Below are 461,373 nucleotides of genomic sequence, written 5' to 3' on the forward strand. Positions count from 1 at the left end.
CCTTGACGTTGACCTCGGTGACCGTGCCGCTGGTGCCGAACGACGCGGTGGCGCTGAACGAGCTCTGCACCGTGCCCGCCGCCGTGACCACCTCGCTGACGTCGCGGTTGGCGGCCGTGGCGGTGCGTGCGGTGGGCTGAGCGTTGCCGGAGGAGCCGAAGAACACCAGGTAGCCGGCCACACCGGCACCGAGGAGCACCACCACCAGCAGTCCGTTGATCAACAAGGATCTGCGACGTCGAGTCATGGGCTGGGATGGTCGTCCGCCAAGCTGTAGACAGGCTGCGAGATTCCTGGCAGTTTCCTGATGATCGGGCATTCCGTTTTCACCCGAATGAGCAGATTCGTGCTCGAAGAGCAAGCTCTAGCGTCGAGGTCATGGCCACGACCACTCCATCCACCGCATACAGCAGGGATTTGGGCGACGAGCTGCGCCGGTTGCGCGAGACTTGTACCGGTTTGACCGGTGCCGCGCTGGCTGTCCGGCTCGGCTGGGATCCGAGCAAGGTGTCGACCGTCGAACGCGGCAAGTTCCGTCCCAGTGAGATCGACCTCGTGCAGTACTTGTCCATGTGCGGCAAGGACATCGACTTCTTCGAGGACTTCAGGCGGCGTTACCGCAACGCCTTCGAGGAATACATCGTCCAGGTGCCGGACAACCTGCGCACGATGGCGATGGCCGAGTCCACTGCAAAGAAGATCGTGGCCTACGACGCGCAGACAGTCCCGGGGCTCCTGCAGACGCCTGAGTATGCCGATGGTGTCTACCGGGTCGCTGGTCTGGTGACCGAAGAGCGAATCCCTGCACTCGTGCAGTTCCGGACGGATCGTCAGGCGATCCTGCGTCGACACAATCGGCCGACTTGCTTGTTCTACGTCCATGAGCATGCGTTGCAGACGCGAGTCGGCGACGACCGGGTCATGGAAGATCAGTACGCCCGGTTGCTCTTCAACGTGCACCTTGTTCGGATCATCCCCGCCGACACGGCTGTGATCGCATCCAGCTGCACGTTGTGGGAGTACGAGAAGGCCATGTCGATAGCGTTCGTCGAGACCGATCTTGCCAACGTGTTCGTGCAAGATCCAGGCGCGATCGTGCGGACGCGGCTGCTGTTCGACCGCTTGGCCGCAGTCGCCTTGGATGAGGAACAATCGCGGAGGATGCTGGCGGAGTACGTCGGCCGACCGCGAGAGGACCTCGATGACGCAGGAACGCGCATGGCGTAAGAGCAGTTACAGCGGCGGTGCGGAGGACGGGAACTGCGTCGAGGTGTCGCTCGCCCACGACGCGCTCGTCCGCGACTCGAAGAACCCGTCCGGAGGCGTTCTGACCTTTGGTTTTGGTGCCTGGAAAATCTTCATCGAAAATCGTTGAACCGTCTCCCGTCTCACCACGTGTTCCCGCCGTCGAACGGGATCGAGGGGACGGGTCATGGACGAGAAGACGGTGCTGCTGGGCAAGGTCGGCCCAACGGTGATCCTGCCGCGCCAGGGCGGTCAGGTGGTGCCGTTGCGCCAGACCGCCCCGCTGCGGGTGGACGTCGCGGGCGGCGGTCCGGTGGGCCTGGCGTTCGCCTGAACCCTGAAGTCGCTGCTGGGTGACCAGGTCTCGGTGCGCGTCCACGACCGCCGCTGGATGCGCCGCGGCAACCGCGTCGTGTGGCGCGGCACCGCCGAGGGCAACAACCGCCGCGAGCAGGTGGTGACGTTGCAGAGCAACGTCTGGGCCGCCCTGCCTTCCGCCGTCCAGCAACGCCTCTTCGTGCCCGGCAAGTTCTCCGAGATGTGGCCGCTGGGCCCCGATTCCCCGGAGTCGAAGGGCCGCCCGCGCAACATCAAGATCCGCTGGATCGAGGATGCCCTGCTCGACATGGCCCAGGACACCTACGGCATCGAGGTGATCCCTGAGGCCTACGTCCGCCCCGACCGCTGGGACGGCCTGCACGTCCTCGCCATCGCCGACGGCGCCCGCTCCGCCACCCGCGACTCGCTGTCGGCCCACTTCGGCACGCCGAGCCGCGAACTGTTCTCAGTGGACGGTTCCCCGCTGGACGAGCGCGTCCTGGGCATCCGAGTGACGGCGAAGGTCCCCGACGAGCACACCGTGCCGCTGACCGTGGCGCAGAACCGTTTCCTCTTCAACTCGCTCGGCGGCGGCTTCATCAACATGCGCCTGACCGCCGAGGAAGCCTCCGAGATCGTGGCCCTGGGCGAGAACGGCCCGGTGTCGTGCATCGGCAACACCGGCTGCACGATGCGTCCCTCCGGCGGACGTTTCGTGTGCGACCGCCACCGCGCCGTCTTCAAGCCGTCCGTGGACAAGCTTTCCTACCTGTGGCCACGAATTCTGGACGGCCTGCGCTTCTTCGGCGTGGGCGCCGCCGACGTCGTCGGCATCACGTCGTTCACGCTCGGCATGACCCAGATGTCGAAGTTCACCGCCCAGCTCGCCCCGTCGACCTTCGGCTTCCTGCTCGGCGACGCCGCCAACTCCCTGCACTTCTGGCCGGGCCGAGGCCTGAACACCGGCCTGAAGAGCGCGCTGTCCCTCGCCGTGAACCTGCAGAAGCGCTGGCGCGGCAAGGCTTTCCGCGCCGCCGACTTCGCTGCGCACGAAGGCATCATGCAGCAGCTGCAGTACCGCGAGAAGTCCCGCGCCTGGACCACGATGCTCATGCCCGACTCCGAGGGCGTGCCGCGCGGCATCGAGGACCGCATCCGCGAGGGCCTGCAGGGCCCGTTCGACCGCGCGACTCTGGTCTCGACGCTGTTCGAGCGCGTTCTCGACATCAAGAAGCGCCTCGGTGGCCGCATGGGGACTTTGGCGACCGACGAGTGGTACTACGGCCGCATCAACGCCATGGACGTCCGCACGCTGAAGGTCATGGTGGAGTCCGGCCCGTGGATCACCCGTGAGATCGGCGGCGAAGAGGTCGTCGTCCCCGCCGCCAAGGCTTCCTCACCAGAGCCGATCCGGCGGGGGCTGTCGCTGGTCAGTTAGCCAGGTACACCCAGGCGTCCGCGCCCGAACCGAGCCGCACCAGGGCTCGCCGGTAGTCGTCGACCTCGTAGATGTCGGCCGCGGCGAGCTCCGCGGCCGTCACCTCCAGCATCGTGCCGGAGGTCGCGTCCGCGGGGTCGCCGGTGTGCCGGACTATCGGATGCCGGTCCGTACCGCTGACCTCGACCACGGCCGGATCGGTGATCGTCACCCAGTCCTGCCGATAGCCGGGCAGCACGTCCACCTTGCCGACCAGCGTCCGCCCGAAGTGCTCGATCTGCACCGACGGCGTCTGCAACGTCCCGTACGAGAAGAGGTTCACCACCGCATCAGCCGGCCCGCCGATCCGCCGCAACACGGGGTTCGCGACGTCCTCGTTGCCGAGCACCACCGTCGCGCTTTCCGCCGGCCCGACCTCGTCGAGGTACCGGCGGCTGGCCGCGTGATACCGCTGCTCGAAGGCGCGACGAGCCTGGTCGAGGCCGCCGAGCAGTTCCGTGTCCCGGCGCGTGCCGCGTTCGTGCGCGACCTCGAACGGCGTGTCGACGAAGACCACCTCGTCCCACACCAGCTCCCGCTGCAGAAAGCTGCCGTCGACCACCAGCACGAGGTCTTCCGGCGCCTCGACCGGCGGCTCGTCGATCGGCGTGTCCGAGTGCAGGTCGATGATCCGCTCCCGGTACTTGCGATCTCCACCGGGCCCGAGCGGGTCGAGGACCAGACGCTGGAACGACGCGAAGTCGTAGGCGTCGGCGTAGTAGCCGTCCGCCGAGTCCCGCCCTTGCCGATGCCTCACAGCCCGCGGGTTGTGGAACCCGTCCATCGACAGGTGCGCCGCGGCCCGCCCACGTGCGGCGACTGCAGCGGTCAGCTCACGGGCGAGCGTGGTCTTGCCTGCCGCGGTGATCCCGTCCACGGCCACCCGCAGCGGACGTCCGGGAAGCTGAGCAGTGAGGTGGTCGGCGATCCTGCCCAGTACGCGGGCCCGTGGTGTGATCATGAGTCCGAGCCTATGTCAGTCCTCGGCAGCGATGACGTCGGAAAGGCTCACGGCGGGACGGCCGAGCATCGCCGTCAGCACGCTGCGTTGGCGCCCGGTCAACGAGGCCACGAAGATCACGGCGCCGGCGTCGGCCTGCTCGCACACGGCAGCCACCTCGCGAACCTTCCCGTAGCTCAGCAAGGTCCGCGAGGAAAAGGGTAGGCTCATCTTCTTGACGCCGCCGTGCGACACACCACGTCTCTGCACGATCTGCGAGACGACTCGTGCGCCGCGTGCGGCCAGTGCATCGGCTGCCGAGGCCATGAGCGCCGCGAAGTCCTTCTGTTTGGCGGAGAAGTAGCCCACGAGCACCACGTCGGTCCCCGCGACGTCGAGCTGCGGAGCCTCGCGTGGACGCTGCGCAGGACGCCGAGCCGAGCGCCGGTCGCGTCTGCGGGACTGATGCATGCACCACAGGCTAGGTCGCCGGTGCGCCAGGGCGACACGGGTTTTGCGGTGCGGCTAGTCCTCCTCGACCTCGCGCCGGGACAACCGCACCTCCTCGACGTCGAGCTTGCGCTGCACCGCCCGCAGCACGATGTCGTCGATCGCCCGTTCGTCGCGCAACCGCACCACTGTCGCCCGCTTGTGCGCGATCAGCTCAAGCCTCAACGCCGTGTACTCGAGCTCGGACTGCGCCACCTCCTCGTCGCCGGCCTCCTTGGCCCGCCTGACTTCCAGGTGGTGTTCGTACTCGGCGAGTGCCCGTTTGTAGACGACGTCGCTCACGCCCAGCCTGTCGGCGATACGCGGCAGGGCCTCGTAGGCCTCTTCGGACGCCGTCGACTGGGCCAGCCGCAGCTCCTCGTCCAGCGCCGTGTCCTCAGGCAGCTGAGAGAAGCGGATGATCGAAGGCAGCAGCACGGCCTGCACGATCAACGTCAGCACGACCACGCCCGACGTGATGAGGATGATCTCCTCGCGGAACGGGAAAGGCGCGCCACCGACCACCGTCTCGGGCACGGCCAGCGCGGCCGCCAGCGACACCGCTCCGCGGAAGCCGGCGGCGGACGAGACGAGGCGTTGGCGTGCGCCCACGCGGCGAAGGCGTTGCTGGGGGCGGCGGTCGATCGCGCGGATGACGTACGGAGTCGTGTAGCTCCACAAAAGGCGCGTGCCTGCCACGGTCAGCGCCACCAGGCCGATCGCGCCGAACGCTGTGAGGATCTCGGAGCCGTCCAGCGTGCGGATTGCGCCGTTTGCCTGGAGTCCGATCAGGACGAACAGGGCGCCGTTGAGCAGGAACGTGGCGATGCTCCAGAAAGCGGTGCTCTGCTGGCGGGTGTCGGCCGGCACGATGCGCGGACCGACCTGCGACAGCGTCAAACCGCACACGACGACCGCGATCACGCCCGAACCGTGCGCCACTTCGGCCAGCAGGAAGGCGGTGAACGGCGTCAGGATGCTCACCACGCTCTCGTGCAACGGGCTGTCGAGCCGCTTGCGCACCTGGACGGCCAGCCAGGCGATCGCCAGACCCGCGAGCGCGCCGCCCGCGTAGGAGAGCAGCAGCCGCAACCCGACCACGCCGGTGCTGAACTCCTGCTCACCGGTGGTGACGGCGACCGCGATCGCGTAGATCACGAGCGCGGTGCCGTCGTTGATCAGGGACTCGGCGCGCAGGATGGTCGTGGTGCGGCGCGGCATGCCCCGTGCGATGGCCGCCACGGCGGTCGCGTCGGTCGGGGCCAGTGCCGCGCCGAGCACCCACGCCGGGCCCCAGTCGAGGCCCAGCGCGTGGGCCACCGAGGCGACCGCGGCCGCCGTCGCGAGCACCAGAAGCGTGCTGAGCAGCACGATCGGGCGCAGGTTGCTGCGGATCTCCCGCAGCGAGGTGTTGAGGCTCTCCCAGTAGAGCAGGGCCGGGAGGAAGATCAGCAGCATCGCCTCCGGCGGCAGGCTGACCGACTCCAGGGCGGGAACGAAGCCGAGCACCGCGCCGCAGACGACGAGCAGCACCGGTGCGGCGAGGCGCAACCGTCCTGACACGACACTGCTCGCCAGGATGCAGACGCCCAGCACCACCACGAGTTCGAGACCGAGCATGGCCTCAAGATAGGCGGATCACGCGCTCAGCGCGGCATCCAGTTCGGCCAGCAGCCGTGACTTGGGTCGCGCTCCCACGATCTGGTGGATCGGCGCGCCGTCGCGGAACAACAGCATCGTGGGCAGCGACATGACCTGGTAGTCGCGTGCGGTGGCGGTGTTCTCGTCCGCGTTGATCTTCAGAACGGTCAGGTCGTCGCGTTCGCGGTCGATCTCGTCGAGCACCGGCGAGAGCATGTGGCACGGCCCGCACCACTGCGCCCAGAACTCGACGAGAACGGTGCCGGTGCTCACCTGCGAGGCGAACGTGGCGTCGGTCAGCTGCACTGGAACTCCTTGGGTTCGGCCACGAGGCACGGGTCTTGGAAGGCGAGTCTGGCCAGCAGGAACTCCCGCACCGCCTGGAGCCGCTCCAGGCACGCGTCCACCTCGGCGAGCTTGCGCCGGTAGACGTCCCGCGAGTCGGGACACGAGTCGCCGGACTCGTGCCCGGCGCGCAGGCACGCCACGAACGGCCTGGTGTCTTCGAGGGACATCCCGACCGCCTGCAGCGACTGGATCTCCCGCACCAGCCGCAGATCGTGCTCGTCGTACTCGCGGTAGCCGTTCGACGTGCGCTGAGCCTCCAGCAGGCCCTGGGACTCGTAGAAACGCAGCGCACGGGTGGTGGTGCCGGCTCGCTTGGCCAGTTCGCCGATCCTCATGCACCGAACGCTAAACCTTGACGCGCACGTCAAGGCAACCTTTTCGGTCAGCGGCAGGGACGGGTGACCGGTGCCTGGTGGTCCGCATGGCCGCCGCGGACAGCAGCCCGAGCAACAACACGCCGATCGGCAGCAAGAACGAGATCTTGACCGCGTCCGTCAGCCCGTTCTGCAGGACGTGGTTGGCGAGCTGTCGTGCCTGGTCGGCGACCGCCGGTGGCAGGTCCGGCGGGAGCGGGGGAGCGTCGTCCCCGAACCGGCCGATGCCGCCTCCCGCGTCGGCGAAGCAGCTGACGAAGGGTTGCCGGAACTCGGCGGGCAACGCGAGCGCGGCCTCGTCCGCCCTCCTGGCCGTGGACGCGGTGATCTGCGCCTGCAGCAGCACACCGACCGCCGCGCTGCCGAGCACCCCCGCCGGTCTGACGGGCGGTGTTGAAGATGCGCGACGCGCTGCCGACGAGTTCGCGGTCGACCGAGCCGATGGTCACGTTGCTCATCGGGGAGAAGATGAACCCGACACCGAGACCGCACAGCAACAGCCCGGGAAGCACGGTCGACGGCGAGCTCACCGGGGTGATCAACAGTGCGATGACGCCGAGGCCCGTGGACAGCGTGAGCAAGCCGAACATCAACAGGTACTTGGGGTTCATCCGGTCCGACAGCCGGCCGACGAACGGTGCGGCGCTGCCGGACAGCACGGCCATCGGCGCGATCAGCAGTCCTGTGTCGGCCGGGGACAGTCCGAGCACCGACTGGGCGTAGATGACCAGCAGAAGCGGCATGCTCGTCATGACGAACCCGACGGCCACCGCGGACAGGCTGCCGCGGAGAAGTCGCGGTTGTCGAAGACCTGCAACGGGAGCAGTGGCGCGCGGCGATTCATTCGTTGCCACAGAACGAAACCGACCAGCAGCACACCCGTCCCGATGATGTCGAAGACACACCGATACCCGCACCGACCGTGCTCCACTCGTACCTCCGTCCATTTTGGAGGCCGAAGACGACGCAGAACATGCCGGCGCCGCAGAGCAGGATTCCCAGCAGGTCGAACCGGTGCGCGTTCTTGGGTTGCGAGGAGGCGATCTGTCATGCGGTTCGGCATCACCATCGACACCGTCGACGAAGACACCGCGTTACGGCTGCTCAGCGCGCTGAACGGGGTGGCCCTCGCGCACCAGGGCGAGGATGAGGACGTGGAGGTGCGGATCCTGCCGGACACGCGCCAGGTGCTGCTCCGCGACGTGCCCGTCGACCTCACCAGGCTGGAGTTCGAGCTGTTGCTGCACCTCTGCGAGCATCCCGGCCGCGTGCACCGCCGCTGTGAGCTCCTGGCTGCGGTGTGGGGCGTCAGCGACGACTGCAGCGGCGCCCGCACCGTCGACGTGCACGTCCGGCGGGTCCGGCAGAAGCTCGGCGACGCGGCCGGCGTGATCCAGACGGTGCGCGGCGTCGGTTACCTGGTCGCCTCGACCGGCGGGTGCGGATCGACCGCTCGCCGAACGTGGTGCGGCTGGCCGGATGAGCGGTGCAAAAGCAGTTGCTCCGCTCTGAAGCCCGGTGTTGCATGCGAGGACACCGAGTTTCCCGGGGGGAGTGGCCGATGCACGACGGCGAGGTCGCGACGGATGTGTCCCTTGTGGACGAACTCGTCCGCGCGCAGTTCCCGCGCTGGCACGGCCTCCCGATCACGCACGTCGCGCACGGTGGCACCGGCCACGCGATCTACCGCCTCGGCGACGAACTGGCGGTCCGCCTCCCGCGCATCGAATGGGCCGGCGACCAGGCCGGACGCGACGCCGCGACGCTGCCGAAGCTCGCCCCGCACCTTCCTGTCGCGGTTCCGGAACCGCTGGAACTGGGCGAGCCCACCGAGAACTACCCGTACCCCTGGTCGATCGTGCGCTGGCTCAGCGGTGACATCGCCCCGGTCGACGCGGTCGCCGGCGACACCGGGATCCGCCTGGCCGAGGTGGTCCAGGCGTTGCAGAAGATCGACACCGGCGACGAGCCGTGGACCACCTACCGAGGCCGGCTGGACCTCTCCACCGGCGACGAGGACGTGCGCAGGTCGATCGCGGAACTCGGCGATGACCCGAGGCTCGTCGCCGTGTGGGAGGAAGCGCTGAGCGCGCCGTGGTGGACCGGGCCGGGCCGCTGGCTGCACGCCGATCTGCACCAGGGCAACCTGCTGTTCACCGGCGGCGAGCTGACCGGCGTGATCGACTGGGGTGCCGCGGGCGTGGGCGACCCGGCGGCGGACCTCATGACCGCCTGGTTGTTCCTCGACGAACGCGGCCGCGAGGCGTTCCGGCGCGAGCTGCGCGAGTTCGACGACGCGACCTGGGCCCGCGCGCGTGGCTGGGCGCTGCACCTCGCTGTGCTCGCGCTGCCGTACTACCGCGACACCAACCCGTTGCTCGCAGGCATCGCGCGCCACACCCTGGGCCAGCTACTGGCGGAACGCTCCTGGTGACATGCCCGCCTCGCGGGTGAAGAACTTGGTGAAGTTGGTGGCCTCGCTGAACCCCAGCCGATGTCCGATCGCCGCGGACGACAGGTCGGTGTGCACGAGCAGGCGTTTGGCCTCCAGTGCCACGCGAGCGTCGATCAACGCCTTCGCAGACCGGCCCGTGGCGGCCAGGCAGATGCGGTTGAGGCTGCGCAACGAGTAGCCGATGCGCGCCGCGTACTCGGCGGCGTTCCGCGTGGCAGCGAACGAACGCTCGAGCTCCTGCTGGAAGCGTTCGAACCTGGCGTCGCTGTGCTCGGGGCCGGCGTCGTGCGGCAGGCGAGCGATGCGCAGCAGCAACGCGCCCAGCAACTGGCGGAGCAGGTCGACCGGCTCGTTCGTCAGCACGTTGCGGCGGTACTCCTGCCGGAGGTCCTGCACGGCGCGGGTGACGACCGCCCGCTCGGCCTTGGGGATGGTGCGCACCGCCGGGCCGAACGGGCTGAGCACCGGGCGCGTGCCGTCGAGCGGTGGCGGGAACGCCGGGGTGAAAAGGACCATGAACGCCTCGGCGTCGCCCTGAGGGAGACGGAGTACGCGGCCGGGGCTGACGTGCAGCAGCGTGCCCGGCACGCACGTGTGGTCCACGAAATCGACCATGGTGGTGCAGCTGCCCGCGGTGACCAGCAACATCTGGTGGAAGTCGGTGCGGTGCACCTTCGTCAGCGTGTCGTCGGTGAGCCTGCGACGGAGCACGGCGAGGTCGAGCACCTCCATGCCGAGCCGGCCGCGGTCGGGGTTGCTGAAGCCGAACTGGGCGACCTGTCCACTTTTGACCATGGTGAGGCGTGATCCTACCTCGTCCCCCGGCTGGTTGATGGGGAATCTTCGGAGCCATGGACAACAAGGAACTCGTGCTCAAGGCCGCCGGCGAACTCTTCGGTGACAAGGATCCGTCCGCTGTGGACCGTTGGGTTTCGCCGGACTACCGCCAACACAGCGCGCTTATCGGTGACGGTCCCGAGGCGCTGCGCGGGCTTGTCGCTGATCTTCCCGAGGGCTTCCACTACGAACTGGCGCGCGTGATCGCCGACGACGATCTCGTTGCGCTGCACGGTGTTTACCACGGGTTCGGTCCAGAGCCGCTGGTGGCGTTCGACCTCTTCCGGGTCGAGAACGGCAAGCTCGCCGAGCACTGGGACGCGCTCACCCCGGTTGTGCGGGAGACGGCCGGTGGACGGTCTCAAACGGGCGGTCGGTCGTTCGGAGGTGACACCGAGCACTCCCGCGCTCTCGTCAGCGAGTTCGCGCAGCGCGTCCTGCAGGACGCCGACTACTCGGTGCTGACCGACTACATCTCCACCGAGACCTACCTGCAGCACAACCCGGAGGCCGCCGACGGTCTCACCGGTTTCGGTGCCGCCGCCGCGAAGTGGGCGGGCGAAGGTAAGAACCTGGTCTACAAGACGATCCACAAAGCTGTGGCCGAGGGCGATCTCGTGCTGCTGCAGTCCGAGGGCGAGTTCGGCGAGCCGGTCGCGTACTGGGACCTGTTCCGGGTCGAGAACGGCAGGATCGTCGAGCACTGGGACGTGATCACGCCGATCCCGGCGTCGCTGCCGCACACCAACGGCCTCTTCTGACCACGCTCACCGCGAGCTGCAGGTTTCCGTTCGATGAACTCGTGCCGCGCGTCCTGTGCGGGCGGATCACCGCGGCAGGGGAGACGACGGAAGGAGTGGAGATGGGCAAACTTGTGCCGCGGAGGCCATAGCACGCCGCGCCATCCGCGAACTGGCGTAATGCGCCCCGCCGTTCGGGGCCATTCGTCAGGTTACGTATGTGAGAAAGTTTCACTACCCCTCTCGACGGCACCCGTGGTTTGTGCGTACGGTGAGGCATCGTAACGTACTGGCGAGTAGGTAGTGAGCTGAATTCCTTTCTCCCCACCCCTGCACGGTGAGGAAGCGAGCGCAGTGGACATGCTGTCGGATCGAGAACGGGTGCTGTGCCTGAGTCCGTTCGGCACCCCGAACCCGGCCCTCGTGGTCGCGGCTGAACGAGCGGGTGGAGTCGGTGTGCTCGATCTTGGAGCACATGCTGCCCGTGATCTGGGGCGCGTCACCGCGCGTCACGAGGGTGCGTTCGCGGTGCGGCTGCACGGGCCGTTGGCGGTGGACTTGCCGGACGCGGTCGACACCGTGGTGGTTGATCTCGTTCGGCATCTTCCGAACCTGGCTGAGCTGGGTGAACGCCGGATCCTCGCCGTGGTCACCTCGGTGGCGGAGGCCGCTGAGGCGATCGCGGCGGGAGCTACCGGGCTGATCGCCAAGGGTGCCGAGGCCGGTGGCCGGGTGGGTGGTTCGCCCGCCTTCGTGCTGCTTCAGCAGGTGCTCGCGCTGACCGATCTGCCGGTCTGGGTGGCCGGGTCGATCGGGGCCGGCACGGCTGCCGCGGCGGTGGCCGGTGGGGCGCGCGGAGTGGTGCTGGAAGGGCAGCTCGCGCTGGTCGCGGAGGTCCGGAAACACATTTCCGATGAAATTGTCAACGTCCTCCGCGCGATGGACGGCGCCGACACCGCCGTGAACGACGGAGTGCGTGTGCATGTTCGTCAGAACACGCTCGAAATTGGCCAGGAAGGCGCGTTCGCGGAATTCAATCGCCTCTCGTTTGGGACCGTTGGAGGCGTGGTCGGCGCGATTCAGCGGGGCATTCGCGACAATCTCGCGCAGGCGGCCGAGCACCGCTCGATTCGGACCGGCGGGACGTTCTGCGAGCGTGTGCCGGGGCTGCGTTACCCGATCGCGCAGGGGCCGATGACGCGGGTCAGCGACCAGCCCGCGTTCGCCGCGGCCGTCGCCGAGGGTGGTGCGCTGCCGTTTCTCGCACTCGCGTTGATGGAGGGCACCGCCGTCCGCGAGCTGCTGGAAGAAACCTCGCGGAAGCTCGGAGACCGGCCCTGGGGCGTTGGTCTGCTCGGCTTCGCGCCACCGGAGCTCAGGGCGCGCCAGCTGGAGGCCGTGCTGGCGGTGCGGCCGAAGTACGCGATCGTCGCCGGTGGCACGCCCGCGCAGGCGCGCGAGCTGGAGGACGCGGGGATCGAGGCGTTCCTGCACGTGCCGTCGCCCGCGTTGCTGCGCCGGTTCCTCGACGAGGGCGCGCGCAAGTTCGTCTTCGAGGGCTCGGAGTGTGGCGGTCACACGGGTCCTCGAACCAGCTTCACGCTGTGGCAGCAGCAGATCGACGTGCTGCGCGGGCGTGAGAAGGGCGTCACGGCACTGTTCGCGGGCGGCATCCACGACGCGCGCTCGGCTGCCATGATCGATGCGATGACCGCGCCGATCGCGGCACGCGGTGCGGCGATCGGTGTTCTCGTCGGCACGGCCTACCTGTTCACCGAGGAAGCGGTCACGCACGGCGCGATCCAGCCGGTGTTCCAGCAGGTCGCGCTCGAGTGCGAGGACACCGCGCTGCTGGAGACCTCGCCCGGCCACGCGGTTCGCTGTGCGCAGACGTCCTATGTGGACACGTTCGAGCAGAAGCGCGCCGAGCTCGCCGGCCTGCCCAAGCAGGAGAGCTGGGAGCGGCTCGAACAGCTCAACCTCGGCCGGCTCCGGCTCGCGAGCCGCGGGCTCGTCCGCGATGCCGGCGGGCTCAAGGAGGTCGGCGAGGACGAACAGCGCCGCGAAGGCATGTTCATGATCGGCCAGGTCGCGGCGCTGCGGTCCGAGCGCACCACGATCGCGGAGCTGCACGAGGACATCGTCTCCGGTGTGCTGCCGGAGACCGGCTCGGACGTCGCCGAGCAGGAGCCGCTGGACGTCGCCATCGTCGGCATGGCCGCGATCATGCCCGGCGCGCGGGACGTGGCCGAGTTCTGGGCGAACGTGCTCAAGGGCACGGACTCCATCACCGAGATCCCGCCGGACCGCTGGTCGCCCGAACGCTACGGCAGCCCGTTCAGGTGGGGCGGGTTCATCCCGCGCACGGCGTTCGACCCGCTCGCGTACGGCATCCCGCCCACCTCGCTGACCTCGATCGAACCCGCGCAGCTGCTGGCGCTGGAGGTGTCGGCCCGCGCGTTGAAGGACGCCGGGTATGCGACGCGCGTGTTCGACCGCGAACGCACGGCGGTGATCTTCGGTGCCGAGGCCGGTGCCGATCTCGCGACCGCCTACACGATCCGCACCGCATTGCCCGCGCTGGGAATCCGCGGCCTCGACGACCACCTGCCCGCGCTGACCGAGGACTCGTTCCCCGGCGTGCTGGGCAACGTTATCTCCGGTCGCGTGGCGAACCGGCTCGACCTCGGTGGCGCCAACTACACGGTCGACGCGGCCTGCGCGTCCAGCCTCGCCGCGCTCGACGTGGCGTGCAAGGAACTCGTCGGCGGCACCAGCGACATGGTGTTGTGCGGCGCGGTCGACCTGCACAACAGCGCGCACGACTACCAGATGTTCGCGTCCGTCAAGGCGTTGTCCGCCAAGGGGCGGTGCGCCACGTTCGACTCGGCTGCGGACGGCATCGCGCTCGGTGAGGGCGTGGCCTGTCTGGTGCTGAAGCGGTTGCCGGACGCGGAACGGGACGGCGACCGGGTCTACGCCGTGATCAAGGGCATCGGCGCGTCCAGCGACGGCCGGTCGATGGGCCTCACCGCGCCACGTCCGGAAGGTCAGCAACGAGCGCTGCGTCGTGCCTACGCGTCGGCTGGTCTGCCGGTCACGTCCGTCGGACTGGTCGAGGCGCACGGCACCGGAACCGTGGTGGGCGACCGGACCGAGCTCGCGTCGCTGACCGAGATGTTCACCGGGGTCGAGCCGGGCACGTGCACGATCGGCTCGGTGAAGTCGCAGATCGGGCACACCAAGTGCGCGGCGGGCCTCGCGGGCGTCATCAAGGCGGCGCTGGCCGTGCACACCGGACTGCGGCCCGGCACGTTGCACGTCAAGCAGCCCAACGCCTTCTGGGACGCGCGGACCAGCCCCTTCGCGTTCGGCCACCGCACGTGGGCCCGGCCGACCGGCGAACGCGTGGCGGGTGTGAGCGCGTTCGGCTTCGGCGGCACCAACTTCCACACCGTCATCGCCGGGTACTCCGGCGCCGACGAGCCACGCCACGGCCTGACCGCATGGCCCGCCGAACTGTTCCTGATCCGCGGTGAGGACCCCGAGGCAGCGCAACGGGAAGCAGCTCGCCTCACCGCGCTGGTGGACGAGCGCACACCGTTGCGTTCCCTGGCTGCTGCGTGCGGCAACGGGCCTGTTCAGGCGGCCTTCGTTGTGAGCGATCACAACGGCCTGCGGGCAGCGCTCGCGGACGTCGAGGCCTGGCGTTCGAGCGAGACCGTCCGGCTGGGCGGCGGTGAGCGGCCGAAGATCGCGTTCCTCTACCCCGGCCAGGGCAGCCAGCGACCGGGCATGCTGCTCGACCTCGTCACGGCCTTCCCGCGACTGCAGGAGTTCGTGGACGCACGGTACGAGCGGGTGATGTACCCGCCGGTTGCGCTCACCGCCGACGACGTCGCGAAGCAACGCGCGGAGATCACCGACACGCGGATGGCACAGCCGACGCTCGGCATCGCCGGGCTGATGGTCACCGCGCTCCTGGAATCCGTTGGTGTGCGGCCGGATCTGGCCGGTGGCCACAGCTATGGCGAACTGGTCGCGCTCGCGGCCTCCGGCGTGTTCGAGCCCACCGTCCTGCTCGACCTCAGCGTCGCCCGTGCCGAGACGATGCTGGAGGCCGTGGGGGAGGACCCCGGCACGATGGCCGCGGTGTCCGCGTCGCTCGCCGACGTCGAGGCGCTGCTGCCGCCGGACGTCGTGGTGGCCAACCACAACGCGCCCGACCAGGTTGTGATCTCCGGTCCCACCAAGGCCGTGGAGAACGCCGTCGAAGTGCTGCGCAACGCCGGGTTGAGCGTGAAGAACATCCCGGTCGCGGCCGCGTTCCACAGCCCGTTGATGGCGGGTGCCCGTGACAGGTTCGCTGCTCGTCTCGCGGAGATGTCCATCGGTGAGACGGCTTTCCCGGTCTGGTCGAACGTGACCGCGCAACCCCACACCGACGTGCGGGAGGGCCTGTCCGCGCAGCTCGCGGGCCGGGTGCGGTTCGTGGACCAGATCGAGTCGATGTACGCGGCCGGCGCGCGGATCTTCGTAGAGGCCGGACCGGGTGGCGTGCTGACGTCGCTGGTGGGCAGGACCCTCGGCGACCGGCCGCACCAGGCGTTGCGCTGCGACGACCACGTGACGTTCCTGCGCACGCTCGCGGAGCTCGCGGTCGCCGGCGTCGAGGTGGACGCCGCACCGCTGTTCGAGGACAGGGCCGAACCGGCCACGGCCGTGCCGCAGCGGCCGTCCTGGTACGTGGATGGAGGTCTCGTGCGCGACGCGAACGGCGACGCACTGCCCGGCGGGCTGCGGCCCGCCACCGAGTTCCCGACCCTGCGCGCCGGAGCGGGGCTCAGTCGTGACGAGATCATCGAGAAGTTCCTGGACGGCATGCGGGACGCGGTCAGCGCCCAGCGCGACGTCCTGCTGAGCTACCTCGGCAACGCTCCCGCCGTTCCGGCACCGATGCCGGTGATCGAGCAGGCGAAGGCGCCGGAACCGCAGGCGAAGCCGCAGGAGGACGTCGCGACGGTGGTGCTGCGGACGATCAGCGACCGCACGGGTTACCCGGTCGAGATGCTGCAGCCGGGCCTGGACCTGGAAGCGGACCTGTCGATCGACTCGATCAAGCGGACGGAGATCGTCGGCGAGCTGGCCCAGGAACTGGGCGCCGCCGGGTCGATCGACGAGCTGGCGCAGATCAAGACGATCGAAGGCATCGTCGGCTGGTTCGGCGCCACGCCCGCCAGTGCTCCGGCGAAGGATGTCAAGGCGATCGTGCTCCAGACGATCAGCACCCGCACGGGTTACCCGGTCGAGATGCTGCAGCCGGGCCTGGACCTGGAAGCGGATCTCTCGATCGACTCGATCAAGCGGACGGAGATCGTCGGCGAGCTGGCCCAGGAGCTGGGCGCGACCGGTGAGATCGACGAGCTGGCGCGGCTGAAGACGATCGAGGCGATCGTGGCGTGGTTCGGTGCCGGGCAAGTGGCGTCTGCAAGTACCACCAACTCGCAGCCGGCAGTACTCGCGGACGCGCCGACGACGGGCCGTCTCGTGCGGCTCGTGCCGCAGGTCGTGCCGTGCGAGCCCGCCGAACCCGCCGACCTCACCGGCAAGACGGTCCTGATCGTCGACGACAACGGCATCGGTCTCGAGCTCGCCGACCTCCTGGAACGCCACACCGCCCGCCCGCGCGTCGAACCGGTCTTCCCGGACGACCTGACCGGCATCGACGTCGTGGTTCGGCTCGGCGGACGGCTGCCGGAGGCGTTCAGCGAGGTCAAGGCCTGCGTGACCAAGGGCGTGAGCCTCCTCGTCGTCACGACGGGCGGCGGCACGTTCGGCTTCGACCACACCCCGGACGAGCTGCCCGCGGACATCGGACTGCACGGCCTGATCCGCACGGCCGCGCTCGAGCACCCGGACCTCGTGGTGCGCGCGGTCGACGTCAACACCAAGGAAAGCCACCGCGACATCGCCACCGCCCTGCTCACCGAGATCGGCCCCGGCCCCGCGGTCGTCGGCTACCACGCGGGCAGGCGGCAGGTCATCGAGGCGGTGCCGGCGGAGCTCGCGCCGAGCACCCTCAACCTCGACGCCGACAGCGTGGTGCTGCTGACCGGTGGCGCCCGCGGCATCACCGCTCTGGTCGCGACCGCGCTCGCCGAACGCACCGGCTGCCACGTCGAGCTGCTCGGCCGCACCCCGATCGCGCCGGAGGACCACCGGCTCGCCCACGCCACGACCGAGCCCGCGCTCGTGAAGGCGTTGTTCGAGCTGGGGCACACGACGGACGTTCCCGCGATGGCGCGCAAGGTGCTCGCCGAACGCGAGGTCCGTCAGACCGTGGAACGCCTGCGCGTCAAGGCGTCGAGCGTCAGGTACCACGAGTGCGACGTCACCGACGCCGAAGCCGTCGCGAAGGTGCTCGACGACATCAAGGCGCGGTTCGGCCGGATCGACGGCGTCATCCACGGTGCGGGTGTGCTGGACGACAAGCTGATCGCGGACAAGACCCAGGAGTCGTTCAACCGGGTCTGGGCCACGAAGGTGAACGGCGCCAAGGAGTTCCGCGACGGCTTCCTGGTTCTCTTCGGCAGCGTCAGCGGTGTGTTCGGCAACCGCGGCCAGGCCGACTACTCGGCCGCGAACGACGCCCTCGACCTGATGGCGAGGTTCTGGGGCACGCAACGCCGGGTCGTGGCCGTCGACTGGGGTCCCTGGGCCGGCGCGGGCATGGTGGTCGGGCTCGCCGGCGAGTACGCGCGCCGCGGCATCCCGCTGATCGACCCGGAGCAGGGCGTCACCGCGCTCCTCGACGAAATCGCCGGCGGCTCGGACGTCCAGGTGGTCTACCGATGGGAGGCATAGCGATCGTCGGCATCGGCGCGGTCTTCCCCGGCGCCCCTGATGCCACGACGTTCTGGCGCAACATCGTCACCGGTGTCGACGCCATCGGGCAGATCCCGGCAGGACGCTGGGACCCCGCCACCTACTACGACCAGGACAGCACCACCGGCGACAGGTTCTACTGCCGCAAGGGCGGGTTCGTCGACGACCTGGCCGAGTTCGACCCGACCAGGTTCGGCATCATGCCGTCCACAGTGGACGGCGCGGAGCCCGACCAGCTGCTCGCCCTCGGCACGGCCGCCGAGGCCATCGCGGACGCGGGCGGCGAATCGGCTCTGCCGGACCGGAATCGGGTCGGCGTGGTCGTCGGACGCGGCGGCTATCTGACGCCCGGCTGTGCGCGGCTCGACCAGCGGGTCCGGCTCGCTGACGAGGTCGTCTCGGTGGTCCGCGACCTCTTCCCGAACCTGGCCGGCGCGGACCTGGACACGGTCCGCCGGACCATCCGCGATCGCCTGGGGCCGGAGCAGCCGGAGTCGTCCATCGGCCTCGTGCCGAACCTCGCGGCGTCGCGGATCGCCAACCGGTTCGACCTCAAGGGCACCGCCTACACGGTGGACGCGGCCTGCGCGTCCGGGCTGGTCGCCGTCGAGCACGCCGTCCGCGAGCTTCAGGAGGGCCGCGCGGACGCCATGCTCGCCGGGGCGGTGCACGTCTGCCACCACCCGACGTTGTGGAGCGTCTTCACCCAGCTCCGCGCGTTGAGCCCGAGCGAGCGCATCAGGCCGTTCGACGCCACCGCGGACGGCACGCTGCTGTCCGAAGGTGTCGGCATGGTCGTGCTGAAGCGGCTGGAGGACGTCGGCGACGAGCGCGTCTACGCGGTGATCCGCGGCATCGGCACGGCCAGCGACGGACGCGCGACCAGCATGATGACGCCCAACCCCGAGGGCCAGCTCCTTGCCGTGCAACGGGCATGGGCCAGTGCGGGACTCGACCCGCGGAGGGACGGGCTCGGCCTGATCGAGGCCCACGGCACCGCCACGCCCGCCGGTGACGCCGCCGAACTGCAGACGATGATCAACGCGTTCGGCGACCAGGGCGACGAGATCGGCATCGGCACGGTGAAGTCGATGATCGGTCACGCGATGCCGGCGGCCGGCATGGCGGGGCTGATCAAGGCCGCGCTCGCGTTGCACCACAACACGTTGCCGCCGACCCTGCACGTCGAGAAGCCGCACAGCGCCCTGCGGGGCACCAGGTTCACGCCGGTCAGGGAGGCGCGCGAGTGGAGCGGGCCGCACCGCGCGGTCGTGAACGCGTTCGGGTTCGGCGGGATCAACGCCCACGCCGTCCTCGACGGCCACACGATCGCCAAGCCGCGCAAGCCCGTCATGACGTTCGCCGCCGACACCGCGGAAGAGCTGGCCAGGGCACTGGCAGAACGCCGCTGCTCCAACGCGGACCGGGCGTTCCGGCTCGCCATCGGCAATCCCGACGAGCGCAAGCTCAAGCTCGCCGAACGCGTGGTCGCCCAGGGCAAGGCGTGGCCCGGCCGGCACGACATCTGGTTCGCCCATCAGCCGCTGCTGACCAGCACCGACCAGGTCGCGTTCCTGTTCCCCGGATTCGAGCGCGAGTTCAGCGGCGAGGTCGTCGACCACGCCGTCGGGTTGCTGCAGGACGGGCGGCGCGAGGCCCGCGAACTGATGGCACTCGGCATCACGCCCGGTGCGCTGGCCGGCCACAGCATGGGCGAGTGGACGGCGATGGTCGTCGGCGGGATCTATCCGACGATCGACGAGTTCGTCAGCGCGCTCGGACCTGGCGCGGTCGCGGTCGTCGACATCGCTTACGCCGCACTGGGTTGCTCGGCCGACATCGCGCAAGAGCACCTGATCGACGGCGTCACGATCAGCCACGACAACTGCCCGCGCCAGTCGGTGATCTGCGGCCCGATCGACCAGCTCGAAGTCGTGCTGGAACAGTTGAAGGCCAACGGCGTCATGGCGCAGCTCATGCCGTTCCGCACCGGCTTCCACACCCCGGCGCTCGCCCCGTACCTCGGCCGCGCCAAGGAGATGCTCGACCAGCTGCCGGTCCGCGCGTCGGAGATCCCGGTGTGGTCGGCGAACTCCCTCGAACCCATGGGCGCCGACGAGGTCCGCGAGCTGGTGCTGCGCCACCTGGTCGAGCCGGTGAAGTTCCGGCCGCTGCTGGAGCGCCTGCACCAGGCGGGCTTCCGCGCGTTCGTCCAGATCGGACAGGGCAGCCTGCCCGGGTTCGTCGCCGACACGCTGTCCGACCGGCCGCACCTCGCCGTGAACGCCGACATCGCGCCGGAAGCGCTGTGGGCGTTCGGGCTCAAGCGCGGCACCACGCACAAGGTCAAGCTGCGGCTCGGTACCCCGAAGATCAAGGTCGACCCGCTCGGCACCGAACCGGTGCTGGTCGCCGACGACAGCCCGATGTCGGCCGCGGTCAACGCGCTGCTGGCCCACACGAACGCCGTCGCGCGCGAGGTCGTCGGCGCGCTGCGGCCGAACGAGGCCGGGTTCACCCGCGAGTTCTCGTTGCGCACCATGCCGGAGCTCGTGGACCACTCGGTGTTCCCGCAGCCGCCCGGCTGGCCGGACCTCTCCGACGGGTTCCCGATCGTGCCGGCGACCGGCCTGCTGGAGGTGTTCGCGGACGCCGCCAGAAGGCTCACCGGCGGCACCGTCCACGGCTTCACGCAGGTCAGGGCCAAGCGCTGGCTCACGGCCCTGCCTGCCACGACCGTGAAGGTCTCCGCTCGCGCGGAAGGCCCGGCCCGAGTGGTGGTGAAGGTCGGCGACTACGCCGAGGGCGTCGTGCTGATGGCGCCGGTGACCGCGCAGCCGGTCGACAAGGAACTGCAGGGCGTCCGCGAGGCACCGGTCGACGCGGAAGCCCTGTACCGGGACAACTGGATGTTCCACGGCCCTGCCTTCGCGGGTGTCACGAAAATCGAATGCCTGGCGGACAACGGAATCGCCGGTGTGCTGACGCCGTTGCCCGCGCCGGGAGCGTTGCTCGACAGCGCCGGTCAGCTGATCGGCCACTGGATGCAGGTCACGCACACCGTCGACCAGACGGTGCTGCCGACCGGCATCGAACAGGTGTCGTTCCACGGACCCGCGCCCACGGGCGACGTCCGGTGCACGGCCTGGATCCGTTCGGTGACCGCCCAGGAGATGGTCGCCGACGCCGAGCTGACCGTGAACGGCGAGCTGTGGTGCCGGATCACCGGCTGGACCACCCGCCGGTTCACCACGGACGACCGGATCTGGCAGGTGAAGCTCCGCCCCGGCACCGAAATGCTGTCCACCCGGGACGGTGAGTGGCTGCGGGTCGAGGAGAACTGGTCGGACAGCGCGACCCGTGACCTGATCATGCGCCGCTATCTGAACTCCGCCGAGAGACTGCACTACGGCGGACTGGACGTGCCGGCTCAACGGGACTGGCTGCTGCGCGTGATCGCGGTGAAGGACGCCGTGCGCGCGTCGCTGTGGGATCGCGGTGCCGGGCCGATCTACCCGGCGGAACTGACGGTGGACGCCGATGTCAACGTGCGCGGTGCCTTCGCCGTGCCCCGGATCGAAGTCGTTGCGGAACAAGGCAGAGCAGCCGCCCGCGTGAGGACGGAGAAGTGATGGACGAGGTGCTGCGGCAGGTGGCCGAGATGATCACCGAGGTGGTCGGGCCCGACTTCCTGCTGGGCGTGGAGATCACCCGTGACACCACGTTCAGCGACGACCTCGGCCTGGAGTCGATCGAGTTCGTCGCGCTGGCGGACAAGCTCAACGCCCACTACGGCGTCGACCTCGTGGCGTTCCTGGCGGACATGGACATCGACGAGATCATGGCGATGTCCGTCGGCCGTCTCGTCGACCACATCACGGCTCGTGTCTGACGTTCACGCCCGAGGGCTGCGCTTCCACGTCCAGCGGCTCGGGCCGACAGATGCGCCGACCGTGGTGTTCGTGCACGGCCTGGTGATGGACAACCTGTCCAGCTTCTACTACACGCTCGCCGCGCCGCTGGCCCAGGCCGGCTTCGGCACCGTGCTGTTCGACCTGCGCGGGCACGGGCTGTCCGAGCGGCCGCCCTCCGGTTACACGCCCGAGGAAAGCGCGCTCGACCTCGTCGCCGTGCTGGACGAGATCGGCGTGACGGAGCCGGTCTACCTGGTGGGCAACAGCTACGGCGGTGTGGTCGCGATGCACGCGGCCGTGCAGTCTCCCGAACGGGTCGGCGGCGTCGTGCTGGTCGAGTCAGCGTGCGGGGGAGTGGTCGGCGACGCGTGGTTCGAGGACATCACCAACACGCTGACGGTCGCCGCCCTGGGCCTGGAGTTCGACCGGACGCAGGACCAGCTGATGGCGCTCGGCCAGCGCAAGATCGCGAAACTCGCGGTGAACGCCAACGCGTTGCTCAACGGCACGACCCTGATCGACGATCTCGGTTCCGGGACGAAGCTTGATCTCACGCAGGTGCGGTGCCCGGTGCTCGGGGTGTACGGCGCCGAGTCGGAGCTGATCGGGGCGGCGGCGGAACTGCAGGAGCGGATCCCGTCCTGCCGGCTGCACGTCGTGTCCGGACTGGGCCACACGGTGCTGCGCGAAGCCACCGCGGAGTTGCTCGACGTGCTGCTGGACTGGTTGCCGTCATGAGCCGGTTCCTGTTCGTGGTCCCGCCGCTGACCGGCCACGTCAACCCGACCGCGTCCGTGGGCGGCGAGCTGCTGGCGCGCGGGCACGAGGTGGCGTGGGTCGGGCATCCGGGCACGCTCGCACCGTTGCTGCCGGACGACGCGGTGGTGTTCCCGGCGATCGACGATCTGCTGGAGGCGGACATCCGGACGAAACGGGAGCGCTGGCTCGCGTTGCGCGGGATGGCGGTGGTCAAGTTCTTCTGGGAGGAGTTCCTGATCCCGCTCGGGCACGCGATGGTGCCAGGGGTGGCGGACGCGGTCAGGGAGTTCGCGCCGGACGTGGTCGTCGCGGATCAGCAGGCACTGGCCGGGCCGCTGGTGGCGGGTCACGCGGGCCTGCCGTGGGTGACGTCGGCCAGCACGTCCGCCGAGCTGATCAATCCTTTGCGGACGATGCCCAAGGTCGACGCCTGGGTGCGGGATCTGCTGCACGGCTTCGCGGGCGGGGACATCAGGTTCTCCGACCGCCTGGTGCTGGTCTACAGCTCGGCGGCGCTGGTGGCGGGGGAGTTCGGCGAGGAAGTGGCTTTCGTCGGGCCCGCGCTGACGCATCGCGTCGAACGCGTGGAGTTCCCCTGGCACCGGTTGACCGGTGGACGCCGGGTGCTGGTGTCGCTCGGGACCCTCAACGGCCCCGCCGGCGAGCGGTTCCTCAACCAGGTGCTGGAAGCGGTCGCGGACCTCGACGTCCAGGTGATCATGGTCGCGGAGCCGCGCCCGTGCCCGCCGAACGTCCTGATGCTGCCGTCCGTGCCGCAGCTGGCGCTGATGCCCCACCTGGACGCGGTCATCACGCACGGCGGCCACAACACGGTGTGCGAGGCGTTGGCCCACGGCTTACCGCTGGTCGTGGCACCGATCCGGGACGACCAGCCGACCGTCGCCGCCCAGGTCGTGGCAGCCGGCGCCGGAGTGCGGCTGACCTACTCGCGGGCGCGCGCCGCAGATGTTCGCAGTGCACTGGAATCCGTGCTGGACGAGCCGGAGTACGCGGCCGCCGCGGAGCTGGTGCGGGAGTCGTTCTTGGCGGCTGGTGGCGCAACTGCCGCGGCCGACCGACTTGAAAAGGTGGTGGCCGGGTGATTCTCACCGTGCTGGTGGTGCTCGTCGTCCTGCTGGACGTCCTGCGCCTGCGTTCCCGCGCGTCCAAGCTGCGAGTGCTCGCCAAGGGCGCGGGTGAGCACTCGCTTCTCACCGCCACCGGTGTCCATCCCGACGGCTCGTGGGAAACCGACGCCGACCTCGTCGACCTCGTGCCGCGCGACCTCCCGACGGTCGCCGCGCTGGACCTGCTGGGTTCGGTCGATCCGGCCAAGTACCGCGAGGACCAGTGGGCGCGTGGGATCAGCGCCTCGCAGGCCGTGCTGGTGCGTGAGCAGTACCGCGAGGACGTCGACCCGGACGACCCGACGGAGTTCGTCGCGTACGTGCGAAGGGTCAAGGACCACGTGCGGGCGCAGGTCGACATCGCGGTCGCGCCGGGGCTGAAGGCCGGGCCGTACGACCTCGGATACCGCGCGGCGACGTTGCGGCAGCTCGGAAAACGGCCGTCGCTGTGGATCGCGGGCTCGGTCATCGGTTACGCGACCGTCGCGGCGGCGCTGGTCACGGCGTGGCCGTGGGGGCTCGTCGCGCTGGCCGCGTACTGGGCGCACCCGATCCTGGTGTTCGCCGGAACGCCGCTGCGGCCACGTGACCTGTGGGTGCCGCGGTTCCTGCGCACCCCGTACCTGTGGGTGAAGACCGCCGGTGGCAAGAAGTCCGCGGCCGAGAAGCGCCAGGCCGAGCACCTCAAGCAGGCCACGCCGTGGTACGAGCAGAACCGCGACAAGAACTTCCACGAGGCCCGGCGCGACAACTGCCCGTCGTGCGGGAGCACCGACTTGCGCCGGTGGGTCACCGCGACGGATCTGGTGCAGCGCAAGCCCGGCACGTTCACGATGGACCGTTGCGTCCGATGTGGACACGTCTGGCAGAACCCGCGGCTGAGTGAAGAAGGCCTGGGCTTCTACTACCGGGACTTCTACGACGGCCTCGGCGAGACGTCGGCGGAGGCGGTGTTCTCCGGCAAGACCGATCCGTACTACGGGCGGGCGCGCATGGTCGAGCCGTTCACCAAACCCGAGCGGTGGCTGGACGTCGGCTCCGGGCACGCGCACTTCTGCCTGGGCGCCAAGGAAATTCTGCCGTCCACCGTGTTCGACGGGCTCGATCAGGGCGCGGCCATCGAGGACGCGGCGCGGCTGGGGCGGATCGAGCAGGCCTACCGGGGCAGCTTCAAGGAGTTCGCGGGCGAGCTCAAGGGCCGCTACGACGTGATCAGCATGCACCACTACCTGGAGCACGTGCGGGATCCGTGGGAGGAGCTCGACATCGCCGCGGACGTCCTGCCGGAGGGCGGCTACCTGCTGATCGAGCTGCCGGACCCGGAGTGGCGGCTCGGGCGGCTGTTCGGCCAGTACTGGATGCCGTGGTTCCAGCCGCAGCACCAGCACATGATGCCGATCGGCAACCTGGAACACGCGCTCGCCGACCGCGGACTGGCCACAGTGGCCAAGGAACGCTCGAAAGCCCACCTGTGCAACGACTTCACGCTGGCGTTGTTGCTGTTCCTCGGCAACATCGCACCCCGCACGCCGGCGCCGTGGCGACCGGAACGGGTGCGCCTGCGCAGGACCCGCAGCTTCCTGGTGTGGGCGCTCGGCATTCCGGCGTTCTTCGTCGCGATGGCGCTGGACCAGACGGTGAACCGGTTCCTCGCTCATCGCAGTGACCGCGGCAACGCCTACCGGCTGCTGGCCCGGAAAACGGCACAGGAGAAATGACGGACATCGCGGATCGGCCTGAGATCGCGCCGGAGCTCAGGCTGGTGCCGCACGCGTTCCGGCGGACGTTCGGCAGGCCCGCCGAGGGTGTCTGGTACGCGCCAGGCGTGCTGAACCTGCTCGGTGGCGCCGTGAAGGTGCCCGCCAAGTGGGGCGCGATCGTGGCGGGGGATCGGCGTGACGACGGCAAGCTCGAGCTCGTGTCGGTCAACCGGCCGACCGAACGCGCCGTGCTGCCGTCCGGTGAGATCCCGGCGTGGGCGGCACCTGTGGCCGGCAGTTCCGGTGGCGCGACGTTGATGTGCAGCGTCGATCTGCCGCAGGGGAGTGGCCTGTCGGCGGGTGAGGCTCTGAGGACGGCGGTCGGGCTGGCGTTGCGCGATCTCGCGGGAAACGCTTACGAGGAGCCGGAAACCGCCGAGCTGGATCTGCCAGGTCAACGGCTGCTCGTCGTCGACACCCGGATCCGGCGTCAGGAACCGCAGGAGGAACGGCCGTACACCCCGGACACAGAGGATCTCGGGACGGCTTTGACGGCGTACCACCGGGCGCAGGACCCGGACCCGGAGCAGGACGCGGTGGTCCGCGCAGCACTGGCCTCCGGTGCGCGGGGTGCCAGCATGCTGGTCGACCCACCGGGCAGGCCCGCTGTCGTGCTCGTCGACGCGGACCTGGTCCCTGCGGTGAAGAGGGCGATCACGAAGGCGGTGGCGATTCCTCCGCGCTACCTCACGATCGTTCCGGCTCCGTTCAGAACTGAGGCTTTACGGTGAACTCCGCCCGGCGCAGGTCCTTCGAGCTCGGACCGACCAGGAGGACGAACTCGCCGGGCTCGACCACGCGGCAGCCGTGCTGGTCGACGATCGTGCAGGCGGCGACCGGGAGCTCGAGCTCGACCGTCGTGGTCTCGCCGGGCCCCAGGTCGACCTGCTTGAACGTCTTGAGCTCCTTGTCCGCCCAGCTGACAGACGTGACGGCGTCGCTCACGTAGACCTGAACGGTCTCGCGGGCGGGCCGGGTGCCGGTGTTGGTCAGCGTGATCGAGGCCTGCACCGTCTCGTCCGGCCGCAGCACCGCCGTCTCCACGTGCAGGTCGCCGTACTCGACCGTCGTGTACGACAGGCCCTCGCCGAACGCGAACGCCGGCTCCTGGGTGAGGTCGGCGTAGCGGGAGCCGTGCTGGCCGCGGATCTGGTTGTAGTAGGTCGGCTGCTGCCCGGCGTGCGCCGCGAACGAGATCGGCAGGCGGCCGCTCGGTTCGATCAGGCCGTGCAGCAGCTCGGCGATCGCGCGGCCGCCCTGCATGCCGGGGTTGGCGACCCACAGCAGCGCGGCGGCGTTGCGCGCCGAGTCCGGCAGCACCAGCGGCTTGGACGCGAGGAGCACGACGATCAGCGGCTTGCCCGTCTCGGCGAGCGCGTCCAGCAGGGCGATCTGGCCGCCGATCAGGTCGAGCGTGGCGGTGGACCGGCCCTCGCCGACGAGTTCGATGCGGTCACCGACAACGGCGACCACGTAGTCGGCTGCTTCCGCCGCCGCGACGGCTTCCGCGATCAGGTTCGCGTCCGGCGGGCACGGCTGGACGATGTGCGGACGCGGCTGGCCGTCCGGGAAGGTCTCGCCTTCCGGGTCCGGTTCGAGCGTCAGGATGTCGGCACCGCGCGCGTACGTGACCTCCTGCGAGGAGAGCTCGCGCAGGCCGTCGAGCACCGTGGTGATCATGTCGCGCGGCTGGCCGTCAGGCAGCCAGTCGGCCTGGCCGGAGGAGCCGGCCCAGTCACCGAGCTGGGTCTGCGCGTCGTCGGCGAGCGGGCCGACGACGGCGATCCTGCCCTTCTGCAACGGAAGCACGCCCTCGTTGCGCAGCAGCACCAGTGACCGTCGCGCGACCTGAAGGTTCAACGCCGCGTGGTCGTCGTGGTTGATGATGACCCGCTGGCGCTCGGTGTCCGGCCTGCGCGGGTTCTCGAACAGGCCCAGGTCGAACTTGAGCGTCAGGATGCGGGTGACGGCCTGGTCGAGGTCCTTCTCGTCGAGCAGCCCGTCCTCGACGGCCTGCAGCGCGCCCTCGAAGAACTGCGGGGTCGTCATGATCATGTCGTTGCCGGCCCGGACGGCGGCCGCGGCTGCGTGGGCGTGGTCGGGCTGCAGCTTCTGCTCCCAGACCATGCGGCCGACGTTGTCCCAGTCGGTGACCAACGTGCCCTTGTAGCCCCACTCGCCGCGCAGGACCTCGTCCAGCAGCCACGAGTTGACCGTGATCGGCACACCGTCGGTGGTCTGGTAGCCGAGCATGAACGTCGCGCAGCCCTCTTTCGCGACCCGTTCGAACGGCGGCAGGAACCACGACCGGAGCTTGCGCCGCGACAGGTCGGCCTCGCTCGCGTCACGGCCACCCTGCGTCTCGGAGTAGCCGGCGAAGTGCTTGGCGGTCGCGAGGATCGCCGTCGGGTCCGCCAGCCCGTCGCCCTGGTAGCCCCTGACCATGGCCGCCGCCAGCTCACCGATCAGCACGGGATCCTCGCCGAACGTCTCGTCGACGCGGCCCCAGCGCAGGTCCCGCGCGATGCACAGGACCGGCGAGAACGTCCAGTGCACTCCGGTCGCCGCCGCCTCGACGGCGGTGACCCGCGCAACCTGCTCGACCAGGCTCGGGTCCCACGTCGCGGCCATGCCGAGCTGGGTCGGGAAGATCGTGGCGCCCTCGTGGAACGAGTGGCCGTGGATGCAGTCCTCTGCGATGAGCAGCGGGATCTTGAGCCGCGTCTGCGTGGTGAGGTCGTGCGCGCGCAGCACCCGTTCCGGCGAGGTGTGCAGGATCGAGCCGACGTGCTTGCGCAGCACGTGGTCGTCCAGGTCCTCCCTCGAGTCCAGCTGCATCATCTGGCCGACCTTCTCGGGCAGCGTCATGCGGCCCAGGAGGTCGGCGACCCGTGTCGCGGTGGGCAGCGTGGCGTCGAGGTAGGGCACGTCGTCGCGATCCATGTGGTCTCCGGGAGGGCTCGTGCGGCGGCAGCGTCTGTGGGAGCGCTCTCACAATGTCTAGCCGAAACCGGTTCCGCGCGAAACCGGTTTCCCGGATTCCGGTACAAACGAATCGGTCGAGCTGCCCGAACGCGACAAACCGGCTGCCCGTCCGGACAGCCGGTTCCAGTGTGTGGCCTGAGCGTGACGCCTTGTCAGCGCCGGAATTCCGGCCTAGTGGCGTGACCCGGAACGTCGGCTGGGTGATTCACGCTCAGCAGGGCACCTCGCGGCACCACGATGCACCCGTCTCACCGCGAATTCGCCCGGCAACGTTCCGGGCCACGCCGACTAGCGCGCGGCCTTGGTGCCGTTCGGCGCGATCGCGAACCAGCGGCCGTCGATCCCGTGCCCCTTCGCGTCACCCGCCTGCTCGTCGTCGACGTACCGGTGGACCGGGTGGCCGCCGAGGGTGACCTGCTCTGTGCCGTCAGGTCGTTTCACCGTGCCGAGCAACGCCTTGTCGAGCGCCGGGGCGTCGAACTGACCGCCCTTCGCGAGCAGCGGCGGCCACACGAGGGTGCACTCGGGTTCGAGGCAGGTCGGCTTGGGCGGGTCGGTGCTGTCCTGGGTGTTGAGGTAGAGCGTGTAGTGCTCGCGGTCGGCGACGACGGGGCCGACCGCGGGCGACTGTTCCACCTGCAGTTTCGCGATGTCACCCGGCAGCACGGGGGTCGGGCCGGCGACGGGGCCGGCGGCGGCCTCCAGTTGCTCGAGGGTGGCGGTCTCCTCGGGCTCTGCCGAGCAGGCGGCGAGGAGCAGGGTCAGCACGAGAAGGGCGAATCGGCTCACGCCAGGGAACTACGGACAGCGGGCCCGGCGCGGTTCAGCGCGGTCGGTAGGCGTCGTTGACGTCCATCGGCGCGCCGCCGCCGCGGTTGCCGCCGCCGGGGATGTGGATCGTGTCGCCGACGCCGACGGCCGCGGTGCCGTGGCGGGGGATCGGCATGGGCGCGAGCTTCTCCCAGCGGTTGCGACGGGTGTCGTAGGCCTCGGTCTCGCTGAAGACGGTGTTCACGCCGTTGACGACCTTGCCCTCGCCGCCGAACGTGTAGATCTTCGTGCCGACGACGGCCGACGCGATGCCACCGCGCGGCGTCGGCATCGGAGCCCGCTCGGTCCACCTGCCACCGGCGAACGCGTAGACGGTGTCACGCACGTTGATCTGGCCGCGGTCCCGGCCACCCAGGACGTAGAACGTGCCGCCGACGAACGCGCCGCCGACGTGGTCACGGGCCTCGGGAAGGGACGGCAGGGTCGTCCAGCGACGGGTGAGCACGTCGTAGGAGTGCACGTCGGCAACGGTGTCCTGCAAGCCGCCGGGGCCGGGCGTGAGGGTGCGCATGCCGCCCGCCAGGTAGACGCGCGTGCCGTGGACGCCCATGGCGGCGCTGCCTCGCTCGACGCCCTGCGGCATCGGCGGGAGAGCGGTCCAGCGGTCGGTCGCCGGGTGGTAGACGAAGCTGTCGCCCAACGCCTGCCAGGACGCGCCGCCGGACAGTCCGCCGAGCACGTAGAGCTTGCCGCCGAGCGCGACGACGTTGGGGTGGTTCATCGGCACCGGCAGCGGAGCCACCTTCCGCCACGTGTCGGCGCGGGTGTCGTAGACCTCGACGTCCGGGACGGTGACGACGCCGCCGCTGCCGTCCGGGCGGATGCCGCCGACCACGTACACGTGCCGGCCGATCGCGGCGACGCTGTGCTCCTGGCGTGGTCCGCCGGCGATCGGGGCCCGCTGCTGCCAGCCGTCGTCGTACACCGGGTTGACGACTGGTGCTGTTGGGGTCGTCGGGTGGCCGGGGTGTGCGTGTGCGGTGGCGGGCAGGGTCAGCGCGGCCACGGCGGCGGTGATGATGATGCGTTTCACGGGATTCCTCCAGTTCACAGACGGACGAGGCCGTCGAAGGTCTTGCCGGGGTACCAGGGAGTGGTGAGCAGGTCGGCGAAGCCGGGGACGGCTTCCAGGTGCCGGACCATCCGGTCGCGCAGGCGCTGATCGGGCAACGGACCGCGCAGCGCGCCGAGGTTGTCGACGACGTGATCGGGGTTGGTGGTGGCCGGCAACGCGCACGTCACGGCGGGATGCCCGATCACCCACTTCAGGAAGAACTGCGCCCATGACGTGGCGCCGATCTCGGCGGCGAACCCGGGAAGCTGCTGGTTGCGCACCAGGTGGTGCAACCGGGCCTTCTCGAGCGGCATGTTGACGAGCACCGCCGTGCCCTTGTCGGCAGCCAGCGGCAGCAGCCGTTGCCCGGCCGCACGGTTGCGGATCGAGTAGGAGACCTGCACGAAGTCGAGGTCGCCGTCTCGGACGTACCGCTCCAGGAACGGCAGGTACGCCGGGTCGTGGTGGGTGACGCCGAGATAGCGGATGCGGCCCTCTCGTTTCCAGGTCCGCAGCACGGGCAGGATCGCGTCGGCGTTGACGAGGCTGTGCACTTGCATGACGTCGATCTGCGTGCGCCACACGCGGGTGAGCGACTGCTCGAACTGGCGGCGCACCTGGCTGTCGTCGCCGAGGTACTCACCGGTGGCCCAGGCCTTGTCGGCGATGAAGAGGTCGAGGCCGTTGCCGAAGTCGCCGACCGTGACCTCGGACAGCCCGTACAACGGCGAGGTGTCCACCACGCGGCCGCCACCTGCGTGGAACCGGTGCAGCACCTCACGCAGGTGGTCGCGAGGTGCGCCCGGCTTCTTGTCGAACGTCATGAACGTGCCGAGCCCGATCGCGGGCACCTCCTCGCCGGTGCGCGGGATGCGCCGGGTGATCACGGGCTGTTGCGTGGCCTTCTGGGCGGATTCCTGGGCGGACGCGGTGCGGGCGGCGGTGCCGAACAGGGCTGCCGCGCCACTCGCCTGCAAAACCGCACGCCGGGACAACGGGGACATCGGCCCTCCGGGGGTATCGGTGTTAGCGTGTATTCCTTATCGACGCTAACACGAAGCATGTAACGGTGACAATGCCTGGTATAGTGCGGTTATATGAGCAGGGAGCGGATCCTGGCCGCGGCAATCGAGCTGGTCGACGCGGTGGGCGTGGAGGGCATGTCGATCCGTGACGTGTGCGCCGCCGCCGGCGTCACTCCGCCGACCGTCTACCACTACTTCGGCGACAAGAAGGGGCTGCTCGACGCCGTGGTCGCGGCGGGCTTCGAGCGCTACCTGCAGGAGAAACGGGAGCGTGCCGAGTCCGCCGATCCGGTCGAGGACCTGCGCAGGGGCTGGGACGGGCACGTCGAGTTCGGCCTGCGCAACCCGGCCCTGTACGGACTCATGTACGGCGGCGCGCGGACTTCTCAGCACCCGGCCGCGGCGGAGGGTGAACGAATCCTGCGCCGCATCGTCACGCGGATCGGCGAGGCGGGGTTGCTGACGATGCCGGTGGACGACGCCGTGCAGACCATCCACGCGGCCACTGTCGGGGCCACGATCCTGCTGATCACGAATCCCAGCGCGGCCGGACTGTCCGCGCGGACCAGGGAAGCGGTGCTCGGCTCGGTGCTCGTCACGGGGCTGGCGAAGACCGATCTGGCCTCCGCCGCCGACTCCCTGCTGGTGCAGCTGGGCCGTGGTGACGTGCCGCTGACGCCGGGGGAGCTCGCGATCCTGCGGGAGTTGCTGGTCAAGCTCGGTGGATCAGGGGAGGGCCAGTCGCAGGAAGTGGGCGACCAGGAAGAGCGCGGGCACGAGCAGTAGCACCTTGCGTACACCGCGAGCAGGTGGCTGTTGGTCCGCATCCCCATCGCCCGCCTGCGCGCCCCGATCGACCGCAACGCTTCCTGCCTCGCGCGGGCCACGGGGCGGGCCGGGCGAGCGGCTGCCGCACCTCGGCGCGGCGCGGTTCTACCTGCCAGGTGACGACTGGCAGTCCGGTGTCCTGCGGCTGATGGAGCTGTCCCAGCTCATCGTGTTGCGGCTCGGCGAAGGTGAAGGGGTGTGGTGGGAGGTCGACCAGGCGGTGGCCGGGCAGCCGCCGGGCAAGCTCGTCCTGCTGATCCCGGCGACCGGCCGGACCTCACCGAACGGCTGGACGCCCACCTTCCGGTCCCCGCCGGGATCAAGGACGCGATCCCCGGCCGGTGGACGTCCGCGGTGGTCGTCTTCAGGGAGGACCGGACTCCGGTCGTGCAGCCGGTCGGGCCGTTTCCCGGCGAGAAGAACCGGTACGGCTCCACGGTTTTCTACTGGTTGAACCGGTGTTCAGGGCGGCGACGAAGGCGGCGTACTGGGCGGGGGCTTCTCGGAACGCGTTGCGTTCGCGCAGGTCTTGGCCCGCGGTGATCGCCAGGATCAGGGCCACGTAGCCGACCACGGCTGCTGCCGCTGTGACGAGCCTGGTCGCCGTGCGCACGGTGCCATCTGATCACGGTCGCTGGGGCTGTCGGGCCGGTTCGGTGGTGGGGTCGCCCGAACCGGGCAGCGGGCTACGGCCGCGTGATCGCGGCCAGCATCAGCTCCCGGATCTCCGCGGCGATCTCGTCGATCGCCAGCGGCGGCTCGTGCGCCTGCCACTCCCGCAGCAGCCCGGTGATCGCCCCGACCAGCGCGATCGCCGTGAGCCGGTACGACCTCTGCGGCGCCACCCCGGCCGCCGCCGCGCGCAGGGCCTCGGACTCGATGAACTGCGCCCACGTGTTCACCCATCGCACGTGCTGCTGCTCGATCTCCGCGTTCACCCCCACGGCCTCCACGTAGTTGAGGCGCGGCGCACGGGGGTCGGCGGTCACGGTGCCGACGAACACGTCCAGCAGCTTGGTGATCCTGGTGCGCACGTCGGCGGTTTCCAGCGAGGTCAGCGCGGTGCGGACCTCGTTGAACGCCGTGGCGTTGATCAGGTCGTGCAGCTCGCGCAGCAGGTCTTCCTTGGAGCCGAACTCCTCGTAGAAGTTGCGGGTGGAGACGCCGGCCTCCGTGCAGAGTTCGGTGATCTTGGTGGTGGCGAAGCCCGTGGTGGTGAAGAGGGCCAGGCCGGCCTGCAGCAACCGGGACCTGCGCTCGGCTCTGCGCTGCTCGGGTGACACACCGCCGTAGGCACGGGCCACTGGGAGGGCTCCAATCCGGTAATTGTGGTTGTCAGATTACGTCGGCGCAACCTCGTGCGCACCCCAGGCGTCTAGACCTTTGCACGAGCGCTCAGCTGCCGGTCGCGCTCTTCTCCAGCGGGGGACAGCCTCCCGTGGCGTAGCCGGCGTTGTACTCGAAATGCCACTGCTCGTTTTCGTAACGGCGGCACCAGCCGAAGGTGCTGCCGTTTTTCTCGACCCATTTCGCCGATTCGATCGGCTGGATGTCGACTGCCAATCCGATGACGTGCATCGAACGATCCGGCGGGTTCAGCACATAGCGCGACGCGAGTTCTTCGGTGCCGAACTTCTCCACCGCGTCGTCGAACTCCTTCTGCTGTTGCTGGCGGCTGCGCTTGCCGTCGTTCAGGCAGAGCTGAACGCCCTGCTCAGAGGCCTTCGCGCGCAACGCCTGCCATGCCTGCCGCACGTGTGGAGGCAGGCCTTCCGGGGCCTCGTCGAGGTAGCGCTCGTCGATTGCGCACTTCGGTCCGTCCGGCGGGCCCGGCACTTCCTCGAGAATCGCCAGCGGCTTTCCTGGCTGGCGGTCGAACACGAGCGTCAATCTGCCCAGGTATCCCAGCACGCCGCCGGTGGAAACCACGAGGGTGATGATCAGCAGCACGCCGAACACGACGCGTCTGGAGGTCTTGGACATGATTTGAATAATACGTCGGCGCGCGGCGGTGTCTGTCAGCAACCCGTAACAGTCCGTCGGCAGCTGTGTCCCGGTGGACGTGGCGGGGAACACATCCGTTCGGCCCAATCACGCTTTTGGCGGAGTGCACAAATGTGATCGGTGAACAAGTGCTGGCCCCTTTCGCGGCGACGAAACATGGTGGCAACATCTGCGGCGGCCGAGAACCGGCCCGTTTTTGTGAGGTCTCAGGAGGACCGCTTTCATGTTCGGCCGCTTTTTTGCGATCGTTGCAGTGCTCGCGTCACTTTTCACCTTCGCCGGCACCGCGCAGGCCGCCCCCACCGCAGACCGGGGCACCGCGCTGTTGCTGACGGTGCAGTACTCAGAGGTCGAGGGTAACGCCTTCAAGGCAACCCTCCTGACCTGCGAACAAGGCGATCGGCACCCTCTCGGTGCCCGAGCTTGCGCCACCCTGTCGGCCGTCGGCGCCGACCTGCAGGCCATGGGGCCTGACGGCCGTGCCTGCACGTTCATCTACGCGCCGGTCGAGGTGACCATGTTCGGCTTCTGGCGAGGTGAGCCCGTCTCGCAGGTTCAGACCTATCCGAACTCGTGCGTCATGCAGGCGCACACCGGTGCCGTGTTCGATTTCTAAACATCGGGCACGCATCGGAAATAATGTGCAGCGGGGCGCGGCAGGGGCGCTCCGCTGCACATTTTTCGCACCCGAAACCATTGATGAGCCGAATGGCGGAACGCCTGCGCGACGTGCGAAGGTGTGATCATGGCCGCCATCTCACGCTTCCCGCTGCTGTCCTGGACGACCATCACCCCCGTGCTCGGCGTGCTGCTGCTCGCGCTGGCTTGGGGGCGTGACCTCGCACCGGTGCTCGTCGCGCTGGTCGCCGTCGTGCTCGCCGCGACGGTGCTCGCCGCCGTGCACCACGCCGAGGTCGTCGCACTGCGGGTGGGGGAACCGTTCGGATCGCTGGTCCTCGCGGTCGCGGTCACGATCATCGAGGTGGCCCTGATCGTCACGCTGATGGTGTCCGGCGGGCCCGAGGCGTCGTCGCTCGCGCGCGACACCGTGTTCGCCGCCGTCATGATCACCACGAACGGCATCGTCGGCATCGCTTTACTGCTCGGCGCCCTCAAGCACGGCACCACGCTCTTCAACGCAGAAGGCAGCGGCGGCGCGCTCGCCACGGTGATCACGCTCGCCACCCTCACGCTGGTGCTGCCGACGTTCACCACGAGCACGCCCGGCCCCGAGTTCTCCGGCCCGCAGCTCGCGTTCGCCGCCCTCGCCTCCCTGGCCCTGTACGCGCTGTTCGTCTTCACCCAGACCGTCCGGCACCGCGACTTCTTCCTGCCCGTCACCGAGGACGGCGTGATCGAGACCGAGGAGCACGCCGAGGCGCCGTCCGGGAAGGCCGCGCTGGCGTCGCTCGGCCTGCTGCTCGTCGCACTGGTCGCGGTGGTCGGCCTCGCCAAGATCGAGTCGCCCGCGATCGAGGCCGGCGTGCGAGCCGCCGGCTTCCCGCAGTCGTTCGTCGGTGTCGTCATCGCACTGCTGGTGCTGCTGCCCGAGACGATCGCCGCCGCACGGGCCGCGTTGCGCGACCGCATCCAGACGAGCCTCAACCTCGGCTACGGTTCGGCGATCGCGAGCATCGGCCTCACGATCCCGACGATCGCCCTCGCCACGGTGTGGCTGGACGGGCCGTTGCTGCTCGGCCTCGGTCCGATGCAGATGGTTCTGCTGCTGCTCACCGTTCTGGTCAGCGTGCTGACCGTCGTGCCGGGCCGCGCGACGCGGCTGCAGGGTGGCGTGCACCTGGTGCTGCTGGCGGCGTTCCTGTTCCTGGCTGTGAACCCGTGAGCGGGGCCGACTCAGTGGTTCCGCACGAGCGCGGCGGCGAGCGCGGCCGCATCGCTCTCCTGGCCGGCGCGCAGCTCGACGTCGTGCTCGCCTCGGCGAACCTGAACCACTTGGTGCGGATTCTCCGACACCCAGCTCTTGAGGACTCTCATCACGACTTCGACGCCTGAGGGGGAAAGGTCGATGACGCGGAGCCCGGCGTCTCCCAGAGGCACCATGCGCCAGTAGCCTTCTGCCTCGCTCCTGAACTCCGTGGTCATCTGGTTGGTCAGCTCAAAAACAAGACCATTCAGCTCGTCGCCGCCGGTCAGGGCCGGCAACGTGATTTCCAGATCTGGAAGAGGCTTCGGGATGACCACCCTGGCACGCTGCCCGACCGCAGTGAGCTGCAGGCCCGCCGCAGGGTCGTCGACGACGAGCCCGTCGCGCTGCAGTTGGACGATCAGGGTGTTCGCGGCAGGAACGGTGTCGCCTACACGCTCTGCCACGTTGGTCCGGGTCGGTACAACGCCTGTGTCGGCCAGTTTTGTGATCGCCTCCAAATAGCGACCGATGGCCGACGCGTCCCTGTCGCCAGATCCCGGGACCGTCGCCGATGCGGTCTTGGCCACGGCCTTGCCGGCGGGTGACGTCGTAGCGATCCGGCGCACCCATTCCGGTGTTGCCCGACCGAGTTTCTCGTCCAGCACCATGCGCAGCTGAGCGGCGGCGACGTGCTCCTCCGTGATGTCCATCAGCTTTGCTCCGGCTCGGCAAGGGCTTCGAGCAGCTCGTCCAGCACGCGGCCCTGGAACACGTCGAGCAACAGGCACTCGTCGCGTGCCGCGAGCTCCGACTGCGCCAGCTTCGCCAGCAGCTTCAGGCCTGCCACTCGTTTCACCGGCGCCGGGTCAAGGGCCAGCTCCGACGCCCACACGAACCGGCGCCACCACTCCTCCCTGCGGGCCGCGAGCTCACGCTGCGTCGTCGCTCGATCGTTGCCCCGCGTCGAAACCCGCACACCGACCAGGGCGGCGGTGGCAGTCAGCACGCCGACGAGCAGGGACAAACCTGCCTGCAGCCACGGATTCACGCTCACCCTGCCGCTGTAGGGACGTTGGCGTGAATCGTAGCGTGGCTGCGCTATCCGGGTGTTCGCCTTCCCCCAAGGCCTGGTGTGAATCCATAAAGCCGAAAGTGCTATTGCCACGTTACGACGTTCGGCCCTACATTGCGGTAACGCCGGTTACCACAAAGGGGTCCCACCGATGCAGCTCCGCACCCTGCTCACCGCCGTTCTCCTCTTATCAGCCCTGGTCACACCCGCTGCCGCCGCCGCTCCCGGCGAGCTGGTCAGCAGCAGGGAGGTGGCATGGCATCCGGAGCCCCTGCGGTTGCTGCCCGCTCCTGTGAAGGCCTACGAAATCCGCTACCGCTCGACGTCCGCGACGGGCACGGGCAACGTCGTGTCCGGCATGGTCCTCGTGTCGCCGCTGCCGTGGACCAACGGCCCGCGCCCGATCGTGGCGTACGCGATGGGCACGCAGGGCATGGCCGACCGTTGCGCGCCGTCGCAGCAACTGCAGAACGGCACCGAGGTCGAGATCGCGTTCCTCGCCCAGGCCATGTTCAACGGCTGGGCGGTTGCGGTCACCGACTACGAAGGCCTTGGCACGCCGGGGGATCACACCTACGCCGTGGCCCGCTCGGAAGGTCGCGCACTGCTGGACGTCGCACGCGCGGCGAGCAACATCCCTGGTCTGTCCGTGAACGCCCCCATCGGCGTTTTCGGTTACTCACAAGGTGGTCAGGCCGCGTCGGCCGCCGCCGAGCAGTGGAAGTCCTACGCGCCCGCGCTGAACGTCGTCGGTGTCGCGGCCGGCGGGGTGCCGGCCGACCTGAACGCGGTCGCGAAGTTCAACGACGGCAACGCCGGTTCCGGACTTGTGTTCGCGGCAGCCGCCGGGTACGCCGCGGCCTATCCCGAACTGCCGCTGGCCGAGGTCCTGAACGCCCGTGGCCGGCAGGTCATCGACCAGATCCGCAACTCGTGCGTCGCCGAAATCGCTTTGGTGGCACCGTTCACGCGGCTGAACGCGCTGACCACGCGGCCGGACGTCATCCTGGATCCGTTGTGGCAGAAGAGGTTGACGGAGAACGCGCTCGGTTCGGTCAAGCCCGCCGCGCCCGTGTACCTCTACCACGGGACGATCGACGAGCTCATCCCGTTCAGCGTCGGGCAGAAACTGCGATCGCAATGGTGTTCACAAGGTGCTGACGTGCAATGGACCGCACTGCCGCTGCTCGGGCACATCGCCGCGGTCAGCGCGTGGGGCTCCAACGCCCTGAACTGGCTCGGCGACCGCTTCGCCGGCAAGGTCACGCACCCCAACTGCTGATCACGGCGGCGGCGAGAGCCGGGAACCAGGCCACTGGCGCGAGCATGGCGTGCGCCATCGTCAGTGGCCTCTTCGCCGTGTACTTCACCGCCTGGAGGTAGGCGTTGCCGGTCGCGCCGGGATGACGCTTCCGCCAGCCCTTCACCATCAGCTTGTCCCCGAAGGTGTTGTGCAGGGTGAGCACGGCGAACCCGGTCCACGCCAGCACGGGCGAACCCGCGGCCATGAAGGCGATCCAGATGCCGAGCCCGACGAACGCCGTGACGAGGTGGTAGTAGGCGAGGGCCGGTATCCGTCTTCGCGCTCTGAGCAGCCGCGCCAGCAGCACCAGCCCGACCACGATGTTGAGGATCCACCCCACCAGGGCGATTGTCGCTGTCATGACCCGACGGTACTACGATCGTAGTGTCAAGTCACTACGTCTATAGTGAAGTTGTGACCTCGAACAGGGACCGTGCTCTCGCCGCGGCGATCGAACTGCTCGGCACCGAAGGGCTGCGCGGGTTGACGCACGCGCGGGTGGACGACAAGGCCGGGCTGCCGAAGGGATCGACGTCGAACTACTTCCGCACCCGCGCCGCGCTGCTCGACGGCGTGGGGGACGCGATGCTGCGCCGGGAGGTCCCGGTGGTCGAGGCGGCGCTGAAACCGGAGTCGGCGGATGAACTGGTGGACGCGTTGTGCCGGCTGTACGACTTCATGACCGGGCCCAACGAGGTCACGACCACCGCGCGCATGGTGCTGTGGATGGAGTCCGCGGCCAACGAACGAGTCCGGCAGGCGTTGCTGAGCGGCCGGGCCGTGATGGCGGCGATGCTCGTGCCCGCCCTCGCCCGCCTCGGCTCGCGTGATCCTGTCGCGGCGTCGGACACCGTCGGCGCGTGCTTCCAGGGGATGTTCCTGCAGCGCTTCGCGAGGAGTGAGGAGATAGATCCCCGCCCGCTGCTGGAGATCATCGTGCGTGGGGCTCTGGCGCCGGATACCTCCGCCGGAACGTGAACCCGTCCGGCGTCGGGCCTTCCCGCCGCACGAGGTCGAGCTTCGCGAGCCCTTCTTCGGTCGTGGGCCGGTGCCCGGCGGGTACCCACCACATCACGTCGAAGGCCGTGGCCGGGTCGAACCACTGCGCACTGCGCTTCACCGCCTCCAGGTGGATGCCACTGAACGTGAAGGCCCACAACGACTCGATCGACTCCCACACGCTGAGGTTGAACGCCTCCAGCATCGGATTGCGCCCCAGCCTCAGCAGGTCGTTCGTCATCCGCTCCGACGCCGGCCGCCACACGAAACCGGGAGCCTGCTGGGCCAGGTCGTTGATCGAGTCGACTCTGCTCGCGAACCCGCGCATCCTCCAGTGGTCGAACGGCCAGCGCCCGGTCGTGATGTTGGCCTGTGCCAGGTGGAAGTCCCCCATGACCCCACTCTGACATGATCAGCCCATGAGGTGTGTGGTGCTGGACGACTACCAGGGCGTCGCTCTCGCGAACGCCGACTGGTCGGGCCTCGACGTGACGGTGCTGCGCGACCACCTCGACGACCCGGCGCAAGCCCTGGCCGACGCCGAGTGCGTCGTGATCATGCGTGAACGCACCCCGTTCCCCGCCGAGTTGTTCGCCAGGCTGCCGAAGCTCCGGCTGCTCGTCACCAGCGGCATGCGCAACGCCTCGATCGACCTGGCCGCCGCCCGCGAGCACGGCGTCACGGTCTGCGGCACCGGCAGCGCGAAGACCCCGCCGACCGAGCTGACCTGGGCGCTCATCCTCGGCCTCGCCCGGCACATCGCCACCGAGAACGCGGCCTTCCACGCCGGTGGCCCGTGGCAGAGCACCGTCGGCGTCGACCTCGCCGGTGCCACCCTCGGCCTGGTCGGCTTCGGCAACCTCGGCCGGGCCGTCGGCCGCATCGGCAAGGCGTTCGGCATGGACGTCGTCGCGTGGAGCCAGAACCTCGCCGCCGAGCGCACCGACGCCGAAGGTGTGCGCCTCGCGTCCTCCTTGCACGACCTGCTCGCGCAATCCGACTTCGCCTCGATCCACCTCGTGCTCGGCGACCGCAGCCGGGGCCTGGTCGACGCGGCCGCGCTCGCGGCGATGAAGCCGACGGCGTTCCTCGTCAACACCTCGCGCGCGGCCATCGTGGACAACGCGGCCCTGCTGGAGGTGTTGCGCGAGCGCCGGATCGCCGGCGCGGGCCTCGACGTCTTCGAGATCGAACCGCTGCCGCTGAACGACGAGCTCAGGACGTTGCCGAACGTGCTGGCGACGCCTCACCTGGGCTATGTCACGGCGGCCAACTACCGGACGTACTTCGCGGAAGCCGTGGAGGACATCCACGCGTTCCTCCGTGGCACGCCCGTCCGTGAACTGTCGTAACAGGACCCACTCCCAGTAGAGCGCCCGGCGACTGAACGGGTGAATGCCAGGCGGCCCGCTGTTCGAGCGGTAACGACGCCATCCGGACGGGCGACTTCTCGCTTGGCGGCACAGCTGTGCGCTGCGTCACTCCACATCGGATACCTGGCAACGAGGCGTCGGGGGCCTTACGCCGAGAGGGCGGGTAGGCCATGCGGTCTTCGCGGAGCATCAGGCGGCGGATGACGGCGGTACTGACCAGCGGCGCGCTCGCGCTGTGGGGGCTGGCGGCGGTGAGCCCACCGGCGGTCGCCCAGGCGCAGGACGTGCAGAAGATCCTCGCCGGGATCAGCTCGTTCGGTGACTTCTCCGAACAGCTCGCGAGCGTCGGCAAGCTGGGGGAGGCGCTGCCGCTGCTGGGCGTGAGCCCCGGCGCGGCGCTCGGCTTCGGCGATCTCGTGGCCAAGACGGTGCACGACCCGCTGAAGGACAAGGAGAACTTCCCCGACCTCGCTGGCACCTACCAGCTCGGCGGCAACCGGCCGGGCACGTTGAACGTGCAGACCAGCGACACCAACGGGATCAAACGCGTCGACGCGACGCTGCACGTCACGACGGTCGCGGACAAGCAGCCGATCAGCGTCGCAGACCCGTCGGTCAGCTTCACCACGTCTGGTGCTGTGGACGTGACGTTCACGCTCGACGCCAAGTTCCGCTTCGCCTACCAGGAGTCCACCGACTCCTTCTGGGTCGTGCGCGACGGCGACTCGCCGAAGTTCACCGTCGGCGCCAAGGGCGAGTTCGACCCGGACGCCAACCCCACCGCGGGCTTCGGCATCCTCGGCGTCGACCTGGACAAGGGCGCCAGCCACCTCACGGTCGAAGCGAACATCACCGCGTCCGCCGACGACCCCAACGGCGACGGCAAGCTCACCGAGATCAGCGAGCCGGGCGCTGCCGCCGGGCTCTTCCACATCGGACTCGGCGCTCCCGCCGGCAAGGTCGACGCGAGCCTCGAGTTCACCTCCCAGCCCCTCGCCGGTGCGAACGTCGGCGGGCTCACCGGCACGGTCGGCGTGCAGTGGCCGGACATCGCGAGCGGCACGCCGTCGATCACCGTCACCGGTCCCGACCTGGCCCAGCTCAACCGCTTCACCACGCTCAGCCCGCGTGACCTGCTCGAAGGCCTGAGCCACCTGGTCAACTCGATCGACGCGGTGCAGCGCGCCCAGTGGGGCTCGACGGCCGACCCGGTCGGCAACGTGAACCTGCCGTTCATGCGCGGCACCGTCGCCGACGCGGTCAAGGCGGGCAGCGCGCTCGCGAAGTTCGTCGACGCCAACGTGTTCAAGCCGGAGGAAGACCCGGCGAAGGCCGGGCTGCCGAAGTTCAGCTCGGTCCAGGAGCTCTTCACCAAGCTGAACGTCGCCCCGCTCTCCGTGACCGGCGTGAACTACCGCGACGACGTCAAGAAGCTCGAGTTCACGCTCACCATGAAGGAGGACGCGCCAGCCGACGGCAAGCCGCTCGACGTCGTCGCCGAGCTGACCTCCGGCCAGGGCGACAACGTCAGCTACACCGACACGACCCTCAAGCACATCAACAAGTCCAAGCCGTGGATCGTCGACTCCTTCAAGGGGCGCATCGTGTCCGCCGGCACCTCGCAGGGTGTCGTGAAGAGCAACACCGCCGACGAGATCACGCTCGAAGAAGGCTGGCAGGGCGGAAAACCGGCCGACAAGTCGCCGTACAAGGTGAACGCGCCGGATCCGATGACCGGCCAGGTCACCTTCGGCGACACCTTCGCGAGCAAGGGCCTCAAGGGCGCCAACGCGTTGAACGCCACCGCGACGGTGAAGCCGTCGTACGAGGCCACGGCAACGCTCGTGCTCGACCTGCGCGACCCGATCAAGGGCGACGCGTGCAAGCCGCTCGACCCCGACGCCGCGACCACCGGCTGCCCGTTCGCGGACAAGAACCCCGACGGCACCACGACCCTGGTCTCGACCCTGCCCCGCACGCCGGACCGGTTCCTGCTGCGCACCGGCGGCCAGCTGCTGAAGGCCAGCGCTCGGGTCGACACCAAGGTGGACGTCAACGGCAGCGTGGGCTACCTCAAGGTGCACCTGTCCGGTGACCTGAGCATGTCCACGAAGGACGGTTCGACGGACATGCTGTCGATCAGCCTGAAGAAGCTCGGTGACAACGACGGCGACCTGCCGTTGTCGCAGATCTTCGCGAAGGTCGTGGACAACCCCGAGACGCCTGCGCTCGAACCGGAGAACCTGCTCACCGTCGCGGTCGGTGCCAAGGCCACGGCCACGGTGAAGCTCGACGTGCCGGGCATCCAGGACTTCTTCGGCGGACCGGTGGAGGTCGGCGTCACCATGCCGGACATCACCGACCCGGCGAACCTCCAGTTCACCGGCCTCGACGCGCTCGACAAGGCCAAGGCGTTCGACTTCGACCCGGACAACCCGCGCGCGATGTTCGGTCAGATCATCAAGGCGCTGCAGGTCCTCAACAGCTCGCTGCAGGCCGTCGAGGGCGACGGCAAGGTCAAGAACGCGCTGACCACGCCGTTGCCGGTCGTCGGCAAGTCGCTGTCCGAGCTGCTCGGCAGCGCCGACACCGGATCGGGCAAGTACGGCAACACGACGCTGAACGGCAAGAGCGTCGGCTTCCTCCGCGACGACACGAGGACCGGCGACAAGGCGTTCGGCGCGGACCTGCAGGGCCGGGCCGTGCTGGTCGGCACCCAGGTCGCCGTCATCGTGGCCGCCGACCCGCAGAACAACCGCGTGCTGCTGGCAGAACCGTGGAGCCAGGTGCCCTCCGACGGCACGGCCTACGCGTTCCGCAGCCCGCTGGAGGACGCGGTCGACAGGCTGACCGCCGCTCCGCCGGACTACCTGCAGGACCTCGTCGCGCAGCTGGACGCCGCGCTGCCCGCGGACAGCGGCATCTCGTTCGCCCACCAGATCGTCGACTCCAAGCCGTCGATCGTGCTGAACATCGACGTGAAGCGGAAGGTCGCGACCTCACAGCCGGTCCGGTTCTCCTTCACCGACGACAAGGGCACCGCTCGCTCGCTCGTCGGCGCCGAGGGCGAGGCCACCGCGAACCTGGCGCTGACCGGCTCCACCAAGATCGGTTTCCTGCTTCCGCTGCAGGCGGGCGACGGGCCGGCCGACGCGAGCGCGCTGAAGGTGCTGCCGAACTCCACTGTGGACATCACGGCGCACGGCGGGATCACCGGGGTCGTCAAGTCCTCGGTCGGGCCGCTGTCGATCGCGCTCGGCAACCCGAAGGGCACCGAGAAGGCGGTCGCGAACGCGCACTACAACGCGCACCTCGGCTACAGCGGGCAGAACCCGGTGTCGCTGAGCGACTTCGTGAAGGGCGTGTCGCTGACTCTCAACGGTGACAACCAGCCCGTCACGTGCGCCGGTGATCCCGCACAGGGCACCGACCTCGCGCTGTGCGCGGTGCTGCCGGTGTTCGTCAGCTCCGACAACGTCAACTGGACCAAGCTGTCCAGCCCTGGTGACTCGTTCATCGTCCGGTTGCCGCGTCAGGTCAGCGATCTGGACCAGGCGTTCTCGTTCAGCCCCGACCTGCCGGGCGGCGTGAAGCGGTTCGAGATGCCGACCGACATCGGGCAGAAGATCCTCGACGCGCTGCTGGACTTCTCGCAGTTCGGCGACGGCATCGAGAAGTACCTCGCGATGATCGAACGCGCGCTGCGCACGGCCGCGTTCGACGGCAAGCTGCCGCTCGTCGGCGACGACATCCAGCAGGGCGCCGACAAGTTCGGCCAGCTGCGCGCCAAGATCCAGGAGGCGATGGCGAAACTGCCGGGCGGCGGCCGGGTCAACAACACCGGTGAGCTGCAGACGTGGGTCAACGACCACCTCAAGCCCGCGGTCGGCAGCGCGGTCACGGTCGGCTTCACCTGTGACGCCACGCTTCAGCCCGCGACCGAGGCGAAGGCGACGGCCCAGGGCACGACCGGGTCGAAGAAGCACGTCTACGGCGTCGTCGCGACGGCGCAGGGCAAGGACGCGCCACCGGCTCTCGCCGAGGTCACCGACGGCGCGGATCCGTTGACCAACACCAACTTCAACCGCATCGAGTGGAAGAAGTCGCAGTACGCCACCGGATACAAGATCATCCGCAAGACCGACCCGAACGCGAACAACTGGGTCGTGATCAAGGGTGACCTGGGTGCGGACGCCGTCCTGTTCGACGACAAGAACACGCCGAACGGTGCCGCGTACACACCGGAGACGACCAACCCGAAGCTGACGGACTGCCCGGCAGCGGCGGCGTTGCAGGACATCACCGGTGCCACGTTCACGTTCGACGTGTGCGACGGCGACGTGTTCGGCAACGACTGCGACAAGGAAACGCTGGCCCTGGAAAGCCCGCTCGACATCGGCATTCCCGGTCTGTCGCTCAAGGCGGCGGAGGGCGCGCCGAAGATGAAGGCCGCGCTGGCCTACCACCTGCACGTCAAGGTGGGCGTCGACAAGAGCAGCGGGTTCTTCGTGGCCACGAAGGACGGGCCGAACCCCGAGCTCGGGGTGAAGCTGAGCTTCACGCTGCCCGACGCGATGAAGGCACGCCTCGCGTTCCTCGACGTGAACCTCAAGCAGCACGCGGGCGGCGCGACCGACCTGTTCGCCGGCACGTTCGTCGTCGACCTGCACAAGAAGGGGCAGGCGGCGTGCTACGAGAACTGCGGACCGGCCAACGACGACCGGATCACGCTGGCCGACCTCGCCGACATCGGCCAGGTCGCGAGCGTGTCGCTGAAGGCCAAGGTCGGCATCGACTGGGACTTCGACGTCAGCGCCGGACCACTGCCCGGCATCAACGGCTGGTTCCACCTGAAGTGGGAGTGGAACGCGTTCGGCGGCAAGCCGGGTGACGGCACACCGGAGATCGCGTTCAACAACATCCAGCTGAACGCGGGCAAGTTCCTCGGCGAGGTGCTCAAGCCGATCGTCGAGAAGATCGCCCTGTTCACCAAGCCCATCCAGCCGATCCTCGATCAGCTCTACGCACCGATCCCGGTGCTGTCCGACCTCTCCCGCGCGGTCGGTGGCGGCGACGTCAACCTCGTCACCATCGCGAAGGAGTTCTCGACCATCGCGGGCGGGCCGGACCTCGAGTTCGTGGACAAGGTCCTGCGGGCGATCCAGCTGATCGGCAAGATCACCCAGAACGGCGGGGCGATCGACATCGGCAGCTTCACCGTCCTCGGCGACAAGGCGAAGACCACGACGAACTCGCCGGACAACGCGGCCTCGCTGATCGTGCCGAACCTCGCGCAAGGCGACCTGGCGGCGAAGATCGACGCGTCCGCCGGTGGCACGAAGATCGTGTCCGAGGGCGAGGAGGGCAACAAGGCAGGCTTCACGTTCCCGATCCTCAAGGAACCGGCGAAGCTCTTCGGCCTGATCATGGGCCAGGACGTGGACCTGATCAAGTTCGACTCCGGGCCGTTGCGCCTCGGCTTCTCCTACAGCCAGTCGTTCGGCCCGGTGTACGCGCCGCCGCCGGTGCTGGTGACGATCTCCGGCAGCGCGTCGGTCGAGGCGCGGTTCCGCGCGGGCTTCGACACGTTCGGGCTGCGCAAGGCGATCGAGTCCGGCAAGGCCGCGTCCATTCTGGACTCGATCTACCTGGTGACGACCGACGACGCGGGCAAGCCGCTGCCGGTCGTGACGTTCCGGGGTGAACTGGCCGCGGGCGCGGCGGTGAGCGTGGTGCTGATCGAGGTCGGCATCAAGGGCGGTGTCGCGCTGACGATCAACCTCACCTGGGCGGACCCGAACAACGACGGCAAGTTCCGGTTCTTCGAGTTCTCCAAGGTTGCGCTGAACAACCCGATGTGCCTGTTCAACATGGACGGACGGCTGAGCCTGTTCCTGAAGGTGTACATCACGCTCGGGTTCTCGATCTTCAGCGTCTCGTTCGACTTCACGCTGGCCGACATCACGCTGCTCGACTTCTCCGTGAAACCCGACTGCTCACCGCCACCACCAGTGCTCGCGCACAAGAGCGGTTCAACGCTGGTGCTGCACATGGGCAACGGCGACATCGGCAAGCGCGGCCACTCGGCGTGGACCGCCAACAACAACGAGGAGAAGTGGACGATCACCCAGCTCGTCAAGGACGGCGGCGGGTTCGACGGCTTCGCCGTGAGCGCGCTGGGCTTCCGCGAGGAGTTCCGCGACCCGAACCTGACCAAGGTCCTCGGAAACGCCACCGGTGACACCGGGAAGCGGATCATCGTGTTCCAGGGTGACGGCGACAAGAGCGGTGCCGCGAACGACGCCAAGGCCGAGGCCAAGCCGTTCGACAAGGAGGTCGAGGTCACCGGTGGTTCCGGCGACGACTCGGTCAAGACCGGCATCGGCAAGTCCGTGGTGAACGGCGGTCCCGGCAAGGACCAGATCACGACCGGCGACCTCGCCGCCGCGTTCGGCGGCAAGGGAACCGCGACCGTGACCGGTGGCGACGGCGACGACGTGATCACCGTCGGCGGTGCTGACGACACCGTCAGCGGTGGTCCCGGCAAGGACCGGATCGCGGCCGGGCTGGGCAAGAACCGGATCGACGGCGGCGCCGACGACGACAACATCGGCATCGCCTCCGACAGCCCGCTCGCGGAAGGCAAGGTCAACCCGCCGGCGCACCTCGTCGCGCAGGCCAACGTGATCATCGGCGGCACCGGCAGCGACCGGATCTCCGGTGGTTCCGGGGGCGACACGATCTACACCGGTACCGAGGTGCAGACCGGCGTCGACGAGCACGGCCCTGCCGACAAGGGCTTCAACGGCGACAACAACAAGGACGCGATCAACGTCGTGGACACCGGCACGGGTTCGGACACCGTGTACGGCAGCCAGGGCGTGGACTTCGTGACCGGCCACTCGTTGAAGGAGCAGGTCGACGACATCCGCGGTGGCGGCAACAACGACGTGCTGACCGGTGGCTACGGCAAGGACAAGGTGTACGGCGGCCCGCACGACGACTACGTCATCGCGGAACCGTCGGACGTGGGCGACGTGGCCGGCAGCGGTGTCTTCGGGCCGATCCGCGACGTCAAGCACCGCGTGCTGCCGGCCGGCGTCACGCCGTCGTCGAAGCTGCTCGTCGGTGGCTACGGCAACGACCACGTCATCGGTGGTGACGGCGGCGCGGAGATCTTCGGTGACAAGCACGCGAACCCGTGCACGCCGCCGAGTGACAACCCCGTGTCGATGCCGCCCGCCGAGCCGGAGGACAACCAGGACGGCCGCGATCTGATCTCCGGTGGCACCGGGGTGGAGATCGTCGCCGCCGGCGGTGCCGCGGACAACGTGGACGCCAAGTCCGGCAAGGACCGCGTGTGCGGTCAGCTCGGTGACGACGTGCTCGGCGGCGGCAACGACGACGACACCATCTACGGCGGTGGTGGCAAGGACGTGGCCTACGGCGACGCGGGCGTCGACAACATCTACGGCAACAACGACGACGACACCTTGTACGGCGGCACTCAGGACGACGTCATCGAGGGCAACAACGGCGTCGACCGCGCGTTCGGTGGTGCGGACAACGACCGCGTCATCGGCGGTACGCGCAAGGCGGGGGAGCCGGATGTCGGCGACTTCCTGTACGGCGACGCGGGCAACGACATCGTCATCGGTGACAACGGCGTGGATGGACCGTTCGACCTCGACGGCGTGAACGCCGCCGCTGGTGGCGCGGACTTCGTCTTCGGTGGTGACGGCGAGGACCGGGAGTTCGGCGGTCTCGCGCACGACGAGATGTCCGGTGGCCCGAAGGACGACTACCTGGAGGGCAACAACGCCGACGACGTCGTGCACGGTGACGGCGGCGAGGACCGGATCATCGGCGGCAGCGCCGAGGTGGCGTCCACTGTGGACGGGCACAAGGTCGGTCGCCCGGACACGGGTGACAGCCTGTTCGGTGACTCGGACGCCGACCTGATCGCAGGCGACAACGCGGTGCTGTCCCTCGTGGACGGTGCGCAGGCCACGCCGGTGACGCTCGGCAGGCAGTTCGCCAAGGCGCACAAGGTCGAGCTGCTCGACCTCGGTTACACGCCCGCCGACGGCACCTCCGGTGGCGACAAGATCAGCGGCGGCAACGAGTCCGACGTGATCTTCGGCCAGAACGGTGAGGACACCATCACCGGTGACGGTTCCGACGACTACGCCGAGGGTGGCCCGGCGCGCGACAAGCTCGACGGCAACGACGGTCAGGACGACCTGGTCGGCGGTTCGTCGACCGAGGAGACCCCCGGCACCGGCCAGCCGGACACCGGCGACGTCATCCACGGCAACAACGACCAGGACGTGGTGCTCGGTGACAACGGCGCGCTGGTGCGCGGCGGGACACCGCACCGGGTCGTGCAGGAACGCGGCCTGACCGCACGCGCGATCTCCCTGTACGACCTCGGCCTCACCCCGCACGCCGGTTCGTCCGGCCCGGACGAGGTCGACGGCGACGACGCCAACGACGTGATCTTCGGCCAGGCCGGTCCCGACCGCTTGAAGGGCAACGGTTCCGACGACTACGTCGAGGGTTCGCAGGGCGTCGACTGGATCGAGGGCAACGACGGCGACGACGACCTCGTCGGCGGCAGCAGCACCTCGCTGTCCGGTGCCGGTGACACGACGACCGGTCAGCTCGACGCGTCGGACGCGGTGTTCGGCGGGCCGGGCAACGACGTCGCCATCGGCGACAACGGCATCGTGCTGCGGCCGGCGCAGGGGGAGACCCCGACGCGGGCGACGATCAGGCTCGCCCCGTCCGGTGGAAACCCGATGGCGCAACGGATCGTGCAGCGCTACGACCTGCAGGCCGGTCCGGCCGACCGGTTCGGGGACGACCGGATGTCCGGTGGCTCCGGCGTGGACGTGCTGTGGGGCCAGGACGGCGGGGACTTCCTCGCCGGCGACGGCAACGCCGACTACCTGGAAGGCAACGGCGGCGGCGACGTGCTGCGCGGCGACCGAGGGCTCGGCTCCCCGTCCTCGGAAACCACCGTGGTCCCGTTGAACGACGCGGACTGGCCGGGCAGCCCGAGCGGCCCCGACCAGCTGGTGGGCACCGCTCCCGACGGTCAGGACGACATGATCGGCGGCAGCACCATCCAGGGCTTCCGCGACGGTGGCGACGCGTTCGAGGGCAACGGCGAGGACGACGTCCAGCTCGGTGACAACGGCTCCTTGAAGCGCACGCTCCAGGGCCAGCCGGGGTCGATGACCGAGCAGGTCTACGCCGAGCGCTACAAGTCCGGTGCGGTGCCTTCGAACGCAACGGTGTCGCGCATCGCCGACATCGGTCCGTCGACTCGCTTCTGCACGACCGCGCAGGCCACGTGTGAACCTGGCGGCGCGTTCGGCAACGACACGATGTACGGCGACGACGGCAACGACGGCATGTGGGGCCAGGACGGCAACGACACCATGCACGGCCAGAACGGCGATGACGACATGTACGGCGAGCTCGGCGACGACGTGATGTTCGGCGGCGACGGCGAGGACGCGATGCTCGGCGACCGCGGTGGCGTGGTCAACGAGTACATGAACGCCAACGACGTGGCCGCGCGCGGCTTCACCGTGCAGCTCAACTCGGTGCCGCAGGAGAACTACACGGGCTTCCGTGCCGACTCCTACGACCGTCGCGTGGACCTGCTGCACGACGTCAACGGCGACCAGTTCGTCGGCGGTCCGACCGCACCGGCCATGCCGCACGACGGCATCACCGAGGGCGGCAACGACCGCATGCGCGGTGGTCAGGGCAACGACAACATCCACGCCGGCTTCGGCGACGACCTGGTCAACGCCGACAGCGGCGGCGACCAGACGTTCGGCGGCGACGGAGCGGACGTCCTGTGGGGCGGCAAGGGCTGCGACCAGGTGGTCAACGCGGCCACCCCGGACTGCCTGGTCAACGGCACGTTCGACGCCTCCTCACGTGGCACGAACGACAGGTTCGTCGACCACACCTTCGGCGGCGTCGGCGGCACTTCCGCCGCCTCGCAGCAGGGTGCGCTCGGTTCCGACGTCCTCGACTTCAACCCGCGCGGCTCCTACCCCGGCAACTGCGCGCCGGGCCTGTGGCCGCTGACGCTCGGCGACGGCGCGATCGACCCGTGCCTGTGGTTCGAGATGACCGAGAAGACCAACGACAACCCGGCGGTGCCCTCGACTCTCGCCGACAACCAGCACCACGACGGCACCGACTGGATCTACGGCGGCTGGGACCGCGACGTCCTGCAGGCCGACCGCGCGCAGAACGGCCCCAACCCCGGCGACCGCCTGATCGACTGGGCAGGCGCGTACAACCTCTACACGCACTGCCCGGCCTCGTACGGCGGCTACAACGACATCCGTCAGCGCAGCCCGGGCATGGAGACGTTCCTGCAGAAGCTGGCCTGGGGCTCCGGCGCCGGCCAGACCGTCAGCGACGCTCTCACCAGCGGCACGTCGGCGTATCGCGAGCTCGCCCTGGTGTACCCGGCCGACAACAACGCCCACGGCGTCGGCCCCGCCTATCCCACGACACCCGGACACTTCGACTCACCGGTGTCCTGCACGGACTGAAAGGAGCTGGCCGTAGTTACCTACTGGTAGTAAGTTCCACTGCATGACGCCTGACGCTTCCGCGCACATCGACGTGGCCGCCTCGCCGCAGCGAGTGTTAGAGCTGGTCAGTGATCTGCGCAGGCTGGGTGGCGTCGCAGAGGAGTACTCGGGAGGCCGGTGGCTCGGTGCCACCGGCCCTTCCGTTGGAGCCCGCTTCCGCGGGGTGAACCGGCGCGGCTGGCGGGTGTGGCCGACGGTCTCCACCGTCACCGACTGCTCGGCCTCGCGGTTCGCGTTCGAGGTCCGGTCGCTGGGCCTGCCGGTGTCGCGCTGGCAGTACGACATCGAGCCGACCGCCTCCGGGTGCCGCGTGACCGAGTCCACCTGGGATCGCCGGCCCGGCTGGTACAAGCCGATCACCGTTCTGGCGACCGGGGTGACGGACCGCGCGGTGACCAACCAGCGCAACATCGAGGCGACGCTGGAGCGGCTGAAGAAGGCTGCGGAAGCCTGAGTCGTTGTCCGATGACAATCGGACAGAACCGTTCACCTCTTCACTCGCACGCCGACAGCCGCGGACACGCAGCGCTGTAGCCGTGAGCTGCAGACATCGGAGGACCGGAACAAAGCCCGGTCGCGCCAACCCGTTGAAAACGCTCTCAAGCTCGTGAGAGCGTGCCCAAACGACGGTTGACACCCTCGTAACGCCTGCGTTCAATGCCTGTCAAATATCCTATAGGATCAGAGATCCGAGGAGTTGGCGTGGCAAAGGTCCTGCGGGCCGAGGCGTTCCAGGTCGACGTTCCGGTCGAGACGTTGCGCACCGACGCGGTCCAGCAGTTCGTCAAGCAGGAGACGGTTTTCGTCGAGATCACGACCGATGACGGCCGCACCGGACTCGGCTACGCCTACACGATCGGCACGGGCGGCAGCGCCGTGCTCGCCCTTCTGAAAGACCACCTGCTGCCGCGGCTCGAAGGCGCCGACGCGCGCCGGATCGAGGCGATCTGGCAGGACCTGTTCGCGAGCACGCGGTCGACCACGGTCGGCGCGATCACCTCGCTCGCGTTGGCCGCCGTCGACACCGCGCTGTGGGACCTGCACTGCCTGCGCGCCGGGGAACCGCTGTGGCGCATGGCGGGCGGCTTCCGGCAGGAGGTGCCGTTGTACGACACCGAGGGCGGCTGGTTGCACCTGCCCACCGAGGAGCTCGTCGCGGGCGCCAAGGAGACCGCCGCCCAGGGCTGGCAGGGCATCAAGATGAAGGTCGGCAAGCCCGATCTGACCGAGGACGTCGAGCGTCTCGACGCCGTCAGAGAAGCGGTCGGCGAGCGGTTCGCGATCATGGTGGACGCCAACCAGTCCATGACGTCGGCCGAGGCGATCCGGCGCGCGGACGCCTTCAAGCACGTCAACCTCGCCTGGCTCGAAGAACCGCTGCCCGCGGACGACGTCAGCGGGCACGCACGGCTCGCGCGGACGACGCCCATCCCGATCGCGGTGGGGGAGTCGCTGTACTCGGTGGCGCAGTTCCGCGAGTACCTCGAACGCGGTGCCGCCTCGATCGTCCAGGTCGACGCGGCGCGGATCGGCGGCATCACGCCGTTCCTCAAGGTCGCGCACACCGCGGAGGCGTTCAACGCCGACGTCTGCCCGCACTTCCTGATGGAGCTGCACGTCAGCCTTGCCGCCGCGCTGCCCAACGGGAAGTTCGTCGAGCACATCCCGCAGCTGCGCGCGATCACCAGGGGTGAGCTGACCGTCCACAACGGACACGCACTCGCCCCGGACACGCCAGGTCTCGGCATCGACTGGGACCGAGACGCCATGGAAGACCTGCGGGTCGCCTGAAACGAAGGAGTGGTCTTGAGAGCGTTAGGTGTCGTTGCCGGCCTGCTCGCGTCACTGATCGCGGTTCCAGCGGCCCAGGCCCAACAGCAGGCGCCCGTGCTGGGCGAGAAGCCCTACATGGGCTGGAGCAGCTGGACCCTGCAGGCGACCAACCACCCCGGGGTGAACCCGGACGGTCCGGCCAGCTGGCTCAACGAGAAGAACGTGCTGGCGCAGGCGGACGTGCTCGCGGCGAAGTACAAGAAGCACGGCTACGACCACGTGAACGTCGACGCGGGCTGGCTGGGCTCGTTCGACGAGTACGGGCGGCCGGTGGTGGACGCCAAGAAGTTCCCGCGCGGCTTCAAGTGGCTCGGAGAGTACGTGCACGGCAAGGGTCTCAAGTTCGGCTCGTACCTGGCGGTCGGGCTGGACCTCAAGGCCTACAACGACGGCAGGACGCCGATCTACAACGCGCCCGGCTGCACCACCAAGGACGTCGTCTACCCGGACCTGCGCAGGACCAACGGGTGGGACATGGCCTACAAGATGAACTTCGACAACCCGTGCTCGCAGAAGTACGTCGACTCGCTCGCGCAGGTGCTCGCGGGGTGGGGCGTCGACTTCCTCAAGCTCGACGGCGTCGGCCCCGGCAGCTTCAAGGGCGGTGAGAACTACGACAACACGAGCGACGTGAAGGCGTGGAACGCCGCGCTCAAGCGCACCGGCCGCCCGATCCAGTTCCTCATCTCCTGGGCGCTGAGCCACCGCCAGGCCGACGTGTGGAAGGCCAACACCAACGGCTGGCGCGTCGACACCGACGTCGAGTGCTACTGCAACACGCTCGTCACCTGGAACCAGTCGGTGAAGCAGCGCTGGAACGACGTCGTGCAGTGGATCGACGACGCCGGTCCCGGCCGCTGGAACAACCTCGACAGCCTCGCCGTCGGCAACGGCCAGATGGACGGCATCACCGAGGCCGAGCGGCAGAGTTACATGACGCTGTGGGCGATCTCGTCCTCGCCGCTCTACATCGGCGACGACCTCACCAAGATCGACGACTACGGCCACCAGCTGCTCACCAACGACGAGGTCATCGCGATCAACCAGGCGGGCCTCCCCGCCCGTCCGGTCGACCAGTTCTCCGACCAGCAGGTCTGGTACGCCCGCAACCGCGACGGCAGCTACACCGTGGCGCTGTTCAACCTCGGTTCCAGGCCCGCCACCGTCACCGCGGACTTCGCACAGCTCGGCATCAACGGCACCGCCAAGGTCCGCGACGTGTGGTCCCGCAAGGACATCGGCCAGGCCAAGGGCTCGTTCAGCGCCGACCTGCCGGTGCACGGCACGAAACTGCTGAAGATCACCCCACGCACCGCCGTCTCGCCGGGCGTGGTGCAGGGCACCGGTGCCACGCCGACCAGCGTCTCGCTCAAGTGGCAGGGCAAGTCCGGTGTCCGCTACGACGTCTACACGGGCGGCAAGAAGGTCGCGACGACCACCTCGACGAACGTGACGGTGACCGGCCTCACTCCGGCGACCTCCTACGAGTTCACCGTGGTGCAGAACGGCAGCCGTTCCAAGCCGGTCTCCTTCGTGACGCCGAAGGAAACCGTGACGTACGAGGCGGAGAAGGGCAGCCCCGCCGGCGGCGCGACCGTCTACGGCTGCGCGTGCTCGAACGGGTCCAAGGTCGGGTTCATCGGCGGTAGCGGTGTTCTCACGATGCCGACGGTGACCGTGCCGCGCGAGGGCACCTACCTGGTCGAACTGTCCTACGTGGACGCGAGTTCCAGCAGGACGGGCATCGTGACGGTGAACGGCACCAGCTTCAAGCTGCCCGTCGCCGGCTCCAACGACGACAACTGGAACCTGCCGCAGAAGGTCACCGTCCCGATCTACCTGCTGGCCGGCAACAACACGATTCGCTTCGGCAACCCCGACGACTCCGTGTTCGACGTCGACAGCATCCGCATCTAGCCCGAGACCAGGAGGCGTCGTGGTGACAACCGTGCAAGACTCCAGCGCCCAGGTCGTGCGTGGACCTGCCACCACGGCGCCTCCGCCTGAACCTCGGCGGCGCAAAGGCCCGGCGTCGCGCCGCGACGACACGTGGGTCGCGTGGCTGCTGGTCGCGCCGGCCATCCTCGGGTTCGGCGTGTTCTTCGCCTATCCGATGCTGCGCGGCATCTACCTGAGCTTCACCGAGTTCCACATCCTCACCCCGCCGGTGTGGACCGGGCTCGCGAACATCCACGAGCTGATCAACGACGGCAGGTTCTGGCACTCGCTGGGCGTCACCGCGTACTTCGTCGTCCTGTCGGTGGTTCTCGGTGTCGGTGTCTCGCTGGTCACCGCCGTCGTGCTGCACCGCCTGGGAGTCAGCACGACGGTCCGCGGGCTGATGATCCTGCCCTTCCTCATCTCCGGTGTCGTCACGGCGCTGGTGTGGACGTGGATGCTCGACCCGCAGCTGGGCATCGTGAACCAGCTGATCACCCGGGTCACCGGCGAGCCGGTCATGTTCTTCGGCTCCGACGCCTGGGCGGTGCCGACGCTGGCCGCGCTGAACGTGTGGAAGACCATGGGCTACAACGCGGTGCTCATCTTCGCCGGCCTGCAGACGATTCCCGCGTCGATCTACGAGGCCGGGCGGATCGACGGCGCGTCGGAGTGGCAGATGTTCCGCTCGCTCACGCTGCCGCTGCTGCGGCCGATCCTGGTGATGGTCGTGATCCTCAACGTCATCAGCGCGACCCAGGTCTTCGACATCGTCCAGGTTAGCACCAAGGGTGGTCCGGCGGACGCCTCGCTGGTGCTGCAGATGTACATCTACGACAAGGCTTTCGGCCAGTTCGACTTCGGTTACGCCGCCACCATGTCGCTCGCCCTGTTCCTGCTGCTCGTCACGGTGACCTTCACGCAGCTGCGGATGGCGCGTGCGGGTGAGTCGGACACGAACTGAGGAGCTGCGGTGAAACTCGGCAAGGCTGTCGCCTGGAGTTACCTGATCGTCGTCCTGCTGATCACGATCTTCCCGTTCTACTGGATCCTGCGAACCGCGCTGTCCGACAACTTCGCGATGTCCACGGACCCGTCCTCGTTGCTGCCGGTGCACTTCACGTGGGGTCCGTTCAAGCGCGCACTGGGGCTCGCCACACCCGCTGAGGCCGCGGCGGAGGGCGGCTCGGGTGCCAAGATCGACCTTGCGCTCGCGTTGTGGAACTCCGTTGTGTACGCGGGACTTCTGACGCTCTGCACCGTCGTGTTCTCCGCTCTGGCGGCTTATGCGTTCGCCAGGCTGCACTGGAAGGGCCGCGATGTCGTCTTCGGCGTGCTGCTGACCGCGCTGATGGTGCCCTCGGTGTTCACGCTGCTGCCGAACTTCGTTCTGATGAAGGATCTGGGGCTGCTGAACACGTTCGGCGGCATGATCCTGCCCGGCGCGTTCTTCTCCGCGTTCAACATCTTCTTCCTGCGGCAGTTCATGCTCGGGCTCAGCAACGAGGTCGAGGAGGCCGCGATCATCGACGGCGCCGGGCCGTTGCGGGTGTGCTTCCGGATCGTGCTGCCGATGAGCGTCGCGCCGATGGCGACGCTGACGCTGCTGACGTTCATCACCACCTGGAACGACTACTTCTGGCCGTTGCTCGTCACCAACGACGAGTCGGTCCGCCCGCTCACCCTCGCGCTCGCGGTGTTCAAGCAGTCGTCACCGCAGGCGTCGCTGGACTGGGCGGGCTTGATGGCGGCGACGCTGGTCGCGGCGCTGCCGATGCTGCTGCTGTTCCTGGTGTTCGGGCGGCGGCTGGTCAACTCCATCGGGTTCACGGGGATCAAGTGAAACTGCACTGGGCTGCGGCGGCAGGGGAGTGGACCGAGGCGGTGCCCGTCGGGAACGGACGCCTCGGCGCGATGGTGTTCGGTGGGGCCGGGCGGTCCCGCGTGCAGGTCAACGACGCGACCGCGTGGTCGGGAACGTCGGACGGACCGTCTCGGGCCCTGGCCGATGTGCTGGCTTCCGGCGCTGGTCCGGAGCGGCTCGCGCAGGTGCGCTCGGCGATCTTCGGCGGTGACCTGGAGCAGGCGACTGAGCTGCTGATGTCGTTCGAGGGTCCGTACAGCCAGACGTTCCTGCCGTACGTGGATCTGTGGGTCACGCTGCCCGAGGGCGAGTCACACGGTCGCACCCTGGATCTGAGCACCGGCGTGATCACCGAACGGCTGACCATCGACGGCACTGAGGTCGTCCGGCGGGTTTGGGCCTCGGAAACGGCGCTCTGTGTGGAGATCACCGGCGCGGTGCCGCTGGAAGTGGAGCTGACGACGCCGTTGCGCGAGGTGTCGCGCGACGGGTTGTTCCTCGTCGTCGACCTCCCGATCGACTCGGCGCCCAAGCACGAACCGCAGGTTGACGCGCCGGTCTACGGTTCCGGCGAGCGCGGCACGGTGTCGGCCGCGGTGAAGCGGACTCCCGATCGCTGGCTGCTCACGCTCACCAGTTCCACCACGACCGAGTCGCGGTGGAGCGGCACCCGCCGCAGCAACCGCCAGACGCTCATGGACGCGTGCGATGTCCGGTTCGGCGATCTCCCGGACGTGATCGACGTGCCAGAGCTGTTGTCCGGGAAGGACGAGCAGCTCATCGCGTCGGTGCTGTTCGCGTACGGCCGCTACCTGCTCGTCTCGTCGTCGAGGCCCGGCGCGCCGCCCGCGAACCTCCAGGGCATCTGGAACGCCGAGCTGCGACCGGCGTGGTCGTCGAACTACACGATCAACATCAACACCCAGATGAACTACTGGGCGGCGGAGGTCACCGGGCTCGCCGAGTGCCACGAACCGTTGCTGGAGTTGCTGGAGAAGCTCGCGGTGACCGGCGCGGAGGTGGCGCGCTCGTTGTACGGGACGCGCGGCTGGGTGGCGCACCACAACACCGACGCGTGGGGCTGGGCGCTGCCGGTCGGCATGGGCCACGGCGCGCCGTCGTGGGCGATCTGGCAGATGGGCGGCGCGTGGCTGGTCCAGCACGCCTGGGACCACTACGACTTCGCCCGCACCTGGTCCACGTTGGAGCGGGCGTGGCCGTTGCTGCGCGGCTGTGCGGAGTTCTGCCTCGACTGGCTGGTCGAGGGCCCCGACGGCTACCTCGACACGTGCCCGTCGACCTCGCCGGAGAACTGGTTCCTCGACGCTGCCGGCACACCACAGGCGCTCAGCTGGTCCGCGACCATGGACGTGGTGCTGATCAGGGCCGTGTTCGAACGAACCCTGGCGCTGGCACTGGCATCGGGCCGCGCCGATCCGCTGCTCGCGGAGATCTCGGCCGCGCTGCCGCGCCTGCGACCGGTGCCGGTCTTCGACGGGCGGCTGGGGGAGTGGGCGGCCGACCTGCCGGAGGAAGATCCGACGCATCGGCACCTGTCGCACCTGGTGTCCGTGTACCCGCTCGGCCAGATCGTCGCGGGCACGCCGCTCGGGGACGCCGCCGCGGCGTCGATGGACCGGCGCGGCAACGGCGCGATGGGCTGGTCGTGGGCCTGGAAGATGGCTCTGCGGGCCCGGTTGGGCGATGGCGAGACGGTGCGTTCGCTGTTGTCCGAGGCCTCACAGGCGTTCACCGGCGACCGGCACCGGGACGCGCCGTTCGACGGCTCGGAGTGGGGCGGCCTGCTGCCGAACCTGTTCAGCACCCACCCGCCGTTCCAGATCGACGGCAACTACGGCTTCACCGCCGCACTCGCGGAAGTCGTGGTGCAGAGCCACACCGGCGTGATCGACGTCCTGCCGGCGCTGCCTTCCGGCTGGTCTCGCGGCTCGGCTCGGGGGCTGCGCTGCCGGGGAGGCCTCGCCGTCGACGTGTCGTGGCACGACGGGGACGTACTCGTGCGGGTGCGGCGGTTGTCCGGTGAGGCAGCGGAGGTCGTGCCGGTGAGCATCAGCGGAGAGGTCACCGAGGTCGTGGTGAACGACGTCGTGGAAGTGCGCGGGAGGATCTCGTGCTGACCGACCTGGACCTGGGCTCCCTGTGGGAGTACCGCAGCTCGTACCGGCGGCCCGCCGACTTCGACTCGTTCTGGGACTCGACATTGGCCGAGGCGCGTTCGCTGGAGCTGAAGGTCGAGGCGGTACCGGTCGACACGCCCCTGCGGACCCTCGACGTCTTCGACGTGACGTTCCCGGGCTTCGGCGGAGATCGGATCCGCGCCTGGTTGCGGACTCCGCGCGGTGCGTCCGGACTGCCCGCGGTGGTGCAGTACCACGGATACGGCGGCAACCGGGGGAGCGCGGCCGAGAACCTGACGTGGGCGAGTGCCGGGTTCGCGCACCTGCAGGTCGAGGTGCGGGACCAGCGTGGTGGCACCGGCTTCATGACCCGCGGGATCGCCGACCGCTCCACCTACTTCTACCGGCGGGTTTTCGTTGACGCGGTGCGCGCGGTGGACGCCGTGCGGGCGCTGGGTTCCGCTGACGTCGCCGTGATCGGCAACAGCCAGGGCGGAGGAATCGCGCTGGCGGTGGCCGGGCTGGTGCCCGACCTGGTCGCTGTGCACGCGCAGGCACCGTTCCTGTGCGACTTCCGCCGCGCGCTGAACGTCTGCGGCCGCCCGCCCTACACCGAGCTCACGACCTACCTCGCCGAGAACCGCCGTTCCTCCGTCTTCCCGACTCTGTCCTATTTCGACGGTGTCGGGTTCGCCGCCAGAGCGATCGCCCCCGCCTGGTTCTCGATCGGCCTGATGGACGACATCGTGCCGCCCTCCACCGTGTTCGGCGCCTACCACGCCTACGCGGGTCCACGTCAGATCCAGGTCTGGGAGCACAGCGCTCACGAGGCGGGCGGCTCCGACGACCTCGACATCGCACTCGACGCCTTCCGTTCCCGACTGGAGATGCCATGAAAATCGCCGCCTTGGCCGCCGTGACAGCGCTCATGGTCGCGGGCTGCGGGAGTTCCGCCACGGACTCCGGCAACACCGTGAACTGGTGGACCTGGGACGACAAACAGGCAGTCGCCTACGGCGAGTGCGAGAAGGCGTTCGAGGCCGCCAACGCGGGCGTCGACGTGAAGATCACCCGCTACAACGTCGACGACTACTTCACCAAGCTCACCGCCGGTTTCGTCGCGGGTACCGCGCCCGACGCGTTCCAGAACTCCGTGCAGTTCCTCCAGGCCTACGCCTCGCAGCACCAGCTGATGCCGCTCGACGACCTCATCGCCAAGTCCAACCTGGACCTGAAGAAGTACTCGGTCGGCGTCGACACGTGGAAGTTCACCGACGGCAAGCAGTACGCGCTGCCGCTGGACTGGGCCGCCGCCGGCATCTACTACAGCGTCGACGCGCTGACCAAGGCCGGTGTGTCCGAGGCGGACGTCGCCCAGATGACGTGGAATCCGGACGACGGCGGCACGTTCGACAAGATCGCGGCGCGCCTGACGGTCGACGAGAACGGCAAGCGCGGCGACGAGCCCGGCTTCGACAAGAACGCCGTCGCCACCTACGGCGTCGGCGCCATCGCCGGCCGCAGCTTCATCGGCGAGACGACATGGGCGCCTTTCGTCTCGACACTGGGCTGGCGGCTCGGCGACAAGGACCAGTGGCCCACCAAGTTCAACTACACCGACCCGCGCTTCACCAAGACCATGAAGTGGGTGACGTCCCTGACCGACCGCGGCTTCTCCCCGAAGCTCGGCACCTTCACCACCGGCAACCAGTCGACCATCTCCGACATCGACCTGGTCGGCTCCGGCAAGGTCGCGATGACGGTCGGCGGCTCCTGGTCCGCACCGTCGTTCGGCAAGATCCCCGGCGTGAAGGTGGGCATCGCGCCAACCCCGCTCGGCCCTTCCGGCAAGCGCTCAGTGCTGTCCAACTCCAACGGCAACAACATCTGGGCCGGCACTCGCAATCCTGACCTGACCTGGAAGTGGGTCAGCTACATGGGCAGCGAGGAGTGCCAGACCAAGGCCGGCGCCACGGGCACGTTCTTCCCGTCGATCCCGGCCGCCATGGACAACACCGTCACGTCGATGAAGTCGCAGGGCGTAGACCTGACCGTCTTCAACCAGTACGTGAAGGACGGCGTGCTCTACCCGTCCACCGCCTACGCGAACGGCTCGGCGATGCAGTCCGCCGAACAGCCGCTCTTCGAGGCCTACTTCGGCGGCCAGCGCTCAGATGACGTGTTCGCCGAGATGGAACGCGTCAGCCGAGAGATACTTGCCAAGAGCTGACGGAGGAGTGGTGTTGCGGATACCGAGCAGGCGCGTGCTCGCGGACGACGTCTACGAGCAGATCCGTGCGCTGATCATGAGCGACGGCATCGCGCCGGGGGCCCGCGTCAACATCGACGAGGTCGCCCGCCAGCTCGACGTGTCCCCGACCCCGGTCCGCGAGGCGCTGGCCCGCCTCGAGTCCGAAGAGCTGGTCAGCAGGCTCCCGTTGCGCGGCTACCGCGTGACGGAACTGCTGAACCGCAAGCAGGTCGACGACCTCTACGCCCTGCGCCTGCTGCTGGAACCGCCCTCCGCGGCGCTGGCAGCAGGCCGCATGACGCCCGAGAACGTCGCGCTGATCCAGGAAGAACTGGCCACCTGCCCGGCCGCGCCCGCCGACGACGCCTATGACGACTACAAAAACCTCACCGCCCACGATCAGAGGCTGCACGAGCTCATTCTGCGGATCGCGGGCAATGACGCGGTGTTGCAGGCCTTTGCCAAGACGCACTGCCATCTGCACCTGTTCCGGTTGAACTTCCAGCAGCCGTTCGGGGTGCAGACCATCACCGAGCACCGCGCGATCGTGGACGCGCTCGTCGCGGGGGATGCGGTGGGGGCCAGCGACGCCATGACCGTCCACCTGGAGGTGGCGCGGGCTCGTTTGCTGGACCGGATGTAGGCCTGTTCTTTCAACCGCGATGGCGAACCAATCGCAAAGGCGAAGCCGAGCCGGACAGGGCAATGCCACACCGTCCAACCGGCAATTCCCGCACCCGGACGTCCTACGTGCCCACGTACGCAGGCGATTGGGCTTGACTTTGGGTGCGAGGTGCCGATCGTGCTCGATCGGCCGGGCGCTTCACATGCCCGGCTTTTTCAGGCCGATGAGCGCCTCGCAAGGGCCCCGAAGTCAAGCCTCGATCGCTATCGTCGCGAAGCGGCGATGAAGTGACCCGGCTCGTCAAGGCCCATGCAACCATCTGCGCAAGGTGACCACCCGCACTGCAAGCGACCACTCCGCTGAAACCGGTGCCCACCACAGCAACGGCGCCAGCCTCCGTCACGCAGCTGGATCCTCGACCCCAGTCGAACGGCGAAGCCGGCCACTGTCGAATCCAGTCGAACGGCACAACCCCCGATCGGCCCGTCCCGACGCCTCCCGCGACCTCCCGCAGCCCCGTCTCCCGACGATGAAACAGCCGACCCGCAACGCCCGGAAAATGCCACTTGATCAGCGAGAACTCCAAGCGCCACAACCTTAAATGCATTTAAAAGCGAACGTGGTCTAGTCCGATTTGAACCCCGTCCGTGACCTCCCCGTAGTCATCGGTACAACACCGATCGACCCCCCCGAGGAGAATCGAATGGGCGCTCGACACCGCAAGCCCGCCATGATCGGCGCGGGCGCCATGCTCGCGGTCGCTGCTGTCGCCGGTGGCATGTTCGCCTTCAGCGGCACCGACTCGAACGCGGCTGAGGACTGCGGCGGACTTGACCAGGCCCTGCAGAACAACCTGAACTTCATCGCCGGGCAGCAGGCGAACCCCGACGCTCAGTCGGACGCTCGCATCGCCAACCGGCAGGCGGTCGTGAACCTGATCAACCAGCGTCGCGCGGCGGCCGGCTGTGGCAACCAGGTCGAGGCGCAGAAGCCCCAGCAGGGGCAGGCTGCCACGTCTGGCGAGGACTGCGGTGGGCTGGACAAGGCGTTGCAGAACAACCTGAACTTCATCGCGGGGCAGAAGGCCAGCCCGGACGCGCAGTCCGAGGCGCGCATCGAGAACCGGCAGGCCGTGGTCGACCTCATCCAGCAGCGGCGCAAGGCGGCGGGCTGCGAGGGTGACGGTGGCGCGGGCAACGCCGGACAGGGCAACAACGCCGGCAACAACAACCAAGGCAACAACAACGCCGGCAACAACCAGGGCCAGGCAACGGCCCAGCCCGCCCCGGAGCAGCAGAACGGCGGCGCGTCCGGCCAGCAGGTCTGCAACGGTTCGACCGTGACGCTGTCCGGCGAGGGTGGCGCGCCCGCCGCGTCGAGTGGCGAGTTCCCGATCGGCACCACGCTGAAGGTCACCAACCTGGACAACAACAAGTCCACCACCGTCAAGGTGGCGTCGGTGTCCGGCAGCTGTGCGTTGCTGAACAACGCGGCCTTCGAACAGGTTCGCGAGCCCGGCAAGTTCCTGATCCGCCGTGCGCGGATCGAGAAGATCGGCTGACGACTGTCCACAACGGACGGGCGTGCCCTGGCGCGGGGTGTGCCCGTCCGTTGTGCTGTGCGGCGGTGTCCGGTCAGCGGTGTCTGGTCAGCGGCGCGCTCAGATGAGATCTTGGTCTTCCCGGCCCGACGGGGAGGAGCGAGGCCAAGTGACCGAGAATGCGACGCCGGCGGCGCCGTCGGTCTTTCGAAACGTGGCTTTCCTGCGGCTGTGGACGGGTACGACCGCGTCGGGGCTCGCGATGTGGGCGCTGCCGTTCGTGCTGGGCCTGGCCGTGCTCGAACGCTCGATCACGGCCGTCGAGCTGGGGGTTGTGCTGGCCACCAGAACGGCGGGGTTCCTCGCCGCGGTGCCCGTCGCCGGGGTGCTGGCCGACCGGCATTCACGCCGGGGCGTGGTCTTCTGGTCCTGTGTGACGGCGGCGGTCGCGACACCCGTCATCGCGGTGGGCATGGGGAGGTCGCTGCTGCTGATGGCTGTCGCCGCGACGATCGTCGGAGCGGGGCAGGGTGCGTGCCGGCCCGCGTTCCAGGCGCTCGTGGCGGAGGTGGTGCCGGAGTCCGGGCGGCAGCAGGCCAACGCGGCGATCACGCTGGCCGTGCGAGTGATGTCGTTGGTCGCGCCGAGCATGACCGCGCTCGCGTCACTGCTCGTGGACGCACGCGCGCTGCTGGCGCTGACCGGGGTGGTGTGGCTGTGCGCCGCGCTCGTGCCACCCGCCGGGACGGCCGGACCGGCGCCGGTCAGCACTCGGGCGGGCTTTGTCGCCGACTTCGCCGAGGGCATCAGGGAGGCTCGCCGCCATCCGTGGTTTCTCGCCGGCCTGGGCGCGCTGACCGTCGTGATCGCCACCGGCTATTCCGCGTCGGCCGTCCTGCTGCCGGTGGTGAGCAGGGACCGTTACGGCGCGGAGGCGGTGCTGGCGGCCGCCACGACCGCGTACACCATCGGCGCTCTCGCGGGTGCGGCGCTGATCGCCCGCTGGCGGCCACGTGCGGCGGGATGGGTCGCGCTGGCCGGACTCGGCTGCTACGGCCTCATACCGCTGTGTCTGCTGCTACCGGTGCACCCGTTCGTCCTGATCGCCGCGTACGCCGTCACGGGGATCGGCATCGAGCTTTTCAACGTGCCCTGGTTCACTGCGACGCAGCGCGAGGTCGAACCCGGCAAGCTCGCCCGTGTGTCCTCTTTGGACTTCCTGCTGTCGTACGGGCTGGCGCCGGTCGGACTGGCCTTCATCGCGCCCGCGGTCGACCAGTTCGGGGTGAGCGCCGTGCTCGGTGGCTGTGCGGTGATCTGCTTCGCCGCTCCCGCGGCCGCCGCGCTGGTCCCGTCGTCGCGGGGGTTCCGCGCCAGGGCGTGACCTCACCAGTCCCAGCGGAACCCGCGCACTCCCGGCTGCACGTCGAGGGAGACGTCCAGCAGCGTCCGGCTCGGTTCCACCTGCGAGTTGTCGGCGAGCTGCACGACTGAGGCCGGCGCCGCCCCCTCGAAGGTCAGCTCCAGCACGTACTCCCGCGTGGGCAGCCGGAACGCGCGCTCGTAGCTGAAGGCGAGCGGGGAGAGCTCCTCGTCCTGGTTGACGAGCTCGTGCTCGATCACGATGCTCTCACCCTTGCGCAGCACCCGGTCGAACATCAGTTCGGCGACCAGGAAACCCCGGTCCTCGTCCTGCACCAGCCGCCCGATCTCGCAGTTCTTCAGGGCGCGCAGCTCGGGCAACGGCCGGCCGTACTCGTCGCTGTTCATGATCACGACCCAGCGGTCCGGCCCGTTCATCGACGCCGACAGCACCTGCCGCGACCGGAAGGAACGCTCGGTCCGGTCCGCCCCGACGGTCACGAAGTCCTGCTGGCTGACCCGGATCAGCTGGTCGTCCCACCGCGTCTCCACGTCGAGCAGCGCGTGCTCGACGTGGGACGGGTCCGGCCAGAACGCCGACATCGGCGCCGGAGCCTTGCGCAGCCACCGGCCACGCGGCCTGGGCGGCCCGAGGAGCTCGGAGAGGTGCCCGGGAGGCACCTGCAGGATGTGTTCCAAGTGGACGACGGCCTGCAGCGACTTCATGCGCTCCGGCCGGCTGCGGCCCGTCTGCCAGTAGCTCAGCGTCGTCATCGAGACCGACACGCCGTGCTGCGCCAGGTGTTCGCGCAGGCGCTCCAGGCCGAGACCGCGATTCGTGATCGCCGTCCGGAGCGCCTCCGCGAACTCTTCCACGCAGGTCACGCTAATGCATCTGCACGCCGGGCTGTACCCCCTGGCGCAGCCGGTAGGTGACCTGGCGGCCGTCCATCACCATCTCGACGTCGACGGTCTCCTCGAAGGGCGGACCCATCGGCCGGAGCAGGACCACGTTGCCGTTGGGCTGGTGGATCCGCACGTTGACGCTCAGCCGGGTCGCGATCAGGTGACCGAGCAGGTCGCGCGCGTTGCCGGCGCCGGTGTTCTCGGCCGGGTCCGCCTGCATGTGCCAGTTGATGTTCTCCACCAGCGCGCCGTACAGATGGCCCTGGTGCATCGGCCGGTTGATGGTGAAGTCGGCCACGGCCCTGCTCACCGCCTGGTGGGTGGCGGCCAGGCTCACCACCTGCTGGCGCAGCGTCGCCGGATCCACGTCCCTGGCCTGCCCGATCGCGGCGTAGAGACCGTTGGGGGAGGTCGGCGGGGTGGGCTGGCGGACCAGCACGTCCTCGTTGAGGTACCGCAGCTGCTGCTGGGTGGACGGCGCGGGCATCGCCGCCGGCACGGCCGGGCTGGTCACCGGTGCGCCGAGCGGGGTCTGCATCGTCCTCGGCGGGCTCCACGTGTTCGTGGTCTGCCCGTTGGCCGGTGGCAGGGTGCTCGCCGGGGCAGCGGACGGCACCACCACGTCCTCGTCGACCACGCCGTTGTCCTGCAACGTGGTCTTGGGCTCGGCACCCGTGGCCGCGCCGAGCGCGGTCCTGTTGTTGCTGACGGCCTTGCTGATCGTCTCCGACATCCGGTGCGCCCAGCCGTCGAACGCGGTCCGGCTCTCCGGCGTGCCGAGGTCGCCGAACTGTTGCAGCTGAGCGCTTTCGATGATCGGGCGGCCGAACTCGCGGTTGAACGACCGCGCGACCGCCTCGGCACCGTGCCGCTGGATCATCGTGGCGATGTCGTCGGCCCTGGTGCCGAGCACGACCGACGCCCGGAGCAGGTCCAGGCCCGCCTCGTGGTCGAGGTAGGTGCCGGGGTTGGTCCGCAGCGCGGTCTCCACGTCCCTGGCGAGCGGCGAGGCGTTCTGCATCGCGTCCGCCGTCAACGCCTTGAGGTGGCTGTCGATCACCACGTCGGGCACGCTCCTGGGCGCCCGCCTCTCGGTGGCAGCCGCGTCGTTGCCGGAGGCGCTCGCTGCGTCGGGAGGCGGCGGCGCGCTCCTGGTGGACTCCGTTTCGACCCGCGGGTTGTTGTACTCGGCGATCTTCTGGTCGACGACCGCCTTCTTGTCCCACCACTGCTTCTGCTTGTCGTCAGCGGCACGGCGGGCGTCGTCGAGCTTGGTCTCCGCTTCCTCGATCCGCGCTTCGTGCGCCGCGCGGTCCGCGTTCAGCCGTGCGACTTCCCGCTCGTGACGGGTCTCCGCCGCCGTGCGGGCCGCGTCGGCCTGAGCGACGATCTCCTGCTGCGCCGCGAGGTCCGCACTCCTGGTCTCCGCCTCGCCGCGCTGCACGACCAGTTCGGCCTCAGCGTCCGCGAGCTGTCGCTGCGCCTCCTGCAACGCCGTCCGGGCGGCACCTGCCTCCGCCTCGGCCGTCCGCACCGCGGCTTCCGCGTCAGCGTGCGCCAGACGGGCGGCGTCGACCTGCTCGCGCAGGCCGGCGGCGTCGGGTGTGCGAGCCAGCTGGTCCTCCAGTGACCGCAGCGACTCCGCCTCGGCGTCGCGATCGGCCTTGGCGCCGTCCACTTCGTACTGCGTGCTCAGCGCCACGGCACCGAGACCGTCGACCCGGGGCTTCAGCTCGGCGACGGTGTCGAGCGTGCGAACCGCCTCGCGGCTCGCGGTCTCCGCCCACGCCTGCAGCGGTGGCAGCTTGGCCTGCTCGTCCAGGTGCCGCTCGATCGCCGCGTTGTAGTCGATCTGGACCTGCGTGAACTCCGAGTCGTTCCTGGCGAGCTTCGCCGCGGCCTCGTTGATCACCCGCTGGGCGTCGTGCCGGGCGGTGTCGACCGCGACCTCGGCGGTCCGCCAGTCGTCCGCCGCCTTCTTGACTTCGGCCTGCGCGTCCTTCAGGTCCTGGCCGAACTCGTGGCCCAGCACCGTCTGCGCGTCCGCGGCCGGCATCCGGACCGCGGCCGAGTTCGGCACGGACAGGTCGACGACGGAGGTCTTGCCGCCGATCGTGGCGACGACGCGGTACTCGACGCCGAACTGGACCAGGCCGGTCGTGGCCTTCGGCTTGAGGTTGTTCGTCTTGTTGTCGGTGGGACCACCGGAGTTCGAGGTGGAGTCCTCGGCGGCGTGACGCAGCTCGACACCGCTCACGCCGACGCTGACGTTGTCCTTCGGATCGGTGTTCTGCTTGATGCCCGCGCCACCGGTCGCGAGCCCGACGGACACGTCCCCGCTCTCGGTCACCTTCGCCTCGCCGCTGGTCGAGGTGACCTGCGACTTCGGGTTCTCCATCGCCACGTTGTCGCTGAGCGCGCCCAGTGACGGGTCGACCAGCTTCGCGTAGACCTTGACGTCGGCGTCCTGGCCGAACGTCAGGGCGGCCTCGTGCAGGCCCGGCACGGTCAACGGCCCGGACAGCATCGACGGCAGGTGCGGCTGGAGGTTCTCCGGGCTCAGCGTGGCCAGCAGGCTGTTCAACGAGCCCGTGCCCTTGCCGGTCAGGCCCTTGCCCGCGCCCGCGTCCTTGAGCGCCCGGATCGTCGCCTCGCGCAGGTCCTTGGCGCCGCGCAGGTTCTCCACCGACGCGCCCGGCAGAAGAGTGGCGGGGCTGCCGTTCTGCTGCCACTGCGAAGCGGCCTGCGGGCTGCCCTGGTCCGCGGTGCGGGTGTGGATCTCCGTCCAGTACGGCTTCGGGTTCGCCTGTCCGGCGACCTTCTGGTTGTCCGCGTGCAGCCGGACGGTCATTTCCTGCGGTCCGCTCGGGGCCGTCGCGACGACCTTGTCGCCCTTCTCCACGACGAGCTCGAACTCGATCGGCACGGTGTAGCGCGCCGCCGGTCCGCTCGCGGCGCGGAAGTGGCCGAGCTGGTCGGCCGTGGACGTGGTGACCGAGCTGCTCTTCGACTGCCCGATGTTCGCCGCCGCGATCACACCCGCGGTGCCGGACACGTTCGGGTTCGCGCTGCCGGGAGCCGCGAGGCCCGGCGCCTTGAGGCCGAGACCCCAGCCCGTGCCGCGGCCCTGGCCGTCGCTCACCTTGTGCGAGCCGGAGATCGTGGACTCCATCTCGACGCCGTCGTTGACGACCTCCTGGAACTTCGGCGTGTCCGCCCTGGCCCGCAACGTGACCTGGTAGGAGTCCTTGCCGAACGTGCCGGGCTGGTGCACCAGCAACGGCACGCCGCCGTCCAGCGCGCTGTCGATCATCGCCTTGACGCTGGCGGGTGAGCTGAAGTCGACCAGGCGCTGCAGGTTGCTCATCGAGTCCTTGAGCACCGAGTCCGGCAGCAGCGGGTCGCCGAACCGCTTCGCGGTCTTGGCGTTCACATCCTGCGTGAGCTGCGCGACCACGCCGGACAGGTCCGGAGCACTCTCCACAACGGACAGACCCAGTGCGCCGGGCTGGTCCTTGGCCACCGTCGAGGGCGGCGCCATCTTCGGGAAGTCCGGCTTGGGCACGCTGGGCTGGACGTCGGGCAGCAGACCCATGTCCCGCGCGACGTCCTCGGTCACGCGCACGAAGACGGACTTCGGCAGGGTGACCGTCGCGCCCTCGGCCTTCGGCGTGCCGCCCTGCAGGAAGTTCCCCGCCCGGCTCTCACCGACCACCGTGACGTCCGCGTCGAGCTGCACCAGCACGGTGCGCGCGCCGCCGGGTGTCACGAAGTTGCGGTCGTGGCTACCGCCGACCTCGGTGGACGACGACTTCGAGTCCGACCACGGCGTGACCTTGCCTGCCACCGCGGCACCGCCGGAACCGCTGGCAGGCGTGGGCTCGCCGGCGGGCGGCGCGGTCACGTTCGGCTTGACGGGGACGTTGACGCCACCGGTGATGTCGGCCGAACGGCTGGTGGACGACGACTGGCTCGCCTTGTAACCGCCGGTGTGCGCGTTCTCCGTGCCGGTGTTGTCCGAAACGGACACGAGCCTCGGGTTGGCCAGCTGGAACGAGACGCCGATCGCGCCGGTGCGGTCGGTGACCCGCCGGTCGTACTTCAGGCCCTGCTCCTGCATGCCGGTCTCGGTCAGCTTGCGCAGGTTCGCCTTGATGTTCTCAGGGGAGAACATCTTGTCGATCTGGGCGCGCGACGCGGTGCCCGGCACGGTCAGCGCCGAGTCGCCGCCCGCCGCGCGGTTGAGCGCGTCGACGGCCTGGTCGCGCAGCGCCGTCGTGTTCGCCACTGCCTCCACGTGCAGGAAGTCCGGCGACTTCTCCTTCGGCCTGGTGGTCAGCAGCTGCTGGACCGTCGGCGCGTTCCTGAGCACCTTGGGCTCCGGGTCACCGGGCTTGAACCCGTTGCCGGGGTTGGTGTCCAAAGTGGAGCTGTCGGACACCCAGAGGTTGACCCCGCCCTTGATCGGCTTGAGGCCGCCGTCCCCGGTCTTGGCGACGGTGCTCTGCTCGGGCGAGTGGAATCCCGGCGCGCCGGGCACGATTCGCCGCACCCACGCCCGAGGCCGGGTGAACGTGGTGATCTCGACCTCGAACTCCACGTCGCCCCGGAACACCTGGGCGTTCGGGCTGCCGACGTTGAGCGAGGTGCTGTTGACCGTCGGGCCGGCCGAGGTCTTGTCGGTCCACGAGTGGTTGTACTTCACGCCGAACTGGGGCGTCGGGGTGAGCGAGGCGACGCTGGTCTTGGCCGGGATCGTCACCTTGCCCTCGACGCCGCCGCTCCAGCCCTTGGTGGTCGCGGTCGAGCTGTCGAGCTTCGGGCCGGTCGACGACGACTCGCGGACGTTGCGCGCGTCGGCCTGGCCGAGGTGCACCGGGTCCGACACCTTCGCCTTGACCGTGATGTTGACGTAGGTGTTGCTGGTCTTGCCGCTGTTCTTCAGCTGCACCTGGACGCCGGGGCCCATCAGGCTGTCCATGTTGGCCTTCAGCGCCGCGGGCGAGAGCTGTGAGGTCAGCCTGCGCTGGTTCGCGAGCTGTTCGGCGACGTCGCCGAAGCTCTGGCCCTTGCTGCTGCGCGGGTTCGCGTCCGGGTTGTTCCAGTTGGGCAGGAACCTGCCGAAGCCGGGCAGGTCACGCAACGCGCCCTCGACCTGGCTCTGCACCTCGGAAGCCACCTCGAACTCGCCGACCTTGGCGTTGCCCGCGGCGAGCGCGTCGCCGAGGTAGGGCGGAGGGAACTTCTTGCCCTTGTTGGACTCGTCGACGATGTTGTTCCTGGTGCCGTCCGGTGTCGGCAGGCCCAGCGCACCTGCCTCCGGCAGCCCGAGCCGCAGGTACGTGGTGACCGGGATCTTGACGTCGGCACCGCTGGGCGTGCGGACCTCGACCTCGGCCGTGACCTTGTACAGACCGGTGTCGCCCTTGAGCTGGATGCCGGTGCGGTGGCTGGTGTTGGTGCCCGCGTTGACGTTCTCGGCGACTCGCGCGGAGTAGCCGAGCGTGGCGCCGACCTGGCCGCCGACCGCGTTGGGCACACCGATGTTGCCGCCGAACCCGGCGGTGACGTCGCCACCGGACTTGGTCGTCGAGGACACACCGCTGCTGTGCGACGCGACCTCGTGCAGCCGCAGCTGTCCGGTGTCGAGCGTGCCGACCAGTTCCGCGGTCTGCAGCTTGGCCGTCATCTGCACCGCCGCGCCCTTGCTCGCGTGCGGGCTGATCAGGTCCGGCGAGGTCACGTAGGCGCCGCCGAGCATCGCGCCGAGGTTGTTGCGGATCTCGGTGGGGCTCAGGAAGTTCTGCAGCGCCTCCCGGCCGGGCGAGCCGACCTTGGTGATCGACGGGTGCAGCTTCGCCGCGACGTCGGCGAACGCCTTCTGCTGGTTGCCGACCGACACCGCCTCCGGTGCGGGGTGCTCGATCTTCGCGCCCCACTTGGCGTCCGGCGGGGTGACCGCGGCGGACGCGGCACCCGAGTTGACGATCTTCGCGAGGTCGTTCGGGATCTGCAGCGTGACGTCGGTGCCGGTGGTGACCGGGTCGATGGTCGTGACGCGGCCGTTGGCGTCGGTCAGCGTGATGTCGTAGGACACCTGCACGGTGGCCTGCGTCGAACCCTCGCCAGCGCGGATGATCCGCTGGTCGGTGAGCGAGGACGACGTGCTCTGCGCCTGCGCCGGCGTCGCCAGCTGCGCCTTGCCGCCGAGCGAGCCGTACGGGCCCATCGCGACACCGGCCGTGGCCGAGCCGCCGATGTCGTTGGCCGTGGCGACGGTGTGCGTCGTCGAGGACGAGTTGCCCGACTGCGCGCCCATGTCGACCTTGACGCCCGGTGCCTCCACCGGTGCCGTGGCGGTCTGCGCCTGCATGGTGGCGCGGACGTTCGCCTCGTACCAGGTGTTTCCGATCTTGACCTGGAAGTTGCGGCCGTTGTCCAGGAACGACTCGAAGTCGCCGTTGAGCGCCTGCTGGATGCGGGCGGCGTCGGCGGGCTTGAGGTTCGGGATGGCGCTGGTGACGTTCTCGGCGCCACGCACGTCCGTCGGCGCGATCGTGCCCAGCGCCTTGTTGCTCTGGAAGAACTCCGGCAGGTTCTGGGTTCCAGGCATCACCTGGCCGACCGCGGGCGGCGCCTGGGCGGTCATCGGGATGACCGGGTTCGGCGTCGGCCTCGGCGGTGCCGGTCGCGTCTCCACGTCCGGTGCGGGCGGCGCGGGGCGCGTGTCGGTGTCCGGTGCGGGCGGCGCGCCCCTGGTCGACGGGCCGGGATCACCGTCGTCGCGGGACGGGCCGGGGTTGCCGCGCGACGTGTCGGGATCCACGTCCATCGGGCCGCTGCCGGACGGGCCCACACCCGGATCGCCGAGCCGCTGCGGCGGGTTCGCCGGGTCGTGCGGCGTGAAGCGCGTCTTGCCGTTCGGCTGCGGGTGCCCGTCGAGCTCCAGCGGCGGCGGGAACGTCGGCGGCGCCCAATTCCCCGCCTTCTTGATGTCCGCGGGCTTGGACTTCGAGTTGATCTCCGGCGCGGGTTCGTAGAACGGCTCTACGGTCGTCTGGGTGCCGTTCGGGCCGTGGATCGTGATCGGCCGGCCGATCTCCGTCGCGAGCAGTTTGGCCGCGAGTTCCTCCGCCTTGGCGGTCTTGGCGTTGTCGGCCTTCTTCTCGGCGGCGTTCTCCTTGGCGTCGGCCTCGGCTTCAGCGGCGGTGGGCGGTGTCCAGTTCGGGTCCTCGGTGGAGTTGTCGACCGCGACATCGCCGGAACCGGGGTTGAAGTGCGCCGGGATGCCGGTCTTCGGTGCCGGGCCCGGCTCGATGAGCGCGGTGACCAGGTGGCCGTTCTCCAGGCCGTGCTCCTGCCGGAAGTTCGCGATCTGCTTGGTGATCGCGGGTGACGCGATCGACCCCTTCTGGATCGCGCCCGCGCGCAGGTCCTTCGCGGACTTGATCTCCGGAGCGGCGCTGCCCCTGCCCTTCTTGGAACCGGACGGGGCGGGGTTGGCCGCGGCGTTGGAGACCATGGCCTCGTGCACGGCGTTGAACATGCCGTCCGGCCGCGGGTCCGCCGCGATCGGCAGGACGCCGTGTTCCAGCGTGCCGAACGTGCGGGTGACGTTGCTCGGGTTGGACGACAACGCCAGGTTGAGCATCGCGGCCATTTTTTCCTGCTTGGCCGTCGGGTCGATGCCCATGTGCCCGTGCCCCTCGACCGGGGCGGAGACCGCGGTGCTGAGGGTGTTCTTGTCCTGGATGCCGAGCTTCTTCGCGTCGGCGTCCGACGGGTTCCAGCCGCCCTGTTTGCCGGTCTCCGTGTGCCTGACGAGCTGCTGGGCTTCGCGCTGCTCGTGCGGCTTGTTCTTCGGGTTCGCCCTGCCGTCCGCCTTGGGCTTCTTGTCCTGGAACTCGTCGCGGATCTTCGCACCGGACACGTCGGCCTTGGCCGCCCGGTCGGCCTGGGGGTCGACCTTGCCGGTCGCGTCCGGGACACCGGCGTACATGCGGCTCGTCACCGAGGTGAGCGCGACGTGCGACTGCGGCCACGACTTGCCCTCACTCTTCGCGAAACCGAGCGCGAGGCGGGACAGGTCGGTGCCCACGGCGCCGTTGACGAAGTCGCTGGTGAAGTTCTCGCCGCGGTAGGGGTTGCGGTTGGTCTTCAGGTCGACGTCGATGCCGGAGTCGACGACCATCTGCTCTGCCTTGCCCGTGAACTCGGGATCGGCCGCCGCGCGGACCTCCTTGGCCTTGATCTCGGCGTCGAGCGAGGCGAGAACCTTGGCCTGGGCGGGGCTGGGCGTGCCGCCCTCAGCCCTGATGTCGGCTTCGAGCTTCTCCTTGGCCTGCTTGACGTCCTGGTTGAGCTCCGGCTTCGGCAGCTGGTTCTGGTGGATCTCGGCGATCTCGTTGCCGGCGAACTTGTTGATCGACTGGCTGAGGCCGCCGAACTCGTTGCCGTCCTTGCTGAACTTCACGTCGGGGTCGACGACCGTGACGTTCGCGTCCATGAAGAGGTTGGGCTCCGGCGAGTACGGCAGCAGCGGAGCCGAGTCCTTCTGGCGGTTGCGCGCGTCCATGTCGTCGCTCATCGCCTGCTGGAACTTCTGCACGAACTCGGCGGGGTTCTGGAGCTGCTGCTCCGCGACGCGCAGTTCTTCGAGTTTCTCCGCCTTCTTCTCGGGCGAGAGCTTCGTGTCGCTGTTGACCTTGTTGCGTTCGCTGTCGATCCGGGCCTGGGTGTCGTTGACGAGCGCGTTCGGGTCGCCGACGCGGTACCCGCCGGAGTACAGCAGCGGCCGGATAGGGCCGGCGCCCGGTGGGTTCAGCGAGTCCTTGACGTGGTTGAAGATGTCCTTCTGGTCGCCGGTCACCTTGCGCGAGCCGGTGTCGAAGTCCTGGAACGAGATGTACGGGTGCGTGCCCTTGCCGTTCATCGCGCCGATGGCGAACGTCGTGGCAGGGCTGTGCATCGTCTCGTTGCGCATCGTGCCGTAGGGGAAGCCGTCCTTCGGGTCGAAGGTCGGTAGCGGCACGAGTGCGATCGGCTCGGGCCTGCCGGAGACGGCGGTGTTCGCCTGGGTGATGCTGGAGGAGATGCCGGCGCCGGAACCGTTGGGGCCGTTGACACCGACCACGAACACCATGTCCTTGCCGGTGGGCCCGGCGTCGGCGGTGATCGAGTTGATGACGTCGTTGATCCTGCCCAGATCGCTGTGGCTGACGATCATGTTGACCACGAAGGACGGGCGCTTGTCCGCCTCGACGCTCTCCTTGAGCTTGGCGAGGTAGTTGTCCTTGGTGGGCAGGTCGAAGCCGTCGTTCGCGAGGTCCCCGAACGCCTTGTTGTACTGGACGTTGCCCAGGGACAGGTCGTTGAGCGCGTCGGTGAGGGCGTCGACCTGGCTGTCGATCTGGGCGTCGTGCATGTCGACGTCGGCATGGGTGTTCCGGTCGGTGTCCACAGTGGACAGTCCGGCGTTGCTGGGGCCGGGCTCGCCGTACGACGGGCCGTCGTACTTCTTCTTGGTGGGACGGTCGTCGAGCGGGGGTGCGTCGGTGTCCGAGTCGCTGTCGCTGTCCCAGCCGGCGGCGCGCTTCGGCATGCCGCGGGTCTCGGTGTCCTGGCTGGTGTTCGGCGCGGTGTCGGTGTTGGTCGTGGTGTTGGGCGCCGGGTTCGTGCTGCTCGGCGGGGTCCAGCCGGGCGGGGGTGGCACGGTGGCGGGTCCGGCCGGGTTGATCGTGGTGTCGGGCACCATGACCTGGCTGTTGGCGGTGCGTTCGATCAGCCACAGGTGGCGCGGCCGGATGCCGGGGTCTGGCAGGTGGACGTCGGCGCCCATCAGCCCGCCGTCGTTCTGGTGGACGCCGGAGTTGGTGTCGTGCTGCTGGAAGACCCGGCTGGAGTCCTTGTACTCGTCGGGAATGCCGAGGTAGTGCAGCGTCTCGTGGGCCAGGACCTCCTGGCTGGTGTCCGGGTTCCAGTGCGTCTGGTCGACGTTGGGGTTGTTCGGGTCGACCTTGATGCTGGTGTGGGCGTCGGCCTTGTTGTCGGTGAACTCGAGGTTGAGGTGGAACTGGTCACCGCTCGGGAGCCGGAAACCCTGGTTCAGCAGGTTGTTCACGCCGGCGGTGGCGTTGTCCTTGACGTGCTGCACGACGTCCGGGCCGACGTCCGCGGCAGGGTCGACGTGCACCTTGACGGTGTACTCCTGCACGAAGTTGCCCGGGGTCGTCTCGATGCGGCGCAGGTCGTAGTTGATGAGCCCCTGGTAGGACTTGATGTTCGACGGCGTGCTGTCGGTGCGGACGTCGTGGACGACCACGTCGACGGTGCGGACGTCGGTGTCGTTGCGGCGATCGGCCCAGGTGCTGCGGTCGGCCGGGTTGTCCGGCTGGGACCAGTCGGCGGTCTTGGCCGGGTCGTGCCGCCACGACTCGTCGGTGAGGACGTCCTTGCCCCGGTGGGATTCCGGGGTCGGCGGGGTCATCGCCGGTGGGGCGCCGCCGCTGCGGACCTGCTTCGGTGCGTCGGTCTTCGTGTCGGTGTTCGGGTTCGTGCTCGAAGCGGGTGGTGGCGGCGGGGTGTCCCTGGTCGGTGCGGGACGGTTGTCGCCGGTGTTGTTCTGCGCGGAGGCGTTGTTGTCCGCGGCCGTGTTGGTGTCGGTGTTGGGGCTGCCCTCGCGGACGGCGTCGCCCAGCACCTCGTAGCCGGTGGTGGTGCCGGGCGGGGTGTTGTGCTCCCGGTGGGGGCGGTCCTGCTCGAACGTGGCCGGGTTCTGGTCGAGGATCTTGTACGACCCGTACTCGGCGAGGTCGTCGAAGACCTCCTTGCGGAACGCGTCGCCGAGCGGGTTGTCCTTGGTGATCGGGAACGCCTCGAAGCGGCTGGCCCACTGCTGCCGGTCCGCGGCGCGGCCGGTGTCCCAGACCGTCTCCCAGACGGCCTCCTTGAACGACCCCGGCTTCGCGGCGGCGTCGACCGTCTTGCCGAGGTTGGCGGTGTCGATGTCCTGGTGCATCGCGAACGCGTGCACGTTCGCGTCCGATCCCTTGTGGTCGCTCAGGTACTGCTGCAGCTGGTGCTGCGCCGACACCAGCGACAGACCGCCCTGCGTGTAGTCGATCAGCACCACGTTGCGGTCCGGGGGCAGATTCCCCAGGAACTCGTCGAAGTGGGCGTTCAGCATCTCCTGCTGCTGGGGCGTCAACGGATCGACCTTGCCGCCGTGTGCCGCGTACGACGGGGCGAGGATCGAGTTCGGGTCCGAGGGCGGCGGCCGGAAGTTCGACAGCGGGATGGACACCGCGTCGTGACCTTGGTTCTGCAGCGCGGCGACCACGGCGGCCGGACTGCGACCCAGGCCGACATAGGCGAAGTCGCTCGGCGGGTACCGGTTGGTGATGTGGTTGGCCACGTCGTTCACCGCGTCGACCAGGTGCTGCTGGCCCTGGATGTGCTTCTCGCGGGCCAGGCCCATCAGCTCGTTGTGGAAGTCCGCGGCGTTGTTGATGCCGTACGACTCGGGCTTGCGGTTGCCGCCGCCCACCTCGGGGTCGTAGAGCAGCGGCATGATCGACTCGTTGACGCCGCTGTTCGCCGGCACGTCGATCCCGCTGTCCGCCAGCCACTGCTTGGCCATGTACGGCGTCAGGCCGATCGTGGTGTCAGCGTCGACGTGGATGCCGACGAACTCCGACGGCTGGTTCGGCAGGTACTTGAACCCGTCCGGCGTCACCTGCCAGCGCGAGTCCTGCCTCGGGTCATCGGCCTTGTAGCTCTCGATGCGCTGCTCGACCGTCTGGTCCGAGGCGTCCTCGTAGACGGAGTCGGTGTCCGAGCCGCTGTCGGACTGCGCCTGGTTCGAACGCGACGGTGCGTTCGGGCCGGGGCTCGGTACCGGCGCCACGACGACGTCGGGTGCGGCGGTGGTGTTCGCCGTGGTGTTGGTGCTGGGCGACGTCGAGGGAACGTTCGCCGCGGGGGCCGGACGCGTCTTCACGCCCGAGTCGCCGGGGTTGGGCGTGGTGGTGGGCGGCACGTTCGGCGCTGGGTTCGGCGCCGGGTTCGGCGACGGCGTGTTGACCGGCGGGCTGCTGGGGGTCGGCGCCGGGTTCGCCGGCGGCACGTTGGTCGCCGCGTTGGGCGCGGGTGCGTTGACCGGCGGCGTGTTCGGGTTGGGCGCCGGGGACGGCGTTGTGGCCGGCGGCACGTTGGTCGCCGCGTTGGGCGCGGGTGCGGGCGAGACGTTCGGCGTCGGCATGGCCGGTGCCGGTCGCGTCTGCGCGGGTGACGTGTCCGCCTTGGGCGGTTGGGTGTTGGGTGCCGTGTCCGGTTTGGGGGAGGGCGTGTTCGCCGGAGGGACGTTCGACGGCGTGTTGGCGCTCGGCGTGGGCGACGGCGTTGCGGGCGGTGGCATGTTGGGTGCCGGGTTGGGCGCAGGTGCGTTGACCGGCGGCGTGCTCGCGTTGGGCGCGGGCGTGTTGGCCGGCGGTGTGCTCGGGTTCGGCGATGGTGTGTTGGCGTTGGGCGCGGGTGCGGGCGAGACGTTCGGCGTGGGTGTGGCCGGTGCGGGCCGCGTCGGCGCGGGTGCGGTGTCGGCCTTTGGCGGCTGCGTGGACGGCGTCGTGTCCGGCCTGGGGGACAGCGTGTTCGCGGGCGGAACGTTGGCCGTGGGTGCGCTCGTCGGAGGCGTGTTCAGGGGCGGCGCGGCTGGGGCCGGGCGCGACTGGGTGGGTGGTGCGGTGTTCGTGTTGGGGCCCGGAGTGTTCGGGGTGGGCGCGTTCGGGCTGGGCGTCGATGCCGGCGGCGTCGTCGACGACGGCGGCGGTGAGAGTGGGGTCGGCTTCGGGGCCGGGGGTGGGGTCGACGGCGAGGTGCCTGGGGCCCTGGAGATGGTGTTGTCGGGGGTGGGGGGTTTGGGCGCGTCGAACATGCCCTTGCCCGGGCTCGTGGGCGGGGACGTGAACTTGCTGCCGCCGCGTTCGGACGTGCCTGCGCCGGGGTTCGCTCCGCCCGGTGCCATTGGCGGGGCGGCGGCGGGTGCGGCTGCTGCGGGAGGTGTGGCCCCTGGGGTGATGCCGCCGCGTGGCGGGCTGCTCTGAGGCTGTGTGGTCACCGCGCTCTGCGAGCCGGGGGTTGCGGGAGGCGGAGTGCCCGGGGTTGCCGGAGGCGGGGTGGCGGGGACACCTGGCTTCGGCGAACCCGGAGAGCCCAGAGGTGCCGGCGAGCCCGGAGAACCCGTGGTCGGCGATCCAGGGATGCCTGGCTTGGGCGCAGGCGGGGGAGTCGTGGCCGAGCCGGGTGGGGGCTTGGAGATGGTGCTGTCGGGGGTGCTGGGCTTTGGCGCGTCGAACACGCCCTTGCTGCCGCCTGGGCTGCCGAACTTGTTGCCGCCCCTGTCACCGCCGGTCTGGGCGCCGGGCGCGCCGGGAGCCATGGGCGGGGCCATGCCGGGGGCGACGGGAGGTGGGGTGGCGCCGCGCGGGCCGCTGGTTGACGGGGACGTCACGGCGCTTTGCGGGCCGGGTGGGGTCACGCCGGGCTTGGAGCCCGGGGTGGTCGAGCCGGGTGTGGTTCCGCCTGGCACGGAAGGAATTCCGGGGCCCTTGCCACCTGGCGTGCTGCCGGGCTTCGAGGACGCGGGGGAGCCGGGGGTTGCGCCGCCGATGACCGGGGGTGCCACCACGCCTGCACCAACGGGCCCCTTGGCGCCGCCACTGGAAAGAGGGGCGGCGCCTCCCTTGATGTTCGGCGTGGCGCCGACGGCGGGACCGCCGGGAGTTTTGGCCCCACCGGTCGAGATGGGGCCGGCGCCGCCCGCGATGCTCGGTACGGCACCGACTGCGGGACCACCGGGGCCCTTGGCGCCGCCGGTCGTGATCGGGCCGTTGCCGCCCTTGATGTTGGGTGCGGGGCTGACAGCAGGGCCGCCTGGCGTGTTCACGCCGCCAGCCGACACGGGACCGCCGCCGCCCTTGATGTTGGGCACGGCGCCGACGGAAGGACCGCCGGGAGGCTTGGCCTCGCCGCCGGTGAAGCCGCCGCCGCCCTTGATCGAGCCTGGCCCGGTCACGTTCGGGCCGCCTTGGACGTTGTTGCCCTTGGTGTTGACGCCGCCGCCGGTGATCGTGCCGGGGCCGGACACCTTGGGGCCGCTTTGGACGTTGTTGCCCTTGGTGTTGACGCCGCCGCCGGCGATGGAGCCGGGGCCGGACACCTTGGGGCCGCCTTGGACGTTGTTGCCCAGCGTGGTGTTGGCCGCGCCGGGTGGTGGCTTGGCGTTGGTGGAGGTGTCGAACGAGCCGAAGGTCTTCTGCTGGTTCGCGTCGGTCTGGACGAACGTCTGGTGGGTGGCCTTGAGGTTCGCCTGGACGTCGGTGAACGCCTTGGCGCCCTTGTCGGCCTGGGAGACGGCGTTGTCGTTGGACGCGTTGAGCGCCGGTACCGCGAACAGGCCGATCGGGCCCAGCGCGTTGCCGCTGAAGTTCAGGCCGCGCAGGCCGCTCGAGATGCTCGCCAGCCGGGACCCCAGGTCCCCTGCCTTGCTCTGCAACCCCTGCATCGAGGAGTCGTTCATGGAGAAGCCGCTGTTGCCGGTGGGGAGGTTGCCCCCACCGGTACCCGTGGGCGAGGGGGTGGGCGTCGGGTTCGGCGCCGGGTTCGTGTTCGGCGACGGCGACGGTGCGGGATTGGCGTTCCCCTTGGCCATGAGCGGCTTTTCTCCAGTGCTGCGTCAGAACAAAGCAGGGTTGGCAGGGTCCCGGCTGGGGACTACTCCGACGGCCTGGTGGACCGCTCGTGGATCACGGCCGGGCGGAGCGGCTGGACCGGGGCGCCGCCGGACTGGGCGGTCGTCTCGTAGGCCGCGGCGCGCTGGAGCGGTTCGGAGGCCTCGACCGGGGCCGAGTGGGCCGTGTGCGCCTGGAGCGGGTTGTGGTTCTCCCTCGTCGGCTCGAGAGCCTCGAAGGTGTGCGACATCTGGGTCCGCGCGAGAGGCTCGAACGCTGCCGCCTGTTGCAGCGGCTCGGCCGGGGTGGCCTCGACGCTGCTGTACATCTCCCGCGCCTGCATCGGCTGGACCGGCGTTCCCGCCGTCATCGAGACACCGGACGCCACGGTCGAGTCCGAAGCCGCCGCCATGCGATGTGCCGCCTGGAACGGCTCGGCCTGGACGGCCTCTACGCGGTGCGCCGTCTGGAACGGCTGCAACGGCTCGGCCGCGACCACACGCTCCGTGGCCTGCATCGGCCGCAACGCCTGCATCGGCTCGGCGACGTGCATCGGCTCGGACGCGGCCATCCGCCTCACCGCGTGCATGGGCTCAGCCTCAACCGTGTTCATCTGAGCCCGGGAGAGGGCCTGCATGGTGGGCGCTTCCGCCTGGACCGTGCCGACACGGGCGTTGGCGACCGCGTTGGGTGCGGAAGCCGTAGCGGTACCGCCACCACCGGACTGGTTGTTCGCCACCGCCTCGTCGATCTTCTTGTCGACGCCGTTCGAAGCCTTCCAGCCCTCGTAGCCGATCTCGGCGACGTCGGCGGAGTTCTCGAAGCGCTCCCAGCCCTTGCTGATCTTCGCCATGATGTCGTCGAGGTCGCCGATCCGCTTCATCTGCCGGCCGAGGGCGGCGACGACGCGGGCCACGCGGGCCGCGATGTTCGTGCCCAGCGCGACCGCCTTGCCGACCGCGAAGCCGATGAAGGCGGGGATCGAGGCACCGAACGTCGGGATCATCGTGGCCGCCGCGATCAGCGCACCGCCGATCAGCGAACCGATCAGCTGGGCGATCAGGTCGCGGACGATGTCGCGCAGGACGGTGACCAGCATGCCCATGATCGCGACGATCTTGGCCTTGGTCTCGACGGCGCTGGCGAGCTCGTCCAGCTCCTGCGACATGCCGTCCATCGACGCCTTGAAGCGCTCGGACGACGTACCGGTCCAGCCGTCGAACGTCGCCAGCCCGTTCTTGTGGTCCTCGGCCAGCACCCGCAGCTCGGCCGCGCGCGCCTTGGTGGCCTCGACGTTGGCCTGGATCTCCTCCGGGTTGCCCATCAGCTGGTTCAGGGCGTCGCGGAGGAACGACACGTGCTCGATCAGCCAGCCGACACCGGCGCCGATGATGCTGCCCAGCGGGTCGATCGCCAGCATCACCGTGGCCGAGGCCGCGCCGATCGCGTTGAACGTGATGTCGAGTGCCTTCTCGGCCTCGGACTCCGCGTCCTTGCTGATGCCGTCGATCAGGCTGCCGTAGGCCTCGATGAACAACGAGCCCTTGAGCTTGTTCTCCTCGGTGATGTTCATCCCGGGAGGAGACGGGAGTGGGGTTTGGGGAGCGGTCATCGCTGTGTCCTCACCAGGGCTGGTTGTCGTCGTCTTCGTCGTCGTCCGCGCGGCGTCGGCCGCGGACGGGCTGCGGCTGCGGGGCTGCCGCCGGCCTGCTCACCGGGGGAGCCGGAGCGGGTTCCGGCTCGTCGTAGGAGTCGATCTCCTCGTAGGGCTCGGTCTCGTCGACCTCCTCGTCGGACGGGATCGAGTCGGACACCATCTGGTACGCCTCGGTGCCCTCACCGAGCGGCTTGAAGATCTCGAGGACCTTCTCCGCCGCCTGCTTCTGGGCGTGCCGCGCGGTCTCCAGGATCACGGCGGTGAGCCGGGCGGAGCCCAGCTCGACCGCGCGGTGCCCGAGAACGAGGTTCTGCAGGCCGCCGTTGGGGCCCACGGTCACCGTCACCGAACCGTCCTTCGACGTGACGGTCGCGGTGGACGCGGCGAAGTTCTCCTGCAGGTCCTCCGACTTCTTCTTCAGGTCGGCCAGCTTGGCCTCGTACTCTTCGACCCACTGAGTGGGATTCGCGGGATTCACACGTTCCTCCGGCGGCGGCGGTTCAACTGCGACCAACGCGTTTTCACGCGAGCACAGCGTCGATTCGGGTGGCGATGCGGTCGTTGTCGGTCGGCGAGAGGCTCAGCCAGCCGTCCGAGTTGACCATCAGGTAGCGGCCCTGGTGGGTGTCGAACCAGTTGATCACGACACCGGAGCGCGCCCGGCCGCGGGTGACGCCGAACTGGCCGCCCGCGACGCGGTTCGCCGCGAGCTCACCGAACTGCTTCGCGTCCTGAGTGGACAGACCGGCCCGCTGCAACGCGGCCCGGTCGTCCATCTCGTCATCGGCCGCTCCCCACGGGTCTTCGGCGTCGTCCTCCTCCGACTCCTGGAGTGCGACGGCCTCCTGCAACGTCTCGACCCGCACGTTCACCGCGGTGCCGGGGCCGGGCTCACCGTCGGGCAGCACCCGCACGATCTCGCGGGCGAGGCCGGTCTCCCGGATCGCCAGCAGCCCCACCCGGTCGTTGTCGATGATCGCCAGCACGGCCCGCTCGCCGTTGGAGACGGCGAGCGCCCGCACGGTCCGGTCCAGCCCGGCGACCGCGTCCACGGACACGTCGTGGTCGTCGAGCAGCCGCAGGTACTCCTCCAGCCGGTGGTTGTCGGCCAGGCCGCGGTGCCGAAGCTCGTCGAGCGTCTTCTCGCGCAGCACGCGGCGGTCCTGCTCGGTGTCGCCCTCGCTCGGCACGTCCAGCGGGTAGGGCATCCGGCCGAGCCGCAGCTCGTGCCACAGGACGTCGAACTCGCGGGGCGACAACAGGAACTCGGGGGTGATCACGAGGCGTCGGGGCCCTTCTTCCTGGGCTTCGCGCCGCCGATCACCGACGGGGGCAGGTTCTCGCCGGGGACCTCGAACAGGTCGCCGCCCATGATGTAGCTGGCGGACCGGTGTTCCTTGTCCTCCTCGCCCCTGCCACCGGCAGCGGGAGCGCCGCCCATCGGCGCGCCGGCCATGCCGGCACCGGCCGCGGCGGCCGCGCCGGGACCCGCCATGCCGATCGGCATGCCGGGACGGGCCTGGCCCTGCACACCGGCCGTGCCACCCGGCTGCATCGCGCCACCGGCGCCACCGGCACCGGCCGCGCCGCCACCGAAGCCGCCGCCACCACCCGCGGCGCCGAAGTTCGGAATCGCGCCGGGCTTCATGCCCGACGAGGCACCGCCGCCACCACCGCCGCCGCCGCCCGGACCACCGGGCACACCGGTTCCCGTCGTCATTCCCTTGGGCGAGTTCGGGTTCTGCGGCGTGTAGTTCGGGTTCGGGATGTCCCTGCCGACCACGGGAACCTTCGGGATGTTCGTGTTCGGCCGCTGCGTGCCGGACGGGCCCGTGCCGGTGTACGGCGTGCCGCCCGTCGGGAACTGCGGCGTGTAGTTGCTGCCGCCACCGCTGGTGTACGTGGTGCCGGGGCTGGGCGGCGGTGTGTAGCCGGGAGCCGTCGGCGTGTACGTCGCGGCCGCCGCGCTCGTGTTGCCGGGGTTGTAGTTCGGCATCTGCGGCGTGTAGCTGCCGCCTCCTCCGCCACCACCCGCGCTGGGCGGTGGGGTGTAGCCGGGCGCGGACGGCGTGTAGGCCGCGGCGGCGGGCGTGTTGACGCCGGTGCCCTGCGGCGAGCCTCCGGTCGGCGCACCGGCGGGAGCGGGCGCGGTGGCCGTCGCGGCACCACTCGCGGCGGCGTGCGTGGACATGAGGCCCTCGGCACCGTTGAGCGTGGGCGCTCCGGCCGCGCGAGGCAGCGCCAGCACGGGCTCCTCGATCCGGCCGGTGGTCGGGTTGAACGGCGGCTTGAAGACCGGCACCGACGTGTCGATCTGCCGGGAGCTGTTCTCCATGTTGGTCATCACGGAGACCGCCTGGTCGTGCGCGGCGCGCGACGCGTTGTTGGCCGCCGCGATGTCGGCGGAGGCCAGCACGAACGCGGGTGTGCCCGGCTGGGACAGCGCGGCGGCGGCCTTGTTCCAGTCGAACTGGATCGGCGCCGGCATCTGCGCTCGCGCGTTCTCCATCACGCGGCCCTGCTCGGCGACCTTGTTGCCGACCTCGACGGCGGTGCGGGCGGTCTCGTCGACCCACGTCCCGAGCTTCTTCATCGCCTCACGGGCGGCTTCGGCGGCGGCACCCGTCCACTTGGACTCCGACGCGGTGATGACCGCGTTGATCGTGCGGGCGGCCTCGGTCAGCTCGGAGCCGTACTTGCCCCACTCGGAGCTGATCTGGCCTGCCTGACCGGGATCGTTGTTGTTGTGCACAGCGGCGTAGAGCTCTTGGTGCGAGCGTGCCGCCCAGTTCTGGGGGTCCGTCAGGACGGGCTTGTTCTCGAACTCGCTCGGGTCGGTCTCGGGGGGCATGACCGGCTCGCCTCTCGCGTCGATGGAGTCAGCTGGATCCGAGCCGGGATCAGCTGTTCATGATCTTCTTCAGTTCGGTCTGCTGGTCCTCGTCGAGGCGGGTGAAGTTCTCGATCGCCTCGACGATCGAGTTCTTCGTCTGTTCCAGCACCGTGCGGTACGCGGTCATGACGCTGACGAACGAGTACTGCTCACCCTCGGCCCGGTGGGTGAACTTGTCGCGCATGGCGTCGCCGATCGGGTTGGCGCCCAGCGGTGCGGGACGGGCGATGCTGGTGTTGGCGTGTTCGATCCACGCGTCGACCTGGTCGATCTGAGCCTGGAACTGCTTGCGGAGCTCTTCGCCCGCGGTCGGGTCGAGTTGCACCTGACCCGAGCTGACGGTGTCGCGCAATGCGACAGCGTCGTTGTCACCGACGATGTACATGCGTGCAGTATCAAGTAGCTTCATGTACATCGCGCACTTTCCACGCCGCGGGTAACCAATTGAGACTCGCGTTCACAATCCGTTGCGGCGCAGTGAAACGGGCCACCGCCGGGTTGACGACCTGTGATCGTAAAGATCGTTTCCCCAGGTTGTGAGAGCGCTCTCGATCCAGTGCCCGAACGGGCATCCGACCTCTGTTCACATCACCGGATCGGGCCTTGACCGGGGTTCTGTGTGGCCTAAATCACACGCGTCTCGGATCGGTTCTTAGGCTTGTCTTGATCTCGATTCCGCAACGGCGAGTGTTACCGATCCGAGTGATTCCAACCGATGAGACGAATTCGGGCGCACACCGGAGTGCGCGCCCGAATGATCAATGACAAATATTGTCCGGTTCCGGGAATGTCAGGCGAGAACGGTGTCGATTCGGGTGGCGATGCGGTCGTTGTCCGCGGGGGAGAGGCTCAGCCAGCCGCCGGAGTTGACGACGAGATAGCGGCCCTGACGGGTGTCGAACCAGTTGATGACGGCGTCCGCGCGCTGACGGCCGTGCATCACGCCGAACTGGCCACCCGCGACCCGGTTGGAGGCGAGCTCACCGAGCTGGCGTGCGTCCTGTGCGGACAGACCGGCGCGCTGCAGCGCCCGGGTGTCGTCGAGATCGTCGTCGGCCGCGCCCCACGGGTCGTTCGACTCCTCCTCAGGCTCGGCTTCCTGCAACGCGGCGGCCTGCTGCAACGTGTCCGCTCGCACGGACATCGCGTTGCCGGGACCGGGTTCGCCCTCGGGCAGCACGCGCACGATCTCGCGGGCGAGACCGGTCGGCCTGATCTCGGTGAGGCCGACGCGGTCGCCGTCGATGATCGCCAGCACGGCGCGGTCACCGCTGGAGGCCGCGAGCGCCCGCACGGTGCGGTCCAGCCCCAGCACGGCGTCCACGGACACCTCGTGGTCGTCGAGCAGCCGCAGCAGGTCCTCGAGCCGTTCGTCGTCGGCCAGTCCGCGGTCGCGCAACCGGGCGAGCGTCTGGTGCTGCAGGGTCCTGACCTCCTGCTCGGTCGCTCCCTCGCTGGGCACGTCCAGCGGATAGGGCATCCGTCCGAGCCGAAGCGTCCGCCACAGCACCTCGAACTCACGCGGCGACAGGAGATATTCGGGCGTGATCACGACAGCAGTATCGGGGACGGCACGGGGAACTGGCCGCAACCGGCCCGGATCTGCACCCGGACGAGCCTCACATCGGTGTGTACGTGACCGGTGGGGTGAACTTCGGGCGGGTGCGGCGGCCGTTGCCCGTGACCAATGCCTTGGACGACGTGCTGGCCGCCTGCGAGATGAACGGCGCCGAGCTGCCGGTGGACCACGGGTATCCGGCCCGGCTGGTGGTGCCGGGGTGGGTCGGGATCGCGAGCATCAGGTGGCCGGGGTCGGTGGAGGTGTCGGAGACTTCGCTGCATTCGCCGTGGGATACGGAGTTCTACCGGTTGCTCGGACCCTCCTGTCCGGCGACGACCAGCCGGACGAGTCGCCGTACAACACGCGGGGCTACCTCTTCGGCGCGGTCGTGAAGCTCCGGTGACGGTGGTCTGAGTCAGGCGCTTTCGCGCACGACGAGGGTGGACGGGAAGAACGTGACGCGGTCGGTGCCACCGCGGTCGAGCACGGCTCGTGCCGCCGCCGCGGCGATGTCCTCCACCGGGTGCGTGGACGTGGTGAGCGCCGGACGGCTGAGAGAGGCGAACGCGATGTCGTCGAACCCGGCGACCGCCACGTCACCCGGCACGTCGACGCCGAGCGCGTGCAGTCCGTCGAGGACACCCAGCGCGGTGAGGTCGCTGAGCGCGAACACCGCGTCGGTGTCCGGCCAGTGCGCCATGATCTCGGCGGCGGCCGCGGCACCGCGAGCGGCCGTGAAGTCACCGGGAACGACCCTGGTCTCGCCACCGATGTCCCGCATCACCCTGGTGTAGGCCTCGACGGCACGATCGCCGCACGGCAGCCATGACGGCCCGGTGACCATGGCGATCCGGCGCCGGCCGGTGCTCACCAGGTGGCGCACGACTCCGTCGGTGCCGGTGCGGTTGTCCACGTCGAACGACGGCACGTGACGCGTGCCCACCCCGATCGCGGCGACCCGGCCGCGCAGGTCCCGCGGCACCGTCTCCAGCGCCGGTCGCGTCGGGTTGACCACCAGCAACCCGCCGAGCCCGCGCCTGCCGGCCAGCGCGGCGAGTGTGACCGGCTCGTTCAGGGGTAGCCAGTGCAGGGAGACGCCGACCTCGCGCTCGGCGGCGATGTGCGCGGCCGTGGTCAGGACGCGCCCCACGTAGGGGTCGTCGAGCACGGCGGCGGTGTGGCCGATGACGGCGATGGCGAGACGGGTACCGCTGCGGGAGGCCAGTGCGCGGGCGGCGGCGTCCGGCACGTAACCCAGCCGGGTCACGGCGGCGGTGACCCGGTCGCGTGCCTTCGCGGACGCCGGGCCCTGACCGGTGACCACACGTGAGGCCGTCGCTCGTGACACGCCTGCGGCCCGTGCCACGTCATCCAGTGTCGCGCTGCGTTCTCCCGTCATCTCCACAGTATTGCGGTGGAAGCGCTTCCATGTGTGGGGTATGTATTCCGTATCGAGAAAGGGGGACCTGGATGACGGTCACGTCGCCGCGCCGCGAGGTCCGGGCCGCCGCAGCGGGGGTGGCGGTCACGTTCGGACTGAACGGCGTCGCCGTGGCGACCTGGTTCGCCCGCGTACCCGCCGCCCGCGACGCGCTCGGCCTGTCCGCGGGCGCGCTGGGCTTGCTGCTGTTGTCGATTTCCGCGGGCGCCTTCCTGGCGATGCTCACCGCGGGCGAGGTCACCCACCGGCTCGGAGCCCGGCGCACGGTGTGCGTGTCGGCGGTGGTGGTCTCGGCAGGTCTCGGAGTGGCGGGTGCCGGCATCGGAGCCTTCCCGTCGGTCGCGCTGACGGCGATCGGCATCTTCGTGCTGGGCTACGGCTCCGGCACCTGTGACGTGGCGATGAACGTCGAGGCAGCGGAGGTGGAGCGCGCTCTCGGTAAAACGGTGATGCCGCGCTTCCACGCCATGTGGAGCCTCGGCACCGTGGCCGCCGCGGGCCTCACCTCCCTGGTGGCGTGGGCGGTCCTGCCGGTGACCACGCACCTGGTGCTCGTGGCGGTGGTGGTCGCGGTCGGCTCGTTGCTGGCGGCGCGGACGTACCGGTTCGGCGGCGACGCGGAGCACGGTCGCGGCAGCGGGGTCATGGCCGCGTGGCGGGAACCTCGCACGCTGCTGGTCGGCATGCTGGTGCTGGTGCTCGCGTTCACCGAGGGCACCGCGAACGACTGGGTGGCGCTCGCGTTCATCGACGGCCACTCGTTCGACCCGGCGATGGGCGCGGCGGTGTTCGGCGTGTTCGTCACGACCATGACGTTCGGCCGGATCTTCGGCACGATCGCGCTGGACCGGTGGGGGCGGGTGCCGGTGCTCGTCATCACGATGCTGCTGGCCGCTGCCGGTGTGGGGCTGGCGGTGTTCGGCGGGTCGCCGGTGGTGGCGGTCGCTGGTGTCGCCGTGTGGGGGCTTGGTACCGCGCTCGGGTTCCCGGTCGGGATGAGTGCCGCTGCGGACGATCCTGCTCGCGCGGCTGCTCGGGTGAGTGTTGTCGCGGTGATCGGTTACACGGCGTTTCTCGCCGGGCCGCCGGTGGTCGGGTTTCTCGGTGACGAGGTCGGGGTGTTGAGGGCTTTGCTCGTGGTTCCGTTGCTGTTGCTGCCGGCGCTGGCGTTGGTGCCCGCTTTGCGGCCGCCTGAGTCTCGTTAGGTGCGATGTGCGCGCACCACACACACGGCGTCGGCCGGGTTCCCCCAGTTTCAATCCTAGAACTCGGGACCGACAGTTGGGCGAGGCGCGGGCAGGGGTGTGAAGATCGAGCGGTGACTGTCTCCGCGTGGGCACCCCTGCGCCGCAGTGCCTTCAGGGCGCTGTGGCTCGCCCAGTTCGCCTCCAACATCGGCACCTGGGCGCAGACCGTCGGCGCCCAGTGGCTCATGGGTGACCTCGGCGGCTCGGCCCTGCAGGTCGCGCTCGTCCAGACGGCCACCACGCTGCCGGTGTTCCTGCTGGTCGTGCCGTCCGGCGCGCTCGGCGACATCCTCGACCGCCGCCACGTCCTCATGTCCGGTCAGGCACTGATGCTGGCGGGCGCGGCGGGGCTGATGCTGCTCGCGGGCACCGACAGGGCGACGCCGTCGACCCTGCTCGGGTTGCTTGCGCTGATGGCCGTAGGTCAGGCGCTGTCGATGCCGTCCTTCCAGGCCATCCAGCCGGAACTGGTGGGGCGCGAGGAGATCCCGCAGGCCGCGCTGCTCAACGGCGTCAACATGAACGTCGGCCGCGCCATCGGGCCGGCGCTCGGCGGGCTGCTCATCGCCCTGGCGGGGCCGGAGGCGACGTTCGCGTTCAACACCGTGTCGTTCCTCGGCGTGCTGATCGTGCTGGGGCGGTGGCGGAGGCCGTCGGACAACCGTCCACTCGGGACGGAGCACATCGCCACCGCGATGAGGACCGGGGCGCGGTACGTGGCGAGCTCGCCGTTGTTCCGGCGGGTGCTGACGAGGCTTTCGCTGTTCATCGTGTTCGGCAGCGGGTTGTGGGCGCTGCTGCCGGCCATCGCGCGCGGGCCGCTCCGGCTCGACGCCAGCGGGTACGGCGTGTTGCTCGGCAGTGTGGGCGCCGGGGCGATCGGTGGCGCGTTCGTGGTGCCGAAGTTGTTGCAGCGCATGAGCAAGAACCGGATGGTGCTGTTCGCGACGTGGCTCTACGCGGCGGCCACCAGTACCGCGGTGCTGACGGAGAACTTCGTCCTGGTGATCGTGGCGATGTTGCTGACGGGTGCGTGCTGGATCGCGACGCTCTCGACGTTCAACGCCACCGCGCAGGTGTTGCTGCCGTCGTGGACGAGGGCTCGTGCGCTCGCCTACTACCAGCTGATCCTCATGGGCGGACAGGCGCTGGGCGCGGTGGTGTGGGGTGTCATCGCGGACGCGTACGACCTCAGAGTCGCCATGATCGTGCCCGCGGTGGCGATGGCGGTGGCGGTGCTCGTGGCGACGAAGTGGTTGCCGCTGCTGGACCGCCCGCTCGACGTCAGCCCGGCGACGTACTGGGAGGCTCCACCCGAGATCGACGACACGGACGCCGGGCCGGTGCTGGTCACCGTGGAGTGGCCGGTGGCGAGGGAGAACGAGGACGAGTTCGTCGCCGCCATGCAACGGGTCGGGCGGGCGCGCAGGCGCACCGGCGCCACGATGTGGGGGTTGTTCCGCGACACGGAGAAGCCCGAGACGTTCCTGGAGACGTTCACGGTGGCGACGTGGCAGGAGCATCTGCGGCAGCACCTCGAGCGCGGCACGGTCGTGGACCGGCAGAACCAGGAAGCCGCACGTGCGCTGGCCAAGGACGACCCGCACGTGCGGCACCTGATCTTCGCCGAGCCCAGGAAGCCCGGCTAGGCGTTGTACGCCTCGACGGTCACGCGAGGTTGCTCCGACGTGAGATCGCGCTTGTGCCACGACAGCGTCACCGAGCGGGTCTCGCCGGGCAGCAGCCACAGGTAGTTGTCGCTGTAGAAGGTCGGCAGCACCCGCTCGCCGGATCGCCTGTCGCGCAGCCCGAGACGGGTCATCGCCGCGACGACCGAGCCCGTGTTGCGCACCTTCACGGTCAACCGCCGCCGGTCGCCGTCACGACGCGTGCTGCCGACGTCGACGGAAAGCCTGGTACGACCGGAGGAGTTCAGGGCCTGCAGGTCCGACGGCGTCCGGTAGCGCCAGTAGGTGTTCTCGGACAGCAGACGGTCACCGTCGAGCAGCCGCAGCCGCACGAGGTGCAACGGCGACGCGTGCGGGGTCACCTCGAAGAGCTGAGCCCGCCCGGACGCGTCGACCTCCACGTCCGCCTTCTGCGTGCTCAGCACGGCGCCGGACAACGAGAGAACGGTCGCCTCGACGCGGCCGCGCAGGACATCGGTGGTGTGGTTGAGGACCGAGACCTGCCAGGTGTCCAAAGAGGCCTGGACGTGCAACGGTTCGCACGCCTTCTTCGCACCGAAGTACGTGCCGTTGACGTCCATGTCGTAGTCGTAGGTCTGCCACACCGTGGAGTGCCAGGCCGGGTGCGACATCCACAGCAGCAGAGCCGAGGCGTCGTCCCACAGGTTGGCGTTCCAGGCCTCGAACATCGCGCGCATGTTCTCGTAGTTCACGAACTGCGCCTTGCGGCAGAACTCGTCCAGGCCGGTGGAAGCGCCGAGGCGGGCGTCGATCGCGGCCTGGTAGAGCTGCGGGCGCTGGTTGCCGTTCGTGCACCAGTCGTGGGCGTACCAGACGTCACCGATCGGCCAGGCGACCTCGGAGCCGACGAGGTTGCGCATCGTCTCGGCGACCGGGACCGTCGGCATGCCGATCTCGGTGTGGAAGCCGAAGTTGAACGTGTCGTAGGTGTTGGGGTCGAAGTACTTCTGAGGTTCGACCCAGTAGTACGGGCCGTGGCCGGAGACGCTGCCGTCGGCGGAGTGGCTCTGGTAGTGGACGTCGCCGTGCTGCTCGGCGATGATCTTGCGCAGGCCCGCGTCGGTGTTCGGGGGCGGGGAGGCCTCGTTGGCGCCGCACCACACCACGATGCTCGGGTGGTGGCGGTACCTCATCACCGTGTCGCGGGCCGTGTCGAGGTAACCCGGGATGTCGTCGGGGAAGTAGCCGACCACCCAGAAGTCGTTCCACACCAGGATGCCGTGCCGGTCGCAGGCCGCGTAGAACTCGTCGCGGTTGCTGGCGCCGATCCAGTTGCGGATCATCGTGAAGTTCATGTCGCGGTGCAGCGCGATGACGTTGTCCATGCGCTCGGCCGGCATGCGGCGCAGGAGCTCGTCGAAGCCCCAGTTGCCGCCGCGGCAGAAGATCGGCACGCCGTTCACCCGGATCTTCAACGGCTTCGGGGCGTTGCTGACCTGCTCGACCTCGCGCCAGGTCTGGCCGTCGTCGGAGACGTGCACCTGGTACAGCGACGCGTAGGCGCGTTCCCAGGAGATCACGACCTTGCTGAACGACACCTTGGCGCCGAGGTCGACCTGGACCCACTCGTTGTCGCGGTACTCCGACGACCAGCGGGTCCCGGGGTCGCCGTCGACGACGTTCGGCGCCTTGTTCCACTCGTTGTCGAATGAGGACGCGGTGGCCACCTCGCCGCGCGCGAGGTCCGTCTCACCGTCCACGATGGACAGCGACCACATCGACACGCCCCAGCCGGTGGCCCTGCGCAACGCCGTGACCCGCACGTGCTGTGCGGTCTGCGGACCGAGGTCGACGACCTGGGTGGCGGCGTTCTGCCCGGGCGGGAACTCGATCGGCAACTCGTGCTCGTAGGAGAACTCGCGGATGCCGAAGTGTGTGGTGCGCTTGTCGCTCTCAGCACCGTTCGCGGTCACGGTCAGGACCGTCTCGTGCAGGTACGGGTCGCCGTAACCGTTCGGCCACCACAGCTTCGGGTCGGCCATGGTGTGCGTGCCGAGAGCGACTTCCGACGTCCCGGGCGGCAGCGTGACGGCCTTCGCGAGCTTCACGCCGGAGAACGCCGCCTGCACCGTGACCGGCAGGGGAGATGTGCCGGTGTTGCGCACGGGCACGCTGATCGCGATGCCGGCGGATTTGTGGTCGGACGACAACGTTGTCACGATGTGCGGATCGCCGATGACCGCGTCACCGGTGGCGCGCAGCCGGATGTGGTCCCAGATCCCGGTGCCGCGGTCGCGCACGGCGGGCATCCAGTCCCAGCCCGAGATGCACAGGTAGGTGGGGGAGTCGAGGTAGAGCTTGCCCGAGTTCGGGAACGCGCCGCCGTCGCTGCCCTTGTCCGTCGGGCTGCCGGGGTGCGCCATCGGGTTGAGCCGCAGCGCGAGCACCTGCTCGCCGGAGGCGTTCAACGCCGGCGTGATGTCGAACGCGCCGCGGACGAACGGGTTGGTGACGTCGCCGATCCTGGTGCCGTTGAGCCAGATCTCGGCGTGCTGCATCACGCCGTCGAGCTCCAGCCACACCCTGCGGCCGGCGAAGCTCCTGGGCAGCGGGAACGCGCGGCGGTACCACCAGGAGTGCCGCGACAGGGCCTCCGGGATCTTCATGTTGTGCATGGCGGCCACCGGGTCCGGGAAGCGGCCCTGGTCGACCAGCGACGTCAGCACCGTGCCGGGCACCGTCGCGTCGAGCCACCTCGACGTGTCCACACCGGACCTGGCCAGCGCTGCGCCGTCGGCGGTGCCCGCGAAGTCGTCCATCGTGAGGTGCCAGCCGGAGTTCAGCTCCACCGTGTGGTCCGGGCCCGGCTCCAGCGCGGGCACGGTGCCCCTGCTGCGCCAGCCGGTCCAGCCCCCGCACCGCCGGCCGTTGCTCGCGGGTCGTGCCGTAGACCTGGAAACCGTTGAGCCCCAACGGGTTGCCGTTCGACCGGCGCGTGGCGACCAGCCGGACGTAGCGCGCGTCGACCGGTTTCTCCAGCTGGATCCGGGTTTCCGCGCCCTGTCCCTCGTCGGTGCGGTGGACCTCGCGCCACGTCCGGTTGTCGGTGCTCACGTCGACGCGGAACGACAGCGCGGCCGCGGACAGGATCTCCGCGCCGGTCGTGTCGGTGCGCGGCTGGTAGCTGGGCGACGGGACGAACGTCGGATCGCCCAGCTTCGCCTCGAAGACCAGCACGAACGAAGAGACCTGGCAGACCGCCTGCAGGTCCACGACCACCCACTGCGGGTCACCGCCGGCCGCGCGCCAGCCGGAGCCGCGCACGCCGACCTGCTGCAGACCGTCGGTCACGAACTGCGGGGGAGTGGCGGCGTAGGCGGTGGAGGAGGCGGAAACAGGCCGGTTGAGGGCGAGATCGGTCGCCTGCGGGGCCGCCTTCTCCTCGCTCGCGAGTGCTTTGGGGGACAGCGCGACGCTGGCCAGCAGACCGGCGTTCGCGGCGAGGAAGACACGACGAGGAAGCTCGTGCGACATCAACTCTCCACGCGATCGGGCGCCCACGGACAGCTTTGGTGGCTGATCCTTTCGGGGTCAAGAGGACAAGCGAGACAAGATGACAAGGTTGTCCAACGCCTGTCCCATAGTGGCGCCCTATGAGCGGAAGGAATGTTCGGGGCTCCGCGAGCGGTGTGACGCTCCTCAGCACCTCACATCCCCTGCGGAGGACACCGATGCGATTAGCCGTACTCGTCCTGACACTTCTGGCCGGACTCCTGGTCCCTGCGGCAGCGCAGGCGGCACCCGTCCAGGGCGCGCCGAACAGCCCCCTGCTGCCGCCCGAGGTCGCCAGGAACCTCCATCACGCGGCACCCGAGTCGACGATCTACGCGGCCGTCACCGACCACCCGGCCGAGCTGCGCGCGTTGACCCACGTGCTGGACAACTACACCAAGGCCGACGACGCCACCGTGCACGCGGGCATGATCATGCTCTACTACGGCCACAGCCACGCGGACTTCGTGGCCGCGGTGAAGGCCGAGCCGGAGATCCTGCGGGCGCTGCGCCGGTTCGTGGTGCGGCATCTCGGTTTCTTCGGCACCGACCGCGCCTACCTGGTCCACAACGCGACCCGCGAGCTCGGCCGGTTCCTGCAGCACCGCGACATCGCCCCGCGCGTGCGGCCGCTGCTCGCCGGCCTGGCCAGGCGCGGCGACGTCGTCGGCCGCCTCGCGCCGATGTGGGTCGGCGTGGCCGAGATGGCCGACTGGTACGACAAGGCGAACTGCCGCACGTACCGCACCTGCGACTTCCGCGAGCGCATCAACCGCAGGGTGCTCGGCGTCCGGCACACCTGCAGCGCCACCCTGCGCATCCGGGCCCAGCAGCTGACCTCGGACGAGCTCAGCCGGACGTGCACTAGCCTGGCCGGCCAGGACGCGGTCTTCCACCAGATCGCGCGGGATCCCGGCCCGGTCGCCGACGACCTCAACACGACGCTCGAGGTCGTCGTGTTCGACTCCAGCACCGACTACCGCACGTACGCCGGGGTGCTGTTCGGCATCGACACCAACAACGGCGGCATGTACCTCGAAGGTGATCCGGCGAAGGCGGGCAACCAGCCGAGGTTCATCGCGTACGAGGCCGAGTGGCTGCGCCCCGACTTCCAGATCTGGAACCTCAACCACGAGTACACCCACTACCTCGACGGCCGGTTCGACATGTACGGCGACTTCGAGGAGAACATGAAGACCCCCACGGTGTGGTGGATCGAGGGCTTCGCGGAGTACGTCTCGTACCACTACCGGGGCGTGGTCTACGACAGGGCGATCGCTGAGGCGAAACTGCGCACCTACGCGTTGAGCGCGCTCTTCGACACGACCTACGACCACGACGCGAAGCGGGTCTACCAATGGGGTTACCTCGCGGTCCGGTACCTGATCGAGAAGCATCCGGAGGACGTGGCGGTTGTGCTGGCGAAGTACCGCGTGGGTGACTGGGCCGGTGCGCGGGACCACGTGACGCTGGTGATCGGCACGCAGTACGACACCGACTGGCAGGGGTGGCTCGGCACCCTGTCGTGACGACGGCGGGGCGGCTCAGTCCGCTGCGGCGAGCGCCGCCCCGCGCTCCTGCCACCACGACCGGAACACCGGACTCGCGAGCGCCTGCTCCGAGTAGGCACCCAGCACCTCGGCGAACACGCGGCTGGCCTGACGGAAGGTCAGCCGCTCCCGCCGCCAGCAGAACACCAGCCGCATCCGCATCGGCGCCCCCGCCAGCGGCCGCACCGCCACCCCCGGCCCGCCCTGCGAGGTCGGCTCGACCAGCTGCACCGCCTTGCCCGCCGCGATCAGCTGCCGCCCGGCCCCGCTCGGCACCTCGAACCGGATCCGCGGGACGAACCCCGCCGCCCGGCATGCCGCGCGCAGCGTCGTCAGCGACCCGTCCTCGGCGCCGGGCGGCCCCACCCACGCCTCGCCGGCCAGGTCGGCCAGCTCCACCTCTGGTGCCGAGGCCAGCGGATGAGCAGCGGGAAGAGCGATGTACACCGGCACCCACGGCACCACGATCCGCTGCGCCACCCCGCGCGGCAGCCCCAGGTCGCCCTCCTCGTCGACCGCGATCACCGCCGCGTCGAGGTGCCCGTTCGCCAACGCCAGCGCCAGCCCGGTCGACGACGGGTCGACCACCAGCGTGACGTCGTCCAGCGCGTCCTCGAGCCGCGTGTACAACGCCGCCACGCACTCCATGTGCACCGACCCGAACCGGATCGGCCCGTCCCGCCCGGCCATGTCCGAGCCGAACGCCTCCAGCTCCACCAGCAACAACCTGGCCCGCTGCAGCATCTGCGCGCCCAGTGCGGTGGGAACGGCTCCCGAGCGGCCGCGTTCGAACAGCCTCCCGCCGACGAGACGCTCGACCCGCTGCAGCAGAGTGGTGAGCGACGGCTGGGAGATCCCGAGCTGCGTGGCCGCGCGCGAGAGGCTGCCCGCGTCGCCGATGGCGCAGATCGCGCGCAGGTGCCGGATCTCCAGTTCCATAGCCTGAGGCTATCCCCGATCTGGATTGGCGGGCTCCCTCCGTTGGGAGGGAGGCTGGCCGAGAAGGACGTTCCCCGAAAGGACCGGAATTGGCTCGGACACGCCGCGACATGGCGAAACTGGTGGACGCGGACGGTTTCCGCACGTACATCCGCGACGGCTGGGGTGAGTGGGACAGCCACATCGACCTGCCGAAGGGCACCGCCGAGGCCTCCGCGGCGCACCGCGCCAAGCTCGTCGCCGCTCTGCCGGGCAAGCGGATCGCCCTGGCAGCGGGCCGCGCGCACGTCCGGTCCAACGACACGTTCCACGAGTTCCGCGCGGACAGCGACTTCGTGTGGCTGACCGGCTGCCAGGTCGAGGGCGCGGTGCTCGTTCTGTCCGCGGAGGACGCCACGCTGTTCGTGCCGGTGCCGTCGGAGGCCCACAGCGTCGACTTCTTCGGCGACGCCGACCGCAGCCCGTTCTGGATCGGCGCCGCCGCCGGGCCGAAGGAGTGGGGCGAGGCGCTCGGCATCACGGCCCGCCCGCTGGAGGACCTCGCGCACGCGCTGCGCGGCCGTCACCCGGAGACGCTGACCGCCAAGGGCGTCGACCCGCTGCTCGACGCGCTGACCGGTTCCCACAGCGACGAGCTGCGCACCACGCTCGCCGAGCTGCGCCGCATCAAGGACGGCTGGGAGATCGACCAGCTGCGCCAGGCCGTCGACGCCAGCGTCAAGGGCTTCGCGGACGTCGCCATGGAGCTCGGCCAGGCCGTGCGCGGCGGGGGAGAGCGCTGGCTGCAGGGCACGTTCGACCGCCGCGCCCGCACCGAGGGCAACGGTCCCGGCTACACCTCGATCGTCGCCGCCGGACCGCACGCCCCGGTGCTGCACTGGACGCGCTGCGACGGCCGCGTGAACGAGACCGACCTGCTGCTGCTCGACGCGGGCGTCGAGATGAACTCCCTCTACACCGCGGACGTCACGCGCACGTTCCCGGTCAGCGGCGAGTTCAGCGAGCCCCAGCGTCAGGTGTACGACCTCGTGTACAAGTCGCACGTCGCGGCGCTTGCGGAAGTCAGGCCCGGCAACGACTACAGCGCCTTCCACCACACCGCGATGCGCGTGCTGGCCGAGGGCCTGCACGACTGGGGCCTGCTGCCGGTCAGCGTCGACAAGGCGCTCGACCCGAGCGGCCAGCACCACCGCCGCTACATCGTCTGCGGCACCGGGCACTTCCTCGGCCTGGACGTGCACGACTGCGCCGACGCGCGCCAGGAGACCTACCAGCAGGGCATCCTGGAGCGCGGCATGGCGCTGACCGTCGAGCCCGGCCTCTACTTCCACCCGAACGACGAGACCCTGCCGCCGGAGCTGCGCGGCATCGGCGTGCGCATCGAGGACGACCTGGTGGTCACCTCGACCGGCGCGGACGTCCTCTCCGACGCGCTCCCGATCGAGGCCGACGACGTCGCCGCCTGGGTCCGCAAACAGCGCTCCTGACCCTGTTGGTCGGGGCGTCTGCAAGTACTACCAGGCTTCAGGTTGGTAGTACTTGCAGACGCCAAAAGTCCTAAGTGGACGGGGTGGAGCGGGCCCACGCGAACGTGAGCTCGATGGCCCGTTTCCAGTTCGCGTACTCGTCCTCGCGGTGCCGGGCGTCCATCACCGGGTTCCACCGCGCGGCCAGATGCCAGTTGCGGCGCAGGCCCTCGAGATCCGGCCAGTATCCGGCGGCGAGGCCCGCGGCGTAGGCGGCACCCAGTGACACGGTCTCCGCGACCAGCGGCCGCATCACCGGGATGTCCAGCACGTCCGCGATGAACTGCATCAGCAGGTGGTCGGCGGTCATCCCGCCGTCCACCTTCAGAACCGGCGTCGGCGCCCCGAGGTCGGCGTTCATCGCGTCGACGACCTCACGCGTCTGCCACCCGGTCGCCTCCAGCACGGCCCGTGCCAGGTGCCCCTTGTTGATGTACGAGGTCAGCCCGACGACGAGCCCGCGTGCCTGCGCGAGCCAGTGCGGCGCGAAGAGCCCCGAGAACGCCGGCACGATGTAGCAGCCGCCGTTGTCCTTCACCGTGCGCGCCAAGGTCTCGATCTCCGGCGCGCTGTGGATCAGCCCGAGGTTGTCGCGGAACCACTGCACCAGCGACCCCGCGACGGCGATCGAGCCTTCCAGCGCGTACGCGGGCTCGCCGCCGATCTGGTAGCCGATCGTCGTCAGCAGCCCGTGCTTGGACCGCACCAGCTCGGTGCCGGTGTTCATCAACAGGAAGCCGCCGGTGCCGTAGGTGCCCTTGATCGACCCCTTCTCGAAGCACGTCTGCCCGAACAGCGCCGCGTGCTGGTCGCCCAGCGCCGCCGTGATCGAGATGCCCGGCACGACGCGCGTGGTCGTGCCGCGGATCTCGGTCGACGGCCTGATCTCCGGCAGCATCGCCGCGGGCACGCCGAAGAAGTCCAGCAGCATCGGATCCCATTGCCGCGAACCGAGGTTCATCAGCATGGTCCGCGACGCGTTGGTCACGTCCGTGACGTGCAGGCCGCCGTTCACGCCGCCGGTGAGGTTCCAGATCAGCCAGGTGTCCATGGTGCCGAACAGAACGTCGCCGCGTTCCGCCTTCGCCCGCAGCCCTGCCACGTTGTCCAGCATCCAGCGCAACGACGGCGCCGAGAAGTAGGTCGCGAGCGGCAGGCCGCAGCGCTCGCGGACCTCCTCGATGCCCGGCTGTTTCCCCAGCTGGGCAACGAGTTCCTCGGTGCGGATGTCCTCCCACACGATCGCCCGGCCGATGGGGACGCCGGTGTGGCGGTCCCACAGCACGAACGTCTCGCGCTGGTTCGTGATGCCCAGCGCGACGACCTGGTCGGCCGTGATTCCCGCCTGCCGCAACGCCTGCGGCATGATCCGGTCGACGTTGCGCCAGATCTCGACGGCGTCCTGCTCGACCCAGCCCGGCCGCGGGTGGTACTGGCGGTGTTCGCGCTGGGCGACCGCGACCAGGCGGGCGTTCTGGTCGAACACGATGCAGCGCGTCGACGTCGTCCCCTGGTCGATCGCCATCACAAACCGTTGCACGGCTCGCCTTTCAGTTCTCGTCGACCAGAGACGTGGTGACCGCTTCCGCGGCCTGGGACACCTGGCGCACCAGCGTCGCACGCGGCCGTCCCGCGGAGTCGCACAGCCGGTCGACGGGGCCGGAGATGCCGATCGCGCCGACGACGAGGCCGCCGGGAATCCGGATCGGCGCGGCGATGCTGGCCTCGCCGGGCATGTACTCCTCGGCCTCACCCGCCCAGCCCTGCGCTCGCACCTCGGTCAGCACCCGTTCCAGCGCCTGGGCGCGCGTGATCGTCCTGCGCGTCAACGACGTCAGCTCGCGCCGGCGTGCGGCCGCCGACAGGTCCGGGTCGTAGGCGAGGAGCACCTTGCCGAGCGCGGTCGCGTGCAACGGCAGCATCGCGCCGATGCCGAGGGTCTGCACCGAGTCGTCCGGACGGAACACGTGATGCACGACGAGCACGGCACCGTCGTGGTGCATGCCGATCCTGACCTCCTGGCCCGACCGCGCGGCCAGCGTGTCCGCCCAGTTGATCGACCGCGAACGCAGCTCGTTCGCGTCGAGGTAGGAGGTGCCGAGGTGCAGCAGCGCGGCGCCGAGCCGGTAGCGGCCGGTGGTCTGGTCCTGCTCGACGAACTCGACCCGTTGCAGCGTCCGGAGAATCCCGTGGGCGGTGCCGCGCGCGAGGCCGAGCGAGTCGGCGATCTCCGTGAGACCGTGATGGCCGGAGCCACGCGCGAGCAGCCGCAGCACGGCTGCGGCGCGTTCGATCGACTGGATGGGTCCCGGCACGCGAGAAACGTAATTGAGACGACCCGTGTCGGCAATGTCGAACCGCCACGGCCGTCATCGCCCCAGGAAAACGCCCGGAAACGCCTTGTCTGAGCACAGCGTGACCGAGTGGTCACAGCTTTGCACCCGGTAGGTGTCGACATTGTCGAAACGTGCCCGTTGAGCTGGCGTGACCTGGGTCATTACGTTGCGCCTCAATCACCAGCGGGTGATCAACCGTTCAAGGACGAATGGGAGGCCAGCGTGGGTCTCGGGTCAGTGTTCCTCAGCGAGGTGCTCGGTACGGGCATCCTGCTGTTGCTGGGTGCGGGCGTGGTGGCCAACGTGCTGCTCGCCAAGTCGAAGGGCTTCGACGGCGGGTGGCTGTTGATCAACTTCGGCTGGGGCCTCGGTGTCTTCGCCGGTGTGTACGTCGCGTACAAGTCGGGTGCGCACCTCAACCCTGCCGTGACCATCGGCATTCTGACCAGCGGTGCGGCTGAGTACGCCCCTGGTGTTCCGGTCAGCGCGGGCTCGACGGTCGTGTACTTCGCCGGTGAGTTGCTCGGCGCGTTCCTCGGCGCCGTCCTCGCGTGGCTCGCGTACAAGCCGCACTTCGACGAGACGCCCGACGAGGGCCTCAAGCTCGCCGTCTTCTCCACCGGCCCGGCGATCCGCAGCTACACCTGGAACCTGGTGTGCGAGATCATCGGCACGTTCGTCCTGGTCTTCGTGATCCTCGCGTTCGGCAAGACCCCGACCCAGATCGGCCCGCTGGCCGCCGCACTGCTGGTCGTCGGCATCGGTGCCTCGCTCGGTGGCCCCACCGGCTACGCGATCAACCCCGCCCGCGACCTCGGCCCGCGCATCGCGCACGCCCTGCTGCCGCTCTCGTACAAGGGCACCGATGGCGAGGCTGTTGGCAAGAAGGACTCCGACTGGGGTTACGCCTGGGTGCCGGTCGTCGGCCCGATCATCGGCGGTGCCATCGCCGGTGTCGTCGCCTCGCTCGCGTTCTGACCATCCTGAAAGGACTTTTCGATGACGCAGTACGTTCTCGCCGTCGACCAGGGCACGACCAGCACGCGGGCGATCATCTTCGACCACAGCGGCTCCATCGTCGCCGTGGGTCAGAAGGAGCACGAGCAGATCTTCCCGCGCGCGGGCTGGGTCGAGCACAACCCGCTCGAGATCTCCGAGAACACCCGGTTCGTGATCGGCCAGGCGCTCGCCGCCGCCGACCTCAACACCGGTGACCTCGCCGCCGTCGGCATCACCAACCAGCGCGAGACCGCGGTGGTGTGGGACCGCAACACCGGCGAGCCCGTCTACAACGCGATCGTCTGGCAGGACACCCGCACGCAGGCGATCGTCGAGGAGCTCGGCGCACTGGGCGGCGGTGCCGAGCGGTACAAGGCCAAGGTCGGCCTGCCGCTGGCGACCTACTTCTCCGGCCCGAAGATCCGCTGGATCCTCGACAACGTAGAGGGCGCCCGTGAGCGCGCGGAGGCCGGCGACCTGCTGTTCGGCAACACCGACACGTGGACGCTGTGGAACCTCACCGGCGGCCCCAACGGCGGCGTGCACGCGACCGACGTGACCAACGCGTCGCGGACCATGCTGATGGACCTCGACACCCTGCAGTGGGACGCGGAGATCGCCGCCGAGATGGGCATTCCGCTGTCCATGCTCCCGGAGATCCGTTCCTCCTCGGAGGTCTACGGCAACGGTGGTCCCGGCGGGGTGCTGAAGGGCGTGCCGATCGCGGGCATCCTCGGCGACCAGCAGGCCGCGACGTTCGGCCAGGCCTGCTACGAGCCGGGCACCGCGAAGAACACCTACGGCACCGGCAACTTCATGCTGCTGAACACCGGCACCGAGAAGGTCGCGTCGAAGAACGGCCTGCTGACGACGGTCTGCTACAAGATCGGCGACGAGGCTCCCGTCTACGCGCTGGAAGGCTCGATCGCGGTCACCGGCTCGCTGGTGCAGTGGCTGCGCGACAACCTCGGCATCATCGGCTCCGCGCCGGAGATCGAGACGCTGGCGCGGTCGGTCGAGGACAACGGTGGCGCGTACTTCGTGCCCGCGTTCTCCGGTCTCTTCGCCCCGTACTGGCGGGCGGACGCGCGTGGCGCGGTCGTCGGCCTGACCCGGTTCGTCAACAAGGGCCACCTGGCGCGTGCCGTGCTGGAGGCGACGGCGTTCCAGACCCGTGAGGTCCTGGACGCGATGAACGCCGACTCCGGCGTGCCGCTGACCGAGCTGAAGGTCGACGGCGGCATGGTCGCGAACGAGCTGCTGATGCAGTTCCAGGCCGACGTTCTCGACGTGCCGGTGGTGCGTCCGGTCGTCGCCGAGACGACCGCGCTGGGTGCCGCGTACGCCGCCGGTCTGGCTGTCGGCTACTGGTCGTCGCTGGACGAGCTGCGCGCGAACTGGGCAGAGGACAAGCGCTGGACGCCCGAGCTCGCCGCCGACGAGCGCGAGCGCGAGTACCGCAACTGGAAGAAGGCCGTCACCAAGTCGTTCGACTGGGTCGACTCCGACGTCCGCTGAGCGTTTCTTCCCTAGGAGCTGAAGTTGTTCGCAAGGCTGGATCCGGCTCGGCGCGCTGACGCGGTGCGTTCGCTGGGCTCGACGGAGTTCGACGTGCTCGTGGTCGGAGGTGGTGTGGTCGGTGCGGGCGCGGCGCTGGACGCGGCGTCGCGCGGCCTCTCCGTCGCGCTGGTCGAGGCACACGACTGGGCGGCGGGCACGTCGAGCCGGTCCAGCAAGCTCGTCCACGGCGGGCTGCGGTACCTGGAACAGCTGGAGTTCAAGCTGGTCCGGGAAGCTCTGAAGGAACGCGGCCTGTTGCTGCGCCGGCTCGCACCGCACCTGGTGCGGCCGGTGCCGTTCCTCTTCCCGCTGGAAAAGCAGTGGGAACGCGCTTATGTCGGCGCAGGTGTGCTGCTCTACGACACGATGGGTGGCGCCGGGGCGGTACCGATGCACCGGCATCTGTCTCGCGGCCGGATGGCTCAGGTCGGGCCGTCGGTCGATGTTTCGAAGTTCGCCGGCGCGATCCGGTACTACGACGCGCAGATGGACGACGCCCGGCTGGTCCTGACCCTGGTGCGCACGGCCGCCCAGCACGGCGCCACGGTCCTGTCGCGGGCTCGGGTCACGTCGCTGCTGAGGTCCGGCGGCCGCGTGTCGGGCGCGCGTGTTTCGGTGGACGGGTCTCTGATCGACGTCCGGGCGCGGCGGGTGATCAGTGCGACCGGTGTGTGGACCGACTCGCTGAACGCGATGAGCCCCGGCAGGCCGCCGTTCCACGTGCGGATGTCCAAGGGCGTGCACGTCCTGGTGGACCGCTCGAAGATCCAGCTGGACGGCGGGCTGATCACGCGGACCGAGAAGTCGGTGCTGTTCGTGATCCCGTGGGGCCGTTACTGGATCATCGGCACCACGGACACGGCGTACTCCGGCGATCCTGCTGCGGTTTCGGCCACTTCCGAGGACGTCTCCTACATCCTCGACCACGTCAACGCGGTGCTGCGCTCGCCGCTCTCGGTCGACGACGTCGTTGGTACTTATGCGGGTCTGCGGCCGCTGCTCGACGGCGCGTCCGGCGACACGGCCAAGCTGTCGCGCGAACACGCTGTGGCACAACCGGAGCCGGGCTTCTTCGTGATCGCCGGTGGCAAGTACACGACCTACCGCGTGATGGCGGCGGACGTCGTGAACTCCGCGGTGTCCGGTCTCGGCCGCGCCGTCGCACCGTCGCTGACCGCCCGGCTGCCGTTGTGCGGCGCGGTCGGTTACCACGAGCTGTGGGCGGACCGGGCTCGAGTCGCCGCCGAGTCCGGCCTGCCCACGTCCACTGTGGAGCGTCTGCTGCGACGCCACGGCTCCGCGGTGTCCGACGTGCTCGCCCTGATCGCCCAGGACCCGTCGCTCTCGGCCGACGTGGCCGGGTACCTGGCGGCGGAGATCGTGTACGCGGTGACGCACGAGGGCGCGCTCGACCTCGAGGACGTGCTGGCGCGGCGCACCCGGATCGCGGTCGAGCACCTCGACCAGGGCGCGTCGGTGGCCGGTCAGGTGGCTGATCTGATCGCCGGTCCGCTGGGGTGGTCCGGTGCCGAGCGCGACGCGGCGGTGCTGGCCTACCGCGAGTACGCGGAGATGGCGGCGAGATGAGATGGACGGCGCGGAGCTGATCGAGCGGTTGCGGCGCGAAGGTGGGTTCCGGCTGTTACCGCTGCTGGGCAACACCGGGCAGGTCGCGGGAGTGCACCTGACCCGATTCCTGCCCGGCGGGCATCTCGACGTGATCCAGGCCTGGGACGAGAGGTGGGCGGTCTGGGCCCGGTTGCCCGACACACCGGACCTGGGCTCGCCGTTCGCCGGGCCGGTCGGCGGGACGTTCCGCAGCGGGCCGCTCGCGCGGGTGGTGGCGCCGCTGCTGCCGATCCAGTCCGGGATCGTCAGTGGTGCCGAGTAGGTTGAGCTGCGAGGGGACCCCTGCGCCGGCCTGGCGATTCAACCCCGGCTTACCGCCTCTTAAGCGGCCCGCGCGAGTGTGCGAGCCATGATGAGAGCACTCGCGCTGGCCCTGCTGGCCGTCGTGGCGACCGCCCCGGCCGCCCACGCCGCCAGTCCCGTCAGCCTCACCGACGGCTTCTACGTCGACCCGGACTCCAACCCCGCCGTGTGGGTGCGCACCAACCCGAGCGACGGCCGGAACGCCGCGATCAAGAACAACATCTCCTCCAAGCCGATCGCCCGCTGGTTCGGCAGCTGGAGCGGTGACATCAAGACGGCGGTCGGCGGTTACGTGAACAAGACCGGCACCAAGCTGCCGGTGCTGGTGGCGTACAACATCCCCGGCCGCGACGCCTGCGGTGGCCACTCGGGCGGCGGCGCCGGCACCCCCGAGGCCTACCGCGCCTGGATCTCCGCGTTCGCGTCGGCCATCGGCTCCCGCCCCGCCGTCGTGGTGATCGAGCCGGACTCCCTGGCGGACTTCAACTGCATGACCGACGCCAAGATCGCCGAGCGCACCGCGATGATCAAGTACGCCACCGAGCAGTTCAAGGCCAAGGCGCCCAACACCTGGGCCTACCTCGACGCGGGCAACGCGCAGTGGGTGCCCGCCGGCACCATGGCCACTCGGCTCAACAACGCTGGAGTGCGCAACGTGCGCGGCTTCTCGATCAACGTGTCGAACTACCACACCACCGCGGCGTCGACGACGTACGGCAACGCGGTCAACACCGCGCTCGGCATCACCAAGCCGTACGTGATCGACACCAGCCGCAACGGCAACGGCCACAACGGCGAGTGGTGCAACCCCGGCGGACGCAAGCTCGGCACGCCCGCCCGCACCGGCGGTGGCGCGGAGATGCTGTTGTGGGTCAAGGTGCCCGGTGACTCGGACGGCAAGTGCGGCAAGGCGCCGAACGTCGAGGCCGGCAAGTTCGATCCGCAGCTCGCGTACGACCTGGTCTACGGGTACTGACGGACGAGGCCGCCCACGACCGTGGGCGGCCTCCGAGCTCTCAGGCCTGAGCCGGGGCGGGAACGCGTGACCCCAGCGCCGGGCGGCCGAGTTCTGCCGTGGGACGCCGAACGTCTCGCGTCCCGTGGCGATCGCGGCCGCGCTCAGCACGCACACCGCCGCCGTGAAGATCGCGACACCGACCCAGTCGTCGCGGCCGGAGCCGATCGCCGACACCACGCTCGGCGCGAGACCCGCGATCGCGAAGCCGACCTGCGTGCCGATCGCCATGCCGGACAGCCTGACCTCGGTGCTGAACATCTCGTCGTACAGCGACGGCCAGATGCCGTTGATCGCGGAGTGGGCCACCCCGAACAGCTGCCGGCCGATCGCATCAGCGCACTGCGGGAGCACTCGGTGCTCTACGACCGCGACGAGCACGGCGAGTTCCTGCACTTCTACACCGAACTGGCGGGTGCGAGGGTGTTCTTCGAGGTGGTCGAGCGGATCGGTGACTACCGCGGCTTCGGCGTGGCCAACGCGGCCGTCCGGATGGCGGCCCGTCACGAGGCGAGGCAGTGCGCGGGCAGAGCTTGATCACGGCGCTATCGTGAGAGCCGGGCCGCCGCCTGACGAAGGGACATTCGTGATGAGGCGGCGCTGGTTCCCCGCTCTCCTCGCGGCCGTGCCGGCCCTGTGCGCCCTGACCGCACTCGGCTCCGCACCCGCCGCGGCGCAGCAGTCACCGCGATCGGCGATCTTCGGCGGTGGCCCGTTCTACTCGGACGGGCAAGCCGTGATGAACACCCTGCGCGCCTCCGGGTTCACGACCGTGATCCTCTGGAGCATCCACGTTCACCCCAGCGGCGACCTGTACTACAACGACGTCCTGATCGTGCGGGACGGCCGGTACGTCGGCGATGCCGGCTGGCCCGCGCGGTTGCGGACGCTCAAGCAGGCACCGACGAGCGTCAACCGGATCGAGGTGTCGGTCGGTGCCTGGGCGGTGCCGGACTGGGAGAACATCGCCAAGCTGATCAGCTCTCAGGGCACCGGGCCGTCGAGCATCCTGCACCGCAACTTCCAGGTGCTGAAGACCGCCACCGGTGCGGACGCGATCAACAACGACGACGAGTCGTACTACCAGGTCGGCCCGACGGCGGCGTTCGCGCGGATGGCCGCGGGGCTCGGGTACTCGAAGTTCACGTTCGCGCCGTACACGAACCAGTCGTTCTGGGCGGGCCTGAAGAACAACCTCGGCACGATGGTCGACCGCGTGTACCTGCAGGGCTATGCGGGCGGCGCCGGCAACAACCCGGCCACCTGGAACCGGGCGCTCGGCCTGACGGTGGATCCCGGACTCTGGAGCAAGCACGGTTCCGGGTGCGCGGCCGGTGACTCGCCCGCGACCGTGGAGAGCAAGATGCGGTCGTGGCGCGGTTCGGCCGGGATCACCGGTGGCTTCATGTGGCTCTACGACGACATGAAGAAGTGCTCCGCGCAGGGGACCGCGGCGGCCTACGCGCGCGCGATCCGCAACGGCGTCAGCTAGTGGCGCGTCCCGGACCGTTGGCGAGGTGATTCACGCTCAGCAGGGCACCTCGCGTCTGACCGCGAATTCGCCCGGCAACGTTCCGGGCCACGCCACCTAGTCGAGCAGCTTGCGCAGTTCGGCGTCGAAGTCGACGTAGTCGTTCTCGTGACCGGGGGCGACTACGTCGTACGTGGAGTTGAGGAACTCCTGCAGCTCGGAGGACCGCACGTGGAAGATGGCCTCCGACACGTCGGACCGCAGCTCCAGCACGGCGGTCGTCGAGTTGTACGGCCGCAGCCGCACGTCACCCGCACCGCTGGTGGTGATCAGTCCGTCGGCGAGCAGGTCGCGGCTGACCAGCCACACCGTTTCCTGGCGTCCCATGCGGAACGTCATGGTCACGGCGTGCGGGTCGTCGGCGCGGTAGCCGAGCTCGACCTCGACGGGCATGGGGCGCCCGGACGGGGCGATGAAGGCGAAGACGGACTCGGCGCCCACTCGTGTCACGTTCGTCATGCCCCCTTAGACGCGCGGCAACCTTCGTGGATGCCTCGCTCAGGAAAAGCGATCGGAACGTGATTTTCAACGGTCCGGGAGTATGACTTTTGACAACCGTCACGCGGGGTTGCCGCGCGGACGCAGACGGCCACCGGGAAGTGGTGGAGCTGGCAAACGGACGCCGTCGTAACCGTCCACCCGGCCGAACCTGTCGGCCTCCGCCTGCCATTCGTCCCGGTAGGAGACGATCTCGTCGTGGGTGCGGCCCACGAAGTTCCACCACATGACGATCTCCTCGCCGAACGGCTCGCCGCCGAGCAGCACAACCCTTGCGCCGTCCCGAGTTCCCAAGGTCAGCGTGGTGCGGCCGGTGCCGACGTAGCCGAGCGCGCCGGGGGTGAGAGCGGTTTCGCCGACGGTGACGTCACCGGTGTCGAGCAGGACGCCGTGCTCGAACCCGGGAGCCACGCCGAGCTCGATCGTTGCCCCTGCGGGCAGGATGATCTCCGCGCCGAGCAGCGGTGTGAACGTGGTCACAGGAGACGTCGAACCCGCCAGTTCGCCGAGGAACACCCGCACCGCGGCGCCGTCCAGCGTCACCGCCGGCGGCGCGTAGTGCTGGAAGTCGCGCGGGGCGTCCCGGTGGGCGTCCGGCAGCGCGACCCACAGCTGCACGCCGTGCAGGACGGTGGACGACGGGGTCGACACCTCGGAGTGCGCGATGCCGCGTCCGCCGGTCATCAGGTTCAGCTCTCCCGGCCGCACGAACGCGTGCACGCCGTGGCTGTCGCGGTGTTCGATCTCGCCGGTGAAGAGCCAGCTGACGGTCTGCAGCCCGGTGTGGGGGTGCGGGGCGACGTCCATCTTCACGTCGTCGGGCCCGTAGTGGTCGCAGAAGCACCACGCGCCGATGAGCGATCGCTGCTTCTGCGGCAACGTCCGGCGCACCGACATCGCGCGCGGACCGCCCAGCGGTACGTCCCTCGGCTCCAGGATCTCCGCCCCACCGGGGGTGGAGCTGCACGTCACTTCCGCGGGCTCGGCCTCGACATTGCTCACGTGGCCGATCGTAGGCCGGACGCTGCCGCTGATCGGCGTGCCGGGCGTCGCGTCGCGGTGCCGGTCACGGCGAGCACCGAAAGCAGGACGAGCGCGCAGGCCGGTCCGAGCGTCGTCCACGGCGCGAGCTCGAGGTACTGCTGGTTCTCCGACAGCAGCCGGCCCCACTCAGGGGTGGGCGGTTGCTCGCCCAGACCGAGGAAACCGAGTGAGGCGAGCACGAGGACGGTGGTGGGCAGGCGCAGCAGCGCGTTGCGCAGCAAGGGAGGCAGCACGGCCGGGAGCAGGTGGTGGCGCAGCAGGTGCGCCGGTGAGGCGCCCAGCGCGACCGACGCGGTGATGTGATCGGTCGCCCGCTCCTGCTCGAACTGCGCAGCGGCCTGTGCGGCGTACGGGGTCCAGCCCACCAGGCAGACCGCCGCGGCGGCGCCCCACACGGACGGGCCGGTGACCGCGGTCGTGAGCAGCCCGGCCAGGACGGCAGGCAAAGTCGACATCATCTCGGTCAGCCCCGAGCTGATCTTTCCGGTCAGCGCGAGCAGCAGCCCGAGGACCACGCAGACCGCCGTCACCGCGACGGCGACCCCCGTCGTGCGCACCGCGCCGTGTCCGAGCCGGGCGAGTACGTCGCGGCCGAGCGCGTCCGTGCCCAGCGGATGGGCGAGCGACGGGGACAGCAGGCGGGAGGCCGTGTCGACCTGCAACGGGTCGCGGAGCAGCCCGGCCACGACCAGCGTGATCAGGGTGACCGCGCAGAACGCCGCCACCCAGCGGGCCGAACGACGGGGCGGCAGGACCGGGGGACGCGTGGCCATGAGCCCGCCGTCGCGCAGTGCTGGGCCGAGCAGAGCGCGGCGCAGGAGCTGGACCAGCAGGCCCGCGGCGAAGCCGAGCAGGATGAGACCCAGCGTCGCGGTCTGCAGCGGTGGCAGGTCCTGGGCCAGTGCGGCGTCCAGCGCGAGCCTGCCGAGGCCGGGGATGTTGAAGATCTTCTCCACCGCCACCGCGCCGCCGACCAGCCCGACGACGCTGGGCAGGAACTGCGGGAGCACTCCCGCCAGGGCGCCGCGCAGCGCGTGCCAGGCGATGCGGCCGGAGGTGAACCCGCAGGCGTGCCAGGTCCGCACCCACGGCTCGTCGAACGTGGCGGGCAGCGACTGCTCGAGCAGGGCGCCGATCACCGCCCCGGACGGCACGCCGAGCGCGAACGCGGGCAGCACCATCGACGCGGGCCCCTGCCAGCCGCCGGAGGGAAACCACCCCAGCCACACCGCGAACACCGTCGCGAGCAGTGAGGCGAGCAGGAACTTGGGCAGTGCGGCGAGGAACGCCGCCCCCGTGCCCGCCCGGCTGTCGCGCAGCAGCTGCCGCGATCCGAGGTACGTGGTGCGGGCGCAGAGCAGGGCGGCGACGGCGATGGTCACCACGAGGGCGCCGGCCATCAGCGTGAGCGAGACGGCGAAGGCGTTCGACACCGCGGGCAGGACGGGTTCGCCCGAGACCCAGGAGGTGCCGGCGTCGCCGCTCAGCCATCGCGCGAGGTGCGTGAACGGCCCGTTGTCCAGACCGAGCTCGTCCCGGACGGCTGCCAGTTGCTCCGGGGTGGGGTCCTGGTCACCGGAACGGGCCCGCAGCACCGTCTGCGCGGGATCCGTCCCGGACAACCAGGGCAGCATCGCGACGGTCGCCAGCAGAGCCGCTCCGGCGACGACGCGGCCGGCCAGACCGCGCACTACTTCAGCCGGGTGTCGACGGTGATCAGCGAGCGCTCACGCGGGTCGAGCAGCACTCCCTCGACGCGCGTGCTGACGCCCTGCACGACCTTCTCGTTGACCAGCGGGATGACGGCGCCGGTGCGCAGGATCTCCGCCTCCGCCCGCATGATCTTCTGCTGCCGCTCCGCGGTGCCTGCTTCCGCGGCAGCGGCGGCGATCGCCTGGTCGACGGTGGGGTCCTTCAGGTCGGCGATGTTGTAGACGCCGGTGCTCATGAAGTCGCTCGTGAGGTACGCGACCGCGTCACCGGTGTCGAGCAGCGTCACCCGTGACAGCAGGAGCGCGTCGTACTTGCCGGCGAGGAGGTCGGCCTCCATCTGCGTGTACTCGCGCACGTCCTGCTGGACGGTGAACCCGGCCTTCTCCAGCTGCTGCTGCAGAACGGACGCGGCCTCGGGCAGTTCGGCGCGGTTGGTGTAGGCGGCCAGGCGCAGCGTCCTGCCCTGCGTCTTCGCCTTGATCTCGTCGGTGGTCGCGGCGGTCGCCCTGCCGGTCACCGGGACCCGCTGGCCGGACGCCCACCCGACAGCGGGTCCGAAGAGACCCTGCGCGGCGTCGGCGTAGCCGCCGAAGACCGAGTTGACGAGTGCGGAACCGTCCACGGCCGCGCGGGCCGAGGCCCGCAGCGACTCGTCGGTGAAGATTCCGGCGGCGGTGTTGAGGATCAGGCTGTCGGTCCGCACGGACGGCACGTCGTGGCGGGTGTTCACGTCGAGCAGCTTCGCCTGGGCGGTGGGGATCCACTCGGCGATGTCCACCTCGCCCGAGCGCAGTGCGTTGGTGCGAGCGGCACCGTCGGCGATCCAGGACACGTCGATGCCGGCCGCCTTGGCCTGCCCGCCCCAGTAGTCGTCGAAGCGGTCGAGCGTCGCGCCCGTCTTCCCGGTCAGCTTGGTGATCTTGAACGGACCGGTGCCGGTGCCGATCGGGGTGACGGTGCCGTCCGCCGCGTACGCCTTCGCGGCGAGGATGCCGAGCGCGGGGCTGGCGAGCCGCAGGGGGAGCACCGGGTCGGCGGTCTTGGTGGTGATCGTGACGGTGTCGGCGTCGTCTGCCTTCACGGTCAGCGTCACGTCGCTGAGGACGCGGGGCTTGGACTTGGCCGCGCCGGCGTGGTCGAGCGCGTTGACGACCGACTCGGCGGTGAACTCCGTGCCGTCCTGGAACTTCGCCTGGCGCAGCTCGAAGACCCAGGTGGTGTCGTCCTTGCGGGTCCACGACTTCGCCAGTGCCGGCGCGGCGGCGCCGTCCTTGCCCAGCGCGGTGAGCCCTTCGGCCACGGACAGCTTGCCCAGCACGGTGGCGTCGTTGCTGTACGGCGACAGCGCCTGCACCGGCGGCACGGCGAGCGCGACCTTCAACCGGCCGCTCGTCGCGGTGTTCGCGTCACCGCCCGCGGCGAAACAACCGGCCAGCAGCGGGGTGAGGGCGAGCGCGGCGAAGAGGCGGTGGAGCGGTGAGCGCACGGTGGGTCCTGTCGGGGCGGAGAAGTCGGTCACGCCTCTGATCGGTGGAATCGAGGCCGGGTCAGCTTATAAGGCAAGCCTTACCAATGATTCTAAGGTGATTGAAATCTCAACGATGAGGTGGGTCGCAGGTGGCGCCGGGGCGCGTGATCGTAGGGTGGCGCGGGGGTACTTGTGAATCTTCGCGACGCGCTGCTCGCACACGTGTCGGGCAGCGGCTACGAACTGGACGCCGCTCAGCTGGTCGCCGTCGACCGGCTGGCGGAGCTGGGGGAGCGCCGCCGGGGCGTCTACCTGCACGGGCCGGTCGGCCGGGGCAAGAGCTTCCTCGCGGACGCCTTCTTCGACGTGCTGCCCGTGAGACGCAAACGCCGCGTGCACTTCCACTCCTTCTTCCAGGAGCTGCACGCACGCATCTCAGCCCGTCTGCATTCACCGGGCGCGGTGAAGAAGGCCGTCGACGAGCTGATCGGCCGTTGCGACGTGCTGGCGTTCGACGAGTTCCACCTGCACGACGTCGGCGACGCGATGCTGATGACCCGCCTGCTGGAAGTCCTGAAGGCGCGCGGTGTCATGGTCGTCGCCACGTCCAACTACCCGCCGGACGGCCTGCTGCCCAACCCGCTGTACCACGACCACTTCCTGCCAGGCATCGCGCTGGTGAAGGAACTGATGGACGCGGTCGAGCTCAACGGCGCCACCGACTACCGGCACCTGCACGGCCGCCCGCGCTCCCGGTTCGAGACCGGCTCGATCGTCACCGACGCCGAACCACCGGCCGCGCCGGTCGTTCTGGAGATCAACGGCCGGGACGTCACCGCACTCGGGATCGGCGGCGGCCGCATCTGGTTCGACTTCGGTGATCTGTGCGAGAAACCGACGTCCACGCAGGACTACCTCGTGCTCGCGGATCGTTACGACGACTGGGTGATCACCGCCGTGCCGCGGCTGGAGACCTGCGATCGTGAGGCGCAGCAACGGTTCTCGAACGTCGTGGACGTTCTGGTCGACCGCGACGTCCGGCTGACGCTGGTGAGCGATCACCCGCTGAGCGAGATCGTCGGCGGCGACTCCCTCGACCTCGTGCGCACCGCCAGCCGTCTGGAGCTGATCAACACGACCGGGTGAACAGTCGGACCGCTTCCACCGCCGATAGCTTCCAAAACCCCTGTGCTAGGAGCGGTGAGTGAAGATGCTGCGCGCCCGCGTCGGCTCGGTTGTGGAGAGCAACCGGTTCCAGCTGTTCATCATCGGCGTGATCGTGGTCAACGCGATCACGCTGGGCGCGGAGACGTCGACGCTCCTGCACGCGGAGTTCGGTCCCGTGCTGACGACGATCGACCATCTCGCACTCGTGATCTTCACGTTCGAACTGGCCGCGCGGCTCTACGCGTCCGGCTGGAAGTTCTTCAAGGACCCGTGGAACGTCTTCGACTTCGTGATCGTGGCCATCGCGCTGATCCCCACCGCGGGGCCGCTGTCGGTGCTGCGCTCGCTGCGCATCCTGCGGGCTCTGCGGCTCGTCGCGATGGTGCCGAGCATGCGGCGCGTGGTGACGGCGCTGGTGAGGTCGATTCCCGGCCTGGTGTCGTTGTCCGGACTGCTGGTGCTGCTCGTCTACGTCGGCGGCGTGATCGCGAGCAACCTGTTCGGCGACACCGGCGACCCGCGGTTCTCCGGCCTGGGCCCGACGTTGCTGACGCTGTTCCAGATCACCACCGGCGACGGCTGGTCGGACGTGATGCGCGACCTGATGGGGCAGAAGCCGTTCGCGTGGGTCTTCTTCCTGGTCTACCTGCTGGTCGGGACGTTCACGATGCTCAACCTGTTCATCGCGGTGGTGTGCAGCGCGATGCAGGAGGAGATCACCCTGCCCGCACCCAGGACCGCGTCGCACGACGATCTGCTGCTGCAGGAGGTCCGGGCGTTGCGCGACGAGGTGCGGGCACTGCGATCGGCTGCCTAGCAGGAGATCCCGATCGGCGACGCCGCCGTACACCGATCGGGACCTCTGCAACCCCCGACTGTTACGGGGTGACCGGGACGTTCGTAAGGCCCTTCTTCGCACGGGTGACCGTGTTCGAGGCGTGGACGACGTTCGGCTTCTCCTTGCACTTGGACGTGGACACGACGTAGATGCCGTACTCACCGACGTTGCCGAGGTCGGACCTGTTGTCGCGCCAGACGTTGCCGCAGCCGTTCAGGAACGGCGGCGTGGTGCTCGGGTTGTGCGTCTCGTAGCCGTTCTTGAACGTGCCGGGCGAGGCGAAGGTGCCGGTGTTGCCCTCGATGAGGTAGCCGGTGCCTTTCACGTCCACCCACGAGTCGGCGGAGTTCGCGCCGCTGATCCCGGTGCCGTTGAACGTGTTGCCGCGGATGACGCCGCCCTGCGTGCCTTCCTTGACGTCGATGTGCTCGGCGGAGACGTTCGGGCCGATCTTGTTGTTGAGCACCTGGACGCGGTCGGACCTGTCGACGCCGCCGGAGTTGCCGTGGCACTTCCAGTTGGAGTTCGCCGATCCGATGTAGACGCCCTCTCCGTAGTCCTTCGTCACGACGCCAGCGTCGGTGATCGTCGAGTTCTTGATGACACCGTCCGCGGAGGAGCGCCGGAAGTGCACGCCTTCCTCGTCGGTCCTGCGGACGGTGACGCCGTCGATCGTGACGTGGTGGGAGTTGTCGAGGATGATGCCCTTCTTGGACTCCGCGACGGTGATTCCCTTGATGTTCCAGTACGGCGCGTTGTACAGCCACAGGCCGTAGCCCGAGTCCCAGCCCGCGGTCGGCACCGGGCAGGGGGTCGGTGCGGTGCCGGACGGGCCGTCGTTGACCAGCACGGCGGTCGGCGGGCCGGTGAGCGTGATCGGCGCGCTCGCCGTGCCGGCCTTCGTCGTCACGAACGAGCCTCGGTAGGTGCCGGGTGCGAGCGTGATGGTCTCGCCGGGTTTCGCGTTGGCCAGCGCGGCCTTCAGCTGCTCGGCGGTGGTCACCGTGCCGGGCGTCTCCTCACCGGGTGGTGGCTCGGTGGAACCCGGAACGTTCCTGAGGAACAACGACTTCGCCGAGTCGGTCCTGGAGTTGTCCACGCCGTGACCGCCGGTGTAGTCGCGCTGCTCGTTCTTCGCCCAGTCCGCGATCGGAGTGCCACCGATGTCGAGGTGCTTGTAGGCGTTGCCGTTCCAGCCGAACTGGTGGATCCGCTGCCGGTCGGGGTAGTACGGCTGGTAGGCGCCATCCGCGGCCAGCTGCTTGGACATCTCGTTGTTGAAGAACACGTTGCGCGGCCCGGTGGCACCCGACCACTTCACCGCCTTCTTGCCGGCGCCCCACCAGATCGGGAACCAGTTCGAGTCGTCGGGACCGCCGCCGCCTTCCTCACCGCAGTTCGCGCGGCAGTTGCCGGAGCGGTGGGCGTAGGAGACGCGGACCGTGTTGAGCTCGAACAGGTTGTTGCGCTCCCAGCCGCCGTGCAGGTTCAGGTCGGAGTCGAAGTCGTTGCCCACCACGACGTTGCCCGACGCGGACCACTGGAACGTGAAGTGCCGCAGGTTGCGCGAGGTGTTGCCGGCGTAGAGCGAGTCCCACACCCGCGAGCCGCGGAAGTAGCCGTTGCCGCCCTTGCCCTTGTTCCACGAGCCGTCGAGGTGGTTGTCGACGATCTGCAGGTTCTTGGCCTCCTCGGTGACGATCGGGTGCGACCCGGTCATCTCCGCGCGGATGCCCTTCACCCACGAGTTCGCCGCCCATTTGAAGACGATGCCGTGCATCGCGTCGGCCGGTGCCATGTTGCCGTAGTTGTTGACGGCCTCGGCGGGGTTGAGGCTCGGCATCGTCTGCGTGAAGCCGAAGTTCTCGAACCCGACGCCGACAACCGGGTCCACGAGCGGCGACACCTTGGAGTCGTAGGTCGTCCCGTCGATCGCCGGTGAACCGTCCGAGGTGGAGTTGACCGGGACGTCGAACTCCAGCGGTTTGTCGAGCGTGACGGTGTTCGACGACACCGAGACGACGGTGAAGATCTGCTGGCGCATGTGCATGTTCAGCATCGGGTACGGGGTCCCGGTGGCGAACTGCTGCTCGTAGAACTTCACCGAGTTCGCGGCGCGGACGTTGACCAGCGTGCCCGGCTTGATGTTCGTGACCGACTGGACCTGGATGGACCGGTCACCGGCCTTCGCGGCGGCGCGCACCTTCGTGCCGGCCTTCCAGTGCACGTTGATCGTGCCCTCGAAGATGTCCTTGCGGTTCTCGGGAGCCGCCGCGTAGTCGCTCGCGTAGGCGGTGTGCACGCCGCGCGACTGGACCCGGAACAGGCCGCGGCCCGGCCACAGCCACCCGCCCTTGCCCTGCCCGAACGTCATCCCGTCCTCGTCCCAGTCCGAGCCGTCCGGGGTGAGCGCGTCGTAGCGGGTGTTGGCGTCGGGTGTGTAGACCACCTTCGTGGTGGTCGCGCCGGCACCTCTGATGATCAGGTAGTCGGCGTCGACGTGCAGTTCCTTCGAGACCCTCAGCTCGCCGGGGGGCAGCGTGATGAGGCTGAGCTTCGAATAGCTCGCGGTCGGCGAGCACTGCGTCCTGATGGAGTCGATCGCGGCCTGCAGCCCGGCACTGTCGTCGGCGGAGTCGTTCGGGCGGACGTTGAACTGAGTGGCGAGTTCCGCCTCGGTGATCTGACAACTCGCGCTCGGGTTCACCTCATTGTTTCCGGGCAGCACGCCATTGCCGCGATACCCCGCCTTCGACCAGTCGTACAGGCCGGAAATGGGGGAACGTCGGTTGGCTGACGAGACATCCAGGCCCGTCAGTGCAGGTACGGCGGTCGCCGTGGTTGCCGGAACCGCGAGTGAACCGATTAAGAGCAGTGTTAACAGGGGTATGGAGGTTCGCGTCATTGATAACCCTCTTCGGCAGGGCGGGGGCTATTTCTTTGTAGACGATGGTTGCATATGTGTCAAACATTCACATTCCTGAATCAGGTAATCCTGAAACGGTTTTCAATGACGGTTTTCTGCCTGTTCGGAGAGTTCTCGGAGCAGCTCACGGTTCTGAATCGTGCGAGCCGATTGGGCTCATTGCGAGCCGAGTGCGCCGCGACCGACCGGTGGCCTCGCACCAGGATTTCTGTTGTGATGGCGTGGAATCTTGCCCTTACAGTCATCCGGATGGGCGAAAGGAGCCCACGAAGGTGGGGGCACTGGCGGGGTTGTGCGGGTCGAGAGGCCCACCGCAGCACGCTTTTCCACGCACCCGTTCGTGACCGAACCAACCCTGAACAGCACGACACGTTCTACACGTCGATGACCCTGATCGACGCGGTCGGCGGCTACGAGCTGCCCGTGCCGCTGTACTACGACCCGCGCGTCCGGCAGCTGCTGACCGCCGCGGGCACGGCGTCGGTGCTCGTCAACGACCTGGTGTCGGTGGAGAAGGGCGCCGCCGACGAGAAGCCGGTCTGCAACACGGTGCTCCAGATCGCGGCGGACCGGGAGTGCTCGATCGCCGAGGCCACCGCACGGACCGTGGAGCTGCACAACCAGCTGGTGCGCGACTTCGAGGCGGGCCACAGGGCGCTGCTCGCGGTGCCATCGGTGGAGTTGCACCGGTTTCTGAAGGGCACCAAGGCCTGGATGGGCGGCGGCTTCGAATGGCACACCACCCACCCGCGCTACAAGTAGTTCAGGCCCTGGTCGGGACGGAGGTCGGTGACCGGCAGGCGGTGATCGGTGTGCAGGCGTGCGGCCACGAGTGAGCGGTGGCACGCCTCCGGGTCGCGCTCGACGCAGAGCAACGCGGTCGTGGTCGAGCTCGGCAGCTCGGCCACAAGTGCACCGAGGTCGAACGGGTCGAGGATCTCGCGGGTGTAGTGCTCGGTGTACTCGGGCGCCAGGGCAACCCGGTCGCGCTTGCCCACGCCCTGCCGGTCGTCCTCGCGGTACTGGAGCTGACGCATCTCCGTCGTCGGCGCGAGCTCCTTCACGTGCCGATAACCGATGTCCGCCGCGGCGAGCAGGCGCTGGAGCTGCGCCGAGTTCGCCCAGGCGTACTCAGAGCCGCGGACACCGCGGCGCTGGCGGACGTCGAGCAGCAACCCCACGCCCGCGCTGGTGAGCTTCTCGGCGAAGGTTTCCGCCGTGAAGCCGTAGACACCGATCGTCGCGATGCGCCTCATCGTCACAACCTCCATTGTGGACGGCGGTGGGCCTGGTCGCGCCGGGCCCACCGCCACCCTGTCACGGCACCAGCACCGGCTGGTCCAGGACCCACAACCACGACCCGTCCGGCTGACGGCGGGCGACCTCGACCGTCATCTCACCGGTGGTCAGCGTGGACGCCGTGAGCGCCAGGTCGCCGCTCACCAGCGCCGGGTGCTGCCTGCCCGGCAGCAGCTCCGGTGCGGCGGCGACGAACTGCTCGTACACCTTGCGGATCTCCGCGTGCCCGGTGGCGATGTTGCCGGGCGGGAACGCCAGCACGGCGTCCGGTTCGTACAACGCCACCAGTCCGTCGACGTCGCCCGCGTTGCCGCGTTCGATGAAGAACCTGCCCAGATCGTTCGGCTCGGTGGCCACTGTCCTGCTCGTCATGTGGATCACCCTGCCAACGAATCACGACATCCTGTGTCGTGTATTCCCGTAGAGTTTTCCCATGCGTGCCGACCGGTTGGTCTCGCTGGTTCTGCTGCTGCGCCGGCACGGCCGGATGTCCGCGACCGCCCTCGCCCGCGAGCTGGAGGTGTCCACCCGCACCGTGCTGCGCGACATCGACGCGCTGTCCGCGGCCGGCGTCCCCGTCTACGCCGAACGCGGCCGGCACGGCGGTTTCGCCCTGCTGCCGGGTTTCCAGACCGAGCTCACCGGGCTGAACCACGACGAGGCACTCGCACTGCTGGTCGCCGGATCACGGCGCGGCGCACAGGCCTTCGGCCTCGGCACGGCACTCGCCTCGGCGATGCGCAAGGTGGTGGACGCGCTGCCCGAGAGTTATCGGGCCACCGCCGCCGACGCCGCCCAGCGGCTGCTCATCGACCCGGAGACCGACCTCCTCGCCCGCCGGCAGATCACCGACGAGGTGCCCGACGCCGTTGTGGCCGAGGTCCGGCGCGCGGTGTTCGCGGGCCACAAGCTCCGCATCCACTACGCGGCCGCCGGTCAGCAGCCGAAGTGGCGCACGGTGGACCCGATCGGCCTGGTCACCGTGCGGGAGCAGGGTTACCTGCTGGCCACGAGGTCGGGGGAGGACCGCACCTACCGGCTGTCCCGGATCGTGGCCGCGGAGGAACTTCCCGAGCCGGCGGAGCGACCGGACCGGGTCGACCTGGACCGGGCGTGGCAGGAACGCAGCGCGCGGTTCCGTGCCGGCGACGACCAGGTGACCGTGCTGCTCCGGCTGAACCCGGCGAGGCGGGGCGACCTGATGGCGGTGGCCGTCCTGACCGAGGAGACCGGCGCGGACGGCTGGCTGCGGCTGGAGGTGACCTTCCAGGACGCGAGGCACGCCGAATGGGCGGTGTGGCAGCTGTCCACGAACGCGGAAGTCCTGACCCCGCAGTGGTTGCGCGCCTCCCTGCGCGACCGTGCCGCCGCACTCGCCGCCCTGCTCACGGTTAGTGGTGGTTAGTGTTCGGCTAGCGCGGTTCCCCAGTCTTGGTGCCGAGGCGAGATCGCCTCGCAGAGAAGGGGGAATTCTCTTGATCCGCAAAACGATGATGGTGCTGGCCGGTGCGGCGTTCGCCGCGTCACTGGTGTCGCTGCCCGCGAGCGCCGCGCCCTCGCCGTCGCTCATCGAGGCCAACGACGTGTCCGCCGCGGCGTGGAGCGACTGTCCCGCCGCCAGGATGTGCATCTGGACCGGCCTCGACGGCAACGGCGGGATCGGCTACTTCGCCAACGGGGACGCGAACCTCGGTGCGGCTCCCGGCCCGAGCGGACTGAACAACACCGCCGAGAGCGCGTGGAACCGCAGCGGTTCGCGGTTCTGCTTCTACGACGGGGCGAACTACTCGGGCTTCCTCGGTGACGTGCTGCCGGGTGAGCAGGGGAACATCAAGCCGGAGTACCGCAACCGGATCTCGTCGCTGAAGACCTGCTGACGGGAGACGGAACCGTGGTTACCGGCAGAGCAGCAGCGCTGGTGGCCGGTGCGGTGATGGCGGGGTCGCTGTTCGCGGCGGCCCCGGCCTTCGCCTCCACCGCTGCCGCAGCTCAGTGTCCCGCAAACCGGTTCTGCGCGTGGACCGGTCCCGGCCACACCGGTACGTCCGCCACGTTCGCGACCGGTGCGTTCGAACTGGGCGGCCAGGCCGACAACAACATCGAGAGCGTGCGGAACCGCACCAGCTCGCGGTGGTGCCTGTACGACCTGCGCGGCTTCCGGGGCCTCCTGGACGTCGTGGAACCCGGTGAGGAAGGAGACCTGCCCGCACCCGCGTGGAACAAGGTCTCGTCCCTCCGCGTCTGTTAGGGCCTGGTCATCGGGCGGCTGTCGAAAAGGCGGCAACCCTGGCGATGGCCGCCCGTGCCCGGGTGATCACCGCGTCCCGTTCCTGCTCGGTTTCGGCCTGCTCCACCGAAAAGCACCGCACCAGGTCATGCATGCCGTAACGGATCGTCGGGCCGCGGTCGACCGCGCTCACCAGGTGCCAGCTGACGAGGTCCTCCAGCACCCGTTCGGCGTGGTCCTGCCCGGTGTCGAGCAGGGCCGCCGCGAGCCAGCCGGGTACCGGTGCCGCGGGCAGCAGCCCCATGCGCCGGAACAACGTCTGGTGCGGCGCGGGCAGCTGCCGGTAGCTCGCGTTGAAGCTGGCCCGCACGTCGAGGTCGCCCGCCTCCAGCCAGTCGAGCCTCGTGCGTTCGTCCGACAGCCGCGCGGCCAGGTCGTCGCTGGTCCAGTGTGGACGGTCGAGGAGCAGTGCTCCCGCTATCCGCAGCGCGAGCGGCAGGCCACCGCACCTGGCCACCAGCGCTTCTCCCGGTGGTGCGCCGGTGATCCTGGTGAGCAGCTCGGCGGACTCGGCCGCGTCGAACAAGCAGAGCCGGACCAGCCGGGCGCCTTCGAGTTCGGTGAGCGAACGCCTGCTCGTCACCAGGACCGCGCAGCCGGGTTCGGCGGGCACGAACGGCCGCACCTGACCGGCGTCGCCCGCGTTGTCGACGACGAGCAGCACCTCGCGTCCGGCCAGCAGGTCCCGCAACAGGGCCGAGCACTCGTCTTCGGCGGATGGCACGAGATCCGCGGGAACGCCCAGCGCGCGCACGAACTGCCGCAACGCGGCCATCGTGTCGTCACCGCGCAGCGAGGCGAAGAGCTGGCCGTCCGGGAAGCGCTCGCGCACGTGGTGGGCGAGCTGCACGACGAACGACGTCTTGCCGAGCCCTGCCGTGCCGGACACCACCACGAGCGGAGGCCGGGTCCCGGCGCCGGTCAGCACGTCGGAGAGCTCGGTCAGCAGATCGGCACGGCTGACGAAGTCTGGCAGTGCCGGTGGTAGCTGCCGCGGCCGATGTGCCTTGCGCGGCATCGGAAACGCAGGCCGCGTGTCCTGCTCGCCACGCAGGATCCGCGTGTGCAGCGAGCACAGTCGTGCGGACGGTTCGACGCCGAGCTCGGCCACCATCGTGCGGCGGAACGAGTGGAACACGTCGAGGGCCTCCGACACCCTGCCGCGCCGGGCCAGCGCGGTCATCAGCTGGGCGCGAAACCGTTCCCGCAGCGGGTGTTCGGCGACCACCGCCGTCAGCTCGCCGATCAGGTCGGCGTCGCCGCCCAGCAGGAGTTCGGCGTCGATGCGCTCCTCCAGCACGGTCATCCGCAGTTCGTCGAGCCGGCAGGCGACGGACTCGACGAGTGGCGGGTCGACCGGCCCGTCCCATCGCCCGAGCGCCGCACGCAGCGTGCTCGCGCCGAGCGCCACCTCACCGTCCGCGATGAGTGAGCGCGCTCTCGCAAGATCGGCGCGGACCAGTTCGACGTCGAGCTCCGCCGTGGTGGCGTGCAGGACGTATCCCGTCGGCGTGGTCGTGATCCGCTCGCGGCCGAGCAGTCTCCTCAGCCGCGAGATGATGCCCTGCAGCTGCACCTTCGCCGACGACGGCGGCCTGGCACCCCACAGTTCGTCGATCATCCGGCTGAGCGGGACGACCTCGTTGGCGTGCCACACGAGCAAGGCCAGCACGGTGCGCGTCTGCGGTGTGCCCACCGCGATCTCCGTACCGTCGCTTTCCAGCCGAAATGGTCCGAGCAATCGGAAAAACCACATGCCCCAGTACCTCCCCCAGTACTGCCCCCCACGACAAGAGTGGCACAGGATCCGGGGGCGGCGCGAGCACTTCGGCCGAACCCGAGGATTCGTCCAGTCAATTCCCGCCCAGGTCCGGGTGTGCGCAGCCGTGACCCCATTCGCCGCAAATATGTCGCGATCAATGATTTCCGCACGCACGCCCCGATTTCCGGGAAACGGTACGCCAAATGGTTGTCGCGGAAAGCTCGGTGCAGCGGTCGTTCGGCGCTGACGGTGCAGCTAGGTCCCGGGTCACCCACCGGATCGGCGGCCGGGGCCGGGGGCACCACCGGTTGGCTGTGCGGGGAATGGGCTGAGCGGACCCAATATCGGGTCCCAGCGGAGGGCGTTGGACTGTTGTCCTTGTGGCACAGCTGTCCGTTAATTACGTTCAGGACAGTGGCAACGAGGTCTGTGCGAATCCAGGTGCTGGGTTCGATGCGGGCGTGGAAAGACGGTGCGGAACTCGAGCTCGGCCCACCCGCCCGGCGAGCTGTGCTGGGACTGCTCGTGCTCGCGGAGGGCGAGCCGGTGGCCGCCGGGAGCCTGATCGACGCCCTGTGGGGTGAGCGACCACCGCGCAGCGCCGTGAACGTCCTGCAGACCCACGTCAAACACCTGCGGCGGTTGCTGGAGCCGGGCCGGTCGTCCCGGTCGAGCAGCGAGGTCCTGCCCTACGTCAACGGCGGTTACGCGGTCAACCAGGCCGTCGTGACCGTCGACCTGACCACGTTCCGCAGCCTGGTCGCCGAGGCGAACGAGGCCTATCGCAACGACCGGTGGGACCACGTCGCAGCAGGGCTGGGCGAGGCGCTCGTGTTGTGGCGCGGGCGGCCGGCTGCGGACATTCCGTTGCTCGCCACGCATCCGAAGGTCGTGTCGCTGATCGCGAAGCACCGTGAGGTGGTGGCGAGGCACGGCGACGCGATGATCGCGATCGGTGCCGCGGCGGAGGTGCTGCCCGAGATGGCGGAGGCCGCCGCCGAACAGCCGCTGGACGAATCCGCGCAGGCCCGGCTGATCCGCGCGTATCACGCCGCAGGACACCGGGCCAAGGCTTTCCAGACCTACCACGAGGTGCGGGACCGGCTCGTCGAGGAGCTCGGCATCGACCCGGGTCCGGAGCTCCGCGCCGCCCACGCGACGCTGCTGCACGACGACGGCAGGACGGCCGCGGCACAGTCGCGTCCGGTGCCGCGGGTGCCGCGGCAGCTGCCGGCGCGGCCGGCGGGCTTCACCGGGCGGACGGCACAGCTGTCCACATTGGACGATCTGGTGCCCGCGAGCTCAGGCGGCGCGCTGGCGATCGCCGCGGTCTCCGGCACCGCGGGCGTCGGCAAGACTGCGCTCGCCGTGCACTGGGGACACCGCGTCAGCGACCGGTTCCCCGACGGGCAGCTCTACGCGAACCTGCGCGGGCACACCAGGGGCGGGGCGGCGCGGCCGATCGAGGTGCTCGCCCAGTTCCTGTCCGCGCTGGACGTTCCCGCCGAGCGCGTACCGGTCGACGTGGAGGCGGCGTCGGCGATGTTCCGCACCCTGACGACGGACCGGAAGATGCTGGTGCTGCTGGACAACGCCGCGGGGCCGGACCAGGTCCGGCCGCTGCTGCCCGCCGGTCCCGGCTGCCTCGTGGTGGTGACCGGCCGCGACCGGATGACCGGCCTGGTCGCGATGCACGGCGCCCGTCAGCTCACGCTCGACGTGCTCAACCCCGATGACGCGCTGGAACTGCTGGCCTCCGTGCTGGGGCCCGGCCGGGTACGCGCCGAGCCGGCGGCTGCCGCGGACTTCGCCAAGCTGTGCGCCTACCTGCCGCTCGCGTTGCGGATCGCGGCCGCCAACCTCTCCGACCGTCCCGGCTACGGGATCGACGACTACGTCCTGGAGCTGAGGGAGGGCAACGTGCTGACCGCCCTCGCGGTGCCCGGCGACGAGCAGGCCGCGGTGCGAGCGGCGTTCGACCTCTCCTACGCGGCACTGCCCGCGGCGGCGCAGCGGTTGTTCCGCCTGTTGAGCCTCATCCCCGGACTCGACGCCAGCACGGAGGCGATCGCGGCGCTCAACGGCACGGACCCCGGACCATTGCTGGACCGCCTCGCCGGGGCGCACCTCGTCGAGCCCAGCGCACCCGGTCGCTACAGCTTCCACGACCTGCTCCGGCGTTACGCCGCCGAACAGGCGTCGAGCCAGGAGACACCGGCGGACCGCGAGTCGGCCCTGCGGCGGTTGTACGACTGGTACCTGCACGCCGTCGACACCGCGGCCCGGCACCTCTACCCGCACATGCTGCGCCTGCCGGTACCCGAACTCGACGCCAGGACACCCGCCGGCGTCACCGGACCAGCGGAGGCGACGAGCTGGCTGGACGCCGAACGCGGCAACCTCGTCGCCGCGGTCCGGTCGGGACCCCGTCCCACGGCGTGGTTGCTCGCGGACGCCCTGCGCGGCTACTTCTGGTTGTCCACTCGCCGGGTCGAGTGGCTCGCCACGGCGGAAGCCGGGCTCGCTGCCGCCGAGGAGGCGGGCGACCCCAGGGCACGGGCCGCCGGCCGGCTCAGCCTCGCCGACCTGTACTTCCGGCAGGGCAGGTACCGCGAGGCCGTGCGGCACTACACGCACGCGCAACTGCTGGCGCGGCAGGCGGGCTGGGTCGAGGCGCAGGCCGCGGTGCTCGGCAACCTCGGCTGCGTCTACTGGCAGTCCGGCCGGCTCGAAGCCGCCGCGGCCAGGTTCGGCCGCTGCCTGGAGGTGAGCAGGAGCATCGGCCAGTCGGCGGGCGAGGCGGTCGCACTCGGCAACCTCGGCCTCGTCCACTGGGAGATGGGCCGGCTGGCGCAGGCGGCGGAGCACTACACCCTGGCGTTGAACCGGCACCGGCAGATCAGGTCCCGCTACGGCGAGGCGATCAACCTCGGCAATCTCGGTCACGTGCAGCGCCTCCGCGGTTTGCCGGGTGAAGCGGCCCAGCTGCTGATCCGCGCGCTCGCCCTGCACCGCGAGGGCGGCAACCGCAGCAGCGAGGCCCAGACACGCAGCAGGCTCGCCGCGACGTACCTCGACCTCGGCCGTGGCCGGGAGGCACTGGAGTTCGCCCGCACCGGCCTCGTCCAGGCGCAGGAGACCGGTGATCCCCGGATCGAGGTGGAGGCACTCGCCGTGCTGGCCACCGCGGACCACCGGCTCGGGCACCGGGCGGACGCGATCCGCCACTACCGCCAGGCACTCGACCTCGTGCGCAACACCGGAGACCGGTACCCGGAGATCGAGATCCTCATCGGCCTGGCGACGGTCACCTCGGACGTCGAGCATGCGAGGCATGCGCTCGACCTCGCCGAACGCGGGGGCTACCGCGCGTTGCAAGGTCAGGCGATGGCCGCTCTCGCCGGCATCCTGCTGGCGTCCGGGAAACCGCGCGACAGCGCGAGCCACGCGTCGCGCGCGCTCGAGATCCACCGGGAGACCGGCCATCGCCAGGCCGAAGCGTTCACGCTCGCCGTGCTGGAGCGGGCGGGCGGGTGACTACTCCACGATCCGGTCGCCGATTCCCTTCTCCGGGATGTGACTGGCGCCGTTCGGCTGGATGATGATCTTGGCCCACGGTGTCACGCTCGCCGGCCTGCCGGCGGAGTCCTTGCAGGAGAACTCGGACATGTTGAACGTCTCCCAGGCTCCGTCGCCGTTCGGCACGGGCTTCTCGTACTCCTCCGCGTTGGTCACCCAGACGCACGTGGTGCCGTCTGCCTCGTGTGTGACGTGCGGCGTGATGAAGGTGATCCGTCCTTCGTCCACGCACCAGGAGACCTGGTAGGTGTAGCTCCATTTGCCGGGTTCGGCGAGCCGCACCGTCTCGGAGGTCAGCAGCGGCGTCTCGCACTTCTCCTCGGCCGCCTGGGCCGTGGTGATCGGCAGCCCGGCGAAGAGGACGACCGCACATCCGATGATCGTCGCTTTCATCGTGTTCCCCCTCGAAATCGTGTGCTTCCAATGTGGTGCCTGCAACCGGATGTCCGCAAGGGAGGTCCAACCCGCGTCCAATCGACGTCCAGTCGTGCCGAATAGCTTGTGCCGCAGGGTTTTCCAACAGGGGAGGAACTGATGAAGGCGCGAACCAAGAGGGGTGTCGCCGCGGCGGCCGTCGTCGCCTCGGTGGCGGCGGCCGTGATCGGTGGCGGCGGGAGCAGCGCTGCTCAGCCGTCCGGCCTGAGAGCGTTCGGGATCTCGGCGGACGGCACGCTGATGGTGACGTTCACGACGAACCTGCCGCAGGAGCTGAACTGGGTGCGGCAGATCCAGGGCTTCTCGGGTGACACCGCGGCGATCGGCCTCGACCAGCGCGTGCAGGACGGCCTGTTGTACCTGGTGGGCAACAAGGGAGGCATCTACACGGTGAAGCTCCCGAACCCGCCCTCGCAGCCGAACCCGATCATCACGAAGGTGTCGCAGCTGACCGTCGCGTTGCACGGCACGAACTTCGGCGTCGACTTCAACCCGGCGGCCGACCGGCTCCGGGTGACCAGCGACACCGGGCAGAACCTGCGCCACGACCTCAACGCGCACAGCACGGTCGCGGACACGATGCTGTCCACCCCGCCGACGCCGGGAGCCACCAAGGGTGTCACCGCGGCGGCCTACACGAACAACGACCTGGACCCCGGCACCGCGACCACGCTGTTCGACATCGGCACGATGACCGACCAGGTGCTGATCCAGTCGCCGGCGAACAACGGCACGCTGGCTCCGACCGGCAGCCTCACGGTGGACGCCGGCAGCAACGCGGGCTTCGACATCTTCAGCACTCTGTCCGGCGGGAAGGCGGTGTCCGTGGCGGGCTTCGCCACTCTCGTCGCACCGAACGGCACGTCGTCGTTGTACAGCATCAACCTGCTCAACGGGACCGCGACCAGCCTCGGGCAGTTCCCGCTGCCGATCACGGACCTGGCGATCTCGCTGACCGGAAGCTGAACACTCCCGGCCGGCAGCGAGCCCCGTCCCGGAACCCGCCCGTGTTCCGGGACGGGCGCGGGCTGCTGCCGTCCAGCCGACGTCCAGTCCCCTGGAATAGCTTGTGCCCCAAGGAATTTGGCACAGGGGAGTGGGCTGATGAGGGCACGGATCAAGAAGGCTGCCGCCGCGGCGGCCGTGGCGGTGTCGGTGGCGGCGGCCGTGGTCGCCGGCGGGAACAGCAGCGTCGCGCAGCCGTCGGGACTGAGAGCGTTCGGCATTTCGGCGGACGGCACGCTGATGGTCACGTTCACCACCGATCTGCCGCAGGAGCTGAACTGGGTGCGGCAGATCCAGGGCTTCTCGGGCGACACCACCGCGATCGGCCTCGACCAGCGCGTACAGGACGGTCTGCTGTACCTGGTGGGCAACAAGGGAGGCATCTACACGGTCAAGCTCCCGAACCTGCCTTCGCAGCCGAACCCGATCGTCACGAAGGTCTCGCAACTGTCGGTTCCGCTGTGGGGCACGAACTTCGGGGTCGACTTCAACCCGGCGGCCGACCGGCTCCGGGTGACCAGCGACATGGGCCAGAACCTGCGGCACAACCTCGGTGACCACACCACGACGGAGGACGCGATCCTGTCCACCCCGCCGGCACTCGGGCCGACCAGGGGCGTGACCGCCTCCGCCTACACGAACAACGACCTGAACCCGGAGACCGCGACCACGTTGTTCGACATCGGCACGGCGACCGACGAGGTGCTCATCCAGGCGCCGGCCAACAACGGGCTGCTGAGCGCGACCGGCAAGCTCACCGTCGACGCGGCCAGCAACGCGGGCTTCGACGTCTACAGCACGCTGAGCAACGGGAAAGCGGTTTCATCGGTCGGCTTCGCCGCCCTGATGGCATCGAACGGCACGTCGTCGTTGTACAGCGTCAACCTGCTCAACGGGACCGCGACCAGCCTCGGGCAGTTCCCGCTGGCGATCGCGGACCTGGCGATCTCGCTGACCGGGAGCTGACGCCGCGCAGGTGACCAAGTGGCCTTTCAGGATACTTGCTGACTGGGTATCCCGAGAGGCCACTTCGTCGCGGACGATCAGCGGTGTGACCATCAGCGAGCTGAACGACGAGAACACCGCGCTGGCGTACGACGCGATGCGCGCACTCCGCCCGCATCTCACGTCCGAGGACGCCTTCGTCTCGGCGGTGCGGATCCAGCGCAAGGAGGGCTACCGGCTCGTCGCCTCCTTCGATCCGGACGGCAGGGTCGCCGCGGTGGCGGGATTCCGCCACATGACGAACCTCTACGCCGGATCGCACCTCTACATCGACGACCTGAGCACCCTCCCGTCCGCGCGCAAGCAGGGCCACGCGAGCGCGTTGCTGAGCTGGGTCGACGAGGAGGCCCGCCGCCTCGGTTGCGCGGGAGTGCACCTGGACTCCGGAACGCCACGGCACGACGCCCACCGGCTCTACCTGAGTTCGGGTTACGTCATCCCGGCGCTGCACTTCAGCAAAACGTTCTGAGGCGGGCAGACTGGCGGGCGTGCGGGTAGCTGTCGTCTCAGGGGGCGATCCGGGCCACGTCGTCCCGGCGATGGCGTTGTGCCTGAGGTTCGCCGAGGCCGGGGACACTCCGGTCCTGCTCACCGGAGGCCGGTGGGTCGACGCCGCCGTGGGCGAGGGGATCACGGCGTCCCGGGTCACCGGCCTGTCGCTGGCCGACCTGCGGGACGCGCCGGACATCGGCCGTGCGCTGCACGACCAGGCCGCGGTCCTGGCGACGGCACTCACCCCGCAGCTGGCCGCTCTCGCACCGGATCTGGTGGTGTGCGACGTTCTGGCGCTGGGCGCGGGCATGGCCGCGGAGTTGCTCGGTGTGCCGTGGGCGCAGCTGTCGCCACATCCGCTCTACGAACCGTCTCGCTGGCTCCCGCCCATGGGCAGCGGCCTGGCTCCGGGAACCGGGGTGCGCGGCCGGCTGCGGGACGCGGTGCTCCGCGCGATGACCGCCAGGTCGATCCGCCAGGGCGAGCGGCAACGTGCCGTCGTGCGGCAGCGGGTCGGCCTTCCCCCGCGAGGGCCGGGGCCCGTGGTGCGGTTGATCGCGACGCTGCCCGCTCTGGAGGTGCCGCGCCCGGACTGGCCGGACAACGCCCACGTCGTCGGTCCGCTGCTGTGGGAGGCGAGCCGGTCGAGGATGACGCCACCACCGGGGACCGCCCCGCTGGTGATGATCGCCCCGTCGACGGCGTGGACGGGCGCCACCGGCATGGCCGAGATGACGCTGGAGGCGTTGCGGGACATGGGAGTGCGGGCCGTGGTGTCGACGTTCGCGCCGCCACCTGCCTGCCTGCCGGAGTGGGCGCGGTCGGGGCCGGGCAGGCAGGACGAGCTGCTGCGCGAGTCGTCGGTGCTGGTGTGCGGCGGCGGGCACGGGATGCTGGTCAAGGCGCTGCGGGCAGCGGTTCCCGTCGTGGTGGTGCCGGGCGGGGGCGACCAGTGGGAGATGGCCAACCGGGTGGCGCGGCAGGGAAGCGGCCTGATCGTCCGTCCGGCCACTGTGGACGGTTTGCGGGAGGCGGTCCGTCGTGTGCTGGACGATCCCGGATTCGCCGCTGCCGCGTCCGCCGCGGCCGATGCGGCCGACGTGCGCGATCCCGTCGAGGTGTGCCGTGCCGCCGTGGACGCTCTGCCGGAAGGGGCATCGACATGAGCAGGAAGCCCGGCATCGACGGTCTCCGCGAGGTGTGGGACCGCTACGCCCCGCGTTACGACCGCGACATCGGCTTCTTCGAACGCGTCCAGTTCGGCGGCGGCCGCGAATGGGTGTGCTCGCAGGCCTCGGGCGCCGTGCTGGAGGTGGCCATCGGCACGGGCCGCAACCTTGAGCACTATCCGGCGGGCGTGGAGGTCACCGGCCTCGACCTCAGCCCGGTGATGCTCGGTATCGCCCGTGATCGCGCCGCCTCGCTCGGCCGTGAGGTCTCACTGCACGAGGGCGACGCGCAGGCCTTGCCGTTCGCCGACGCCTCGTTCGACACCGTCGTCTGCACTCTCGGCCTGTGCGGTGTGCCCGACGAGTGCAAGGCGATCGCCGAGATGCACCGCGTGCTGCGCTCCGGCGGGAAGCTTCTGCTCCTCGACCACGTCGGCAGCCACCACCGGCTCATCCATTTCGGACAGTCGCTGCTGGAGAAGCTGAGCGTGCGGATGTGCGGCGACTACCAGACCCGCAGGCCGCTCCTGTTGCTGGAGCAGGCCGGTTTCGTGGTGCACCGGCAGGAACGGCTCAAGCTCGGCACGGTCGAGCGGGTGGCCGCGGTCAAGCCCTGATCCGGATCGCGACCAACGGCACCAGTGCGAGCGCGAGAACGCCGCCCGCGAGCGACAGGGCGGGGTAGCCGGCACTCGCGACGACGAAGCCGAAGCCATGCCACCGGTCGCACCGGCGACCGCGATCGCCATCTCGATGCGCCCCTGCACGGTGGCGCGGGACTCGAGCGGCACGGCGTCGGTGATGAGCGCGCCGCTGAGGATTTGGGCGGCTACCAGGACGGTGAGGATGCGGCGCTGGGCTGGGTGGCGGGTGATCAGGGTGCCCGCTGTGTCCGTTCCGGGCTCACGTTGCGGCGGGCGTGGTCGTCGGGGCACTGCTTGGCTGGCGTGCTGGGTGGTGAGGTCGGCTGTTCTGAGCTGAGATCGCTGCGAGAAGGTCCACCCGCGCCCCAGGACTCAGGTCGCCACAGGCAGCTCCGCGAGCCTCCACTCGAGCATGCCGTCGGTTCGTCCCCGCGCGGTGAGCAGCCGGACGGCCTCGTGGGAAAGCACGCGGTAGGCGCCTCGGCAGTACGCGACGATCTCCTGGTCGGCCGGGAGCTCGGCGAGCCGGTGGGTGAGTTCGGCCAGCGGGATGGACACGGCGCCGGGGATGTGGCCGGCGGCGTACTCCTCGGCCGGTCGCACGTCGATCACGGTGGCGCGGCCGGAGCGGACACGGGCGAGCAGCTCTTCGCGGGTGAAATCGTCCCCATTGCTTCAGTGTTGACCAAACACATACCTAGATGAACACGATAGTCATATGCTTCTCGCGTGGGGATCACCGAAAGCATCGACGCGTCGAAACGCGACTTCAGCCGTTACCTGACCGCGAGGGTGTTGTCGGTCGCCGGCGCCGTGGTCTCGGCCGTGGCGCTGCCGGTTCTCGTGTACCAGCTGACCGGGTCGGCAGGCTGGACGGCGGCGGTCACGGCGGCGGAAGCGTTGCCGTACCTGGTGTTCGGCCTGCTGGCCGGTGCGCTGGCGGATCGGCTGGACCGCCGGAAGATGATGGTGGCGCTGGACTTCGCGGTCGCCGGTGTGCTGCTGAGCGTGCCGCTCGCGTGGGCGGCGGGAGGGTTGAGCGCGCCGCACGTCGTGGTGGTGGCGTTCGCGACGCAGACGGCGTTCGTGTTCTTCGACGCGGCCAACTTCGGTGCTCTGCCGGCGTTGGTGGGCAAGGAAAAGCTGACCGCCGCCTACTCGACGCTCTTCGGGCGCACGACCGTCGTGGAGCTCGTGGTGCCCGGCATCACGGGTCTGCTGGTGGCGGTCGTCGCGCCGGCCGCGTTGCTGGCGGTGAACGCGCTGACTGCGGTGGGCTCGGCGTTGTTGTTGCGCGGGATTGCCAGCAGCATGGCGAACCCGCGGCCGGTGCGAGGTGCCGGCGAGATCGTCTCGGACGTGCGGGAGGGCCTGCGGTTCCTGTGGCGCGAGCCGATCGTTCGCACGCTGACCCTCGTCGGCGCCACGCACTCGGTCGGCAGCGGTGCCTGGATGGCGCTGCTGGTGCCGTTCGCCGACCGGGTGCTGGGTGTCGCGCCGCGTGGTGACGTGCGGCTGGCCGCGTTGTTCAGCTGCTGGGGCGTGGGTGCGATCATCGCGTCCCGGCTGTTGCCGCGGCTGGCCGAGCGCCTCGGCAACGCGCGGCTGGCGCTCACGGCGTTGCCGCTTTCGTTGCTCGGGGGGCTGTTCGTGCTCGCGAGCGGACATTGGCTGCTCATGTGCGTGGCGGCGGTGTACTGGGGCGCCGCCCAGGCCGTCGTGGTCATCAACGGGATCACCTACCGGCAGCAGGTGTGTCCGGAGGAGATGCAGTCGCGGGTGAACACGACGGCCAGGATGCTGGCGTGGGGCCTCGGCCAGCCGCTCGGCGCGGCGCTCGCGGGCACCGTGTCGGTGGCGGTGGGGGATCCTCGTGCCGGGCTTGCGGCCGGCGTGGCGGTGGTTGCGGCCGGGGTGGCGATGGCGTGGGTGACGCCGGTGTTGCGGCGCGCGGCTAGCGCTTCCACCAGCGGCCGCTGAGCAGCCGCATTCCGTTCAGCGCCACCAGAACCGTCGAGCCCTCGTGGCCGGCGACGCCGAGCGGGAGGGGCAGCGTGCCGACCAGGTCCCAGATCGACAGCACGACGATGAACGCGCCCGCGATGGCGAGGTTGGCGATCACCACCCGCCGTGCGCGACGGGCCAGCGCCACCACCGCGGGCACCACGGTGAGGTCGTCGCCGACCACCACCGCGTCGGCGGTGTCCACGGTGAGGTCGGAGCCCTTGCGGCCCAACGCGATGCCTGCGTGTGCGGTTGCGAGCGCGGGTGCGTCGTTCACGCCGTCGCCGACGAACAGCACCTTGCCGCTCATCTCTCGCACGGCGCGCACCTTGTCCTGCGGCAGCAACCCCGCGCGCACATCGGTGATGCCGACGTCCGCGGCAACCCGTTGTGCCACAGCGTGATTGTCGCCGGTCAGCAGGACAGGGCTGCGTCCCGTGAGGACGGCGAGCTCACCGACGGCGGCCTCGCTGGACGGGCGCACCCGGTCGGCCAGCTCGATCACGCCGGCCTGGCGGTCGTCGACGACGACCTCGACGGCGGTGTGGTCCGAAGAGTCGTACCGCCGCACCACGACCACCTGCCCGGACACCCGCGCGGTCACGCCGACACCGGGCGTGGCCTGGAAATCCGCGGCTGACGGAATCGACAGCCCTCGCTCACGTGCGGCGGCGACGATCGCGCGGCCGATCGGGTGTTCGCTGAACTGTTCGGCCGCGGCGGCCAGGGAGAGGACGTCGTCGCGGCCGGTGACGACGTGGGGTGTGCCTTCGGTGAGCGTGCCCGTCTTGTCGAGCGCGACCGCGTCCACGGTGCCGAGCTGTTCCATCGCGACCGCGGACTTCACGAGAACGCCGCGTTTGCCCGCGTTGGCGATGGCCGCCAGCAGCGGGGGCATCGTGGCGAGCACCAGTGCGCACGGCGAGGCCACGATCATGAACGTCATCGCGCGCAGCAACGTGGGTTCGAGCGCGGCTCCGAACAGCAGCGGCACCGTGAACAGCGCGAGCGTCACGGCGACCATCGCGACGGAGTAGCGCTGCTCGATCTTCTCGATGAACAGCTGCGTCTTCGCCTTCGTGGCCGAGGCCTGCTCGACCATCGCGACGATCCGGGCGATCACGGAGTCCTGTGGATCACGGGTGACCCGCACGCGCAGCGCACCGGTGCCGTTGAGCGATCCCGCGAACACGTCGTTGCCGGGGCGCTTCGGCACGGGCAGCGGTTCGCCGGTGATCGAGGCCTCGTCCGCTTCGCTGTGCCCGTCGGCCACCGTGCCGTCCGCGCCGATCCGTTCGCCCGGCCGCACCAGGATCTCGTCGCCGATCCGCAGCGTCTCGGCGTCGACTTCGCGTTCGCCTTCGTCGGTGAGCAGGCAGGCCCGTTGCGGCGCCAGGTCGAGCAGGCCGCGCACGGAGTCGGCGGTGCGCTGGGTCAGCACGGCTTCGAGCGCGCCGGACGTCGCGAAGATGACGATCAGCAGCCCGCCGTCGACGACCTGTCCGATGGACGCCGCCCCGATCGCCGCGACGATCATCAGCAGGTCCACGTCGAGCGTGCGTTCGCGCAGCGCGTTGATGCCGGAGAGTGCGGGTTCCCAGCCGCCGGCGACGTAACAGGCGAGCAGCAGCGCCCACCACGCCCACGGCGGCGCGCCTGCGAGTTTCGCTCCGAATCCCAGCAGGAAGAGGGCTGTCGCGGCGATCGCCCACCTGACCTCGGTGATCGAGAGCGGTGATCGCTTGGCGACGGCTGTCCGGTCCGGGCCGGCGAGCAGCAGGGTGGAAGTCACGCCGGGAACCATACAGGAACATCTGAAGAGGTCTTCATGTGTTCAGTGAGTAGGATGCTCACATGGGTCACGGGATCGACGGCAGGAGCACTCCTCCTGCGCAGCTGGACGCCGAGTCGGCGGCGACGGTCGCGGCGACCCTCCAGGCGCTCGCGACGCCGAGCCGCCTGCGGATTCTCACCCGCCTGCGGCACGGCGCCTGCTCGGTCGGTGAGCTCGCCGACGCCGTCGAGATGGAACAGTCAGCCGTGTCGCACCAGCTGCGGCTGCTGCGCGCGCTGGGGCTGGTCACCGGCACGCGGCAGGGGCGCAGCATCGTCTACAACCTCTACGACAACCACGTCGCGATGCTGCTCGACGAGGCCGTCTACCACATCGAGCACCTGGGGCTGGGCGTCACCGACGACGTCGTCTAGCGGCGCCCGGTGCCGATCAACGTGGTGGCGTCGAGCCGCGACATGCCCTCGTACGCCAGCGAGGCGAGGTAGCGCTCGCGCACGGCGTCGTGCTGTTCGGCGGGCACCTTGGCCAGCTCGCCGCGGAAGCCGGAGCCGATGATCACGAGCCACGCCACTTCCGGCGTCATCGTCAACGCGTGTTCGTTGACCGTGACCTCGACGTCGGCGAGGCCGCGTTCGGTCAGCCAGGCCGCGTAGGGATCCGGCTGGTTGATCTGGTCGATCAGGTGCGGCGGGCGCGGCGGAACCGGTGGGGTGTGCGTGACCTCGGCGATGGCGCGGCGCAGGTGCAGGCGGGCGGCGGCCATCGAGTCGCCCCGCCAGATCGTGAACACCACCCGGCCACCGGGACGCGTCCGGCTGATCAGGTGGTCGGTGCCGGCGGTCATGTCGGGGAAGAAGAAGATGCCGAGCGCCGACTGCACGACGTCGTAGCCGCTGGTGGCCCACGCGGTCACGTCCGCCTGGTGGGCGTGCAGCTGAGGCAGGTCGCCGCACCGGCGCCGCAGCTCGTCGACCATCGGGCCGGACATGTCCACGGCGTCGACGTGCCCGCTCGGTCCGACCGCACGCGCGGCCGGGATCGCCGAAGCGCCCGTGCCGCAACAGGCGTCGAGGACGCGGTCACCCGGCTGGAGATCCGCCACCGCGAGCGCGGCCGCCCCGATCGGCTCCCACAGGTGCTTGCCCAGGGCGGTGAAGTCCGCTGCCGCGGCGTCGAATGCGCCGCGGATCTCCGTCTGCCGGTCGTCAGCCATGCTTCCTTCCGATGTGGACGGTCCGGGCGGTGAGCAGCGCCAAATCGTCGCGGTGCCCCAGCCACGTGGACGAGGTGTGGTCGAGCAGAGCATCCCACGTGTCGCGATCGGTCTGCGTGAGGAATTCCCGCGCCCGGCCGACCCGTGCGGCCAGCTCGGCGAGTGCGACCTGTCGTGCGGAGGGGGTGAGCGGAGCGGGCAGGTCGAGCAGGATGCTGCGGCTGGTGACGTCTCCCAGTCCCGCCGACCGCAACAGCTCCGGCCAGCCGCGCCCGTCCCGCACGACGCCAGGCCTGCTCTCGAACCACGCCAGGAACCACTCGTTGTGCGCGGCGTCCAGGCGCGCTTCGAGGCCGGGCCTGCCCACGCCCACGTCCCACGGCAGGCACCGCGCCGGCAGGCCGCCCTCGCCGAGTGCCAGCACGCCGCCGGGGGCGAGCAGCCCGGCGAGTCCGTTCACCGCGTCCTGCCACGACAACGCGTGGTGCACGCAGGCGCCGGACCAGATCAGCGACACCGGCTCCGGCAACGGAACCGGGCCGTCGTCGAGGTCGTGCAGCAGGGTGATCACCCGGTCGCCGAGTCCCGCCCGCTCCGTCCGTTCGCGGACCATGGCGAGCATGGCTTCGTCGTTGTCCACCGCGTAGACGCGGTTCGCTCGCTCGGCGAGGCGCACCGTCGTGGTCCCGGAGCCCGGCCCGATGTCCGCCACCACGTCGCCGGCCGGCAACGCGTCCACCAGCGCCTGCTCGGCGGGCGCGAACACCGCTTCGGCCGCGGCGGGATCCGCTGTCGACGGGCCCGTCATCAGGCGTGCTCGTGCAGTTCGGTGGTGTCCCACTCCGGCAGCGGATCGTCGAACGTCCGCCAGAGGTCAGGACCTGCCGCCAGTTCCTCGTCGGTGAGCAGCGCGGGATCCAGGCGGCGGCCCGGTTCCGCGACGTCGAGATCCACGCCGATGAACACCAGTTCCTGCCTGGCCAGCGGTGTGGTGAGCAGCTGACCGGGCTCGAACGTCAGGTTCGGACCCGCCTGCGACCAGACGGCGAGCACGTCCGGCCGGCTGGCGATGTGGCAGAAACCCTTGCTGCGCAACACACCTTCCCAGTCGGCCAGCGCCGCCACGAGCCGGGCGGGGTGGAACGGGCGGGAGGCGCGGTAGGTGACCGAGCGGATGCCGTACTCCTCGGTCTCCGGCGTGTGGGTGCCCGCGAGCTCCTGGGCCCAGCCGGGCGCCTGCGCGGCGGTGATCGGGTCGTACCGGCCGGTGTCGAGGACCTCGGCCAGGTCGACGACGCCACGCTGCGTGCGCAGCATCCGCGCGGTGGGGTTGAGCCGCCGCAGCACGGCTTCGAGGGTGGCCAGTTCCTCCGCGCCGACGAGGTCGGTCTTGTTCACCACCAGCAGGTCGGCGAACTCCACCTGGTCCACGAGCAGGTCCGAGATCGTGCGCTCGTCCTCCTCCGCGGCGGCCAGGTCGCGCTCGTCGAGGCGTTCGCCCGCAGTCAGTTCGCGCAGGAATCCCGCCGCGTCGACGAGCGTCACCATCGTGTCGAGGCGCGCGTGGTCGGACAGGCTCGTGCCGTCCTCGAAGGTCCAGTCGAACGTCGCTGCCACGGGCATGGGCTCGGAGATGCCGGTGGACTCGATGAGGATCGTGTCGAACCGGCCGGACCTCGCGAGCTCGCCGACGCTGTCGAGGAGGTCCTCCCGCAGGGTGCAGCAGATGCAGCCGTTGGTGAGCTCGACCAGCCGCTCGGTGGTGCGGTCGAGCGTGCCCTGCCCCGCGACCAGGGCGGCGTCGATGTTGACCTCGCTCATGTCGTTGACGATGACCGCGACCCGCCTGCCCTCGCGGTTGGCCAGCACGTGGTTGAGCAGTGTCGTCTTGCCGGAGCCGAGAAAGCCCGACAGGACGGTCACGGGCGTGCGCATCAGATTTCCATCTCCTCGTGCCAGTCGGCGAACGGGTCGGCGAAGTCGAGCTCGCTCACGAGCGCCAGTTCCTCGTCGGTCACCAGCGCGGCCCGCAGCGCCGCGACGATCTCGCCGGGGTCGGACCTGGTGATCACGAACAGCTCCTGAGAGCGGTCGCCGTAGTAGGGGTCCCACTGGAGGTCCGCGGCGGCACGGCGTTCCGCGTCGGCCTCTGCCCAGTCGTCCATCGCCGCGAGCCAGGGCCCGAGATTGCCCACGCGCAGGCCTCCGCCCGCGGACTCGAGCCACAGCGCCTGGTCCGGCTGGCTCGCCACCCACACCCGGCCGCGGGTGCGCACGACGTCTTCGAGCAGCACGTCGAGGGCGTTGTGCAGGCGCATGGGGTGGAACGGGCGCCGCTCGGTGAAGTGGACGACGGACACGCCGTGCGCCGGCTCCAGCGGCGGTTGCCCGTAGAGCAGCGACCCGAAGCCGTCGTCGAAGCCGCCGCGTCGCGCGTTGTCCGGGACGGCGGCGAGCAACGCCGTCACGTCCAGATCGTCGAGCCGCTGCCGCGGGGCGAGCGGGGTCAGCCGGTCGAGCACGGCGTTCAGCACCGGGTCGTCGCCGGTGAGCACGAGCGCGTCGGCGAACTCGGCCTGGCCGACCACCACCTGGGCCACGGTGCGCTCGTCTCCCTCGGCGGCGCGCATGCCCCGGTCGGCCAGCGTGTCGCCGCCGGTCGCGTCGCTCAGCCAGGTCGCGCTGTCGACCACGGTGATCACGGCCTCCACGTCGACCTCGGTCTCGCTGAGGGCGAAGCAGACGGCTTCCGGCTCCAGCACGGGGTCGAGGTGCACGATCACGCGGCCGTCGAGGCCTTCGAGCAGGGGGATGAGGTCGAGACGCAGGGTGCAGGACACGCACCCGTGCGCGAGCTCGAGCACCGTCAGCCGGCCGTCGACCCACCGCCTGACCACGCCGTCGGCCAGGCCGCTGAGGTCGTGACGTACCAGCACCGACTCCGGTGACGCGCGCCAGAGCTCGTCCGCGACGTCGTGGTGGGTGAGTCCGGCTACCAATACGACCTGTGCTGCCATGGCCAGCACCCTACATGACAATGGTTATCGTTCCGCATAGAGGCTCACACCTCCTGGCACTGCTGGGGACACGGAGAGATTTCCGCAATCTTCGGAGTTGATCGCGAGAGGCGGCACTCGCACAGCAGGATCGGACGACTGCAGGGCTCGCGTCTTGACCCCTTGTGAGGTGCTGTGCGAACTTGCCTCACCAGGGCTGTGTCGAAGCGCTTCGATTTGACCGGAAGCAGGTGGGGATTGGTCACGATCGCCGATGTGGCCCGGCACGCGGGAGTCGCTCCCAGCACCGTCTTCTACGTGGTGACCGGCAAACGCCCCATCTCGGCCGAGACGAGGGTGAGGGTGCGCGACAGCATCGTCGAGCTGGGTTATCGGCCACCTGCGGGCCTGCGGTCGTTGCGGCTCGACCCGCCGGACGTCATGGCGCTCGTGCTGCCCCTGCGCGACGTGCACCTGCCTGTCGTCGCACGGCTCGTCACCTCGATCGCGGTCGCCGCGCGCGAGCACGAGCTGGACCTGCTGCTGGTGACGGCCGACCGGGATCTCGCGGGCCTGCGCAGGGCGGCGGGCAGCGACAGGGTCGGCGGCTTCCTGGTGCTGGACAGCGAGGACGCCGGTGAACGGCTGCGGCTGCTGGGTGAGGTCGGCCGGTCGGCGGTCCTCATCGGACAGTCGGGCGCCGGCAACGGCGTGACGTGCGTCGACCTGGACTTCGAGGCGGCGGGCGCTCGGTGCGTGGACCATCTCGCGGATCTCGGTCATCGCAGCATCGGCTTCCTCAATGCGCCGGCCGCCGGCCACAGCAGTGGTGTCGCGCGGCGGACGCTCGCGGGGTTCACCGCGGCGGCCATGCGCCGGGGCGTGGTCGGCACCGCGCTGGGCCGGGAGTCGCTGGTCCACCCGACCACCGCACTGCTGTGCGCGCACCCGGCGGTGACGGCGCTGGTGGTGCACGACGACTCCGCTGCCGAGCAGGTGCCAAGGGACATCGCGGTGGTGGCCATCCGCCCGGACGAGGCTGCCGGGCAGACGTCGCCCTTCACGTCGGTGCAACTGTCCGAGAGCGACCTCGGCAGGCGGGCGGTCGACCTCCTCGTGGCGCTGGCCGGCGGTGCCGTGCCGCCTTCGCTCACGCTGGTACCGCCGCACCTCGTGCAACGGGAGAGCTGCTCGCTTCCCGGACGGCGGACCGCAGTGGTGAGCACCGCTCGTTTCGGGGGAGGACGACATGACCGATGACGACACCGTGCTGTGGTTCCGCGCGCCAGCCTCGGTGTGGGAGGAGGCGCTGCCGCTCGGCACCGGGCGGCTCGGCGCGATGGCGTTCGGCGGCGTGGGCGGCGAACTGCTGCAGCTCAACGACGACAGGTTGTGGTCGGGTCAGCCGATGCCACCGGCGCAGGGCGATCCGGCTGTCGTGGACCGGGCGCGCCACCTCGCTCTGACCGGCGACGCGGCGGGCGCGGAGGCCCTGCTGAAAACCGTGCAGGGCCCCGACACCGCCCGCTACCTCCCGCTCGCCGACCTGCGACTGGACCTGCGGGCGGACGTGGTGGCGGAGAGCTACCGGCGCCGGCTCGACCTGCGGACCGGGGTGTACGCGGTCACCTACCGTGCCGGCGGTGTCAGCGTGCTGCGGGAAGCCGTGTGCCACCCCGGACTGCACGTGCTGGCCTGGCGGCTGCAGGCCGAGCACGGCGCCGCGGCGGACGTCGCCGTGCGGCTGGAGAACGCCTTGGGCGGCACCGAGTTCACCGCCGGTGACGTCACGGGCCTGTCCGGCACCGCCGGGATGGCCTACGCGGTGGCGACCGCGATCGAACGGGAAGGCCCGGACGCGCTGACGGTCTACGTGGCGACCGAGGCGGGTTACCGCGGCCCGGACACCGAACCCGAGCGCGATCCCGCCGCGTGCGCCCTGCTCGCCACCGCGCGCGTCGAACGGGCGCGGGCACTGGGCTGGTGGCGGGTGCGGGAGGAGGCCGTCACCGCACACCGCGACCTGTTCGACCGCGTCCGCTTCACCCTCGGCCCGGTGCCGGACCGCCCGACCGACGAACGGATCGCGGCACCGGACGCCTCGCTCGCCGCGCTGCTGTTCCACTTCGGACGGTATCTGCTGATCACCAGCTCACGGCCGGGAACGCTACCGGCGAACCTGCAGGGCGTGTGGAACCCGCACGTGGACCCGCCGTGGCGGGGCAACTACACCCTCAACATCAACCTGCAGATGAACTACTGGCCCGCCGAGGTCACCGGCCTGCCCGAGTGCCACGAGCCGCTGCTGGAGTTCGTCGAACGGCTCGCCGCCCGAGGCACGCACGTCGCGCGGAACCTCTACGCGGCGCCCGGCTGGGTGGCCCACCACAACAGCGACCCGTGGTGCCTCGCCACCCCGGTCGGTGCGGGAACGGGCGATCCGGCGTGGGCGAACTGGCCGATGGCGGGGGCCTGGCTCAGCCTGCACCTGTGGGAGCACTTCGAGTTCGGCGGCGACGTCCGTTGGTTGCGCGAGCGCGCGTGGCCGGTGCTGCGCGGCGCCGCCGAGTTCTGCGCCGCCTGGCTCGTCGAGCACGAAGGAGCGTTGACCACGGCGCCGTCGACGTCGCCCGAGAACCACTACGTCGGGGGCGACGGCCGTCCGGTCGCGGTCGGCGTCGGGTCCACAATGGACCTGACGCTCACCTGGGAGCTCTTCCGCTGCGTCGTGGCCGCCGCGGACGAGCTCGATCTGGAGCACGACGACGTGGTGTCGCGGGCGCGGGAACTGTTGTCCCGGCTGCCTTCTCCGCCGATCGGCAGCCGCGGCGGGCTGCTGGAGTGGGCGCAGGACGTGCCCGACGCCGAGCCGGGCCACCGGCACGTCTCCCACCTCGTCGGCCTGCACCCCGGCCGCCGGATCGACCCGGAACGCACACCGGAGCTGGCCGCCGCGGCCAGGCAGGCGCTGCTGGACCGGGGCGACGCGGGCACGGGCTGGTCGCTCGCCTGGAAGACGGCGCTGTGGGCCCGGCTGGGCGACGGCGACCGGGCCGGGGAACTGCTCGCCATGTTCCTCACCGACGTCACGGCGGACGGCGCGCACAGTGGCGGCGTGTACCGGAACCTCTTCTGCTCACACCCGCCGTTCCAGATCGACGGCAACTTCGGCATCACGGCGGCGATGGCGGAAATGCTGCTGCAGAGCCACACCGGCGAACTGCGGCTGTTGCCCGCGCTGCCGCCGGAGTGGCGGCGCGGGTCGGTGCGCGGCCTGCGTGCCCGCAGTGGTCTCATCGCCGACCTGACCTGGGACGACGGCGAGCTGACCGCGGTGGCGTTGTACGGCGCCCGATCACCGCGCACCGTCGTCGTCCGCTACGGGAGCCTTCGCGTGGCCGTCGAGACGAGGCCGGGTGCCCGCTACGTGTTCGACGGCGGGCTGGCGTCCACCTGATCGGCCACGGCGCTCAGCCGAGCTTGCACGCGTGCCCGTTGAGGCTGAAGGCGTTCGGGGCGGTGTTGGTGCCACCGCTGATGCCGTTGAACCCCATCAGCAGCGACTCGCCCTTGCCGATCGCCTGGTTGTACGGCATCGCGGTCGCGGAGATGTCCTGACCGGACTGCTTGAGCGTCGCGTTCCACATCTCCGACACCTTCTGGCCGTTGGCGAACTTCCACTGCAACGTCCAGCCGGTGATCTCGGTGTTGCCGGTGTTGCGGATGGTCACGTCGGTGCGGAACCCGCCGGGCCAGCTGTGCGTGACGCGGTACTCGACCGAGCAGCCGGTGACCGGCTGCGGTGCCGGTGGGGCGGTGGTGGTGGGCTTGGCCGGTGGCGGGGTGGCGCTGGTCGGCTGCACGCAGGGCGGGCCCCACCGGCCGAGCCGCTTGGCCGAGGCGGTCTGCTCCGCCTCCTGCATCGCGCGGTCGCCGGACGCCTCGCTGCGCACCATGCCGAGCTCGACGGCGAGCAGCGCGTAGTCGGTGCCGTCCGCCAGCCGCAGCGATCCCGCCGGGGTGGGATCGACGAGTTTGTCCAGCAGCATGGCCTTGGCGAACGTGGTGGAGGCTTCGGTCCAGCACCCGTCCGGCGCGGCGAGCCCCTTCACCGTGACCTCCGCGCCGTCGGAGAGCTGCACCGTTCGCACGTCGATGACGCGTTGGACGGTGACCGACACCGCCGCCTTGGCGGGAGGCTCGATGACCGCCGGAGTGTCCTGGGTCGTCGTCGGAAGCGCCGGTGCTGGACGGTCGTCGCCCGCGCACGAGCCGGCGGCGCTGCCCAGCAGGATGACCGCGGCCACCAACCGGCTGGCGGGTCTTGATCTTGCGGTACCCGGCAGTCGTCTCATCGTCTTTTCCCCACGGCACGGTGATGTCGGCGATCGAACCAAGGTGTTCGCCCGAACGGCTGATCTTGGTTCGGCAGGTTACGACGCTTCCGATGAATGCGGAAGGACTTTCCGCCAATCGTCACCCTTGGCGTTCGACGCCATTCGAATCGAATTTCATCGAACGAGGAGGGGAAATCGTTGTCAGAGGGTGGACGTGCTGCCGCGATCGGTGAGTCGCGGTTGGAGCAGGCGCACCTCCGGCGGGTGTTCCTCGGTCAGGCGGGCCATCACCATCTCGACCGCGATCGCGCCGAGCTCCTCCGCGGGGACGGCGATCGAGGTGAGCGGAACGGGCAGGCTCTCCGCCACGTCGTCGGGGCACAGCGTGATCACCGACAGGTCACCGGGCACGTCCAGCGACCGGCGCCGCAGTTCGAGCAGCAGCGTGCCGAGGATCGCCTCGTTGTGCACGACCAGCCCGGTGGTGCCGTGTTCGGGAGCCAGCACCTCGTCCAGGCACGCCGCGACCGACTCGTAGCCGGGAGCGCACGGGTGCACCGAGGCGCGCACGTTCCGTCTGGCGGTCTCGCTGCGGAACCCCTCCAGCAACCTCGTGGCGTAGCTGGTGCCGCGTTCGTACACGGCGGGCGGCGAGCCGATCAACGCGATCGAACGGTGCCCGCGATCGGCCAGGTGACCCGCCATCTGTCTGCCGGCGGTGGCGAAGTCGAGATCGACGCAGCTGAGTCCCTCGTGGTCGTCCGGCATGCCGAGCAGGACCACCGGCGCGTCGACCGTGCGCAGTTCCGGGATGCGCAGATCGTCGCTCTCCACGTCCATCAGCACGATCGCGTCCGCCATGGACCTGGCGGTGACCCTGTGGGCCTCGCCGGGACCGGCCTCCTTGGTCAGCAGCAGCACGTCGTAGTCGTAGTCGCGCGCGGAACTGACGATCGACGCCACGAACTGCATGATGACCGGCATGTTCACACCCGAGCGCAGCGGCACGACCAGGCCCAGCACCTGCGACCGGTTCGACGCGAGCGCCCGCGCACCGGCGTTCGGGTGGTAGCCGAGCGCGACGATGCTCTGCTCGACGCGGCGTTTGGTCTCCTCCGAGATGCTCCGTTTTCCGCTGAGCACGTACGACACCGTGCTCATCGACACACCGGCGTGACGGGCGACCTCTTTGATTGTGATCATGCCCGCCCTTCGGATCGCGTCGGCTGGTGGCGATCATCGTAGTGCGAGGAGGGCGTTTTGGAGTATGACCGGAATTTTCAGCGCATGGTGACGGCACGCCATTGCCGTGCGTCGTGGTGAGCGTCCTGATCGGGCCCGGTTTCCCGGTACCAGTCCACGATGCGCCGCCGCCCGGCGTCGGTGATGTGGTACCCGAGCTGCTCACCCACCGGAGGCCAGATGAGGTGGGACTCCAGTGCCTGCCGGATCGCGTCCCGGTGACAGAGGCTGTCGAGCAGCCACGGCCACACCATGCCCTGGGCGATCATCCAGAGCACGCGCAGAAGTGCCGTTTCCGACTGTGCCGGGATCTCGTTCAGCGAATGTCGTGCGGCGCATTCTTCTCTCATTGCCAACATCGCCCCCTTGTGCTCATCCGGTAGTACGGGTGCTGCCGCACTCTGGTTCATGTCAGCCGACATTCAATTCTGCGGCGGGTCGTCTGGAATCGATCAGGGTTGTAGCCGCACCGACTTCCAGCCGCCGTCGGTGAGGTCGTACCGCAGCCGCCGGTGCAGCGCGTCCGGGCTGCTCTGCCAGAACTCGACCTCGGTGATCACCAGGTGCTGCGCGACCCAGGTGCGCGGCCGGGGCAGCGGCAGCCGCTGCCGGGTGCGGGCACGAAACAGCAACGACTTCTGGTCGGCCAGCGGCTCGCTCTGCGCGGTCACCACCGCCATCGCCCGCACCGGGGCGGGCCCTTGCCGCCACAGCACGTCCGAGAGCCCGCTGTCGGCGGGCTCGACGTGACCGCCGAAGGTGATCTGCTGGTTGGTCTCGCGCCAGTAGGTCACGCCGGACCACTGCCGCGTCTGGTCGATCTCCTGCCCCTTGCGGCTGTTCGTGTGGCTGGTGACGACCAGGCCGCGGTGGGTGATGCGGTGCACGTGCACCATGCGGCTGGACGGACGGCCGTTCGCCGCGACGGTGCTCAGCGCGATCGCATTGGGCTCGTCGACGTCACGCGCGATCGCGAGCGCGAACCAGTCCCGCAGCAACGGGATCGGGTCGCCAGGAGGAACGGTGAACTCCGGCCCGATGCAGGTGTGCCGGACGTTCACGGTCATGCTGTGCCCCTCTCGTCGTACGCGCGTCCATGTTCGAAAGGCCGGCACCGCCGGCACAATCCGCAGACTCGTGAGGTACGTCCGAAAGTCGCTGGAAGATCAGGTCGGGATGCCGCCGCGGTGGGGCGCGGTACGTCTCGGTGCGGAGTGTTTTCCGGGTTCCACGCAGTGTTCGGAAGGTGTGGAAGCTCTGGTGGCAGAGAGGAAAAAGCCCCGGCTGATGCCGGGGCAGGAACCGCGGGCTCAGTGCGGTCAGGGGGTGCCAGGCTGGTCCTCGCGGACTTCCTGCACCCTCTGCCCGTCTGCCGGCTAGTTGCTGATGCACCGCCACTGCATGAACCAGGCCCAGCTGCCGTCGCCTCGGGGGAAGCCGCCGATCTGCACAGGCTGGGTCTCGCGGGCCCGGAATCCGTAGATTTCCACGCACCGCCTGTCGGCCCGGGGCTTCGATTCCGCCACCGCTGCATTCCACGCGGGCCTCTGCGGGGACCGCGAGCTCAGCTCGACGTCGTACTGAACGGTGGCGGCGCTCGCGGGCACCGTGCCGAGCGCGGCTCCGGCGCTCACCGCCAGCACGAGCGCGACTGCGGTCTTCCGCAAGGTCGTGCCGAAGTTCCTGTGCACAGCCATCTCCAATGAGTAGGTCGTGAATGTGTCGTCAACCATCGCCGAGTGGTGGAGTTTTCAACAACTCTCGCGCCACGCATTCCGAGCTTTGAGGAACTGTTCTGAAATCTTCGGAACCGGAAGGGTCGGTTGCTGTAGCAGTGTCATGGGTGGAACCAGGTCACACGCCGATGAGCTCGCGGGTGCCTGGCATCGGCAGCGCGAGCGTCGAGTCCAAAATGGATCTGAGGGCCGCACGGGCCTCGGCCGCAGCACTGAGCCCGTCGAGCAGGTCGCAGGCCTTGCCGTGCAACCGGCGCAGGTCTCGTGCGTAGGCCGCGACGGTTCGCGGTGAGCGCAGGAGGTCGCGCAGCACGGCGTGGCAGCCGGGGGCGCCGGACGGTGCGGACCGCAGCAGCCGGGCGAGTTCCTGCCGCAGACCGGTGTTGCCCTGCTGGAAGGCGTGTGCCAGCAGCAGCGGCGGTACGACGAGCCGCGGGTGGTCGTCCATGTCCACAGTGGACCGGGCGTGGTCGGCGTGCAGTTGCCGCATCGCGCCGTAGAGCGCGCCGAACCTGCGCCACTCGTCGATCGCATCGCCGTCGGTGAGGTGGGTCGCCATCGCCGCGTCCCTGGCGTAGGCCGCCCCGGCGATCCCCAGATTGTTCGCCAGCACGGCCTTGCGGCTGATGTCGCTGCCGGTGCGGCCGTGCTCGGCCAGCCTGGCCTCGATCGTCGAGGTGGTCGAGCGGGCGATCTCGTCGAACCACCCGAGCTTGCAGTTGTCCGGCGCGCGAACCGACTTCAGGTGCCGCATCGCGAGCACCGCGCCGCACTGCGCTCCGGCGGCGTCCGACTCGGCCGAGATCCACCACAGTGCGGAGGCGACGCACAACGGCAACGCCTTCTTCGGGTTCTCACCTCTCGCCGTCACGACGACCGCGGCGAACACCCGTTCGGAGATCGTGTTCCGAAAGCGCGCCGCCCGGGTCGTGACCTTGGCCGCGAGGTGGGGCAGATCGGTGGTGATCGAACGGAGAGCGGTGGTCAACGCGTCACGCAGCGCGTGCGTCTGCTCGTCGACCAGCCGCGTTGCTGGGGTGATCACGCGGCCAGCCTGGCACGTCACGAGCTGGTGCCCCCGCGGTCGTCAAGGTTTCCCGAAAGAGTCGGAATCACTCTGTCGTGGCCCGCCGCGACCGTGGTGCTGCACTAGCGTCCGGGCGTGGTCAGGCCCTTGCGCAGAACTCCGAACAAAGTGCGAAATCCGCGCATTGCGTTCGAAATGCTGAACGGGGTTCCATAGGTCGAACGAAGGGTGGTGATGTGCCGGTGCGGGAGGCACTGGAGGTCCTCAGCGAGGATCCCAGGTTCACCGAGTTGATCGATCGGCGGCGCGGGCTCGAGCGGCTCGGTGGCGGGGCCACGTGGAGCGAGGGGCCGCTGTGGCTGCCAGGGGAGAACGCTGTCATCTGGTCCGACATCCCCGGCAACAGGATCCTGCGCTGGTCGGCGACGACCGGCGAGGTGACGGTGGACCGCGCGGACGTCGAGTTCACCAACGGCAGGACGCTCGATCGCCAGGGACGCGTCGTGACGTGTTCGCACGGCAGGCGCGCGGTCGAGCGCACCGAACCGGACGGCACGACAGCGGTCCTGGTGGACCGGTTCGGGGCAGCGAGGCTCAACTCTCCCAACGATGTCGTCGTCGCGTCCGACGGCGCCATCTGGTTCACCGATCCGCCGTACGGGATCATCCAGCCGCACGAGGGACATCCCGGCGAGCGGGAGTACGGCGCCCACTACGTGTTCCGGTTCGTTCCGGACTCCGGCGAGCTGACCGCGGCGATCGTCGACATGGAGGAGCCGAACGGGCTGGCCTTCTCCCCGGACGAACGGCGCCTCTACGTCGCGGACACCTCGTCCGCGCTGCGCACCGACGGCGGCGGGCAGCACTGCATCCGCGTCTACGACGTCGACAGCGACTGGAACTGCGGCAACGGCAGGGTGTTCGCCGAGATCGAGCCCGGTGTGGCGGACGGCTTCCGGGTCGACGAGCACGGCAACGTGTGGACCTCCAGCGCCGACTCGGTCCAGGTCTACGCGCCGGACGGCACCCGTCTCGGCAAGATTCCGGTGCCGGAGAAGGTCGGCAACGTGTGCTTCGGCGGACCGGACGGCAGCGAACTGTTCATCGCCGCCACCACGAGCCTCTACCGCGTCCGGACCAGGACCAGGGGAGCGGTCTGATGACCGCGGTGCTGAGCGTCCAGCACCTGGTGAAGTCGTTCCACGGCAACAGAGCCGTGGACGACGTCTCCTTCCAGGTGAACCGCGGCGAGATCGTCGCGCTGCTCGGCGAGAACGGCGCGGGCAAGTCCACGGTGATCAAGGTGCTCGCCGGGGTGCACCGCAAGGACTCCGGCGCGGTGGTGGTCGACGGCGACATCGCGTTCGTGCACCAGGACCTCGGGCTCGTCGAGTGGATGACCGTCGCGGAGAACATCGCGATGGCGACGGGTTTCCCGCGCCGCAACGGGTTCATCTCCTGGCGGGCCGTGCGCGAGCAGGCGGAGCGGACCCTGGAGCTCGTCGGCAGCGGCATCGACCCGGACGCGCGGGTGTTCGACCTGCCCCGCACCGAACGTTCGCTGCTCGCGATCGCCCGCGCGCTCGTGAACGACCCGCGGCTGCTCGTGCTGGACGAGCCCACGGCCAGCCTGCCCCAGGCGGACGTGGAACGCCTCTTCACCGTGCTGCGCGGCTTGCGCGACAACGGAGTCGGCATGATCTACGTGTCGCACCGCCTCGACGAGGTCTACGAGATCGCCGACTCGGTCGTCGTCATGCGCGACGGCAGTGTCGTCGCGAACGCGCCGACGAGCGACATCCCGCCGGACGAGCTGGTGCGGCTCATCGTCGGCAGGGACACCGAGTTCGCCGCTCCCGGCGTGCTCGGCCACGCCGTGCGGCTGGACCTGCGGGGCCTGTGCGTCGGTGACGTCGGCCCGGTCGACCTGACGGTGCGGGCCGGCGAGGTCGTGGGCCTCGTCGGGTTGCGCGGCGCGGGACAGGACGAGATCGGCCGTGCCGTCGCGGGCGAGAAGAAGCCTGCCTCCGGCCGGATGTTCCTGGACGGCAACGAGTTGAGGCCACGCGACACCGCGGCCGCCGTCGCCGCGGGGGTGGGCTTCACCACCTCCAACCGGGAGACCGACGGCGTGACGAGCGGGATGTCGGTGCGGGAGAACCTCTTCCTCAACCCGGAGGTCTGGGGACGACGGCTGTTCTCCGTCTCGGGGACCGGCGGCGAACGCGCGCAGGCTGCGGCGCTCGTGCGGGAGTACGGTGTCCGGCCGGCCGACCCGGAGGCACCGATCGACACGTTGTCCGGTGGCAACCAGCAGAAAGTGGTGCTGGCGCGGTGGTTCTCGGTCGGCAGGGCCGTGACGGTGCTGGAGGAACCGACGATGGGCGTCGACGTCGGTGCCAAAGCGGACATCTACGCGTTGCTGCGCAACGCCGGCCAGCGAGGCATGGGCACCCTCGTGGTGTCGACAGACCTCGAAGAGGTGGCTGCGGTGTGCCATCGCGCGCTGGTGTTCGAACGCGGCCGCGTGACGCGGTCGCTCGCGAGGGACGAGCTGACGGTGAGCGCACTGGTCGCCGCCGTGTCGGGGTTGACGGACAAGGGAGTCTGATGCCAACGCACACCTCGGTGCGCTCGACCGCGCTGGAGCCGCGCAGGAGCGCCTCCGCCGGACAGCGGCTGGTCACCGTGTACGGCATGGTGCTGGTCGCCGTGGCGTTGTTCCTGTTCTTCACCGCGCTCGCCCCGGACACGTTCGCCACCGGCCTCAACTTCCGGTTGCTCGCCGCGGGCAACGCGGTCCCGCTCGTCCTCGCGCTCGCGGTCACCGTGCCGATGATCGCGGGCAAGATCGACCTGTCGGCCGGGTACGCCCTCGGCCTGTGGCAGGTGCTCGCGTTGTCGTTGCAGCTCAAGGGTTTCGACTATCGGCTGGTGATCGTGCTGGTGCTCGTCGGCGGCGCGGTGGTCGGCCTGGTCAACGCGTTGCTGGTGGAGCTGGCCCAGGTCGACTCGTTCGTGGCAACTCTCGCGACCGGGCAGGTGATCTTCTCGATCACCTACTGGTACACGGGCGGCAAGCAGGTCGTCGACGCCGAAGGTGCGCGGGCCGCGTACTTCGACGCGATCGCGACGTGGTCGCTCGGCCCGATCCCCGGTCCGTTCGTGCTCGCCGTGCTGCTCGTGGTGGTGTTGTGGGTCGTCCTGGAACGTCTCCCGATCGGCCGGTACCTGTACGCGGTGGGCGCGAACCCGCGCGCCGCCGAGCTCACCGGCATCCGGCGCCGCCGTTACGTCGTGGGGTCCATGGTGGCCTCCGGTGTGCTGTGCGCGATCGCCGGAATCCTGCTGGCCGCCCGGCAGGGCGGGGTGGCGCAGGCGAACATCGGCCCCGACTTCCTGCTGCCCGCGCTCGCCGCCGCGTTCCTCGGCTCGACCACGATCCGCCCCGGCCGCGTCAACGCCTGGGGCACGCTGCTCGGTGTCGTGGTCACCACGATCGGCATCTCCGGACTGCAGCAGCTGTTGCCCGGCCGGTTCTACCTGGAGCCGTTGTTCAACGGGCTCACGCTGGTCGCGGCGATCACGATCGCCAGCGTGGCGAGCCGCAAACGCCTGGCCCGCGCGGAAAAGCACCAGCTCGCGCCGGAGGTCGTCAAGTGAGGATCGTGGCCCTGCTCCTGGTGGTGCTCACCGCGACCGCCTGCGCCAGCCCGACCGTGGCCGAACTCGACGGCAGGCGTTCCGGCACGAACTCGCCGGTCAGGCAGCTCACTCCGCCCGGCGTCACCGACGTGCTCGCGGACGCGCGTGCGCGGGTCGACGAGAACCTGGCCGGGCGCAACGGTTTCACCCCGCCGTCCCACCCTTCTCCCGCAGTGCGCGGCGGCAGCACCATCGCGTTCGTCGCCGCCGACCTCACCAACGGTGGTGTGAACACGGTCAGCCAGGGCGTGGCCGAGGCGGCGGCCGCGATCGGCTGGCAGGTCGTGCCCTTCGACGGCAAGGGCAGCGCCCAGGGGCGCGCCGACGCGTTGAACCAGGCGATCGCGTCGCGACCGGCCGGGATCGTGCTCGGCGGGTTCGACGCCACCGAACAGTGGGCCACGATCAAGCAGGCCGGCCAGAACGGTGTCCCCGTGGTCGGCTGGCACGCGGGTACGGAACCCGGCCCGATCCCGCACGCCGGGGTGTTCACGAACGTCACCACGGACCCGCTCGAGGTCGCCTGGCTCGCGGCCGCGCACGCGATCGCGGAGTCCGGCGGACGAGCGGGTGTGGTGGTGCTGACGGACTCCCAGTACGAGATCGCCGTCCGCAAGGCCCAGGCCATGCGTGCGTACGTCGAACTGTGCTCGGGCTGCGCGGTTCTGTCCTATGAGGACTCGCCGATCGCCGACGCCGACGCGCGGATGCCGAGCCTCGTCTCGTCGCTGTTGCAGCGCAACGGTGACCGGCTCGGCTACCTGCTCGGCGTGAACGGCAACTACTTCGGCGCGGCCAAGTCCGCGTTGCGCGACGCGGGGCGACCGGCCGCCGGATCGCCGTTCTCGATCGCCGCCGGTGACGGGGACGCGGCCGAGTTCCAGCGCATCCGCACCGGGGACTACCAGGCGGCGACCGTGGCCGAGCCGATGTTGCTGCACGGCTGGCAGCTCGTCGACGAGCTCAACCGCGCGATCGCGGGCAGGGACCCGTCCGGGTTCGTGGCGAAGCCCGCGTTGATCACCAAGCGTTCGGTGCCGTCGGGGGCGGTCTTCGACCCGCAGTCCGGCTACCGCGAGATCTACCTGAAGGTGTGGGGAAAGTCGTGACTGAAGTCGGTGTCGTCGGGCTCGGCGTGATGGGATCCGCGATCGCTCGCCGCCTGCTCGCGACCGGGCACGCGGTGCGGGTGCACGACATCCGCCCGGAAGCCGTCGACGAGCTGGTGGGGGAGGGCGCCACGGCGGCGGGCACGGCGGCCGAGGTGGCCGCGGCCGGACTGGTGATCCTGTCGCTGAACTCTCCGCAGATCGTGGAGAACGCGGTCTTCGGGCCGCGCGGGCTGCTGACGGGGCGGCCGCACGGGGTGGTGGTGATCGACATGTCGAGCATCGACCCCGGCCGCACGCGCGAGTACGCCGCACGTGCCCGTGAACTCGGTGCCCGGTGGGTGGACGCGCCGCTGTCCGGTGGTGCACCGGGCGCGCTCAACGGCACCCTGACGCTGATGGTCGGCGGCGACGCGCACGACGTCGAAGCGGCCACACCGGTGCTGCGGGCGCTCGCCGCCACCGTCACCCATCTCGGGCCCAGCGGATCCGGCCAGCTGGTGAAGCTGGTCAACCAGGTGCTCGTGGGTTGCACGTTCGCCGCGCTGGCCGAGTCGGCGGCCCTCGTCCGCGCCGCCGGCCTGCAACCGGAGGACGTCCTCGGCGCGCTCATCGGCGGACGTGCGGACTCCGCGGTGCTGCGGGAGTTCTTCACGAAGTTCGCCGAGCTCGACCTCACCCCGACCGGTCGCCTGCGCAACATGGTGAAGGACCTGGAATCCGCGCGCGACTACGCCCGCTCGGCCGACATCCCGCTGCCCATCACCTCGGCGGTGTCGGAGCTGCACCGGTGGGCGGTCGCGGCGGGCCACGGAGACGCCGACAACGCGGCGCTGATGCACTACTACCGGGAGACGGCATGACCGGCTTGTTCGATCTCACCGGCAAACGGGCACTGGTCACCGGTTCGAGCAGGGGCATCGGTCACGCGCTGGCGCGCGGCCTCGCCGAGGCCGGTGCCGACGTCGTGCTCAACGGCCGCAACCGGCACGCGCTGGAGAAGGCGGCGGTCGAACTGGCCGCGGCGGTGGGCAGGCCCGTGGACGCGTGCCTGTTCGACGTCACCGACGCGCGCGCGGTCGAAACGGCCGCGAACAGCCTGGGGCGCATCGACATTCTCGTCAACAACACCGGTGTGCAGCACCGCGAGCCGATGCTGGACGTGTCGGCCGAGAACTTCCGCCGGGTCGTGGACACGAACCTGACGAGCGCCTTCCTCGTCGGCCGTGCGTTCGCGGCGGGCATGGTGCAGCGCGGGCACGGCAAGGTCGTCAACGTCTGCTCCGTGCAGAGCTGGCTCGCGCGGCCGGGCATCGCCGCGTACGCCGCGTCGAAGGGCGGCCTGGCCATGCTGACCAAGGGCATGTGCGCGGAGTGGGCGTCGCGCGGGGTCACCGTCAACGGTCTCGCGCCGGGGTACGTGGTGACCGAGCTGACCCGGCCGCTGGTGCAGAACCCCGAGTTCGACGCGTGGATCCGCGGTCGCACGCCGGCGGGACGGTGGGCGAGCGTCGAGGACCTCGTCGGCACGCTGGTCTGGTTGTGCGCGCCGGCTTCCGACTTCGTCAACGGTCAGGTCGTGGCCGTTGACGGTGGCCTGACGGCGGTGATCTGACGTGGTGGCAACGATGCCCGCCGTCGTCGCCCGCGGCGCCGGCGACCTGAGGCTGGAAGAGCTTCCGGTGCCCGCACCAGGACCGGGCGAGGTCGCGGTGTCCATTCGCTACGGCGGCATCTGCGGATCCGACCTGCACTACTGGCGGCACGGCGCGGTCGGTGACTTCCGCGTGCGCGAACCACTGGTGCTGGGCCACGAGGTGTCCGGGGTGGTGCGCGCCGCAGGACCGGGTGTGACGGGCTTCGAACCCGGAGCAGAGGTGGCGGTGCACCCCGCCACGCCGTGCGGGTCGTGCCCGCAGTGCCGCACCGACCGCCGCAACATCTGCGCGCACACCGCGTACCTCGGCAGCGCCGCGCACTTCCCGCACGTGCAGGGCGGGTTCGCCGGGGTGCTCGTCGTGCCGGAGGCCCAGGTGCTGCCGTTGCCCACCGGGGTGGGCCTGCGCCGGGCGGCACTGGCCGAGCCCGCGTCCGTGGCGTGGCACGCCGTGCGCCGCGCCGGGGACGTCAGCGGCAAGCGCGTGCTGGTGACCGGGGCCGGCCCGATCGGGTGCCTGGTGGTCGCCGCGGCACGAGCCGCCGGCGCCGCCGAGGTGGTGGTCACCGACGTCTACGAGGCACCGCTCGCGGTCGCCGGACAGGTGGGCGCGACCAGGACGATCCAGCTCGGGACGCCCGAGTACGAGGCCGTCGCGGACCTGAACGCGGACGTCGCCATCGAGTCGTCCGGCAGCGGCGCGGGTTTCGACACCTGCCTGGACGCGGTGGCGCGGGGCGGGCGCGTGGTCGGTCTCGGGCTGCTGCCGCCCGGTGGTACGCCGGTCGTGTTGAACAAGATCATCACCAGGGAGCTCGACGTCGTCGGTTCGTTCCGCTTCGACCACGAGATGACCGGTGTGCTGACAGAGCTGGCGAGTGCGGAACCGGTGATCACGGCGACCCTGCCGGTCGAGCGGTTCGGCGAGGCGTTCGAGCTGGCCGCGAACCCGGCGCGCTCGTGCAAGGTGCTGCTCGACTTCGGAACGGGGGAGTGATGAGTCGACCGAGGATCTTCGTATCGCGGCCGCGGTTGCCCGGCTCCGGCGTCGAGCTGCTCGCGTCGCGGTGCCAGGTCGTCCAGTGGGGTGGCGACGCGGTGCCGCGGCCGGAGGAGCTGCGGCGGTTCGTGCGCGGGTGCGACGGCGCACTGCTGCTCGGCAACGACCGGGTGGACGCCGCGTTGCTCGACGCGGCGGGGGACGGGCTGCGGGTGGTCGCGCTGGCGTCCGCCGGGTTCGACGCCGTGGACCAGGACGCCGCACGCACGCGCAGTGTGGTCGTGACGCACACCCCCGGTGTGCTGGCCGAGAGCACCGCGGACATCGCGTTGTCGTTGATGCTCATGGCCAGGCGCAGGCTGGGAACGGCGGTCGACTCGCTGCGCGGGGGTGGCTGGCGTTCGTTTCAAATGGACGGTTACCTCGGGCTCGACGTGCACGGCGCCACACTGGGGCTCGTCGGGTACGGACAGATCGCGCGTGCCGTCGCGCGCCGTGCCGCCGGGTTCGGGATGTCGGTGCAGCACCACGCACGCACCCGGCCGAGCGACGACCACTCGCGCGCGGTCGGTCTCGAAGAGTTGTTGCGCACCAGCGACATCGTGTCACTGCACGTACCGCTCACGCCGGAGACGGCAGGTCTGATCGGTGCACGGGAGCTCGCGCTGATGAAGCGGACCGCGACGCTGGTGAACACGGCCAGGGGAGCGGTGGTGGACGAGCCGGCGTTGCTCACCGCGTTGCGCACCGGCGCGTTGCACTCCGCCGGGCTCGACGTGATGAACGACGAACCTCGGTGCGATCCGGCGGATCCGCTCTTCGCCGAGCCGAACCTGGTGGTGCTGCCGCACATCGGGTCGGCGACGGAGCGGACGAGGGCGGCGATGGTCGAGCAGGCGGCACGCAACGTGCTCGCCGTCCTCGGCGGTGACGCGGCGCTGACCCCGTTGCCCGGCACACCCGCGACGTACTGATCGTTCTGCGGAAATCAGTTCGCGCAAAACCCGGAAATGGTTCCAGCTGACGCGCATTGTCCACGATGTGGACACGTGGTCGAATGGTTTGGACACAGATCATCGCGAACGTCTCGTTCGCTGAAACGCGTGGTGGTGATGGACGAATGACAGGTCAGGACCTGATGGCCGGAATGCACGGCCGCAACATCGCGTTCCTCGACAGCGCCTTTCAGCTGCGCGAGGTGAGCGCGGGGTTCGCGAAGCAGTTCGACTGCCGGGCGGCGGACCTGGTCGGCACGGATTTCACGTGCCTGTTCGGGCCCGACCACGAGATGGTGCTGCTCGGCCTGTGCCTTTCCTTGCAGCGCACGGGCGACGGGGTGTTCCGCGAGCATCTTGTCGTGCGCCGCGGCCGGGTGCGGCAGGTGCTCGGTGTGGTCGTGCGGGCCGTTCAGGGCGGGTTCGTGGCTTCCGCGCACCCGTCCGCCCGGCCGCACGCCGGGTTCACGCTGAGCGCGGCGAACGCGCGCATCCTCGAACGGGTCGCCGAGGGGCGGACCGCGGACCAGATCGCCGCGGATCTGGACATCGGTGAGCAGTCCGCCCGCAACCGGATCGCCGCGGTGCTGGCGCAGTTCGGCGAGACCAGCCAGTCGTCGGCGTTGTCGAAGGCCTACGCCTGGGGCGTGCTCGACCCCAGCGTGTGGCCGCCGCGCGTCGTGGCGGCGCGGAGCTGCCCGTCGCCGTCGGTGTGGACCAAGGCCGGGTGAGTGCTTGCGCAGGGAGAACCTCGGCGGAGTCCTCGCTGCGGCAGTGGTGCCGTACGTGATGGACGTGCGGGCACCCGCGGGACTGCGCGTCGACCTGGACCGCTTCGAACGTCACTGCACCTGGCTCGTGCGAAACGGGTGCACCGGGGTGCTGGTGAACTCCTTCGCCCTCGGTGAGTCCGGCTCGCTCACGTACGCCGAACAACGCGAGGTCACCAGGGCCGCGGTCCGCGCCATCGGTTCGCGCGCCACGGTCGTGGCCGCGGTCCACGACGTCGGTGCCCATCAGGTCGTCGAGCGGATCGGGCAGGCGGCCGAGGACGGCGCGGACGCGGTGCTGTGCATGCCGCCGTTGTCCTACGAGCCCAGCCACGCCGAGATTGTGCTGCACTACGAGGCGGTCGCGGCTGCCGGGCTGCCCGTGCTGGTGTGCAACAACCCGGCCGGCTGCCGGGTCGATCTCAGCCCCGCGATCCTGGCCGAACTGTCGGCGTTGGACAACGTTGTCGGCATCTGCGACTTCTCTGGCGACGTGACGAGGATCTGGAAGACGCTGGCCCTCGCGCCGGGAACCGCGGTGATCACGGGCGGCGACACGATCGTGGTGGACAGCCTGCTCTCCGGCGCCTGCGGGTGGATCGGGGCGTTGCCGAACGTCTTCCCGGAGCAGGCGGTCCAGCTGGCCGACCTGCTGGCGTCGGGTCTGCTGGTGGAGGCGGAGGCACTGCGGTGCGCGCTGGACGGCCCGCTGCGGTGGTACAAGCGTCCGGCGGTGGTGCAGATGGTCAAGTTCGCGATGGACTACTGCGGTCTGTACGGCGGCCCGTACCGGCCGCCGCGGCACGGGCTCGCCGCGAAGATGCTGTCCCAGGTGCGGCACGAGGTGCGGTCCGCCGTGAAATGGCTGACGCCGGGATGAGCCCGCGTCAAATGAGGAAAATACTGCGGAAAATCGGCATTGATCCGGCCTTCCGCCGACGGCTAGGCTGGTTTCAGCCGCGTTGACGGTCTGCCGGAAATCGTTGTCCTGCAGGGGGATATCGGTTTCTGAGATCATTGCGGCCGCGTCCTGCGCAGGACGACAGGTGCGCACGGTTCGTCACCATTCCCCGATTCCCGGCGGACCGTGCCGCCCTCTCCACCGAACGCCCGCTGACCGGATCTGGACTCCCGGACGGCGGGCGTTCGGCTTTCACCGGAGATTCACCGCGCGAGTGAGGGATATCCCCGGCAGTCGGGCCGGGGCCGTCGGAGTCGTCCCGTGACGGTGCGCTCCGGTGATATCGATTTGCCGTATCGGGGAAGTACGAACAGGAGGTCGCATCGTGTCAGCACCCGCGACCAGTGCACAGTCACCCTCGGCGGCAGGAGGCGTGCTGCTCGCCGAGCAGTGCGGTCCGCACGTGCTGCTGCGCCGCCGCGACGAGACACCGCGGGAAACCGCCGTCCTCTCGACCATTCCCGCGGTGCCCGGCAACGTGCTCTTCCTCGCGTCGTCCGGTGCCCACCGGCACCCGGCGTTGTTCGACGCGATCAAGGACCGCCTCGCGACGCTGCGCTCGTCGTCCGAGGGCGCGTCGCTGGAAGCCGCGTGGCTCGGCGTGTCCGACCTCGGGCACGCGCAGGGCACGTGCGGCCCGTGGCTGAAGGGGGTCGCCGACGACTGCGGCCTCGACGTCTTCGCCCCCGACGGTCCGCTGACCGCCGGCCGTGGCATCGGCCTGTACGTGAACCGCACGACCGGCGGCACCGGCTGGCGGCGCTTCGGCCCCGGTTGCAGCGGCGCTGTGGTGGTGAGCTCCAGGTTCCCCATGCCGGCGTGGGAGTACGAACTTCCGCACTCGCCCGTCGTGGCGCAGGGGGCGGTGGCCGAGTGCATCCCGGCGGGACTCGCGATCCGGCCGGAGGGCTCGAGCCCGATCGGTCTCGGCGATCCCGCGTTCGGGGTTCCGCTGAACCCGCGCATCCCCAAGCTGGTCGTGGGCGCCGTGACACCAGCCGCGGTGGTGGAGATCATCAACCGGCTCTCCGCCGAGGCCCGCGCCGACCTCCTCGTGGTGCCCGCGGCGTTGCCCGTGACGGCGCCGGAGTGGTCGCGCACCCTGGCCCGCATGCTCGGCCGCCCGGTCACGATCACCACCGGCCTGCAGGTGCTGGGCAAGGACGGCGGCCTGCGCACAGTCGTGCCGGACGCCTCGGTGACCGAACCGCTCACACCGCTCGCGACCGTGCTGCGCCAGTCACCCGGCGGCGATCCACCGCATGTGATCGACATCGCCCCCGCTCCTGCCGGCTGGCAGCCAGATGGCGCGCACCGCTACCGGCTGCTGTCCTCGCTCGACGTGGTCGCGGAAGTGGTGCCCGGCGGCGTGCACGTGCTGCTGGACGGTGAACGGTCGGCCGTCGCGACCCGCTTCGACCCGAAGTGGTGGACCCTCGCGATCGGCGCCCACGGCCGCGAGGTCACCGAACGGGAACTCGACGCCGCCCAGCTGCTGATCGACCAGTTCGGCCCCGCGCACCGGCGCGCCTCCCGCATCCGTCCACTGGGGACGTTCGATCCCGGCGCGATCGCGAAGCTGGAGTCGCACGCCTGGTCGTTGCGCCCGCAGGAAACCGCCGCGCCGCCTCCCCGCTTCGTGCACGGTGTCGACGCGCGGCCAGAGGCGGAGTCCCGGCCTGCGCCGGTGAATCGGCCGGTGGTGGCGGCGCCCGTCCGTGCGCACGTGCAGGCGCCTCGGAGCGCTCCACCGATCCTGGCGTCCGGGCCCGCGCGGGAACCTGTTGCGGTGCAACGGCCGGAGACGATCGCTGCTCCGGAGACCGGCGCACAGGTGGTGGAGGAACCGGTCGCCACCGTTCAGACTGCTGCGGGCCCGGTCGCGACCGCTTCGCCGGTGACCGATCTTGGTGGGTCTTCGGTGGTGCTCGCTCCGCCGGTGGCCGATCCTGGTGGGTCTTCGGTCGTGACCGTTCCACCGGTGACCGATCCTCCCGCGACTCCGGTCGCGACCGATCTTCCCTCAGCTGCGGTTCCGATCGTCACGGTGTCCGGCCCCGCCCTACCGCGAACGTCGGCGGAACCTGTTGCCGCACAACCTCCGCGTGAACCGCTCGACGAGCCCGTCCCCCCACGGTCCGCGCGTCGTGCCGTCGTCATCGACTTCGCCGAGCGCGCCAGCACCCCCGCCGAACAGTCGCGGCTCGCGGTGAGCGCGGGCGCGCACTACACCGAGGCGCTGGCGGCGGTGAACGTCGGGCTGTCGGCGTGGCCGATGCTGCGGCCGGAGGCCAAGGCCGACTACGTCGCGGTCTGCCTGTTGCTCGGCAGGGGCGTGGCCGGTGCGGTGGCGTTGAACGAAACACTGGCCAACGGGGCACCGGAGCCGTTCGAGGGCTACCTGGCTTGCCTGACCTCCGGCCTGCGCCGCCTCCCCACGCATCGGAAAGTCGTGTTGCGGCAGGAGATGCTGCGCGGCGCACCGCCGCACCCGGTGGGCACCGTGCTGTGCGAGCCCGGCTTCCTCAGTGCGAGTGCCCAGCTCGACGTCACGACGCCTGGCGCGGACCTGGACGTGCTGATCTGGCCCGTCACCGCGCGGCGCACGTCCGAGCTGTTCATGGGGCGGGCGTTCGAGGAGGCGGTGTTCACCGGCGGCTGCCGGGTCAAGGTACTGGGCCTGCGCTTCGACGAGTCCGAACAGGACGGTGACGCGCGGCGGCCGGGGCAGGCGCTGCTGGTGCGCGAGCTGCTGCCCGGTGAGGATCCCGGTTCCGCGCACGCGTTGGCACGTGACGAGATGGCGCTGAACAAGCTCGAGCAGGCCTGGCGGACGCGCCGGGCCGTGACGGCGCGACTCGTGGACGACGAGGACCACGTGGCGCGGCTGACCACGCCGATGCCGGAGGTCACCCCGTGAAGCGCAAGGTGCTGCCGGTGCTGGGTGCCGCGCTCGCGCTCGCCACCACCCCGCTGCCCGGCCACGCCCAGCCGGGAGTCCTGCGTCCGGGCCAGGAATGCCTCGGGGCGCCGCCCGGCAAGATCACCGACGTGCCCTGGGCGCAGCGACAGCTGGCGCCACAACGGGTCTGGCCGCTCACCAGGGGCGGGGGAGTGACGGTCGGCGTCGTGGACACCGGCGTCGACGCGGCCAGCCCGCAGCTGGCCGGCCGCGTGCAGCAGGGGCTGGACGTGCGCAATCCGGGTGGGAAGCCCGCGAACAACGACTGCTTCGGCCACGGCACCTTCGTGGCGGGCATCATCGCGGCCGCGACCGCCGGCGACACGTTGTTCGCCGGCATGGCACCGGATGCCACCATCCTGCCGATCCGCGTCGCCAACGAGGCGAAGGACGCGTCGGCCGCAGGGCTCGCGCATGGCATCCGCGCGGCCGTGGATGGTGGCGCGCGCGTGATCAACCTGTCGGCCAGCGCCGGCGGTCCGACCCCCGAGCTCACCGCCGCCGTGGCCTATGCCGCCGAACGGGACGTGCTGATCGTGGCGGCGTCCGGCAACAACGACAACGACAGCAGCCCCACGCCGTACCCCGCCACGGACAAGTCGGTGGTGGCGGTCGGCGCGGTGGACCAGGAAGGCAAGCGCGCGTCGTTCTCACTGGCCGGCTCGCACGTCGGGTTGGTGGCTCCCGGCGTGAACGTGTGCAGCATCGGCCCCGGCGGCCCCGGCCAGTGGGAAGCCAGCGGCACCAGCTACGCCGCGCCGTTCGTGGCCGGGGTGGCCGCGCTCGTCCGCGCCTACCGCCCGAAGCTCACGGCCGCGCAGGTGCTGCACCGCCTCCGCGCCACCGCCGACCGTCCGCCGGCGAACCTGCCGTCCCAGGAGTTCGGATGGGGCACGGTGAACCCGCTGGCCGCGGTGACCGCGGTGCTGCCGGAAGAAGGCGAGGCCGGTGCCGTGGTGGCGCCGGTGCCCGCGGCCGCGAGCTTCCCGGTGGCTCCGTGGGAGGACCGGGCGAGCACGCTGCTCGTCACGCTCGGGCTCATCGGCGCCGCGGTGATCGTGGTCGCCATCGGCTTCGCCGTGGTGGTGCTTCCGGCCGGACGACGCCGCCGCTGGGCGCCCGCCCGCCGACTGGACACCAAAACCGACGGCTGATCAACACCGCGTCCACTCCGCAACGCTCGTGTTGAACGGCGCTTTTGTCCACCTCAGGTGAACAAAAGCGCCGTTCATCAATGTCTGGGCCGGTCGCGCTGCCGCACTGCGCCGTGACGGGCCGGAGGCCTGGGGACCCAGGCCTCCGGCCCGTTCCGCTACCCCACGATCGGCGTCTGCACCAGGTTCACCACGCGGCGCCGGTTGACGTACTGAGCCCGGCCCTGGATCAACGTCTTCGGCTTGACGTTGCCGATGAACGTGCCTTCCTCTCTGGGGCAGGAGAACATCACGACCGCCGTGCCGAGTTCCCACAACCGCCGCACCAGCGGGTTCATCATCGTGCGGCTCGCGTTGGTGGTGCTCCTGGCGACGATCAGGTGCAGACCGATGTCCGCACCCTGCTGCAGCAACGGCATCAGCGGCGCCATCGGGTCGTTGAAGCCGCTGGACTCCATCAACTCGAAGTCGTCGACCAGGATGAACAACCGTCCACCGGTCCACCAGTCGCGCTCACGCAGCTTGCTCGGCGGAATCTCCGGTCCCGGCACCCGGCTCTGCAGCAGCTCGGCGACCTGCTTGATCGAGGACTCCAGGCCGTCCGTGCTGACCGTGTAGTTCACCTGGTTGTCCTGCGGGACCGCGTCGTGCAGCTCGCGGCGGAAGTCCACGAACATCACCCTGCCGTCGGCCGGGCTGTAGTGCTGTGCCACGGATGCCGCGATGTGCCGCAACAGGTTCGTCTTGCCCGTCTCGGCGTCACCGAAGATCATCAGGTGCGGGTTGGCGTCGAAGTCGTGCCACTGCGGGCCGAGCGCGCCGTCCTCGATGCCCAGCGCCATCGTCACGTCGAGCTGCGGTGCCTCCGCGGTGGGCGGCGGAAGTTCCGCCGCCGTCAGCTGGTTGGGCAGCAGCTGGACCTTCGGCGCCCGCGGTGCCGACGGCAGGTCGAGGGCTTCCGCGATCTCCGCGGTGGCCTCGGCGATGTCCTCGGTGCGGCTGGTGCCGTCGATGCGCGGCAGTGCGGTGAGGAAGTGCATCTTGCCGGTCGTGATGCCGCGGCCGGGCAGTGCCGGAACGGTGGCCGCGAGCCTGCTGTTGACCTCGGACTCGAGCGGGTCGCCCAGACGCAGCTCGAACCGGGTGCCCAGCACGTCGCGCAGCCAGGGCCGCATGTCCGACCACCGGCCCGTCGCCACGACCAGGTGGATGCCGAACCCGAGACCGCGCGAGGCGAGCTCGGTGAAGCGGGGCTCCAGCTCCTCGTAGTCCTGCCGGATCGTGAACCAGCCGTCGACGACCAGGAACACGTCACCGTAGGGATCGACGTCGAGGAACTGCCCCCGCGCGCGGGCCCGGCGGTAGCTGGTCATCGAGTCGATGTTGTTCTGCGCGAACAGCTGCTCGCGCTGGGACAGCAGGTTGTACATCTCCATCACGGTCCGGGTCACGCGGTCGCGGTCGAGCCTGCCCGCGATGCTGCCGACGTGCGGCAGCCGGGCGAGCGGGCTCAGCGTGCCGCCGAAGTCCAGGCAGTAGAACTGGATCTCGGCCGCGGTGTGGGACAGGGCGAGGGCGCTGATGAGCGTGCGCAGCAAAGTGCTCTTGCCGCTCTGGGGACCACCGGCGATGCCGATGTTGCCCTTGGCGCCCGCGAGCTGCGCGGTGAGCAGCTCGCGCTTCTGCAGGGCGGGCAGGTCGACGAGGCCGACCGGGACGGACAACGTCGAGGCGTCGTACTCGCCGACCGGACGCGGGCCGAGCTCCGGGTGGTCGACCAGCGGCGGCAGCAGCTGGTCGAGCGTCGGCGCCTGCTTGAGCGGTGGCAGCCACACCTGGTGCGCCACCGGGCCGATGCCGCGCAGCCGCGAGATCAGCACCTCCAGCATCGTCCTGGTGGTCTGCTCGGCCTGGTCGGGTTCCTGCTCCGCCTCGGCCGGGGTCGCCCTCGGCGCGACGTACTCGGTGCCGAACGCGACGAGCTGCTGCTCGACCTCGGAACGCCGCAGCCGCTTGCTGACCGGCGGGCGGTACGGGCCGGAGCAGTACGCGCCCTTGAACCTGATCAACGATGTCGTGTCCGGGCGCAGGTAACCGTTGCCGGGGTTGTTGGGCAGCTCGTACGCGTCCGGGACACCGAGCACGCTGCGGCTCTCCATGGCCGAGAACGTCCGCAGGCTGATCCGGTACGACAGGTGGCTCTCGATCTTGTGGATCCGGCCCTCGTCCAGCCGCTGGCTCGCGAGCAGCAGGTGCACGCCGAGACTGCGGCCCAGCCGGCCGATCATCGCGAACACGTCGACGAACTCGGGCTTGCTCGCCAGCATCTCGCTGAACTCGTCGACCACGATGAACAAGGCGGGCAACGGTTCCAGCGGCACACCCTGTGCACGAGCGGCCTCGTAGTCACGCCGCGAGGCGTAGTTTCCCGCCGCGCGAAGGAGTTCCTGGCGCCGGTTCAGCTCACCGGTCAGCGCGTCCTGCATGCGGTCGACCAGTTCCAGCTCGTCCGCGAGGTTCGTGATGACCGCGGAGGTGTGCGGCAGCTCGTCGAAACCGAGGAACGCCGCGCCGCCCTTGAAGTCGACGAGGACCAGGTTCAGCTCCTCCGACGAGTGCGTGGCCGCCATGGCGAGCACCAGCGTGCGCAGCAGCTCGCTCTTGCCGGAACCGGTGGCACCGATGAGCAGGCCGTGCGGTCCCATGCCGTCCTCGGCCGCTTCCTTGATGTCCAGCTCGATCGGTGTTCCGTTCGACGTCATGCCGATCGGCACCCGCAGCCGCTTGCGCGCACCCCCGCGGGTCTGCCGGTACGGCACCGGGTCGAACGACCGCAGGTCGCCCAGGCCCAGCAGGCTGGGCAGCTCGTAGTCGCTCGCGAGCGGTTCCTCGTTGTCCTGCACCTCGCCGATGCGGTGGCGCGCGATCAGCCGCGCCAGCGCTGCGGTGGCCTGCGGGCTCAGCGCGTCGGGCCGGCACAGCGGGCTGGTCGACGGCTTGCCCAGCCGGTCGAACGAGACGGTGCCCAGACTCTTGGCGGTCACCTCGACGTGCAGGGTGTGCGGGCGGGCCTGCCAGGAGAGCGCGCCGGAGACGTCGAGCACGACGACGTTGCGGTACCCCTCCTCGGCGATGCGGTGGTCGGCGGGCAGCGAGGCGCCGTCGAGCACGATCACCACGAACGGCTCGTTCGCCGTGATCGGGCTGTCCGGCTCGAACGAGGGCCGGCCGGTGAACTCGACACCACCCAGGAGCTGTTCGAGCTCGCTGATGCTGTCGGTGACCATGCGGCGCGTGCCGCTGGCGTCGCGTGAGGCGGGATCCTGGTTGTGCGGCAACCACTTCACCCAGTCCCAGTGCTCCCGCGCCTCATCACTCACGCACAACGCGATCAGGGCGTCGCCAGGGCCGTGCGCGGTGGCGAGCTGGCCGAGCACGGCGCGCACCAGTCCGCGCACGTCCGCCGGATCGCCCTGGAACTGCAAGCGGGCGAACCCGCGCAGGTACACGGCGATCGGCGCGTTGTCCAAAGTGGAGTAGGCACGGATGAACCGCCGCAGTGCGTGTGCGGACAGCGGTTCGAGGTCTTCCAGCGGCTTGGTCTCCGGCGGCAGCAGCTTGGTCGTGCTGCGCTGCTTGCCCAGTCCGATCCGGACCTCGCCGAAGTCGTCGTGCGCGGGACGGCGTTCCCACAGCCGGTAGCCCATCGCCATGGACCACAGCGAGCCGGGGTGCGGGTGCACCCACAGGGCGGCCTTGCGCTGCTGGGTGAGTGCCCCGCGCATCTTCTCCCGCACCTGACCGAGGTAGCGCACGTAGTCACGCCGGTCGCCGTGCAGCTTCTGCTTGTGCTCCACGCCGGCCCGCAGCAGCTGCGCGAGCAGCATGCCGATCGCGGCGACGAGCATGAGTCCCGCGCCGACCCAGGCCAGCGGGCCGGAGCCGGGCCGGACGAACATCAGGACCATGGCCAGCGAGCTCAGCGCCATCGGCGCGTAGAGCAGAACCGAGCTGATCGCCCCACCTGTGTTCTCCGGCACAGCCGGTGGTGGTTGCAGCTCGATCTCGTCACTGGGCGCCGTCGGACCGGGCCGACGCGCCTTTCTGGTGAATGCCTCGGTGCCCACCGTGACTCTCCTTGGTGAAGGGTTTCCCTCGACGTGGCGTGACGCGGGCCTCGTCCCGGCTGACCGGGAGGTGTGGGAACTAGGTTCCGCGCCAGGTTTTCGCTACTCGAGAGTTGTCGTTCGCCAGGAAGAATCCGGGGCTCGATATGGAAGAACGCACGCAGTCTCGCACAAATGTACCGACCCGGCTACGGTTCGTTCTCGGCGATCACGCGGTGGACGTGGCCCTGCCGGGCGACGTGCAACTGGTCGACCTGCTGCCGTCCGTGCTGGCCCAGTTCGGGAAGGAGTGGGTCGAGCAGAGCGTCGACCACGAGGGCTGGGTCGCGCAACGGCTGGGCGAGTCCCCTTTGGACGAGGACAAGTCCGCCAACGAGCTGAACCTGCTCGACGGCGACACCGTCTACTTGAGACCGCGTGAGGACGCGCTCCCACCGCTCGACTACGACGACCTCGTGGACGGCGTGGCCGAGCGGGTGCGGGCCGACGCCGGTCAGTGGACGCCGAGCCGGACCAGGTGGATGCTGCGGGTCGGCGCGGTCGTCGCGTTGCTGGGCGCCCTCCTGGCGTTGCTGTTCGGTGGCGATCCTCAGTCGTTGTGGCTGGTGCCCGTGGTGACCGGGGTCGTGCTGATCGCGGTCGCGGGTGCGCTGGCCCGCGCCAAGGGCAAGATCGTCGACGGGACCGGGCTCGCCTGCGCCGGGGTGATCTGGGCGGTCACGGGCGGCTGGCTCGCCGCCGTGCAGATCGCTCCGCTGGGAGGTGTTCCCGTCCGGCTCGTGACCGCGGCCGCCACCGGCGTGGTCGCGATCGTGCTGGCCCTCGTGGCAGTCGCCGACGCCGTCCTGATCTTCACCACCGCGCTGACCGCTCTGGTGACACTGCTCTTGCCCGCGATCATCTGGGTGGCGAGCGACCTCACCGCCGCGCAGTCCGCCGGTATCGGCATCGCCGTGAACTTCGTCGCGATCCTCTTCGCGCCCGGCGGCGCGTTCCGGCTCGGCGGGCTGAAGCTGCCGATGCTGCCGACCGACGCGCCGGAGGTGAAGGAAGACATCGATCCGGTGCCGCACAAGGTCGTGGTGGAACGCAGCACGGTGGTTTTCGGTTACCTGAAGGCTTTCTACCTCGGTTACGGCATCACGCAGACCGCGTTGCTGCTCGTGCTCGTCCGGCCGGGCGAGATGTGGGCGATGATCACGGCATCGGTGTGCGCGTTGCTGATGCTGCTGCGGTCGCGCCACCTCACCGGCTTGGTGCCCCGCTGGTCGCTGCTCGTGCCGGCCGGGTTGACCGCTGTGGCGCTGGCGTTGCGCCTGGGCATGCCGGAGGAGCCGTTCATCCGTGCGGTGGCGGTGCTCGCGCCGCTCGTGGCCGTTGGCATCGGGCTGGGTGTGCTGAGCCACTACATGCCCGGTAAGCGGCTGCGTCCCTACTGGGGCCGTGCCGTCGACATTCTCGAGTACGCGACTGCGATCGCCGTCCTCCCGCTGCTGCTGGCGGTGCTGGACGTGTACTCCTGGGTCCGGGGGCTGAGCGGCTGATGCAGTCACGCAGAGATCAGGTCCAGGCTTACTTCTTCGTGGTCGGCCGTTTGGTGGCCGGCCTGGCGCAGGGCAAGCCCGATGTGCTGGAGCATCCGAACCGGCGGTTCAACAACGGCACCGTTTTCGGGGTGCTGCTCGCGTGCGTGATCATGGCGATCTTCGGCATCATCGGGTTGTTCTCGCCGCGTGGCAACAACTCCTGGCGCACCGACGGCGCGATCGTGCTGGCCAAGGAGACCGGCGCGCGGTACGTGTACCTCGGCGGTGAGCTCCGCCCGGTGCTGAACATGGCGTCGGCGATGCTGGCGGCCGGGCAGTCCGGGTCGATGACCACGGTCAGCCAGAACTCGCTGACCGGTGTCGCGGTCGGGGCGCCGATCGGTATTCCCGGTGCGCCGGACGGAATTCCCACCGCGGACCGGGTCAACAAGGCGCAGTGGACGGTCTGCGCACGGCCTCCGGACCGGCAGGCTGTGGTGAGCGCCCCGACCGTGACGTTGCGGCTCGACCAGGAACCGGGACAGTCCGTACCGGACGGCCAGGCGTTCCTCGTGTCCACACCGGACGGTGTCGTGCAGCTGGTGTGGCGGGGAGTGCGCCACCGGATCGCGGACGCGGCCACGCTCGAAGCGCTGGGGTACAGTCAGGAACAGGTGTTGCCGGTCTCGCCGGCGTGGCTGAACGTGATTCCGTCCGGCGTGGACCTGAAGGCGCCGGTGATCGACCGCGTCGGCACGCTGGGTCAGGCCGTGGGCGGCCGCCCGAGCCGGATCGGCCAGGTGTTCCAGGTGCGCAACCCGGCGATCTCGTCCGAGGAGTACTACGTCCTGCGCGCCGACGGGCTGATGCCGATCAGCCGGACGATCGCGGCGATGTTGCTGGCCTCGCCCGAGACGCGCAACGCCTACCCGAACACGCGGGTGGTGCCGATCATCACGGGGCCGGACGCGCTCGCGGGGTTGAAGCTGCTTTCCCCGGCACAGGACGACCTTCCGCCGCAACCTCCCGCCCTGGCGGACCTCGGCGTGGGGATGTCGGCGTGCGCGAGATTCGATCTCGCCGCGGATGACGGACGCGTGCCGCGGCTCGTGCTGGTGCCGATCACAGCGGACAAGGGAGCCGTTGCCCCTGCCGGAAAGCACGTCGTCGGGTCGACTGCGGACCGTGTCGTGATCCCGGCGGGAACCGGGGCACTCGTGCGCACGATGCCCGCTCCCGGCGCCTTGCCGGGCACCGGGTTCCTCGTCACCGATGTCGGCGTGCGCTATCCGCTTTCCGATGAATCTGTTGCCGCGTCACTGAATCTGGGTGGAGCGCACTCCGTCGCCGTGCCGTCGGCGTTGCTCGCGCTGCTGCCCGTCGGGCCCGCGCTCGACCCTCAGCGCGCGGTCACGAGCCAGGTCACCGAGCTCGCCAAGACGGGCTCATGAGGGATCTTCCCCCGTCGATGCCCAGGCGGGTGGATTCCGAAGAAATCGGATGTACGACGGGCATCTAATCCAGTTCAGGCGCCCTTGCGAATGGGTGGCCATTCTCCAGCAGGGACGACAAGGAGATACACGATGAGCAAGACCAGGCTTACTCCCCAGCAGGTCATCGAGATCGCGAACAAGCACTCGCAGGAAGCTGACCGGATCACCAGCGAGCAGCAGCAGCTCCGGAGCAACGTCGCGACGCTGACCTCCATCAACTCGGGCGCCATGATCCAGAAGCTGATCACGGTCCACCAGGAGTGGGACACCAAGACCTCGGAGATCGTCACGACCCTTGGCGAGATGGCCACGACTCTCAACCGGGCCGCCAACACCCTGCAGGCGCAGGACGAGGCCGGCACCTTCTGATCTCCGCCCTAGTCAGTTCTTCTTTCAGCTCGTACCGAATTCTTCAGGAGTGAACCGTGACCGGAGCGATCGTTTACGACTACCAGGCGCTGGCCGACGGCGTGCGCCAGATGCAGAACGCCAACCAGAACATCGAGCAGAACGTCACCGCGCTGAACCAGCAGGTGCAGAGCCTGATGGACTCGTTCGACGGTCAGACCGCGACTCAGTACAACCAGTGCGCCGACCGGATCTTCCGCAAGCTGCGTGAGAGCAACGAGGTGCTCAACCAGATCTCGGTCAACCTGAACCGGAACTCGAACAACATGAACGACGCCGACCGCTCGACGGCAAGCACGTTCAACTTCTGAGCCGCGCTGGTGGTGCCGGACGGTTCACCGGCCGGCACCACCAGCCCCGTTTCGACGAAAGGCCCACGACATGGCCAACGACGGCGGCACCAAGACGTCCATCGACCCGGAAGCCGTGCGGGCGATCGCCGCTCGCATGGGCGTGCTGATGGACGATCTCGGCCCCTTCCAGCAGCTTCTCTCACTGCCCGCACACGCGGGCAACTTCTCCACGGCGACGTGGCTGGAGAAGCTGCTGCTGGATCGCAAGAAGAAGCTGTCGCTGCACGCGGAAGAGCTGAACAAGCTCATGCACGAGGTGGAGACGAGCCTGCTGAAGGCCTGCTCGAACCTCGAGGACACCGACAAGTGCAACGCCAACAATCTCTAGTACCTGGTGGCAGTTGACCGTCAGCGCCCCCGGTGCTGGCGGTCGCTCGTTTGTGGACGGTCGTGGTGCGGGAACTCGACTTCGTGAGGGCGGTTCGGCGTGACAAGTCCTGAAGGCACGGACCCGGCGGCGGCCGGCGGTGGCCTCGACGCCGACAGCATCCAGTCTCTCGCCCAGTTCAAGGCGATGGCGGGAGACGCGCTCAACCCCAGCGCGCCCGTCTCGTTCGATGCCCTGGCTGTCGCGTTCGAGGTGGCGAGCGAACGGCTGTTCCAGTTCCGCCGGTCCTTCTGGGATGAGACGGTCCAGATGGGTGAGGCGCTCAAGGGGCACACCGGCGACCAGTTCCAGAGCTTCGCCGACGACGTGGTCATGAAGCGGAGCCAGCTCGTCCAGGAGACCGTGTCTCTTTACCCGAACGCGCTGCGAAGCGCCTCCAAGGCCCTCGTCTTCTTCCAGACGAAGGTGGCCGAGATCGAGGCCCAGTTCGCCAACCGGGTCAAGGAGTACGGCAAGCAGGTCACCAAGCTGGCCGACGCGATGGCGACGCTGGAGCAGGAGTTCGACGCCGGTACGTATCTCCGCGCGGTGATCGAGCGCGACGAGCAGAACAACCTGTTGCCAGAGCTGCGCAGGGCGTTGCTCGACCTGTCGTCGAGCTACCAGAGCACCGGTAACAGTCTCACCGACTTCCAGAGCAACATCGTCTCGCCCGGGGCGGGCTCCGGTGGGAGTGGCCCGGGTACCGGTGGCGGTAGCAGCATCATCGACCTCGGTAAAGGTGGCGGCGTCGACATCTCGAACGGTATGCCGCCGTTTTTCGGTCCTCCCGTGGCGGGTACGGGGACGGGCGATGGCCAGGGGGGCGGGCAAGGTGGTGGGCAAGGCGGCGGGCAAGGCGGCGGCCAGGGTGGTGGGCAAGGCAGCGGCCAGGGCACAGGTGGCGCCACGGGAGGCGGCGGTGGCACGGGCTCCGGTGCGAACTCCAGCGAGCGGGCGAACGATCCGGCCACGAGGAAAGCCATGGAGGAAGCCAAGAAGGCCGCTCACGACGCCATCCAGAAACTGATCGACGAGACGAAGGGCGACTCGCCGGAGGCACAGGCGCGCCGTGAGGCGTTGCAGCAAGCCCAGCGGGAGCTGGACAGCGCGCTCGGCGGCGCGGCCAGCGGCACCGGCGGGACGGGCTCGGCCGTCATGGATCCGGTGCGGCGGCAGGCGATGGAGGACGCTCGGCGGGCCGCCACCGACGCGATCAACGATCTCGAACGCCAGTCCGGCACCGGTGACCCGACGCGCCAGGAGGCGTTGACGCGGGCGAACCAGATCGCCAACGACGCGATCACCCGGCTGCAGAACGGTTCGGCCGGCGGCGGCGCCGGGTCTGGAGCCGGTGGGGGCTCGAACGGGGTCATGGGTGTCGGTCCCGGTGTCAGTCTCACGGGTTCTGGTCCGAACTCCCGTGGGAAGGGGACCGATCCGGCCAGGCAGAAGGCCATGGAGGAGGCCAGGAAGGCCGCGAACGACGCCATCCAGAAGCTGTCTGACATGACGCCGGGCGACTCGCCGGAGGCGCAGGCGCGCCGTGAGGCGCTGCGGGAAGCGCAGCAGGCGATCAACGACTCCCTCGGAGGCGGCGGAGGCAGCGGAGCCGGAGGCAGCGGAGCCGGTGGAAGCGGTCCGGGAGGCGGGAATACGCCGTCGTCGACGGATCCCGTGCGGCAGCGGGCGTTGGAGGACGCTCGGAGGGCGGCAGGCGAAGCGATCAACGCGCTCGCCAACCAGTCCGGCGGGGGAGGAGGAGGCTCGGATCCGTCGCGTCAGCAGGCATTGGCGGATGCCAATCGGATCGCCAACGACGCCATCAACCAGTTGCAGAACCCCTCGGCCGCCGGAAGCGGTATTGGCGGTGGTGCTGGTGGCGGCAAGACGGGGCCGACGACTTCATCGAACGGGCCCACTGGCGGTAGTGGTGCTGGTGGCGGTACTGATCCTGCGGCTGCGGAGCGGGCGCGGCAGGCGGCTGCGGCCGCGGGGGCCGCGCGTGATGCGATCTCCACGATCGATGGCTTGGCCAATGGCGCTGGCGGTAGTGCTGGTGTCGGTCCTGGTGTGAGTCTCGGTGACGCTGGTCTCGGTGGCGGTACTGGTGGCGGTACTGGTGGCGGTGCCGGCGGTGGTACGGGCGGTGGCGGTACTGGCGGTGGTGCCGGTGCCGGTGGCGGTGGTAGTGCTGGTGGCGGTACTGATCCTGCGGCTGCGGAGCGGGCGAGGCAGGCGGCGAACAAGAGCGCCAGCGACGCGATCGAGCGGATCCGTCAGATCGGCAGCGACTCCGGTCTCGGCGGCGGGTTCTCGACGGACGGCACGTCGCCCCTGGCGAGCTTCCTGTCCGGAGGTGCCGGTGCCGGTGGCGGCGGGTTCGGCACTGGTGTCGGCGGTACGCCACGGTTCGGTGTCGACGGCGTCGGCAAGGCGGGGACGCCCGCGGAGATCACCGCCGCCGCGCAGCAGAAGGGCTACCAGGTTCCCACCCGTAGCGGCGTGGTCGGCGTGCCCACGACCATCTCGCGCGGCCCCGCCGGTCTCGACATGGGCGCGGGCATGATGCCGCCGCCGATGGGTGGCGCGGGCGCCGGTATGGGTGCCGGGCAGGAGAAGAAGGACCGGGAACGCACCGTCTGGCTCACCAGCGACGGCAAGGACTGGGAAGAAGACGACGAGAACTGCGCGGGGCCATCGACCCTGGGACGGAGCTGAGCAATGGCGACGCGGAACCCCGACCTCGCGATCGCGGGCGAGGTCAGGAACCTGAACTTCGAGCAGGTGCGCGCACGGGTGGCGGCGGCGGATCCGCACACCTTCTACCGCAAGGCGGCCGCGTTCGAGCAGACGGTGGAACAGCTCGAACTGTTCGGCGACCAGCTGCGCCGGTACCGGGCGGAGCTCGAGTCGGTGTGGCACAACGGCGACCCGCGGCAGTTCGAGTGGGTGGACCGGGTGCTCCGGCACGTCGACGCGCTGACCGCCGGCCTCCGCGAGCCGAGCTACCCGGCGGCGTTGCGTCACATCGGCGACGCCGTCGCGAGCAGCCAGCAACGTCTGCGGGGGCTCGAGAACCACAACGCGACCACGCCGGACGAGCGAGTGTCGCAGGCACGGGACGAGCACGCCCGGCAGATCCTCGCCGATCTGTCCACTTCGTACGTCCAGTTCGGATCTCCGCTGGCGGAGCTGCCCGAGCGCAGCGCGACCGGAGTACTGATCCAGGTTCCGGTCACGCCGGCGGAAGGGGCGGCCGCACACCACGTGATGGCGATGACGCCTGTGGGTACGGCGCGCGGTTTGGGCGAGGGCTTCCGCCCGGCCGTCTCGGCGTCGGCGTCTCCTGTGGACGGTGGCGTGCCGCGCTCGGCCGCCGCGGAGCCGTTCGGCCGGCTGTCTCACTTGGCCACGTCGCAGCCCATGACGGTCAAGGCTGATCAGCCCGAGAAGTTCGGCGGGTTCGCGACCATGGCACTGCCGGCGGAAGCTGCCGTGCCGCTTCTCGCGTCCGCTGCGCCGGCCGCTGGTGGCAACGCCAGGAAGGACAGTGCTGGCAGAGCGGAGAAATCCGTGCAGCGACTCGAAGGCGGGCTGCCTGCCAATTCCCAGGCGCCGCCGCTCGTCAACGCGAACGCCGCACTGCCGGCGACGGTCTCCGCGGAGCCCGCGGCGGCGGCCTCACGGGCGGCCGGTGGCGCACACCCCGTGACGGTGGCCGGGCAGTCGGTGACGGTGGCCGGACAGTCCGTGACCGGCGTTGCCGCTACCGCCGTGCCCGCGACCGCGCCGGCCGCCCACCACGCGGTGCCCGCGGTGGCCTCCGGTGCCCCGGCGGCGCTTCAGTCCACGGGGGTTTCCCCCGTCATATCGGCCGCACCGGCACCGGCACCCGCTGCCGCACCCCCCGCGCACCCTAATTTGGCCCCCAGGCCGCCGCTTCCCGGTGAGTTCCCCGCGATGTCGACGTCAGTCGGTGGGTCCGCAGCCCCACTGGGCGACGTGCACGGGGGCATGAACTCCACCGCCGCGTCGGCCTCGACGGGCGCGGTTCCGCCGCCTGCGGCCGTCGGTGCGGGCTCGATGGCGGGTGCGCCTGTGTCGCGTGTGGACAGCACGTGGCTGCGGGCCGACCCCGGCACGTGGTCCGCGAGCGGTGCCCAGGGCGCGGCCGCCAAGCCGGGCCACGGGGCAGGCGGTGGTGGCTGTGTGCCGACCGGTGTCATCGGTCATTCGGAGAGCGGGAAGGGCGAGGCGCGATGACGGACTTCGCGGACTGGATGGCCGAGTACCAGCAGCTCCAGCAGAGCAACGCGGCCATCACGGACGACTTGTCCCGGCTGCGACGTGAGCTCGCGGAGCTGCTGGAGGAGATCGAGCGGGAAGCCGCGGCGAACTCCGTCCAGATCCACAACGGGGAAGGTGAGACGCGATGACCGACTGGTTCTCCCAGTACCGAACCCTCGAAGAGGCCAACGAGGCCGCGATGGCGTCGGTGGAGCGTGAGCAGCGCAAGATCTCCGAGCTGACCCGTCAGATGGACGAGAACACGACGACGGTGCGTTCCAAGGACCGTTCGTTCACGATCGACTTCGACGGCCGCGGCGAGATCACCGGGTTCAACTTCGTGGGCACCAAGTACCGCACGATGGCGCCGGCCGAGTTCAGCCACCTGCTGGTGCAGACGATCAAGGCCGGCAAGGCCCTGTGCATGCAGAAGCTGGCGGAGTCCATGGGGGACGAAATCCTGCCCGGCGTCACCTTCACCGACCTCGCGAGCGGCAACCTGAGCGTCGAGGAGGTCTTCGAGAAGGTCGTCTCGCCGTTCCTGGGCGAGGAGTACAGCGACGGCATCCTCGGCCGCCCGGCCGCGGGCGAGAAGGAAGAGAAGCGCAATGGCTGACCGGACCTCCATCGACATCGACGGCACGCGCGCGGTGATCGCGCGGCTCCAGGAGCTCGGCCTGAACTTCGAACAGGCGGCGGCGACCTTGAAGGACGCGGCGTCCCGCTACGACGGCTGCTGGGGCGACGACGAGTTCGGCGCGGCGTTCGCCAAGGCCTACGCGCCCAACGCCGCCAAGTCGATCGAGTACGTCGCCACGCTCGCCAAGAACCTCGGCCTCACGGGGGAAGCCGTCACGAAGGCGATCGACAGGCTCGTTCAGACCGACGCCAACAACGCCGCCCGCACCTGACGAGCTCCGTCGCGAGCCATCTGAGGAAGAGCTCCCGTGACCACCGAACTGCCTCCCGCGCTTCAGAGCTTGCTGAAGTTCACGGTTGGCATGCCCTGGCCGGAGGGCAGCGAGGGTGACCTCGAGGAGCTCTCGTGGCAGTGGGAGGTCATGGCGGGGGAGCTCGACGCGCTCAGCCAGCAGTTGCTGACCGTCTCGGGCGAGTTCTCCACCGTGATGGAGGGCGCCACGAGCGACGAGATCCAGAAGATGCTCTCCGGGACGTTCCGCGAGGGCGCTGGTCAGCTGGAGGACCAGGCCAGGGCCTACGCCAAGATGCTGAAGAACGCGGCGGCGGACATCCAGAAGACCAAGATCATGATCGTCTCGATGCTGGGAATTCTGGCAGCGACGATCGCGTCGCTCTTGGCTTCGCTGTTCGGTTCGCTCCTCGTCCCAGGCGTGATCACGGCCGCTCGCGTCGGCATTGGTTTCGCGCTGCGCATGCTCGTCACCAGGCTGATGCAGTACGGACTCATGAACGTCGCCAAAACCCTCTTCATCAGGGCGCTGACGGGAGCGGCGTTCGGCGCCGCGTTCATGGTGGGCCTCGACGGGGGCATCCAGGCCGGCCAGATCATCGCGGGCAAACGCGACGGCTGGGACCTGAACTCGCTGAAGGGCAGCGTGATCGGGGGCGTGATCGGTGGCGCCCTCGGCGGCCTGGGCGAAGGCGCCGTCGGCCTTTTCAGCAAGATCGGCCGCGACATCGGCCGCATGCTGCCCCGCAGCATCCAGGGCCTGAAACCCCTCGCCAACACGATCGTCCAGATCCCGCTGGCGGTGGTGAGCAACCCGCTCACCAACAAGGCCACCAACAGCCCCGGCGGCCTGACGGACGGAATGTTCGGCTCCCTGGAGCCAGGCGGTGGCGGGCCCCGCGCCAAGGTCCCCAGCGTCGACCCCGCGGTCGTCAAGCCGATCACCGTCCCCAACTTCAACCTGCCCAGCATCGACCTCGGCAACACGTCCTCGTCGCCCGCCATCGACAACGGCACGCGGGTCGGCACCACCTTCACCCCGCCCAGCACCGACGCGTCCCCCGTCACCTCGACCCCGGTCCCCACCCAGAGCAGCCCGGTCACACCGGGTGGGAGCACGACCACGGGCGGCAGCACGACCACCGGCAGCAGCACCGGCGCCGCGCGTGATCCCTCCAGCAGCACCCCCAGTACGGCCCGCGGCCCCGGCATGTCCACGAGCGGCTCCAGCGCCACCACTCCCGTCGACGCAAGCGGCCGCCCGGTGACAACGAGCACCGCGCCGGCCACGGGTACCACGCCGACGACGGGTACCACGCCGACGACGGGTACCACGCCGACGACGGGTACCACGCCGACGACGGGTACCACGCCGACGACGGGCACGACCCCGGCCACGGGCACGACCCCGGCCACGGGCACGACGCCGACGACGGGCACGACGCCGACGACGGGCACGACGCCGACGACGGGTACCACGCCGACGACGGGTACCACGCCGGCCACGGGTACCACGCCGACTACGGGTACCACCCCGACGACGGGCACGACGCCGACGACGGGCACGACGCCGACGACGGGCACGACGCCGACGACGGGTACCACGCCGACGACGGGTACGACCCCGACGACGGGTACGACCCCGACGACGGGTACGACCCCGGCGACGGGCACGACCCCGGCGACGGGCACGACCCCGGCCACGGGCACGACCCCGGCGACGGGCACCACGCCGACTACGGGTACCACCCCGACGACGGGCACGACGCCGACGACGGGTACCACGCCGACGACGGGCACGACCCCGACGACGGGCACGACGCCGACGACGGGCACGACGCCGACGACGGGTACCACGCCGACGACGGGTACGACCCCGGCGACGGGTACGACCCCGGCGACGGGTACGACCCCGGCGACGGGTACGACCCCGGCGACGGGTACGACCCCGGCGACGGGTACGACCCCGGCGACCGGCACGACGCCGACCACGAGCACGGGTACGACCCCGACGACGGGCACTGCGCCGACGACGGGCGCCACGCCGACCACGAGCACGGGTACCACGCCGACGACGGGCACTGCGCCGACCACGAGCACGACCCCGACGACGGGCGCCACGCCGACCACGAGCACGGGTACGACGCCGACGACGGGCACGACGCCGACGACGGGCACGACGCCGACGACGGGTACCACGCCGACGACGGGCACGACGCCGACGACGGGTACCACGCCGACGACGGGCACGACGCCGACGACGGGTACCACGCCGACGACGGGCACGACCCCGGCCACGGGCACGACGCCGACGACGGGTACCACGCCGGCCACGGGTACCACGCCGACTACGGGCACCACGCCGACGACGGGTACCACCCCGACGACGGGCACGACGCCGACGACGGGTACCACGCCGACGACGGGCACGACCCCGGCCACGGGTACCACGCCGACGACGGGCACCACGCCGACGACGGGTACCACCCCGACGACGGGCACGACGCCGACGACGGGTACCACGCCGACGACGGGCACCACGCCGACGACGGGTACCACGCCGACGACGGGCACCACGCCGACTACGGGTACCACCCCGACGACGGGCACGACGCCGACGACGGGTACCACGCCGACCACGGGCACCACTCCGGAGACGAGGCCTGTCACGTCGACCTCGACCGATGGCCCTGCTCCGCGCCGTTCGGACGACCCGCCGGTTCCGTCGGGTGGGGGCGATCGCCAGCCGCTCGGCTCGCGGGACGGTGTGGACCCGGTGGACCGTTCGGCGCGAGAGGAGCAGTTGCGCGCGCCCGACGCGGGAGAGCGGACTGCCCCGCAGGCGCCGGACCGCGTGGCCGAGCAGCCGGTCACGGCACAGGAGAAGCGCAGCACCGGCACCGACGACGCCGTTGGCGGCAAGCTCGACGCGGAGGACGTTGGTGCCGGGCCTGATCAGCGCGGTGCCGGTACGGGCGATGTCACGCCGGTCGTTGGTCCGGTGGCAGGCAGGCTGGACGGACAGGATGTTGGCGCTCGGCCCGATCAGCGCACGGGCGGTGCTCGTCCAGATGTACCAGCGGGCAGTCGGCCGGATCAGCAGAGGCAGGACATGCCTGCCACGGGTGTGCGGCCGGAGACGGTCGGCGGCCGCACGGACGGCCCCGCCACCGGTGCACGGCCGGAGACGCAGGCGGGCCCCGGCCAGTCGACGGGCGGCACGCGCCCCGCGGAAGCCGGGCGAGCCGGCAACGCCACGGATCCGGCGCGGTTGCGCGACGGTCAGCAGCCGGAGCGGGTCGTCACGACGTCAGACGGCGCACCGGTGTCGGAGCGCACCCCGGACGCGGATCCTGCCGGCCGCCGTCAGCAGCCTGTCACGGACGAGGAAGCCGTGCCCGTGGCGAGCAGTGGTCGCGTGGACGAGGCGGCCACGCGCCTGGACGAGCCTTCGACCAGGCACGAGCCCGAGATCACCCCGGTGCGCGAGGGCGACCCCGCAACCACCCCGGCTCCGGCGGACCTCGTCCGGCGCGCGCGTTCGGAGCGGCCCATCGTCGACGGCGACATCGACGGCACGGCGGTGCGCAAGGCGATCATCGACCAGCTCGGGTTGAAGGAGACCCGAGCGGACCGGTTGCTGCGCGAGGCCGTCGAGACGCACTTCTCGAACGAGAACATCAAGGCCCACTTCCACCGCGCCGCCGACGGTGGTGTGGTCGTGGATCTCGGGGTGAAGACGCGGCAGGCGCCCCAGGTCAAGATCGAGGTCGTCGGCGTCAGCTCCGGGCGCGACGTCCAGCCGAAACCGGCCGACTTCGCGAACAAGCGCACGCGCACGCCGTCGGAGCAGTCGGTGACCAGCGAGCGGTCGCCGATCATGGCTGACGCGCGCAACTTCCGGGTGCCTACGCCGTTCGTCAACGTCACGCTCAGGCTCGCGGGGTTGTTCAACCAGCCGTCGTCGTCGATGGCGGCGAAGCTCTCGCGTGGCCTGAAGACCGAGGTGACCGAGACGGGCTTGCGTGCCGAGCGGTCCGTGCACGACGTCACGTTCAAGCTCACGGTGCGCGAGCCGCGGAAGTGGCCGTGGCTGAAGGGACAGACGAAGACCGACGCGGTGTCGGTGGACGTGCCGCTGGTGTGGCCGCGGCGGGAGGTCGCCGAGCCACCAGCACAGCCGATCAGGCCTGAGCTGCGGCCGCGCGACATCGCGCAGGTCGAGATCAACGGGCTGCACAAGATCTACAACGAGGTCGAGCGGGCGCTCGCCGGGCCGAAGGCGGAGAACTTCCCGATCGGGCACCCCGGTGCGCGCAGGTTCCGCGACTGGCTCGCCACCCTGCCGGACCGCGGTGCCGAGCTGCTCACCGGTGAGCCGGTGCGCGAGGCGTTCAAGCTGCCTGGCAAGCGTGAGCGGGTCGAGGTGTCGATCGCGGTCGTGGACACGCAGGCCGTCCGTCCCAAGGAGACGGTCGACGGCAGGATCGTGCGGAAGCACGACACCAGCTACGAGTCGACGTCCGGGCAGTCGGTGAGCCTGCGCTGGGGCGGCGGTCTGTTCGTCCAGGCCGGTGACATCACGGGTGCGCTGGGTGGCGGCGTCGGCCCGATCGCGTACAAGTACGCGACCACGACGACGGGGAGCAAGACCACCGCCAAGGGACGGCAGGAGGTCACCAGCACCTACACCGGACCCGTCGAGACCCAGCAGGTGCGGTTCTCCTACGTCGTCCAGGTCGGCTCGGGCGCGGACGCCCACCGCGTCAAGATCGACGCGGACGGGACCGTGTGGAGCAAGCCGGAGGGGGCCGTCGAGGAACCGGTCCGGCACGCCACCGAACCGGAAACCTCCGGGCGCGCTGTGCCCGAGACGGTGGACCTGGACCGCGCACTGCACCAGCTGGACGTGATCCACACCCTGCCGGAGGAGACGGTCGCGGGCATCGTCGGCCCCACCCTGCACCGGTTGTGGGTCGAGGGTGCCGTGCGGTCGAAGGACCTGGGGGCGTTCGAGCAGCGGCTGCGGCAGTTCGTGCACGACCACGCCAGGGAGATCGGCCGGGGCGAGCCGGTCCGGTTGCCCGTCAGCGCGTGGGCTCCCGACGCGCCCGACGTGTTCGTGAAGGCCCGGCCCGTCACGGCCGAGGCTCGCTACGTCGGCGTGGTGCCCGGCGAGACGGCGAAGACGGTGACTTCGGTGTCGCGCAAGGAAAGCGTCGACCTCACCAAGTCGTGGGACACGACCGCCGGCGTCTCCGGCTACGTCTTCGACGCCAGGGTCAAGAACTTCAAGTCGGGCAGCGCCTACATCTACGGCAAGCACAGCACCAAGAACATCGAGAGCCTCACGCACGAGGTCGGTGTCGAGCACAGGTTCGACGGCGAGCGGCCGCTGCACCGCACCAGCTACCCGATCGAGGTCGAGGTCGCGCTCAGTGACCGCTGGGCGGGCAACGGCGAGAAGGTGCACACGTTCCGCGGCGAGGCCGACGTTCTCGTGCCTGATCGCCCGGCACCCGTGCCCGACACGACGAACAGCCGTCGCGACAGCGTCGTCGAGGACCCCGACGAGGTGGCGCCGCGCTGGGAGAAGATCGACAACACCGCCGGCTGGCGCGCGGCGTCGAGGATGGGCACGCACCGCGCCGCCTACCTGCCGCCGGTGTTCCAGCTCGACTCGCTCAAGCCCGTGCCAGACCTCGTGCCCACGGTGGCGCGCATGGTCGACGAGGAGCCGGGCAACAAGGTGGCGGGCTGGGGCAGGCGGGTGCTGTTCGGCAACCGGCCGGCCAACATCGACCAGCACAAGCCGAACAACCTGGCCGGCGCCGACCTGACCACGCCGGACGAGCGCACCGCCGCCAGGGAGGCGCTCGAGGCGTTCGCCGAACTCCCGGCGCGGGCGGGGCGGTTCGACCGGACCGCGGTGTTCAAGGACACCGTGGAGCTGCGGACCTACAACCGGCCCGGTCTGCTGGGTGACCGGGAACGCGTCGTGCGGGTCGACCTGTCCGCGGACCTGACGAACCCCCGCATCGTCTCCGTCGACACCACGCACAAGTTCTCCACCGCCGAGGTGGTGGAGCACGGCCAGACCGCCGACAGGCAGAAGGGCAAGGGCATCGAAGTCGGTGCCAGCGCTGTCGACGTGCCTCCGCTCGGCCACAAGTTCGCCAGCCTCATCACGATGGGCAGCGGCGGCGTGAACTACATGAGCAAGCAGGGCTCGACCGAGGGCACCGGCGTCAAGGAGTCCGTGGTCCACACGCGAACCGAGCGCGCCTACCTGGTCGAGTTCGACGCGACGTACGACCTGCACACCAGCAAACGGCAGCGCTGGCACGACTTCCTCGGCGGTCAGCACGACGGCCGCAGCACTTCGGACGCGATGCGCGTGCACGTGCCGGACGCCGCCACGGCGTGGATTCCCGCCAGCGAGATCCACCAGATCGGCCTGCTGCGGGACGCGGACCTCGAACACCTGCTCCCCGAAGAGGTGAAGGCCTACCGGCGCACGAACGAGGGTGAGACCGATTCCAGTCCGGAACACGGCTCGGACAACGGTTCGGATGCACCAGGTGCGCGCGAGGATCAGGGCTCGCAGCCAGAAGACGCCGCCCCTGACGTCGCCGCGCCCTCCAACGTGGGCCGTGGCAGCGGCCGGGTGGAGCTGCACCGCCTGGAGGCCGGTAAGGAGCTGCTCTTCCAGATCTCCAGCAGGATCGACGAGTGGTCGATCGAGCAGGGCGCCAGGAGCGTTCCCGCTTCGGTGATCGAGCTCGCCCAGGAGGTGCTGACCTCACCTCGGACCGACCTCGTGAACCGCGGCGCCGGCGACTTCGGCAGCCTCAACGACCGGCTCCTCAACGACGTGCTCGGGCCTACCCTGACCGGAGCGGAGTTCGGCCCGGCCCTGCGCAGCATGCTCAACGGCGGCCTGCCGGTCTTCCTGCCCGCCATCAACGTCTTCGGCCGCGTCGAGCAGCTCGTGGTGCTGCGCGCGGACCTCGGTCCCGGCGAGTTCCACCGCGTCGCCTTCGACGAGACCGTCGAGGCCGAAACGGCGGCAACCCGGTCCTCCGGCTCCTCCAGCGGTTCGGGGTGGGGCGGGGACTGGGGCATCGGCGCGCAGGCCGGCATGGGCAAGAAGGGCTTGCCCGCCACCGGCTTCGGCCTCTCGATCGGTGGCTTCGGGGAGACCGCGACCACTCGCACCGTGACGCACGAGCACGGCGAGACCGTGACCGCGAAGAGGTCCTTGGACGCAGTCGAGTTCCTGCACGACCTGCACGTCACGATGGACGTCTACAACTACTCGCGGGCCACCAAGTTCCGCCGCTTCTTCCCCGGCGGCACCTGGTACGAGAAGCCGTGGTCCACCGACTTCACGCTGCCCGCCGCGGTGCGTTCGGTCGTGCCGAAGGACGAGACGGTTCCGGTCGACGGACAGCAGACGCCCGCGCAGCGGGAGGCCACCGGGTCGCTGAAGGAGTGGCAGCAGGCACAGGAGCTGCCCGCCGGGTTGAAGGACCAGACGCCGCTGCACGTCCGGTCGTTCGACTCACCCGCGTTGTACGAGGCGCTGGACGTGCTGGCGCGCGGCGACGGTCCCCGCCCGGTGCTGCACCCGCGCGCGATCCACCAGCTGCAGGCGGCGACCGGGTCCCTGCCGCTGCGGGCGCACATGCGCGACCTGCTCGCCGGCCAGCCCTACACCGTCAAGATCACGTCGGATGCGGTGCGACAGGTCGACATCACGGCCGACGTGGTGAAGCGGGAGCTGATCGGCCCGGTGCGAACCGAGCTGACCACCAAGGTGTCGGACACGGACACCACGAAGGTCAGCACGACCACCAGCGTCCAGACCGGCATGATGCCGGGGGCGGGCGCCAGTGCGGTGCACGTCGACAACGCCCAGCAGCGGCCCGGCCTCAACGTGATCGAGAACTTCATGAAGGCGGTCGACTACCAGTCGGCTGCCGACCAGACCGTCAAGACTACGAAGGAGACCTCGTCCAAGGACGGCGCCGCGCCGGCGGGCGGGGGCGACGAGCGCTACCTCGTCCGAATCACTCCACAATGGACGATCACGCCCACCTTCCGCAGCTCGAAGGCACCGGAAGCCTGGACGGAGCCGGTGCACACCGTGCCGGACAGCCCCATCGTCATCGAGACCGACCGTGCCGGTCTCGAACAGCTGGGTCTGGCCGATCCGGTCGACGCGGGGTCGCGGACCGGCACCGACGCACCGTCGTCCGAGGACGCCCGGCCGAGGAAGTCGCTGATCGACTTCCTGAACGAGCCGATCGACGAGGACCTGCCGTCGGTCACGCAGCGCAGGACGATCGCGGACTTCCTGAGCGAGCCACAGGAGGCAAGTCCCGGTCGGGCGGACGAAGCCTCCGACGCAACGTCGTCCGGTGTCCCGGAGCCGGAGCAGCACCGGTCGCCGGGAAGGCTCGACACGATCGACGAGGGTGACGAGTCCGTCCTTCCCGCTGCGGACAGGGAAGCGGCGCCCGTTCGCGGCACGGTGGCCGAGCTCGACCGGACGACGTGGATGGACCGGCGGCCGTTCGGGGTGGACCCGAGCGGGGAGATCCGCCACTTCGAACCGGGTGAGGTGCAGGCCCGGCCGTTGGTGCGCAACGGCCAGGAGATCGGCCTGACCTTCCTGTCCGGCAAGGACGGCGCGCGTTCCCTGAAATGGGCGCAGGCGCCTGCGGAGTCGCACCTGCGCGGCTACGTGCACCCGGAGACGTCCTCGGCGTTCCCCGGCGTTCGCGGTGCGGAACGGATCGTCTCGCCGTGGCGGGCCGACTCTACGTACGTCGCGGTGAGTGGCGGGGAGCGCCACTTCGAGCTGCGGCTGGGCGACGGCACACCGCTGCGCGTGGACGGCACGACGTTCGCCGAGGTGTTGACCGGACTGGACTCGTTCCGCCGGATGTCGGAGGACAACCAGGCCGCGTCGCTGGTCCTGCTGTCCGGTCGCAGCGGGGCCCTCGACGTGCCGGGTGGCGCGGCGCGGGACTTCGAGCGCGGGCTGCGCGACGCCGGGCTGGACCACCTGGTGGTGGCGCCGACGACGGACGTGCACCTGCGCGGCCCGTTGTTCGGAGGCGCCGGGGCCCTGCTGGACCGCGGCGGCGAGACCGTGCTGGACCGCGGTGGCCGGTGGCGTGCGTTCCCGACGCCGGACGTCATCGAGAACGCTGTGCTGCCCGCGACGATCGGCGACGGCCGGGTGCCGACCACCTTCCGCACCGGCGACGTCAGGGCCACCGGGATCCAACGCGCGGACGGCACGCCGGTCGGTGTCGCCTTCACCGTGGGTCCCGACCTCCGCCACGACGCGGGCACCGTGACGTCCGAGCCGACCGGCACCACGCGCCGCTACGAGGCCGGATACCCGACGGAGGAAGGTCTCGACGCCGCCGAGGCGGGAAGCCGGGGCCGCTCCGAAACCGCGCCGTGGCCGGAGAACTCCTCCTACGTCTTCGCACACGGCGAGGGCGACGCGGTGCACCTCGACCTCGTCGACGGCCGCACCGTCCAGGTCGACGGCGAGACCTTCGGCCGGGTGCTGAACGACCTGAAGGCGTTCCGTGACGGCACGGCGAACACCGAGGCCCTCACGCTGATCGCCTGCGACACCGGCGTGACTCCCAGGGCTGGAGGCCTGGCGCACGACCTGCAGCGCGCGCTCGACCAGTTCGGCCACCGCCAGCCCGTCGTCGCGCCGACCCGCCAGGTGGGCACGTGGCAGTGGAACAACGGCACCTGGGAGACGTGGATCGCCGACGCCGGCACGTGGGAGAGGTTCGCTTCCGGCGAGGCGCGCCAGCTCGGCGTGCGCAACGCGGACGGCGAGTGGACGTCGTTCGCGCCGGCCAACGTGCGGTCCGTGCCGGTGGTGCGCGACGACGGCAGTGTGGCCGGCGTGTCGTTCCGGCCGGAGGGAGCGGTCACACCGGCGGGACGGGCGTTCGTCGTGGACGTCGAGTCCACACCGGACGGATGGCTCACCGTGCGCACCACCGACGGCACGGCGCTGTCGGTCGACGGGCCGACGTTCGCGCGGGTGGTCGCTCAGTCCGAGCCGTTCCGCACCGCGATGGGCGATGGGGAGCAGGTGCCGCTCGCGCTGGTGCCGTCGACGGCGGCGGAGGTGCCGAGCCAGCGCCAGGCTTTCCAGGACACCCTGCAGCGGGAGTTCGGCTTCCGCGAGACGGTGTACGAGATGCCGGTCGCGCGCACCGAGACCGAGGCCGTTCCCGGCACGTCGGCGGAGCCTGACGCCGGGCCGGCGCGGGCCGAGGTGGTGCGGGACGAGGCGGCCGATCTTCCTCCCGAGCGGGTGGAATCGGAGCCGCACGCTGCGGAGAGGGACGGCGGTGAGGGCGAGTCCCAGCCGAGCCGCACGCCGTCGGGGCTGGAGACGATCGACGAGGGTGACGAGTCCGTCCTGCCCGCCGCGGACCGGGAGGCCGCACCGGTTCGCGGCACGGTCGCCGAGCTCGAGCGGATGACCTGGATCGACGAGCGCCTCGCCGGGGTGGACCTGCACGGTGAGATTCGCCGGTTCGAGCCCGGTGAGGTGAGCGTTCAGGCTTTGGTGCGGCGCGGCCAGGAGATCGGCCTGACGTTCCTGTCCGGCAGTGACGCCACTCGTTCGCTGGAGTGGGGCGAGAAGCCCGCCGCATCGCACCTGCGCAGCTACCTGCACCCGGACACCTCCTCGGCCTTCCCGGGCCGCCGCGGCGCCGAGCGGTTCGACTCGCCGTGGCACCCGGACTCGACGTACGTCGCCGTTCGTGGCAGCGAGACCTCGTTCGAGCTGCGGCTGGCGGACGGCACGCAGGTGCGGGTGGACGGGGCGACCTTCGCCGACGTGCTGACGGGCCTCGACGCGTTCCGCCGCATGGCGCAGACGAACGCGACCGGTTCGCTGGTGCTGCTGTCGGGACGGACCGGCGCGGTGGACGTGCCAGGCGGCGCTGCGAGGGACCTGGAACGCGGGCTGGCCGGCGCCGATTTGGACCACCTCGTGGTGGCGCCGACGACGGACGTGCACCTGCGCACCCCGCGGTTCGGGCGCGGTGGCGAGCTGGTGCTGGACCGGGGCGGCGCGTGGCGTTCGTTCCCGTTGCCGAACGTGATGGAGAACCTGACGCTGTCGGGGATTCTCGACGACAACTCGCCGGTCACGTTCCGCAGCGCCGACGTGCGCACGCGTCCGTTGGTCCGCGCGGACGGCGCCGCGATGGGCCTGGCCTTCATCACCGGCAACGAGCTGACGGTCGCTCGAGGGATGGAGCAGCACCCCTACCTCGGCAGGACGTTCCACTACGGCGAGGGCTACAACCCGCGCAACGACGGCCGTGACACCCACGGGGAGCCGGTCGGCCACTACGAGTCGGCGCCGTGGCCGGAACACTCGGCCTACCTCCTCGCGCACGGCGAGCCCGGCACGTTCGACCTGACGCTCACCGATGGCCGCGATGTCAGGGTCACCGGTGACACCTACGCCCACCTGGTGAACGATCTGCGTCCGTTCCGCGAGCTGATGGTCGAGCGCGAGCCCAGGGGCATCCTGCTGATGTCCTGCTGGACCGGCAACGTGCCGGCGCCGGGCGGCGCCGCGTTCGACTTCCAGCGCACGCTGGCGCAGCTCGGCCACCCGCAACCGGTGACCGCCCCCACGCGCCCGTCGGTCATCAGTGGCAATGCTCGCTGGGGCTGGGAGACCAGGGTCACCGACGGCGGAACCTGGGAGCACTTCTCGTCCGGACCCGCGCACCCGCTGGGTGAGTTCGTCGTGCGCGGCGGCACGTCGTGGGACTCGTTCAAGCCGGCCGAGGTGCGTTCGGAGCCGGTCCTGCGCGACGGCCGCGTGGTCGGCATGTCGTTCCGCGACGAGGGTGCCGCAGCGCCGGGCTCGGCGTGGGCCGAAGCGGGCGGCACGGACCTGGACGGCGCCGTGCCGCAGCGGTCGTTCGTCGTGGACGTCGAGTCGGCGCCTGACGGCAGGTACGTGCTGCACACCGCCGACGGCGACGTGGCGTTCGTCGATGGTCCGGCGTTCGCGAAGGTGGTCAGCGAGTCCGAGGTCTTCCGCACCGCGATGGACGCCGAGCACCTCGCGCTCACGCTGGTGACGTCGACGCCGCTGGAAGGGGGACAGGGTGGCGGTTTCCACGACGCCCTGGTCAGCGAGTTCGGCTTCCGCGAGACGGTGCACGAGCCGCGCGGTGCGGCCGACGTCGTCGTCGGCGAGGACGGGATGCCGGTTCTGCGGACCGAGGACGGCTGGACCGTCCACGGCGTGCCTTCCTTCGACGACCTCACGGACACGACGTCCACGCACGGCACGCCCTCGCCGGATCGGGTGCCGTGGGTGGACCAGCGGCCGCAGGGCGTCGATCCCGCCGGTGAGGTGCGCCGGTTCGAGCCCGGCGAGGTCCAGGTCCGCCCGCTGGTGCGCGGTGAGCAGCAGATCGGCCTGACGTTCCTCAGCGGTCGCGAGGAGGCCGGCGCGCTGCGGTGGGCGGCGGCGCCGCAGAGCGAACACCTGCGGGCGTTCATGCACCCGGAGGGGTCGTCGGGGTTCCCCAGCCGCAGGGGTGCCGAGGAGGTCGCGGCACCGTGGCGGGCGGACTCCATGTACGTCGCGGTGCGCGGTGGCGCGGACGCGTTCGAGCTGCGGCTGAACGACGGCTCGCGGGTGTCGGTCGACGGCTCGACGTTCGGCCGGGTGATGGCCGACCTGACGCCGTTCCGCCAGCTGACCGACCGCAACGAGGGCGGTTCGCTGGTGCTGCTGTCCGGCCGGTCGGGCGGTGGCGCGGCACGGGACTTCCAGCAGGCGCTGGCGGACGCCGGCTGGGACCACCTGGTGGTGGCGCCGACGGCGGACGTGCACCTGCGGACCCCGGCGTGGGGACGCGGTGGTCAGATCGTCGTGGACCGCGGCGGTTCCTGGCAGGCGTTCCCGCTGGCGGACGTGGTCGAGAACCGGGCGCTGCCCGCCACGAGCAGGGGGCTGCCGACGGAGTTCCGCACGAGCGAGGTGCGGGTCACCGCGCTCAACGGTCCGGACGGCGGTCCGCTGGCGGTGACGTTCGCGGTCGGGCGGGAGATGCGCGACGACGCGGTGACGCTGTCGCTGCCGCACCGCGGCACGACGTTGCTGCTGCCGGAGGGCGACCACGGCCACCAGGCCGGGCGCGACCTGCGGGAGGGCAGGGACGCCTCGCAGCCCGCGCCGTGGCCGGAGCGGTCGGCGTACGTGGTGCCGCACGGCGATGCCGACAGCGTGGGCCTGGAGCTGATCGACGGCCGCTCCGTCACGGTGACCGGCGAGGTGTTCGCCGACGTGCTGCAGGACCTGCGGGCGTTCCGGGACCTGATGGCGGCGCGTGATCCGGACGCGGTGGTCATGCTGTCCTGTGAGACCGGTGCCGTGCGGGGTCCCGGTGGCGTCGCGCGCGACTTCCAGCAGGCACTGGTGGGCTTCGGGCACCACCAGCCGGTGGTGGCGCCGACGACCGTGGTCACGCTCCACACGTACCACCGGGACGCCTGGGCGACCTACCTCGCCGACGGTGGCCGCTGGGAGACGTTCTCGTCGGGCGGGGCCTTCCCGCTGGGCAGGCTGGCCGACGAGGCCCGCTGGGTGCCGTTCGAACCCGGTGCGGTGCGATCCGCGCCGATCCTGCGAGGAGACCGGTCGGTCGGCGTGTCCTTCCACGACGACGGCGGCCGGATCGCGGACGGAGCTGTGCCGGAGCGGGCCTTCGCCGTCGAGGTCGAGACGAACGCGGACGGTTTGTACGCGGTGCGCACGCCCGACGGTGATCGGGTGTTCGTCGATGGTCCGGTTTTCGCGCGGGTGGTCGGCGAGTCCGAGGCTTTCCGCGGTGCCGTGGCGGAGCGGGCTCCGCTCGCGCTGGTGACGTCGACGCTGCCCGCCGACGCGGGGCAGGTCCGGGCCTTCCGCGACGCCCTCGTCAGCGAGTTCGGCTTCCGGGAGACGGTGTTCGAGCGAACCCCGGACGGCTGGACCCCGCACCGCGCCGCGGACGACACCGCCGCATCTGCTCCATCACCGGCGCGCACCGGCGATGAAGGCGAGATCACGCTGGCGGATGCCGACGGGCGCAACGTCGCGGACGACGGGGACATCACGCCGTCGGATGACGAGGCCGGTCAGCTGCGGCCGGACGAGTTCGAGCAGGTTCCCCCACCGCAGGCGCCGCCGTGGGTGGACCGGCGGCCGATGGGCGTCGATCTCCACGGCGAGGTGCGCCGGTTCGAGCCCGGCGAGGTCCGGGTCAGCCGGATGTGGCGGCGGACCGACCCGTTGGGGCTGTGGAACAACAACCCGGTCGGGCTGACGTTCCTCAGCGGAGCTGACCGCACCAACTCCCTGAGGTGGGGTGCCGAGCCGAGGAGCACGCACCGCCAGACGTTCGTGCACCCGGAGGGATCGTCCTCGTTCCCGAGCAGCAAGGGTGCAGCGGAGCAGATGGGCCCGTGGCGCCGGGACGCGATGTACGTCGCGGTGCGCGCCGAGAACGGCACCTTCGAGCTCCGGCTGAAGGACGGCTCGCGGCTGGGGGTGGACGGCTCGACGTTCGGCCGCGTGACGGCCCAGCTGGACAAGTTCCGGCGGATGGCGAACCACAACGAGAGCGGCACGGTGGTGCTGCTGGCGGACCGGTCGGGGATGGGCGGCGCGGCTGGGGACTTCCAGCGGGCGCTGGCGACTCAGGGCTGGCACCAGCTCGTGGTGGCGCCGACGACCGAGGTGCACCTGCGGACGGACTGGCCGGGACGCGGTGGTCAGATCGTCGTGAACCGCGGTGGCTCCTGGCGGGCGTTCCCGGAGGCCGAGGTCGTCAGGAACCTGGAGATCGAGGCGGAGACGGGGCACGGGCGTCCGACCACGTTCCGCACCAGTGAGGTGCGGATCACCTCGATCAACGGCCCGGACGGCAGGCCGCAGGCGGTGACCTTCCAGATCGGGACCGACCAGCGCTTCGGACTGAGGTCGCTGTCGCGCCCGCACGAGGGCACGACCGGGTTGATGCCGGAGGGTGTGAGCAGCTTCGCCGAAGTCGATCGCGCCGTGCGAACGGGGCGGGCGGATGTGCAGCTCGCGCCGTGGCCGGAGCGGTCCGCGTACGTGAACATGCACGGCAGTCCCGAGACCGTGACGGTGGAGCTGACCGATGGGCGCACGGTCAGGGTGCGGGGCGAGGAGTTCGCCGACCTGTTGTTCGATCTGCGGGCGTTCCGCGACCTGATGTCCGCACGTGAGCAGGAAGCGTTGACACTGCTGTCCTGCTCGGTCGGCGCGGACCGGCGCATCGGCGGTTTCACGCACGACTTCCAGCAGGCGATTGCCAGGCTCGGGTATCGCGGACCGGTGGTGGCGCCGACGAGAACGCTCATCACTCACACGCACCGACCTGGTGTGTGGGGAACGCAGGTGGTCGATGCCGGCCGGTGGGAGCACTTCTCGTCCCGCAGCGCCACCGTGCTGGGCCTGCTGGCCGACGAGGCCCGCTGGGCGCCGTTCGAGCCGCGTGAGGTGCGGTCGACGCCGATCATGCACGGAGACCGCCAGGTCGGTGTGTCGTTCCGGCGGGACGGCGCCGGGGAAACCGGGCCCGTTCCCGAGGGCGCACAGGCCAAGCAGTTCTCACAGCGCACGGTCCACGTGTCCGCTGAGTCCGATGCGGACGGTCGGATCGTGGTGTACACGGGCGAGGGCAGGCCCGTGCACGTCGAAGGCGGGACGTTCGCGCGCGTGCTGATCGAGAGCGAAACGTTCCGCGGCATGGGTCCCCTCCGCAGGGAGGACCCGCTGGCGCTGGTCGTGTCGACCCCGCTGGACGGTCCGACCCGGGGGCGCGCGTTCCACAACGCCCTTCGGCTCGAGTTCCTCGTCGAGAACCCGGTCCACGAGCCCAGGGGTGCGGCCGGACTGCGCGACGGCGGTGACGGCGGGCCGGCCGTGTGGACCCAGGACGGCTGGACCGTCTACAACCACAACGACAACCTCACCGTCCGCGTCATCCCCGGCGGCGCCGACACGACGTTGCGCGGCGTGGACCTGTCCGGTGAGGTGCGCCGGTTCGAGGCGGGCGAGGTCCAGGTCCAGCGGATGTGGCGCAAGACCAACCCGCTCGGCCTGTTCAGCGATCCGGTCGGGTTGACGTTCCTCACCGGCCCCGCCCGCGACGCCTCCCTCACGTGGGGTGCCGAGCCCAGGAGCACGCACCTCCAGACGCTGGTGCACCCGATGCCTTCGTTGTCGGGCACACCCGGCGACGGTCCCAGGCAGACGGCCGCGCCGTGGCGCGAGAACGCGCTGTACGTCGCGGCGCGCGGCGACAAGGACTACTTCGAGCTGACGCTCAAGGACGGCTCGTCGCTGCGGGTGGACGGCTCGACCTTCGGGCGGGTGATGGCCCAGCTGGACAAGTTCCAGCAGGTCGCGAACCGCAACGACGGCGGCGCGGTGGTGCTGCTGACGAACTGGGCCGGCTCCGGCGAGGCGGCGCGAGACTTCCAGCAGGCGCTGGAGGCCGCCGGTCGGCGTGAGCAGGTGATTGCGCCGACGACCGAGATCCGTCTGCGGGCGGACGAGGCGGGAGCCGGTCAGATCGTGGTGAGCCACGGCGGGACGTGGCGGGCGTTCCCGATGGCCGACGTCGGCACGAGTGACGTGCCGGTGGCCGGACGCGTGGCCCGCTCCACCACCGCACCGGACGCGGACTCCGGGCGGATGTCCCGGTCCGTCGCGGAGCACGGGGAGCCGTCCGCGCCCTCGCGGGAGCCGGCGCGGCTGCAGGGCGTGGACGCGACCGGTGAGGTGCGCCGGTTCGAGCCCGGTGAGGTCCGGGTCCAGCGGATGTGGCGCAAGACCGATCCGCTGGGTCTGTTCCACGAACCGGTCGGGCTGACGTTCCTCGGCGGCAGCGAGCGTTCCACGTCGCTGAGGTGGGGTGCCGAGCCCAGGAGCGAGCACCTGCGGACCTTCGTGCAGCCGGTGAGCTCCTCCGCGTTCCCGAGCAGCAAGGGGGGAATGGAGGCTCCCGCGCGGTGGCGCAAGGACTCGATGTACGTCGCGGTGCGCGGTGGTGAGGACTCCTTCGAGCTGCGGCTGACCGACGGCACGCGGGTCCGGGTCGACGGGGAGACGTTCGGGCGAGTGGTGTCCGAGCTGCCGAAGTTCCAGCGGATGGCGGAGGTCAACGCCGGCGGCTCGGTGGTGCTGCTCGCCGGCCGGTCCGGTGCCGGTGCGGCGGCGGGGGACTTCCAGCGGGCGTTGACGGCGAACGGCTGGCATCAGCTGGTGGTGGCGCCGACGACGGACGTGCACCTGCGGACCGACTGGTTGGGACGTGGCGGCCAGATCGTCGTCGACCGCGGTGGCTCGTGGCGGGCGTTCCCGTTGGCCGACGTGGTCCAGGGCCTGGAACTGGAGGCGCGCACCCCGGAGAGGGGCTGGCCCACCAGGTTCCACACGAGCGAGGTGCGGGTCACCTCGATCAACGGTCCGGACGGCCGGCCGCAGTTCGTGTCGTTCGTGGTCGGGAGGGAGCTGCGCCACGACCTGACGGACCTGTCGCTGCCGCACCGGGGCACCACGTCGCTCGTTGCCGGGAATGCGGATCACGGCAGGCCGGACCGTTCACAGCCCGCGCCGTGGCCGGAGCGGTCCGCCTACGTGACCCTGCACGGAAACCCCGACAGCGCGCGGCTCGAGCTGACCGACGGCCGCACCGTCACCGTGCGCGGTGATGCGCTGGGCGAGCTGCTGCACGACCTGCGGGTGTTCCGGGACCTGATGTCCGTGCGCGAGCAGGAAGCGCTGACCCTGGTGTCCTGTTCGACCGGTGCGGATCGGTTCGGCGGCGGCACCGCGTACGACCTGCAGCAGGCACTGGCCGGGTTCGGGTACCGGCAGCCGGTGGTGGCGCCGACGACGGTGGTCCAGGTCGGGGCGCCCCTCAAGGACGCCTGGGACACCGTGGTGACCCGGGGCGGCCGGTGGGAGCAGTTCTCGTCGGGACCGGCCTGGACGCTGGGCGAGCTGCACGGCGAGGCCAGGTGGATCCCGGTCGAGCCCGCAGAGGTGCGGTCGAGGCCGATCATGCACGGGGACCGGCCGGTCGGGGTGTCGTTCTGGCGGGACGGCGAGGGCGGCGCTGTTCCCGGTGACGCGCGGACCATGCCGTTGCCGAAGCGGACGTTCTACGTGTCGGCGGAGTCCGATGCGGACGGCCGCCTCGTCCTGCACACCCGCGACGGCGCGACGGTGCACCTCGACGGTCCGGCGTTCGCGCGGATCGTGGGCAACAGCGAGACCTTCCGCGGTGTGCGGGACTTCCGGAGGCTTGGGCCGATCGCACTGGCCGTCTCCACCCCGCTCGGCGGTCAGAGCTGGGGCAAGCACTTCCACCAGGTCCTCAACCGCGAGTTCGGCGTCGAGAACCCGGTCCACCAGCCCAGGGGCGCGGCCGGCCTGCGCCGCGGCGAGGACGGCGCTCCGGTCGTGTGGAGCCAGGACGGCTGGACCGTGCACGACCGCACCGCCGATGTCCCCGAACTCGTGGTCCGCCACACCACCGGGCCGGACGCGGACGGCGGGCGGATGTCCCGGTCCGGGCCCTCGTCCTCGACGGGGCGGTTGCACGGTGTGGACACGACCGGTGAGATGCGCCGGTTCGAGCCCGGTGAGGTCCGGGTTCGTCCGTTGACGCACGATGCGGAGCAGATCGGTCTGACCTTCCTCAGCGGTCGTGATCGCTCGGCTTCGCTGCGGTGGGCCGCTGAACCCAAGAGCGAGCACCTGCGGACGTTCATGCACCCCGAGGGCTCGACGTCGTTCCCGAGCAGCAAGGGCGCGGCCGAGGTGACGGGTCCGTGGCGCAGGGACGCGATGTACGTCGCGGTCCGGGGTGGCGCGGACTCCTTCGACCTGCGGCTGAGCGACGGCACGCGCGTGCGGGTGGACGGGCCGACGTTCGGGCACGTGCTGGCCGAGCTGACGCCGTTCCACAAGATGACCGAGAACAACGGGAGCGGCACGCTGGTGCTGCTCGCCGGCCGTTCGGGCGAGGGTGCGGCGGCGCGGGACTTCCAGCAGGCGTTGGCGGCGCAGGGCTGGGATCACCTGGTGGTGGCGCCGACGGCGGACGTGCACCTGCGGACGGCGTGGTTGCAGCGCGGTGGCCAGATCGTCGTGGACCGGGGCGGGTCCTGGCGGGCGTTCCCGCTGCCGGACGTGGTCGAGGACCTGGTCCTGCCCGCGTCCACGCTGAGGTCGGCGCCGACCGAGTTCCGCACGAGTCAGGTGCGGGTCGCCGCGGTCACCGATCCACAGGGCAAGCCGCTGGCGATGACGTTCTCGACCGGGGACGAACTGCGCGACGACGTGCGGATGCTGCGTCGCTCGCCCGCCGCCGCCACGTGGCTGTTGCCGGAGGGAGACCTCGGCAGGAGGTTCGACCAGGACGCGAACGCCGGCCGGGTCGTCTCGCACCCCGCGCCGTGGCCGCAGCAGTCGGCGTACGTGACCATGCACGGCTTCGCCAACCACGCGTTCCTGGACCTGAACAACGGCCGTGGGGTCCTGGTGACCGGGGACGTGCTGGCCAAGGTGCTGCACGACCTCCGGCCGTTCCGGGACCTGATGTCGGCGCGTGAGCAGGAAGCGCTGACCCTGCTGTCCTGCACGACCGGTGCGGTGCGGGCCGCCGGTGGTACGGCGCACGACTTCCAGCGGGCGCTGGCCGGGCTCGGCCATCACCAGCCGGTGGTGGCGCCCACGAAGAAGGTCGCACTCCACGAGTGGCGCGGCACCAACACCTGGGACACCGTCGTCATCGACGGGGGCCGCTGGGAGCAGTTCTCGTCGGGCCCGGCTTCGGCGCTGGGCAGACTGCGTGACGACTCCGGGTGGGTGTCGTTCACCCCGTCCGAGGTGCGTTCGACGCCAGTGCTTCGTGACGGCCGGTTGGCCGGTGTGTCGTTCCTGGACGAGGGCGCCGTCGTCGCGCACGATGCCGTGCCGCAGCGGGCGTTCGTCGTGGACGTCGAGCCGGGCGGGACGAACGAGTTCGTGGTGCGGACCGCCCGCGGCGACTCGGTGTTCGTCGACGGCCGGGTGCTCGCGAGGGTGGTCGGCGAGTCCGAGGCGTTCCGCGGTGCGGAGCAGGCACCCGTCGCGCTGGCGCTGTCGAGGCCGCTGGACGGGTCGGGGCAGGTCCGCGGGTTCCACGAGACGTTGATCCGCGACTACGGCTTCCGTGAGTCGGTGTTCGAGCCGCGCCGTGACGGCTGGGCCGAGTACCGCGTCGCCCGCCAGGAACCGGCCGACGGCGTGACGCCGCACGCCGATGCCGAGCCCGCGGGGTCGGTGGACGGTGCGCGGGTGAAGGCACCGGTACAAGGGCAGTCTGGGGCTGGGCAGAGCGGTGCTGGGCGGACAGTGACCGGGCCGGACACCGACCGCGATCTCTCGGTGTCCTCCTCCACGCCGGAACGCGCGTCGTCGACCGGCCGGCCGCTGCACGGCGTGGACCCGGCCGGCGAGGTGCGGCGGTTCGAGGCCGGCGATGTGTTGGCGACCCCGTTGCTTCGCGGCCTCAAGATCGTCGGCCTGACGTTCGTCCACGGCGGCGGGTTCTACGAGTCCGTGCGGTGGGGCAGCGAGCCACGCGCACAGCACCTGCGGACGTTCACGAACCCGGAGTCGTTCCCGAGCAGCAAGGGTGCTGAGCCGACCGCGTCGCCGTGGCGCAAGGACGCGATGTACGTCGTGGTGCGCGGCGGAGAGGACTCGTTCGAGCTGCAGCTCAGGGGCGGCTCCGCGGTGCGGGTGGACGGGTCGACGTTCGGGCGGGTGATGTCCCAGCTCGACGACTTCCACAGGATTACCCGAAGCAACGACAGCGGGTCTCTGGTGCTGCTTGCCGGTCGGTCGGCGGCGGCTGACGCGGCCAGGGACTTCCAGCAGGCGCTGGCTGCCGCCGGCTGGGACCACCTGGTGGTGGCGCCGACTGCGGACGTGCACCTGCGCACGGCGTGGTTGAAGCGCGGCGGCCAGCTCGTCATGGACCGCGGTGGTGAGTGGCGGACGTTCCCGGCGCCGGACGTGGTCGAAGGGCTGGAGGTGCACGGACGCATCACCAGGGGGTGGAGCGCGGAGTCGATCCGGTTTCTCACGAGCGATGTGCGCGTGGGCGTGCTGCGCGGTCCGGCTGGTGCCCCGATGGGAGTGTCCTTCATGGTCGGCCGCGAAGGGCACTTCTTCGCGACGGAAATGGCGACGCCGCACGCGGGGACCACGTTCCAGGTTCCGGAAGGGCAGCCGCGCGCGGAGCGGGAGGTGCGCGCGGGCCGGGGCAGTTCCCTGGTCGCGCCGTGGCCGGAGCGGTCTGCCTATGTCGTCGCGCACGGCACCCCCTCCTCCGTGACGCTCAATCTCGTCGATGGGCGTGAGGTCGTCGTGCGTGGTCCGGCGCTGGCGACGGTGCTGCACGACCTGCGCCCGTTCCGGGAGCTGATGGCCGCGCACGATCCGGAGGCGCTCCTGCTGTTGTCATGCACGACCGCCCTGCTGCCGGGCACGGGCGGCGTCGCCCACGACTTCCAGCGGGCGCTGGCCGACGTCGGCTACCGCCAGCCCGTGGTCGCACCGACGACCAAGACCGGTGTGCACACGTTCCGCGGCGACGGGGCGTGGGAGAGTTTCCTGCTCGATGGCGGCACTTGGCGGCACTTCAGCCCGGCACCGGCGCTGATGCTGGGCAAGCTGCCGAACGAGCCCCGGTGGACCTCCTTCGACCCGGCGGGCGTGCGGTCGGAAGGCCTGGTGCGGGGAGACACGACGGTCGGTGTGTCGTTCCGGCGGGACGGCGGCGGCTGGCCGGCCGGCACGGACCACCGCGCGGTCCAGGGGCTGGAGCTGCCGAAGCGGACGTTCTTCGTGGTGGCCGACTCGGATGCCGAGGGCCTGTTCGTCGTGCACACCGCCGACGGTGGAACGTTGCACGTCAACGGCACGGGGTTCGCGCGGCTGGTCGCCGAGACCAACCAGTTCGCCGTCAGGGACTTCCGGTACGACTCCGCGCCGATCGTGCTGATCACGCCGGCGCCGCTGAACGCCCCGAGCCAGGGCCGGTCGTTCCACCTCGCCCTGGCCAACGAGTTCGACGCCCCCGGCCCGCACTACGTGCCCAGGGGCCCGGTGCACGTGTCCGGCGACGGCCGGACCCCGGTCATCCGGTCCGAGCACGGCTGGACCCTCCACGACCGCTGGCTCGACGGTCCCCAGGACATCGGTCAGCTCGCGGCTCAGCCCGCCGCCCAGCTGGCCGGCGCTCGTGGCGGCCGGTCGGTCCTGCTGCCCGGCGGTCGCGAGCAGTTCACGCTGGCCCCGGCCGCGCACGGCCGCGGACGCCTGAACGGTGTGGACCCGACTGGCAGGGTGCGCCGGTTCGAGCCGGGCGACGTCGAGGCCCAGCCGATGCGGCACGGCGAGCAGCAGATCGGTCTGTCGTTCCTCGGTGGCCGGGAGCTGCCCAAGTCGTTGCTGTGGGCCGTCGAGCCCGGCAGTGAGCACCAGCGGACCTTCGTGCACCCGGAGAGCTCGTCCCGGTTCCCGAGCAGCAGGGGCGCGGCGGAGATCGCGTCGCCGTGGGGCGCCGACGCGATGTACCTCGCCGCGCGTGGTGCGGAGAACTCCTTCGAGCTGCGGCTGACCGACGGCACGCCGGTGAGGGTGGACGGAAGGACGTTCGGGCGCGCGCTGTCGGGGATCGAGGCGTTCCGCCGGATGGCTGCCGACAACGAGGGAGGCCAGCTGGTGCTGCTCGCCGGCCGGACCGGCGCCGGTGCGGCGGCCGGTGACCTCCAGCGGGCGCTCGCGGCCATCGGCTGGCACCAGCAGGTGGTGGCGCCGACGAGCGATGTGCACCTGCGGACCGCCCTGTTCCAGCAGGGCGGCCAGCTCGTGCTCGATCGAGGTGGGGCGTGGCGGGCGTTCCCGGTGGCGGACGTGGTCGCCGGGCAGAACCTGGAGGTGGTCGCCCACGCCGGAACGACCCGGTTCCACACGAGTGAGGTGCGGGCGACCGTGCTCACCGGACCGCGCGGTGTCCCGGCGGGCGTCACCTTCCTGGTCGGGCGGGAGCTGAACGAACACGCGGACTGGATGGCACGTCCCCACGGCGGGACGACGACCCACGTGGCGCCGGGCGAGGACCTGCCCACGCGAGTGGCACAGGACCTGCGGGAAGGCCGGGGCGGCACCACTTCACCGTGGCCGGCGCGGTCGGTCCACATCATCACTCACGGCACTCCGCACGCCGTCTGGATCCAGCTGGCCGACGGCCGTTCGATCACGGTCAGCGGCGACGTGCTGGCCGCCGTGCTGCACGACCTGCGGCCGTTCCGGGACCTGATGGCCCGGCTCGAGCCGGACGCGGTGACGCTGATGGCGTGCCGGACGGGCAGCGAACGCGGTCGTGGCGCTGCGGCGGACGACTTCCAACGGGCACTGGCCGGGCTCGGCTACCGGCAGCCGGTGGTCGCGCCGACGACCCGCGTCGGATTCTCCGTGTTCCGCGACGGCATCGCGTGGCAGAACTACCTGGTCGATGGCGGCCGGTGGGAGCAGTTCTCGTCGGGCCCGGCACAGGTGCTGGGGCGGGTGGCAGGCGACGTCCGGTGGATCGCGTTCGATCCGGCCGCGGTGCGGTCCGAGCTGTGGCCGCACGGCGAAACGCAGATCGGTGTGTCGTTCCGGGCGGAACTCCCGACCGTGACGCACAGCGAGGTGCAGGGTGAACCGTTGCGCCGGCGCGCGTTCCGCGTCGCAGTGGAGTCCGATGTGGACGGTTCGCTGGTGGTGCGCACGGCTGGCGGCGTGCGCGTGCACGTCGACGGTGACACCTTCGCCAGGGTGCTGGGGCAGACCGCCGGGTTCGTGGACCCGAGCGGCTCCAGGTGGCCGGGTGCGATCGCGTTGATCACCTCTGGCGGACCGGTCGACGGCGCCGCCTTCCAGCGGACGCTGCTCCGCGAGTTCGCCGTCCGAGGTCCGGTGCACGAGGCCGGGGGCGCGGTGCACCTGCTCGACGGTGGTGAGCAGGTGGTGGCCGAGAACGGCTGGACCACGCACGGGCGCGAGCCCAGGCCCGCGCGGGAGGTCATCCACTTCACCCCGCCGTCGTTGCGGAACGAGCGCGCCGACGGGACGCTGGGTCGCGACGACGTGTCCGACCAGGACGCGCGGCTGGCCGCGTGGTTCGACGCGGCTGACCGCAGGGCGGAGGCGCGGCTGGCCGCCGAGCAGGACGCGCGGCAGGTCGCCGAGCAGACCGAGGCGCCCGCTGACCAGGTGGCGACGGCCGAGCGCGGTGCCGCCCTCAAGTCCGGTCGTTCCTGGTTGAAGCGCGTCTTCGGCCGGGAGACGGTGATGGCGGGCCTGGACGCGGCGACCGGTGAAGCGCGGACGTTCCGCCGCCGTGACGTCGTGGCGCACACGCTGATGTCGGACGGCCGCACGGTCGGTGTGACGTTCCGCAGCGGACCGGATCGGGTCGCGGTGCCGGTCACGGCGGCGCAGGGCAGGGTCTTCCACATCGATGCCGATGCGAGCGCGTCCAGGTTCGGCCTGATGTTGAAGGACGGCTCGCGCGTCACGGTCGACGGCGGGGTGCTGGCCGAGGTGGTCGCGAAGGCCAAGCCGTTCCGGACGGCGCAGACGCTCGCCGGTGTCGCCCTGCCGGGTGCGAACGCGGGCGTGCTCGGTCACGCCGGCGGTGCGGCGCACGACTTCCAGCGCGGCCTGGCCGTGTTCGGCAGGGACACCGCTGTGGTGGCCGAGGAAGGGCATGGCCGGTGGCGCGGGTTCGGTGGCGCCGTGGCGGGCGTCGAGGACAGTGGCCGGGTGCGGTTGTTCGGCGCGGCCGAGGTGCCGGTTCAGCCGGTGCGTGACGGCGACACCGTCGTGGGCGTGTCGTTCCGTGGTACGGCGGACGAGTCGATGCGCGCACCCGGCGCCGACTCCGCCGTGGTGGCGGTGGAGAACCGGCTCGACCGGTTCCAGGTGACTTTGGCCGACGGAACGAAGGTGTCGCTGGGTGGTTCGGCGTTCGCGGACGTGCTGGTGTCCACGTCGTTGTTCGGCGAGGCAAGGGAGAACCGCGGTGGCGAGGTCGCGCTGCTGGCGTCACGAGCCGGTGCGTCGGGCTGGCGTGGCGGCGCGGCCCGCGACTTCCAGGTCGCGCTGAGCGACCGGCTCGGTGTGGAGACCAAGGTGGTGGCGCCCGCCGGCGACCTGACGGCGCACGTGGACGGACTGGCGGGCATCGCCGAGGACGTCGAGGCCGAGACGTTCGATCCCGGCTGGCGGATGTTCCCCGCCGTGCCGCTGGACCGCCCGGTCCAGGCGGGCCACTTCGAGCGGGGCGAAATCCTCGACGTCACCCCCGCGGACGTGCAGGCCGTGCCGCTGGTCGAGGACGGGCGGGTCATCGGGGTCACGTTCAGCGTGGACGGCGACGGCCTGGACACCGCGCTGTCGTGGGCGGCGGCCGACGGCAAGGACACCACCTCCGTGCTGCCGCGGGACGTCGGCCTGAACGCGGACACCATGGCGCGCGCACTCGACGCGCAGCCGGGTCGCGCGCCGTGGCCGGAGAACACGTTCTTCGTCATCGGGCACAGCTTCGCTTCCGGTGACACGTCCGGCTTCCGCGTCCACGACCGCGAAGGCGCGGCGCTGTCGCTGTACGGGTACCAGTTCGCCGATCTGGTGCGGCGGCTGGAGCCGTTCCAGGAGCGGATGAGCGGCCCCGGCCGCCCGGAGGCGATCGCGCTGATCGTCTGCACGGTCGGTGACGACCGGCCCGGCACCGCCGCCCACGACTTCCAGCAGGCGCTGTCGACCGCCTTCGAGGTCGACGTGCCGGTGATCGCGCCCACCGACTCCGTCTACATCGGACTGCGGGACGGCCGCGCGGCCACCGCGCTGGAGCACGGCGGCACGTGGCTCGCGTTCTCCGGCGGCTACGGGCAGGTGCTCGGCACCGACGGCCAGGGCAGGCACATCGCGTTCGCGCCTGAGGAAGTCCGGTCGCAGACCGTCCGCGACGGGAACCGCCCGACGGGTTTGTCCTTTGTGGATGGAAACGGGCAGGCGGATCCGGCGAAGTGGCCCGCCGGTGCGATCGGCTTGGACGTGGCGGCGTCCGGTGATCGCTTCTCGGTCACGCTGACCGACGGCAGGACGGTCACGGTCGACGGCCGCGCGCTGGCGAAGCTGGTGATGGCGTCCCCGGCGTTCCGCGAGGCCGCCGGGGCACAACGGCCGACGGCGTTCATGGTGTCCGCGGGTTCCGAGCAGGGCGTCAGCGCGTTCCAGCGCACCGTGGCCCGCAGCTTCGGTCTCGACGTGCCCGCAGTGGTGCAGCGCGGTGGCGAGTGGACCGCGCACGCCGAACCGGCGCAGTTCGCCGGAACCAGCGCGGACGGCAGGGTGGAGCTCTTCGCCCGGCCCGCCGTGGTGCTGGAGCACAGCGCCGCCGGAGTGTCGTTCACCGGCGACCCGCTGCCCGGCGGCGGTGCGCCGGACGAGTTCCGCGTCGCCGTCTCCGGTACCCACGACCGCTTCGACCTGCGGCTGACCGACGGCCGCCAGGTCACCGTGTCCGGCAGGGTCCTGGCCGACCTCGTGCACGGCACCGGCGTTCCGATCGGCGAGCGCATCACCCTGCTCGGTTCGGCGGCCGGCGAGCTCGACGCACCCGGTGGCGCCGCCCACGACTTCCAGCGCGCCCTCGCGCGCCGGTTCGAGGTGTGGCAGCCGGTGTCGGCGGCGACCCAGGACGGCACCCTCCGCACGTTCCAGACCCTCGACACGCTGCCCCGGCCCCTGTCGGGCATCGAGCTCCCGTCCGGCGACGGGGGCCGCCGCCCGATCACGTTCCAACCGGGCACGATCTCCGCGGCCCCGCTGCGGCACGGCGACCAGGTCGTCGGCGTCACGTTCCGCACCGGCGAGAAACGCCTCGGCGCCGAGGCGTGGGCCACTGCGGGCACCGGCACGACCCATCTGCTCGGGGCCGACCAGTTCGACCTCACCGAAGCCGGTGCTGCTCGCCCGTCGCCGGCGCCGTGGCCCGCCCGCACCTTCCACGTCGACGTCGAGGAGTACATCGCCGCCGACATGCTGGTCGAGACCCAGAACGGCCGCAGGGTCGTGGTCGACGCCGGCACGCTGGCCGCGATCGTCGCCCGCTCGGAGCCGTTCCAGCAGGCCTACGGCGGCGCACCCGAGGCTGTCACCCTGCTCGCGTCCAACGCCGGCGCGCCCGGTGGCGCGGTGGAAGCCTTCCAGCGCGCGTTGCACGAGCAGTTCGGCCGCACCGAGCCCGTTTACGCGCCGACCAACGAGCTTGAGCTGCTGGTGGCGGGCACCGTGGTGCACGACGCGGGGGAGTGGCGGCGCGTGGAGGTCTCGCCGGTCGACGACCTCGTGGACGCCGTGAGCGACGTGGAGACAGCGCGCCCCATGTCCCTCGCCGACTTCCTCGGCGGCACGCCGCCACGCGACGAGAACCGGTGAGGACTACAGTCGGTGGTCACCTCCGCGCGGGCGTGGCCAGGACTTCCGTGAGTGATTCCCCCGGAGGTTGCCGCCCGGCGCACCAGGAGGCTCCACCGGCTCCCGATGGGTTCCTTGAATGGACACGCACGAGAAGCAACACGACGAGCACATCGGCCGGGAGGCTGTGATGGCGGAGACCGCCACGACGACCGAGCAGACCGAAGCCCGGTTCGAGGGTGACCAGTGGGTGTTCCTGATCGACCCGGCCTGGCAGGCGGAGCAACCGGAGCCCGCCGAGGGCGAAGAGCGCCCGCGGCCGCCTCTCGAGGTGGTCGTCGGCGGGTGGTTCGTCGAGCAGGACGGCACCACCAGCCGCTTCCACGCCAACCCCGACTACCTGCCGACGCGGCCGGATTCGCCGACCGACCCGGTGGACGCGACGCTGCAGATGGTCACGCGTGGCGAGGCCGAGCCGGGTGAGCTGCTGTCGATCATGACCGAGGGCAGCGTCTTCGGGCTCGCCGTGACCGAGGAGAACACCCCGGTCGTGGTGATGTCGCCGGACGAGGTGCCGTGCGTCGTGGTCGCCACGGCTCCCGCGCACAGCCGGCGCATCGCGGAGATCAAGGAGCTCGACAACATCGCGGCCTGGGCCGAGGTCAGCCTGGAGCAGCTCGTCGGCCTGCTGCCGGAGGAGGGCGTCGACGTGCTGCTCAACGCGGGCGCACCCGCGTCGATGCGGCTGATCGCCGCCGCGCTCCGCCAGGCCCTCGCCGAGGCTCCCAAGCCCGAAGCCGCCGCGCCCGAGGGCGAAGCCGCAGACGGCCGTCCGGCCACCGAGGCGGAGGCGCCGAAGTCCCGGGCCAAGAAGGCCAAGCCCGAGGCCGCCGCGGGCTGACGTCGTCGATGAAGGGCGCTTTCATCCACGAGAGGTCGATGAAGGCGCCCTTCATCGCGAGCGGAGCGGGTCAGGCGGTGAAGCGGCCGGTCAGCATGGCGGCCGCGAGTTCGACCCTCGAGCGGTAGCCGGTGCGGGAGAAGAGGCGCGACAACCGGCCCTCCACGCTCTTCTCGCTCGTGTCGAGCAACGTCGCGATCTGCTTGTTGCCCAGGCCGTCGGTCACGAGCACCGCCAGCAACCGCTCGTTCTCCGCCACCGTCGCCTGCCGGCCCGGCACCGGAATGCCGTGAGTGCGCATCAGGTTGCGCAACACCGACCGGTGCAGCAACGCGTCCATCGTGCCCGCCGCCTCGTAGGCCTCCGACAGCAGTTCCGGTGCGCCCACGCCGAATCGGACGAGTCGTTCCAGCCCGTCGGCCAGTTCCAGCGATGGCCGGCCACGCAGTAGTGCGGTGGCCTCGGCGGCCGCGCCTCGGTCGGCGTGCACGGTCGCGTGCAGGACGAGCCTGTTGATCTCAGCCTGCTCGGTGTGCATCCGCTTCGCCACCGCGGCGACGCGCTCCAAGTAGCAGGACAACGACATCTGGTCTCCCCGGCTGACGGCGATGTCCGCCAGGGAGATCCACAGCAGGTCCGTCAGTGCGACCACACCCGTCGCCTCGGCGTGGTCCAGCGCCTGCACGAGCACCGTGACGGCGTCCGCCTGCCGCCCGAACAGGCCGTGATGCGCTGCCTCGGCCACGGCGAGCAGGTGGGGGAGTGCGGGGACGCGCTCGCGGGCCGTGTTCACCATCTCCAGCGCGCGGACGAGTTTTCCCTTGTGCAGCAACAAGGTCGCGGCGACGTGGAACATGACGCCGTGGCCCGGGCCGCAGCCGGTGTGCGGTTCCGTGGCCAGGCTCTTGCGCACCAGCTCCAGCGCTTCGTCCGCCCGGCCGCCGGCGGCGGCCAGCGTGGCCTGGCACGCGAGCCGGACCGGCGCGTGGCCGGTGAGGGCGAGCAGCGGTTCGGCTCGCCGCAGTTCGCCGAGTGCCACCAGCGCCTCGGCGTCGCGCCGCAGCTGGTCGGACAACGGCTCGCCGGCCGCCACGCGCGCGGGCAGGGCCGCGACCTCCGCGTCGAAGGCGTCCGGGTCGCCCAGCCACAACCGGTTGAACGGCCCGAGATCGCGCAGGTGTCGTGCGACGAGGTGGGCGTCCGGGTGATCGCGCACGTCGGCGAGCACGTGCTGTGCCGACCGCCAGTCGCCGAGCGACGACAGCGCGGCGGCACGGCCGACCGCGCGCTGGACCTCGTCACCCGGCCACGGCCACCAGGTGCCGTCGGCGACCCTGTTCAGCGTGTCGAGTTCGCCCGTTGCGAACAGAGCGGCGAGGTGGCTCAGGCAGACGTCGACGAGCCGGCCGTCCGGCAGGTCGTCGACGTGCTCGTGCAGCACGGTGTCCGTCGAGCTCAGCGCTCTCCTGGCGGCGCCGTGCGCGAGGCAGGCGCGGGCGTGGTCGAGCAGGGTGAGCGCTCGCTCGGCGGGCTTCGGCGCGAGGTCGGCCGCGGCGCGCAGCCACCGCAACGGTCGGTCGGTGTCGTCCGGTGCCGCGCGCCGGGCGTGGTCGAGCAGTTCGGCGCGGGCCCGCTCCCGGTCGACGAGATTGCCCGCGTCGAGGAGCCGGTCGGCGAGGAACGCCGGGTCGGCGCACTCCGCAGTGCCCTGCCACAGCGCGGTCACCGCGATCTGGGCGATCCGGCGCCGCTCGTAGGGGCCGAGTGAGGACCGCAGCGCGTGCTGCAGCAGCGGCAGCCGGAACCGCCACGCCGTCCGCTTCCGAACGGGCAGCAGCACGCCCGCGTCGGCGAGCGTGCCGAGCAGTGCGCCCGCCTCCTGTTCCGGCACCCCCAGCACCTGACCGGTCAGGCGGGGCACCGCGGGGCCGAGCGGGGCCAGCACGGCGACCGCCTTGGCCGCGCTCCACACCCGGAGCCCCAGCCCGCGGACGCAGGCCAGCAGGCCGTCGCCCGGCTCGATCCGCGCCGGCCACGACGAGAGGTAGGCGTGCCGGTCCACGACCGTGATCGCGCCGATTCGCAACGCGGTGGCGACGGCGCTCGGCCAGCCCAGGGTCAGCGACCACAACCGGTCGCACAGCGCGGTTTCCGGCAGGGCGCCGGTCATCGACACCACCAGGTCCGGCAGCTCACCGCGCGGCACCGGGCGCAACGTCACCAGACGGATCAGGCCGTCGCGGCGCAGCCGGTCGAAAGCCGCGGCGAACGCGGGCCTCGCGTGCGGTGGCAGTGGCAGGGCGACGGTGGCCACACAGCGCGTTCCCGTCGCCGCGACCTGCCGGGCCAGCGCCTCCAGCGCACCCACGGCCGCGCCCGGCAGGCGGTGCAGGTTCGTGAACGCCGCCGGGTCGTGGCAGTCCCGCAACGAGGGCAGTGTCCCGTTGGTCAGCAGGTCACCGCCCGCGGTCGATTCGCTGAACGACAGGTCGACGACCTTGAACCGCTGATCGTGCCGTCTGCGGAGCTCGTCGACCACGGCCGCGAGGTCGGCTTCCGAACGGCCGCACACCACCGTCAGCGGTGAGCCGAGGTCGTCGGGGAGGAACGCCGTGAGACGTTCGGCGGGGACGGTGAGTCGATCTTGCTGCACGGGCGCACTACCGGTTCGGGTGGCGTTGACGGGACCGGGGTCCGTGAGGGAACTCCCTGGAGTGCCTGGGGCTTCGGGGCTGGCCGCACCGGTCCCCGCACTGCGGCGCCACACTAAACCAACCGGTGGACGGCCGCCACGCGAGCGAACGCTCTCCGTGGATCGCGGAATTTGTTGCACGAGTAGGGCATGTACGGCTGATCGCGGGTGGCGGCGTGGAGGATCGGACGCGGCGCAGACGGGAGGAAACGAGTGGGCCACGACGTGATCACGGTCAACGCCTCGGCGGCTCGCGGGCACCGGTCCATTTCGGACGCTCTGGCGTCCGCTGTGGACGGGTCCGTGATCCTGGTGAGCCCCGGCCGGTACCAGGAGTCGCTGGTGCTGACCAAGGCCGTCACCATCGCCGCTGAGGACGGTCCCGGCACCGTCGAGCTGCTCGCCGCGGACGGGCCCGCGGTGCTGCTCAACGCCGGTTCCGCCGCGCTCACCGGGCTGACCGTCTCCTCCGCCGACACCGACTCTCCCGCCGTCCTCGTCGCCGCGGGCCAGCTGAGCTTCACCGAGTGCGTCGTCACCGCCGCCGCGTGGTCGGCGGTCTACGCCACCGGTAAGGGCGCGGTGCTGATGCGCGGTTGCGAGGTCCGCAACCCGGCCGGCGCCGGCGTCGTGGTCACGTCCTCCGGCGGCAACCTGATGGACTCCTGCCGGCTGCACGGCCTCGGCACGTCGGGCGTGGTGATCGCCGAGCACGGCGAGCTCGTCATGCGCGCGTGCGCGGTGCGCGACGCGGGCGGCAACGGCATCTGCCTCAACGGGCACGGCCGGATCACGGTCACCGACTCGACCGTCACCGGCACGGCGAAGCCGGCCGTGGCGGTCGAACAGCACGCCGGCGCGGTGGCCACCCGCCTCGCGGTGAGCGACGTCGCCGGCATCGGCTTCTACCTGGCCTCCTCCGGCAACATCCTGCTGGAGGACAGCTCCGTGACCGGCGCGGGCGCCGAGGGCGTGTTCACCGCCGAGTCGTGCGCGCCCGTGCTGCGCCGGTTCCAGGTGCGCCGCACCAGGGAGCACGGCTACCTGTTCACCGGCCAGGCCGCCGGCACCGCGGAGGACTGCGAGGCCCGCGACGTCGTCGGCGTGGGCATCGGGGTGGCCGACCGCGGCACCACCGAGATCACCCGTGCCTCGGTGTCGGCGTGCACGGGCGCCGGTGTGCGGCTCAGCACCTCGGCCGACCCCTTCTTCCGCAGGCTGCACGTCGTCGGCTGCGACGGCGCGGCGATCGAGGCGGCCGACGGCGCGCTCGGCAGGTTCGAGAACGTCGAGCTCGAACGGTGTGGCCGCAACGGCGTCGCGGTGCTCACCGGTGCCCGCACGTCGATCACGGGGGCGAGCGTCCGCGGCACCGCGGGCGCGGGCGTGCTCGTGCGGGAGGCGACGCTCAGCCTGACCGACTGCGAGATCGCCGAGTCCGGTGGCGACGGCGTGCTCGTCGACAGCGCCGGTGAGATCGCCGCCGTCCGCTGCCTGGTGCGCAACGGCAAGGGCAGCGGCTTCCTGTTCGGCGTGGGGTCCTCCGGCACGCTGGAGGAGTCCGAGTTCACCGCGAACAAGGCCGACGGCATCGGCGTGCAGAGCGAGCTGAGCATCCGGATCGCCGACTGCCTCGTGCGCGACAACCACGGGTCCGGCCTGCGGCAGACCAGGGGCAGCACCGCACTGCAGGTGCTGGACCTGCGCAGCACGGGCAACGCGACGCGGGACGCCTACGGATCGGTGTCGGCGAGCGGCGCCACGACGGCCACGACCACGACCGCGGCACCGGCCGCTGCAGCACCAGCCCCGCAGCAACAGCAGGAACGCGGCGCGGCCAACGACCCGATCAGCGAGCTCAACGCTCTGGTCGGCCTGGAAGGGGTCAAGCGCGAGGTCAACTCGCTGGTCAACCTCAACCTGATGGCCAAGCGCCGGGTTGAGGCCGGACTCTCGGCGCCGCCGATGGCGAGGCACCTCGTGTTCGCCGGAGCGCCTGGCACCGGCAAGACCACGGTCGCGCGGCTCTACGGCACCGTCCTCGCCGACCTCGGCGTGCTGCGTTCCGGTCACCTGGTGGAGGTCGCGCGCGCGGACCTGGTCGCCCAGGTCATCGGCGGCACGGCGATCAAGACCACCGAGGTGTTCAACACCGCGCTCGGCGGTGTCCTTTTCATCGACGAGGCGTACACGCTCGCCGCCGGGCAGGGCGGTGGCACCGGCCCCGACTTCGGCCGCGAGGCGATCGACACGCTGCTCAAGCTGATGGAGGACCACCGCGAGGACGTGGTGGTGATCGCCGCCGGATACTCGCGGGAGATGGCCGAGTTCCTTCGCGCGAACCCCGGCATGGAGTCGCGCTTCAGCCGCACCGTCGAGTTCGAGAACTACAGCGCCGACGAGCTGGTCACGATCGTGCGGTCGCACTGCAAGCGGCACGACTACCGGCTCGACGAGAGTGCGGCCGAGGTGCTCACCGACTACTTCGAGCGGATCCCGAAGGACGGCACGTTCGGCAACGGCCGCACCTCGCGCAAGGTCTTCGAGGTCATGGCCGACCGGCAGGCGTCGCGGCTCGCGATGTCGGCCGAGGTGACCGCCGTGGACATGACCGTGCTGCTGGCCGAGGACTTCGACGCCTCAATGGTGTGAACCAGTCATCGCGACTTCGCGGAAATTGTTCAGCAGGTCGCGGAAATCGTCGGACGGGGCATCGCCGTCCGGTGTCTGCGAACTTTGCGGAAAGTCTTTCACGTGGTCCGTTTCCGCTTGGTTTCCCTGCTTAGCCTTGCGCTCATCGGTTAAACCCGCTCGTGATCCCGCCGGTCACCCGGATTTCCGGTTCGAAGGCAGGCTTGGCGCAGGCGAGGAGATGTGATCGTGGCCAACGAACGCAAGGCTGTGGTGGGGCGCGCTGCGGAGCTCGCGGCGCTGGGCGAATGCGCGTGCGCGGACGTACTGGTTCTGCTGCGCGGGCCCGACGGGATCGGCAGGACCACAGTTCTCGGTGAATTCGCGCGAACCGTACGGGAACGCGGAATTCGAGTTGTCTCACTTCCGGTCGCTGCCGAGGAAGAGCGTTGGGACCTGTTCCGCGCGAACGCGGTCACCGAATTCTTCCGAAATTCGTTCGCCGAGTTCGGAAGCCCGAAGGTTCTCGAGGCCCTCGCGGTGGTCAACAGGTGGTGCCGCCCGTCGGCGTACGAGTCGACGCGCTCGCGGATCGCGTTGTTCGCCGAGCTGGTGCGCCTGTTCGACCAGGTTCGCGCCGAGGGTCCCGTGGTGGTTCTCGTCGACGACGTGCACACCGCGGCACGGCCGGTGCTGGCCGTGGCGGCCGCGCGCCGGGCGGGGTGCACGGTCGTCGCCACCTCCGCCGCGGACGGCATGACCGCCGAGGCGACCGCGTTGAGCGGCCTCGCGGACCAGGTGCTCGACCTCGGCCCGATGTCCGCCGAGGAGATCGGCGAGCTGCTCAACCGCGCCTCCGGCGGTCGGCTGGACGTGGCCGTGGCGCCCGCGGTGCGCGCCGCGCTGGGATCGCTCGCCGGTCACCCCGCCGCCGCGCTCGCCCTGCTCGACCAGGTGCGCGGGGAGGGCGGCCTGATCGACGTGCTCGGGAGGCTGTGCGTGCACGAGCGGAGCCTCGAGACCGCGCTGCCCGCTGAGCACGACCTGGTCACCCGCACCACGGGGCTCGGCGACGCGGCGGTGCGGCTGGTCGCGCTGGCCGCCGAGGCCAGGTGGTTCGGCGTGGACGAGCTACCGGTGTTCGCCGCGGCCTTCGGGTACGACCTCGCCGACAGCGGAGCCGCGGTCGACCGGCTGGTCGCTGCGGGCGTCCTGCGGTGCGCCGACGACGGGGCGCTCAGCGCGGTCTCCCCGGCGCTGGCGAACGCCGTCGCCCGCACACTCGGGGCCGAGGAACTGAGGGTCGTGCACCGCGCCTTCGCCACTCACCTGCTGCGCAGCGGCTCCGCCCGGCCGGCGGTGCTGGCGGACCACATCGCACTCGCAGGCGCCGCGCTGACCCGGGACGCTTCGCTGGTGCGGGTGCTGGACCGCGAGGCGGCCCGGCTGCGGCGCGTCGACCCGGCGCTGTCCGCCCGCTGGTACCGGGAGGCGCTGCGGCACTGCCCGGCGGACTCGCCGGAGCACGAACGTCTCCTGTGGACGGTGCTGCACCTGCTGGTGCGCGTGGGGAACCACGAGCTCCTGGCCGAGGTCGTCGAGGAGGCGGTGACGGCGGGCACCGGGAACCGGTACGAGCTCGCGGCCGCCGCCGCGATCGCCTCCGTCCACACCGGACGCCCCCTGTCCGCCGCGGTGCACAGCACGCTCGCCGGCTACCCCGAGACCCTTGCCCCGCTGGCGTTCGCGGCGCGCTGGTTCGCCGGCACGCCGATTCGGGTGAACGACGTCGCGGCCGCGTTCGCCGAGTTCCGGATCGACCGGTGCGCCGTCGTGGACGTGGCCGAGATCGAGGCGATCAGGGCGGCCGACGACCACCACGACGTGGTGGCGATGTTCCGGCTCGTGCTCGGCGACGAGTACGGCGAGCCCGCGCGCGGTCCGCTGGCGGGCTACACCCGGCTGCTGCGCGGCTACCTCGGCGGGAACTGGCGGTCGATCACGTCGGAGGCCAGGCGGCTGGAGCTGCTCGCGGTACCGCACGTCGCAATCCACGACACCGCCCGTCTGCTGACCGCCGAGGTCCTGTCCTCGACGGACCAGAAGAACGCCGCACGGTGGCTCGAGCTGGTCGACGACGACTGCCAGCTGCCCGCGTTGCGCGCGTGGACCGAGATCGGCCTCCTCTACCGCACCGTCGGCTGGGGCGAGGCGGCCGAGCTCGGCTGGGCGGCGTACGACCGCGTCCGCGCCGAGGCAGAGCTGGACAACACCGCGGGACTGCGGTGGTTCCTGGCGCGGCTGGGCTACCTCGAGTGGACCATCGGCGACAACTGCGCGCTGGCGCGGGTGCACACCGAGATCGAGCGGTGGCACACCAGGTTCGGCGGGTCCGGCATGCACGCGGCCGAACGCATCGTCCGCGCGCTGGCCGCACGCGACGGCGCCGCGGCCGCCGAGGCGGTGGAGTTGCTGCGGGGCGGGGAGAACCAGGCGGAACTGATGCGGGCGTGCGTCACCGCCGCCTACGTCGGCGACGACCCCGGCACGTGGTACCAGGAGGCGCTGAGCATCGCGAAGCGCCTCGGCGAGGGCTGGATGGACGCCCACATCCGGCGGATGATGCGCGAGATGGGGATGGCGCCGCCTCGCGCGCGTGCTGCCAGGGACGACTTCTCCGAGGTCGAGCTCCGGATCATCGCCCTGGTCAAGCAGGGCAGGACCAACCGCCAGATCGCCACGGCGGTGCGGATGAGCGAGAAGACCGTGGAGAACTACCTCACCCGGCTGTTCTCGAGGACGGGCTGCCGTTCGCGGCTCGACCTGGCGGCCGCCAGTCTCGAAGGACGGCTCGTCGCACAACCGTGACCGCGTCACTCGCACCACCCGATCCGGTGGTTCGCGAGGCGGACGAGGTGTGTCCGGTATGTCGCCGGCCTGTCGTGTGCTCATGCGGCACCAAATGCACCCACATCGGTTGAAGAATGAGCTAGATTAATCCTGTTTCTTTTTGTCCGCTGTTGAGGGAGTCGATTTGGACAGCGTGCGGTCCTTGCGATCGGTGGAGAGCAAGTCGCCTGCCGTGACCCGGGCCGTGGCGCTGGTCGAGGAGCTCGCCCGGCAGCGCCGGCCACTCGGCATCGCCGAACTGGCCCGCTCGCTCGACCTCGCGAAGTCGACGGTGGCGAACCTCTGCACCGCCCTCGAGGGCACGCACATGATCCGGCGGGTCGACGGCAGGTGGGCGCTCGGTTACAAGGTGGTCGAGCTCGGCCAGGCGTTCCTCGCAGGTACCGACCTCGTCGACGAGTTCCGCCGGGGTGCGCACGAACTGCCGGTCGGCGCGCAGGAGACGATGCTGCTCGCCGTGCTCGACGGTCTCGAGGTGGTCTACCTCGCCCGGCACGACGGCAGCCAGCCCGTGCGCCTGGCCAGCGACATCGGCCGGCGCATGCCCGCGGTGGTGACGGCGCTGGGCAAGGCGATGCTCGCGTCGCTGCCCGACGACGAGCTGGCGGAACGGCTCACCGGCGTCGGCCGGCTCCCCGTGCTCACATCGAGGTCGCACCGCACCGTGGACGAGCTGCGGCGTGACCTCGACGAGACGCGGCAGCGCGGCTACGCGGTCGACGACGAGCAGAACACCGAGGGTGTCGTCTGCGTCAGCGTGGCCCTGTCCGGCACGAGGATCCCCACCGCCGTGAGCGCGACCCTGCTGGCGGCCCGCATGACCGACCAAATGCGCACCGGACTCGTGCGCGATCTGAACGTGCTCGCCGCCGGCCTCGCCCGGTCCGGAGCCCTCTAGGCCGGAGCTCCTCGGCCGCGGCTGTCGCGAACGAGACTTGCAGCACACGGCCCAACCGAAATCGCGTCACGATCCGCAACGCCGGGCGTCTCAATTCGCGGACAGCTCCAAACCGCGCCCGGCCAGCACCGATATCGTTGCGAAACCTCAAGTGGTGCTCAAGTTGTCTAAGCGTTACAACAAATCTGAGTAACCTGTTGCGTGATTGAAAGTTGTACCAAATGTTGAACGCGTGGCGTTCTGTCTCATTCGGTACGACCCTGATGCGGCAAGGGAGTCGGGGATGGCGCTGTCCGAGACTGGTGAGCGACTGATCACCTGGCGTCCCGTCGGGCGCCGTCGGGAACTGCGCCAGATGGTCGCCGGAGTGCGAGAGGCCGCCGCCGGCCGGATCGGTGTTCTGCACCTGCGTGGACCGCGTGCGATCGGGAAGTCGGCGTTGGCCGAGTTGCTGCGCGACGAGGTGTGCGACGAGGCGGACGTCCTCGTGACCACCTGTGGCGGCGACGAGGACTTCACCGTCGCGCGCAGCCTGTTCGGCGTGGACGCGGTCGACGCGCTGCTGACCGGGCGCGACGCGCACGCGCGGCTGTACGCGATGAACGAACTGGTCGTCCCGCGTGCGGTGGAGCGGCCGCTGGTGCTGGTCCTCGACGACGCCCACCTCTGCGACCGCGCGACCGCCCGCTGGCTCGCGGTGCTGGCCCGGCGGATCCCCGCGCCGCCGGTGTACGTCGTGCTGGTCTACCCGTGTGCCGAGAGGATCGCGGCCGAGGAGATGTTCGCCGAGCTCAGCGGCGCCCTGGACACGACCACGATCGACCTCGGTCCGTTCGGCGAGGCGGACGTGACGGAGCTGATCGCCCGCGAGTGCGGGTTCATCCCCGAGCGCGAGACCGTCCTCACCGCGCTGGAGTGCACCGCCGGCGTCCCGGAGGTCACGCTGGCCTGGGCCGCGAAGGCCTGTGCCCGCAACACCACGCCCGATGTCGAGGCGGAGCTCGCCGCGTGGCAGCACGCCTGGCTCGAGGACCAGCCGGAGTCGACGCGCCGGTACCTCACCTCGGTGGCGGTGCTCGGCAGCACCGAGCCCGCGAGCGCCGCGACCCTCGCCGAGATCTCCCCTGCGGAGGCCGAGTGGAAGCGCAGGGAACTGGTGCCTCTCGGCGTGCTCACCCCGGACGGGTGCTTCCGGTCGCCGGTGTTGCGCGAGCGGCTGCTCGGTGCGCTCGGCACGGAGAAGCTCGCGGAGGTCCGGACGAGGGCGGCGCGGCTGCTCACGGACGAGGGGCGGCCACAGGAGGAGATCGCCGAGCTGGTCATGCTGCTGCCCGCGCTGACCGAGGTGTGGATGTTCTGTGCGCTGCGCGGCGCGGCACGGGAGGGCACGCTGAGCGCGGAGCTGGCGGTCAGCTACCTGAGGCGGGTGCTGGACGCGGTGCCCGGACACCTCGACACGCGGCAGGAACTGGCGGCCCGGTTGACCGAGATCGACCCGTCGGCGGCGATGGACGTCTACGCGGAGCTGCTCGCCGACGTCACCGACCCGGCGGTCCGCGCTTCGGTCGCGATCAGCTGCGGTGCGGTGGCACTGCGGGCGGGCCGTGGCCCCGAGGGGTTCCGTCTGCTCACCGGCTATCTGGCCGAGGAGGGGCGCGCCGGCCGGCTCGCCGCGATCGGCCCTGAGCTGCGAGCCCAGGCCGAGGGCATGGCCCTGGCCAACGGGTTCGGCGGTTCGGCCACCATCAGCCAGGCGATGGACCGGGCGCGCGTGATCACGTCGCCGGAAGGCAGGGCGGAGGGCGGCCGCCGGCTCGCGCAGCAGCTCGCGAGGGCCGAGGTGCTGCGCGGCGAGTCGCTGCCGGCGGCACTGGGTCACCTGCGGTCCGCGCTGCCCGCGCCCGGTGGTGTCCGTGAGTACTGGGACGTCTTCACCGTCCCGTCGCTGCACTTCTGCGGCGAACGGGCCGCCGCCATGACGCTGGTGGACGAGATCGTCGTGGCCGCGTCTGCGTCCGGTGACGCGCACACCCGCAAGCTCGCCCTCGCGACGCGGGCCGGCCTGGCGTTCGACTCCGGCGACCTGCTGCAGGCGGGGCAGGACGCCGGCGCCGCACTGGAGATGGCCGGTCCCGAGGACTTCTGCGCACTGACGGTGCTGGCCGCGGTGCTGGTGCGACGCGGAGACACCGACCGGACCGAGCAACTCCTGCACCGCATGCGGACGCCACGCGACGCGGTCGAGTACGGCTGGGCACTGGACGCCAAGGCGCACTGGTTGTGGAACTGCGGCGACCACGACGCTGCGCTGGACATGCTCCAGCGGTGCGGCCGGGAGTTCGACGCGATGGGAGTGCAGAACCCGGTGCTCGTGCCGTGGTGGATCGACGCCGTCGCGGTGACCGTGCGGCTGGGCAGACTGAGCGCGGCCGCCGAGATCGCCGAGCGCGGCGCCGACGCCGCGCGCAACTGGAACACACCGGCCGCCCGCGGCTACGCCCTGCTCGCCGAGGGGATGAGCACGGGAGACGTGGAGACGCTGGAGCAAGCCGTCGTCGAGCTGGGAGCGGCCGAGTCCCGGCTGTGCGAAGCGCAGGCGCTGCGCGCGCTGGGCAACGCGCTGATGCACGCGAACGACGAGAAAACGGCCCGCAAGCACCTGCGTGCGGCGATGGACATCGCGGTCCGCTGCGGTGCGAGCATGGCCGCTGACCGGGCGCATGAGCTGCTGACGGCCGCGGGTGGACGGGTGAGCGCCGTGCACGCCTCGCCCAGGGACGCGCTCACGAGCGGTGAGCTCAGGGTCGCCGAGCTGGCCGCGGACGGCCTGACCAACCGGGAGATCGCCGAGAAGCTGTACGTCACGGTGCGGACGGTGGAAAGCCATCTCTCGAACGCCTATCGAAAACTGGGAGCCCAGACCCGCACCGAGCTCGCGGTGGAGCTGCGATGAGCCGGGAGGGGACGATCGTGCTGGTCGAACGGGATGCGGCGCTGGCCGTGCTGGAACGGTCGGTGCGGATGCTCGCGTCCGGCAGGTCCTCGCTGCTGGAGATCTGCGGACATCGCGGCACCGGCCGGACCGCCGTGCTCGACCACGCCGTGAACCTCGCCCTGCGCGGGGACGTCACGGTGCTGACCGCCGCGGGCGGGTGCGCGGCGCTGAACGGATCCGGTGGCGTGGTGGCCGAGCTGATGTCCCAGCTGCACCGGGACGACCGGGGTCCGGCGGCCATCGGCGCGCTGGTGGAGCTGGCTCGCCGCACGCCGGTGCTGATCGCCGTGGACGACGCGGACCTGGTAGATACCGAGTCACTCGCCTGGCTCGCGAGTCTGGCCGGACGGGCCGTCCAGGTGCCGATGGTGGTCGTGGTCGTCACGGACGCCCGTCTGCCGGTGCTGCCCGGCGCCACGACGGTGCCGTTGCGCCCGCTCGGGCACGACGGCGTCTCGGTGCTGGTGACCAGCAGGTTCGGCAGGCCGGGCGACGACGAGTTCGCCGGGGCGCTGCACCACCACACCGGCGGTCGCCCCGCGACGTTGTGGCCGCTGCTCGACCGGTGCGCCGAGGACGACCTGGAGCCCGTCGGCGCCAGCACCGACGCGGTGGCGGGCATCGCCGCCGAGGTGCTCGCCGACTACACCACGCGGGCCATCCGCTCGCTGCCCGCGGAGGTCGTCGACCTGCTGAGGGTGATCGCGGTCTGCGGTCCGTCGTTCCCCGTCGACCTGATGGGAGTGCTGGCCAGGCTGCGGACGATCTCGCTCGGCCGCGCGCTGGAACTGCTGGCCGGCGCCGGGCTGGTGACGGATCAGAGCAAGCCGGAGCTGACCGCGGGCATCAGGGTGTCGCGGGTGCTGGAGGGCATGTCGGCGCAGGAGCGCGAGGACCTGCACACGAGGGCGGCCCGCCTGGGACACCAGTGCGCCGTGTCCCCGTCCGAGGTGGCGCGGCTGCTGGCCGCAGCCTCACCGCTCGGCGAGCCGTGGGTGGTGCCGCTGCTGAGGGCGGTGGCACGCGACGAGGTGGACGGCGACCGTCCGGCCGAGGCCGTCGGTCACCTGCGCCGGGCACTGGCCGAACCGGTCGAGCCGGTCGTGCGGGCGGAGCTCGTGCTGGACCTGGCGGTCGCGGAGTGCGCGGTCGCGCCGGCCGCCGCGGACCGCAGGCTCGCCAGGATGCTGCTGGAAGCCCAGCCACCGGAGTGCGGGGACGTGCGGCTGGCGGCGGCGGACCAGCTGTGGGGACGCGGTGACGCCGCCCTGCTGCGCCGCACGCTCACCGCCGTGCGGAGCGGCCAGGGCGATCGCGACGCCGTCACGTCGTTGTACTGGATTGCCGACGATGCCCCGGTCGAGACCCCGGAGCTGGGCATTCTCGACACGGCGGAGCTGCCCGTCGCGTGCGGGAACCCGGACCACGCCGGTGTCGCCGCGTGGATGTGGACGTGCCTGGGCGTCGACGCCGAGCACACCAGGGCGACGGCGAGGATCGCGCTCGAGGCACCGGCCAAGCTGCTCACGTCCCGCCTGTTCGGCTGCCTCTCGCTGGCCGCGCTCGACGACACCGCCGACGCCGTCGCCGGGCTGGACCAGGTGATCGCCGAGGCCCGCAGGAGGCGGCTGACCACAGTCGTGCCGCAGGCGCTGATGATGCGGGCGAAGGTGCGCGCGATGACGGGCGACCTGGACAACGCCGCCGCCGACATGGAGCAGGCGCAGTCGGCGTACCCGCTGGAGAACCTGCACCCGGACGCGCGCCCGATCATGATCGCGGCGGACATGCTCGTGAACATCGAACGCGGCCGCCTCGACCGCGCGATCGAACTGTCCGCGACGCAGCCGGACGAACGGATCGGCTTCGGCTACGCGCGGACCTTCTTCACCTTCGCCCGCGCCGTGCTCGCCCTCGTGACCGGCGACCTGTCAGAGGCCGTGGCACGGGCGGACGAGTGCGGCCGCTGGATGCTGTCCCGGCAGTGGGTGAACCCGGCAGTCCTGCCATGGCGTTCGGTCGCCGCGGCGGCACTGGCCGCGACAGGCGACCACGAGCGCGCGGCCCGCGTGTGCACGCGCGACCTCGAGCTCGCCCAGCGCTGGGGCGCGCCCAGCACGATCGCCAGGGCCCACCTGAGCTGCGCGGCGGTCATCGGCGGGGAAGCCCACCTGCGGGAAGCCGTCCGCCTGCTCGCCGATTCACCGTTCCGGCTGCTGCGCGCGACCGCACTGCTGGAACTCGCCCAGGTCGTGGACCCGGCGTCCGCCGCGCCGATGATCACGGAGGCGGCGGAGATCGCCGTGCTGTGCCGATCGGCCCCGCTCGTCCAGCGGGCCCGCGGGCTCGGCTGGGAGCCCACCGCATGACGAGAGGATGCGCGACCGGAGTGCTGCTCGAACGCGATGACGAGACGAGCCTGGTGGCGCGGGCTCTCGAGCAGGCCCTGGACGGCATCGGCAGTGTCGTGGTGCTGGCAGGCCCGCTGGGCAACGGCAAGACCGCGTTGCTCCGGGCCCTGTCCCGGCATCCCGGCGCCGCGTCCTTCTCCGTGCTGCACGCCTCCGCGACCCTGATGGAACGCGATCACGCCTTCGGGGTGGTCCGGCAACTGCTCGAGCCGGTGCTGGCGGGTGCGCCGGCGCAGGTGTGGTCCGGGCCCGCGGCACTCGCCGGTCCGGTGTTCGACCGGGACGGCACCGGTCGCCTCGACGACGCCGCGCAGCCCGTCCAGCTCGGTCTGCTCAGCCTCAGCCGCAACCTCAGCACGATCAAGCCGCTCTTCGTGCTCGTGGACGATCTGCAGTGGGTCGACGAGCCGTCGCTCGCCACGCTCGAGCTGCTGGCCGGCCGCATCCGGCACCTGCGGGTGGTGCTGGTGGTGACGGTGCGCGAGGGAGACCCGCTCGCCGAGCGCCCCGCGGCGGCGTCGGTGCTCGCGGCGGCCACCCGGCGGCTGCGGCCGCGGCCGCTGAGTCCGGCCGGGGCCGCCAAGCTCGTTCGCGCCAAACTGGGGCGCGAGTGCGACGAGGCGTTCGGGCTGGCCTGCCACGAGACGACCGGCGGCAACCCGTTGCTGCTCACCGGGCTCGCGCTGGCGTGGGCGGTGGGAGGTGAGCCGCCGACGGAGGCGAACGCCGAGTTGGTGCGTGCGGTGCGCCCGGCGCAGGCCAGGGAGCGGCTGGTCGCCTGCATGCGGGCGCAACCGGAGCCGGTGCGGCGGCTGCTGAAGGCGGCGGCGGTGCTGGGGGAGTCCGCCGAACTGGACGTGGTGAGCGTGCTCGCCGGTCTCGACGAGCCGTCGACCGCGGAGATCGTGCGCGCTCTGGGCAGGCTCGGGCTGTTCCGCGGTGCCGGCTTCGCCCATCCGGGCGCGCGGGAGGCGGTCGACGACCTGATGTCCGCCGGTGAACGGGAACAGTTCCATCTCCGGGCCGTGCGGCTGCTGTACGACCTGGGCAAACCCGTGGAGACGGTCGCCGGGCAGCTGCTCGCCACCTCGACGCCTCAGGGGCTGTGGGCGGTGGAGGCGCTGCGGGACGCCGCGCACGTCGCACTGCGGCGTGGCGCACCCCAGACCGCGGTCGCCTACCTGCGGCGCGCTCTGCTGGACACGTCCGTCGACGGTCCGGACCGGGCGACCGTCCTCGTCGACCTGGCGAGCGCGGAACGCCTGCTGGACGTGAACGCAGCGGTGCGCACGCTCTCGTACGCGGTCGCGCTGCTGCCCGGTCCCCGTCAGCGGGCGGCCGCGTTGATCAGGCTCACGCCGGCGGTCATGGGGGACGCGCCGGACGCTGTGGTGTCCATCCTGCGCGGGATCTTCGAGGAGTTCGGGCGGCCGGAGCAGCTCAGCGGTGTCGATCGGGATCTCGCCCTGCGGCTCGAGGCCAGGCTGCGTTTCATCTGCCGGACGGAGTCGTGGGGACTCGCCGGCACCTGCACGAGGCTGGACGAGCTGCAAGAAGGCGAGTGGACCGACAGCGGAGCGGCCCGTGAGCTGGTGTCGGTGCTGGTCAACTCGGCCGCGTTGACAGTGGGGGTGCCCGCGCGCCGGGTGGCGGTGCTGGCCGAGCAGCTGCTGGCGCGCGAGCCCGCGTCATCGGCCCACTCGGCCAGCGCGGCGCCACTGCTGGTGACGGCACTGGGCGCGGCGGACTCGCCGGGGGTGGTGGCCGGCTGGCTGGAACGTGCGCTCGTTGCCGCACAGCAGCGGGGTGACGTCGTCGAACAGGCGATGATCCGCACCGAGCAGTCGCTGATCCACCTGCTCACCGGACGGGTCGGCGACGCGACGCTCGCCGCGACCGATGCGCTCGACCTCGGTGCGTGGAACTGGGGTTCGGTCGGCACGTCCGCCGCTGTCGTGTCGGGCGCCGTCGCACTGCAGCTCGGTGATCCGGTCCTCATCGGCCGGCTGCTCACCTCGGTCGAGGCGGAGCCGGCGAACCCGTGCCTGGCCACGATGACCGGGCTGCTGCGCGGACACGCGGCCGTCGCGCGGGGAGAGCACGCCGTGGCGGCGCTGACGCTGGCCGACTGCGGCGCGCACCTGGACCGGTTGGGCTGGCGCAATCCCGTGCTGTTTCCCTGGCGGTCGGCGCTCGCGCTGGTCAAGCTCAAGCTCGGTGCCACGTGCGACGCGATCGCGCTGGCCGAGGAGGAGCGGCTGATCGCGGAGGAGTGGGGCGCGGCGTCGGGCATCGGGCGGACCCTGCGGGTGCTCGGGCGGATCGTCGGAGGTGACCGCGGTCTGGACCTCACCGGCCGGGCGATCGACGTGCTCCGGACCTCGGCGCATCGGCTCGAGCTCCTCCACGCGTTGAGGCAGCGCGCCGAACTCACGGAACTCTCCGACTCGTGGCGTTCCTGTCTCGAACTCGCCGAGGAAATCGGCGCGCAGCGGATTGCGCACCGCGCTCGCGTCGCACTCGGTTTCACCGCGCCTGTGAACACCGGCGGGAAACTGACTCGGTCGGAGCAGAAAGTCGCGATGCTGGCGGTGAGCGGCCGATCGAACCAGGAAATCGCGGAGATGCTCGACGTCACTTCGAGGGCGGTTGAGAAGCACCTCACGAACACCTATCGCAAGCTCGGGGTGCGGCGGCGCTCGGAGCTGGCCGAGGCACTCCGGAGCGTAGGTTCGGCGTCACCGGCCTGATGACCAGCTGTCACCGGTTCGGGGTAGTGCAACCCATGCGTTACGGCTAATGCAATCACCTGAACAGTGTATCTCTGACTCGGTACACGTCATACGTCTGACCGTACCGTCACGCTCTGTAGGCCCCGTACCGAACCATAGGTGGAACGGCACCACAGTATTTGGTACGCGACGTTGACCCGGACTCCTGCACCTCCCTAACATTTTCGTAGATCCGTGGAAGTTTCAACGAACTCGGAACCATTCCGCAGAAAGTTCGGAGAAGGCGCGATCTCGACTCGGTCGAGTGATCGCGGTCACGCGATCGGGTAGTCCAGGAATCGTGTTTCGTCGACACGACCGTGTCCTTCGGGAAGGTGGATCGACAATGACGGAAACCGTGGTCGAATGGGAACCCTCGGTGGATGTCAGAGCCCCGTTTTCGGGCCTGCGGCCGGTGAGCGACTCCTCGCCGGAACCGGCGGACTTCCTGGCCAGAGTGCGGGCTGTCGGCGAGAGGTGGGACGGCGACCGCCACGGCGAGCTCGTGGACGTCCTGTTGCAGGCGGCCGGTGACAACCCCGAACTCGCGAACCTCGTACGCAGCAGCGGGTCGATCCTCGAGCAGTTCCTCGAAGGTTTCCGGCGCAACGCGGGCACCGGTGCGGGTGGGAGCGTGCCGCGGGACCTGGCCGCGGAGCTGATCGCCGGCCGCTCGGTGCCGCAGGCCGTGCTGGACAGCCTGGCCGCGCGCTACCTCGTCGTCGTCGCCCGCAGCTGCGCCAACGGGCGCGGCAAGGCGGTGCCGGCCGAGGTCGCGGGCCCCGGTGTGCTCAGCACCCGCCACGAAGGTGACCTCGTGCTGCTGATCCCGGACATCGACGCCGGTCGTACCACCCGCATCACCGGGCATCTCACCCAGTGGCTGAACGGCAACGGCTGGCTCGCGGTCGCGAAGCGGGGTCGGGCGCAGCTCGCGGACGGCTTCCGCGAGGCGGGCGACGTCCTGCGCCTCGTCGCGGCGGGCAGGCGTCCGAGCGGGATGTACAGCATCAGCGACGTCCTCGTGGAGTACGCGGTGATCCGTCACCGGGGGGTTGCGGACAACCTCGTCGCGGTGATCAAGCCGCTGCGCGCCCATGCGGTGCTGTGGGAGACGCTCACGGCGCTGATCGACGCCGACTACAACCGCAACAAGGCGGCGAAGAACCTCTTCATCCACCGCAGCACGCTCGACTACCGGCTGCAGCGGATCGCCAGCGTCACCGGGTGCGACCCGACGAGCGGACGCGGCGTGCAGCTCCTGACCGCCGCCCTGATCGCCGACGCGGTGCGCTGACCGGGACGTCCTGGAGGCGCCGGCACCTCCCCCTTGGCCTCGATCACGTTTGGTGACACGAAACGACTTCCGTCATCGGCGCATCGTCGAACGAAGGTCGAACATCGACGAGAATTTCGACGAAACCGTCGAACGCGATGGATTCTCTTGACGGTCGTGTTGTGTTCGTGTCACATTCGCGTTCATATTCGAAGCGCTTCGATTCCCCTTCGGAGGTGTCGGCGTGGTCACCATCGTGGACGTGGCAAAACATGCGGGTGTCGCACCCAGCACGGTTTCGTACGTGCTGACCGGCAAACGTCCCATTTCGGCCCAGACGAGTGTGCGGGTGCGGGAAAGCATCCAATCGCTGGGCTACCACCCGCACGCCGGAGCGAGAGCGCTGGCGAGCAGCCGGACGAACGTGCTGGCACTGGTTCTGCCGCTGCGCGAGGGTGTGCAGCTGCCGGTGGTGATGCGGTTCGTCACGTCCGTGGTGTCCACGGCGCGTGAGCAGGACATGGATGTGCTGCTGATGACCGCGGCCCAAGGTGCGGACGGCCTGCGCCGCGTGGCCGGCGGAGCCGGGGCCGACGGCTTCCTGCTGATGGACGTGGGTCTGGACGACGAGCGCGTGCAGGTGGTGCGTGAGCTCGACCGCCCGGCCGTCCTCATCGGTCATCCCGCGGCTGCCGCCGGGCTCACCTGCGTCGACCTGGACTTCGAGGCGGCGGGAGCGCGGTGCGTGGAGCACCTCGCCGGGCTCGGGCATCGCAGCATCGGCTTTCTCGGTGCGCCGGGCGTGGTCTACGCGCGGAACACCGGATACGCGCAACGGACGCTGGCCGGGTTCAGCACGGCGGCCATGCGCCGCGGCGTCGTGTCGACCGCGCTGCCGGCCGAGCCGCGGTACGACTCGGTGCACGCCGTCGTCCGAACGTTGCTGCGCGAGCTCCCGCAGATGTCGGCACTGGTCGTGCACAACGAGGCAGTGCTGGGCTGGGTGGTCGAGTGCCTGCGCGCCGAAGGGCGGCGGGTGCCCGACGACGTGACGCTGATGGCGATCTGCCCGGACGAGCTCGCCGAGCGCATGCGGCTCACGTGTGTGCGGTTGCCGGCCGACGTGCTCGGCCGGTGTGCGGTCGAGCTGCTCGTGGCCAAGCTGAACGGGCAAAAAACGCCTGCGCTCACGTTGCTGCCGCCGGAGTTGTCGAGTCGCACCGGTCGTGCTTTTCCTTCGGGCATTCCCGGAAAATTAATCCCATAATCCGTGCGGTCGGGTTCGACGCGTTCGATGTCAGGTTCGACCGCAGGAAATGCCCGGCAACGGGCATCAATTCCGTTCAATGGCGTGCGGAAAGGAATCGAATGAAGATCATGCGTGCGTTCGTGGTCGCGATGGCGGCCGTCCTGACGGTTTCCCTGGGGGCTCCCGCCGCGCAGGCGGCGACCTGGAGTTCCTCCGACAGGTGGGGAACCTGGTCGAACGGCGGATACACGGTGCGCAACAACATCTGGGGCAGCGGCTACGGTCCGCAGACCGTCTGGGCGAACTCCTACAGCAACTGGGGTGTCTGGGCGAACCACCCCAACACGGGTGGCATCAAGTCCTACCCGCACTCGGAGAAGATGGTGAACCGCAGGCTCAGCTCGATCAGGAGCCTGTCGAGCAGCTTCAACGTGTCGTACCCGAACTCGGGTGCCTACACCACGGCCTACGACATCTGGGCCAACAACAACGCCTACGAAATCATGCTGTGGATGAACAAGGTCGGTGCGGTCGGCCCGCTCGGTTCCTGGCAGGCGTCGGTGTCGGTCGGCGGTCACAGCTGGAACGTCTACCGGGGTTCCAACGGTCACAACGAGGTGTTCTCGTTCGTCCGCACGTCCAACACCGGATCCGGCACGGTGAACATCAAGGCGGTCATGGACTGGATCCGCAACCGGGGCTGGTTCGGTGACGTGACGGTCGGTGCCGTGCAGTTCGGCTACGAGATCACGTCGTCCAGCGGTGGCCTGAACTTCACCACCAACAGCTTCTCCGTCTCCGGGGGCTGATCGGAGTCCCGTCGACAAAAGCGCCGCCCGCCGGATCTCCGGCGGGCGGCGCCACGTCTGCTCGATCTGAGCGGGAGGATCAGCTCGGGCAGACCATTCAGTAAGCGTTGGTCAGGCAGGCCAGGCGGTCACCGGCGGTGCCGGCCTTGCCGTGCTCGGTGTGGGTGGCCGTGGCGTGCACGACGACCGCGTTCGCCTCGCCCTTGCGGAACTCCCAGGCAACCGTCGCCGAGGACGTCGCCGCGCCCTTGTCGTCGGTGGTGAAGTCCAGCCAGATCTCGTTGTCCCGGTTGGCGTACTTCGAGTCGACGCTCGGCGACACCGGGTCCTTCTCGTTCTGGTAGTGCGGGCCGGAGTCTGCGGGCTTCGCGCCGCACGGCTTGGTGTGCACGTGTGAGCCGTACTGGGTGTTCGGCAGCAGGCCCGACACGGTCAGGGTGACCGCGGTCTTGCCGTTCTCGATCTTCGCCGACGTGGCGAGCTGCGCGCCGACCGGAACCCGCTTCGCGTCGTACGTGATGGCCTTCGGCTGCTCGCCGCCGGCGGCCGGTTCGGCGACGGCGGTGCCCGCGACCGAGGTGACCGGCGTCGACGTGGGGGACGGCTTGGCCGCATCGCCGGAGGAGCAGGCGGTGAGACCGCCCGCGAAGAGGACGGCTCCGGCCAGAACCGTCGCGGTCATGCGCATTTTCTCTCCTTGGTCGAGTGTCCGCAGTGGACGATATCGTTTCCGGCCGGACGTCCGAAAAGGACAAACCGTCTTGGCGGAAGAAGTTCCGCCGATTCCGGAAGCCGCCACCGGTGCGCACCTCGTGTGGAACCATCCGCACATCAACGGCGTCCGCGGAGAGGACCGTCCGATGGCGTACCCGCGAGTTTCCGGGCGGAGCCCGGCCACTTCCGACCGGCTCGGCTCCATCAGCCTCGCCGCGATGGCCGCGGCGCTGGAGCTGGAGCCCGGCGCGGTGAGATCTATCGGCGACACGGTGCGGGCGCTGCGCGTCGCCGGGCGGCACGAGTGGCTCGTCCGGCGGTGGCTGCGGGCGTTGTCCGCACACGCCGTGGTCGAGCTGGACGGCGACGTCTACCGCGTGCTCGGTGAGGCGCCCGCCGCCGATCCGGACGAGCTGGTCCTCCTGCACGCGCGACTCCGGATTCCGGCCGAGGTCGCGCGCCTGCACCGCCGCGCACTGGTGTACCTGCCGGAGCTGCTCTCCGACGAGCTCACTGCGGCCGACCTGCTCGCACCGGACAGCACGGTGCTCGGCGCGCTGGCCGGGGAAGGGCTTTCCTCGCTCAGCGGTGAGCTCGACGAGGCCGGCGCCGAGTACGTGCGACGGACTGCGCGTGCCAGGCAGGACCTGGTCCGGGTGGTGGAGCTCGGGTGCGGGGCGGGACGCCTGACGGCCGCGGTGCTGAGGGAGTCACCCGGCCTCATCAACCACTACCGGTTCACCGACATCGGTGCGCAACCCCTGCGCGCGGAGGGCCTCGACATCAACGAGGACTTCGCCGCGCAGGGCTTCGCGGACGGCACCGCCGACATGGTCGTCGCCGGGCACACGCTGCACCACGCCGTCAACATCGGCAGAGCGTTGTGCCGGATCCGCGATCTCCTGGTGCCCGACGGCGAGCTCGTGCTCACCACACCGGTCGAAGACGACCCGATGGCGCTCACGTCCACGCACTTCCTGCACTCGCCGGCGCCTGGCGGCGAGGTCGTGCGCGGTGGGACGATCTTCCCGGGCGCGCACCTGTGGCGCACCGCGTTGCGGGCCGCAGGATTCACGCCGCTGGAGGAGATGTCGGTCGGCGTCTCGTCCTCGGCGCGGCTTCACCTCTTCCACGCGGCCCGTGAGGCAATGTGAGCGCGAATGCTCACGACGAAGGGGAATGACAGTGACGGTGCTGGACGGGATCCTGGCGGGAGTCCAGGAGGACCTGGCACAACGGCAGAGCCAGGTTTCGCTCGCCGAACTGAAGGCACGCGTGTCGGACGCGCCGCCCCCGCTGGACCCGCTGCCGGGCTTCCGCGCGCCGGGCGTGTCGATCATCGCCGAGGTCAAGCGGAAGAGCCCGAGCAAGGGCGAGCTCGCCGCGATCCCGGACCCGGCGGCGCTGGCCGCTGCCTACGCGGCGGGCGGTGCGGCGGCGATCAGCGTCCTCACCGAGCAGCGCCGGTTCGGCGGTTCGCTGCAGGACCTGGCGTCGGTCCGCGCGGAAGTGGACGTTCCGGTGCTGCGCAAGGACTTCATCGTCACGCCGTACCAGCTGTGGGAGGCGCGGGCGTGGGGTGCGGACCTGGCGTTGCTGATGGTCGTCTCGCTGCCGGGCGGGCTGCTGGACGAGCTGCACGGGCTCGCGCTCGAGCTCGGGCTGACGCCCCTCGTCGAGACGCACACCGAGGACGAGATCGCTCGGGCGGTCGAGCTGGGTGCCGAGGTCATCGGGATCAACGCCCGCGACCTGACCACGCTGGAGGTCGACCGTGCGGTCTTCCAGAAGCTGGCGCCGCACCTGCCGGAGAGCTCCGTGCGCATCGCGGAGTCCGGGGTGGCAGGCCCTGAGGACGTCGCCGAGTACCGCCGCTGGGGCGCGGACGTCGTGCTGGTGGGAGAGGCGCTGGTGCGCTCGGGTGATCCGCGGTCGTCGATCCGCGAGTTCATCGGCTCGTAGAACCAGGTCTTGATCTCCACTTTGGTGGAGCTCTTAGCGTGGTCCCCGTCAAGGTGATCGAGACGGGGATGTGGTTGTGGTGCGTGCTGTCCGTGTGCACGAGTTCGGTGGACCCGAGGTGCTGGTAGCGGAGGAGGTTCCGGACCCGGTCGCCGGTCCTGGACAGGTCGTGGTCGGCCTGGACGCCGCCGACGTGATCTTCCTCGACACGCTGCTGCGGAGCGGGTGGGGCGGCGAGTTCTTCCCGCTGAACCCGCCGTACGTGCCGGGCGGGGGCGGTGCGGGGACGGTGCTCTCGGTCGGGGAGGGCGTGAATCCTGCCTGGCTCGGCCGGCACGTCGCCGCCCGCGGGTCCGAGGGTTACGCGGAACGGATCGTCTACTCCGCCGATGAGATCGTCGCGGTGCCGGAGGGCGTGAGCTCGGCGGAGGCCGCGGCCATGGTGCACGACGGCGTCACCGCGCTGAGCCTCCTGCGCGGCGCGAAGATCGCGCAGGGCGAGTGGGTGCTGGTAGCGGCCGCCGCGGGCGGCGCGGGATCGCTGCTGGTGCAACTGGCGCGCGACGCCGGCGCACGGGTGGTCGCCGCGGCTCGTGGTGAGGCGAAGCTCGCGCTGGCCCGCGAACTGGGCGCGGAGGTGGCGGTCGACTACTCGGTCGCCGGCTGGCAGCAGCAGGTCCGGGAGGCGGTCGGCGGAGCCGGTGTCGATCTCGCCTTCGACGGCGCCGGGGGACCGCTCGGCCGGGCCGTGTTCGAGACCGTCGCCCCTGGCGGCCGCTTCGTCACCTACGGCTCCGCGGAAGGCTTCGCCGACATCGACCCGGAGCTGGCGGAGCAGCGGCAGGTGCACGTGCACAACGCGCTGGCGGCCGGGCCTCCCGACCCGGCGACCGTGCGCGAACTCCTCACGGAGGCGCTCACCCTCACCGCGCAGGGCCGGATCCGCCCGTTCATCGGCGCAACGTTCCCGTTGGCACAGGCCTCGGAGGCGCACAGGTCGCTGGAGCAGCGCGCCACGATCGGCAAGTCGCTGCTGCTCATCTGACGCTCCTGCGGCACTCCGCTCAGCGGCTCACGTGGTCGGCACCAGGCCCCGGTCGCGCAGCCACGCCAGCTGCGCGACCGAGTTCGACCCGTGCCCGCCACCGTGATCGGCGAACGGCCACACGGTCATCGTCCGGTCCTCGCCCGCGTAGTGGTTGAACGCGGCGTACACAGTGGACGGCGGGCAGATGGGGTCCATCAACCCGACGCTGAACAACGCGGGTGCGGTGGCCCGCTGTGCGAAGTGGACACCGTCGAAGTAGGACAGCGTGGCGAAAGCCGGTTCCACACCGTGCCTGCTGTGCCAGCGCAGGTACTCCGCGAGCTCGACGTACGGCCCTTCCCCGCACACCTCCGCCGCCCGCCGGAAGTGGCACAGGAACGGCACGTCCGGCAGCGCCGCCGCAACCTCGGTGAGCCCGGCGACCGCGATCGTCAGCCCACCGCCCTGGCTGCCGCCCGCGACGATCACCCGTTCCGGGTCCAGCCCGGGCAGTTCACCGACCGCGTCCACCGCGCGGACGCAGTCGGTGATGAGGCGCCGGTAGTAGTAGTTCTCGGGCGAGTCGATGCCGCGGGTCATGAAACCCTTGGCCCACTGCGGACCGCCGCCCGCGTTCTGGTCCGGCGTGTCGTGCCCCTGGCCGCGGCTGTCGACGACGAGCTGCGCGTACCCGGCGGCGGACCAGAACAGGTGGTCGGTGGGCAGGCCGCGGCCGCCGGTGTAGCCGATGTACGTGACGACGACGGGCAGCGGACCCTCGGCGTCGCGCGGCCGCAGCAGCCACGCCGCCACCGGTTCGCCGTTCCAGCCGGGGAAGCGGACGTCGTCCACCTCGACCGTGCGCAGCAGGTGCTGCTCGGTGACGCGGTCGGTTTTCACGGCGCCGCCGAGGGCGCGTGCCTCGGCGAGGGTCTGGTCCCAGAACGCGTCGAAGTCCTGTGGTGCCGGCATTTCCGGGCGGAAGTTGGTGAGCTCGGCGTGGGTGCCGTCGGTCAGCGGCATCGAGGCTCTTTCGCGAGATTCGGGGTGTGAGAAAGGGGGGTGGCCCGCCTCCTGCCGCAGGGACGGGCCACCGGTCTGGTGCGGGCGTGCAGCGGCGTGGGGAGCGCGTGGACGAGGTGCGTATCGACTCGGCGTGAGGGTGGTGGCCCGCCTCCCGCCACAGGACGGGCCACCGTTCCGGCCCAGGCGCGCAGCCGCCTGGAAAAGGGTGGTGGCCCGCCGCCGCCGGAAGGCGGGCCACCGGTCTCAGCCGCCCGAGGAGAAGCGGAAGGCGGTCATGCGGAACTCGCCGTGCAGTGTCACCCGCAGGTCGTGGACCCCGGCCAGCGGTGCCGCCAGCGCCGCCGACGCGGTCGTCCACGTGTAGCGGTCGCCGGTGACCGGGACCGCGATCTCAGCCAGCAACTCCTCACCGGTCCAGAAGGCCACGCGCGCGTCGGAACCATCGCAGGCGAGTTCGGCCTCGACCCCGACCGCACCGGACAGGTCGACCGAGCGGAACAGCAGCGTCGCCGGCTGGGCGGGGTCGGTGGGGGTGATCGCGTCGCCGGTCACGCGGGTGGCGTCGACGATCGTGGTGCCCTCGTGGTCGTCGAAGTCGACGGCGAGCAGGCGGCGGTCGACGCCGGCGCGCGGTGCCGGGGCCGGGCCCGCCACCGTCAGCGGTGCGGTGAGCACGAGGTCGGTGGCGGAGCGGGCGACGATCACCTCGTAGCCGCCGGGGTCGACGGTGAAGGCGCCGGTCGCCACGTCCCAGTGGGCCAGCTGGTCGGTGGAGAGGCGGAAGCTCAGCACGTGGCTCTCCCCGGCGGCGAGCCTGACCTTGCGGAAGTCGGCCAGCCGCAACTGTGGTGCCTCGTAGCGGGCGTCGAGCGCGCGGACGTAGAGCTGGACGACCTCGCTGCCGCTGCGAGCGCCCGTGTTGGTCAGGGTCACCGAGACGTCGACCGCGCTGCCCGGGGTGACGGTGGCCGCGGACAGGATGAGGTCGCGGTGGGCGAACTCGGTGTAGGACAGGCCGTGGCCGAACGGGTACAGCGGCGCGGGCTGGTGGTACTGGTACGTCCAGCCCGCCTTGATGATGTCGTAGTCGAGGGGGTGCGGCAGCTCGTCGTCGCCGCGGTACCACGTCTGCGGCAGCCTTCCGGACGGCTCCGCCTCGCCGAGCAGGACGGCCGCGACCGCCCTGCCTGTCTCCTGCCCGCCGTGGGAGGTCCACGCCACGGCGGGCAGGTGCTCGTCGGCCCAGTCCAGGGCGTAGGGGTAGCTGCTCATCACGACCAGCGCGGTGTCCTTGCGGACGTTCGCCACGGCGCGCAGCAGCGACTCCTGGGCGTCGGGCAGCGCGATGCCCGCGCGGTCCTCGGTCTCGCGGCCGTGGATCAGGGGGTGGTTGCCGAGGACGACGACCGCGACGTCCGCCGAGGCGGCGGCGGCCAGTGCTTCCGCGGTACCGTCCCGCAGCAGTTCGCGTTCCCAGCGCTCGGCGGCCTCCGGCGTCTCGGCGGTGACGCTCACCCGGCCGTCGACGGGGTCGACGGTGGCGTAGCGGCCCGACAGCACGTTCTGGAACAACACGAAGTCGCCCTCGGGCACCAGGCGGAACGTCTCGCGGACGTCCCAGCTCTTGATCTGCACCTGGTCCGCCACCAGCGAGTCGTCCTCGTGGTCGAGCCGGAGGTAGCGCCCGGTCTCCGCGGACCGCAGCGTCAGCACCCCGTCTCCCCAGTCGTCGACGTCGAACGGGGTCTTGCCGAGCAGCTCGCCGCTGGTGCGCGAGCGCAGGGCCACCCGGTCGGAGCCGTCCGCGACGAGCACCTCGCCGTCCTGCCCCTGGATCACCGACCTGATGCCGTCGGCGACCGTGACCTGGTACGGCAGCGTGCCGCTGTACCAGTCCTCGCACAGCGTGTCGGCGAGCGGGCCGATGACCGCGACCCGCAGCGCGCCGCTGGCGTCGAGCGGCAGCAGACCCTCGTTGCGCAGCAGCACCACCGACTCGGTCGCGGACTGCAGCGCGAGGGCGCGGTGCTCGGCGCAGTCGATGACCTCCGGGCCGATGGCGGCGTAGGGGTCGAGCTCGGGGTCGAACTCGCCGAGCCGGAAGCGCAGCGCGAGCTGCCGGCGGACCGCACGGTCCACATCGGACGAGTCGATCAGGCCGCGGTCCAGCGCCTCACGCAGGCGGCCGACTGGCGTGTCGCTGTCCTGACCGTGGTCGGTGAAGCTGTCGATGCCCGCCTTGAGCGCGGCGGCGTGGGACTCGGCGTGGTCGTCGAAGTAGTGCTCCGGGTCGACCAGGTTGGACGGCGCCTCGGCGTCGCTGACCACGAACAGCTCGTGGCCGGTCACCTCTGCCCAGCGGCGCAGCTCCGTCTCGATGAGCGGGCTCACGTGGCACGGGCGGCCGTTGACCAGGTTGTAGCCGGCCATGGCGCCGGTGGCGGTGCCCGACTCGACCACGGGACGGAAAGCGGCGAGGTCGTACTCCTGCAGCACGCGTGGGCGCAGGCCGGACGAGGTGACGCAGCGGTCGTCCTCGTTGTTGTAGGCGAGGAAGTGCTTGAGCACGGGGGCCGCGCGCAGGAACCGGTGGTGCTCACCCACGAGGCCGCGGCAGAACGCCACGCCGAGGCGCGCGGTGTGCAGCGGGTCCTCTGAGTAGCCCTCCTCGTTGCGGCCCCAGCGCGGGTCGCGCAGCAGGTTCAGCACCGGCGCCCACGCCTGCAGGCTGTTGGTGCCCGTGCCGATGGCGGTCGGGCGGTGGTAGTGGAACGCGCGCAGCTCGACCGAGGTGGCCTCGGCGACGCGGCGCACCAGCTCCTCGTCCCACGTCGCCCCCAGCCCGACGGCCTGCGGGAACACCGTGGCCTCGCCGAGCCAGGCGACGCCGTGCAGCGCCTCGGTCCCGGTGCGGAACGCGGCGACGCCCAGCCGGGGCACGGCCGGCGAGTACTGGTGCAGCATCGCCAGCCGCTCGTCGAGCGTCAGCCGCTCGATCAGATCGTCGATGCGCTTCCGCAACGGCAGCGCTGGGTCGCGGAAAGGCAGTCGATCGACGGCGGACATGGACTCGGAAACCACGTGGTAACCCCTCAGGTCGGAGCTAGCGGCGAAGCGTTTCGACGGTGGCACGCTTAGGTTTCTGCTGTCAACGGTCTTGTTTCATGCGAGTTGCGTCACTACTGTGCCCGACATCTGTTTAAGCGCTTCGACACTTCGACGATGAAGGATCGGTTCCGCCATGGGCAACGAGTTGAACCGCAGAAGCTTCCTGAACGCCGCCGTCTCGGCCGCAGGACTTGTCGCGATGGGACCGCTGCTGTCCGCCTGCGGCGGGGGAGGTGCGCAGCGGGCCGGCGTGAACTCCGAGGCGGGCCTCAAGGCCGCACTGCCGGCCTACGTCCCGAACACGTCGATCCAGCCGGACATCCCCTCGGTGGCCGGTGGCCCCGACGCCCTGACCAACCCCGGCTTCCTCAAGTACCCCGCGAACCGGATCGCCACGGTGTCGGGTGTGCCGGGCAAGGGCGGCAAGTACTCCACCGTCACGCCGCTGTGGGGCACCATTCCGCCGGCCGACAACTCGTTCTACCAGGCGATGAACTCCGCGCTCGGCGTCGAGCTCCAGATGAAGCCGGCCGACGGCAACAACTACAACACGATCATCCCGACGATGACGGCCGCCAAGCGGCTCCCGGACTGGATCCAGCTGCCGACCTGGTGGAACTCGCAGTTCAACACCGGCGGGCTGGCCGGGACGCAGCTCGCGGACCTGACGCCCTACCTGTCCGGCGACAACGTCAAGAAGTACCCCAACCTCGCGGCCATCCCCACCGCGGCGTGGCGGACCGGCGTCTGGGGCGACAAGCTGTACGGCATCCCGTCCTTCTCCTCCGGGTTCCAGGTCGCGGGCATCATCTACTACCGGCGGGACATCTTCGAGGCCAAGGGTATCAGCCCCGACCAGGTGAAGTCCGCTGACGACCTGATGAGCCTCGGCAAGGAGCTGACCGACGCCAAGAACGGCGTGTGGGCCTTCGACGACGTCTACCGCTACATCTACACCGCCTTCGGTGCGCCGCTGAAGTGGAAGGTGGACAACGGAAAGCTGGTCCACCTGTACGAGACCGAGGAGTTCTACGCGGCGCTCGACTGGAACCACCGGCTCGCGACCGCCGGGTACGTGCACCCCGACGCGCTTGCCGGCGACAACGCCAACGGCAACACCCGCTTCTACGGCGGAAAGACGTTGATCTCCAGTGGCGGTACGGGAGCGTGGAACCTCTCCGACGCCCAGTCCGGCGCGGCCGCCAACCCGAACTACCGGCGCGGGGCGTTCAACATCTTCGCCGCCGACGGCAAGAGCGCGCCGCGGATCGACATGGGCGCCGGCTCCAGCCTCATGAGCTACCTCAACGTCAACCTGAAGCCGGAGCAGATCGAAGAGCTGCTGTCCGTCGCGAACTACCTCGCCGCGCCGTTCGGATCCGCCGAGTACACGATGATCAACTACGGTGTCGAGGGCCAGCACTTCACCATGGTCAACGGCGAGCCGACGCACACGGACGCGGGCAAGAAGGAGGTCCAGGCGCAGACCTACCCGTTCCTCGCCACACCGGCCTCCGCGGTCAGCAGCCCCGGCAACCCGCAGGTCACCAGGGACTACACCGACTGGCAGGCGGCCAACGTCAAGGCGCTCGCCAAGCCGGTGTTCTGGAACATGAACATCAGCATGCCGCAGGCACAGGCCACGGCCGACGCCGCGCAGTCCGTCGAGGACACCATGAAGGACTGCATCCACGGCAAGAAGAAGGTGTCCGACGTGAGGGACGCCGTCGCGGCATGGAAGACCAGCGGTGGCGGGGACAAGCTGATCCAGTGGACGACCGAGAACGTCCTCGAGAAGCACGGCACCGGGCAGTGACCACCGCACCAACGCACCAAGCGGGACGACCGGCGAGGCTGAACTGGCGCATCAGGCTGCGGCGTGACCGGTCGCTGATCCTGATGACGCTGCCCGCCGTCGTCCTGCTGCTGGTCTTCAACTACGCGCCGCTGTTCGGGCTGATCACCGCCTTCCAGGAGTACGACCCGCTGGTCGGGGTCTGGAACAGCCCGCTGGCGGGCTTCGACCAGTTCGAGCGGCTCTTCGGCGACCCGCTGTTCTGGGGAGCGGTGCGGAACACGCTCTACCTCAGCTTCGTCCAGCTGATCCTGTTCTTCCCGATCCCGATCGCGCTGGCGCTGCTGCTCAACTCGGTGCTCAGCCAACGGATCCGCAACTTCATCCAGTCCGTCGTCTACCTGCCGCACTTCTTCTCGTGGGTGCTGGCCATCACGATCTTCCAGCAGATGCTCGGCGGTGCGGGAGCGCTCAACCACTTCCTGCGCAACAACGACATCGGCACCTGGGACATCATGACGAACCCGGACACCTTCGCCCTCCTGGTCACCGCACAGGTGATCTGGAAGGAGGCAGGGTGGGGGATCATCGTCTTCCTGGCCGCGCTCGCCGCGATCAACACCGACCTCTACGAGGCGGCCGCGGCGGACGGCGCCGGACCGTGGCGGCGGCTGTGGCACATCACGCTGCCGGGTCTGCGCGGCGTGATCGTGCTGCTGCTGGTGCTGCGCCTGGGCAACGCGCTGTCCGTCGGCTTCGAGCAGTTCCTGATCCAGCGCAACGCCGTCGGTCACGACGCGGCGGACGTGCTGGACACCTTCTCGTTCTACTACGGCATCGCCACCGGCGACTACAGCTACGGCGCGGCGGCAGGTCTGTTCAAGAGCGTCATCTCCCTGCTGCTCATCTGGGGTGCGAACAAGCTGGCGCACGCCTTCGGCGAGGACGGGTTGTACAGGAAATGACCAACACACTCACGATCGAACGCACGAGCGCGAACGCGGACGCGCCGAAACCGGCGACCCGCCGCAGGAAGCCGAACGATCGCGCGCCGTGGGAGGAACCTCCGACACCCGTCGGCCAGGCCGCCAAGGGGCTGACCCTGGGCGTGGTGCTGCTGATCATGGTGGTGCCGCTGTGGATCGTCGTCGTGACCAGCCTGTCGACCCAGGCCGCTGTCACCCGCGCGGGCGGCCTCGTGATCTGGCCGGACGGCATCACCTTCGAGGCCTACAAGGTGATGCTCGAAGACGTGACCGTGCGCAACGCGCTGCTGGTGAGCCTCGGCATCACCGCGGTCGGCACCCTCGTGTCGATGGCGGTCTCGATCATGTGCGCCTACGGGCTGTCCCGTTCGCGCTCGTTCGCGCACCGCTTCCTGCTGACCCTGTTGATCGTCACCATGTTCGTCAACGGCGGCCTGATCCCGACCTTCCTGGTCGTCACAGGGCTGGGCGGCTACGGCGCGTGGTGGTCGCTGATCCTGCCGAGCGCGATCTCCGTCTTCAACATCCTGGTCCTGCGCGCCTTCTACTCGAGCACCTCCACCGACCTCATCGAGGCCGCGCGGATCGACGGCGCGGGGGACTGGCGGATCCTGTGGTCCATCGTCATGCCGACCTCGCGCGCGGTCACCGCCGTGATCGCGCTCTTCTACGGCGTGGGGTACTGGAACGCGTTCTTCAACGTCATGTTGTACATGCCGACCGACAGTGAGAAGTGGCCGCTGCAGTACGTGCTGCTGACCTACGTCAACCGGGGCAACGGCATGCCGGGCTCGATCAACTCCGGCTTCGGCACGGCCTTCTCGCAGACAGCGCCGCTGTCGCTGCAGATGGCCGTGGTGGTGCTGACGCTGGTTCCACTGCTCATCGTTTATCCGTTCGTGCAGAAGCACTTCCGCACGGGCGTCCTGACCGGCGCTATCAAGGGCTGAACTTCATGGTGACCATTGCCGATGTGGCCAGGCACGCGGGCGTGTCGTCCAGCACGGTCAGTTACGTGCTGAGCGGCAAGCGCGCGATCTCCGAGGAGACGCGGCGCCGGGTGCAGAGCTCCGTGCAGGAGCTCGGCTACCACCCCAACGCCGGCGCGCGAGCCCTGGCCGCGCGGCGATCGCACATCATCGCCCTGATGGTGCCGTTGCGCACCGACGTGTACGTGCCGGTGATGATGGAGATCGCCATCGCGGTCACGATGGCCGCCCGGCAGCACGGCTACGACGTCCTGCTGATCACCAACGACGAGGGTCCGGACGGGGTGCGCCGGATCGGTGCCAGCGGCCTGGCCGACGGCGTGATCCTCATGGACGTCGAGCTCGACGACGAGCGCATTCCGGTGCTGCAGTCGAACGGCACCCAGGCCGCGCTCATCGGCCTGCCGGACGACCCGGCCGGACTGTCCTGCGTGGACCACGACTTCGCGGCGGCCGGCGCGCTCTGCGCGGACCACCTGGCCGATCTCGGCCACCGCGAGGTCGCGTTCATCGGCTACGGCACCGGTGTCTACACCCGGCACGCGGGCTACGCCGAACGCACGCTCACCGGTTTCGGCGAACGGGCGGCGCAGCGCGGTCTGAGGTTCGTGCACAGACCGTGCGACGGCACTTACGAGAGCACGGCGGGGACGTTCGCCCGCATCCTCGCCGACCGTCCGGACACCACCGGGTTCGTCGTGCAGAACGAGGGCGCGATCGGCCCGCTGCTCACGCTGCTGCGTTCCAGCGGGCGGACCGTGCCGGAGGACGCGTCGGTGATCGCGCTCTGCCAGGCGCAGCTCGCCGAGCAGTTCGCGCCCCGGCTCACCTCGGTGACGGGCTCGGCGGAGGAGCTCGGCCGCGTCGCCGTCGAGCAGATCATGCGGCGTGTCACGGCGGCCGGAAACCGGCAGCGACCGGTGGACGAGACGGTCCTGCTGACCCCTGCGCTGACCGTCCGCGACAGCACCGGGCCCGCGCCGCGCCCCGGCTCCCAGCCCTGACCCAGAGCTTCTTCGGCATCGCTCGCCCCAATGTCCTTCCGCTCCGGCGTCCGCACCCGGACGTCCCGAGCTTTGCCATCCCGACCGCTGACAACCGCGAGGAGCGGCCGCATGCCCACCTACTTCCGAGACCTCGGCACCGCGCTCGAATGGCGTGCCAAGGGCGAGACCCTGCGCGTCGAGCCGTGGGGCCCGGACGCCGTCCGGGTCAGAGCGAATCCCGGCGGGCCGTTGCTCGAAGACCTGCCCGGCGCGCTGCTCGACGCGCCACCCGCAGGCGGCGAGATCGAGATCAAGATCGCCGAGCACCACGCGACGCTGGTCAACGGCAAGCTGACCGTCCGCATCGACGCTGGCACCGAAGGCCAGCTCACCCCGGAGCTCGGGGCGTCCGCCGGCAGCCTGACGTTCCTGCGCACCGAGGACGGCACCGAGCTGCTCGCCGAGCAGCCCGCCCACTTCTGGTGGCCGGGGCCGCGCCTCGCGACCGCCACGGGCAACGGCCACCACCGGCTCGAGCAGCGTTTCCGGGCCTACCAAGGGGAACGGCTCTACGGACTGGGGCAGCACACGCACGGCATGCTGAACCAGAAGGGCGCGGTCATCGACCTCGTCCAGCGCAACGCCGAGGTCGCCATCCCGCTGCTGATCTCCGACCGCGGCTACGGCCTGCTGTGGAACTCGCCGGCCATCGGCCGGGTCGAGCTGGCCGAGACCGGCACGCGCTGGGTCGCCGACAGCGCCCGTCAGATCGACTACTGGATCAGCGCGGGCGAGCCGGCCGACGTGCTGCGCGGTTACGCGGACGCGACAGGGCACGCGCCGGAACTTCCCGAGTGGGCAGCGGGTTTCTGGCAGTGCAAGCTGCGCTACCGCACCCAGGAGGAGCTGCTCGAGGTCGCGCGCGAGTACAAGCGGCGCGGGCTGCCGTTGTCCGTGATCGTCTGCGACTTCTTCCACTGGACGCACCTCGGCGAATGGAAGTTCGACCCGGCCGAGTGGCCGGACCCGGCGGCGATGGTGCGTGAGCTCGACGAGATGGGCGTCAAGCTCATGGTGTCGGTGTGGCCGTCGGTGAGCCCCGTCAGCGAGAACTACCACCCGATGCTGGACCAGGGTTTCTTCATCGGCAGCGGCTACGGGCCGGTGGCGCACGCGGACTGGCCGGACAAGGGGCTCGGCGCCTACTCCGCCCAGGTCGCGTTCTACGACGCCACCAACCCCGAGGCCCGCGAGTACGTGTGGGACCGGATCCGGCGCGGCTACCACGACCTCGGCATCAAGGTGTTCTGGCTGGACGCCGGTGAGCCGGAGCTCAAGCCTGGCAACCAGACCGGCCTGCGCTACCACGCGGGGCCCGGCCTGGAGGTCGGCAACATGTACCCGCGCGAGAACGCCCGCATGATCCACGACGGCCTGCGTGCGGCGGGGGAGACCGAGATCATCTCGCTCAACCGCTCGTCGTGGGCGGGCGCGCAACGGTACGGAGCCGCGCTCTGGTCCGGTGACATCGCCACGGACTTCGCCTCGTTGCGCACCCAGATCAAGGCCGGCCTCAACGTGATGATGTCGGGCATCCCCTGGTGGACGACGGACATCGGCGGCTTCCACGGCGGCGACCCCGAGGACCCGGCCTACCGCGAGGTCCTCGTGCGCTGGTTCCAGTACGGCACCTTCTGCCCCTTGTTCCGCCTGCACGGTTTCCGCGGCGACGAGCAGGTGCTGGAGCCGGCGATGACCGGCCTGGCCAACGAGGTCTGGTCCTACGGCGAGGAGGCCTACGAGATCCTCTCCGCGCACCTGCGGCTGCGGGAACGCCTGCGCCCCTACGTGATGGAGCAGATGCGCACGACCTCCGAGACCGGTGTTCCGCCGATGCGGCCGGCGTTCCTGGAGTTCCCCGGCGACCCCGCGGCGTGGGAGGTCGAGGACGCGTTCCTGCTCGGCCCTGACCTGCTCGTCGCTCCGATCACCGCGGCGGGTGCCCGCGAGCGAGAGGTCTACCTGCCGGCCGGTGCCCGGTGGGCCGACGCCTGGACGGGTGAGGAGCACGAAGGCGGGCAGACCGTCACCGTCGCGGCCCCGATCGACCGAATCCCGCTGTTCCTGCGTGACGGCGCGAGCCTGCCCGTGCGGGAGGAACCGTGATCACAGACCGGCTGGGTGGGCTGGCTTTCGGCGGTGACTACAACCCCGAGCAGTGGGACGAGCAGGTGTGGAAGGAGGACGACGAGCTGATGCGCCTGGCCGGGGTCAACCTGGCCACCGTCGGCGTGTTCTCCTGGGCGCTGCTGGAGCCGGAGGAGGGCCGGTACGACTTCGCGTGGCTCGACGCGCATCTGGATCGCTTGCACGCCAACGGTGTGCACATCGACCTCGCCACTCCGACCGCCTCGCCGCCGCCGTGGTTCACGCTGGCACACCCGGACGCCATGCCCGTCACGCCCGAGGGCACGAGGCTCGTGCACGGCAGCCGCGACACGTATTGCATCAGCGCCCCGGCCTACCGCGAGGCGGCGCGGCGGATCGCCTCGGCCCTCGCGCAACGTTATGGCGACCACCCGGCGCTGGCGCTGTGGCACGTGCACAACGAGTACGTCACCTTGTGCTGGTGCGAGCACACCGCCGCCGCGTTCCGGGTCTGGCTGCGTGCCCGGCACGGCTCGCTGGACGCGCTCAACGAGGCGTGGGGGACGACGTTCTGGAGCCAGCGATACGGCAGCTGGGAGCAGATCCTGCCGCCGCGGGCCACGCAGTGGCACCGCAACCCCGGTCTCACGCTGGACTTCAGCCGGTTCTTCTCCGACGAGGTGATCGCCGCCTACTCCGAGCAGCGGGACGTGATCCGCGCGCACAGCGACCGGCCCGTGACGACCAACATGATGCAGCCCGGCTACCAGAACATCGACCTGTGGGCGCTGGGCCGCGAGGTCGACCTGGTCGCGATCGACCACTACCCGGACCGGCCGGGCCTGGCCGCGGCCGCGGACGTCGCCTTCGCCGCCGACCGCGCCCGGTCGTACGCGGGCGGCAGGCCGTGGCTGCTGATGGAGCAGGGCACCAGCACCGTCTACGACCAGGGCCGGACGCTGGCCAAGGAACCCGGCGAGATCATGCGGCACTCGCTCGGCCACATCGCGCGCGGCTCAGAAGGCGCGCTGTTCTTCCAGTGGCGGCAGTCCAAGGCGGGCGCCGAGCAGTGGCACTCGGCGATGGTCCCGCACGCCGGTCCGGACAGCCGTGTCTTCGGTGAGGTGACGGAGACCGGTGCGGCCATCGGCCGCCTCGCCGAGCTGGCGGGATCGACCGTCACGGCCGAGGTGGCCGTGCTGCACGACTCGGACGCGTGGTGGGCGCTGAACTCGGACGGCCTGCCATCGTCCGAACTGGACTACCACTCGGCACTGCGCGACGCCCACCGGGCGTTGTGGGACGCCGGAGTGGTCACCGACTTCGCGCACCCGGAAGACGACCTCGGCCGGTACCGGTTCGTGGTGGCCCCGGCGCTGTTCCTGCTCTCCGACGCCGCCGCGGAGAACCTGCGCGGCTACGTCGCCCGCGGCGGCACCCTGCTCTTCCAGTACTTCGGCGGGGTGGTCGACCAGAACATGCACGCCAGGCTCGGCGGCTACCCGGCCGCACCGCTGCGGGAGGCGCTGGGCATCCGGGTCGAGGAGTTCCGGCCACTGCGGCGAAATGAGCGGATCACTCTCTCCGACGGCTCGCACGGCACGGTCTGGAGCGAGTCGGTGCGGGCGGTGGGCGCCGAGACGGTCGTCGCCTACACGCACGGCACGCTCGCCGGCTCCCCGGCGCTCACCCGGTACGGCTTCGGCGGGGGAGAGGCCTGGTACCTGTCCACCCGCCTCGACGACGCGGACTACGCGGCGCTGGTCGCCCGGCTGCTGGACTCCGCGGGCGCCGGCCCCGTGCTGCCCGGTCTGCCGCCCGGTGCCGAAGCCGTCACGCGCCAGGCAGAGGACGGTCGCTGCTGGCACATCGTGCTCAACCACGGCACCGAACCCGTTTCCCTGCCTGGAAGTCACCACGACGTGCTGACCGGCGAACCGGCGCGGGAACTGGCGCCCGGTGGGTGCGCCGTGCTGCGGGAAGAAGCGCCGCGGTGACGACGATTCGCTGGGGCCACGAGAAACTGAACTGGGAGTTCGACCTCGTCGACGGCAGGGTGAGCCGTCGCGGCACGGTGATGCCGTTGGCCGAGGTGACGGCCGCGAACCACGGCCGTACCTGGTCGAGCAACCGTCTCGTCGACACGGCGATCGGCGCGCGCCTGCGGTACCGGGCGCACCAGACACTGTCCGAAAAGGACTGGCAGGTCCTCGTCATCGAGCTGCACGACGAGGAGAGCGGCCTCGCCGTGGAGGTGAGCTACCGTTCGCCGGAGGGCGTTCCCGTGGTGCGCGCCGAGGTCGCCGTGCGCAACGAGGGAAGTGCCCCGCTGCGGCTGGAGTCGGTCACCTCCCTCGTGGTGAGCGGTCTCACGCCGGGACGGCCGGACCACGCCGACGTGCTGTGGGCGGAGAACGACTGGATCGCGGAGTGCCGCTGGCGTGCTGAGCCGATGCGCCTCACCTCACCGGATCGGGACGGACGGCACTGCGACGCCCGGCACAAGGGTGCGTTCACCGTCGCGGGACGAGGTGTGTGGTCCAGTTGCGGCCACCTGCCGATGGGCGGTCTCGCGGACCGCGAGACGGGTCAGGCGTGGGTCTGGCAGATCGAGCACAACGGCGGTGGCTGGCGCTGGGAGTGCGGCGAGCTCGACGGCACGGCCTACGTGGCGCTGTCCGGACCGGAAGACCTCGACCACGGCTGGAACCGAGTCCTGGCACCGGGTGACGAGTTCCGCACCGTGCCCGTCGCGGTGGCGTTCAGCGCGGACGGCGGGCCGGACGGGGCGTTCACCGCGCTGACCCGCTACCGCCGCGCGACCCGCAGGCCGCATGCCGACCACGAGGCCCTGCCGATCATCTTCAACGACTACATGAACTGCCTGATGGGTGATCCCACGACGGCCAAGCTGCTGCCGTTGATCGACGCGGCCGCCGGCGCTGGTGCCGAGTACTTCGTCATCGACGCCGGCTGGTACGCCGAGGAGGCCGAGAACTGGTGGGGCACCGTCGGTGCGTGGCAGCCGTCGCGCAGCCGTTTCCCCGGCGGCATCGAAGAGGTGCTGACGCGGATCCGGGAACGCGGCATGGTTCCCGGTCTGTGGCTGGAGCCCGAGGTCATCGGTGTCGACAGCCCTCTCGCGCTGAGCCTGCCGGACGAGGCGTTCTTCCGCCGTGACGGCGTGCGGGTCTCCGACTGCGGACGGCACCACCTGGACCTGCGCCACCCGGCCGCTCGTGCTCACCTGGACGCGGTGGTGGATCGCCTGGTCGGAGAGTGGGGCGTCGGTTACCTGAAGCTCGACCACAACATCAACCCCGGCTCCGGCACCAGCGCGGGTCCCGGGGAGAGCCCTGCCGACGGCCTGCTCGGGCACAACCGCGCGCATCTCGACTGGCTCGACGGCGTCCTGGACCGCCATCCGCACCTGGTGCTGGAGAACTGCGCTTCCGGCGGGATGCGCATCGACCACGCGTTGCTGTCGCGGTTGCAGCTGCAGTCCACCAGCGACCAGCAGAACTTCGACCGCTACGCACCGATCGCGGCCTCCGCGCCGACGACGATGACGCCGGAACAGGCAGCGGTGTGGGCGTATCCGCAGCCGGAGGACTCGCTCGACGAGGTCGCCTTCACCATGGCGAGCGCCCTGCTCGGCCGGATCCACCTGTCCGGGAAGATCGCCGAGCTGGCGCCGGAGGCCAGTGCGCTCGTCCGCGAGGCGCTGACCGTCTACAAGGCGATCCGCGGTGATCTGCCGTGGGCGGTACCGGCCTGGCCACTCGGGCTGCCCGCGTGGGACGACCCGTGGCTGGCCCTCGCCATGAGCACTTCGTCCACGACCTACCTGACCGTCTGGCGCCGCCCCGGTGGTGAGGACACCACCACCCTGCCGTTGCCGGTTCTGTCCGGTGTGGACGTAGGGGTGGAACGGCTCTACCCGGCTGCAAGTGCGGCGGTCGCGCAGTGGCGGCCCGGCACCGCCGAACTCGCGGTGACGCTGCCCGCGGCGCCCTCCGCCGTGCTGTACCGGCTCACGACCAGAGGAGTTGACCGGTGACGACCCCGGTGATCCCCGGAATGCATCCCGACCCGAGCGTGTGCCGGGTGGGGGAGGACTACTACCTGGTGTGCTCCAGTTTCGAGTACTTCCCCGGCATCCCGGTGTTCCACAGCCGCGACCTGGTGAACTGGACACAGATCGGCAACGCGCTGGACCGGACGAGCCAGCTGCTGCTGACCGCGGAAACACCGTCGTCGGCGGGAATCTACGCGCCGACGCTGCGTCACCACGACGGCCGGTTCCATCTGATCGTCACGAGCGTGAGCCACGGCGGCGGCAACATGGTCTTCACCGCCACCGCCACCGACCCGGCGGGGCCGTGGTCCGACCCGATCATGTTGCCCGACGTCCACGGCATCGACCCGGACCTCGCCTGGGACGACGAGGGCAACTGCTGGTGCACGATGGCGGGGGTGCACCAGTACCGCATCGACCTGGCCACCGGTGAGGTCCTCGGTGCGTCGCAACGGCTCTGGTCGGGCACGGAGCGGGCGAAGGCCCCGGAGGCGCCGCACCTGTACCGGATCGGCGAGCACTGGTACCTGCTGATCGCGGAAGGCGGCACCGAACGGGGCCACGCCGTCTCGGTCGCCCGCGGCCCGGCGCCGGACGGCCCGTTCGAACCCTGCCCGGCCAACCCGATCCTGACCCACCGCAGCACCTACGAGCCCGTCCAGAACACCGGCCACGCCGACCTGGTGCAGGGCCCGGACGGGTCGTGGTGGATGGTGCTGCTCGGCGTGCGGCCGGGCGGCGGCACACCCGGCTGGCACGTGCTCGGCCGTGAGACCTTCCTGGCGCCGGTGACCTGGGTCGACGGCTGGCCGGTGGCCGGCCCGCTGACGGTCACACCCCCGTGGCCGCTGCAGCCCGTGCCCGCCGAGCCGGTGCGGGACGACTTCGACCAGAGCGAGCTGCGGCCGCAGTGGGTGTCCACGCGCAACCGTTCCGAGGAGCACTGCACGACCAAGGATCGGGCGGGGTGGCTGACCCTGCACGCCCGCGGGTCCGGTCTGGACGATCCGGACGTCGTGTTCGTCGGCCGGCGTCAGCAGCACCTGTCGTGCCGCGCCAGGACCCTGGTCGATCCGTCGTCGGGAAGCGGTGGCCTGGCGGTCCGGTTCGACGAGGAACACCACTACGAGATCGAGGTGGCGTCCGGAGAGGTGCGGGTGCTCGCCCGGATCGGTCCGCTGCGGACGGTGGTGGCGTCCCGGCCCGCGCCGGAAGGGCCGCTGGTTCTCGGTGTCCAGGTGGACGAGGCGAAGGAGCTGCGGGACGCGCGTTCCGGCCCGGACACCATCTCCCTCGGCGTCGAGGAACCCGGCGGCACGTTCACCGTGCTCGCGACGCTCGACGGCCGGTACCTCTCCACGGAGGTCGCCGGCGGCTTCACCGGTCGCGTCATCGGCGTCTACGCCGCGACCGGCACCGTCCACTTCGACTGGTTCGACTACGAACCGCTCGGCGACTGATTCGCCGACCCGGTTCTCCTCACACGTTGTGCGCGGTCATGCCGGCGGCCGCGGTTTTTCATCTCTGCCATCGTCGTCTGAGATTGTGGGGCCCTTCATGTACACATCAATCGGTAGAACAACACGCCGCCGGATCGGTGCGGTCGTGGCCGCGGTCACGACCGTCGCCGCGAGCCTGACGGTGGCGACGGCGAACCAGGCCGTCGCCGCGGAGGCCGGTTGCAAGGTCACCTACACCGTGAGCGGGCAGTGGGAGGGCGGGTTCAAGGCGGACGTGGCCGTGACCAACCTCGGCGCCGCTGTCGACGGGTGGAAGCTGAGCTGGGAGTGGCCGTCCGGCCAGCAGGCCGGGAACGCCTGGAACGCGAAGGTCACCGAGACCGACGGAGTGGTCACCGCCACGAACACCGGTCACAACGCCAAGATCGCCTCGCAGGCCACGGTGAAGTTCGGCTTCATGGGCACCTGGGACCACGCCAACACGGCGCCGCTGGCGTTCTCGCTCAACGGTGTCACGTGCGTCCACGGCGGTCCGAGCCGCACCGCGATGGAGCACACCGCGGCGATGCAGCCGGGGTGGAACCTCGGCAACACGCTCGACGCCACCGGTCCGGACGAGACGTCGTGGGGCAACCCGCGCGTCACGGAGGCGTTGCTGGACAACGTGAAGGCGCAGGGCTTCAAGAGCGTCCGCATCCCGGTCACGTGGAGTGCACACCTGGCTCCGGACGGCACGATCGAGGCGGAGTACCTCGCGCGCGTCAAGGAGGTCGTGCGCTGGGCGTTGGCACGCGATCTGTACATCATGCTCAACATCCATCACGACTCGTGGCTGTGGATGTCGAAGATGCCGACCGAGCACGACAGCGTGCTCAACAGGTTCAACAAGATGTGGACGCAGCTGGCGGGTGCCTTCACCGAGTTCGGGCCCAAGCTGACGTTCGAGAGCTGGAACGAGCCGCAGTTCGCGGGGAGCACGGGCAAGCCGCAGGAGATCGCGCTCAACGCCGAGCTGAACGCCTCGTTCCACGACATCGTGCGCCGGTCGGGCGGCAACAACGCCACCCGCCTGCTGGTCCTGCCGACCCTGCACACGTCGTCCGAACAGCAGTACATCGACCCGCTCGTGGAGCAGATCCGCGGGTTGAACGACCCCAACCTGATCGCGACCGTGCACTCCTACGGCTACTGGCCCTTCAGCGTGAACGTCGCGGGCGGCATGCGTTATGACGCCACCGCCCAGCAGTTCGACACCGACTCGTTCGACCGCGTGCACAACAGCTTCATCGCGCGGGGAATCCCGGTGATCCTCGGTGAGTACGGGCTGCTCGGGTTCGACCGGCACACCGGCACCGTCGAGCAGGGCGAGAAGCTGAAGTTCTTCGAGTACGTCGGCCACTACGCCCGTGCCAAGAAGATCACCACCATGCTGTGGGACAACGGCCAGCACTTCGACCGCACCATGTTCCAGTGGAAGGACCCCGAGCTCTACGCGCACATCAAGTCGAGCTGGACCACCCGCTCCGGCACGGCCTACACCGACCAGGTGTTCAACGCGAAGCAGAGCCCGATCAGCGCGAAGACGATCAAGCTCAACCTCAACGGCACGTCGTTCTCGGGGCTGTACAACGGAAACATCGCCCTGACTCGCGGCCGCGACTACACGATCGACGGTGACCAGCTCACCCTGACCGCCGCGGCGCTGACCAGGCTGAGCGGCTCGCGGACGTACGGCGTCAACGCGGTGCTGACGGCCCGCTTCTCACAGGGCGTGCCGTGGCGGTTCTACGTCATCACCTACGACACGCCGGTGCTGTCCAACGTCACGGGCACGACGGACAAGTTCGAGATCCCGACGAACTTCCGCGGCGACCAGCTCGCCATGTTGGAGGCCAAGTACGACGACGGCACCTTCGCCGGGCCGCACGACTGGACCGCCTTCAAGGAGTTCGACAAGGCGTTCGCGCCCAACTACACCGACCGCCTGACCGCCCTGAAGGCGGAGTTCTTCACCAACGTGAAGGACGGCCAGCGGGTGACGCTCACGTTCCACTACTGGAGCGGCGCCAAGGTCAACTACTACATCAGCAAGTCGGGTAGCGCGGTCACCGGTACGACCGCCTGATCAGTCCATTGCGGACCAGAACCGCCGAAGGCCGTGACGGTCTTCGGCGGTTCGGCGTTTGGCCGCTGTGGTTCCCTCTGTGGCCGCGTCGGCCATCGTTCGCCCCTCTTCAGTGCGGGATGTGGCACACCGTCATGTCGCCTCGGCCCCGAGCTCCTCGGCGACCGCGGTGAGGTACCGCAGGATGATGGGCGCGATCGTCGCGGACGTGCTGCGGTTGGTCGTGCCGGCGGTGGCCTGCGCCGGGTCGGCGGACATCGCACCCATCCTCTGGTCATCCAGGGACAGAACGCAGATCGTGCCCGTCACCCGATGGCCGGAACAGCCGTACCGCTGTCGTCGGCGGTTGTTCGTGAAGTCTCGGAATCCTTTTGGCAGGCATCGGAAGAAGTTCACCGATCGGCGGTGGCGCCGTCTCGCCGATCTTCGTTGCTTTGTGTACACGGTGTTGTCATGTCCATGATATATGAAAGCTTCTCGTGTTGTTCTAACGTCGCGGCGTCGTGCTCGAACTCGAGTCAGGAGCCGTGCAGGTGGTCCGGTTGACCAGATTTGTCGCTGTTGCTGCTTTGTGGGCCACATGCGGGCTGACCGCGGCCGCAGTCCCGGCCTCGGCCGCACCGCCGTCCAGCGGGACGTTCTCCGTGCTGAGCCTCAACGTGGCCGGACTGCCGGAAGGGCTGTCCAGCGGCAATCCGCAGGCGAACACGCCGATCATCGGCCAGCGGATCAGGCCGTACGACATCGTGCACGTGCAGGAGGACTTCAACTACCACGCGTCGCTCTACGCCAACAACACGCACCCGTTCCGCACACCCACCAGCGGCGGTGTCCCGTTCGGCGACGGGCTCAACACGCTGGCCAACCACCCGTACTCCGACCTCACCCGCGACAAGTGGGACAAGTGCAACGGCACGGACTGCTTGACCCCCAAGGGGTTCACGTGGTCGCGGATCCGGATCGCCGAGGGCGTGCTGATCGACTTCTACAACGTGCACTCGAACGCGGGTGACAACGAGGCCGACCTGGCCGCCAGGCGGGCCAACATCAGCGAGCTGTCCCGGTTCATCACCGCCAACTCGGCGGGCAACGCGGTGGTGGTCGCCGGCGACACCAACACCCGCTACACCCGCACCGGCGACAACATCCGGGAGCTGGTCTCCGCCAACGGGCTGACCGACGCCTGGGTGCAGGAGGAACGGGGCGGTGTGCCGCCGGCCGCCGGCAGCCCGACAGTAGGCTGCAACGATCAGAACGTCAGCGACGCCTGCGAGGTCGTCGACAAGATCCTCTTCCGCGGGAACAGGTACATCACGCTGGATCTGACCCGGTACGGCAACGAGAACGCTGCCTTCCGCACGGCCGACAACAAGATGCTGTCCGACCACTACCCGATCGCGGCGGACTTCCGATGGACGCTGAACCCCGCCCTGTCGCTCAGCGACGCGTGGGGCGGACCGCACGGCAGCCCGTTCACCGATGTCGCCACGGTTCCGCTGGCGCAGCGGGTCACCGCCGTCAGCCTCCGCGCGGGCTCACGCGTCGACCAGGTCGGGATCACGCTCGCTGACGGCACTGCGTACAGCCACGGCGGTGGCGGGGGAACGGCGCAACAGCTGACGTTGTCACCGGGTGAGCACCTGACGTCGGTGACCCTCCACTCCGGACAGTACAACGGGCACACCAGGATCTTCTTCGCCCGCTTCACGACGAACACCGGCCGGACGCTGTCCGGTGGCACTGAGACGCCGAACGCGGTCACGTACACCGCGCCCGCCGGTTTCCAGATCGCCGGTTTCCACGGGCGCTCCGGCAACGAGGTCGACTCGCTCGGCGTCGTCTTCACCAGGGTCGCGTGATGGCGGGGCAGACCGATCGGCGCGGGTTCCTGATCGGCACCGGGCTCGTGGCCGGTGCGGCGCTCGGCAGCAGCCCCGCCCGGGCGCACGCCGAGCGCGACGGCTACACGTGGCTCGCCGGTGACCACCACATCCACAGCCAGTACAGCAACGACGCCATGTACCCGGTGGCGACGCAGGTCGAGCGCGCGGCGCGGCACGGCCTGAGCTGGTTGACGATCACCGACCACGGCAACGTCCCGTTCGCGAAGTACAGCGTCGCGCCGTTGGTGGCCGACATCGTGGCGGCGCGGCAGAAGTACGAGGACATGCTGGTGTTCACCGGGCTGGAGTGGAACATCCCGGCCGGTGAGCACACCACGCTGATGCTCGCACCAGGCCGGAACGAGGGCAGCCTGCTGCAGGAGTTCGTCACCCGGTTCGACGCGCGGGTGAACGGCACCCGCGACGGCACCCCCGCCAACGAGGCGATCGCGGTGCAGGCGTTGAAGTTCCTGCGGGACGCGGTGGCGACCGGCAGGATCGCCGACGCGCTCGTGCTGCCCAACCACCCGTCCCGGCTGGGCATCAACTCACCGATGGAGACCCGTACCTGGCGTGACACCGCGCCCGGCATCGTGATCGGCATGGAGGGCGCGCCCGGCCATCAGGCGGCCGGCCTGCCCGCACCGGGTATGGCGCGCGGCCGCGGGTTGTACGACTCGGCGCCGGGCAAGTTCTCCTTCCCCGGTTACCCGGCCGAGAGCTACCGCACGTGGGGTGGCTTCGACTGGACGACCGCCACGGTGGGCGGCTTCTGGGACAGCCTGCTCGCCGAGGGCAAACCGTGGTGGATCACCACCACCTCGGACGGCCACCAGGGCTGCGGGGACTGGATGAAGAACCCGGTGGACCGCCTCGACCAGCAGGGCTACGACGACATCCCGTACGACAGCGCCGGGCGGACGTTCACCAGCACCGGCCGCTTCCCGGACCCGGTCAACGCGGGCCGCCCGATCGTCGAGTACAGCTCGTTCCCGCCCGGCGCCTACAACAAGACCTGGGTCGGCGTCACCGGCCGCGGACACCGCGAGGTGATGCGGGCGATGCGGGCCGGCCGGATGTGGGTCTGCTTCGGCGATCTCGTGGCGGGTCTCGACGTGCGGCTGCGCCCGCGCGGGTCGCGCGGGCCGGGGGTGTCGATGGGCGGCACGCTGCGCGCCTGCCGAGGCGACGTGGTCGAGGTGGTGGTCCGGATCGACCTGGCAGACCGCCCGAACTTCGCGGGTTTCGTGCCGAAGCTGGCGCGCGTCGACCTTATCGTCGGCGCGGTCACCGGCCCCGCCACCGACCCGTCATTGCTGCGCGCCCCGCAGACGAAGGTCGCGAGGTCGTGGGACGTCCGGGAACGTTCCGGCACCGTCGAGCTGGTCCACCGGATCACCGTCGACGGACCGTTCTACGTGCGGGTCAGGGGCACCGACGGCAAGCGCGTCGCACCCGGTTACCACGGCGCGGACGTGGATCCGGCCGGTCCGGCGATCGACGTCGCAGGCAAGTCGGACCCGTGGGAAGACCTGTGGTGCTACTCGAATCCGGTCTTCGCCGCGGTCCAGCGCTGAGCAGGCGACGGGTACCGCGCCGGGGGAGTGGTGTGGCGCGGTACCCGTCTGTGCCGCGGGCGGGATCAGGGGTTTCCGGTCCTGCGGCGGTCAGCCACGCGCGTGCCCGATGAGCGGGAGCCGCAGCCGCAGCTGGTACCCGCCGTCCGGTGTCGGTCCCGTGTGGAGCTTCCCCTTGAGCAGCGTTGCTCGCTCCTGCAGCCCGACGAGCCCGTGCCGTGCGCTGGGCAGCGCGAGATGCGGCCTGGTGGGCGGGGTGTTGGTCACGGTGACGGTCAGGTCGGTGTCGTCGTGGCTGATGTCGATGGTGGCGCTGGCGCCGGGTGCGTGCTTGCGCACATTGGTCAACGCCTCCTGGATGGTGCGGTAGATGGCGCGCTGCACAGGCGGCTCGAGGCCGTCCGGGGCGTCGCTGACCAGTCGTGCGTCGATCGCGCTGTTGTCGATGAGCCGTGCCAGGTCGGTGAGTGTGGGCTGTGGGGTGAGCTCCGTGGCCGGTGTGCCGGAGGCGCGCAGGAGGTTCACCATGTGGCGCAGTTCGTCGAGGGTGTTGACCGACAGCTGGCGGACGTTCTCGGCTGCTTGTCTGGCGGTGGGGTCCGTGGTGCTGACCTTGAGCGCTCCTGCTTGTACGGCGATCAGGCTCACCTGGTGGGAGACGACGTCGTGCATCTCGCGGGCGAGCTGGTTGCGTTCTCTGGCCAGGATGGCCTCGGCGTCGAGGCGCCGTTCGTGTTCTCGTGCTTGTTCGACCTCGTCGAGCTTCAGCGCCAGTTCGCGCTGGCTGCGCAGGAACTGGCCGAGCAGGATCGGGGCAGCCGCCGGCATCGTGAAGTAGATGAGGCCGAGCATCGCGTCGGTGTCCCAGAACTGCGGCGCGACCTCGACCAGCGGGAAAGCGGCGATCCCCGCCGCGACCAGCCAGCAGGCCGTGAGCAGCCACCAGCTGCGATACCGGGAGGACACCGTGTAGAGGGCGACGAGCGTCGCCACGATCGCGCCGGGGAACACTACCGCGGGCAGGGTGGCCACCAGGGCGGGGACCGGCCAGCGGTCGCGCACCAGGATCGCGAGCACGGCGAGCACCACCGTGGCGGTCGCGACCGGCGACGGTTCGGGGATCACGTTCAGCAGTGCCTCGGCCGCGGCGATCAGGATCACCAGGGAGTCGATGAGCCTGGGCGGAACCTTCGGAGTCATGCCCGCCCGTCCTCGAGCAGTCCCGCGCGCTGGGCGACCAGCGCCGCCTGGACCCTGCTGCCGACGCGGAGTTTGGTGAGGATGGCGCTGACGTGGTCCTTCACCGTGCCGACGCTGACGTGGATGCGGGATCCGATGTCGGTGTTGGACAGTCCCTCTGCGATCAGCACGAGCACCGCGCGTTCGCGTTCGGTCAGCGAGCCGACCTGTTGGGAGGCTTCGGAGCCAGCGCCGGAGCCGAGGTAGCCGTCGACGACCGTGCGGGTGACCTTGGGGGAGAGCACCACGCCGCCGCTGGCGACGGTGCGGACCATCTGGGCGAGCTGTTCGGGGCCGGTGTCCTTGAGGATGAACCCGGCCGCGCCCGATCGCAGGGCCGTGGCGATGTACTCGTCGGAGTCGAACGTGGTGAGCATGGCGACGACGGGCGGGGATTTCAGGCCCTGCAACTGGCGGAGGACGGTGAGCCCGTCCACGTCCGGCATCCGGATGTCGAGCAGCACGACATCGGGCTGGTGCAGGCTCACCTCGCGCACGGCCTGCGCACCGGTCGGCGTCGCCACGACCTCGATGTCCCCTGCCGCCTGGAGGATGAGACGGAAACCGGTCCGCACCAGCTCCTCGTCGTCCACGACGACAACCCGGATCATGTCACGCTCCTCAGTGGATGCCGCACGCGCTCAGTCTGGCCAACACCGCTGCGGGACTGCCATCCGGAACCTGGCAGGCAGCGTCCGCCGACTGGCCGGTTCTCACCATCCGGGCGGCGGGGGTCAGCCTACGGTAGTTAAACCTTCAACTACATGTCGGAGAGCAAGCAACCGGCTTCGCTGCCGTTCGACGACAACTGTCGAACGGCATCGACTTCATTTTCGACGAGCTTCGACGCGCTGCTGAGGATTTGGGCGAAAACGTTGTGGCACAACGTTCTTCACGGTGTCGCGCAAGTGGGCTACCGTCCCGTTGAGAACGTTTCCAGGAACGCGAAAGTCCACAGTGGACAAGAGGGAGCCGAGGGTGCACCGGTCAACGACGACGGCAGCTGCCGTCCTCGCCGCCGCGCTGACGGCGGTTGTCACGTTCAGCGGCGCGCCCGAGGCGGAAGCCGCCACCGGGTGCCGGGTCGACTACAGGGTGACCGACGAGTGGCAGGGAGGCTTCATCGCCTCCGTGGACGTCACGAACCTCGGCGACGCGGTCACCGGCTGGCAGCTGACCTGGTCGTACGGCGGCGGCCAGACGGTCACGCAGATCTGGAACGGGACGGTGCGCCAGTCCGGCGCCCAGGTCGCCGTCGACAACGTCAGCTACAACGGCTCTCTCGGCACCGGTGCGACCGCGGGCTTCGGCTTCGTCGCGAACGGCCCGACCACCCCGGTTCCGGCGAGCTTCGCACTGAACGGCACGGCGTGCACGGGTTCGGCGCCGGCACCGGACGTCCTGGCCCAGGCGCACACCGCCGGCCGGGTCACGAAGTCCGGTCAGTACTCCTGGCCGGGCATCTACTTCGAGGGCAGGTTCCGCGGCACCGGTGTCGGGATCGCGCTCAACGACTCGGTCAACGAGTTCGACGTGCAGATCGACGGGCGAACCGTCGCCACGCTGCTGAAGCCGGGCAGGACCACGCACTGGGTGAACAACCTCAGCAACGCCGAGCACACCGTCCGGCTGGTCAAGCGAACCGAAAGCCCGTGGACGACGGCAGGGGAGTTCGGCGGGTTCGTCGCAGCGAGCGGCGGCGAGATCCTCACCAAGCCCGCGGCGCGGACCCGGCAGATCGAGTTCATCGGCGACTCGCTGACCGCGGGCTACGGAAACCTGTCCACGACCCGCGACTGCTCGGCCAACGGCGGCGTCGACCGCAACACCAACACCGACCTGAGCTTCGGTGCGCTCACCGCCCGTTCGCTCAACGCCGACTACCAGGTCAACGCCTTCTCCGGCCGTGGCATGGTCCGCAACTACAACGGCGGTCAGGCGGGCACGAGCTACCGCACCTACTACGACAGGGCGTTGCTCAACGTCGACGGTGACGTGTGGCAGAACCCCGGCACGTGGCACCCGCAGCTGGTCGTGGTCGGCCTGGGCACCAACGACTTCTCCACCGCGCTCAACCCCGGCGAGCAGTGGCCGACCCAGCAGAGCCTCGTCACCGCCTACAAGGCCGCCTACCAGGAGTTCCTGAACAAGCTGAGGACTCGTTACGGCTCAGGCACGACGATCCTCGTGGGCGTGCCGCAGGCGTCGGGGACGTTCGCCGACGCGGCCCGTCAGGTCGTGGAGGAACGGGGCGACAGCCGGATCCGCTACTGGAACTTCGGCGACCTCGCGCTGGACATGGTCGGCTGCGACTGGCACTTCTCGCAGCGCGACCACCAGCTCATCTCCGGACGGCTCGGCAACGTCATCGCAGGGTTGAACCTGGCCTGGTGAACCGCGTCAGTGCCCGGCGAACTGCAGGCTGGTGGCCTGCAGTTCGCCGGGCTTGACGGGCAGGGGGTCGACGAGCAGTCGCTCGCCGTAGATGTCGGTGACCGCGATGGCGCCGCCGCAGCCGGCCCCCTTCTCGGACAGGAAGTAGTTGTACTCGGTGCGGCCGAGCGCCTGCCACTTCCCACCCACCTGGACTTCCAGCCTTGCCACCGGATTGCGGTGGTCGACGACCTGGATGCCGCACCACCACTGGCTGGAGCCGGTCTTGTAGCGCACGGAGATGTTCTTCGTCAGCGGCGGGCTCACCAGCGTCCAGGTGATCGGGATCTCGCCCGTGACGGGCGGCGCCAGCATGGCGAACGCCTCCGCGCTCAGATCGAGCTGCCCCACCCGGCACGGCGCCGGGCACAGGTTGGTGATTCGCACCGTGATGCTCTTGCCGTTGTTCGCGCGCACGAGGACGTAGGCGCCGCAGGCCTGTGAGTTCTCGTAGTCGGACCAGTTCATCGCGGCGGTCAGCGGATCGGGGCCGGGGTCGTACGAGCACGCGCCGCCGCCGTCGGAGTCGTAGAACGTCGCCACGCCGGTGCGCTGAGTCCCCGGCTTGATCTTCCCGGCCAGCGGGGTGCCGGCGGGCGTGGACGGGGCCGTGGTGGTCGTGGTTGTGGTCGTGGGTGCCGATGTCGCGCTCGGCATCGACGTCGCCTCTCCCACCGAGGGTGGACTGGTCGTCACGGCGGCGGCGACGGCATCACCCGGGATGCCTTGCGGATCGCGCAACGCGATCGCGCCGGCTCCGGCCACCACGAGCAACGCGAGCACTGCGGCCAGCGGCCACCTTCTTGACAACTCAACCCCTGGACAAGACAAGACGTTGACAACGACCGGCGCATCCTAGTCGTAAGACTCCGCATCATCGAGCCGGGCTTTCGGCTCGTGGCAACGAAATCTCGTTCTTTTCCGAATATTTCCCGCGTGCTTCGGAAGCGTGGCAAGGGGCCAATCTGCTATCTGGGAGCGTTCCCAGGATTCCACTCGAAGGGAGCAGTAAGAGGGGCTGGTGGACGAATGGTTGTTGCACTGAACCGCCCAAAGTGCTGGGACCAAAGGGGTAGCGGTGACTACACCGGTCCCCGGTTGGCCGATATGACCCACGTTACAGTGCCGTGAACTCTGGGAGCGCTCCCAGTTGTCGAGAGGGTGGCGGCATGACTCGACGAACAACGGCACTGATGGCTGCGGCGGTGATGGCGGCCGGCGGGGTACCCGCGATGGCGGCACCGGCTGCGGTTGCCTGCACCGTCAGCTATCAGGTCACCAACGAGTGGAACAACGGATTCGGCGCCAGCGTGTCGATCCGCAACGACGGCGACGCGCTGAACGGCTGGAACCTCACCTGGACGTTCCCTGACGGGCAACGCGTCACCCAGGGCTGGAACGGCAACTTCTCCCAGACCGGGGCCGTGGTCACCGTGACCAACCCCGACTGGGCACGCACGATCCCGGCCGGTGGTTCGGCACAGGTCGGTTTCAACGGCAGCAAGGGTGCGACCAACCGGCCACCGACGGACTTCGCGGTGAACGGCGTGGCGTGCACCGGTCCCAACAAGGCGCCCACGGTCGCGCTCACCGCGCCGACCGGGGGCAGCACCTACACCCTGCCGGCGCAGATCCCGCTGGCGGCGACCGCGCAGGACGACGGCACGGTGGCGAAGGTCGACTTCTACGCCGGTGACCAGTTGATCGCGACCGACACCAGCGCGCCGTACACCGGCACGTGGACGTCACCGACACCGGGCGATCACCCCATCACCGCGCGGGCGACCGACGACCGCGGGCTGGTGGGCAGTTCGGCGCCGGCGATGGTCAAGGTCCTCGCGGGACCCGCGGTGCTGGCATCACCGAGCACGGTCTCGGTCAAGCAGGGGCAGACGGCCACGTTCGACGTCTCCCTGGCCACGGCGCCGAGCCAGCCGGTCACCGTCACGATCGCGGGCACCGGCAGTGCGGATCTGACGGCGACGCCGACGACGCTCACCTTCTCCGGTACGGCGAAGCAGACGGTGACGGTGCGGTCGGCGAACAACGGCGGCGAGCTCGCGACCGCGACGTTCACCGCGTCGGCGCCGGGGCACAGCCCGGCGACCGTCACGGTCAAGGAGATCGACCCGTCCACTTCGGACTTCAACAAGGCGTTCCTCGACCAGTACAACAAGATCAAGGATCCGGCGAGCGGCTACTTCCGCAAGTTCGGCGACCTGCTCGTGCCGTACCACTCGGTGGAGACGCTGATGGTGGAGGCACCCGACCACGGTCACCAGACGACGTCGGAGGCGTTCAGCTACTACCTGTGGCTGGAAGCGAGCTACGGTCGCGTGTCCGGTGACTGGGCGCCGTTCAAGTCCGCGTGGGCCTCGATGGAGAAGTTCATCATCCCGGCGAAGGCCGACCAGCCGACGAACGACTCGTACAACGCGTCGAAGCCGGCGACCTACGCTCCCGAGCACCCGCGCATGGACCGCTACCCGGCGGTGCTGGACAGCAGCATCCCGGTCGGCTCCGACCCGATCGCGGCCGAGCTGAAGGCCGCGTACGGCAACTCGGACATCTACGGCATGCACTGGTTGATCGACGTCGACAACACCTACGGTTTCGGCCGCTGCGGCGACGGCACCACGGCACCGTCGTACATCAACACCTATCAGCGCGGGTCGTCGGAGTCGGTGTGGGAGACCATCCCGCAGCCGTCCTGCGACACGTTCAAGCACGGTGGCCCGAACGGCTTCCTGGACCTGTTCACCAAGGACGCCTCCTACGCCAAGCAGTGGAAGTACACCAACGCGCCGGACGCGGACGCCCGCGCGGTGCAGGTGGCGCTGCTCGCGCAGGAATGGGCGAACGCGCAGGGCAAGGGAGCCCAGATCGCGCCCGAGATCGGCAAGGCCGCGAAGATGGGCGACTACCTGCGGTACGCCATGTTCGACAAGTACTTCAAGCGCATCGGCAACTGCTCCAGCCCCAGCTCCTGCCCCGGCGGAACCGGCAAGAGCAGCGCGCACTACCTGATGTCCTGGTACTACGCCTGGGGTGGCGCGTACGACACCTCGGCCGGCTGGGCGTGGCGCATCGGTGACGGTGCCTCGCACCAGGGCTACCAGAACCCGTTGGCAGCACACGCTCTCGCCAACGTGCCCGCGCTCAAGCCGTTGTCCGCCACCGGGCAGCAGGACTGGGCGACGAGCCTGAACAGGCAGCTCGAGATGCTGCAGTGGCTGCAGTCGGCCGACGGCGGCATCGCCGGTGGCGTCACGAACAGCTGGGAAGGCCAGTACGCCGCGCCTCCCGCGGGCACGCCGACGTTCTACGGCATGTACTACGACGCCCACCCCGTGTGGCGCGATCCGCCGTCGAACCGCTGGTTCGGTTTCCAGGTGTGGGGTCTCGAGCGCACGGCGGCGTTGTACAGGCTGACCGGTGACGCCCGTGCCAAGAAGATCCTCGACAAGTGGGTGCCGTGGGCGATCGCGAACACCACCACCGGTACCAACTTCCAGATCCCCGCGGACATGGAGTGGACCGGCGCGCCCGACACGTGGAACGCCACCAACCCCGGCGCGAACGCGAACCTGCGGGTCCGCGTGCTCAACCGCAACCAGGACGTCGGCATCGCCGCGTCGCTGGCCAAGGTGCTGCTGAACTACGCGGCGAGGTCGGGCCACGCGGCGGCGAAGACCACCGGCGAAGGGCTGCTGACGTCGTTGCTGGCGCATCAGGACAGCCTCGGCATCGCCACGCCGGAGACGCGCGCGGACTACAACCGGTTCGACGACGTCTACAACGCGTCGAACGGTGAGGGTCCGTACGTGCCGCCGGGCTGGACCGGGAAGATGCCGAACGGCGACCAGATCGGCCAGGGCTCGTCGTTCCTGTCCATGCGGTCGATGTTCCGCAACGACCCGCAGTGGCCGAAGGTCCAGTCCTATCTGGACGGTGGGCCCGCACCGACGTTCACCTACCACCGGTTCTGGGCCCAGGCGGAGATCGCCACCGCCTTCGCCCTGCACGCCGAGATCTTCGGGTGAGGAGTACCGAGATGAGAAAACCAATCGCACTCCTGGCGATCGCCGCGGCGGTCGGCGCGCTCCTCGTGCAGACCAGTGCCCCCGCGCTCGCGCACGGTTCGATGGTCTGGCCCGGTAGCCGCACGTACCTGTGCTACCAGGACGGCCGCGCGGGCAGCGGCGGCGGCGACCTGCAACCGACCAACCCGGCGTGCGTCGCCGCGGTGGCCCAGGGCGGGAAGCAGCCGCTGTGGGACTGGTACGGCAACCTGATCAGCAACGCGGCCGGCCGGCACCGGGAGATCATCCCCGACGGCGACCTGTGCGGCCCGACCACGAAGTACGACGCCTACAACCAGCCGCGGGCCGACTGGCCGGTGACCCAGCTGACGGCGAACGCCACCGTCACGTTGCGGTACAACGCGTGGGCGCCGCACCCCGGCACGTGGGAGCAGTACGTCACCAAGGACGGCTTCGACGTCACGAAGCCGCTCAAGTGGTCGGACCTGGAACCGGTGCCGTTCGACAAGATCACCAACCCGCCGCTGGGCAACGGCGAGTACAGCTGGCAGGCCAGGCTGCCCAACAAGTCGGGCCGGCACATCATCTACTCGCTCTGGCAGCGCTCGGACAGCCCCGAGGCGTTCTACAGCTGCTCGGACGTCGTGTTCGGCGGTGGCGTGCCGGACACCCAGCCGCCCACCGCTCCGGGCACGCCGGTCGCGTCCTCGGTCACCGGCAGCTCCGTGCGGCTGGACTGGCCGGCGTCGTCGGACAACTTCGGTGTGACGGAGTACAAGGTCTACCGCGGTGACCAGGTCGTGGCGACGTCGGCCACCAACTCGGCGACGGTCAGGGGACTGAGCTCGAACACCGAGTACACCTTCCGCGTCGTCGCGACCGACTCGGCGGGCAACGCCTCGCCGTCGTCGGCGGGCGTCACGGTGCGCACCGGCAGTGGTCCCGGCGCCTGCACGGTGACCTACACCAAGCCGAGCACCTGGAACGGTGGCTTCACGGCCAACGTGAAGATCGCCAACGGCAGCTCGGAGGCCGTGCGCGCGTGGGAGCTCGTCTGGGACTTCCCTGCCGGGCAGCGGTTGTCCCAGGCGTGGTCGTCGACGGTCACCGTCGCCGACGGGAAGGCCACGGCCAAGGGCGCGTCGTGGAACGCCGACATCGCCGCGGGCGGCACCGCGGAGTTCGGGTTCAACGCGACGACGACAGGGGCGGTGACGGACCCGGTGGGCTTCACGCTCAACGGTGTCTCCTGCGCCATCCCGTGATGAGGGTCCTCCTCGCCCTCTTCGTGGCCGGTTCGGTCGTGTGCGCCGTCTTGGTCGCACGCGCCGGACCGGCCCCGGACCCGGCCAAAGGCGTCGACGGGATCGCCGCCTGGCTGAACCAGGTCACCGGGGAATGCACCGACGTGCGCAAGGGCGAGGACTTCGCCGAGTTCGCGGGTCCGGTGCGGGCGAAGGTCTACGGGCCGTACATCGCGGAGTGGGGCACGTGCGTCAAACCGCCCTACGAACGACTGGGGCTGCTGGTGCTCCGGCCGGGACTCGAGGAGGGCTGGCGTGCGGCGCAGGCCCGCGGCGAGGTCAGGGGCGACCCGGACCTCGTGTTCGGTGACGGTTTCGCGATCACCGGCTCGACCGGCATGGAGCACCTCGGCCTGAAGAGACTCGAGTGCACGCCCACCGCGTGCTCGCTCATTCCGATCAAACACCATTGAGAGACAGGAGATCCGGAGCAATGAGGCTCAACGGACAGAGGCGGTGGGCCGCGGCGGGTGTCGTGGTCGCCACCGCCGTCGCGACGTTCGGGGTGGCGCTCAGCGCACCCGCGGGCGCCGCACCTGGCTGCCGTGTCGACTACACGGCGAACAACTGGGGCGGCGGCGGGTTCGGCGGCAAGGTGAAGATCACCAACCTGGGTGACGCCATGTCGAGCTGGACGCTGAAGTTCACCTTCCCCGGCACGCAGCGCGTGACCCAGGGCTGGAGCGCGAACTGGTCGCAGTCCGGTGCGAACGTGACGGCGACGAGCATGTCCTGGAACGGGAACCTCGGCACCGGTGCGTCGACCGAGATCGGTTTCAACGGCAGCTACTCCGGCACCAACACCGACCCGGCGTCGTTCTCGCTCAACGGCACGGTGTGCACGGGCGTGCAGCCGCCGACGAGCACGACCACCACCACCACCACCACCACCACGAGCGGCAACCCCAACCCGGGCACCCGCGTCGACAACCCCTACGTCGGCGCGAAGCAGTACATCAACCCGGACTGGTCGGCGAAGGCGGCCGCCGAGCCCGGTGGCAGCAGGGTCGCGAACCAGCCGACCGGTGTGTGGATGGACCGCATCGCGGCGATCACCGGCACGGTCGACTCCCGTGGCCTGGTCGGGCATCTGGACGAGGCGGTGCGCCAGGCGGCGGGCTCACCACTCGTGATCCAGCTCGTGATCTACAACCTGCCTGGGCGCGACTGCTCGGCACTCGCGTCGAACGGTGAGCTCAAGCCTCACGAGATCGACCGCTACAAGGCCGAGTACATCGACCCGATCGCGGCGATCCTCGCCAGGCCCGCGTACAAGGACCTGCGGATCGTCACCACGGTGGAGATCGACTCGTTGCCGAACCTGATCACCAACGTGTCGCCGCGCCCGACCGCCGTCGAGGCGTGTGACGTGATGAAGGCCAACGGCAACTACGTCACCGGTGTCGGTTACGCGCTCGCGAAGCTGGGCGCGGTCCCGAACGTCTACAACTACCTCGACATCGGCCACCACGGCTGGATCGGCTGGGACGACAACTTCGGCCCGACGGCCGAGCTGCTGTACCAGGCGGCCAACGCGTCCGGTAGCACGAAGGCGAACGTGCACGGGTTCATCGCCAACACCGCGAACTACGGTGCGCTGAAGGAGCAGCACTTCTCGATCAACGACTCCGTGGACGGCAAGTCGGTGCGCGAGTCGAAGTGGGTGGACTGGAACAGGTACGTCGACGAGCTGTCCTACGCGCAGGCGTTCCGGCAGCGCGCCGTGCAGGCGGGCTTCGACGCGAACGTCGGCATGCTGATCGACACCAGCCGAAACGGCTGGGGCGGTGCGGCCCGGCCGACCGGCCCCGGCCCGCGGACGAGCGTGGACGCCTACGTCAACGGTGGCAGGTTCGACCGGCGCATCCACCTCGGCAACTGGTGCAACCAGTCGGGTGCCGGGCTCGGCGAGCGGCCCAAGGCCGCTCCGGAGACGGGCATCGACGCGTACGTGTGGATGAAGCCGCCGGGCGAGTCCGACGGTGCCAGCAAGGAGATCCCGAACAACGAGGGCAAGGGCGCCGACAAGATGTGCGACCCGACGTACACCGGCAACATCCGCAACGGCAACAACATGTCGGGTGCGCTGCCGGACGCTCCGTTGTCCGGCAAGTGGTTCTCCGCGCAGTTCCAGGAGCTCATGCGCAACGCCTACCCGGCGCTGTGACGACCGAGCTGCTGTGAGGACAGGACTGCTGTGAACCGGTTCCCGCGCGAATTCCGTTCGCGCGGGAACCGCCCGCCGCCGTCGCGGCCGCACCCGCGACGGCGGCGCCTGGCAGTCGCACCGCACGACCCCCTGTGAAAGGTCACGCGCAATGTCCGAAGCCGCGATCGTCCACGCGCCCACCGCAACGGCTCGCCGGGACCTCGGCGTGTCCGCGGACGCGTTCCCGCTCGGCGCGGTGCAGCTGCTGCCCGGACCGTTCCAGGACAACACCTCCCACACGCACGCCCGGCTGAGGTTCCTCGACCCGGACCGGCTGCTGCACACCTTCCGCCGCAACGTCGGGCTGCCCTCCGAAGTCGTCCCCTGCGGGGGATGGGAGGCGCCGGCCAGTGAACTGCGCGGCCACTCGACCGGGCACGTGCTGACCGCGCTGGCGCAGGCGTTCGCGACCACCGGGGACCTCGCGTTCTCGGTCAGGGCGCACTACCTCGTCGAGCAGCTCGCGCTGTGCCAGGACCGGGCCAGGATCGCCGGGTACAGCACGGGTTACCTCTCGGCCTTCCCGGAGGGCTTCATCGGCAGGGTGGAGGCGCGAGAACCGGTTCGTGCGCCCTACTACACCCTGCACAAGATCATGGCAGGTCTTCTCGACGTGCACCTGCTCGTGGGCGGCACGCGCGCGTTGACCGTGCTCACGCGGATGGCGGCGTGGCTGGGATGGCGGGTCGGCAGGTTGTCGGCCACCCACCGGCAGAACGTGCTGGCCACCGAGTTCGGCGGGATGAACGAGGTGCTCGCGAACCTCTACCAGGTCACCGGCGACCCCGCGCATCTCACGACCGCGCGGTACTTCGACCACGCCGAGGTGTTCGACCCGCTCGCACGGGGCGGCGACGCGCTGGACGGCCACCACGCGCACACGCAGATCCCCAAGGCGCTCGGCGCGATCCGCGTGTACCACGCCACCGGCGAGACCCGCTACCGCGACATCGCCGCGAACCTGTGGAAGATCGTCGCTGAGCTGCCGGGTGACACGTGCCAGTGCGACACCTACAACCTGCTGAAGCTGACCCGGCAGCTGTTCCGCACCGACCCCGGCCAGACGAGGTACTTCGACCACTACGAGAAGGCGCTCCACCACCTGCTGGGCGGAATCAGCACGTACGGCAACGGCTACGACGACTTCACCTGCTGCCACGGCACCGGCATCGAGACCAGCACCAAGTACGGCGACAGCATCTACTTCCACGCCGGGAACGTCCTGTACGTCAACCTGTTCGTCCCGTCCGTGCTCCACTGGGCCGGCCGGGGCGTCTGGGTGCGCCAGGACACCACCTTCCCGGAGTCCGCCGGCACCAGGCTGACGATCACCGGCTCCGGCTGGATCGACCTGCGCGTGCGCGTCCCGTCCCGGGCGGCGGGCGCGGTGTTGCGGGTCAACGGCGTGGCGGAGAAGCCGGTCATCCCTGGGACTTACGCACGCGTGGACCGCCATTGGGTGAGCGGTGACGTCGTCGACCTGAGTCCGGAAACGTTGCACGACGAGCAGTTGGAGTGAAAGGAGGCGGTGTGGTCACCATCGCGGAGGTCGCGCGGCACGCGGGTGTTGCCCCCAGCACGGTTTCCTACGTGCTCACGGGCAAGCGGTCGATCTCGGCGGACACCAAGTCCAGGGTCCGGGAGAGCATCAGGTCACTCGGCTACCAGCCGCACGTGCACACCAGAGGGCTCGGCATCACGAGGACGAACGTCATCGGCCTGGTGCTGCCGCTGCGGGCGGGCACCTACGTGCCCGCGGTGATGCGGTTCGTCACCGCCGCCGTCACGACCGCGCGCAGATATGACATGGATCTGCTGCTGATGACCGCGGACGACGGCCTGCCTGCACTGCGCAGGGCCGCGAACAGCGCCCTGGTCGACGGTTTTCTGGTGCTGGACGTGGAGAAGGAGGACGCCAGGTTGCCGCTGCTGCGGCAGCTTTCCATCCCGTCCGTCCTCATCGGGCGGCCGGCGGCTGCGCGCGGCCTCACCTGCGTGGACCTCGACTTCGAGGCGGCGGGCGCGAAGTGCGTCGAGCACCTCGCGGATCTCGGTCACCGGTCCATCGGGTTCCTCGGCGCCCCGAGCGCGGTCTACCGGCGCACCACCGGCTTCGCCCACCGGGCGATGACCGGCTTCAGCGCGGCCGCGATGCGCCGGGGTGTCGCGGCGACGGCGCTGTCGGTCGAGGAGGACCACGACTCGGTGCTCAGAGCCACCGAGGTGCTGGTTCGCGCGCACCCGTCGATGACGGCGCTGGTGGTGCACAACGAGGCGGCGCTCGGCGGGATCACAGCGTGCCTGCGCGCGGCGGGACGGCACGTGCCCGGCGACATCGCCGTGGTCGCGATCTGCCCCGACGAGCTCGCAGAGCGGATGTCGCCGCCGCTCACCTCGGTGCGGCTGCCGGCGGAGGAGCTCGGCAGACACGCGGTGGAGCTCCTGGTCGCCAAGCTCGACGGCAGGCAACCACCACCGCTGGTGCTGCTGCCGCCCAAGCTGTCGCGGCGCGCGAGCACCCCGGATCCGGTCGATCACGCGCCGGCCGCGGTAAGGCAGTAGGTGGTGCGGGCGGTGGGGATCGCCGCCCGCACCACCCCGTCAGGCCTTCGCCCAGCGCTGGTCGGCACCGCCCGAACAGGTCGCCACCGTCACCGGGGCGTTGTTGCCGGTGCCGGTCGAGTTGAGGCAGAGTCCCGTTTGGACGCTGGTGATCGTGCCGTTGCTCGTGACGTTCCAGCTCTGGTTGGCGCCGCCGTGGCAGTCCCAGATCTGGACTCTGGCGCCGGAGCCCGCGTTGTTGGGCGCGTCCAGGCACTTGCCCGACACCCTCAGGGTCTGGCCGTTCTGGGTGAACTGCTGGTTTGCGTTGGTGTGGCAGTCCCACGTGATCAGCTGCGTGCCGTTGGCCGTGCCCGCGCCGACGACGTCCAGGCAACGCCCGGAGGCTTCGCCGCGCAGGCGGAACGTGGCCGGGTCAGGAGGCGTCGTGGTGGTGGTCGGACCCGGGTCGCTGGTGAACTGGCTGATGAACTTCCACGCCTCGCCGGAGGTCCAGGTTCGCCAGCCCTCGCCGCCGCCGTCGATCGGGCCTGGTGTGTGTCCGCCGTCGAACGCGGCCCAGACGACGGGATAGCCGGCTCGGCACCCGCTGTAGGCGGTGACGATGTGCGTGCGGCTGCCAGCGCTCGGTTCGCGCGGGTTCTGGGCCGTGCAGCCGTTGTTGCGCACGAACCTGTCACGGAGTCCGCGGCCGAGGCCGATGTTGAGCACGTTGTCGCTGATGCCGTGGATGCCGAGGTAGGCGATGGGCTGGTTGCCGCCGCTGCATCCGCTGAGTTCCGCGCCCGCGTAGACGACGACCGCGCGGAAGACGTTGGCGCGTGCACAGGCGATCGCGTACGACATGCCGCCGCCATAGCTGAACCCACCGGCGTAGCGCTGCGTGGTGTCGAGGCACAGGCCCGCGTCGAGCCGCCGGAGGATGTCGTCGACGAAGGTGAGGTCCTGCCCGCCGGGGTTGGCCCAGCCGTTGCCGTTGCCCTGCGGTGCGACGAAGATCGTGCCGTTGCCCGCGGCGTCGGACAGTCGCCGCAGCCCGTAGTACGACCAGTTGTAACCGTCGGACCCGCCGGAGTCGACGTCGTTCGCGGTGCCTCCACGCCAGTGGAAGCCGACGAACAACCGGTACTGACGGTTGGGATCGTAGTTGGGCGGCAGCCTCAGGATGAACGAGCGGTTCTGGCCGCCGCTGCTGATGGTGTGCTGTCCGCTGTTCAGGGCGGGTGGCTTGCCGCATCCGGCAGTCGCCGCGGTCGTGCCGACATGACCGTCGGGGGTCGTGCCGCCGAGCGCGATGCCCGCCGCGCCGAGGGCCACCACGGCGCCGGCGGCGATCATCGCGATCACGGTTCTAGGCCTGATCATGGCACCGCCCCTTGTGCTGGTGGAACATCGTTGTCCCTTCCGTCCGTCACGGTGGTCGCGGTGGGAACCGCTTCGCCGCGAGCGGGTGATGGCGGCCGCGCGACCGCCATCACCCGATCTCCTGCTAGGCCTTCGCCCAGCGCTGGTTGGCGCCGCCCGAGCAGGTGGCCACGGTGACGGCCGCGCCGTTGGCGGTGCCGCCGGAGCTCAGGCACAGTCCTGTTTGGACGCTGGTGATCGTGCCGTTGCTCGTGACGTTCCAGCTCTGGTTGGTGCCGCCGTGGCAGTCCCAGATCTGGACCCTGGCGCCGGAGCCCGCGTTGTTGGGCGCGTCCAGGCACTTGCCCATCACCTGCAGGGCCTGCCCGTTCTGGGTGAACTGCTGGTTGGCGTTGGTGTGGCAGTCCCAGGTGATCATCTGGGTGCCGTTGGCGGTGCCGGCTCCGTTGACGTCGAGGCAACGGCCGGAGGCCTCACCGCGCAGCCGGAACGTGGTCGGCGTGGGCGGCGTGTCGCCGGTGAAGAACTTCCAGACCTCGTTCTTCACCCAGCTGCGGGCACCGCTCTCACAGCCGGCGCACCCGTCGACCGGTCCCTGCTGGTGTCCGCCGTCGAAGGGCGCCCAGACCACCGGGTAGCCGGTGCGGCAGCCCGAGTAGTGGGTGGTGATGTGGGTGTTGCTGCCCCGAGCGGGCTCGGGTGCGTTCTGCGGGGTGCAGCCGTTGTTGCGGACCCATCGGTCGCGCTGGCCGCGGCCGGAGCCGATGTTGTCGCTGATGCCGTGGATGCCCATGTAGGCGACCGGTGCGGTGCCGCCGGAGCACCCGCTGATCTCACCCGGCGAGGCGATGGCCGCGATGGCGCGGAGCATCGTCGGCCGGGAGCACGCGAGCGAGATGCTCATCGCGCCGCCGTAGCTGAAGCCGAGCGAGAAGCGCTGCGCCGGGTCGACGCAGAGGTCGCCCTCGATCCGGCTGATCATGTCGTCGAAGAACCGGACGTCCTCACCGCCGGAGTTGGCCCAGGCGTTGTTGAGGCCCTGCGGCGCGACGAAGATCGCCGAGTTGTTCGACAGCGCTTTCAGGCCGTAGTGGGCGTAGATCGCGCCGTCGCTGCCGCCGCCGGCGACCTGCTGGGCGGTACCGCCCCACCAGTGGAAGCCGAAGATCAGCCGGTAGCGGCGGTTGGGGTCGTAGTTGTCCGGAACGCTCAAGATGAACTGCCGGGACTTGCCGCTGCTCTGGATCGTGTGAGTGCCGCTGCGCAGCGTGGGTGCCTGGCCGCAGGCAGCCGCCACCGGATCGGAGTTCGCGGCAGGGGGAGGTTGCGCGCCGGCGACACCGGCGCCGCTGAACACCAGGGTGGCGGCGGCCGCAGCGACCAGCCACCGCATCCGGCGGGAAACGTTGTTCTGTTGCATGGAGTTCCGCACTCTCTGTCAGGAGGAGATGGCGCAGGTCTTGCCGTTGAGGGAGAAGGAGGCCGGTGCCGAGCTGTCGCCGGTGTGGGTGGCCTGGAAGCCGATCTCGATCGACGCGTTCGGCGCGATGGTGCCGTTGTAGGCCGCGTTTCTGGCGGTCACCTCGCCCGAGGTGGGGGAGTAGGTGGCACTCCAGCCGGACGTGATGTTCTGGCCTCCTGGCAGGGTGAAGACCAGTGACCATCCGTTGATCGGTGTGGTGCCGGTGTTCGTGATGGTGAGGTACGAGATCAGGCCGGTGTTCCACGGATTGATCCTGGCGCCGACGCGGCACTCCGTGTCACCAGGCGGATTCGTGGTGGTAGTGGTCGTCGTCGTGGTGCTCGTAGGGCCGCCGCCGCCCCCGAACTGAGTGATGAACTTCCACGCCTCGCCGGAGGTCCAGGTTCGCCACCCGTCGCCGCCGCCGTCGATCGGGCCTGGTGTGTGTCCGCCGTCGAACGCGGCCCACACCACCGGATAGCCGGCTCGGCACCCGCTGTAGGCGGTGACGATGTGCGTGCGGCTGCCAGCGCTCGGTTCGCGCGGGTTCTGGGCCGTACAACCGTTGTTGCGCACGAACCGGTCGCGCAGCGCCCGGCCCTGGCTGATGTTGAGCACGTTGTCGCTGATGCCGTGGATGCCCAGGTAGGCGATAGGATCGTTGCCACCGCTGCATCCGCTGAGCTGTGCACCCGCGTAGACGACGACCGCGCGGAACACGTTGGCGCGTGCACAGGCGATCGCGTACGACATGCCGCCGCCGTAGCTGAACCCACCGGCGTAGCGCTGCGTCGTGTCGATGCACAGGCCCGCGTCGAGCCGCCGGAGGATGTCGTCGACGAAGGTGATGTCCTGCCCGCCGGGGTTGGCCCAGCCGTTGCCGTTGCCCTGCGGTGCGACGAAGATCGTGCCGTTGCCCGCGGCGTCGGAGAGCCGTCGCAGCCCGTAGTACGACCAGTTGTAACCGTCGGACCCGCCGGAGTCGACGTCGTTCGCGGTGCCTCCGCGCCAGTGGAAGCCGACGAACAACCGGTACTGACGGTTCGGGTCGTAGTTCGGTGGCAGCCTCAGGATGAACGAGCGGTTCTGGCCGCCGCTGCTGATGGTGTGCTGTCCGCTCGCCAGTGCGGGCGGTTTGCCACACCCCGCCGTGGCCGCCGCCGTGCCGACGTGGTCCGGAGTCGTGCCGCCGAGCGCGATGCCCGCCGCGCCGAGCAGGACGACGGCACTGACGGCGGCGGCCGCGACCGCCGACCTATGCCGGGACATGGCCTGATGCCTTGTGCTTGTGGAACATCGTTGTCCCTTCGGTTCGTCAGACTGGTTGGAGTTGGAATCGCTGGTTGTCGGCCCCGCTCGGGGTCCACTGGGAGATCCGGGCGCCGTCGGCGGACGAGGCCTGCCACACGTCCAGGGCGTGCCCGCTCTGCCGGTTGACGAGGCTGATCACCCCGCCGCCGTGGTCGGTCACCCGCCACTGCTGGCTGGTCGCACCGGTGTCGGCCTGCTGGGTGATGTCGGCGCCGGTGCTCGAGCTCGCGACCTGGAGCACGAGACCGCTGTGCCTGGCGCGGATCCGGTAGTAGCCGCCACCCGCGTCGATGAAGTCGAACTGCTGGTTGAGGCCGCTGGTCTGGGACCACTGCTGCAGCAGCGCGCCGGGCGCGGTGGACACGCCGCTGATGTCGGCGACCTTTCCGCTGTGCCGGGCGATGAGCCGGTAGTGCACGCCCGGCCGCACCCCGGATCCCGAGCCCTGGCCGGTCGCGCGGTAGGTGTGTCCGGTCTGGACGGCGAACACCGCGACGTCGGCTTCCGGTTTGGTGGGCTGGATCGTGGCGCCGGTGGTCGTGTCCCGCAGCTCGAAGGTGCCGGTGAAGATCCGGTTGCGGACGCGGACCGTGCCGTCGCGGTCCGGCGTGACGGACAGGGTGACGGAGCCGTCGGCACCCCAGGTCGCGCCGACCGTGTACCCGCCGCGCCCGCGCAGGCCCGCGACGCTGCCGGCGGGCCACGCCGACGGCAGCGCGGGCAGCACGTGCAGCTCGCCGTTGTGGCTGTGCAGCAGCATTTCCGCGATGCCGGAGGTTGCGCCGAAGTTGCCGTCGATCTGGAACGGCGGGTGCAGGTCGAACATGTTGGGCGCGAGCCGTGCCGTGGTCACGAGGGACCGGATCAGGTCGTGCGCCCGCGAGCCCTCCTCCAGCCGCGCCCAGAAGTTGATCTTCCACGCGAGCGACCACCCGGTGCCCGCGTCACCGCGCAGCTCCAGCGTGCGGCGGGCCGCGGTGTGCAGCTGGGGAGTGCCGCGCTTGGTGATCTGGTTGCTGGGGTGCAGGCCGTAGAGGTGGGAGACGTGCCGGTGCTCGCGCTCGGTCTCGACCCAGTCGTACAGCCATTCCATGACGTTGCCGCGCGAGCCGATCTTCGTCGGGGCGAGCCGCTGGCGGGCGGCTCGCACCTGGGTGCGGAAGTCCGCGTCGACGCCGAGGACCTCGGACGCGCTCGCGCAGCCGTCGAACAGGTCCCGCAGGATCTGCATGTCCATCGTCGGCCCTGCGCACACGCTGGCGTTCGCGTGGTGGTTGAGCTCCGGCGAGTTCGACGGGTTGGTGACGAGGTGGCCGAGACTCGGCTCGGTGACGAGCGTGTCGAGGAAGAACTGCGCGCACCCCTTCATCGCGGGGTAGTACGTGCGCAGGAAGTTCACGTCGCCGGTGAACAGGTAGTGGTCCCAGATCATCGTCGAGAGCCACGCCCCGCCCGTCTGCCACATGCCGGCCGCCGCGAAGTCGACGACCGAGGAGCCGCGCCAGGCGTCGGTGTTGTGGTGGGTGACCCAGCCGCGCGTTGTACTGCACCTGCGCGGTGCGGGCGCCGGTGACGGTGAGGTCGTTGATCATGCGGAACACCGGCTGGTAGCACTCGCCGATGTTGGTGGTGTCCGCGTGCCAGTAGTTCATCGGCAGGTTGGCGTTCAGCGTGTACTTCGAGTCCCACGACGGGTTCATCTGGTCGTTCCAGATGCCCTGCAGGTTCGCGGGTTGCGTGCCGGGCCGCGACGACGAGATCAGGAGATACCTGCCGTACTGGAACAGCAGGACGGAGAACTGCGGGTCGTTGGTGCTCGCGTGCCGGGTGATCCGGACGTCGGTCGGCTGGTCGGCCGCCGGTGTGCGCCCGAGGTCGAGGCTGACCCGCCCGAACAGCGCCTGGTAGTCGGCGACGTGGCGGGCGCGCAGCGTGTCGAAGGCGAGGCCCTGCGCTGCGTTCAGGCGGCTGCGCGCGATGCCCTGGTAGTCGCCGTTGACCGTGCGGAAGTCGACGTAGCTGGTGCCGATGGAGATCAGCAGGGTCACCGCGTTGGCGTTGCTCACCCGCAGCGTGCCTCCGGAGCTCGTGACGGAGCCGCCCTCGGCGACGACTCTGGCGAGCGTGAGGAACCGGACGGTGCCCGCGATGCCCCGGTGGGTGCCGGAGACGCCGTCCAGCGCGATGGTCGTGGCGTCCGGACTGGACGCCGTCGTGCGCTGGGGTGAGCTGAACGACGCGGTGAACGTGATCGAGCCCGGTGTCTCCGCGGTCAGGCGCATCGCGATCACCTGGTCCGGCGCGCTCGCGAACACCTCGCGCCGGTAACGCACGTTGTTCGCCGTGTACGTCACGACGGTCGTCGCCGTCGTGAGATCGAGCGAACGCTGGTAGCCGGACGCGGTCGCGGACGGCAGCGCCAGCCGGAGATCACCGACGGGCTGGTAGGCGAGCTGTCCCGCGGGGTTGCCGAGCATGGTCTGGTCGATCAGCGACTGGGCCTGCGTCCACTGGTTGGAGAACACGAGCTGCCGGATCTGGGCGAGCGCACCGGCACCACGCGGGTTGCTGTAGTCGTGCGGACCACCCGCCCAGACCGTGTCCTCGTTGAGCTGCAGGCGTTCGGTGTCGGTGTTGCCGAACACCATCGCGCCGAGCCTGCCGTTGCCGATCGGCAGTGCGCGCAGCCAGTCGGACCCCGCCGGCCGGTCGTACCACAGCGAGAGGTCGTTCGCGGCCCTGGGCTGCACGGGTGCCGCGGCGGCGGCCGTCCACCCTGCCTGCGTCAGCACGGCTCCCGCGCCGAGCATCAGGAGCTGCCGCCGGTTCAGGTCGGACATACCGGTCCTCCAATGGGTTTCGCGGTCGCTGAAGCACTCCTGGTGGTGTGCCACGAGGGGAGCGGGTTCACCCCACGGCGCACCGCTCCCCGTTGAACGTGAAGCCGGTGGCGGCCGCGCTGTCACCGGTGTGCGTGGCCTGGAAGCCGATCGACACCGAGCCGCCCGGCGGGATCTGCGCGTTGTAGTCGACGTTGCGCGCGGACACCTCGCCGGTGGCGGGGGAGTAGGTCGCGCTCCAGCCGCCCGTGATGGCCTGCCCGCCGGGCAGCGTGAACCGCAGCTGCCAGCCGTTGACGGCGGCCGAGGAGGTGTTGGTGATGGTGATCGTCTCGGTCAGGCCGGTGCTCCAGGCGTTGACCGACGCGGTGACCGCACACCCACCCGGAGGCGGAGTCGTGGTTGTCGTGGTCGTCGTCGTGGTCGTGGTCGGTGGGTTGCTGTCCAGTCCGAGGAACGCGATGGAGTACGCGAGCATCCCGGCCATCGGCAGACTGTGCCCGGTGCCCTGGATGCTGATCCCCTCGATGGTCGCCGTCGTGCCGGTGGTGCCGTACCGGGTGCGGGTCCAGCTCGGCTGCGGCTGGTCGGTGGACGCCGGCGTCCTGCTCACCGCGTGCACGTTGGTCCACTGGTCGAGCGCCTCACCGAAGTTCGGGTACGCGAGCGTGGTGTCGGTCGTGCCGTGCCACAGCTGCATTCGCGGGTACCTGCCGGTGTAGCCCGGATACATCGCCCTGGCCTGGTCACCCCACTGCTGCGGGGACTTCAGCAGGTTCCCGCTGGAACACTGGCTGTTCCACAGCGATCCGTTGGTCGTCGCGAAGCAGCCCGCCGGGACACCGGAGAACGCCGAGCCCGCGCTGAACACGTCCGGGTACTGGGCGGCCAGCACGTTGGTCATCATCGCGCCGGACGAGAAGCCCGCGACAACGATGCGCGCCGGGTCCACGTTGTAGCGCTGGCGTGCGTGCGACACCATCGCCATGATCCCGGTGGAGTCGCTGCCTCCGTTGCGGCGCAACGCGTTCGCCGTGGACACGTCGAAGCAGCGGCCGTCCCTCGTAGCCTCCGGATAGACGATCACGTAACCGAGGCGGTCCGCTGCGGTGACGTAGTCACGTCCGTTGCCGTTGTGCACGGCGGACGCGGAACCACTGCAGTAGTGGACCATCACCAGCATCGCCGGGCGCGGCGCGACCCGGTCGGGCACGTAGACGTACATGTTCAGGCCGGTGGGGTTGGTGCCGAAGTTCGTGACCCGCACCAGCGACGCGGCGCGTGCCGGTTGCGGCACCAGGGAAAGCGCGACGGCGGCGAGCAGCAGCAGCACCGCCGCGACGAGCGCGACGATGCTGAAGCCGTCCCGGTGGGATCGGGCGGTCATGACGCGGCCACCGGCGTGCGGTTCAGGCCACCCGTGCCGAACTGCCACCAGTTCATGTTGAGCAGGTAGTTGCCGCCACCGCTGAACCTCAGGTAGAGGTCACGCGTGCCGGTCAGCCCGCTCACCGGGCACGAGACGTTGGTCCAGGACTGCCAGCCGCCGGTGTTGGGCACCGTGCAGCGGCCGGCGAGCGGGCCGGTCGGGCTGCCGGAGCGGACCTCGACGGAGCTGCCCGCGACGGTGGACGCGACCCTGGCGGTGAAGAGGTTCGCGCCGGAGCCGAAAGCGACGTTCTTCACCTTGATGTAGTCACCGTTGTTGATGAAACCGACGTTCATCCCGCCTTCGCTGGAGGGCTCGGTCTCGATGCCGCTGCCCCACGCGATCGTCTCGGCTTCCTGGCGGACGTAGGGGTTGAGCGTGTCCGCCGGCGGTGGTCCTGCCGTGGTCATGTTGATGGTGGGGATGGTGCCGTCGGCGTTGTAGCTGAACTTCTCCACCGCGACGGACCTGGTGAAGCCGCCACCGCCGGGCAGCGCGCCGTTGTGGTAGAAGAAGTACGAGCTGCCCTTGAAGTCGATGATGCCGGGGTGGTTGGTGAAGCTGCTGCCCTGCGTGGGCATCACGGTGCCGCGGTAGGTCCACGGCCCGGTGGGACCGGGTGCGGTGGAGTAGGCGATGTACTCAGAGCAGCACTTGGCCGCGAACACGTTGTAGTACAGGCCGTTGCGCTTGTAGACCCACGGCCCCTCCTCGTAGAGGGTGGGCCGGTTCGGGTCACCGGTGCGCGTGCCGAAGCCCGCCGTGGTGAGCGGGATCCTGTTGACACCGCCCGAGAACGAGATCATGTCGGGGTTGAGCTTGACGTACCAGAGGTTGGGGTTGCCCCAGTAGAGGTAGGCCTGGCCGTCGTCGTCGATCATGACCGACGGGTCGATCTCGCCGTTCTCCACCAGCGGGCGGCCGATGGCGTCGCGGAACGGGCCGGTGGGGCTGTCGGAGACACCGACGCCGATGGCCGGGCGTCCGGTGGCCTTGGTGACGACGGGGACGTACCAGTAGAACTTGCCGTTGCGCTGCACGGCTTGGCCTGCCCACGCGTCCTGTTTCGCCCAGCTGAACGTGGCGAGGCTCATCGGTGCGCCGTGGTCGGTCCAGTTCACCATGTCGGCCGACGACCAGACCCGCCACTCCTTCATGGTGAACCAGGTGGAGCCGTCCTCGTCGTGCCCGGTGTAGAGGTAGACCCGTCCGTTGTGGACCAACGGCGACGGGTCGGCGGTGTAGATGTGTTGCACGATCGGGTTGTCCGCCTTCGCCTGGGCGGTCACGGTCAGGATCAGGCCCACCACCAGAGCGATGTGCGTCCAGAGCTTTCGAGTCGTGGCCATCGTCGTCTCCCGAGGGCAGGGCGGTCCTGCGGATCGGCCTGGAGCCGATCCGCAGGAACCGTTCCTCCGGTTGTTGTGATGCGAACGTCAGCTCGCGGAGCAGGTCGGGTTGAGCCCCGATCCGCTGCCCGTGCCCTGGAAACCGAACTCGGTGGACTGGCCGGCCGGTACGTTGGCGTTGTAGTCCACATTGGTCCAGTTGACGGTTCCGCTCGTGCCGCTGCGGTTGGCACTCCAGGAATTCGTGACCGTGCCGTTCGAGAGGGTCGTCGTGACCCGCCAGCCTTTCAGCGCGGAGGATCCGGCGGTGACCTTGATCGTGGCGACGAAACCCTCGTTCCACTGGTTCAGCGACACCGAGGCGGTGCAGTCGCCGGGACCGGGGCCGTTGGACGTCGTGGTCGTGGTCGTTGTCGTGGTGGTCGTCGTCGGGCCAGGACCGCCCGCGTTCAGCGCGTTGAGGACCGAGGTGTAGGCGGGCTTCTTGTTGCCGTTGTTGTCGAACAACAGCGGGGTGCCGTAAGCGCGCCACGAGTCGCTGTCGCGGATGCCCCACACGGTGATGCCGGTGCACCGCGAGACGGCGAGGCAGGCCCGCGTCACGCGGTCGTAGTTGGACGCCTGCGCGCTGCCGGATCCTTCGATGTCCAGCTCGGTGATCTGCACGTCCACGCCGAGGTTGGCGAAGTTCTGCAGGGTCGTCTGGTAGTTGGACGGAACCGGGCTCTGGGCGTTGAAGTGGGACTGCAGGCCGACGCAGTCGATGGGGACGCCGCGGGCCTTGAAGTCCTGCACCATCCGGTAGACGGCCTGGGTCTTGGCGTGCGACCAGTCGTCGGTGTTGTAGTCGTTGTAGCAGAGCTTCGCTCCGGGATCCGCCGCACGGGCGGCGCGGAACGCGGCCTCGATCCAGTCGTTGCCGGTGCGCTGCAGGTTCGAGTCACGCCGTGCGCCGCTGCTGCCGTCGGCGAAGGCCTCGTTCACCACGTCCCAGGCGTAGATCTTGCCGCGGTAGTAGGTCGCGACCTGGGTGACGTGGTTGAGCATCGCGTTGCGCAACGCCGAGCCGGACATGTTCTGCATCCAGCCTGGTTGCTGCGAGTGCCACGCCAGCGCGTGCCCGCGCACCCGCATGCCGCGGCTGCGCGCGTGGTTGACGATCCGGTCCGCGTTGCCGTAGGTGAAGCGGCCCTGGCTCGGCTCGGTCGCGTCCATCTTCATCTCGTTCTCGGCCGTGACCATGTCGAACTCGCGGTTCAGGATCCCCATGTAGGTGGAGTCACCCATCCTGCCCGCGGCCACCGCCGTGCCGAAGTAGCGGCCGCTCTGCTGGGCCGCCGCGCCGAGCGTGGTCGCGGCGTTCGCGTTGCCGGCCATGATCAGGGATGCGCCGAGTGCCGCCGCCGCGACTGTCGAGACGATCGGGACAAGTGACACTGACCTCGCTGTCAGTTTCATGTTCCACACTTTCGAGAACTCGCCCGGAATGCGGGCGTGATGGGCAGGACGATCCGAGCGCACGTGGCGAGGTCCGGTGCGGCGCTACCGGGGCTCGTGTGCGCGTGGATCCGCTCAGGTGCGCTGCGCCGTCACCCGCGGCGCAGTGGCAGGCGGGCGTCGGGGCCGGAATGTCTTCGGTGCCAACCGAAAGTGTTCACTGCCATCTCCTTCACTCACGTGCCGATGAGTGTGGTGAGGGGCCGCGAGGGGCTCGCCGTGCTGGAGTGTTGCAGCTACGTGTTCGCGCTCACAAGAAGTCACTACGAATTTTGCCGAAAGATTGAGCCAAATGGGGTACAAAAAGAAGGGAGCGCTCCCAATCCGCATGCCAAATGGCCTGAACCACTTCTGAACGACAAGTCGAGCAAATGGATATTGCTAAAGTTAGCGCTAACATTTTAGCGTTGACGCTCGATGTCGCCGTGGCTACGTTGACCCGGAGCTCGGACTCGCTCTCCCCGGCGGCGATCCACCGTGCCGCGACTGCGGCCGGGATCCTCCACGCCGGTTGTGAGAGCGCTCTCACCCTCCTGTTCCGCTCCGCACTGCACCAGCAACGACGCTGCGAGGACTTGAATGAGCTCCCCCTCATCCCAGCCGCATTCACCCGGCATCCCGAGAAACGACCAGACGAGGCGGTGGAAGCCGGCGATGGGCGCCTGCGCGGCCGTCTGCGTGCTCGTGGCCGGCACCGTCGCCCTGACCGTGGGCGGAGGCGCCTCGGTCAGCGCCGCCGAGTCGGCGTTCTACGTCGACCCGTCGAGCTCCAGCGCGCGCTGGGTGGCCGCCAACCCCGGCGACTCGCGCGCAGCGGTCATCCGCGACCGGATCGCCTCGGTGCCGCAGGCGCGGTGGTACACGACCACCAACACCTCGTCGGTCCGTTCGGAGGTCAGCTCCTTCGTCGGCGCGGCGGCGTCGGCGGGGAAGATCCCGATCCTGGTGGTCTACAACATCCCCAACCGCGACTGCGGCGGCCCCAGCGGCGGCGGGGCGCCCTCGCACGCGGCGTACCGGGCGTGGGTGGACGAGGTGGCCGCGGGGCTGGCCGGGCGTCCGGCGACGATCGTGCTCGAACCCGACGTGCTGCCGCTGATGACGAACTGCCAGAACGCCGACCAGCAGAACCAGACCAAGGCGTCGATGGCGTACGCGGGCAAGAAGCTCAAGTCCGGTTCGGCGCGGGCCAAGGTGTACTTCGACATCGGCCACAGCGCGTGGCTGAACCCCTCGGAGGCCGCGAACCGCCTGCGCGGCGCGGACATCTCCAACAGTGCGGACGGCATCTCGACGAACGTGTCGAACTACCACTACACGTCCAACGAGGTGAACTTCGCCAAGAACGTGCTCAACGCCGTCGGGGACAGCCGCCTCAAGGCCGTGATCGACACCAGCCGCAACGGCAACGGCGCGGCGGGCAGCGAGTGGTGCGACCCTCCCGGCAGGGCGATCGGCACCCCGAGCACGGTCAACACGGGCGACTCGCGGATCGACGCGTTCCTGTGGGTCAAGCTGCCCGGTGAGGCGGACGGCTGCATCGCGCCGGCCGGTCAGTTCGTGCCCCAGCGGGCCTACGAGCTCGCGACCGCGGCAGGCCCCGGTCCGACGACCACCACGACGACCACGGGCAACAACCCCGGTGGCGGCTGCCGGGCGAGCCATCGCCTGCTCAGCCAGTGGCAGGGCGGCTACAGCGCGGAGATCGTGATCGAGAACCGCGGCGCCGCCGTCAACGGCTGGACCTTCACGTTCTCGGCTCCCGGCATGACCGTCCTGCAGGGCTGGAACGGGACGTGGAAGGACAACGGCGACACGGTCACCGTTGCCAACGCGGCCTGGAACGGCTCGCTGCCGACCGGTGGTCAGACGACCATCGGGTACAACGCGAACTACAGCGGGCCGACTCCGCCGTTCTCCTCACCGGTGCTGAACGGCATCGGCTGCTCCTGACCTCCTGGCGACAGGGAGAAAAACGGTTCCCCGTCCCGGCCATCACCCCGGCCGGGACGGGGAACCGTCGCGTGTGGACCGATGGGTTCAGCCCGCCAGGCCGACGTGGCCCCAGTACGGGTGGTAGGTCCGCCACGACACCCAGACGTAGGCCAGGTTGTCCTTGTTGACGTCGATGAACCCGCTGCTCTGCGCACCGCGCGAGCAGTCACCGGAGGAGTAGAAGGTGAGCTCAGGGGTGGAGTAGTTGTCGACGTGGACGCTGGACTTGTACGACTGCCCGGACGGCAGGTTGCGCAGGCAGACGGTCGAGCTCGGGGCGCTCGAGTTGTCCGAGCGCTCGATCAGGACGCTGCGGGTCTCGTTCGGCACCTTCGAGAACGCGACCATGTGCTGACCCGCGGGGGAGTCGGCCTGGGCGGCGGGAGCCAGGACGAGGGCGGCTGCCGCGGCGGCCAGTGCGACTGCGAGTGGTGTGAACTTCGGCATTGCTGATCCTCTCGGAACGTGTCGGCGCCGCCAGAGTGACATGCCGATTTCCGGAGGTCAGGGGGTGCGGAACCCGCCCACGCCTGGACTTCATCAGCCTTCGGAACGAGTTCCGCAGTCTTCTGCTGAACGCGGGGCCGGGCGGTACCCCCGGCCCCGCGTCAGAGCGTCAGCTGCGCAGGGTCCACTGCTGGTTCGTGCCACCGTGACACGCCCAGAGCTGGATCAGCGTGCCGTTGGCGGTCCCGTTGCCGCTGGCGTCGAGGCACAGCCCGGACTGCGCGCCGGTGATGCTGCCGTTGGCGTTGACGTTCCACTGCTGGTTGGTGCCGCCGTGGCAGTCCCAGAGGATCGCCGCCGTGCCGTTGGTGGTGCCGTTGCCACTGGCGTCGAGGCACTTGCCCTGCACGGTCAGCTGCCTGGAGGCGGTGTGGTTCCACCGCTGGTTCGCGCCACCGTTGCAGTCCCAGAGCCGGGCCCGGGTGCCGTTGCTGATGTTGGCCACGTCGAGGCAGCGACCCGACTGGGCACCGACGACGGTGACGTTCTCCCTGCCACCGCTGCTGCCGCCCGGTCCGGCGTTCGCCATCACTGCCTGGGCTCCGGCCGGCCAGTTGTTGTTGGTGACGTGGACGTTGCCGTTGACGACGTTGCCTCGGTCGCCGTTGGTCACGTTGGTGCTGTTGTTGGTCGACCAGTTGTTGGTGACCGTCCAGTTGCCCATGTTCTCGCCACCCCAGTAGTTGGCGGTGGCCCAGGTGCCGGTGTTGGAGAAGACGTTGCCGGTGGCGCGGTAGTACTTGGAGCCCTCGTCGAAGTAGAGCCCGAACCAGCCGTTGGTGCGCAGGCAGTAGTTGCCGCTGATTTCCGCGTTCGGGTTCCAGGCGAGGGTGTAGATGCAGCCGCCGTCGGTCATCTGCTGCATGACGTCGTGGACGTAGTTGTTGATGAGCCGGTTGTTGGACGCCGTGGTGGGCGTCGAGTAGCGCGGCTGGTAGTTGTACAGGCCGCGGTTGGCGTAGTGGTTGCTGCCGCCCGCGTCGTTGGAGCCCCAGCCGTAACCGAGGGACAGGCCGGAGTACGGCAGGTTGTAGATCTCGTTGTGCGCCACGGTGGCCGTGTTGACGTAGGTGTTGAGCACCGACACGTTGCCCCGGTACTCCACGGCGATGTCGTGGATGCGGTTGTGGCTGACCGTGATGTCCCGGTTGACCATCCGCTGGTCGCTCGGGTGGTGCGCGTCGGCACGCACGCCGCCGACGATGACGCCGCCGGCCGAGGTGCGGGCGATTTCCGACCGGGTGACCGTGATGCCGGACGCGCCCAGGCCGACCCCGCTCGCGTGTGCGTTGGCGTCGTTGCCGATGCCGATCGCCGTCTGGCCGAGGTTGAAGAACCGGGAGTCGGTGAAGGTGATGCCGCTGGCCGCCGAGACCTGCACCGCCGCCGGCATCTGGGACCAGTGCGGCCGCGTCGCCTCGAACTGCGCACAGCCCTGCTGGCACGAGTTGATCCGGTCGGCGGGCCAGTTCCAGTTGCCCGTCATGTACGCACCGGTCTGCTGGTCGGCGAAGCCCTGGTTGCTGCTGGGGCCGAGCCACGACGTGCCGGTGAAGGTGATGCCGCCGAACGTGATGTTGCGTGCCGGGGCGTCGTAGGTGCCGCCGACGTTCACGAGCGACTGCACGACCGGCAGTTCGACGCTGACGTCGCTCATGTTCTGGCCGGCGAGCGGGATGTAGTAGAGCACTCCGGTGCCGGGGTTGATGTACCACTCACCGGCCGCGTCGAGGAACTCGTACGCGTTGGCGAGGTAGAGCGGGCCCGCCCGGTGCGGCCTGCTGAGCGTGTCGTAGCCGAAGGTGTTGTTGTTCCACGCGGGCTGCTGCATCGTGAGGAAGTTGCCGCTGATGCTCTGCACCGGCGAGTACCTGTCGGTGAACGAGTTGACGCTCTCCACCTCGACGCGGTTCTGGTTCGCGAGGTTGTTGAGGTAGTTCAGCGCGCTGTTCGAGAACCGCATGCCGGTGTCGGTGAACGTGAAGTCGGCACGGTTCACCTGCGTTCGCGCGCGGGTGGCGATCGCGCCGTTGACGTACAGCTGGCGGCTGTCGACACCGGTGCCGACGTTCGCGCGCCAGATGTTCTTCCCGGCGTCGGCGACCGACCACCCGGTGACCGCCCTGGCGCCGCTGATGACGGGACGCGCCGACGCGGCGGCCTGCCACAGCACGCGGTAGCCGTTGTTGCCCGAGTCCGCGGCGGTGAACCGCAACGGCTGCGAGACGCGGTACACGCCGTCGGCGAGCTCGACGACGATGTCGCCGGACATCGTGCTGTTGCGGGACCTCACCGCGGCCTGAGCCCCCGAGAGCGAGCACGGCTCAGCGGCGGTGCAAGCGGTGCCCGAGCCGGAAGGGGAGGCGTAGAGGGTCGTCGTGGCGGCGGAAGCAGGGGGAGCGGTGGCGATCGCGGCGGCCACCACCACCGTGGCGGCTAACGCGAGTCGCCGCCGCACTGCGGGGAACGAGGACGTGGGCAAGGGGACCTCCTGAGGGTGGATGCGGCTGGATCGGCCTCCCGTGGCGGCGGACGGGGCAGTTCCGTGTCCTCTGTGGACGTTGATGCGCAACCTGGAGCGAGGGCGTGCACGACCTGGCGCGACGCGCGCGGACCTGCTCAGGTGGAGCCGTGTCAGCTCTTCGGCCTGGTTCCGCGGATCAAACGGGGCCCTGCGACGTGTCGAACGGCAGGGCGTCGAATTCGACGATGTCTCCTGCGAACCGGAGTGGGCGCTGCTTCATTGCGGCTCACTTCTCCCCCGACCAAGCCGGCCGTCCGGCCGGTTGCGGAACAAGCGAAAACTAACTCGTATGACGTGTGACGTCAATGGTGTTACGTATACTGTGGAGTCCAATCACGAGGCCGCGGCGCAACGGAGTCACAGATGGCAGCGACAGGTCGGCAGCCGGGACCGGGAACGTCGGAGACCCCGGGATGGACGCGCAGACCTGCCAGCCTCGCCGCGGCGGTCACCGCGGAGCTCGTGCAGCGGATCGTCCGCGGCGACTACCCCTCCGGTGTCACGCTGCCTCCGGAGCCGGTGCTCTGCGAGACCTTCTCGGTGAGCAGGACGGTGATCCGCGAGGCGGTGAAGGTGCTGCAGGAGAAGGGGTTGGTCCGGGTCCGCCAGGGCGCGGGCACGATGGTCAGCCCGCCGGTGCAGTGGAACATGCTCGACGAGCTCGTGCTCGCCGCCTCGATCGCCGAGGACGAGACCCTCGCCGTCCTCGACGACCTCGTGGTGACCAGGCGGTTGCTCGAGTCCGACATGGCGCAGGTCGCCGCGCAGACGGCTGGTCAGGACACCCTCGACCGCCTGCGGGAACTGGTGGACAGGATGGACGAGCTCGTCGACGACGTCGCCACGTACGAGGAGCACGACCGCCTCTTCCACGACGCGATCATGCAGGCGTCGGGGAACCGCATCGCCAGAGGCGTCGTGCGCTCGCTCGAGGCGCAGGCCATCACCACGGCCGGCTACCTGGGCAAGAGCAGCCGCGAGCTGTGCCAGGCTTCCAACGCCGGGCACCGCCGCATCTACGAGCACATCGCCGGCAAGGACCCGGCCGGTGCGGCCGACGCCATGTGCACGCACATCACCGAGGCCTGGCTCGTGCGGCGCGGTGAGGGCGGGGATCCCGGCCGGCTGAAGCGGTGAGAGCGTCCGCCGGGCGGTTCCCTCCGCCAGGGCTGTCCGGCGAAGACGTGTGCTCACAAGCATTTTGTGGAATCCGGCCGCGAGAGGCGGCCGGGCCCGCACGGCAACGGGAGGCGGATCGGCGGTGGGACGGACGCGCGTGACCCTGGCTGACGTCGCGGCGGCGAGCGGAGTGTCGATCACGACAGCGTCACTCGTGCTGACCGGACGCGCGCGGGAGCTGCGCATCTCGGCGGAGGCCGAGCGGCGAGTGCGTTCGACGGCACAGGAGCTGGGTTATCGGCGCAGCACCGTGAACGCGGGGCCGCGTGCCGGGCGGACGCAGACGATCGGGTTCGTGTCCGACACCGTGGCCTCGTCCGGCTGGACCGGTGACATGGTCAAGGGCGCGGTGGATGCCGCGTACCGGCACGGTTTCATGTTGTTCGTGGGAGAGTCCGGCGGAGATCCGGTGGTGGAGCGGGCGCTGGCCGACGCCATGCGCGACCGGCGTGCGGACGGCGTGGTGTTCGCCTCCATGTACACCAGGACGGTCACTGTTCCGGACGGCCTGTACGACGGGCCCGCCGTGCTGCTCAACGCCACCCCCGCGACCCGCACGGCGGCGCCGTCGGTGTTGCCGGACGAGGTGCAGGCGGGTCGTTCGGCCGCGCGCGTTCTCGTCGAGGCGGGGCACGACCGCGACATTCACCTGATCGGCGCAGGGCCGGGAACGTGCGACGTCCCTCCCCACGGCGTCGCGGCCGCGGAACGACTCCTCGGCCTGCGCGAGGTCTTCGAGGAGGCGGGCGCCGAGGTCGCCGGCGCGCGGTGGTGTCCGAAGTGGACACAGGAGCACGGCTACGAGGCCACCGCGGACCTGCTGCGCGAGCGCCGGCCCAAGGCGCTGGTGTGCCTGAACGACCGCTTGGCTTCCGGGGCGTACCAGGCGCTCACCGAAGCCGGGCTCTCGGTGCCGGAGGACGTCTCGGTGATCGGGTTCGAGGACCACCCGATCGCCTCGTGGATGCGGCCGCGGCTGACCACGGTCGCGTTGCCGCACTACGAGCTCGGCGTGCGGGCGGTCAAGGTCCTGGTGGATCTGGTGGTTCGCGGTCGCGGCGCCCGTGTGCCGATGACCCACCGCGTGCCGATGCCGGTGCGTCAGGGCGGCTCGGTGGCGGCACCGCGCGGGTGAACCTGATGTTCACGCTAACAGCGCAAGGGCGGCTTCAGTCTCAACGCGCTGTGCAGGGTCGAGCCCTTTCCTTGAATCGAATGAAAATTCGACATCGTCGATGGTGGATAGCTAAAAGTGAGCGCTCACAACTTTAGCTTTGACCGTGTGTGACGCCGTCGTTACATTGCTGGAAGTCGCCCCCTGCCGCTGACTTCTGGTCAACGACGACGCAGGGAGACCCTGGCCCTGTCACCTCGGTCTCCCGGGAAGGCTCTTCATGCCGAGCCCGCCGAAGGCGCTGTGCGGAGTGTTCGCCGCAGTCCTGCTGACGGCGTCGCCTGCGGCCGCCGATGAGTCCACTGCGGATAAAGCAGGCGAGATGGTCGCGGCCGCCCCGGTGCGCGTGATGCCGCTGGGCGACTCGATCACCCAGGGCGGCTCGATCGGTGGCTATCGGCTCGATCTCGCCACGAAGCTGCGCAACGCCGGGCGCACGGTCGACCTCGTGGGTTCGATGACGGACGGACCGGGCAGCATGCCCGACCGCAACCACGAGGGCCACCCCGGCTGGACCATCGCGCAGGTCGACGCGCAGGTCGTGAACTGGCTGCGTACCTACACCCCACGCACGATCCTGCTGCACATCGGCACCAACGACATGTACGGCAGCGATCCGGCGGGCGCGCCGCGGCGGCTCTCCGCGCTGGTGGACAAGATCACCAGCCAGGCACCGGCCTCGGACGTGTTCGTCTCGACGATCATCCCGATCCGGTTCGCCGACGCCACCGTGCGCAACTACAACGCCGCCATCGTGCCGCTGCTGCGGGCGAAGGCGGCGGCGGGCAAGCGGGTGCACGTCGTGGACATGTACCCGGCGGTGCCGATCTCGGACCTGCCGGACGGCATCCACCCGAACGCCGCCGGCTACAGCAAGATGGCCACGGTCTGGTTCAACGCGTTGTCGTCGGTGCCCGGCAGCATCGGCGACCCGCAGCAGCCCGGCGGCTCGTGCACCGCGACGCCACGGGTGACCGGTACCTGGAGCGGTGGCTTCCAGGCCGAGGTCACCGTCACCAACCCCACCGCGTCGGCCATCACAGGCTGGACCGTGCGGTTCACCCTGCCGGGCGGCCACACGGTGACGCAGGTCTGGGGTGGCACGGCCAGCGGTTCGGTCACGGTCACCAACGCCCACTACAACGGCACGGTCAGCCCCGGCGGTTCCGCCGGCTTCGGCTTCATCGCCTCCGGTCAAGGCACGGCGGCGATCGGTACCGCCACCTGCTCCAGCCCGTGACCCCGATCCCTCCGACGACGAAGGGTGATCATGTTCTTCGCACGACTGCTGAACTCCACGCGGGCCCGGCTGGCGGTCATGGCCGCGGTACCGCTCCTCGCGGTGTCCGCGATGGCGGCGGCGACGGTTCCTCCCGCCGCGGCCGCACCCGGCTGTTCGGTGACCTACTCGGCACCGTCGCAATGGGACGGTGGGTTCACCGCGAACGTCAGCATCACCAACCTCGGTGACGCGATCAACGGCTGGACCCTGACCTGGAGCTTCGCCGCCGGCCAGCAGGTCAAGCAGGCGTGGAACGCCGACGCGACCCAGTCAGGGGCCGACGTGACCGCGCGCAACCTCTCCTACAACGCGTCGATCCCGACCGGCGGCAAGGTCGAGTTCGGGTTCAACGGTTCCGCCACCGGCACGAACAACCCGAACCCCACGGCGTTCACGCTCAACGGCACCCTGTGCACCGGAGACGTCGGCCCCACCACGACGACGACCACCACGACGACGACCACCACGACCACTACGGGCAATCCGCCCGTCGGCAACCTGCCGTCGAGTTTCCGGTGGTCCTCCAGCGGCGTGCTGATGAGCCCGAAGCCGGACGGCGCGCACCCGACCGTCCACTCGGTCAAGGACCCGAGCGTCGTGTACCACAACGGCAAGTACCACGTGTTCGCCTCGGTCTACACCACCGGCTACAACCTGATCTACACGAGCTTCAGCGACTGGTCGCAGGCCGCCTCGGCGCAGCACCACTACCTGGACCGCACAGCTGTCGGTGGTGGCTACAAGGCCGCGCCGCACGTGTTCTACTTCGCGCCACAACGCCTGTGGTACCTGGTGTACCAAACGGGAGACAACGCGTCGTACTCGACAACCACGGACATCTCCAACCCGTCGTCGTGGTCGGCACCGAAGCACTTCTACGCCAACGGGATGCCGCAGATCATCCGCGACAACATCGGCAACGGCTACTGGGTCGACTTCTGGGTCGTCTGCGACAACGCCAAGTGCTACCTGTTCTCGTCCGACGACAACGGCCACCTCTACCGGTCCGAGACGACGATGGCGCAGTTCCCCAACGGGTTCACCAACACCGTCATCGCGATGCAGGACTCGAACCGCAACCGGTTGTTCGAGGCCTCCAACGTCTACAAGATCGCCGGCAAGAACCAGTACCTGCTGGTGCACGAGGCGATCGGATCGGACGGCAGGCGCTGGTTCCGCACCTGGACCGCTCCGGCGATCACCGGTCCGTGGACCCCGTTGGCCGCCGAGGAGTCGAACCCGTTCGCCAGGCACAACAACACCACGTTCCCAAATGGACAGTGGACGCGCGACATCAGCCACGGCGAGATGATCCGCACCGGCATCGACCAGACGATGGAGATCAGTCCGTGCAATCTACGCTTCCTCTATCAGGGCATGGATCCCAACGCGGGTGGTGACTACAACCGCCTGCCCTGGAAGCTCGGCCTGCTGACCCAGACCAACTCGACCTGCTGACACCCCAGGACAGACGCCGCCGGAACACCCGCACCGGCGGCGTCACCCCTCGCTGAGTGCGGTGACAGCCGGCCTTCACCGCGTCACCCGGCGCTCAGCAGATCACCTCGCGACACCGGTCCCGCCTGCCCGTTGTGACGGGCGGGGCCGGCGCCACGATGCACCCGTCCGACCGTCGAAACGCGGGGAGAACGCCGGCGGTCACAGCACCAGAGAGGGGCACCGATGCCCACCCGGTCCAGGAGACTGCCGCACCCCGTCGCCGCCGTGCTGGTGGCGGCCGCGACCATCACCGCACAGCCCGTCGCGCACGCCGCTCCAGGCAGCCCGGCCGTGACCCCGCCGATGGGCTGGAACAGCTGGAACAGCTTCGGCTGCGGCATCACCGAGGCGCAGGTCCGCCAGGCCGCGGACGCGATGGTGTCCTCGGGCATGCGCGACGCCGGCTACCAGTACGTGGTCGTGGACGACTGCTGGTTCGACCCGCAGCGCGACTCCGCCGGCAACCTGCGCGCGCATCCCACGAAGTTCCCGAGCGGGATGAAGGCGCTGGGCGACTACATCCACGCGCGCGGGCTGAAGTTCGGCATCTACCAGGCACCGAACGAGAAGACGTGCGCGCAGGGCGTCGGCACGCACCCCGGCTCGACCGGCAGCAAGGGCCACGAGGTCCAGGACGCGCGGTCGTTCGCGTCGTGGGGAGTGGACTACCTGAAGTACGACTGGTGCTCGGGCAGCGGCACCCGTGACGAGCAGGTCGCCCGGTTCACGATCATGCGTGACGCCCTGCGCGCCACCGGCCGCCCGATCGTCTACAGCATCAACTCCAACAGCTTCCACGCGCCCACCGGCGACAAGTACAACTGGGGCGAGGTCGCCGACCTGTGGCGCACCACGGAGGACCTGCTGGACATCTGGCAGAACGGCAACGTCAACAGCTATCCGATGGGCGTGGGCAACGTCGTCGACATCACCGCCCCGCTCGCCGTCCAGTCAGGCCCCGGCCACTGGAACGACCCGGACATGCTCGTCGTCGGACGCCCGGGGCTCACCCTCACCGAGTCCCGCTCGCACTTCGCGTTGTGGGCGCTGATGGCCGCGCCGCTCATGGCGGGCAACGACATCCGCACCATGTCCGGTGACGTGAGCGCGATCCTGCGCAACCAGCGCCTGATCGCCGTGAACCAGGACAAGCTCGGTGCCGGAGGCCGCCGCGTGCGGGACGACGGCGCCACCGAGGTGTTCGCCAAGCCGCTCTCGGACGGCTCGGTCGCCGTCGGGTTGTTCAACCGCGGCAACGGCACCGCGACCGTGTCCACCACGGCCGCCCAGATCGGCCTGTCGGGCACCAGCTTCACGCTCACCGACCTGTGGACCGGTGGCACGTCCACCACTTCTGGCGCGATCTCCGCCTCCGTCCCGGCACACGGCGTGGCCGCGTACCGGGTGAGCGGCGGCAGCCCGATAGCGGCCACCACCGCCCGGCTGCGCAGCACGTCGTCCAACCGTTGTCTCGATCTCGAGAACGCCTCCACCGCCGCCGGTGCCAACACCGTGATCTGGGACTGCCACACGGCTGCGAGCCAGCAGTGGACCACCTGGCCCAACGGTGAGATCCGCGTGTTCGGCGACAAGTGCCTCGACGCCTACAACCAGGGCACCACCAACGGCACCCGTGTCATCAGCTGGCAGTGCAACGGTCAGGCGAACCAGCGCTGGACGGTCCAGGCCGACGGATCGGTCCGCAACGCCAACGGCGGCCTGTGCCTGGACGTCGAACGGTCCGGCACCGCCAACGGCTCGCGGATCGTGCTGTGGACCTGCAACGGCCAGGCCAACCAGAAGTGGGCACGATCATGAGGCGGGCACCGCTGGCGGCGGTGATGGCCGCGCTCACCCTCGTGGCCGCGGGGCTCGCCGCGAGCACTGCGGCACAGGCGGCTCCCGGCTGTTCGGTGACCTACACCAAGACCTCCGAGTGGCAGGGCGGCTTCGGCGCGTCCGTGTCCATCACCAACACCGGCGACGCGATCACGGGCTGGACGCTCGAGTGGACGTACGCCGGCGACCAGAAGGTGGGCCAGCACTGGAACGCCGAGATCACGCAGAGCGGTGACCAGGTCAGCGCGCGCAACGTCTCCTACAACGCCTCCGTGCCCACCGGCGGCAAGGTCGAGTTCGGCTTCAACGGCTCGTTCACCTCGGCCAACCCCGATCCTTCGTCGTTCCGCCTGAACGGCACCGCCTGCAACGGCACCGGAACGCCCACCAGCACCACGACGACCACGACTACCACGACTACCACGACCACACCCCGGCCCGCGTCGTTCACGAACCCGGTGCTGTGGCAGGACTTCGCGGACATCGACATCATCCGCGTGGACGACGCGTACTACTACTCGGCGTCGACCATGCACTACTCGCCAGGCGCGCCGATCCTGCGTTCCTACGACCTGGTGAACTGGGAGTTCGCGGGACACTCCGTGCCACGCCTGGACTTCGGCGCCAAGTACGACCTCAACGGCGGCCGCGGCTACGTCCGGGGCATCTGGGCGTCGTTCCTGAACCACCGCAAGAGCAACAAGACGTTCTACTGGGGCGGGTGCATCGACTTCGCCCAGACCCACATCTACACCGCCGCCGCGGTGGACGGGCAGTGGTCCAAGCTGTCCACCATCCCCAAGTGCTACTACGACGCCGGTATGCTGATCGACGACAACGACACGATGTACGTCGCCTACGGCAACACCACGATCAGCGTCGCGCAGCTCTCGGCGGACGGGAAGTCCGAGGTCCGGTCCCAGCAGGTGTTCCAGACACCGCAGAACATCGGCACCCTGGAAGGCGCCCGGTTCTACAAGCGCAACGGCAGCTACTACATCTGGCTGACCCGGCCCGCGAACGGCCAGTACGTGCTCAAGGCGTCCAACCCGTTCGGCCCCTACACCGTGCAACAGGTGCTGCTGGACCTACCGGGCCCGATCCAGGGCGGCGGAGTGCCGCACCAGGGCGGGATGGTGCAGACGCAGAACGGCGACTGGTACTACATGGCCTTCGTCGACGCCTATCCCGGCGGCCGCGTCCCGGTGCTCGCGCCGATCACCTGGACCGCCGACGGCTGGCCGCGCCTCACGACCGTCAACGGCCGCTGGGGCGTGAACTACCCGATGCCGAACCTGCCGGCGCCACCACGCCAGGTGAAACCCATGATCGGCGTGGACACCTTCGAAGGGACGAAACTCGGGCCGCAGTGGGAGTGGAACCACAACCCCGACACCACGAAGTACAGCGTCAACAACGGTTTGCTGCTTTCCACGGCGACCGTCACCAACGACCTGTACAACGCCCGCAACACCCTCACGCACCGAATCGAGGGCCCGAGCTCCACGGCCACCGTCACGCTCGACCTGACCTCGATGCGCGACGGTGACCGCAGCGGCCTCGCGATGTTGCGCGACTCCTCGGCCTGGATCGGGATAAAACGCGACAACGGCCGAAATCGCGTGGTGATGGTCAACGGCCTGACCATGGACGGCAACTGGAACACCACCGGCACCGGCACGGAGATCGCCAGCGCGAACTTCACCGGCACCCGGATCTGGTTGCGTGCCAACGCCGACATCCGTCCCGGCAGCGGCAGGCAGGCCCGGTTCTCCTACAGCACGGACGGGGTGAACTTCGCCTCGCTCGGCACCGGCTTCACGTTGAAGAACGAGTGGCAGTTCTTCATGGGCTACCGGTTCGGCATCTTCAACCACGCCACGCGGGCGCTGGGCGGCGCGGTGACGGTGTCGCGGTTCGAGATCTCCAAGCCTTAGCGGACCGGTGGGGCGTCCTCGGGGCGCCCCACCGTTGGCCTGTTCTCAGAACCCGCCGCGTTCGAGGACGTTGCGCGCCTCCCTCAGCTCCCGGCCGGCTTCGGCCTCGTCGAGAGCACCGGGCAGCGGCGGGCTGGTGTCCTTCTCCTCGACCCAGTCCTCGGGTTTCGGTCTTTCGGGCAGCGACTTCCACTTGTCGGTCATCACTCCAGTGTGCTCGAGTCCTGGGAAAGCTTCTCGAAGAAGAACTCGTGCTTGAGGAACGAGGTGCCGTACTCGACCCCCGGCTGGGGCGGGAGCAGCTGGGACGCCTGGATGAGACGCCAGCCGTCCCGCAGGGCCGCGACCCCGTCCGGGTAGGGAGGCTCGTCGGAGTCACCCGTGGTGGGCTGGGAAGCGCCCGTGCCGTCGTAGCGGGACCAGCCCACCACGTGGGAGTCGAGGGCGGAGTTGGCCAGGTACAGAACCAGAACCTGCTGCCGGAGGGTCATGCGTGGCTCCTCTGCCCCGGACGGTTGGTGACGCGGGTGACCCAGTGCTCGATGTCGAACGACGGATCACCGGTCAGCGCGCGCCACAGCAGCACGCGGTTGTAGATCTCCAGCCGGGCGGTCGCGGTCTCGTACCACGGGAAGTACCGCCCGAGCTCGGCGGCGACCTCGGGATCGGCCATGCCGGTGGTGTCCCACAGGCGCACCTGGGGCACGGTCGGGTTGAAACGGATCTTGAACATGTACCGGCGGAGGTCGCTGTCGTTGCGGCGGCCGCCGTGCCAGATTCCGTGGTGCAGCAGCAGAACGGTGCCCGCCGGGCAGACCAGGCGGGTCTGGCCGCGCAGGTTCTGGTAACGGCCGGTGTCGCTCTCGTTGGTGCGGCGCAGGTGGCTGCCCGGCACGACCAGCGTGCCGCCCATGTCCGGGCTGACCCGCTGCGGGTAGTACATCAGCTGGACGTCGAACGCGTCCGGCCGCACGTCGATGATCGCGTCGCCGTGCAACGCCTGGGCGTGGCCCTCGTGGGGCTCGCGCACGTGCACCGCGTGGTGGTCCACGGTCGGGCTGGGGCCGACGAGCGCCTGCAGGGCACCGGCGACGGCGGGCAGTTCCAGGAGGCGCCGGGGGAAGGAGCCCTCGGGGTAGGCGTCGGCGATCTGGGTGCCGTACGGGACGCCGGGCATCCCGTGCGGGAGCAGTTTCAGTGCTTCCTGGTTCATCTCGTCCGGCACGACGGCGTCCATGCGCAGATAGCCGTGTGAGACGAAACGGGCCAGCTGCACCGAGGTGAGCAGCGGGGGAGTGGTGGTTCGCATGCCACGAACGTAAGTACGCCGTCCTTGTTCGGCGTGGGTTGAAATCACCCAGTACTGGTAGTTTTTCACCGTGCATGAGGTCGTGCTCCCGCTGAGCGAGCCTCCGGTGGTGGCGGACATCGGTGTGGGAGTGCACGGCGTCACGACGCTGGAGGACGTCTTCCTGCTGCCCGATCTGTGGCAGCTGCACCTCTACGGCTACGAAGGCGCGGTCGAGGTGGGTGACGTGGTGCACCGCATCGCGCCCGGCCGCGCGAGCCTGATCCCGCCCGGCACCGCGGTGCGCTACCGGTACCGCGGCAGGTCCGAACACCTCTACGCCCACCTGCGCCTCGACGGCACCACCGAACGCCGTGCCGCGCCGGTGATGCAGGACGCCGGTCCGAACAGGCCGCTGCTCACCGGGCTGATGCGGGGCGCTCTCGCGGCGGCACCGGCGCGGGCCGCCGCTCACCTGTGGACGGTCCTGTGGCAGCTCACCGACGCGGGCCCGGCCGGCCGCGAGGTCGCCGATCCGGTCGCGGTGGCTGCGGCGCACATCGAGGCGCACCTGGCCACGCCGCTGGCGGTCGCGGACGTCGCGAGGGTGGCGGGTGTGTCGCACAACCACCTGACGCGCTTGTTCCGCGCCCGCACGGGAAGCACGGTCGTCGCCTACATCCGGCGCCGCCGGGTGGAACGGGCCCGCCACCTGCTCACGGCCTCGACGCTGTCGGTCACCGCCGTAGCGGCGGCCGTCGGCATCCCCGACCTGCAGGCGTTCAACAAGGTGTGCCGCCGCGAGCTGGGGGAGTCGCCCCGTGCGCTGCGCAGGTCGTTCACGGCACGGTGACGCCGTTCTTCTGCAGTGCACTGCGGAACGCCCGCAAACCGTGGTGCAGACGGGACTTCACGATGTCCTCGGACACGCTCAGCGCGTCGGCGAGCTCGGTGACGGACGCGCCGCGGTAGGCCCGCGTGATCACCTCGCGGTGTTCCGGGAGGAGCCCGGCGAACGCGTCCGCGATGCGCCGGGTGGAGATGCTGCCGTGGTCGTCGTCCACAGTGGTCTCCTCCCGCCTCCCGGACAGCGCTGCCGCACAGGTCGGGCGCGACGACCTGTGCGGCAGCGGTTCAGGCTGGACCAGGAGCGAGCCCGATCAGCCGCTCTTGCACGCCTTTCCGTTCACCGTGAAGGCCGTCGGATCGGATCCGCTGCCGGAGGCGTTGAATCCGATGTAGACGGACTTGCCAGGTTCGACGCGGCCGTTCCACGACATGTTGGTCGCGGTCACGTCACGGCCGGTCTGGCTCCAGTTCGCCGACCATCCCGTGGTGATCCGCTGCGTGCCGGGGAACGCGAACCCGAGCTTCCACTCCGTCCACGGGGTCGTGCCGGTGTTGGTCAGCTTCACGTGCGCCGACAGGCCGTTGTCCCACTTGCTGGCGCTGTAGCCGACCTCGTAGTCGGGCTTGGTGACCGGTGCACCGGACTTCTCGGCCGCCCAGCCGCTGACCCAGGCGAGCGCGGAGTTCCAGTTGATCGCCACCTCGTTCACCGAGTAGGCGCCGATGTCGTCCACCCAGCACTTCTGCTGCGGGCAGCCGACCAGCAACCGCTGGACCACCGGGTCCTGCAGCGCGCTGTTCGGGCCTCCGGACAACGAACCGGGCGGCGCGATCGGCAGCGTCGGGTCGTTCTGCCGGGCCCAGAACCGGTGGTGGATGTTCTGCACGGCCTGGTCGCCGTAGCCCGCCACGTACGAGGTGCTCAGCGGGTTGCGGCCGAGGAGGTAGTGCAGCGCCTCGAACACGCCGTCCCGGTACTTCGCGGCACCGGTGAAGTCGTGTGCCAGCGCGAGCACCGTGGCGTTGTTCAGCACCGCCGAGTTCGAGCCCCAGACGTACCCGTCGACGCTGTTGTCGTACGGCGTCGCGTAGCCCATCTGCCCCATCGCGGTGAGGTGCTGGTCCGCCACGGTCGCGAACGCGGACTTGATCGCCGTGACGTCCGCCGCGGGCAGGCCGGTGGGTGCCAGGGCGAGGGTGATGTCGCCCAGTGGCGCCGTGCCGCCCCAGAAGAAGCCGGCCCTGGTCAGGCTGGCCGCCTTGTAGTGCGACGAGGTGGTCACGTCGGTCCGGTACGCGGCGTCGCCGGTGGTCGCGTACAACTCCGCGGCGGCCCAGTAGAACTCGTCGCTCACGGTCTTGTCGTCGTACGCACCGCCGCCGACGTTGTCGGCCGGGTCGGCGAGCTTGGCGGGGTTCGCCTTCGCCGCCGTGTACGCCTTGCGTGCCGCCGCGAGCAGCTTCGCGGAGTACGCCGCGTCGATGCCGCGCCAGAGACGCGCGGCCTGCGCGGCCACCGCGGCCAGGTTCAGCGTCGCCGCCGTGCTGGTGGCGGACAGCCTGCGCGGCTGGTCGTCGAGCTCGGGGCGGGTCGGCAGCGCGGTCCAGGCGGCGTCGTGCATCTTGTGGTGCGCCATGCCGTCCGGTGCCTGCATCTTCAGCAGGAAGTCGACCTCCCACCGGGCCTCGTCGAGGAGGTCCGGCACGCCGTTGGACTTCTCCGGGATGGCCAGCGAGCCGTCGCGGTACGCCGCCGCGTCACCGATCCGGGATGCTCGCTCGTAGGCGTTGAGCAGCTGCCACGTCGCGATGCCGCCGTTGACCACGTACTTGCCGTGGTCGCCCGCGTCGTACCAGCCACCGCGCACGTCGAGCGTGTAGCCGCAGGCGAGATCCGCCCGGCACGGCACGTTGTTGTCGCCCTGGTTGGGCGCGACGTTGACGTGGCCTGCCGGCCGCGCGTACTGGTCACCCACGTACTGCGCTTCGATCGGGGTACCGCTGCGCTGGTGGTAGAAGAACGCGAGCGAGTCGTAGCGCAGCCGCTTGATCGCGTCGGCGGAGATGTCGAACGGGAAGCTGCTGTCGGCGCCGACGGACAGCGTGTAGCCGGTGCCCTGCGTGTCGTACGACGAGAAGTCGATCAGGTGCACCGGGTCGCCGGACGTCGCGTCCGCGCCCTTCGGCGTGCTCTGCCCGGTGGCCACGGTGGCGCCCGCGGAGTTCTTCAGGGTCCAGGTCTGGGGCGTGGTGGCGGTCGAGACGAGGGTGGCGCGCTTGGGCAGGCCAGGCACGTACCCGACGAGGTCGACCTGAACCTTCTTGGTGGGGTTGGGGTTGACGCCGCCTGGCGGCTTCACGCCGCCGATCAGCGAGACGTTGTCCACGCAGATCGTGTTGTCCGCCGGCTGGCCGCCCAGCTGGAAGGCGACCTGGCCGTTTCCGGCGTCCGGGAAGTCCAGGGTGGACGTGAAGGTGAAGGTGAAGTGCTGCTTGGAGGGGGTGACGGCGAACTCCTGCCGGGCGATGCCCCGGTACGGGCTCACGCTCTCACCGGCCGCCGCGGCGACGGTCTGTGCCGTGGTGGCGTGCGCGTCGAACGACAGGGTGTATGACTGACCGCTTTCGAAGGGGACGCCGTTCTGTCCGACCAATGCGTCCCAGGGGTTGGTCGTGCCGCCGGTGACCGCCGCGCACAGTTCACCGCCGGTCACCCGGTTGGTCACACCGGCGCTGCTCCACCAGGGGTCGGCGGAGCCGCTGTCGAACTTGCCGTTGAGCACACGCTCGTACTCCGCCGCCAAGGCTGTGCCCGATGCCGCGAACGTGGTCGCGGCAAGTGCCGCCACCAGGGAGGCGGCGAGCAGGCGTGGGGGTTGCGATCTCATGTCGTGAGGTCTCCGTCCTCGTCGACGGGATTTCTGGGAGCGCTCCCACATGACCGTAGGGTGAGCTGAACGGCGTGGACAAGCGCCGTTCAGCCGCTACCCGGACACACCGCTCGGACCAATGGCGCCGGTCCATGCGCGGTAAAGGCGACTACGTCATCCGAAGGGCCACTGCTGGTTGCTGCCGGTCGCACGGGCCCGTGGTGGCTGCTGCCGCCGGTGCCGGTGACGTCACCGTCGTCACCGGCACCACGGCCAGCACCACCGCCACGCACATGCCCACCGCCGCCGGCAACCGTCGCGTCGCACTGCCTTGAGCCTTCGCTGTCATGAGCCGCTCCACTGCGTTGTGGCGCCCGGTCAGCCGTGGCATCACGGGCGAAGCTTCCAGCATGTATCCGACTCATCCCGGGACGTCGATCCACGAAGTGCGTGGTCACTGGCGGCGGGCTGTCCGGGAGCCTTCTTCGAAGAGCCTGAATAACACATAAGAACGGTCTCAGCACGTGCGGTCAAGACATGAGACTGACTTATCCTCCGATCTTCTCAACTTCGCGCACCCAACTGCCGGAGCCGGGCTCATGTCCTAACTGGACCGTCCGCCGCCGATGCGCGCGCCGACAGCGGCGAGCGCGGCTCGCACGGGCTGGAAGAACGTCACGCCACCATTGCGGCAGTCACCGCTGCCGCCGGACGTGAGGCCGATCGCGTTGCCGTTGGCCGAGAACAGCGGACCACCGCTGTCCCCGCCCTCCGCGCACACGGTCGTCTGGATGAGCCCGGTGACGGTGCCCTCCGGATAGTTCACCGTGGCGTTGAGCGCGGTGACCCGGCCGGAGCGCAGCCCCGTCGTGCTGCCCATCCGCTGCACCTGCGTGCCGACCCGTGCGTCCGCCGCGCGCACGATCCGGACCTTGCGCCGCTGGCCGGTGTCGACCTCGCTCGGCGCGTTGGTGTTCGCGTTGTCGTAGGTGAGCAGCGCAAAGTCGCCCTGGCCGGGGAACGTCGACTCCTGGACGGTCGCGACGGGCCTGCCACCGGGCGTCAGCGACATCCGTTGCGCGGCCTGCACGCAGTGCCCGGCGGTGAGGAACCCGGGTTGCCCGTCCGCAGTCGTGACGTTGAAGCCGAGCGAGCAGCGGCTGCGCCCGGCGAAGATCGCGTCACCGCCCTCGGCGAACGGCCGGAACGTACCTGATGTCCTGGTGAGCTTCGCCCTCGAGCCGAACGAGTCCACAGTGGAGACCAGGGTGTTCCAGCGGTCACCCGTCACCGTGCTGTCGGCGGTCACGAGCACCTTGTTCGTGCCGGGGTCCACCGCCCAGGCGGTACCGGGAATCGCCGCCTTCTCCCGCAGGGTGTTCGTGATCGCCAGCGGCGCCTCCTCGTCGTCGGGTGCCGCCTGGGTGTTGGTGATCGTGACCGCCGTGGCGGCCACGACCAGCACACCGACGGCGGCTGCCGCCCCCTTGATCCCACGGCTCTTCCAGTGCCTGCCCAACGGTGACCTCCGGTTTGATCGAGTCTCTGCCGAGGCGTACGGGCGGAAGCGACTCGATGGTTCACAGGGAGGGCCGTTGGGGTTTTGTCAAGCCTCCGATCGTCTCGTGCTAGCGGCCCCAGAGCCTCCAGGTCTGGTTGAGATCACCTGACTGGCCGGAAGGCTTGCAGGTCCACTGGATGATCCGGGCGCCGGCGGCCGAGGAGACCCCGTTGACGTCGACGCACTTGCCGCTGTGACGTGCGACGAGCTGGTAGTCGTGAGGATCGTTGCCGCCGTACGTGACCTTCCGCAGCGTGTACTGCTGGCTGGCCGAACCGGGCGCGCAGGCGTTCTGCACGACCGTGGCGGCGTCGGCGGTCGATGAGCCGCTGACGTCGAGACACTTGCCCGACTGCTGGTTCACCACGGTGTAGGTGTCGGCCACGCCGGCCACCGGGGTGAAGTTCCACAGCTGCTGGTCACCGCCCTCGCAGTAGAACTGCTGCTGCAGGTTGCCGTCGACACCGCTGAGGTTCGTGTTGTCCAGGCACTGCTGGGAGTGCTGAGCGGCGGCGACGGTCTGGAAACCGCTCTCCGAGGGCGGCAGCAACGTGATCGTGAACGTCTCGTCGACGTTGTTGTGCGGCACGTTGACCGTCGTTGCGTTGCCGCTCAACGACACCACCGTGTTCTGGACGGTGACGGGGCCCTGGACGGCACCACCGTTGTTGTGCGGGATGCGCTGGACGAGCACTCGCACCTGGTTGTTCTGCACGATGCCGGTCGTGGTGTCCAGACGTTGCAGGGCGACCGCGACGTTGCCGGTCGTGCTGCCGCCGCCGACGAGGACCTTCGCCACGCCGTTCGCCTTGGTGGCGAACGAGTCGTACGACTGGCTCGCTGTCGTGGCGACGATCTGGCCGGTCTGCGAGGCGTAGAACCGGTAGACCCACCACTCGCCCTTGGGCTGGTGCTGTCCCGCGGAGTTGCGGACGAGCAGGTTGCCGAGATCGTTGTGCAGGTTCCCGGCGCTCGCCCAGTTGGCCCGGAGGCCGTCGGCGCCGGCTCGCTCCAGCCGTGCGATGTACCACGAGCCGTCGCCGGGGTTCTGCTCGTTGCCGGCGCCGTACTCGTTGATCTGGTACGGCCGCGGGTGCGGGATGCCGCGCGCGTCGAGCGTCTGGTTCGCCACCGCCACGTTCGTCACCGGGTCGCCCGGCAGCGAGTGCCAGCTGATGATGTCCGGCACGACGTTGTTGGCACGGATGAAGTCCAGGTACTGCGGCCACCACCCGCCGGTCGACGGCACGCCCGCGAGGCTCGGCCCGACGATCAGCTGTGTGGGGAAGGCCGCACGCACGCGTTGGTAGGTGCGCCGCCACAGCTCGAAGTACTGGGACTGCGGGCGGTTCCAGAACAGCGTGATGTTGGGTTCGTTCCAGAGGTCCCACTGCACGGGCACGCCGGTCGCCCGCACGTCGTTGATCAGGCGGGTGAGGAAGTTGTCGTAGTCGGTCCAGTTGCCGTTGTCGCCGGGGAAGCGCGAGATCGGATACCCGTCGGCACCCCACAGGTCGTGGGGGAGCAGGACGAACTCGCCGCCCAGCGCGCGGGTGCGCAACAGCTGGGCGCGCGTCGAGTTCCAGCGTCGGTCGTACCTGCCGGACACCCAGCCGCCGGGACTGTCGAGCTGGGCGCCGCCGGCACGCATGTACCGGAACTTGACGTCGCGGAAGAAGTGGTCGGCGGGCCCCGTGCCGTTCTCCGTCATGCCGTAGATCCAGCCGGAGGCGCGGTAGGTGGGTGTGCCGTTCGTGATGGAGAAGTTGACGCTGATGGACTCGTTGGCGGCGTGGGCCGGTGCCGCGAACGCGAAGACAGATGCCAGTACGGCCAGGACGGCAGTGCTGGTTCGTCGTTGAACCATGAGGACTCCGAAACTGGTCAGGGGAGACGGAGACTCGAACCGGTTCGATCGAGAAGTGAAAGTACGCGCAGTCTGGTCTTCACTGCAAGGCTCCAGAGAGTCGAACCGGTTCGGCCGCTCCTGGTCACACCCAGACGACCTGCCACTGCTGGTTGGCCACACCGTTGGCCGGCCACGCGATCACGCGGGCGCCGTCGGCCTTGGAGCCGCCGTCCACGTCCGCGTACAGGCCGGTGCGCACGTTCACGAGGTTGACGTGACCGCCGCCCGCGTCGACGAGCTTCCACCGCTGGTCGTCGGTGCCGGTGTCCGTCCACTGGCCGAGCTGGTCGCCCTGGGCGGCGCTGCGGCTGCCCAGCACCTTGCCGCTGTGCCGGGCGGCGAGGCGGAACGAGCCGTCGGCGTTGGGGAGCAGCTGCCACTGCTGGTTGGCACTGCCCGACCAGGTCCACTGGATCACCCCGGCGGCGTCGCCGGTCCCCGCGCCGTTGACGTCGAGCACCTTGCCGCTGTTGCGGTTGACGAGCCGGCACCAGCCGTTCTGCAGCGACACGGTGACGTCGGTGCGTTGCCCGGCGACCAGGGTGACCTGCCGGGCGTGCGGGCCGAGCGGCGACGGCGCGACCGATGCCGTGGTGGTCACGGACGTCATGCCGCGCCGGCTGATCAGGGTGACGGTCTGGTCGACGGCCGAGGTGACGGACACGGTGGCCGTGCGGGCGGACAGGTCCCAGCTCAGGCTGTGCACGCGGATGCGGCCGCGGGCCCGCATGCCGGTGATCGTGCCCCTGGCGAGCTGTCCGGGCAGCGCCGGGAGGAGCTCGAGCACGCCGGGCCGGGAGTAGAGCAACGCCTCGGCCAGCACGCCCGGCAGCGCGTTGGCCGCGTCGGCGTTGTAGATGTCGCGGTTCGGGTTGTGCGAGGTCATCAGCGACCTGAAGAGCATGTCGTTGCCGATGATCTTGCGCAGGTTGTCGTAGACCTTGGCGCCGTCCTTGAGCCGGGCGGCCGCCAGCGCGCGGTGCAGGCTGCCGTGGGCGGAGATGTTCTGGTCGCCGCGGATCTCCAGCGCCCGCAGCGCCGGGCGGACGAGGCCGGGGGTCTCCTCCGGGTTGATCTCGTGCAGTGGCCAGGCGCCGTACAGGTGCTGCACGTGCCGGTGGTGGTACTGGTCGTTCAGGCCCGGCCACGACCACTCGGCGAGCGCGTTGTCGCTGTTGATCCGGTAGGCGGGCATCCTGTCCAGAAGTGCCTTCCAGCGCTGGACGCCCTGCCCGCTGCCCTGTTCCACGCCGAGCGCGTTCGCGGCGAAGATCGCGGCCTGGAGTGCGTGCTTGCCGGCCATGATCTCGCCGGTGGCGTTGATGCTGAGCATCACGCCGGTGTTGGAGGGCGCGTTCTCCGCCGAGAAGCACGGCACGAAGACGACTTTGCCGTTCGAGTCGGTGCGGGTCAGGAAGTCCTCGTAGAACAGCGCGAGCTCCATCAGCGCGGGACCGAGCTTCTCGCGCAGGAACGCCTGGTCGCCGGTGACCTCGTAGTGCTCTAGCAGCGGGTAGAACAGCCAGTCGGCGCCGCCGGTCCAGGTGTGGCCGGGGAAGTCGCCGCCGTTGAAATGCAGCATGTGGCCGTACTCGCCGTCGGTGCGGGTCGGAGCGAGGAAACCACGGGCGCCGTAGAGGTTCCGCGCGTTCGTGCGCCAGTGCGCCAGCTGCCCGAGCACCAGGTTGAAGTAGCCCTGCATGGCCTCGGTGGTGTCGAGGATGTTGCCGCCCGCGACCTGGAGGTTGACGTTGGCGTCGGTGGTGAAGTCGTCGGCCCAGGCGCCCGACCACGTACCCGTCCAGATGCCGGTCAGCCGCGGTGGCAGGATCCCGCTGGAGCTGATGAAGAGGTAGCGGCCGGAGTCGTAGAGCCGTTCGAGCAAGGCGAGGTCGATGACGCTCTTGTTGTTGTTCTGCCTGGTGATCAGCTCACTGGTGGACAGCCTGCGGTCGGCCTCGGACACGTTCAGGTCCAGGCGTGACCGGTCGTACATCTCGGTGTGGATCGCGGTGTGCCGCGAGCGCAGTGCCGCGTAGCCGGTGCCGAGCGAGGCCAGCGCCGCGTGCAACGGCTTGGCGTCCCACACCGCCGACTCGTACCTGTCGAGCTTGGTGAGCAGCAGCAGTGCGCTCGCCCCGGCCACGATGATCGTGGCGCCGTTCGCGGTGACGGTGCCGCCGGTGGCGACGACCCTCGTGACGCCCTCGTACCCGAAGGCGCCCTGCCCCGACGGGTAGGTGCCGCGCAGGTTGAGGTAGCCGTCGCCGTTCGAGATGGTGGCGAGCGTCGTGTAGCCGACGCTCGAAGGCGCGCTTTCCAGCGCGGTGCTGACGCTCAGCGTGGCGTCGATCGTGCGGCCGCTCGCGGGGAGGAGCTCGTGGACGATCACCTTGTCGGCACGGGAGACGAACGCCCTGCGGGTCCACGTGCCGTTGCTGTCCGTCCAGCTGGAGATGACCTCGCCGGTGCGGAAGTCGGTGACCCGGCCGTAGTTGTTGACGGTGGTCATGCCGGGTGTGGCGATCCGCAGCTCGTAAGCAGGATGGTAGGTCTGCGTCCAGCGCAGCGACCAGCCGGCCGCGAAGTCCCTGTTCGCCCCGGCGTAGTCGCCGGCGAGTGCCTTGTCCCGCACGGCGTTCAGGCGGCCGGAGAGCACCGGGGGCGTGACGGAACGGGTGCCGTTCGGCAGCACGAGCCGGTGGTAGTTGAAGATCACCTTCTCGGTGGCGGGCGGACCGTGCAGCACCGCGCCGTACTCGCCGTTGCCGGTGAGGAAGCCGTCCGTCCAGGACGATGCCGGGCTCGCGTCGTAGATGCCGCGGTCGGGCAGGGTGATCTGCGGCGGTACCGCGGCGGTCGCGGTGCCGCGGAGCATGCCGCCGGGTAACGCCGCAGCGCCGGCCGTGAGCGCGGAGACGGTGAGGAAACGCCTGCGGTTGAGCGGGTTGTCCATCAGGGGTGAACTCCTACTCCTGGGCTTTGCCCCCGGTGACGCGGGAGAGAGCCAGCGCGATGAGGATGATCGTTCCGTTGAGCGCCCCGATCCACTGGGCGGGGACGCCGGCGAGCGTGAGCACGTTCTGGATCAGGAACAGCAGCAGGATGCCGGTGAAGGCGCCGAACATCGTGCCCTTGCCGCCGTTGAGGCTGATGCCACCGATGACTGCGGCGGCGAAGACCGTGAAGATGTAGCCGTTGCCCTGTGCGGAGGCGACCGAGGCGAGCCGCCCGCTCAGCAGCAGGCCGCTGAGCGCGGCGAGCAGGCTCGCCGTCACGATCACGATCCACAGCACCCGGCCGGTGCGGATGCCCGCCGCCTTGGCCGCGTCGACGTTGCCGCCGATCGCGTAGAGGGAGCGGCCGAAGCTCGTGAAGCCGAGCAGCACGATGCCCGCGGCGAACAGGGTCAGGCACAGCCAGACCGACGCCGGCATGCCGAGCCACTGGGTGGTGCCGAGGTAGAGCATGGACTCCGGCAGCCGGAAGAACGTCTGGCCGCCTGAGATGCCGGTGAGGATGCCGCGCAGGACGATCAGCATGCCGAGCGTCACGATGAAACCGTTGAGCCCGAACCGGATGATGAACAACGCGTTGACCACGCCGATCAGCACGCCGACCGCCAGGGTGATCGGCACGGACCAGCCGCCCGGCAGCAGCCCGAGCCCGTGACCGGCGCCGACCGGCACGGTGAGCCAGGCGGCGACGCCGGGTGCGAGCCCGACCGTGGACTCCAGCGAGAGGTCCATCTTCTTGACGATCAGCACCAGCGTCTGCGCCAGGACCAGGATCGCGATCTCCGACATGGTCTGCAGCACGTTGATCAGGTTGTCGCCGCGCAGGAAGACCGGGCTGACCAGCTGGCCGACGACCGCGATCACGATGATCGCGGGGATCAGCGCCAGGTCGCGCAGCCTCGCGAAGGCGATCTTCCGGTTGACCGCGGCCGTGGTGTCAGTCATCGAGGTCGACTCCTTCCATCGCGGCGACGAGCCGGTGGTCGTGCCAGCCGCGGGGGATCTCGGCGACCACAGCACCCTGGAACACCACCAGGACCCGGTCGCACAGGCGCAGGTCGTCGAGCTCGTCGGAGGCGATGAGCACCCCCGCGCCGGACTCGGCGATCTCCTCGACCTTGGCGAGGAGGAACTCCTTGGACCGCACGTCGACGCCGGCGGTCGGGTTGATCAGCACCAGCAGTGCGGGGTCGTTGGCCAGCGCACGGGCCATCACGACCTTCTGCTGGTTGCCACCGGAGAGCCCGGAGACCGGCAGCTCCGGCCCCGGTGTCTTGATCGCGAGCTTGCCGATCATGTCGCGGGCGAAGCCGTCCCGCCGCCGCCCGTCGATGAAACCGGCTGGGCCCAGGCGGTCCGGAATGGTCAGGGTTCCGTTGTCCGCGATGGACATCTGCGCGACGTAACCCTGGTGGTGCCGGTCCTGCGGGACGAACCCGACGCCCGCCCTGAGCGCCGCCGGCACGCTGCCGGGCCGCGGCCGGGTGCCCGCGATCTCCACCGAACCGGTGGTGGCGGCCCGCAGTCCCGCGATCGTCTCCGCGATCTCGACGCGGCCGCTGCTCGCCGCGCCGGCGAGACCGACGATCTCGCCCGCGCGGACCCGCAGCGTCACGTCCTCGTAAGCGCCGGGCAGTGACGCTCCCGTCATCTCCAGCACGGGAGCGGCGTTCGCGTCGGGCACGCGGCGGGTGTCACCGGTCTCCGTCGCCACCTCACCGGTCATGGCCGCCACCAGCTCGGCCCGCGGCAGCTCGCCGACCGCGGCGGTCAGCACGTGCCGGGCGTCGCGGAACACCGTGACGGTGTCGCAGATCTCGTAGATCTCCTCCAGGTGGTGGCTGATGTACAGGAACGTGACGCCCTGCCGCTGCAGCTCGGTGATGCGGCCGAAGAGCCGGGCGATGGCGGCGGCGTCGAGCTGGGCGGTCGGCTCGTCGAGGATGATGAAGCGTGCCCCGAACGAGAGCGCTCTCGCGATCTCCACGAACTGGCGCTGCTCGACGTCCAGCTCACCGGCGGGCAGCCGCACGTCCACGTCGACCGACCAGGCGTCGAGCAGCTCCCGCGCCTTGGTGCGCACGGTCTTCCAGCTGATCAGCCCGCTGCGGCCGTGGTCGTGCCGGTTGAGGAACAGGTTCTCCGCCACCGTCAGTTCGGGGATGATCGTGGACTTCTGGTAGACGCAGGCCACGCGCTGCCGCCACGCGTCGCGGTCGGTGAGCCGGGGAGCCGGCTCACCGCCGAACGTGATGGTGCCCTCGTCCGGTGCCTGCAGTCCGGTGAGGACGGACACGAGCGTCGACTTGCCGGCCCCGTTCCGTCCCACCAGCGCGTGGGTCTGCCCCTGGTCGATCCGGATGGCGGCCTCGCGCAGGGCCACGGTGGACCCGTACCTCTTCGTCACTCCCGCCGCCTCTGCGACGGCCGGCGCTGCAACCATGTCGCTTGTCGCCTTCTGCTCACTGGAGCTTGTTGCCCCACAAGGACTTGTCGTCGTGCTTGAGGCTGGGCACACCGTCGAACGTGCCGCCGTCCGCGGTCACCAGGGGAGCGGAGAGCTGGTCCTCCAGCAGCCCGTCGCGGACCTGGACGATCGTGCTGTCGTGGTCGGTCTTGCCGGGCTTGAACGTCTCGCCGTTGATCGCCGCCTTCAGGTACTGCAGCGCGTACTTGGCGTAGAGGTCGGCCGGTTGCGAGACGGTCGCGTCGATGTGGCCTTCCGCGATGTTCTTGAGCTCCTCGGGAATCCCGTCGTTGGACACGATGAACACGTGCTTGGGGTCCGACGGGCCGACCAGCAGTCCCTTCTGCTTGAGCACCTGCAGCGTGCCGGAGAGGGCGAAGCTCGACTGCATGTAGACGCCCTTGATGTCCGGGTTGGCGGTGAGGTCCGTCTGCAGCTTCTGCGCCGCGACCGCGCCGTCCCAGTTCGTGGCCTCCCCGAGGACGGTGATGCCGGGGTAGTTGGCCTTCATGCAGTCGTTGAACGCCTCGGTGCGGTCCCTGCCGTTGATGGACGCGAGATCTCCCTGGAGCATCACGACCTTGCCCTTGCCGGCGAGCTTCGCGCCGAGGAACCGGCAGGCCTTCTCGCCGTAGGCCCGGTTGTCCGCGCGGACGACCATGAACACGTCACCGCTGTCGGGCCGGGTGTCGACGGTGACGACCGGGATCTTCTTGGCCGCCAGCTGTTCCAGCGTGGGCGCGATGGCCGCGGTGTCCTGCGGTGCCATCGCGACACCCTTCACGCCCTGGCTGATGAACGTCTGGACGTTGGCGGTGAGCTTGGCGACGTCGTTCTGCGAGTTGGTGGTCTTGAGCTCCAGGCCCAGCTCCTTCCCGAACTCGGGGGTGTACTTGATGTAGGAGTTCCAGAAGTCGGTGTCGGACCGCGGGTAGTCGACGCCGACCACCGGCCCGCCGCCCGCCCCGGAACCCGAGGTGCCGCAACCGGTGAGCACAGCGGCGAGAACGGTGACGATGCCGACGCAGGCACGAGAGCTGGTGTTCACAGCGGATCTCCTAAGGGGTGGCGGGATCGGGTGCGAGGTTCCAGACGGGTCCGTCGGGGTAGCGGTGGGCGGCGATGGACGCGGGATGCAGCTCGGCGCTGATGCCGGGAGCCGTCGGGGCGAGGTAGTGACCGTCGTGGACGTGCACCGGGTCGGTGAAGTGCTCGTGCAGGTGGTCGACGTACTCGATGTAGCGGTTCTCGGTGGTACCGCTGACGGCGACGTAGTCGAACATCGCCAGGTGCTGGACCATTTCGCACAGCCCGACCCCGCCCGCGTGCGGGCAGACCGGGACGCCGAACTTGGCGGCCAGCAACAGGATGGCGACGTTCTCGGTGACGCCCGCGGTGCGGCTGGCGTCGAGCTGCAGGACGTCGATCGCGTCCAGCTGCAGCAGTTGCTTGAACATGACCTGGTTGTGGGTGTGCTCGCCGGTGGCGACCTTCACCGGCGCCACGGCTCGCCGGATGGCGGCGTGTCCGAGGACGTCGTCGGGTGAGGTCGGTTCCTCGATCCAGTACGGGTCGTACGCCGCGAGCGTGGACATCCAGGCGATCGCCTGCCGCACGCCCCACGCCTGGTTCGCGTCGACCGCGATCTTGATGTTCGGGCCGACCGCTTCACGAGCCAGCCGCAGCCGGCGCATGTCGTCTACGGCGTCGGCGCCGACCTTCAGCTTGATCAGGTCGAAGCCGTCGGCGACGGCCTGCCTGGACAGGCGCACGAGCTTCTCGTCGTCGTAGCCGAGCCAGCCGGGGGTCGTCGTGTAGGCGGGATAGCCGTGCTGCAGCAGGTGGGTGGCTCGTGCGGCACGACCCGGTTCGGCGCGGCGCAGGAGCTCGAGCGCTTCGTCGCGGGTGAGCGCGTCCTCGAGGTAGCGGAAGTCGACGAGGGCGACCAGCTGCTCCGGCGTCATCTCGGAGAGCAGCTGCCACACGGGTTTCTGCTCGCGTCGCCCGTAGAGGTCCCACACCGCGTTGACGATCGCGGCGGCGGCCATGTGGATGGCGCCCTTGTCGGGGCCGAGCCACCGCAGCTGGCTGTCGCCGGTGAGCCGCCGCGAGAACGCGCCGAGATCGCCGAGTACCTCGTCCACGGACAGGCCGGTCACCAGGGGAGCCAGTGCGCGCACGGCAGCGACCTCGACATCGTTGCCGCGTCCCACGGTGAACGCGAGTCCGTGGCCTGCCGCGTCCTCGCTCGTCCGGATGGTCACGTAGGCGGCGGAGTAGTCGGGTTCGGGGTTCATCGCGTCGGATCCGTCGAGCTCACGCGACGTGGGGAACCGCACGTCCACGGCCTCGACCGCCGTGATCAGCTCGGTCATGGCTACCACCCCTCGTCGTGTGTCTACGGCGTGTCCGCTGTGCAACAGTCAGTAGGCGGACATGGGATGGATTTATAGGCTACGAACGGCTGGAGTGTCCACGGTCAGTGGACTGAAAGTGTGTAGACGGCGGAAATTGGCAGCTAGATGGTTCACGCTGCTTCAAGTCCGACTGCGGGGTGACATCCCATCTCTTTGGCAGAGGTGGGATGTATTGCTACCCTCCTGCGGTGTCACTGACCGACAAGGCCATCGACCGCATCAGAGACCTGATCAGCTCTGGCGAGCTGCCGCCGGGTTCGAAGCTGCCGCCGGAGCAGCAGCTGGCCGCCGAGCTGGGCCTGTCCCGCAACCTGATGCGGGAGGCGGTCAAGGCGCTGGTGGTCGCGCGCGTCCTCGAAATCCGGCGCGGTGACGGCACCTACGTGACGAGCCTGGAACCGGAGGTGCTGCTCAGCGGCATCTCCTCCGCGGTGGAGCTGCTGCGGGGCGACACGCTGCTGGAGCTCACCGAGGTGCGCAGGCTGTTCGAGCCGGTCGCCACCGGGCTCGCCGCCACCCGCATCTCCGCGGCCGAACTCCGCGAGGTCGAACGGCACCTGGACGCGATGCGGGCGGCGCGGGACGACGTCGAGCTGCTCAACTCCCACGACGCCGCCTTCCACCGCGCGGTCGTCGGTGCCACCGGCAACGCCACGCTGACGACGTTGCTGGAGGGCATCTCCAGCCGCACGGTCCGCGCACGGGTCTGGCGCGGGCTCGTCGACGGCAACGCCGCGAGCCGCACCCTCGCCGAGCACGAGGCGATCTACCAGGCGCTGGTGGACCGCGACGCGGCACTCGCGCAGGCCGCCGCTCTCGTGCACGTCAACACGACCGAGCGGTGGTTGCGCCAGCACGTGGGTCACGAGGTCGGCTGAGCGGTGGTTTCGCGGGTACCTGCTCGCGGCGACCGGGACCAATCCGTTCGCCTGACAACGCCGGTACTTTGGCTGTATGGCCTTCGTTCACGCGCTGACCTCGTATCCGATCAAGGGATGTGCCGGTGTCGCAGTGGAACGGGCGGAGGTCACCCCGGCAGGGTTGCCACACGACCGGCTGTTCGCGGTGGTCGGGCCGGACGGTGCGATGGTCTGGCAGGGCGAGTCGCCGCGGCTCGCCACGATCCGGGGCCGGCTGCTGCACGACAACGCGAAGCTGGCGCTGAGCGCACCCGGAGCCGGCGAGCTGGTGCTGGACGTGGCGGCGGACGGGGAGCCCCGGCCGGTGGACGTGGAGAAATGGCCGGGATCCGGGATCGACCAGGGCGCCGAGGCGGCCGAATGGGTGTCAGGAGTGCTCGGCAGACCGGCCCGGCTGGTGCGCGAGCCGGACAGGGCGAGCCGGGCCCGGAGTGCGTCCGACCCGACCGCGCTGCTGGTCCTCTCACTGTCCTCATTGGACGACTTGAACGCGCGGATCGCGGAGCGCGGTGCGGATCCGGTTCCGATGGACCGGTTCCGGCCCAACGTCGTGATCAGCGGCTGGCCCGAACCGCACACCGAGGACAGGGTGAGCCGGATGACGGTCGGTGGTGCCGAGATCGGCTTCGGCGAGCTGGCCATCCGCTGCGCGGTCACCCTCGTCGACCAGTCGGCAGGCGTGCGTGCCGGTCCCGAGCCGTTGCGCACTCTGGCCGGCTATCGCCGCGAACCCGACGGCGTCAGCTTCGGCATGAAGGCGGCCGTGCTCACCTCCGGAGGCATCGCGGTCGGTGACGGCGTCACCGTCACCGAGTGGCGGTGACCCGAAAACTCGTTGCCGCACGCGACGACCGGACTGGATGATCACCGCATGGCATCAGCTCCCGCGGACGGCCGCGCCGGCATCGACGCCGCTCTCGTCAAACGTCTGATCGCCGCCCAGTTCCCGCGGTGGAGCGACCTGGCGGTGATCCCGGTCGAGGTCGACGGGTGGGACAACCGGACCTACCGCCTCGGCGACGACATGACGGTGCGGCTGCCCACCGCGGCCGGCTACGTACCCGCTGTCGCAAAGGAAAACCACTGGCTGCCCAGACTGGCGCCGGCACTGCCGGTCACCGTGCCCGTCGTGCTGGCCACGGGTGTCCCCGGCGAGGGATATCCGTTCCCCTGGTCCGTGCGCGGGTGGGTGCCAGGACGGACGGCCGATCCGGACCACATCGACGACCTGTCCCAGTTCGCGATCTCGGTGGCGGAGTTCCTCCGCGCCCTTCAACGCTGCGACACCGCTGATGGCCCGCTCGCGGGGGCGCACAGCTTCTACCGGGGAGCGCCACCGGCCCACTACGACGAAGAGACCCGCCGTTGCCTGGCCGAGCTCGACGGCCGCGTCGACACCGCTCGGGCCGCCGCGGTCTGGGAGGCCGCCCTGGCCGCGCAGCACAGCGGCGAGCCGGTGTGGTTCCACGGCGACATCGCCAGCGGCAACCTCCTGGTGGCGGACGGAAAGCTGACAGCCGTCATCGACTTCGGCACCTGTGGTGTCGGCGACCCGGCCTGTGACCTGGTGATCGCCTGGACGATGTTCTCCGGCGACAGCCGGCGAGCTTTCCGCGACGCGGTCGACCTGGACGACGGCACCTGGGCCCGCGCCAGGGGCTGGGCGCTGTGGAAAGCCCTGCTGACCCTTGCCGGGTGCGGGGACGGCGACCGCGAACGGGCCGCCGTCAACCAGCGCGTGATCGACGAGGTGCTGGCCGACCACGACAGCACCGGCTGAGACGTGTCCCGCGCAACTCGGTGCCAGGCGCCGCCTGGCCCCGAGCGGTCGTCGCCCAATCAGGTTCCACTGCAGGCTCGCGCCGCCCCAGCAGTCCCACAGCTGCAGCTTCGTGCCGTTGCCCGTGCCCTGACCGCTCGCCTCGAGACACTTCCCGGACTGCGCCGGGATGGTGCCGGCGCCGGGTCTGCTGCGGCGCGGGGCACTTCGAGGATGGCACGACAGGCAAACACGCTGCGCCGTCAGGCGATGATGTGCCGTATGACCGCGGCAAGGGACCGCTCACGTGGTTGAACGGTATCCAGTGTGAGCGCCTCTCCGTTCCAGGAGGGAAAACTTGCCAGTCGCTGCTGCACGTCGTGCCAGTCGCCCGAGTCGTGCCAGCCGGGGATGCCACGGCTGCGGCCTTCGAGCCTGGCACGGTGGACTTCCGGGTCGGAGCACTGGCACACGACCACGCGGAACTCCGCACCGGCCCGGCGCGCCAGGCTACGCCAGCGGTCCCTGGTCGCGACCTGTTCGGCGGGATGATCGAGGATGACGGACTGTCCGGCGAGGAGTTGCCGGAGAGCGAGCGTGGTCAGCATCTCCTCGGCGATGGCCAGTGGATCCTCGAAGTAGCGACAGCCGAACGGGGTCAGCGCGCCGAGCAACCAGTCCGTGGCGAAGACCGGGATCCCCAGCTCGGCTCCCGCCGCGTCGGCCAGCGTGCTCTTTCCGCTGCCGGGCAACCCGGAGAACACCACCAGTCGAGCATCCGTGGCGACGGAAGGCAGGTTGTAGTCCGTGAAATCGGCCGGCAATCCCGGTGTCAGATCGGTCGGCACCAGTCCGGCAACCCACGTGGAGGCGATTCGATGCGGCGGTGCGGCCTCGACGACGCAGGAAACGACATCAACGGTGCCGTCGTGACGGCGGATCCGCGCCCGCGCGGTGGTCTCGCCGACGTCGAGACCGACCACGACGACCGGCGCGTAGCCGGCAGCTCGACCGCGGGTGACCTCGACGTACCTCTCGGGCGTGACGACGGCGGTGAACGCAGCCGCGAACACGTCGGACGCGTCAGCTCCCCAGCCGGGTTTCCCGTCCAGGCCGTCGAGAATCCATTCCAGCCGCGCCAGGGCAGGACTGGCCGCGAAACGTTGCACTGTTCTCCCCTGGCGAGGTGGTTGAGGCGAGTCGATCAAGCCTAGCGAGCCTGACCGGACACGGGCCGGACGTTCGCCCACGACTGAAAGAGACCGCTGTGAGCAGACCTGATCTGGTCACGGGAAAGGGCGCGGCACCCGGGTTTCTCCGGGTGCCGCACCCTCGCCGCGCTCAGGCGGGATCTTCGAGGTGCCAGACCTCCTGCATCGGGGCCCACCAGCTGCCGGAGCCGCGCTCGGCCAGCGACTCCTGGCACGGATCGGTGAGCGTCCACCAGCGCTGCGTCTCCGGGTCGGCGGCGATGCGCATCTGGTCGGCGTCGTGGTCGTCACCGATGTACTCGTAGTAGCCGAACAGCAGGTCGCCGTGCAGGAAGATGGTGAAGTTGCGCATGTTGGCGTCCAGCATCGTCTTTTCGACAGCGGGCCAGACGGCCGAGTGCAGCCGCAGGTACTCCTCGCGCCGTTCCGGGCGCAGCCGGATCACCATGCCATAGCGCTGTGGGCGGTTCATGACCTTGTTTCCTTTCCCCGGCTAGGCGTTGAGCACGGTGCTTTCGACCTCGCCGTCCACCCCGGCCGGGTGCAGGCGATGGCCGGCACGTTCCGGCCGGATGTGGGAGCCGCCGGAGGTCGGGTGGGGAACGAGGTGGCTCGCGGCGGCGATCGCGTCCTCGTCGATGCCCACGCCGAGGCCCGGACTGTCGCCGAGGACGTAGGCCCCGTCCTCGACGTGCAGGTCGACGGAGACGCCGACGGGTGGCTGGAGGTCCTGCAGTTCGCTCACGAGGTGGTTGGGGATCGACGTGGCGGCGTGCAGCAGGCCGACCGGTGTCGTGCCGATGGGGCTGACGGGCAGGTCGTGGGCGTGCGCGAGGGTGGCGACCCGCAGGAAGTGGGTGATGCCCCAGACGGCGGCCGTCTGGACGATGTCCACGGCACCGGCGGCGATGAGCGGGCGGTGCTGTTCGAGGCCGGTGAGGTTCTCGCCGGTGGCGACCGAGGCGCGGACACCGCGGCCGACCGTCTTGTGCCCTGCCACGTCCCAGCGCCGCACCGGCTCCTCGATCCACGTCAGGTCGAGGGTCTGTTCCAGCTCGCCGACGTGGCGGACCGCCTGCTTGCGCGTCCAGGCCTCGTTGACGTCCAGCATCAGGCTCGGCCGCGCGCCGAGGCCGGCGTCGATCAGCAGGTCGCGGATGAGGGTGAGGCGGTGCCGGTCGCGGTCGATGTCGAGACCGCCCTTGATCTTCGCCGCGCGCAGCCCGTGTGAGGCGTAGGTCTGGTACGCCGCGATGAGCTCTTCGTCGTTCAGTGCGATGTCCAGGCCCGAGGCGTAGGCGGGCACGCGGCGGTCGCGCCCGCCGAGCAGCCGCCACAGGGGTTCTCCCGCCGCCTGGGCCTTGATGTCCCACAACGCCGTGTCGAGAGCGCCGATCGTGCCGAAGACCGCACCGGCGTGGCCCGCCTTGAACGTCCGGCGCAGCATGCGGTCGTACAGGGCGGTGACGGAACGCGGGTCCTCGCCCTCGATGGCGGCGAAGACGGTCTCGATCTCCACGTGCGGCCCGAGCCCGACACCGGTGATGCCTTCGTCGGTCTCGACGACGACGATCGGGACCCGGACGAGGCCGTCGGCGTAGACGCCGTTGGCGTCACCGACCGGCCGGCCCCAGTCCTGGACCGTGGTGAGAGTCCGGTAGCGAGTGATGCGCATGTCAGCCCTTCGTGGACCCGGCGGTGACACCGTCGGCGATCTGGCGTTGCAGGAACAGGTATACGACCAGGACCGGTATCGCGGCGATCAGCACACCTGAGGCGAACGTCGGGATGTCGTCGGAGTACTGACCGCGCAACGACGTGACGCCGACCATGAGCGTGCGGTTCTCGGCGGACGGCATCATCAGCAACGAGATGAGCACGTCGTTCCAGCAGAACAGGGCGTTGAGCACGCCGACGGACAGCAGTGCCGGCGCGCCGATCGGGAGCATGATCCGCCAGTAGACGCCGTAGACCGTGTTCCCGTCTATGCGCGCGGCGTCCACGATCTCCGGTGGCACTGTCGAGTAGTAGCTCGTCAGCAGGAAGATCGTGAACGGCAGGAACTGCGCCACGTACGCGAGGATCAGGCCGGGGTAGGTGTCGACCAGGCCGGTGTCGGCCATGATCCGCGCCAGCGGCACCATGATCACCTGGAACGGGATGAACAACGCGGCGAGGATCGCCAGGAACAGCGTGGAGGAGCCGCGGAAGCGCAGCCGGGCGAGCGCGAAACCCGCCATCGAGCCGAGCAACAGCAGCAGCGCCACCGAGCACGCCACGACGATCACCGAGTTCAGGAAGTACCGGGACATCCCGACGCTCGTCCACGCCTTGACGATGTTGTCCCAGCTCAGCGAGTCGGCCAGGGAGAACCGGTCGAGGACGTACTCGCGACGGGTCTTCATGGCGACGTTGGTGGTGAACACCAGGGGATAGATCGTGGCCAGTGCGAGCGCGGCCATCGGGATCGCGACTACCCACCTGGTCAGCCGGGTGCCCGACATCAGTCCTCCTTGCCGGCGCGTCGCAGGATGCCGATCTGGGCCAGTCCCACCACGAGCATGATCAGGAAGAGCGCTGTGGACGCCGCGGAGGCGAGCGCGGGCTGGTTCATCTGTCCCTGCTGGATCCAGACGTAGTACTCGGGCAGGTAGGTCGACCCCTCCGGCCCGCCGCTGGTCATCACGTACACCAGGCCGAACATCGACGTCAGCATGCCGATCATCGTCGTCACGAAGACGAACTGGATCGTGCGCGACAGGCTCGGAACGATGACGTGCCAGATGGTCTGCGGCAGCGACGCACCGTCCACTTTGGCCGCGTCCAGCAGCGAGGAGTCCAGCGTGGCGAACCCGGCCAGGAAGACGACCAGAGCCATGCCGAACGTCGCCCAGACGTGGACGCCGACGACCGCGAAGATCGCCACGTCAGGGTCGCCGAGCCAGTCCACCGGCCCGATGCCGAGGCCGCCGAGCAGTGCGTTGAGCGGACCGTCGAAGGCCAGCAGCAGGTTGAAGATCGCGCCGACGATCACGGGCGAGAGCACGGCGGGGAAGAAGTAGACACCGCGGTAGACCCGGTGTCCCGGCACCTTCAGGAAGATGAAGGTCGCGAGCAGACCGGGAATCGCCACCGCCACCGGCAGCAGCAGCACGAGCAGGCCGACGTTGCGCAACGCGGTGCGGAAGAGCGGATCGCCGAGCAGGGTGAGGTAGTTGTCGAACCCGACCATCATGCCGTCGCGGTCGCCGTCACCGGTGAAGGAGAAGTTGATGCCGAGCACCAGGGGCCACAGCCGCAGCCCGACGATGATCAGGACGGCCGGCGCCAGCAGCACCAGGGGCGCCAGGCGCTCGGCCCGTGAACCCCGGCGGTTGCGCCGTGCTGGTGGGGCGGCCGGCCGTGGCGCGGCGATCCCCCCGGTGGACCCGGCCGTGACCGGGTCCACAGAGGACAGAGAGTGTGCGGTCACGTCGATCAGCCGGTCTTGTCCGAGGCGGCGAGCTGCTGCAGCACCTCGTCCACCGTGATCGAACCGCTGAGCAGCTGCTGCGAGAGACGTCCCATGAGGTCGATCGTCTTGGACGACAGGGCGACGTGCAGCGCGGGCTTCCCGGTCTTGACCGCGGACACGATCGTCTTGACGGCCGGGCCGCCCTCGGCGGTGTCGATCGTGGTGTCGGACGCGATCGCGCCGCCGTCGAGGTAGAACGCCTTGAGCGCGTCGGTCGAGGTCAGTGAGCGCACGAGGTCCGAGGCGACCTTCGGGTCCTTGGTCCACTTGGCGACCGCGTAGCCGATGCCGCCGTCGTAGGCCAGGCTCGGCTTCGCCGCGGGGTTGACCAGGGGCGCCTGCATGACGCCGACCTTCTCCGGCGTGAGGAACTCGGCGAAGTCCTTCCAGTGCCCGACGTCGGACATCAGGCCGATGATGTTGGCCGCCTTGCCGGAGTTGAACGCGGCGAACGCGTCGTTGAACATCGCGGTGGAGTTGGCGCCGTCGGTGTTCAGACCGGAGTCACCTGCCTGCTTCCAGAGCTCGAAGATCTTCTTGACGTCCGGGGAGGACCAGTTGCGCTTGCCCGCGATCCAGTCGTCGTACTCCTGCGGCGTCAGCACCGCCGATCCCAGGGCCGACAACCAGAACTGGATGCCGATGCCTTCCTTGTTGCCCAGCGAGAAGCACTTGGCACCGGTCTTCTGCGTGACGGCACCGCAGTTCTTGACGAAGTCGTCCCAGGTCCTCGCGGGAGCGTCGGGGTTGAGGCCGGCCTTCTGGTAGAGGTCCTTGTTGTAGTAGATCGGGTGTCCCTGCAGGGTCACCGGCTCGGCGAAGATCTTGCCGTCCTTGGTGAACGCGTCCCAGCCGGCCAGCCGCTGCTTGTCGTCGGCCACGTAGGAGTCCAGCGGGGCGAGTGCGTCGGCGCGGTCGCGGATCTGCCCGCCGCCGTTGAAGAGGATGACATCAGGGCCCTTGCCGGACTGGATGGCCGCGCCGAGCAGGGTGTAGTACTGGTCGAACGGCTGCGCCACGAACTCGACGTTCACGCCGGGGTGCTTCTTCGCGAAGTCGGCCTTGGCCTTCTGGACGTAGCCGGCCGCCTTCGCGTCGCCCGACTTCCAGTCCCAGACCACGAGCTTGTCGCTCGAACCGCCGGAGGAGTTGCCCGGTCCAGAGGCGCTGCCGCAACCGGCGGCGGTCAACGCCAGCGCTGCCACAAGGGTGGCAGTCCATGGTGTGCGCTGCTTCATCGCTGCTCACTTCCCGACAACGGTGGCCGGGCGGCAAAAGGCCCGACGAGGTCCGCTGAACGTAAGTCGTATGACGTATTACGTCAACGCCTCATTTTGGGTACACTTCCCGGCAGGCTCTCAGCGCCTGGCGCTGCCCACCACCGGAGGACAGATGACGGCATCAGGCCGGCGGCCGATCAGGACCGCGCCCACCGCCCCGAACTGGGCGCGCCGGCCGATGAACCTGACCGAGGCGGTCACCACGGACCTCGTGGGCCGCATCGTGCGTGGTGATCACGCGCCGGGGACGTCGCTGCCGCCGGAGCCCGCGTTGTGCGAGTCCTTCTCGGTCAGCAGGACGGTCGTCCGCGAGGCGATGAAAGTCCTGCAGGAAAAGGGTTTGGTCCAGGTGCGTCAGGGCGCGGGCACGATCGTGACCCCGCCGTCGACGTGGAACGTGCTCGACCAGCTCGTGCTGGGGGCGGTCGTCGCCGAGGACGAGACGCTGGGTGTGCTGGACGACCTGGTGGTGACCCGCCGGTTGCTGGAGTCGGACATGGCCCAGGTCGCCGCTCGCGCCGCCGACCCCGTGACCGTGGAGGCCCTGCGTGATCTCGTCGCGCTCATGGACCAGGTGCTGGACGACCCCGTCGCGTACCGCGAGCACGACCACGCGTTCCACGACACGATCATGCGGGCTTCCGGCAACCGGATCGCCAGAGGAGTCGTGCGGGCGCTGGAGAGCCAGGTCTTCAACACCGCCCGCTACATGGGCAGAACCGATCGCGACCTGTGCGCGGCCTCCAACGCGGGGCATCGCCGCATCTGCGAGCGGATCGCGGCGCACGACGCGGCCGGTGCCGCCGAGGCCATGTTCATCCACATCACCGAGGCCTGGCTCGTGCGGCGCAGCGACGCGGGAGAGCCGGGGCGCCTCGATCGTTAGCTCTGCCGCGGATCACCCGGCGGGACAGGGGTTCCGCCTGCGCGGCATGCCCTCACCTGTGCAGGAGACCGATGAACGGAGCGATTGGTCATGAGTGACTTCGACGGGCTGGTGGCTCTGGTCACCGGCGGCGGCTCGGGCATCGGCCGGAGCACGGCCGAGCTGCTGTCCGGCCGCGGTGCGCGGGTCGCCGTGCTCGATCTGGTGGCGAACGACCTGCCGGACGGCATGTTCTTCGTGCGCGCGGACGTCACGGACGACCAGAGCGTCCGAGCCGCCGTCGAGGCGGTGGTCGAGCGCTTCGGCGGCCTCGACGTGGTGGTGAACAACGCGGGCATCGGCGCGCAGGGTGACGTGAGCGCCGCGACCGACGACGAGTGGCTCAGGGTGCTCGACGTCAACGTGGTCGGGATGGCCAGGGTGGCCAGGGCTGCCCTGCCGCACCTGCGGAACTCCTCCTCCGCCGCCATCGTGAACACCGGCTCGATCGCCGGGACCGCCGGTCTGCCGCAGCGGGCCGTCTACTCGGCGAGCAAGGGCGCGGTGCACGCGCTGACCCGTGCTCTCGCCGCCGACCACGTCCGCGAGGGCATCCGGGTGAACGCGGTCGCACCCGGCACCGCGGACACTCCCTGGGTGCAGCGGTTGCTCGACTCGGCTCCGGATCCGGCGGCCGAGCGCGCGGCGCTGGAGGCCAGGCAGCCGCACGGCCGGTTGGTCAGTGCCGATGAGATCGCGACGGCGATCGCGTACCTCGCCAGCCCGTTGTCGGGTTCCACCACCGGAACCGTGCTCGCCGTCGACGGCGGCATGGACGCTCTGCGGTTGCGTCCCCGTGGCTGACGCCCTGCACCGGCTGGGGCTCGGTACGTCGCCGCTGGGCAACCTGTACGCCGAGGTGACCGACCGCGAGGCCCGCGCCGTGGTCGACGCGGCGTGGGAGTCCGGCGTCCGGATCTTCGACACGGCACCGCACTACGGGCTGGGCCTCGCGGAGAGGCGGCTCGGCGCGGCGCTGAAGGACCGGCCGCGCGACGAGTTCGTGTTGTCCACCAAGGTCGGCCGGTTGCTCGTGCCCGATCCGTCGGGCGCGGGACGGCTCGACGACGACGGCTTCGCGGTGCCGGCGCGGTGGCGCCGGGAGTGGGATTTCAGCGCGGACGGCGTGCGGCGCAGCCTGGAGTCGTCGCTGGAGCGGCTCGGGCTCGACCGGGTGGACGTGGTGTACCTGCACGATCCGGACGACCACTGGGAGCAGGCTTTCGGTGAGGCGCTGCCCGCGCTGGCCGAGCTGCGCGAGCAGGGTGTCGTCGGCGCCATCGGAGCCGGGATGAACCAGTGGCAGATGCTCGCCCGGTTCGTACGTGAGTCCTCTGTGGACGTGATTCTGCTCGCCGGCCGCTACACGTTGCTGGAACAGCCGGCACTGGCAGAGTTGCTGCCGTTGTGCGCTTCGCGCGGCGTGGACGTGCTCGCGGCGGGGTTGTTCAACTCCGGTCTGCTGGCACGGCAGGACGTGCCGGACGACGCCACCTACGACTACCGGACCGCGCCGGTGGACGTCGTCGGCCGCGCCCGGCGGATCGCCGCGGTGTGCGCGCGGCACGGCACGACGCTGCCTGCTGCCGCGCTGTGGTTCCCGTTCGGGCACCCGGCGGTGACCGGCGCGTTGATCGGCGCTCGCACCGAGGCCGAGCTTCGGGCGAACGTCGACGCCTTCGCCGCGCCTCCGCCGCCGGGGCTGTGGGCGGACCTGCGCGACGAAGGGCTGCTCGACGCCGGCACGCCCACCCCGTAACAGCTTCGAGGAACAACGGAAGAGGAACGGCGATGCGACTGCTGCGAGTGGGCGACCCCGGTGCGGAGATTCCGGCGGTGCTGGACGATGCCGGTGGCGTCCGTGACCTGCGCCCGGTGACCGGTGAGATCAACGGCGACTTCCTGGCCGGCGGCGGGGTGGCGCGGGTGCGCGACGCGCTGGCGGGTTTGCCGGAGCTCGACGTCACGGGGATGCGGATCGGGGCGCCCGTCGCCCGTCCCGGTGCCCTGGTGTGCATCGGGCTCAACTACTCCGACCACGCGGCCGAGACGTCGGCGGAACCGCCCGCGGAGCCCGTGGTGTTCATGAAGAACACCAACACGGTCATCGGGCCCAACGACACGGTGCTGGTGCCGCGGGGAAGCGTGAAGACAGATTACGAGGTGGAGCTGGCCGTCGTGCTGGGCGCCACCGCGCGCTACCTGGAGAGCCCGCAGGACGCGGCGGCGGTGATCGCGGGCTACGCCATCTCCAACGACGTCAGCGAGCGCGAGTTCCAGCTCGAGCGCGGCGGCCAGTGGACGAAGGGCAAGTCCTGCGAGACGTTCAACCCGCTGGGACCGTGGCTGGTCACCGCCGACGAGGTGGGCGACCCGCAGGCGCTCGGCCTGAAGCTGAGCGTGAACGGTGAGCTCCGGCAGGACGGCAACACCAAGAACATGCTCTTCGGCGTGCACCACGTCATCTGGTACCTCAGCCAGTTCATGGTGCTGGAGCCCGGTGACGTGGTGAACACGGGCACGCCGGCGGGTGTGGCACTCGGCGTGAACGACTTCGAGTACCTGCGCGGTGGTGACACCATCGACGTCAGCATCGATCGCCTTGGTGTGCAACGGCAGCAGGTCGGGCAGGCGTGACCGCGATGCGCCGGATCGACGCCCACCACCACCTGTGGGACCTGTCCGCTCGGCCGCAGGACTGGCTCGACGGGCCGGAGCTTGAGCCGATCCGCCGTTCCTTCGGACCGGCGGACCTGCGTGCGGTGACCGAAGCGGCGGGCGTGGACGCCACCGTGCTGGTCCAGGTGCTGAACGACATCGACGAGACGGCGGATTTCCTCGCCGTGGCCTCCGACCTCGTCGCGGGTGTCGTCGGCTGGGTTGATCTCACCGCGCCGGACGTGCACGAGCAGCTGGACCGGCTGCGCTCGGGGCCGGGTGGCGACCGCCTGGTGGGCATCCGCCACCTCGTGCAGTCCGAGCCGGACCCGGACTGGCTGATGCGTCCGGACGTGCTCGCCGGGCTCCGTGCCGTGCGCGACGCCGGACTCGCCTACGACGTGCTGACCCGCCCGCACCAGTTACCCGCGGCGGTCGTGGCGGTGCGGGCGGTGCCGGACATGGTGTTCGTGCTGGACCATCTGTCCAAACCGGACATTGCTGCGGGCGTGGTCGAACCGTGGGCCACCCATCTGGCGGCGCTGGCGGCCGAGCCGAACGCGACCGCGAAGCTGTCCGGTCTAGTCACCGAAGCCGGTCCACAGTGGACTATTGACTCGCTGCGGCCGTATGCGGACATCGCGTTGGAGGCGTTCGGGCCGGACCGGCTGATGGCCGGCTCCGACTGGCCCGTCTGCCTGCTCGCGGCGTCCTACGACGAGGTCTTCGACGCGGCTTCCCTGCTGTGCTCGGGTCTCTCCGCCGCCGAGCGTGCCGAGGTCTTCGGTGGCACGGCGGCACGCGTCTACCGGTTGGGGACCTGATGGACACGGTTCGGCTGGCCTACGGCGAGACGGGGCTGGACCTGCGCTGCGATCCGGCGGTGACCACCGTCGTGACACCTCGGCACCACCGGGTTTCCGCGCCACCGCAGGAGATCCTCCGCAGGGCGTTGCGCGCCCCGGTCGCGGGCCCGCCGCTGCGTGACCGCGTGCGCCGTGGCCAGACCGTGGCCATCTCGGCCTGCGACGGCACGCGCCCGCAGCCGCGCCACCTGATGATCCCGGCGATCCTGGAGGAGCTCGACGGCCTGGTCGACCTCGAAGACGTCGTGGTGCTGGTCGCGACCGGCACCCACCGCGGGAATTCTCCTGCCGAGCTGCGCGCGATGTTCGGTGACGCGGTGGTCGACTCGGTGCGGATCGTCAACCACGACGCGCGCGACCGCGGCAGCCTGACGTGGATGGGCGAGCTCGGAGCCGGCGTGCCGGTGTGGCTCAACAGCGAGTGGGTCGACGCGGACGTCCGCATCACCACCGGTTTCGTCGAACCGCACTTCTTCGCCGGCTTCTCCGGTGGCCCGAAGCTCGTAGCGCCGGGTCTCGCCGCGCTGGAAACCGTGCTGGTGCTGCACGACGCCTACCGGATCGGCCATCCGCGGGCGACGTGGGGTCTCGTCGAGGGCAACCCGGTGCACGACGACGTGCGCGCCATCGCGGCCGCCACCGGCGTGACGTTCGGCTTCGACGTGGTGCTGAACCAGGACAAGGAGGTTGTGGCCGCGTTCGGTGGCGACTTGCTGGAGATGCACGCCGCGGCCGTGCGCACGGCCCGCGGCGTCGCGATGCAGCCCGTGCCGCAGCTCTTCGACGTGGTGGTGACGACCAACTCCGGCTATCCGCTGGACCAGAACCTCTACCAGTCGGTGAAGGGCATGTCGGCGGCTTTCCAGGTGGTGAAGCCGGGCGGCACGATCGTGTGCGCGGCCGAGTGCCGCGACGGCTTCCCCGACCACGGCTCGTACCGCTCAGTCCTGGCCTCCGCGGACTCGCCCGCCGCGTTGTTCGCCGAGATCTCCGCGCGGACCGACACCGTGCCGGACCAGTGGCAGGTGCAGATCCAGGCCCGCATCCAGGCCGCCTGCCGCGTCGTCATGCACACCTCGTATCTCAGTGACGCCGACCTCGCCACCGCCCACCTCTCGCAAACCGCCGACATCTCGCTCGCGGTGGCGGAGGCTCTGGCGGCGGCCGGTCCGGACGCCCGCCTGTGCGTTCTTCCCGAGGGCCCGCAGACGATCCCGTACGTGCTCGAGGCCGACCGATGAACGCCCCGATCCTGGTGTGCCTGGACAAGTTCCGCGGTTGCCTCACCGCCGAGGAGGCCAGCGCCGCCGTGGCTCTGGGAGTGATCGCCGCCGGCGGCCACGCGGTGGCGATGCCGGTGGCCGACGGCGGCGAGGGCACCCTCGCCGCCTTGACCGGCGCCGGTTACCGCCTCCTGCACGCCGACGTGCGCGGTCCCACCGGCCGCCCGGTGCGCGCCGGGTTCGCCGTGCGCGGTACCCGCGCGGTGATCGAGATGGCCCAGGCGAGCGGCCTGGACGCGCTGCCGGGCCGCCCGGCACCTCTGGTGGCCGACAGCCACGGCACGGGCGAACTGATCCGCGCCGCCCTGGACCACGGCTGCCTCGACCTCGTCCTGGCGGTGGGCGGCAGCGCCACCACCGACGGGGGAGCGGGCCTGCTGCGTGCCCTCGGTGCCCGGATCACCGACGCGCACGGCGTCCCGGTGGGGCCTGGCGGCGCCGCCCTGACCACCGCGGCCCACATCGACCTTTCCACGCTGGACTTCCGCTTGCGCCTGGCCCGCGTGACCCTCGTGTCCGATGTGGACAACCCGCTACTGGGCCCAGCCGGCGCCGCCGCGGTGTTCGCTCCGCAGAAGGGCGCCTCACCGCGCGACGTGGAAGTCCTGGAGCGCGGCCTGCGTCAGTTCGCTGCGGTGGTGGCCGCCGCGACGGGCCGCGACCTGAGTTCTGCGGCTGGCGCGGGTGCCGCCGGGGGCACCGGCTTCGCGGCGCTCGCCGCTCTCGGCGCCCAGCGCGTGCCGGGCGCGTCCTTCGTCCTCGGCGAGCTGGGTGTCGAGGAGGCACTGCGCGGCGCGTCGCTGGTCGTGGTCGGAGAGGGCCGTTTCGACGAACAAAGCCTGCGCGGCAAGGCCCCCGTGGGCGTGGCAGCGGCGGCCCGGCACCACGGCGTGCCGGTCGTGGTGGTCGCCGGCGAGGTCCGCCTGTCCGCCGACCTCCTGCGCGAGGCCGGCGTGGTGGCCGCGTGGTCGCTGCTGCACCGCGCCGGCGGCCTGGACGCCGCGATCAGCCGTGCCCCCGCCCTGCTGGCGGAGATCGGGCGCGAACTGCCTGCGGTGGTGGCGCGAGGGGGAGCGGCATGACGCGGTCGGACGCGGTCGATCTCGGCTTCGCGCGGGTGGACGTGGGTCGTGAAGCCCGTCAGGGGTTGCCTGAGGTCATTTACGGCACCGGTAAGACGGCTTCGGAGATCGCTTCGATCGCACGGACGTTGTTGCGGCACAACGCCGGGCCGGTGCTCGCGACTCGGGTGGACGCGGAGACCGCGGCTGTCGTGCTGGCTGCGGTCGGGGATGGCTGCGGTGGCGGTTCGGTCGCGGGGACGCGGGTGGACGCCCTGCACGAGCCCTGCAACGGTGAGGCGCCCCTGTCCCAAACGGATGCCGCAGCCACCGCGCTCCCACCTGGCATCTACGACGCACCCGCCCGCCTGCTCGTCTGGCGCCCCGCCGCCCCCATCGGGTTCTCCGTGGTGGTCGCCGCCGCCGGCACCGCCGACCAGCCCGTCGCCCGCGAAGCCGCCGCCATCGCCGCCGCCGTGGGCCTCACCGTCACCACGGTCACGGACGTCGGCGTGGCCGGGCTGCACCGCCTCCTCGCCGAACAGGAACGCCTGCGCGCCGCGGACACCGTCATCGTCGTGGCCGGGATGGAAGGTGCCCTGGCCAGCGCGATCGGTGGGCTCGTGGAGTGCCCGGTGGTCGCGGTTCCCACCTCCACCGGCTACGGCGCGGGGTTGGAAGGGATCACCGCGTTGCTCGCGATGCACGCGTCCTGCGCGGCCGGCATCACCGTGGTGAACATCGACTCCGGGTTCGGCGCGGCGATGGCCGCGTTCCGCCTGTCCCGTGTTGCCCGCCGGAGGGTCTCGTGAGCGTGTCTGCGTCATCTCGCCCTTCACCGGTCTGGCCGGGGACATGCTGCTCGCCGCCCTCGTCGACGCGGGCGCACCGCTCGACGCGATTCGCGCCGCCGTCGCCGACACCGGGCTGACCGGCTGGGACCTGACCGTCACGCAGGTGCTCACCCACGGGCTGGCGGCAAGCAGGGCCGATGTCTCGGTGTCCGACGGCGCGACCAGTCGCAAGGCGAAAGAGCTGATCGCCATGGCGGGCAGGGTTCGGCAGCGCGCGGTGGCGGAGGTTGCGACCGAAGCCCTGCGTGCCATCGCCGAGGTCGAGGGACGGTTGCACGGCGAGGATCCCGGCGAGGTGCACCTGCACGAGCTCGGCGGGCACGACACCCTCGTGGACATCGTCGGCGTCGCGGCTGCCCTGCACGCGCTGGACGTCAGCGCTGTCCACTGCGAGCCGTTGCCGCTCGGTAGCGGTGGAGTCCGCACGGCGCACGGGATTCTGCCCTGCCCGGCCCCGGCGACGGCGGCACTGCTCGAGAACGCGGTCGTCACCGGGACCGAGCTCAAAGGCGAGACCGTCACGCCGACGGCGGCCGCGCTGCTGCGAGCGGTCAAGGCCGACTTCGGGGCGCCGCCCCCGATGCGGCTGGCCGTCACCGGGTACGGCGCGGGCACGCGGACGCTGGCCGACCGGCCCAACATCGCGGTCGTGCGGCTCGGCGACGTGGAGACGGGCCAGGTGCGGGACCTGGTGTTGCTGGAGACCAACCTCGACGACGTCAGCGGCGAGGTGCTCGGGTACGTCGTCGGCCGCCTGCTCGAAGAAGGCGCCCTCGACAGCTGGGTCACGCCCGCCGTGATGAAGAAAGGACGGCCGGCGCACGTCCTGCACGCCCTGGTGACGCCCGAGACGGCCGACGAGATCGAGGGACTGATGTTCGCCGAGACCGGAACCCTCGGCGTGCGGCGAAGCACAGTGCGTCGCACGGCCGCGGCTCGCACCACGGACGTCGTGCACGTTCACGGCGTGCCGGTTCGCCGCAAACACGGTCCGCACCACGGCAAGCCCGAGTACGACGACGCCGTCGCGGTGGCCAGGCGGACGGGGCTGCCGCTGCGCACCGTGCTGGCACTTGCGGCGCAACAGCCGGAGGAGCGTTGATGGACACCGCCGCGCAGCTCGTCACCAGGCTCGCCGAGATCGGCCCGCTCGCCGTGGCTTTCTCCGGCGGCGCCGACTCCGCTCTTGTCCTCGCCGCCGCCGTGCGCGCGAACGGACCTGACGCGGTCCTCGCGGTCACGGCCGACTCGGCCAGCCTCGCCGCCGCCGAACTGGCGCACGCCAAGGCCTTCGCCGGCGCCGCCGGGGTGCGGCACATCGCGCCGGGCACCACCGAGCTGGACAACCCCGGATACGCCGCGAACGGCCGTGACCGTTGCTACTTCTGCAAGTCCACGGTTCTGGACGCGATCACGGCAACGGCACGGGAGCACGGGCTGGCGGCGGTGGCGACCGGGACGAACGCCGACGACGCACGGGACCCGTTCCGGCCCGGCATCCGCGCCGGTGACGAGATCGGCGTGCACACGCCGTTGCGCGACCTGGGGATGACCAAGGCCGACGTCCGCGCGCTGAGCCTCCACTGGGGACTGTCCACCTGGGACAAGCCGGCCATGCCGTGCCTGGCCAGCCGGGTTCGGTACGGGCTGGCGATCACACCAGCGCGCCTGGCCAGGGTCGAGCGCGCCGAGGTGGCCGTCCGGGCGTGGCTCACCGGGCGCGGCACGCCCACCAGGGATCTTCGTGTGCGTGACCTCGGGGACGTCGGACGGGTCGAGCTCGACGCACATCTGGCCGTCGACACGGCGATCCGCGCCGCACTGGCCGAGGTGGTTCGCACGGCGGGTTTTGCCGAGGCCGAGCTGGCGGAGTTCCGCTCAGGCGCGCTCAACCACGAGTGACCAGCCGGTCGACCAGGTCGTGCCAGCCGGCCTCCACGCGTTCCGGCGACATGCCGTGGTTGCGCACGAGATGGTCCACCAGCACGACGTCCACCGACGACAACAGGGTGTGCGCGAGCACTTCCGCGTCGGCGTCCGGGAGGACCGCGCGCACGAGCGCCGCGACGTGGGTGTGGCGCACCCGCCTGGCCGGCACCGCGAACCGCCGGGCGGGATCGGGCTCAGCGGCCAGGTAGAGGTCGAGGTGCGCGCGTTCGTGGCGCAGCAGGGCCGGTCCGAACGCCCTGAGCCGGGCCGCGGCGTCGGCATCGGGACCGAGCGGCGGCGGGCCGGAGAGGAACGCCGCCTGGAACAGCTGCTCCGAGTGGTCCAGCAGGGCCTGGAGCAGTCCGTTGCGGTCACCGAAGCGGCGGGACACCGTGCCCTTGCCGACCCCGGCCTCGGCGGCCACCGACTCCATCGTGATCGCCGCCGCGCCGTGCGAGGCCGCCAGCCTGGCCGCGGCTTCCAGCAGGCGGGCGCGGTTGCGCACCGCGTCCGCGCGCAGGTTCGGCCCCTCGCCGATGAGGGGCAGGTGTGTGCTGTCGATCACGTCAGCAGCCTAGCCGGAAGATAAACGGGCCGCGTCCCGTTTACGGTGGTGATCGTCCAACCACAACCTCCACCCGGGAGTACGTCATGGCCGTCCGCATCCTCACCCTCGTCGGCAGCCTCCGCGCCGGATCGCACAACCGCAGGCTCGCAGAGGCCGCGGCTCAGATCGCTCCGGAGCACGTCGAGGTCGGCCTGTTCGAGGGCCTGGACACCGTGCCGTTCTACAACGAGGACCTCGACGCCGAGGGCACCGTCCCCGCCGCCGCGAGCAGGCTGCGCGAGGCCGCCGTCGAGGCCGATGCCCTCCTCCTGGTGTCGCCCGAGTACAACGGCACCATTCCCGCCGTGCTGAAGAACGCCATCGACTGGCTGTCCCGTCCCTACGGTGCGGGCGCCCTGTCCGGCAAGCCCGTCGCCGTCGTCGGCACCGCGTTCGGCCAGTACGGCGGCGTGTGGGCCCAGGACGAGGCCCGCAAGGCCGCCAAGATCGCCGGCGGCGTGGTCGCCGACGACCTGACGCTCTCGATCCCGGCCTCGGTGGTCCGGTTCGCCGACCTGCACCCGGTCGACGACCCCGAGGTCACCGAGAAGCTGACCGTGGTCATCGAGGGTCTGGCTTCCCGCGCCACCGCCACCGTCTGACCTCCGGTCACGTCGTGCAGGCCACCTGGTTGAGCGCGACGGCCGAGGGAGCGGCGGTCGTGCCGTTGGCGGTGAAGCCCAGCGACACGGCCGCTCCTGGACTCAAGGCGGGGCTGTGCGACGGCGCCGTCACCGTGACCGTCGTGCCGGTCTGGGTGAGGGTGCCGTTCCAGCCGTTGGAAACGGTCGTCCCGGCGGGCAGGGTGAGCGTGACCGACCACGGGTTGGCCGCGCTCGTCGCGCCCTGGAGGCCGCCCTGCCAGGAGTTGTCCAGCTTCCACGCGGCCTTGCACCCGCCCGTGGGCGGGATGAGGTAGGGCTGCGGGATGCTCTGCGTCGCCTGGTTGACCGCGGCCTCGGCGAGATGCCGGTGGCGCGCAGGAAGCACCGGCTTCGGCGGCGCTGCGCGGTGGTGCTGCTCGACTCCGACGGCAGGACGCCGCGGTGGTCACCAGCGCGTCTGGGCACCTGGATGAAGAAGGGGCCACTCGTACGGCCCTCAACGGCGTCGAGGCGCCACCGATGCGCGCTGTTGTCCCACCTCGACGGTGGCATCACCTGGGCCGAACAGGCGAGCGGCGGCGGGCAGAGCCGACCGAGCGCACGAATCAGGGCCGCGTTGCGCGGCATCATGTCCGCATGGACATACCGGCGGCGGTGGCCGCGGCCGCGCGAGGCGACCAGAGCGCGTGGCACGCGCTCGTCAGGCAGTTCAGCGGGCTGCTGTGGTCGATCGCCCGCGCCTACCGCCTCAGCGACGCCGACGCGGCCGACGCCGTGCAGTGCACCTGGATCAAGCTCGTCGAGCACCTCGACCGCATCGCCGAGCCGGAACGGCTGGCCGGCTGGCTCGCCACCACCGCGCGGCACGAGTGCCTGCAGCTCATCCGCCGCTCCGGGCGCCTGCCGGAACCCACCGAGATCGTCGACGACTCGCCCGACCCCGCGCCGGCGCTCGACCACGACCTGCTCGTCGGTGAGCGCAACGCGGCGCTGTGGCGGGTGTTCGAGGGGCTGCCGGATCGCTGCCGCCGTCTGCTGCGCGTGCTGATGGCGTCGCCTCCGCCCGCGTACGCCGAGGTCGCGGAGGCACTGGACATGCCGGTCGGCAGCGTCGGGCCGATCCGGCAGCGCTGTCTGAACCAGCTGAAGAAGCTCGTGCGGGGCGACGAACTCCTGGAGGAACGGTCATGACGGATGACGACTTCCTCGACGTTCTGCGCGCCGCGGCGGCGGAGTTCGACCCCGTGCCGGCGGGCGTGGTGCGCGATGCGAGCGCCGCGCTGGCGTTGCGCACCCTGGATGCCGAACTGGCCGAGCTTCTGGAGTCCGACGCCGTCGTGCGCGGGGACGACGGGCCGTTGCTGCTCGCGTTCGAGTCCGAGCGGGTGACGGTGAACCTGGAGATCAGCGGCGACGTGGTCCGAGGGCTGGTCACCGGTGCCGAGGGTGAGGCCGTGGTGGAGACACCGCGTTCACGCCGTTCCGTGCCCATCCTCGATGGTTGGTTCACCGTGACAGATGTGCCGTCCGGACTGGTACGGGTGCGGCTGACCGCGTTGGACGGCACACCGGTCGTCACGCAGTGGGCGCGCAGCTGAGCCAGCCGGTGGAGGTCTGCAGGCCCGGGTGGCGGCGACGGAGTGCGGGAACGTCGGCCTGGCAGTGTCTCGACGCCGCGGAACGGGCGGTCGCCGAGGTGCGCGGCCGGCTGGCGGTGGGGCTGATCCCAACCGTGGCCGCGGTGGGCATCGCGGGTGCGCTGCGGGCGTTCCGCGAGAGGTGTCCGCAGGTGCGGATCACCCTGCGGGTCGGAGCGAGCGAGGTTCTCGCCGACCAGGCCGCCCGCGGTGAGCTCGACGTGGCGTTCCTCGGCTTGCCGACCACCGCGCCGCGGCCATCGGGGGTCAACGCGCGCGAAGGCGCCCGGCAACCCGCTGGCCGGCGAGGTGTTCGTGGACCTGCCCGCAACACCGCCGGGCGCACGCAGTACGACGAGGCGTTCGCCGCGGCCGGGCTCAGCCGCGACGTCGCCTTCGAGGTGACCGAGTTCATGGCCCGGCTGGTGCGCGAGGAGGTCGGGATCGCGCTGTTCGCCTCCGCCTACGTGCCGCACCTGGCGGGTGTGGCGGTGGTGGAGATCGTCGGCGCGCCCGCGCGGGTCGAGTGCGTGGTCCGGAAACGCGACAGCACGCCGGCGGCGCTCGCGTTCCTCGACCTTCTCGGTGTCACGCCAGCGGCTCCAGGAACCTGACGTCGCGCTTGCCGTTGACGCCCCACACGTGCGCCACCCCGGACCTCGACAGGAGCAGTGCCGCGCCTTGCTCGGCGCTCATGCCGGCAGCCATCCGCCGGGCGATCCGGCCGGTCATCGTGGCGGCCGCGAACGAGGTTCCGGACCATTCCGCGTACCCGTCCTGGTACGGGCCGACCACGCCTTCGCCCACCGCGTAGATGTCGATCCAATCGCCGTTGGCGCTGAACTCGGCGATCGCGCCGGACGACGTGGCCGCGCCGACGGAGATGACCCGCTTGTCCGCGGCCGGGTAGGTGCGCAGCGGCAGGGCGTTGTTCGCCACGGCCGCGACCACGACCACCTCCGGTCCCAGCTCGCTCAGCGCCTCGCTGATCACTGTTGGTGTGCTGTGCTCGAAGAGGCTGCCGCCGAACGAGAGGTTGATCAGCGTGACGCCGGCCTGCCCCAGTTCCCTGATCGCGGTTGCGACTTGTCCCTCTTCGTCTTCGTTCTCCGCCCCGACCACCGCACGGTGCATCAGCACCGTGGCCGTCGGCGCCTGCTGAAGCACCACGCCTGCGACGAAGCTGCCGTGTCCGACATCCGGGTCGGAATCGTTGCGGTGCTCGACCTCGTCGGGCATGTATTGGACGTGGCCCCGCAGCCAGGGGTGCACCTCGCCCTGGCTGTTCACCGCGATGCCGGTGTCGATCACGCCGACCCGCAGGGCCTCGTCGGCCGTCGGCAAATCCGGCAGATGGCCATCTGGCAACTCAGGCCGGATACCAGTTATCGGTATGGGCCAGCCGTACGCGTGCGGGTCTCTGCCACCCATGACGTTCTCCCCTCGTACAACCGGATGAGCATGTCCCAACTCAGATGACCGGGCAACGGTTTGCTGATACACACCGCCTATGACACTCGCCCGTGCGGAGCAGGCGAAGGACCTCGCCTACACCTCACCCGCGCGTGCCCGCCGCCTGGCCGAGCCCCTGGTGGACGGCGACGCGGAGACGGCGTCCGTCGCGTTGCACGCTCTCGGCATGGCGTCGTCCGCGGTGGGGCGGCTGGACGAGGCGGAACGGCATCTGCGGTCGGCGATCTCGGTGGCGTCGCGGGCCGGGCTGGTGGTGCGAGCCGCGCAGGCTCGCGGGTCGTTCGGCTACGTGCTGACGCTGACCGGGCGGACCTCCGAGGCGTTGCGGGCGCTTGAGGTGGTGCCGGACGAGATCGACGGCGTGTCGGCGGCACGGCTGCGGATGCAGCGGGCGTTGGTGCTGACCGAGATCGGGCGGTTCGAGGAGGCGGCGGAGGGGTTCGCCGCGGCGTTGGCGTCGAACCCCGGCGATCCGCTGCTGGAGGCGACCATCCGGAACAACCGCGGGCTGTTGCGGGCGCATCAGCGGGACTGGCGCGGGGCGGAGGAGGACCTGGCCGCGGCGGAGCGGTCGTACGTCGCGTCCGGCCACAGGGGACGGACGGCGATGGTGTTCCACAACCGCGGCGTGGCTTTCGCGGCTCGAGGTGACGTGCCGGCAGCGCTGGCGGCGTTCGACGAGGCCGCGGCCCGCTACGAGGCGGCAGGGCGCAACCCTGGACTGTTGCCGATCGAGCGGGCCGAGGTGTTGTTGTCCGTGCGGTTGGTGGCCGAGGCGCGGTCCGCTGCGGCTGCGGCTGTCGCGGAGTTCGCTCGGCAGCGGAACGCGGTGGATCTCGTGCAGGCCCGGTTGTTGCTGGCGCGGGTGGCTCTGGTGGCAGGGGATCCTGCTGCGGCGCTGGTGGAGGCGGTGCGGGCGCGGCGGTCAGCGGTGCGGCAGAGGCGGCCGGGGTGGGCGGCGTTCGCTGCGTATCTGGCGCTGAGGGCGCGGTGGGAGATGGCTGCGGCACAGGCGTCGGCTCAGCCGTTGGTGGAGGTGCCCTCGGTGTCATTGCGGTCGGCTCGGCGGGTGGTCGAGGCGTTGAGCCGCGAGGGCTGGGTCGTGGCGGAGCTCGATGCCCGGCTGATCCTGGCCCGGTTGGCGCTGGACATGGCGGCCGCGGGGCTCGGCGGCGGAGCTCGGTCCGTGCTCGCGCAGGCGTCCCCCCGAGCTGGGAACCCCTGCATCTCAACGTACTCGGCACCACCGACAAGATCGTCTCGGTCGGGTCGAGCGCTGCTCGCCGTCGCGCGAGCCGAACTCACCACGGTCGCGGCTGCCGCCAGTACCGGCCCTGCCGAGCTGCGGGCCCGCGCCTGGCACGCCATGGCCCTGCTCCGGCTCGCTGACGGCGATGTGCGCGGCGCCGAGGCCGCGCTCCGGTCCGGCGTCGACGTGCTGGCCGCGTTCCGCGACGGTCTCGGCGCAACCGAGCTCCGCGCGCACGCGTCCGGGCACGCGGCCGAGCTGGTCGCCACCGGCATGCGTCTCGCCCTCACCCAGCGAAGACCCGCGGCGGTGTTCGGCTGGGCGGAGCGATGGCGAGCCGGGGCGTTGCGCATGCGGCCGGCCAAGCCTCCCGACGACGCCCAGCTGGCCGAGGACCTCGCCGAACTGCGCCAGGTCGTGGCCGATCCGAAGCAGCTGAGGAGACAAGCCGAGCTGGAACAGGCGATCCGGGCGCGAGCGAGGCACGCGACCGGCATCAGATCGGTGGAGCCGACGCCGTCACGCAAAGCACTCGCCGCCGCCCTCGGCGACCACGCGCTGATCGAGTACATCGAGTCGGACGGCCACTTCCACGCGATCGTGTTCGCCAACCGGCGGATGTGGCTCCACGAGCTGGCCCCCGCGGACGTGATCCAGCGCGAAGTCGAGGCGCTGCGGTTCGGCCTGAACCACCTCGCCCACCGCATGGGCTCGGAACGCTCCCGGAAAGCCCTGGAAGAGCGCGTCAACCAGTCGGCCGCCCGGCTCGACAAGGCACTTCTGCCACCGCTCGAAGAAACCCCGCTCGTCGTGGTGCCGACGGGAGCGCTGCACGCACTGCCCTGGCCCGCGCTCCCGAGTCGCCGCACCAGGTCGGTGACCGTGACGCCGTCAGCGGCGTTGTGGCTGCGTGCCGCGACCGCCGCCACCGAGCCGGGCAGGAAGATCTTCGCTGCCGGGCCGGGGCTGGAGCACGCCGTGCCCGAGGTGGCGGCGCTCGCCCGCCGGTATCCCGAAGCGGAGAGGTTCACCGGCAGAAGAGCAACGACGACCAACCTCCTCGACCGGCTCGACGGCGCCGAGCTCGCGCACATCGCCGCGCACGGCAAGTTCCGGTCGGACAACCCGTTGTTCTCCAGACTGGAACTCGCCGACGGTCCTCTCACGGTCTACGACCTCGAACGCCTCGGCCGGCCGCCGAGCCAGGTGATCTTGTCCGCGTGCGAGGCGGGCACCTCGGGCATCCGGCCCGGCGACGAACTGCTCGGACTCGCGGCGGCGTTGCTCGCACTTGGTACGCGGACTCTCATCGCGTCACTGGTGTCGGTGCCGGACGACACCAGCAAGGCGTTGATGTTGCGCTATCACCGAGGGCTCGCACGGGGCCTCGATCCGGCCACGGCACTCGCGAAAGCACAACGGACGTGGGCTGACGCCGCATTTCAGTGCTATGGAGCGTCCTCTCCCCTGGTACAAGGGAACTAGAAGGGCGAGCCGCAAACCGTTCAGGCGCTCGGAGCTGTTCTCACTGGCGGAAGTGCCGCCATTTCTGCACGTTGGCGTCCCAGCAGTCCCACACCTGGACCGTACCGCCCGGATCGACGTTCCAGTCCTTGACGTCGAGGCAGAGGCTCGGGTTGGCCACCGATGAGATCCACTGCCGGTTGGTGCCGTCCTGCCGGATCTGCCACTTCTGCATCACTCCGTCCCAGCACGTCCACTGCTGCAGCGTCGTGCCACGCGGCGTGTTCGGGTTGCCGTACGGTAGGTCGAGGCACTTCTTGCTGTTCTCGTTGATGATCTGGAACACGTTGTTGCCGAGCGGCTTGTAGCGCCATTTGGTCGGTGCGCCGCCATAGCAGTAGTACTGCTGGATCCTTGCTCCGTTGTCCACACTGCCGTAGGCGACATCGAGACACATCTTGCTGTGCTCGTTGATCACCACGTAGAGCGGGTACTCCTCAGCAGCATTCGCCGGCGCCACCGCGGCAGTCACCATCGCGATGATCGTTGCAGCAAGGCGTGTTGCGTGACCCATTGGTCCCCCTCCGGGTTCGGATGTGTTCCCCGAGGTGATGCCGGTGGTCGCGTTGCTGATACGCGAACCGTCCGGCCGTCAGCGGTTGGGCAACCCCCGGTAGATGGCGCTTGCGCTTCTCGCCCCGCACCGAGGACGGGGAAGCCTGTCATGGTGGGGATCCAGGGCGATGGCGCGGTCGGAGCAGCTCGCCGGGGTTCTGGCGGTAGCCGCTCGTGCCCATGCCAGCCCCGTGAGCGGCGCGAGGATGTCGAGTTGGGCGGGGCGTTTGGGGAACCCCGTGTTTTGCGCCAACCCCGGTCGAGGCCCGCTTCGGGCCATTGCGGCAGTTCAGCGTCGCCAGCTCCCACCATCGCAACCACACCGTCCAGACGCGCGCTGCAGGCCTAACTGCAGCGAGAAGGGCATGTGCCGGGGCGGACGACCGGCGAAAATCGCGTGCCCCTGCCAAGGGCACTGGTGACACTGACGCCATGACCGGTTCTGCACTGCCTCAACTGCTTCGACCGCGTGCCCTGAGGCCCGGAGATCTCGTTGTCATCGCGTCGCTGTCCGGTCCGCTGACGGCCGCTCACGAGCCCAACGTCGAGCGGGCGATGGTTGTGCTCGAGCGGATGGGATTCCGCGTGCGTCGGGCTCCGCTACTCGAAGCAGGGCGGCGCCACTGGTGGAGCGCGGCCACGCCGACGGAGATCGCCGGGGAGCTCAACGGTCTTCTGCGTGATCCTGAGGTCCGCGCGATCATCGCGAGTGACGGTGGTCAGACGGCGCTCGGCTACCTCGACCTGATCGACGTCGAGGCGATCAGGGCCGACCCCAAGCCGATCCTGGGCTACAGCGACATCTCGCTGCTGCATCTGGTGCTCTATGCGCGCACGGGTCTGGTCGGGTTCCACGCCGACATGGCGGTCCCTGGCTTCGGCGGGCAGTGGCAGCCCGCGCCAGTGGCGCGCCAAGCGGAACTTGAGATGCTCTACTCCAGGTTGCTGACCGGTACCGCGGCGATCGGTGCGCTGCCTGTGAGCCCGTCGTGGGAGTGCTGGCGTCCTGGTCGTGTCGAAGGCCGGCTGATCGGCGGGGTGATCAATCGCATCGTGCTGGCGCAGGCGACGCGTTTCGCGCTGCCGCTCGAACGGTTCGATGGTGCGGTGCTGTTCTGGGAGGAAATGGGCGGCCTGGCATCGCACGTGTGGAGCTATCTGCAGGTGATGCGACATTGCGGCATCCTCGATCGGATCTCCGGCATGGTCGTCGGCGTTCCGCGCGAGATCAGTGGACTCGAGCCCGGCGCCTCCCCGACCCTGCGCGAGATAGTGCTCGACGTCCTCGGCGGCCGTGACATCCCGGTTCTGGGCAACGTCGAGTTCGGGCACGCCGGCCCGAATCTGCCGATGCCGGTCGGCATCCGCGTCGGTCTCGATGCGCAGCAGCGGACGTTGTCGCTGCTCGAACCGGCGGTAGGGCCGCACGCGATGACGGGACTGGTCAGCTGAGCGCCGCGGATCAGTGAACCGACGGCCCCGGCAGCACCCCCTGGGGCCGACTCACGCTGTGGTGACCGCCGCCTTGCGTCGCTTGTTCGGCCTGTAGAAGCTTCGGCGGCGCCAAGTCCTGCTCCGGCTGCACCACCTGCGCCGCCGACGCGGTGACCATCAACGGCCAACGAGGAACATCCCAGGAGGATCGAGTCATGACGTCTCCACAGCCGGTGTTGGTACGACAGGCCAGTGAGCGTGACACCACGGCACTGGCGGGATTGCGGAGGAAATGGTCGCAAGAGCAGGCGGGCCATCCGCTTGATGACGATGACTTCGAGGAGTGCTTCGCCCAGTGGTACACCGCAGAAGCGCCACGCAGGACGGCGTTGGTGGCCGAGATCGACGGCGAGGCTGTGGGCATGGTGAACCTCGCCTTGTTCGAGCGGATGCCCAAGCCAGGTCGGCCAGCCAGCCGATGGGCCTACCTGGGCAATGCGTTCGTGCTCGCCGCCCACCGCAATCGTGGGCATCGGCGCCGCCCTGCTCGACGCGGCCATCACGCACGCACGTGCCCGCAGCTGCGCCCGCATCGTCCTGTCACCCAGTGAACGCTCAGTGCCCTTTTACCAGCGGGCCGGCTTCGGTCCGGCCACCATGCTCCTCGCCCACGTCCTCGACGGCTGATCGTGCCGCCACTCGCCGAACATGCGCCTCGGAGGGCTGCGCGCGCGCATCGGAGCCTCCTGTGCCGAGAGTCCTGACCCGGACGCTCGGGGGTAGGACGGCGTTCGACAGTCGAATCGAGTCGAACCTGAACCGAAGGGGCGACGGCCACTGCGAACAACGCGAATTTCCGTTGCGGCACTTGGCAAAGGCTCGATGATCACGGTTAGCATTCGCAGGTCGAACCAGCTCCGCCCACGGAGGTTCCCGATGCCGGTCCTGCCCCCGCGGGTGTTGTTCGGCGCTGCCTACTACCACGAGTACCAGCCGTACGACCGGCTCAAGACCGACCTGGACCTGATGGCGGAGGCGGGTTTCACCGTCATCCGGGTCGGCGAGTCGGTGTGGTCGACGTGGGAGCCGGAGAACGGGCGCTTCGACCTCGACTGGCTCCAGCCCGTGCTCGACGGCGCCCACGAACGCGGCATCTCCGTCGTCCTGGGCACACCCACGTACGCGGTGCCGCCGTGGCTCGCCCGGCAGTACCCGGAGATCGCGGGCGAGCGGGCCGACGGCAGGCGCGTCGGCTGGGGTGCCAGGCAGGAGGTCGACTTCACCCACCCGGCGTTCCGCTTCCACGCCGAGCGGGTCACGCGCAAGATCGTCGGCCGGTACGCGGACCACCCCTCGGTCATCGGGTTCCAGGTGGACAACGAGCCGGGTGTGCACCTGCTGCACAACCACGGCGTCTTCCAGCGCTTCGTCGACCACCTGCGCACCACCTATGGCGACGTCGAGAACCTGAACCGCGCGTGGGGCCTGGTGTACTGGTCTCACCGGCTGTCCACGTGGGCCGACCTGTGGACGCCGGAAGGCAACGCGCAGCCGCAGTACGACGTGGCGTGGCGGGCGTTTCAGGCACGGCAGACCAGCGAGTTCGTCGCGTGGCAGGCGGACATCGTGCGCGAGTACGTGCGGCCGGAGCAGTTCGTCACCACCTGCCTGCACTACTCGCACGTCGCGCTGGACGACGACGAGCTGACCGATCACGTGGACGTCACGGCGGGCAATCCTTACTACGACATGCAGGACGCGCTCACCCTGCCGGACGCGGAAGACGACGAGCAGGGCTGGAAGACCCGCGGGGTGTGGGCGTTCTACCGCGGCGCGGACTGGATCTTCTCCTCCCGCCAGGAACCCTTCCTGGTCACCGAGACCAACGCCGGGAACATCGGCGGGACGTCGGACAACCGGCCCGCGTACGACGGGCAGTGGCGCCAGGCCGCGTGGGCCTTCGTCGCGCGCGGTGCCCGGATGATCGAGTACTGGCACTGGCACACGCTGCACTTCGGTGCGGAGACCTACTGGGGCGGCGTGCTGCCCCACAGCGGCAGGCCCGGCCGCGTGTACGCCGAGCTGGCGCGGCTGGGCGCGGAGTTCGCCACCGCGGGCGCGACGGTCGCGGGGATCGAGCCGGACGCCGACATCGCGATCGTCTACTCGGCACCGAGCAAGTGGTACATGCAGAAGTACCCTCCGCTGTCCACTTCGGACGGAAGTCCGGACGGCGGCGCGTACCAGCGGATCTTCGACGCGTTCTACCGGGGAGCCTTCGAGGCCGGGCGGCAGGTGCGCGTGATCCACGCCAGGAAGCTGCCCGCGACGACGCCGGACGAAGCCGCGCGGCGTCATCCGGTGCTGGTCGCGCCCGCGCTGTACCTCGCCGACGACGCGACGGTCGACTGGCTCGCCGCCTACGCGCACGCGGGCGGTCACCTCGTCGTCGGACCGCGCACCGCCTACGCCGACCACGAGGCCAGGGCACGCCAGGAGTCAGCGCCAGGACGCCTCGTCGACGCGGCGGGCGTCTACTACGACGAGTTCAGCAACCTCTCGAGCGACCTGCCGGTGCGCGCTACGCCGCAGTCACCGATCGACCTGCCCGAGAACGCGGTCGCCACGCGGTGGCTGGAGGGGCTCACCGTCGTCGACGCGGACGTGCTCGTCGAGTACGAGCACCGGCACTTCGGTCGATGGGCCGCGGTCACCACGCGGCGCCACGGGGACGGTCGCGTCACGTGCGTCGGCACGGTGCCCGGCCGCGAGCTCGCGACAGCACTCGCCAGGTGGCTGGCACCGACGCCGGAGTCCGGGTGGCTGGATCTTCCCGCCACGGTCACGGTGACGACGGGCGCGTCGCCGGACGGGCACCGCGTTCACGTGGTGCACAACTGGAGCGACGAGCACCCCGAGATCGTGGCTCCCGTCGAGCTCACGGACCTGCTGGACGGCAGCGTCGTACCGGCGGGAGAGCGCGTCAGCCTCACCGCGCGGGACGTGCGGGTGTTCACCGCGTCAAGCGCTCGCTCTGCGCACGAGTGACGTCGGCAGCAGGATCGACAACGGCAGCTTCTCCTCGCCGGCGAGCTCGGCGAGCAGGCGCCACGTCATGGTGCGGCCGAACTGTTCCACGTCCTGGCGCACGGTGGTGAGCGGCGGCACCGCCGTCGCCGCCACGACCGAGTCGTCGAACCCGACCACCGCCACGTCGTCGGGGATCTGGTAGCCGCGCGCCTGCAGCACCATCATCGCCCCCAGCGCCATGATGTCCGCCGCCACGAAGACCGCGTCGAGGTCGGGCGCAATGTGCAGCAGTCGTTCCATGGCGAGAGCGCCGGCCTCCGGCGTGAAGTCGCTGTGCACCACGAGTTTCACGGCCAGGCCGTGTTCCGCGAGGCCGCACCGCCACCCGCTCAGCCGGTCCATGCCCACCGCCATGTCGGCGGGACCGGCGATCGTTGCGATCTTCTCGCGGCCCAGTGAGATCAGGTGGCGCACCGCTTCCAGCGCGCCGTTGAAGTTGTCCGAGTCGACGAACGGGAAGGAGCCGCCGGCGAGCGGACGGCCGCCCACCACGATGGGCAGACCCGTCTCGTGCAACGTCCTGGGCAGCGGGTCCTCGCCGTGCAGGCTCACCACGAGCGCGCCGTCGACGTGGCCGCCGGTGAGGTAGGCGACCTGGCCCGCGCCGTCGGACGGCTGGTTCATCATCAGCAGGAGCTGGACGTGCCGCCCGGCCAGTTCGGCGTGCACCCCGCGCAGCACACCGGCGAAGAACGGGTCGGTGAGCACCCTGCTGCCCTGCTCGGAGACCACGAGGGCGATCGCGTTCGCCTTGCTGCCCGCCAGTGTCCGCGCAGCGTGGTTGGGGCTGTACCCGAGCAGCGCGATCGCGCGGTGCACCGCCTGCCGGGACCGCTCGCTCACGTACTTCTCCCCGTTGATCACGCGGGAGACGGTGGACTTCGACACCCCGGCCACACGCGCGACCTCTTCGATGCGCGGACCGGGGCGCCGACTCCTTCCTTCTGTCATGACACCGCGACCAACGCGTTGTCGCGGGCCACCCTGGCGAACCACCTCGCACTCATCTTCGGCGTCCGCACCTGCGTGTCGTAGTCGACGTGGACGATGCCGAACCGCTTCGCGTACCCCTCGGCCCACTCGAAGTTGTCCAGCAGCGACCAGCAGAAGTACCCGCGCAGGTCCACCCCGGCCCTGATCGCGGTGTGTGCGGCCCGCAGGTGCGAGGCCAGGTAGCCCGTCCGGTCGACGTCGTCGATCGCGCCGTTGCCGGAGAAGTCGTCGCGGAACGCCGCGCCGTTCTCGGTGATGTAGAGCGGGAGCCGCGGGTAGTCGTGGTGCAGCCGCAACAACACCGCGGTCAGTCCGTCCGGCCTGACCTCCCAGTCCATGTCCGTCCGGGGAGCGTCACGGCGTGGGAACGACGCGCTTTCGACGCCCACCCACGGCGAAGCCGCGTCCGCACTGCCGTTGGGGGAGGAGCTGACGTAGTGCTCGGTGTAGTAGTTCACGCCGAGCATGTCCATCGGTGCCGAGATCACGCCGAGGTCGCCGTCGCGGATGTGTTCGCTGAACCCGAACGGCTCCAGGTCCGCCAGCACGTCCTCGGGGTACTCGCCGCGCAGCAACGGGTCGAGGAAGATCCGCTGCTGCAGGCCGTCGAGCCTGCGCGCGACGTCCAGGTCCGCCGTGCTGCGGGGGTCGACCGGGATGATCGGGTACATGTTGAGCGTGATGCCGACCTTCGCATCCGGCGAGGCCGCGCGGATGGTGTCGGCGGCGAGCCCGTGCCCGAGCAGCAGGTGGTGCACGGCGGCCACTGCGGCGCGTGGATCCGTGCGGCCGGGGGCGTGAACTCCTGAGGCGTAACCGAGAAAAGCCGAGCACCACGGCTCGTTCAACGTCGTCCAGGTGCCGATCCGGTCACCGAGCGCCTCGACGGTGGACGCCGCGTAGTCGGCGAACCGGAACGCGGTGTCGCGGGCCGTCCAGCCACCGGTGTCCTCCAGCTTCTGCGGCAGGTCCCAGTGGTAGAGCGTCGGCCACGGCACGATGTCGTGCGCCAGCAACGTGTCCGCGAGCCGCTTGTAGAAGTCGAGTCCTGCCTGGTTGACCGCCCCGCCGTCCGGCCGCACCCGCGGCCAGGCGATGGAGAACCGGTACGCCTTCAGCCCGAGCTCGGCCATCAGCGCCACGTCCTGCTCGAACCGCCGGTAGTGGTCCGCGGCCGGTTCCCCGCAGTCGCCGCCGACGACCTTGCCGGGCTGCCGGCAGAAGACGTCCCAGATGGAGTCCGTGCGACCGTCGACCGCGGTCGCGCCCTCCACCTGGAACGCCGCGGTCGCGGCGCCCCACAAGAATCCCTGCGGGAAAACAATGTTCTCCATTTTCACCCCTTGACGGCGCCCTGCATCACCCCGGCGACGATCTGCCGCCCGAGCACTAGGAAGATGATCAGCACCGGAACCGTGGCGAGCGTGGTTCCGGCGAGTACGAGCGAGTAGTCGACGTAGTAGCCGCTCTGCAGCTTCTCCAGTGCGACCTGGATGGTCGGGTTGTCGGCGTTGAGCACGACGAGCGGCCACAGGAAGTCGTTCCAGGACTGCATGAACGTGAACACGCCGAGCATCGCGGCGGCGGGGCGGGCGGCGGGCAGTGCGACGTGCCAGAACGTCCGCCAGAGGCTGCAGCCGTCCATCCTGGCGGCCTCGACGAGCTCGTCCGGCACGGCGTCGACGAGGTACTGGCGCATCCAGAACACGCCGAACGCGGTGACGAGGTTCGGCACGATCACGGCTTCGAGCTCACCGGCCCAGCCGAACTCGGCCATCGCCATGTACAGCGGGATGATCCCGAGCTGGGTGGGCACCGCGAGGGTCACGACGACGAAGAGGAACAGCACGCCGCGGCCGCGGAACCGGAGCTTGGCGAACGCGAAACCGGCCAGCGCCGACAGCAGCACCACCGACAGCGTCACCGTGCCGGACACGATGAAGCTGTTGCCCAGGGCCTTCCAGAACGGGATCGTGTCGAACACGCGCGTGGCGTTCGTCCAGAAGTTCCCGCCGGGGATCAGGGTGAAGTCGCCGGTGAGCACCGAGTTGTCGCGGCTCGCGACGAGGTACGACCAGTAGAACGGGAAAGCCGAGCCCAGCACGAACGCGCCGAGCAGCCCGTACACCAGGAACGAGGGCCTGCGGTTGATCATTTCACCGCCCTCCTCGTGATCCAGAAGTTCAGTCCGGCCACGGCGATGACGATCAGGAACAGCACCCACGCGATCGAGGAGGCGTAGCCGAGGTCCAGGCCCTGGAACGCCGACTGGTAGAGGTAGAGCACGACGGTCTGGTACTGGTGCTCCGCGCCGCCGCCGCTGCCGCCCGACGGCTCGAACAGCTTGGGCTCGGTGAAGATCTGCAGACCGCCGATGGTCGACGTGACGATGACGAAGATCAGCGTCGGCTTGAGCATCGGCAGCGTGATGCTGAAGAACCGGCGCAGCGGCCCCGCGCCGTCGACGAGTGCGGCCTCGTGCACCTCGCGGGGGATGGCCTGCATGGCGGCCAGGACGATGAGCGCGTTGTAGCCGGTCCAGCGCCAGTTGACCATCGACGCGATGGCGACGTGGCTGCCGAAGGTGCTGGCCTGCCAGTCGACCGGGCCGAAGCCCAGCGCGGTCAGGACATCGTTGACGAGACCGTACTGCGGGCCGAACAGGTTGCCGAAGATGATCGTCAAGGCGACGAGCGAAGCGACGTAGGGGAGCAGGACACCCATCCGCCAGCCGGTGCGAGCGCGCAGGTTCTCGTTGAGCAGCGCCGCGATCAGCACCGCGACGACGATCTGCGGCGCGCTGGAGAGCAGGAAGATGCTGAAGGTGTTGAACAGCGCGTTCCAGAACTGGTCGTCCTCGAACAGCGTCCGGTAGTTGTCGAGTCCGATGAACGCCGGATCGTCGGCGCCCACCTCCCAGTCGAAGAGCGAGACGTAAGCCGTGTACAGCAACGGAAAAAGTCCGATCGCGCCGAACAACACGAAGAACGGCGCGACGAACAGGTACGGCGATACCTTGGTGTCCAATCGGGTCCACCGGTACCGCCGCGGCGGCCGCGGGCGGGGCTCCTGCTCCCGCCCGCGGTCGACCTTGGGGAGAACGGCGGTCACTTGGCCGCCTTCTGGGCGCCTTCAACGGCGGTCTTCCAGGCTTCGTCGGCGTTCTTGCCCTGCTCGACCGACTGCAGCGCCGGGCTGAACACCGTCTCCTGGATCTGGCCGTCGGCAGGGCCCTTGTACTGCGCGGCCTTGACCTTCTTGGCCTGCGTGGCGAACAGCGCGCCGGCCTTGACGTCACCGAAGTAGGCGTTGGTCTGCTCCAGCAGCTCGGGCGCGTCGAGAGCCTTGACCTGGCTGGGGAAGGTGCCCTTCGCCTTGAACGCCTTGATCTGCTGCTCCGGCGCCGTCAGCCAGGCAGCGAGCTCGGCGGCCTTCTTGGCGTTCTTGCTCTGCTTCGGCACGGTCAGGTACGAACCGCCCCAGTTGCCGCCACCGTTCGGGAACGCGTCGGTGACCGCCCACTTGCCCTTGTTCTCCGGCCCGGCCTGGGTCTCGACCACGCCGAGCATCCACGACGGGCACGTCTTGGTGGCGAACTTGCCGAGCTTGAAGCCGGTGTTCCACTCGTTGCTGAACGCCGCGAGCCGCGCCGACTGTCCCTTCGCGACAGCTGCGGTCACCGCGGTCCAGTCGGCCTTGATCGCCGGGTTGGTGTCCACGACCAGCTTGTCGGACTTGTCGTAGTAGCCGACCTCGTGCTGGTTGTGCATGGCGTTGAAGACCTGCGCGGCGCTGTCGAACCAGGCGACGCCCGGCACCTTGGCGATGAACTGGTCACCGGCGGCGAAGTAGCTGTCCCACGTGGCGAACAGCGCCTTCACGCCCTCCGGGTCGGACGGCAGCCCGGCCTGCTGGAACAGGTCCTTGCGGTAGCACATGGCGAGCGGGCCGATGTCCGTGCCGTAGCCGATCAGCTTGCCGTCCTTGGTGGTGATCGCCTCGGTCTTCCACTTCAGCCAGCGGTCGCCCTCGATCTGCGGGCCGATCTCCTTGAGATCGTTGAACTGCCCGGACTTCGACATGACCTGGCTGAGGTAACCCTCTTCCACGCCCTCGATGTCGGCGAGACCGGACCCCGCGCCCAGCTTGGTGAACAGGTTCTGGTGGTGCGGCTGGCCCTGTCCTGTCTTGCGTTGTGTGATCTTGATGTCCGGGTGCGCTGCCTCGTACTCCTTGAACAGCTCCTCGTACCCGAACTCGTTGAACGTCGCGATCGTCAGTTCGGTCTTGCCATCTTGCGTCTGACTGGCCCCGCCCGAGCCACATGCGGTGGTGGCGGCGGCGGACACGGCGGCACAGATCAGCACGCTGACCCAACGCTGTCGCACGGGAGAACTCCTCTGGTCTCGGCGGGCGGTCTCTGGGAGCGCTCCCAGATGCGGTGGAGTTTCACCCGGTCGTGAAGGTGTGTCAAGGCTCACTCCCGGGTAACCGGAGGAGGTTCGGGGCCTGGCGCACCGGATGACCTCGCCGTTTGTCGTGCGGGTCACGGTTTAGTCACCTGGGAGCGCTCCCGGTGTGCTGAGCGGCGTTGCTACCAGCGGGAACCTGCCAAACGGACTAGTGGCGTGACCCGGAACGTCGGCTGGGTGATTCACGCTCAGCAGGGCACCACGATGCACCCGTCTGACCGCGAATTCCCCCGGCAACGTTCCGGGCCACGCCACTAAGTGTGTTGACCCGCGTCAGCGGCCCCTGCGAGTGCTAGGCGCTGGCGCGCCGCACCAGCGTGGTGGGCAGCAGCACGGACGGTGGCAGGCCTTCCTCGCCGGCGAGCTCTCCCATCAGACGCCAGGTCATCGTGCGGCCGAGCTGCTCGACGTCCTGCCGGACCGTGGTGAGCGGTGGGGTGGCGGTGGCCGCCAGCAGCGAGTCGTCGAACCCGACGACCGCGACGTCCTGCGGGATGCGCCTGCCGCGCGCGTGCAGCACCTGCAGCGCGCCCACGGCGATGATGTCGGCCGCGACGAACACGGCGTCGAGATCCGGCGCCCGGTCGAGGAGCTCGGTCATCGCGCGGGCACCGCTCTCCGGCGTGAAGTCGGCTTCCGCCACGAGATCGGCGGGCAGTCCCGCCTCGCCGAGACCCCGGCGCCACCCGCTGAGCCGGTCCAGGCCGGCGGCCATGTCGCGCGGCCCGGTCACCGTCGCGATCCGCTCGCGGCCGAGCGACACCAGGTGCCGCACCGCGTCGAGACCACCGGTGAAGTTGTCCGAGTCGACGAACGGGACGGAGACGGAGCCGAGCGGACGGCCACCGGAGACGACCGGGAGACCGATCTCGCGCAGCCGGCCTGGGAGCGGGTCGTCGCCGTGCAGGCTCACCAGCAGCGCGCCGTCGACGTGCCCGCCGGACAGGTACGCGACCAGGTCGTCGTGCCCCTCCGGCTGGCTCATCATCAGCAGCAGCTGCACGTGCCGGCCCGCGAGCTCGGAGTGCACCCCGCGCAGCACCCCGGCGAAGAACGGGTCGCCGAGCACGCGGCTGCCCTGTTCGGAGACGATCAGCGCGATGGCGCTCGCCTTGCTGCCCGCGAGCGTCCTGGCCGCCTGGTTCGGGCTGTACCTGAGCTGACTGATCGCCTCGTGCACCGCCTCGCGGGCCTTGGCGCTCACGTACTGCTCGTCGTTGATCACACGGGAGACCGTCGACTTGGACACCCCGGCCAGTCGCGCCACCTCCTCGATGCGCGGGCCGGGCCGTCGTTGCCGGTCGATCTCCGTCATGCGCTCATCGTAGGAGTCGGCAGCCGCCAGTTCGAACGTGGGCGAATCTGCCGCGTGTCGACGGAAGGGAGCATCCCCGGCACAACGCTGTGCCGGGGACGCGGCAGGGTCCGGTCGCCGACCGGAAACTGGGATCGGCGCGGGACGCCTGCGCGTGCAGAACGTTCCGCGCCGAGGCTTTGTCAGGGCTCCGCGCCCCAGGCGAGCGTGCCTGCGGAGTAGGCGGTGACCCGGTCGAAGTCGGTCAGCGCGGCGCTGACGCGGTAGCTGTGGTCGTCCGCCTGGTCGAAGGCGGACCAGTCGGACTTCGCCACCCGCAGCTGGATCTCGCCCGTGGTGCCGTTCGCGGCCAGGCTGCCGGAGGTGAAGGACACCTCCAGGTACGCGTCGGCTCCCGGACGCGGCGTGGCGAGCTTGACCACCTGCGCCCGCACCCCGGCGCAGCCCATCTGGGCCCAGTCGCACCAGACCTGGTAGCCGGCCGACAGCGCGTCGCCGGTGAACCAGTACCGGACGGTCGTGGTGGCGAGGCCGACCGGCGTGGTACCGCGGTTGGTCACCTGGAGCGTCGCGCCGATCTGGTTCGTCCTGGCGGCGCTCGTTCCCTTGTGCTGCACCGTGAGCGTGCTCCGGACGCCGGGCAGGGTGCGGGTGGTGACCGGGGTGCTCGCGGCGGAGACGTTGCCCGCCGCGTCTCTCGCGCGCACCGAGAACGTGTACTGCGTGTCGGGGGCGAGTCCGGTGACCAGCAGGCTGGTCGTGGTCGCCGAGCCCACGACCGCGGTCCCGTCGAGGACGTCGTACCCGGTGACACCGACGTTGTCGGTCGAGGCGGTCCAGCTCAGCGTGACGCTGGAGCTGCCGGCGTTCGACGCGGTCAGTCCGCTCGGGACGGTCGGCGGCTGGGTGTCGTCGACACCGCCACCGGGTTCCTGGCCCCACACCGTCTTCCCGTCCTGCCGCAACACGATCCGATCGGTCTGGACGACCGTGTTGCCGCTGCCGAGTCCGGTGTACGACCAGTCGTTCGCCGGGTCCCACGTGCCGCTGCTGGTGATGCGGAACTGGACTTCCTTGCGGTACGCGGACTGCCCGGCCGGAGCGATGCCGGAGCACGGGATCTCCACGTAGTACACCGAGCCGCGGTACTGCGCCGGTGCGCTCGCCCTGCCGCACTGGTTGTAGTTGGTGGTCACGGTGATCTGACCGGGCGTGGTGGCGCCGTCGAGCGTGAAGTAGTACCGCAGCGTGCCGTTGAACGTCCGCGCCGGCCACGCGCTCTTGTTGAGCACGAACGCCTTGATCTCGGTGAACTGGGCGGCGCTCTGGTTCACCGACGCCTGGACGGTCAGCTCGGGGCCGTCCGGGGTCTCGGCCACGGGGAAGCTCGCCAGCGGGGTGCCACCGAACTCCCGGTACAGGCGGGCGAGTGCACCGGTGAAGCCCGCGTTGTAGTCGAGCGCGACCTCGTTCATCACGTAGTCGCTGCGGCTGTCGGTGTAGGCGTCGTTGTTGGTGCTGGGCCCGCCGACCAACGCGCCGTAGAGGACGTGCCTGCTGGTGACGGGTTCCTGGATGCTGTCGGCCCATGAGCCGTGCGCGCCGCGGTGGTGCGGGTTGCGCGGCGGGTTGGCGCCGAAACCGACGACGTAGCTGGAGCTGCGCGGGTTGTCGCCGAGGGCGTAGTTGACCTGCCGCACACCGAAGTCGTGGTAGGTCCTGGCGCGCGTGCTGTCGCGAGTGGACAGCCAGTCCGAGTACACCAGCGCGGCGAACGCCGTGTTGGCGGCGTAACGCAGGGAACCCCAGCTGTCGAGCACCGCCTGGCCGCCGGGGGAGTAGCGCACCCGGTTGCCGTTGTGGCCGGTGGTCCAGAAGTCCAGCCAGCGGTTGGCATCGGTGACGTAGGTCTGCTCGCCGGTCAGCTTGGCCATCAGCACGTAGGCGCCGTAGGACTTGTCGTCCCACGCGATCGTCCACCGGTAGGAACGCTCGGAGCTCTGCGGTTCGGTACCGAGCTTCTGGTACTCCGCCTTCGCCTTGGTGAGGTAGCTCGCGTCACCGGTCGCGCGGTGCAGCCAGATCGCACCCCACACCAGCTCGTCCTGGTAGCCGCTCCAGGAGTTGTAGAAGTTCGCTGCGTCGGTGATGCACGAGCTGTACTTGCCGCGATAGGTGTCCGCGAACGTGTAGAGCTGCTTGGCGTGCGTGAGCAGAGTGGCCGCGTAGGCGGGATCGGTGTCCTGGAAGACCATCGAGGCCGACGCCATCGCCGCGGCGTACTCGCCGGCGAGGTCGGAGCCGGGGCACGAAGCGTCCACCTTGTACGAAGGACGGGCCATCGGCATCACCTCGGCCGAGCCCCACCAGGCGTGGTCGGGGTTGCCGGCGCCGACCTGGCCGTAGACGACGTTCGGTGACGGGTGCGCCTTGATGATCCAGTCCGTGCCCCACCTCAGGTTCGCCATCAGGTGCTTGAGCTGGCCGGAGTCCGCGTAGGCCGCCCGGTTCTCCACGGCGCCCCACGCGAGCATCGACATGCTGAACGCGAACGGCAGCCCGAACTTCACGTGGTCACCGGCGTCGTAGAAGCCGCCGGACAGGTCGAGGCCGGCATCGGAGCCGTCGCGCACCGCGGAGTCCGCGCGCCAGCTCACGCGGTTGTCCGCGGGCAGCCTTCCGGACCGCTGGGCGTCGTAGAACCAGATCGACTTCTGCAGCGCCTCCGCGTAGTTGAACGCGGGCGCGGCCTCCGCTCGCGGTGCGGTGGCACCGACCAGCCCGGCGAGCAACACGACGAGCGCGGTGGTGAGGGCTCGTGACCTGCGACTGAGCACGTGAGCCTCCGATGACAGGGTTCGGATGCTTATGGGAGCGCTCCCAGTTTTGGGCGACTGTAACGGTCACGAAAACATTGCGGAAGGGGTGTCCGCTGAATGCTCCCGCAAATGCCGACGGCCGGCCCTCGAGGGTCGTCCGGATGTCCTCCTGGTGTTGTGCCGAACGGCTTCACAATCGTTCAGGTGGCAGAAAGTAGCGGGCCGCTGCGGTTTTGCCCCGATCGGCACAGCGGGTCATGGCCATTCGCCGTAACTTCTTGTCGATCATTCCGAGAGTGTCTTCTGTGGCCCATCACTGGAATGGGCCAGTGGGGCAAAAGCGTGCACACCGTGCGCATATCGGTAGGGCCATCCCAGTTTCGCCGCCTGCCGGAATGTCGCGTGATTGGCCCTGTCGACGGTCACGCGGGGTGCAACATGAAGTTCGCTCGAATATCGACCACAGTTCGACAACGCTTTCCGAGCCGCATTTCGGGGGTTACAGTCCGGTCTCACCTGGGAGCGCTCCCAGGTCCTGGATTCGGGGCTGGTAGGGACGCCGACCGACACGGTGCGGCGTCGTGAAGGTCAACGCGTCCCGCGACGGCAGCTCGGCAGCGTCTCACTGTTCTGTTCCCCGGCGTCGAACGGTGCCCCTGCTGCTCGCCGTCCCGGTCCCGCCGAGCGCTCCCTCCGGACGTGAGTGTCCGGAGGGAGCGCTCCTGGAAACCCCTGCCCTGCCAGGAAAGGTGCCTTGATGACCGGACTTCGCGACAAGATGCAGGCGATCCGCCGCCGGGGTGTCGCGTTGGCAACGGCCTTCGTGTCCGTGGCCGCGACCGTCGGCCTGGCGGTGGTGACCCCTGCCGTGGCGGCGCCCGGCTGCCGGGTCGACTACACGGTGCCGAGCCAGTGGTCCGGCGGCTTCACCGCGAACGTGGCGGTGACCAACACCGGTGACCGGGTCAGCGGCTGGCGGCTGACCTGGACGTGGCCCGCGGGCCAGCAGGTGACGCAGGCGTGGAACGCGACGGTCACGTCGTCGGGCAGCCAAGTCACGGCGGTGGACGCCGGCTACAACGCGGTGATCGAACCGAACGGCACGGTCGCGTTCGGTTTCAACGGCAGCTGGACGGGTGCCAACACCGCGCCGCAGTCGTTCGCGCTCAACGGAGTGACGTGCACGGGCGGCCCCGGCACGCCACCCACGACGACCACCACGACGTCCGGCGGGCCGGCGCCCGGTGACGCGATGGCACAGGTCGCGGAGATGCAGCCGGGCTGGAACCTCGGCAACACACTCGACTCCACGGGCGGCGACGAGACCTCGTGGGGCAACCCACGCATCACGGAAGCCTTGCTGGACAACGTGAAGGCGCAGGGCTTCAAGAGCATTCGCATCCCCGTGACGTGGGGCCAGCATCAGGGCCCGGCACCGGGCTACTCGATCGAAACGGCGTACCTGAACCGCGTCAAGGAGGTCGTCGGCTGGGCGCTGGCGGACGGCTTCCACGTGATGATCAACATCCACCACGACTCGTGGCAGTGGATCAACACGATGCCCTCGGACCGGGCGGGTGTGCTGGCCCGCTACAACGCGATCTGGACACAGCTGGCGGCGGCGTTCCGGGACTCCCCGGCGAAGCTCGTGTTCGAGAGCGTGAACGAGCCGCAGTTCACCGGCAGCTCGGGTGACGCGCAGAACGCACAGCTGCTGCACGAGCTGAACGCGTCGTTCCGCGACATCGTGCGCCGGTCCGGCGGCAACAACACGAACCGCCTGCTCGTGCTGCCGACCCTGCACACCTCGTCGGAGCAGGCACGCCTCGACGAGCTCGCGTCGTCGCTGAACACCTTCAAGGACCCCAACATCGCCGCGACCGTGCACTACTACGGCTACTGGCCGTTCAGCGTGAACGTGGCGGGCGGCACGCACTTCGACGCCACCGCGCAGAAAGACCTCACCGACTCGTTCGACCGCGTGTACAACACGTTCATCGCGCGCGGCGTCCCCGTGATCCTGGGGGAGTACGGCCTGCTCGGCTTCGACCGCCACACCGGCACCATCCAGCAGGGCGAGAAGCTGAAGTTCTTCGAGCAGTTCGGCCACTACGCGCGCGCCAAGAAGATCACCACGATGTTGTGGGACAACGGGCAGCACTTCGGGCGCACGTCGTTCCAGTGGAGCGACCCCGAGCTGATCGCGCAGATCAAGTCGAGCTGGACCACCCGCTCCGGCACCGCGTCCACGGATCAGGTGTTCAACGCCAAGGCCAGTGCGATCAGCGCCAAGACGATCACCTTGAACCCCAATGGAACCACATTCAACTCCCTGCGCCAGGGCACCACGGAGCTGGTGCGCGGCACCGACTACACGGTGCAGGGCGACCAGCTCACCCTGACCGCGGCAGCGCTCACGCGGTTGAGCGGCTCGCGGAACTACGGCACGAACGCGGTGCTCACGGCGCACTTCTCCCAGGGCGTCCCGTGGCGGATCAACATCGTGACCTACGACCCGCCCGTGCTGCAGAACGCGACCGGCACGACGTCGTCGTTCGCGATCCCGACGGCGTTTCGCGGTGATCTGCTCGCCACGATGGAGGCGAAGTACGCGGACGGCTCGAACGCGGGCCCGCACAACTGGACTTCCTACAAGGAGTTCGACCGGACCTTCGCGCCGAACTACACGACCGGCGTCACCACGCTGACGTCCGACTTCTTCGCCGAGGTCAACGACAACAGGCCGGTGACCCTGACGTTCCACTACTGGAGCGGCACCGAGGTCACCTACGTCGTCACCAAGTCGGGCAGCGCGGTCACGGGCACGACGGCGTGACCACGGCGTGAGCGGGGGTTTCCGGGCGGTTACCCCCGTTCACGTCACCTCAGCGGGCGAACTGGAACCAGTTGACGTTCGCCAGGTCGCCACCGGTGCCGCCGGTCGCCACCAGGTAGAGCCGATGCACTCCGGTGGCGCCACTCACCGCCGCAGTACGACTCGTCCACGTCTGCCACCCACCGGTGCTCGCCGCCGAGACCGTGGCGATCACCGGGCCGGTCGGGCTGTCCAGCCGGTACTGCAGCGTGCCGCCGGCCGTCGAGCCGGACGCGATCCGCGTGGTCACCGACGTCGGGGGAGTGGCACCGAAGTCGACGTCCGCGTAGGCCACGTAGTCACCCGGCGTCAGGTAGCCGACGTTCTGCCCGCAACCCGAGTCGGTGCAGCGCTCGACCTGAGTGCCGCGCTGCTCGTCGTAGTACGAGGCGCCGATCACCGCGTAGGCGTTCTGCGTGGCCGGGAACCGGGCGCCGAAACCGTGGGGGAACAACGGGGTCTTGCCGTCGCCGGCGTTGATCGGCTGCTGGCCGGCGTTCTGCATCCACGTGAACGGCAGCGTGCCGGTCGGCTTGTGGTCGCCGAACAGGACATCGGCGACGCCGTTGCCCTCTGTGCCCGGCAGCCAGGCCGCGACCAGCGCGTGCCAGCCGGAGAGCTGGGCAGCGATGTCCAGCGGGCGTCCCGAAACGAGCACCACGACGACCGGGACTCCTGACGCGCGCAACGTGTTGAGCGTCGCCAGATCCTCGCTGTCGAGGCCCATCGAACCCGGCCGGTCGCCCACGCCCTCGGCGTACGGCGTCTCACCGATCACCGCGATCGCGGCCTGGTAGCTGCCATCGATGCCGGTGCCGTTGCGGTGGTAGGTCACCGTGGTGGACGTCGACACGGCGGAGCGGATGCCTTGCAGCACGGTGGTTCCCGGCGTGACCGGGCCGCTGCCGCCCTGCCAGGAGATCGTCCAGCCGCCGCTCTGGTGGCCGATGTTGTCGGCGTTCTTGCCCGCCACGAACAGCTTGCTCGCCGTCTTGGGCAGCGGCAGCACGCCGTTCTGGTTCTTCAGCAGCACCTGCGACTTGCGCACGGCCTCGCGGGCGAGCGCCCGGTGCGCCGCGTTGCCGACGGTCGGCGTGTAGGAGCGGTCGGTCAGGGGCCTTTCGAAGAGGCCGAGCTCGAACTTCTTGGTGAGGATGCGGCGGTTGGCGTCGTCGATGCGCGACATCGGGACCCGGCCCGCCTGCACCTCCGCCTTGAGCAGCGTGATGAACTGGCGCCACTCGGTCGGCACCATGATCATGTCGAGGCCGGCGTTGATCGACGTGCGGACCTCCGCCGCGGTGAAGCCCGGCTGGCCGTCGATCTGGTCGATGGCGTTCCAGTCCGAGACGACGAGGCCGCTGAAGCCCAGCTCGTTCTTCAGCACGTCGGTGATGAGGTACCTGTGGCCGTGCAGCTTGGTGCCGTTCCAGCTGCTGTAGGTGATCATCACCGAGCCGACGCCCCTGGCGACCGCCTCGCGGAACGGCGGCAGGTGGATCGCCCGCAGGTCGGCCTCACCGAGCTGCGTGTTGCCCTGGTCGTCGCCGTCGGTCGTGCCGCCGTCGCCGATGTAGTGCTTGGCGGTGGCGAGCACGGAACCGGGATCGGACAGCTTGGCGCCCTGCAGGCCGGTGATCATCGTCGTCATCGACGTCGCGTTCTCCGGCGTCTCGCCGAACGACTCGTAGGTGCGGCCCCAGCGGTCGTTGCGCGCGACGCACAGGCACGGTGCGAAGTCCCAGTCGATGCCGGTGCCCGACACCTCTTCCGCGGTGGCGCGGCCGATCCGCTGCACCAGCGCGGGATCGCGGGTCGCGCCGAGACCGATGTTGTGCGGGAAGATCGTGGCGCCGACGACGTTGTTGTGCCCGTGCACGGCGTCCACGCCGTAGATCATGGGGATGCCCAGCGGCGTGGCCCTGGCCGCGTTCTGGAAGCTGTCGTACATGTTCGCCCACGACGTGGCGTTGTTGGGCGACGGAGCGGAACCGCCGCCGGACAGCAGCGAGCCGATCCGGAAGCTGGTGATGTCGGCGTTGGTCACCGCGCCGCGCTCGGCCTGCGTCATCTGCCCGACCTTCTCGTCGAGCGACATCCGGCTGAGCAGGTCGGCCACGCGCGCGGAAATCGGCTGTGCGGGGTCTTTGTAGATGGGATCAGCCGCGGCTGCGGTTCCGGGCGGAACCGCAGCGGCCATTAGGAGGAGCACGGCCGCGAGACGTTTTCTCATGGGGCAGACCTCCGGGGCGAGTCCTGTTCACCTTGCGGCGCAACAGGTTTCACCGAGCGTATCCGGTGGGTCCAAAGTGGTGTAGACCACTGGGGAACCGGAAAGAGGACCGGTTCCCCCACGAGGTCCCTAGCGGCACCAGGACTCGACGGTCCGCGCGAAGTCCGGGAACTCGGCCCGCGCCGCCGTCAGCACCTCGGCGGGCGTCCTCGGCGCGACACCGGAGTGCTTCTCGGCCACGGCGCGCAGATCGTCGTGCGGTACACCGCTGCCGGACCCGAACTCGACGGCCTCCTGCGGGCCGACGCCGCCGGCCAGCAGCCACAGGTACTCGCCCAGGCTCGTCGCCACGATCCCGGCCTCGCCCTCGGAACCGAAGAACGCCACCGGCTGCTCGGTCAGCGGTTGTCCCGCGCGCACCAGCCAGAGCGCGGCGAGGCCGCCGGTGCCGTCTTGCCCGAACACCCGGAACGCGTCGCCGTCGAGCTCCTTGTTGCCGGTCCAGGCCCTGATCCAGTCGGTGGTCTCCTCGGCGGAGTCGAACTCGTCGTAGGGCTCGTAGTCGATGTTGCCCGGCGACGGGGTCTCGGTCTTCTCGTCGTAGTCCCAGGGGAACTCGACCCCGCTCAACGCGGCCAGCGCGGCGGGGAAGGTGCGGTCGTCAGTGATCTCCACGCGCGCACGGTACAGACCGGCGTGGCGAGTTCGCGGCTGTTGCGGTGTACTGCACCCATGCCGATCGTTTCCCCCGGATTCACCGGGCGGCGCCAGTCGCCGGACGTGCAGCTGCCGCCGGGGCAGTACCTCACGGAGGACTTCCCGGTGCTCACGGCGGGCCCCACGCCGCGCGTGCCGACGGACCGGTGGGAGCTCACCATCGGCACGGAGGCCGGGGAGAAGCACACGTGGTCGTGGCAGCAGCTGATGGAGCTGCCGGCGGAGAAGATCACGACGGACATCCACTGCGTGACCAAGTGGTCGAAGCTGCGCACCCGGTGGAAGGGCGTCTCGCTGGACGTGCTGCTGGAGGACGTGGAGACGGCGGCGGACTTCGCGCTCGTCCACTCCTACGGCGGCTACACGACGAACCTGCCGCTGGAGGACCTGCTCGACGGTCAGGCGTGGATCGCCTACCGCTTCGACGACGATGACCTCACGCCGGAGCACGGCGGGCCGGCGAGGTTGCTGGTGCCGCACCTGTACTTCTGGAAGTCGGCGAAGTGGGTCCGCGGGATCCAGCTGCTGCTCGAGGACGAACCCGGCTTCTGGGAAACCGCCGGTTATCACGACTACGGAGACCCATGGCGCGAGCAGCGGTATCAGGGCGACTGACCTGGCGGGTGGCCGAACTGGCCGATGCCGCGGACCTCACGAAGAGCGCGCGCAGCCTGGTGTTCGACGTGCCCGGCTGGCCAGGACACCTGCCTGGGCAGCACGTCGACGTCCGGCTCACCGCCGAGGACGGCTATTCGGTGCAGCGCAGCTACTCGATCTCGTCGGCGTCCGACGGTGAGCGGATCGAGCTGGCCGTGCAACGGGTGGCTGATGGCGAGGTGTCGCCCTACCTGTGCGACGTGCTCGCCGTGGGCGACAAGATCGAGCTGCGCGGGCCGGTGGGCGGCTGGTTCGTGTGGCGGGCGACCGACCAGGCACCGGTGACGCTGGTGGCGGGCGGGTCCGGCATCGCGCCGTTGATGTCGATGATCCGCGCGCGGGCCTCGGAGGGGAGCCGCGTGCCGTTCCGGCTGGTGTACTCGGTGCGTACGCCCGAGGACGTGATGTTCGCCGACGAGTTGCGTCAACGGGCCCGCGAGGACGGCGGCCTGGACGTGCGGCTGGTGTACACCCGGCGGACTCCGGAAGGGTCTCCGGAGCCGCCGGGCCGGCTGGGTGTGGCCACCCTCAACACGCACGGCTGGCCCGCCGAGTTCACCCCGAACTGCTTCGTGTGCGGGCCGACCGGCTTCGTCGAGTCGGTGTCCGACATCCTCGTGGCGCTCGGCCACGACCCGCGCCGCGTCCGCACCGAACGTTTCGGCTGACAGGAGACCACCGATGAGCGACGACCACGTGGACGGCAACGCGCTCGCGGGTGACCTGCGCGAGATCTTCGCGGTGGACCTCACCGTGGCGACCGGCCAGTGCGCGGGCTGCGGCTACCGGGGCTCGGTGGCGACGTTGCGCGTCTACCAGAACGCGCCCGGGCTCGTCGCCCGCTGCCCGCACTGCGAGGAGGTCGTGCTGCGGCTGGTGCGCGCGCCCGGCCGGGCGTGGCTGGACCTGCGCGGCACGGTGAGCCTGGAGATCCCTCTGGACTCCTGATGGCGTCTGCACGTACCACCGACTCCTGATCAAAGCGCCGCTGACCGCACCCAACTGCTTGCGCCGATGCGTGGCCGCGCTCTCACGCGGCGCCGATTTTTGTCCTGTTTGACATGGCCGGTACCTCCGATCGGAGGTAGCCGAGCCTCCGAACACGTGCCTGGATAGATGGGAGCGCTCTTACAACGTTGTAAAAACGAAGGGGACCTCGCCGATGAGAAAAGCCGCCCCCGTACTCGTCGCGCTGCTGCTGGCGCTGGGTGTCGCGCCCGGCACGCCACCCGCGAGTGCCGCCGAGCCCGTGCACGGCCTGAAGGGCGAGTACTTCAGCATGTCGGCGCCGGGCGCGCGGGACTTCGCGACCCTCGCGGGAACCGTGCTCGACGCCGAGGTGAACCACCCGGACCTGACCTCGGTGTTCGGCTTCCTGGCCGGCCGCACCGAACACACGACCGCGCGCTGGACCGGCCGCATCGCCGTGCCGCGGACCGGTGACTACACGTTCCACGCCATCGGGGACAACGGTTTCCGGCTGTTCGTCGACGGCGCACCGGTGATCGACCACTGGGTGGGCGACTGGGACCGCGAGCAGACCAGCGCGCCGGTGTCGCTGACCGCGGGGCGGCAGTACGACTTCCGGCTGGAGATGTTCCAGGACACCGGTGGCGCCAACATGTTCCTGCGCTGGTCGAGTGCAGGTACGCCCAAGCAGATCGTGCCGGAGTCGGCGTTCACGCCGCCGCCGGACTTCCAGGTCGTGCCGCGCACCGCGTCCGTGTCGGAGGACGGGCGGGTGCTCACTGCGGAGTTCGACGGCCGCGTCACGAACGTCGCCGACCTGAAGGCGCACCTGCGGATCGACGTGGACGCGACGGCGATGCCGGTCGACCTGATCACCGCGAGCCGCAACCGCCTGACCGTCCGGCTGAGCGAGAAGGTGCTGAAGAGCCAGCGGGTCCGGCTGTTCTACGACGGCGCCGGCGCGCTGACCGCGGGCGGAAGGAAGGTCGGGAAGACCGCCCGCACCGTCGCGAACTCGTCGAAACAGCGCCTGAAGACGCCGTGGGGCGAGAAGGTCGACCCGCGCAACCCGTTGCCGGAGTACCCGAGGCCGCAGCTGGAACGCGAGAAGTGGCTCAACCTCAACGGTCCGTGGGAGTTCGCGGGCGCGAAGGCCGGGCAACAGCCGGTGTTCGGGCAACGGCTGCCCGAGCGGGTGATCGTGCCGTTCCCGATCGAGTCGCAGCTCTCCGGGCTGGAGCGGCACGAGGACCACATGTTCTACCGCCGCACGGTGACCGTTCCGCGCGACTGGTCGGGGCAACGGGTGAAGCTGCACTTCGGCGCGGTCGACCACGAGGCGAAGGTGTGGGTGAACGGCAAGCTGGTCGCCGAGCACTCCGGCGGCTACACGGCGTTCAGCGCGGACATCACCGACGCCTTGAAGCGCGGCGAGCAGGAGATCGTCGTCGCGGTCACCGACACGACCGGCCCGCACCAGCCGAAGGGCAAGCAGTCGCGCAACCCCAGCGGCATCTTCTACACGCCGTCGTCGGGCATCTGGCAGACCGTGTGGATGGAACCCGTGCCGGACAAGGCGATCGACGAGGTCAAGATGACTCCGGACCTCGCCACGAGCTCGCTGGCGCTGGAGATCAAATCCGCCGCGAACACCACCGTCACGGCGATCGCGAAGGACGCGCGCGGCAAGCAGGTCGGCACGATCACCGGGCCCGCCAACACGAAGCTGTCGCTGCCGGTGCCCAGCCCGCACCTGTGGACGCCGGACGACCCGTACCTGTACCAGCTGGAGATCAGGCTGGGCGGCGACCGGGTGAAGAGCTACTTCGGCATGCGGTCCATCGGCATGGCGAACGTCGGCGGGCAGCCGAAGCTGACGCTCAACGGGCAGCCGATCTTCTCGCTGATGATGCTCGACCAGGGCTTCTACCCGGACGGCCTGAACACGCCGCCGAGCGACGACGCGCTCGTGTTCGACCTGAAGGCGCAGAAGGACCTCGGCTTCAACTCGGTCCGCAAGCACATCAAGGGCGAACCGGCTCGCTGGTACTACCACGCGGACCGGCTGGGACTGCTGGTGTGGCAGGACTTCGTCTCGGTGGAGGACGGCAGCAGCACGACGGCGCAGCAGGCGTTCCTGAACGAGAACCGCGAGATGATGAAGCAGCTGCACAACTCGCCGTCGATCTTCGCGTGGATCGTGTTCAACGAGGGTTGGGGCGAGTGGGACCGCACCGTCACCGGCCAGATCACGGACGACGTCAAGGCCGCTGACCCCAGCCGGATCGTCAGCGCGCACAGCGGCGTGAACTGCTGCGCCTCCAAGGGCGACTCCGGCAAGGGTGACGTCATCGACCACCACGACTACAACAACACCGATCCGCCTCGCCCGGACGGCAGGCGCGTCGTGATGGACGGCGAGCACGGCGGCTTCACGCTGCGGACTCCCGGGCACCAGTGGCCGGGCGCGCCGGCGAACATCTACAGCGGCGTGGCGGACAAGGCGGCGCTGACCGCGAAGTACGTCGACAACACCCGCACGTTCTACCTCGGCCAGGCGCGCAACGAGCTGTCCGCGTCGGTCTACACCCAGGTCACCGACCTGGAGAACGAGCTCAACGGGTTCTGGACCTACGACCGCAAGCGGATCAAGGTCGATCCCGGTCCGGTCCGCGAGATCAACCGGCGGGTGATCGAAGCCGGGGCGAACGCGGGCAAGCCGTACCCGTACGCGGCGCGCGGCGAGTGGAAGCTCGACGAACGCAGGGGAACGGTGGCGGCGGACTCGAGCGGCGGCGGCAACCCGTTGCTGCTCAGCCCGACCGGTGCCACCTGGAAGGACGGTGCGCTGGAGCTCACCAACGGCTCTGCGGACACCTACGGCCCGGTCGTCGACACGACCGGCGACTACACGGTGTCCGCGCGAGTCCGGCTCGACGAGCTGCCCGGCAACTACGCCACCGCGGTCAGCCAGGACGGCAGGGAGCGGGAGAACCCCTTCTACCTGCAGTACGGGCAGGGCGCGTTCGCGTTCAGCACGCCCGGCGGCAACCGGGCCCGGCACGAGCTCACGCCGGAGCTCGGCCGCTGGTACGAGCTCACGGGCGTGCGGGCGGGCAACGAGATCCGGCTCTACGTCGACGGCGTGCGGGTCGCGACGGCACCGGCCGGTCCGGCGATCCTCAGCACCGGTGCGTTCGCGGTGGGACGGGCCAAGTTCGGCGGCCAGAACGTCGACCACTGGCGCGGCGCGATCGACGACGTGAGTGTGGTCGGACGGGCACTGACGGACGCGGAGGTGGCCGCGCGCTCCTGAGGCACGCGGAGCAGCCGGGGAGGACCTGCCTCCCCGGCTGCTCCGGCCGCGCGGAGGTAATGTCTGCCGGATGGGGAAGATCGTCCGCATAGGTGTGTTCTACGACGGCACGTGGTTCGCGTACCTCAGCGACTTCTACGCGACGGCGCACACGCGGGCGGCGCGCATCTCGCTGGATGGTCTGCACGACGCCCTGCGCTGGTTCGTTCACACCGAGACGGGCGTCCCGATCGACGACTGCGTGGTCGCCGAGGCGCACTACGTCCGCGGCCGCATCGAAACCCCGGCCACGTCCTTCGACGCTGTCCTGACGGCAGCCGGCGTCACCCGCCACGACCTTCCCCTGCACAACGGCAAGGAGAAGGGCGTAGACGTCCAGCTGGCCCTGGAGGCCTGGGACCGCGCCACCGCGGTGCCGCTGCAGTGGGTCGTCCTGCTCACCGGCGACGCCGACTTCGCCCCGCTCGTGACCAGGCTGAGCGAGCGCGGCGTGCACGTGGTCGTCCCGGTCGTCGACATCCGGTCGGACGACGGTGTTCCCGCCTGGACGCCGCGCACCGCCGCACCGCTGCGGGCCGCGACACCCTTCACCCCCGGTTTCGACGCGCTGTTCGCCCCCACCGACCTGCCCGGGTACCCGCTGCGCAGTGCCTTCGTGCGGTCGTCCGAGGCGGTGGCTTCGCCGGTGGGTTCGCCGCGCGGGCGCCGGCGGGGGACCGTGACGACCTGGAAGTCCGGGCAGACGCACGGGTTCATCACCGACACCCGCGGCGGCTCGTGGTTCGTCTCCCGCGACGACCTGCCGACGGGGCTGACGTTGCTGTTGGCGGGCACGCCGGTGTCGTTCACGGGGTCGCCCGTGCCGATGCCTGGCCGAAGGTACCCGAGGGCGCAGGCGGTTCGCCTCGACGACCGCTGACAGGCGCTGCCAGCCCACTGCCAGCGTCGCGTGCGGCCGGTGCCGGCGGCTCCCGCCAGTGTTCGGGACGAATCCCCGGACACAGTTCAGGAGCAACGCATGCACAGCCCTGTCACGATCATCGGCGCCGGTCTCGGCGGCCTCACCCTCGCGCGAGTGCTGCACGTCCACGGCATCCCGGCCGTGGTGTACGAGGCGGAACCGTCCCCCTCGGTGCGGGCGCAGGGCGGGATGCTCGACATCCGCGACTACAACGGCCAGCTCGCGGTGATCGCGGCGGGCCTGATGGACGAGTTCCGCGGCCTCGTGCTGGAGGGCCGCCAGGCGATGCGCATCGTCGGCAGCGACGGCACGATCCTGTTCGACAAGGCCGACGACGGCACCGGCGGTCGCCCGGAGATCCAGCGCGGTGACCTGCGGCAGATGCTGCTCGACTCGCTTCCGGACGGCACGGTCCGGTGGGGCCACAAGGTCAGCAGCGCGCGCACGGTTGTCGAAGGTGTGCACGAGGTGACCTTCACGAACGGCACCACCGTCGCAACGAACCTGCTGGTCGGCGCGGATGGTGCGTGGTCACGAATCCGGCCGCTGCTGACGGACGCCACACCCGAGTACGCGGGCATTTCGTTCGTCGAGACCTATCTGTTCGAGTCGGAGACCCGGCATCCGGCCGCGGCCAAGGTCGTCGGCGGCGGGATGATGATCCCCCCCCGCGAAAGGCAGGGGGATCATCGCGCATCGGGAGAGCGGCGACACCCTGCACGTCTACGTGGAGCTCACCGAGCCGCTGGCTGGTTCGCCGCCATCGACGCCGCGAAGATCGCCGGGGAGTTCGACGGCTGGGCACCGGAACTCCTCGCGCTGATCACCGACAGCGACACCGGCCTGATCTGGCGTCCCCACTACACGCTGCCGGCGGGGCACCGGTGGGACCGGGTCGCAGGGGTGACGTTGCTCGGCGACGCCGCCCACCTCAAGGCACCCGACGGCGAAGGCGCCAACCTCGCGATGCTGGACGGCGCGGAACTGGGGCAGGCCCTCGCCGCGCACTCCGGTGACGTCGAGACCGCACTCGCCGAGTACGAACAGGCCATGTTCACCCGCGTGGAGACGCCGACGGACGACGCCGTGGTGCTCGAGACCCTGTTCGGTGACGACACGCCGCACGCCCTGATCGAGATGTTCACCGAGCAGGAGCGCTGATCACCTCAGCCCCGGTGGCCTCGTCTGCACGAGTCCGTTCATGTGCGCGTAGGCGACGGCGTGCACCCGATCGCGCAGCCCCAGCTTCGACAGCACGCGGGACACATGGGTCTTCACGGTCTCGTCGCCGACGTGCAGCTCGGCGGCGATCTCGGCGTTGCTGTAGGCCGCCGCGATGAGGTGCAGGACCTCGCGCTCGCGTGCGGTGAGGAGCTCGAGCTCCGGTGGCGTCGGCGGAGGGGCGAGGCTGACGGCGAACCGCGCGATGAGGCGCTGCGTCACGGACGGGTCGATCAGCGCGTCGCCGCGGGCGGCCACGCGGACGGCGGAGATCAGTTCCTCCGGTGGCAGGGACTTCAGCAGGAAGCCGCTGGCACCGGCGTTCAGCGCGCGGTAGACGTACTCGTCGGTGTCGTAGGTCGTCAGCAGCAAAACCTTCGTGCGGTTCGCGGGGTTGGCGAGGATCATCTCGGTGGCGCCCAGGCCGTCCAGCTTGGGCATGCGGATGTCGAGCACCGCGACGTCGGGGCGCAGCCTCGCCACCTCGGTCACGGCCGCCCTGCCGTCGGCGACCTCGGCCACGCACCGGAGGTCGGGCTGCGTGTCGAAGATCGCGCGCAGGCCGGAACGCAGCATCGCGTGGTCGTCGGCGAGCAGCACCGTCAAGGTCATGACGCCTCCAGCGGGAACGTGACGACGGTGCGCCAGGTCCGGCCGTCCGGTTCGAGGCCGGACCGGGTCGTGCCGTCGAACATGCCCGCGCGGTTGCGGATCCCGACCAGGCCGCGGCGGACCCCGTGGTGGCCGTTGCCCGATCCCGTCGCGTTCGAGGAGCTGATCGTGAGCGAGTCCGGCGCGTAGTCCAGCGTCACGGTCACGCCGGACGAGTCGCCGTGCCGCAGGGCGTTCGTCAGCATCTCCTGGATGATCCGGTAGACCGTGATGTCCAACGACTCCGGCACGTCGCGTTGTGGTCCACGCACCTCGAGACGCGCTGGTGTGCCCGCCGCGCGCACGCGGTCGAGGAGCTCGTCGAGGTCGTCCAGTCCCGGTTGCCGCGCGCCGGGAGACCGGTCGCCGTGCAGCAGGTCGAGCAGGTGCCGCAGGTCCACCATCGCCGCGCGGCTGGAGGTCTCGACCGATCGCAGCGACGTCGCGAGGCTGGTGTTGCCGTCGGGCAGGCCGAGCCTGGCGGCTCCCGCGTGCATGCCGATCGCGCTCACGTGGTGCACGATCACGTCGTGCAGGTCGCGGGCGATCGCGCTGCGTTCCTCGGTGATCGCCTTGGCTACCGCCGCCTTCGCGTCGGCCTGCTCCATCGCCGAGCGCTTCTCCAGTTCGGCGAGGTAGGCGCGGCGGGCGGTGGTGTACCGGCCGACGAGCCACGGCAGCACCGCGATCTTCGCCACCACGAGCGATCCCAGCGTCGGGCCGCCGCCCATCGCGAGCACGCAGACGATCGCGCTCGCCGCGAGCACGCCGAGCGACGCGTACGCCGGTCTGCCGCGCAACCAGGCTCCCGCGCGGTAGCCGGCGATGAGCAGGCCGGCCTCGTTGGCGTACACCCGGTCGCCCATGGTGAACAGGATGATCACCGGCACCGCCGCGTGCACCGCCGCGACCCAGCCGGACAGCTTGGCGGGACCGGCGAGCATCGCGTTCACCGCCAGGGTGATCGCGAGCGCGATGCCGGTCTGCCACGGCGTGGCGGCGGAGAGCAGCACGAAACCGCCGTCCGCGACCATGCACGTGGCCGCGACCAGCCACGACTGGCTCCGCAGGGACAGCTTGATCGGGTACATCGCCTGAGATCTTGCCCCATCCCGCCCCTGAGAACGTCCTGCTTCGCAGGGGTCGGGCGTCCCCCGCGCGGGGGACGCGGTTTCCGCCGCGACAGTGACGCTTTCCACCGGCCGTGATCGATACGTTCGGTCGCGATGAAGCGAACTGTTGCGATCCTGCTGCTCGCGCTGGGGGCGGTCCTCGGAGCCTCGGCCTCGGCGTCGGCTGACGGCGCCCAGGCCGGCGGCGACATCCACGTCGCGCAGACGCTGGGCGGCCGCGATCTCACGGTGATCATCCGGCGGGTCGCGGAGGTGCCCGGCCCGGTTCACGTCGACGTGGTGACGCACGCCGGTTCGCCGCCGGGGGAGATCACGCTGACCGCGCGCGCCGCCGGTGCCGCGACCAGCACCACCAAGGTGGTTCTCGGTGCCGTGCCCGGCTTCCACTCGGGAGTCGTGCACGTCGACCGGCCCGGCCCGTGGGAGCTGGCGGTCGACGAGGCGACCATTCCGTTCGTCGTTCCGGCGCTCGTGTCGTCGCCGTGGGAGAACGCCACGTACGGTGGGTTCATTGCGGCGGGCGTGTTGTTGTTGGTGGCGCTGCTGTTCGCCGTGTTCGGCAAGCCGGGTCTCGCGCTCGTGCCCACCGCGGGCATGGTGGCCGCGATCGCCGTCGGGGTCACGGCGGCGTTGCTGTCGCCCAGCATTCCGCCGGTCGCGGCGCCGGGAACGCAGCTGGACCCGACGTACGACAACATCAACGATCCGTACCGGCGAACGTCCGTGACGGACTTCTCGCGACCGCCGGTGAACCTGGTGCCGAGCATGAACGGCGAGGACCTCGTCCTCAGCCTGACCGACGGGTCCTCCGGCCGGCCCGTGGACGACCTGCTGGTGCACGACAGCGCGTTCATCCACCTCGTCGTCGTGTCGCCGGCCGGAACTCTCCGCCACCTGCACCCGATCCGGACGGCACCGGGCGAGTACCGCGCCCGGCTGCACGCTCCGGAACAGGGCACCCACGCGATCGCCGCGGAGATCGCCCGGCGCGGCGGGGGAGTGCAGCTGCTGCGGTCGAGCATCGACGTCTCCGGGACGTCAGCCGCTCGCCCGCACGACGGAAAAGCCGATCTGGCAACGGAAGTCAGGGAAGCCGGCCGGCCGAGCACGATCAAGGCCCGCTTCGGCGAACGCGATCTGCAGCCGTGGCTGGGCATGCTCGGGCACATGATCGTGGTCGGCCCGATCTCCGGTGGCGGCCCGGTGAACGCGCCGATCTGGGCACACGTGCACTCGATGATCCCGCCGACACCGGGCATGCCCGACCAGCCGGACGAGAGCGTCGCCGCGTACGGCCCGGACGTGCCGTTCACCTACTCGTTCCCGTTGCCGGGCAAGTACCTCGTGTGGATTCAGGTCGAACGGGACTACGAGATCGTCACCGTGCCCGCGGTCGTCGACGTCCCCGCGGCGAAGGGGGTCTCCGAGAAGTGAAGCGCTACCTGCTGGGCGCCTCGGCCGTGGCGATCGCCGTGGCGGGCGCGCTGTTCGTGCTCTGGCCGCGCAGCGTCGAGGCACAGCCGCACCTCGCCGAGAGCGGGCAGCTCCGGTTCGTGCTCACCCCCGCCAGTACGAAGAGCGGCGTCAACTCGTTCGACCTGCGGATCACCGATCGCGCGGGAAACCCCGCGCAGGGCGCGGAAGTGGTGGTCGAACCGGCGATGCCGCAGATGGGCCACACGATCGCGCCGATCACCGCGGGACCGTCGGAACCCGGTCACTACCAGGTCGGCAACGTCGAGCTGTTCATGGCCGGGCAATGGGAAATCACCGTGTCACTCGGGGCGGAGCGGGTGGTCATCCCGCTGCTGCTCACCTGAAGGGGGAGGATCATCAGTGGACATCACGGCGGTGGCACCGTCGACCAGGACAGTCCCGAAAGGACTGGTCCCGGCGAGTCTGGTGCTCGGCGGCACACTCCTGTCACTCGTCGGCCTGACGTGGGACATCCAATGGCATTCCGACGTGGGGCCGGACACGTTCTTCACGATGCCGCACCTGTTCCTGTACGCGGGCAGCGCGCTCTCCGGTCTCGCGAGCCTGGTGGTCGTGCTGATGACGACCGCGGACGCCAAACGCGACAGGACGGTCGATCCGATCGTCGGCGGCCGCGCGGTCGGTGTCTTCGGCCGGACGTTCGCCGCACCGGTCGGCTACCTGATCTCCGGCACAGGCGCGGCGCTGTTCCTGGTGTACGGCCTGTGGGACCAGTGGTGGCACGGCCTGTACGGCTTCGACGCCGTGATCGACTCACCCCCGCACATCGGGCTGCTGCTGTCGATCTCGATCACGATGGTCGGCGCGGTCATGATCTTCGCGGTGGCACGTGACCAGCGCTGGGGAACCTGCGGCACCATCGCGGCCGCCGCGGTCCTGCTGGTGTTCAGCATGGTGACCGCGATCGGCCTGCGCGCGGTGCCCGGCGCACTCGCCAACCCGGTCTCCGTGGGCACGGCGTCCCTCTCGGTGATGATCCTGTTCATGGCGTCCCACGCGCTGAGCCGGCGTGGCGGCGCTCTCGCCGTCGGCGTCGCGGTGGCCGTGCTGCAAGCCGTGTTCTGGTGGTTCTCGCCGTGGGCGGCCGAGGTCTACGCGGACGCCACCGGCCTGCCGCTGCGCGACTACACCGACGGCATCCCCGACCTGCCCAACATGATCCCGATGTGCCTGGTCATCGTCGCGGTGGCCGTGGAACTGCTGCACAAGGTGCCCGCGTGGATCCCCGGCGCGCTCGGCGGCGCGATCATCGCGGCGTGCGTGCCGCTCCAGCGCGTCCTCGTGTACGGCGGCACGTTCCCGGTCAACGCCCGGTACCTCACCACCATCGTCCTCGCCGCCGCGTTCGGTGCCGGTGCCGCGGTGCTCGGCAGGCGGTTCGGCCAGATGCTGCGCCACCTCGCACCCGTGAAGGAAGACCGCCATGCGTAGGACACTGTTCGCCCTCCTGGGCACCGCCGCCCTGCTGCTCGGCCTCGCCGGCCCGTCGCTCGCCTTCGAACCGGTGAACGTCGTCCACACCGAGAAGGTGCAGGCGGGGCCGTACAACCTGACCGTCGGCTTCAGCACGTGGCCCGTGAAAGCCATGCAGTCGCTGGACTTCACGTTCGTGCCGGAGGACGGCATCGCGGACAAGAAGGGCACCCTGACCATGGTCTGGGGCGGCGAGCTGATGGACGACTCCCCGCTCGCGCGTCACCCTCGCAAGCGCGAGGTCTGGGGACTGGACATCTACGCCCTGCCCGCGCCCGGCGAGTGGACCCTCCGCTTCGACCTCGACGGCCCGGCCGGTCCAGCGACCGGTGAGCTGAAGAACCTGAAGGTGATGGAGCAGCCGGGTCCGCCGATGGGACTGTCCTGGGCCATCAGCACCATCCCGCTGTTCGGGCTGATCGCGTTCATCGTGGTCGCGTGGAGGCGGACCCGTCACGCAGACAGGTGAGTGTCGACGATCGTCTCGCGAACGTTGTCGAACTTTTTCAATCAAGAGTCAACATTGTCAAGTGGCCCGGCGTCCGTCATGCTCTCCGCCGTCACTGTCGCGGCGAGCTATGACGGGCGTGGGATCGGGCGGTATGAACTCAACAGGATCGAACATCGCGGCTGATGCGTTCCGACGGCTGCACGGCGCTGCTCCGGCGGGCGTCTGGTCGGCGCCCGGTCGCGTCAATCTCATCGGCGAGCACACCGACTACAACGACGGGTTCGTGCTGCCGTTCGCGATTCCGCACCGGACGTGGGTGGCGGCGTCGCCGCGCGAGGACGGCGTGATCACGCTCGCTTCGGTGCAGGACGGTCAGGTGGAGGTGGCGGAACCCGTGCGCCTCGCCGAGCTCGAACCGGGAACCGTGCAGGGGTGGGTGGCCTACCCGGCCGGGGTGGCATGGGTGTTGCGGCAGCAGGGCGTCGGCGGTGGCGCCGATCTGGTGGTCGCGGGGGATGTGCCGCGGGGTGCCGGGCTGTCGTCCTCGCACTCGCTGGAGGTTGCGACCGCGTTGGCGCTGCTGGGGTTGAGCGGCGCGGATCCGTCCAGAAGCGACATCGCGAAGTGGGTGCAGCAGGCGGAGAACGACTTCGTGGGCGCGCCGACCGGGTTGCTCGACCAGACGGCGTCGCTGTGTTGCACGGACGCCCATGTGCTGTTCCTGGACGTGCGGTCCGGCAGGCAGGAGCAGGTGCCGTTCGACGCCGGCGCACACGGCCTGGAGGTGCTGGTGATCGACACGCGGGTGAGTCACTCGCTGGTCGAGTCCGGGTACGGCGAACGCCGCCGTGGTTGTGAGCGTGCCGCGGACGTGCTCGGCGTCGCTTCGTTGCGGGATGCGGCCGGGGAGGAAGGGCTGCCGGACGAGCTGCGGCCGCTCGCCAGGCACGTGATCACGGAGAACGAGCGCGTGCTGAAGACCGTCGAGCTGTTGAAGCAGGAGCGGTACGCGGAGATCGGGCCGTTGCTGAGCGCGTCGCACGCGAGCTTGCGGGACGACTACCGGGTGTCCTGCGTCGAGCTGGACGTGGCCGCGGAAGCTGCGGAGAAGGCGGGCGCGCTCGGTGCGCGGATGATCGGTGGCGGCTTCGGCGGATCGGCGATCGCGTTGGTGCCACGGGAACTCCGCGAGCGCGTGGAGACGGGCGTGGCGGAAGCCTTTGCCGCGCACGGCTTCGGCTCGCCGCGGATGTTCGCCGCGGTGCCGTCGGCCGGAGCTGGCCGGGACGTGTAGGTGTCGCAGGTCACGACGGGCGGACTGCGCCAAGCGTACGCATTTGCTGGCGCTGGGTGATCACGACCGTGCATAGTGTCCACAGGAGAATGGGGACTCCAAGGGGGCATTGAATGCACATCAAATCCTTGTCTTGTCGTGCGCTCGTCACGGTCGTCGCGACGACCGTCGTGACCGCGCTGCTCGCACCCGTCGCGTCCGCTGCCGCGGACTGCACGTGGCAGCGGGAGAGCCTGCCGATCCTGGACGGCATGAGCTGGAGCAACATCCGGACCACCGGCGTGGACGGCCAGGGCAACGTCAGCGGGTTCTACTCGCCGGGCGGCGACGATCGCGTGCTGGCGCGGTGGACCACGTCCCGTGTGGAGATCGTGCCGAAGCCGGAAGGCGTCGCGAAGTTCGTCACCAGGACCGGCAACGCCTCGGGCGTGGTCGGCGCCATCGCGGACCGTTCCGACGGCACCTCCGTGGCGATGACCCACACGCCCGGTTCCGGCTACCGCGAGCTGCCCACCCCGGCCGGGTACCGGGTCTGGGGAGTAGAGGACATCAACAACAGGGGCGACGTGGTCGGCCGGGTGCTCCCGGCCGGCTCCCACGAGTGGGGTGCCGTGTTGTGGCGTGCCGACGGCAGTGCGCCGGAGGTCATCATGCCGGCCGGGGCGCGCAGCGTGACGCCCGTCGCCCTCGGGGAGGACGGCACCGTCCTGATCGACTCGATGGACGGGAACTTCCTGTGGCGCAACGGTGCCCTCACCAAGTTGCCCGAGGTGCACTACTCGCTGAACCCGCGCGGGCTGACCCGTGACGGCGTGATCTTCAGCAGCTATGAAGAGTCGTGGAAGTGGACCGAGGCGACCGGCGCGCTCGAGAAGTTCGCCGTCAACGGTTACGTCGAGGCGGTCAACGACAGCGGGCTCGCCGTCGGCTACCTCGACGACGGGAACTACACCCCGGTCCTGTGGCAGGGCACCGAGCTCGTCACCCGGCTGCCGCTGTCCGCCGGTACCTACGGTTCCGCGGGCGATGCGGTCAGTGACAGCGGTTTCGTCGCCGGGGTCGACGCGACGTTGCCGGTTCGCTGGGCCTGCCGCTGACCCTCACCGAGGCACGAGCACGATCCGCCCACGCGTGGCGCCTTCGGACTGACGGCGCCACGCGTCGGCGACATCGGCCAGCGGCACGACCTCGTGGTCGACGCTGAGCGCTCCCCGTGCCGCCAGGTGGGCGATGGTGGAAATGGCCTCCGATCGCTGCTGCGGGCTGAGTTCGTTGTTCGTGTAGCCGGACAACCGCAACGACCGGCTGCGCAGGACGGACGACGTGATCGGGCACGTCTCGCCGGCGGAGCCGCCCAGGTTCACCCACCTTCCACCGGGGCGCAGTGCCTGCGCGGCAGCGGCGGCGGGAGGTCCGAAGAGCGGGTCGAGGACGAGGTCGGCGTCCGGTGCGGCCTCGCGGAACTGCCCGGCGAGGTCGTCGGCGTCCAGGGCGATCACGGCGTCGGCACCCGCTCGTTTCGCGCGTTCGCGACCCGCTTCCGACCGCGCGGCAGCGACCACGCGTCCGGCACCCGCTGCGCGGGCGAGCTGGATCGCGGCCTGCCCGACCGCTCCGCAGCCGAGCACGATGACGCACTCACCCGGTGAGAGCTCGCCACGCCACGTCAGCGCCATGTGCGCGGCGACGGCGGAGAGCCCGAGCGCGGCCATCACCACCGGCGGCACGTCCTCCGGCAGGAAGACCAGATCCTCCTGCCGTGCCAACGCCTTCTCCGCCATGCTGCCGTCGCCCGCGGCCATCCCCGCGACGGTGGGGAACCACACCGCGCGCCCGCCGACCGTCCCGATTCCCTGCACGCCGGGAACGTAGGGTGTCGCGGGGGAGCCGAAGCACGAGGTTCCCGTGGCGCACAACAGGTCCAGCGGGGTGATCGGGGCGGCGACCACGTCCAGGACGACGTGATCGTCGAGAACGGGCGGCTCGTCCCTGCCGGTCACCACCGGCGGCCGGCCGAGCTGATCTACGACCGCGGCGCGCATGGCTGCAACACGAAGTCGTAGCGTGCTTCCAGCCACGGCACCTCGCACGTGCCGCCGTCCGGAGCGGGACCCGGCTCGCGCGGCTCGAACGCGACGACCAGCTCCTGCTTCGTGCCGAACACGACGTCGCTGTCGAGGTACTCCGCGCCTTCCTCGAACAGATGCGTGATCAGCGGCTCGTGCCCGTCGGCCGTGACGAGGAAGTGGACGTGCGCCGGCCGGAAGTGGCTGATCTCCGTCTGGCCGATCAGCGCGCCGACCGGGCCGTCCATCGGGATCGAGTACCCCTTCGGCGCGATCGTGCGGACGCAGTACGTGCCGTCCGGCCTGGTCCGGTACTTCGCGCGCAGCCGTGCCTCGTCGACGTCGGGCAGCTGGGCCTCGTAGGCACCGTCGGCGTCGGCCTGCCAGACGTCGAGCACCGCGCCGACCGGGGCGCCGTCGAGCGAACGGACGGTTCCGGTGATGTAGAGCGGAGTTCCGGCGACGTCGTCGGACATGTCGCCGCCGAAGCCGAGCTCGGGGGAGCCCTCGATGTGGAACGGGCCGAGCACCGTCGCCGGTGTCGCGGCCGGGTCGAAGCGGTGGTTCATCTGCACGACCAGCATGCTCAGCCCGAGCACGTCGGAGGCGAGGATGAACTCCTCGCGCTTGTCGTCGCTGATCTGCCCGGTCGCGGTGAGCCACCTGACCGCGGCCATCCACTCGTCCTCGGTGAGCCTGACCTCGCGGGCGAAGTCGTGCAGGTGCCGGACGAGCGCGGTGATGAGCTGCGCGGTGCGGGGGTCCTTCGCGGTGGCCCAGCGCTGCTCCGCCAGTGCGGTGATGTTGTCCTCGGTGACCAGCTGCATTGCTCATTCCTCCAACGGCGCGACGGACCGCGTGTTCGAGTCCACGGACAGGAAGATCCGGTTGGCGACGGGGTGCCGCAGCTCCTCGGCGAGCTGGCCGATCAACCCGGCGGTGCGGGCGAGCAACGCGAAGCCGCGCAACAGCTCCAGCGGCAGGCCCAGATCCGCCAGCACGGCGCCGCACGTGCCGGCGCCGTTGAGCGGCAGGGTCTTCCCGAGCACCTGCGGGTGGACCCTGCCGATCGCGGCGAAGAGCGACAGGTGCGGGCCGGTCAGTCCTTCCTCCGCCGCGATCTGGAACAGGCGCGGTGTGCGTGGATCGCCGTTCTTGTGCACGTGGTGACCGAGGCCGGGGATTCGGGCTTTCCCCTGTGCCCGCACGGTTTCCAGCGCGAGCGCGTCCCAGCCGGCGTCGTCCTCCGGCAGCTGTGCGGAACTGACGACGTCGTGCAGGAACCGGCCGCAGTCCTCGGTGACGCCGAGGAACCGGGAGCCGCCGCCGAGCAGCCCGGCCGCGAGCGCGCCCTGCACCGAGTCGGGCGCGGAGAGGTAGGTGAGGCGGCTGACGATCGCGGTCGGCGTGAACCCGTGGTCGGCGAGTGCGGCCAGCACGGCCTCGAACAGCCGTGTCTCGCCCGCGCTGGGCCTGCGCTGGGTGGCCAGCCAGAACGCGAGCTCGCCGAACCCGACGGTGCCCATCACGTCGTTCGCCAGGTCCTGTCCCAGCAGCGTGATCGTGTCGTGAGTCGACGCGCCGAGCGCGGTCTCGTAGTGATCAGCCACGGTCCTCCTTCAGCCAGGCACGCAGTTCGTCGCCGTGCTCGTCCAGCTCGGGCGGCGGCAGTTTGTACACGGCGGGTGTCTCCGAGAACCGGATGGGATGCCGGGTCGTCGGCACGTCCCCGACCACGACGACAGGATCCAGCCCGAACCGCTCGGCCATGGCGAACCCGCCGTCGATCGTGTTGATCGGCCCGCACGGCACGCCCGCCGCGACGAGCAGGTCGAACCACTCGACGGCAGCGCGGGTGCGCAGCCGCTCGAGGAGGATCGGCCGGAGTTCCTCGCGGTTGCGGGTGCGGTCGGCGTTGCGCGCGAACCGCGGGTCGTCCGGAACCTCCGGCAGTCCGAGCACCTCGCACAGCCTGCGGAACTGGCCGTCGTTCGCGGCCGCGACGATCAGGTCGTTGTCCGCGGTGGGCAGCGGCTCGTAGGGGAACACGCTGGGGTGCGCGTTGCCCATCCGGAACGGCACGACGCCGCCCGCGACGAACGCCGAGCTGTGGTTCACCAGTCCCGTCAACGCCGACGACAGCAGGTTCACCTCCACCAGCTGGCCCTGGCCGGTGGCGTCACGGTGCCGCAGCGCCGCGAGAATGCCGATCACCGCGTGGTTGCCGGCCATGACGTCGAACACCGAGATGCCCGCGCGGTAGGGCGGCCCGTCCGGGTCGCCCGTGAGGCTCATCAGGCCGGAGATCGCCTGCACCATCAGGTCGTAGCCGGGCACGTGCCGGCCGTCGCCAGAGCCGAAGCCCGTGATGGACGCGTAGATCACGCGCGGGTTCGCCGCGCTGACGCTGGGGTGGTCGAGGCCGTACTTGGCGAGGCCACCCGGTTTGAAGTTCTCGATCAGCACGTCCGCGCGCCGGGCCAGCTCGCGGCCCAGCTCGGCGTCGGCCTCGTCGCGCAGATCGAGCGCTATGGACCGCTTGCCGCGGTTGATGCCGAGGTAGTAGGTCGAGACGTCGTCGCGCACGGGCGGCATCCACGTGCGCGTCTCGTCTCCTTGCGGGCCTTCGACCTTGATGACCTCCGCGCCCATGTCGGCCAGCAGCATGGTCGCGTACGGTCCCGCGAGCACGCGGGAGAAGTCGGCGACGAGCAGTCCTTCGAGTGGTCCCCCGGGCATCAGACGGATGTCCTGGTGTCGCCGCGGTACTCCGTGTACGTGTAGGGGTTGTCCAGCACCTTCGCGGTGGGGATGTCCGGGTTCATGCCCTTCTCCCACGCCTCCTCGCCGAGCTGCGCGCGCAGGTGCTCGACGGTCTGCTCGACCGCCGCGCGGATGGCTTTGAGGTCGACGCCGATCAGCCGGTGGTCGCGCTTGACGATCCGCCCGTCGACGATCACCGTGTCCACATCGGACCGTTGCGCCTGGAACGCCACGTGGCCGTAGGGGTTGAGCACCGGGAACATGGCGGGTGAGTTGTCGTTGCGCAGCAGGACGATGTCGGCCTTCTTGCCGGTTTCGATGCTGCCGAGGTCGTCACGCCCCAACGCTTTCGCGCCGCCCATGGTCGCCCACTCGACGACGTGCTCGGCCCGCAGCGACGAGTGCGTGACCGTCTCGTTCTTGGCGTGTGCCGCCATGTGTTCTCTTGCCCGGTCGGCGCCCAGAGTGCTGCGCATGGCGGAGAACAGGTCACCGCTCCACCACACCGAGGTGTCCATCGACAGCGACACCGGGATGCCGTGGGCGCGGATCGCCCAGGTGGGCGGGTAACCCTGGCCCGCGCTCTGCTCGCTCTCGGTCGACACGGAGATGGAGCCACCGGTCGCGGCGATGCGGTGGTAGGAGTCGGCGGACAGCGTCGCGGCGTGCACGTAGATCGACTGCGGCGTCATGAAGCCGTTGTCGTGCATCAACCGGATGCCGTCGTCGTTCGTCGCGCCCCACACGCCCGCGTGGGTGGTGACGGGCACGCCCAGTTCACGGGCGACCTCGAACGCGGGCTTCTCCGGGAACGCGGGGTCGCCGGTGACGTCGAACGCGAGCTGGAAGCCGAGCATGTCGTCGTTCGTGATGCGGCGGTTCACGAAGTCGCGGAACTCGGGCTTGGCGGTCCAGTTCGCCGGGCTGTCCTGGATGTTGCCGTAGGCGAGCACGAACCGTCCGGGTACCTGCTGCAGCGCGTCGACGGCCGCGTCCGCGTGGTCGGTCGTCTGCAGCCCGTGCGACCAGTCGACCGTCGTGGTGACGCCGGCGTCGAGTGCCTCGGCGGCACCGAGGATGTTCCCCGCGTAGACGTCCTCCGGCCGGAAGACCTTGCCCCACTCGAGGTAGTACCAGACGAAGTACTGCGTGAGCGTCCAGTCGGCGCCGTACCCGCGCATCGCGGTCTGCCACAGGTGCCGGTGCGTGTCGATCATGCCCGGCAGGACGATGCCGCCGGTGGCGTCGACCTCCTCGGTGCCCGGTGGCACCTCCAGCCGCGGCCCGATCGCGGCGATCCGGTCGCCGACCACCAGCACGTCGTGGTCGGTGAGGATCCTCTTCTGGCCGTCCATGGTGAGGACCGTGCCGTTTCTCAGGACAACAGGACGTCGTTCGCCGACCATCGGGGACCTCCTCGACCGGCATGCGGACAGGTGTCCGTTGAATCCTCAACCTTCACCGGTCGGGCGTCAACCCCGCTCAGGCGACGACGATGTGCGGCACCGTGGCGAGCCGCGCGAAGTCGGCGCTGATGTCGCCGGCGGTCTGCAACAGCAGCGGCAGGTGGTGCTCGACCATGTGCTCGACCGACGTCTCGGACGCGTGGCAGTTGACGTTGATCCCGGCGATGACCGTGCCGTTCCCGTCCCGCAACGGCGCCGCGACCGACCGGATCCCCGGCGCGAGCTGCTGGTCGGTCAACGCCCACCCGCGCGCCCGCACGTCCCTGAGCTCCGCGTCCCGCTCGGCCGCGCCGGGTTGCCACCGCGGCGTGAGCCCGGACCGCGTCGGCTGGGCGAGCACCGCTTCGAGCTCTTCCTGCGGCAGCGCGGCGAGCTGCACCTTGCCCAGCGACGTCGGCAGCGCCGGGAACTTGGTCCCGATCTGCACGGACAGCGTGACGATCTTCGGCACCGCCACCCGCGCCACGTACACGATGTCCGACCCGTCGAGCTGGGCGATCGACACCGACTCGTTGGTCCGCGCCCCCAGCCGTTCCATGTGCGGCCGCGCGACCTCCCACAACCCGGTCGACCGCACGTAGGCGACGCCGAGCTCGAGCACCCGCGGCGTGAGCGCGAACCCGTTCTCGCACTGCCGCGCGTACCCGAGCTCGATGAGCGTGAGCAGGATCCGCCGCGCGGTCGGCCGCGCGAGCCCGGTGGCCGCCGCGACCTCGCTGAGCGGCATCACCGGGCGCAGGGGCTGGAACGCGCGGATCACGTCCAGGCCGCGGGCGAGCGCCTCGATGAAGTCGGGGCCGGTGTCGGGTCGCGCGGGCATAGCGCCAGCGTAGCGGACACTTGTCCGCTGATCGGCTCAAGACCTGCTGATCAGCTGCGTCGAACCTGACCGCTAGCTCTCGAACCGGCCGTGCCTGCCCTCTCCAGCGGTGAACCGGGCAGCACCGGACGCGCCTTCGCGTGCCACGATCGGCACCCCGCCCACGCCCTCGGCCCGCAGCGCCTCCACCAGCGGCAGGTCGAGCCCGGCGTAGGTGGACGCCCGGTCCGCGAGCACGCACTCGAACGGGAACCCGGCGATCTGCTCGGCCAGCTCGATCGCGGCCGGCACCGCCTGCCCCGGCTCGACCACCCGGTTGGCCAGCCCGATCGCCAGCGCCTCGCCGGCGGGCACCGGACGTCCGGTGAGGATCAGGTCCAGCGCCCGGCCCAGCCCCACGATCCTGGGCAGGCGCACGGTGCCGCCGTCGATCAGCGGCACTCCCCAGCGCCGGCAGAACACGCCGAACACCGCGTCGCTCTCGGCCACCCGCAGGTCGGCGAGCAGGGCCAGTTCCAGCCCGCCCGCGACCGCGTGGCCGCTGACGGCCGCGATCAGCGGTTTGCTCAGCTGCAGCCTGGTCGGACCCATCGGTCCCGCGCCGTCGGGGTCGAGGTCGTTGCGGCGCGCGGGATCGTTGACGGAGGTCAGATCGGCGCCCGCGCAGAACGTGCCGCCCGCGCCCGCGAGCACCGCCACGCGCTGGGTCTCGTCCGCCTCGAACGCCAGGAAGGCGTCGCGGAGCCGGCGGGCCATCGGGCCGTCCACCGCGTTGCGCCGGTCAGGGCGGTTCATCCAGATCACCGTGGTGGTGCCCGTCGTCTCGACCCGCACGTCGTCCATCCGCGCCTCCTCGGCGAAGTCCGGCTGGTCAGCGTCCCGTCAGGCCGACCGCCAGCGTCAGCTCCAGAACCCGTTGCGGCGAACCGAGATCGGGAAACAGCTCACGCAGCTGCGACATCCGGTACCGCACCGTCTGAGGGTGCACGAACAACGCCGTCGCCACCTCCTCCCGCCGCCCGTGATGCAGCAACCACGCCCGCAACGTCTCCTCCAGCCGGCGAGCGGTGCTCGCCGACAACGTGCGGAGCGGTGCGAGCGCGCGGGCTCGGAGGTCCGCGTACGCGTCGGGGTCGGCGCTCAGCACCAGCTCTGGCAGGTGGTCCTCAGTGTCCCGGATGTCGGGGGAGAGGGAGCGCGCGCGTACGGCTCGTGCGTAGGAGGCAGACGCACGGGTCCATGGGTGCGCCGGGCCGACGACGGCGTTGCGGCCGGTCAGCTGGCGTAGCAGGTGTGCGCGGTCGGCGTCGGGCACCAGCAGCACGCCGAGGGCGTCCGGCAGGTCGTCGAGGACCAGGGTGCTGGGATCGAGCGAGCGGTACGCGGGGCGAGCCTGGGCGGCGGGCAGCAGAACGGCGGTCAGCGACGTGGGCGGTTGCCAGCCGGCTCGCTGGGCGGCGGCGAGCAGGACGTCGGCGCCCGCGCCCGCCAGGAGGTCGCGGGCCAGCTGTTCCAGGTGACGCTCGTGGGCCAGGCCTCGTGCGGCCAGCTCGTCGGCGTGGCCCGCGGCGCTGGCGGCGGAGAGCTCGTCGATGTAGGCGAAGGTCAGCTCGGCGAACTTCGCCACCTCCTCGGCCGGGAGGCCCGCCGAGACCGCGCCCGCTGCCAGGCCGCGCCACGCCACGCGCGCGCCGACGCGGTAGGCACTCAGCAGGGCGTCCATCGAGCGGCCGTCGCGGACCTCGCCGCGGCCCAGCTCGTAGGCCGCGTCGCCCGCGTCGACACCGGTCGCCAGGCCGCCCGCGAGGTCGAGGTAGTGTCCGAGCGCCGTGCGGACGGCGCGGCGGATGGTGCCGCCCATGCGTCCGGTCAGCGCGTTGGCGTAGCTCGGGACCTCGTCGATGATGGCCTGGACGACCTCGTCGGCGGTGGTCTTCAAGGCGGCCCTGAGCGCCATGACCGTCGTCTCATCCAGGGCCAGTTCGGTGGCCCTCCGCATTGCATGACTCACGATTTGTTCCCTGCGAACAATCCAGCCGGGCAGATTCACGTCCTGCGGACAGGACTTTACGCCCTGAGGCGCATCAAGCTGGAGTCATGACGAGTGCCGCCCTCCGCAGCAGGGCGTGGAAACTGCTGGAACTGGTCACGACGCCGCTACTGCCGTCGGACTACCTCGACCTGGTCAGCCCGCTGCGTGCGGGCGCTGACCTGCGCGGACGCATCGAGGCCGTGCACAAGGAGACCGCCGACGCCGCGACCATCGTGATCCGGCCCGGACGGGGCTGGCGTGGCCACACGGCCGGTCAGTACATCCGGATCGGTGTCGACGTCGACGGGGTGCGCCTGTGGCGTGCCTACTCGGTGACATCGCCCTCGAACCGGACGGACGGCCGCATCACCATCACGGTGAAGGCCATCCCGGACGGCAAGGTCAGCAACCACCTGGTCCGCAAGGTCAAGCCGGGCACGGTGATCCAGCTCGACCAGGCCTGCGGCGAGTTCGTCCTGCCGAAGACCAAGCCCGCCAAGGTGCTCTACCTGACGGCGGGAAGCGGCATCACGCCCGTGATGGGCATGCTGCGCGACACCGAGCTGGCCGACGCCGTCATGGTCCACTCCGCGCCGCGCCAGGAAGACGTGATCTTCCGCAACGACCTGCACGACCTCGTCGCGGACGAGAAGCTGCGGCTCGTCGAGCTGCACACCGACACGCACGGCATGCTCGACGTCGCCCGCCTCCACGAGCTGGTGCCCGACTGGGCCGAGCGCGAGACCTGGGCCTGCGGGCCCACCGGCCTGCTCGACGCGGCCGAACAGCACTGGGCCGAGCACGACCTGGCCGACCGGCTGCACACCGAACGCTTCCGCCCCAGCGTCGTCGTGGCGGGCGACGGTGGCGAGGTCACGTTCAGCACCACGGGCAAGACCGTCGACGCCGACGGCGCCACGCCGTTGCTGGACGTCGGCGAGGAGGCCGGCGTGCTGATGCCGTCCGGCTGCCGCATGGGCATCTGCTTCGGCTGCGTCACGCCTCTCAGGGCGGGCGCCGTCCGCGACCTGCGCACCGGCGAGATCACCGAGGCCGAGCCGGGCGTCCTCATCCAGACCTGTGTGTCCGCCGCGGCGGGCCCCTGCGACATCGAACGCTAGCCCCGCGCGGGCACCCTCCACCCCTCGACTCCCCCCGCGAAAGCGAGCTACATGAGCGCCATCGACCCCACCGCCCACCTGACCGCCGAGCAGATCGAGGAGCTCGGCCGCGAGCTCGACGCGATCCGCGACGAGGTGATGTCCAGCCGTGGTGAGAAGGACGCCGCCTACATCCGCAAGGTCATCTCGGTGCAGCGCAAGCTGGAGCTGGCCAGCAGGGGCGTGCTGCTGTTCTCGATCTTCCCGCCCGCGTGGCTGGTCGGCACCGCCGGCCTGTCCGTGGCGAAGATCCTGGAGAACATGGAGATCGGCCACAACGTCCTGCACGGCCAGTGGGACTGGATGCGCGACCCGAAGATCCACTCCACCACCTGGGAGTGGGACCACGTCTCGCCCGCCGAGCAGTGGAAGCACTCGCACAACGAGCTGCACCACACGTACACCAACGTGATCGGCAAGGACAACGACCTCGGCTACGGCATCATGCGCGTCGACGAGGACCAGAAGTGGCACCCGATGCACCTCGGCCAGCCGCTGTGGAACTTCATCAACGCGTGCTTCTTCGAGTACGGCATCGCCGCGTACGACCTGGAGCTCGGCAAGAACCTGCACAAGCGCCGCCGCAAGAACCCCGAGTTCCGCGCGCGGGCCAGGGCGGTCGGCCGCAAGATCCGCGGTCAGGTGCTCAAGGACTACGTGATCCACCCGCTGCTGTCCGGGCCGTCGTTCCTCACGACGCTCGCCGCGACGTTCACCGCGAACCTCGTCCGCAACCTGTGGTCGCACTCGGTGATCATGTGCGGTCACTTCCCAGAGGGCGTGCAGGTCTTCGAGCGCCGCTCGATCAAGGGCGAGACGCGCGGCCAGTGGTACCTGCGCCAGATGATGGGTTCGGCGAACATCAGCGGCAGCAAGCTGATGCACATCATGACCGGCAACCTGTCGCACCAGATCGAGCACCACCTGTTCCCGGACCTGCCGAGCAACCGCTACGCCGAGGTCGCGGTGAAGGTGCGTGCGCTGTTCGAGAAGTACGAGCTGGAGTACGTCACCGGCTCGATGCCCAAGCAGGTCTTCTCCGCGTGGCACAAGGTCTTCCGGCTCTCGCTGCCGAACAAGAAGCCGAAGACGAAGACCCCCGCCCGCGACAAGGAGCTCGTCGCCGCCTGAAACCGGTAATTGTTCAGACCTTTCGGCCGTACCGGTGACATCGCCGGATTCGGTGAGATCCGTTCGAGGGGCCCGATTCTCTACCCCTGCTGCTGGACCGGGCCCTCCAAACGGAGGATCTCATGCGAAGGGTCAACCTCTGGTCAACCCGGAACTGACCGACTCACGCCGGCTCGTCTAAGTGACGCCACCGCTCACCCGGCCCGCCCGCCTGTCCGGCGAGGTCCGCGTCACGGCCCCCGGGTCGCCTCGAACCGCCCCACGACCCCGCTCACCGCGCTGCTCGTGGACTACGGCCCGAGCATGCAGGCCGTGCTCACCGACCGCTCGCCACTGCAGCTGTCCACGGAAACCTGCACCCGCACGGACCTGCGTGAGCGCACCGGCTGCGCCCGCCCGCCGGCCGTCTCCGTGCAGGCGGTCACCGCGACGATGCTGACCCGCGGCGCGATCGACGCGAAGAACCGCGAGTCGCTGGAGTCGTCGACTCCCTTGCCCGCCAACGCGACTGCGGACGTCACCTGGCGGTCACGCCAGGGACGTGGTCATCCCGGCCGGGCACCGCATCGGCGTCGTGATCGTGACCAACCACGGTGGCTACGTCAACCAGGACACCGGGGCCAACGGGATCGCGCTGCAGGTGTCGCTCGGTGCCAGCAAGGTCGTGCTGCCGATCGTCGGGGGAGCGGTGATCACCTGACCGTTGCCGGCCGTTCTGGGGCGCCTCAACGCGACTCGTTGAGGCGCTCCACGGGCCGGTCGGCGCGGCTGCGGGAGAACCGCAGCTCGTCGTCCTCAACAGGCAGGCGCCGCAACAGCTTCACGTCGCTGAAGTAGCTCATCGAGGTGAGCCACGGCGCCCGCTCGCCCTGGCGCGGCAGCTGGTCCAGGACGCGCCTGACGTATCCCGCGCCGAAGTCCAGGAACGGGCGGGTCGGCGCATCGGGATCGGCCACCACGGGGCGAGCGGTGTCGTGGCCGTGCTCGTCCATGTGCGCGAGCAACCGGCAGAAGTGCTCGCACAGCAGGCCGACCTTGAGCGTCCACGACGAGTTCGTGTAGCCGATGGCGTAGGCGAAGTTCGGCACGCCGGACAGCATCATCCCCTTGTACGCCAAGGTGTCCGGCAGGTTCACCAGCTCGCCGTCGACGGTCAGGGTCATTCCGCCGAACGCCTGGACGTTGAGGCCGGTCGCGGTGATGACGATGTCGGCTTCCAGCGTGCGGCCGGACTCCAGCAGCACGCCCGTCTCGGTGAACTTGGTGATCCGGTCCGTCACGACGGATGCTTTGCCGCTGCGGATCGCGGTGAACAGGTCGCCGTCCGGGACCACGCACAGCCTCTGGTCCCAGGGGTTGTACGGCGGGTTGAAGTGTTCGTCGACCGGATAGCCCTCGGGCAGCAGCCTGGCGTTGAACCGCCGGATCAGCCGCCGCGCCGCGTTCGGGAACCTCCGCGAGAAACGCCAGGTCAGTTGCTGCTGCAGGATGTTCTTGCGGCGCGTGATCGCGAACGCGCGCTCGGGGCTCAGCAGCTTGCGCAGCGCGTTGCCGATCGGATCGCGGGCCGGCACCGGCAGCACGTACGTCGGGGTGCGCTGAAGCATGGTCACATGGCCGGCGGCCGGGGCCATGGCGGGCACGATCGTCACCGCGGTCGCGCCGCTGCCGATCACGAGCACGCGCTTGCCCGCGTAGTCGAGATCCTCCGGCCAGTGCTGCGGGTGGATCAGCTGACCGCGGAAGCGTTCCCTGCCCTCGAAGTGCGGTGTGAAGCCCTCGTCGTAGCGGAAGTAGCCGCCCGCGCAGAACAGCCACGAGCACGTCAGCGTCTCGCGTTCACCGTCCTTCTCGACCTCCACCGTCCAGTGCGCGTCCGGCGACGACCACTCGGCGGCGATCACCCTGGTGTGGAACCGGACGGCACGGTCGATGCCGTGTTCCTCCGCCGTCTCGCGCAGGTAGGCGAGGATCTTGTCCGCACCGGCGATCGAGTCCTCGTCGCGCCACGGCTTGAACTCGTAGCCGAACGTGTGCAGGTCCGAGTCCGACCGGATGCCGGGGTAGCGGAACAGGTCCCACGTGCCGCCGATCGCCCCGCGCGCCTCGAGGATCGCGTACGTCTTCCGCGGGTGCTCGCGCTGCAGGTAGTACGCGGCGCCGAGGCCGGAGATCCCGGCGCCGACGATGAGGACGTCGAGGTCAGCCATGTGTTCATGGTGACCGGGGTGACGCCGGTCACGAAAGCGCGAAGTGCACCTGTTCACCAGTTCTGTGGTGCAATCTGCACCATGTCGTGGGAGCGTCCGTCACCGCGCGTGCGTGAGCTCATCCGGCGCGGCGCGGAGATCGCGCTGGATCCGCCCGCCGAGTGGCTGGCCGAGCTGGACACCGCGACACTGTCCGGCCCGAACCGCCAGCAGGTCGCCGAGGATCCCGTGCTCGCCGCCGCGCTGAAGCGCACGAACCGGTCGAACCTGCTGGGCTGGGCGTCGGCCAACATCCGGGCGCCGGGGGAACGCGTGCCGGCGGACCTGGGGGAGGCGCCGCTGGCGTTCGCGCGCGACCTGATCCGGCGCGGGCTCGACGAGTCGGCGCTCGACGCCTACCGCTCCGGACAGGGCGTCGCACTGCGGCTGTGGATGCAGATCGCGTTCTCGCTGACGTCCGACCACGAGGAGCTGCGCGAGCTGATCGACGTGTCGTGCCGGTCGATCTCGGCGTTCGTCGACGACACCGTGGCCGCGGTCTCGGCGCAGATGGCGCGCGAGCGCGAGGAGCTCACACGCGGCACGCACGCCGAACGCCTGGAGACGGTGACGCTGCTGCTCGACGGCGCGCCGATCACCGTGTCCCGTGCTGAGCAACGCCTCGGCTATCGGCTCTCCGGGGACCACACGGCGGCGATCGTGTGGAGCGACGACGCGTTGGGCGACCTCGACCGCGTGGCCGACGTGCTCGCGACGGCCGCCGGAGATCCGCGTCCGCTGACCGTGCTGGCCAGCGCCGCCACCCGGTGGGTGTGGGTGCACGGCACGCCGGACGACGCTGTGCTCCGCGCCGGCGTCGCGCGATTCCCCGCCGCACGGGTGGCGCTGGGATCGAGCGGTTCCGGCGCGGACGGGTTCCGGCGCAGCCACCTCGACGCGCTCACGGTCCAGCGCATGGTCGCGAGGCTCGCGTCACCGCAACAGCTCGCGACGCACGAGGAGGTGGAGCTCGTCGCGCTGCTCACCACGGACGCCGAGCGAGCCGACCGGTTCGTCAGGCGCACCCTCGGCCCGCTCGCGACGGCCGATCCGGAGGTGATCGAAGCCGTGCGGGCGTTCATCGCCGCGAGCTGCAACGCGACGACGGCGGCGGCACGGCTCTACACGCACCGCAACACCCTGCTGCGCCGGCTGGCGCGGGCGTCCAAGCTGTTGCCGCGGCCGCTGGAGCACAACCTGGTGCACGTCGGCGCCGCTCTGGAGGTACATCGGTGGCGCGCACAGTGACGCAGCTGACGAGCAGGAATGCCCGTGCGCCCTGTTGCGTTCCGCAGGACATGAAGAAGATCGGGTTCCTGTCGTTCGGTCACTGGTCGGACAGCCCGCACTCGCAGACGAGGTCCGCCTCGGACACGCTGCTGCAATCCATCGACCTGGCGGTGGCCGCGGAGGAACTGGGCGCGGACGGCGCCTACTTCCGGGTGCACCACTTCGCCCAGCAGCTCGCGTCGCCGTTCCCGCTGCTCGCGGCGATCGGCGCGAAGACGGAGAGCATCGAGATCGGTACCGGTGTGATCGACATGCGGTACGAGAACCCGATGTACATGGCCGAGGACGCCGGCGCCGCCGACCTCATCGCGGGCGGCAGGCTGCAGCTCGGCATCTCCAGGGGATCGCCCGAGCAGGTCATCGACGGGTGGAGGCACTTCGGCTACCAGCCCGCGGAGGGGGAGACCGACGCCGACATGGCCCGCAGGCACTCCGAGGTGTTCCTGAAGCTGCTGGAGGGCAAGGGTTTCGCTCGGCCCAATCCGCGGCCGATGTTCCCGAACCCTCCCGGCCTGCTGCGGCTCGAGCCGCACTCGCCGGGCCTGCGCGACCGGATCTGGTGGGGCGCGGGTTCCAACGGCACCGCCGTGCAGGCGGCCGAGCAGGGCATGAACCTGATGAGCTCGACCCTGAAGTTCGACGAGGGCGGGGCGCCCTTCCACGTGCAGCAGGCCGAGCAGATCCGGGCGTTCCGCAAGGCCTGGACGGAGGCCGGCCATCCGCGCGAGCCGCGGGTCTCGGTGTCGCGCAGCATCTTCGCGATCACCACCGACCTCGACGACGCCTACTTCGGCGGTGAGGGCGAGAGCACCGACCAGGTCGGCTTCATCGACGGCCCGAACAGGGCGATCTTCGGGCGCTCGTACGCCGCCGAACCCGAGGTGCTGGTCGAGCAGCTGGCAGGGGACGAGGCGATCGCCGAAGCCGACACGCTGCTGCTCACCGTGCCCAACCAGCTGGGCGCCGACTACTGCGCGCACGTCATCGAGAACATCCTCGTGCACGTCGCGCCGGCGCTCGGCTGGCGCTGACCGGCGAGCCCGGCCGGCGCCAGCGCTTCACGGCGGAGAACCGGGTCAACGAGCTGCCGCGAACCCCCGCGGTGACCGGCAGCTCGGCGAACGCCTCACGCAGTTCACCCGGCCTGATCATGGTCGCGGTGCCGAGCCCGAGCAGCTCGACCGGCCGGGTGCGCACGATGTCGTAGCCGACGAACCGGCCGCCGGGCCGCAGCACGCGCACGACCTCGGCCAGCGCCGTCCGCCAGTCGCCGACGTGGTGCAGCATCCCGCAGGACGGCACCACGTCGAACCGGCCGTCCTCGAACGGCAACGCCGTGGCGTCGGCCTGCCGCGCGGTCGCCCGTGCGCCGAACGGTGCAAGGACTCGCTGAGCGGACTCGACCATCCGCGGGTCGAAGTCGGTCACCACGGCGGTGAGGTCGCCGTGGCGGGCGAGCAGCTCGGCGGACATGGCGCCGCTACCCGCGCCGTCTCCAGCAGGGATCCGGCGGGCCGCAACCGGCCCAGCACCCACGGCAGCACGATCCGGCGCGCGGCCAGCCGGTGGACGCCGCTGATGCTGACGGACCGCAGGACGTTCGACATCGAGGCCATGGCTCACTCCGGAGGTCGGTTGTAGGACTCCTTGCGGGTTCAGCGAGCAGCGGACCAGACTCCGGCCAAGGGATCAGTAGGGGCCCACGATCCGGTACTTGGGCCACAGCTCGGTCCACGGTGCCCGCAGACCGCGGCACACCGCGACGGACCGGCCCTGCTCCCTGGTCTCCAGCCCGTACCCGTTGTCGATGCGCGCCACCACCGAGCACTCGCGGAAGTCACGCGTCAGCCGTTCGTCGTCGACGGCCACCGTGATCACCACGTCCGCCGTCTCTGGCGGCGGACCCCACGAGTACAGCTCGTTGTGTCCGCTGTAGACCCGAGGGAGCGGGCGGTCGTCGTGCAGCCAGTGCAGCGCGCCCGCTTCGCCGAAGTTCTGCGCCAGCACCACGGCGCGTGATCGCTCGTCGGCCGGCAGCTCGGCGTAGGCGTCGGTGACCTGCCCGACCAGCCGGGGCCAGCCGATGGTCTCGGTGGTCAGGCTGGTCGTCGGGTACTGCGCGTACATCCGTTCCGGCACCACCGGCAGGGTCATCACCACCTGGCCCAAGGCGAACAGCGACAGCACCGGCACCGCCACGGGCAAACGCACCGGGTGCTGGGCCAGCCATCCGTCCGCGACCACGCATCCCGCGGCGACGAGCGGTACCAGGTAGCCCTCGGTGTAGTCGATGCCGCTCGGTGCGACGACGAGCACCAGTGCCGTGCCGACGAGGTAGGCCACGGCCAGGGTCCGCGCCGGCCGCCAGCCCTGGCGGCGCAGCAGGCTGACCAGGCCCGCCAGCAGGATCGGGGCCACCGCCGGCCCGATCAGGACTGCCACGTCGAAGGGGAACAGCGCCGCGTCCGACCACTGGCCCTCAGCCAGCGATCGCGCCATGACGAGCTGCGGCCAGCCGTTGACCGCCTGGTAGACCAGGTTCGGCGCGCCGATCACCAGGGTCAGCCCGGCACCGGCCCACAGCCAGCGGCTGCGCAGCTCCCGGCGCGGCCCCACCAGCACCAGCGCGACCAGCAGTGTCAGCGGCAGCAGGAGCACGACGTACTTGGCGTACGTCGCCACCCCGCACGTGACGCCGGCGGCCAGCCACCACCGGCCGTCCCCGCGCAGCAGTGCCCGCAGCGCGAACAGCGCCACCGCGCACCAGGCGACCAGGTCCGGGCTGTTGGTCAGCAGGAAGTGCCCGATGGTGAGCACGGTGACCGACGTGGCCACTGCCGCTGCCGCGAACACCTGTGCGCGTCGCCCGCCGCCCAGCTCCGCGGCGGTCAGTGCGGCGAGCACCACGACCGCCACGCCGCACAGCACGGCCGGGAGCCGGATGCCCCAGATCGTGTCGCCCAGCAGCAACGCACCCGCCTTCGCGAGCAGTGGTGCCAGCGGTGGCTGGTCGAAGTAGCCCCAGCGCGGCACGTCACCCAGCAGCCGGAAGTACAGCTCGTCGGCCGAGAGCCCGTAGTTCGCGGCTACCGCGAACATCAGGGCCGCGTAGAGCGCCGCGACCACTGCCACCGGACGCCGGGCCAGCGGCACGGCCACACCGGTCCGCGTTGCCATGCCCTCCGCTGTCAACACCAACGCTGCTCCCCCTCCTGGGTCGCGGACGATCGACCGAGGCCGGCCTCGTCCGCAACACGAACGTCACGCCGCACAGGTGTGGTGATCCCAGGTCGCCGGCAACTGGCCGATCACGTTGTTCCGGGACACCGCATTTGGCGATGCTATCGACATGATCGGCTCGGCTTATTGCTCCGATCGGCAGCAATCATCCCCAGTTGCGGCATTCACGACTGGACGATTGATAGCCGATGGAAAGATCGGCGGTCGGCTTGTAGCACATCGCGGAGGTGTGCCGCGGGGAGTTGACCGTCGAATGCTGAGCGGAAGTCTCGGAAACGAAAGATGAACCGGAGGGGTCGCCAATAGCGCACTCCGGGCAGAAATGTGGCGCGTTGGCGCGACTTGGTCAGCACGGTGGCGCGGATACGCCCAAAGGCTGGCCGACTCGCGCCATCGACCAGTCGAGTCGGTGGAAGGAGCTGCTTCAGAGTTCCACCCGGCCTTTGGGTTGTTTTAGAGCAGCCTTAAAGTCGGTAATTGAAATTTTGTCATGTTTGCTCGCTGACCTGCGGGGTCTGCCGGAATGTGGGCGCGCTCCCAGTCCTGGTCAGGGGATGACCAGGGTGCCGGTGTTGATCACGGCGTGTGTTTGCGCAGGTGCGGCAGGTGACGGAAGGTGCGGTGCCGAGATAGTTGGTTGATGGTTTGTCGAAATGCGTAGTGCGCCAGTTCGACTGTTTGGTGGATTCGTGTGTGTTGCAGGTGTGGCTAATCTGCGGTCAGTCGCTTCAAGCGACACGGGGGTTAGTGGTGTGGTCGCTCCGGTGGCTGGCTGATTCACGTGTGGGTGCGGTGAATCGGTGAGTTGGCGGATCACGCAGGGGGTGTCATGGCGGTTGTACGTGAATTGGTGCTGGAGTCGCCCGCGGGCTGGATGTCCGTGAGTGCGCCGATCGGCTGCCCTGCCGGTTGTCGTCCCAGCTCGCGTCGGTGAAACCGCACATCGCCCAGCGCTGCCCACTGATTGGTGCGGCTCGGACGCGGTACCTGTAATTCACCACTGTCGCGGCAGCGTTCCTCGATCCGCTGTATCTGCGACTTCTGCAGTCTCACTGTTCCGCTGTGGCGGAACGGTTTCGCACGTCCCGTCACAGCGGCACGCCAAGCCGGTTCGTGAGTGGCGGGGGCATCGGTGAGGGGGAGCGGTTCTGTGGTTGAACGGCGTGAGCCTGGCGTTCGGTACTCGCTGACCGCGGCGCAGCTGGACATGTGGCTGTCGGCTGAGCTGCTCGGGGACACCCCGGAGTTCAACCCGGCCCAGTACGTGGTGCTCCGCGGACCGGTCGACGACGAGCTCCTGCGGGGCAGTGCGCTGGTGGCGGCCAGGGAAACCGACGCCTACAGGCTGTTCTTCGGCGAGCACGCGGACGGTGCGCCGTGGCAGGCGCTCGCCGACGGACTGCCTGCCGACGTGATGCCGGTGGTGGATCTCCGCGGTGAGGAAGATCCGGCGGCTGCGGCCGAGGCGTGGATGCACGCCGACGGCGCCCGCCCGATCGACCACCGGGTGGCGCCGCTGTGGCGTTGGGCGCTGCTGCGCGTCGCCGCCGACGAGAGCTGGTGGTACCACCGGTCGCACCACCTGATCTGCGACATCTTCTCGTTCAACCTGCTCACGCAACGCGTGGCGGAGATCTACAGCGGTGCACACCGGCCCCGCTACTTTGGCTCCTGGGCCGATGTCGTGGCCGAGGACCAGGCCTACCAGGGGTCCGCCGACCGGGTCGCCGACGAGCGGTACTGGCTGGACTCGGTCGCGGAAGCGGTGCGAAGCCGCCAGGACGAACGCCGTCCCGAGCGGCAGCGGCCGTCACGGCGGCGCACGGTCGCGGTCGACGCGGCGTTGCGCGGCGCCGTCCTCGATCGGTGCGCAGACCTGGGCCTGCGCGTCCCGCACTTCCTCGTTGCGGCTTTCGCCGCCTACCAGCGGCAGCTGACGGACCGGGACGACGTGCTGTTCAGCCTCCCCACGGCAGCCCGGCGCAGTCTGCTGGCCCGCAGCACCCCGGGGTTGCTGGCCAACGTCGCCCCCGTCGTCCTGCACCTGCCGGACGGCACGACGGTCCGGCAGCTGACCGGCGCCACCACCGCGCGGCTGGCCGAGATCACCGCCAGGTCGCGCTACCGGGGCGAGGACCTGGCCCGCAAGCTCGGGGTCGCCGGCAACGGCGCGTGGTTCGGTCCCGTGCTCAACGTGGTCGACTTCAACCGGCCGGTGCGCTTCGGCGCGGCCGTGCAGGCCGACGTGCCCCGCAACCTGTCGGTCGGTCCGGTCCGTGATCTCACCGTCACCACCTACGGCTGGTCTCGTGGTGGTCACTCGTGGCTGGACATCGACGTCGAGGACGGCGTGGCCGCCGGTGCCGAGCTGGCACTGCACGAGGAGCGGTTCCTGGAACTGCTCGACCGGCTTGCCCGCGGACCGGTGGACGGTGCGACGCCGTCGTCCACCGTGGACTTGCGGCTCACCGGGCAGTGGGGAGCGGGGGCGGCGCCAGGTGCGACCGCGAGCGTGCCCGACCTCATCGCGAGCCACACCGTCGCCTGGCCCGACCGGACCGCGGTCGTGTGCGGTGAGGACCAACTCTCGTTCGGTGAGCTCGGAAAGCGCGCCGACGCACTCGCCGTCCGCCTGCGGCAGGTCGGCGTGACCGTGGAGTCCGCGGTGGCGGTGCTCGTGCCGCGTGGGCTTGAGCTGGCCGTCGCCTTCCAGGGTGTGCTGCGCAGCGGTGGCGTGTACGTGCCGGTCAATCCTGGGCTGCCCGCGGAGCGCCTGGCGTTCCTGCTGGCCGACGTCGGCGCGACGGTCGCGGTCACGACTGCGGCTCTGTCCGGCGAGCTGGCCGGGTTCGCGGGCGAAGTGCTGGTGCTGGACGACTCTTCTCCGGCTGCTGACGCGGCGCTGGTGCGCATCAGCCCCGATGCGCTGGCGTATGTGGCCTACACGTCGGGCTCGACGGGACGGCCGAAGGGTGTGGCGGTCACGCACGCCGCGCTGTCGTCCTATGTGGACGGCTGGCGGCAGGCGCTCGCTCCGCTGGGCGGGGCGGGCACCGTGCTGTCGATGTCGGGTCCTGGTTTTGACGTGTCCATCGGTGACATGACCCGTGCTCTGGCATTCGGTCAGACCGTGGTGTTCCTGCCGCACGACGAGGCCGTGTCGGTCGACTCCCTGCACCGCACGCTGGCCGATCACGAGGTCGAGATCGCCGAGATCGTGCCCGGCATGCTCCTGCGCGATCTCGCCGCTCACTGCCGTGCGGCGGGTCCGGTCGAGTCCCTGCGCCTGGTGATCTCGGGCACCGACATGTGGACGTACGACGCACTCGTGTCCGCGGTCGCGACCGTGGCGCCCAACGCCGTGCCCGGCAACGTCTTCGGCGTGACCGAGGCCGCGATCGACTCGATCTTCCACCCGGTCACGGCGCGGCCGGAGCACGAGGGCGAGGTGGTGCCGATCGGCGGGCCACTGGCCGGCGTCGACGCGTTCGTCGTCGACGGCTGGCTGCGGCCGGTGCCCGTGGGCGTCGAGGGTGAGCTGCTGGTCGGTGGTGCGGGACTGGCTCGGGGCTACGCCGGGCGCCCGGACCTGACCGCGGAGCGGTTCCTGCCCGATGTGTTCGGTGGTGCCGGCGGTCGGTTGTACCGCACCGGTGACCGGGCCCGGTGGCGTGCCGACGGTGTGCTCGAGTTCCTCGGCCGGGTCGACGAGCAGGTGAAGATCCGCGGCTATCGGGTCGAGCCCGGTGAGGTCGAGGTCGTCATCGGCGATCACCCGGACGTGCGTGATGTCGTCGTGGTGGCTCGGGATGGTGGCCCGCACGGCGGCAAGCGCCTGGTCGCCTACGTGGTGGCCGAGAACCAGAACCTCGCTGGTGTGCAACTGAGGTCCTGGTTGCGAGAGCGCGTGCCGGACTACCTGGTGCCGTCGGTGTTCGTGACGCTGGATCGGCTGCCGCTGACGCCGAACGGGAAGGTCGACCGCCGGGGCCTGCCCGACCCCGAACCCGGGACGGCCGAAGCCTACGAGGCACCTCGGACGTCCACTGAGGACACGCTGGCGACGGTGTGGTCGCAGGTGCTGGGCGTTGAACGTGTTGGCGTGCACGACAACTTCTTCGAGCTGGGCGGCGACTCGATTCTGAGCCTGCAGATCGTGGCGCGCGCTCGCGCCGCGGGTCTGGGCGTCGACGTGGCCGACGTGCTGTCCCACCAGACCGTCGCCGAGCTGGCGGCCGTGGTGCGTGACGCTCCCGCGGTGACGACGGCCGAGCAGGGTGTGGTCACCGGGCCCGTACCGTTCACGCCGATTCAGCGCTGGTTCCTGGCGCAGGACATCCCGGACCGGGATCACTGGAACTGGTCGGGTGTGTTCGAGCTGGCGCCGGGCACCGACGCCGATCGCCTTGCGTCGGCCCTCAACGCTGTGGTGGCGCATCACGACGCGTTGCGCATCCGGTTCACGCCGGAGGGCCAGTACAACGCCGGTATCGAAGCTGCCGACTTGCGTGTCGTTGCTGTGCAGGACGACGAAGTGTCCGCGGAGATGTCGACGGCGCAGAAGTCGTTGCGGTTGGCCGATGGTCCGCTCGTGGCAGCGGTGTTCTTCGACCGTGGTTCGCAGCCTGCGTGGCTGGGTCTGGTCGTTCATCACGTGGTGATGGATGGTGTGTCGTGGAACGTGTTGCTGGAGGATCTCGACACCGCGTACCGCTCGGAGGCGTTGGGAGCGAAGACGTCCTCGTTCCAGCAGTGGGCCGAGCACCTGCTGGAGCTGGACGTCGATGGCGAACGGGAGCACTGGGTCGCGGCGACGTCGGACGTGGTCGCGCTGCCGGTCGACCACGACGGGCCCAACAACGAGCGCTCCGCCCGGATCCACACGACATGGCTGGACGCCGGGACGACCGCCGTGCTGCTGGGCGACGCGCACAAGGCGTATCGCACGCAGGGCAACGATCTGCTGCTGGCCGCACTGGTGCGCACGCTGGGTCCGTGGGCGGGCACCGATGAGCTGACCATCGACCTGGAGAGCCACGGCCGCGAGGGTCTGGATCTGTCGCGCACAGTCGGCTGGTTCACGTCGATCTTCCCGGTGCGGTTGAGCCGACACGCCGATCCGGGCGCGACGGTGAAGACGGTCAAGGAACAGCTGCGGGCGGTGCCGCGCCGTGGTGTCGGCTATGGCGTGTTGCGCTGGTTGCAGGGTGAGTTGGCCGATGCGCCGGATCGTCCGGTGCTGTTCAACTACCTCGGCGCCTTCGACGCGGTCGACTCCGTCGGCCTGATCCCCCGGGAGCTTCCGGCCGAGCTGGCCGGTCCGATGCAGGGACCCGGCGGGACCAGGGCCTACCCGCTGCAGCTCGAAGTCGTCCGCGCAGACGACGGCCGGCTGCGGATCGACTGGCTGCACAGCACGAACGTTCATCTCCCCGGCACCGTCGAGCGGGTCGCTGCCCGTTATGTCGAGGCGTTGCGCGAACTGGTGACGCACTGCCAGTCGGGAGTCGCGGGCTTCACGCCGTCGGACTTCCCCTTGGCGTCGTTGACGCAGGGGGAGGTCGACGGGCTCGCGGAGCGTTATCCGCTGGTGGATGTGTACCGGTTGGCGCCGGTGCAGTCCGGCATGTTGTTCGGCGTCGTCGGTTCGCCCGTCGACGGTCTGTACTGGGGCCAGGGCGTCTACGACATCGCCCGTCCTGTCGACGCCGAGCGACTGGCACGGGCGTGGCGCGAGGTGATCGGCCGGCACGCCGCACTGCGAAGCGGGTTCGTGTGGGAAGGCGTCAGCGAGCCGGTGCAGGTCGTCCTGGCGGACGTCGAGGTTCCGCTGCAGCTGCGCGACTGGTCCGATCTCGACGGGGACACCCAGCAGTCACGGCTGCGCGAGTTGCTGGCCGAGGACCGGGCGCTGGGCTTCGACCTGGCGGCGCCGCCGTTGACGCGGCTGTACCTGGTGGACCGCGGCAAAGGTCGCCTTTGGCTGGTGTGGGGGCTGTACCAGGGTTTGTGCGACGGGTGGAGCCTTCCCGTGGTGGTGGACGAGGTGTTCGCCGCCTACGACGGCGAGACCCTGGCTCCGGCGCGGCCGTACCGGGAGTTCATCGGCTGGCTGGACGGGCGTGATCCGGACGAGTCCGAGGGTTTCTGGCGCACCTACCTGGACGGGTTCGAGGCGCCCACTCCGCTGCCCGTGGATCGGCTGGCGGCGAACCATCACGCACAGGATCGCCGCAAGACGATGCTGGACGAGGGCGTCACCACCAGGCTGGTGGAGCTGGCGCGGCGTGAGCGTGTGACGTTGTCGACGGTGGTGCAGGCGGCGTGGGCGAAGGTGTTGTCCGCGTCGTCGGGTGAGGACGACGTGGTGTTCGGGCTGACGGTGTCGGGTCGTCCTGCTGAGCTGGCCGGGGTCGAGTCGATGGTCGGGTTGTTCATCAACACGTTGCCCGTGCGGGCTGTGGTGCCGGTCGACACGTCGTTTGCGTCGTGGTTGCGTGAGCTGCAGGACAACCAGGTCGCGCTGCAACGGTTCGAGTACACGCCACTGGTGGATGTGCAGCGGTGGTCGGTTGTTCCGGGTGGCCGAGCCCTTTTCGACTCCATCGTCGTGTTCGGCAACTACCCGCACCAGGACCTGCCGGACGACCTGGCCGCCGGCTACGCCACCGTCGACTCGGTGGAGCAGGGCAACTACCCGCTCACCTTCGCGGTCGACCTGGAACGCCGCCTGCGCATCGAGGCTGAGTTCTCCACGGCCGCCTTCGACGCGGCCACGGTCGAGCGGATCCTCGACCAGCTGGTGGTCGTGCTCACCGCGGTGGCGGAACGGCCGGAGCTCGCGGTCGTGGACGTGCCGTTGCAGCGCCCGGAGCAGGCGGCGCAGCTCGTGGCGTGGGGCGAGACCGCGGTTCCGGTCACCGAGGCGTCCGTCCCCGAGCTGATCCACAGCTGGGCGGACAGTGCCGAGGTTGCCGTGGTGTGCGGCGACGAGCGCCTGACGTTCGCCGAGCTGGACGCCCGCTCCGCTGGTCTGGCGGCACGGCTGCGGCGGGCCGGGGTGACGGTGGAGTCGCCGGTGGCGGTGCTGGTGCCGCGTGGCATTGAGCTGGCGGTGGCGTTCCAGGGCGTGTTGCGCAGTGGTGGCGTGTATGTGCCGATCAATCCCGGTCTGCCCGCCGAACGCCTCGCGTTCCTCCTTGAGGACGTCGGTGCGGTCGCCGCGGTCACGACTACCCCCCTGGCCGGTGAGCTGGCCGCGTTCAGCGGCGAAGTGCTGGTGATGGACGACACGGTCCTCGATGCGCTGTCGGTGCACATGAACCCTGATGCGTTGGCGTACATCGCTTACACGTCGGGTTCGACCGGCCGTCCCAAGGGTGTGGCGGTGACGCATCGCGCGTTGTCGTCCTATGTGGCTGGTTGGCGTGATGGCCTGCGCGCGTTGGGCGGGCCGGGCACGGTGTTGTCGATGTCGGGTCCGGGTTTCGACGTGTCGATCGGTGACATGACGCGTGCTCTGGCGTTTGGTCAGACGGTGGTGTTCCTGCCGCACGACGAGCACGTGTCGGTGGAGTCGCTGCACGCCACGTTGGTCGAGCACCAGATCGAAGTGGCCGAGATCGTTCCCGGCATGCTCCTGCGCGATCTGGCGGCGCACTGCCGGGTGGCGGGGCCGGTCGAGAGTCTGCGGTTGGTGATCTCGGGTACGGACATGTGGACGCACGACGCGCTCACGAGTGCGGTTGCCGAAGTCGCTCCCAACGCCGTGCCGGGCAACGTGTTCGGTGTGACCGAGGCGGCGATCGACTCGATCTTCCACGCCGTGACCGAGGACGACCCCGCGGCAGTGGTGCCCATCGGTACTCCGCTGGCCGGTGCCCGCGCTGTGGTGGTCGATTCGGCGATGCGGCCCGTTCCCATCGGTGTTCCGGGTGAGCTGTTGGTCGGTGGTGTCGGTGTGGCGCGTGGTTACCTGGGCCGTCCCGGCCTGACCGCCACGAGGTTCGTTCCCGACTTGTTCGGTGCGGCCGGTGGCCGGCTCTACCGGACCGGTGACCGGGCGCGGTGGCGTGCGGACGGCACGATCGAGTTCCTGGGCCGGGTCGATGAGCAGGTGAAGATCCGTGGTTATCGGGTCGAGCCCGGTGAGGTCGAGGTCGTCATCGGTGACCACCCCGGCGTGCGTGATGTCGTTGTGGTGGCGCGGGATGGCGGTCCGCACGGCGGCAAGCGGCTCGTGGCTTATGTCGTGGCCGAGTCCGAGGATGTCAGTGGTTCGGTGTTGCGGGCGTGGTTGCGAGAACGCGTTCCGGACTACCTTGTGCCGTCTGTGTTCGTGGCGCTGGAACGGTTGCCGCTGACGCCGAACGGCAAGGTTGATCGAAGAGGCCTTCCCCACCCTGAGCCCGAGACAGCCGGTGAGGCGTATGTCGCACCGCGGACCGCTGCCGAAGAGACCCTCGCGGCCGTGTGGAGTGGCGTGCTCGGTGTCGAGCGCGTCGGCGTGCACGACAACTTCTTCGAGCTGGGCGGGGACTCGATCCTGAGCCTGCAGATCGTCGCTCGCGTTCGTGCCGCTGGTCTGGGTGTCGATGTGGCGGACGTGTTCGCCCACCAGACGGTCGCCGAGCTGGCGGGCGTCGTGCGCGACACACCCTCGGCGACCCTGGCTGACCAGGGGGTGGTGATCGGCCCTGTTCCGCTGACGCCGATCCAGCACTGGTTCCTGGCCGAGGACATCCCGAACCGGGACCACTGGAACTGGTCCGGCATGTTCGAACTGGCACCGGGCACCGATCCCGATCGTCTGAGCCGGGCGCTCGATGTCCTTGTCGCGCACCACGATGCGTTGCGGATCCGGCTCGACGCCAATGGGCAGTACAACGCACCGGTCGACGGCGGCAGCGTGTTGCGCGTCGTCGAGGTTGCCGACGATGAGGCTGTGGTGGCGCACATGACCGCCGCGCAGACGTCCTTGCGTCTGGTCGATGGTCCGCTCATCGCCGCCGTGTTCTTCGATCGTGGTTCGCGGCCTGCGTGGCTTGGCCTGACCGTTCACCACCTGGTGATGGACGGGGTGTCGTGGAACGTGTTGCTGGAGGACCTCGACACGGCTTGTGCAGGCCGGGCGCTCGGGCCGAAGACGACGTCGTTCCAGCAATGGGCCGAGGTCCTGCGGGAGCTGGACGCGCAGACGGAGCGGGAGACCTGGCTGGCCCAGACCGCGGACGTGGTGGCACTGCCGCAGGACCGCCAAGGGCTCAACACCGAGACTTCGGCCGGTGTCGTGCGGTCGTGGCTCGACTCCGAGACGACCGCCGCGCTGCTGGGCGACGCTCACCGCGCCTACCGCACCCAGGGCAACGACCTGCTGCTCGCCGCTCTCGCCCAGGCGCTGGGGGAGTGGGCGGGTACCGGCCACGTGACGGTGGACCTGGAAAGCCACGGCCGTGAGGCGGTGGCGGACGGCGTCGACCTGTCGCGCACCGTCGGGTACTTCACGTCGATCTTCCCGGTGCGCCTCACCCACGAGGACGATCCGGCGGCGGCGATCAAGGCGGTGAAGGAGGAGCTGCGATCAGTGCCGCGCCGCGGTGTCGGCTATGGCGTGTTGCGCTGGCTGCAGAACGACCTGGCCGATGCTCCCGATCGGCCGGTGTTGTTCAACTACCTGGGTGCTTTCGACGCCGTCGACTCGCTCGGCCTGATCCGCCGGGAGCTCCCCGCCGAGCTGGCCGGCCCGAGCGAGGGCCCCGGCGGGACCCGTTCGCACGTCCTGCAGATCGAAGCCCAGCAGGACGCCGACGGACGGCTGCGGGTCGACTGGCACTTCAGCCACAACCTGCACGACACCGCCACTGTTGAACGGGTTGCGGCTCGGTATGTCGAGGCGTTGCGTGGGTTGGTCGGGCATTGCCGGTCGGCTGGTGGGTTCACGCCGTCGGACTTCCCGTTGGCGTCGTTGACGCAGGGTGAGGTGGATGGGCTGGCGGAGCGTTATCCGCTGGTGGATGTGTATCGGTTGGCGCCGGTGCAGTCGGGCATGTTGTTCGGTGTCGTGGGTGCTCCTGTCGACGGGCTTTACTGGGGACAGGGCGTCTACGACCTCGCCGGGCCGATCGACGCGGAGCGGCTTGCCGATGCCTGGCGGTCGGTGATCGCCCGGCACGCCGCGTTGCGCAGCGGGTTCGTGTGGGAGGGCGTCAGCGAGCCGGTGCAGATCGTGCTGGCTGACGTTGATGTCCCGCTTGAGCAGCGGGACTGGTCTGGCCTCGACGACGCGGCTCAGCAAGAGCAACTGCAGGCGCTCCTGGCGTCCGATCGCGCGCTGGGCTTCGATCTCGCCGTGCCGCCGTTGATGCGGCTGTACCTGGTCGATCGCGGCGAGGACCGGCTGTGGCTGGTGTGGGGCTTGTACCAAGGCCTGTGCGACGGGTGGAGCCTGCCCGTCGTGATGGACGAGGTGTCCGCCACCTACCAGGGCCAGTCGCTTGAGCCCGTCCGGTCCTACCGGGACTTCATCGCGTGGCTGGGCCGGCGTGACCCGTCCGAGTCCGAGGGCTTCTGGCGCACCTACCTGGACGGCTTCGAGGCCCCCACGCCACTTCCGGTCGATCGGCTGGCGAGCAGCCACTACGACCAGGACCGCCGCCGGATGCGCCTGGACGAGACCGTCACGGCCAATCTGGTCGAGCTGGCCCGCCGCGAGCGCGTGACGCTGTCGACGGTCGTGCAGGCGGCGTGGGCACTGCTGCTGTCGACGTATTCGGGTGACGACGACGTGGTGTTCGGCCTGACCGTCTCGGGCCGTCCTGCTGAGCTGGCCGGGGTCGAGTCGATGGTCGGCTTGTTCATCAACACGTTGCCCGTGCGGGCTGTGGTGCCGGTCGACACGTCGTTTGCGTCGTGGTTGCCTTCGCTGCAGGACAACCAGGTTGCGCTGCAACGGTTCGAGTACACGCCGTTGGTGGACGTGCAGCGGTGGTCGGCCGTTCCGCACGGTCGTGCGTTGTTCGACTCCATCGTGGTGTTCGGCAACTATCCGCAGGAAGAGTTGCCGGAAGACCTGAGTGGCTTGCAGGCCGCCGACTCGGTCGAGCAGGGCAACTACCCGCTCACCTTCGCCGTCGACCTCGAACGCACGCTGCGTGTGGAGGCGGAGTTCTCGACGGCGGCGTTCGACGCGGTCACGGTCGAGCGGATCCTCGACCAGCTCGCTGTTGTGCTCACCGCGGTCGCGGAACGGCCTGAGCTGGCGGTGCGGGACGTGCCGTTGCAGCGTCCCGAGCAGGCTGCCGAGTTGGTGGCGTGGGGTGCCACCCCGGTGCCTGTTGCCGAGCGGCCGGTGCCGGATCTGATCGACGACTGGGCGCGGGCCTCGGCCGAGGTTGCCGTGATCTGCGGGGACGAGCGGCTCACGTTCGCCGAGCTGGGCACGCGGGCCGATGCGCTGGCTGCTCGGCTTCAGCAGGCCGGGGTGACCGTGGCGTCGCCGGTGGCGGTGTTGGTGCCGCGTGGGATCGAGCTGGCGGTGGCGTTCCAGGGTGTGTTGCGCAGTGGTGGCGTGTATGTGCCGGTCAACCCTGGTCTGCCTGCTGAGCGTTTGGCGTTTTTGCTGGCTGATGCCGGTGTGGTTGCCGCTGTGACGACGTCGGTTCTGGCGGGGGAGTTGTCCGGGTTCGCGGGCGAAGTCCTGCTGCTGGACGAGATGTCCGGGGTCTCGGACGAGCCGCTCGCGCCGGTCGACCCCAACGCGTTGGCGTACATCGCCTACACGTCGGGCTCGACGGGTCGGCCCAAGGGCGTGGCGGTGACGCATCGCGCGTTGTCGTCGTACGTGGCCGGTTGGCGTGATGGCCTGCGCGCGTTGGGCGGCCCCGGCACGGTGTTGTCGATGTCCGGCCCGGGCTTCGACGTGTCGATCGGTGACATGACGCGTGCCCTGTCGTTCGGGCAGACCGTGGTGTTTCTGCCGCACGACGAGCACGTGACCGTGGAGTCGTTGCACCGCACTTTGGTGGATCACTCGGTCGAGGTCGCGGAGATCGTGCCCGGCATGCTGCTGCGTGATCTGGCGGCGCATTGCCGTACCGCCGGGCCGGTGGAGAGCTTGCGCCTGGTGATCTCGGGTACGGACATGTGGACGCACGACGCGCTCGCCACGGCAGTGGCCGAAGTGGCGCCGAATGCGGTGCCGGGCAACGTGTTCGGCGTGACCGAGGCGGCGATCGACTCGATCTTCCACGCCGTGACGGAGGATCACCCTGCGGACGTGGTGCCGATCGGTACGCCGTTGGCCGGTGCACAGGCGTTCGTGGTGGACGGCTTGTTGCGGCCGGCACCGGTGGGTGTGCCGGGTGAGCTGCTGGTCGGCGGTCCCGGTCTGGCTCAGGGCTATGTGGGCCGTCCGGACCTGACCGCCGAGCGGTTCGTGCCCGATGTGTTCGGTGGTGCCGGCGGGCGGTTGTACCGCACCGGTGACCGGGCTCGGTGGCGTGCGGACGGGACCATCGAGTTCCTGGGCCGGGTCGACGAGCAGGTGAAGATCCGTGGTTACCGGGTTGAGCCGGGCGAGGTCGAGGTGGTCATCGGTGATCACCCGGACGTGCGTGATGTCGTTGTGGTCGCTCGTGATGGCGGCCCGCACGGTGGCAAGCGACTCGTGGCTTACGTGGTCGCTGAGGGTGGATACGTCAGTGGGTCGGTGTTGCGGGCGTGGTTGCGAGAACGCGTTCCGGACTATCTCGTGCCGTCGGTGTTCGTGGCGCTGGAGCGGCTGCCGCTGACGCCGAACGGGAAGGTTGATCGGCGAGGGCTGCCCGATCCTGAGCCCGAGACGGCCGGTGAGGCGCATGTCGCGCCCCGGACCGTTGCCGAGGAGACCCTCGCGGCGGTGTGGTCGCAGGTGCTCGGTGTCGAGCGTGTTGGCGTGCACGACAACTTCTTCGAGCTCGGTGGCGATTCGATCCTGAGCCTGCAGATCGTGGCTCGGGCTCGCGCGGCCGGTCTGGGTGTCGATGTGGCGGACGTGTTCGCCCATCAGACCATCGCCGAGCTGGCTCTGGCCGTGCGGGCGGCTCCGGAAACGACGCTTGCCGAGCAAGGCGCGGTCACCGGACCTGTTCCGCTGACGCCGATCCAGCGCTGGTTCCTGGCTCAGGACATCCCGGACCGGGATCACTGGAACTGGTCGGGTGTGTTCGAGCTGGTGCCCGGCACCGATCCGGACCGGCTCGGGCGGGCACTCGAGGCCGTTGTCGCCCACCACGATGCGCTGCGGATCAGGTTCGACGCCGACAGCCAGTACAACGCGCCGGTCGACGGTGGCGGGTTCTTGCTCGTTGCCGATGACCAGGACGTGGTCGCGCACATGACGGCGGCGCAGAAGTCGTTGCGTCTCGCCGATGGTCCGCTTCTGGCTGCCGTCTTCTTCGATCGCGGTGACGAGCCTGCGTGGCTCGGTCTGACCGTGCACCACCTGGTGATGGACGGGGTGTCGTGGAATCTCCTGCTGGAGGACCTCGACACCGCCTACCGCGGTGGGACGCTCGCGCCGAAGACGACCTCGTTCAAGGCGTGGTCCGAACAGCTCCAGACCTTCGACGCCGGCGGCGAACGTGCGCATTGGGTTGCGGCGACCACGGACGTCACGGCCGTCCCGGTGGACGGGCACGGTCCGAACACGGAGGCATCCAGTGCGGTCGTGCAGTCGTGGCTGGATGCCGAGACGACTGCGGCGCTTCTGGGCGATGCGCACAAGGCGTACCGCACGCAGGGCCACGACCTGCTCCTGACCGCTCTTGCCCAGACCCTGGGTGAGTGGGCTGGTGGTGACCACGTCACCGTGGACTTGGAGAGCCACGGCCGTGAGGGTGCGGATCTGTCTCGCACGGTCGGGTGGTTCACGTCGATCTTCCCGGTGCGGCTCACGAGCCGGCGTGATCCGTCGGCGGCGATCAAGGCGGTGAAGGAAGAGCTGCGATCAGTGCCGCGCCGCGGTGTCGGCTATGGCGTGTTGCGCTGGCTGCAGGGCGAACTGGCCAGTGCGCCGGATCGGCCGGTGTTGTTCAACTACCTGGGTGCCTTCGACGCCGTCGACGCGGCTGGGCTGATTCGCCGGGAACTTCCCGCCGAGCTGGCCGGACCGAGTGAAGGCGAGGGCGGGACGCGATCGCACCTGTTGCAGCTCGAAGTGCAGCAGGGTGCGGATGGGCGGTTGTCCATCGAGTGGTTCCACTCCACCAACCTGCACGAGACCGCCACTGTTGAACGGGTTGCGGCTCGGTATGTCGAGGCGTTGCGTGGGTTGGTCGGGCATTGCCGGTCGGCTGGTGGGTTCACGCCGTCGGACTTCCCGTTGGCGTCGTTGACGCAGGGTGAGGTGGATGGGCTGGCGGAGCGTTATCCGCTGGTGGATGTGTATCGGTTGGCGCCGGTGCAGTCGGGCATGTTGTTCGGTGTCGCGGGTTCCCCTGTCGACGGGCTCTACTGGGGACAGGGCGTCTACGACCTCGCCGGGCCGATCGACGCGGAGCGGCTGGCGGCGGCCTGGCGTGAAGTCGTTGCCCGGCACGCACCTCTGCGCAGCGGTTTCGTGTGGGAAGGCGTCAGCGAGCCGGTTCAGGTCGTGCTGGCCGAGGTCGACGTGCCGTTGACGACTCACGACTGGTCAGGACTCGATGAGGCTGCACAACAGGTGCGGTTGCAGGAGTTGCTGGCGGAGGACCGCGCGCTCGGGTTCGATCTCGCTCGCCCGCCGCTCACCCGCCTCTACCTCGTCGACCGCGGCGACGGGCGGAACTGGCTCGTTTGGGGGCTGTACCAGGGCTTGTGCGACGGGTGGAGTTTGCCTGTCGTCATGGACGAGGTGTCCGCCGCCTATCAACGGCAGTCTCTGCCACCGGCGCGGCCGTACCGCGACTACATCGCCTGGCTCGGCCAGCGCGATCCCGCTGACACCGAAGGGTTCTGGCGCACCTACCTCGACGGCTTCGAGGCTCCGACTCCGTTGCCCGCCGATCGGTTGGCGGCGAGCCACCACGACCAGGACCGGCGGTGTACGCACCTGAGTGAGGGTGTGACGGCCGGGCTGGTGGAGCTGGCGCGGCGTGAGCGTGTGACGTTGTCGACGGTGGTGCAGGCGGCGTGGGCGAAGGTGTTGTCCGCGTCGTCGGGTGAGGACGACGTGGTGTTCGGGCTGACGGTGTCGGGTCGTCCTGCTGAGCTGGCCGGGGTCGAGTCGATGGTCGGCTTGTTCATCAACACGTTGCCCGTGCGGGCTGTGGTGCCGGTCGACATGCCGTTTGCGTCGTGGTTGCACGAGCTGCGGGACAACCAGGTCGCGCTGCAACGGTTCGAGTACACGCCACTCGTTGACGTGCAGCGCTGGTCTGCGGTGCCGCACGGTCGCGCGTTGTTCGACAGCATCGTGGTGTTCGGCAATTTCCCGCAGGAGGAGCAGCCGGAAGACCTGGGCGGGGTGCAGGCCGTCGAGTCGGTGGAGCAGGGCAACTACCCGCTCACCTTCGCGGTCGACCTGGAGACGACGCTCAAGATCGAAGCCGAGTTCTCGACGGTCGCGTTCGACGCGGTGACAGTCGAGCGGGTCCTCGACCAACTGGTGGTCGTGCTCACGGCGGTGGCGGAACGGCCGGGGCTCGCCGTCGGCGACGTGCCGTTGCAGCGTCCCGAGCAGGCGGCGGAGTTGGTCGCGTGGGGGAGAACACCGGAACCTGCCGCCGAACCGCCGGTGCCCGACCTGATCGACAGCTGGACTCACACCACCCCTGACGCCGTGGCAGTGGTGTGCGGCGAGGACAGCCTCACGTTCGCCCAGTTGCGGGCGCGGGCCGACGCACTGGCGGGACGGCTGCAGCAGGCCGGGGTGACGGTGGAGTCGCCGGTGGCGGTGCTGGTGCCGCGCGGGATCGACTTGGCCGTGGCCTTCCACGGCGTGCTGCGCGCCGGTGGCGTGTATGTGCCGATCAACCCCGGTCTGCCCGCCGAGCGCCTCACGTTCCTCCTCGAGAACGTTGGTGCGGTCGCCGCGGTCACGACGGAGGATCTCGTCGGTGAGCTGGCAGGGTTCGCCGGCGAGGTGCTGGAGCTGGATGACGACGTCACCTCGGCGGGGACTCGCCTCGTCAAGCGCGATGCGTTGGCGTACATCGCTTACACGTCAGGTTCGACCGGTCGGCCCAAGGGCGTGGCGGTGACGCATGCCGCGCTCTCGTCCTATGTGGCCGGTTGGCGTGATGGCCTGCGCGCGTTGGGCGGCCCCGGCACGGTGTTGTCGATGTCCGGCCCGGGCTTCGACGTGTCGATCGGTGACATGACGCGTGCCCTGGCATTTGGTCAGACGGTGGTGTTCCTGCCGCACGACGAGCACGTGACGGTGGAGTCGTTGCACCAGACCCTGGTCGCCCATGAGGTCGAGGTCGCGGAGATCGTGCCGGGCATGCTCCTGCGCGACTTGGCGGCGCACTGCCGGATCGCTGGTCCTGTCGAGAGCCTGCGTTTGGTGATCTCGGGCACTGACATGTGGACGCACGACGCGCTCACGAGTGCGGTGGCTGAAGTGGCGCCGAATGCGGTGCCGGGCAACGTGTTCGGTGTGACCGAGGCGGCGATCGACTCGATCTTCCACGCCGTGACGGAGGATCACCCTGCGGCCGTGGTGCCGATCGGTACGCCTTTGACCGGTGCACAGGCGTTCGTGGTGGACGGCTCGTTGCGGCCGGCACCGGTGGGTGTGCCGGGCGAGCTGCTGGTCGGCGGTCCTGGTGTGGCGCGTGGGTACGTGGGCCGCCCGGACCTGACCGCGGAGCGGTTCGTGCCTGACGTGTTCACGGGCTCTGGCCAGCGTCTGTACCGCACTGGTGACCGGGCGCGGTGGCGTGCGGACGGCACGATCGAGTTCCTGGGCCGGGTCGACGAGCAGGTGAAGATCCGTGGTTATCGGGTCGAGCCCGGCGAGGTCGAGGTGGTCATCGGTGACCACCCGGACGTGCGTGATGTTGTTGTGGTGGCGCGGGATGGTGGTGCGCACGGTGGCAAGCGTCTGGTTGCCTACGTTGTTGCGGAGGGGGAGTTCAGCGCGAAGGTCCTGAGGGACTGGTTGCGTGAGAGGGTGCCGGACTACCTGGTGCCGTCGGTGTTCGTGACGCTGGGTCGGCTGCCGCTGACGCCGAACGGGAAGGTCGACCGCCAGGGCCTGCCCGACCCCGAACCCGAGACGACCGGCGAGGCGTATGTCGCGCCCCGCAACGCTGCTGAGGAAACGCTGGCGGCGGTGTGGAGTGGCGTGCTGGGTGTCGAGCGCGTTGGGGTGCACGACAACTTCTTCGAGCTGGGCGGCGACTCGATCCTGAGCCTGCAGATCGTCGCCCGTGTTCGCGCGGCCGGTCTGGGGGTGGATGTGGCGGACGTGTTCGCCCACCAGACGGTTGCCGAACTCGCCCTGGCGGTGCGGGACACCCCCGCGGTCTCCTCGGCGGAGCAGGGTGTGGTCACCGGGCCCATCCCGTTCACACCGATTCAGCACTGGTTCCTGACGCAGGACATCCCGGATCGGGACCACTGGAACTGGTCGGGTGTGTTCGAACTGGCGGCCGGCACCGATCCCGATCGCCTTGCGTCGGCGCTCAATGCCGTGGTGGCGCACCACGACGCGTTGCGCATCCGGTTCACATCGGATGAGCAGCACAACGCCGGCATCGAGCCTGTTGACCTGCGGGTTGTTGCTGTGCACGACGATGAAGTGTCCGCGGAGATGACGACGGCGCAGAAGTCGTTGCGGTTGGCCGATGGTCCGCTTCTGGCTGCGGTCTTCTTCGACCGTGGTGATGAGCCTGCGTGGCTTGGTCTGACCGTTCATCACCTGGTGATGGACGGGGTGTCGTGGAACGTGTTGCTGGAGGACCTCGACACCGCTTACCACGGCGGGACGCTCGCGCCGAAGACGACGTCGTTCCAGCAGTGGGCACAGCAGTTGCAGGACGACGACGCCAGCGCCGAGCGCGACCATTGGATCGCCGCGACCGCGGACGTGCCTGCGCTTCCCGCTGATGGTGACGGCCCGAACACCGATGCGTCCGAGTCGATCGTGCAGTCGTGGCTGGACGCGGACACGACTGCGACGCTGCTCGGCGATGCGCACAAGGCGTACCGCACGCAGGGCCACGAGCTGCTGCTGACCGCTCTCGCTCAGACGCTCGGTGAGTGGGCCGGCACCGATCACGTCACCGTGGACTTGGAAAGCCACGGCCGTGAAGGTGCGGACCTGTCCCGGACGGTCGGCTGGTTCACGTCGATCTTCCCCGCCCGCCTCACCAACCAGCGTGATCCGGCGATGGCGATCAAGGCCGTCAAGGAAGGTTTGCGGGCGGTACCGCGTCGTGGCGTGGGTTATGGCGTTCTGCGCTGGCTGCAGGGTGAACTGGCGGGTGCGCCGGATCGACCGGTGTTGTTCAACTACCTCGGCGTGCATGACGCCACCGGTGACGACGAGGCAGGGTTGATCCGCCGCGAGCTGGACAGCGATCTCGCCGGCCCGACCGAGGGCGAAGGCGGGACGCGATCGCACCTGTTGCAGCTCGAAGTGCAGCAGGCCGCTGACGGACGGTTGTCCATCGAGTGGTTCCACTCCACCAACCGCCACGACACCGCCACCATCGAGCGGGTTGCCGCAAGGTACGTCGAGGCGTTGCGCGAACTGGTCGAGCACTGCAGGTCGACGGCCGGTGGGTTCACGCCGTCGGACTTCCCCTTGGCATCGCTGGCCCAGCCGGAGATCGACCGGCTCGCGGAGCGTTATCCGCTGGTGGACGTGTACCGGTTGGCGCCGGTGCAGTCGGGCATGCTGTTCGGTGTCGTGGGTTCGTCCGTCGACGGCCTCTACTGGGGCCAGAGCGTCTACGACCTCGCGGGCCCGATCGACGTGGAGCGGTTCGCGGCGGCGTGGCGTGAGGTGATCGCCCGGCACGCGTCCCTGCGCAGTGGCTTCGTGTGGGAGGGCGTCGGCGAGCCGGTGCAGGTCGTGCTCGCGGACGTTGACGTTCCGCTCGAGCAGCGGGACTGGTCGGGCCTTGACGAGGCCGCACAACAGGTTCGGCTGCAGGAGCTGCTGGCGGACGATCGTGCGCTCGGGTTCGACCTGGCCCGGCCGCCGTTGATGCGGCTGTACCTGGTGGACTGCGGCAACGGGCAGAACTGGCTGATCTGGGGCCTCTACCAGGGCTTGTGCGACGGGTGGAGCCTGCCCGTCGTGATGGACGAGGTGTCCGCCGCCTACCAGGGCAGCGCGCTGGAGCCCACCCGGCCGTACCGGGACTTCATCGCGTGGCTGGACGGCCGTGACCCGGCCGAGCCGGAAGCGTTCTGGCGCACGTATCTGGGTGGCTTCGAGGCGCCGACTCCGTTGCCCGCCGATCGGTTGGCGGTGAGCCACTACGACCAGGACCGCCGGCGCACGCACCTGGACGGCAGCGTGACGGCGAGCCTGGTGGAACTGGCCCGGCGCGAGCGCGTGACGCTGTCGACGGTCGTGCAGGCCGCGTGGGCGAAGGTCCTCTCCGCGAGTTCGGGCGAGGACGACGTGGTGTTCGGCCTGACCGTCTCGGGCCGTCCTGCTGAGCTGGCCGGGGTCGAGTCGATGGTCGGCCTGTTCATCAACACCCTGCCGATCCGGGCAGTCGTGCCCGCGGACGTGCCGTTCACCTCGTGGCTGCACGACCTGCGGGACAACCAGGTTGCGGTGCAACGGTTCGAGTACACGCCGCTGGTGGATGTGCAGCGCTGGTCGGCCGTTCCGCACGGTCGTGCGTTGTTCGACAGCATCGTGGTGTTCGGCAACTACCCCCAGGAGGAGCAGCCGGAGGATCTGGGCGGGGTGGGCGCCGTCGAGTCGGTGGAGCAGGGCAACTACCCGCTCACCTTCGCGGTCGACCTGGAGGCCACGCTCAAGATCGAAGCCGAGTTCTCGACGGCCGCGTTCGACGCGACCACGGTCGAACGGATCCTCGACCAGCTCATGGTCGTGCTGACGGCGGTGGCCGAGCGGCCGGACCTGCCGGTTCAGGACATCCCGCTGCACCGCCCGGCCCAGGCCGCCCAGCTCGTGGAGTGGGGCAGCACGACTCCTCCTGCCGCCGAGCGGCCGGTGCCGGACCTGATCGACGACTGGGCGCGGACCTCGGCCGAGATCGCCGTGGTCTGCGGGGACGAGCGGCTCACGTTCGCCGAGCTGGGCGCTCGGGCCGATGCCCTGGCCGCCCGTTTGCGCCGGGTTGGTGTGACGGTGGAGTCACCGGTGGCGGTCTTGGCGCCGCGTGGGATCGAGCTGGCGGTGGCGTTCCAGGGTGTGCTGCGTTCTGGTGGCGTGTACGTGCCGATCAACCCCGGTCTGCCTGCTGAGCGTTTGGCGTTTTTGCTGGCTGATGCCGAGGTTGTTGCTGTGGTGACGACCTCGGTTCTGGCGGGTGAGCTGGCTGGGTTCGCGGGTGAAGTCCTGCTGCTGGAGGACATGCTCGACGGCTCCGACATGGCCGGCGCCAACGACGACCCACGCGCACCCGAGGAAGGGCCCGCCTTCAACGAGCCGCTCGACCCCAACGGCTTGGCGTACATCGCGTACACCTCCGGATCGACCGGTCGGCCCAAGGGCGTGGCGGTGACGCACGCCGCCTTGTCGTCCTATGTGGCCGGTTGGCGTGATGGTCTGGCCGTGTTGGGCGGCCCCGGCACGGTGTTGTCGATGTCCGGTCCGGGCTTCGACGTGTCCATCGGTGACATGACCCGTGCCCTGGCCTTCGGGCAGACCGTGGTGTTCTTGCCGCACGACGAGCATGTGACGGTCGAGTCGCTGCACGAGACCCTGTTGAATCACGAGGTCGAGGTCGCGGAGATCGTGCCGGGCATGCTCCTGCGCGACCTGGCGGCGCACTGCCGCACCGCAGGTCCCGTGGAGAGCTTGCGCCTGGTCATCTCCGGCACCGACATGTGGACGCACGACGCGCTCACCACCGCAGTTGCCGAAGTCGCCCCCAACGCCGTGCCGGGCAACGTGTTCGGCGTGACCGAGGCGGCGATCGACTCGATCTTCCACCCGGTCGGCGAGGATCACCCCGCGGCCGTGGTGCCGATCGGTACGCCGTTGACCGGTGCACAGGCGTTCGTGGTGGACGGCTCGTTGCGTCCGGCACCGGTGGGTGTGCCGGGCGAGCTGCTGGTCGGCGGTCCCGGTCTGGCTCAGGGCTATGTGGGCCGCCCCGATCTGACAGCCGAGCGGTTCGTGCCCAACGTGTTCGGTGCGGGTGGCGGTCGGCTCTACCGGACCGGTGATAGGGCACGGTGGCGTGCGGACGGCACCATCGAGTTCCTGGGCCGGGTCGACGAGCAGGTCAAGATCCGTGGTTACCGGGTCGAACCCGGCGAGGTCGAGGTCGTCATCGGTGACCACCCCGGCGTGCGTGATGTCGTCGTGGTCGCACGTGATGGCGGTCCGCACGGCGGCAAGCGTCTCGTCGCCTACGTGGTGGCCGAGTCCGACGACGTCAGCGGTTCGGTGTTGCGGGCGTGGTTGCGCGAACGCGTGCCGGATTACCTGGTGCCGTCGGTGTTCGTAGCCCTGGACAGGTTGCCGCTGACGCCGAACGGGAAGGTCGACCGGCGCGGTCTGCCTGACCCCGAGCCCGAGTCGACCGGTGAGGCGTATGTCGCACCGCGGACTGCCGTCGAGGAAACGCTGGCGGCGGTGTGGAGTGGTGTGCTGGGTGTCGAGCGCGTCGGCGTGCACGACAACTTCTTCGAGCTCGGTGGCGATTCGATCCTGAGCCTGCAGATCGTCGCTCGTGCTCGCGCTGCCGGACTCGGCATCGACGTGGCCGACGTGTTCGCCCACCAGTCGGTGGCCGAGCTGGCGCCAGTGGTGCGGGACGCTCCGGCGGCGACGCTGGCGGAGCAGGGTGTGGTCACCGGTCCGGTGCCGTTCACGCCGATCCAGCGCTGGTTCCTGGCGCAGGACATCCCGGACCGCGACCACTGGAACTGGTCCGGCGTGTTCGAACTGGCCCCCGGCACCGATCCGGACCGGCTCGGCCAGGCACTGGACGCCGTTGTGGCCCACCACGATGCGCTGCGGATCCGCTTCAGCGCCGACAGCCAGTACAACGCGCCGGTCGACGGCGGCGGGTTCCTGCGCGTGACCGCCGACCACGATGTCGTCGCGCACATGACGGCGGCGCAGAAGTCGTTGCGTCTCGCCGATGGTCCGCTTCTGGCTGCCGTCTTCTTCGATCGCGGTGACGAGCCTGCGTGGCTCGGTCTGACCGTGCACCACCTGGTGATGGACGGGGTGTCGTGGAATCTCCTGCTGGAGGACCTCGACACCGCCTACCGCGGTGGGACGCTCGCGCCGAAGACGACGTCGTTCCAGCAGTGGGCACAGCAGTTGCAGGACGACGACGCCAGCGGCGAACGGGAGCACTGGGTCGCGGCAACCGCGGACGTCGTCACGCTTCCGGCCGACGGCAACGGCCCGAACACCGATGCGTCCGAGTCGATCGTGCAGTCATGGCTGGACGCGGACACGACCGCGACCCTGCTCGGCGACGCGCACAAGGCGTACCGCACGCAGGGCCACGACCTGTTGCTGGCCGCTCTCGCCCAGGCTCTGGGGGAGTGGGCCGGCTCCGACCACGTCACGGTCGACTTGGAGAGCCACGGCCGTGAGGTCGCGGACCTGTCCCGCACGGTCGGCTGGTTCACGTCGATCTTCCCCGTCCGCCTCACCAGCGAACGTGATCCGGCAGCGGCGATCAAGGCGGTGAAGGAACAACTCCGTGAGGTGCCGCGTCGTGGCGTGGGCTACGGCGTACTGCGGTGGCTGCACGGTGAACTGGCCGGCGCACCAGACCGGCCGGTGTTGTTCAACTACCTCGGCGCGCATGACGCCACCGGTGACGACGAGGCAGGGTTGATCCGCCGCGAGCTGAACGGCGACCTGGCCGGCCCGAGCGAAGCCGAAGGCGGAACGCGATCGCACCTGTTGCAGCTCGAAGTGCAGCAGGCCGCTGACGGACGGTTGTCCATCGAGTGGTTCCACTCCACCAACCGTCACGACACCGCCACCGTCGAACGGGTTGCGGCGCGGTACGTCGAGGCGTTGCGTGAGCTGGCCGAGCACTGCAGGTCGACGGCTGGTGGGTTCACGCCGTCGGACTTCCCGCTGGCGACCCTCACGCAGGACGAGATCGATGGGCTCGTGGCGAGCTGTCCGTCGCTTGTGGACGCTTACCGGCTGGCGCCGGTGCAGTCGGGCATGTTGTTCGGTGTCGTCGGCGCCCCGGACGAAGGGGACGGCCTCTACTGGGGACAGGGCGTCTACGACCTCGCCGGTCAGATCGACGCGGCGAGGCTGGCGGCGGCCTGGCGTCAGGTGATCGCCCGGCACGCTGCACTGCGGAGCGGGTTCGTGTGGGAGGGCGTCAGCGAGCCGGTGCAGATCGTGCTCACCGACGTTGATGTCCCGCTCGAGCAGCGCGACTGGTCGGGTCTCGACGAGGCCGCACAACAGGTTCGGCTGCAGGAGCTGCTGGCGGACGATCGTGCGCTCGGTTTCGACCTGGCCCGCCCACCGCTCACACGCCTCTACCTCGTCGACCGCGGCAACGGGCAGAACTGGCTCATCTGGGGCCTCTACCAGGGCTTGTGCGACGGGTGGAGCCTGCCCGTCGTCATGGACGAGGTGTCCGCCGCCTACCAACGGCAGTCTCTGCCACCGGCGCGGCCGTACCGCGACTACATCGCCTGGCTCGGCCAGCGCGATCCCGCTGACACCGAAGGGTTCTGGCGCACCTACCTCGGCGGCTTCGAGGCGCCCACGGCACTGCCGGTGGACCGCCTGGCCGCGAGCCACTACGCCCAGGACCGGCGGCGCACGCACCTCGACGAGGACGCCACCACCAGGCTCGTGGAGCTGGCACGGCGTGAGCGCGTCACGTTGTCGACGGTGGTGCAGGCGGCGTGGGCGAAGGTGCTCTCCGCGAGCTCGGGTGAGGACGACGTGGTGTTCGGCCTGACCGTCTCCGGCCGCCCCGCAGACCTGGCCGGGGTCGAGTCGATGGTCGGCCTGTTCATCAACACGCTGCCCGTGCGTGCCGTCGTGCCCATGGACACGCCGTTCACGTCGTGGCTGCATGAACTGCGGGACAACCAGATCGCGCTGCAACGGTACGAGTTCACGCCGCTGGTCGACGTGCAACGGTGGTCCGCTGTGCCGCACGGCCGCGGGTTGTTCGACAGCATCGTCGTGTTCGGCAACTACCCGCAGGAGGAAGCACCCGCCGACGCCGGCGAGGACTGGGCAGACGCCGTCGAGTCCGTCGAGCAGGGCAACTACCCGCTCACCTTCGCGGTCGACCTGGAGGCCACGCTCAAGATCGAAGCAGAGTTCTCCACGGCCGCGTTCGACGCCACCACCGTCGAACGCGTTCTCGACCAGCTCGTCGTCGTCCTCACCGCCATCGCGCACGACCCGGAGCTGGCCGTCGCCGACCTGCCGCTGCAGCGCCCGGAGCAGGCGGCACAGCTCGTGGCATGGGGCGAGACTTCCACGCCGGCCGCCGAACAGCCGGTACCCGACCTGATCCGCAGCTGGGCGCACACCGGCGCCGTGGCCGCGAAGTGCGGCGGCGAGCGCCTGACGTTCGCCGAGCTGGACGCCCGGTCTGCCAGCCTGGCTGCACGCCTGCAGCAGGCCGGGGTGACGGTGGAGTCGCCGGTCGCCGTGCTGGTCCCACGCGGGGTCGAGCTCGCGGTGGCTTTCCAGGGTGTGTTGCGCAGCGGTGGTGTGTACGTGCCGATCAACCCTGGTCTGCCCGCCGAACGACTCGCGTTCCTGCTGGCCGATGCGGGTGCGGTTGCCGCGGTCACGACCACTGTTCTCGCCGGTGAGCTGGCCGCGTTCAGCGGCCCGGTGCTCGTGCCGGACGACACGGTCCTCGACTCGTCGCCGGTGCGGATCGACCCCGATGCGTTGGCGTACATCGCTTACACGTCCGGATCGACCGGCCGGCCCAAGGGTGTCGCGGTGACGCACGGCGCATTGTCGTCGTACGTCGCGGGATGGCGCGCCGGGCTCGCCGATGTGGGTGGTCCGGGGGTGGTGTTGTCGATGTCCGGTCCGGGCTTCGACGTGTCCATCGGCGACATGACCCGCGCGTTGGCGTTCGGGCAGACGGTGGTGTTCCTGCCGCACGACGAACACGTGTCCGTGGAATCGTTGCACGGCACGCTGAGCGGTGACGGCGTGGCGATCGCCGAGATCGTGCCGGGCATGCTGTTGCGCGACCTGGCGGCGCACTGCCGCACCGCAGGTCCCGTGGAAAGCCTGCGGTTGGTGATCTCCGGTACGGACATGTGGACGCACGACGCACTCACCACCGCAGTGGCCGAGGTGGCGCCGAACGCGGTGCCGGGCAACGTGTTCGGCGTGACCGAGGCGGCCATCGACTCGATCTTCCACCCGGTCGGGGACGACCACCCGCACGCCGTCGTGCCCATCGGCACACCGCTCGCCGGCGCCCGCGCCGTCATCGTCGACGACGCGCTGCGCCCGGCTCCCGTCGGCGTCCCGGGTGAGCTGCTCGTCGGTGGTCCCGGTGTGGCACGCGGCTACGTGAACCGGCCCGACCTGACCGCGGAACGGTTCGTGCCGGACATCTTCGGTGTGGCTGGCGGCCGGTTGTACCGGACCGGTGACCGGGCGCGGTGGCGTGCGGACGGCACGATCGAGTTCCTGGGCCGCGTGGACGAGCAGGTCAAGATCCGTGGTTATCGGGTCGAGCCCGGCGAGGTCGAGGTCGTCATCGGTGACCACCCCGATGTGCGTGATGTCGTCGTGGTGGCGCGGGATGGTGGTGCGCACGGTGGCAAGCGTCTGGTCGCCTACGTTGTTGCGGAGGGGGAGTTCAGCGCGAAGGTCCTCCGGGACTGGTTGCGTGAGAGGGTGCCGGACCACCTGGTGCCGTCGGTGTTCGTGCCGCTGGACAGGTTGCCCCTCACCCCGAACGGGAAGGTCGACCGCAAGGGCCTGCCCGACCCCGAGCCCGAGAGCCCGGCAGAGGTCTTCGAAGCACCCCGAACGTCCGTTGAGGACACTCTCGCGGCGGTGTGGTCGCAGGTGCTGGGCCTCGAACGGGTCGGAGTGCACGACAACTTCTTCGAGCTGGGCGGCGACTCGATCCTGAGCCTGCAGATCGTCGCCAGGACCAGGGCCGCCGGGCTGGGCGTGGACGTGGCGGACGTGTTCGCCCACCAGACCATCGCCGAGCTCGCCCCCGTCGTGCGCGACACCCCCGCGCTGACGCTGGCCGAACAGGGTGTCGTCACCGGTCCGGTCCCGCTCACGCCGATCCAGCACTGGTTCGTCGAGCAGAACATCCCCGACCGCGACCACTGGAACTGGTCGGGTGTGTTCGAGCTGGCGACCGGCACCGACCCGGTCCGGCTCGCGCGGGCACTGGACGCCGTCGTGGGCCACCACGATGCGCTGCGCATCAGGTTCCGCCAGTACGGGGACACCCGGGTCCAGGACAACGACGGGGAGCTGAGCCGGGTTCTCCGCGTCGTCACGGCCAAGGACGACGACGAGGTCATCGCGCACATGACCGAGGCGCAGACGTCGTTGCGCCTGGCGGACGGCCCGCTGGTGGCCGCGGTCTACTTCGACCGCGGCGCCGCCCCGGCCTGGCTGGGGCTCACCGCGCACCACTTCGTCATGGACGGCGTGGCGTGGAACATCCTGCTGGAGGACCTCGACACGGCCTACCAGGCAGGGCCGGAAGCGTTGGGGCCCAAGACGACCTCGTTCCAGCAGTGGGCCGAGGTGCTGCACGACGACAACCCCGAAGCCGAACGCGACCACTGGGCCGCGCAGACCGAGCGGGTCACCGCGGTGCCCGTCGACGGCCACGGGGCCAACACCGAGGAGTCGGCCGACACCGTCCGCACCTGGCTCGACGCGAAGTCGACCGAGGTGCTGCTGGGTGAGGCCCACAAGGCCTATCGCACCCAGATCAACGACCTGCTGCTGGCCGCCCTGCTGAAAACGCTGGGCGAGTGGGCAGGCACCGGCGATGTCACGATCGACCTGGAGAGCCACGGCCGCGAGGCGATCGCCGACGGCGTCGACCTGTCCCGCACCGTCGGGTGGTTCACGTCGATCTTCCCGGTTCGCCTGCGCCACCAGCGTCTCGGCGACAGCGGCGAGCTGATCAAAGCGGTCAAGGAACAGTTGCGGGCCGTACCGCGCCGCGGTGTCGGCTACGGGATTCTCCGTTACCTGCGACGCGACGACCGCCTGGTCGACGCGCCCGCGCGGCCGGTTCTGTTCAACTACCTCGGCGCGTTCGACGCCGCGGGCGACGACGCGGTGGGGCTGATCCGCAGGGAACTGCCCGCCGACCTGTGCGGCCCGACGGAGAACGAGCAGGGGAACCGGTCGCACCTGCTGCAGATCGAAGCCGAGCAGACCTCGGACGGTCGCCTGCTGGTCGAGTGGTACTTCAGCACCAACGTGCACAGGCCGGCGACTGTCGAACGGCTCGCGACGCGGTACGTGAACGCGTTGCGCGAGCTGGTCGAGCACTGCCAGTCCGGAGCCGGCGGAGTGACCCCGTCCGACTTCCCACTGGCCAACATCGATCAGGCGAGCCTCGCCGCCGTGCTCAAGCAGATGGGCGGGTGATCGCGCCAGAACGAGGCGCCCAAGAAAGAGGGAGCATCTAGCGCACCGGCTTTTCGCAAGTGGACCAATGAATTGCACTGCGTCACCAGACTCTATTTGGCATGCGCTTTTAAAGGTGTCATGACCTGCGCAAATGGTCTCCATAAGATTGGTCTATGACGTTACCTGTGGAATAGCTTGACCCCTTAAATGACGGGTGTGTAAAAACGTTGTTAGGGGAGTGGGAGCGAGGCGGGGGAATCCGTTGATTGAAGACATGTATCCGTTGGCGCCTGTGCAGCAGGGCATGCTTTTCCACGTCCTGGAGGCGCAATCGGACAAAGGTGTCTACTGGGCGCAGGGGCTCTACGAATTCGACGGAGCGCTCGACCTCGGCGCCATGAGGCGCGCCTGGGAGCTGGTGGTCGCCCGCCACGCCGTGCTGCGCACCGGCTTCGTGTGGGAGGGCGTGCCCGAACCGCTCCAGGTCGTCATGGCCGACGTCCAGGTGCCCTTCGAGGTGCACGACTGGTCCGCCGTCACCGACCGGAAGGGCGCACTCGACGAGCTGCTCGCCCGCGACCGCGCCCAGGGCTTCGACCTCACCCGGCCGCCGCTCATGCGCGTGCACGTCATCGACGACGGGACCGATCACCACCGGATGGTGTGGTCCCTCTACTCCGGGCTGTGCGACGGCTGGAGCGTGCCCGTCGTCCTGGAGGAGGTCGGCGCCACCTACGACGCCCTGTGCCGCGGCACGACGCCCGACCTCGAACCCGTGCGGCCGTACCGGGACTTCATCGCCTGGCTGGGCAAGCGCGACCGGGCGGAGGCCGAGTCGTTCTGGCGCAACTACCTCGCCGGGTTCGACGCACCGACGGCGTTGCCCGTCGACCGCTCTGTGCGCGACCACTGGGCTCAAGGGCGCCGCCGCGTGGAGCTGCCCCAGGACCTGACCACCGGGATCATGAACCTCGCGCGGCGCAGGCGCGTCACGCCGTCGACCGTGATCCAGGCCGCGTGGGCGCTGCTGCTGGCCGCCTACTCTGGTGACGACGAGGTCGTCTACGGCCTCACCGTGTCCGGCCGTCCCGCAGACCTGCCCGGCGTCGAGTCGATGGTGGGCGTGTTCATCAACACGCTGCCGGTGCGCGTGCGGGTGGCGTGGGAGCGCAGTTTCGCCGACTGGCTGGGGGAGCTGCAGGAGAACCAGGTCGCGGTGCAGCGCTACGAGTTCACCGCGCTGTCGGACATCAAGCGGTGGTCGGACCTGCCGCGGGGCAGCGGTGTCTTCGACAGCATCGTGGTGTTCGGCAACTACCCGCAGGCGCTTCTGTCCGAAGAGGACGAGGACAACGACGACGAGGACCGCTTCGGCGCCCTCGACTCCGTCGAACAGGTCAACTACCCGATCGCGTTCGCGATCGACCTGGAGGACACGCTCAAGATCGAGGCCGAGTTCTCCACCGGCGCGTTCGACGAAACCACCGTCGACCGGCTGCTCGACCAGCTGCAGGCCGTGCTGGCCAGTGCGGTGGCCAGGCCAGAGCAGCTCGTGCGCGAGGTGACGCCGGCGCCTGTGACCGGCTGGGGCGCGGGCGCCGCGTTCGACGAGCCCTTCGTCGGCCTGGCCGAGCGGTTCCGGTTGGCGGTCGACGACTTCGCCGACCAGGTGGCTGTCCGCGGTGGTGGTCAGGAGCTGACCTACGCCGAGCTGGGTGAGCGGGTGGCGCGGGTGGCGTCCGGCCTGCGTGCCGCCGGTGTCGGCGTGGAGACGCGGGTCGGGTTGTGGTTCGAACGGTCGGTGGATCTGGTCGTCGCGCTCCTGGGTGTGGTGCAGGCGGGCGGAACCTATGTGCCGCTCGACCCTGCGTTGCCGCACGGCCGGCTGCGTGATGTGCAGGCGGCTGCCGGCGTTGAGCTGGTGGTGTCGCGTGGTGACTACGCGCTGGAAGGTCCGCGCGTGGTCGGCTTGACGGATCTTGTTGCCGCGCCGCTGGATCTGGCCGGGGTCGGTGCCGCGCCTGGTGATGTGGCTGCCGCGCCCGCAGCGTGGCCGGAATCGGTTGTTACGCCCGAACGTCTGGTCTACACGATGTTCACCTCGGGCTCGACCGGCGTGCCGAAGGGTGTGGAGGTCACTGAAGAAGGCGTCGTGCGCGTCGCGCTCGACCCGGCGGTGGCCGCCCGGCCCGGCGATGTCGTGGCGCACATGGCGGCGGTGTCGTTCGACGCCTCCACCTGGGAGATCTGGACGGCCCTGCTCACCGGCGCCACCCTCGCCGTGGCACCCGCGAACCTGGCCGAGCGGCTGGACGTCGCCAAGCTCTACCGCGAGCACGGCGTCACGTTGTCGTTCATGACCACCGGTCTGTTCCACCAGCTGGCGGACACCGATCCCGCCGTGTTCGCCGGGCACCGCCTGGTGCTGGCCGGTGGCGAGGCGATGTCCCCCGTCCAGGCCAGGAAAGTGCTCGACGCCAACCCTTCCGTGGCGATCCACAACATGTACGGCCCGACTGAGACCACGGTGTACGCGTCGTCCCACGACATGCACACCGGCCGGCTCGGTCCGTCGTCGGTGCCGATCGGCACCGCGTTGCGGGGCTTGCGTTTCCACGTGCTGGACCGCTGGCTGCAGCCGACGCCGGTCGGTGTGCCGGGTGAGCTGTACATCGGCGGTACCGGCCTGGCGCGCGGTTACGCCCGCCGTCCGGATCTTGCCGCGGAACGGTTCGTGCCCGACCCGTCCGTGCCCGGTGCCCGGATGTACCGCACCGGCGACCTGGTGCGGTGGGGTGCGGACGGCACGGTCGACTTCGTCGGCCGGACCGACGACCAGGTCAAGATCCGCGGGTTCAGGGTCGAGCCCGGCGAGGTCGAGCACGTGCTCGTCGACCATCCGGAGGTCGCCAACGCCGCCGTGATCGTGCAGGACAAGCGCCTGATCGCCTACGTGGTGAGCACCGCTGAGCCGGCCGGCCTGCGCCGCTTCCTCGCCGAGCGACTGCCCGAGTTCCTGGTGCCGTCGGCGATCGTGCCGCTGCCCGAGTTGCCGTTGAACGCCAACGGAAAGCTCGACAAGCGCGCGCTGCCCGACCCCGGCGCCCCCGAGACCACGACCGCGTACGAGGCGCCGAGCACGGACACCGAGCGCACGCTCGCCGCGGTGTGGTCGGAGGTGCTCGGCGTCGAACGGGTCGGCGTCCACGACAACTTCTTCGAGCTGGGCGGCGATTCGATCGTCAGTCTCCAGATCGTCGCGCGGGCCCGTGCCGCCGGACTGCAGCTGGGGATTCCGGAACTCTTCACGCACCAGACCGTCCGCGAGCTCGCCGCCCGCGTCACCACGGCCGCACCCGGCGAGATCGACCAGGGCACCGTCAGCGGCCCCGTGGCGTTCACGCCCATCCAGCGCTGGTTCCTCCGGGAGAACCTGCCGGAACGCGACCACTTCAACTGGTCCGGCATGTTCGAGCTGGCACCGGGAACCGACGCCGCCACCATGCGGGCCGCGCTCGGCACCGTCGTCGCCCACCACGACGCCCTGCGGCTGCGCCTGCACGGCGACACCCAGGAGAACGCACCCGCGGAGAACGCCGAGCTGGTGACCGTGCTCGACGCGGCCACCCTCGACGGTCACGCCCTGGACGAGGCCGTCACCGCGGCCATGACCACCGCGCAGACGTCGTTGAGCCTCGCGGACGGGCCGCTGCTGCGCGCCGTGTACGTCGACCGCGGTGATCGGCCCGCGTGGTTCGGCCTCACCGTGCACCACTACGTCGTGGACGCGGTCTCCTGGAACGTCCTGCTGGAGGACCTCGACACCGCGTACACCGCCGGTGCCCTCGGTCAGAAGACCACCTCGTACCAGGAGTGGGCCGCCGCGCTGGAGGCGTTCGACCCTCAGGACGAACTGCCGTGGTGGCAGGAGGTCGTGCGGACGACCACGGCCGTGCCCACCGACCTCGACGGCCCCAACACCGAGGACTCGACCGAGTCCGTTCGCGTCGCCCTCGACGCGGAGCGCACCTCGGCGCTGCTCACCGTGGCGCACCGCGCCTACCGCACCCAGGGCCACGAACTGCTCCTCGCCGCACTGCTGCAGGTCCTCGGGCGGTGGACCGGCACCAGCGCCGCCGCCATCGACCTGGAGAGCCACGGTCGCGAGCCGATCGCCGACGGCATCGACCTCAGCCGCACCGTCGGCTGGTTCACCGCCATCCACCCCGTCGGCCTCCACCACGCCGACCTCGGCGACATCGCCGGTGTCGTCAAGGCGGTCAAGGAACAGCTGCGGGCAGTGCCGCGCCGCGGTGTCGGCTACACGGTGCTGCGCGAGCGGGACGAGCAGCTCCGGTCCGCCCCGGCTCGCCCGGTCGTCTTCAACTACCTCGGTGGTGTCGACGCCGCCGAGGACGACGCCGTCGGCCTGTTCACCCGCGAGCTCTCCGAGGAACTGTGCGGCCCGGCCGAGGGCGACGGCGGGTTGCGCTCGCACGTGCTCGGCGTCGAGGTGGCCCAGGCCGCTGACGGGACCCTTTCCGTGGAGTGGCAGTACAGCACCAACCTCCACCGCCGGGAGACGATCTCACGGCTCGCCGAGGCTTACGTGCGGGCGTTGGCCGACCTGGTCGACCACTGCCGGTCGGGCGCGCACGGCCTCACGCCGTCCGACGTTCCGCTGGCGTCACTCGACCAGTCCTCTTTGGACGCTCTGGTCGCCCGCACGCCCGGACTGACCGACGTCTACCCGTTGTCACCACTGCAGCAAGGAATGCTCTTCCACGCCATCGAGTCACCGGACAGCGGCGTCTACTGGACGCAGGACGTGCGCGAGCTGACCGGTGAGCTCGACGTCGACGCCATGCGTGCGGCCTGGCAGCTCGTGGTCGACCGGCACCCCGCGTTGCGCACCGCGTTCGTGTGGGAGGGCGTGCGCGAGCCGTTCCAGGTCGTCGTGGCCGATGTTGAAGTGCCGTTCGAGGTGCACGACTGGTCTGCCGTCGCCGATCCCGATCCCGATGCCGCCGTCGAGGAACTGCTCGCCGAGGACCGCGCCCGCGGCTGCGATCTCGCCACCGCGCCGCTGCTGCGGGTCCACGTCGCTCGCGGACGCGACCGGCACTGGATCCTGCTGGCGTTCCACCACCTCTACGCCGACGGCTGGAGCATCCCGCTGCTGTGGGACGAGGTCACCGCCGCCTACCGGGGTGAGCCGCTGCCGCCGGTGCGGCCCTACCGGGACTTCATCGCGTGGCTCTGTCAGCGTGACCGCGCCGAGGCCGAGGCGTTCTGGCGGGAGTACCTCGCCGGCTTCGACTCGCCGACGCCGCTGCCGGTGGACCGCGTGGTGCGTGAGCACTGGGCGCAGGACCGGCGCGAGCTGGCGCTGCCCCGCGACGTGACGGCGGCACTCGTCTCACTGGCCCGCGACCAGCGGGTCACCCTGTCGACGGTCGTGCAGGCGGCGTGGGCGGTGCTGTTGTCGGCCTACTCGGGCGAGGACGACGTCGTGTTCGGCCTGACCGTGTCCGGGCGCCCGGCCGAGCTGCCCGGCGTGGAGTCGATCGTCGGCCTGTTCATCAACACGCTGCCGGTGCGGGTCCGGGTGGCGTGGGAGCGGCCGTTCGCCGACTGGCTGGGTGAGCTGCAGGAGAACCAGGTCGCGGTGCAGCGGCACGAGCACACGCCGCTCGCCGACATCCAGCGCGTCGCCACGGGTGGTCTGTTCGACAGCATGCTCGTGTTCGGCAACTACCCGCAGGGCGCGATGCCGGAGGAGGGCGAGGAGGACCCCGAGGAGCTGTTCGCCTCGATCGACTCGGTCGAGCAGATGCACTACCCGATGATCCTCGCCGTCGACCTCGAGGCGACGCTGAAGGTCGAGGCCAACTTCTCCACCGGGGCCTTCGATCCGGCGACCGTCGAGCGGCTTCTCGGCCAGCTCGCCGACGTGCTCACCGCCGCGGCGCGCCGGCCCTTGGCGGTCGTGCGCGAGGTGACGCCCGCGCCGGTGACCGGGCGGGGCGTGGGTCCCGCGTTCGACGAGCCGTTCGTCGGCTTGGCGGAGCGGTTCCGCTCGGCTGTCGCCGAGTTCGCCGATGACGTGGCCGTTCGCGGCGGCGAGGTCGAGCTGACCTATGCCGAGCTGGGTGAGCGGGTGGCGCGCGTGGCGTCGGGTCTGCGTGCCGCTGGTGTGCGGGATGAGACGCGGGTCGGGCTGTGGTTCGAGCGGTCGGTCGACCTGGTGGTCGCGATCTTGGGTGTGGTGCAGGCGGGTGGCACGTATGTGCCGCTGGATCCCGCGTTGCCGCACGGCCGGTTGCGTGATGTGCAGGCGGCTGCCGGGGTTGAGCTGGTGGTCTCGCGCGGCGACTACGCGTTGGAGGGTCCGCGGGTCGTTGATCTCGGGGAGCTGTTGACCGCGTCCGCCGAATGGCCGGAACTCGTTGCTGTGCCTGAACGTCTGGTCTACACGATGTTCACGTCGGGCTCGACGGGTGTGCCGAAGGGTGTGGAGGTCACCGAGGAAGGTGTCCTGCGGGTCGTGCTCGACCCGGCGGTGACCGCCCGGCCCGGCGATGTCGTGGCACACATGGCCGCGGTGTCGTTCGACGCCTCAACCTGGGAGATCTGGACGGCGTTGCTGAGCGGGGCGACCCTCGCCGTGGCGTCCGCGAACCTGGCCGAGCGGCTGGACGTCGCCACGTTCTACGCGTCGCACGGCGTCACGTTGTCGTTCATGACCACCGGTCTGTTCCACCAGCTGGCGGACACCGATCCGGAGGTCCTTTCGGGACACCGCAAGGTGCTCGCCGGCGGCGAGGGCATGTCACCCGTCCAGGCGCGCAAGGTGCTCGACGCCAACCCGGCCGTGGCCATCTACAACATGTACGGCCCGACCGAGTCCACTGTGTACGTCTCGTTCCACGACATGCACACGGGGCGGCTCGGCCCGGCCACCGTGCCGATCGGTGGTGCACTGCGCGGTCTGCGGTTCTCCGTGCTGGACCGGTGGTTGCGACCCACTCCTGTCGGCGTGCCGGGTGAGCTGTACATCGGTGGCGTCGGCTTGGCGCGTGGCTATGCGGGTCGTGCGGACCTGGCCGCTGAGCGGTTTGTTCCTGACCCGTCCGTGCCTGGTGCCCGGATGTACCGCACTGGCGACCTGGTGCGGTGGGGTGCGGATGGCGCGGTGGATTTCGTAGGCCGGACCGATGACCAGGTGAAGATCCGCGGGTTCCGGGTGGAGCCCGGCGAGGTCGAGCACGTGCTCGTCGGTCACCCCGATGTCGCCAACGCTGCCGTGGTCGTTCGTGAGCTGCAGCAAGGAAAGCGGCTCGTCGCCTATGTCGTGGGCACCGCTGAGCCCGCCGATCTCCGCGGCTTCCTCGCCGAGCGGCTGCCCGAGTTCCTGGTGCCGTCGGCGATCGTGCCGCTCGACGAGTTGCCGTTGAACTCCAACGGAAAACTCGACAAGCGCGCGCTGCCGCTGCCCGACGCGCCGGACTCCACGAGCCACGAGCCACCGTCCACCGACGTCGAACGCACCCTCGCCGCGGTGTGGTCGGAGGTGCTGGGCGTCGAACGCGTCGGCGTGCACGACAACTACTTCGAGCTGGGCGGCGATTCGATCGTGAGCCTCCAGATCGTCGCCAGGGCACGGGAAGCGGGCCTGGAGCTGAAGATCGCCGACCTCTTCACGCACCAGACGATCCAGCAGCTCGCCGTCCACACGGGCGTCGCTTCCGGTTCGGTGGTCAGCGCGGAACCGTTGGCCGACCTGGAACCTCTCCGTGCACGCGTGCCGGGCCTGATCGACGCGTACCCGTTGTCGCCCATGCAGCAGGGCATGCTGTTCCACGTCCTGGAGGCGCCCGCCGACACCGCGGTGTACTGGGCGCAGGACGTGCGCGAGCTGCGCGGCCCGCTGGACGTGGCCGCCCTGCGGGAAGCCTGGCGCGTCGTCGTGAGCCGCCATCCCGCGTTGCGCAGCGCCTTCGTGTGGGAGGGCGTCGACTCGCCCGTGCAGGTCGTCCTCGGCGAGGTCGACGTGCCGTTCGAGGTGCTCGACTGGACTTCCGCCGCGGACCCCGACGCCGCGCTGGACGAGCTGCTCGACGCCGACCAGCGACGTGGTTTCGACGTCACCACCGCGCCGTTGCTGCGGGTGTACGTGGCCGACCGGGGCGACCGTCAGTGGGTCGTGTTCACGTTCCACCACCTCTACCTCGACGGCTGGAGCATCCCGCTCGTCTGGGACGAGGTGATCGCGGCCTACCGGGGTCAGTCCCTGCCGGTGGTGCGCCCCTACCGCGACTACATCGCCTGGCTCCAGCAACAGCCCGCCGCCGACGACTTCTGGCGCGAGTACCTCGACGGCTTCACCTCGCCGACGGCACTGCCCGTCGACCGCACCACCCGGCTGCACTGGGAACAGGGCAGGCGGCACCGCGAGCTGCCGGAGAACGTCGCCCTCGCCCTGGAAGACCTGGCCCGGCGTGAACGCGTCACGATCAGCGCCGTCGTGCAGGCCGCGTGGGCGCTGCTGCTGGCGTCGCACAGCGGTGAGGACGACGTCGTCTTCGGCCTCACCGTGTCGGGACGTCCCGCTTCGCTCGCCGGCGTGGAGTCCATCGTCGGCCTGTTCATCAACACGCTGCCGGTGCGGATCAGGGTGCCCGGCGACCTCACCCCGTTCGACCGGTGGCTGCGGACCGTCCAGGACGGCCAGGTGGCCGTGCAGCGGTTCGAGCACTCGCCGCTCGTCGACATCCAGCGGGTGGCCGGCGTGCCTCGGCTGTTCGAGAGCATCGTCGCGGTCCAGAACCTGCCCGGCGGCTTCGACGACGGAGACGACGCCGACGAGTTCGACTCGCCCGCGTTGCTGGAACAGGGCCGCTACCCGCTGAAGCTCGTCGTGGACGTCGACGGCCAGCTGGCCCTGCTGTGCGAGTACTCGACCGGCGCGTTCGACGACGCCACCGTCGAGGCGCTGCTGGACCAGCTCGAGCGCATCCTCACCACGGTCGCCGGCACACCCGGCACACCCGTCCGGGAGATCGCCCTGCTCGACGCCGGCCGACGCGCCGAGGTGCTCGGATGGGGCTCGTCCACGCCTCGGTCGCTGCCGGCGGCGCACCTGGCCGCGTTGTTCGGACGTCAGGTTGTGGCGCATCCGGACCGCGTCGCGCTGCGTGGCGGTGTTGAGCTCACCTATGCGCAGCTCGACCGCCGGGCATCAGGGGTGGCGCGGTGGCTGCGTGCTGAGGGTGTCGGTGAGGGCACGCGGGTCGGGCTCTACCTGGACCGCGGCGCCGAGCTGATCATCGCGATGCTCGGAGTGATCGGGGCGGGCGGCTCGTACGTCCCGCTGGACCCGGCCCAGGGCACCGCGCGGATCACCCAGATGATCGAGACGGCGGGTGTCGGGCTCGTGGTCACCGCGGGCGAGCGGACCCTCGACGGCCTCGGCGCGCGCGTCCTCGAACTGCCCAGCATCGCGGCAGAAGGTCCCCTCCCGGTGACCGGCGAGCCGGGCAGCGAGCTGTACGTGCTCTTCACGTCAGGCTCGACCGGCGAGCCCAAGGGCGTGTCGCTCACCCACGAAGGCGTCGCCAGGGTGTGCACCGACCCCGCCTTCAGCGTCGAACCGGGCGACGTCGTGTCGCACCTCGCCGGCATCGGCTTCGACACCGGCGCCTTCGAGATCTGGCTGGCGCTGCTCAACGGCGCCACCCTCGTGGTCGGCCCCGCGGACGTGGCCGAGCGGATGGACGTCGGCAAGTTCCTGCGCCAGAACGACATCACCGCCTCGCTGCTCACCACCGGCCTGTTCCACCAGCTGGTCGAGACCTCGCCCGACGTGCTCGACGGCCTGCGCCTGCTCGTCGTGGGCGGTGACGCGCTGCAGGCCCAGCACGCCCGCACCGCCCGCGAGCGCCGGCCGGACCTGCGCATCGTGAACGCCTACGGGCCCACCGAAACCACGATGACGTGCACCATCCACACCCTCGAAGGAACCGTCGACGCGCAGGTGCCCATCGGCAGGCCGTTCGCGGGCATGAGGGCCTACGTGCTCGACACGTGGCTGCAGGTGCTGCCTCCTGGTGTGGCGGGCGAGCTGTTCGTCGGTGGACCCGGGGTGGCTCGCGGCTACGTCGGCCGTGCGGACCTCACCGCGGAACGATTCGTCCCCGACCCGACCAGGTCCGGCGAACGCCTGTACCGCACCGGCGACCGTGCCCGCTGGCGCGCGGACGGCACGCTGGAGTTCCTCGGCAGGGCCGACGACCAGGTCAAGATCCGGGGCTTCCGGGTCGAACCCGGCGAGGTCGAGGCACTGCTGACCGCTCACGAGGACGTGCGAGCAGCGGCGGTCGTGGCCACGACCGCGGTGACCGGAAAGCGCCTCGTGGCGTACGTGGTCACCGACAGGGACACCGGCGAGCTGCGTGCGTTCCTGCGGGAGCGGTTGCCCGACTACCTGGTGCCCTCGGCGTTCGTGGTCCTCGACGCCCTGCCCCTGACGGCCAACGGCAAACTCGACCGCCGCGCCCTGCCCGAACCAGCCGCACCGGCGACGGACGCGTACGTCGCTCCGCGCACCGACGCGGAACGGGCACTGGCCGCGATCTGGGCGACGTTGCTGGGCGCCGAACGCGTTGGCGTGCACGACAACTTCTTCGGCCTCGGCGGCGACTCCATCGCGAGCCTGCAGGTCGTGGCCCGTGCCCGTGCCGCGGGTCTCGGCCTCGCGGTGGCAGACCTGTTCACCCACCAGACGGTCGCGGAGCTGGCCGCCGTGACCACCACGCCGATGCTGCTGGAAGAGGGACCGGTCACCGGACCGGTGCCGCTGACACCCATCCAGCGGTGGTTCACCAAAGCCTCCATCGACGACCGGAACCACTGGAACTGGTCGGGACTCTTCGAACTGGCACCGGACGTCGACGCCGGAAAGCTCGCCGCCGCGCTCAACACCCTGGTGACCCACCACGACGCGCTGCGCACCCGCCTGCACCACGGTCCAGACGGCTGGCACCAGCACGTCGTCGACCCTGGCGAGGCGGTCGCGTTCACGGTCGTCCAGGGCGACGTCCAGCAGCACATGTCCGCGCTGCAACGCTCGCTGGACCTCGTCGGCGGTCCGCTCGTGGCGGCCGTCCTGTTCGACCGCGGCGAAGAACCAGCGTGGCTCGGCCTGGTCGTGCACCACCTGGTCGTCGACGGCGTGTCGTGGAACATCCTGCTGGAGGACCTCGACGCGGCGTACCACGGCGAACCCCTCCCGCCGAAGACGACGTCGTTCCGGCAGTGGGCCGAGTCCGTCGTGGCCTTCGCCGGCAGCGACGAGGTCCGCGCCGAGCTGCCGTACTGGACAACGCGTGCGGAGACCGCCTTCACGCTCCCGGTCGACGCCACCGGCGCCAACACCGAGGACTCCGCCGCCGTCGTCGAGGTCGCCGTCGACACCGCAGGGCTGCCGAACACCCGGGTTCTCGACGTGATCCTGGCCGCGCTGCTGCAGACGCTGGGGGAGTGGGCGGGCACCGACACGGTCGTCGTCGACCTCGAACACCACGGCCGGGAAAGCCTGGCGCCCGGCACCGACCTGTCCCGCACGGTCGGCTGGTTCACCTCGGTCTACCCCGTGGTCCTCCAGCACGACGACTTGGCAGACCACGCCGGAGTCGTCGAGGCCGTCGGGGAAAGCAGGCAATCCGTGCCACGCCACGGAGTCGGCTACGGCGCACTGCGTCACCTGACCGCCGACGACCCGGACGTGCGCCGCCTGCGCGCCGCACCCGATCGCCAGATCAACGTCAACTTCACGGGCGGGCTCGACTCCGCGAACGACGACGAGCCAGGCCTCATCGTCGACGAGCTACCAGGTGACCTGTGCGGTGCGAGCACCAGCGGGGGACTACGGCCGTACGCGCTGCACCTGGAGATCGAACGCACCGGCGAGGGCGAGCTCCTCGTCGAGTGGCACCACAGCACCAACCTCCACCGGACCGAGACCGTGCGGCGGATCGCCACCCGCTTCCGGCAGGCCGCGGAGGGCTTGATCGAACACCTGAACAGGAATTGAGGGAGGCATTCTTGTCCACGCACAAGCGCATCTACGACCTGTCGCCTGCAGAGGCGGCCGAGGTCGAGAACCTGACACTGCGCATCGCCAAGGAGTACTCGAGCCCGGAGGACGAGCAGCTGCTGCGCGACCTGCCGCTGCTCGCCACCGAGTTGCCCCTGGGCCAGCGTCGTTTCCTGCGCGACTTCGCGCTGGAGGACGAGCTCGGCTACTGCGTGGTCCGCGGTCACACCATCGACCACGAGCGCATCGGCCCCACGCCGCAGCACTGGCGTGGCCGGCCGATACCGACCCCGGAGTTCCCCGAGGAGATCCTCCTGCTGCTGCACGGATCTCTGCTCGGCGAGCCGTTCGGCTGGAAGACCCAGCAGGACGCCCGGCTCGTGCACGACATCTTCCCCATCAAGGGTTTCGAGACCGAGCAGATGGGGATCGGCAGCACCGACACGCTCACGCTGCACACCGAGGACGCGTTCCACCCGTGGCGTGCCGACTACCTGCTGCTGGAGTGCCTGCGCAACCCCGACGAGGTCGCGACGATCGTCTCCGAACCCGATCTGCGGTCGCTCGACCCCGAGCACCTCGAGATCCTGCACGAGGCGAACTTCCTGATCCGGCCGGACGACTCGCACCTGGCGAAGCACAACGTCACCAAGGGCGTCGACGCCGAGTTCTCCGAGATCGCCGAGATGAAGGCGGACGACAACCGCGTGGCCGTGCTCTACGGGTCACGCGAGCACCCGTACATCCGGATCGACCCGTACTTCATGGAGACGCCCAAGGACCCGGCCGCGCGCAGGGCCCTGGAGGCGGTCAGCGACCTCCTCGAATCGTCCTGTTTGGACGTCGCCCTGGAACCGGGCGACATCCTCGTCATCAACAACCACCGCCTCGCGCACGGCCGGCAGGCGTTCCAGGCGCGCTACGACGGCACCGACCGCTGGCTCAAGCGCGTCAGCATCACGACCGACCTGCGCAAGTCCCACGAGCGGCGCGCCTCGGCGACCGCACGCCTCATCTGACGGATACGGAACCCATGCCGAACCCGCTCCACAGCCTCCCGCCCACCGCCAAGGGCATCCTCGCCGTCCTCCGAGTCCTGCCACGGGTCAGCCGGCCGCGCACGGCGCTCCTGGCGGGCGGGGTGGTGGTGGGCGCTGTTCTGCCCATCGGGATCGCGGTCCTCACCGGCCTGCTCATCGGTGCCATTCCCGGCGCGGCGCGCGACGGTGCGGACTCGCCCGCCGCCGACCGGGTGGGCACCCTGCTGGTCGCCGTCGCGATCGCGATCTTCGTCGAGCGCCTGACGTCCCCGCTGCTGCGGGCGGCGGTGTCCACGCTCGGCCGCGACGTCGACCGGTACCTGCAGGAGGTCGTGCTGGGCGCGCTGGCCCGGCCGAGGGGCATCGCCCATCTCGAAGACCCGGACGTGATCGACGAGGTCCGCATCGTGCGCGGCCTCGGTATGAGCGCCTACCGGCCCGGCCAGACCGTGGAGGCCCTGCCAGAGGTGCTCACGTCGTGGCTGCGGGCCGTCGGCTCAGCGGCCGTGCTCACCTGGTTCCACTGGTGGCTCGGCCTGCTGTGGCTGGTGGTCTGGCCGATCATCGTCTACCGGATGCAGCGCGACTACCTGCGGGTCGGCGAGGAGGGCTACGGGCAGAGCGCCCAGCTCCGCCAGGCCGAGTACGTCCGGGACCTGGCGCTGGATCCACCGCCGGCCAAGGAGATACGGCTCTGGGGCGTCCTCGACTGGCTCATCACCCGCTTCGACACGTTGTGGCAGGCCGGAATCGGACCGATCCGCCGGGCCCGCCGCCCGCGGCCCGGCATGGTGCTCGGCTCGGCGTCCGCGATCCTGGCCATCAACGTCCTGTCGTACGCACTGCTGGCTTATGCCGCGGTGCAGGGCGACCTGACGCTCGCCGCTCTCGCCGTGTTCGTCGAGGCACTGGCCAACGCCAACGACTACGCCGTCGGCGACGAGCACCTGTACCTGTCGCACGCCGCAGTCACCGTGCCGAAGGTGCTGTCCCTGGAGAAGCGCCTGGCCGACAGCTCGCCGCCGGAGTCCGGCCTCCCGGTCGACGAGGGTGTTCCCGCGCAGGAGATCCGCTACGAAGGTGTGTCGTTCCGCTATCCCGGTACCGAGCGGGACGTCCTCACGGGCCTGGATCTCGTCATCCCCGCCGGGCAGTCGCTGGCGATCGTCGGTGACAACGGCGCGGGAAAGACCTCGCTGGTGAAGCTGCTCGCCGGTTTCTACGAACCCACCGGGGGCAAGATCACCGTCGACGGCGCCGACCTCGCCGCGCTCGATCCCGAGGCGTGGCGAACGCGGGTGGCGGTGCTGTTCCAGGACTTCACCCGCTACCACCTGCCGGTGCGCGACAACATCGGCCTCGGCGCGCCCGAGCACGCCGGCGACGAGGACATGCTGCGCCGCGCAGCCGAACGGGCCGGGATCGGTGACCTGATCGAGTCGCTGCCGAACGGCTGGGACACCGTGCTGTCGCAGGCCTACACCGATGGCGTCGACCTCTCCGGCGGGCAGTGGCAGCGGGTCGCACTGGCCCGCGCGATGTTCGCCGTCGAGGCGGGAGCCAAGGTCCTCGTGCTCGACGAGCCCGCGGCGGCACTCGACGTGCGGGCGGAAGCCGAGTTGTACGAACGGTTCCTGGAGCTCACCGAAGGGCTCACCACGATCCTCATCTCGCACCGCTTCTCCACCGTGCGGCGCGCCGACCGGATCGTGGTCGTGTCGGACGGCCGCGTGATCGAGGCCGGTGACCACGACGAGCTGATCGCCCGCGACGGCCGCTACGCCCACCTGTTCCGTCTGCAGGCGGAACGCTTCCAGCCCGCGGGGGGACTCGATGCGTGACACCTGGCGGGCCTTCGTCACCACCATCAGCTTCGGGTTCCGCGCGGCGCGCTGGTACGCGGTCTTCCAGATCGCCACCGAGATCGCGCTCGCGCTCACCGGACCCCTGATCGCCTACGGCGCCGGCGTTCTCGTCGACGCCGCCGGTGCGGGCGACCTGCGCACGGCGCTCACGGCCGGGCTCGGCATCGCCGCCGCCACCGGGCTGCTCATCGTCGCCCTGTACTACAACGCCCACTGCGTGTTCGCGGTGCTCGAACGCACCCAGGCGTTGTCGGACCGGACGCTGATGAAACTGCTCGGCGGGATCGACAGCCTCGCCCCGCACGAGAACCCCGAGTACCTCGACCAGATCCAGCTGTTGCGCGAGGAACGCGAGAGCCTCGCCGAGATGACCAACGCCACGGCCGGTCTGGTCAGCGCGCTCGTCGGCTTCGGCACCACCGCGGTGCTGCTCGCCGGTGTCCATCCCGCGCTGATCTCGCTGGCACTGCTGGCGTTCGTCTCGCTGTGGATCACCAGCAGGGCCAACGACCTCGCCGTCGACGCCCAGGAGGACACGGGCGAGACCGAACGGCTGCGCCGCCACCTGTTCGACATCGGCACGACCGCCGGTGCGGGCAAGGAGCTGCGCGTCTTCGGGCTCACCCGCGAGCTGGTCCGCCGTCACCACAAGGTTTCCGACGAGGTGCTGGACACCCGCAACCGCGCGGCGTGGCGCGGCGCCGGGCTCAAGGGCATCGACGGGGCGATCAACGCGGCCGGGTTCTTCGGCGCCATCGCACTGGTCGTGTGGCTCGCCGTCCAGGGCAGGGCCACGCCCGGCGACGTCGTCATGGTCGTCGGTCTGACCATCGAGATGGCCGCGGTCGTCGCCACGTCGGTCGGCTACAGCGGCGACTTCCTGTGGTGCCTCAAGCAAGCCCGCCGCTTCGTCTGGCTCGAGCGCTTCGCCGCCAGCGCCGGCAAGCGCCCGGACGAGCCTGCCACCCCGCCCGCGTCGCTGAGCCGCGGCATCGACCTCGTCGACGTCACCTACCGCTACCCGGGCAGTGAGCGCACCGTCCTCGACGGTGTCTCCATGCACCTGCCCGCCGGGTCCGTGGTGGCGCTGGTGGGCGAGAACGGCGCGGGCAAGTCCACCCTCGTGAAGCTGCTGTGCGACTTCTACGAGCCGGACGGCGGCGAGATCCTGGTCGACGGCGTGGACCTGCGCCGCATCCCGACCCGCGACTGGCGGACCCGGCTCACCGGTGCGTTCCAGGACTTCGTGGAGCTGCAGCTGGCGGCCCGCGAGGCCGTCGGCGTGGCCGACACCACCAAGATCGACGACGACGCCGCCCTGCACGGGGCGCTGGAGCGGGCCGGCGCCACCACCGTCGTCACCGGCCTGCCCCGCGGCCTCGACACCGGGCTGGGCCGCGCGTGGGACGGCGGCGTCGAGCTCTCCGGAGGCCAGTGGCAGAAGCTGGCACTCGCCCGCGGCCTGCTGCGCACCGACCCGCTGCTCGCGGTGTTCGACGAGCCCACGGCCGCGCTCGACCCGCAGACCGAGCACGCGTTGTTCGAGCGTTTCGCCAACGCCGCCAAGGCAGGGCGGTCGAGGGGAACGGTGACTCTTCTCGTGTCGCACCGGTTCTCCACCGTGCGCATGGCCGACCTGATCGTCGTTCTCGACGGCGGCCGCATCCGCGAGATGGGCAGCCACGAGCACCTCATGGCCCACCCCGACCTCTACGCCGAGCTGTACGAGCTGCAGTCCTCGTCCTACCGATGAAAGGTGCCTTCCCCATGAAGTTCGAACCAGCGCCCCTCGAGGACTGGATGCGTCTGTACTACTTCGCTGTCGACGACGACATAGGCAGCAGCGGCGTCGAGGACTACTCGCTCGCCGAACTGCGGGCCATGCTCGGCATCGGCACCGACGAGCTCGACGCCGTGGTGTTCCGCGACAGCACGTCGTTCGGCGGCGAGGAGGTGCGCACCGCCATCGCCGAACAGTGGGGGACCGGCGACCCGGACCGGGTCATGGTCACGCACGGCGGCAGCGAGGCGATCTACCTCGTGCTCAGCACGCTGCTCGACCCCGCCGACGCCGTCGTCGTCACCGAGCCGACCTACCACACGCACACGTCGATCGCCCGCACCATGGGCTGCGAGCTGCGCGTGTGGCCGTTGCGGCCGGAGAACGGCTTCCGTCCCGACCTCGCCGACCTGCGCGCCGTCATCGACGGCGTCAAGGCCGTCGTCGTGAACTTCCCGCACAACCCGACCGGCGCGTCGCTCACCCCGGCTCAGCGCGACGAACTGGTCGCGATGTGCGCGGAAGCCGGCGCGTATCTGGTGTGGGACCAGGCTTTCCGGGAGATGGTCGTCGAGGGCGAGCCGCTGGCCGATCCCGTGCACGACTACGAGAAGGCCATCTCCATCGGCACCCTGTCCAAGGGCTACGGCCTGCCGGGGCTGCGGGTCGGCTGGGCCATCGCGCCGCACGACGTCCTGCGCGGCACCCTCGACCTGCGCGACCGCATGACGCTGCACCTCTCGCCCCTGGTCGAGCTGCTCGCCACCCGCGTCGCCAGGCACGCCGGCCTCCTGGTCGGCCCGCGCATGGACCAGGCCCGCCGCAACCTTGGCCTGCTGCGCCAGTGGGCCGCCGACCACGCGGAGCTGGTGCACCTGCCGGAGCCGATGGGCGGCGTCACCACGTTCCCGCAACTGCTCGGCCACACCGACACCACCGGCTTCTGCCACGACCTGGCGCGCGAGCACCGCACGCTCCTCGTCCCGGGGTCGTGCTTCGGTGACCCGACGCGCGTCCGGCTGGGTTACGGCGGTCCCACCTCCTCGTTCACCCGAGGCCTCGAAACGCTCGCACTCATGGGGGAGAACGCCCATGTTCAGAATTGAACTGTCCACATCAGACATCGCAGAGGCAGGGGCACTGGTCGCCGCGCTGGCCGAGCGGTACCGCTCGGTCGAGGACCCGGCCTTCGTGCGCGAGGCCACCGTCATCGCCCACGAGCTGCCCCGCGCCCTGCGCACGGGTCTGACCGAGTTCCGCCTCACCGAGCCGCACCCGCTGTGCGTCGTCGGCGGCTACCCGATCGACGACGACCGCATCGGACCCACCCCGGCGCACTGGAAGGACTGCGGCGGCGAGGGCAGGCCCACGCTGCCGGAAGACCTGTTCTTCTACCTGTGCGCGTCGCTGCTGGGCGACCCCATCGCCTGGTCCACCCAGCAGGACGGCCGGCTGCTGCACGACGTGTTCCCCATCAAGGAACACCAGTACGAGCAGCTCGGCTCCGGCAGCGAGGAACTGCTCACCTGGCACATCGAGGACGCCTTCCACCCGATGCGCACCGACTACGTCGGCCTGATGTGCCTGCGCAACCCCGACGGCGTCAACACCACCTACGGCTCGCTCGAAGGCATCGACCTCCCGGCCGACACGGTCGAGGTGCTGCGCCAGGAGCGCTTCCCGATCAGGCCGGACCGCTCCCACCTCGCCGCCAACCGCCAGAACGACGACGGCGACGAGCAACTGCGCCGCCTGCGCGACCGCAGCTACGAGTGGATCTCCCGGCTGGACGCCGACCCCGATCCCATCGCCGTCCTCTTCGGCCCGCAGGAGGACCCGTACCTGCGCCTGGACCCGTACTTCATGGAGGTCCCCGCGTCGGACCCGGAAGCCGCCGCCGCGCTGGACACGATCGTCAAGGCGATCGACGCCAACATCGCGGGTTACGCCCTGAAGCCCGGCGAGGTCCTGTTCCTGGACAACTACCGCGGCACGCACGGCCGCGAGCCCTTCACCGCCCGCTTCGACGGCACCGACCGCTGGCTCACCCGCCTGAACATCGCCCGCGACCTCCGCAAGTCCCGCGCCCACCGCCGCAGTGCGGACGCCCGCACCATCTACTGACAGGAGTCTCCGATGCGCACCAGCCCGTTCGACGACGAGGACGGCCGCTTCTACGTGGTGGTCAACGACGAGGGCCAGCACGCCCTGTGGCCGGCGACGCTGGCCACCGTGCCCGACGGCTGGACCGTGGTCCACGGCGAGGACACCCGCCAGGCTTGCCTCGACTACGTGAACCAGCACTGGACCGACATGCGCCCGCGCAGCGTCCGCGAGCAGCTCGACCGCCAGGCGGCGGGGCGCTGACGACGCGGCATCCCGTGTTGTCCCGACGATCGCGAGGCCACTGTCATCCACAGTGGCTTCGTCCTCTGCCGGGCCAAGACCGGACACAAAGGACATGAATTCCGAAGAACCAAGGATGTCCCTGGTAAAGAACTCAAGCGCTTCTGACGCGCACCTGACTATCTAAATTGGACCGCACGTCCAACAAAGGACGAATTTTCCCGGCAGGGAGCGACATCCCGGCGCACCCTGCTGCAGGGACTTGCACCGAGTGGCCTGTCCGTGGCCGCCGTCTCCTGCGGCGTCGCCGCGGGTGGGCAGACGAGCGCGCCGGCCGTGCCCGTACCGGTGCCGGGGCCGTCGATTCGGACGGGGCGTTGCAGCGGCTTCTGGCGGGCAACGACAGGCTGCTCGCCAACAAGACGCTGCACGCCCAGAGCCTCGAGAGCATCCGTCAGCACGCGGAAAGCCAGGCGCCCTACGCCCAGGTGTTCGGGTGCGCGGACTCGCGGGTGCCGGTCGAGGCCATCTTCGACGAGGACTTCGGCGACGTCTTCGTCACGCGCACGGCCGGAAACGTCCTGTCGGAGCCCACGATCGGCACGATCGAATACGGGGTCGCGGCACTCAAGACGCCGCTGATCGTGGTGCTCGGCCACCAGAACTGCGGTGCGGTGAAAGCGGCCGTGGACGCCATGAAGGACCCGAGCAAGACCCCGGCGGGCGCACTCGGGGCCCTCGTGTCCGCACTCGTGCCGGCGGCGCGGGAGGTGGAGGACCGGGGTGCCGACATCTACTCGGCGGCCCTGGAAGCGCACATCCGCAAGACCGTCGAGACGTTGCAGACCAGCCCGGTCGTCAGTTCCGCCGTCGCCGCCGGCACCCTGCGCGTCGTCGGTGCCTCCTACGACCTGGCCACCGCCAAGGTCACGCTCTATCGGTGAGAACTCTCGTCAGCGTTGCCGGACCCAGCCGCCGTCGTTCTCGTCGTCGGTGCCGAGCAGCACGTCGCCGTCGCGCAGGAGGGCCACCGCCTCGATCTTGCGGCCGTCGAACGTGCCGAGCAGGCGCGGCCGGCGGGCCAGGTCGACACCGACGGTGTCCTTGCGCGGTGCCAGCCTGCCGATCTCGCGCAGTGACGACGAGAACGGGCCGTTGTCGCCGGGGTCGACCGCGGAGGACACGAGCAGGGAGCCGTCCGGTGCGATCGCGATGTCCGAGGCGTGCCGGACGGTCTCCTCGTGTGCGCCGGTGTCGTACTCGACGGTGGTGACCGGCCCGAACCTGTGGTCCTGCAACGAGAAGTACGCCGAGTAGAGGGTGGTCGGCCGGAGGCCCGCACCGCGGTCGGCCCACACCGCGGCGAGCCGGGAGCCGACGGCCTTCAGCGCGAAGCTCTCCATGTTGTCCTGCGGGTCGTGCGGAGGCAGGTCGAACGCGGCGACGACCGTGACGACGTCTGCCCGCACCCGCACGTGGAAGGCACGGCCGCCGCTGGTCACCGCGACGTACTCGCCGGGACGGTTCGGCACGCGGGTGACCGCTTCGAGGTCCACCGGGGTCTCGCCCTGCCAGGTCATCGGCCGGACCGCGGTGACGCGCCCGTCGTCGAGGACGATCCTGCGGGTGCGTTCCTGTCCCGGCTTCTTGTTGTCGATGACCGAGAGCGCCTCGACGTGGTCGCCGCGGCTGGTGAGCACGGCGAGGCCGCTCACGCCCTCGGTGATGCCGGTGCCGACCCGTTGCCACTGGTCGGTGTGTGCGTAGGAGGGCGACGGTGCGAGGGCCGCTGTGACGGCGAGCAGGGTCGCGGCCAGCAGAGATCGAGACGACATGTGCTCAACGTGGCACAGGACCCCAGGCGGGCCAACGCGATGAGCAGTGGTTTGCCTGAACGGTCAGACCTGCGGCTAGGAGCAGGAAACGCCGACCGGGGGCGCGGCAACCGGTTCCGGCTGCTGCCGTTCAGCGCGCACCGAGGCGATGCCGGCGAGGATCAGCAGGCCGCCGACGAGCTGCCACGGGCTGAGTCGCTGACCCAGCAGGAGCCAGGCGAACAGGGAGGCGGAGACGACCTCCAGCAAGGCGATGAACGACGCGAGACGCGACCCGAGGATCCCGGACGCGGTGATGCCGGACGCGTAGGCCAGCGCCGTGCCGATGACCGCGACGACGAGCAGCGGCACCCACCAGGCCGTGATGGTGCCGAGCAGCGGCAGGTCGTCGAACGTGGCGGTGACCGGGAGCAGGCCCGTCGCACCGACGAGCGCGAGGACGGGTGCGGCCAGCAGCAGGCCCGTGCCGGCGAGCGCGACCGGAGGAAGGCCCTCGTTGGGGCGCGCGGCGATCACGAAGTACACGGAGCACCCGATGGCGGCGCCGAAAGCGAAGGCCAGGCCGATCGGGTCGACGGCCTGGATCGCGCCGGGCCCGATCACGAGCACGAGGCCTCCGACCGCGAGCGCGGAGCCGAACAGGACGACGGGCGCGGGCGTGCGTCGGGTGACCGCCCAGGTGAACCCGACCAGGATGATGGGCGCGAGGAACTCGATGAGCAGCGCGGTCGCCACCGGGATGCGCTGGATGGCGGCGAAGTAGAAGACCTGGGTGATCGCCACGCCGACCAGCCCCATGCCGAGCACGGGCCATCTGGCCCGCAGCAGCAGGTCCCACTTGCCGCGCAGGGACACCACGACGAACGGGAGGAGCACGAGCCCGGCCGTCAGCGCACGGGCCGTGACGGCGGCGGTCGGCGACCAGCCGGCGTCGAGGAGCGGTTTGACGAACGCCCCGGAGGTGCCGAAGGAGATGAACGAGATCGCTGCCGCGATCAGGCCGGTGGACTTCGACCCAATCCCCATCCTTGCCTCCCGGTCCGGAGCCATGTCATGGCCTAACCTGATTGACACCCCTGACGGTAGGCCGGTCCACGTAAGGAGTCAATTTGCGTTTTGCCCCTGACACGGAGGAGTCGCTCGCCTTCGTCGTGGTCCTGTGCAACACCGATCCGTCGGCGTCGCGCAGCGGCGAGGACGAGCTGGCCACGGTCGATCAGCTGAAAGCTCTGTTGGACCACTACCCGTTCACGGGCCGCATCGACCACGACGAGGCCGAACTGCGCGACGTCCACCGCACGCGCGCGCTGCTCAGGCATGTGTGGACCCTCGATCGCGACGATGCCGTCGAAGCCGTCAACAAGATGCTCCGCGACGCGAAAGCACTCCCGTACCTCGTGCGGCACGACGACCTCGACTGGCACATGCACGCCACCGAACCCGACTCCCCGCTCGCCGAACGGATCCGGGTGGAGGCCGCGCTCGCCCTCATCGACGTGATCCGGATGAACGAGATGGACCGCCTGCGGATCTGCGCGGCCGACGACTGCGAGGGCCTCCTGCTGGACCTGTCCCGCAACGGTCTCAAGCGGTTCTGCAGCGTGCGGTGCGGCAACCGGATGAACATGATCGCGTTCCGGGAACGGCGCGCGGAAACGTAATCTCCGGTAACGCACCTGAACCTGGCTGCGACACAGGGCATGACCGTCACCACGGCTGGACCTGGAGTGCTTGCATGACTGCTGACACCGGTCGCCGAGCGTGGCTCGCGGCCGGCGTCGTGTTCTTCTCCGGCTTCGGAGCGCTCCAGATCGCGTCACTGGCGGGGCTGGGCGACGACTCGCTGCCCGGCTTGCACACGTTTCGCTCCGCCACCGTCGGCGACGGGATCCTGCTGCCGTTGCTCGCCTTCTGCCTGGTCCGGTCGTCACCGCAGATCCGGACGTGGCGGCGCGCTGAGCGATGGGCCGTGGCGACCGCCGGTGTGCTTGGTCTGCTGGGCGGCGCGGCCACGCAGATCTCCTGGCTCGCGAACCCGGATCCACGGCTCAACTGGACACTCCCCGCTCCCGGTACCTTCAACGCGGCCGGCTGGTACCACGCCGCGTTTCTGACGGGCGCCTGCGGCTTTTTCGCCGCTGCCACAACGGCTGCGATCGTGACGCTCCGGCGCCGCGCCCATCTCGTTCGATCACCTCGCGTCGTCGCGGTGCTGGGCCTGACGTTCACCTTCGTGGCGTTGCTCGCCGAGGACAACGCCGGCCGTGGCTCGGCACTGGCCGCCGTCACCGTCGCCGTGGGCACGCTCGCGGTCACGGCGGTGGCGGTACTGGTGTGGGCGACCGGCGTGGGTTCGTGGCGCTGGTGTGTCGCCGCGACCGTGGTGGCCGCTGTTCCGGCTGTGTCGTTGTCGTTGCTGTTTCTGCCTGGCAGCTCGAACAGCGGGGTAGCGGTGATGTGCGCGGTGTGCGCCGCACTGGGTGGGGCTTTCGTGGCCAGCGTCCACGACGTGAGGACCGCCGAAGCGAGGACCGTCGTCGTGGCGTGTGCCGCGGTGACCGCGGCCGGTCCTGTCGCGGCGGTCTCGGCATCGCCCTCCGTGACGATTCCGGCGCTGGCCTCGGGTTGTCTGCTGGCGCTGGCGGTCGTCACGGTGGAAGTGAGACTGCTCGGCGCGATGTGGAGGCGGCGGGAGGTGACGCTGTGGAGGGTGCTCTGGGCCTCTGTGGCCGCGGCACCGATCACGCTGCTCGGCCTCGCCTCGAGGTACTTCGCGCAGGAACCCAGGCTGGTGAACCCTTACGCCGCTGTTGCGGGCGTCGTCGCCGCTCTGTTGTTCCTGGCCGTGTCCGCGCTCGCGGTGCGGATGACCTTCGACGAGGTTGTTGCGGCAGAGGAGAAGAACGTGCCCCAGGGCGAGCTGGGGGCGCTCAAGTGGAGGGCTTACCTGGCGATCATCGCTATGTACACCGGTGCGTTGATCAGCTGTGCGGCCTCTTTGGTCGGAACCTCCACCCCGGACAAGTGGATCGCCGGATCGCACGCCGGCCTCACCTCGCTCGCGGTACCAGCCCTCCTGCTGGCGGCGGGTCTCGTCGTGATGCTGCTGGTGCCGGCCGCGGGAGTGGTGGCTCCGGTGAGCTGCCTCGCCTGGACCGTTGTCATGGCTCTCGCTCTTGCCGATGGTTATGGAGACACGAAGCAGCTCGTGCTGTCGGTCGTCATCGCGGTCGTGGCAGCACTGTTCGTGTGGGAAGGCCTGGTCAGCAACGTCGGCTACCTGCACAACACCCCGGTTGACCTCCGCCTGGTCGCGGTGGCCGCCTGTGCCGCGCTGGCGGTCGGGTCGACGGTCGCCTGGATGACCGGTCCGGCGCTGTGGTCGGCGTCGGAGGTCGTGTCACTGCCTGTTTCGTTCGCGGGACTCGCACTTGGTGTCGCAGCCTGCATCAGCCTGCCGTGGTGCGCGGCTCGGACGTTGCCGGGCGCGAGACCCGCGCGTAGCTACACGCTCGCAGGTCCGCTCGGGGGAACGCTGCAGGACTGCTTCATCGCGATCCTGCTGTGCGTCAGCGTCGCCTGGGCGCCGAACATGTACATGGCGCACCTGGCCGACGCTGCGTCGTGGTGGAGCACGGTCCTGCCGTTTCTCGCGCTCCTGTCGGCGGCCTACGTGTACGTCATGAAGAACAACATCGGGCACGTCCAACGGGAACGGCGCCGAGTCGCCGGCCTTGCGGGAGACGCGCCCGTGCCCGCGGACCAGCAACGGGCCCTGAAGGGGCTCGCCACACATGTCCGCAGGCAGAACGTGCTCGCTCTCGTGGCGTTGGTCCCGCTCGGCTTCTTCCTGCTGTTCAACGAGATCACCGGGTTCGACCGGAACGGGTTGAAGCAGATCCTCGCGGTCGGGGCCGATCAGCCTCACTCGTAGTTCGCCCAGGCCCAGAGCGGCGTGTGATCGGACCGGAGGGCGTAGGTCGTATCGCCGTAATAGCCGGTGAAGTCGTAGCGAGAAAGAAAGATGTAGTCGATTTTACCGGTGGGCTTCCAGTCGTTGGCACGGTAGCCGCACGGCCAGTGGATGCATCCGCCGGTGTACTCGTTGTAGCCGGATCCAGCGCCGCCGCCGGTGCGAGAAAATCCGTTGGTGTCCGCCTCGTTGAAGATTCCGCTGCCACCGGAGTGCTCTGGACTGTACATCGGGTTCAGCTTGCTGTCCGTGGGTTCGACGTTGAAGTCGCCTCCGATCAGCACGTGATTGCCCGACCACATCTCCCGGCCGCGAGCGGCGACAAAAGCGATCTGCTGAGCCTGCACGTCACTGTGGTAGTCGATGTGTGTGGAGCAGGCGATCAGTGGTTGCGAGCCACCCCCTGTGTCCGCCGTGCGTATGCACACCATCTTGCGTTGCTCGTAACCGCCGGGGAGGGTCCAGGCGTTGTGGAAGGTGTAATCGGCAGTGCGAACCAGGACCGCGATCCCGTAGTCCTGACCATTTTTGCACGCCCCTGGAACCGTCACCTCGAACCGGCCGTAGTAAGGGGTGAGGGTGGAGAACATGTGGTTGTACTGGTTTCTGCAGACCTCGTTGAGCGTCACCGCAAAGGGCTGCGGACTGCTGCCGTTGATGGAGTTGATCACGTCATCGGCCACGTTGAGGTCGCCGCCCATGCACTTGCTTCCACACATGTTGAAGTGAAGGTACTTGTGCAGGACCGGCGCGGCGGCAGAAGTTTCGACCGGCAAAGGCCCTGCGGACGCGGCAGTGGTCGCCCCGGTGATCAATGAGGCTCCGGCCACGGCGGCCACGCACAAGCGAAAGATTTTTCGGGCAATCAAGGTTCATCCCCCTCGAGTCATACCGGCCGACGAAAGCTGGAAGTGCCGCAGCACGAGTAAGACTTGTGGCGCTTGCGCTCGGCAAGGTATTGCGTTGAGGTGCAATAGCTTTTTCGGGCGCCGCGAGCGCTGTTAGCTTCCCGCGCCATGGGTTCGAGAAGCTTCAGCAAGATCATCAGCCGGGTCGCGGCCACCGCCGTGGTCGCGCTCTCCGCGGCCATCCTGCACACGCCCGCGGCCGGTGCCGCCGAGCAGGAGTTCATCTACTCGGGACAGGACTACGGGTACGCCGGGGCGACGTTCGACTGGACCGGGCCCAGCTCGGTGGGGAACATCGACCTGATCGTGTCCGACTGGGGCTGTGACGCCAAACCGGTCTACGCGTACTTCCTGTTCTACAACGGGTCGATGCGTCCCGACACGACGCCGACGCGCCGGTACGACTACTCCGGCTGCGACAAGGAGGACAACACGAAGTACAACAACCTGACGTGGTCGATCAGCGGCGACTCGATCACGTACATGGGCGTCGTGGTCTGCCGTGACGCGTCGAACGGTCCGTGCAAGGTGGGTGGGCTTTCGGGGCGCAACCCTCACGCGCCAAGGTGAGCGAGCGCGGGTGGTCGCCACGACCACCCGCGCCCTTCAGCTCAGACCTGGCAGGGCGAGCCGCCGGGGTGGCCGGGCTTGGCCTCCACGTTGGCCTTGGCCTCACCGATCACGACGTCGGTCAGCGGAGTGTCCACCACGACCGCCTGCTGCACGACGCTGGTCGCCGTGGTCGTGGTGCTGTTCAGCCGCAGCGACCCGATCAGCAGCGGGATGGTCAGGGGAGCGCTGCCCACGGTCACCGTCAACCCGTTGATCTTCAGGCTGGCGATGGTCGACGAGCCCGCGAACTGCGGCACCAGGCCGCCGGGGCCCGGCACACAGGTGACCGAGGCGTTCGACTCGATCACGCCGAGCTCGATCGTCAGCAGGCCGCTGGTCACGCGGGTCTGTTCGATGCGCGCCCGTGCGGTGGCGAGGTCGGTCGTCGCGGGCGGGGTGCCGGTCAGGTCGTCCGGCGTCTGGTCGGTCCGTGCGTCGAGGGTGTTCGCCCGCACGGTCAGAATGCCGGCGTTCAGCTGGACGTTCGCGAGCGTCTCGTGGTCGTCCACGCACGGCACGTCCTGCGGGTTCGCCCTCGTCGAGATGATGCCCGCGAGGTTGAGCGCGGTGGCCTGGCAGGAGAACACGCCGGTGCGTTCCGCGGTCCGGATCCTCAGGTCGGACAGCACCGGGCTGTCGCCCGTCGCGTTGGCGGTGAGGGTGGCTCTCACTTCGATGTAGCGACCGGTCTGCGCGAAGGTCACCCCGTTCGCCACCGCGGTGAACGGCTGGCCGGCGAGTCCGGCCTCGGTGTTCGACGTGCGCGCCTCCACGGTGATGGAGGTGCCCGGCGGCACGCTGCCCTGCGCCTCGGTGTTCCAGGTGACGGTGCCCCACGTCTGGTTGGCGTGGCCGCCGTCCTGCACGACCGTCCAGGTGCCCTGCGGTGCGGTGATCTCACCCAGCACCGACCCGGTCATGTCGCTGTAGTTGTACGGACCGGCACCCGCACCCAGGTCGACGGTGAGGTCGACCTCGCCGACGCGGTGGCCGCCGCCGCCGACCGGACCGGCGTCGGGGTCGATGCGCTGGGCGTTGTTGGTGCTGATGTTGGTCACCCACACCTTGCCGTTGCTGTCGATGGCGACGCCCGTCGGGCCGACGCCGCCGGGCAGCGGCACGTTGCCGACGTACGTGCCGTCGGTTCGCAGGTGGCCGACGGTCGTCGCGCCGCTCAGCGAGTGGGCGACCCAGACGTTGCCGTCGCCGTCGACCGCGACGCCCTGCGCGTTCTGGCTGCCGTGGGCGAACGCGCCGAGCAGGGTGCCGTCGGGTGCGAGCTTGGCGACCCGGTTGCCGGAGAAGTTGGTGTGCCAGATCTCGCCGGTGACCGGGTCCATCCCGAGGCCGTAGTCACCGTGCGTCGCGTTGAGGCACGCGTGGGTGGCGGTGGCCGGGTCGTAGCGCAGCAGGCCGAAGTTGCGGGCGGACCACAGCGTGCCGGCCTTGTCGATCAGGCCGCCGTAGCCGCCGCAGCCGACGTTGAACTGCGTGCCGGTGGGCTGGCCGGTTGCGTCGAGCAGCTCGTGGTCGAGGTCCTGGCCACCGGTCCACAGCCGGTTCTGGGCGTCGACGGCGACCGTGCGGGTGTTGCTGCCGGTCACTCTCGCGTAGTTGATCACGCACTCGTCCGCGGCGGTCGTGACGCCGCCGTTGTCGTCGGCGCCGCCCGCGTTCGTCCACGGGCGGATGTCGCCGAGACCGCGGCTCGTGGCGATCAGCCCGTCCTGGTTGCGGTCCTCGCACCTGTTGTAGGCGAAGGGACCTTTGAGGAAGTCACCGGCGGGGTTCGGCGTGCCGTCGGCGTTGACACGGGTGCCGCCCTGGATCACGGCGATCCGGGTGACCGAGCCGCGTCCGCCCACGCCCTCGTCCCGGTTGGACAGCCACGTGCTGCCGAACTTGTCCACGGTGGTGCGGGACGGGTTGCGGCCACGCCCGTTCGGCGCGGACACCCATTCGCCGACGATCTGGCCGGTGTTGACGTCGATGCGCACCATCGTGCCGCGGGCAGAGGCCGCGACGTTGACGTACGGGAAGAACACCGTCGAACGGTTGAGCTGGAGCTGGTCGTTGTTCGGCGCGTCGTGGTTGACGTCCTGCAAGGTGCCGCGGTCGAAATCCGCGTCGAGCGTGTAGAGGACGTCGGTGCCCGGCGTCGGCGCGGCCGAGGCCGGTGCGGCCAGCCCTCCGAGCAGGACCAGCGACGTGGCGGTCGCGAGTATCGGTCTGACACGGTGCCGTAAATGACTCATGGCGGCTCCAATTCGGATGAGTGATCGTCCAGACCGAATGGAGTCGGCAAACCGACATCGGCGTTACCGGCATTGTCTGATGCCACTTGACATGTAATTGAAAATGTCGACGACAATTCACTCCGGTGCCGACGCATTTCGTGCGGGTGGCCCAGCGCGAGAGCCACCGGTGGTTGGTTCAGGCCGTTGTGGTGCTGCGCCGGTCGGGACCGCTGGCGGCCGATCTGGTGGTGTTCACAATTCGCGCGCTACCGCGGTTTTCGCCGCCCGCCAGGTGCCCGGTGAGGAGCCGGTGGCGCGCTTGAACGCCCGGCTGAACGCCTCCTCCGCGTCGTAACCGACGCGCCGCGCGATCACCGCGACACCGTGGTCTGTCGTCGCGAGCAGCCCGGTCGCGAGGTGCATCCGCCAGTCGGTGAGATACCGGATCGGCGATCGGCCGAGCACTTTGCGGAACCGTTCGTCCAGAAGGGATCTCGACACCGCGGCGCTGGACGCGAGCTCCGCCACCGTCCACTTGTGCCCGGGGCGCGCGTGAAGCTGGGCCAGCGCGGGCGCCAGCACCGGATCGCGGATGGCGGCGATCCAGCCGTTGTCCGCCGCGGGCGCCGACGCCAGGTGCAGGCGGACCGCCTCGACGAGCAGCAGCTCCGGCAGCTGGGTCGGGATCGACCCGGTGGGCAGGGAGTTCTCGCTGACCGCCACCGCGTAGTCGATGCTCGACCGCACCCACTGCGCCATCGGCCCCTCCGGCGGCCGCACCACGAACACCGGCGGGAACGCCCGCAGGCCGGGATCGAACAACGGATCGCCGGAGTGCAGGTAACCGCAGACGATGTCCGTGCGATCCCCGCCCTCCCCGTGCCGCACGATCGGCAACGAGTCCCACGGCGGCGGCTCGAACAGCGTCTCGATCGGCACCACCTCGGCCTCCTGCAGGCCACCCATCTCGTGCTGGTCGCCGTACGGCAGCACGATCACGTCGCCGCGGTCCGCCCAGCGCCGCTCACCACCGTGCGGGGAGACCCAGCAACGGCCGGCGGCGACGATGTGAAAGATGATCAGGCGCCGCGCTCCGGGATGCAGAGTCTCCGCCATCCCCTCCGGCGTGAGGGAGCGGTACGCCCAGCACTCGGTGAACTCGGAGCGGAAGAAGATCGCGCCTTCGAGGCTCAGCCGGTCCAGCGCCGCGGCGAGTGCGGTGTTTCGGTCAGGATCGGCGGTGCCGCGATCATGGCCTGTCTGCGGTTCGGGCATGAGCATTGTTCCGTCCGACTCATCCCCCGAGGAGACGAGAATTATGCCCAAGTTCGTCATCGAGCGCACGCTGCCCGGCGCCGGCAAGCTCACCGCGGAAGAGCTGCGGGCGATCTCCCGCAAGTCCGTCGACGTGCTCGACGCGATGGCCGGCCGCGCGCAGTGGCTGCACACCTACGTCACCGACGAGAAGCTGTACTGCGTCTACATCGCCGACGACGCGGAGACCGTCGCCGAGCACGCCGCGGCAGGCGGGTTCCCGTGCGACAGCGCGCGCCCCGTCGCCACCATCATCGACCCGACCACGGCCGAGAGATCGGCGGCCTGAACCGGACGGCCGGGCGTGGCCGCTGAAGGCCAGGCCCGGCCGCAGGTGCTCAGATCACCAGGTCGACGAGCAGCACGAGGACGAGGCCGACGACGGACAGCAGGGTCTCCACGACCGACCAGGTCTTGACGTTCTGGCTGACGCTGAGCCCGAAGTAGCCCTTCACGAGCCAGAACCCGGCGTCGTTGACGTGGGAGAAGAACAGCGATCCCGCGCCGATCGCCAGCACCAGCAGCGACGTCTCTCCCGGGCTCAGCGTGGACACCAGGGGAGCGAGGATGCCGGAAGCGGTCACCGTCGCCACGGTCGCCGACCCGGTCGCGAGCCGGATCAGCACGGCCACCAGCCAGGCCAGCAGCAGCACCGACAACCCGCTGCCCGCGACCCAGTCCGCGATGAGCTTGCCGATGCCCGTGTCGATGAGCGTCTGCTTGAACCCGCCGCCAGCCGCGACGATGAGCAGGATTCCCGCGATGGGCGGCAGCCCCGCCTCGACGCTGGCGGCGATGTCCTTCGCGGACATCCGCGCGCCGCGGCCGAGCGTGACCATGGAGACGACGACCGCGATCAGCAGCGCGATCACCGGTGTGCCGAGGAAGTCCAGCACCGAGCGGACCGGGTTGCCCTTGGCGGCGGTGATGTCGGCCAGCGCCTTGCCCATCATCAGCACCACCGGCAGCAGTACGGTGGCCAGCGTGACCCGGAACGACGGGCGCGGCCTGTCCTCGTCGCGTTCGGTGCTGTCGAACAGTTCCGGTGCCGGCACGTCGACCCAGCGGGCGGCGTAGCGGGCGAAGAGCGGGCCGGCGACGGCGATGGTCGGGATGGCGATGAGCACGCCGAGGCCGAGGGTGATGCCGAGGTCGGCGTTCAGCGCGTTGACCGCCACCAGCGGGCCGGGGTGCGGTGGCACGAGACCGTGCATCGCCGACAGGCCTGCCAGCGCCGGGATGCCCAGCTGGATGAGCGACACACCGGACCGGCGGGAGATCAGCAGCACCACGGGCATGATCAGCACCAGGCCGATCTCGAAGAACATGGGCAGGCCGATCAGCGCGCCCACCCCGGCCATCGCCCACGGCAGCGAGCGGCGGCTCGACCTGCTGATGATGGCGTCGACGATCGCGTCCGCACCGCCGGTGTCCGCCAGCAGCTTGCCGATCATCGCGCCGAGCGCGATCAGCGTGCCGACGCCCGCGGCGGTGTCACCGAACCCCTTGGCGAAACCGGCCAGCGCCTTGTCCATGCCCAGGCCCGCGATGGCGGCGACCACCAGCGAGGCGACCGTCAGGCCGAGGAACGGGTGCAGCCTGACCTTGGTGATCAGCAGCACCAGCAGCGCGATACCGACGACGGCGGCCGGTATGAGCCGTCCGGCGGCGAGGGTGTCCAGGGCGAGGGGCATTGTCAGCGTCCTTCCGCGGCGGTGAGGCAGGTGTCGACGAGGACGTCGACGGGCTGGTCGAGATCGAGCACGAGGCCGCGCTCGTCCGGTTCGAGCGGTTCGAGCGCGGCGAACTGGGAGGCCACGAGGGCGACCGGCATGAAGTGACCGGCCCTGGCGGCCACGCGGGCGGCGACCACCTCGGAGTCGCCGGCCAGGTGGACGAAGTACGCGGCCGGCGCGGCGGTGCGCAGCCGGTCGCGGAACGCGCGCTTCAACGCCGAGCAGGTGACCACGCCACCGTCGGTGTGCTCGGCGAGCCAGCGGGCGATCGCGGCCAGCCAGGGCTCGCGGTCGGCGTCGTCCAGCGGCACGCCGGCCGACATCTTGGCGATGTTCGAAGCCGGGTGGAACTCGTCCGCGTCGGCGAACGGCACCCGCAACCGGCGGGCGAGCTCGGCACCCGTGGTCGTCTTGCCCGATCCCGACACACCCATGACCACGATCAGCTGCGGCACTGCCCGGCTCCCTTCGACGGTGCGGCACAGCGTCGCTCAATAACCTGACTTTTACAATCCTCAAAGCCGAATAACCTGTTCTTAATCGTTCAGGTGGGCCTTGCGAACGCAATCGTGAGAGGATTCGGCCTCGTGGGAACCGCTGAGCAGGCCAAACCGGGACTGCACCAAACCGTCCTGGACGACCTCGGCCGCCGGATCGCGTCCGGCACGCTGCGGCCCGGCGAGGTGCTGCGCATCGACGAGCTGGCCGAGTCGCACGGCGTGTCCCGTCCGGTCATCCGCGAGGTCGTGCGGGTGCTGCAGTCCATGGGCGTGCTCATCACCCGCCGCCGCGTGGGCGTGACCGTGGCCGAGAAACAGGCGTGGAACGTCTTCGACCCGCGCATCATCCGCTGGCGCCTGGACGGCGAAGGCCGCGCTGCCCAGCTGGAGTCCCTGAGCGAACTGCGCGGCGGCATCGAACCGGTCGCGGCCGCTCTCGCCGCCCGGCGTGCCACCCCCGCCCAGTGCGGCGACCTGACCAAGGCCGTCATGGAGATGGCCGTGCACGGCAAGTCAGGCGATCTGGAGTCCTACCTGCAGGCCGACCTGCTGTTCCACCACACGCTGCTCGCCGCGTCCGGCAACGAGATGTTCGGCGCCCTCACCGAGGTCGTGTCAGAGGTGCTCATCGGCCGCACGCACCACGGCCTCATGCCGGCCAAGCCCAACCCGGTCGCGATCCGCCTGCACGCCGACGTCGCCCAGGCGGTGCAGTCCGGTGATCCGGTCGCGGCGGAACAGGCGATGCGCGAGATCATCGTCGAGGCGTCCCAGGCGCTGCGCGACGAGCAGCACTGATCATCACGCTGGAGGCGGTGCGCTCACGCCGCGGTAGGCCAGGCTCTGGCTGTAGACGATGCTGGTCGTGGTGCTGCCGAACGCCATCAGTTCGTCCACCACCTTCTCCAGGTGCGGCATCGACGTGGCAGCGACCTTGAGGGTGTAGCAGTCCTCACCCGTGGTGCGCAGGCACTCCAGGATCTCGGTGCGCTCGGCCAGCAGCCGGTGCAGCGGCTGGTGCTGGTTGCCGGGGTACTTCAGCCGCACCACGGCCAGGACGCCGTAGCCCACCTTGCCGAGATCCACTGTGGCGCGATATCCGGTGATGACACCGACACCCTCCAGCCGCTTGACGCGTTCGGTCGCGGCCGAGGCACTGAGGTTCACCCGGCGGCCGAGCTCCGTGAGCGGGATCCGGCCGTCCTGCTGCAGCTCGGCGAGGATCGCCCAGTCGGTCGGGTCGAGTGTCTCGGCCATTCCGCGAAGTTACCGTGGAATCCACGGCGAACCGCACCAGATACCGGGAACAGTCCCTTCTGCGGCAGGTGTTCGGCCTCATAGTCTTGATCACGTGTTGATCGGCGTGAACGTCCCGAACTTCGGCCCCGGCACCAGCCCCGCCGTGCTGCGCGACTGGGCGCGGACCGTGGAAGGCCTCGGCTTCGACCTGCTCATGATGTCCGACCACGTGGTGGTGACCCCCGACGTGGCCGAGCAGTACCCGGCACCGTTCTACGAGCCGTTCACCGCGCTGTCGTGGCTGGCCGGCGTCACCGAGCGGATCACCCTCGGCACGACCGTGCTGATCGCGCCCTACCGGCATCCGCTGCTGGTCGCGCGGATGGCGGCCAACCTCGCCGAGCTGAGCGGCGACCGGTTCGTGCTCGGCGTCGGGGTCGGCTGGGCGCGTGCGGAGTTCGCGGCGCTCGGGGTTCCGTTCCACCGCAGGGGAAAGCTGACCGACGACCTGATCACGACGGTGCGCGAGGCGTGGCGGGACGAGGGCTACCGCGCGGGACACATCCCGATCTGGGTGGGCGGCCACAGCGACGGCGGCCTGCGTCGCGCGGTCCGGCTCGGCGATGCCTGGCACCCGCTGCGGCAGACCCCGGCCGGTTGGCGAGAATCGTTGGCACGACTCAAGAATCTCGCTGCCGCTGAGGAATGCCCGGTGCCCGCCCTGGCGCCGCGCATCGTGCTGAGGCTGACCGACCGCCCGCTCGACGACCGGCGACTCGGCGAGGGCACGGTGGAGCAGATCACGGCAGACCTCGAAGGACTGCGCGCCGACGGAGTGCACGCCGTGGTGCTCGACCCGTTCGTCGGCGATCCGGAGGAGACGCGGCACCCGGACGTCGCCTGGCACGCGCTGGCCGCGGTGCGGAAGGAGTTCCGGTGAACGAAGAACATCTGCGACGGGCCATCGCGCTGGCGGCGGAGGCGCGGGCGGGCGGCAACCCGCCGTTCGGGTCGCTGCTCGTCGGACCGGACGGCGCCGTGCTCGCCGAGGAGCGCAACTCCAGCCTCACCGACAACGACATCACCGCCCACCCCGAGCTGAAGCTGGCCCGCTGGGCGGCCCGGTCGCTGGATCCGGAGGCCGCCGCCGGTACCACGATGTACACGAGCTGCGAACCGAGCGGGATGTGCGCGGGCGCGTTGGCGCGGTCAGGCATCGGACAGGTGGTGTTCGCGCTGTCGGGCAGCCAGCTGAACGGGCTGAAGACGTCCGGTGGGTTCGCTGCGGTGCCCACCGACGGACCGCACCTCTACGACGAGGCGAAGGTGGCGGTCGAGGGCTACTACCCCTGACCCGCGCCGACCGGGTTCGCCCGCGTCCAGTCGTCCACGTGGAAGGGTGAGGCGCCAGGAGTGACGGTCGACGCGTGCGCGACCACCTCGGCCGGCAGAGGTCCGTCGGTCAGGCCGAGCCGGTCGCGGTAGTCCGCCGCGAACGCCGCGGCGACCTCACCGGCGGTCAGCGAGGGCGCGTAGTCGGCCAGGCCCGCGATGGAACCTGCCCGCAGGTCGTAGCCGAGCGCCTCGGACACGTCCGTGATCACGGCGCGCACCCGGTCCGAGACGGCGACCTGCACCACCGTGCTGAACAGGGAACCGGTGGCGGTGACGCGTTGCGCCGAGCCCACGACCTTCGCGACGCCGCCGACGTTGATGCTGAACTCGCCGGGGCAGTACTCGCCGTCGACCTCACCGACGCGGGCGTCGATGTCGGCGAGTCCGCGCAGCACCTGGACGTGGCTCCCGGCGTTCGCGGCGAAGGTCGAGCTGCCCGCGTGGCGGATGCCGGTGGTGCGGTCGAGGTGGTCGATCACGACGGCGCCGCTGTCGTAGGCGACCATGCGCCCGCCCGGTGAACGGACCACCGTCTCGAACCCCGCCGCGTGAGCCACCTCGGTGGCCTTGGCGATGCCGGGCGAGCGGAGGTCACGGCCGCTGAAGGCGACGGTGGGGCCGTGGGGCACGTAGATGTGGACGAGCTCTGACCACTCCGCTTCAGGCGCGCGCAGCAACAGTGCGGGGATCACCAGTTCGGTGACCGGGCAGCCGGCGCTCCCGGACGCCAGCAGCCGGGTGTGGTCGAGGTTCGGCACACCGGTGATTCTCGATCACGACCCCGCTCGGCGCTGCGGCGCCATGCCGCTCAGGACCTGCATGGCGTGACGTTCGGACTCCGCGAGCTCGGTGAGGATCGCCGAGGCACGGGCCAGGTGATCGGTGTCGCCGGTTTCTCCCGCGGCCGCGACGCGGTCCGCGACCTCGGTCCACCGCGGGGCGATCCCGGCGTACAGCTCGTGGCCGCGGCGGAGGTTGTCGTCGTCGACGATCGCGGTCGCTTCGGCGAGGAAGTCGCGGTACATGGCGCGGAACAGCGAACCGCCGGTGCCGCCGCGTTCCATCAGCATCGCGGCCAGCGGGAGGTCGCGGGACGGGTCGGTGGAGCGGTCGAGCCACCGCGTCACCTGCCGGGCCGCCTTGCCGATGCCGCGGTGGCCGAGGTTGGAGATGGGCGGGTTGAGGAACGCGTGCGCGTTGTTGGAGATCGCCTGCCGGATGGCGTTGCCCAGATCAGGCCGACGAGTAGGAACGACGGTGTACGAGAGGTTGCGCGCGGTCATCGGTCCGCGCTCGCCGCGGGCCCGTTCCAGGCTCGTGAGCGTGGTCGTCACGGAGCCGCCCTGCTGAGCGGTGTCGACGAGATGGGCGTGGGTGTCGTCATAGCCGTACATCGCGACGAAGTGACCGCCGAAATGAACCTTCGTGGTGAAGTAGTCCAGGTGGTACGAGTCCAGCTGCAGACCGACCGGGCGTCCCGCCGCGAGGGAGGTGGCAACGTTCTGCCAGGCCTTGCGCGGCGAGGCGGTCTCCTGGACGTGCAGCGTCAGGCCCAGCCGGTCGGCCGCGGTCCGGGTGAGGGCGGCTGGTTTGACGCGGCCGCCGAGGAACGGGAAGTCCATGTTCCTGGCGTCCCAGTAGACGAAGCCCAGACCTTCGCCGAGGCCGAACAGCATCGGTTCGGAGAGCTCCAGGCCCTCGTGGCGCAGCAGGGCGCCGAGCGCGGTGGTCTCGCAGTGCACGCCGGCGGGGAACGAGACGTTCTCGATCATCACGGCCGACATCCTCGGCCCTCTCACCGTGTGAGGGTCAACCATCGGTGATGGTCAGGGTCAGGTCCGACTCGGTGACCGTGACGGCGACGTGCTGCCCGCCGCGCAACTCGCCCGCGAGCAGCGCGCGGGACAGGCGCCGGTCGAGCTCCCTGCCGATCGTGCGGCGCAACGGACGGGCGCCGTACTCGGGGACGTAGCCGCGTGACGCGAGCCAGTCGATGGCTTCTTCGTCCACTTCCAGCGTGATGTTCTGGTCGCGCAGCCGCTGCCGGGTGCGTTCGAGCAGCAGCGCGGTGATCTGCCGCAGCTGGCCGGCGTCCAGCCCGCGGAACAGGATGATCTCGTCCAGGCGGTTGAGGAACTCCGGGCGGAAGTAGCGGCGGACCGTGGCCATCAACGGCCCTCGCAGCTGCTCGACCGGGACACCCGAGGTGGCCGCGGCGAGCAGCTGGTCGGCGCCGATGTTGCTGGTCATGATGATCACGGCGTTGGCGAAGTCGGCGGTTCGTCCCTGCGCGTCGGTCAGCCTGCCCGCGTCGAGCACCTGCAGCAGGGTGTTGAAGACGTCGGAGTGCGCCTTCTCGATCTCGTCCAGCAGCAGCACCGAGTACGGCACGCGCCGGACCGCGCCGGTGAGCTGACCGGCGTCCTCGTAGCCGACGTATCCCGGTGGCGCGCCGATCAGCCGCGTGACCGTGTGCTGCTGGGAGAACTCGCTCATGTCGAACCGGATCAGCCGGTCCTGCGAACCGAAGAGCGCCTCGGCCAGCGCTCGGGCGACCTCCGTCTTGCCCACCCCGGTCGGACCCAGGAACAGGAACGAGCCGACGGGCCGGTGCGGGTGCTTGAGGCCCGCACGGCCCTGGCGGACGGCGTCGCAGACCGCCTCCACCGCCTCGTCCTGCCCGACGATCCGCTGGTGCAGGTGCTCTTCCAGGTGCAGCAACCGGTGCCGTTCCGCCTCGGTGAGCTGGGCGACCGGGATGCCCGTGCTGCGGGACACGACCTCGGCGACGTCGTTCGCCCCGACCTCCGGCGCGTCGGCCAGTGCGGCGCGAGCGGCCTCCAGGTCGGCGACCGCGCGGTCGAGCTCGGCGTCGAGGAACGACGCGTCCTCACCCTCCGCGGCGGCCCTTTCGCGTTCCAGCCGTCTCACCCGCTGCTCCAGCCGCACCGGATCCGGTGGCATGGCCGACTTCTCCCGCAAACGGACCCGCGCACCCGCCCGGTCCACCAGGTCGACGGCCTTGTCCGGCAGGAACCGGTCGGTGACGTAGCGGGCCGACAGCTCCACGGCGGACACGATCGCCTCGTCCGTGATGCGCACGCCGTGGTGCATCTCGTAACGGTGACGCAGGCCGCGGAGGATGGCGATGGCCTCGTCCGCCGACGGTTCGGCGACCAGGATCGGCTGGAACCGCCGCTCCAGCGCGGCGTCCTTCGCGACGTGCCGCCGGTAGTCCTCGGCCGTGGTGGCGCCGATGACCTGCAGCCGTCCGGTCGTGAGCACGGGTTTGAGCATGTTCGCGGCGTCCATCGGCGCGCCCTCGGCACTGCCCGCGCCCACCACGGTGTGCAGTTCGTCGATGAACAGGACCACCATCCGGTTGGTCGCGGCCACCTCCTCGACGACGCTCTGCAGCCGTTCCTCGAACTCGCCCCGGTACTTCGCGCCGGCGACCATGCCCGCGAGGTCCAGCGAGATCAGCCTCCTGCCGCTCAGCGTGGCGGGCACGTCGCCGCTCGCGATCCGTGCCGCGATGCCCTCGACGATGGCGGTCTTGCCCACTCCCGGATCGCCGATCAGGACGGGGTTGTTCTTGGTGCGCCGCGACAACACCTCCAGCACCTCGTCGATGACGTCCTCCCGGCCGATCACCGGATCGAGCAGGCCGTCCCGTGCCGCGGCGGTGAGGTCGCGGCCGAAGTGGTCCGTGCGCCGCGTCGCGGACTGGGGCTGGCCCAGCCCTCCGAACAGCTTTCCGACCAAGTCCTCGAACGAGTTGGGCCCGAAGCCGAACACCCAGTCGTCGCCCACCGCGTGCCACCTCCACTCGGTCGAAGGGCCTCCCTCTCCGATCCTCCGCCTCTTGGCACCCGAGCACAGGTCAGGGGTTCAGGCGCCCGCCGGCTCGCCGAACCGGCGGGCGAGGTGGTCGTCGAGGTCCTGCTGGCTCGCCGGTCCACGCCATGTGTCCGTCGGGGCGCAGCAGGAGGGCCGGAACGTCCAGTGCCGTGCCGGGATCCGTGATGAGCTCGACCCGGTCCGACCAGCCCTCGGCGGTCAGCCGTCCGGTGCGGTCGAGCACCAGGCCGCGCCCCTGACGCAGCTGGTCGTAGAGGCGGCCCCGCGTCAGGCCGACGTCGTGCAGGCGGCGGCCGAGCAGGTCGGGGCCCGCGCCGAAGTCGTAGCGGATGCCGATCGCGGTGATCTTCTCGATCAGGTGCCGGTTCACCTCGTCGAGGTCCATCAGCTCGGTGAGCAGCCCGCGCACCCGGTTCGGCGGAGTGCAGCGCGACCTGGGCGCGGGTGTTGTTCAGGACGTCTTCCGCGACCGGGTGACGTTCGGTCTCGTAGGTGTCCAGCAAGGTGTCCGGCGCCCAGCCGCGGATCTGCGCGGCCAGCTTCCAGCCGAGGTTGACCGCGTCCTGGACGCCCAGGTTCAGGTCCTGTCCGCCTGCGAGGAGGGCGTCGCGACGGCGGACCGCCGTCAGCAGGCGAAGGAGTGGGCGGAGAAGCAGGTCGCCGCGGTCCGCGGCACCGCGCAGACCGAACACGGTGACGTGCGCGCCACCGTCGACCACTCCGGCCTGCTGCAGCACGAACTGTCGCCGATCACCAAGCAGGCCAAGCAGGACGATCTGGCGCGCGCGATCACCGCTGTCGTGCGTCAGGCGACGGCCGACGTGCGCAACCAGCTGCGCGACGTGTACATGCGGCGGCAGAACGAGGGAGTGATCCGCGCTCTGCCGCCGTTCTTGTTGCCCGCACCCGAAACCGGCGCGGCGACGCTGGCACTGCCCGTGCGCGGCAATGCGCCGTCGAGGCGGGCTGGTGACCGTCAGGAAGAAGGGCCACCGGAGGGCTGGCTCAGGGAGGACCCCTGGTGAACCGAGCCCCCGGAGTTGCGGCGTCTGGGGCTCGACACCGCGGTGGAGCGTGGCACCCTTGAGTCGCGCGCATCTGTCGACGGTGGGGGAGCTGGACATGGCTGCATTGCGGCGGTATCAGACCGTGGTTTCCGACAGCGCCCTGTGGGAGGGCTTCCCGTTCCGGTCAGGGGACGTGGTGCTGAGCCCGCCTGCGAAGTGCGGCACGACCTGGATGCAGATGCTGTGCGCGTTGCTGATCTTCGACGACACCGAGTTCGGCCGGCCGCTCACGGAGATCTCCCCGTGGTTCGACGCGACCACCTACGACACGGCCGCGACGCTGGCAATGCTGGAGAGCCAGCAGCACCGGCGGTTCATCAAGACGCACACACCGCTCGACGGCCTGCCGTTCCACGAGGACGTGACCTACATCTGCGTGGGGCGCGACCCCAGGGACGTCATGCTGTCCTTCGAGAACGCCACGGCCAACATCCATCCGGACGCCATCCCCGCGGGTGGGCTCGACCCGGAGGTGGCCCAGCCCCCGGCGCCGGAGCCGATCGACCGGTTCTGGCTGTGGGCCGACTCGGACCTCGTCAACGACACGACCTCGTTCGGCGTGACCCTGGCCAACCTGGTCAACCACGTGCGCACGTTCTGGGAGCGCCGCGACGAGCCCCAGGTGGCGCTCTTCCACTACGCGGACCTCAAAGCCGACCTGCCGGGCGAACTGCGGCGCCTGGCGCGCGTGCTGTCGATCGAGATCAGCGACGAGCGCATCACCGAACTGGCGGCCGCGGCGACCTTCGACCACATGCGAGGCCGCGCCGACGAGCTGGCTCCCGGCGTCGACCACAAACTGTGGCGCAGCAACGAGAACTTCTTCCGCTCCGGCACCAGCGGCCAGTGGCGCGGCCTGCTCGACTCCGCCGCGCTCGACCGCTACCACCGCCGCGTCGCCGAGCTGGCCCCACCCGACCTCGCCGAGTGGCTCCACCGCCCGTAGCCGGGATCTCAAGTCCTGCCAACAGCTTTGGCTCATGACAGGGGCAGGGCCCCGGCCGCCACCGGGGCCCTGCCGGCTTGATCAGCCGACCCGGCAGGAGATGCTGGGCCAGCTCCAGTTGCCGCCGTGCATGATGGTGAAGCCGAACGTGTTGCCGTTTCCGTTGGGGCGTGCCGTCATCACGTCGGCCGTTTCCCACGTCGGGTTGGTGTTCCAGGTGGCGATGATCCGCTGGGGCGAGCTGACGGTGACCGTCACGACCCAGTTGTCCGTGCCGGAGACGGTGACCTGGCCGTTGAAGCGGTCGCTCCACTTCTCGCCCTCGGCGTACGTGGCGGTGCAGCCGCCGGGGTTCGGCGTGGTGGTCGTGGTCGTCGGCGGGGTGGTGCTCGAACCACCGTTCAGCACGGTGAGGACGGAGGTGTAGGCGGCCTTCTTGTTGCCGTTGCCGTCGAACAGCAGCGGGGTGCCGGACGCACGCCAGGAGTCGCTGTCGCGGATGCCCCACACGGTGATGCCGGTGCACCGCGAGACGGCGAGACAGGCCTGGGTGACGCCTTGGTACTGCTGGGCCTGAGAGCTCCCGGAGCCTTCGATGTCGAGCTCGGTGATCTGGACGTCGACGCCGAGGTTGGCGAAGTTCTGCAGGGTGGTGTGGTAGTTGGACGGCACCGGGTTGCCGCTGTTGAAGTGCGCCTGGAAGCCGACGCAGTCGATGGGGACACCGCGGGACTTGAAGTCCTGCACCATCCGGTACACGCCCTGCGTCTTGGCGTGGGACCAGTTGTCGGTGTTGTAGTCGTTGTAGCAGAGCTTCGCCCCCGGATCGGCCGCACGGGCCGCGCGGAAGGCGGCCTCGATCCAGTCGTTGCCGGTGCGCTGCAGGTTCGAGTCACGACGCCCGCCGCTGCTGCCATCGGCGAAGGCCTCGTTCACCACGTCCCAGGCGTAGATCTTGCCGCGGTAGTAGCTCGCGACCTGTGTGACGTGGTTGAGCATCGCGTTGCGCAGCGCGGTACCGGACATGTTCTGCATCCAGCCGGGCTGCTGGGAGTGCCACGCCAGCGCGTGCCCGCGCACCCGCTTGCCCTGGTTGCGCGCGTGGTTGACGATCCGGTCCGCGTTGCCGTAGGTGAAGCGGCCCTGGCTCGGCTCGGTCGCGTCCATCTTCATCTCGTTCTCGGCCGTGACCATGTCGAACTCGCGGTTCAGGATCCCGACGTAGGTCGAGTCGCTCAGCTTGTTCGCAGCGACCGCGGTGCCGAAGTAGCGGCCGCTCTGCTGGGCCGCCGCGGCGAGGGTGGAGGCGGCGCCACTGGCGGGCGACGCCACGAGGATCGCGGTGCCGGCAGCGGCGGCGACCAGGGATGACACGAGCGCGGCACGCGCGACTGACTTCGGTGTCAGTGTCATGTTCGGCGCTTTCTGAGAAGCACCCGCAAGACCGCGGGTGGGAATGGTTTTGGGAGAAACAGTTGAGTTCTGCTCCGTGCGGGCGGCCGGGATCGCGCCTTGTCCACATGCCGTCCGAGGTGAAGCGCTGAGCAGTATTGACCGAAGAAGTTCGGCCGATCAAGGACTACTTCTGTGCCGCTCCCGCAATGGTGTTCAGGTCGACGTCCATCGGGAAGTCGGTGAGGCCGATCTTGCCGCTTTGGTGAAAGTGCAGGTGAATCGCCAGGTTCGCAGGGGAAATCCGCTGGGATGACAACGGTTTCAACACGGAGGTGCGACGGCGTTACTTGGCAAAGTTTCGAAAACGCCGATGCCGCGAACGCAGCGTCGAAATCGATCGAACGTGCATGCGACCCTACGGCCGAGGGTGTTGGGCGCGCTCTCACGGTGCTTACATACGACTGAGTTCTCGCGCTGCCGCCGCCGCCGACATTGCGTCTACAAGGAGGCATGCATGGGATTTCGTGAAGGTCTGCTGGTCGGAGCGGCAGTGGCCATGGGGCTGTCGCTGACACCGGGGACCGCTGCCGCCCTCGAGCGCGACGTGGCGACGAACCTGGTCGTACCGTGGGACATCGCGTTCCTGCCGGATCGCTCGGCGTTGGTGACCGAACGCAACTCGGCCCGCGTGCTGTCCGTCAGCAACGGGACGACCCGCGAGGTGGCCCGCATCCCCGGCGTCGCGGCGGAGGGTGAAGGCGGCCTGCTGGGCATCGCCGTGTCGCCGAACTACGCCACCGACCGGTACGTGTTCGTCTACTACACGTCCACTTCGGACAATCGAATCGCCAGGTTCCGCATCGGCGAGACACCGCAGCCGATCGTGACCGGCATCCCGCGCGGCCGGACGATCCACAACGGTGGCGGTCTGTCGTTCGGTCCGGACGGACTGCTCTACGCGGGTACCGGCGATGCCGGCAACACCGCCAACGCGCAGAACCCGAGCTCGTTGGCGGGCAAGATCCTGCGCATGACGACGGACGGCAGGCCCGCGCCGGGCAACCCGACCTCGTCACTGGTCTACAGCCTGGGCCACCGCAACGTGCAGGGTCTGGCCTGGGACACCGCCGGCCGGATGTACGCCGCCGAACTGGGGCAGAACCGGCTCGACGAGCTGAACCGCATCCAGGCCGGCGGCAACTACGGCTGGCCCACCTGCGAGGGTTCCTGCAACGACCCCAGGTTCGTGAACCCGCTGCTGACGTGGTCCACCGCGACGGCCTCGCCCAGCGGTTTGGCTTTCCACAACGGAAACCTCTACATGGCGGCGCTGCGCGGACAGCGGCTGTGGAAGATCCCGGTCACCGCCAACGGTGGCGTCGGCCAGCCGCAGGCGCTGTTCTCCGGTACCTACGGCCGCCTGCGCGGGGTCGCGTCCTCCCCGGACGGCACGCTGTGGTTCTCGACGTCGAACCGCGACGGGCGCGGCAGCACCCGGCCCGGTGACGATCGGATCGTCAGCACGACGAGCTGACGAACACGGCAACCTCCGCCTCGAAGTGCCGAGGCGGAGGTTGCCGGCCGCGCGAAACCGCGAGTTTCAGCTCCTGGTGAGCCGTTCTCTGATCTCCGCCTTGAGGACCTTGCCCACCTTGGACCGCGGCAGGTCCGGCCAGATCTCCACCTGCTTGGGCGTTTTCACGCCGCCCAGCCGTTCCTTCACGAACGCGGCGAGCTCGTCGGCGTCGGCGTGCCCGGCGGCGCGCAGCTGCACCACCGCGGTGACCCGCTCGCCCCACTTGTCGTCGGGGAGGCCGACGACGGCGCTGTCCTGGACCGCGGGATGGGCCTGCAGCGCCTGCTCGACCTCGGCCGAGTACACGTTGAACCCGCCGGTGATGATCATGTCCTTGGCGCGGTCGACGATGTGGAGGTAGTTGTCCTCGTCCAGGTAGCCGATGTCGCCGGTGTGGTGCCAGCCGTGTGCGCTCACCTCGGCCGTCGCGGCGGGGTTCTCGTGGTAGCCGGCCATCACGAGCGGCCCCCGGACGACGATCTCCCCGCGCGAGCCGGGAGGCAGCAGGGCGCCGTCCGGAGCCATGATCGCGACCTGGGTCAGCGGGGTCGGCCTGCCCGCGGAGGACAGCCGGGCGGTGGCGATCGAGCCGTCGGGCAGGAAGTGGTCGGCCGGGGCGAGGGTGGCGATCATGTTCGGCGCTTCGGTCTGGCCGAACAGCTGGCCCATCACCGGCCCGATCCGGTGCAGTGCCTCGGTGAGCCGCACCGGGGACATCGGCGCTGCGCCGTACCAGAGACAGCGCAGCGAGCTGAGGTCGGCCGAGTCCAGGGCGGGGTGGTCGAGCAGGCCGTAGATCACGGTGGGCGGCAGGAACGCGTGGGTGATGCGGTGGTGCTCGATCAGCCGGAGGAACTCGCCGAGGTCGGGCGCCGGCATGATCACCGTCTCGCCGCCCTTGGTCATGATCGGGAACGTGAGGACGCCCGCCGAGTGCGTGAGCGGGGCCAGTGCCAGGTAGCGCGGGCGGTCGCCGAACGGGTAGCTCATCAGGGTCAGCGCGGTCGCGGTCTCCAGGTTGTGCCCCGTCAGCCGCACGCCCTTGGGCCGCCCGGTCGTGCCGCCGGTGCCGGCCAGCACGCAGAGATCGTCGTCGGCGACGGTCACCGGGTCCGGCTCCCTGCCGTGCCGTTCCAGCCACGCGGTGAACGTGACGGCGCCCTCGGCCTCGCCGTCCAGGCACACCAGCGTGGTCAGTGCGGGCAGGTCGCCGCGAATGCGCTCGACGAGCGGCGCGAACCGCGACTGGAAGAACAGGCACCGGCAGCCGAACAACTCGAGCAGCTCCCGGTTCTCCGCGGCTTCGTTGCGGGGGTTGACCGGGCACCACACGGCACCCGCGCGGGAGATGCCGAACACGCACGTGAGGGGGAGCGGGTCGTTCGCGGAGAGGACCGCGACGCGGTCGCCGGGGCTGATTCCGCTGCCCTGCAACGCTCCCGCGATGGCGCGGGAGCGTTGCTGGACCTCGGCGTAGCTGGTGGAGACGCCGCCGATGGTCAGGCACGGCGCATCACCGCCGAGTGACGCGCCCTTGTCCAGGTAGTCGCAGAGCCGCATCAGCGGTGCACTTCGACGATCGGGTCGAGCACCAGGCCGAACGACCGCAGCGCGCCGAGCAGCTCCCGGTGGCCGAACGCCTGGCAGCCGGAGGCGAACCCGACGCGGCGGGGCGCGTCCTGCAACAGGTGCGCTGCGGCGTGCACGTTGAGCAACGCGGTCTGCTTGTAGTTGCAGTTGCCGTGGATGACGCAGTGCGCGCGGCCGAGCGGGCCGGAAGCGTGCACGGAGTCCAGCGAGATGTTGGTCCTGGGGTTCTCGCGGGGCGGCATCTCGCTGCGCACCTGCGCGGAGAACTCGTCGACGATCCGGTACTTCTCCTCGTCCGACTTGCCTTCCATCTGCTGGAGAGCGGCGGTGACGATCTGCGGCACACCGAGCATCAACGGCCGGTTGAACACACCACCGAGCGCACGCACCGACGCCACCCGCGGATCCTTCTTGAACCACACCGGATGTGCCGTACCGCCCCAGGGCAGTGCCAGGCCCAGTTCGTGCTGCCCCGGCACGACGAGCTCGTACAGCCCGGCGTCCGCAGGCCATTCCACGTACTCGTTCTGCTCCAGGTAGTACGCCTTGGCGAACGCGGCGTTGGTGAGGATCGTGTTGGTGGAGGCGACGGTCGGGTAGCCCTTCCAGAACACCCCGATGTCCAAAGTGTCCAGTCCCGGCGTCTCCAGGCAGATCTGCGCGGCGATCTCGCCCACCGTGTACATCTGCGCGATGCCGGGGGAGAGCAGCAGGCCCTGCTTCGCGAACTCGGCGCCGTACCGCGCTTCGGCGTCGATCATCCAGTCCTGCTCGCCGTTGGTGTCGGTGTAGTGCGCACCGGCGTTCAGGCTCGCCTGCACCGCTTCGTGGCCGTAGCGGGAGAACGGGCCGACGGTGTTCAGCACGACCTTGGCCCCGGTGAACGCCTCGGTCAGCGCCGCCTCCGTGTGCTCCACCTCCGCGATCTCGTGGTCGACCGTCTGGACACCGGGCACCGCGTCGACGGCTTCCTTGACGCGTTTGCCGTCGCGGCCGGCGGCGAGGAACGGCACCCCGTACTCGCGCAGGTACTCGCAGATCAGGCGGCCGGTGTAGCCGGAGGCGCCGTAAACGACAACAGGCTTGTCCGTGGGCACGACGCTCACATCCCCATTCCGCCGTCGACCGGAAGACCCGCTCCGGTGATGAACTTCGACGCGTCGGACGCCAGGAACACCACCGCGTCGGCCATGTCGTCGACCTGGCCCAGCCGTCCGAGCGGGGTCAGCTCCACGACCGCTCCGGCCGCCGCCTCCGGTGAGGGGAACAGACCGAGTTCTGCACAGTCCACCGCGAGCTGGTTGCCCATCGCCGTGGGCGTGAGGCCGGGGTAGATGCAGTTGACCCGCACGCCGTAACCGAGCTTGCCCGACTCCGCGGCCGCCACCCTGGTGAGCCGGTCGATGGCGGACTTGGTCGCCGAGTACACGCTGATGCCGGGGAAGGCGATGGTGGCCGCGACGGACGCGACGTTGATGATCGAGCCGCCGTTGCCCGCCGCGCCACCGGGACGCATGGTGCGCAGCCCGTGCTTGAGCCCGAGGGCGGTGCCCAGCACGTTGACGTCCAGCATCCTGCGGACGTCGTCGGGGTCGAGCTCGGTGATCAGGCTGGTGATCTCGATGCCCGCGTTGTTCACGAGGATGTCGAGCCCGCCGATCGCGTCGACCGCGGTGCTCACCGCCGTGGCCCAGCTCGCGTCGTCGGTGACGTCCAACGGCACGAACTCCGCCGTCGCCCCGGAGTCGCGCAACGACTGGGCGGTCTGCTTGCCCTCGTCCTCCAGCACGTCGCCGATCAGGACCGCCGCACCAGCTGCGGCCATGGCCTGCGCCATGCCGGCACCCAGTCCGCGCGCGCCCCCGGTGACCAGGGCTTTCCGACCGTTCAGCTGATAGCTCGTCATTGAGTCGCCTCCTCGGTGAGTTGGGTCACACCCTAACCAGTGCTTGACAGTCGTCAAGTTTTTCTTTGACAACTGTCCAAAGTTTTTTGGACGACTGGTCAGCGGTGGGCGCGACGGGCGATAGGATCCGAGTCGTGACGGACGTCGCTGAGCGCAAGCAGGACCGGATCGCCCGCCGGCAGGTCGACAAGTTCGACGCCCGGCGGACCGAGCTCGCCGTGGCGACGCTGCACACCCTCGCCGAACTGGGCTACGCGCGGACGAGCCTGCGCGAGATCGCGCAGAACTCCGAGTTCTCGCACGGAGTCCTGCACTACTACTTCGCGGACAAGCGCGACCTGATCACCGAGGCGGTCCGTCAGTACGAGGTTGTCTGCGTGACCCGGTACGACGAGGTGGTGGCCGGCGCGACCTCGTCGGAGCAACTGCGCGACGGGTTCGTCGCGATGTTCTTCGACACCCTCACCGAGGACGCGACGCTGCACCGGCTCTGGTACGACCTGCGCAACCAGAGCCTGTTCGACGAGTCCTTCCGCGCGGACGTGCTGGAGATCGACGGTCATCGGGAAGCCATGGTGTGGCGGGTGATCAGCCGCTACGCGGAGCTGCGCGGTGGTGAGCCGGCGGGCTCGCCCGCGGTCGCCTACGTGACGCTCGACGGCGTCTTCCAGCGAGCGCTGCTGCACCACCTCGCCGGCGACGCGGGGGCCGTCGCGCGGTTGCGTGACGAGCTTCCGGCTGTCATGGACCTGCTCGTCACCGACGCCGGCTAGCCTGCGCACCCACAGCCTTTCACCGGGCAGTCACGCGTTCCAGCGTTGTTCGCAACACGGTGAGCAGCGCATCGCGAACCGACACTTTGACGCGCGCGTCGAACGTGACCAGCGGGACGTGGTCGCCGATCGCCAGCGCCCAGCGGATGTCCTCGACCGCGTGGCTGAGCCTGCCCTCGAAGAGGTTGACGGCGACGACGAACGGCAGACCCGTCTTCTCGAAGTAGTCGACGGCCGGATAGCAGTCGTCCATGCGCCGGGTGTCGACGATGACGAGCGCGCCCAGTGCGCCCAGCACCAGGTCTCGCCACATGAAGCCGAAGCGGTCCTGGCCCGGTGTGCCGAACAGGTACAGCTTGATGTCGTCGTCGACCGTGATGCAGCCGAAGTCCAGCGCCACGGTGGTGGTGGTCTTGTCCGGGACGTGAGCGGTGCGGTCCACGTCCTCGGATGCCGTGGTGATGGCCGCTTCGGTGCGCAGCGGCGTTGTTTCGGAGATGGACGCGACCGCTGTCGTCTTGCCGACTCCGAAACCGCCCGCGATGATGATCTTGACCGGCGTCGGGGTGCGGGGCTCAGCTGATGGCTTCAAGGCGGCGGATGATCCTCTCGATCATGGCGGGATCGCTGGCGAGGCCGGCGGCGGGACGGCGGACGACCACGTACCGGAGCGCCGCCAGGTCCGCCACGAGGACTCGGGCCACACCGATGTGCAGCCCGAGGATCGCGGCGATCTCCGCCACCGACATGGTCTTCGTGCACAGCGCCACGATGTCGCGGCGCTCGAACGACAGGCTCGCGTGGGACGCCGCGCCGAGCTCACTGGTCAGCACCTGGGTTTCGATCTCCAGATCGCGGTCGATCGGCTCGGTCCGTCCGGACGTGAGCAGGTACGGCCGCAGCAGCGAGACGTCTGGGTCGGGCACGGTCTACCGCCCGGCCGTGAACTTGAGCTCCTCGATCACCTGCGGGGTGAGGACGGAGCTGGCGCGGTTGGCGAACATCGCCATCTCGTAGCCGATCGTGCCGAGACTGGCCTGTTTGGACGCGAGCACGCCCAGGGCGCAGCCGATGCTGATGGTGCAGACCATGAGGTATCCGTGGCCCAGCTCGACGATGACCTTGTCCGGCGGGCCGAGCGGGTGGCAGTCGGAGACACCGCCCGCGAGGCTCAGCATCGCCGACGTGATCGCCGCCAGCCGGTCGGCGTTCTCCCGCACCAGCTCCGGCGACGTCGCGATGAGCAGACCGTCGGAGGACACGGCGATCGCGGCCAGGGCGCCGGGGGTGCTTTGCGCGAAGCGGGTCACGAGCCAGTTGAAGTTCTGTGCTTCGACGCTGGTCCGTGCGGCGGGGAGCGCGGTCATTCACTGCCTTCTCTCGTAGTGTGCGTGCCTGCTCCGGCGGCGGCGCCCTGTGCCAGGCCGTTCGCGAACGCGTCGAGCGCGGCTCGTTCGGCGGCGGGGTCGCGCTGTTGCCAGGAGGCGGTGTTCTCTGGAGCGGGTGCGGCCGGCGGCTCGGCGGTGCGCAGGCTCGGTGCGAGGCTGGCGCCCGGAACCCGCCGGGCCAGCCCCGCGCGTCCTTCACCCTCCGGTGCGGTCGCGGGCGGTGGAACGGGTTGCGGCACGACCGCCACGCGCGCGATGGCCGTCGACACCAGCGTGATCTCCGTGGACAATTCGCCCGACAGGTGGTCGGGCTGGTCGCTCACGGCCGGCAAGGTCGTCGTGGTCTCGTCCATGAACCAGCCGAAGTCCCTGGTGCGCAACGGTGCCGGTGGCATGACCAGGGGTCGTGAAGGCGGGTCCTCCAGTGCCAGCAGGCCGGGTGGCACCGTCACCAGGGCGGTGACGCCGCCGCCCTCGGTCGGGAGCAGCTCGACGGTGAGCGAGTGCCTGCGCGCCAACCGGCCCACCACGAACAGGCCGAGGACGCTGGTCGGCGCGATGTCCAGGCGCTCGCGCTCCACCAGGCGCAGGTTCTCCTCGGCCAGCGCGGCCTCGGTCATCCCGATGCCGTGGTCGACGATCCGCACGACGCAGGACCCGTCGGCCGTGCGGGTGGCGTCCACCTCCACAGTGGACTCCGGCGGTGAGAACGAGGTCGCGTTGTCCAGCAGTTCGGCGAACAACAGGATCAGGTCCGTCCCCAGCGTGGACGTCACCGTGCTCTTGCCGACGGAGCCGAGCCGGACGCGTTGGTAGTCCTCGATCT

At 70.0% G+C, this 461,373-nt stretch carries 314 protein-coding genes and 9 pseudogenes (2 of these 323 only partly in view); 182 read left to right on the top strand and 141 right to left on the bottom strand.

Going from position 1 to position 461,373, the window contains the following annotated elements; translation table 11 throughout:
- A protein-coding gene (locus tag C8D87_RS15655; RefSeq protein WP_109638037.1) for an efflux RND transporter periplasmic adaptor subunit crosses the window boundary here: on the bottom strand, positions 1–247 show its 5' portion. The gene continues 800 nt to the left of window position 1, outside the view; the window shows 247 of its 1,047 coding nt (coding positions 1–247); its start codon is at positions 245–247; its stop codon lies off the left edge, out of view.
- A gap of 131 nt (positions 248–378) precedes the next feature.
- Here C8D87_RS15655 and C8D87_RS15660 point away from each other — a divergent pair, with 131 nt between their 5' ends.
- The 4 genes from C8D87_RS15660 to C8D87_RS15670 are packed head-to-tail and all read left to right on the top strand — an operon-like array spanning position 379 to position 3,001.
- Positions 379–1,227: a helix-turn-helix domain-containing protein gene (locus C8D87_RS15660; RefSeq protein ID WP_170166439.1), complete on the top strand. Its 849-nt coding sequence runs from the start codon at positions 379–381 to the stop codon at positions 1,225–1,227.
- Positions 1,202–1,375 (top strand): DUF397 domain-containing protein, encoded by a 174-nt coding sequence (locus tag C8D87_RS15665; RefSeq protein WP_211337417.1) that lies wholly within the window; start codon positions 1,202–1,204, stop codon positions 1,373–1,375. Before C8D87_RS15660 ends, C8D87_RS15665 begins: the two co-directional genes overlap by 26 nt.
- 57 nt (positions 1,376–1,432) lie before the next feature.
- Positions 1,433–1,579, top strand: coding sequence for a hypothetical protein (locus C8D87_RS45905; RefSeq protein ID WP_170166440.1), 147 nt, complete (start codon positions 1,433–1,435; stop codon positions 1,577–1,579).
- A gap of 33 nt (positions 1,580–1,612) precedes the next feature.
- Positions 1,613–3,001, top strand: coding sequence for an FAD-dependent monooxygenase family protein (locus C8D87_RS15670; protein WP_112227203.1), 1,389 nt, complete (start codon positions 1,613–1,615; stop codon positions 2,999–3,001).
- On the opposite strand, the gene C8D87_RS15675 is transcribed toward C8D87_RS15670, so the two are convergent.
- From C8D87_RS15675 to C8D87_RS47645, 7 genes and pseudogenes are all read right to left on the bottom strand, one after another.
- Positions 2,994–4,001: a gamma-glutamylcyclotransferase gene (locus C8D87_RS15675; protein WP_112227204.1), complete on the bottom strand. Its 1,008-nt coding sequence runs from the start codon at positions 3,999–4,001 to the stop codon at positions 2,994–2,996. The genes C8D87_RS15670 and C8D87_RS15675 overlap by 8 nt on opposite strands.
- A 15-nt stretch (positions 4,002–4,016) precedes the next feature.
- A complete protein-coding gene (locus C8D87_RS15680; protein ID WP_215732321.1) occupies positions 4,017–4,451 on the bottom strand; it encodes a hypothetical protein in 435 nt (144 codons plus the stop codon).
- A 54-nt stretch (positions 4,452–4,505) separates the two neighbouring features.
- Complete coding sequence (locus C8D87_RS15685) at positions 4,506–6,089, bottom strand: Na+/H+ antiporter (RefSeq protein WP_112227205.1); 1,584 nt, start codon at positions 6,087–6,089, stop codon at positions 4,506–4,508.
- Between the two features lie 18 nt (positions 6,090–6,107).
- A complete protein-coding gene (gene trxA, locus C8D87_RS15690) occupies positions 6,108–6,416 on the bottom strand; it encodes a thioredoxin (protein ID WP_112227206.1) in 309 nt (102 codons plus the stop codon).
- Positions 6,407–6,793 (bottom strand): MerR family transcriptional regulator, encoded by a 387-nt coding sequence (locus C8D87_RS15695; RefSeq protein WP_109638044.1) that lies wholly within the window; start codon positions 6,791–6,793, stop codon positions 6,407–6,409. Before C8D87_RS15695 ends, trxA begins: the two co-directional genes overlap by 10 nt.
- A gap of 10 nt (positions 6,794–6,803) precedes the next feature.
- A complete protein-coding gene (locus tag C8D87_RS47640; RefSeq protein WP_233442193.1) occupies positions 6,804–7,202 on the bottom strand; it encodes a hypothetical protein in 399 nt (132 codons plus the stop codon).
- Positions 7,203–7,260: 58 nt separating this feature from the next.
- Positions 7,261–7,779: pseudogene (locus C8D87_RS47645) on the bottom strand (MFS transporter); the annotation flags it as partial.
- A 102-nt stretch (positions 7,780–7,881) separates the two neighbouring features.
- On the opposite strand from C8D87_RS47645, the pseudogene C8D87_RS48875 reads away from it, so the two are divergent.
- Both C8D87_RS48875 and C8D87_RS15710 read left to right on the top strand, forming a co-directional pair.
- Positions 7,882–8,193 (top strand): annotated as a pseudogene (locus C8D87_RS48875) (winged helix-turn-helix domain-containing protein); the annotation flags it as partial.
- Positions 8,194–8,393: 200 nt separating this feature from the next.
- Complete coding sequence (locus tag C8D87_RS15710) at positions 8,394–9,266, top strand: aminoglycoside phosphotransferase family protein (RefSeq protein ID WP_112227207.1); 873 nt, start codon at positions 8,394–8,396, stop codon at positions 9,264–9,266.
- Here C8D87_RS15710 and C8D87_RS15715 read toward each other — a convergent pair.
- Positions 9,243–10,082, bottom strand: a complete 840-nt coding sequence (locus C8D87_RS15715; protein WP_112227208.1) for a helix-turn-helix domain-containing protein — start codon at positions 10,080–10,082, stop codon at positions 9,243–9,245. The genes C8D87_RS15710 and C8D87_RS15715 overlap by 24 nt on opposite strands.
- 56 nt (positions 10,083–10,138) lie before the next feature.
- Between C8D87_RS15715 and C8D87_RS15720 the strand changes: the two genes are divergently transcribed.
- From C8D87_RS15720 to C8D87_RS15755, 8 genes are all read left to right on the top strand, one after another.
- Entirely contained in the window at positions 10,139–10,885 is a 747-nt protein-coding gene (locus C8D87_RS15720; protein ID WP_112227209.1) for a nuclear transport factor 2 family protein, read from the top strand.
- A gap of 339 nt (positions 10,886–11,224) precedes the next feature.
- Positions 11,225–17,728, top strand: coding sequence for a type I polyketide synthase (locus C8D87_RS15725; RefSeq protein ID WP_112227675.1), 6,504 nt, complete (start codon positions 11,225–11,227; stop codon positions 17,726–17,728).
- Positions 17,716–21,381, top strand: a complete 3,666-nt coding sequence (locus tag C8D87_RS15730; protein WP_112227210.1) for a beta-ketoacyl synthase N-terminal-like domain-containing protein — start codon at positions 17,716–17,718, stop codon at positions 21,379–21,381. Before C8D87_RS15725 ends, C8D87_RS15730 begins: the two co-directional genes overlap by 13 nt.
- Positions 21,381–21,641 (top strand): acyl carrier protein, encoded by a 261-nt coding sequence (locus tag C8D87_RS15735; protein WP_109638054.1) that lies wholly within the window; start codon positions 21,381–21,383, stop codon positions 21,639–21,641. The genes C8D87_RS15730 and C8D87_RS15735 overlap by 1 nt, the downstream gene beginning before the upstream one ends.
- Positions 21,634–22,401: an alpha/beta fold hydrolase gene (locus C8D87_RS15740; protein ID WP_112227211.1), complete on the top strand. Its 768-nt coding sequence runs from the start codon at positions 21,634–21,636 to the stop codon at positions 22,399–22,401. The genes C8D87_RS15735 and C8D87_RS15740 overlap by 8 nt, the downstream gene beginning before the upstream one ends.
- Positions 22,398–23,525 (top strand): glycosyltransferase, encoded by a 1,128-nt coding sequence (locus C8D87_RS15745; protein WP_112227212.1) that lies wholly within the window; start codon positions 22,398–22,400, stop codon positions 23,523–23,525. Before C8D87_RS15740 ends, C8D87_RS15745 begins: the two co-directional genes overlap by 4 nt.
- A complete protein-coding gene (locus C8D87_RS15750) occupies positions 23,522–25,267 on the top strand; it encodes a class I SAM-dependent methyltransferase (RefSeq protein WP_112227213.1) in 1,746 nt (581 codons plus the stop codon). The genes C8D87_RS15745 and C8D87_RS15750 overlap by 4 nt, the downstream gene beginning before the upstream one ends.
- Positions 25,264–26,040, top strand: a complete 777-nt coding sequence (locus tag C8D87_RS15755) for a hypothetical protein (RefSeq protein WP_112227214.1) — start codon at positions 25,264–25,266, stop codon at positions 26,038–26,040. The genes C8D87_RS15750 and C8D87_RS15755 overlap by 4 nt, the downstream gene beginning before the upstream one ends.
- Here C8D87_RS15755 and C8D87_RS15760 read toward each other — a convergent pair.
- From C8D87_RS15760 to C8D87_RS15775, 4 genes are all read right to left on the bottom strand, one after another.
- Positions 26,018–28,252 (bottom strand): exo-beta-d-1,3/1,6-glucosidase, encoded by a 2,235-nt coding sequence (locus C8D87_RS15760; protein WP_112227215.1) that lies wholly within the window; start codon positions 28,250–28,252, stop codon positions 26,018–26,020. The genes C8D87_RS15755 and C8D87_RS15760 overlap by 23 nt on opposite strands.
- A 330-nt stretch (positions 28,253–28,582) precedes the next feature.
- Complete coding sequence (locus C8D87_RS15765; RefSeq protein WP_112227216.1) at positions 28,583–29,083, bottom strand: COG4315 family predicted lipoprotein; 501 nt, start codon at positions 29,081–29,083, stop codon at positions 28,583–28,585.
- A 34-nt stretch (positions 29,084–29,117) separates the two neighbouring features.
- On the bottom strand, positions 29,118–30,158 hold the full coding sequence (locus C8D87_RS15770; RefSeq protein ID WP_170166441.1) for a Kelch repeat-containing protein: 1,041 nt from the start codon (positions 30,156–30,158) through the stop codon (positions 29,118–29,120).
- A 14-nt stretch (positions 30,159–30,172) separates the two neighbouring features.
- Positions 30,173–31,183, bottom strand: coding sequence for an aldo/keto reductase (locus C8D87_RS15775; protein ID WP_112227218.1), 1,011 nt, complete (start codon positions 31,181–31,183; stop codon positions 30,173–30,175).
- A gap of 93 nt (positions 31,184–31,276) precedes the next feature.
- Here C8D87_RS15775 and C8D87_RS15780 point away from each other — a divergent pair, with 93 nt between their 5' ends.
- On the top strand, positions 31,277–31,990 hold the full coding sequence (locus C8D87_RS15780) for a TetR/AcrR family transcriptional regulator (protein WP_112227219.1): 714 nt from the start codon (positions 31,277–31,279) through the stop codon (positions 31,988–31,990).
- A gap of 728 nt (positions 31,991–32,718) precedes the next feature.
- Here C8D87_RS15780 and C8D87_RS15785 read toward each other — a convergent pair.
- Entirely contained in the window at positions 32,719–33,336 is a 618-nt protein-coding gene (locus C8D87_RS15785; protein WP_112227220.1) for a TetR/AcrR family transcriptional regulator, read from the bottom strand.
- A 91-nt stretch (positions 33,337–33,427) separates the two neighbouring features.
- Positions 33,428–34,015, bottom strand: coding sequence for a D-alanyl-D-alanine carboxypeptidase family protein (locus tag C8D87_RS15790; RefSeq protein ID WP_215732322.1), 588 nt, complete (start codon positions 34,013–34,015; stop codon positions 33,428–33,430).
- A gap of 244 nt (positions 34,016–34,259) precedes the next feature.
- Here C8D87_RS15790 and C8D87_RS15795 point away from each other — a divergent pair, with 244 nt between their 5' ends.
- Together C8D87_RS15795 and C8D87_RS15800 are read left to right on the top strand one after the other, a co-directional pair.
- Positions 34,260–34,652: an SSI family serine proteinase inhibitor gene (locus tag C8D87_RS15795; protein WP_112227221.1), complete on the top strand. Its 393-nt coding sequence runs from the start codon at positions 34,260–34,262 to the stop codon at positions 34,650–34,652.
- A gap of 129 nt (positions 34,653–34,781) precedes the next feature.
- Positions 34,782–35,879, top strand: coding sequence for a calcium:cation antiporter (locus C8D87_RS15800; protein WP_112227677.1), 1,098 nt, complete (start codon positions 34,782–34,784; stop codon positions 35,877–35,879).
- Positions 35,880–35,890: 11 nt separating this feature from the next.
- On the opposite strand, the gene C8D87_RS15805 is transcribed toward C8D87_RS15800, so the two are convergent.
- Both C8D87_RS15805 and C8D87_RS15810 read right to left on the bottom strand, forming a co-directional pair.
- A complete protein-coding gene (locus C8D87_RS15805; RefSeq protein ID WP_112227222.1) occupies positions 35,891–36,613 on the bottom strand; it encodes a helix-turn-helix domain-containing protein in 723 nt (240 codons plus the stop codon).
- Entirely contained in the window at positions 36,613–36,957 is a 345-nt protein-coding gene (locus tag C8D87_RS15810; RefSeq protein ID WP_112227223.1) for a hypothetical protein, read from the bottom strand. Before C8D87_RS15810 ends, C8D87_RS15805 begins: the two co-directional genes overlap by 1 nt.
- A 169-nt stretch (positions 36,958–37,126) precedes the next feature.
- Here C8D87_RS15810 and C8D87_RS15815 point away from each other — a divergent pair, with 169 nt between their 5' ends.
- Complete coding sequence (locus tag C8D87_RS15815; RefSeq protein ID WP_109638069.1) at positions 37,127–38,257, top strand: lipase family protein; 1,131 nt, start codon at positions 37,127–37,129, stop codon at positions 38,255–38,257.
- On the opposite strand, the gene C8D87_RS15820 is transcribed toward C8D87_RS15815, so the two are convergent.
- Positions 38,238–38,639: a hypothetical protein gene (locus tag C8D87_RS15820; RefSeq protein ID WP_146771721.1), complete on the bottom strand. Its 402-nt coding sequence runs from the start codon at positions 38,637–38,639 to the stop codon at positions 38,238–38,240. The genes C8D87_RS15815 and C8D87_RS15820 overlap by 20 nt on opposite strands.
- A gap of 53 nt (positions 38,640–38,692) precedes the next feature.
- On the opposite strand from C8D87_RS15820, the gene C8D87_RS15825 reads away from it, so the two are divergent.
- The gene (locus C8D87_RS15825; protein ID WP_112227225.1) at positions 38,693–39,256 is read left to right on the top strand and encodes a TetR/AcrR family transcriptional regulator; all 564 of its coding nucleotides are present in this window, start codon (positions 38,693–38,695) and stop codon (positions 39,254–39,256) included.
- Here C8D87_RS15825 and C8D87_RS15830 read toward each other — a convergent pair.
- A complete protein-coding gene (locus tag C8D87_RS15830) occupies positions 39,210–39,671 on the bottom strand; it encodes a DUF3291 domain-containing protein (RefSeq protein WP_112227226.1) in 462 nt (153 codons plus the stop codon). The two genes, C8D87_RS15825 and C8D87_RS15830, sit on opposite strands and share 47 nt — an antisense overlap.
- Before the next feature lie 25 nt (positions 39,672–39,696).
- Here C8D87_RS15830 and C8D87_RS15835 point away from each other — a divergent pair, with 25 nt between their 5' ends.
- From C8D87_RS15835 to C8D87_RS15895, 13 genes are all read left to right on the top strand, one after another.
- Entirely contained in the window at positions 39,697–40,629 is a 933-nt protein-coding gene (locus C8D87_RS15835; protein WP_112227227.1) for a D-2-hydroxyacid dehydrogenase family protein, read from the top strand.
- A gap of 221 nt (positions 40,630–40,850) precedes the next feature.
- A complete protein-coding gene (locus tag C8D87_RS15840; protein WP_112227228.1) occupies positions 40,851–51,236 on the top strand; it encodes a calcium-binding protein in 10,386 nt (3,461 codons plus the stop codon).
- 43 nt (positions 51,237–51,279) lie between these two features.
- On the top strand, positions 51,280–51,732 hold the full coding sequence (locus tag C8D87_RS15845) for an SRPBCC family protein (protein WP_112227229.1): 453 nt from the start codon (positions 51,280–51,282) through the stop codon (positions 51,730–51,732).
- 248 nt (positions 51,733–51,980) lie between these two features.
- Entirely contained in the window at positions 51,981–53,069 is a 1,089-nt protein-coding gene (locus C8D87_RS15850) for a mandelate racemase/muconate lactonizing enzyme family protein (RefSeq protein WP_211337421.1), read from the top strand.
- A 15-nt stretch (positions 53,070–53,084) separates the two neighbouring features.
- Positions 53,085–55,028 (top strand): alpha-galactosidase D, encoded by a 1,944-nt coding sequence (locus C8D87_RS15855; protein ID WP_215732323.1) that lies wholly within the window; start codon positions 53,085–53,087, stop codon positions 55,026–55,028.
- A gap of 22 nt (positions 55,029–55,050) precedes the next feature.
- On the top strand, positions 55,051–56,013 hold the full coding sequence (locus C8D87_RS15860) for a carbohydrate ABC transporter permease (protein WP_211337423.1): 963 nt from the start codon (positions 55,051–55,053) through the stop codon (positions 56,011–56,013).
- 9 nt (positions 56,014–56,022) lie between these two features.
- On the top strand, positions 56,023–56,892 hold the full coding sequence (locus C8D87_RS15865; protein WP_112227231.1) for a carbohydrate ABC transporter permease: 870 nt from the start codon (positions 56,023–56,025) through the stop codon (positions 56,890–56,892).
- Complete coding sequence (locus C8D87_RS15870) at positions 56,889–59,051, top strand: glycosyl hydrolase family 95 catalytic domain-containing protein (RefSeq protein WP_112227232.1); 2,163 nt, start codon at positions 56,889–56,891, stop codon at positions 59,049–59,051. The genes C8D87_RS15865 and C8D87_RS15870 overlap by 4 nt, the downstream gene beginning before the upstream one ends.
- Entirely contained in the window at positions 59,045–59,947 is a 903-nt protein-coding gene (locus tag C8D87_RS15875; RefSeq protein WP_109638079.1) for an acetylxylan esterase, read from the top strand. The genes C8D87_RS15870 and C8D87_RS15875 overlap by 7 nt, the downstream gene beginning before the upstream one ends.
- Complete coding sequence (locus C8D87_RS15880) at positions 59,944–61,281, top strand: ABC transporter substrate-binding protein (RefSeq protein WP_112227233.1); 1,338 nt, start codon at positions 59,944–59,946, stop codon at positions 61,279–61,281. The genes C8D87_RS15875 and C8D87_RS15880 overlap by 4 nt, the downstream gene beginning before the upstream one ends.
- A gap of 13 nt (positions 61,282–61,294) precedes the next feature.
- The gene (locus C8D87_RS15885; RefSeq protein ID WP_170166442.1) at positions 61,295–61,945 is read left to right on the top strand and encodes a GntR family transcriptional regulator; all 651 of its coding nucleotides are present in this window, start codon (positions 61,295–61,297) and stop codon (positions 61,943–61,945) included.
- A gap of 889 nt (positions 61,946–62,834) precedes the next feature.
- Complete coding sequence (locus C8D87_RS15890) at positions 62,835–63,488, top strand: hypothetical protein (RefSeq protein ID WP_411711413.1); 654 nt, start codon at positions 62,835–62,837, stop codon at positions 63,486–63,488.
- A 79-nt stretch (positions 63,489–63,567) separates the two neighbouring features.
- Positions 63,568–64,851 carry an MFS transporter gene (locus C8D87_RS15895; RefSeq protein WP_411711411.1) on the top strand — a complete coding sequence of 428 codons (1,284 nt, stop codon included), beginning with the start codon at positions 63,568–63,570 and terminating at the stop codon, positions 64,849–64,851.
- Positions 64,852–64,853: 2 nt separating this feature from the next.
- Here C8D87_RS15895 and C8D87_RS15900 read toward each other — a convergent pair whose 3' ends face one another.
- The 8 genes from C8D87_RS15900 to C8D87_RS15940 form a co-directional block, all read right to left on the bottom strand.
- Positions 64,854–65,705, bottom strand: a complete 852-nt coding sequence (locus C8D87_RS15900; protein ID WP_233439665.1) for an XRE family transcriptional regulator — start codon at positions 65,703–65,705, stop codon at positions 64,854–64,856.
- A 10-nt stretch (positions 65,706–65,715) separates the two neighbouring features.
- The gene (locus C8D87_RS15905) at positions 65,716–80,442 is read right to left on the bottom strand and encodes a hypothetical protein (RefSeq protein WP_146771722.1); all 14,727 of its coding nucleotides are present in this window, start codon (positions 80,440–80,442) and stop codon (positions 65,716–65,718) included.
- A 62-nt stretch (positions 80,443–80,504) separates the two neighbouring features.
- Positions 80,505–82,034 carry a WXG100 family type VII secretion target gene (locus C8D87_RS15915; RefSeq protein WP_112227239.1) on the bottom strand — a complete coding sequence of 510 codons (1,530 nt, stop codon included), beginning with the start codon at positions 82,032–82,034 and terminating at the stop codon, positions 80,505–80,507.
- Between the two features lie 49 nt (positions 82,035–82,083).
- Positions 82,084–82,596 carry a YbaB/EbfC family nucleoid-associated protein gene (locus C8D87_RS15920; RefSeq protein WP_109638088.1) on the bottom strand — a complete coding sequence of 171 codons (513 nt, stop codon included), beginning with the start codon at positions 82,594–82,596 and terminating at the stop codon, positions 82,084–82,086.
- Positions 82,597–82,639: 43 nt separating this feature from the next.
- The gene (locus C8D87_RS15925; protein WP_112227240.1) at positions 82,640–83,398 is read right to left on the bottom strand and encodes an ESX secretion-associated protein EspG; all 759 of its coding nucleotides are present in this window, start codon (positions 83,396–83,398) and stop codon (positions 82,640–82,642) included.
- Entirely contained in the window at positions 83,395–84,969 is a 1,575-nt protein-coding gene (locus C8D87_RS15930; RefSeq protein ID WP_112227241.1) for a PPE domain-containing protein, read from the bottom strand. The genes C8D87_RS15925 and C8D87_RS15930 overlap by 4 nt, the downstream gene beginning before the upstream one ends.
- Positions 84,970–85,018: 49 nt before the next feature.
- A complete protein-coding gene (locus C8D87_RS15935; protein WP_112227242.1) occupies positions 85,019–85,396 on the bottom strand; it encodes a hypothetical protein in 378 nt (125 codons plus the stop codon).
- Between the two features lie 405 nt (positions 85,397–85,801).
- A complete protein-coding gene (locus C8D87_RS15940) occupies positions 85,802–86,563 on the bottom strand; it encodes an ESX secretion-associated protein EspG (protein ID WP_112227243.1) in 762 nt (253 codons plus the stop codon).
- 149 nt (positions 86,564–86,712) lie between these two features.
- On the opposite strand from C8D87_RS15940, the gene C8D87_RS15945 reads away from it, so the two are divergent.
- Positions 86,713–86,964 carry a molybdopterin-dependent oxidoreductase gene (locus tag C8D87_RS15945; RefSeq protein ID WP_233442182.1) on the top strand — a complete coding sequence of 84 codons (252 nt, stop codon included), beginning with the start codon at positions 86,713–86,715 and terminating at the stop codon, positions 86,962–86,964.
- Between the two features lie 23 nt (positions 86,965–86,987).
- On the opposite strand, the gene C8D87_RS15950 is transcribed toward C8D87_RS15945, so the two are convergent.
- Positions 86,988–87,938, bottom strand: coding sequence for a LacI family DNA-binding transcriptional regulator (locus C8D87_RS15950; RefSeq protein ID WP_215732324.1), 951 nt, complete (start codon positions 87,936–87,938; stop codon positions 86,988–86,990).
- 104 nt (positions 87,939–88,042) lie between these two features.
- Between C8D87_RS15950 and C8D87_RS15955 the strand changes: the two genes are divergently transcribed.
- Entirely contained in the window at positions 88,043–89,218 is a 1,176-nt protein-coding gene (locus C8D87_RS15955) for an MFS transporter (protein ID WP_109638093.1), read from the top strand.
- A 113-nt stretch (positions 89,219–89,331) separates the two neighbouring features.
- Positions 89,332–90,909, top strand: a complete 1,578-nt coding sequence (locus tag C8D87_RS15960; RefSeq protein WP_233442118.1) for an MFS transporter — start codon at positions 89,332–89,334, stop codon at positions 90,907–90,909.
- On the opposite strand, the gene C8D87_RS15965 is transcribed toward C8D87_RS15960, so the two are convergent.
- Positions 90,906–93,791: a glycosyl hydrolase 2 galactose-binding domain-containing protein gene (locus C8D87_RS15965; RefSeq protein ID WP_233442119.1), complete on the bottom strand. Its 2,886-nt coding sequence runs from the start codon at positions 93,789–93,791 to the stop codon at positions 90,906–90,908. The genes C8D87_RS15960 and C8D87_RS15965 overlap by 4 nt on opposite strands.
- Before the next feature lie 145 nt (positions 93,792–93,936).
- Positions 93,937–94,443 (bottom strand): annotated as a pseudogene (locus C8D87_RS49150) (discoidin domain-containing protein); the annotation flags it as partial.
- A gap of 197 nt (positions 94,444–94,640) precedes the next feature.
- Here C8D87_RS49150 and C8D87_RS15970 point away from each other — a divergent pair.
- Positions 94,641–95,990, top strand: a complete 1,350-nt coding sequence (locus C8D87_RS15970; protein ID WP_233442120.1) for a collagenase — start codon at positions 94,641–94,643, stop codon at positions 95,988–95,990.
- A gap of 15 nt (positions 95,991–96,005) precedes the next feature.
- Here C8D87_RS15970 and C8D87_RS15975 read toward each other — a convergent pair whose 3' ends face one another.
- A complete protein-coding gene (locus C8D87_RS15975; protein ID WP_112227247.1) occupies positions 96,006–96,950 on the bottom strand; it encodes a LysR family transcriptional regulator in 945 nt (314 codons plus the stop codon).
- Between the two features lie 110 nt (positions 96,951–97,060).
- Between C8D87_RS15975 and C8D87_RS15980 the strand changes: the two genes are divergently transcribed.
- Entirely contained in the window at positions 97,061–98,437 is a 1,377-nt protein-coding gene (locus C8D87_RS15980) for an aminopeptidase P family protein (RefSeq protein ID WP_112227248.1), read from the top strand.
- Between the two features lie 70 nt (positions 98,438–98,507).
- Here the strand turns inward: C8D87_RS15980 and glpK (C8D87_RS15985) are convergent, their stop codons facing one another.
- Positions 98,508–100,001 (bottom strand): glycerol kinase GlpK, encoded by a 1,494-nt coding sequence (gene glpK, locus C8D87_RS15985; protein WP_112227249.1) that lies wholly within the window; start codon positions 99,999–100,001, stop codon positions 98,508–98,510.
- A 25-nt stretch (positions 100,002–100,026) separates the two neighbouring features.
- Entirely contained in the window at positions 100,027–100,791 is a 765-nt protein-coding gene (locus C8D87_RS15990) for an IclR family transcriptional regulator (RefSeq protein WP_112227250.1), read from the bottom strand.
- A gap of 243 nt (positions 100,792–101,034) precedes the next feature.
- Here C8D87_RS15990 and C8D87_RS15995 point away from each other — a divergent pair, with 243 nt between their 5' ends.
- The 7 genes and pseudogenes from C8D87_RS15995 (at position 101,035) to C8D87_RS16030 (ending at position 107,810) form a co-directional block, all read left to right on the top strand.
- Positions 101,035–101,790, top strand: coding sequence for an MIP/aquaporin family protein (locus C8D87_RS15995; protein ID WP_112227251.1), 756 nt, complete (start codon positions 101,035–101,037; stop codon positions 101,788–101,790).
- 21 nt (positions 101,791–101,811) lie between these two features.
- Positions 101,812–103,329, top strand: a complete 1,518-nt coding sequence (gene glpK, locus C8D87_RS16000; RefSeq protein WP_112227252.1) for a glycerol kinase GlpK — start codon at positions 101,812–101,814, stop codon at positions 103,327–103,329.
- A gap of 24 nt (positions 103,330–103,353) precedes the next feature.
- A complete protein-coding gene (locus C8D87_RS16005; RefSeq protein WP_112227253.1) occupies positions 103,354–104,958 on the top strand; it encodes a glycerol-3-phosphate dehydrogenase/oxidase in 1,605 nt (534 codons plus the stop codon).
- Between the two features lies 1 nt (position 104,959).
- The gene (locus tag C8D87_RS16010; RefSeq protein WP_112227254.1) at positions 104,960–105,262 is read left to right on the top strand and encodes a hypothetical protein; all 303 of its coding nucleotides are present in this window, start codon (positions 104,960–104,962) and stop codon (positions 105,260–105,262) included.
- Between the two features lie 87 nt (positions 105,263–105,349).
- On the top strand, positions 105,350–106,279 hold the full coding sequence (locus tag C8D87_RS16015) for a glycoside hydrolase family 6 protein (protein WP_112227255.1): 930 nt from the start codon (positions 105,350–105,352) through the stop codon (positions 106,277–106,279).
- A 357-nt stretch (positions 106,280–106,636) separates the two neighbouring features.
- Positions 106,637–106,855: pseudogene (locus tag C8D87_RS16025) on the top strand (sugar phosphate isomerase/epimerase and 4-hydroxyphenylpyruvate domain-containing protein); the annotation flags it as partial.
- 52 nt (positions 106,856–106,907) lie between these two features.
- Positions 106,908–107,810: a lysyl endopeptidase gene (locus tag C8D87_RS16030; RefSeq protein ID WP_233442121.1), complete on the top strand. Its 903-nt coding sequence runs from the start codon at positions 106,908–106,910 to the stop codon at positions 107,808–107,810.
- Between the two features lie 96 nt (positions 107,811–107,906).
- On the opposite strand, the gene C8D87_RS16035 is transcribed toward C8D87_RS16030, so the two are convergent.
- The 4 genes from C8D87_RS16035 to C8D87_RS16050 all read right to left on the bottom strand — a co-directional run bounded on the left by C8D87_RS16035 (position 107,907) and on the right by C8D87_RS16050 (position 112,590).
- Positions 107,907–108,308, bottom strand: coding sequence for an SsgA family sporulation/cell division regulator (locus C8D87_RS16035; RefSeq protein ID WP_109638107.1), 402 nt, complete (start codon positions 108,306–108,308; stop codon positions 107,907–107,909).
- 99 nt (positions 108,309–108,407) lie between these two features.
- Complete coding sequence (locus tag C8D87_RS16040) at positions 108,408–109,349, bottom strand: pirin family protein (protein ID WP_112227679.1); 942 nt, start codon at positions 109,347–109,349, stop codon at positions 108,408–108,410.
- A complete protein-coding gene (locus C8D87_RS16045) occupies positions 109,346–111,082 on the bottom strand; it encodes an ABC transporter permease subunit (protein WP_233442122.1) in 1,737 nt (578 codons plus the stop codon). The genes C8D87_RS16040 and C8D87_RS16045 overlap by 4 nt, the downstream gene beginning before the upstream one ends.
- Positions 111,082–112,590: an ABC transporter substrate-binding protein gene (locus tag C8D87_RS16050; protein ID WP_112227681.1), complete on the bottom strand. Its 1,509-nt coding sequence runs from the start codon at positions 112,588–112,590 to the stop codon at positions 111,082–111,084. The genes C8D87_RS16045 and C8D87_RS16050 overlap by 1 nt, the downstream gene beginning before the upstream one ends.
- A 174-nt stretch (positions 112,591–112,764) precedes the next feature.
- Between C8D87_RS16050 and zapE the strand changes: the two genes are divergently transcribed.
- On the top strand, positions 112,765–113,718 hold the full coding sequence (gene zapE / locus C8D87_RS16055; RefSeq protein ID WP_215732326.1) for a cell division protein ZapE: 954 nt from the start codon (positions 112,765–112,767) through the stop codon (positions 113,716–113,718).
- Between the two features lie 64 nt (positions 113,719–113,782).
- Positions 113,783–114,556, top strand: a complete 774-nt coding sequence (locus C8D87_RS16060) for an ion transporter (RefSeq protein ID WP_112227683.1) — start codon at positions 113,783–113,785, stop codon at positions 114,554–114,556.
- A gap of 61 nt (positions 114,557–114,617) precedes the next feature.
- On the opposite strand, the gene C8D87_RS47655 is transcribed toward C8D87_RS16060, so the two are convergent.
- Positions 114,618–117,284: a right-handed parallel beta-helix repeat-containing protein gene (locus tag C8D87_RS47655; protein WP_233442123.1), complete on the bottom strand. Its 2,667-nt coding sequence runs from the start codon at positions 117,282–117,284 to the stop codon at positions 114,618–114,620.
- 576 nt (positions 117,285–117,860) lie between these two features.
- On the opposite strand from C8D87_RS47655, the pseudogene C8D87_RS16070 reads away from it, so the two are divergent.
- Positions 117,861–118,265 (top strand): annotated as a pseudogene (locus tag C8D87_RS16070) (terpene synthase family protein); the annotation flags it as partial.
- On the opposite strand, the gene C8D87_RS16075 reads toward C8D87_RS16070, so the two are convergent.
- Both C8D87_RS16075 and C8D87_RS16080 read right to left on the bottom strand, forming a co-directional pair.
- A complete protein-coding gene (locus tag C8D87_RS16075) occupies positions 118,256–118,759 on the bottom strand; it encodes a DUF488 domain-containing protein (protein ID WP_112227684.1) in 504 nt (167 codons plus the stop codon). The pseudogene C8D87_RS16070 and the gene C8D87_RS16075 overlap by 10 nt on opposite strands.
- A 61-nt stretch (positions 118,760–118,820) precedes the next feature.
- The gene (locus C8D87_RS16080; RefSeq protein ID WP_109638113.1) at positions 118,821–119,159 is read right to left on the bottom strand and encodes a YybH family protein; all 339 of its coding nucleotides are present in this window, start codon (positions 119,157–119,159) and stop codon (positions 118,821–118,823) included.
- Positions 119,160–119,235: 76 nt separating this feature from the next.
- Between C8D87_RS16080 and C8D87_RS16085 the strand changes: the two genes are divergently transcribed.
- The 3 genes from C8D87_RS16085 to C8D87_RS16095 all read left to right on the top strand — a co-directional run bounded on the left by C8D87_RS16085 (position 119,236) and on the right by C8D87_RS16095 (position 121,050).
- Positions 119,236–120,207, top strand: a complete 972-nt coding sequence (locus tag C8D87_RS16085; RefSeq protein WP_112227257.1) for a helix-turn-helix transcriptional regulator — start codon at positions 119,236–119,238, stop codon at positions 120,205–120,207.
- A gap of 70 nt (positions 120,208–120,277) precedes the next feature.
- Entirely contained in the window at positions 120,278–120,679 is a 402-nt protein-coding gene (locus tag C8D87_RS16090; RefSeq protein ID WP_146231615.1) for a peptidase inhibitor family I36 protein, read from the top strand.
- 14 nt (positions 120,680–120,693) lie between these two features.
- Positions 120,694–121,050 carry a peptidase inhibitor family I36 protein gene (locus tag C8D87_RS16095; protein WP_146771723.1) on the top strand — a complete coding sequence of 119 codons (357 nt, stop codon included), beginning with the start codon at positions 120,694–120,696 and terminating at the stop codon, positions 121,048–121,050.
- A gap of 7 nt (positions 121,051–121,057) precedes the next feature.
- Here the strand turns inward: C8D87_RS16095 and C8D87_RS16100 are convergent, their stop codons facing one another.
- Positions 121,058–122,785 carry an AfsR/SARP family transcriptional regulator gene (locus C8D87_RS16100; RefSeq protein ID WP_170166443.1) on the bottom strand — a complete coding sequence of 576 codons (1,728 nt, stop codon included), beginning with the start codon at positions 122,783–122,785 and terminating at the stop codon, positions 121,058–121,060.
- Positions 122,786–123,265: 480 nt separating this feature from the next.
- Between C8D87_RS16100 and C8D87_RS16105 the strand changes: the two genes are divergently transcribed.
- A complete protein-coding gene (locus tag C8D87_RS16105) occupies positions 123,266–126,388 on the top strand; it encodes an AfsR/SARP family transcriptional regulator (RefSeq protein ID WP_233442124.1) in 3,123 nt (1,040 codons plus the stop codon).
- Here C8D87_RS16105 and C8D87_RS16110 read toward each other — a convergent pair whose 3' ends face one another.
- A complete protein-coding gene (locus C8D87_RS16110) occupies positions 126,389–126,823 on the bottom strand; it encodes a hypothetical protein (protein ID WP_112227261.1) in 435 nt (144 codons plus the stop codon).
- A 141-nt stretch (positions 126,824–126,964) separates the two neighbouring features.
- On the opposite strand from C8D87_RS16110, the gene C8D87_RS16115 reads away from it, so the two are divergent.
- The 5 genes from C8D87_RS16115 (at position 126,965) to C8D87_RS16135 (ending at position 131,153) form a co-directional block, all read left to right on the top strand.
- Complete coding sequence (locus tag C8D87_RS16115; protein WP_112227262.1) at positions 126,965–127,831, top strand: DUF4394 domain-containing protein; 867 nt, start codon at positions 126,965–126,967, stop codon at positions 127,829–127,831.
- A gap of 138 nt (positions 127,832–127,969) precedes the next feature.
- The gene (locus tag C8D87_RS16120; RefSeq protein WP_112227263.1) at positions 127,970–128,836 is read left to right on the top strand and encodes a DUF4394 domain-containing protein; all 867 of its coding nucleotides are present in this window, start codon (positions 127,970–127,972) and stop codon (positions 128,834–128,836) included.
- A gap of 85 nt (positions 128,837–128,921) precedes the next feature.
- A complete protein-coding gene (locus tag C8D87_RS16125; protein ID WP_233442125.1) occupies positions 128,922–129,344 on the top strand; it encodes a GNAT family N-acetyltransferase in 423 nt (140 codons plus the stop codon).
- Between the two features lie 19 nt (positions 129,345–129,363).
- Entirely contained in the window at positions 129,364–130,533 is a 1,170-nt protein-coding gene (locus C8D87_RS16130; RefSeq protein ID WP_112227264.1) for a glycosyltransferase, read from the top strand.
- Positions 130,530–131,153 (top strand): class I SAM-dependent methyltransferase, encoded by a 624-nt coding sequence (locus tag C8D87_RS16135; RefSeq protein ID WP_112227265.1) that lies wholly within the window; start codon positions 130,530–130,532, stop codon positions 131,151–131,153. The genes C8D87_RS16130 and C8D87_RS16135 overlap by 4 nt, the downstream gene beginning before the upstream one ends.
- A gap of 399 nt (positions 131,154–131,552) precedes the next feature.
- Here the strand turns inward: C8D87_RS16135 and C8D87_RS16140 are convergent, their stop codons facing one another.
- Positions 131,553–131,825 carry a rhodanese-like domain-containing protein gene (locus tag C8D87_RS16140; RefSeq protein ID WP_112227266.1) on the bottom strand — a complete coding sequence of 91 codons (273 nt, stop codon included), beginning with the start codon at positions 131,823–131,825 and terminating at the stop codon, positions 131,553–131,555.
- Positions 131,826–131,909: 84 nt separating this feature from the next.
- On the opposite strand from C8D87_RS16140, the gene C8D87_RS16145 reads away from it, so the two are divergent.
- Positions 131,910–133,160, top strand: a complete 1,251-nt coding sequence (locus C8D87_RS16145) for an MFS transporter (RefSeq protein ID WP_112227267.1) — start codon at positions 131,910–131,912, stop codon at positions 133,158–133,160.
- Here C8D87_RS16145 and C8D87_RS16150 read toward each other — a convergent pair.
- Complete coding sequence (locus tag C8D87_RS16150) at positions 133,135–134,988, bottom strand: heavy metal translocating P-type ATPase (protein ID WP_112227268.1); 1,854 nt, start codon at positions 134,986–134,988, stop codon at positions 133,135–133,137. The genes C8D87_RS16145 and C8D87_RS16150 overlap by 26 nt on opposite strands.
- Positions 134,989–135,038: 50 nt before the next feature.
- On the opposite strand from C8D87_RS16150, the gene C8D87_RS16155 reads away from it, so the two are divergent.
- Entirely contained in the window at positions 135,039–135,392 is a 354-nt protein-coding gene (locus C8D87_RS16155; RefSeq protein WP_109638125.1) for an ArsR/SmtB family transcription factor, read from the top strand.
- Here the strand turns inward: C8D87_RS16155 and C8D87_RS16160 are convergent.
- Genes C8D87_RS16160 through mrf form a run of 4 tightly spaced genes read right to left on the bottom strand, consistent with a single transcriptional unit; the run spans position 135,389 to position 139,209 of the window.
- Positions 135,389–136,192 carry a class I SAM-dependent methyltransferase gene (locus tag C8D87_RS16160; RefSeq protein WP_112227269.1) on the bottom strand — a complete coding sequence of 268 codons (804 nt, stop codon included), beginning with the start codon at positions 136,190–136,192 and terminating at the stop codon, positions 135,389–135,391. The genes C8D87_RS16155 and C8D87_RS16160 overlap by 4 nt on opposite strands.
- On the bottom strand, positions 136,185–137,000 hold the full coding sequence (locus C8D87_RS16165; protein ID WP_112227270.1) for a class I SAM-dependent methyltransferase: 816 nt from the start codon (positions 136,998–137,000) through the stop codon (positions 136,185–136,187). The genes C8D87_RS16160 and C8D87_RS16165 overlap by 8 nt, the downstream gene beginning before the upstream one ends.
- Positions 137,000–138,127 (bottom strand): GTP-binding protein, encoded by a 1,128-nt coding sequence (locus C8D87_RS16170; protein ID WP_112227271.1) that lies wholly within the window; start codon positions 138,125–138,127, stop codon positions 137,000–137,002. The genes C8D87_RS16165 and C8D87_RS16170 overlap by 1 nt, the downstream gene beginning before the upstream one ends.
- Complete coding sequence (gene mrf / locus C8D87_RS16175; RefSeq protein WP_112227686.1) at positions 138,127–139,209, bottom strand: ribosome hibernation factor-recruiting GTPase MRF; 1,083 nt, start codon at positions 139,207–139,209, stop codon at positions 138,127–138,129. The genes C8D87_RS16170 and mrf overlap by 1 nt, the downstream gene beginning before the upstream one ends.
- 237 nt (positions 139,210–139,446) lie before the next feature.
- Between mrf and C8D87_RS16180 the strand changes: the two genes are divergently transcribed.
- Both C8D87_RS16180 and C8D87_RS16185 read left to right on the top strand, forming a co-directional pair.
- On the top strand, positions 139,447–140,448 hold the full coding sequence (locus C8D87_RS16180; RefSeq protein ID WP_112227272.1) for a LacI family DNA-binding transcriptional regulator: 1,002 nt from the start codon (positions 139,447–139,449) through the stop codon (positions 140,446–140,448).
- The gene (locus C8D87_RS16185; RefSeq protein WP_112227273.1) at positions 140,438–142,645 is read left to right on the top strand and encodes a glycoside hydrolase family 95 protein; all 2,208 of its coding nucleotides are present in this window, start codon (positions 140,438–140,440) and stop codon (positions 142,643–142,645) included. The genes C8D87_RS16180 and C8D87_RS16185 overlap by 11 nt, the downstream gene beginning before the upstream one ends.
- Positions 142,646–142,658: 13 nt before the next feature.
- On the opposite strand, the gene C8D87_RS16190 is transcribed toward C8D87_RS16185, so the two are convergent.
- The 6 genes from C8D87_RS16190 to C8D87_RS16215 all read right to left on the bottom strand — a co-directional run bounded on the left by C8D87_RS16190 (position 142,659) and on the right by C8D87_RS16215 (position 147,548).
- Positions 142,659–143,543, bottom strand: a complete 885-nt coding sequence (locus tag C8D87_RS16190) for a cellulose-binding domain-containing protein (protein WP_112227274.1) — start codon at positions 143,541–143,543, stop codon at positions 142,659–142,661.
- Positions 143,544–143,726: 183 nt separating this feature from the next.
- Positions 143,727–144,743 (bottom strand): LacI family DNA-binding transcriptional regulator, encoded by a 1,017-nt coding sequence (locus C8D87_RS16195; RefSeq protein ID WP_267899871.1) that lies wholly within the window; start codon positions 144,741–144,743, stop codon positions 143,727–143,729.
- Between the two features lie 62 nt (positions 144,744–144,805).
- A complete protein-coding gene (locus C8D87_RS16200; protein WP_146771724.1) occupies positions 144,806–145,117 on the bottom strand; it encodes a hypothetical protein in 312 nt (103 codons plus the stop codon).
- Positions 145,118–145,219: 102 nt separating this feature from the next.
- Complete coding sequence (locus tag C8D87_RS16205) at positions 145,220–145,834, bottom strand: pyridoxal 5'-phosphate synthase (protein WP_112227277.1); 615 nt, start codon at positions 145,832–145,834, stop codon at positions 145,220–145,222.
- A gap of 309 nt (positions 145,835–146,143) precedes the next feature.
- A complete protein-coding gene (locus C8D87_RS16210; RefSeq protein ID WP_146231618.1) occupies positions 146,144–146,464 on the bottom strand; it encodes a hypothetical protein in 321 nt (106 codons plus the stop codon).
- A 157-nt stretch (positions 146,465–146,621) separates the two neighbouring features.
- Positions 146,622–147,548, bottom strand: a complete 927-nt coding sequence (locus C8D87_RS16215) for a hypothetical protein (protein ID WP_146771725.1) — start codon at positions 147,546–147,548, stop codon at positions 146,622–146,624.
- Positions 147,549–147,772: 224 nt separating this feature from the next.
- Between C8D87_RS16215 and C8D87_RS16220 the strand changes: the two genes are divergently transcribed.
- From C8D87_RS16220 to mycP, 12 genes are all read left to right on the top strand, one after another.
- Complete coding sequence (locus C8D87_RS16220) at positions 147,773–148,690, top strand: SMP-30/gluconolactonase/LRE family protein (RefSeq protein WP_233442126.1); 918 nt, start codon at positions 147,773–147,775, stop codon at positions 148,688–148,690.
- A complete protein-coding gene (locus tag C8D87_RS16225; RefSeq protein ID WP_112227280.1) occupies positions 148,690–150,141 on the top strand; it encodes a sugar ABC transporter ATP-binding protein in 1,452 nt (483 codons plus the stop codon). Before C8D87_RS16220 ends, C8D87_RS16225 begins: the two co-directional genes overlap by 1 nt.
- Positions 150,141–151,193, top strand: coding sequence for an ABC transporter permease (locus C8D87_RS16230; protein ID WP_112227281.1), 1,053 nt, complete (start codon positions 150,141–150,143; stop codon positions 151,191–151,193). The genes C8D87_RS16225 and C8D87_RS16230 overlap by 1 nt, the downstream gene beginning before the upstream one ends.
- Positions 151,190–152,344, top strand: coding sequence for a substrate-binding domain-containing protein (locus C8D87_RS16235; RefSeq protein ID WP_112227282.1), 1,155 nt, complete (start codon positions 151,190–151,192; stop codon positions 152,342–152,344). Before C8D87_RS16230 ends, C8D87_RS16235 begins: the two co-directional genes overlap by 4 nt.
- On the top strand, positions 152,341–153,207 hold the full coding sequence (locus C8D87_RS16240) for an NAD(P)-dependent oxidoreductase (protein ID WP_215732327.1): 867 nt from the start codon (positions 152,341–152,343) through the stop codon (positions 153,205–153,207). Before C8D87_RS16235 ends, C8D87_RS16240 begins: the two co-directional genes overlap by 4 nt.
- On the top strand, positions 153,204–153,959 hold the full coding sequence (locus C8D87_RS16245) for an SDR family oxidoreductase (RefSeq protein ID WP_112227283.1): 756 nt from the start codon (positions 153,204–153,206) through the stop codon (positions 153,957–153,959). The genes C8D87_RS16240 and C8D87_RS16245 overlap by 4 nt, the downstream gene beginning before the upstream one ends.
- A gap of 13 nt (positions 153,960–153,972) precedes the next feature.
- Positions 153,973–154,998, top strand: a complete 1,026-nt coding sequence (locus tag C8D87_RS16250; RefSeq protein WP_112227689.1) for an L-idonate 5-dehydrogenase — start codon at positions 153,973–153,975, stop codon at positions 154,996–154,998.
- Entirely contained in the window at positions 154,998–155,975 is a 978-nt protein-coding gene (locus C8D87_RS16255) for a 2-hydroxyacid dehydrogenase (RefSeq protein ID WP_112227284.1), read from the top strand. The genes C8D87_RS16250 and C8D87_RS16255 overlap by 1 nt, the downstream gene beginning before the upstream one ends.
- Before the next feature lie 146 nt (positions 155,976–156,121).
- Entirely contained in the window at positions 156,122–156,727 is a 606-nt protein-coding gene (locus C8D87_RS16260) for a helix-turn-helix transcriptional regulator (RefSeq protein WP_112227285.1), read from the top strand.
- 4 nt (positions 156,728–156,731) lie between these two features.
- A complete protein-coding gene (locus C8D87_RS16265) occupies positions 156,732–157,646 on the top strand; it encodes a dihydrodipicolinate synthase family protein (protein ID WP_146771726.1) in 915 nt (304 codons plus the stop codon).
- A 406-nt stretch (positions 157,647–158,052) separates the two neighbouring features.
- On the top strand, positions 158,053–160,647 hold the full coding sequence (locus C8D87_RS16270; protein WP_146771727.1) for a hypothetical protein: 2,595 nt from the start codon (positions 158,053–158,055) through the stop codon (positions 160,645–160,647).
- Positions 160,644–161,843, top strand: a complete 1,200-nt coding sequence (gene mycP / locus C8D87_RS16275; RefSeq protein ID WP_233442127.1) for a type VII secretion-associated serine protease mycosin — start codon at positions 160,644–160,646, stop codon at positions 161,841–161,843. Before C8D87_RS16270 ends, mycP begins: the two co-directional genes overlap by 4 nt.
- A gap of 158 nt (positions 161,844–162,001) precedes the next feature.
- On the opposite strand, the gene eccCa is transcribed toward mycP, so the two are convergent.
- Entirely contained in the window at positions 162,002–165,970 is a 3,969-nt protein-coding gene (gene eccCa, locus C8D87_RS16280) for a type VII secretion protein EccCa (protein WP_112227288.1), read from the bottom strand.
- A 146-nt stretch (positions 165,971–166,116) separates the two neighbouring features.
- Here eccCa and eccD point away from each other — a divergent pair, with 146 nt between their 5' ends.
- The 12 genes from eccD (at position 166,117) to C8D87_RS16340 (ending at position 203,876) form a co-directional block, all read left to right on the top strand.
- Entirely contained in the window at positions 166,117–167,514 is a 1,398-nt protein-coding gene (gene eccD, locus C8D87_RS16285; protein ID WP_109638145.1) for a type VII secretion integral membrane protein EccD, read from the top strand.
- Positions 167,514–168,947 (top strand): type VII secretion protein EccB, encoded by a 1,434-nt coding sequence (eccB, locus tag C8D87_RS16290; protein ID WP_109638146.1) that lies wholly within the window; start codon positions 167,514–167,516, stop codon positions 168,945–168,947. Before eccD ends, eccB begins: the two co-directional genes overlap by 1 nt.
- Positions 168,948–169,079: 132 nt before the next feature.
- Complete coding sequence (locus C8D87_RS16295) at positions 169,080–169,358, top strand: WXG100 family type VII secretion target (RefSeq protein WP_170155021.1); 279 nt, start codon at positions 169,080–169,082, stop codon at positions 169,356–169,358.
- Between the two features lie 56 nt (positions 169,359–169,414).
- The gene (locus C8D87_RS16300) at positions 169,415–169,708 is read left to right on the top strand and encodes a WXG100 family type VII secretion target (protein WP_109638148.1); all 294 of its coding nucleotides are present in this window, start codon (positions 169,415–169,417) and stop codon (positions 169,706–169,708) included.
- 70 nt (positions 169,709–169,778) lie between these two features.
- The gene (locus C8D87_RS16305; RefSeq protein ID WP_109638149.1) at positions 169,779–170,078 is read left to right on the top strand and encodes a hypothetical protein; all 300 of its coding nucleotides are present in this window, start codon (positions 169,779–169,781) and stop codon (positions 170,076–170,078) included.
- A gap of 99 nt (positions 170,079–170,177) precedes the next feature.
- Complete coding sequence (locus C8D87_RS46895) at positions 170,178–172,838, top strand: hypothetical protein (RefSeq protein WP_215732328.1); 2,661 nt, start codon at positions 170,178–170,180, stop codon at positions 172,836–172,838.
- Positions 172,839–172,841: 3 nt separating this feature from the next.
- Complete coding sequence (locus C8D87_RS16315) at positions 172,842–174,383, top strand: hypothetical protein (protein ID WP_112227289.1); 1,542 nt, start codon at positions 172,842–172,844, stop codon at positions 174,381–174,383.
- Entirely contained in the window at positions 174,380–174,556 is a 177-nt protein-coding gene (locus C8D87_RS45910; RefSeq protein ID WP_170166444.1) for a hypothetical protein, read from the top strand. Before C8D87_RS16315 ends, C8D87_RS45910 begins: the two co-directional genes overlap by 4 nt.
- The gene (locus C8D87_RS16320) at positions 174,553–175,023 is read left to right on the top strand and encodes a hypothetical protein (RefSeq protein ID WP_112227290.1); all 471 of its coding nucleotides are present in this window, start codon (positions 174,553–174,555) and stop codon (positions 175,021–175,023) included. Before C8D87_RS45910 ends, C8D87_RS16320 begins: the two co-directional genes overlap by 4 nt.
- Positions 175,016–175,318, top strand: coding sequence for a hypothetical protein (locus C8D87_RS16325; RefSeq protein ID WP_112227291.1), 303 nt, complete (start codon positions 175,016–175,018; stop codon positions 175,316–175,318). The genes C8D87_RS16320 and C8D87_RS16325 overlap by 8 nt, the downstream gene beginning before the upstream one ends.
- Before the next feature lie 36 nt (positions 175,319–175,354).
- Positions 175,355–202,996, top strand: a complete 27,642-nt coding sequence (locus C8D87_RS16335; RefSeq protein WP_146771728.1) for a WXG100-like domain-containing protein — start codon at positions 175,355–175,357, stop codon at positions 202,994–202,996.
- Positions 202,997–203,114: 118 nt separating this feature from the next.
- A complete protein-coding gene (locus tag C8D87_RS16340) occupies positions 203,115–203,876 on the top strand; it encodes a type VII secretion system-associated protein (protein WP_112227294.1) in 762 nt (253 codons plus the stop codon).
- 70 nt (positions 203,877–203,946) lie between these two features.
- On the opposite strand, the gene C8D87_RS16345 is transcribed toward C8D87_RS16340, so the two are convergent.
- Positions 203,947–206,529 carry a helix-turn-helix transcriptional regulator gene (locus C8D87_RS16345; RefSeq protein WP_112227295.1) on the bottom strand — a complete coding sequence of 861 codons (2,583 nt, stop codon included), beginning with the start codon at positions 206,527–206,529 and terminating at the stop codon, positions 203,947–203,949.
- 252 nt (positions 206,530–206,781) lie between these two features.
- Here C8D87_RS16345 and C8D87_RS16350 point away from each other — a divergent pair, with 252 nt between their 5' ends.
- The 9 genes from C8D87_RS16350 (at position 206,782) to C8D87_RS16390 (ending at position 224,518) form a co-directional block, all read left to right on the top strand.
- Complete coding sequence (locus tag C8D87_RS16350) at positions 206,782–209,220, top strand: right-handed parallel beta-helix repeat-containing protein (protein WP_112227296.1); 2,439 nt, start codon at positions 206,782–206,784, stop codon at positions 209,218–209,220.
- Positions 209,221–209,448: 228 nt separating this feature from the next.
- Positions 209,449–212,067, top strand: a complete 2,619-nt coding sequence (locus C8D87_RS16355; RefSeq protein ID WP_170166445.1) for a helix-turn-helix transcriptional regulator — start codon at positions 209,449–209,451, stop codon at positions 212,065–212,067.
- A 193-nt stretch (positions 212,068–212,260) separates the two neighbouring features.
- Positions 212,261–213,007, top strand: coding sequence for an IclR family transcriptional regulator (locus C8D87_RS16360; protein WP_233442184.1), 747 nt, complete (start codon positions 212,261–212,263; stop codon positions 213,005–213,007).
- Between the two features lie 283 nt (positions 213,008–213,290).
- Entirely contained in the window at positions 213,291–215,960 is a 2,670-nt protein-coding gene (locus C8D87_RS16365) for a helix-turn-helix transcriptional regulator (RefSeq protein WP_112227298.1), read from the top strand.
- A complete protein-coding gene (locus C8D87_RS45915) occupies positions 215,957–218,371 on the top strand; it encodes an ATP-binding protein (RefSeq protein WP_170166446.1) in 2,415 nt (804 codons plus the stop codon). The genes C8D87_RS16365 and C8D87_RS45915 overlap by 4 nt, the downstream gene beginning before the upstream one ends.
- The gene (locus C8D87_RS16375; protein WP_170166447.1) at positions 218,368–221,163 is read left to right on the top strand and encodes an ATP-binding protein; all 2,796 of its coding nucleotides are present in this window, start codon (positions 218,368–218,370) and stop codon (positions 221,161–221,163) included. The genes C8D87_RS45915 and C8D87_RS16375 overlap by 4 nt, the downstream gene beginning before the upstream one ends.
- Before the next feature lie 367 nt (positions 221,164–221,530).
- Positions 221,531–222,481 (top strand): PucR family transcriptional regulator, encoded by a 951-nt coding sequence (locus C8D87_RS16380; RefSeq protein WP_112227300.1) that lies wholly within the window; start codon positions 221,531–221,533, stop codon positions 222,479–222,481.
- Positions 222,482–222,704: 223 nt separating this feature from the next.
- The gene (locus C8D87_RS16385; protein WP_112227301.1) at positions 222,705–223,727 is read left to right on the top strand and encodes a LacI family DNA-binding transcriptional regulator; all 1,023 of its coding nucleotides are present in this window, start codon (positions 222,705–222,707) and stop codon (positions 223,725–223,727) included.
- Between the two features lie 101 nt (positions 223,728–223,828).
- Entirely contained in the window at positions 223,829–224,518 is a 690-nt protein-coding gene (locus C8D87_RS16390; RefSeq protein ID WP_112227302.1) for a GH12 family glycosyl hydrolase domain-containing protein, read from the top strand.
- Positions 224,519–224,615: 97 nt separating this feature from the next.
- On the opposite strand, the gene C8D87_RS16395 is transcribed toward C8D87_RS16390, so the two are convergent.
- The gene (locus tag C8D87_RS16395) at positions 224,616–225,200 is read right to left on the bottom strand and encodes a superoxide dismutase family protein (RefSeq protein ID WP_146231623.1); all 585 of its coding nucleotides are present in this window, start codon (positions 225,198–225,200) and stop codon (positions 224,616–224,618) included.
- 79 nt (positions 225,201–225,279) lie between these two features.
- On the opposite strand from C8D87_RS16395, the gene C8D87_RS16400 reads away from it, so the two are divergent.
- The 3 genes from C8D87_RS16400 (at position 225,280) to C8D87_RS16410 (ending at position 228,239) form a co-directional block, all read left to right on the top strand.
- Complete coding sequence (locus C8D87_RS16400) at positions 225,280–226,386, top strand: class I SAM-dependent methyltransferase (RefSeq protein WP_112227303.1); 1,107 nt, start codon at positions 225,280–225,282, stop codon at positions 226,384–226,386.
- Between the two features lie 31 nt (positions 226,387–226,417).
- Complete coding sequence (gene trpC, locus C8D87_RS16405; protein ID WP_112227692.1) at positions 226,418–227,194, top strand: indole-3-glycerol phosphate synthase TrpC; 777 nt, start codon at positions 226,418–226,420, stop codon at positions 227,192–227,194.
- Positions 227,195–227,273: 79 nt separating this feature from the next.
- Positions 227,274–228,239, top strand: coding sequence for a zinc-binding dehydrogenase (locus C8D87_RS16410; RefSeq protein WP_112227693.1), 966 nt, complete (start codon positions 227,274–227,276; stop codon positions 228,237–228,239).
- 27 nt (positions 228,240–228,266) lie between these two features.
- On the opposite strand, the gene C8D87_RS16415 is transcribed toward C8D87_RS16410, so the two are convergent.
- Together C8D87_RS16415 and C8D87_RS16420 are read right to left on the bottom strand one after the other, a co-directional pair.
- A complete protein-coding gene (locus tag C8D87_RS16415) occupies positions 228,267–229,244 on the bottom strand; it encodes an acetylxylan esterase (RefSeq protein WP_112227304.1) in 978 nt (325 codons plus the stop codon).
- Between the two features lie 246 nt (positions 229,245–229,490).
- The gene (locus tag C8D87_RS16420; RefSeq protein WP_215732330.1) at positions 229,491–232,328 is read right to left on the bottom strand and encodes a glycoside hydrolase family 3 protein; all 2,838 of its coding nucleotides are present in this window, start codon (positions 232,326–232,328) and stop codon (positions 229,491–229,493) included.
- Positions 232,329–232,488: 160 nt separating this feature from the next.
- On the opposite strand from C8D87_RS16420, the gene C8D87_RS16425 reads away from it, so the two are divergent.
- The 9 genes from C8D87_RS16425 (at position 232,489) to C8D87_RS16465 (ending at position 246,922) form a co-directional block, all read left to right on the top strand.
- Positions 232,489–234,171: an ABC transporter substrate-binding protein gene (locus C8D87_RS16425; RefSeq protein WP_112227305.1), complete on the top strand. Its 1,683-nt coding sequence runs from the start codon at positions 232,489–232,491 to the stop codon at positions 234,169–234,171.
- A complete protein-coding gene (locus C8D87_RS16430) occupies positions 234,168–235,115 on the top strand; it encodes an ABC transporter permease (protein ID WP_233442128.1) in 948 nt (315 codons plus the stop codon). The genes C8D87_RS16425 and C8D87_RS16430 overlap by 4 nt, the downstream gene beginning before the upstream one ends.
- Complete coding sequence (locus C8D87_RS16435) at positions 235,112–236,086, top strand: carbohydrate ABC transporter permease (protein ID WP_112227307.1); 975 nt, start codon at positions 235,112–235,114, stop codon at positions 236,084–236,086. The genes C8D87_RS16430 and C8D87_RS16435 overlap by 4 nt, the downstream gene beginning before the upstream one ends.
- A gap of 5 nt (positions 236,087–236,091) precedes the next feature.
- Positions 236,092–237,129, top strand: a complete 1,038-nt coding sequence (locus tag C8D87_RS16440) for a LacI family DNA-binding transcriptional regulator (RefSeq protein ID WP_112227308.1) — start codon at positions 236,092–236,094, stop codon at positions 237,127–237,129.
- A gap of 111 nt (positions 237,130–237,240) precedes the next feature.
- Positions 237,241–239,277: a glycoside hydrolase family 31 protein gene (locus C8D87_RS16445; protein WP_112227309.1), complete on the top strand. Its 2,037-nt coding sequence runs from the start codon at positions 237,241–237,243 to the stop codon at positions 239,275–239,277.
- Positions 239,274–241,256, top strand: coding sequence for a beta-galactosidase (locus tag C8D87_RS16450; RefSeq protein WP_112227310.1), 1,983 nt, complete (start codon positions 239,274–239,276; stop codon positions 241,254–241,256). The genes C8D87_RS16445 and C8D87_RS16450 overlap by 4 nt, the downstream gene beginning before the upstream one ends.
- Positions 241,253–243,319, top strand: coding sequence for an alpha-galactosidase (locus C8D87_RS16455; protein ID WP_215732331.1), 2,067 nt, complete (start codon positions 241,253–241,255; stop codon positions 243,317–243,319). Before C8D87_RS16450 ends, C8D87_RS16455 begins: the two co-directional genes overlap by 4 nt.
- Positions 243,316–244,797, top strand: coding sequence for a glycoside hydrolase family 43 protein (locus C8D87_RS16460; RefSeq protein WP_215732332.1), 1,482 nt, complete (start codon positions 243,316–243,318; stop codon positions 244,795–244,797). Before C8D87_RS16455 ends, C8D87_RS16460 begins: the two co-directional genes overlap by 4 nt.
- 145 nt (positions 244,798–244,942) lie before the next feature.
- Positions 244,943–246,922: a cellulase family glycosylhydrolase gene (locus C8D87_RS16465; protein WP_233442129.1), complete on the top strand. Its 1,980-nt coding sequence runs from the start codon at positions 244,943–244,945 to the stop codon at positions 246,920–246,922.
- 132 nt (positions 246,923–247,054) lie between these two features.
- Here the strand turns inward: C8D87_RS16465 and C8D87_RS48570 are convergent, their stop codons facing one another.
- Entirely contained in the window at positions 247,055–247,180 is a 126-nt protein-coding gene (locus C8D87_RS48570) for a hypothetical protein (protein ID WP_267899865.1), read from the bottom strand.
- Between the two features lie 284 nt (positions 247,181–247,464).
- Between C8D87_RS48570 and C8D87_RS16470 the strand changes: the two genes are divergently transcribed.
- The gene (locus C8D87_RS16470; RefSeq protein ID WP_215732333.1) at positions 247,465–248,781 is read left to right on the top strand and encodes a jacalin-like lectin; all 1,317 of its coding nucleotides are present in this window, start codon (positions 247,465–247,467) and stop codon (positions 248,779–248,781) included.
- Positions 248,781–250,382 carry a PHP domain-containing protein gene (locus C8D87_RS16475; protein WP_112227312.1) on the top strand — a complete coding sequence of 534 codons (1,602 nt, stop codon included), beginning with the start codon at positions 248,781–248,783 and terminating at the stop codon, positions 250,380–250,382. The genes C8D87_RS16470 and C8D87_RS16475 overlap by 1 nt, the downstream gene beginning before the upstream one ends.
- Positions 250,383–250,472: 90 nt before the next feature.
- On the opposite strand, the gene C8D87_RS16480 is transcribed toward C8D87_RS16475, so the two are convergent.
- Together C8D87_RS16480 and C8D87_RS16485 are read right to left on the bottom strand one after the other, a co-directional pair.
- Complete coding sequence (locus C8D87_RS16480) at positions 250,473–251,582, bottom strand: sensor histidine kinase (RefSeq protein ID WP_112227313.1); 1,110 nt, start codon at positions 251,580–251,582, stop codon at positions 250,473–250,475.
- Positions 251,579–252,232, bottom strand: coding sequence for a response regulator (locus C8D87_RS16485; RefSeq protein WP_112227314.1), 654 nt, complete (start codon positions 252,230–252,232; stop codon positions 251,579–251,581). Before C8D87_RS16485 ends, C8D87_RS16480 begins: the two co-directional genes overlap by 4 nt.
- 367 nt (positions 252,233–252,599) lie before the next feature.
- Here C8D87_RS16485 and C8D87_RS16490 point away from each other — a divergent pair, with 367 nt between their 5' ends.
- Positions 252,600–254,015 carry a cellulose binding domain-containing protein gene (locus tag C8D87_RS16490; RefSeq protein WP_112227698.1) on the top strand — a complete coding sequence of 472 codons (1,416 nt, stop codon included), beginning with the start codon at positions 252,600–252,602 and terminating at the stop codon, positions 254,013–254,015.
- Between the two features lie 6 nt (positions 254,016–254,021).
- On the opposite strand, the gene C8D87_RS16495 is transcribed toward C8D87_RS16490, so the two are convergent.
- On the bottom strand, positions 254,022–254,864 hold the full coding sequence (locus C8D87_RS16495; protein ID WP_170166448.1) for an expansin EXLX1 family cellulose-binding protein: 843 nt from the start codon (positions 254,862–254,864) through the stop codon (positions 254,022–254,024).
- Between the two features lie 359 nt (positions 254,865–255,223).
- Here C8D87_RS16495 and C8D87_RS16500 point away from each other — a divergent pair, with 359 nt between their 5' ends.
- From C8D87_RS16500 to C8D87_RS16525, 6 genes are all read left to right on the top strand, one after another.
- Complete coding sequence (locus C8D87_RS16500) at positions 255,224–258,097, top strand: glycoside hydrolase family 48 protein (protein ID WP_215732334.1); 2,874 nt, start codon at positions 255,224–255,226, stop codon at positions 258,095–258,097.
- Between the two features lie 11 nt (positions 258,098–258,108).
- Positions 258,109–259,362, top strand: coding sequence for a lytic polysaccharide monooxygenase (locus tag C8D87_RS16505; protein WP_215732335.1), 1,254 nt, complete (start codon positions 258,109–258,111; stop codon positions 259,360–259,362).
- A complete protein-coding gene (locus tag C8D87_RS16510) occupies positions 259,362–259,814 on the top strand; it encodes a hypothetical protein (protein ID WP_112227316.1) in 453 nt (150 codons plus the stop codon). Before C8D87_RS16505 ends, C8D87_RS16510 begins: the two co-directional genes overlap by 1 nt.
- A gap of 20 nt (positions 259,815–259,834) precedes the next feature.
- Positions 259,835–261,568 (top strand): glycoside hydrolase family 6 protein, encoded by a 1,734-nt coding sequence (locus C8D87_RS16515; RefSeq protein ID WP_112227317.1) that lies wholly within the window; start codon positions 259,835–259,837, stop codon positions 261,566–261,568.
- A gap of 151 nt (positions 261,569–261,719) precedes the next feature.
- On the top strand, positions 261,720–263,129 hold the full coding sequence (locus C8D87_RS16520; protein WP_112227318.1) for a beta-L-arabinofuranosidase domain-containing protein: 1,410 nt from the start codon (positions 261,720–261,722) through the stop codon (positions 263,127–263,129).
- An 11-nt stretch (positions 263,130–263,140) separates the two neighbouring features.
- Positions 263,141–264,172 carry a LacI family DNA-binding transcriptional regulator gene (locus C8D87_RS16525; RefSeq protein ID WP_112227319.1) on the top strand — a complete coding sequence of 344 codons (1,032 nt, stop codon included), beginning with the start codon at positions 263,141–263,143 and terminating at the stop codon, positions 264,170–264,172.
- 39 nt (positions 264,173–264,211) lie between these two features.
- Here C8D87_RS16525 and C8D87_RS16530 read toward each other — a convergent pair whose 3' ends face one another.
- From C8D87_RS16530 to C8D87_RS16560, 8 genes and pseudogenes are all read right to left on the bottom strand, one after another.
- Positions 264,212–265,537, bottom strand: coding sequence for a ricin-type beta-trefoil lectin domain protein (locus tag C8D87_RS16530; RefSeq protein ID WP_112227320.1), 1,326 nt, complete (start codon positions 265,535–265,537; stop codon positions 264,212–264,214).
- 124 nt (positions 265,538–265,661) lie between these two features.
- A complete protein-coding gene (locus C8D87_RS16535; RefSeq protein WP_233442130.1) occupies positions 265,662–266,957 on the bottom strand; it encodes a ricin-type beta-trefoil lectin domain protein in 1,296 nt (431 codons plus the stop codon).
- 18 nt (positions 266,958–266,975) lie between these two features.
- A complete protein-coding gene (locus C8D87_RS16540) occupies positions 266,976–268,268 on the bottom strand; it encodes a CE1 family esterase (protein ID WP_112227321.1) in 1,293 nt (430 codons plus the stop codon).
- 46 nt (positions 268,269–268,314) lie between these two features.
- Positions 268,315–269,136: an RICIN domain-containing protein gene (locus tag C8D87_RS46900; RefSeq protein WP_411711414.1), complete on the bottom strand. Its 822-nt coding sequence runs from the start codon at positions 269,134–269,136 to the stop codon at positions 268,315–268,317.
- Positions 269,125–271,150: pseudogene (locus C8D87_RS49155) on the bottom strand (glycoside hydrolase family 95 protein); the annotation flags it as partial. The gene C8D87_RS46900 and the pseudogene C8D87_RS49155, both read right to left, overlap by 12 nt.
- A gap of 67 nt (positions 271,151–271,217) precedes the next feature.
- The gene (locus C8D87_RS16550) at positions 271,218–272,537 is read right to left on the bottom strand and encodes an extracellular catalytic domain type 1 short-chain-length polyhydroxyalkanoate depolymerase (RefSeq protein ID WP_112227702.1); all 1,320 of its coding nucleotides are present in this window, start codon (positions 272,535–272,537) and stop codon (positions 271,218–271,220) included.
- Positions 272,534–273,928 carry a glycoside hydrolase family 43 protein gene (locus C8D87_RS16555; RefSeq protein ID WP_112227322.1) on the bottom strand — a complete coding sequence of 465 codons (1,395 nt, stop codon included), beginning with the start codon at positions 273,926–273,928 and terminating at the stop codon, positions 272,534–272,536. The genes C8D87_RS16550 and C8D87_RS16555 overlap by 4 nt, the downstream gene beginning before the upstream one ends.
- An 87-nt stretch (positions 273,929–274,015) precedes the next feature.
- A complete protein-coding gene (locus C8D87_RS16560; RefSeq protein WP_112227323.1) occupies positions 274,016–275,386 on the bottom strand; it encodes an endo-1,4-beta-xylanase in 1,371 nt (456 codons plus the stop codon).
- A 693-nt stretch (positions 275,387–276,079) separates the two neighbouring features.
- Here C8D87_RS16560 and C8D87_RS16570 point away from each other — a divergent pair.
- Positions 276,080–277,378 carry a glycoside hydrolase family 6 protein gene (locus tag C8D87_RS16570; protein ID WP_112227325.1) on the top strand — a complete coding sequence of 433 codons (1,299 nt, stop codon included), beginning with the start codon at positions 276,080–276,082 and terminating at the stop codon, positions 277,376–277,378.
- 87 nt (positions 277,379–277,465) lie between these two features.
- Here the strand turns inward: C8D87_RS16570 and C8D87_RS16575 are convergent, their stop codons facing one another.
- Complete coding sequence (locus C8D87_RS16575; RefSeq protein WP_112227326.1) at positions 277,466–277,867, bottom strand: hypothetical protein; 402 nt, start codon at positions 277,865–277,867, stop codon at positions 277,466–277,468.
- Positions 277,868–278,036: 169 nt separating this feature from the next.
- Positions 278,037–280,409, bottom strand: a complete 2,373-nt coding sequence (locus C8D87_RS16580) for an RICIN domain-containing protein (protein WP_233442132.1) — start codon at positions 280,407–280,409, stop codon at positions 278,037–278,039.
- 405 nt (positions 280,410–280,814) lie between these two features.
- Between C8D87_RS16580 and C8D87_RS16585 the strand changes: the two genes are divergently transcribed.
- From C8D87_RS16585 to C8D87_RS16610, 6 genes are all read left to right on the top strand, one after another.
- Positions 280,815–281,588 carry a FadR/GntR family transcriptional regulator gene (locus tag C8D87_RS16585; protein WP_112227327.1) on the top strand — a complete coding sequence of 258 codons (774 nt, stop codon included), beginning with the start codon at positions 280,815–280,817 and terminating at the stop codon, positions 281,586–281,588.
- Between the two features lie 139 nt (positions 281,589–281,727).
- Positions 281,728–282,765, top strand: coding sequence for a LacI family DNA-binding transcriptional regulator (locus C8D87_RS16590; RefSeq protein ID WP_112227328.1), 1,038 nt, complete (start codon positions 281,728–281,730; stop codon positions 282,763–282,765).
- A 259-nt stretch (positions 282,766–283,024) separates the two neighbouring features.
- On the top strand, positions 283,025–284,044 hold the full coding sequence (locus C8D87_RS16595) for a cellulose binding domain-containing protein (protein ID WP_233442133.1): 1,020 nt from the start codon (positions 283,025–283,027) through the stop codon (positions 284,042–284,044).
- Between the two features lie 30 nt (positions 284,045–284,074).
- On the top strand, positions 284,075–285,544 hold the full coding sequence (locus C8D87_RS16600) for a non-reducing end alpha-L-arabinofuranosidase family hydrolase (RefSeq protein ID WP_112227704.1): 1,470 nt from the start codon (positions 284,075–284,077) through the stop codon (positions 285,542–285,544).
- Positions 285,545–285,769: 225 nt separating this feature from the next.
- On the top strand, positions 285,770–287,404 hold the full coding sequence (locus tag C8D87_RS16605) for a glycoside hydrolase family 27 protein (RefSeq protein WP_112227330.1): 1,635 nt from the start codon (positions 285,770–285,772) through the stop codon (positions 287,402–287,404).
- Entirely contained in the window at positions 287,401–289,362 is a 1,962-nt protein-coding gene (locus C8D87_RS16610; RefSeq protein WP_112227705.1) for a family 43 glycosylhydrolase, read from the top strand. The genes C8D87_RS16605 and C8D87_RS16610 overlap by 4 nt, the downstream gene beginning before the upstream one ends.
- A 45-nt stretch (positions 289,363–289,407) precedes the next feature.
- Here the strand turns inward: C8D87_RS16610 and C8D87_RS45920 are convergent, their stop codons facing one another.
- From C8D87_RS45920 to C8D87_RS16620, 3 genes are read right to left on the bottom strand one after another with little or no spacing between them, the layout of a single operon-like run.
- Positions 289,408–289,566 carry a hypothetical protein gene (locus tag C8D87_RS45920; RefSeq protein WP_170166449.1) on the bottom strand — a complete coding sequence of 53 codons (159 nt, stop codon included), beginning with the start codon at positions 289,564–289,566 and terminating at the stop codon, positions 289,408–289,410.
- On the bottom strand, positions 289,566–289,853 hold the full coding sequence (locus C8D87_RS16615) for a hypothetical protein (protein ID WP_112227331.1): 288 nt from the start codon (positions 289,851–289,853) through the stop codon (positions 289,566–289,568). Before C8D87_RS16615 ends, C8D87_RS45920 begins: the two co-directional genes overlap by 1 nt.
- Complete coding sequence (locus C8D87_RS16620; RefSeq protein WP_215732337.1) at positions 289,850–290,671, bottom strand: phytanoyl-CoA dioxygenase family protein; 822 nt, start codon at positions 290,669–290,671, stop codon at positions 289,850–289,852. The genes C8D87_RS16615 and C8D87_RS16620 overlap by 4 nt, the downstream gene beginning before the upstream one ends.
- Before the next feature lie 70 nt (positions 290,672–290,741).
- Between C8D87_RS16620 and C8D87_RS16625 the strand changes: the two genes are divergently transcribed.
- The gene (locus C8D87_RS16625) at positions 290,742–291,503 is read left to right on the top strand and encodes an AraC family transcriptional regulator (RefSeq protein WP_112227332.1); all 762 of its coding nucleotides are present in this window, start codon (positions 290,742–290,744) and stop codon (positions 291,501–291,503) included.
- Here C8D87_RS16625 and C8D87_RS16630 read toward each other — a convergent pair.
- From C8D87_RS16630 to C8D87_RS16670, 10 genes are all read right to left on the bottom strand, one after another.
- A complete protein-coding gene (locus tag C8D87_RS16630) occupies positions 291,490–291,714 on the bottom strand; it encodes a sigma factor-like helix-turn-helix DNA-binding protein (protein WP_170166450.1) in 225 nt (74 codons plus the stop codon). The genes C8D87_RS16625 and C8D87_RS16630 overlap by 14 nt on opposite strands.
- A 96-nt stretch (positions 291,715–291,810) precedes the next feature.
- Entirely contained in the window at positions 291,811–294,387 is a 2,577-nt protein-coding gene (locus C8D87_RS16635; RefSeq protein ID WP_112227334.1) for a glycoside hydrolase family 9 protein, read from the bottom strand.
- 151 nt (positions 294,388–294,538) lie between these two features.
- On the bottom strand, positions 294,539–294,718 hold the full coding sequence (locus C8D87_RS45120) for a hypothetical protein (RefSeq protein WP_146771729.1): 180 nt from the start codon (positions 294,716–294,718) through the stop codon (positions 294,539–294,541).
- Positions 294,719–294,973: 255 nt separating this feature from the next.
- The gene (locus C8D87_RS16640; RefSeq protein ID WP_112227335.1) at positions 294,974–295,888 is read right to left on the bottom strand and encodes a S1 family peptidase; all 915 of its coding nucleotides are present in this window, start codon (positions 295,886–295,888) and stop codon (positions 294,974–294,976) included.
- A 109-nt stretch (positions 295,889–295,997) separates the two neighbouring features.
- The gene (locus tag C8D87_RS16645; RefSeq protein WP_112227336.1) at positions 295,998–297,797 is read right to left on the bottom strand and encodes an RICIN domain-containing protein; all 1,800 of its coding nucleotides are present in this window, start codon (positions 297,795–297,797) and stop codon (positions 295,998–296,000) included.
- A gap of 124 nt (positions 297,798–297,921) precedes the next feature.
- Positions 297,922–300,795, bottom strand: a complete 2,874-nt coding sequence (locus C8D87_RS16650) for a glycosyl hydrolase family 95 catalytic domain-containing protein (protein ID WP_112227337.1) — start codon at positions 300,793–300,795, stop codon at positions 297,922–297,924.
- 13 nt (positions 300,796–300,808) lie between these two features.
- Positions 300,809–301,801 (bottom strand): ABC transporter permease, encoded by a 993-nt coding sequence (locus C8D87_RS16655; protein ID WP_215732338.1) that lies wholly within the window; start codon positions 301,799–301,801, stop codon positions 300,809–300,811.
- Positions 301,794–303,299: a sugar ABC transporter ATP-binding protein gene (locus tag C8D87_RS16660; RefSeq protein WP_112227338.1), complete on the bottom strand. Its 1,506-nt coding sequence runs from the start codon at positions 303,297–303,299 to the stop codon at positions 301,794–301,796. The genes C8D87_RS16655 and C8D87_RS16660 overlap by 8 nt, the downstream gene beginning before the upstream one ends.
- Positions 303,300–303,318: 19 nt before the next feature.
- Complete coding sequence (locus C8D87_RS16665; RefSeq protein WP_109638213.1) at positions 303,319–304,371, bottom strand: sugar ABC transporter substrate-binding protein; 1,053 nt, start codon at positions 304,369–304,371, stop codon at positions 303,319–303,321.
- Between the two features lie 10 nt (positions 304,372–304,381).
- Positions 304,382–305,698, bottom strand: coding sequence for an enolase C-terminal domain-like protein (locus C8D87_RS16670; RefSeq protein WP_170166451.1), 1,317 nt, complete (start codon positions 305,696–305,698; stop codon positions 304,382–304,384).
- A 230-nt stretch (positions 305,699–305,928) separates the two neighbouring features.
- Between C8D87_RS16670 and C8D87_RS16675 the strand changes: the two genes are divergently transcribed.
- The 3 genes from C8D87_RS16675 to C8D87_RS16685 all read left to right on the top strand — a co-directional run bounded on the left by C8D87_RS16675 (position 305,929) and on the right by C8D87_RS16685 (position 308,440).
- Complete coding sequence (locus tag C8D87_RS16675; protein WP_112227340.1) at positions 305,929–306,618, top strand: FadR/GntR family transcriptional regulator; 690 nt, start codon at positions 305,929–305,931, stop codon at positions 306,616–306,618.
- A gap of 76 nt (positions 306,619–306,694) precedes the next feature.
- Complete coding sequence (locus C8D87_RS16680; RefSeq protein ID WP_112227341.1) at positions 306,695–307,483, top strand: MOSC domain-containing protein; 789 nt, start codon at positions 306,695–306,697, stop codon at positions 307,481–307,483.
- Between the two features lie 48 nt (positions 307,484–307,531).
- Positions 307,532–308,440 (top strand): aminoglycoside phosphotransferase family protein, encoded by a 909-nt coding sequence (locus tag C8D87_RS16685; RefSeq protein WP_112227342.1) that lies wholly within the window; start codon positions 307,532–307,534, stop codon positions 308,438–308,440.
- Between the two features lie 242 nt (positions 308,441–308,682).
- On the opposite strand, the gene C8D87_RS16695 is transcribed toward C8D87_RS16685, so the two are convergent.
- The 6 genes from C8D87_RS16695 to C8D87_RS16720 form a co-directional block, all read right to left on the bottom strand.
- Entirely contained in the window at positions 308,683–309,588 is a 906-nt protein-coding gene (locus tag C8D87_RS16695) for an AAA family ATPase (RefSeq protein WP_170166452.1), read from the bottom strand.
- A 172-nt stretch (positions 309,589–309,760) separates the two neighbouring features.
- A complete protein-coding gene (locus C8D87_RS16700; protein WP_109638221.1) occupies positions 309,761–310,102 on the bottom strand; it encodes an L-rhamnose mutarotase in 342 nt (113 codons plus the stop codon).
- A gap of 21 nt (positions 310,103–310,123) precedes the next feature.
- On the bottom strand, positions 310,124–311,305 hold the full coding sequence (locus C8D87_RS16705) for a mandelate racemase/muconate lactonizing enzyme family protein (protein ID WP_112227344.1): 1,182 nt from the start codon (positions 311,303–311,305) through the stop codon (positions 310,124–310,126).
- A gap of 1 nt (position 311,306) precedes the next feature.
- On the bottom strand, positions 311,307–312,134 hold the full coding sequence (locus tag C8D87_RS16710) for a carbohydrate ABC transporter permease (RefSeq protein WP_112227345.1): 828 nt from the start codon (positions 312,132–312,134) through the stop codon (positions 311,307–311,309).
- Entirely contained in the window at positions 312,134–313,102 is a 969-nt protein-coding gene (locus C8D87_RS16715; protein WP_215732340.1) for a carbohydrate ABC transporter permease, read from the bottom strand. Before C8D87_RS16715 ends, C8D87_RS16710 begins: the two co-directional genes overlap by 1 nt.
- Positions 313,103–313,107: 5 nt before the next feature.
- Positions 313,108–314,382 (bottom strand): ABC transporter substrate-binding protein, encoded by a 1,275-nt coding sequence (locus C8D87_RS16720; protein ID WP_109638225.1) that lies wholly within the window; start codon positions 314,380–314,382, stop codon positions 313,108–313,110.
- A gap of 154 nt (positions 314,383–314,536) precedes the next feature.
- On the opposite strand from C8D87_RS16720, the gene C8D87_RS16725 reads away from it, so the two are divergent.
- The 10 genes from C8D87_RS16725 to larE all read left to right on the top strand — a co-directional run bounded on the left by C8D87_RS16725 (position 314,537) and on the right by larE (position 323,973).
- Entirely contained in the window at positions 314,537–315,310 is a 774-nt protein-coding gene (locus tag C8D87_RS16725; protein ID WP_112227346.1) for a FadR/GntR family transcriptional regulator, read from the top strand.
- Between the two features lie 90 nt (positions 315,311–315,400).
- A complete protein-coding gene (locus C8D87_RS16730; protein ID WP_112227347.1) occupies positions 315,401–316,153 on the top strand; it encodes an SDR family NAD(P)-dependent oxidoreductase in 753 nt (250 codons plus the stop codon).
- Positions 316,146–317,108: an aldo/keto reductase gene (locus tag C8D87_RS16735; RefSeq protein WP_112227348.1), complete on the top strand. Its 963-nt coding sequence runs from the start codon at positions 316,146–316,148 to the stop codon at positions 317,106–317,108. Before C8D87_RS16730 ends, C8D87_RS16735 begins: the two co-directional genes overlap by 8 nt.
- A gap of 32 nt (positions 317,109–317,140) precedes the next feature.
- A complete protein-coding gene (locus C8D87_RS16740) occupies positions 317,141–317,986 on the top strand; it encodes a fumarylacetoacetate hydrolase family protein (RefSeq protein ID WP_112227349.1) in 846 nt (281 codons plus the stop codon).
- Positions 317,987–317,991: 5 nt separating this feature from the next.
- A complete protein-coding gene (locus C8D87_RS16745) occupies positions 317,992–318,831 on the top strand; it encodes an amidohydrolase family protein (protein WP_112227708.1) in 840 nt (279 codons plus the stop codon).
- Positions 318,831–320,114, top strand: coding sequence for a nickel-dependent lactate racemase (gene larA, locus C8D87_RS16750; RefSeq protein ID WP_112227350.1), 1,284 nt, complete (start codon positions 318,831–318,833; stop codon positions 320,112–320,114). The genes C8D87_RS16745 and larA overlap by 1 nt, the downstream gene beginning before the upstream one ends.
- Positions 320,111–321,238, top strand: a complete 1,128-nt coding sequence (locus tag C8D87_RS16755; protein ID WP_112227351.1) for a glycerate kinase — start codon at positions 320,111–320,113, stop codon at positions 321,236–321,238. The genes larA and C8D87_RS16755 overlap by 4 nt, the downstream gene beginning before the upstream one ends.
- Positions 321,235–322,029, top strand: coding sequence for a nickel pincer cofactor biosynthesis protein LarB (larB, locus tag C8D87_RS16760; protein WP_112227352.1), 795 nt, complete (start codon positions 321,235–321,237; stop codon positions 322,027–322,029). The genes C8D87_RS16755 and larB overlap by 4 nt, the downstream gene beginning before the upstream one ends.
- Positions 322,004–323,173 (top strand): nickel pincer cofactor biosynthesis protein LarC, encoded by a 1,170-nt coding sequence (gene larC / locus C8D87_RS16765; protein WP_233442134.1) that lies wholly within the window; start codon positions 322,004–322,006, stop codon positions 323,171–323,173. The genes larB and larC overlap by 26 nt, the downstream gene beginning before the upstream one ends.
- Positions 323,173–323,973, top strand: coding sequence for an ATP-dependent sacrificial sulfur transferase LarE (gene larE / locus C8D87_RS16770; protein WP_112227353.1), 801 nt, complete (start codon positions 323,173–323,175; stop codon positions 323,971–323,973). The genes larC and larE overlap by 1 nt, the downstream gene beginning before the upstream one ends.
- Here larE and C8D87_RS16775 read toward each other — a convergent pair.
- Positions 323,960–324,565, bottom strand: coding sequence for a TetR/AcrR family transcriptional regulator (locus C8D87_RS16775; RefSeq protein ID WP_211337439.1), 606 nt, complete (start codon positions 324,563–324,565; stop codon positions 323,960–323,962). The genes larE and C8D87_RS16775 overlap by 14 nt on opposite strands.
- An 86-nt stretch (positions 324,566–324,651) precedes the next feature.
- Between C8D87_RS16775 and C8D87_RS16780 the strand changes: the two genes are divergently transcribed.
- Positions 324,652–325,209: an NAD(P)H-dependent oxidoreductase gene (locus tag C8D87_RS16780; RefSeq protein WP_112227354.1), complete on the top strand. Its 558-nt coding sequence runs from the start codon at positions 324,652–324,654 to the stop codon at positions 325,207–325,209.
- A gap of 7 nt (positions 325,210–325,216) precedes the next feature.
- On the opposite strand, the gene C8D87_RS16785 is transcribed toward C8D87_RS16780, so the two are convergent.
- On the bottom strand, positions 325,217–325,597 hold the full coding sequence (locus C8D87_RS16785; RefSeq protein ID WP_112227355.1) for a cellulose binding domain-containing protein: 381 nt from the start codon (positions 325,595–325,597) through the stop codon (positions 325,217–325,219).
- A 251-nt stretch (positions 325,598–325,848) separates the two neighbouring features.
- On the opposite strand from C8D87_RS16785, the gene C8D87_RS16790 reads away from it, so the two are divergent.
- The 3 genes from C8D87_RS16790 to C8D87_RS16800 are packed head-to-tail and all read left to right on the top strand — an operon-like array spanning position 325,849 to position 327,463.
- On the top strand, positions 325,849–326,403 hold the full coding sequence (locus C8D87_RS16790; RefSeq protein ID WP_112227356.1) for an RNA polymerase sigma factor: 555 nt from the start codon (positions 325,849–325,851) through the stop codon (positions 326,401–326,403).
- The gene (locus tag C8D87_RS16795; protein ID WP_112227357.1) at positions 326,400–326,810 is read left to right on the top strand and encodes a hypothetical protein; all 411 of its coding nucleotides are present in this window, start codon (positions 326,400–326,402) and stop codon (positions 326,808–326,810) included. Before C8D87_RS16790 ends, C8D87_RS16795 begins: the two co-directional genes overlap by 4 nt.
- Positions 326,795–327,463 (top strand): LysR substrate-binding domain-containing protein, encoded by a 669-nt coding sequence (locus C8D87_RS16800; RefSeq protein WP_325049681.1) that lies wholly within the window; start codon positions 326,795–326,797, stop codon positions 327,461–327,463. The genes C8D87_RS16795 and C8D87_RS16800 overlap by 16 nt, the downstream gene beginning before the upstream one ends.
- Here C8D87_RS16800 and C8D87_RS16805 read toward each other — a convergent pair.
- Entirely contained in the window at positions 327,438–328,217 is a 780-nt protein-coding gene (locus C8D87_RS16805) for a S8 family peptidase (protein WP_170166453.1), read from the bottom strand. The genes C8D87_RS16800 and C8D87_RS16805 overlap by 26 nt on opposite strands.
- A gap of 142 nt (positions 328,218–328,359) precedes the next feature.
- Between C8D87_RS16805 and C8D87_RS16810 the strand changes: the two genes are divergently transcribed.
- A complete protein-coding gene (locus C8D87_RS16810) occupies positions 328,360–331,056 on the top strand; it encodes a CHAT domain-containing protein (protein WP_112227359.1) in 2,697 nt (898 codons plus the stop codon).
- 40 nt (positions 331,057–331,096) lie between these two features.
- Here the strand turns inward: C8D87_RS16810 and C8D87_RS16815 are convergent, their stop codons facing one another.
- The gene (locus C8D87_RS16815) at positions 331,097–331,570 is read right to left on the bottom strand and encodes an RICIN domain-containing protein (RefSeq protein WP_170166454.1); all 474 of its coding nucleotides are present in this window, start codon (positions 331,568–331,570) and stop codon (positions 331,097–331,099) included.
- A 359-nt stretch (positions 331,571–331,929) separates the two neighbouring features.
- Between C8D87_RS16815 and C8D87_RS16820 the strand changes: the two genes are divergently transcribed.
- From C8D87_RS16820 to C8D87_RS16830, 4 genes are all read left to right on the top strand, one after another.
- On the top strand, positions 331,930–333,102 hold the full coding sequence (locus C8D87_RS16820; protein ID WP_215732341.1) for a S66 peptidase family protein: 1,173 nt from the start codon (positions 331,930–331,932) through the stop codon (positions 333,100–333,102).
- Positions 333,103–333,299: 197 nt separating this feature from the next.
- Complete coding sequence (locus tag C8D87_RS16825) at positions 333,300–333,695, top strand: GNAT family N-acetyltransferase (protein WP_233442194.1); 396 nt, start codon at positions 333,300–333,302, stop codon at positions 333,693–333,695.
- The gene (locus C8D87_RS47670; protein WP_233442185.1) at positions 333,643–333,771 is read left to right on the top strand and encodes a hypothetical protein; all 129 of its coding nucleotides are present in this window, start codon (positions 333,643–333,645) and stop codon (positions 333,769–333,771) included. The genes C8D87_RS16825 and C8D87_RS47670 overlap by 53 nt, the downstream gene beginning before the upstream one ends.
- A gap of 249 nt (positions 333,772–334,020) precedes the next feature.
- Positions 334,021–336,132: a beta-galactosidase gene (locus C8D87_RS16830; RefSeq protein ID WP_112227362.1), complete on the top strand. Its 2,112-nt coding sequence runs from the start codon at positions 334,021–334,023 to the stop codon at positions 336,130–336,132.
- On the opposite strand, the gene C8D87_RS16835 is transcribed toward C8D87_RS16830, so the two are convergent.
- The 7 genes from C8D87_RS16835 to C8D87_RS16865 all read right to left on the bottom strand — a co-directional run bounded on the left by C8D87_RS16835 (position 336,106) and on the right by C8D87_RS16865 (position 345,791).
- Positions 336,106–337,125, bottom strand: a complete 1,020-nt coding sequence (locus C8D87_RS16835) for a LacI family DNA-binding transcriptional regulator (protein ID WP_109638237.1) — start codon at positions 337,123–337,125, stop codon at positions 336,106–336,108. The genes C8D87_RS16830 and C8D87_RS16835 overlap by 27 nt on opposite strands.
- The gene (locus tag C8D87_RS16840; protein ID WP_112227363.1) at positions 337,122–338,501 is read right to left on the bottom strand and encodes a GH1 family beta-glucosidase; all 1,380 of its coding nucleotides are present in this window, start codon (positions 338,499–338,501) and stop codon (positions 337,122–337,124) included. The genes C8D87_RS16835 and C8D87_RS16840 overlap by 4 nt, the downstream gene beginning before the upstream one ends.
- 2 nt (positions 338,502–338,503) lie before the next feature.
- Entirely contained in the window at positions 338,504–339,322 is an 819-nt protein-coding gene (locus tag C8D87_RS16845; RefSeq protein ID WP_112227364.1) for a carbohydrate ABC transporter permease, read from the bottom strand.
- A complete protein-coding gene (locus C8D87_RS16850) occupies positions 339,319–340,278 on the bottom strand; it encodes a carbohydrate ABC transporter permease (protein ID WP_109638240.1) in 960 nt (319 codons plus the stop codon). Before C8D87_RS16850 ends, C8D87_RS16845 begins: the two co-directional genes overlap by 4 nt.
- A complete protein-coding gene (locus C8D87_RS16855; RefSeq protein WP_109638241.1) occupies positions 340,275–341,555 on the bottom strand; it encodes an ABC transporter substrate-binding protein in 1,281 nt (426 codons plus the stop codon). Before C8D87_RS16855 ends, C8D87_RS16850 begins: the two co-directional genes overlap by 4 nt.
- A 376-nt stretch (positions 341,556–341,931) precedes the next feature.
- Positions 341,932–342,954: a LacI family DNA-binding transcriptional regulator gene (locus C8D87_RS16860; protein ID WP_109638242.1), complete on the bottom strand. Its 1,023-nt coding sequence runs from the start codon at positions 342,952–342,954 to the stop codon at positions 341,932–341,934.
- Positions 342,955–343,136: 182 nt separating this feature from the next.
- On the bottom strand, positions 343,137–345,791 hold the full coding sequence (locus C8D87_RS16865) for a glycoside hydrolase family 9 protein (RefSeq protein ID WP_233442135.1): 2,655 nt from the start codon (positions 345,789–345,791) through the stop codon (positions 343,137–343,139).
- A 739-nt stretch (positions 345,792–346,530) separates the two neighbouring features.
- Here C8D87_RS16865 and C8D87_RS16870 point away from each other — a divergent pair.
- Positions 346,531–348,609, top strand: a complete 2,079-nt coding sequence (locus C8D87_RS16870; protein WP_233442136.1) for a cellulase family glycosylhydrolase — start codon at positions 346,531–346,533, stop codon at positions 348,607–348,609.
- Positions 348,610–348,658: 49 nt separating this feature from the next.
- On the opposite strand, the gene C8D87_RS47675 is transcribed toward C8D87_RS16870, so the two are convergent.
- The 3 genes and pseudogenes from C8D87_RS47675 to C8D87_RS16880 form a co-directional block, all read right to left on the bottom strand.
- A complete protein-coding gene (locus C8D87_RS47675) occupies positions 348,659–349,048 on the bottom strand; it encodes a carbohydrate-binding protein (protein ID WP_233442186.1) in 390 nt (129 codons plus the stop codon).
- A 24-nt stretch (positions 349,049–349,072) separates the two neighbouring features.
- A pseudogene (locus tag C8D87_RS16875) lies at positions 349,073–350,881 on the bottom strand (glycoside hydrolase family 3 protein); the annotation flags it as partial.
- Positions 350,882–351,010: 129 nt separating this feature from the next.
- Positions 351,011–351,556: an SMI1/KNR4 family protein gene (locus tag C8D87_RS16880; protein WP_112227367.1), complete on the bottom strand. Its 546-nt coding sequence runs from the start codon at positions 351,554–351,556 to the stop codon at positions 351,011–351,013.
- Between the two features lie 57 nt (positions 351,557–351,613).
- Between C8D87_RS16880 and C8D87_RS16885 the strand changes: the two genes are divergently transcribed.
- The 6 genes and pseudogenes from C8D87_RS16885 to C8D87_RS16910 all read left to right on the top strand — a co-directional run bounded on the left by C8D87_RS16885 (position 351,614) and on the right by C8D87_RS16910 (position 358,662).
- Complete coding sequence (locus C8D87_RS16885) at positions 351,614–352,213, top strand: sulfite oxidase-like oxidoreductase (protein WP_109638246.1); 600 nt, start codon at positions 351,614–351,616, stop codon at positions 352,211–352,213.
- Positions 352,183–352,923, top strand: coding sequence for a ferredoxin reductase (locus C8D87_RS16890; protein WP_112227368.1), 741 nt, complete (start codon positions 352,183–352,185; stop codon positions 352,921–352,923). Before C8D87_RS16885 ends, C8D87_RS16890 begins: the two co-directional genes overlap by 31 nt.
- Before the next feature lie 13 nt (positions 352,924–352,936).
- Positions 352,937–353,203, top strand: coding sequence for a DUF6510 family protein (locus C8D87_RS16895; RefSeq protein ID WP_109638248.1), 267 nt, complete (start codon positions 352,937–352,939; stop codon positions 353,201–353,203).
- 214 nt (positions 353,204–353,417) lie between these two features.
- Entirely contained in the window at positions 353,418–356,540 is a 3,123-nt protein-coding gene (locus C8D87_RS16900) for a LamG-like jellyroll fold domain-containing protein (protein ID WP_112227369.1), read from the top strand.
- Positions 356,541–356,610: 70 nt separating this feature from the next.
- Complete coding sequence (locus C8D87_RS16905; protein WP_112227370.1) at positions 356,611–357,459, top strand: NYN domain-containing protein; 849 nt, start codon at positions 356,611–356,613, stop codon at positions 357,457–357,459.
- A gap of 99 nt (positions 357,460–357,558) precedes the next feature.
- Positions 357,559–358,662 (top strand): annotated as a pseudogene (locus C8D87_RS16910) (FAD-dependent oxidoreductase).
- Here the strand turns inward: C8D87_RS16910 and C8D87_RS16915 are convergent.
- A complete protein-coding gene (locus tag C8D87_RS16915; protein WP_109638251.1) occupies positions 358,663–359,334 on the bottom strand; it encodes a response regulator in 672 nt (223 codons plus the stop codon). It abuts the pseudogene before it with no gap.
- Entirely contained in the window at positions 359,331–360,464 is a 1,134-nt protein-coding gene (locus C8D87_RS16920) for a sensor histidine kinase (RefSeq protein WP_112227372.1), read from the bottom strand. Before C8D87_RS16920 ends, C8D87_RS16915 begins: the two co-directional genes overlap by 4 nt.
- 135 nt (positions 360,465–360,599) lie before the next feature.
- Between C8D87_RS16920 and C8D87_RS16925 the strand changes: the two genes are divergently transcribed.
- From C8D87_RS16925 to C8D87_RS16950, 6 genes are all read left to right on the top strand, one after another.
- Positions 360,600–361,940: a hypothetical protein gene (locus C8D87_RS16925; protein ID WP_112227373.1), complete on the top strand. Its 1,341-nt coding sequence runs from the start codon at positions 360,600–360,602 to the stop codon at positions 361,938–361,940.
- The gene (locus C8D87_RS16930) at positions 361,937–362,326 is read left to right on the top strand and encodes a FixH family protein (protein WP_170166455.1); all 390 of its coding nucleotides are present in this window, start codon (positions 361,937–361,939) and stop codon (positions 362,324–362,326) included. Before C8D87_RS16925 ends, C8D87_RS16930 begins: the two co-directional genes overlap by 4 nt.
- Before the next feature lie 16 nt (positions 362,327–362,342).
- Positions 362,343–363,434, top strand: a complete 1,092-nt coding sequence (locus tag C8D87_RS16935; protein ID WP_112227375.1) for a hypothetical protein — start codon at positions 362,343–362,345, stop codon at positions 363,432–363,434.
- Positions 363,427–363,945 (top strand): hypothetical protein, encoded by a 519-nt coding sequence (locus C8D87_RS16940; RefSeq protein ID WP_109638255.1) that lies wholly within the window; start codon positions 363,427–363,429, stop codon positions 363,943–363,945. The genes C8D87_RS16935 and C8D87_RS16940 overlap by 8 nt, the downstream gene beginning before the upstream one ends.
- 133 nt (positions 363,946–364,078) lie before the next feature.
- Positions 364,079–365,221: a galactokinase gene (gene galK, locus C8D87_RS16945; protein ID WP_112227376.1), complete on the top strand. Its 1,143-nt coding sequence runs from the start codon at positions 364,079–364,081 to the stop codon at positions 365,219–365,221.
- Positions 365,222–365,334: 113 nt separating this feature from the next.
- The gene (locus C8D87_RS16950) at positions 365,335–366,318 is read left to right on the top strand and encodes a hypothetical protein (protein WP_112227377.1); all 984 of its coding nucleotides are present in this window, start codon (positions 365,335–365,337) and stop codon (positions 366,316–366,318) included.
- A 3-nt stretch (positions 366,319–366,321) separates the two neighbouring features.
- On the opposite strand, the gene C8D87_RS16955 is transcribed toward C8D87_RS16950, so the two are convergent.
- The 8 genes from C8D87_RS16955 to C8D87_RS16990 form a co-directional block, all read right to left on the bottom strand.
- Positions 366,322–367,263, bottom strand: coding sequence for a quinone oxidoreductase family protein (locus C8D87_RS16955; RefSeq protein WP_112227378.1), 942 nt, complete (start codon positions 367,261–367,263; stop codon positions 366,322–366,324).
- A complete protein-coding gene (locus tag C8D87_RS16960) occupies positions 367,245–368,114 on the bottom strand; it encodes a dioxygenase family protein (protein ID WP_112227379.1) in 870 nt (289 codons plus the stop codon). The genes C8D87_RS16955 and C8D87_RS16960 overlap by 19 nt, the downstream gene beginning before the upstream one ends.
- Positions 368,115–368,117: 3 nt before the next feature.
- The gene (locus C8D87_RS16965) at positions 368,118–368,897 is read right to left on the bottom strand and encodes a citryl-CoA lyase (RefSeq protein ID WP_112227380.1); all 780 of its coding nucleotides are present in this window, start codon (positions 368,895–368,897) and stop codon (positions 368,118–368,120) included.
- Positions 368,890–370,026 (bottom strand): CaiB/BaiF CoA transferase family protein, encoded by a 1,137-nt coding sequence (locus tag C8D87_RS16970; RefSeq protein ID WP_112227381.1) that lies wholly within the window; start codon positions 370,024–370,026, stop codon positions 368,890–368,892. Before C8D87_RS16970 ends, C8D87_RS16965 begins: the two co-directional genes overlap by 8 nt.
- The gene (locus C8D87_RS16975; protein ID WP_112227382.1) at positions 370,026–371,456 is read right to left on the bottom strand and encodes an amidohydrolase family protein; all 1,431 of its coding nucleotides are present in this window, start codon (positions 371,454–371,456) and stop codon (positions 370,026–370,028) included. The genes C8D87_RS16970 and C8D87_RS16975 overlap by 1 nt, the downstream gene beginning before the upstream one ends.
- Before the next feature lie 76 nt (positions 371,457–371,532).
- Positions 371,533–372,336 carry an IclR family transcriptional regulator domain-containing protein gene (locus C8D87_RS16980; protein ID WP_112227383.1) on the bottom strand — a complete coding sequence of 268 codons (804 nt, stop codon included), beginning with the start codon at positions 372,334–372,336 and terminating at the stop codon, positions 371,533–371,535.
- Positions 372,337–372,408: 72 nt separating this feature from the next.
- On the bottom strand, positions 372,409–373,179 hold the full coding sequence (locus C8D87_RS16985) for a crotonase/enoyl-CoA hydratase family protein (protein ID WP_112227384.1): 771 nt from the start codon (positions 373,177–373,179) through the stop codon (positions 372,409–372,411).
- A 28-nt stretch (positions 373,180–373,207) separates the two neighbouring features.
- Positions 373,208–374,347 carry a PucR family transcriptional regulator gene (locus C8D87_RS16990; RefSeq protein WP_112227385.1) on the bottom strand — a complete coding sequence of 380 codons (1,140 nt, stop codon included), beginning with the start codon at positions 374,345–374,347 and terminating at the stop codon, positions 373,208–373,210.
- 86 nt (positions 374,348–374,433) lie between these two features.
- Here C8D87_RS16990 and C8D87_RS16995 point away from each other — a divergent pair, with 86 nt between their 5' ends.
- Positions 374,434–375,489 carry a ferredoxin reductase gene (locus C8D87_RS16995; protein ID WP_112227386.1) on the top strand — a complete coding sequence of 352 codons (1,056 nt, stop codon included), beginning with the start codon at positions 374,434–374,436 and terminating at the stop codon, positions 375,487–375,489.
- Positions 375,490–375,540: 51 nt separating this feature from the next.
- Positions 375,541–376,659 (top strand): fatty acid desaturase family protein, encoded by a 1,119-nt coding sequence (locus C8D87_RS17000; protein ID WP_112227387.1) that lies wholly within the window; start codon positions 375,541–375,543, stop codon positions 376,657–376,659.
- Between the two features lie 290 nt (positions 376,660–376,949).
- Here the strand turns inward: C8D87_RS17000 and C8D87_RS17005 are convergent, their stop codons facing one another.
- Positions 376,950–377,180: a hypothetical protein gene (locus C8D87_RS17005; RefSeq protein ID WP_112227388.1), complete on the bottom strand. Its 231-nt coding sequence runs from the start codon at positions 377,178–377,180 to the stop codon at positions 376,950–376,952.
- Positions 377,181–377,200: 20 nt separating this feature from the next.
- Between C8D87_RS17005 and C8D87_RS45925 the strand changes: the two genes are divergently transcribed.
- The gene (locus C8D87_RS45925) at positions 377,201–377,359 is read left to right on the top strand and encodes a hypothetical protein (protein ID WP_170166456.1); all 159 of its coding nucleotides are present in this window, start codon (positions 377,201–377,203) and stop codon (positions 377,357–377,359) included.
- Positions 377,360–377,384: 25 nt separating this feature from the next.
- On the opposite strand, the gene C8D87_RS17010 is transcribed toward C8D87_RS45925, so the two are convergent.
- A complete protein-coding gene (locus tag C8D87_RS17010; protein ID WP_112227389.1) occupies positions 377,385–378,869 on the bottom strand; it encodes a flavin-containing monooxygenase in 1,485 nt (494 codons plus the stop codon).
- Positions 378,870–378,950: 81 nt separating this feature from the next.
- On the opposite strand from C8D87_RS17010, the gene C8D87_RS17015 reads away from it, so the two are divergent.
- Positions 378,951–380,156, top strand: a complete 1,206-nt coding sequence (locus C8D87_RS17015) for a PucR family transcriptional regulator (RefSeq protein ID WP_112227711.1) — start codon at positions 378,951–378,953, stop codon at positions 380,154–380,156.
- Positions 380,157–380,206: 50 nt separating this feature from the next.
- Positions 380,207–381,229: an LLM class flavin-dependent oxidoreductase gene (locus C8D87_RS17020; protein ID WP_112227390.1), complete on the top strand. Its 1,023-nt coding sequence runs from the start codon at positions 380,207–380,209 to the stop codon at positions 381,227–381,229.
- Here C8D87_RS17020 and C8D87_RS17025 read toward each other — a convergent pair.
- The 3 genes from C8D87_RS17025 to C8D87_RS17035 form a co-directional block, all read right to left on the bottom strand.
- The gene (locus C8D87_RS17025; RefSeq protein ID WP_112227391.1) at positions 381,180–381,671 is read right to left on the bottom strand and encodes a class I SAM-dependent methyltransferase; all 492 of its coding nucleotides are present in this window, start codon (positions 381,669–381,671) and stop codon (positions 381,180–381,182) included. The genes C8D87_RS17020 and C8D87_RS17025 overlap by 50 nt on opposite strands.
- Positions 381,623–381,814, bottom strand: a complete 192-nt coding sequence (locus tag C8D87_RS45125) for a hypothetical protein (protein ID WP_146771731.1) — start codon at positions 381,812–381,814, stop codon at positions 381,623–381,625. The genes C8D87_RS17025 and C8D87_RS45125 overlap by 49 nt, the downstream gene beginning before the upstream one ends.
- Before the next feature lie 73 nt (positions 381,815–381,887).
- Complete coding sequence (locus tag C8D87_RS17035; protein ID WP_215732342.1) at positions 381,888–383,393, bottom strand: glycosyltransferase family 39 protein; 1,506 nt, start codon at positions 383,391–383,393, stop codon at positions 381,888–381,890.
- Positions 383,394–384,588: 1,195 nt separating this feature from the next.
- Between C8D87_RS17035 and C8D87_RS17040 the strand changes: the two genes are divergently transcribed.
- The 9 genes from C8D87_RS17040 to C8D87_RS17080 all read left to right on the top strand — a co-directional run bounded on the left by C8D87_RS17040 (position 384,589) and on the right by C8D87_RS17080 (position 431,240).
- Positions 384,589–411,186 carry a non-ribosomal peptide synthase/polyketide synthase gene (locus C8D87_RS17040; protein WP_112227394.1) on the top strand — a complete coding sequence of 8,866 codons (26,598 nt, stop codon included), beginning with the start codon at positions 384,589–384,591 and terminating at the stop codon, positions 411,184–411,186.
- Positions 411,187–411,442: 256 nt separating this feature from the next.
- A complete protein-coding gene (locus tag C8D87_RS17045; protein WP_112227395.1) occupies positions 411,443–423,262 on the top strand; it encodes a non-ribosomal peptide synthetase in 11,820 nt (3,939 codons plus the stop codon).
- A gap of 11 nt (positions 423,263–423,273) precedes the next feature.
- On the top strand, positions 423,274–424,284 hold the full coding sequence (gene gntD / locus C8D87_RS17050; RefSeq protein ID WP_109641438.1) for a guanitoxin biosynthesis L-enduracididine beta-hydroxylase GntD: 1,011 nt from the start codon (positions 423,274–423,276) through the stop codon (positions 424,282–424,284).
- Between the two features lie 14 nt (positions 424,285–424,298).
- Positions 424,299–426,146 (top strand): ABC transporter ATP-binding protein, encoded by a 1,848-nt coding sequence (locus tag C8D87_RS17055; protein ID WP_112227396.1) that lies wholly within the window; start codon positions 424,299–424,301, stop codon positions 426,144–426,146.
- Complete coding sequence (locus C8D87_RS17060) at positions 426,139–427,923, top strand: ABC transporter ATP-binding protein (protein ID WP_112227397.1); 1,785 nt, start codon at positions 426,139–426,141, stop codon at positions 427,921–427,923. The genes C8D87_RS17055 and C8D87_RS17060 overlap by 8 nt, the downstream gene beginning before the upstream one ends.
- 14 nt (positions 427,924–427,937) lie before the next feature.
- Positions 427,938–429,056 (top strand): capreomycidine synthase, encoded by a 1,119-nt coding sequence (gene vioD, locus C8D87_RS17065; protein ID WP_215732343.1) that lies wholly within the window; start codon positions 427,938–427,940, stop codon positions 429,054–429,056.
- On the top strand, positions 429,043–430,074 hold the full coding sequence (gene gntD, locus C8D87_RS17070; RefSeq protein ID WP_112227398.1) for a guanitoxin biosynthesis L-enduracididine beta-hydroxylase GntD: 1,032 nt from the start codon (positions 429,043–429,045) through the stop codon (positions 430,072–430,074). Before vioD ends, gntD (C8D87_RS17070) begins: the two co-directional genes overlap by 14 nt.
- Positions 430,075–430,086: 12 nt before the next feature.
- Positions 430,087–430,317, top strand: coding sequence for an MbtH family protein (locus C8D87_RS17075; RefSeq protein ID WP_109641442.1), 231 nt, complete (start codon positions 430,087–430,089; stop codon positions 430,315–430,317).
- Between the two features lie 356 nt (positions 430,318–430,673).
- Positions 430,674–431,240 (top strand): carbonic anhydrase, encoded by a 567-nt coding sequence (locus C8D87_RS17080; protein WP_170166458.1) that lies wholly within the window; start codon positions 430,674–430,676, stop codon positions 431,238–431,240.
- Between the two features lie 9 nt (positions 431,241–431,249).
- On the opposite strand, the gene C8D87_RS17085 is transcribed toward C8D87_RS17080, so the two are convergent.
- Together C8D87_RS17085 and C8D87_RS17090 are read right to left on the bottom strand one after the other, a co-directional pair.
- Positions 431,250–432,131 (bottom strand): hypothetical protein, encoded by an 882-nt coding sequence (locus C8D87_RS17085; protein ID WP_112227400.1) that lies wholly within the window; start codon positions 432,129–432,131, stop codon positions 431,250–431,252.
- A gap of 75 nt (positions 432,132–432,206) precedes the next feature.
- Positions 432,207–433,157, bottom strand: coding sequence for an EamA family transporter (locus C8D87_RS17090; RefSeq protein ID WP_112227401.1), 951 nt, complete (start codon positions 433,155–433,157; stop codon positions 432,207–432,209).
- Positions 433,158–433,240: 83 nt separating this feature from the next.
- Here C8D87_RS17090 and C8D87_RS17095 point away from each other — a divergent pair, with 83 nt between their 5' ends.
- Positions 433,241–433,792 (top strand): CGNR zinc finger domain-containing protein, encoded by a 552-nt coding sequence (locus tag C8D87_RS17095; protein WP_109641446.1) that lies wholly within the window; start codon positions 433,241–433,243, stop codon positions 433,790–433,792.
- Between the two features lie 74 nt (positions 433,793–433,866).
- Complete coding sequence (locus tag C8D87_RS17100) at positions 433,867–436,065, top strand: hypothetical protein (RefSeq protein WP_112227402.1); 2,199 nt, start codon at positions 433,867–433,869, stop codon at positions 436,063–436,065.
- Here C8D87_RS17100 and C8D87_RS17105 read toward each other — a convergent pair.
- Positions 436,056–436,973: an endonuclease/exonuclease/phosphatase family protein gene (locus C8D87_RS17105; RefSeq protein ID WP_146771732.1), complete on the bottom strand. Its 918-nt coding sequence runs from the start codon at positions 436,971–436,973 to the stop codon at positions 436,056–436,058. The two genes, C8D87_RS17100 and C8D87_RS17105, sit on opposite strands and share 10 nt — an antisense overlap.
- A gap of 147 nt (positions 436,974–437,120) precedes the next feature.
- On the opposite strand from C8D87_RS17105, the gene C8D87_RS17110 reads away from it, so the two are divergent.
- On the top strand, positions 437,121–437,582 hold the full coding sequence (locus C8D87_RS17110; RefSeq protein ID WP_112227404.1) for a hypothetical protein: 462 nt from the start codon (positions 437,121–437,123) through the stop codon (positions 437,580–437,582).
- Between the two features lie 41 nt (positions 437,583–437,623).
- Here C8D87_RS17110 and C8D87_RS17115 read toward each other — a convergent pair whose 3' ends face one another.
- Both C8D87_RS17115 and C8D87_RS17120 read right to left on the bottom strand, forming a co-directional pair.
- On the bottom strand, positions 437,624–439,879 hold the full coding sequence (locus C8D87_RS17115; protein ID WP_215732344.1) for a hypothetical protein: 2,256 nt from the start codon (positions 439,877–439,879) through the stop codon (positions 437,624–437,626).
- A 234-nt stretch (positions 439,880–440,113) separates the two neighbouring features.
- Positions 440,114–441,136, bottom strand: a complete 1,023-nt coding sequence (locus C8D87_RS17120) for an AraC family transcriptional regulator (RefSeq protein ID WP_112227714.1) — start codon at positions 441,134–441,136, stop codon at positions 440,114–440,116.
- Positions 441,137–441,179: 43 nt separating this feature from the next.
- On the opposite strand from C8D87_RS17120, the gene C8D87_RS17125 reads away from it, so the two are divergent.
- Positions 441,180–441,464, top strand: a complete 285-nt coding sequence (locus tag C8D87_RS17125) for a DUF4242 domain-containing protein (RefSeq protein WP_112227405.1) — start codon at positions 441,180–441,182, stop codon at positions 441,462–441,464.
- Between the two features lie 49 nt (positions 441,465–441,513).
- Here C8D87_RS17125 and C8D87_RS17130 read toward each other — a convergent pair whose 3' ends face one another.
- Together C8D87_RS17130 and C8D87_RS17135 are read right to left on the bottom strand one after the other, a co-directional pair.
- Positions 441,514–442,869, bottom strand: a complete 1,356-nt coding sequence (locus C8D87_RS17130) for a GntP family permease (protein WP_112227406.1) — start codon at positions 442,867–442,869, stop codon at positions 441,514–441,516.
- Positions 442,870–442,871: 2 nt separating this feature from the next.
- Positions 442,872–443,366: a gluconokinase gene (locus tag C8D87_RS17135; protein ID WP_112227407.1), complete on the bottom strand. Its 495-nt coding sequence runs from the start codon at positions 443,364–443,366 to the stop codon at positions 442,872–442,874.
- A gap of 132 nt (positions 443,367–443,498) precedes the next feature.
- Between C8D87_RS17135 and C8D87_RS17140 the strand changes: the two genes are divergently transcribed.
- Entirely contained in the window at positions 443,499–444,209 is a 711-nt protein-coding gene (locus C8D87_RS17140; protein ID WP_233442137.1) for a FadR/GntR family transcriptional regulator, read from the top strand.
- 3 nt (positions 444,210–444,212) lie between these two features.
- On the opposite strand, the gene C8D87_RS17145 is transcribed toward C8D87_RS17140, so the two are convergent.
- A complete protein-coding gene (locus C8D87_RS17145; RefSeq protein ID WP_112227408.1) occupies positions 444,213–444,668 on the bottom strand; it encodes an Lrp/AsnC family transcriptional regulator in 456 nt (151 codons plus the stop codon).
- Between the two features lie 94 nt (positions 444,669–444,762).
- Between C8D87_RS17145 and C8D87_RS17150 the strand changes: the two genes are divergently transcribed.
- Together C8D87_RS17150 and C8D87_RS17155 are read left to right on the top strand one after the other, a co-directional pair.
- Entirely contained in the window at positions 444,763–445,590 is an 828-nt protein-coding gene (locus C8D87_RS17150; RefSeq protein WP_112227409.1) for an LLM class flavin-dependent oxidoreductase, read from the top strand.
- Positions 445,587–446,003, top strand: coding sequence for a nucleoside deaminase (locus tag C8D87_RS17155; RefSeq protein ID WP_233442138.1), 417 nt, complete (start codon positions 445,587–445,589; stop codon positions 446,001–446,003). Before C8D87_RS17150 ends, C8D87_RS17155 begins: the two co-directional genes overlap by 4 nt.
- Here the strand turns inward: C8D87_RS17155 and C8D87_RS17160 are convergent.
- The 4 genes and pseudogenes from C8D87_RS17160 to C8D87_RS45930 form a co-directional block, all read right to left on the bottom strand.
- Positions 445,994–446,803 carry a lipoate--protein ligase family protein gene (locus C8D87_RS17160; protein WP_112227410.1) on the bottom strand — a complete coding sequence of 270 codons (810 nt, stop codon included), beginning with the start codon at positions 446,801–446,803 and terminating at the stop codon, positions 445,994–445,996. The genes C8D87_RS17155 and C8D87_RS17160 overlap by 10 nt on opposite strands.
- A gap of 15 nt (positions 446,804–446,818) precedes the next feature.
- Complete coding sequence (locus tag C8D87_RS17165; protein ID WP_233442139.1) at positions 446,819–447,844, bottom strand: BtrH N-terminal domain-containing protein; 1,026 nt, start codon at positions 447,842–447,844, stop codon at positions 446,819–446,821.
- Between the two features lie 10 nt (positions 447,845–447,854).
- Positions 447,855–449,858 carry an ATP-dependent Clp protease ATP-binding subunit gene (locus C8D87_RS17170; protein WP_233440191.1) on the bottom strand — a complete coding sequence of 668 codons (2,004 nt, stop codon included), beginning with the start codon at positions 449,856–449,858 and terminating at the stop codon, positions 447,855–447,857.
- A gap of 78 nt (positions 449,859–449,936) precedes the next feature.
- A pseudogene (locus C8D87_RS45930) lies at positions 449,937–450,499 on the bottom strand (FAD-dependent monooxygenase); the annotation flags it as partial.
- A gap of 105 nt (positions 450,500–450,604) precedes the next feature.
- On the opposite strand from C8D87_RS45930, the gene C8D87_RS48885 reads away from it, so the two are divergent.
- On the top strand, positions 450,605–450,931 hold the full coding sequence (locus C8D87_RS48885) for a hypothetical protein (protein ID WP_325049683.1): 327 nt from the start codon (positions 450,605–450,607) through the stop codon (positions 450,929–450,931).
- A 97-nt stretch (positions 450,932–451,028) separates the two neighbouring features.
- On the top strand, positions 451,029–451,919 hold the full coding sequence (locus C8D87_RS17185; protein WP_170166459.1) for a sulfotransferase domain-containing protein: 891 nt from the start codon (positions 451,029–451,031) through the stop codon (positions 451,917–451,919).
- 81 nt (positions 451,920–452,000) lie between these two features.
- On the opposite strand, the gene C8D87_RS17190 is transcribed toward C8D87_RS17185, so the two are convergent.
- Positions 452,001–453,332 carry an endo-1,4-beta-xylanase gene (locus C8D87_RS17190; RefSeq protein WP_112227413.1) on the bottom strand — a complete coding sequence of 444 codons (1,332 nt, stop codon included), beginning with the start codon at positions 453,330–453,332 and terminating at the stop codon, positions 452,001–452,003.
- Between the two features lie 496 nt (positions 453,333–453,828).
- On the opposite strand from C8D87_RS17190, the gene C8D87_RS17195 reads away from it, so the two are divergent.
- Complete coding sequence (locus tag C8D87_RS17195; protein ID WP_112227414.1) at positions 453,829–454,848, top strand: PQQ-dependent sugar dehydrogenase; 1,020 nt, start codon at positions 453,829–453,831, stop codon at positions 454,846–454,848.
- Positions 454,849–454,914: 66 nt separating this feature from the next.
- Here the strand turns inward: C8D87_RS17195 and C8D87_RS17200 are convergent, their stop codons facing one another.
- The 3 genes from C8D87_RS17200 to C8D87_RS17210 are packed head-to-tail and all read right to left on the bottom strand — an operon-like array spanning position 454,915 to position 458,386.
- The gene (locus C8D87_RS17200) at positions 454,915–456,450 is read right to left on the bottom strand and encodes an acyl-CoA synthetase (RefSeq protein ID WP_112227415.1); all 1,536 of its coding nucleotides are present in this window, start codon (positions 456,448–456,450) and stop codon (positions 454,915–454,917) included.
- Complete coding sequence (locus tag C8D87_RS17205; protein WP_112227719.1) at positions 456,450–457,577, bottom strand: DUF5938 domain-containing protein; 1,128 nt, start codon at positions 457,575–457,577, stop codon at positions 456,450–456,452. Before C8D87_RS17205 ends, C8D87_RS17200 begins: the two co-directional genes overlap by 1 nt.
- Before the next feature lie 5 nt (positions 457,578–457,582).
- Positions 457,583–458,386 (bottom strand): SDR family NAD(P)-dependent oxidoreductase, encoded by an 804-nt coding sequence (locus C8D87_RS17210; RefSeq protein WP_112227416.1) that lies wholly within the window; start codon positions 458,384–458,386, stop codon positions 457,583–457,585.
- 134 nt (positions 458,387–458,520) lie between these two features.
- Here C8D87_RS17210 and C8D87_RS17215 point away from each other — a divergent pair, with 134 nt between their 5' ends.
- Entirely contained in the window at positions 458,521–459,159 is a 639-nt protein-coding gene (locus C8D87_RS17215) for a TetR/AcrR family transcriptional regulator (protein ID WP_112227417.1), read from the top strand.
- 19 nt (positions 459,160–459,178) lie between these two features.
- Here the strand turns inward: C8D87_RS17215 and C8D87_RS17220 are convergent, their stop codons facing one another.
- The 4 genes in view from C8D87_RS17220 to C8D87_RS17235 are tightly spaced (at most 3 nt apart) and all read right to left on the bottom strand, a layout consistent with a single transcriptional unit that may run on beyond the window.
- On the bottom strand, positions 459,179–459,751 hold the full coding sequence (locus C8D87_RS17220; RefSeq protein WP_112227418.1) for a GTP-binding protein: 573 nt from the start codon (positions 459,749–459,751) through the stop codon (positions 459,179–459,181).
- Positions 459,735–460,085 (bottom strand): DUF742 domain-containing protein, encoded by a 351-nt coding sequence (locus C8D87_RS17225; protein ID WP_112227419.1) that lies wholly within the window; start codon positions 460,083–460,085, stop codon positions 459,735–459,737. The genes C8D87_RS17220 and C8D87_RS17225 overlap by 17 nt, the downstream gene beginning before the upstream one ends.
- A gap of 3 nt (positions 460,086–460,088) precedes the next feature.
- Positions 460,089–460,526 carry a roadblock/LC7 domain-containing protein gene (locus tag C8D87_RS17230; protein WP_112227420.1) on the bottom strand — a complete coding sequence of 146 codons (438 nt, stop codon included), beginning with the start codon at positions 460,524–460,526 and terminating at the stop codon, positions 460,089–460,091.
- Positions 460,523–461,373: the 3' end of a sensor histidine kinase gene (locus tag C8D87_RS17235; RefSeq protein WP_233442140.1), read on the bottom strand. 1,444 nt of this gene lie beyond the right edge of the window; 851 of the gene's 2,295 nt are visible here — the last part of the coding sequence; its start codon lies beyond the right edge, outside the window; it ends in the stop codon at positions 460,523–460,525. Before C8D87_RS17235 ends, C8D87_RS17230 begins: the two co-directional genes overlap by 4 nt.

It is taken from the genome of Lentzea atacamensis (genome assembly GCF_003269295.1).
Lineage (GTDB): Bacteria > Actinomycetota > Actinomycetes > Mycobacteriales > Pseudonocardiaceae > Lentzea > Lentzea atacamensis.

Coding starts and splice junctions, on each gene's coding strand:
- C8D87_RS16305 (WP_109638149.1), top strand. CDS start 169,779: ATGGCCAACGACGGCGGCACCAAGACGTCCATCGACCCGGAAGCCGTG.
- C8D87_RS16505 (WP_215732335.1), top strand. CDS start 258,109: ATGAGAAAACCAATCGCACTCCTGGCGATCGCCGCGGCGGTCGGCGCG.
- C8D87_RS16595 (WP_233442133.1), top strand. CDS start 283,025: ATGCCGAGCCCGCCGAAGGCGCTGTGCGGAGTGTTCGCCGCAGTCCTG.
- C8D87_RS16585 (WP_112227327.1), top strand. CDS start 280,815: ATGGCAGCGACAGGTCGGCAGCCGGGACCGGGAACGTCGGAGACCCCG.
- C8D87_RS16740 (WP_112227349.1), top strand. CDS start 317,141: ATGCGACTGCTGCGAGTGGGCGACCCCGGTGCGGAGATTCCGGCGGTG.
- C8D87_RS16705 (WP_112227344.1), bottom strand. CDS start 311,305: ATGCGCATCACTCGCTACCGGACTCTCACCACGGTCCAGGACTGGGGC.
- C8D87_RS16950 (WP_112227377.1), top strand. CDS start 365,335: ATGCACATCAAATCCTTGTCTTGTCGTGCGCTCGTCACGGTCGTCGCG.
- C8D87_RS17145 (WP_112227408.1), bottom strand. CDS start 444,668: ATGGCCGAGACACTCGACCCGACCGACTGGGCGATCCTCGCCGAGCTG.
- C8D87_RS16755 (WP_112227351.1), top strand. CDS start 320,111: ATGAACGCCCCGATCCTGGTGTGCCTGGACAAGTTCCGCGGTTGCCTC.
- C8D87_RS15980 (WP_112227248.1), top strand. CDS start 97,061: ATGGCGAAACTGGTGGACGCGGACGGTTTCCGCACGTACATCCGCGAC.
- C8D87_RS15660 (WP_170166439.1), top strand. CDS start 379: ATGGCCACGACCACTCCATCCACCGCATACAGCAGGGATTTGGGCGAC.
- C8D87_RS16120 (WP_112227263.1), top strand. CDS start 127,970: ATGAGGGCACGGATCAAGAAGGCTGCCGCCGCGGCGGCCGTGGCGGTG.
- C8D87_RS16210 (WP_146231618.1), bottom strand. CDS start 146,464: ATGGCTGTGCACAGGAACTTCGGCACGACCTTGCGGAAGACCGCAGTC.
- C8D87_RS15775 (WP_112227218.1), bottom strand. CDS start 31,183: ATGTCCCCGTTGTCCCGGCGTGCGGTTTTGCAGGCGAGTGGCGCGGCA.
- C8D87_RS15935 (WP_112227242.1), bottom strand. CDS start 85,396: ATGTACATCGTCGGTGACAACGACGCTGTCGCATTGCGCGACACCGTC.
- C8D87_RS16730 (WP_112227347.1), top strand. CDS start 315,401: ATGAGTGACTTCGACGGGCTGGTGGCTCTGGTCACCGGCGGCGGCTCG.
- C8D87_RS16380 (WP_112227300.1), top strand. CDS start 221,531: ATGACGGAAACCGTGGTCGAATGGGAACCCTCGGTGGATGTCAGAGCC.
- larE (WP_112227353.1), top strand. CDS start 323,173: ATGGACACCGCCGCGCAGCTCGTCACCAGGCTCGCCGAGATCGGCCCG.
- C8D87_RS16510 (WP_112227316.1), top strand. CDS start 259,362: ATGAGGGTCCTCCTCGCCCTCTTCGTGGCCGGTTCGGTCGTGTGCGCC.
- C8D87_RS16830 (WP_112227362.1), top strand. CDS start 334,021: ATGCCGGTCCTGCCCCCGCGGGTGTTGTTCGGCGCTGCCTACTACCAC.
- C8D87_RS17190 (WP_112227413.1), bottom strand. CDS start 453,332: ATGACACTGACACCGAAGTCAGTCGCGCGTGCCGCGCTCGTGTCATCC.
- C8D87_RS16960 (WP_112227379.1), bottom strand. CDS start 368,114: ATGCAGCTGGTCACCGAGGACAACATCACCGCACTGGCGGAGCAGCGC.
- C8D87_RS16985 (WP_112227384.1), bottom strand. CDS start 373,179: ATGGACGACGTGCGGGTCGAGACGACGGGCACCACCACGGTGATCTGG.
- C8D87_RS16645 (WP_112227336.1), bottom strand. CDS start 297,797: ATGGTTCAACGACGAACCAGCACTGCCGTCCTGGCCGTACTGGCATCT.
- C8D87_RS15735 (WP_109638054.1), top strand. CDS start 21,381: ATGGACGAGGTGCTGCGGCAGGTGGCCGAGATGATCACCGAGGTGGTC.
- C8D87_RS45910 (WP_170166444.1), top strand. CDS start 174,380: ATGACGGACTTCGCGGACTGGATGGCCGAGTACCAGCAGCTCCAGCAG.
- C8D87_RS17185 (WP_170166459.1), top strand. CDS start 451,029: ATGGCTGCATTGCGGCGGTATCAGACCGTGGTTTCCGACAGCGCCCTG.
- C8D87_RS17090 (WP_112227401.1), bottom strand. CDS start 433,157: ATGGGGATTGGGTCGAAGTCCACCGGCCTGATCGCGGCAGCGATCTCG.
- C8D87_RS16015 (WP_112227255.1), top strand. CDS start 105,350: ATGATGAGAGCACTCGCGCTGGCCCTGCTGGCCGTCGTGGCGACCGCC.
- C8D87_RS15665 (WP_211337417.1), top strand. CDS start 1,202: ATGACGCAGGAACGCGCATGGCGTAAGAGCAGTTACAGCGGCGGTGCG.
- C8D87_RS17100 (WP_112227402.1), top strand. CDS start 433,867: ATGACTGCTGACACCGGTCGCCGAGCGTGGCTCGCGGCCGGCGTCGTG.
- C8D87_RS17195 (WP_112227414.1), top strand. CDS start 453,829: ATGGGATTTCGTGAAGGTCTGCTGGTCGGAGCGGCAGTGGCCATGGGG.
- C8D87_RS45125 (WP_146771731.1), bottom strand. CDS start 381,814: ATGGCCTCGATGTCGAACGTCCTGCGGTCCGTCAGCATCAGCGGCGTC.
- C8D87_RS16700 (WP_109638221.1), bottom strand. CDS start 310,102: ATGAACCGCCCACAGCGCTATGGCATGGTGATCCGGCTGCGCCCGGAA.
- C8D87_RS16520 (WP_112227318.1), top strand. CDS start 261,720: ATGTCCGAAGCCGCGATCGTCCACGCGCCCACCGCAACGGCTCGCCGG.
- C8D87_RS15685 (WP_112227205.1), bottom strand. CDS start 6,089: ATGCTCGGTCTCGAACTCGTGGTGGTGCTGGGCGTCTGCATCCTGGCG.
- C8D87_RS17000 (WP_112227387.1), top strand. CDS start 375,541: ATGAGCGCCATCGACCCCACCGCCCACCTGACCGCCGAGCAGATCGAG.
- C8D87_RS16720 (WP_109638225.1), bottom strand. CDS start 314,382: ATGAAGCAGCGCACACCATGGACTGCCACCCTTGTGGCAGCGCTGGCG.
- C8D87_RS16390 (WP_112227302.1), top strand. CDS start 223,829: ATGAAGATCATGCGTGCGTTCGTGGTCGCGATGGCGGCCGTCCTGACG.
- C8D87_RS15790 (WP_215732322.1), bottom strand. CDS start 34,015: ATGTCCAAGACCTCCAGACGCGTCGTGTTCGGCGTGCTGCTGATCATC.
- C8D87_RS16315 (WP_112227289.1), top strand. CDS start 172,842: ATGGCGACGCGGAACCCCGACCTCGCGATCGCGGGCGAGGTCAGGAAC.
- C8D87_RS16710 (WP_112227345.1), bottom strand. CDS start 312,134: ATGTCGGGCACCCGGCTGACCAGGTGGGTAGTCGCGATCCCGATGGCC.
- larA (WP_112227350.1), top strand. CDS start 318,831: ATGGACACGGTTCGGCTGGCCTACGGCGAGACGGGGCTGGACCTGCGC.
- C8D87_RS17110 (WP_112227404.1), top strand. CDS start 437,121: ATGGGTTCGAGAAGCTTCAGCAAGATCATCAGCCGGGTCGCGGCCACC.
- C8D87_RS16485 (WP_112227314.1), bottom strand. CDS start 252,232: ATGATCCGGGTTGTCGTCGTGGACGACGAGGAGCTGGTGCGGACCGGT.
- C8D87_RS16440 (WP_112227308.1), top strand. CDS start 236,092: ATGGTGACCATTGCCGATGTGGCCAGGCACGCGGGCGTGTCGTCCAGC.
- C8D87_RS16395 (WP_146231623.1), bottom strand. CDS start 225,200: ATGACCGCGACGGTTCTGGCCGGAGCCGTCCTCTTCGCGGGCGGTCTC.
- C8D87_RS46900 (WP_411711414.1), bottom strand. CDS start 269,136: ATGTTCGACCTGCACCCGCCGTTCCAGATCGACGGCAACTTCGGCGCA.
- C8D87_RS16885 (WP_109638246.1), top strand. CDS start 351,614: ATGCCGATCGTTTCCCCCGGATTCACCGGGCGGCGCCAGTCGCCGGAC.
- C8D87_RS15845 (WP_112227229.1), top strand. CDS start 51,280: ATGACGCCTGACGCTTCCGCGCACATCGACGTGGCCGCCTCGCCGCAG.
- C8D87_RS15755 (WP_112227214.1), top strand. CDS start 25,264: ATGACGGACATCGCGGATCGGCCTGAGATCGCGCCGGAGCTCAGGCTG.
- C8D87_RS16975 (WP_112227382.1), bottom strand. CDS start 371,456: ATGGTCGGCGAACGACGTCCTGTTGTCCTGAGAAACGGCACGGTCCTC.
- C8D87_RS17200 (WP_112227415.1), bottom strand. CDS start 456,450: ATGCGGCTCTGCGACTACCTGGACAAGGGCGCGTCACTCGGCGGTGAT.
- C8D87_RS15715 (WP_112227208.1), bottom strand. CDS start 10,082: ATGGTCAAAAGTGGACAGGTCGCCCAGTTCGGCTTCAGCAACCCCGAC.
- glpK (WP_112227249.1), bottom strand. CDS start 100,001: ATGGCGATCGACCAGGGGACGACGTCGACGCGCTGCATCGTGTTCGAC.
- mrf (WP_112227686.1), bottom strand. CDS start 139,209: ATGGCAGCACAGGTCGTATTGGTAGCCGGACTCACCCACCACGACGTC.
- C8D87_RS16260 (WP_112227285.1), top strand. CDS start 156,122: ATGACAGGTCAGGACCTGATGGCCGGAATGCACGGCCGCAACATCGCG.
- glpK (WP_112227252.1), top strand. CDS start 101,812: ATGACGCAGTACGTTCTCGCCGTCGACCAGGGCACGACCAGCACGCGG.
- C8D87_RS16560 (WP_112227323.1), bottom strand. CDS start 275,386: ATGAAACTGACAGCGAGGTCAGTGTCACTTGTCCCGATCGTCTCGACA.
- C8D87_RS16035 (WP_109638107.1), bottom strand. CDS start 108,308: ATGACGAACGTGACACGAGTGGGCGCCGAGTCCGTCTTCGCCTTCATC.
- C8D87_RS15830 (WP_112227226.1), bottom strand. CDS start 39,671: ATGGGGGACTTCCACCTGGCACAGGCCAACATCACGACCGGGCGCTGG.
- C8D87_RS16320 (WP_112227290.1), top strand. CDS start 174,553: ATGACCGACTGGTTCTCCCAGTACCGAACCCTCGAAGAGGCCAACGAG.
- C8D87_RS16970 (WP_112227381.1), bottom strand. CDS start 370,026: ATGCCCGGGGGACCACTCGAAGGACTGCTCGTCGCCGACTTCTCCCGC.
- C8D87_RS16150 (WP_112227268.1), bottom strand. CDS start 134,988: ATGGTTCCCGGCGTGACTTCCACCCTGCTGCTCGCCGGCCCGGACCGG.
- C8D87_RS16115 (WP_112227262.1), top strand. CDS start 126,965: ATGAAGGCGCGAACCAAGAGGGGTGTCGCCGCGGCGGCCGTCGTCGCC.
- C8D87_RS16920 (WP_112227372.1), bottom strand. CDS start 360,464: ATGTACCCGATCAAGCTGTCCCTGCGGAGCCAGTCGTGGCTGGTCGCG.
- C8D87_RS17025 (WP_112227391.1), bottom strand. CDS start 381,671: ATGTCCGCCGAGCTGCTCGCCCGCCACGGCGACCTCACCGCCGTGGTG.
- C8D87_RS17045 (WP_112227395.1), top strand. CDS start 411,443: ATGTATCCGTTGGCGCCTGTGCAGCAGGGCATGCTTTTCCACGTCCTG.
- C8D87_RS15695 (WP_109638044.1), bottom strand. CDS start 6,793: ATGAGGATCGGCGAACTGGCCAAGCGAGCCGGCACCACCACCCGTGCG.
- C8D87_RS17060 (WP_112227397.1), top strand. CDS start 426,139: ATGCGTGACACCTGGCGGGCCTTCGTCACCACCATCAGCTTCGGGTTC.
- C8D87_RS16815 (WP_170166454.1), bottom strand. CDS start 331,570: ATGGTGACTGCCGCGGTGGCGCCGGCGAATGCTGCTGAGGAGTACCCG.
- C8D87_RS16575 (WP_112227326.1), bottom strand. CDS start 277,867: ATGCCGAAGTTCACACCACTCGCAGTCGCACTGGCCGCCGCGGCAGCC.
- C8D87_RS16245 (WP_112227283.1), top strand. CDS start 153,204: ATGACCGGCTTGTTCGATCTCACCGGCAAACGGGCACTGGTCACCGGT.
- C8D87_RS16155 (WP_109638125.1), top strand. CDS start 135,039: ATGGGTCACGGGATCGACGGCAGGAGCACTCCTCCTGCGCAGCTGGAC.
- C8D87_RS15970 (WP_233442120.1), top strand. CDS start 94,641: ATGCGATTAGCCGTACTCGTCCTGACACTTCTGGCCGGACTCCTGGTC.
- C8D87_RS16905 (WP_112227370.1), top strand. CDS start 356,611: ATGGGGAAGATCGTCCGCATAGGTGTGTTCTACGACGGCACGTGGTTC.
- C8D87_RS16530 (WP_112227320.1), bottom strand. CDS start 265,537: ATGATCAGGCCTAGAACCGTGATCGCGATGATCGCCGCCGGCGCCGTG.
- eccD (WP_109638145.1), top strand. CDS start 166,117: ATGGAAGAACGCACGCAGTCTCGCACAAATGTACCGACCCGGCTACGG.
- C8D87_RS15745 (WP_112227212.1), top strand. CDS start 22,398: ATGAGCCGGTTCCTGTTCGTGGTCCCGCCGCTGACCGGCCACGTCAAC.
- C8D87_RS16610 (WP_112227705.1), top strand. CDS start 287,401: ATGAGGCGGGCACCGCTGGCGGCGGTGATGGCCGCGCTCACCCTCGTG.
- C8D87_RS15800 (WP_112227677.1), top strand. CDS start 34,782: ATGGCCGCCATCTCACGCTTCCCGCTGCTGTCCTGGACGACCATCACC.
- C8D87_RS16550 (WP_112227702.1), bottom strand. CDS start 272,537: ATGACCGCCCGATCCCACCGGGACGGCTTCAGCATCGTCGCGCTCGTC.
- C8D87_RS16955 (WP_112227378.1), bottom strand. CDS start 367,263: ATGCGCGCCGCGGTCGTAGATCAGCTCGGCCGGCCGCCGGTGGTGACC.
- eccB (WP_109638146.1), top strand. CDS start 167,514: ATGCAGTCACGCAGAGATCAGGTCCAGGCTTACTTCTTCGTGGTCGGC.
- C8D87_RS17230 (WP_112227420.1), bottom strand. CDS start 460,526: ATGACCGCGCTCCCCGCCGCACGGACCAGCGTCGAAGCACAGAACTTC.
- C8D87_RS16870 (WP_233442136.1), top strand. CDS start 346,531: ATGACCGGACTTCGCGACAAGATGCAGGCGATCCGCCGCCGGGGTGTC.
- C8D87_RS17115 (WP_215732344.1), bottom strand. CDS start 439,879: ATGAGTCATTTACGGCACCGTGTCAGACCGATACTCGCGACCGCCACG.
- C8D87_RS16425 (WP_112227305.1), top strand. CDS start 232,489: ATGGGCAACGAGTTGAACCGCAGAAGCTTCCTGAACGCCGCCGTCTCG.
- C8D87_RS16845 (WP_112227364.1), bottom strand. CDS start 339,322: ATGATCAACCGCAGGCCCTCGTTCCTGGTGTACGGGCTGCTCGGCGCG.
- C8D87_RS17125 (WP_112227405.1), top strand. CDS start 441,180: ATGCCCAAGTTCGTCATCGAGCGCACGCTGCCCGGCGCCGGCAAGCTC.
- C8D87_RS15725 (WP_112227675.1), top strand. CDS start 11,225: ATGCTGTCGGATCGAGAACGGGTGCTGTGCCTGAGTCCGTTCGGCACC.
- C8D87_RS16085 (WP_112227257.1), top strand. CDS start 119,236: ATGCGTGCCGACCGGTTGGTCTCGCTGGTTCTGCTGCTGCGCCGGCAC.
- C8D87_RS16340 (WP_112227294.1), top strand. CDS start 203,115: ATGGACACGCACGAGAAGCAACACGACGAGCACATCGGCCGGGAGGCT.
- C8D87_RS16250 (WP_112227689.1), top strand. CDS start 153,973: ATGCCCGCCGTCGTCGCCCGCGGCGCCGGCGACCTGAGGCTGGAAGAG.
- C8D87_RS17130 (WP_112227406.1), bottom strand. CDS start 442,869: ATGCCCCTCGCCCTGGACACCCTCGCCGCCGGACGGCTCATACCGGCC.
- C8D87_RS16615 (WP_112227331.1), bottom strand. CDS start 289,853: ATGACCCTCCGGCAGCAGGTTCTGGTTCTGTACCTGGCCAACTCCGCC.
- C8D87_RS15720 (WP_112227209.1), top strand. CDS start 10,139: ATGGACAACAAGGAACTCGTGCTCAAGGCCGCCGGCGAACTCTTCGGT.
- C8D87_RS17120 (WP_112227714.1), bottom strand. CDS start 441,136: ATGCCCGAACCGCAGACAGGCCATGATCGCGGCACCGCCGATCCTGAC.
- C8D87_RS16650 (WP_112227337.1), bottom strand. CDS start 300,795: ATGGACAACCCGCTCAACCGCAGGCGTTTCCTCACCGTCTCCGCGCTC.
- C8D87_RS15795 (WP_112227221.1), top strand. CDS start 34,260: ATGTTCGGCCGCTTTTTTGCGATCGTTGCAGTGCTCGCGTCACTTTTC.
- C8D87_RS15680 (WP_215732321.1), bottom strand. CDS start 4,451: ATGCATCAGTCCCGCAGACGCGACCGGCGCTCGGCTCGGCGTCCTGCG.
- C8D87_RS16515 (WP_112227317.1), top strand. CDS start 259,835: ATGAGGCTCAACGGACAGAGGCGGTGGGCCGCGGCGGGTGTCGTGGTC.
- C8D87_RS16810 (WP_112227359.1), top strand. CDS start 328,360: ATGACACTCGCCCGTGCGGAGCAGGCGAAGGACCTCGCCTACACCTCA.
- C8D87_RS16535 (WP_233442130.1), bottom strand. CDS start 266,957: ATGCAACAGAACAACGTTTCCCGCCGGATGCGGTGGCTGGTCGCTGCG.
- C8D87_RS17085 (WP_112227400.1), bottom strand. CDS start 432,131: ATGTCGTCTCGATCTCTGCTGGCCGCGACCCTGCTCGCCGTCACAGCG.
- C8D87_RS15760 (WP_112227215.1), bottom strand. CDS start 28,252: ATGGATCGCGACGACGTGCCCTACCTCGACGCCACGCTGCCCACCGCG.
- C8D87_RS16075 (WP_112227684.1), bottom strand. CDS start 118,759: ATGAGGCGCATCGCGACGATCGGTGTCTACGGCTTCACGGCGGAAACC.
- C8D87_RS16230 (WP_112227281.1), top strand. CDS start 150,141: ATGCCAACGCACACCTCGGTGCGCTCGACCGCGCTGGAGCCGCGCAGG.
- C8D87_RS16190 (WP_112227274.1), bottom strand. CDS start 143,543: ATGAGACGACTGCCGGGTACCGCAAGATCAAGACCCGCCAGCCGGTTG.
- C8D87_RS16915 (WP_109638251.1), bottom strand. CDS start 359,334: ATGACCTTGACGGTGCTGCTCGCCGACGACCACGCGATGCTGCGTTCC.
- C8D87_RS16745 (WP_112227708.1), top strand. CDS start 317,992: ATGCGCCGGATCGACGCCCACCACCACCTGTGGGACCTGTCCGCTCGG.
- larB (WP_112227352.1), top strand. CDS start 321,235: ATGACGCGGTCGGACGCGGTCGATCTCGGCTTCGCGCGGGTGGACGTG.
- C8D87_RS16795 (WP_112227357.1), top strand. CDS start 326,400: ATGACGGATGACGACTTCCTCGACGTTCTGCGCGCCGCGGCGGCGGAG.
- C8D87_RS16110 (WP_112227261.1), bottom strand. CDS start 126,823: ATGAAAGCGACGATCATCGGATGTGCGGTCGTCCTCTTCGCCGGGCTG.
- C8D87_RS16790 (WP_112227356.1), top strand. CDS start 325,849: ATGGACATACCGGCGGCGGTGGCCGCGGCCGCGCGAGGCGACCAGAGC.
- C8D87_RS16660 (WP_112227338.1), bottom strand. CDS start 303,299: ATGGTTGCAGCGCCGGCCGTCGCAGAGGCGGCGGGAGTGACGAAGAGG.
- C8D87_RS45120 (WP_146771729.1), bottom strand. CDS start 294,718: ATGACAGCGAAGGCTCAAGGCAGTGCGACGCGACGGTTGCCGGCGGCG.
- C8D87_RS16225 (WP_112227280.1), top strand. CDS start 148,690: ATGACCGCGGTGCTGAGCGTCCAGCACCTGGTGAAGTCGTTCCACGGC.
- C8D87_RS16165 (WP_112227270.1), bottom strand. CDS start 137,000: ATGACGGGCCCGTCGACAGCGGATCCCGCCGCGGCCGAAGCGGTGTTC.
- C8D87_RS16940 (WP_109638255.1), top strand. CDS start 363,427: ATGCGTAGGACACTGTTCGCCCTCCTGGGCACCGCCGCCCTGCTGCTC.
- C8D87_RS16995 (WP_112227386.1), top strand. CDS start 374,434: ATGACGAGTGCCGCCCTCCGCAGCAGGGCGTGGAAACTGCTGGAACTG.
- C8D87_RS16680 (WP_112227341.1), top strand. CDS start 306,695: ATGGCCTTCGTTCACGCGCTGACCTCGTATCCGATCAAGGGATGTGCC.
- C8D87_RS16295 (WP_170155021.1), top strand. CDS start 169,080: ATGAGCAAGACCAGGCTTACTCCCCAGCAGGTCATCGAGATCGCGAAC.
- C8D87_RS16160 (WP_112227269.1), bottom strand. CDS start 136,192: ATGGCTGACGACCGGCAGACGGAGATCCGCGGCGCATTCGACGCCGCG.
- C8D87_RS17075 (WP_109641442.1), top strand. CDS start 430,087: ATGCGCACCAGCCCGTTCGACGACGAGGACGGCCGCTTCTACGTGGTG.
- C8D87_RS15675 (WP_112227204.1), bottom strand. CDS start 4,001: ATGATCACACCACGGGCCCGCGTACTGGGCAGGATCGCCGACCACCTC.
- C8D87_RS16060 (WP_112227683.1), top strand. CDS start 113,783: ATGCTGCGCGCCCGCGTCGGCTCGGTTGTGGAGAGCAACCGGTTCCAG.
- C8D87_RS15710 (WP_112227207.1), top strand. CDS start 8,394: ATGCACGACGGCGAGGTCGCGACGGATGTGTCCCTTGTGGACGAACTC.
- C8D87_RS16685 (WP_112227342.1), top strand. CDS start 307,532: ATGGCATCAGCTCCCGCGGACGGCCGCGCCGGCATCGACGCCGCTCTC.
- C8D87_RS15805 (WP_112227222.1), bottom strand. CDS start 36,613: ATGGACATCACGGAGGAGCACGTCGCCGCCGCTCAGCTGCGCATGGTG.
- C8D87_RS15780 (WP_112227219.1), top strand. CDS start 31,277: ATGAGCAGGGAGCGGATCCTGGCCGCGGCAATCGAGCTGGTCGACGCG.
- C8D87_RS16635 (WP_112227334.1), bottom strand. CDS start 294,387: ATGAGATCGCAACCCCCACGCCTGCTCGCCGCCTCCCTGGTGGCGGCA.
- C8D87_RS16185 (WP_112227273.1), top strand. CDS start 140,438: ATGACCGATGACGACACCGTGCTGTGGTTCCGCGCGCCAGCCTCGGTG.
- C8D87_RS16435 (WP_112227307.1), top strand. CDS start 235,112: ATGACCAACACACTCACGATCGAACGCACGAGCGCGAACGCGGACGCG.
- C8D87_RS16445 (WP_112227309.1), top strand. CDS start 237,241: ATGCCCACCTACTTCCGAGACCTCGGCACCGCGCTCGAATGGCGTGCC.
- C8D87_RS45915 (WP_170166446.1), top strand. CDS start 215,957: ATGAGCCGGGAGGGGACGATCGTGCTGGTCGAACGGGATGCGGCGCTG.
- C8D87_RS16500 (WP_215732334.1), top strand. CDS start 255,224: ATGACTCGACGAACAACGGCACTGATGGCTGCGGCGGTGATGGCGGCC.
- C8D87_RS15840 (WP_112227228.1), top strand. CDS start 40,851: ATGACGGCGGTACTGACCAGCGGCGCGCTCGCGCTGTGGGGGCTGGCG.
- C8D87_RS16890 (WP_112227368.1), top strand. CDS start 352,183: ATGGCGCGAGCAGCGGTATCAGGGCGACTGACCTGGCGGGTGGCCGAA.
- C8D87_RS15880 (WP_112227233.1), top strand. CDS start 59,944: ATGAAAATCGCCGCCTTGGCCGCCGTGACAGCGCTCATGGTCGCGGGC.
- C8D87_RS45905 (WP_170166440.1), top strand. CDS start 1,433: ATGGACGAGAAGACGGTGCTGCTGGGCAAGGTCGGCCCAACGGTGATC.
- C8D87_RS15815 (WP_109638069.1), top strand. CDS start 37,127: ATGCAGCTCCGCACCCTGCTCACCGCCGTTCTCCTCTTATCAGCCCTG.
- C8D87_RS16010 (WP_112227254.1), top strand. CDS start 104,960: ATGGACGGCGCGGAGCTGATCGAGCGGTTGCGGCGCGAAGGTGGGTTC.
- C8D87_RS15975 (WP_112227247.1), bottom strand. CDS start 96,950: ATGGAACTGGAGATCCGGCACCTGCGCGCGATCTGCGCCATCGGCGAC.
- galK (WP_112227376.1), top strand. CDS start 364,079: ATGAACTCAACAGGATCGAACATCGCGGCTGATGCGTTCCGACGGCTG.
- C8D87_RS16835 (WP_109638237.1), bottom strand. CDS start 337,125: ATGACAGAAGGAAGGAGTCGGCGCCCCGGTCCGCGCATCGAAGAGGTC.
- C8D87_RS16605 (WP_112227330.1), top strand. CDS start 285,770: ATGCCCACCCGGTCCAGGAGACTGCCGCACCCCGTCGCCGCCGTGCTG.
- C8D87_RS45920 (WP_170166449.1), bottom strand. CDS start 289,566: ATGACCGACAAGTGGAAGTCGCTGCCCGAAAGACCGAAACCCGAGGAC.
- C8D87_RS16825 (WP_233442194.1), top strand. CDS start 333,300: ATGACGTCTCCACAGCCGGTGTTGGTACGACAGGCCAGTGAGCGTGAC.
- C8D87_RS16840 (WP_112227363.1), bottom strand. CDS start 338,501: ATGGAGAACATTGTTTTCCCGCAGGGATTCTTGTGGGGCGCCGCGACC.
- C8D87_RS16980 (WP_112227383.1), bottom strand. CDS start 372,336: ATGCCCGCGCGACCCGACACCGGCCCCGACTTCATCGAGGCGCTCGCC.
- C8D87_RS16480 (WP_112227313.1), bottom strand. CDS start 251,582: ATGACTCCGAAGGTTCCGCCCAGGCTCATCGACTCCCTGGTGATCCTG.
- C8D87_RS15930 (WP_112227241.1), bottom strand. CDS start 84,969: ATGCCCCCCGAGACCGACCCGAGCGAGTTCGAGAACAAGCCCGTCCTG.
- C8D87_RS16375 (WP_170166447.1), top strand. CDS start 218,368: ATGACGAGAGGATGCGCGACCGGAGTGCTGCTCGAACGCGATGACGAG.
- C8D87_RS15905 (WP_146771722.1), bottom strand. CDS start 80,442: ATGGCCAAGGGGAACGCCAATCCCGCACCGTCGCCGTCGCCGAACACG.
- C8D87_RS15915 (WP_112227239.1), bottom strand. CDS start 82,034: ATGAACATCACCGAGGAGAACAAGCTCAAGGGCTCGTTGTTCATCGAG.
- C8D87_RS16655 (WP_215732338.1), bottom strand. CDS start 301,801: ATGACTGACACCACGGCCGCGGTCAACCGGAAGATCGCCTTCGCGAGG.
- C8D87_RS16325 (WP_112227291.1), top strand. CDS start 175,016: ATGGCTGACCGGACCTCCATCGACATCGACGGCACGCGCGCGGTGATC.
- C8D87_RS16900 (WP_112227369.1), top strand. CDS start 353,418: ATGAGAAAAGCCGCCCCCGTACTCGTCGCGCTGCTGCTGGCGCTGGGT.
- C8D87_RS16555 (WP_112227322.1), bottom strand. CDS start 273,928: ATGGCCACGACTCGAAAGCTCTGGACGCACATCGCTCTGGTGGTGGGC.
- C8D87_RS17010 (WP_112227389.1), bottom strand. CDS start 378,869: ATGGCTGACCTCGACGTCCTCATCGTCGGCGCCGGGATCTCCGGCCTC.
- C8D87_RS17210 (WP_112227416.1), bottom strand. CDS start 458,386: ATGACGAGCTATCAGCTGAACGGTCGGAAAGCCCTGGTCACCGGGGGC.
- C8D87_RS16170 (WP_112227271.1), bottom strand. CDS start 138,127: ATGCGCACGCCCGTGACCGTCCTGTCGGGCTTTCTCGGCTCCGGCAAG.
- C8D87_RS15820 (WP_146771721.1), bottom strand. CDS start 38,639: ATGACAGCGACAATCGCCCTGGTGGGGTGGATCCTCAACATCGTGGTC.
- C8D87_RS16895 (WP_109638248.1), top strand. CDS start 352,937: ATGAGCGACGACCACGTGGACGGCAACGCGCTCGCGGGTGACCTGCGC.
- C8D87_RS15835 (WP_112227227.1), top strand. CDS start 39,697: ATGAGGTGTGTGGTGCTGGACGACTACCAGGGCGTCGCTCTCGCGAAC.
- C8D87_RS15730 (WP_112227210.1), top strand. CDS start 17,716: ATGGGAGGCATAGCGATCGTCGGCATCGGCGCGGTCTTCCCCGGCGCC.
- C8D87_RS16475 (WP_112227312.1), top strand. CDS start 248,781: ATGGCGGGGCAGACCGATCGGCGCGGGTTCCTGATCGGCACCGGGCTC.
- C8D87_RS16030 (WP_233442121.1), top strand. CDS start 106,908: ATGAGGCGGCGCTGGTTCCCCGCTCTCCTCGCGGCCGTGCCGGCCCTG.
- C8D87_RS16725 (WP_112227346.1), top strand. CDS start 314,537: ATGACGGCATCAGGCCGGCGGCCGATCAGGACCGCGCCCACCGCCCCG.
- C8D87_RS17055 (WP_112227396.1), top strand. CDS start 424,299: ATGCCGAACCCGCTCCACAGCCTCCCGCCCACCGCCAAGGGCATCCTC.
- C8D87_RS16780 (WP_112227354.1), top strand. CDS start 324,652: ATGGCCGTCCGCATCCTCACCCTCGTCGGCAGCCTCCGCGCCGGATCG.
- C8D87_RS17015 (WP_112227711.1), top strand. CDS start 378,951: ATGTCGTGGGAGCGTCCGTCACCGCGCGTGCGTGAGCTCATCCGGCGC.
- C8D87_RS16600 (WP_112227704.1), top strand. CDS start 284,075: ATGTTCTTCGCACGACTGCTGAACTCCACGCGGGCCCGGCTGGCGGTC.
- C8D87_RS16540 (WP_112227321.1), bottom strand. CDS start 268,268: ATGTCCCGGCATAGGTCGGCGGTCGCGGCCGCCGCCGTCAGTGCCGTC.
- C8D87_RS16205 (WP_112227277.1), bottom strand. CDS start 145,834: ATGACCGTGAACGTCCGGCACACCTGCATCGGGCCGGAGTTCACCGTT.
- C8D87_RS16925 (WP_112227373.1), top strand. CDS start 360,600: ATGAAGCGAACTGTTGCGATCCTGCTGCTCGCGCTGGGGGCGGTCCTC.
- C8D87_RS17020 (WP_112227390.1), top strand. CDS start 380,207: ATGAAGAAGATCGGGTTCCTGTCGTTCGGTCACTGGTCGGACAGCCCG.
- C8D87_RS16670 (WP_170166451.1), bottom strand. CDS start 305,698: ATGACCGAGCTGATCACGGCGGTCGAGGCCGTGGACGTGCGGTTCCCC.
- C8D87_RS48570 (WP_267899865.1), bottom strand. CDS start 247,180: ATGTCCGCCGACCCGGCGCAGGCCACCGCCGGCACGACCAACCGCAGC.
- C8D87_RS16570 (WP_112227325.1), top strand. CDS start 276,080: ATGGGCGCCTGCGCGGCCGTCTGCGTGCTCGTGGCCGGCACCGTCGCC.
- C8D87_RS16415 (WP_112227304.1), bottom strand. CDS start 229,244: ATGCCGCTGACCGACGGCACCCACGCCGAGCTCACCAACTTCCGCCCG.
- C8D87_RS15955 (WP_109638093.1), top strand. CDS start 88,043: ATGACGGTCACGTCGCCGCGCCGCGAGGTCCGGGCCGCCGCAGCGGGG.
- C8D87_RS16135 (WP_112227265.1), top strand. CDS start 130,530: ATGAGCAGGAAGCCCGGCATCGACGGTCTCCGCGAGGTGTGGGACCGC.
- C8D87_RS16365 (WP_112227298.1), top strand. CDS start 213,291: ATGGCGCTGTCCGAGACTGGTGAGCGACTGATCACCTGGCGTCCCGTC.
- C8D87_RS16200 (WP_146771724.1), bottom strand. CDS start 145,117: ATGAGAGAAGAATGCGCCGCACGACATTCGCTGAACGAGATCCCGGCA.
- C8D87_RS16255 (WP_112227284.1), top strand. CDS start 154,998: ATGAGTCGACCGAGGATCTTCGTATCGCGGCCGCGGTTGCCCGGCTCC.
- C8D87_RS16620 (WP_215732337.1), bottom strand. CDS start 290,671: ATGCGAACCACCACTCCCCCGCTGCTCACCTCGGTGCAGCTGGCCCGT.
- gntD (WP_112227398.1), top strand. CDS start 429,043: ATGTTCAGAATTGAACTGTCCACATCAGACATCGCAGAGGCAGGGGCA.
- vioD (WP_215732343.1), top strand. CDS start 427,938: ATGAAGTTCGAACCAGCGCCCCTCGAGGACTGGATGCGTCTGTACTAC.
- C8D87_RS16860 (WP_109638242.1), bottom strand. CDS start 342,954: ATGACGGAGATCGACCGGCAACGACGGCCCGGCCCGCGCATCGAGGAG.